The sequence below is a fragment of the Acidovorax sacchari genome, assembly GCF_042847045.1.
In the GTDB taxonomy this organism is placed as follows: domain Bacteria; phylum Pseudomonadota; class Gammaproteobacteria; order Burkholderiales; family Burkholderiaceae_C; genus Paracidovorax; species Paracidovorax sacchari.
The window spans coordinates 3,291,666-3,750,221 of sequence record NZ_AP035783.1; the positions used below are offsets into that span (position 1 = coordinate 3,291,666).

General features: G+C 69.3%; 380 protein-coding genes, 3 tRNA genes and 6 pseudogenes (2 of these 389 running past the window's edge). 217 read left to right on the top strand and 172 right to left on the bottom strand.

Annotation, left to right across the window (positions count from 1 at the left end; translation table 11 throughout):
* From ACGHC0_RS14660 to ACGHC0_RS14675, 4 genes are all read left to right on the top strand, one after another.
* A protein-coding gene (locus ACGHC0_RS14660; RefSeq protein WP_011795564.1) for a response regulator transcription factor crosses the window boundary here: on the top strand, positions 1-56 show its end. The gene continues 571 nt to the left of window position 1, outside the view; 56 of the gene's 627 nt are visible here — the last part of the coding sequence; its start codon lies beyond the left edge, outside the window; the stop codon is at positions 54-56.
* 91 nt (positions 57-147) lie between these two features.
* Positions 148-999, top strand: coding sequence for a bifunctional methylenetetrahydrofolate dehydrogenase/methenyltetrahydrofolate cyclohydrolase FolD (folD, locus tag ACGHC0_RS14665; protein WP_368351680.1), 852 nt, complete (start codon positions 148-150; stop codon positions 997-999).
* Positions 1,000-1,078: 79 nt separating this feature from the next.
* Positions 1,079-3,118 (top strand): M3 family metallopeptidase, encoded by a 2,040-nt coding sequence (locus ACGHC0_RS14670; protein ID WP_415265955.1) that lies wholly within the window; start codon positions 1,079-1,081, stop codon positions 3,116-3,118.
* A 58-nt stretch (positions 3,119-3,176) separates the two neighbouring features.
* Entirely contained in the window at positions 3,177-3,818 is a 642-nt protein-coding gene (locus ACGHC0_RS14675; RefSeq protein WP_415265956.1) for a glutaredoxin family protein, read from the top strand.
* A 52-nt stretch (positions 3,819-3,870) separates the two neighbouring features.
* Here the strand turns inward: ACGHC0_RS14675 and rpiA are convergent, their stop codons facing one another.
* Positions 3,871-4,563 (bottom strand): ribose-5-phosphate isomerase RpiA, encoded by a 693-nt coding sequence (gene rpiA, locus ACGHC0_RS14680; protein WP_415265957.1) that lies wholly within the window; start codon positions 4,561-4,563, stop codon positions 3,871-3,873.
* 35 nt (positions 4,564-4,598) lie between these two features.
* On the opposite strand from rpiA, the gene ACGHC0_RS14685 reads away from it, so the two are divergent.
* Positions 4,599-5,678 carry a quinone-dependent dihydroorotate dehydrogenase gene (locus ACGHC0_RS14685; protein ID WP_368351684.1) on the top strand — a complete coding sequence of 360 codons (1,080 nt, stop codon included), beginning with the start codon at positions 4,599-4,601 and terminating at the stop codon, positions 5,676-5,678.
* Between the two features lie 94 nt (positions 5,679-5,772).
* Here the strand turns inward: ACGHC0_RS14685 and ACGHC0_RS14690 are convergent, their stop codons facing one another.
* From ACGHC0_RS14690 to uvrB, 16 genes are all read right to left on the bottom strand, one after another.
* On the bottom strand, positions 5,773-6,132 hold the full coding sequence (locus ACGHC0_RS14690; protein WP_368351685.1) for a hypothetical protein: 360 nt from the start codon (positions 6,130-6,132) through the stop codon (positions 5,773-5,775).
* 5 nt (positions 6,133-6,137) lie between these two features.
* Positions 6,138-6,533, bottom strand: coding sequence for a phage holin family protein (locus ACGHC0_RS14695; protein WP_368351686.1), 396 nt, complete (start codon positions 6,531-6,533; stop codon positions 6,138-6,140).
* Between the two features lie 94 nt (positions 6,534-6,627).
* Positions 6,628-6,936 carry a DUF883 family protein gene (locus ACGHC0_RS14700; RefSeq protein WP_013595169.1) on the bottom strand — a complete coding sequence of 103 codons (309 nt, stop codon included), beginning with the start codon at positions 6,934-6,936 and terminating at the stop codon, positions 6,628-6,630.
* Between the two features lie 118 nt (positions 6,937-7,054).
* Positions 7,055-8,158 carry an NAD(P)/FAD-dependent oxidoreductase gene (locus ACGHC0_RS14705; protein ID WP_415265958.1) on the bottom strand — a complete coding sequence of 368 codons (1,104 nt, stop codon included), beginning with the start codon at positions 8,156-8,158 and terminating at the stop codon, positions 7,055-7,057.
* Positions 8,155-9,225, bottom strand: a complete 1,071-nt coding sequence (locus ACGHC0_RS14710) for a histone deacetylase family protein (RefSeq protein ID WP_415265959.1) — start codon at positions 9,223-9,225, stop codon at positions 8,155-8,157. The genes ACGHC0_RS14705 and ACGHC0_RS14710 overlap by 4 nt, the downstream gene beginning before the upstream one ends.
* Positions 9,226-9,362: 137 nt before the next feature.
* Positions 9,363-9,437: transfer RNA gene (locus tag ACGHC0_RS14715), tRNA-Val, on the bottom strand.
* Positions 9,438-9,481: 44 nt separating this feature from the next.
* Positions 9,482-9,556 (bottom strand) — tRNA-Val (locus tag ACGHC0_RS14720).
* Between the two features lie 27 nt (positions 9,557-9,583).
* Positions 9,584-10,315, bottom strand: coding sequence for a DNA polymerase III subunit epsilon (gene dnaQ / locus ACGHC0_RS14725; RefSeq protein ID WP_368351689.1), 732 nt, complete (start codon positions 10,313-10,315; stop codon positions 9,584-9,586).
* 58 nt (positions 10,316-10,373) lie between these two features.
* A complete protein-coding gene (gene fdx, locus ACGHC0_RS14730; RefSeq protein WP_415265960.1) occupies positions 10,374-10,712 on the bottom strand; it encodes an ISC system 2Fe-2S type ferredoxin in 339 nt (112 codons plus the stop codon).
* A gap of 34 nt (positions 10,713-10,746) precedes the next feature.
* Complete coding sequence (gene hscA / locus ACGHC0_RS14735) at positions 10,747-12,609, bottom strand: Fe-S protein assembly chaperone HscA (protein WP_415265961.1); 1,863 nt, start codon at positions 12,607-12,609, stop codon at positions 10,747-10,749.
* Between the two features lie 110 nt (positions 12,610-12,719).
* A complete protein-coding gene (hscB, locus tag ACGHC0_RS14740; protein WP_415268421.1) occupies positions 12,720-13,238 on the bottom strand; it encodes a Fe-S protein assembly co-chaperone HscB in 519 nt (172 codons plus the stop codon).
* A gap of 92 nt (positions 13,239-13,330) precedes the next feature.
* Positions 13,331-13,654, bottom strand: a complete 324-nt coding sequence (gene iscA, locus ACGHC0_RS14745) for an iron-sulfur cluster assembly protein IscA (RefSeq protein ID WP_092837117.1) — start codon at positions 13,652-13,654, stop codon at positions 13,331-13,333.
* Between the two features lie 6 nt (positions 13,655-13,660).
* On the bottom strand, positions 13,661-14,059 hold the full coding sequence (gene iscU, locus ACGHC0_RS14750) for a Fe-S cluster assembly scaffold IscU (RefSeq protein WP_011795548.1): 399 nt from the start codon (positions 14,057-14,059) through the stop codon (positions 13,661-13,663).
* 39 nt (positions 14,060-14,098) lie between these two features.
* Complete coding sequence (locus ACGHC0_RS14755) at positions 14,099-15,319, bottom strand: IscS subfamily cysteine desulfurase (protein ID WP_368351693.1); 1,221 nt, start codon at positions 15,317-15,319, stop codon at positions 14,099-14,101.
* Positions 15,320-15,415: 96 nt separating this feature from the next.
* The gene (gene iscR / locus ACGHC0_RS14760) at positions 15,416-15,952 is read right to left on the bottom strand and encodes a Fe-S cluster assembly transcriptional regulator IscR (RefSeq protein ID WP_011795546.1); all 537 of its coding nucleotides are present in this window, start codon (positions 15,950-15,952) and stop codon (positions 15,416-15,418) included.
* Between the two features lie 257 nt (positions 15,953-16,209).
* The gene (gene uvrB / locus ACGHC0_RS14765) at positions 16,210-18,300 is read right to left on the bottom strand and encodes an excinuclease ABC subunit UvrB (protein ID WP_368351694.1); all 2,091 of its coding nucleotides are present in this window, start codon (positions 18,298-18,300) and stop codon (positions 16,210-16,212) included.
* A gap of 104 nt (positions 18,301-18,404) precedes the next feature.
* Between uvrB and ACGHC0_RS14770 the strand changes: the two genes are divergently transcribed.
* The 3 genes from ACGHC0_RS14770 (at position 18,405) to ACGHC0_RS14780 (ending at position 21,165) form a co-directional block, all read left to right on the top strand.
* On the top strand, positions 18,405-19,601 hold the full coding sequence (locus tag ACGHC0_RS14770) for an amino acid aminotransferase (protein WP_368351695.1): 1,197 nt from the start codon (positions 18,405-18,407) through the stop codon (positions 19,599-19,601).
* Between the two features lie 114 nt (positions 19,602-19,715).
* Entirely contained in the window at positions 19,716-20,606 is an 891-nt protein-coding gene (locus ACGHC0_RS14775; protein WP_415265962.1) for a CoA transferase, read from the top strand.
* 145 nt (positions 20,607-20,751) lie between these two features.
* The gene (locus ACGHC0_RS14780) at positions 20,752-21,165 is read left to right on the top strand and encodes a hypothetical protein (protein ID WP_368351697.1); all 414 of its coding nucleotides are present in this window, start codon (positions 20,752-20,754) and stop codon (positions 21,163-21,165) included.
* A gap of 77 nt (positions 21,166-21,242) precedes the next feature.
* Here the strand turns inward: ACGHC0_RS14780 and ACGHC0_RS14785 are convergent, their stop codons facing one another.
* Complete coding sequence (locus tag ACGHC0_RS14785; protein ID WP_415265963.1) at positions 21,243-23,621, bottom strand: YgiQ family radical SAM protein; 2,379 nt, start codon at positions 23,619-23,621, stop codon at positions 21,243-21,245.
* Positions 23,622-23,875: 254 nt separating this feature from the next.
* Between ACGHC0_RS14785 and ACGHC0_RS14790 the strand changes: the two genes are divergently transcribed.
* Positions 23,876-25,495, top strand: a complete 1,620-nt coding sequence (locus tag ACGHC0_RS14790; RefSeq protein ID WP_368351699.1) for a methyl-accepting chemotaxis protein — start codon at positions 23,876-23,878, stop codon at positions 25,493-25,495.
* A 49-nt stretch (positions 25,496-25,544) separates the two neighbouring features.
* Here the strand turns inward: ACGHC0_RS14790 and ACGHC0_RS14795 are convergent, their stop codons facing one another.
* Entirely contained in the window at positions 25,545-25,748 is a 204-nt protein-coding gene (locus ACGHC0_RS14795) for a hypothetical protein (RefSeq protein ID WP_368351700.1), read from the bottom strand.
* Between the two features lie 203 nt (positions 25,749-25,951).
* Entirely contained in the window at positions 25,952-26,407 is a 456-nt protein-coding gene (gene azu / locus ACGHC0_RS14800) for an azurin (protein ID WP_415265964.1), read from the bottom strand.
* 138 nt (positions 26,408-26,545) lie between these two features.
* On the opposite strand from azu, the gene ACGHC0_RS14805 reads away from it, so the two are divergent.
* The 3 genes from ACGHC0_RS14805 (at position 26,546) to ACGHC0_RS14815 (ending at position 28,993) form a co-directional block, all read left to right on the top strand.
* The gene (locus ACGHC0_RS14805) at positions 26,546-27,133 is read left to right on the top strand and encodes an IMPACT family protein (RefSeq protein WP_415265965.1); all 588 of its coding nucleotides are present in this window, start codon (positions 26,546-26,548) and stop codon (positions 27,131-27,133) included.
* A 117-nt stretch (positions 27,134-27,250) separates the two neighbouring features.
* Positions 27,251-28,663 (top strand): dihydrolipoyl dehydrogenase, encoded by a 1,413-nt coding sequence (locus tag ACGHC0_RS14810; protein ID WP_415265966.1) that lies wholly within the window; start codon positions 27,251-27,253, stop codon positions 28,661-28,663.
* Between the two features lie 126 nt (positions 28,664-28,789).
* Positions 28,790-28,993 carry a YjfB family protein gene (locus ACGHC0_RS14815; protein WP_368351704.1) on the top strand — a complete coding sequence of 68 codons (204 nt, stop codon included), beginning with the start codon at positions 28,790-28,792 and terminating at the stop codon, positions 28,991-28,993.
* 24 nt (positions 28,994-29,017) lie between these two features.
* On the opposite strand, the gene ACGHC0_RS14820 is transcribed toward ACGHC0_RS14815, so the two are convergent.
* The 4 genes from ACGHC0_RS14820 to ACGHC0_RS14835 form a co-directional block, all read right to left on the bottom strand.
* Positions 29,018-30,157 (bottom strand): NAD(P)/FAD-dependent oxidoreductase, encoded by a 1,140-nt coding sequence (locus tag ACGHC0_RS14820; RefSeq protein WP_415265967.1) that lies wholly within the window; start codon positions 30,155-30,157, stop codon positions 29,018-29,020.
* Between the two features lie 34 nt (positions 30,158-30,191).
* Entirely contained in the window at positions 30,192-31,760 is a 1,569-nt protein-coding gene (locus tag ACGHC0_RS14825; RefSeq protein ID WP_415265968.1) for an amidase, read from the bottom strand.
* 73 nt (positions 31,761-31,833) lie between these two features.
* A complete protein-coding gene (locus tag ACGHC0_RS14830) occupies positions 31,834-32,814 on the bottom strand; it encodes a Bug family tripartite tricarboxylate transporter substrate binding protein (RefSeq protein WP_368351707.1) in 981 nt (326 codons plus the stop codon).
* Between the two features lie 53 nt (positions 32,815-32,867).
* Entirely contained in the window at positions 32,868-34,232 is a 1,365-nt protein-coding gene (locus ACGHC0_RS14835) for a D-serine ammonia-lyase (protein ID WP_415265969.1), read from the bottom strand.
* A gap of 90 nt (positions 34,233-34,322) precedes the next feature.
* Here ACGHC0_RS14835 and ACGHC0_RS14840 point away from each other — a divergent pair, with 90 nt between their 5' ends.
* Entirely contained in the window at positions 34,323-35,291 is a 969-nt protein-coding gene (locus ACGHC0_RS14840; RefSeq protein WP_368351709.1) for a LysR family transcriptional regulator, read from the top strand.
* Positions 35,292-35,300: 9 nt separating this feature from the next.
* Here the strand turns inward: ACGHC0_RS14840 and ACGHC0_RS14845 are convergent, their stop codons facing one another.
* Positions 35,301-36,686: a PQQ-dependent sugar dehydrogenase gene (locus ACGHC0_RS14845; RefSeq protein ID WP_415265970.1), complete on the bottom strand. Its 1,386-nt coding sequence runs from the start codon at positions 36,684-36,686 to the stop codon at positions 35,301-35,303.
* Positions 36,687-36,827: 141 nt separating this feature from the next.
* Between ACGHC0_RS14845 and ACGHC0_RS14850 the strand changes: the two genes are divergently transcribed.
* Positions 36,828-37,247, top strand: a complete 420-nt coding sequence (locus tag ACGHC0_RS14850) for an RNA-binding S4 domain-containing protein (RefSeq protein WP_415265971.1) — start codon at positions 36,828-36,830, stop codon at positions 37,245-37,247.
* 24 nt (positions 37,248-37,271) lie between these two features.
* Here ACGHC0_RS14850 and ACGHC0_RS14855 read toward each other — a convergent pair whose 3' ends face one another.
* Positions 37,272-37,796: a hypothetical protein gene (locus tag ACGHC0_RS14855; protein WP_368351712.1), complete on the bottom strand. Its 525-nt coding sequence runs from the start codon at positions 37,794-37,796 to the stop codon at positions 37,272-37,274.
* Between the two features lie 288 nt (positions 37,797-38,084).
* Here ACGHC0_RS14855 and ACGHC0_RS14860 point away from each other — a divergent pair, with 288 nt between their 5' ends.
* Positions 38,085-42,698: a PAS domain S-box protein gene (locus tag ACGHC0_RS14860; protein WP_415265972.1), complete on the top strand. Its 4,614-nt coding sequence runs from the start codon at positions 38,085-38,087 to the stop codon at positions 42,696-42,698.
* 29 nt (positions 42,699-42,727) lie between these two features.
* Here the strand turns inward: ACGHC0_RS14860 and ACGHC0_RS14865 are convergent.
* Both ACGHC0_RS14865 and ACGHC0_RS14870 read right to left on the bottom strand, forming a co-directional pair.
* Positions 42,728-43,917: pseudogene (locus ACGHC0_RS14865) on the bottom strand (hypothetical protein).
* Positions 43,918-43,980: 63 nt separating this feature from the next.
* Positions 43,981-44,790, bottom strand: a complete 810-nt coding sequence (locus tag ACGHC0_RS14870) for a ferritin-like domain-containing protein (RefSeq protein ID WP_368351715.1) — start codon at positions 44,788-44,790, stop codon at positions 43,981-43,983.
* 473 nt (positions 44,791-45,263) lie between these two features.
* Here ACGHC0_RS14870 and ACGHC0_RS14875 point away from each other — a divergent pair, with 473 nt between their 5' ends.
* Positions 45,264-45,596 (top strand): stress-induced protein, encoded by a 333-nt coding sequence (locus tag ACGHC0_RS14875; protein ID WP_415265973.1) that lies wholly within the window; start codon positions 45,264-45,266, stop codon positions 45,594-45,596.
* 215 nt (positions 45,597-45,811) lie between these two features.
* Positions 45,812-46,108, top strand: a complete 297-nt coding sequence (locus ACGHC0_RS14880) for a hypothetical protein (protein ID WP_415265974.1) — start codon at positions 45,812-45,814, stop codon at positions 46,106-46,108.
* A gap of 13 nt (positions 46,109-46,121) precedes the next feature.
* Here the strand turns inward: ACGHC0_RS14880 and ACGHC0_RS14885 are convergent, their stop codons facing one another.
* Positions 46,122-46,910 (bottom strand): NAD(P)H-dependent oxidoreductase, encoded by a 789-nt coding sequence (locus ACGHC0_RS14885; protein ID WP_415268422.1) that lies wholly within the window; start codon positions 46,908-46,910, stop codon positions 46,122-46,124.
* Between the two features lie 63 nt (positions 46,911-46,973).
* Here ACGHC0_RS14885 and ACGHC0_RS14890 point away from each other — a divergent pair, with 63 nt between their 5' ends.
* Entirely contained in the window at positions 46,974-47,870 is an 897-nt protein-coding gene (locus ACGHC0_RS14890) for a LysR family transcriptional regulator (RefSeq protein WP_415265975.1), read from the top strand.
* 79 nt (positions 47,871-47,949) lie between these two features.
* On the opposite strand, the gene ACGHC0_RS14895 is transcribed toward ACGHC0_RS14890, so the two are convergent.
* The 10 genes from ACGHC0_RS14895 to cysS form a co-directional block, all read right to left on the bottom strand.
* Positions 47,950-48,129 (bottom strand): CsbD family protein, encoded by a 180-nt coding sequence (locus ACGHC0_RS14895; protein WP_013595204.1) that lies wholly within the window; start codon positions 48,127-48,129, stop codon positions 47,950-47,952.
* A 717-nt stretch (positions 48,130-48,846) separates the two neighbouring features.
* Entirely contained in the window at positions 48,847-49,785 is a 939-nt protein-coding gene (locus ACGHC0_RS14900; protein WP_415265976.1) for a hypothetical protein, read from the bottom strand.
* A 42-nt stretch (positions 49,786-49,827) separates the two neighbouring features.
* Positions 49,828-50,648, bottom strand: a protein-coding gene (locus ACGHC0_RS14905; protein ID WP_415268423.1) for an IS5 family transposase whose coding sequence is annotated in 2 segments (ribosomal slippage) — positions 49,828-50,304 and positions 50,307-50,648 — 819 coding nt in all. Because the reading frame shifts where the segments join, the coding sequence is not laid out codon by codon here.
* Between the two features lie 190 nt (positions 50,649-50,838).
* Positions 50,839-52,008 carry a hypothetical protein gene (locus tag ACGHC0_RS14910; RefSeq protein ID WP_415265977.1) on the bottom strand — a complete coding sequence of 390 codons (1,170 nt, stop codon included), beginning with the start codon at positions 52,006-52,008 and terminating at the stop codon, positions 50,839-50,841.
* Between the two features lie 465 nt (positions 52,009-52,473).
* Positions 52,474-52,566, bottom strand: a tRNA-Ser gene (locus ACGHC0_RS14915).
* Positions 52,567-52,608: 42 nt separating this feature from the next.
* The gene (locus ACGHC0_RS14920) at positions 52,609-53,886 is read right to left on the bottom strand and encodes an aspartate kinase (protein WP_368351726.1); all 1,278 of its coding nucleotides are present in this window, start codon (positions 53,884-53,886) and stop codon (positions 52,609-52,611) included.
* A 190-nt stretch (positions 53,887-54,076) separates the two neighbouring features.
* Positions 54,077-55,123 (bottom strand): tRNA lysidine(34) synthetase, encoded by a 1,047-nt coding sequence (locus ACGHC0_RS14925; protein WP_415265978.1) that lies wholly within the window; start codon positions 55,121-55,123, stop codon positions 54,077-54,079.
* Positions 55,124-55,504: 381 nt separating this feature from the next.
* Positions 55,505-56,479 carry an acetyl-CoA carboxylase carboxyltransferase subunit alpha gene (locus ACGHC0_RS14930; RefSeq protein ID WP_288496386.1) on the bottom strand — a complete coding sequence of 325 codons (975 nt, stop codon included), beginning with the start codon at positions 56,477-56,479 and terminating at the stop codon, positions 55,505-55,507.
* Between the two features lie 68 nt (positions 56,480-56,547).
* Positions 56,548-57,207: a DNA-3-methyladenine glycosylase family protein gene (locus tag ACGHC0_RS14935; protein ID WP_415265979.1), complete on the bottom strand. Its 660-nt coding sequence runs from the start codon at positions 57,205-57,207 to the stop codon at positions 56,548-56,550.
* Positions 57,208-57,266: 59 nt separating this feature from the next.
* Positions 57,267-58,646 carry a cysteine--tRNA ligase gene (gene cysS, locus ACGHC0_RS14940; RefSeq protein WP_415265980.1) on the bottom strand — a complete coding sequence of 460 codons (1,380 nt, stop codon included), beginning with the start codon at positions 58,644-58,646 and terminating at the stop codon, positions 57,267-57,269.
* Positions 58,647-58,868: 222 nt separating this feature from the next.
* Here cysS and ACGHC0_RS14945 point away from each other — a divergent pair, with 222 nt between their 5' ends.
* The 6 genes from ACGHC0_RS14945 (at position 58,869) to ACGHC0_RS14970 (ending at position 64,431) form a co-directional block, all read left to right on the top strand.
* The gene (locus tag ACGHC0_RS14945; protein ID WP_415265981.1) at positions 58,869-59,999 is read left to right on the top strand and encodes a tetratricopeptide repeat protein; all 1,131 of its coding nucleotides are present in this window, start codon (positions 58,869-58,871) and stop codon (positions 59,997-59,999) included.
* 131 nt (positions 60,000-60,130) lie between these two features.
* Positions 60,131-61,444, top strand: coding sequence for a L,D-transpeptidase family protein (locus ACGHC0_RS14950; RefSeq protein WP_415265982.1), 1,314 nt, complete (start codon positions 60,131-60,133; stop codon positions 61,442-61,444).
* Positions 61,441-62,034, top strand: a complete 594-nt coding sequence (locus ACGHC0_RS14955; protein ID WP_368351732.1) for a peptidylprolyl isomerase — start codon at positions 61,441-61,443, stop codon at positions 62,032-62,034. The genes ACGHC0_RS14950 and ACGHC0_RS14955 overlap by 4 nt, the downstream gene beginning before the upstream one ends.
* Before the next feature lie 56 nt (positions 62,035-62,090).
* The gene (locus tag ACGHC0_RS14960; protein ID WP_415265983.1) at positions 62,091-62,597 is read left to right on the top strand and encodes a peptidylprolyl isomerase; all 507 of its coding nucleotides are present in this window, start codon (positions 62,091-62,093) and stop codon (positions 62,595-62,597) included.
* 180 nt (positions 62,598-62,777) lie between these two features.
* Positions 62,778-63,572, top strand: a complete 795-nt coding sequence (locus ACGHC0_RS14965) for a UDP-2,3-diacylglucosamine diphosphatase (RefSeq protein ID WP_415265984.1) — start codon at positions 62,778-62,780, stop codon at positions 63,570-63,572.
* Positions 63,573-63,576: 4 nt separating this feature from the next.
* A complete protein-coding gene (locus tag ACGHC0_RS14970) occupies positions 63,577-64,431 on the top strand; it encodes a zinc-dependent peptidase (RefSeq protein ID WP_415265985.1) in 855 nt (284 codons plus the stop codon).
* 18 nt (positions 64,432-64,449) lie between these two features.
* Here ACGHC0_RS14970 and ACGHC0_RS14975 read toward each other — a convergent pair whose 3' ends face one another.
* The 5 genes from ACGHC0_RS14975 to ACGHC0_RS14995 all read right to left on the bottom strand — a co-directional run bounded on the left by ACGHC0_RS14975 (position 64,450) and on the right by ACGHC0_RS14995 (position 69,618).
* A complete protein-coding gene (locus ACGHC0_RS14975; RefSeq protein WP_415265986.1) occupies positions 64,450-65,016 on the bottom strand; it encodes an OmpA family protein in 567 nt (188 codons plus the stop codon).
* Between the two features lie 67 nt (positions 65,017-65,083).
* A complete protein-coding gene (locus ACGHC0_RS14980) occupies positions 65,084-66,316 on the bottom strand; it encodes a diguanylate cyclase domain-containing protein (protein WP_415265987.1) in 1,233 nt (410 codons plus the stop codon).
* A complete protein-coding gene (locus ACGHC0_RS14985) occupies positions 66,313-66,957 on the bottom strand; it encodes a YfiR family protein (RefSeq protein ID WP_415265988.1) in 645 nt (214 codons plus the stop codon). The genes ACGHC0_RS14980 and ACGHC0_RS14985 overlap by 4 nt, the downstream gene beginning before the upstream one ends.
* 25 nt (positions 66,958-66,982) lie before the next feature.
* A complete protein-coding gene (gene ggt, locus ACGHC0_RS14990; RefSeq protein ID WP_415265989.1) occupies positions 66,983-68,617 on the bottom strand; it encodes a gamma-glutamyltransferase in 1,635 nt (544 codons plus the stop codon).
* 8 nt (positions 68,618-68,625) lie between these two features.
* On the bottom strand, positions 68,626-69,618 hold the full coding sequence (locus ACGHC0_RS14995; RefSeq protein ID WP_368351740.1) for a Bug family tripartite tricarboxylate transporter substrate binding protein: 993 nt from the start codon (positions 69,616-69,618) through the stop codon (positions 68,626-68,628).
* A gap of 123 nt (positions 69,619-69,741) precedes the next feature.
* On the opposite strand from ACGHC0_RS14995, the gene ACGHC0_RS15000 reads away from it, so the two are divergent.
* Positions 69,742-70,671, top strand: a complete 930-nt coding sequence (locus ACGHC0_RS15000) for a LysR family transcriptional regulator (RefSeq protein ID WP_415265990.1) — start codon at positions 69,742-69,744, stop codon at positions 70,669-70,671.
* On the opposite strand, the gene mdeB is transcribed toward ACGHC0_RS15000, so the two are convergent.
* Complete coding sequence (gene mdeB / locus ACGHC0_RS15005; RefSeq protein ID WP_415265991.1) at positions 70,655-73,336, bottom strand: alpha-ketoglutarate dehydrogenase; 2,682 nt, start codon at positions 73,334-73,336, stop codon at positions 70,655-70,657. The genes ACGHC0_RS15000 and mdeB overlap by 17 nt on opposite strands.
* A 105-nt stretch (positions 73,337-73,441) precedes the next feature.
* On the opposite strand from mdeB, the gene ACGHC0_RS15010 reads away from it, so the two are divergent.
* Positions 73,442-73,909, top strand: a complete 468-nt coding sequence (locus tag ACGHC0_RS15010; protein WP_368351743.1) for an Lrp/AsnC family transcriptional regulator — start codon at positions 73,442-73,444, stop codon at positions 73,907-73,909.
* A 26-nt stretch (positions 73,910-73,935) separates the two neighbouring features.
* Here the strand turns inward: ACGHC0_RS15010 and ACGHC0_RS15015 are convergent, their stop codons facing one another.
* The 8 genes from ACGHC0_RS15015 to ACGHC0_RS15050 form a co-directional block, all read right to left on the bottom strand.
* Complete coding sequence (locus ACGHC0_RS15015; RefSeq protein ID WP_415265992.1) at positions 73,936-74,244, bottom strand: antibiotic biosynthesis monooxygenase family protein; 309 nt, start codon at positions 74,242-74,244, stop codon at positions 73,936-73,938.
* Between the two features lie 20 nt (positions 74,245-74,264).
* The gene (locus tag ACGHC0_RS15020; RefSeq protein ID WP_415265993.1) at positions 74,265-75,245 is read right to left on the bottom strand and encodes a DUF3014 domain-containing protein; all 981 of its coding nucleotides are present in this window, start codon (positions 75,243-75,245) and stop codon (positions 74,265-74,267) included.
* Between the two features lie 155 nt (positions 75,246-75,400).
* Positions 75,401-76,108 (bottom strand): alpha/beta hydrolase, encoded by a 708-nt coding sequence (locus ACGHC0_RS15025; protein WP_415265994.1) that lies wholly within the window; start codon positions 76,106-76,108, stop codon positions 75,401-75,403.
* 32 nt (positions 76,109-76,140) lie between these two features.
* Positions 76,141-77,010 (bottom strand): DODA-type extradiol aromatic ring-opening family dioxygenase, encoded by an 870-nt coding sequence (locus tag ACGHC0_RS15030; protein WP_368351747.1) that lies wholly within the window; start codon positions 77,008-77,010, stop codon positions 76,141-76,143.
* Positions 77,011-77,163: 153 nt separating this feature from the next.
* Complete coding sequence (arfB, locus tag ACGHC0_RS15035; RefSeq protein WP_415265995.1) at positions 77,164-77,610, bottom strand: alternative ribosome rescue aminoacyl-tRNA hydrolase ArfB; 447 nt, start codon at positions 77,608-77,610, stop codon at positions 77,164-77,166.
* Positions 77,611-77,614: 4 nt separating this feature from the next.
* A complete protein-coding gene (locus tag ACGHC0_RS15040) occupies positions 77,615-78,499 on the bottom strand; it encodes an alpha/beta fold hydrolase (protein ID WP_415265996.1) in 885 nt (294 codons plus the stop codon).
* A 17-nt stretch (positions 78,500-78,516) separates the two neighbouring features.
* A complete protein-coding gene (gene aroQ / locus ACGHC0_RS15045) occupies positions 78,517-78,969 on the bottom strand; it encodes a type II 3-dehydroquinate dehydratase (RefSeq protein ID WP_368351749.1) in 453 nt (150 codons plus the stop codon).
* A 173-nt stretch (positions 78,970-79,142) separates the two neighbouring features.
* On the bottom strand, positions 79,143-79,505 hold the full coding sequence (locus ACGHC0_RS15050) for a hypothetical protein (RefSeq protein WP_415265997.1): 363 nt from the start codon (positions 79,503-79,505) through the stop codon (positions 79,143-79,145).
* Positions 79,506-79,683: 178 nt separating this feature from the next.
* Here ACGHC0_RS15050 and ACGHC0_RS15055 point away from each other — a divergent pair, with 178 nt between their 5' ends.
* The 15 genes and pseudogenes from ACGHC0_RS15055 (at position 79,684) to ACGHC0_RS15125 (ending at position 96,152) form a co-directional block, all read left to right on the top strand.
* Positions 79,684-81,498, top strand: coding sequence for a glutamine--tRNA ligase/YqeY domain fusion protein (locus ACGHC0_RS15055; RefSeq protein ID WP_415265998.1), 1,815 nt, complete (start codon positions 79,684-79,686; stop codon positions 81,496-81,498).
* A 35-nt stretch (positions 81,499-81,533) separates the two neighbouring features.
* Positions 81,534-81,941, top strand: coding sequence for a phage holin family protein (locus tag ACGHC0_RS15060; protein WP_013595233.1), 408 nt, complete (start codon positions 81,534-81,536; stop codon positions 81,939-81,941).
* Positions 81,942-82,086: 145 nt separating this feature from the next.
* On the top strand, positions 82,087-83,715 hold the full coding sequence (locus tag ACGHC0_RS15065; protein ID WP_415265999.1) for a rhodanese-like domain-containing protein: 1,629 nt from the start codon (positions 82,087-82,089) through the stop codon (positions 83,713-83,715).
* 152 nt (positions 83,716-83,867) lie between these two features.
* The gene (locus ACGHC0_RS15070; RefSeq protein ID WP_415268424.1) at positions 83,868-84,719 is read left to right on the top strand and encodes a transporter substrate-binding domain-containing protein; all 852 of its coding nucleotides are present in this window, start codon (positions 83,868-83,870) and stop codon (positions 84,717-84,719) included.
* A gap of 102 nt (positions 84,720-84,821) precedes the next feature.
* A complete protein-coding gene (locus tag ACGHC0_RS15075; protein ID WP_415266000.1) occupies positions 84,822-85,772 on the top strand; it encodes a transporter substrate-binding domain-containing protein in 951 nt (316 codons plus the stop codon).
* Entirely contained in the window at positions 85,769-87,271 is a 1,503-nt protein-coding gene (locus ACGHC0_RS15080; protein WP_415266001.1) for an FAD-binding oxidoreductase, read from the top strand. The genes ACGHC0_RS15075 and ACGHC0_RS15080 overlap by 4 nt, the downstream gene beginning before the upstream one ends.
* A complete protein-coding gene (locus ACGHC0_RS15085) occupies positions 87,268-88,554 on the top strand; it encodes an aminotransferase class I/II-fold pyridoxal phosphate-dependent enzyme (RefSeq protein ID WP_415266002.1) in 1,287 nt (428 codons plus the stop codon). The genes ACGHC0_RS15080 and ACGHC0_RS15085 overlap by 4 nt, the downstream gene beginning before the upstream one ends.
* Complete coding sequence (locus tag ACGHC0_RS15090) at positions 88,551-89,303, top strand: amino acid ABC transporter permease (RefSeq protein ID WP_368351757.1); 753 nt, start codon at positions 88,551-88,553, stop codon at positions 89,301-89,303. Before ACGHC0_RS15085 ends, ACGHC0_RS15090 begins: the two co-directional genes overlap by 4 nt.
* Positions 89,293-90,111: an amino acid ABC transporter permease gene (locus ACGHC0_RS15095; protein ID WP_415266003.1), complete on the top strand. Its 819-nt coding sequence runs from the start codon at positions 89,293-89,295 to the stop codon at positions 90,109-90,111. Before ACGHC0_RS15090 ends, ACGHC0_RS15095 begins: the two co-directional genes overlap by 11 nt.
* Positions 90,098-90,967: an amino acid ABC transporter ATP-binding protein gene (locus tag ACGHC0_RS15100; RefSeq protein WP_415266004.1), complete on the top strand. Its 870-nt coding sequence runs from the start codon at positions 90,098-90,100 to the stop codon at positions 90,965-90,967. Before ACGHC0_RS15095 ends, ACGHC0_RS15100 begins: the two co-directional genes overlap by 14 nt.
* Positions 90,968-91,007: 40 nt before the next feature.
* Positions 91,008-91,649: a cysteine dioxygenase family protein gene (locus ACGHC0_RS15105; protein ID WP_026432530.1), complete on the top strand. Its 642-nt coding sequence runs from the start codon at positions 91,008-91,010 to the stop codon at positions 91,647-91,649.
* Positions 91,646-92,914: a cystathionine beta-lyase gene (gene metC, locus ACGHC0_RS15110; RefSeq protein WP_415266005.1), complete on the top strand. Its 1,269-nt coding sequence runs from the start codon at positions 91,646-91,648 to the stop codon at positions 92,912-92,914. Before ACGHC0_RS15105 ends, metC begins: the two co-directional genes overlap by 4 nt.
* A 144-nt stretch (positions 92,915-93,058) precedes the next feature.
* A pseudogene (locus ACGHC0_RS15115) lies at positions 93,059-93,522 on the top strand (transposase); the annotation flags it as partial.
* A gap of 249 nt (positions 93,523-93,771) precedes the next feature.
* Positions 93,772-95,244, top strand: a complete 1,473-nt coding sequence (locus ACGHC0_RS15120) for an AAA family ATPase (RefSeq protein ID WP_415266006.1) — start codon at positions 93,772-93,774, stop codon at positions 95,242-95,244.
* On the top strand, positions 95,241-96,152 hold the full coding sequence (locus ACGHC0_RS15125) for an HNH endonuclease (protein WP_415266007.1): 912 nt from the start codon (positions 95,241-95,243) through the stop codon (positions 96,150-96,152). The genes ACGHC0_RS15120 and ACGHC0_RS15125 overlap by 4 nt, the downstream gene beginning before the upstream one ends.
* 132 nt (positions 96,153-96,284) lie before the next feature.
* On the opposite strand, the gene ACGHC0_RS15130 is transcribed toward ACGHC0_RS15125, so the two are convergent.
* Positions 96,285-96,995 carry an SDR family oxidoreductase gene (locus ACGHC0_RS15130; protein ID WP_415266008.1) on the bottom strand — a complete coding sequence of 237 codons (711 nt, stop codon included), beginning with the start codon at positions 96,993-96,995 and terminating at the stop codon, positions 96,285-96,287.
* Between the two features lie 135 nt (positions 96,996-97,130).
* Here ACGHC0_RS15130 and ACGHC0_RS15135 point away from each other — a divergent pair, with 135 nt between their 5' ends.
* On the top strand, positions 97,131-98,009 hold the full coding sequence (locus ACGHC0_RS15135) for a LysR substrate-binding domain-containing protein (RefSeq protein WP_415266009.1): 879 nt from the start codon (positions 97,131-97,133) through the stop codon (positions 98,007-98,009).
* Between the two features lie 63 nt (positions 98,010-98,072).
* Here the strand turns inward: ACGHC0_RS15135 and ACGHC0_RS15140 are convergent, their stop codons facing one another.
* Positions 98,073-100,289, bottom strand: coding sequence for a rhodanese-like domain-containing protein (locus ACGHC0_RS15140; RefSeq protein ID WP_415266010.1), 2,217 nt, complete (start codon positions 100,287-100,289; stop codon positions 98,073-98,075).
* Between the two features lie 239 nt (positions 100,290-100,528).
* Here ACGHC0_RS15140 and ACGHC0_RS15145 point away from each other — a divergent pair, with 239 nt between their 5' ends.
* Together ACGHC0_RS15145 and ACGHC0_RS15150 are read left to right on the top strand one after the other, a co-directional pair.
* Positions 100,529-101,545 carry a tripartite tricarboxylate transporter substrate binding protein gene (locus ACGHC0_RS15145; protein ID WP_415266011.1) on the top strand — a complete coding sequence of 339 codons (1,017 nt, stop codon included), beginning with the start codon at positions 100,529-100,531 and terminating at the stop codon, positions 101,543-101,545.
* Between the two features lie 69 nt (positions 101,546-101,614).
* A complete protein-coding gene (locus ACGHC0_RS15150) occupies positions 101,615-101,941 on the top strand; it encodes a DUF2322 family protein (RefSeq protein WP_415266012.1) in 327 nt (108 codons plus the stop codon).
* A 75-nt stretch (positions 101,942-102,016) separates the two neighbouring features.
* On the opposite strand, the gene ACGHC0_RS15155 is transcribed toward ACGHC0_RS15150, so the two are convergent.
* The gene (locus tag ACGHC0_RS15155; RefSeq protein WP_225977116.1) at positions 102,017-102,532 is read right to left on the bottom strand and encodes a hypothetical protein; all 516 of its coding nucleotides are present in this window, start codon (positions 102,530-102,532) and stop codon (positions 102,017-102,019) included.
* Positions 102,529-103,362 (bottom strand): hypothetical protein, encoded by an 834-nt coding sequence (locus ACGHC0_RS15160; RefSeq protein ID WP_415266013.1) that lies wholly within the window; start codon positions 103,360-103,362, stop codon positions 102,529-102,531. Before ACGHC0_RS15160 ends, ACGHC0_RS15155 begins: the two co-directional genes overlap by 4 nt.
* 274 nt (positions 103,363-103,636) lie before the next feature.
* On the opposite strand from ACGHC0_RS15160, the gene ACGHC0_RS15165 reads away from it, so the two are divergent.
* Both ACGHC0_RS15165 and ACGHC0_RS15170 read left to right on the top strand, forming a co-directional pair.
* The gene (locus ACGHC0_RS15165; protein ID WP_415266014.1) at positions 103,637-104,605 is read left to right on the top strand and encodes an alpha/beta hydrolase; all 969 of its coding nucleotides are present in this window, start codon (positions 103,637-103,639) and stop codon (positions 104,603-104,605) included.
* A 46-nt stretch (positions 104,606-104,651) separates the two neighbouring features.
* Positions 104,652-105,125 (top strand): SRPBCC family protein, encoded by a 474-nt coding sequence (locus ACGHC0_RS15170; RefSeq protein WP_415266015.1) that lies wholly within the window; start codon positions 104,652-104,654, stop codon positions 105,123-105,125.
* Between the two features lies 1 nt (position 105,126).
* Here ACGHC0_RS15170 and ACGHC0_RS15175 read toward each other — a convergent pair whose 3' ends face one another.
* A complete protein-coding gene (locus ACGHC0_RS15175; protein ID WP_415266016.1) occupies positions 105,127-106,410 on the bottom strand; it encodes a phospholipase D-like domain-containing protein in 1,284 nt (427 codons plus the stop codon).
* A 207-nt stretch (positions 106,411-106,617) separates the two neighbouring features.
* Between ACGHC0_RS15175 and ACGHC0_RS15180 the strand changes: the two genes are divergently transcribed.
* The 3 genes from ACGHC0_RS15180 (at position 106,618) to ACGHC0_RS15190 (ending at position 109,306) form a co-directional block, all read left to right on the top strand.
* Complete coding sequence (locus ACGHC0_RS15180) at positions 106,618-107,484, top strand: peptidoglycan DD-metalloendopeptidase family protein (protein WP_368355648.1); 867 nt, start codon at positions 106,618-106,620, stop codon at positions 107,482-107,484.
* 29 nt (positions 107,485-107,513) lie between these two features.
* Complete coding sequence (locus ACGHC0_RS15185; RefSeq protein ID WP_415268425.1) at positions 107,514-108,173, top strand: pseudouridine synthase; 660 nt, start codon at positions 107,514-107,516, stop codon at positions 108,171-108,173.
* A gap of 122 nt (positions 108,174-108,295) precedes the next feature.
* On the top strand, positions 108,296-109,306 hold the full coding sequence (locus ACGHC0_RS15190) for a tetratricopeptide repeat protein (protein ID WP_415266017.1): 1,011 nt from the start codon (positions 108,296-108,298) through the stop codon (positions 109,304-109,306).
* 31 nt (positions 109,307-109,337) lie between these two features.
* On the opposite strand, the gene ACGHC0_RS15195 is transcribed toward ACGHC0_RS15190, so the two are convergent.
* The gene (locus ACGHC0_RS15195) at positions 109,338-110,003 is read right to left on the bottom strand and encodes a hypothetical protein (protein ID WP_208941431.1); all 666 of its coding nucleotides are present in this window, start codon (positions 110,001-110,003) and stop codon (positions 109,338-109,340) included.
* A 109-nt stretch (positions 110,004-110,112) separates the two neighbouring features.
* Between ACGHC0_RS15195 and ACGHC0_RS15200 the strand changes: the two genes are divergently transcribed.
* From ACGHC0_RS15200 to ACGHC0_RS15220, 5 genes are all read left to right on the top strand, one after another.
* Entirely contained in the window at positions 110,113-111,429 is a 1,317-nt protein-coding gene (locus ACGHC0_RS15200) for an MFS transporter (RefSeq protein ID WP_415266018.1), read from the top strand.
* A gap of 129 nt (positions 111,430-111,558) precedes the next feature.
* Positions 111,559-113,178, top strand: coding sequence for a methyl-accepting chemotaxis protein (locus ACGHC0_RS15205; RefSeq protein WP_415266019.1), 1,620 nt, complete (start codon positions 111,559-111,561; stop codon positions 113,176-113,178).
* A 106-nt stretch (positions 113,179-113,284) separates the two neighbouring features.
* Positions 113,285-114,655: an ABC transporter substrate-binding protein gene (locus tag ACGHC0_RS15210; RefSeq protein WP_415266020.1), complete on the top strand. Its 1,371-nt coding sequence runs from the start codon at positions 113,285-113,287 to the stop codon at positions 114,653-114,655.
* 206 nt (positions 114,656-114,861) lie between these two features.
* Positions 114,862-116,511: a DUF1800 domain-containing protein gene (locus ACGHC0_RS15215; protein ID WP_368351782.1), complete on the top strand. Its 1,650-nt coding sequence runs from the start codon at positions 114,862-114,864 to the stop codon at positions 116,509-116,511.
* Positions 116,512-116,576: 65 nt separating this feature from the next.
* Positions 116,577-117,875: a DUF1501 domain-containing protein gene (locus tag ACGHC0_RS15220; protein WP_415266021.1), complete on the top strand. Its 1,299-nt coding sequence runs from the start codon at positions 116,577-116,579 to the stop codon at positions 117,873-117,875.
* Positions 117,876-117,921: 46 nt separating this feature from the next.
* Here ACGHC0_RS15220 and ACGHC0_RS15225 read toward each other — a convergent pair whose 3' ends face one another.
* The gene (locus ACGHC0_RS15225; RefSeq protein WP_415266022.1) at positions 117,922-118,887 is read right to left on the bottom strand and encodes a DHH family phosphoesterase; all 966 of its coding nucleotides are present in this window, start codon (positions 118,885-118,887) and stop codon (positions 117,922-117,924) included.
* A gap of 133 nt (positions 118,888-119,020) precedes the next feature.
* Between ACGHC0_RS15225 and ACGHC0_RS15230 the strand changes: the two genes are divergently transcribed.
* From ACGHC0_RS15230 to ACGHC0_RS15240, 3 genes are all read left to right on the top strand, one after another.
* Positions 119,021-119,680 carry a glycine zipper family protein gene (locus ACGHC0_RS15230; RefSeq protein ID WP_415266023.1) on the top strand — a complete coding sequence of 220 codons (660 nt, stop codon included), beginning with the start codon at positions 119,021-119,023 and terminating at the stop codon, positions 119,678-119,680.
* A gap of 46 nt (positions 119,681-119,726) precedes the next feature.
* Positions 119,727-120,572 (top strand): pseudouridine synthase, encoded by an 846-nt coding sequence (locus ACGHC0_RS15235; RefSeq protein WP_415266024.1) that lies wholly within the window; start codon positions 119,727-119,729, stop codon positions 120,570-120,572.
* A gap of 234 nt (positions 120,573-120,806) precedes the next feature.
* Positions 120,807-121,424, top strand: coding sequence for an MgtC/SapB family protein (locus tag ACGHC0_RS15240; protein WP_368355649.1), 618 nt, complete (start codon positions 120,807-120,809; stop codon positions 121,422-121,424).
* A gap of 74 nt (positions 121,425-121,498) precedes the next feature.
* Here the strand turns inward: ACGHC0_RS15240 and soxR are convergent, their stop codons facing one another.
* Positions 121,499-121,954 carry a redox-sensitive transcriptional activator SoxR gene (soxR, locus tag ACGHC0_RS15245; protein ID WP_368355650.1) on the bottom strand — a complete coding sequence of 152 codons (456 nt, stop codon included), beginning with the start codon at positions 121,952-121,954 and terminating at the stop codon, positions 121,499-121,501.
* A gap of 214 nt (positions 121,955-122,168) precedes the next feature.
* Here soxR and ACGHC0_RS15250 point away from each other — a divergent pair, with 214 nt between their 5' ends.
* The 3 genes from ACGHC0_RS15250 to ACGHC0_RS15260 all read left to right on the top strand — a co-directional run bounded on the left by ACGHC0_RS15250 (position 122,169) and on the right by ACGHC0_RS15260 (position 124,322).
* Positions 122,169-122,621, top strand: a complete 453-nt coding sequence (locus tag ACGHC0_RS15250) for a RidA family protein (protein WP_415266025.1) — start codon at positions 122,169-122,171, stop codon at positions 122,619-122,621.
* 74 nt (positions 122,622-122,695) lie between these two features.
* Positions 122,696-123,931 (top strand): MFS transporter, encoded by a 1,236-nt coding sequence (locus ACGHC0_RS15255; RefSeq protein ID WP_415266026.1) that lies wholly within the window; start codon positions 122,696-122,698, stop codon positions 123,929-123,931.
* 130 nt (positions 123,932-124,061) lie between these two features.
* Complete coding sequence (locus ACGHC0_RS15260) at positions 124,062-124,322, top strand: hypothetical protein (protein ID WP_415266027.1); 261 nt, start codon at positions 124,062-124,064, stop codon at positions 124,320-124,322.
* Positions 124,323-124,414: 92 nt separating this feature from the next.
* Here ACGHC0_RS15260 and ACGHC0_RS15265 read toward each other — a convergent pair whose 3' ends face one another.
* Entirely contained in the window at positions 124,415-125,185 is a 771-nt protein-coding gene (locus tag ACGHC0_RS15265; RefSeq protein ID WP_415266028.1) for an IclR family transcriptional regulator, read from the bottom strand.
* A 387-nt stretch (positions 125,186-125,572) separates the two neighbouring features.
* Here ACGHC0_RS15265 and ACGHC0_RS15270 point away from each other — a divergent pair, with 387 nt between their 5' ends.
* Positions 125,573-126,640, top strand: a complete 1,068-nt coding sequence (locus tag ACGHC0_RS15270; RefSeq protein ID WP_415266029.1) for a porin — start codon at positions 125,573-125,575, stop codon at positions 126,638-126,640.
* A 112-nt stretch (positions 126,641-126,752) separates the two neighbouring features.
* Here ACGHC0_RS15270 and ylqF read toward each other — a convergent pair whose 3' ends face one another.
* On the bottom strand, positions 126,753-127,718 hold the full coding sequence (gene ylqF / locus ACGHC0_RS15275) for a ribosome biogenesis GTPase YlqF (protein WP_415266030.1): 966 nt from the start codon (positions 127,716-127,718) through the stop codon (positions 126,753-126,755).
* Between the two features lie 127 nt (positions 127,719-127,845).
* Between ylqF and ACGHC0_RS15280 the strand changes: the two genes are divergently transcribed.
* From ACGHC0_RS15280 to ACGHC0_RS15290, 3 genes are all read left to right on the top strand, one after another.
* Positions 127,846-128,097, top strand: a complete 252-nt coding sequence (locus ACGHC0_RS15280; protein ID WP_368351793.1) for a hypothetical protein — start codon at positions 127,846-127,848, stop codon at positions 128,095-128,097.
* Positions 128,098-128,099: 2 nt separating this feature from the next.
* Complete coding sequence (locus ACGHC0_RS15285; RefSeq protein ID WP_415268426.1) at positions 128,100-128,348, top strand: oxidoreductase-like domain-containing protein; 249 nt, start codon at positions 128,100-128,102, stop codon at positions 128,346-128,348.
* Between the two features lie 94 nt (positions 128,349-128,442).
* Positions 128,443-129,708 carry an ATP-binding protein gene (locus ACGHC0_RS15290; RefSeq protein WP_415266031.1) on the top strand — a complete coding sequence of 422 codons (1,266 nt, stop codon included), beginning with the start codon at positions 128,443-128,445 and terminating at the stop codon, positions 129,706-129,708.
* A 15-nt stretch (positions 129,709-129,723) separates the two neighbouring features.
* On the opposite strand, the gene ACGHC0_RS15295 is transcribed toward ACGHC0_RS15290, so the two are convergent.
* Positions 129,724-130,359: a LysE family translocator gene (locus tag ACGHC0_RS15295; protein WP_415266032.1), complete on the bottom strand. Its 636-nt coding sequence runs from the start codon at positions 130,357-130,359 to the stop codon at positions 129,724-129,726.
* A 141-nt stretch (positions 130,360-130,500) separates the two neighbouring features.
* On the opposite strand from ACGHC0_RS15295, the gene ACGHC0_RS15300 reads away from it, so the two are divergent.
* Positions 130,501-132,219 (top strand): thiamine pyrophosphate-binding protein, encoded by a 1,719-nt coding sequence (locus ACGHC0_RS15300; RefSeq protein ID WP_415266033.1) that lies wholly within the window; start codon positions 130,501-130,503, stop codon positions 132,217-132,219.
* 33 nt (positions 132,220-132,252) lie between these two features.
* On the opposite strand, the gene gshA is transcribed toward ACGHC0_RS15300, so the two are convergent.
* Positions 132,253-133,815 (bottom strand): glutamate--cysteine ligase, encoded by a 1,563-nt coding sequence (gshA, locus tag ACGHC0_RS15305; RefSeq protein WP_368351797.1) that lies wholly within the window; start codon positions 133,813-133,815, stop codon positions 132,253-132,255.
* Positions 133,816-134,082: 267 nt separating this feature from the next.
* Here gshA and xopZ point away from each other — a divergent pair, with 267 nt between their 5' ends.
* The gene (xopZ, locus tag ACGHC0_RS15310; protein WP_415266034.1) at positions 134,083-138,354 is read left to right on the top strand and encodes a XopZ family type III secretion system effector; all 4,272 of its coding nucleotides are present in this window, start codon (positions 134,083-134,085) and stop codon (positions 138,352-138,354) included.
* A gap of 38 nt (positions 138,355-138,392) precedes the next feature.
* Here xopZ and ACGHC0_RS15315 read toward each other — a convergent pair.
* Both ACGHC0_RS15315 and ACGHC0_RS15320 read right to left on the bottom strand, forming a co-directional pair.
* Positions 138,393-139,256: pseudogene (locus tag ACGHC0_RS15315) on the bottom strand (aldose 1-epimerase); the annotation flags it as partial.
* A 16-nt stretch (positions 139,257-139,272) separates the two neighbouring features.
* Positions 139,273-140,235: an SMP-30/gluconolactonase/LRE family protein gene (locus ACGHC0_RS15320; RefSeq protein WP_415266035.1), complete on the bottom strand. Its 963-nt coding sequence runs from the start codon at positions 140,233-140,235 to the stop codon at positions 139,273-139,275.
* A gap of 122 nt (positions 140,236-140,357) precedes the next feature.
* On the opposite strand from ACGHC0_RS15320, the gene ACGHC0_RS15325 reads away from it, so the two are divergent.
* A complete protein-coding gene (locus ACGHC0_RS15325) occupies positions 140,358-141,173 on the top strand; it encodes an SDR family NAD(P)-dependent oxidoreductase (protein ID WP_368351799.1) in 816 nt (271 codons plus the stop codon).
* Positions 141,174-141,214: 41 nt separating this feature from the next.
* Here ACGHC0_RS15325 and ACGHC0_RS15330 read toward each other — a convergent pair whose 3' ends face one another.
* Positions 141,215-142,177 (bottom strand): LysR family transcriptional regulator, encoded by a 963-nt coding sequence (locus tag ACGHC0_RS15330; RefSeq protein WP_107129759.1) that lies wholly within the window; start codon positions 142,175-142,177, stop codon positions 141,215-141,217.
* Positions 142,178-142,283: 106 nt separating this feature from the next.
* On the opposite strand from ACGHC0_RS15330, the gene ACGHC0_RS15335 reads away from it, so the two are divergent.
* From ACGHC0_RS15335 to dgoD, 13 genes are all read left to right on the top strand, one after another.
* Positions 142,284-143,726, top strand: a complete 1,443-nt coding sequence (locus tag ACGHC0_RS15335; protein ID WP_368351800.1) for an aldehyde dehydrogenase family protein — start codon at positions 142,284-142,286, stop codon at positions 143,724-143,726.
* A gap of 73 nt (positions 143,727-143,799) precedes the next feature.
* Positions 143,800-144,768, top strand: a complete 969-nt coding sequence (locus ACGHC0_RS15340) for an ABC transporter substrate-binding protein (RefSeq protein ID WP_415266036.1) — start codon at positions 143,800-143,802, stop codon at positions 144,766-144,768.
* Between the two features lie 43 nt (positions 144,769-144,811).
* Positions 144,812-145,882 carry a multiple monosaccharide ABC transporter substrate-binding protein gene (gene chvE / locus ACGHC0_RS15345; protein WP_415266037.1) on the top strand — a complete coding sequence of 357 codons (1,071 nt, stop codon included), beginning with the start codon at positions 144,812-144,814 and terminating at the stop codon, positions 145,880-145,882.
* Between the two features lie 112 nt (positions 145,883-145,994).
* Positions 145,995-147,512 (top strand): multiple monosaccharide ABC transporter ATP-binding protein, encoded by a 1,518-nt coding sequence (mmsA, locus tag ACGHC0_RS15350; protein ID WP_415266038.1) that lies wholly within the window; start codon positions 145,995-145,997, stop codon positions 147,510-147,512.
* Position 147,513: 1 nt separating this feature from the next.
* Entirely contained in the window at positions 147,514-148,758 is a 1,245-nt protein-coding gene (gene mmsB / locus ACGHC0_RS15355; protein WP_368351804.1) for a multiple monosaccharide ABC transporter permease, read from the top strand.
* A gap of 50 nt (positions 148,759-148,808) precedes the next feature.
* On the top strand, positions 148,809-150,368 hold the full coding sequence (locus ACGHC0_RS15360; RefSeq protein WP_415266039.1) for a sugar ABC transporter ATP-binding protein: 1,560 nt from the start codon (positions 148,809-148,811) through the stop codon (positions 150,366-150,368).
* Positions 150,337-151,416 (top strand): ABC transporter permease, encoded by a 1,080-nt coding sequence (locus tag ACGHC0_RS15365; RefSeq protein WP_415266040.1) that lies wholly within the window; start codon positions 150,337-150,339, stop codon positions 151,414-151,416. The genes ACGHC0_RS15360 and ACGHC0_RS15365 overlap by 32 nt, the downstream gene beginning before the upstream one ends.
* Entirely contained in the window at positions 151,413-152,429 is a 1,017-nt protein-coding gene (gene yjfF / locus ACGHC0_RS15370; RefSeq protein ID WP_415266041.1) for a galactofuranose ABC transporter, permease protein YjfF, read from the top strand. Before ACGHC0_RS15365 ends, yjfF begins: the two co-directional genes overlap by 4 nt.
* A 52-nt stretch (positions 152,430-152,481) precedes the next feature.
* On the top strand, positions 152,482-154,215 hold the full coding sequence (locus tag ACGHC0_RS15375; RefSeq protein ID WP_011795362.1) for an IlvD/Edd family dehydratase: 1,734 nt from the start codon (positions 152,482-152,484) through the stop codon (positions 154,213-154,215).
* A gap of 196 nt (positions 154,216-154,411) precedes the next feature.
* Positions 154,412-155,350, top strand: coding sequence for a dihydrodipicolinate synthase family protein (locus tag ACGHC0_RS15380; protein WP_415266042.1), 939 nt, complete (start codon positions 154,412-154,414; stop codon positions 155,348-155,350).
* Between the two features lie 10 nt (positions 155,351-155,360).
* A complete protein-coding gene (locus tag ACGHC0_RS15385) occupies positions 155,361-156,413 on the top strand; it encodes a 2-dehydro-3-deoxygalactonokinase (RefSeq protein WP_415266043.1) in 1,053 nt (350 codons plus the stop codon).
* Positions 156,410-157,132: a 2-dehydro-3-deoxy-6-phosphogalactonate aldolase gene (locus tag ACGHC0_RS15390; RefSeq protein WP_415266044.1), complete on the top strand. Its 723-nt coding sequence runs from the start codon at positions 156,410-156,412 to the stop codon at positions 157,130-157,132. Before ACGHC0_RS15385 ends, ACGHC0_RS15390 begins: the two co-directional genes overlap by 4 nt.
* Before the next feature lie 13 nt (positions 157,133-157,145).
* Positions 157,146-158,294, top strand: a complete 1,149-nt coding sequence (dgoD, locus tag ACGHC0_RS15395; protein WP_368351810.1) for a galactonate dehydratase — start codon at positions 157,146-157,148, stop codon at positions 158,292-158,294.
* 34 nt (positions 158,295-158,328) lie between these two features.
* Here dgoD and ACGHC0_RS15400 read toward each other — a convergent pair whose 3' ends face one another.
* Positions 158,329-160,608, bottom strand: a complete 2,280-nt coding sequence (locus ACGHC0_RS15400) for an FUSC family protein (RefSeq protein WP_415266045.1) — start codon at positions 160,606-160,608, stop codon at positions 158,329-158,331.
* 192 nt (positions 160,609-160,800) lie between these two features.
* Here ACGHC0_RS15400 and ACGHC0_RS15405 point away from each other — a divergent pair, with 192 nt between their 5' ends.
* Entirely contained in the window at positions 160,801-162,807 is a 2,007-nt protein-coding gene (locus ACGHC0_RS15405; protein WP_415266046.1) for an esterase/lipase family protein, read from the top strand.
* Between the two features lie 11 nt (positions 162,808-162,818).
* On the opposite strand, the gene ACGHC0_RS15410 is transcribed toward ACGHC0_RS15405, so the two are convergent.
* The 4 genes from ACGHC0_RS15410 to ACGHC0_RS15425 all read right to left on the bottom strand — a co-directional run bounded on the left by ACGHC0_RS15410 (position 162,819) and on the right by ACGHC0_RS15425 (position 167,077).
* Positions 162,819-164,477 (bottom strand): methyl-accepting chemotaxis protein, encoded by a 1,659-nt coding sequence (locus tag ACGHC0_RS15410; protein ID WP_415266047.1) that lies wholly within the window; start codon positions 164,475-164,477, stop codon positions 162,819-162,821.
* 164 nt (positions 164,478-164,641) lie between these two features.
* Positions 164,642-165,589, bottom strand: coding sequence for an IS481-like element ISAav5 family transposase (locus ACGHC0_RS15415; RefSeq protein ID WP_415266048.1), 948 nt, complete (start codon positions 165,587-165,589; stop codon positions 164,642-164,644).
* A gap of 86 nt (positions 165,590-165,675) precedes the next feature.
* The gene (locus tag ACGHC0_RS15420; RefSeq protein WP_415266049.1) at positions 165,676-166,428 is read right to left on the bottom strand and encodes a response regulator; all 753 of its coding nucleotides are present in this window, start codon (positions 166,426-166,428) and stop codon (positions 165,676-165,678) included.
* A gap of 28 nt (positions 166,429-166,456) precedes the next feature.
* A complete protein-coding gene (locus ACGHC0_RS15425; RefSeq protein ID WP_415266050.1) occupies positions 166,457-167,077 on the bottom strand; it encodes a response regulator in 621 nt (206 codons plus the stop codon).
* Positions 167,078-167,205: 128 nt separating this feature from the next.
* On the opposite strand from ACGHC0_RS15425, the gene ACGHC0_RS15430 reads away from it, so the two are divergent.
* The 14 genes from ACGHC0_RS15430 (at position 167,206) to tolA (ending at position 179,931) form a co-directional block, all read left to right on the top strand.
* Positions 167,206-167,595 carry a response regulator transcription factor gene (locus ACGHC0_RS15430; RefSeq protein WP_415266051.1) on the top strand — a complete coding sequence of 130 codons (390 nt, stop codon included), beginning with the start codon at positions 167,206-167,208 and terminating at the stop codon, positions 167,593-167,595.
* Positions 167,595-168,419, top strand: a complete 825-nt coding sequence (locus ACGHC0_RS15435; RefSeq protein WP_415266052.1) for an ABC transporter substrate-binding protein — start codon at positions 167,595-167,597, stop codon at positions 168,417-168,419. Before ACGHC0_RS15430 ends, ACGHC0_RS15435 begins: the two co-directional genes overlap by 1 nt.
* Entirely contained in the window at positions 168,419-170,938 is a 2,520-nt protein-coding gene (locus tag ACGHC0_RS15440) for an ATP-binding protein (protein ID WP_415266053.1), read from the top strand. The genes ACGHC0_RS15435 and ACGHC0_RS15440 overlap by 1 nt, the downstream gene beginning before the upstream one ends.
* Before the next feature lie 62 nt (positions 170,939-171,000).
* Positions 171,001-171,282: a DUF427 domain-containing protein gene (locus ACGHC0_RS15445; protein ID WP_013595302.1), complete on the top strand. Its 282-nt coding sequence runs from the start codon at positions 171,001-171,003 to the stop codon at positions 171,280-171,282.
* 375 nt (positions 171,283-171,657) lie between these two features.
* Entirely contained in the window at positions 171,658-171,957 is a 300-nt protein-coding gene (locus ACGHC0_RS15450) for a 2Fe-2S iron-sulfur cluster-binding protein (protein ID WP_368351818.1), read from the top strand.
* A 113-nt stretch (positions 171,958-172,070) separates the two neighbouring features.
* Positions 172,071-173,759, top strand: coding sequence for a T6SS phospholipase effector Tle1-like catalytic domain-containing protein (locus ACGHC0_RS15455; protein ID WP_415266054.1), 1,689 nt, complete (start codon positions 172,071-172,073; stop codon positions 173,757-173,759).
* 59 nt (positions 173,760-173,818) lie between these two features.
* A complete protein-coding gene (gene ribBA / locus ACGHC0_RS15460) occupies positions 173,819-174,940 on the top strand; it encodes a bifunctional 3,4-dihydroxy-2-butanone-4-phosphate synthase/GTP cyclohydrolase II (RefSeq protein WP_368351820.1) in 1,122 nt (373 codons plus the stop codon).
* 8 nt (positions 174,941-174,948) lie between these two features.
* Positions 174,949-175,413 carry a 6,7-dimethyl-8-ribityllumazine synthase gene (gene ribH / locus ACGHC0_RS15465; protein WP_019701156.1) on the top strand — a complete coding sequence of 155 codons (465 nt, stop codon included), beginning with the start codon at positions 174,949-174,951 and terminating at the stop codon, positions 175,411-175,413.
* Positions 175,410-175,970 carry a transcription antitermination factor NusB gene (gene nusB / locus ACGHC0_RS15470; protein WP_368351821.1) on the top strand — a complete coding sequence of 187 codons (561 nt, stop codon included), beginning with the start codon at positions 175,410-175,412 and terminating at the stop codon, positions 175,968-175,970. The genes ribH and nusB overlap by 4 nt, the downstream gene beginning before the upstream one ends.
* A gap of 100 nt (positions 175,971-176,070) precedes the next feature.
* Positions 176,071-177,255: a pyridoxal phosphate-dependent aminotransferase gene (locus ACGHC0_RS15475; protein WP_107131834.1), complete on the top strand. Its 1,185-nt coding sequence runs from the start codon at positions 176,071-176,073 to the stop codon at positions 177,253-177,255.
* Between the two features lie 22 nt (positions 177,256-177,277).
* Positions 177,278-177,700, top strand: a complete 423-nt coding sequence (gene ybgC / locus ACGHC0_RS15480) for a tol-pal system-associated acyl-CoA thioesterase (protein ID WP_288535323.1) — start codon at positions 177,278-177,280, stop codon at positions 177,698-177,700.
* A complete protein-coding gene (tolQ, locus tag ACGHC0_RS15485) occupies positions 177,697-178,398 on the top strand; it encodes a protein TolQ (protein WP_415266055.1) in 702 nt (233 codons plus the stop codon). The genes ybgC and tolQ overlap by 4 nt, the downstream gene beginning before the upstream one ends.
* Positions 178,399-178,425: 27 nt before the next feature.
* Positions 178,426-178,851, top strand: a complete 426-nt coding sequence (locus tag ACGHC0_RS15490; protein ID WP_013595310.1) for an ExbD/TolR family protein — start codon at positions 178,426-178,428, stop codon at positions 178,849-178,851.
* A 54-nt stretch (positions 178,852-178,905) separates the two neighbouring features.
* Positions 178,906-179,931 (top strand): cell envelope integrity protein TolA, encoded by a 1,026-nt coding sequence (gene tolA, locus ACGHC0_RS15495; protein WP_415266056.1) that lies wholly within the window; start codon positions 178,906-178,908, stop codon positions 179,929-179,931.
* Positions 179,932-180,030: 99 nt separating this feature from the next.
* On the opposite strand, the gene ACGHC0_RS15500 is transcribed toward tolA, so the two are convergent.
* Entirely contained in the window at positions 180,031-181,452 is a 1,422-nt protein-coding gene (locus tag ACGHC0_RS15500) for a cytochrome-c peroxidase (protein ID WP_415266057.1), read from the bottom strand.
* 147 nt (positions 181,453-181,599) lie between these two features.
* On the opposite strand from ACGHC0_RS15500, the gene acpA reads away from it, so the two are divergent.
* Positions 181,600-183,243, top strand: a complete 1,644-nt coding sequence (acpA, locus tag ACGHC0_RS15505; RefSeq protein ID WP_415266058.1) for an acid phosphatase — start codon at positions 181,600-181,602, stop codon at positions 183,241-183,243.
* A gap of 155 nt (positions 183,244-183,398) precedes the next feature.
* Here acpA and ACGHC0_RS15510 read toward each other — a convergent pair whose 3' ends face one another.
* Positions 183,399-184,733 carry an MFS transporter gene (locus tag ACGHC0_RS15510; protein ID WP_368351826.1) on the bottom strand — a complete coding sequence of 445 codons (1,335 nt, stop codon included), beginning with the start codon at positions 184,731-184,733 and terminating at the stop codon, positions 183,399-183,401.
* 279 nt (positions 184,734-185,012) lie between these two features.
* On the opposite strand from ACGHC0_RS15510, the gene cyoA reads away from it, so the two are divergent.
* From cyoA to ACGHC0_RS15545, 7 genes are all read left to right on the top strand, one after another.
* Complete coding sequence (gene cyoA / locus ACGHC0_RS15515) at positions 185,013-186,062, top strand: ubiquinol oxidase subunit II (protein WP_368351827.1); 1,050 nt, start codon at positions 185,013-185,015, stop codon at positions 186,060-186,062.
* 56 nt (positions 186,063-186,118) lie between these two features.
* Positions 186,119-188,125 (top strand): cytochrome o ubiquinol oxidase subunit I, encoded by a 2,007-nt coding sequence (gene cyoB, locus ACGHC0_RS15520; protein ID WP_368351828.1) that lies wholly within the window; start codon positions 186,119-186,121, stop codon positions 188,123-188,125.
* Positions 188,118-188,750, top strand: a complete 633-nt coding sequence (cyoC, locus tag ACGHC0_RS15525) for a cytochrome o ubiquinol oxidase subunit III (protein WP_013595317.1) — start codon at positions 188,118-188,120, stop codon at positions 188,748-188,750. The genes cyoB and cyoC overlap by 8 nt, the downstream gene beginning before the upstream one ends.
* A gap of 2 nt (positions 188,751-188,752) precedes the next feature.
* Positions 188,753-189,187, top strand: a complete 435-nt coding sequence (gene cyoD / locus ACGHC0_RS15530; RefSeq protein WP_415266059.1) for a cytochrome o ubiquinol oxidase subunit IV — start codon at positions 188,753-188,755, stop codon at positions 189,185-189,187.
* A 64-nt stretch (positions 189,188-189,251) separates the two neighbouring features.
* Positions 189,252-190,043 (top strand): SURF1 family protein, encoded by a 792-nt coding sequence (locus ACGHC0_RS15535; RefSeq protein ID WP_415268427.1) that lies wholly within the window; start codon positions 189,252-189,254, stop codon positions 190,041-190,043.
* Complete coding sequence (locus ACGHC0_RS15540; RefSeq protein ID WP_415266060.1) at positions 190,009-191,421, top strand: ATP-binding protein; 1,413 nt, start codon at positions 190,009-190,011, stop codon at positions 191,419-191,421. The genes ACGHC0_RS15535 and ACGHC0_RS15540 overlap by 35 nt, the downstream gene beginning before the upstream one ends.
* Positions 191,411-191,944 carry a response regulator transcription factor gene (locus tag ACGHC0_RS15545; RefSeq protein ID WP_368351830.1) on the top strand — a complete coding sequence of 178 codons (534 nt, stop codon included), beginning with the start codon at positions 191,411-191,413 and terminating at the stop codon, positions 191,942-191,944. The genes ACGHC0_RS15540 and ACGHC0_RS15545 overlap by 11 nt, the downstream gene beginning before the upstream one ends.
* A 14-nt stretch (positions 191,945-191,958) precedes the next feature.
* Here ACGHC0_RS15545 and ACGHC0_RS15550 read toward each other — a convergent pair whose 3' ends face one another.
* Positions 191,959-192,717 carry a sulfite exporter TauE/SafE family protein gene (locus ACGHC0_RS15550; RefSeq protein WP_415266061.1) on the bottom strand — a complete coding sequence of 253 codons (759 nt, stop codon included), beginning with the start codon at positions 192,715-192,717 and terminating at the stop codon, positions 191,959-191,961.
* Between the two features lie 193 nt (positions 192,718-192,910).
* Here ACGHC0_RS15550 and ACGHC0_RS15555 point away from each other — a divergent pair, with 193 nt between their 5' ends.
* Both ACGHC0_RS15555 and yegQ read left to right on the top strand, forming a co-directional pair.
* The gene (locus ACGHC0_RS15555) at positions 192,911-193,828 is read left to right on the top strand and encodes a LysR family transcriptional regulator (protein WP_415266062.1); all 918 of its coding nucleotides are present in this window, start codon (positions 192,911-192,913) and stop codon (positions 193,826-193,828) included.
* A gap of 92 nt (positions 193,829-193,920) precedes the next feature.
* Positions 193,921-195,324, top strand: a complete 1,404-nt coding sequence (yegQ, locus tag ACGHC0_RS15560; RefSeq protein WP_415266063.1) for a tRNA 5-hydroxyuridine modification protein YegQ — start codon at positions 193,921-193,923, stop codon at positions 195,322-195,324.
* A gap of 18 nt (positions 195,325-195,342) precedes the next feature.
* Here yegQ and ACGHC0_RS15565 read toward each other — a convergent pair whose 3' ends face one another.
* Entirely contained in the window at positions 195,343-195,774 is a 432-nt protein-coding gene (locus tag ACGHC0_RS15565; protein ID WP_415266064.1) for a hypothetical protein, read from the bottom strand.
* Positions 195,775-195,915: 141 nt separating this feature from the next.
* Here ACGHC0_RS15565 and ACGHC0_RS15570 point away from each other — a divergent pair, with 141 nt between their 5' ends.
* Positions 195,916-196,779: a helix-turn-helix domain-containing protein gene (locus ACGHC0_RS15570; RefSeq protein ID WP_415266065.1), complete on the top strand. Its 864-nt coding sequence runs from the start codon at positions 195,916-195,918 to the stop codon at positions 196,777-196,779.
* Positions 196,780-196,791: 12 nt separating this feature from the next.
* On the opposite strand, the gene ACGHC0_RS15575 is transcribed toward ACGHC0_RS15570, so the two are convergent.
* The 6 genes from ACGHC0_RS15575 to ACGHC0_RS15600 form a co-directional block, all read right to left on the bottom strand.
* Positions 196,792-197,808, bottom strand: coding sequence for a putative transporter (locus ACGHC0_RS15575; protein ID WP_368351836.1), 1,017 nt, complete (start codon positions 197,806-197,808; stop codon positions 196,792-196,794).
* Positions 197,809-197,978: 170 nt separating this feature from the next.
* Entirely contained in the window at positions 197,979-200,570 is a 2,592-nt protein-coding gene (gene acnB, locus ACGHC0_RS15580; RefSeq protein WP_415266066.1) for a bifunctional aconitate hydratase 2/2-methylisocitrate dehydratase, read from the bottom strand.
* A gap of 102 nt (positions 200,571-200,672) precedes the next feature.
* Positions 200,673-201,383, bottom strand: coding sequence for a hypothetical protein (locus ACGHC0_RS15585; RefSeq protein WP_415266067.1), 711 nt, complete (start codon positions 201,381-201,383; stop codon positions 200,673-200,675).
* A 59-nt stretch (positions 201,384-201,442) separates the two neighbouring features.
* Positions 201,443-202,468, bottom strand: a complete 1,026-nt coding sequence (locus ACGHC0_RS15590; RefSeq protein WP_415266068.1) for an HpcH/HpaI aldolase/citrate lyase family protein — start codon at positions 202,466-202,468, stop codon at positions 201,443-201,445.
* Positions 202,465-203,247 carry a trans-aconitate 2-methyltransferase gene (gene tam, locus ACGHC0_RS15595; protein WP_415266069.1) on the bottom strand — a complete coding sequence of 261 codons (783 nt, stop codon included), beginning with the start codon at positions 203,245-203,247 and terminating at the stop codon, positions 202,465-202,467. The genes ACGHC0_RS15590 and tam overlap by 4 nt, the downstream gene beginning before the upstream one ends.
* A 39-nt stretch (positions 203,248-203,286) precedes the next feature.
* Entirely contained in the window at positions 203,287-204,273 is a 987-nt protein-coding gene (locus tag ACGHC0_RS15600) for a malate dehydrogenase (protein WP_011795320.1), read from the bottom strand.
* A 194-nt stretch (positions 204,274-204,467) separates the two neighbouring features.
* On the opposite strand from ACGHC0_RS15600, the gene ACGHC0_RS15605 reads away from it, so the two are divergent.
* The 7 genes from ACGHC0_RS15605 to ACGHC0_RS15635 all read left to right on the top strand — a co-directional run bounded on the left by ACGHC0_RS15605 (position 204,468) and on the right by ACGHC0_RS15635 (position 210,456).
* The gene (locus ACGHC0_RS15605) at positions 204,468-205,259 is read left to right on the top strand and encodes a GntR family transcriptional regulator (protein WP_368351841.1); all 792 of its coding nucleotides are present in this window, start codon (positions 204,468-204,470) and stop codon (positions 205,257-205,259) included.
* Between the two features lie 140 nt (positions 205,260-205,399).
* Entirely contained in the window at positions 205,400-205,834 is a 435-nt protein-coding gene (gene sdhC / locus ACGHC0_RS15610) for a succinate dehydrogenase, cytochrome b556 subunit (RefSeq protein WP_013595334.1), read from the top strand.
* Between the two features lie 52 nt (positions 205,835-205,886).
* Positions 205,887-206,252: a succinate dehydrogenase, hydrophobic membrane anchor protein gene (gene sdhD, locus ACGHC0_RS15615; protein ID WP_288494716.1), complete on the top strand. Its 366-nt coding sequence runs from the start codon at positions 205,887-205,889 to the stop codon at positions 206,250-206,252.
* Between the two features lie 34 nt (positions 206,253-206,286).
* Positions 206,287-208,095, top strand: coding sequence for a succinate dehydrogenase flavoprotein subunit (gene sdhA, locus ACGHC0_RS15620; RefSeq protein ID WP_415266070.1), 1,809 nt, complete (start codon positions 206,287-206,289; stop codon positions 208,093-208,095).
* 30 nt (positions 208,096-208,125) lie between these two features.
* Positions 208,126-208,827, top strand: a complete 702-nt coding sequence (locus ACGHC0_RS15625) for a succinate dehydrogenase iron-sulfur subunit (RefSeq protein ID WP_415266071.1) — start codon at positions 208,126-208,128, stop codon at positions 208,825-208,827.
* 8 nt (positions 208,828-208,835) lie between these two features.
* The gene (locus ACGHC0_RS15630) at positions 208,836-209,129 is read left to right on the top strand and encodes a succinate dehydrogenase assembly factor 2 (RefSeq protein ID WP_013595338.1); all 294 of its coding nucleotides are present in this window, start codon (positions 208,836-208,838) and stop codon (positions 209,127-209,129) included.
* A 16-nt stretch (positions 209,130-209,145) separates the two neighbouring features.
* Positions 209,146-210,456: a citrate synthase gene (locus tag ACGHC0_RS15635; RefSeq protein WP_368351844.1), complete on the top strand. Its 1,311-nt coding sequence runs from the start codon at positions 209,146-209,148 to the stop codon at positions 210,454-210,456.
* A gap of 84 nt (positions 210,457-210,540) precedes the next feature.
* Here the strand turns inward: ACGHC0_RS15635 and ACGHC0_RS15640 are convergent, their stop codons facing one another.
* The 4 genes from ACGHC0_RS15640 to ACGHC0_RS15655 all read right to left on the bottom strand — a co-directional run bounded on the left by ACGHC0_RS15640 (position 210,541) and on the right by ACGHC0_RS15655 (position 212,985).
* Positions 210,541-210,795, bottom strand: a complete 255-nt coding sequence (locus ACGHC0_RS15640) for a hypothetical protein (RefSeq protein ID WP_368351845.1) — start codon at positions 210,793-210,795, stop codon at positions 210,541-210,543.
* Positions 210,792-211,298, bottom strand: a complete 507-nt coding sequence (locus tag ACGHC0_RS15645) for a type VI secretion system amidase effector protein Tae4 (protein ID WP_415266072.1) — start codon at positions 211,296-211,298, stop codon at positions 210,792-210,794. The genes ACGHC0_RS15640 and ACGHC0_RS15645 overlap by 4 nt, the downstream gene beginning before the upstream one ends.
* 115 nt (positions 211,299-211,413) lie before the next feature.
* Positions 211,414-211,974 (bottom strand): GNAT family N-acetyltransferase, encoded by a 561-nt coding sequence (locus ACGHC0_RS15650; RefSeq protein ID WP_368351847.1) that lies wholly within the window; start codon positions 211,972-211,974, stop codon positions 211,414-211,416.
* A 9-nt stretch (positions 211,975-211,983) separates the two neighbouring features.
* A complete protein-coding gene (locus tag ACGHC0_RS15655; RefSeq protein WP_415268428.1) occupies positions 211,984-212,985 on the bottom strand; it encodes a GlxA family transcriptional regulator in 1,002 nt (333 codons plus the stop codon).
* A gap of 221 nt (positions 212,986-213,206) precedes the next feature.
* On the opposite strand from ACGHC0_RS15655, the gene ACGHC0_RS15660 reads away from it, so the two are divergent.
* The 5 genes from ACGHC0_RS15660 to ACGHC0_RS15680 all read left to right on the top strand — a co-directional run bounded on the left by ACGHC0_RS15660 (position 213,207) and on the right by ACGHC0_RS15680 (position 220,076).
* Complete coding sequence (locus tag ACGHC0_RS15660) at positions 213,207-214,313, top strand: S-(hydroxymethyl)glutathione dehydrogenase/class III alcohol dehydrogenase (RefSeq protein WP_415266073.1); 1,107 nt, start codon at positions 213,207-213,209, stop codon at positions 214,311-214,313.
* Positions 214,314-214,449: 136 nt separating this feature from the next.
* Positions 214,450-215,319: an S-formylglutathione hydrolase gene (gene fghA, locus ACGHC0_RS15665; RefSeq protein WP_368355655.1), complete on the top strand. Its 870-nt coding sequence runs from the start codon at positions 214,450-214,452 to the stop codon at positions 215,317-215,319.
* A 286-nt stretch (positions 215,320-215,605) separates the two neighbouring features.
* On the top strand, positions 215,606-217,324 hold the full coding sequence (locus ACGHC0_RS15670; protein WP_415266074.1) for a phosphoethanolamine transferase: 1,719 nt from the start codon (positions 215,606-215,608) through the stop codon (positions 217,322-217,324).
* Positions 217,325-217,378: 54 nt separating this feature from the next.
* Positions 217,379-218,287: a LysR family transcriptional regulator gene (locus ACGHC0_RS15675; RefSeq protein ID WP_415266075.1), complete on the top strand. Its 909-nt coding sequence runs from the start codon at positions 217,379-217,381 to the stop codon at positions 218,285-218,287.
* A 178-nt stretch (positions 218,288-218,465) separates the two neighbouring features.
* Positions 218,466-220,076, top strand: coding sequence for a methyl-accepting chemotaxis protein (locus ACGHC0_RS15680; RefSeq protein WP_415266076.1), 1,611 nt, complete (start codon positions 218,466-218,468; stop codon positions 220,074-220,076).
* Between the two features lie 30 nt (positions 220,077-220,106).
* Here ACGHC0_RS15680 and ACGHC0_RS15685 read toward each other — a convergent pair whose 3' ends face one another.
* The 8 genes from ACGHC0_RS15685 to ACGHC0_RS15720 form a co-directional block, all read right to left on the bottom strand.
* On the bottom strand, positions 220,107-221,612 hold the full coding sequence (locus tag ACGHC0_RS15685) for an NAD-dependent succinate-semialdehyde dehydrogenase (RefSeq protein ID WP_415266077.1): 1,506 nt from the start codon (positions 221,610-221,612) through the stop codon (positions 220,107-220,109).
* Between the two features lie 76 nt (positions 221,613-221,688).
* Complete coding sequence (locus ACGHC0_RS15690) at positions 221,689-222,780, bottom strand: tartrate dehydrogenase (RefSeq protein ID WP_415266078.1); 1,092 nt, start codon at positions 222,778-222,780, stop codon at positions 221,689-221,691.
* 21 nt (positions 222,781-222,801) lie between these two features.
* The gene (locus ACGHC0_RS15695; RefSeq protein WP_415266079.1) at positions 222,802-224,442 is read right to left on the bottom strand and encodes an ABC transporter ATP-binding protein; all 1,641 of its coding nucleotides are present in this window, start codon (positions 224,440-224,442) and stop codon (positions 222,802-222,804) included.
* Positions 224,442-225,341 (bottom strand): ABC transporter permease, encoded by a 900-nt coding sequence (locus ACGHC0_RS15700; RefSeq protein ID WP_368351856.1) that lies wholly within the window; start codon positions 225,339-225,341, stop codon positions 224,442-224,444. The genes ACGHC0_RS15695 and ACGHC0_RS15700 overlap by 1 nt, the downstream gene beginning before the upstream one ends.
* Positions 225,342-225,372: 31 nt before the next feature.
* Complete coding sequence (locus ACGHC0_RS15705) at positions 225,373-226,329, bottom strand: ABC transporter permease (protein WP_013595352.1); 957 nt, start codon at positions 226,327-226,329, stop codon at positions 225,373-225,375.
* A gap of 188 nt (positions 226,330-226,517) precedes the next feature.
* Positions 226,518-228,137, bottom strand: coding sequence for an ABC transporter substrate-binding protein (locus ACGHC0_RS15710; protein WP_415266080.1), 1,620 nt, complete (start codon positions 228,135-228,137; stop codon positions 226,518-226,520).
* A gap of 71 nt (positions 228,138-228,208) precedes the next feature.
* Positions 228,209-229,498: an NAD(P)/FAD-dependent oxidoreductase gene (locus tag ACGHC0_RS15715; RefSeq protein ID WP_415266081.1), complete on the bottom strand. Its 1,290-nt coding sequence runs from the start codon at positions 229,496-229,498 to the stop codon at positions 228,209-228,211.
* A gap of 59 nt (positions 229,499-229,557) precedes the next feature.
* Complete coding sequence (locus ACGHC0_RS15720; RefSeq protein WP_415266082.1) at positions 229,558-230,223, bottom strand: haloacid dehalogenase type II; 666 nt, start codon at positions 230,221-230,223, stop codon at positions 229,558-229,560.
* A gap of 623 nt (positions 230,224-230,846) precedes the next feature.
* On the opposite strand from ACGHC0_RS15720, the gene ACGHC0_RS15725 reads away from it, so the two are divergent.
* The 4 genes from ACGHC0_RS15725 (at position 230,847) to ACGHC0_RS15740 (ending at position 234,799) form a co-directional block, all read left to right on the top strand.
* Positions 230,847-231,740 (top strand): GNAT family N-acetyltransferase, encoded by an 894-nt coding sequence (locus ACGHC0_RS15725; RefSeq protein ID WP_368351859.1) that lies wholly within the window; start codon positions 230,847-230,849, stop codon positions 231,738-231,740.
* Entirely contained in the window at positions 231,740-232,666 is a 927-nt protein-coding gene (locus ACGHC0_RS15730) for a 2-hydroxyacid dehydrogenase (protein WP_415266083.1), read from the top strand. Before ACGHC0_RS15725 ends, ACGHC0_RS15730 begins: the two co-directional genes overlap by 1 nt.
* A 165-nt stretch (positions 232,667-232,831) precedes the next feature.
* Positions 232,832-234,235, top strand: coding sequence for an aspartate aminotransferase family protein (locus tag ACGHC0_RS15735; RefSeq protein WP_415266084.1), 1,404 nt, complete (start codon positions 232,832-232,834; stop codon positions 234,233-234,235).
* A gap of 69 nt (positions 234,236-234,304) precedes the next feature.
* Positions 234,305-234,799, top strand: a complete 495-nt coding sequence (locus tag ACGHC0_RS15740) for an Lrp/AsnC family transcriptional regulator (protein ID WP_013595359.1) — start codon at positions 234,305-234,307, stop codon at positions 234,797-234,799.
* Between the two features lie 683 nt (positions 234,800-235,482).
* Here the strand turns inward: ACGHC0_RS15740 and ACGHC0_RS15745 are convergent.
* Together ACGHC0_RS15745 and ACGHC0_RS15750 are read right to left on the bottom strand one after the other, a co-directional pair.
* Positions 235,483-236,667, bottom strand: a complete 1,185-nt coding sequence (locus ACGHC0_RS15745) for an amidohydrolase (RefSeq protein ID WP_368351862.1) — start codon at positions 236,665-236,667, stop codon at positions 235,483-235,485.
* Positions 236,664-237,362 carry an HAD-IA family hydrolase gene (locus ACGHC0_RS15750; RefSeq protein WP_368351863.1) on the bottom strand — a complete coding sequence of 233 codons (699 nt, stop codon included), beginning with the start codon at positions 237,360-237,362 and terminating at the stop codon, positions 236,664-236,666. Before ACGHC0_RS15750 ends, ACGHC0_RS15745 begins: the two co-directional genes overlap by 4 nt.
* Before the next feature lie 297 nt (positions 237,363-237,659).
* Between ACGHC0_RS15750 and ACGHC0_RS15755 the strand changes: the two genes are divergently transcribed.
* The gene (locus ACGHC0_RS15755) at positions 237,660-238,694 is read left to right on the top strand and encodes a hypothetical protein (protein WP_415266085.1); all 1,035 of its coding nucleotides are present in this window, start codon (positions 237,660-237,662) and stop codon (positions 238,692-238,694) included.
* A gap of 103 nt (positions 238,695-238,797) precedes the next feature.
* Positions 238,798-239,715: a DMT family transporter gene (locus ACGHC0_RS15760; protein WP_415266086.1), complete on the top strand. Its 918-nt coding sequence runs from the start codon at positions 238,798-238,800 to the stop codon at positions 239,713-239,715.
* A gap of 2 nt (positions 239,716-239,717) precedes the next feature.
* Here the strand turns inward: ACGHC0_RS15760 and ACGHC0_RS15765 are convergent, their stop codons facing one another.
* On the bottom strand, positions 239,718-240,836 hold the full coding sequence (locus ACGHC0_RS15765; protein WP_415266087.1) for a PA0069 family radical SAM protein: 1,119 nt from the start codon (positions 240,834-240,836) through the stop codon (positions 239,718-239,720).
* A gap of 162 nt (positions 240,837-240,998) precedes the next feature.
* On the opposite strand from ACGHC0_RS15765, the gene ACGHC0_RS15770 reads away from it, so the two are divergent.
* Positions 240,999-241,580 carry a hypothetical protein gene (locus ACGHC0_RS15770; protein ID WP_415266088.1) on the top strand — a complete coding sequence of 194 codons (582 nt, stop codon included), beginning with the start codon at positions 240,999-241,001 and terminating at the stop codon, positions 241,578-241,580.
* 104 nt (positions 241,581-241,684) lie between these two features.
* Here ACGHC0_RS15770 and ACGHC0_RS15775 read toward each other — a convergent pair whose 3' ends face one another.
* The 8 genes from ACGHC0_RS15775 to ACGHC0_RS15810 form a co-directional block, all read right to left on the bottom strand.
* Positions 241,685-242,869: an acyltransferase family protein gene (locus tag ACGHC0_RS15775; protein ID WP_368351868.1), complete on the bottom strand. Its 1,185-nt coding sequence runs from the start codon at positions 242,867-242,869 to the stop codon at positions 241,685-241,687.
* 159 nt (positions 242,870-243,028) lie between these two features.
* Complete coding sequence (locus ACGHC0_RS15780) at positions 243,029-243,985, bottom strand: NAD(P)H-dependent flavin oxidoreductase (RefSeq protein WP_415266089.1); 957 nt, start codon at positions 243,983-243,985, stop codon at positions 243,029-243,031.
* Positions 243,986-244,051: 66 nt separating this feature from the next.
* Complete coding sequence (locus ACGHC0_RS15785; RefSeq protein WP_415266090.1) at positions 244,052-245,845, bottom strand: acyl-CoA dehydrogenase; 1,794 nt, start codon at positions 245,843-245,845, stop codon at positions 244,052-244,054.
* 127 nt (positions 245,846-245,972) lie between these two features.
* Positions 245,973-246,905: an electron transfer flavoprotein subunit alpha/FixB family protein gene (locus ACGHC0_RS15790; RefSeq protein ID WP_415266091.1), complete on the bottom strand. Its 933-nt coding sequence runs from the start codon at positions 246,903-246,905 to the stop codon at positions 245,973-245,975.
* Positions 246,906-247,056: 151 nt separating this feature from the next.
* On the bottom strand, positions 247,057-247,806 hold the full coding sequence (locus ACGHC0_RS15795) for an electron transfer flavoprotein subunit beta/FixA family protein (RefSeq protein WP_368351872.1): 750 nt from the start codon (positions 247,804-247,806) through the stop codon (positions 247,057-247,059).
* 166 nt (positions 247,807-247,972) lie between these two features.
* Positions 247,973-249,286 carry a mechanosensitive ion channel family protein gene (locus ACGHC0_RS15800; protein WP_415266092.1) on the bottom strand — a complete coding sequence of 438 codons (1,314 nt, stop codon included), beginning with the start codon at positions 249,284-249,286 and terminating at the stop codon, positions 247,973-247,975.
* 125 nt (positions 249,287-249,411) lie between these two features.
* Positions 249,412-250,239: an enoyl-CoA hydratase gene (locus ACGHC0_RS15805; protein WP_415266093.1), complete on the bottom strand. Its 828-nt coding sequence runs from the start codon at positions 250,237-250,239 to the stop codon at positions 249,412-249,414.
* Between the two features lie 34 nt (positions 250,240-250,273).
* Positions 250,274-251,230: a histone deacetylase family protein gene (locus ACGHC0_RS15810; RefSeq protein ID WP_368351875.1), complete on the bottom strand. Its 957-nt coding sequence runs from the start codon at positions 251,228-251,230 to the stop codon at positions 250,274-250,276.
* Positions 251,231-251,272: 42 nt separating this feature from the next.
* Here ACGHC0_RS15810 and ACGHC0_RS15815 point away from each other — a divergent pair, with 42 nt between their 5' ends.
* The 5 genes from ACGHC0_RS15815 to ACGHC0_RS15835 all read left to right on the top strand — a co-directional run bounded on the left by ACGHC0_RS15815 (position 251,273) and on the right by ACGHC0_RS15835 (position 258,139).
* A complete protein-coding gene (locus tag ACGHC0_RS15815; RefSeq protein ID WP_013595375.1) occupies positions 251,273-252,193 on the top strand; it encodes an AAA family ATPase in 921 nt (306 codons plus the stop codon).
* 226 nt (positions 252,194-252,419) lie between these two features.
* Entirely contained in the window at positions 252,420-253,439 is a 1,020-nt protein-coding gene (locus tag ACGHC0_RS15820) for a DUF58 domain-containing protein (protein ID WP_415266094.1), read from the top strand.
* 52 nt (positions 253,440-253,491) lie between these two features.
* Positions 253,492-255,546: a transglutaminaseTgpA domain-containing protein gene (locus tag ACGHC0_RS15825; protein ID WP_368351877.1), complete on the top strand. Its 2,055-nt coding sequence runs from the start codon at positions 253,492-253,494 to the stop codon at positions 255,544-255,546.
* Between the two features lie 42 nt (positions 255,547-255,588).
* Positions 255,589-256,686 carry a lytic murein transglycosylase B gene (gene mltB / locus ACGHC0_RS15830; RefSeq protein ID WP_415266095.1) on the top strand — a complete coding sequence of 366 codons (1,098 nt, stop codon included), beginning with the start codon at positions 255,589-255,591 and terminating at the stop codon, positions 256,684-256,686.
* A 334-nt stretch (positions 256,687-257,020) separates the two neighbouring features.
* Positions 257,021-258,139, top strand: coding sequence for an ABC transporter substrate-binding protein (locus ACGHC0_RS15835; RefSeq protein ID WP_415266096.1), 1,119 nt, complete (start codon positions 257,021-257,023; stop codon positions 258,137-258,139).
* Here ACGHC0_RS15835 and ACGHC0_RS15840 read toward each other — a convergent pair.
* From ACGHC0_RS15840 to ACGHC0_RS15860, 5 genes and pseudogenes are all read right to left on the bottom strand, one after another.
* A pseudogene (locus tag ACGHC0_RS15840) lies at positions 258,061-258,450 on the bottom strand (M20/M25/M40 family metallo-hydrolase); the annotation flags it as partial. The gene ACGHC0_RS15835 and the pseudogene ACGHC0_RS15840 sit on opposite strands and share 79 nt — an antisense overlap.
* Before the next feature lie 66 nt (positions 258,451-258,516).
* Positions 258,517-258,868, bottom strand: a pseudogene (locus tag ACGHC0_RS15845) (M20/M25/M40 family metallo-hydrolase); the annotation flags it as partial.
* Between the two features lie 21 nt (positions 258,869-258,889).
* The gene (locus tag ACGHC0_RS15850) at positions 258,890-260,248 is read right to left on the bottom strand and encodes a DUF3100 domain-containing protein (protein ID WP_415266097.1); all 1,359 of its coding nucleotides are present in this window, start codon (positions 260,246-260,248) and stop codon (positions 258,890-258,892) included.
* A gap of 67 nt (positions 260,249-260,315) precedes the next feature.
* On the bottom strand, positions 260,316-261,845 hold the full coding sequence (locus tag ACGHC0_RS15855) for an aldehyde dehydrogenase family protein (RefSeq protein ID WP_415266098.1): 1,530 nt from the start codon (positions 261,843-261,845) through the stop codon (positions 260,316-260,318).
* 79 nt (positions 261,846-261,924) lie between these two features.
* Positions 261,925-262,863 carry an NAD(P)-dependent oxidoreductase gene (locus tag ACGHC0_RS15860; RefSeq protein WP_415266099.1) on the bottom strand — a complete coding sequence of 313 codons (939 nt, stop codon included), beginning with the start codon at positions 262,861-262,863 and terminating at the stop codon, positions 261,925-261,927.
* Positions 262,864-262,996: 133 nt separating this feature from the next.
* Between ACGHC0_RS15860 and ACGHC0_RS15865 the strand changes: the two genes are divergently transcribed.
* Positions 262,997-263,944, top strand: a complete 948-nt coding sequence (locus ACGHC0_RS15865) for a LysR family transcriptional regulator (RefSeq protein ID WP_415266100.1) — start codon at positions 262,997-262,999, stop codon at positions 263,942-263,944.
* Positions 263,925-264,182, top strand: a complete 258-nt coding sequence (locus tag ACGHC0_RS15870; protein ID WP_415266101.1) for a hypothetical protein — start codon at positions 263,925-263,927, stop codon at positions 264,180-264,182. The genes ACGHC0_RS15865 and ACGHC0_RS15870 overlap by 20 nt, the downstream gene beginning before the upstream one ends.
* Before the next feature lie 201 nt (positions 264,183-264,383).
* Here ACGHC0_RS15870 and ACGHC0_RS15875 read toward each other — a convergent pair whose 3' ends face one another.
* On the bottom strand, positions 264,384-265,922 hold the full coding sequence (locus ACGHC0_RS15875) for an MFS transporter (RefSeq protein WP_415266102.1): 1,539 nt from the start codon (positions 265,920-265,922) through the stop codon (positions 264,384-264,386).
* A 106-nt stretch (positions 265,923-266,028) separates the two neighbouring features.
* Here ACGHC0_RS15875 and ACGHC0_RS15880 point away from each other — a divergent pair, with 106 nt between their 5' ends.
* Positions 266,029-266,571: a TetR/AcrR family transcriptional regulator gene (locus tag ACGHC0_RS15880; RefSeq protein WP_415266103.1), complete on the top strand. Its 543-nt coding sequence runs from the start codon at positions 266,029-266,031 to the stop codon at positions 266,569-266,571.
* Positions 266,572-266,792: 221 nt separating this feature from the next.
* Positions 266,793-268,376: a choice-of-anchor Q domain-containing protein gene (locus ACGHC0_RS15885; protein WP_415266104.1), complete on the top strand. Its 1,584-nt coding sequence runs from the start codon at positions 266,793-266,795 to the stop codon at positions 268,374-268,376.
* 57 nt (positions 268,377-268,433) lie between these two features.
* Here the strand turns inward: ACGHC0_RS15885 and ACGHC0_RS15890 are convergent, their stop codons facing one another.
* The 3 genes from ACGHC0_RS15890 to ACGHC0_RS15900 form a co-directional block, all read right to left on the bottom strand.
* The gene (locus ACGHC0_RS15890) at positions 268,434-269,036 is read right to left on the bottom strand and encodes a hypothetical protein (RefSeq protein WP_415266105.1); all 603 of its coding nucleotides are present in this window, start codon (positions 269,034-269,036) and stop codon (positions 268,434-268,436) included.
* A gap of 389 nt (positions 269,037-269,425) precedes the next feature.
* Positions 269,426-270,778 (bottom strand): branched-chain amino acid ABC transporter substrate-binding protein, encoded by a 1,353-nt coding sequence (locus ACGHC0_RS15895; RefSeq protein ID WP_415266106.1) that lies wholly within the window; start codon positions 270,776-270,778, stop codon positions 269,426-269,428.
* Positions 270,779-270,902: 124 nt separating this feature from the next.
* Positions 270,903-271,769, bottom strand: coding sequence for a DUF2242 domain-containing protein (locus tag ACGHC0_RS15900; RefSeq protein ID WP_368351883.1), 867 nt, complete (start codon positions 271,767-271,769; stop codon positions 270,903-270,905).
* 246 nt (positions 271,770-272,015) lie between these two features.
* Here ACGHC0_RS15900 and ACGHC0_RS15905 point away from each other — a divergent pair, with 246 nt between their 5' ends.
* Positions 272,016-272,390 carry an Hsp20/alpha crystallin family protein gene (locus ACGHC0_RS15905; RefSeq protein WP_011795266.1) on the top strand — a complete coding sequence of 125 codons (375 nt, stop codon included), beginning with the start codon at positions 272,016-272,018 and terminating at the stop codon, positions 272,388-272,390.
* Positions 272,391-272,467: 77 nt separating this feature from the next.
* Here the strand turns inward: ACGHC0_RS15905 and tsaD are convergent, their stop codons facing one another.
* Both tsaD and ACGHC0_RS15915 read right to left on the bottom strand, forming a co-directional pair.
* On the bottom strand, positions 272,468-273,514 hold the full coding sequence (tsaD, locus tag ACGHC0_RS15910) for a tRNA (adenosine(37)-N6)-threonylcarbamoyltransferase complex transferase subunit TsaD (protein WP_368351885.1): 1,047 nt from the start codon (positions 273,512-273,514) through the stop codon (positions 272,468-272,470).
* Between the two features lie 72 nt (positions 273,515-273,586).
* Entirely contained in the window at positions 273,587-274,777 is a 1,191-nt protein-coding gene (locus ACGHC0_RS15915; protein ID WP_415266107.1) for a branched-chain amino acid ABC transporter substrate-binding protein, read from the bottom strand.
* Positions 274,778-274,943: 166 nt separating this feature from the next.
* Here ACGHC0_RS15915 and ACGHC0_RS15920 point away from each other — a divergent pair, with 166 nt between their 5' ends.
* The 6 genes from ACGHC0_RS15920 to ACGHC0_RS15945 all read left to right on the top strand — a co-directional run bounded on the left by ACGHC0_RS15920 (position 274,944) and on the right by ACGHC0_RS15945 (position 280,185).
* Positions 274,944-275,570, top strand: a complete 627-nt coding sequence (locus tag ACGHC0_RS15920) for an ANTAR domain-containing response regulator (protein WP_415266108.1) — start codon at positions 274,944-274,946, stop codon at positions 275,568-275,570.
* A gap of 282 nt (positions 275,571-275,852) precedes the next feature.
* Entirely contained in the window at positions 275,853-277,097 is a 1,245-nt protein-coding gene (locus ACGHC0_RS15925; RefSeq protein ID WP_368351888.1) for a CmpA/NrtA family ABC transporter substrate-binding protein, read from the top strand.
* 41 nt (positions 277,098-277,138) lie between these two features.
* Positions 277,139-278,077 carry a nitrate ABC transporter permease gene (gene ntrB, locus ACGHC0_RS15930; protein ID WP_368351889.1) on the top strand — a complete coding sequence of 313 codons (939 nt, stop codon included), beginning with the start codon at positions 277,139-277,141 and terminating at the stop codon, positions 278,075-278,077.
* A 32-nt stretch (positions 278,078-278,109) separates the two neighbouring features.
* The gene (locus ACGHC0_RS15935) at positions 278,110-278,922 is read left to right on the top strand and encodes an ABC transporter ATP-binding protein (protein ID WP_415266109.1); all 813 of its coding nucleotides are present in this window, start codon (positions 278,110-278,112) and stop codon (positions 278,920-278,922) included.
* Between the two features lie 133 nt (positions 278,923-279,055).
* Complete coding sequence (locus tag ACGHC0_RS15940; protein WP_415266110.1) at positions 279,056-279,598, top strand: dihydrofolate reductase family protein; 543 nt, start codon at positions 279,056-279,058, stop codon at positions 279,596-279,598.
* Between the two features lie 35 nt (positions 279,599-279,633).
* Positions 279,634-280,185 (top strand): TetR/AcrR family transcriptional regulator, encoded by a 552-nt coding sequence (locus ACGHC0_RS15945; RefSeq protein ID WP_415266111.1) that lies wholly within the window; start codon positions 279,634-279,636, stop codon positions 280,183-280,185.
* Positions 280,186-280,224: 39 nt separating this feature from the next.
* On the opposite strand, the gene ACGHC0_RS15950 is transcribed toward ACGHC0_RS15945, so the two are convergent.
* Complete coding sequence (locus ACGHC0_RS15950) at positions 280,225-281,670, bottom strand: hypothetical protein (protein WP_415266112.1); 1,446 nt, start codon at positions 281,668-281,670, stop codon at positions 280,225-280,227.
* Positions 281,671-282,262: 592 nt separating this feature from the next.
* Between ACGHC0_RS15950 and ACGHC0_RS15955 the strand changes: the two genes are divergently transcribed.
* The gene (locus ACGHC0_RS15955) at positions 282,263-283,528 is read left to right on the top strand and encodes an MFS transporter (protein WP_415266113.1); all 1,266 of its coding nucleotides are present in this window, start codon (positions 282,263-282,265) and stop codon (positions 283,526-283,528) included.
* Positions 283,529-283,709: 181 nt separating this feature from the next.
* Positions 283,710-286,502: an excinuclease ABC subunit A gene (locus tag ACGHC0_RS15960; protein ID WP_415266114.1), complete on the top strand. Its 2,793-nt coding sequence runs from the start codon at positions 283,710-283,712 to the stop codon at positions 286,500-286,502.
* Positions 286,503-286,520: 18 nt separating this feature from the next.
* On the opposite strand, the gene xth is transcribed toward ACGHC0_RS15960, so the two are convergent.
* The 6 genes from xth to ACGHC0_RS15990 all read right to left on the bottom strand — a co-directional run bounded on the left by xth (position 286,521) and on the right by ACGHC0_RS15990 (position 292,316).
* Complete coding sequence (gene xth, locus ACGHC0_RS15965) at positions 286,521-287,309, bottom strand: exodeoxyribonuclease III (protein WP_415266115.1); 789 nt, start codon at positions 287,307-287,309, stop codon at positions 286,521-286,523.
* A 90-nt stretch (positions 287,310-287,399) separates the two neighbouring features.
* Entirely contained in the window at positions 287,400-287,765 is a 366-nt protein-coding gene (locus tag ACGHC0_RS15970; RefSeq protein WP_107178266.1) for a response regulator, read from the bottom strand.
* A 30-nt stretch (positions 287,766-287,795) separates the two neighbouring features.
* Positions 287,796-288,377: a hypothetical protein gene (locus ACGHC0_RS15975; protein ID WP_415266116.1), complete on the bottom strand. Its 582-nt coding sequence runs from the start codon at positions 288,375-288,377 to the stop codon at positions 287,796-287,798.
* Positions 288,374-289,117, bottom strand: coding sequence for a methyl-accepting chemotaxis protein (locus ACGHC0_RS15980; RefSeq protein ID WP_415266117.1), 744 nt, complete (start codon positions 289,115-289,117; stop codon positions 288,374-288,376). The genes ACGHC0_RS15975 and ACGHC0_RS15980 overlap by 4 nt, the downstream gene beginning before the upstream one ends.
* 33 nt (positions 289,118-289,150) lie before the next feature.
* Positions 289,151-291,481 (bottom strand): ATP-binding protein, encoded by a 2,331-nt coding sequence (locus ACGHC0_RS15985; RefSeq protein ID WP_415266118.1) that lies wholly within the window; start codon positions 291,479-291,481, stop codon positions 289,151-289,153.
* A gap of 97 nt (positions 291,482-291,578) precedes the next feature.
* Entirely contained in the window at positions 291,579-292,316 is a 738-nt protein-coding gene (locus ACGHC0_RS15990; protein ID WP_368351910.1) for an SDR family oxidoreductase, read from the bottom strand.
* Between the two features lie 132 nt (positions 292,317-292,448).
* On the opposite strand from ACGHC0_RS15990, the gene ACGHC0_RS15995 reads away from it, so the two are divergent.
* The gene (locus ACGHC0_RS15995) at positions 292,449-293,348 is read left to right on the top strand and encodes a LysR family transcriptional regulator (RefSeq protein WP_368351911.1); all 900 of its coding nucleotides are present in this window, start codon (positions 292,449-292,451) and stop codon (positions 293,346-293,348) included.
* A 27-nt stretch (positions 293,349-293,375) separates the two neighbouring features.
* Here ACGHC0_RS15995 and treF read toward each other — a convergent pair whose 3' ends face one another.
* The 3 genes from treF to ACGHC0_RS16010 all read right to left on the bottom strand — a co-directional run bounded on the left by treF (position 293,376) and on the right by ACGHC0_RS16010 (position 297,416).
* A complete protein-coding gene (gene treF / locus ACGHC0_RS16000; RefSeq protein ID WP_415266119.1) occupies positions 293,376-295,049 on the bottom strand; it encodes an alpha,alpha-trehalase TreF in 1,674 nt (557 codons plus the stop codon).
* A gap of 127 nt (positions 295,050-295,176) precedes the next feature.
* The gene (locus tag ACGHC0_RS16005; protein ID WP_053845747.1) at positions 295,177-295,620 is read right to left on the bottom strand and encodes a CBS domain-containing protein; all 444 of its coding nucleotides are present in this window, start codon (positions 295,618-295,620) and stop codon (positions 295,177-295,179) included.
* Positions 295,621-295,763: 143 nt separating this feature from the next.
* Positions 295,764-297,416 carry a methyl-accepting chemotaxis protein gene (locus ACGHC0_RS16010; protein WP_415266120.1) on the bottom strand — a complete coding sequence of 551 codons (1,653 nt, stop codon included), beginning with the start codon at positions 297,414-297,416 and terminating at the stop codon, positions 295,764-295,766.
* Positions 297,417-297,895: 479 nt separating this feature from the next.
* On the opposite strand from ACGHC0_RS16010, the gene ACGHC0_RS16015 reads away from it, so the two are divergent.
* The 3 genes from ACGHC0_RS16015 to ACGHC0_RS16025 are packed head-to-tail and all read left to right on the top strand — an operon-like array spanning position 297,896 to position 304,026.
* Positions 297,896-299,242 (top strand): efflux RND transporter periplasmic adaptor subunit, encoded by a 1,347-nt coding sequence (locus tag ACGHC0_RS16015; RefSeq protein ID WP_415266121.1) that lies wholly within the window; start codon positions 297,896-297,898, stop codon positions 299,240-299,242.
* A 15-nt stretch (positions 299,243-299,257) separates the two neighbouring features.
* Entirely contained in the window at positions 299,258-302,467 is a 3,210-nt protein-coding gene (locus tag ACGHC0_RS16020; RefSeq protein ID WP_415266122.1) for an efflux RND transporter permease subunit, read from the top strand.
* A complete protein-coding gene (locus tag ACGHC0_RS16025; protein WP_415266123.1) occupies positions 302,464-304,026 on the top strand; it encodes a TolC family protein in 1,563 nt (520 codons plus the stop codon). The genes ACGHC0_RS16020 and ACGHC0_RS16025 overlap by 4 nt, the downstream gene beginning before the upstream one ends.
* Before the next feature lie 43 nt (positions 304,027-304,069).
* Here the strand turns inward: ACGHC0_RS16025 and ACGHC0_RS16030 are convergent, their stop codons facing one another.
* Positions 304,070-304,507: a GNAT family N-acetyltransferase gene (locus tag ACGHC0_RS16030; RefSeq protein ID WP_415266124.1), complete on the bottom strand. Its 438-nt coding sequence runs from the start codon at positions 304,505-304,507 to the stop codon at positions 304,070-304,072.
* Between the two features lie 471 nt (positions 304,508-304,978).
* On the opposite strand from ACGHC0_RS16030, the gene nirB reads away from it, so the two are divergent.
* From nirB to ACGHC0_RS16080, 10 genes are all read left to right on the top strand, one after another.
* The gene (gene nirB / locus ACGHC0_RS16035; RefSeq protein ID WP_415266125.1) at positions 304,979-307,450 is read left to right on the top strand and encodes a nitrite reductase large subunit NirB; all 2,472 of its coding nucleotides are present in this window, start codon (positions 304,979-304,981) and stop codon (positions 307,448-307,450) included.
* Positions 307,451-307,506: 56 nt separating this feature from the next.
* Entirely contained in the window at positions 307,507-307,890 is a 384-nt protein-coding gene (gene nirD, locus ACGHC0_RS16040) for a nitrite reductase small subunit NirD (protein ID WP_368351920.1), read from the top strand.
* Between the two features lie 748 nt (positions 307,891-308,638).
* Complete coding sequence (locus tag ACGHC0_RS16045; RefSeq protein WP_415266126.1) at positions 308,639-311,596, top strand: molybdopterin-dependent oxidoreductase; 2,958 nt, start codon at positions 308,639-308,641, stop codon at positions 311,594-311,596.
* A 75-nt stretch (positions 311,597-311,671) separates the two neighbouring features.
* Entirely contained in the window at positions 311,672-312,598 is a 927-nt protein-coding gene (ybiB, locus tag ACGHC0_RS16050) for a DNA-binding protein YbiB (protein ID WP_368351922.1), read from the top strand.
* Positions 312,595-313,455 (top strand): uroporphyrinogen-III C-methyltransferase, encoded by an 861-nt coding sequence (gene cobA, locus ACGHC0_RS16055; protein WP_415266127.1) that lies wholly within the window; start codon positions 312,595-312,597, stop codon positions 313,453-313,455. Before ybiB ends, cobA begins: the two co-directional genes overlap by 4 nt.
* Before the next feature lie 54 nt (positions 313,456-313,509).
* A complete protein-coding gene (locus tag ACGHC0_RS16060; protein ID WP_415266128.1) occupies positions 313,510-314,223 on the top strand; it encodes a type IV pili methyl-accepting chemotaxis transducer N-terminal domain-containing protein in 714 nt (237 codons plus the stop codon).
* A gap of 120 nt (positions 314,224-314,343) precedes the next feature.
* Positions 314,344-314,856 (top strand): sigma-70 family RNA polymerase sigma factor, encoded by a 513-nt coding sequence (locus tag ACGHC0_RS16065; protein WP_368351925.1) that lies wholly within the window; start codon positions 314,344-314,346, stop codon positions 314,854-314,856.
* Entirely contained in the window at positions 314,832-315,839 is a 1,008-nt protein-coding gene (locus ACGHC0_RS16070; protein ID WP_415266129.1) for a FecR domain-containing protein, read from the top strand. The genes ACGHC0_RS16065 and ACGHC0_RS16070 overlap by 25 nt, the downstream gene beginning before the upstream one ends.
* 95 nt (positions 315,840-315,934) lie before the next feature.
* Positions 315,935-318,475: a TonB-dependent siderophore receptor gene (locus ACGHC0_RS16075; protein WP_415266130.1), complete on the top strand. Its 2,541-nt coding sequence runs from the start codon at positions 315,935-315,937 to the stop codon at positions 318,473-318,475.
* 280 nt (positions 318,476-318,755) lie between these two features.
* Positions 318,756-320,192, top strand: a complete 1,437-nt coding sequence (locus tag ACGHC0_RS16080) for a cellulase family glycosylhydrolase (RefSeq protein ID WP_415266131.1) — start codon at positions 318,756-318,758, stop codon at positions 320,190-320,192.
* Positions 320,193-320,245: 53 nt separating this feature from the next.
* Here the strand turns inward: ACGHC0_RS16080 and ACGHC0_RS16085 are convergent, their stop codons facing one another.
* The gene (locus tag ACGHC0_RS16085; protein WP_368351929.1) at positions 320,246-320,752 is read right to left on the bottom strand and encodes an acyl-CoA thioesterase; all 507 of its coding nucleotides are present in this window, start codon (positions 320,750-320,752) and stop codon (positions 320,246-320,248) included.
* Positions 320,753-320,985: 233 nt separating this feature from the next.
* Between ACGHC0_RS16085 and ACGHC0_RS16090 the strand changes: the two genes are divergently transcribed.
* The 4 genes from ACGHC0_RS16090 (at position 320,986) to ACGHC0_RS16105 (ending at position 325,827) form a co-directional block, all read left to right on the top strand.
* Positions 320,986-321,651 carry a carbonic anhydrase gene (locus ACGHC0_RS16090; RefSeq protein ID WP_415266132.1) on the top strand — a complete coding sequence of 222 codons (666 nt, stop codon included), beginning with the start codon at positions 320,986-320,988 and terminating at the stop codon, positions 321,649-321,651.
* Positions 321,652-321,670: 19 nt separating this feature from the next.
* Positions 321,671-323,338, top strand: a complete 1,668-nt coding sequence (locus ACGHC0_RS16095; protein WP_415266133.1) for a SulP family inorganic anion transporter — start codon at positions 321,671-321,673, stop codon at positions 323,336-323,338.
* A gap of 102 nt (positions 323,339-323,440) precedes the next feature.
* Positions 323,441-324,565 carry a sterol desaturase family protein gene (locus ACGHC0_RS16100; RefSeq protein WP_368351932.1) on the top strand — a complete coding sequence of 375 codons (1,125 nt, stop codon included), beginning with the start codon at positions 323,441-323,443 and terminating at the stop codon, positions 324,563-324,565.
* Positions 324,565-325,827 (top strand): NAD(P)/FAD-dependent oxidoreductase, encoded by a 1,263-nt coding sequence (locus ACGHC0_RS16105; protein WP_415266134.1) that lies wholly within the window; start codon positions 324,565-324,567, stop codon positions 325,825-325,827. Before ACGHC0_RS16100 ends, ACGHC0_RS16105 begins: the two co-directional genes overlap by 1 nt.
* A gap of 38 nt (positions 325,828-325,865) precedes the next feature.
* Here ACGHC0_RS16105 and ACGHC0_RS16110 read toward each other — a convergent pair whose 3' ends face one another.
* Positions 325,866-326,633, bottom strand: a complete 768-nt coding sequence (locus ACGHC0_RS16110) for an ArsR/SmtB family transcription factor (RefSeq protein WP_415266135.1) — start codon at positions 326,631-326,633, stop codon at positions 325,866-325,868.
* Between the two features lie 123 nt (positions 326,634-326,756).
* Here ACGHC0_RS16110 and ACGHC0_RS16115 point away from each other — a divergent pair, with 123 nt between their 5' ends.
* Both ACGHC0_RS16115 and ACGHC0_RS16120 read left to right on the top strand, forming a co-directional pair.
* Complete coding sequence (locus ACGHC0_RS16115; protein WP_368351935.1) at positions 326,757-327,134, top strand: NIPSNAP family protein; 378 nt, start codon at positions 326,757-326,759, stop codon at positions 327,132-327,134.
* Positions 327,131-327,475 (top strand): antibiotic biosynthesis monooxygenase family protein, encoded by a 345-nt coding sequence (locus tag ACGHC0_RS16120; RefSeq protein WP_368351936.1) that lies wholly within the window; start codon positions 327,131-327,133, stop codon positions 327,473-327,475. Before ACGHC0_RS16115 ends, ACGHC0_RS16120 begins: the two co-directional genes overlap by 4 nt.
* A gap of 11 nt (positions 327,476-327,486) precedes the next feature.
* Here the strand turns inward: ACGHC0_RS16120 and ACGHC0_RS16125 are convergent, their stop codons facing one another.
* Positions 327,487-330,738 (bottom strand): EAL domain-containing protein, encoded by a 3,252-nt coding sequence (locus ACGHC0_RS16125; protein WP_415266136.1) that lies wholly within the window; start codon positions 330,736-330,738, stop codon positions 327,487-327,489.
* A gap of 322 nt (positions 330,739-331,060) precedes the next feature.
* Here ACGHC0_RS16125 and rpsU point away from each other — a divergent pair, with 322 nt between their 5' ends.
* Together rpsU and ACGHC0_RS16135 are read left to right on the top strand one after the other, a co-directional pair.
* A complete protein-coding gene (gene rpsU, locus ACGHC0_RS16130) occupies positions 331,061-331,273 on the top strand; it encodes a 30S ribosomal protein S21 (protein WP_007833691.1) in 213 nt (70 codons plus the stop codon).
* Positions 331,274-331,501: 228 nt separating this feature from the next.
* Complete coding sequence (locus ACGHC0_RS16135) at positions 331,502-331,948, top strand: GatB/YqeY domain-containing protein (protein ID WP_368351938.1); 447 nt, start codon at positions 331,502-331,504, stop codon at positions 331,946-331,948.
* A 78-nt stretch (positions 331,949-332,026) separates the two neighbouring features.
* Here ACGHC0_RS16135 and ACGHC0_RS16140 read toward each other — a convergent pair whose 3' ends face one another.
* The 3 genes from ACGHC0_RS16140 to ACGHC0_RS16150 all read right to left on the bottom strand — a co-directional run bounded on the left by ACGHC0_RS16140 (position 332,027) and on the right by ACGHC0_RS16150 (position 334,402).
* Positions 332,027-332,710: a glutathione S-transferase family protein gene (locus ACGHC0_RS16140; protein ID WP_415266137.1), complete on the bottom strand. Its 684-nt coding sequence runs from the start codon at positions 332,708-332,710 to the stop codon at positions 332,027-332,029.
* 64 nt (positions 332,711-332,774) lie between these two features.
* The gene (locus ACGHC0_RS16145; protein ID WP_415266138.1) at positions 332,775-333,488 is read right to left on the bottom strand and encodes a helix-turn-helix transcriptional regulator; all 714 of its coding nucleotides are present in this window, start codon (positions 333,486-333,488) and stop codon (positions 332,775-332,777) included.
* A complete protein-coding gene (locus ACGHC0_RS16150) occupies positions 333,485-334,402 on the bottom strand; it encodes a LysR substrate-binding domain-containing protein (protein WP_368351941.1) in 918 nt (305 codons plus the stop codon). Before ACGHC0_RS16150 ends, ACGHC0_RS16145 begins: the two co-directional genes overlap by 4 nt.
* A gap of 104 nt (positions 334,403-334,506) precedes the next feature.
* On the opposite strand from ACGHC0_RS16150, the gene ACGHC0_RS16155 reads away from it, so the two are divergent.
* From ACGHC0_RS16155 to ACGHC0_RS16165, 3 genes are all read left to right on the top strand, one after another.
* Complete coding sequence (locus ACGHC0_RS16155; protein WP_415266139.1) at positions 334,507-335,604, top strand: tartrate dehydrogenase; 1,098 nt, start codon at positions 334,507-334,509, stop codon at positions 335,602-335,604.
* A gap of 96 nt (positions 335,605-335,700) precedes the next feature.
* Positions 335,701-336,756 (top strand): patatin-like phospholipase family protein, encoded by a 1,056-nt coding sequence (locus ACGHC0_RS16160; RefSeq protein WP_415266140.1) that lies wholly within the window; start codon positions 335,701-335,703, stop codon positions 336,754-336,756.
* 60 nt (positions 336,757-336,816) lie between these two features.
* Complete coding sequence (locus tag ACGHC0_RS16165) at positions 336,817-338,277, top strand: MFS transporter (RefSeq protein ID WP_415266141.1); 1,461 nt, start codon at positions 336,817-336,819, stop codon at positions 338,275-338,277.
* Here ACGHC0_RS16165 and ACGHC0_RS16170 read toward each other — a convergent pair.
* On the bottom strand, positions 338,265-339,398 hold the full coding sequence (locus tag ACGHC0_RS16170; protein WP_415266142.1) for a DSD1 family PLP-dependent enzyme: 1,134 nt from the start codon (positions 339,396-339,398) through the stop codon (positions 338,265-338,267). The genes ACGHC0_RS16165 and ACGHC0_RS16170 overlap by 13 nt on opposite strands.
* A gap of 97 nt (positions 339,399-339,495) precedes the next feature.
* Here ACGHC0_RS16170 and ACGHC0_RS16175 point away from each other — a divergent pair, with 97 nt between their 5' ends.
* Entirely contained in the window at positions 339,496-340,443 is a 948-nt protein-coding gene (locus ACGHC0_RS16175; RefSeq protein WP_415266143.1) for a LysR family transcriptional regulator, read from the top strand.
* Positions 340,444-340,471: 28 nt separating this feature from the next.
* On the opposite strand, the gene ACGHC0_RS16180 is transcribed toward ACGHC0_RS16175, so the two are convergent.
* From ACGHC0_RS16180 to ACGHC0_RS16190, 3 genes are all read right to left on the bottom strand, one after another.
* On the bottom strand, positions 340,472-340,864 hold the full coding sequence (locus ACGHC0_RS16180) for a hypothetical protein (RefSeq protein ID WP_415266144.1): 393 nt from the start codon (positions 340,862-340,864) through the stop codon (positions 340,472-340,474).
* 10 nt (positions 340,865-340,874) lie between these two features.
* Positions 340,875-341,297 carry a hypothetical protein gene (locus ACGHC0_RS16185; RefSeq protein WP_368351947.1) on the bottom strand — a complete coding sequence of 141 codons (423 nt, stop codon included), beginning with the start codon at positions 341,295-341,297 and terminating at the stop codon, positions 340,875-340,877.
* Between the two features lie 109 nt (positions 341,298-341,406).
* The gene (locus tag ACGHC0_RS16190; RefSeq protein WP_415266145.1) at positions 341,407-342,333 is read right to left on the bottom strand and encodes a LysR substrate-binding domain-containing protein; all 927 of its coding nucleotides are present in this window, start codon (positions 342,331-342,333) and stop codon (positions 341,407-341,409) included.
* 116 nt (positions 342,334-342,449) lie between these two features.
* On the opposite strand from ACGHC0_RS16190, the gene ACGHC0_RS16195 reads away from it, so the two are divergent.
* From ACGHC0_RS16195 to ACGHC0_RS16215, 5 genes are all read left to right on the top strand, one after another.
* Positions 342,450-343,448 (top strand): Bug family tripartite tricarboxylate transporter substrate binding protein, encoded by a 999-nt coding sequence (locus ACGHC0_RS16195; RefSeq protein ID WP_368351949.1) that lies wholly within the window; start codon positions 342,450-342,452, stop codon positions 343,446-343,448.
* 146 nt (positions 343,449-343,594) lie between these two features.
* On the top strand, positions 343,595-345,124 hold the full coding sequence (locus ACGHC0_RS16200) for a UxaA family hydrolase (protein WP_415266146.1): 1,530 nt from the start codon (positions 343,595-343,597) through the stop codon (positions 345,122-345,124).
* A gap of 27 nt (positions 345,125-345,151) precedes the next feature.
* Positions 345,152-346,645 (top strand): NAD-dependent succinate-semialdehyde dehydrogenase, encoded by a 1,494-nt coding sequence (locus ACGHC0_RS16205; RefSeq protein ID WP_415266147.1) that lies wholly within the window; start codon positions 345,152-345,154, stop codon positions 346,643-346,645.
* Positions 346,646-346,701: 56 nt separating this feature from the next.
* A complete protein-coding gene (gene hpaI, locus ACGHC0_RS16210; RefSeq protein WP_415266148.1) occupies positions 346,702-347,505 on the top strand; it encodes a 4-hydroxy-2-oxoheptanedioate aldolase in 804 nt (267 codons plus the stop codon).
* A 265-nt stretch (positions 347,506-347,770) separates the two neighbouring features.
* Complete coding sequence (locus tag ACGHC0_RS16215; protein ID WP_415266149.1) at positions 347,771-348,310, top strand: IPTL-CTERM sorting domain-containing protein; 540 nt, start codon at positions 347,771-347,773, stop codon at positions 348,308-348,310.
* A 113-nt stretch (positions 348,311-348,423) separates the two neighbouring features.
* Here the strand turns inward: ACGHC0_RS16215 and pmbA are convergent, their stop codons facing one another.
* The gene (pmbA, locus tag ACGHC0_RS16220; protein ID WP_415266150.1) at positions 348,424-349,878 is read right to left on the bottom strand and encodes a metalloprotease PmbA; all 1,455 of its coding nucleotides are present in this window, start codon (positions 349,876-349,878) and stop codon (positions 348,424-348,426) included.
* A gap of 64 nt (positions 349,879-349,942) precedes the next feature.
* Between pmbA and yjgA the strand changes: the two genes are divergently transcribed.
* The 3 genes from yjgA (at position 349,943) to ACGHC0_RS16235 (ending at position 352,330) form a co-directional block, all read left to right on the top strand.
* Entirely contained in the window at positions 349,943-350,605 is a 663-nt protein-coding gene (gene yjgA, locus ACGHC0_RS16225) for a ribosome biogenesis factor YjgA (RefSeq protein ID WP_368351955.1), read from the top strand.
* A complete protein-coding gene (gene mog / locus ACGHC0_RS16230; protein ID WP_415266151.1) occupies positions 350,598-351,209 on the top strand; it encodes a molybdopterin adenylyltransferase in 612 nt (203 codons plus the stop codon). Before yjgA ends, mog begins: the two co-directional genes overlap by 8 nt.
* A gap of 83 nt (positions 351,210-351,292) precedes the next feature.
* Positions 351,293-352,330 carry a hypothetical protein gene (locus tag ACGHC0_RS16235; protein ID WP_415266152.1) on the top strand — a complete coding sequence of 346 codons (1,038 nt, stop codon included), beginning with the start codon at positions 351,293-351,295 and terminating at the stop codon, positions 352,328-352,330.
* A gap of 18 nt (positions 352,331-352,348) precedes the next feature.
* Here ACGHC0_RS16235 and cysE read toward each other — a convergent pair whose 3' ends face one another.
* The 3 genes from cysE to ACGHC0_RS16250 form a co-directional block, all read right to left on the bottom strand.
* A complete protein-coding gene (cysE, locus tag ACGHC0_RS16240; RefSeq protein ID WP_368351958.1) occupies positions 352,349-353,146 on the bottom strand; it encodes a serine O-acetyltransferase in 798 nt (265 codons plus the stop codon).
* A gap of 49 nt (positions 353,147-353,195) precedes the next feature.
* The gene (locus tag ACGHC0_RS16245; RefSeq protein ID WP_415266153.1) at positions 353,196-354,026 is read right to left on the bottom strand and encodes an RNA methyltransferase; all 831 of its coding nucleotides are present in this window, start codon (positions 354,024-354,026) and stop codon (positions 353,196-353,198) included.
* A gap of 111 nt (positions 354,027-354,137) precedes the next feature.
* Positions 354,138-355,547: an alpha,alpha-trehalose-phosphate synthase (UDP-forming) gene (locus ACGHC0_RS16250; protein WP_288495035.1), complete on the bottom strand. Its 1,410-nt coding sequence runs from the start codon at positions 355,545-355,547 to the stop codon at positions 354,138-354,140.
* 580 nt (positions 355,548-356,127) lie between these two features.
* Between ACGHC0_RS16250 and ACGHC0_RS16255 the strand changes: the two genes are divergently transcribed.
* The 4 genes from ACGHC0_RS16255 (at position 356,128) to ACGHC0_RS16270 (ending at position 359,670) form a co-directional block, all read left to right on the top strand.
* Positions 356,128-356,958 carry an ABC transporter ATP-binding protein gene (locus ACGHC0_RS16255; RefSeq protein ID WP_415266154.1) on the top strand — a complete coding sequence of 277 codons (831 nt, stop codon included), beginning with the start codon at positions 356,128-356,130 and terminating at the stop codon, positions 356,956-356,958.
* Between the two features lie 5 nt (positions 356,959-356,963).
* Entirely contained in the window at positions 356,964-357,800 is an 837-nt protein-coding gene (locus tag ACGHC0_RS16260; protein ID WP_415266155.1) for an ABC transporter permease, read from the top strand.
* An 11-nt stretch (positions 357,801-357,811) separates the two neighbouring features.
* Positions 357,812-358,615: an ABC transporter permease gene (locus tag ACGHC0_RS16265; protein WP_415266156.1), complete on the top strand. Its 804-nt coding sequence runs from the start codon at positions 357,812-357,814 to the stop codon at positions 358,613-358,615.
* Positions 358,616-358,713: 98 nt separating this feature from the next.
* A complete protein-coding gene (locus ACGHC0_RS16270) occupies positions 358,714-359,670 on the top strand; it encodes an inositol monophosphatase family protein (RefSeq protein ID WP_368351963.1) in 957 nt (318 codons plus the stop codon).
* 16 nt (positions 359,671-359,686) lie between these two features.
* Here ACGHC0_RS16270 and ACGHC0_RS16275 read toward each other — a convergent pair whose 3' ends face one another.
* Together ACGHC0_RS16275 and ACGHC0_RS16280 are read right to left on the bottom strand one after the other, a co-directional pair.
* Positions 359,687-360,814 carry a response regulator gene (locus ACGHC0_RS16275; RefSeq protein WP_368351964.1) on the bottom strand — a complete coding sequence of 376 codons (1,128 nt, stop codon included), beginning with the start codon at positions 360,812-360,814 and terminating at the stop codon, positions 359,687-359,689.
* A gap of 55 nt (positions 360,815-360,869) precedes the next feature.
* A complete protein-coding gene (locus ACGHC0_RS16280; protein WP_415266157.1) occupies positions 360,870-365,738 on the bottom strand; it encodes a PAS domain S-box protein in 4,869 nt (1,622 codons plus the stop codon).
* 215 nt (positions 365,739-365,953) lie between these two features.
* On the opposite strand from ACGHC0_RS16280, the gene ACGHC0_RS16285 reads away from it, so the two are divergent.
* The gene (locus tag ACGHC0_RS16285; RefSeq protein ID WP_415266158.1) at positions 365,954-367,066 is read left to right on the top strand and encodes a mechanosensitive ion channel family protein; all 1,113 of its coding nucleotides are present in this window, start codon (positions 365,954-365,956) and stop codon (positions 367,064-367,066) included.
* Positions 367,063-367,500, top strand: coding sequence for a hypothetical protein (locus ACGHC0_RS16290; protein WP_415266159.1), 438 nt, complete (start codon positions 367,063-367,065; stop codon positions 367,498-367,500). The genes ACGHC0_RS16285 and ACGHC0_RS16290 overlap by 4 nt, the downstream gene beginning before the upstream one ends.
* Positions 367,501-367,539: 39 nt before the next feature.
* Here ACGHC0_RS16290 and ACGHC0_RS16295 read toward each other — a convergent pair whose 3' ends face one another.
* Positions 367,540-369,318, bottom strand: a complete 1,779-nt coding sequence (locus tag ACGHC0_RS16295) for a putative bifunctional diguanylate cyclase/phosphodiesterase (protein ID WP_368351968.1) — start codon at positions 369,316-369,318, stop codon at positions 367,540-367,542.
* Between the two features lie 225 nt (positions 369,319-369,543).
* On the opposite strand from ACGHC0_RS16295, the gene mutS reads away from it, so the two are divergent.
* Entirely contained in the window at positions 369,544-372,171 is a 2,628-nt protein-coding gene (gene mutS / locus ACGHC0_RS16300) for a DNA mismatch repair protein MutS (protein ID WP_415268429.1), read from the top strand.
* A gap of 63 nt (positions 372,172-372,234) precedes the next feature.
* On the opposite strand, the gene fabI is transcribed toward mutS, so the two are convergent.
* From fabI to ACGHC0_RS16335, 7 genes are all read right to left on the bottom strand, one after another.
* Entirely contained in the window at positions 372,235-373,005 is a 771-nt protein-coding gene (gene fabI, locus ACGHC0_RS16305; RefSeq protein ID WP_415266160.1) for an enoyl-ACP reductase FabI, read from the bottom strand.
* Between the two features lie 271 nt (positions 373,006-373,276).
* Positions 373,277-373,771 carry a DUF6714 family protein gene (locus ACGHC0_RS16310; protein WP_415266161.1) on the bottom strand — a complete coding sequence of 165 codons (495 nt, stop codon included), beginning with the start codon at positions 373,769-373,771 and terminating at the stop codon, positions 373,277-373,279.
* Between the two features lie 55 nt (positions 373,772-373,826).
* Positions 373,827-374,213: a hypothetical protein gene (locus ACGHC0_RS16315; RefSeq protein WP_415266162.1), complete on the bottom strand. Its 387-nt coding sequence runs from the start codon at positions 374,211-374,213 to the stop codon at positions 373,827-373,829.
* Complete coding sequence (locus ACGHC0_RS16320) at positions 374,176-374,598, bottom strand: hypothetical protein (RefSeq protein WP_415266163.1); 423 nt, start codon at positions 374,596-374,598, stop codon at positions 374,176-374,178. The genes ACGHC0_RS16315 and ACGHC0_RS16320 overlap by 38 nt, the downstream gene beginning before the upstream one ends.
* A gap of 427 nt (positions 374,599-375,025) precedes the next feature.
* Complete coding sequence (locus ACGHC0_RS16325; RefSeq protein WP_415266164.1) at positions 375,026-375,409, bottom strand: hypothetical protein; 384 nt, start codon at positions 375,407-375,409, stop codon at positions 375,026-375,028.
* Positions 375,400-380,640 carry an RHS repeat-associated core domain-containing protein gene (locus tag ACGHC0_RS16330; protein ID WP_415266165.1) on the bottom strand — a complete coding sequence of 1,747 codons (5,241 nt, stop codon included), beginning with the start codon at positions 380,638-380,640 and terminating at the stop codon, positions 375,400-375,402. Before ACGHC0_RS16330 ends, ACGHC0_RS16325 begins: the two co-directional genes overlap by 10 nt.
* A gap of 127 nt (positions 380,641-380,767) precedes the next feature.
* Positions 380,768-383,038 (bottom strand): type VI secretion system Vgr family protein, encoded by a 2,271-nt coding sequence (locus tag ACGHC0_RS16335; RefSeq protein WP_415266166.1) that lies wholly within the window; start codon positions 383,036-383,038, stop codon positions 380,768-380,770.
* 234 nt (positions 383,039-383,272) lie between these two features.
* On the opposite strand from ACGHC0_RS16335, the gene ACGHC0_RS16340 reads away from it, so the two are divergent.
* The 3 genes from ACGHC0_RS16340 to ACGHC0_RS16350 all read left to right on the top strand — a co-directional run bounded on the left by ACGHC0_RS16340 (position 383,273) and on the right by ACGHC0_RS16350 (position 386,779).
* Complete coding sequence (locus ACGHC0_RS16340; RefSeq protein ID WP_368351976.1) at positions 383,273-384,100, top strand: peptidase; 828 nt, start codon at positions 383,273-383,275, stop codon at positions 384,098-384,100.
* Positions 384,101-384,187: 87 nt separating this feature from the next.
* On the top strand, positions 384,188-385,015 hold the full coding sequence (locus ACGHC0_RS16345; RefSeq protein WP_415266167.1) for an alpha/beta hydrolase: 828 nt from the start codon (positions 384,188-384,190) through the stop codon (positions 385,013-385,015).
* Between the two features lie 291 nt (positions 385,016-385,306).
* Positions 385,307-386,779, top strand: a complete 1,473-nt coding sequence (locus ACGHC0_RS16350; protein WP_415266168.1) for an FAD-binding oxidoreductase — start codon at positions 385,307-385,309, stop codon at positions 386,777-386,779.
* Positions 386,780-386,825: 46 nt separating this feature from the next.
* Here the strand turns inward: ACGHC0_RS16350 and ACGHC0_RS16355 are convergent, their stop codons facing one another.
* The 6 genes from ACGHC0_RS16355 to ACGHC0_RS16380 form a co-directional block, all read right to left on the bottom strand.
* Positions 386,826-388,154 (bottom strand): diguanylate cyclase domain-containing protein, encoded by a 1,329-nt coding sequence (locus tag ACGHC0_RS16355; protein WP_368351979.1) that lies wholly within the window; start codon positions 388,152-388,154, stop codon positions 386,826-386,828.
* A gap of 217 nt (positions 388,155-388,371) precedes the next feature.
* Positions 388,372-389,196: an undecaprenyl-diphosphate phosphatase gene (locus ACGHC0_RS16360; RefSeq protein ID WP_415266169.1), complete on the bottom strand. Its 825-nt coding sequence runs from the start codon at positions 389,194-389,196 to the stop codon at positions 388,372-388,374.
* Between the two features lie 39 nt (positions 389,197-389,235).
* Positions 389,236-390,753, bottom strand: coding sequence for an efflux transporter outer membrane subunit (locus ACGHC0_RS16365; protein ID WP_415266170.1), 1,518 nt, complete (start codon positions 390,751-390,753; stop codon positions 389,236-389,238).
* Positions 390,750-393,971, bottom strand: coding sequence for an efflux RND transporter permease subunit (locus ACGHC0_RS16370; protein ID WP_415266171.1), 3,222 nt, complete (start codon positions 393,969-393,971; stop codon positions 390,750-390,752). The genes ACGHC0_RS16365 and ACGHC0_RS16370 overlap by 4 nt, the downstream gene beginning before the upstream one ends.
* On the bottom strand, positions 393,968-397,204 hold the full coding sequence (locus tag ACGHC0_RS16375; RefSeq protein ID WP_415266172.1) for an efflux RND transporter permease subunit: 3,237 nt from the start codon (positions 397,202-397,204) through the stop codon (positions 393,968-393,970). The genes ACGHC0_RS16370 and ACGHC0_RS16375 overlap by 4 nt, the downstream gene beginning before the upstream one ends.
* A gap of 21 nt (positions 397,205-397,225) precedes the next feature.
* Positions 397,226-398,689: an efflux RND transporter periplasmic adaptor subunit gene (locus tag ACGHC0_RS16380; RefSeq protein ID WP_415266173.1), complete on the bottom strand. Its 1,464-nt coding sequence runs from the start codon at positions 398,687-398,689 to the stop codon at positions 397,226-397,228.
* A gap of 358 nt (positions 398,690-399,047) precedes the next feature.
* Here ACGHC0_RS16380 and ACGHC0_RS16385 point away from each other — a divergent pair, with 358 nt between their 5' ends.
* Both ACGHC0_RS16385 and ACGHC0_RS16390 read left to right on the top strand, forming a co-directional pair.
* Entirely contained in the window at positions 399,048-400,190 is a 1,143-nt protein-coding gene (locus ACGHC0_RS16385; RefSeq protein ID WP_415266174.1) for a sensor histidine kinase, read from the top strand.
* On the top strand, positions 400,169-401,038 hold the full coding sequence (locus ACGHC0_RS16390) for a LytR/AlgR family response regulator transcription factor (RefSeq protein ID WP_368351986.1): 870 nt from the start codon (positions 400,169-400,171) through the stop codon (positions 401,036-401,038). The genes ACGHC0_RS16385 and ACGHC0_RS16390 overlap by 22 nt, the downstream gene beginning before the upstream one ends.
* Before the next feature lie 43 nt (positions 401,039-401,081).
* On the opposite strand, the gene ACGHC0_RS16395 is transcribed toward ACGHC0_RS16390, so the two are convergent.
* From ACGHC0_RS16395 to ACGHC0_RS16410, 4 genes are all read right to left on the bottom strand, one after another.
* Entirely contained in the window at positions 401,082-401,726 is a 645-nt protein-coding gene (locus ACGHC0_RS16395; protein ID WP_368351987.1) for a LysE family translocator, read from the bottom strand.
* A 64-nt stretch (positions 401,727-401,790) separates the two neighbouring features.
* Positions 401,791-403,269: a putative bifunctional diguanylate cyclase/phosphodiesterase gene (locus tag ACGHC0_RS16400; protein WP_415266175.1), complete on the bottom strand. Its 1,479-nt coding sequence runs from the start codon at positions 403,267-403,269 to the stop codon at positions 401,791-401,793.
* Between the two features lie 164 nt (positions 403,270-403,433).
* Entirely contained in the window at positions 403,434-405,926 is a 2,493-nt protein-coding gene (locus ACGHC0_RS16405; protein ID WP_368351989.1) for a 7TM diverse intracellular signaling domain-containing protein, read from the bottom strand.
* Positions 405,927-405,934: 8 nt separating this feature from the next.
* Positions 405,935-406,690, bottom strand: coding sequence for a response regulator (locus ACGHC0_RS16410; RefSeq protein WP_415266176.1), 756 nt, complete (start codon positions 406,688-406,690; stop codon positions 405,935-405,937).
* A gap of 279 nt (positions 406,691-406,969) precedes the next feature.
* On the opposite strand from ACGHC0_RS16410, the gene ACGHC0_RS16415 reads away from it, so the two are divergent.
* Positions 406,970-408,184 (top strand): sensor domain-containing diguanylate cyclase, encoded by a 1,215-nt coding sequence (locus tag ACGHC0_RS16415; protein WP_368351991.1) that lies wholly within the window; start codon positions 406,970-406,972, stop codon positions 408,182-408,184.
* On the opposite strand, the gene ACGHC0_RS16420 is transcribed toward ACGHC0_RS16415, so the two are convergent.
* Positions 408,130-408,804, bottom strand: coding sequence for an ABC transporter ATP-binding protein (locus ACGHC0_RS16420; RefSeq protein ID WP_368351992.1), 675 nt, complete (start codon positions 408,802-408,804; stop codon positions 408,130-408,132). The genes ACGHC0_RS16415 and ACGHC0_RS16420 overlap by 55 nt on opposite strands.
* Positions 408,805-408,959: 155 nt before the next feature.
* Here ACGHC0_RS16420 and ACGHC0_RS16425 point away from each other — a divergent pair, with 155 nt between their 5' ends.
* Positions 408,960-409,328: a VCBS domain-containing protein gene (locus ACGHC0_RS16425; RefSeq protein WP_368355658.1), complete on the top strand. Its 369-nt coding sequence runs from the start codon at positions 408,960-408,962 to the stop codon at positions 409,326-409,328.
* A gap of 45 nt (positions 409,329-409,373) precedes the next feature.
* On the opposite strand, the gene ACGHC0_RS16430 is transcribed toward ACGHC0_RS16425, so the two are convergent.
* Entirely contained in the window at positions 409,374-410,282 is a 909-nt protein-coding gene (locus ACGHC0_RS16430; RefSeq protein ID WP_368351993.1) for a TOBE domain-containing protein, read from the bottom strand.
* Between the two features lie 141 nt (positions 410,283-410,423).
* Between ACGHC0_RS16430 and ACGHC0_RS16435 the strand changes: the two genes are divergently transcribed.
* From ACGHC0_RS16435 to ACGHC0_RS16495, 13 genes are all read left to right on the top strand, one after another.
* Positions 410,424-415,706 (top strand): RHS repeat-associated core domain-containing protein, encoded by a 5,283-nt coding sequence (locus ACGHC0_RS16435; RefSeq protein ID WP_415266177.1) that lies wholly within the window; start codon positions 410,424-410,426, stop codon positions 415,704-415,706.
* An 81-nt stretch (positions 415,707-415,787) separates the two neighbouring features.
* Positions 415,788-416,579, top strand: coding sequence for a molybdate ABC transporter substrate-binding protein (modA, locus tag ACGHC0_RS16440; RefSeq protein ID WP_368351995.1), 792 nt, complete (start codon positions 415,788-415,790; stop codon positions 416,577-416,579).
* 9 nt (positions 416,580-416,588) lie between these two features.
* The gene (modB, locus tag ACGHC0_RS16445; RefSeq protein WP_415266178.1) at positions 416,589-417,266 is read left to right on the top strand and encodes a molybdate ABC transporter permease subunit; all 678 of its coding nucleotides are present in this window, start codon (positions 416,589-416,591) and stop codon (positions 417,264-417,266) included.
* Positions 417,263-418,375 carry a molybdenum ABC transporter ATP-binding protein gene (gene modC, locus ACGHC0_RS16450; RefSeq protein WP_415266179.1) on the top strand — a complete coding sequence of 371 codons (1,113 nt, stop codon included), beginning with the start codon at positions 417,263-417,265 and terminating at the stop codon, positions 418,373-418,375. Before modB ends, modC begins: the two co-directional genes overlap by 4 nt.
* A gap of 148 nt (positions 418,376-418,523) precedes the next feature.
* Positions 418,524-419,885, top strand: coding sequence for an adenylosuccinate lyase (purB, locus tag ACGHC0_RS16455; RefSeq protein ID WP_415266180.1), 1,362 nt, complete (start codon positions 418,524-418,526; stop codon positions 419,883-419,885).
* A 100-nt stretch (positions 419,886-419,985) separates the two neighbouring features.
* Positions 419,986-421,587, top strand: coding sequence for a BCCT family transporter (locus ACGHC0_RS16460; RefSeq protein ID WP_415266181.1), 1,602 nt, complete (start codon positions 419,986-419,988; stop codon positions 421,585-421,587).
* 82 nt (positions 421,588-421,669) lie between these two features.
* Complete coding sequence (gene glgB, locus ACGHC0_RS16465; RefSeq protein ID WP_415266182.1) at positions 421,670-423,712, top strand: 1,4-alpha-glucan branching protein GlgB; 2,043 nt, start codon at positions 421,670-421,672, stop codon at positions 423,710-423,712.
* Entirely contained in the window at positions 423,696-425,867 is a 2,172-nt protein-coding gene (locus ACGHC0_RS16470) for an alpha-1,4-glucan--maltose-1-phosphate maltosyltransferase (protein ID WP_415266183.1), read from the top strand. Before glgB ends, ACGHC0_RS16470 begins: the two co-directional genes overlap by 17 nt.
* Positions 425,868-425,871: 4 nt before the next feature.
* On the top strand, positions 425,872-429,300 hold the full coding sequence (gene treS, locus ACGHC0_RS16475; protein ID WP_415266184.1) for a maltose alpha-D-glucosyltransferase: 3,429 nt from the start codon (positions 425,872-425,874) through the stop codon (positions 429,298-429,300).
* 49 nt (positions 429,301-429,349) lie between these two features.
* Positions 429,350-430,069 (top strand): mechanosensitive ion channel family protein, encoded by a 720-nt coding sequence (locus tag ACGHC0_RS16480; RefSeq protein WP_107133249.1) that lies wholly within the window; start codon positions 429,350-429,352, stop codon positions 430,067-430,069.
* Between the two features lie 285 nt (positions 430,070-430,354).
* A complete protein-coding gene (locus tag ACGHC0_RS16485) occupies positions 430,355-430,894 on the top strand; it encodes a TRAP transporter small permease subunit (protein ID WP_368352004.1) in 540 nt (179 codons plus the stop codon).
* Positions 430,895-430,948: 54 nt separating this feature from the next.
* Positions 430,949-432,535, top strand: a complete 1,587-nt coding sequence (locus ACGHC0_RS16490) for a TRAP transporter large permease (RefSeq protein ID WP_415266185.1) — start codon at positions 430,949-430,951, stop codon at positions 432,533-432,535.
* Positions 432,532-433,062, top strand: coding sequence for a hypothetical protein (locus ACGHC0_RS16495; protein ID WP_415266186.1), 531 nt, complete (start codon positions 432,532-432,534; stop codon positions 433,060-433,062). Before ACGHC0_RS16490 ends, ACGHC0_RS16495 begins: the two co-directional genes overlap by 4 nt.
* Before the next feature lie 808 nt (positions 433,063-433,870).
* Here the strand turns inward: ACGHC0_RS16495 and ACGHC0_RS16500 are convergent.
* The 4 genes from ACGHC0_RS16500 to ACGHC0_RS16515 form a co-directional block, all read right to left on the bottom strand.
* Positions 433,871-434,950 carry a TRAP transporter substrate-binding protein gene (locus ACGHC0_RS16500; RefSeq protein WP_053842433.1) on the bottom strand — a complete coding sequence of 360 codons (1,080 nt, stop codon included), beginning with the start codon at positions 434,948-434,950 and terminating at the stop codon, positions 433,871-433,873.
* A gap of 189 nt (positions 434,951-435,139) precedes the next feature.
* Positions 435,140-437,008 carry a 1-deoxy-D-xylulose-5-phosphate synthase gene (gene dxs / locus ACGHC0_RS16505; protein ID WP_368352007.1) on the bottom strand — a complete coding sequence of 623 codons (1,869 nt, stop codon included), beginning with the start codon at positions 437,006-437,008 and terminating at the stop codon, positions 435,140-435,142.
* A 77-nt stretch (positions 437,009-437,085) separates the two neighbouring features.
* Positions 437,086-438,006 carry a polyprenyl synthetase family protein gene (locus ACGHC0_RS16510; protein WP_415268430.1) on the bottom strand — a complete coding sequence of 307 codons (921 nt, stop codon included), beginning with the start codon at positions 438,004-438,006 and terminating at the stop codon, positions 437,086-437,088.
* On the bottom strand, positions 438,006-438,254 hold the full coding sequence (locus tag ACGHC0_RS16515; RefSeq protein ID WP_019701753.1) for an exodeoxyribonuclease VII small subunit: 249 nt from the start codon (positions 438,252-438,254) through the stop codon (positions 438,006-438,008). The genes ACGHC0_RS16510 and ACGHC0_RS16515 overlap by 1 nt, the downstream gene beginning before the upstream one ends.
* Positions 438,255-438,517: 263 nt before the next feature.
* On the opposite strand from ACGHC0_RS16515, the gene ACGHC0_RS16520 reads away from it, so the two are divergent.
* The 12 genes and pseudogenes from ACGHC0_RS16520 to flhC all read left to right on the top strand — a co-directional run bounded on the left by ACGHC0_RS16520 (position 438,518) and on the right by flhC (position 451,718).
* Positions 438,518-439,663, top strand: coding sequence for an aromatic ring-hydroxylating oxygenase subunit alpha (locus tag ACGHC0_RS16520; RefSeq protein ID WP_368352008.1), 1,146 nt, complete (start codon positions 438,518-438,520; stop codon positions 439,661-439,663).
* Positions 439,664-439,987: 324 nt separating this feature from the next.
* Entirely contained in the window at positions 439,988-441,271 is a 1,284-nt protein-coding gene (locus tag ACGHC0_RS16525) for an APC family permease (RefSeq protein ID WP_415266187.1), read from the top strand.
* Between the two features lie 190 nt (positions 441,272-441,461).
* The gene (locus tag ACGHC0_RS16530) at positions 441,462-442,379 is read left to right on the top strand and encodes a DMT family transporter (protein WP_415266188.1); all 918 of its coding nucleotides are present in this window, start codon (positions 441,462-441,464) and stop codon (positions 442,377-442,379) included.
* A gap of 181 nt (positions 442,380-442,560) precedes the next feature.
* Positions 442,561-443,460: a sulfurtransferase gene (locus tag ACGHC0_RS16535; protein ID WP_415266189.1), complete on the top strand. Its 900-nt coding sequence runs from the start codon at positions 442,561-442,563 to the stop codon at positions 443,458-443,460.
* A 143-nt stretch (positions 443,461-443,603) separates the two neighbouring features.
* Positions 443,604-444,434, top strand: a pseudogene (locus tag ACGHC0_RS16540) (MetQ/NlpA family ABC transporter substrate-binding protein).
* A 17-nt stretch (positions 444,435-444,451) separates the two neighbouring features.
* Entirely contained in the window at positions 444,452-445,717 is a 1,266-nt protein-coding gene (locus ACGHC0_RS16545) for a methionine ABC transporter ATP-binding protein (RefSeq protein ID WP_415266190.1), read from the top strand.
* Positions 445,714-446,376 carry a methionine ABC transporter permease gene (locus tag ACGHC0_RS16550; RefSeq protein WP_415266191.1) on the top strand — a complete coding sequence of 221 codons (663 nt, stop codon included), beginning with the start codon at positions 445,714-445,716 and terminating at the stop codon, positions 446,374-446,376. The genes ACGHC0_RS16545 and ACGHC0_RS16550 overlap by 4 nt, the downstream gene beginning before the upstream one ends.
* Before the next feature lie 37 nt (positions 446,377-446,413).
* Positions 446,414-447,664, top strand: coding sequence for an SfnB family sulfur acquisition oxidoreductase (locus ACGHC0_RS16555; protein ID WP_415266192.1), 1,251 nt, complete (start codon positions 446,414-446,416; stop codon positions 447,662-447,664).
* Between the two features lie 12 nt (positions 447,665-447,676).
* A complete protein-coding gene (locus ACGHC0_RS16560; RefSeq protein WP_415266193.1) occupies positions 447,677-448,954 on the top strand; it encodes an SfnB family sulfur acquisition oxidoreductase in 1,278 nt (425 codons plus the stop codon).
* Positions 448,954-450,357 (top strand): LLM class flavin-dependent oxidoreductase, encoded by a 1,404-nt coding sequence (locus tag ACGHC0_RS16565; RefSeq protein ID WP_415266194.1) that lies wholly within the window; start codon positions 448,954-448,956, stop codon positions 450,355-450,357. Before ACGHC0_RS16560 ends, ACGHC0_RS16565 begins: the two co-directional genes overlap by 1 nt.
* Positions 450,358-450,783: 426 nt before the next feature.
* Positions 450,784-451,113 carry a flagellar transcriptional regulator FlhD gene (gene flhD, locus ACGHC0_RS16570; protein ID WP_013595547.1) on the top strand — a complete coding sequence of 110 codons (330 nt, stop codon included), beginning with the start codon at positions 450,784-450,786 and terminating at the stop codon, positions 451,111-451,113.
* 53 nt (positions 451,114-451,166) lie between these two features.
* The gene (flhC, locus tag ACGHC0_RS16575) at positions 451,167-451,718 is read left to right on the top strand and encodes a flagellar transcriptional regulator FlhC (protein WP_013595548.1); all 552 of its coding nucleotides are present in this window, start codon (positions 451,167-451,169) and stop codon (positions 451,716-451,718) included.
* A gap of 163 nt (positions 451,719-451,881) precedes the next feature.
* Here flhC and ACGHC0_RS16580 read toward each other — a convergent pair whose 3' ends face one another.
* Both ACGHC0_RS16580 and ACGHC0_RS16585 read right to left on the bottom strand, forming a co-directional pair.
* The gene (locus ACGHC0_RS16580; protein ID WP_415266195.1) at positions 451,882-452,517 is read right to left on the bottom strand and encodes a FlgO family outer membrane protein; all 636 of its coding nucleotides are present in this window, start codon (positions 452,515-452,517) and stop codon (positions 451,882-451,884) included.
* Positions 452,514-453,275, bottom strand: a complete 762-nt coding sequence (locus ACGHC0_RS16585; protein ID WP_415266196.1) for a hypothetical protein — start codon at positions 453,273-453,275, stop codon at positions 452,514-452,516. The genes ACGHC0_RS16580 and ACGHC0_RS16585 overlap by 4 nt, the downstream gene beginning before the upstream one ends.
* 189 nt (positions 453,276-453,464) lie before the next feature.
* On the opposite strand from ACGHC0_RS16585, the gene ACGHC0_RS16590 reads away from it, so the two are divergent.
* The gene (locus ACGHC0_RS16590) at positions 453,465-454,769 is read left to right on the top strand and encodes an AI-2E family transporter (protein WP_415266197.1); all 1,305 of its coding nucleotides are present in this window, start codon (positions 453,465-453,467) and stop codon (positions 454,767-454,769) included.
* A 732-nt stretch (positions 454,770-455,501) separates the two neighbouring features.
* Here the strand turns inward: ACGHC0_RS16590 and yccS are convergent.
* The gene (gene yccS, locus ACGHC0_RS16595; protein ID WP_415266198.1) at positions 455,502-457,772 is read right to left on the bottom strand and encodes a YccS family putative transporter; all 2,271 of its coding nucleotides are present in this window, start codon (positions 457,770-457,772) and stop codon (positions 455,502-455,504) included.
* An 82-nt stretch (positions 457,773-457,854) separates the two neighbouring features.
* Positions 457,855-458,556: the 3' end of a phosphoenolpyruvate carboxylase gene (ppc, locus tag ACGHC0_RS16600; protein WP_415266199.1), read on the bottom strand. 2,154 nt of this gene lie beyond the right edge of the window; only the last 702 of its 2,856 coding nucleotides appear in the window; its start codon lies off the right edge, out of view; it ends in the stop codon at positions 457,855-457,857.

Genomic DNA, 458,556 nt, shown 5'->3' on the forward strand with positions numbered 1-458,556 from the left:
ACACCGTGGCCGACCTGCTCAAGATCGCCCTGGGCCAGAACGCCCCGAAGTCCTGACCGCCTCTCGCAACGGCCGCCCCTGCCAGCCGGCGACCCACCGGGGCCGGCGGCCTTTTTCGCATCGAACGCACTGAAGTCCCCTTCCGCCATGACCGCCCAACTGATCGACGGCAACGCCCTTTCCCGACAACTCCGTGCCGACGTGGCCCGCCGCGCCGCGCTGCTCAAGGAACGCGGCACCACGCCGGGCCTGGCCGTCGTGCTGGTCGGAGACAACCCTGCCAGCCAGGTGTACGTGCGCAACAAGGTCAAGGCCTGCGAGGAGAGCGGCCTGCACTCGGTGCTGGAGAAGTACGACGCCGCGATGACCGAGGCCGAACTGCTGGCCCGCGTGGACGCGCTGAACAACGACCCGTCCATCCATGGCATCCTGGTGCAGCTGCCCCTGCCGGCCCACATCGACGCCCAGAAGGTCATCGAGGCCATCTCTCCCGCCAAGGACGTGGACGGCTTCCACATCGCCAGCGCCGGTGCCCTGATGACCGGCATGCCCGGCTTCTGGCCCTGCACGCCCTATGGCTGCATGAAGATGCTGGAGCACATCGGCTACGACCTGCGCGGCAAGCACGCCGTGGTGATCGGCCGCAGCAACATCGTGGGCAAGCCCATGGCGCTGATGCTGCTGGCCAAGGACGCCACCGTCACCGTGTGCCACTCCCGCACCGCCGACCTCAAGGCCCAGACGCTGCAGGCCGACGTGATCGTCGCCGCCGTGGGCCGCCGCAACGTGCTGACCGCCGACATGGTCAAGCCCGGCGCCGTCGTCATCGATGTGGGCATGAACCGCAACGACGAAGGCAAGCTCTGCGGCGACGTGGACTTCGAAGGCGTGCGCGAGGTCGCGGGTCACATCACCCCCGTTCCCGGCGGGGTCGGCCCCATGACCATTACGATGCTGCTCGTGAACACCCTCGAAGCGGCCGAGCGCGCAGCCGGCTGACCGGCGCCATCGAGCCAGGCTATCGAAGAGATTGCGCAAGCCGCTTGAACCCATCGTCCCCGCCGCCATCTGAACGCGCATGAGCAACCCACTCCTCGACTTCCAAGACCTCCCGCTGTTCGACCGTATCGCGCCCGCCGACGTGGCGCCCGCGATGGACGCCCTGCTCTCGCGCGCGAACACCGCGCTGGACACCGTCACGGCCCCGGACTTCCCCGCCACCTGGGAGGCCATCTCGCGCGTGCTGGACGTGGCGATCGAGGAGCTGGGCCGGGCGTGGGGAGACGTCAGCCATTTGAACAGCGTTGCCGATACACCCGAACTGCGCGCGGCATACAACGAGGTCCTGCCGCGTGTGACGGAGTTCTGGACGCGCCTGGGGGCCGACGAGCGCCTCTACGCGAAGTACAAGGCCATCGACCCGGCCACGCTCAATCCGGAACAGCGCCAGGCCTGGAAGAACGCCATACGCAATTTCGTGCTCTCCGGCGCCGAGCTGCAGGGCGAGGCCAAGGAGCGCTTCGCCCAGATCCAGGAGCGGCAGGCCGAACTGTCGCAGAAGTTCAGCGAGAACGCCCTCGACGCCACCGACGCCTTCGCCTACTACGCCCGCGAGGATGAACTTGCCGGGCTGCCCGAGGACGTACGGCAGGCCGCTCTCGCGGCTGCCCAGGCGGACGGCAGGGAAGGCTACAAGCTCACCCTCAAGATGCCCTGCTACCTGCCCGTGATGCAGTTCGCCGAGAGCAGCGCATTGCGCGAAACGCTGTACCGTGCCTATGTCACCCGGGCATCGGACCAGGCCGAGGGCGATGCCCGCCGCTTCGACAACTCTGCACTCATCCGCGAAATCCTCGCCCTGCGCCAGGAAGAGGCCCGGCTGCTGGGCTACGCGAATTTCGGCGAGGTGTCGGTCGTCGCCAAGATGGCGGACTCGCCCCGGGAAGTCATCGACTTCCTGCGCGACCTCGCCCGGCGCGCGAGACCCTACGCGGAAAAGGATGTCGCCGACCTGCGCGATTTCGCAGCGAAGCAACTGGGCATCGCCGACCCGCAGTCCTGGGACTGGCCCTACATTTCCGAGAAACTCAAGGAAGCGCGCTACGCCTTCAGCGAGCAGGAGGTAAAGCAGTACTTCACCGCGCCGAAGGTGCTGGCCGGCCTCTTCAAGATCGTCGAGACGCTCTTCGACGTGGCCATCCGGCGCGACACCGCCCCGGTCTGGAATCCCGCCGTGGAGTTCTACCGCATCGAGCGCGGCACCGAACTCGTCGGCCAGTTCTATCTGGACCAGCCGGCCCGCACCGGCAAGCGCGGCGGCGCCTGGATGGACGGGGTGCGCACGCGCTGGCTGCGCCCGGACACCGGCCGGCTGCAGACGCCTGTCGCCCACCTGGTCTGCAACTTCGCCGCGGGCGTGGACGGCAAGCCGCCGCTGCTCACGCACGATGACGTGATCACCCTCTTCCACGAGTTCGGCCATGGCCTCCACCACATGCTCACGCAGGTGAACGAGCGCGACGTTTCCGGCATCAGCGGTGTCGAGTGGGACGCGGTGGAACTGCCCAGCCAGTTCATGGAGAACTTCTGCTGGGAGTGGGACGTGCTGCGGCACATGACCGCCCACGTGGACACCGGCGCCCCGCTGCCCCGCGCGCTTTTCGACAAGATGCTGGCCGCCAAGAACTTCCAGAGCGGCATGGCCACGCTGCGTCAGATCGAGTTCGCGCTGTTCGACATGCTGCTGCACACCGAGCACGATCCCTCGCAGGATTTCATGCCCCTGCTCGACAAGGTGCGCGAGGAAGTCGCCGTGCTGCAGCCGCCGGCCTTCAGCCGCAGCGCGCACACCTTCAGCCACATCTTCGCGGGCGGCTACGCGGCCGGCTACTACAGCTACAAGTGGGCGGAAGTGCTGAGCGCCGACGCCTATGCCGCTTTCGAGGAAACGGCCGGAGCCGACGGCCTGCCGAGCACGGAAACCGGTACACGCTACCGCCAGGCCATCCTGGAAGTCGGCGGCAGCCGCCCGGCCATGGAGTCCTTCAAGGCCTTCCGGGGCCGGGCACCGTCCCTGGACGCCCTGCTGCGCCACCAGGGCATGGCCCAGACCGCCTGACGCCCTAGCGCTTGCCCCCTACGCCAGAAACGTCCCACGCCCGAGGAGACACGCCCCCATGCACTCCCTGCCCCCCGCAGCCCGCCTGGCTGCGCTGTGCCTGGCCAGCGCGGCTGCCGCCCTGCCCGCGGCCGCCCAGAACGTCTATCGCATCGTCGGCCCGGACGGCAAGGTGACGTTCTCCGACCGGGCGCCGGACGCGCAAACCGGGCCGGCAACGGTGAACGGCAAACCTGCCGGAAACGCTGCCGGCGGCCTGCCCTATGAATTGCAGCAGGTCGCTTCCCGCTTTCCTGTCACGCTCTACACGGGCAACGACTGCGCCCCCTGCACCAGCGCGCGCAATCTGCTGGCAGGCCGCGGTGTACCCTTCACCGAGCGTACCGTGAACACCAACGAGGACGCAGAGGCCCTGCAGCGCCTGAGCGGCTCCACCACCCTGCCCTTCGCCACCATCGGATCGCAGCAACTCGTCGGTTTCTCCGACACGGAATGGACACAGTACCTCGATGCCGCGGGGTATCCCAAGCAATCGCAGCTGCCCCCGAACTACCGGCGGCCCCCCGCAGCGCCCCTGGTCACCGCCAAGCCTGCCACGCCGGCCCCCGCAGCGGCGCCTGCGGCAGCGCCCGCTCCGGCGCAGCGGCCAGCCGCGCCGCCTGCGCCTTCGCCCGCGAACCCCGCCGGCATCCAGTTCTGACCCCAGCGGGCGGCACGCTGCGGCACGGGCCGAGCGCGCTGGCTTGTCCGTCTCAGTACGTCAACGTCCGGACGCCCTCCGGCGCACCGATCAGTGCCACATGGGCCTTCTGATGGGCAAAGACGCCCACGGTCACCACGCCGGGCCACTGGTTGACTTCCGACTCGAACGCCAGCGGATCCTGGATCGACAGCCCCGTCACATCGAGGATGTGCTGCTGGTTGTCGGTGACCAGCGGCTGCCCGTCCGCGCCCCGGCGCAATACGGCCTGGCCACCCCGTGCGGCGAACCGGCGCGCGATCTGCTGCGCTGCCATGGGAATCACCTCGACCGGAAGCGGAAACCGGCCCAGCGTCTCCACCAGCTTGGACGCATCGGCGATGCACACGAACTGCCGGGCCAGGGCCGCCACGATCTTTTCGCGGGTCAGCGCAGCGCCGCCCCCCTTGACCATGTGGCCCCACGGATCGATCTCGTCCGCGCCATCGATATAGACGGACAGGGATTCCACCTCGTTGGCGTCGAAGACCGGAATGCCCAGCGCACGCAGCCGCTGCGTGCTGGCCTCGGAGCTCGATACCGCACCCCGGATGCGGTCCTTCATCGGGCCCAGCGCCTGGATGAACTGGTTCACCGTCGAGCCGGTACCGACGCCGACGATGTCGCCCGGCACCACGTACTTCAGCGCGGCCTGGCCCACCAGGGCTTTGAGTTCATCTTGGGAAAGGGGTGCGGGAGTGGTCATGGGAGAGAATCGGAGTGAAGCCCTGAATTATCCCCATGTCCCTGATCCCCTACGCCCTCACCCGCCCGTTCCTCTTCGGCATGGATGCCGAAGCCGCCCACGAACTCACCATGGACATGCTGGCACGCGGCCAGCGCACGCCACTGCAGTGGGCATGGAGCGGCGAGCAGGTCTCCGACCCCGTCCAGCTCGCGGGCCTCACCTTTCCCAACCGCGTGGGCATGGCCGCGGGCCTGGACAAGAACGCGCGCTGCATCGACGCACTGGGCGCCATGGGATTCGGCTTCGTCGAAGTGGGCACCGTCACCCCGCGCGCGCAACCCGGCAACCCCAAGCCGCGCATGTTCCGCCTGCCCGAAGCCAACGCCCTCATCAACCGCCTCGGCTTCAACAACGAAGGCCTGGACGCCTTCCTGCACAACGTGCGGCAATCGAACCACCACACCCGCCCCGGCACCCGCCCGATGCTCCTGGGCCTCAACATCGGAAAGAACGCCACCACGCCGATCGAGGACGCCACGCGCGACTACCTGCTGTGCCTGGAAGGGGTCTATCCACACGCCGACTACGTCACGGTCAACATCAGCTCCCCCAACACCCAGAACCTGCGTGCACTGCAGAGCGACGCCGCCCTCGACGGATTGCTGGGCGCCATCGCCGAGCGGCGGGAGTCGCTGGCCAGTCAGCCCGGGAAGGCCACCGGGCGCATGCGCCGCGTGCCCATCTTCGTGAAGATCGCACCCGATCTGGCAGAGGAGCAGGTGGCCGTCATCGCATCCACGCTGCGGCGCCATGGCATGGACGGCGTCATCGCCACCAACACCACCATTGCGCGTGATGCGGTGAAGGGGCTGCGCCATGCGGAGGAAACCGGCGGCCTCAGCGGGGCACCGGTGCGGGAAGCCAGCAACCGCGTCATCCGCCAGTTGCGCCATGCATTGGGCAAGGACTTTCCCATCATCGGAGTGGGTGGCATCCTCAGCGCCGAAGACGCGGTCGAGAAAATACGCGCGGGCGCCGACGTGGTGCAGATCTACACCGGCCTCATCTACCGGGGCCCCGCCCTGGTATCCCAGGTCGCCAGGGCGCTGCGCGCCATGCCTCGCTCGGCCTGAAAGGAAAGCCGGAGCAGTCCGGCAGTGGCCGTGCGCACGGCGAGCGGCCTCAACGGCGAACCAAGCGAGGTAGGGGAAGAGCCAGCGCTGCTGTTCAGCGCTTCATTTTCATGATCAGGGGCATCAGCACGCTCGCCCAGCGCATGATGCGGCTGGGGCCCACGGCAGCAGCGGCACCGGCGGCGGCCACCACCATGATCGGGTGCTGCCGCGCGAACCAGATGACCCGCTCGGCGAGCGGAGCATCCGGATCCAGCGGCCTCGGACCGCCTTCTGCCCCCTGCTGAGCGCGCAATGCCGCGGCCTGCTGGTGCGCGAGACGGCGGCTGTGCAGCCGCTCGCGCTGCAGCGCGATGCGCTCGAGAATCTTGCGCTGTTCCGGGGTGGCGTGCAGGTCGCCGAGCGCGGGCCGGAAGTCGGTCTCGCCGGAGGTGGATGCGTGCGGTGCGGACATCGGGATTACAGCCTTTCCTTGATCTGCCGCCAGTCTTCGCGCAGTTCGCGGCGCGTGAGCGCGAAAGCGTTGCCGGCCTGCTTGGCAGTGGCCACCAGGCTGACCAGCGTGACTGCCCACAGGGCCAGCCAGGTGCCGGCCACGATCCACGCGACCATGGCGCGGTCCGGCGAATCCCAGAAATGCACCATGATCGCCAGGGACAACAGGATGAGGGCGATCACGGTCAAACCGGCAGCAGCCACGACGAGCACCACGATCCAGGCCAGCCGCCGCTTTTCCTCGGCCCATTCCAGGCGGGCCAGATCCCAGCGGTCCTCGGCGGCGATGGCACCTTCGATGGTGGCTGCACGCACGCGCGCAACCCACCCTTCCAATCCCAGCAGCGCCAACCAATTCATGAGGACCTTTCAATGCAGTGAAAAGGCTGGGTGTTTGGTATGCCCAGCCGGAAAGAGAGATGGCGGCGCCCGACGCGGCGAGCGCCTGCCCCGCTCAACGCCGGGCAAGCAGGAAGCCGACCAGGGCGCCTGCGGCCAGTGCAGCCGTGGCAACGCGCCAGGGCTCGTCGTGCGCATAGCGGTCCGCCACGCGGGCTGCTTCCTTCGCCTGGCTGGCGGCCTCCTGTGCCGCGCGGACGGCGGAATCTCGCACCGTGTTCACGCCATCGTCCAGCCGGCGGCGCAGCTGGCGGATTTCCGGAACGCTGTCCAGGTCCTTGTTGGACAGCAGGCCGCGCAGATCGGTGACCAGCTTTTCCAGTTCTTGTTGTGCATTGGAGAAGGTTTCGGATGCAGAGGTCATAAACAAGCCTTTCATAGCAGAACCCAAAGGTAATCCGCCCCTCCCAGGTCGGCTGTAGGCGGATGTCCCATATTACCGGCCACCATGAAGCATGAAACCGAAGCCCGCCGCGGAGCCCTCAGCCGCGCGCAGCGGCCGTGACGTATTCCGCGATCGCCAGGCAACTGGTGAGCCCGGGCGACTCGATGCCGAACAGATGCACCAGCCCCGGCACTCCATGCACCGCGGGCCCCTGGATGAGGAAGTCGGCGGCCGGCTCGTGCGGCCCATGGATTTTTGGACGCATGCCCGCGTAAGCGGGCTGGAGCGCCCCGTCCTGCAAGGACGGCCAGTATTTCCGCACCTCGGCATAGAACGCCTGGCCACGGGCAGGATCCACGGCGAGATCATCGCTGTCCGTGACCCATTCCACGTCCGGGCCGAACCTGGCCTGCCCTCCGAGATCGAGGGTCAGGTGCACGCCCAGGCCTGCCGCCTCGGGCACGGGATAGACCAGCCGCGAAAACGGTGCGCGGCCGGAGAGCGAGAAGTAACTTCCCTTGGCGTAGTGGGCCGCAGGCACCATGTCGAACGGCGTGCCCGCGAAACGGCGAGCCACCGCCGGCGCCTGCAGGCCGGCCGCGTTGACGACACACCGGGCAAGCAGCCTCGTGCCGTCTTCGGCCTGCAGCATGATGCCGTCCGGCCCGCATTGCGCCGCGGAGAAAGCAGAGTTGAGTGCCACGATGCCGCCAGCGTGCTCCAGATCCCCCTGCAGCGCCAGCATGAGCGCATGGCTGTCCACGATGCCCGTGCTGGGCGACAGCAGCGCTCCGGCACACGCGAGGGCCGGCTCGAGCGCCACGGCCTCGTCACGGCCGAGGCGCTGCAAATCGGACACACCGTTGGCACGCGCGCGCGCCGCGATGCCATCCAGCGATGCGAGTTGCGAGGCTGAGGTGGCGACGATGAGCTTGCCGCACCGGCGATGCGGTACCCCGCGCTGCGCGCAGTAGGCATACAGGAGCTCCTTGCCCCGCACACACAGCCGCGCCCTGAGCGAGCCCTGTGGATAGTAGATGCCCGCGTGGATGACTTCGCTGTTGCGGGAACTCGTGCCGGTGCCGATGGCCCCCGCGGCCTCCAGCACGAGCACTTCCCGGCCCTCCATGGCCAGCGCCCTGGCCACCGCGAGCCCCACCACGCCCGCGCCGATGACGACGCATTCGACCGCGTCGCTCATGGCCGCCCTTCCACTCCGGCACCGGCCGCCACGCGCTCGAAGCCCTGGAGCACATTGACCGCGTTCACGCCCAGTTCTGCCGCCGCGTATCCGCCTTCGAGCACGAAGACCGTCGGCAGCCCGAGGCGTGCGAGCCTGGCACCCACTTCGATGAAGTCCGGCGAGGACAGCGTGAACCGCGAGATGGGGTCGCCCTCGAACGTGTCGAGGCCCAGCGGCACGACCAGCGCCTGCGCCCCGCATTCCTCGACACGCGCGCAGGCCCGGTCGAGCGCGGCGAACCAGTCGGGAAAGGCCGTTCCCGCCGGCAGCGGGATGTTGCAATTGAAGCCTGCGCCGGGGCCGGCGCCGGTTTCGTCGGCATGCCCCAGATAGAACGGATATTCGGTCCGCGGGTCGCCATGGATGCTGATGCACATCACGTCGGAGCGTTCGTAGAAAATGCTTTGCGTGCCGTTGCCGTGGTGGTAGTCCACGTCCAGCACGGCCACGCGGCGGGCAGTGCCGGCATCGAGCAGCCACTGGGCCGCCACGGCCGCATTGTTGAGAAAGCAATAACCGCCCATGAAGTCAGGCCCGGCGTGGTGGCCCGGCGGGCGGGTGCAGCAGAACGCGGCACGCGCTCCTGCCGCCACCGCGGCCGCTGCGCTCGCGGCCGCGTCCGCGCCCGCCTTGGCTGCCGCCCAGGTGCCTTCGGACAGGGGCGAGCCGTTGTCCATGGAATACAGGCCCAGCCGCGCGACGAAGTTTTCGGGCTCGACATCGTCACGCAGCGTACGCACTGGCCACACCGAAGGAAACGGCTGCACTCCGGCATTGCGGACATCCAGCGACAGCCACTGCAGCCACGCCTCCTGCAGGAAGCGCAGGTAACGCGGCGCGTGCACACGTGCCAGGACGGTCTGGCTGTCCATGTCCGGAGCGCGCAGTGCGTAACCCTGCTGGCGCAGCCGGGCTTCCACGTAATCGGCGCGGTCGGGCTTCTCGAAGCAGGGAACGCGCTCGCCCCGGAAGAACTCATGGACCGGCGCGTGGAGACGGTGCGAGGGGTTGTGGTAGATGATCACGGCAGTCTTGGGTCCGGCAGGAAGAAAGCCGGATTGTGGCCGAGGAGCAGTAGCCGCCGGCACCGGGAGCAGCACCTGGCTACCGGTGCACGCAAAGCAAAAACCCCCTGCGGGCAGGGCCTGCAGGGGGTCTGGAATGGTGGGTGATACATGGATCGAACATGTGACCCCTGCCGTGTGAAGGCAGTGCTCTACCGCTGAGCTAATCACCCATTCCGGAAGAACCACCTGCAAGGCAGGCCATCCGGATCAAAACTGGTGGGTGATACATGGATCGAACATGTGACCCCTGCCGTGTGAAGGCAGTGCTCTACCGCTGAGCTAATCACCCCAGTGCCGTTGTTGCGGCAGCCCATGATTATGGCATAGCTTTTTGGCTGTCCGAAGAAATTTTCCAAATAGTTTTGCCGCCGCTGGCCTTGTCGATCTGGGCCAGGACTTCGTCGTGCGCAGCCAGTTCCTGCTCGCTGGCCAGGAGCACCGGCAGCGTGAAGGCCGAAAGGTCCACCGGCGCCAGGCGCACGGCGGTCTCGTCGCCCTCCTCCGCGTCGTCGGAGATCAGCAGCGCATCCTGGCCGCGCGTGAGGTTGATGTAGACATCGGCCAGCAGCTCCGCGTCCAGCAGTGCCCCGTGCAGCGTACGACCGGAGTTGTCCACGCCCAGCCGGTCGCACAGCGCGTCCAGCGAGTTGCGCTTGCCCGGGTACATCTCCTTGGCCATCACCAGCGTGTCCGTCACGCTCTCGACGTAGCTGGTGAACGCGGGACGGCCCGTCAGCTCCAGCTCCTTGTTCAGGAAGCCCACGTCGAAGGCCGCGTTGTGGATGATGATTTCCGCGCCCTGGAGATACTCCAGGATCTCGTCCACCACCTCGGCGAACTTGGGCTTGTCCTTCAGGAACTCATTGCTGATGCCGTGCACCTTCAGCGCGTCCTCGTGGCTGTCGCGCTCGGGATTGAAGTACAGGTGCAGGTTGTTGCCGGTCAGCTTGCGGTTCAACAGTTCCACGCATCCCAGTTCGATGATGCGGTCGCCGCCCTCCGCGGACAGGCCCGTGGTTTCGGTATCGAGAACGATCTGCCGCGTCATGCCCGGGCTCCTGCACATGCCGCGGTACCGACCGGGCGGAATTCAGCCTGGGCCTGCATCAGTGGTTCTCCTTGGCATGGTTGATCGTGTACTTCGGAATCTCCACCGTCACGTCCTTCTGCGCAAGGATCGCCTGGCAGGACAGCCGCGACTGCGGCTCGAGCCCCCAGGCCCGGTCGAGCAGGTCTTCTTCCTCTTCCTCGGCCTGGTTGAGCGACTCGTAGCCCTCCCGCACGATCACATGGCAGGTGGTGCAGGCGCAGCTCATGTCGCAGGCGTGCTCGATCTTGATGCCATTGTCCAGCAGGGCTTCGCAGATCGAGGTGCCCGCGGGCGCGCTCACTTCGGTGCCGGCAGGACAGTATTCGGGATGGGGCAGTATCTTGATGACAGGCATGTCGTGGGCTGGCTTGAAAGGATGTTCTGGTGTCTCAGAGGCTCTGGACGCTCTTGCCGGCCAGCGCCTGCTGGATGCCCCGGTTCATGCGCCGGGCGGCGAAAGCTTCCGTGCCCCGGGCGAGGGCCTGGGTCGCGGCATCGATGGCGGAGGCATCTTCATGCTCGCGCACCGCCTCCAATGCCTGCACGAGCGCATCGATGGACTGGCGCTCGGCCGGCGGCAGGATATCGCCATCGGCCTCCAGCGCCGTGCGGGTGGCCATGAGCATGCGGTCCGCCTCCACGCGGGCCTCGACCAGCGCACGGGCGCGCATGTCCTCGCCCGCCGTGGCGAAACCTTCCTGCAGCATGCGCGCGATCTGGTCATCGGACAGGCCGTAGGACGGCTTGACGTCCACCCGCGCTTCGACCCCCGTGCTCTGCTCGCGCGCGCTCACGCCCAGCAGGCCATCGGCATCCACCGTGAAAGTGACGCGGATGCGCGCTGCTCCCGCCGCCATCGGCGGGATGCCGCGCAGTTCGAAGCGCGCCAGGCTGCGGCAATCCGCGACCAGGTCCCGCTCGCCCTGCACCACATGGATGGCCAGGGCCGTCTGGCCGTCCTTGTAGGTGGTGAAGTCCTGGGCCTTGGCGGTGGGAATGGTCTCGTTGCGCGAGATGATGCGCTCGACGAGCCCTCCCATGGTTTCGATGCCCAGCGACAGCGGGATCACGTCCAGCAACAGCATGTCCCCCGCCGGGTCGTTGCCGGCGAGCTGGTGGGCCTGGATGGCTGCGCCCAGGGCGACCACTTCGTCCGGATTCAGGTTGTTCAAGGGCTCGGTGCCGAAGAACGCGGCTACCGCGCGCTGGATCTGCGGCATGCGGGTGGACCCGCCGACCATCACGACGCCCTGGATGTCTTCCCGCTGCAGGCGCGCATCCCGCAGGGCCCGGCGCACCGCGGCCAGCGTGCGCTCCGTCAGCGCCGACGTAATGGCGTCGAAATCACTGCGGAGCACGTCCAGCCGGACCTCGCTGCCGCCGATGCGCGCCGAGAACAGCGCGCTCTCCGCGGCCGTCAGCCCTTCCTTGCAGGCCCGGGCCGCGATGCGCGCGGCCGCCTTGTCCTGCGCGCTTTCTGCCCGGATATCCAGCCGCTGCAGCGCCCACTCCGCCAGCGCGGCATCGTAGTCGTCACCGCCGAGCGCGGAATCACCACCGGTGGCGATCACCTCGAACACACCCTGCGTCAGGCGCAGGATGGAAATGTCGAAGGTTCCACCACCCAGGTCATAGACCGCATAGACGCCCTCGCTGGCATTGTCCAGGCCGTAGGCAATGGCCGCAGCCGTGGGTTCGTTGATGAGGCGCAGCAGGTTCAGGCCCGCCAGACGGGCGGCATCCTTGGTCGCCTGCCGCTGCGCGTCGTCGAAATAGGCAGGCACGGTGATCACCGCGCCGTACAGGTCGTCGTCGAAGGTGTCCTCGGCACGGTGGCGCAGTTCGGCCAGGATCTCCGCACTCACTTCGACGGGCGACTTCACCCCGTCCACGGTTTGCATCGCCACCATGTCGCCTTCCTGGCCGGGAACGAAGGCGTAGGGCAGGCGCTCGGGGTGGTCGATATCCTTGAGCCCGCGGCCCATGAAGCGCTTGACAGACACCAGGGTGTTGGCGGCGTCTTCCGACCGAGAGTCCATGGCCGCGTAGCCGATCTGCCGACGCCCCTGGGGCAGGTAGCGCACCACCGAAGGCAGCAGCAACCGGCCCTCGGCATCCGGCAGGCACTCTGCGGCACCATTGCGCACGGCGGCCACCAGCGAGTGGGTCGTACCGAGATCGATACCGACCGCGATGCGGCGCTGGTGGGGATTCGGGGACTGGCCGGGTTCGGAAATCTGCAGAAGCGCCATGGTGGTGGTAACGGGCAAGCCGGACGGGAAAGTGGGCCGCGAAGGCGCCCTGGTCCAAAAAAAATGGAAAACGCGCGAGGCCATGCGGGCCTGCGAAAGGAGCAAGAGGGCTATTGTTCCAGTTGCTCCCGGCGGCGATCGATATCGAGCGCAAAGCGCTCAATGAACATAAGGCTTCTGACAGCCCCTGCCGCGGCCGCATAGTCCTGGCGCGCGTCGATCAGTTCGCCGCAGCGATCCAGTGCGTCGCCACGGGCCTGCCGCACCTCCGCCTCCAGGCGGTCGATGGCGGCCCCGTCGGCGGCCTCGTCGAGGGCTTCGCGCCACTCCATCTGCTGCATCAGGAATGCCGCCGGCATGGCCGTGTTGTCCTCTGCCTGGATGGGTGCACCGTGGAGTTCGCACAGGTAGGCCGCCCGGCGGATCGGATCCTTCAGGCGCTGGTAGGCCTCGTTGATGCGCACGGACCATTGCATTGCCACCCTCTGGGCCGCCGCGCCCTGCGCCGCGAAGCGGTCGGGATGGGCCTCCCGCTGCAGGGCTTTCCAGCGGGCATCGATCGCCGGGCGCTCCTGGGCGAAGCGCCTGGGCAGGTCGAAAAGCTCGAAATCGTCGGATTGCAGATTCATGTCAAGAAAAAAACCGCCAGCACACCTGCGATGGCGGTTCGTCATGGTCCATGCCGGCGACACCGGCAGAAACGCCCGGAGGGCCGGACGGTTCAGACGCGGAAACTTTCCCCGCAACCGCAGCGGTCGCGCTCGTTGGGATTGTTGAAGCGAAAACCTTCGTTCAATCCTTCCCGCACGAAATCCAGCTGCGTGCCGTCGATGTACGCGAGGCTCTTCGGGTCGATCAGCACCTTGACGCCGTGGTCCTCGAAGATCACGTCCTCGGGTTCGGGCGCATCGACATACTCCAGCTTGTAGGCCAGGCCGGAGCAACCGGTGGTCTTCACCCCCAGACGCACGCCCAGGCCCTTGCCCCTGCGGGACAGGTACCGGCTGACGTGCCGCGCTGCGGCTTCCGTGAGAGTGATCGCCATGGCCGGTCAGGCTCCCGCCAGGGCCGAGTGCTTGGCCTTGTAGTCCTGCACGGCGGCCTTGATCGCATCCTCCGCAAGGATGGAGCAATGGATCTTGACCGGCGGCAGCGCCAGTTCCTGGGCGATCTCGGCGTTCTTGAGCGCCGCCGCCTCGTCCAGCGTCTTGCCCTTCACCCATTCGGTGACCAGGGACGAGGACGCGATGGCCGAGCCGCAGCCATACGTCTTGAACCGTGCGTCCTCGATCACGCCGGTTTCCGGGTTCACCTTGATCTGCAGCTTCATCACGTCGCCACAGGCGGGGGCGCCCACCATGCCGGTGCCCACGGAATCGTCGCTCTTGTCGAACGAACCCACGTTGCGGGGGTTTTCGTAATGGTCGATGACCTTGTCGGAGTAAGCCATGATTTCTACCTGCCTTTCACTTCTTCGCGGCTGCCGGGATCAGTGGGCAGCCCATTGGATGGAGCTGATGTCCACGCCATCCTTGTACATTTCCCACAGGGGGCTCAGTTCGCGCAGCTTGGCGACGTTGTGGCGGATGGAGGACACCGCGAAATCGATCTCCTCCTCGGTGGTGAACCGGCCGATCGTCATGCGCAGGCTGCTGTGCGCCAGTTCGTCGCTGCGGCCCAGCGCGCGCAGCACGTAGCTGGGCTCCAGGCTCGCGGAGGTGCATGCGGAGCCCGACGACACCGCCAGCCCCTTGATGCCCATGATCAGCGACTCGCCTTCGACGAAGTTGAAGCTGATGTTGAGGTTGTGCGGCACGCGGCGCTCGAGGTCGCCGTTCACGAACACCTGCTCGATGTCGGTCAGCCCGTCGAGCAGGCGCTTCTGCAGCACGCGCACCTTGGCGAGGTCCTGCGCCATTTCTTCCCGGGCGATGCGGAAGGCTTCGCCCATGCCGACGATCTGGTGGGTCGGCAGGGTGCCGGACCGCATGCCGCGCTCGTGCCCGCCGCCGTGCATCTGCGCCTCCAGGCGCACCCGGGGCTTGCGGCGCACATAGAGCGCGCCGATGCCCTTGGGGCCGTAGGTCTTGTGCGAAGCCAGGCTCATGAGGTCCACCGGCAGGGTCTGCAGGTCGATCTCCACCTTGCCGGTGGCCTGGGCCGCATCGACGTGGAAGATCACGCCCTTCTCGCGGCACAGCGCTCCGATCGCGGGAATGTCCTGGATGACGCCGATCTCGTTGTTCACGAACATCACGCTCAGCAGGATCGTGTCGGGACGGATGGCCGCCTTCAGCACCTCGAAGTCGAGCAGGCCGTTTTCCTGCACATCCAGGTAGGTGACCTCGAAGCCCTGGCGCTCCATCTCGCGCATGGTGTCGAGAACGGCCTTGTGTTCCGTCTTGACGGTGATGAGGTGCTTGCCCTTGCCCTTGTAGAACTGGCCGGCGCCCTTGATGGCGAGGTTGTTGGACTCGGTGGCACCACTGGTCCAGACGATTTCGCGCGGGTCCGCATGGATGAGCGCAGCGACATCGGCACGCGCCTTTTCCACGGCCTCCTCGGCTTCCCAGCCCCACGCATGGCTGCGCGACGCGGGGTTGCCGAAGTGCTCGCGCAACCAGGGGATCATGGCGTCCACCACGCGCGGATCGACCGGCGTCGTGGCTCCATAGTCCAGGTAGATGGGGAAATGCGGTGTCATGTCCATGGCTGGCTCAGTAAATGTCTGGCTGGCGAATCGTGGCGACGGGATCGGCCCTGGCGGAGCCGGCCCCGAACCCCGGGGTCGCCCGGGCCGTCGGGTTCAGGATTTGGCGAATGCGTTGCCCAGGGCGAACACGGAGTTGGGTGCATTCACGCGGATGGGCTTGACCACCGGCGTCGTGGAAATGGCGCGGCGGACCACCGGCTTGTCCTCGATCTGCACACCCTTGGCGATCTGGTCGTCCACCAGCTTCTGCAGCGTGACGGAGTCCAGGAACTCGACCATGCGCTGGTTCAGGGAAGCCCACAGTTCGTGCGTCATGCAGCGGCCGGCCTCGCCCAGGCAGTTTTCCTTGCCGCCGCATTGCGTGGCATCGATGGGCTCGTCCACCGACACGATGATGTCGGCGACGGTGATGTCGGCCGCCTTGCGGGCCAGGGTGTAGCCGCCGCCCGGGCCGCGGGTGGATTCGACGAGTTCATGGCGGCGCAGCTTGCCGAAGAGCTGCTCCAGGTACGACAGCGAGATCTGCTGGCGCTGGCTGATCGCCGCCAGCGTGACGGGACCATTGTTCTGGCGGAGGGCCAGGTCGATCATTGCGGTGACCGCGAAACGGCCTTTGGTAGTGAGACGCATCGCAAGCTCCTTTGCTAGCTTGTCCGTTATAGAAATGCCGGAACCCGATGGCAGTGGGCATACCGCAGAGGTTGCCGGCTCGTCTCCGCCCCTACACTCCCGCGCGAAGCCCCAGTGGACGGGGAGCACGGGAGCCCTTCTTCGTGGGCTGTTTTCTTGAGTGTTGTGCCCAAGTATAGCACAAAACCCTATTGTTTTTGTCGGGTAACAAAACCCATCAGTCACCTTTTCGCCCAGGCAGCACCCGCCCCTTCCGTTCAAGCCGCCTGGTCGGCCCCGCTGGCTCCGAAGGCCTGCGCCTTCAGCCGGTTCAGCTGGTCCCGCACCCGGGCGGCCTGTTCGAACTCCAGGTTGCGCGCATGGTCCAGCATCTGCTTTTCCAGCCGCTTGATTTCGCGGGCGACGTCCTTTTCGGACATGTCCTCGACCTGCGCCCGTCGCAGGGCCTCCTGTTCGAGACGCTCGGCCTCCCGGCCGGTCTTCTCGCTGTAGACCCCGTCGATCAGGTCGCGGACCTGCTTGACGATGCTCCGTGGCGTGATTCCCTGGGCTTCGTTGTGTGCGATCTGTTTCGCGCGCCGCCGTTCCGTTTCGCCGATGGCTTTTTTCATGGACTCGGTGATGCGGTCTGCGTAGAGGATCGCCTGTCCGTTCAGGTTGCGCGCGGCACGCCCGATGGTCTGGATCAGGCTGCGCTCGGCCCGGAGGAAGCCTTCCTTGTCCGCATCGAGGATGGCCACCAGTGACACCTCGGGGATGTCCAGCCCCTCGCGCAGCAGGTTGATCCCCACCAGCACGTCGAAAGCCCCCAGCCGCAGGTCGCGGATGATTTCCACGCGCTCGACGGTGTCGATGTCGGAGTGCAGGTAGCGCACCTTCACGCCGTTGTCGGTCAGGTAGTCGGTGAGCTGCTCGGCCATGCGCTTGGTGAGCGTGGTGATCAGCACGCGCTCGTTGCGCTCGACACGCACGCGGATCTCCTGCAGCACGTCGTCCACCTGGTGGGTGGCGGGGCGGACCTCCACGATGGGGTCCACCAGACCCGTCGGGCGCACCACCTGGTCCACCACCTGGCCGGAGTGGGTCTTCTCGTAGTCGGCCGGCGTGGCCGACACGAAGACGACCTGGCGCATGCGCCGCTCGAATTCCTCGAACTTGAGCGGACGGTTGTCGAGCGCGGACGGCAGGCGGAAGCCATATTCGACCAGGGTGGTCTTGCGGGCGCGGTCGCCGTTGAACATCGCCGCGAGCTGGCCGATCATCTGGTGGCTCTCGTCCAGGAACATGAGGGCGTCGGGGGGAAGATAGTCGGTAAGCGTGGGCGGCGGATCGCCCGGTGCGGCGCCGGACAGGTGGCGCGTGTAGTTTTCGATGCCCTTGCAGTGGCCGACCTCGCTGAGCATTTCCAGGTCGAACCGGGTGCGCTGCTCCAGGCGCTGCGCCTCCACCAGCTTGCCCTCGGCCACGAACTGGGCCAGCCGCTCGTTCAGCTCCAGCTTGATGGTCTCGACGGCGGCCAGCACCTTGTCGCGGGGAGTGACATAGTGGCTGCTGGGGTAGATGGTGAAGCGCGGGATCTTCTGGCGCACACGACCGGTGAGCGGGTCGAACAGCGACAGGGTCTCGATCTCGTCGTCGAACAATTCGATGCGGATGGCCAGTTCACTGTGCTCCGAGGGAAACACGTCGATGGTGTCGCCGCGCACGCGGAAGGTGCCGCGCGCGAAATCCTGCTCGTTGCGCGTGTACTGCATGCGGATCAGGCGGGAGATCACGTCGCGCTGGCTGATCTCGTCGCCCACGCGCATGATGAAGCGCATCTTGGTGTAGTCCTCCGGCGCCCCGATGCCGTAGATGGCACTCACCGTGGCCACGATGACCACGTCGCGCCGCTCGAGCACGCTCTTGGTGGCCGACAGCCGCATCTGCTCGATGTGCTCGTTGATGGCCGAGTCCTTCTCGATGAAGAGATCGCGCTGGGGAACGTAGGCCTCGGGCTGGTAGTAATCGTAGTAGCTGACGAAGTACTCGACGGCGTTGTTCGGGAAGAACTCCCGGAACTCGCTGTAGAGCTGGGCGGCCAGCGTCTTGTTGGGGGCGAACACGATCGCCGGCCGGCCCAGCCGGGCGATCACGTTGGCCATGGTGAACGTCTTGCCGGAGCCGGTCACGCCCAGCAGGGTCTGGAAGACCTCGCCGTCGCGCACGCCCTCGACCAGTTGATCGATGGCAGTGGGCTGGTCACCTGCCGGCGGGTACGGCTGGTAGAGCTCGAAAGGCGAATCGGGGAAGCGCACGAGGGTGCCTTCGCCTCGCGTCTCCGGCATGGTTTCGATGGGTTTTGGCATGGGCTGGCTCAAGGTGGAGCCCTTAAAATCGGGGCGACCTGGCAGAGTACAACAGGCCCGGTCTCCCGTTCCGACATCCTTCGTCGATACCCCAAGGAAACTCCATGTCTCTCTTCACCGCCGTCGAAATGGCACCGCGCGACCCGATCCTGGGTCTGAACGAGCAGTACGCTGCTGACACCAACCCCAACAAGGTCAACCTGGGGGTGGGCGTGTATTTCGACGACAACGGCAAGCTGCCCCTGCTGCAATGCGTCCAGGCCGCGGAAAAGGCCATGATGGACAAGCCTTCGGCACGCGGCTACCTGCCCATCGACGGAATCGTCGCCTATGACAGCGCCGTCAAGTCGCTGGTGTTCGGCGAAGGCAGCGAGCCCGTCACCTCCGGCCGCGTGGCGACCGTCCAGGCCATCGGCGGCACGGGTGGCCTGAAGATCGGCGCCGACTTCCTCAAGAAGGTCAGCCCCGATGCCAAGGTGCTGATCTCCGACCCGAGCTGGGAGAACCACCGCGCCCTGTTCACCAACGCCGGCTTCGTGGTGGATACCTACGCCTACTACGACGCCGCCAAGCGCGGCGTGAACTTCGAAGGCATGCTGGCCAGCCTCAAGGCCGCTGCGCCCGGCACCATCGTCGTGCTGCACGCCTGCTGCCACAACCCGACCGGCTACGACATCACGCCCGAGCAGTGGGACCAGGTGGTGGCCGTGGTCAAGGCCCAGGGCCTGACGGCCTTCCTCGACATGGCTTACCAGGGCTTCGGCCACGGCATCCAGGAGGACGGCGCCGTGATCCAGAAGTTCGTGGCCGCCGGCCTGAACTTCTTCGTCTCCACCTCCTTCTCCAAGAGCTTCAGCCTGTATGGCGAGCGCGTGGGCGGCCTGTCCGTGCTGTGCGCCGACAAGGAAGAAGCCTCCCGCGTGCTGAGCCAGCTGAAGATCGTGATCCGCACCAACTACTCCAACCCGCCCACGCATGGCGGCGCGGTGGTGGCCGCGGTGCTGGGCAACCCCGAGCTGCGCGCCCTGTGGGAGAAGGAACTGGGCGAGATGCGCGTGCGCATCAAGGCCATGCGCCAGAAGCTGGTGGACGGCCTCAAGGCCGCCGGCGTGCAGCAGGACATGTCCTTCATCACGCAGCAGATCGGCATGTTCAGCTACTCGGGCCTGTCCAAGGACCAGATGGTGCGCCTGCGCACCGAGTTCGGCGTGTACGGCACCGACACCGGCCGCATGTGCGTGGCCGCGCTCAACAGCAAGAACATCGACTACGTCTGCCAGTCGATCGCCAAGGTGGTCTGACCCCGGCTGCGCCCGACCGCGGGCGCCAGCATGAGCAGGAAGCCGCCTCCGGGCGGCTTTTTCTTGGGCGCATGGGCGGCATGCCCCTTTGCCCTGTCCCGGCGATACTGAAGCATGGCCTCCTTACCCCACTCCAACGGCGCGCTGGTCGGTTTCCGCATTCTCAGCATCGCCCTGAACCTCCCGGGACCCGCGGCCCTGGCGCGGTGCCGCGACGAGGGCGCCGCGTGCACGAAGCTCGAGCCACCGGCATCCGCGGGCCAGCCCAGCGCGGACCCCATGGCGCTCTATTGCCCACAGGCCTACGCGGAGCTGCATGCCGGCGTCCGCGTGCTCCAGGCCGACCTGAAAACGCCTGGGGGACAGGCGCTGCTGCACCAGGAACTGGCGGCCACGGATGTGCTGATCACCTCGTTCCGCCCCTCGGCGCTGCAACGGCTCGGACTGGACTGGCCGACACTGCGGGATCGCCACCCTGCGCTGTCGCTGGTCCGGATCGTGGGCGGCCCCGGCAATGCCGCGGAAGCGCCCGGCCACGATCTCACCTACCAGGCGGAGGCAGGGCTTCTGCCCGAAGGACAGGTGCTGCCCGCCAGCCTGCATGTGGACATGGCAGGCGCGCTGCTGGCCTCCGAGGCGGTGTTGCGCGCATTGCTCGCCAGGCAGTCCACCGGACGGGGAACGGAACACGAGATCGCACTCGCGACAGCGGCCCGGTGGCTGGCAATACCCAGAACCTGGGGGCTGGCCCTGCCGGCCGGCGACGTGGGCGGCGCCCATGCGGGATACCGCGTCTATGGGTGCGCAGACGGGAGGGTGGCGCTGGCGGCCCTGGAGCCGCACTTCATGGCCCGGCTGTGCGCCGCGGTCGGCCTGCCGCCGGGTGCCGATCCGCGCGATGCATCCACCCGGGAAGCCATCGCCGGCTTCCTGCGCCATCGTCACCGGGAGGAACTGGACCGCTGGGCCCGGCAGGAGGACATCCCCCTGCATACCATCGACTGACCGGCGCGGATTGCCGGGACATCGGCGCCGTCCGACAGCACGCTGCTGGCTTGCCCTACCTGTCGGATGCAACGCGGCATTGCCCAATCGCTGGAGTCGCGCGGCACCACGTGCGCGCATCCTTTGCCCCACAAGAGGTGAGCCCATGAAGCCGTTCGCACTCGACCCCGACATGACGTCGCCCACCGGCATGTTCTATCCCACGGGCTACGTATTCGCCCTTTTTCCCGGGGAGCAGCCCGGCCGCGACGCGTCGCAGGCCCTGGCGGACCAGGGCTACACCGATGTATCGCACGCGCCGCCCGACGCGATCCACCAGCACGTCGTGCGCACCCTGGGCAATGCGGATACCCCCCTGCCGAGCGTGGGGGCGGAGGGCGTGATCGTGCGACGCATTGCTGACCTGGCGGCTCAGGGCCACCACGGACTGCTGATCCGGCCGCGCGAGGACGACAGCCCGGAATCGCTGCAGGCGTCACTGGAACCGCTGGGTGCGAGCGCGGCTTTTTTCTACCGGCGCCTCATCATCGAAGACCTCATCCCCCAGCCTGCCCCCTGATGGCTTCCCGCCCGGGCTGCAGTCCCCGCCGGGTCGAGCGGTGCGGCTGCGCGGCCGGAAAGCCAGCGCTACGCGTTTCAGCGCGGCTTGCTCCGCCCTGCACCCATCGGCCGCGGCCCGGCAGCGGGCTTGCCGGGCGATGGACCGCCGGCGCGCGGGCCCGTGCGGACACCCGCGCGGGGCGGCAGCCCCGTGTGCTGGGTCAGCAGTTTGCCCGGCGCCGGCCCCTTGGCCTGTACCGTCGTGCTGTTCTTGCGCCGGGCACTCTGGTAGCTGCCATCCGTCATCGGCTGGAAGGTCGGGATCAGGTGGTGCTTGCCGTTGCCGATCAGGTCGGCCCGGCCCATGGCCTTGAGCGCCTCGCGCAGCAGGGGCCAGTTGTTGGGGTCGTGGTAGCGCAGGAAAGCCTTGTGCAGGCGGCGGCGCTTCTCGCCGCGCACGATATCCACGGACTCCTCGGCCGCATCGCGCATCTGGCGGCGCACCCGCGTCAGCGTATTGCGGCCGGAGTGGTACATGGCCGTGGCGGTGGCCATGGGGCTGGGGTAGAAAGTCTGCACCTGGTCCGCGCGGAAGCCGTTCTTCTTGAGCCAGATGGCGAGGTTCATCATGTCCTCGTCGCTGGTTCCCGGATGGGCGGCAATGAAGTACGGGATCAGGAACTGCTTCTTGCCCGCCTCTTCGCTGAACTGCTCGAACATCTGCTTGAAGCGGTCGTAGCTGCCGATGCCCGGCTTCATCATCTTGGTGAGCGGGCCCTGCTCGGTGTGCTCCGGCGCGATCTTCAGGTAGCCCCCCACGTGGTGCTGCACCAGTTCCCGGACGTACTCGGGCGACTTCACAGCCAGGTCGTAGCGCAGGCCCGAGCCGATGAGGATCTTCTTGATGCCCTTGAGCGCACGGCCCCGGCGGTAGATCTTGATGAGCGGGCCGTGGTCGGTGGTGAGGTTCTGGCAGATGCCCGGATAGACGCAGCTGGGCTTGCGGCAGGCGGCCTCGATCTCGGGGCTGCGGCAGCCCAGGCGGTACATGTTGGCCGTGGGGCCGCCCAGGTCGGAGATCGTGCCGGTGAAACCCTTGACCTTGTCGCGGATGTCCTCGATCTCCTGGATGATCGAGTCCTCGCTGCGGCTCTGGATGATGCGACCCTCGTGCTCGGTGATCGAGCAGAAGGTGCAGCCGCCGAAGCAGCCGCGCATGATGTTCACGCTGAAGCGGATCATCTCCCATGCAGGGATCTTCGTCGCACCATCGTGGCTGCCGTTCTCGTCGGCATAGCTGGGATGCGGGCCGCGGGCATACGGCAGATCGAAGACATGGTCCATCTCGGCCGTGGTGAGCGGGATGGGCGGCGGGTTGATCCACACGTCGCGCGCCGTGGCGCCCTCCCCGTGCGCCTGCACCAATGCACGGGCATTGCCCGGATTGGTTTCCAGGTGCAGCACGCGATTGGCGTGCGCATAGAGCACCGGGTCGCTCTTGACCTGCTCATAGCTGGGCAGCCGGATGACGCTCTTTTCGCGCGGGGGCACCTTGAGCCTGGCCTTGAGTGCCGGGTTCGCCACGAACTGGATCGGTTGCACCGCGGGGTTCGGATCCTGTGCCGCGGGAGCGCCCTCCTCCTTGCTGCAGCTGCTGCCCTGTGCGGCCGCCTGCTCGCTGGTCGTGAGGTAGGGATTCACGTGGGCCTCGACGCGACCCGGCTCATCGACCGTGGTGGAGTCGATCTCGAACCAGCCGGCGGCCGTCTCATCGCCCGGCCGGCGCACGAAGGCCGTGCCGCGCACGTCGGTGATCTGCTCGACCGGCTCCCGCGCGGCGAGGCGGTGCGCCACCTCGACCAGCGCACGCTCGGCGTTGCCGTAGAGCAGCAGGTCGCATTTGGCATCGACCACGATGGAGCGGCGCACCTTGTCGCTCCAGTAGTCGTAGTGGGCAATGCGGCGCAGGCTGCCTTCGATGCCGCCCAGGATGATCGGCACGTCCTTGAACGCCTCGCGGCAACGCTGGCTGTAGACGATGGCAGCGCGGTCGGGACGCTCGCCGCCGACGTCGCCGGGGGTGTAGGCGTCGTCGCTGCGGATCTTCCGGTCGGCCGTGTACCGGTTGATCATGGAATCCATGTTGCCCGCCGTCACGCCCCAGAACAGGTTGGGACGGCCCAGCGCCTTGAAGGGTTCGGCGCTCTGCCAGTCGGGCTGGGCGATGATGCCGACGCGGAAGCCCTGCGCCTCCAGCGTGCGGCCGATCACCGCCATGCCGAAGCTCGGGTGATCGACATAGGCGTCGCCCGTGACCAGGATCACATCGCAGCTGTCCCAGCCCAGCTGCTGCATTTCCTCGCGGCTCATGGGCAGGAACGGGGCCGTGCCGAAGCGCTTCGCCCAGTACGGGCGATAGCTCGTCAGCGGCTTGGCAGCGCGCGCGAAAAAGGAAACGTCGACAGGGGCGTTCATTGGAATGGCGTGGGGGCGGGGCCCTGGATTCTAGTGGGACCGCCCCTGGAAGCGTCCAGGGCTGCGCAGGCCACCACGGTCACGATGTGGTTTCACGGTGATCCGGACGCCGTGCAAGTTCCGTAAAAAGTGCAAAAAAAATTCTTGAACATGCCGATTGAAATCAATAAAATCATTTTTTTCAAATTGAGCAATAATTCGCTACAGCGTTCACCCATTGCAAGAGCGCGACATCTATCCACGGAGGCCTCCCCATGCGCAAAGCCACAATGACCGTCAAAAACCAGCTCAGCATCGCATTCGGAGCCCTGGTGGTGATGGTGCTCATCGTCTCGGTTCTTTCGCTCCACTCGCTGGGCAATGCGAACCAGACGTTCACGGGCTACGTGCAAGGCATCAATGCACAGTCCGACCTCGCGAGCGGTCTGCGCAGCGCGGTGAACCGCCGGGCGATCGCAGTGCGCAACCTGGTGCTCGTCACCGAGCGCCAGGAAGCGGACAAGGAACTGGCCCTGGTGCTCAAGGCCGACGAGGACGTCCAGAAAAACCTGGCCGGACTGAAGAAAGCGATCGAGCAGGATCGCTCTGCACCGGGATCGACCCGGCAATTGCTGGGTGAGCTGGAGCAGATCGAGTCGGTGTACGGCCCTGTGGCCCGCGACATCGTGAAGATGGCAGTGGCCGGGCAGCGCGACGCCGCCGTGGCCAAGATCAACAACGAATGCCGACCTCTGCTCGCCCAGCTCACGGGCAAGACCGGAGATTTCGTGGCCGACGCCGGAAAGCGCGCGGACGCGACGGAAGCAGCCGCGGCCGAGAGCTTCGTACGGCAACGGAACATTCTGCTCGGTGCCTGCCTGGCCGCGGTGGCCATGGCCATCGTGTCGGGCGTGATCATCACGCGCCGCCTGTCGAGTGCCCTGGGCGCGGAGCCGTCCGAACTGGGCTGGGCTGCCCAGCGCGTGGCCGAAGGCGATCTGGCTCCACTGGGCGCGGCTGGCGGCGTTGCCGCGGGCAGCGTGATGGCCTCCATCGCCAGCATGCAAAGCAGCCTGGCGCGCATCGTCACCCAGGTGCGCAGCGCATCGGACTCCATCGCGATCGGCTCGGCGGAGATCGCCACCGGTGCCGGCGACCTGAGCATGCGCACCGAACAGCAGGCCAGCGCGCTGCAGCAAACGTCCGCAACCATGGATGAGCTCAGCTCCACCGTGCGCCACAACGCCGACAACGCACTGCAGGCGAACCAGCTGGCTCAGGGGGCCACCGGTGTGGCACAGCAGGGCGGAGACGCCGTGAACCAGGTCGTGAACACGATGCGGGAAATCAACCAGAGTTCGCGCCGCATCTCCGACATCATCGGCGTCATCGACGGCATCGCCTTCCAGACCAACATCCTCGCGCTGAATGCCGCGGTGGAGGCAGCCCGCGCGGGCGAGCAGGGACGCGGCTTCGCCGTGGTCGCCAGCGAGGTGCGCAGCCTCGCCCAACGCAGCGCCCAGGCGGCCCGGGAAATCAAGACCCTCATCACCGACAGCGTGACGCAGGTCGAAGCAGGGACGGCCCTGGTGGACCGGGCCGGTCAGACCATGGAAGAAGTGGTGGCGTCGATCAAGCGGGTGAGCGACATCGTCGGAGAGATCAGCGCCGCCAGCAACGAGCAGAGCCATGGCGTGTCGCAGGTGGGCGTCGCCGTGAACCACATGGACGAGGCCACCCAGCAAAATGCCGCGCTGGTCGAGCAAAGCTCGGCGGCGGCGAAGAGTCTGCAGCAGCAGGCCCAGGATCTCGTGCAGGCCGTATCGATCTTCAAGCTGCAGCCGCAGCACGCCGCCCTGCCCCAGCCGATGCAGTTCGCCGCGCTGCAGGCGTGACCGACAGGAACTCCGCCGAGGGCTCAAAGGCCCCGGCGGCCTGCCCCGTTCACCATTCGCCGACGGCGCGCACCCGCTGGTCGAGATCCGCAGGAGGATCTTCGTAGGCCGACACCAGGAGGCAGCCGTCCGCCGGGGCGGATGGCGCCGCGGTCGCCTGGGTGGCGGGTGAAGCACCCGAAGCATCGCCCAGGAAGGGCAGCGCGGAAAATGGACGGGGCAGCGCGAAAGAGCTCAGATTGAAGGACAGCATGGCGGGCTTCCTGTAGCGACGTGGGGCGTCGCATGGTCTTCATGCGGGGAGTACCCCGATGAGCGTACGGGGGCTGATGCAGGCCTCCTGTAGGCCGGCACGCCTCCTCCATGACAAAACATCCCGCCGTGGCGCCCGAGCCACATGGGGCCCGGCTATACCGTGGCCGGACGGGGCGTTCGCTGCCCCGCCCTGGCGATGCCTCACTTCGAGAGCGTCAGCGTGCCCTTCATGAGCGCCGAGTGACCCGGGAACGAGCAGAAATAGGCATACGACTCCCCGGCCTTGAGGGATGAGACCGGGAACGTCACCGAGTCGCTTTCGCCACCGCCGATGATCTTCGTGTGGGCAATGACGCGCTTGTCGCCGTCCCTGACGAAATTCTTTTCCGCGCCGGCCGCCATGCCATCGGTCGAAGCGCCCTGCATATCCGATGCCTTGGTGAGCACCCAGTTGTGGCCCATGGCCGTCTTGGGCAGCTTGCCAGCGTGCTTGAGCTTGACGGTGAACTGCTTGCAGCTCTGGGGTACGGCGATGGCAGCCTTGTTGAATTGCATGGCGTCGTTGCCTTCGATGTCCACGCTGCAGTCCGCCGCCTGGGCGGATGCGCCGGCGCCCAGCGCCAGAGCCAGGGCCAATGCCTTCCAATGTCTTGCCATGTCGGGTTTCTCCTTCGGTCAATGCCGCCGATGCGGCGATGGCCTATCGTAGGAAAGGCGGCGCACGGGGCCGTTGACGTGCATCAATGCCCAGGAAGGGAGGCCACTGTTGCCCGTCCGCCTACACTTGCGCCCCCTATGCCGCAAACACTCCGAGCGCCTTCGCACAGCGAACTCGTCATCAAGAAGAGCCGCTTCATCGGCTGCGTGCAGCCCGTGGCCGACCGGGCCACCGCCCAGCAGGTCGTGGACGGCCTGCGGCGCGACCACCCGGGCGCCGCCCATGTCTGCTGGGCGTTGCTGGCCGGAGGCCAGTCGGCCGCGGTGGATGACGGAGAGCCGGGGGGCACGGCAGGCCGGCCCATGCTGGAGGTATTGCGGCACCAGGATCTGGAGGGAGTCCTCGCCACCGTGGTGCGCTACTTCGGCGGGGTGAAGCTCGGCGCCGGAGGGCTCGTGCGGGCGTATGCGGACACCGTGGCCCAGGCCCTGCTCCAGGCGGACAAGGTGCCGCTGGAACGCATGGCCACCCTGCAGTGCCTGGTGCCCTACGCACTGGAAGGACTCGTGCGCCGCGAGGTGGAGACCGCAGGGGCCCGACTGCAGGGCGTGGAGCACGGCTCGCTGGTCCTGTTGCGCCTGTCGATTCCGGCGCAGCGCGCCGCGGCGTTCCAGCAGCGCATCGACGACGCCGCCCAGGGACGGGCCGGCTGGCCCGAGGCCTGAGAGCGGCCCGGCCCGGGCTGCCAGGACAAGACAGCCTTTCCGCCTACATGCCGCCATGCGCACGCGCGCCGACACTTTCCTGCCGAGTCAACCACCCAGAGCAGGAGATCCAGGCCCATGAGCGACACGTTGGACGTCATCATCCTCGGAGCGGGTTCCGCCGGCCTCGCCGCGTTGCGCGAAGTGCGCAAACGCACGGAGCGGGTGCGGATCGTGAACGACGGCCCGTGGGGCACCACCTGTGCCCGGGTGGGATGCATGCCGTCGAAGATGCTCATCGAGGCCGCAGATGCCTTCCACCGCCGCCACAGTTTCGATACGTTCGGCATCCGCGGCCAGCAGTCGCTGGGGGTGGACCTTCCGGCGGTGCTGGAGCGCATCCGCGCGCTGCGAGATGATTTCGTCGCGGGCGCGCGCAAGGCGTCCGACATCGGCACCCTGGGCATCGCCGGGCATGCCCGGCTCATGGGCCCGCACCGGGTGGAGGTGGATGGCCACGTGTACGACACCCGCAGCATCATCATCGCGACAGGTTCCCGGCCGATCGTTCCGGAGGAATGGCTGGCCTTCGGGGACCGCATCCTCACAACCGATACCCTGTTCGAGCAGCGCGAACTGGGCCCGCGCATCGCCGTCATCGGCCTGGGACCTCTCGGTGCGGAAATGGCCCAGGCACTCGCGCGGCTGGGCGTGGAGGTGGCGGCATTCTCGAGCCGCAACGAGATCGCCGGGCTCTCCGACCCCGCCGTGAACGACGCGCTGCTGGGGCTGCTGAAATCGGAATTCGTGCTGAACGTCGGAGAGGAGGTGACGCTGCGCGAGGTGCCAGGAGGGATCGAAGTCTCCAACGGCAGCGCCACGGTCGTGGTGGACCAGGTCCTCGCGGCCATGGGACGCCGTCCGAATGTGGAGCACCTCGGGCTGGAAACGCTGGGAGTGGAACTGGACGGGCATGGCATGCCGCCGGTGGACCGCCGCACGGTGCAGGTCGGCGACCTGCCGGTGTTCATGGCCGGGGACGCGAACGACTTCCGCCCCCTGCTGCACGAGGCGGCCGACGACGGGCACATCGCCGGGCTCAATGCGCTGGCTCCCGAAGTGCGCGGATTCCGTCGCCGCATGCCGCTGTCCATCGTGTTCACGGAACCGAACGCGGCGACCGTCGGCAGGCGCTACAAGGACCTGAAACGGGACGAGTCGGTGACCGGCACCGTCGATTTCTCGCGGCAGGGGCGCGCCCGCGTGGCGCAGCGCAACCAGGGGCGCCTGAGCCTCTACGCCCAGCGGGACACCGGCCGGTTGCTGGGCGCGGAAATGTGCGCTCCGGCGGGCGAACACATGGCCCATCTGCTGGCGCTGGCCATGGACCGGGAACTCACGGTGCACGACATGCTGCGCATGCCGTTCTACCATCCGGTGCTGGAGGAAGGGCTGCGGACCGCCCTGCGGGATGCGGCCAGCCAGTTGCCGAAGGGCAGCGATTCCGACCTGTCCGCCTGCGATGCCTACGGATCGAGCGCCCTGGACTGATCCAGGGGTTTACCCGAGGATAAAACCGGTCAGGTGTAACAGTACTCAAGCCATGCCGCCGACGGGCCGATAACGAGGCATCTTTTGCCCATCGGCCTCCCAGCGGGGCTGCACAAGGAGATTTCCATGGATGTCGGCCTCACACAATCCCTCGTCAACACCGCCACCGCCATGGCCAGCCAGAAGACCTCGGACGCCGTGAACATGACCGTGCTGAAGAAGGCCATGGACATCCAGAAGTCGTCCGCGGCCCAGTTGCTGGAAGCCCTGCCCCAGCCGCAACTGGCCACCTCCGGCTCCCTGGGCACCCAGGTCAATACCTACGCCTGATCGCCGGGGCAGCCCGGCCACTTTTCAGCGCAGCCTCGCCGGCGACAGGGCCGCGGGGTCCACGCCCTGGGCCGACAATGCGGGCGCCAGTGGCTCCGACAGCAACAGGTTGCGCGCCAGCAATGCCACGCCCGAGGCGCTCTGGATGCCGTAGCCGCCCTGCCCCGCCAGCCAGAAGAACCCTTGCACGTGGTTGTCCCAGCCGATGACCATGTCCCCATCCGCGACGAAGGACCGCAAGCCCGCCCAGGTGTGCGAGGGCCTGCGGATCTGGAACGTCGTCATCTGCTCGATGTTCCAGATGCCGGTCGCCACATCGAGCTCCTCGGGCACCACGTCGTGCGGGTGCGTGGGATCGGCGTTGGCGGGAGAACCCAGGAGCTGTCCGGCATCCGGCTTGAAATAGAAGCTCTCGTCGATGCCCACCACCGCGGGCCAGCCCGACGCGTCCATTCCCGCCGGAACCGGGAATGTGAAGGCCGTGCGCCGCCGCGGTTCCAGGCCGATGGCCGGGATGCCGGCCATGGCGGCCACCTCGTCCGCCCACGCTCCGGCCGCGTTGACGATGGCACGGGCGCGCACCGTGGCGCCTGACGCGAGATGCACGTGCCAGGCACCGTCCTGCCTTTCGATGGCAGCGACGCCGGCATCCGGCAGCAGGCGGCCACCCCGCTGGCGCAGCCCCCGCAGATAGCCCTGGTGCAGGGCATGCACATCGATGTCGGCCGCGCCGGGCTCGCGCATGCCTGCCGCTACCGCCTCCGGCCGCAGGCACGGCAGCCACTCCAGCAATTGCTCGCGGGTGGCGTGCTGCACGTTCGGCGAACGCTGCAGGGCGTCCGCCAGCGCCGCACCCAGCAGGTCGAGCTGGTCGGGGCCTGCCACGTACACCACGCCCCGGGGCGAGAGGATCGGGCCCTCGGCGAAGCCCTCGGGCGGATGGTCGTAGAATGCCCGGCTGGCGCGGGTGAGCGCCTGGATCTGCGGCGTGCCGTAGGTTTCCATGAAGAGCGCCGCCGAGCGGCCGGTGGTGTGGTAGCCGGGCTGCGGTTCGCGCTCGAGCACGAGCACGCTGGCGCCCGGCGCCGCATGCGCGAGTTCCCAGCCGACCGAGGCGCCGGCAATGCCGGCCCCCACCACGAGGAAGTCCACCAGTTCGGTCATGCCGATTCCTTTTCTTTCGATCGACCGCGATCCGTCAGACCGCAGAGGCCTGGGCAACTCCCTGGCTGCCCGAGCCGTCCAGGCGCGGCTCGCCGCGTGCATCGCGTGCGTCGGGTGCCGTGGTCACGAGGGAAGTCAGCGCCGGCTCGACCGGGGCCAGCCGGTCCAGCGCCGGCCGCGGGCGCTGCAGTTCCCGGATGCCGGCAAAGGACCGCTCCATCGCGCGGCCGATGGCCAGTGTGCCCAGGTCGTCCCGGAAGCGGCCCACCACCTGCAGGCCGAACGGCATGTCGCGGCTGTCCCGCCCGCAGGGAAGGCTGAGGGCGGGATGGGTGGTCAGCGTGGTGACGTAGGTCAGGGCCAGCCAGCGATAGTAGTTGGCCTGCGGCTCGCCGTTGATGTGGCTGGCGTACAGCTCCGTCCAGGGGAAAGGCGAAACCGGCGTGGTCGGCGCCAGGATGACATCGAACGATTCGAACGCCTGCTGGAAGCGCGCGAGGATGCGCGTCTGCTCGGCCTGTGCCCAGGCACTGTCGATGAGCGTCATGGCCGCGCCCATCTCGTAGTTCGCGCGGGTGTTGGGCCCCAGGCTGGCGGGATCGCGCTCGTAGGCTTCCCGCGTGCCCGCCACGAAGGCCTCGGCGCGCAGCACGTCGAAGCAGCGGTGCACGTCGCCCAGGTCCAGCGCGATGGGATCGCAACTGCGGAACAGGTGCCGCATGGCGGCGATCTTGCCGCGGAACGTCTCGCGGATGCCGTCGTCCACGGCACAGGCACCGAAGTCCTCCGTGTACCCGACGCGCAGCGTGGACAGGTCCACCTCGGGCAGGGACAGGAATACCGCAGGATCCAGCGGGTAGCTGAGCGGATCGCCCGCCGACATGCCGGCCGTGGCCGCGAGCTGCAGGCAGGCCTCCTCCACCGTGCGGCCCATGGGCCCCACGACGGAGATGGGCGTCCAGCCCAGCAGCTTGCGGGAGCTCGGCACCACCCCCGGCGACGGACGGAATCCCACCACCCCGCATTTGGCCGCGGGAATGCGCAGGGAACCGCCGGTGTCGGAGCCGGTGCAGACCGGCAGCATGTCGCAGGCCAGGGCCGCGGCCGAGCCGCCGGACGAGCCCCCCGCGTTCAGGCGGGGATCGAAGGGGTTGCCGGTGGCACCCCATACCGTGTTGCGGGAATTGGCGCCGGCCCCCATCTCGGGGATGTTGGTCTTGCCCGTGACGATCGCACCGGCGCGGCGCAGGCGCGCGACCAGCACGTTGTCTTGCGCGGGAATGTGCTCGCGGTAGATCTGCGAGCCGTAGGTGGTCAGCAGGCCCTGCGTGGCCTCCAGGTCCTTCACGCCCAGCGGCAGGCCGTGCAGCAACCCGAGGGCATCGCCGCGCAGCACTGCCCGCTCTGCCTCGCGCGCCTCGTTCCGGGCCCGGTCGTAGCAGGTGGCAGTGATGGCGTTCACATAGGGGTTGAGGGCCTCGATGCGTGCGATGCACGCCTCGAGCAGTTCGACGGGCGAGATCTCGCGGCGGGCGATCCGCAGGCGCAGTTCGGGGGCGGTCAGCTCGACGAGGGAAGCGGAGGAGGATGCGGTCTGTGTCATGTGGTGCGCCGCCCCGGAAGGGCGGCGTTGTCTCCTGAAGGTTTGAAAATACCCGGAAAAACCGGTCAGGTGGTCAGTCGGCAGTGATGCCGGCACGCTGGGCCACGGCGCGCATCAGGGGCAGTTCCTTCTCGATGAGCGAGGCCAGCACCCTGGATGAACCATAGGACGGTTCGAATCCGTTGGCCAGCAGCTTCTCGCGCGTTTCGCGGTCCTCCATCACCTGGGCCAGCGCGCGCTCCAGGCGGGCCTTCACGGCCGGCGGCAGGCCGGCCGGAGCCACCATCGCCAGCCACGTATCCATGTCGATCGCGTAGCCGTTCTCGGCGAGCGTGGGCACGTCCGGCAGCAGCGAGGAACGCCTGGCCGAAGTGACGGCGATGGCCTTGATCTTTCCTTCCCTGAGCTGGGGCAGTGCGGCTGCGACCGTATCGACCGTGAAGGGAATCTGTCCGCCCATGAGGTCCACCATGGCCGGCGCGCTGCCCTTGTACGGAACATGCTGGATCTTCAGGCCCGCCAGGTGGAAGAAGGCCTCGCCGGCGAACTGCGAGGTGGTGCCGGAACCGAAGGAGCCATAGGAGTACTTGTCCGGCGCGGCCTTGACCAGGGACACGAACTGCCTGACGTCATTGGCCGGCACGCTCTTGCCGGCCAGCAGGATGAGCCCGGTGCGACCGGTGATGCCGATCGGCTCGAAGCTCTTCACGGGATCGTAGGGAAGTTTCGCGCGCACGGCCGGATTGACGGTGAAGGTGGTGCCGGAACTCATCAGGAGCGTATAGCCGTCCGGCGCGGCCTTGGCGACATAGGATGCCCCGATCACCGTGCCGGCGCCCGCGCGGTTGTCGATCACCACGCTCTGGCCCAGCACATCGCCCAGCTTCTTGCCGATGACGCGGCCCAGCACATCCGTGGCGCCGCCGGGCGGGAACGGGATCACCAGGGTGACGGGCCTGGCCGGATAGGTTTCCTGTGCGAAGGCCGGGGCCAGCGCGGCGCTTCCCAGGCAGCAGGCAATGGCGGACAACAGCATCCTCTTGGCGCGGTTCATGGTGGTCTTTCCGGTGAGTGAATGAAAGATGAATGGGGCAGGAGCGGCGCGGCTCAGGCAGCTTCCAGCAGGGTCCGGCCGCGGGCCTCGAAGCGCCGGTGTTCGGCTTCGGGCACGAACAGCCCACCCGTGGTCCAGACGAGGTGCGTGGCCTGCGGCAGGTGTCGGTCCAGGCCCTGCTCCCGCAACCAGTGGCGCCCGGCATCCGAGCCCGTGAGCCAACCCGGCCCGCTGAAACCCGCCGCGGCGGAGGGTTCGATGCGCTCGCCCGAGGCGTCCAGCACCCGCACGAGATGCTCGAACAGGGTGTCGTCACGGACGGTGAAGATGCCCGACAGCAGGGGCTGCATGAGCCCCGCAGCCAGCAGCGACGCCCTCGGTACCGCCAGGCCGTCGGCCTCGGTGCGGTTGGTCAGGCCCAGGTCGTACACGGACGGGTGCGTGCCGGCCGGCGCAGCCATCTGCACGAGGAAGCACGGCGATTGCACCGGTTCGGCAAAAAAGCAGTGCACATGCGGCCCGAGCAGTTGGCGCAGGCCGAAGGTGATGCCCGCCGGTGCTCCCCCTACCCCGCACGGCAGATAGACGAACAGCGGGTGGGCGGCGTCCACCGCGATGCCCTGTTCCGCCAATTGGCCGCGCAGGTGCAGCGCCGCGGCGCTGTACCCCAGCAGCAGCGAAAGGGAGCGTTCGTCGTCCACGAAATGGCTGAACGGATCGGCCTGGGCCTGGCTGCGCCCCGCAGCCACGGCGCGCTCGTAGTCGCCCGTGTGCTCCACCACCTCGACGCCCCGGCGGCGCAGGCGCTCTTTCTTCCACTCCTTGGCGTCGGCGGACATGTGCACGGCCGCCCGGAAGCCCAGCGCCGAGGCCGCCACGCCGATGCTCAGGCCCAGGTTGCCCGTGGAGCCCACCGCCACCTGGTGGCGCCCGAACACCTCGCGCGCAGCGGTTTCGGCCAGTACCCGGCAATCCTGTCCGGGGGACAACAGACCTTCGCGCAGGGCCAGGGTTTCCGCGAATTCCAGCACCTCGTGGATGCCGCCGCGCGCCTTGATCGAGCCTGCCACGGGAAGGCCGTGGTCCGCCTTGATCCACAGCCGGCCGCAACCGGCCTCCAGCCCCATGGCATCCGAGAGCGCGCCTGCTTCGATCAGAGGTGATTCGATGACCCCGCCCGTGGCCTCGAGTTCGGGGAACAGCCGGGCCAGGAGTCCCCCGAAGCGCCGGAACCTGTCCGAGGCGGCCTGCGTATCATGCAGACTAATGTGGCGACCCTCCGCATCCATCGTGGCGGGAATGTCTGCGCTGCGCTGCGGGTTGAACCAGATGCATGGATCGGCACGGCGCAGTGCCTCCAAGGCGGCTTCCTGGACATCGATACCGGTGGGCAGTGCGGAACGGTTGGGTTCGGTCATGGGACGGCAGAGAAAGCGTTGCACGCATTCTTGTGCCGGCCCCGGGGACGACGCAATGCATTTATATTGACGACAGTATTAGTTTCACTGATGGATTCACGCCTGTCCAATTCGGTTCTGGCCTGGCTGCGCTGTTTCGATGCGGCCGCACGGCAGGGCAGCTTCACACGCGCCGCTGCGGAGCTGTGCATCACCCAGGGCGCCGTGAGCCAGCAGGTGAAGCAACTGGAGAACTGGCTGGGGCGTCCGCTGTTCCTGCGGACCCCTCGGGTGCTGGTGCTGACGCCCGAGGGCAAATGGCTGGGGGTGGTGCTGCGCGAAAGCTTCGAGGCCATCGAGAGCACGCTGGCGCAGATGCGGCGCTCCGCCCCGGCGCACGCTGCAGCCACGCTGAGTTGCTCCCCTTCGTTCGCCATGCAGTGGCTTACGCCACGGCTGGGCGAATTCTTTCGCCGGCATCCCGACACCGGGCTGCGCGTGTTCGGGGAGTTCCACCGCATCGACCGCACCCGCATGGTGCGAGACGGGGTGGAGGCGGCCGTCCGCTTCGACCCGGGGGAGTACACCGACCTGGACGCCACCGGGTTCCTCGATGAATGGCTGGTTCCCGTGGCCAGCCCGGCCTTCATGGCGGCCCACCCGGACCTGCGGGATGCGCCGGCCAGGCTGCAGCCGGAATGGCTGCTGCACGACGGCAGTGCCTGGGAAGGGGCCGATACATTCGAGGAATGGCAGCACTGGTTCAGCGCACAAGGCGCACCATGCCCGGACTGGGGAGGCGGCCCCCAGTTCAACCTGTCCCAGCTGGCGGTGGGAGCAGCCATCACCGGCCAGGGCATCGCCATGGGTCGTGCCGCGCTCGTGCTCGAAGACGTGGCGGCCGGCCGCCTGGTGCCGCTGTGCTCCTGGAGCACGCTCTCCCGGGCGCGCTACTCCTTCGTGAGTTCACCCCAGGCGGGACCTGCCATGCTGCGCGTGCGGGACTGGCTGGTGGAAGAAGGGCAGCGGTTCAAAGAGACGCGTGCGAAGGTGCTGCCGCCATTGCTGGTGCGGTCCTAGAGCGCGCCGTCACGGGCGCGCCGCCGCCACGCGCCACAGGGTGTTGCCGACGTCGTCGGCCACGAGCAGGCCGCCCCGCCCGTCCAGCGCCACGCCCACGGGCCGGCCCCAGGCGTCGCCATCGCCGCTGACGAATCCGGTCAGCACGTCCAGGGGCATGCCGTCGGGCTTGCCGTTCCTGAACGGCACGAACACCACCTTGTAGCCACTGCGCGGCTTGCGGTTCCACGAGCCGTGCAGGCCGACGAACACACCCTGCGCGAGCTGCGGAGCCACGGGTTGAGCGGCCGGGCCGCCGCCCCCCGCGAAAGCCATGCCCAGCGGCGCCACGTGGTTGCCCAGAGCGTAATCCGGCACGATGGCCTTTTCGACCAGATCCGGCCGTGGAGGCTGGACACGTGCATCCACGTTCCCGCCCCAATAGCTGTAGGGCCAGCCGTAAAAGCCGCCCTCCCTCACCGAGGTGAGGTAGTCGGGCACCAGGTCGCTGCCGATTTCATCGCGCTCATTCACCACGGTCCAGAGCGTGCCGGAGCCCGGCTCCCAGCCCATGCCGTTGGGGTTGCGCAGGCCGCTCGCGAAGACGCGGTGCGCGCCCGTGGCGCGATCCACCTCCCAGATGGCCGCACGGCCGGCTTCCGCCTCCATGCCGTTCTCGGCGACGTTGCTGTTGGAGCCGACCGTGACATACAGCTTCGCACCATCGGGGCTGGCGATGAGGTTCTTGGTCCAGTGGTGATTGAGCGGCCGCGAGGGCAGGTCCGCCACCTTGGCCGGCGCGGCCGCGATGGCGGTCTGTCCTGCGGCATAAGGAAACCTCACGACGGCATCGGTGTTGGCGACGTAGAACTCGCTGCCGACCAGCGCCATGCCGAAAGGGGAATGCAGCCCCTGCAGGAACACGCTGCGCGTTTCCGCCACGCCGTCCCCGTCGGCATCGCGCAGGAGCGTGATGCGGTTGGCCGACGGGTTGCCGGAGCCGGCACGGGCCATGACCTTGCCCATGACCCAGTTGCGCACTTTTCTGGCCCACCCGTCGTCCGGGGGCGGGCCTTCGGGTGCCGGCTTGTCGCTCTCGGCCACGAGCACGTCGCCGTTGGGCAGCACCACCACCCAGCGGGGGTGTTCGAGCCCGCGGGCGAAAGGCGTCACGGACAGCCCGGCCATGGCCTGCGGCGCGCCCCCTTCCGGCCATCCCCTGGCGGGCGCGATGTGCACGGTGGGAATCAGGGACTTGTGCGGCTCCGGCAGCGTGGGCCGGGGGCCGATGCCCGCCTCGGGAGGCAGGCGGGCGGTATCTCCACAGCCGGCCAGCGCGGCCACCACCAGCAGGGGCGCGGCCACCCGGCCATGGCCGGTGATTCTGAGGGTAAGGCGATGGAATGAGGGGCGCATGGCGGGAAGCCGGGCAGGCCGGCAGGTGGCGGGCGATGCCGGCCAGTCTCGCCACCGCCGCGCTGAAACCATGTCAGCCATCTTCGCCGAACGATGGCCTGCCGGGTACGGAACACCCGGGATCTCTGGGAAAATGCCGCCATGACCCCTCCCGAATCGATGCGCCTGGACAAGTGGCTGTGGTGCGCGCGCTTCTACAAGACCCGGGCCCTGGCGGCGGAAGAGATCGGCAAGGGCCGCGTGGTGGTGAACGGACAGGCCGCCAAGGCGTCGCGGGAACTGCGCAGCGGCGATACCGTGGCGCTGCGCCAGGGCCAGATGCCGCGCACGGTGGTGGTACGCGGGCTCAGCGCCATGCGCGGCCCCGCGCCCGTCGCGCAACAGCTGTACGAGGAAACGGCCGAGAGCATCGCCGCGCGTGCGCAGGCCGCCGAGATGCGCAGGCTCGCACCCGAGCCTGCCGCCACCCTGCAGGAAGGCCGCCCCACCAAGCGAGACCGCCGCGAAATCGACCAGGCGCGCGACTGGGGCAGCCGCTGGAGCGCGGCGATCGACGAGTGATGCGGTGCCGAGGCTGCTGCCGGCTCAGGAATTGGTGTTGCCGGCCGGCCTCAGCATGCGCAGCACGACGTTGAGATAGTCGTCCATCCGCTGCCGCGCGCTTTCGGCTTCCCGCTCGAGATCGCGCAGGCTCTTGGCGTCTTCCTCGGACCTCTCGCCCAGGCAGATGGCCGACTGGCGCCGGGCCAGCCGCATTTCGGCCGTCTGCCAGTCGCGGCGCAACTCGCTCCACTGCTCGGACGCGGCGCGCAGCGCAGGCGCCTGGCCACCCTCGGCGACCTCCGCCATCCCCTCCCGGAGCATGGGCGGGCGATGCGCCGGTGGCACGGACGGCCGACGGCGGCGCAGGCCATCCTGCCCGAGCGAGGCCCGGGCCGCGATGAAAGTCTTCTCCGCGGCGAGATCCTCGCTGCCCCAGCGTCCGCGTACTGCATACCAGGCGCCGCTGCCCACGGACCATGCACCGCGCCAGCCATCGCCGCTGGGCCATACCAGGATACCCACCCTGCGTCCCGCATGCTCGCGATACCGCAGGGGTTCGCGGGCCACGGGAACCGAGGGAGCAGGCGCGTGGGAGTACGCATCCAGGGAACGGGGCGTCGTGTAGGTCTCCATGCCACGGCGGGGGCAAATGGCGTGCCTGCGGCACCCACCGTTTTTGACAGATTTGCAGACCCGACGGTGCGCGAAGCATGTAAAACTTTCCCGTGCCCGTCCATGGATGAGCAGGCTGCGTTCCGGCAGCGCCTTTTGGCCGGCCGCGTGGCTGGATTGCGCTAGCATCGTCGCCCCAGCCGCACTCCTCACACCGCGGGTGCGCTCTCACAAGGACAAGAGATGGACGAGATCACCCCGGGCCCCGCCGAGGAGGCCGTGGCCGGTGCGGCAACCGGCTGCGCCGCCGAAACCGGCGACGCCGCACTGCCGGTGGTCGGACTGGGTGGTTCGGCCGGAGCCATCCAGGCGCTGCGCGACTTCTTCACGGCGATGCCTGCTTCCCCCGGCATGGCGTTCGTGGTCGTGCTGCACCTGTCCCCCGACCACGAAAGCATGCTGGCCGAACTGCTGCAGCGCGCAACGACGTTGCGCGTGCACCAGGTGAGCGGCCCGGTGACCATGCAGGCGGACACCGTCTATGTCGTGCCGCCCCGCAAGGTACTGGAAGTCCACGATGGAATGCTCGCGCTCGCGCCCCTGCCGCCGGATCGGCAGCAGCATGTGGCGGTGGATCTGCTGTTCCGCACCCTGGCCGACTCGCACGGCACGCATGCCACAGCCATCGTGCTGTCCGGCGCGGATGGAGACGGTGCCATCGGCATCAAGCGCATCAAGGAGCGTGGCGGCCTCACCATCGCACAGGATCCGGGCGAGGCCTATGCCAGCGGCATGCCCGGCTCGGCGATCGCCACCGGCATGATCGACTGGGTGCTGCCCGCCGCCCAGATGGCCGGACGGGTGCTGGAATACCACCGGATGGCACCCCGGCTGCGGCTGGCGGCACCGCACGGCACCGAACCGTCGGCTTCGGCGGGCGATGCAGCCGATGACGAGGCCGCGCTGCGCGAAGTTCTGGCGCTGCTGCGCCACCGGACCGGCCGCGATTTCGGCGACTACAAGCGCGCCACGGTCGTTCGGCGGGTCGGGCGCCGCATGCAGGTGAACGGTATCGGCACCATGTCCGGGTACCTGGACTGCCTGCGTACCCGGCCGGGCGAGGCAGGAGCGCTCCTGCAGGACCTGCTCATCAGCGTGACCAACTTCTTCCGGGATCCCGTGGCCTTCGCGGCCCTGGAAAGCCATCTCCCGCTGCTGTTCCAGGGCAAGACCGGCGCGGACACGCTGCGCGTGTGGGTCGCGGGCTGCGCGACGGGCGAAGAGGCTTATTCCATCGCCATGCTGCTGGCGGAATACGCACGGACGCTCGACACGGCGCCGGTGTTGCAGATCTTCGCCACCGACCTGGACGACGCCGCCATCCGCACCGCCCGCGAAGGCTTCTACCCCGCGGCGATCGAGAGCGACGTGTCCGCGGAGCGGCTCCGGCGCTTCTTCGTGCGTGAGCGCGGCGGCTACCGCATGCGGCGCGAGTTGCGCGAAAGCGTCCTGTTCGCGGTGCACGACCTGCTCAGGGATTCGCCCTTCTCGCGGCTCGATCTCATTTCCTGCCGCAACCTGCTCATCTACCTGACCCGCGAGGCGCAGCTCCGGGTGCTCGACACCTTCCACTTCGCCCTGCTGCCGGGCAAGCTCCTGTTCCTGGGGTCCGCCGAATCGGTGGACGACGGCGACATCCGGTTTTCGGTGATCGACAAGCTGCATCGCCTCTACGGCCACCAGACGTCGGCGCATACGGATCTCCTCCTGCCAGGCGGCCTGGGGCCGGCCGCCGTCGCCCTGCATGCGCAGCACACTGCCCACCAGGGGCCTGTCGTGCACTCCGGCGCGATGGTTTCCTATTTCGCGGATACCGAACGCCCGGCCATGCAGGCCACGGGCGAAAAGGCACGGCCCTGGGGCGAGGTCCACCTCAGGCTGCTGGAGCAGCTCGCGCCGCCCTCCATCCTGGTGGACGGCGAGCAGAACATCCTGCACATGTCGCCTTCGGCGGGGCGCTTTCTGGCCTTCCATGGCGGCGAGCTTTCGCGCAACCTGATGCGGCTGATCCACCCTGCGCTGCGCATCGAGTTGCGTGCCGCGCTCTACCGTGCCGGCCGGACCGGCCAGCCCATGCGGCTGTCGGCGGTGCCCGTGGAGACGGCTGGCGGCATGGTGCGGGTCGCGCCCGAGGTGCGGCCCGTGCCCGACCTGGGACAGGGTCTTTCGCTGGTGCTGCTGCCCACGCTGCCCGACCTGCCCGCTTCCTCCACACTCACTCCCGCGGCTCCGCAGGACACGGCCGCGGAGCAGCTGGACCGCGAACTGGAACTGCTGAACGCCCAGCTGCGCAGCACCATCGAGCAGTACGAAGCCTCCACCGAGGAACTGCGGGCCAGCAACGAAGAGCTGCAGGCGATGAACGAGGAACTGCGGTCCGCGACCGAGGAACTGGAGACCAACCGGGAGGAGCTGCAGTCCATCAACGAGGAACTGACGACGGTCAACCACGAGCTCAAGAGCAAGGTGGACGAACTGGGGCATGCGAACAGCGACATGCAGAACCTGATGGACGCCACGGCCATCGCCACGGTGTTCCTCGACCGCGACCTGCGCATCACCCGGTTCACGCCGTCGGCCGTCACCCTCTTCAACCTGATCGCCACCGACGTGGGGCGCCCGCTGTCCCACCTGCGCACGCAACTGCAGTATCCGGAACTGGCGGAAGACGCCCGGAGGGTGCTCGAACGCCTCGCGCTGGTGGAGCGCGAGGTGGGCGCCAGCGACGGCAACTGGTACCTCGTGCGCATGCTGCCCTACCGGACGCTGGACGACCGCATCGCGGGCGTGGTGCTGACCTTCGTGGACATTTCCGAGCGCAAGCAGGGCCAGGAGGCACTGCGCCGGTCCGAGGACCGCTTCAGCGCCATCGTGAACCAGGCCGTCGTGGGCGTGGTGCAGACGGACCTGGACGGGCACATCACCTTCGTCAACCGGCACTACAGCCACATGCTGGGCTACGGGCATGACGAGCTCATCGGCACGCAGCTGCTCGACCTGATCCATCCCGCCGACCGCCAGCTGAGCGCCCACCTCATGCGGCGCCTCGCCGAACATGGCGAGCCCTTCCACATCGAGAAGCGTTGCCTGCGCAAGGACGGCAGCACGCTCTGGCTGCACAACAGCGTGAGCTACCTGGCCGACGCGCACGGCGGCCCCACGGCCTCGATCGTGGTGTGCAACGACATCAGCGAACGCAAGCGTGCCGAGAACGCACTGCGCGAGAGCACCGAGCGCCTGAGGCTGGTCATCGAGAACGCGGTGGAGTACGCCATCTTCTCCACCGACCTGGATCGCCGCATCACGACCTGGAACAGCGGGGCGGAGCGCATTCTCGGCTACAGCGAGAACGAGGCCGTGGGCCAGCTCGCCGACATGATTTTCACGCCGGAAGACCGGGCCGCCGGGGCACCGCTTTCCGAAACGAGCACGGCACTGGCCACGGGCGGCGCGCTCGACGACCGCCTGCACCAGCGCAAGGACGGCAGCCGCTTCTGGGCCAGCGGCGCGCTCATGCCCATGCACGACGGCGCGGACACGGTGGTCGGCTTCGTCAAGATCCTGCGCGACCAGAGCGACCAGCGTGCAAGCCAGCAGGCGCTCGAGCAAAGCCGGGCCGACCTGCTCAAGGCGCTGCGCGAAAACGAGGAGGCCCGCGCCGCACTGCAGGCGGCCGATGCGACCAAGGACCGCTTCCTGGCGGTGCTGTCGCACGAGCTGCGCAACCCGCTGGCGTCGATTGCCGGTGCATCGGCGGTACTGGCCGCCGAAGGCGCCGATCCGGCCGACCGCGACCAGGCGGCACGCATCGTGCAGCGGCAGGCGCGCGCCATGGCCGTGCTGCTGGACGATCTCATGGATCTGTCCCGGCTGCGGCTGGGCCGCATGGTGCTGCAGCAGCACGAGGTCCCGCTGGTAGAAATCGTCGAAGCGGCGCTGGAGGCCACGCTCGGCGCCATCCGTGCGGCAGGCCACGAACTCGTGCAGGATCTTCCCGGCGACCCGGTCATCCTCCTCGCGGACCCGGTGCGTATCGCCCAGGTGCTCGCGAACCTGCTGAGCAACGCGGCGAAGTACACACCCGACCACGGCCGCATCCGGCTGTCGGCCTGGACCGAAGGAGACTCCATCCACCTGCGCGTGGAAGACAACGGCATCGGCATGGATCCGGACACCGTGGACGACATGTTCACCATGTTCTCCCAAAGCCCGGACGCCGGCATGCGGCACACCCAGGGCCTGGGCATCGGCCTCGCACTGGTGCGCAACATCGTGGAAATGCACCACGGCACCGTGCGCGGGGAAAGCGCGGGCCCCGGCCGGGGCAGCCGCTTCACCGTGCAGTTGCCCTTGCCCGTCCCTGCCCAGCCCGACACATCCGGCGACGGCCGCACGCAGGTGCCGGACGACAGCCAGGGCGCAGGCGATCGAGCGCCCCGCGTCCTGCTGGCGGACGACAACGTCGATGTCACCTGGTCCATCTCGCACCTGCTGGAGGACTGCACCGTGGCCACCGCCGCTGACGGCCACGAGGCGCTGCGCAAGGCGCGGGAACTGGAGCCGGACGTGGCGGTCCTGGATCTCGGCATGCCCGGACTCGACGGCATGTCGGTGGCGCGGGCGCTGCGTGCCGAACCCTTCGGCGTGCGCATGCTGCTGGTGGCCGCAACGGGATGGGGCCAGGACCACAACCGCGAGCAGGCGCGCGAGGCCGGCTTCGACGCCTACATGGTCAAGCCGCTGGACGTGCGCGAACTGCAGCGCCTCATCCAGGAGCACATGCGGTCCCGCGCGTAGCGCAGCGCGGGCCGCACCGCCGCGCGCGCCTACGTGGCAGCAACCACTTCCACCGCCTCGGCTTCGCGCACGAGTTCGGTCCCTGCCGTCCAGACATACGAGGCGGACGCGGCGCGCGACGGCGAACCGTCCTGGTTCACCGCTTCACGGTAGGCCAGCGAGGATTCGCCCTCTTCCTGCGGGACCTGCACGAAGCGCGTGCCGTCCTTGCGGAAATCGGTTTCGGCGTCCACCATCTGGCGCAGGTAGTCGCGATGGCTTTCGAACCGTATGAATGCCGGCAGTGCGCCATCGCCGAGCACCTCGGCGGGGTCGCGCCGCTCCAGCCGCTTGAACAGTTCCTGCACCACCTGGAAGTGCCCGAGCTCGTAGTCCAGGAACATCTCCCAGATCGCCCGCACGCGGGGATTGCTCTCCTGTTGCGCGCAGCCTGCGTAGTTCCACACCTCGCAGGCCTCGGCGATCAGCAGCTTCTCCAGCGGCGTCTCGTGCGGGTTGAGCATCGACCCGTAATGGGTGATGTGCTGCGACTCCACGGATGCGATTTCCGCGTAGAGCTGCCGCGCCACGGGGTCCGAAAATAGCGGTCCGATGTTCATGTAGTAGTCGTGCGTCTGGTACTCGCCCCCCGTCAGCGTGAGCGCGTGCAGCTTGGTCGCCAGCGCTGCCCCTGGCCCGTAGGGCTCCAGGAGGTCGTGCTCCGGGGCCCGGTGATGCACCCAGGTCGGCCGCGACGGCACGATGTCCGTGTAGCCCTGGGTGATGTTGTTGGCGTCCTTGCCCTCCAGCCGGTCCAGCAGCGCGCTGTAGCGGTAGAGATGGTCGAAATCCTCGAGCAAGGCGTAACGGTAGCCCTGCGCAAGGTAGTCGTCGGGTTCCAGCTGCGCGACCGATGCGGTGACCTCTATGGCCGTCTGCTCATAGCCGATCGTGGTTTCCAGCGGCGAATGGTCGGCGCCGATCAGCCAGTTGATCGTCGTGGCCTGGTGCTGCTCCACGCGCATGAGCTGCGCGATCTCCACGCGCGCATCGGCGTGCATGCGCAGCAGGACCTGCTTGGTGCGCAGCGCATCGAGCTCGACGCCGTTCATGAGAACGGCGCGCACGCGCGTGAAGGCATCATCGTCGAGCTTGCGGAGGGCTTGCCCACCATGTCCTTCCAGCTCAGGCGCTGGCGCTCCAGGGCGGTGCCCTTGTCCTGGAAAAGATGGATCGTCATGGGTTGTCCTTTCGGAAATAAGGCCGGGGAAGAAGACGCGGGGAAGACGGGGGATGTGCTCGCTCACACCGCATTGCTGGGCAGCGGGCCGGAAACCACGAGGGCCTGCAGCCAGGCCTGCACGGTGATCAGGTGCCGCTGTTCCTCGGTGAGCGCCTGCGCGAATTCGCTGATCAGGTCCGTCTCCCCGGCCTGCTCCGCCAGCTGTATCAACAGTTCCCATCCCGCGTTGTCGGTGAGCTCCGCGGTCAGCATGGCCGACAGCGCCTGCGCCAGCGTCGTGCGCGGATCCGACACCACCTGAATCAATCCCATCGACGCGGTGGCGACCACGTCCGCGCACGGCGTCTGCGCCGTAGGGTCGCCGCCGAGCTGCCGCATGGCATCGCACAGCATCTGGAAGTGCTGCAGTTCTTCTGCGCGGATGCGCTGCAGCGTCGCCAGGGCCGAGGCGTCCGCCTGCAGCGCTACGTCGTCCGTGCCGGCACCCGCCGCCGTCACAGCGTCCGCCGGCGTGGGGATCTTCGCGCCGGCATTCACGGCAGCCTGGTACTTCACCATCAGCGCGTCGTAGAGCCGCGTGCCGCCGCGCTCGAAGGCGATGCGTTCGCCGATCTTGTCCAGCAGGATCTCCGGATGCTCGCCCATGAGCTTGCTCACGCCCGTGCGCACCATGCCGCCCAGCGACGTGGGCGGCGGCACCGTGCCGAGCGGCCCGGCCTCCTGCGCATACAGCAGGCGGACTTCCCTGGCCTGCGACAGATCGATGGGGCCGGGCGGCGAGTACCGCTCGACGGCATCCTCCATCGCCTGCGCGCCGGCCGGCGACGCCGACGCGCCCGTGCGATTCATACCCGTGGTGGTGGCTTCCATGAAAACTCCTTGCGTAGCGTGCTGTTCATCGTTGGGGAAAGCGAGCGATCCATGATTCGCACCCGCTCCGGCACGCCGCGTAGGAAGCCGCGCAGGATACGGCCCGCGTTACCCCAGGGCCGCGTTGCGGTGCTGAACCCGCTGGCGAGGTTTTGCAAGCATTGCCGCAAATCCGGCACGGCGTGAAGAAATGACGCGCCACACGCCGCCATTCGCGGCAGCACGGTGATGCGACGCGCCGCAGCAACCGGAGCATGCAGCGCGGCTAAACCGTTTGTTTCGTTTCCATGCAACCGGGGGCACTTACCTCGGCGCATCCGTAACCGGCCATGGCCATGCAGCCCCGCAAGCCCCTCAATGCCGGGCTGCCGACGCGGCGGATGGCATGTCCGTTGCCCCCTGCCTCATCGACGGCGCTGCACTGCGCGGTCACATCCGACTCACCATTCGTAATGTTCCAAAGGAGAAATCACATGGCATCGAATCAAGGCAATCAAGGCAACAACCAGGGCAACCAGGGTGGCGGTTCCGGCCGCGGATTCGCCGGCATGGATCCCGATCGCCAACGCGAAATCGCGGCCGAAGGCCGCCGTGCAGCGCACGCGAGCGGCAATGCCCACGAGTTCGACTCCGAGGAAGCACGCCGCGCCGGCAGCATGAGCCACGGTGGCAGCGGCAACAACAACCAGCAAAACAGCAGTGGCGGCAGCCAGAACAGTGGCAGCCAGAACAGCGGCGGCACGCGCGGCGGCAGCAGCGAACAGCATGCGCAGGCCGGCCGCCAGAGCCACAAGAACGACCGCTGAGCGGCACGCCAGGCCGGCTGCAGGCCAGGCGCGGCCGGGCCCACGCACCAAAGGCCAACCAGGGACGCCCGGTTGGCCTTTTTTCGTGGACACAGCCGCGGCCCGCATGCACGTCCGCCGCAGCCTACGGCGCCACGGCATACATGCCGACGCCGCCGGCCCCGCTCGTCACCTAAGGTGGCTCCTTCGCTTGTCCAGCCAAGGAAGACCACGCCATGCAGAACGACCACCTTCGCCAGTCCGTGCGCCACCTGCTCGACTACGACGACAGCCGCGCCAGCGCGCCGAATGAACACGCCGCCGCGGCCATCGCCGGCGCAGGCCTGCTTTTCTGGGCCCTGGTGTCCCGCAGCCGTACCCGCGCCGTGCTGCATGCCGCCATCGGCGGCGCTTTGCTGCTGCGCTCCGCCGGGGGCCGTGACGGCCTGCGGCGCTGGAGCCGCCAGCCCGCAGAGCAGTCGCCCAAGACGGAAGCGTCTGCGGCGCCCTCCTTCGCCGACCTGCCCATGTGACCCTGCGCTCCGATCAATCCTGCGGCGCCGATAGGTGGATGCCCAGGCCGGACGCTCCGGGCAGGATGTCATCGCGCAACGTCAGCGAGGGAATGCGGTAGTCCCCGGCGTTCTGCCGCCGGAAGGCGATCGGGTCTTCGGTGAAAAGCCCATCCAGCCGCCAGCCCAGCGCGTCGCAGGTGCGTGCGAAGCCTGCTTCGTCGATCCGGCCCGTGCGGTAGATCACATGCGGCGGCAGCACCTGGAATCCCGGATAGAACAGGATGCCATGCTGGATCGGGAACAGCAGGTCATCGATCGGCCCGTTGATGCCGCGCGGGCCGTAATGGGACTCCCACCCTCCGGCCGTCACCACCAGCATCGCGCGCTTGCCGGCCAGGGTGCCCTCGCCATAGCGGTCGCCCCAGTGGGTATCCGAATGCTCACCGACGCCATAGGCGAAGCCGCAGGCATAGACGCGGTCCACCCAGCCCTTGAGAAGTGCCGGCATGCCAAACCACCAGAGGGGAAACTGCAGGATCAAGGCATCGGCCCGGAGCAGCTTTTCCTGCTCCTGCGCGATGTCGCTGCTCTGCGTGTCGCGCTCGAAAGCGCGCAGTGAGTGTTCCGTTGCCAGAAAGCGCTCCCCGGCCGGCGCAGCGGAATCGTCTTCTGCATCGAGGCCGGCCTTCCAGCGCATGGCGTACAGATCGGATACCTGGACATCATGGCCCGCCTGCTGCAGGCGCTGGAGCGAGAAATCCTTGAGTGCCCCGTTCAGGGAGCGCGGTTCGGGATGGGCGTGGACAAGAAGAATGTTCATGGCGCAACGATAGGCCTGCGCGAGGTATATTGGAAATGAATTCCACGGATTGCTGGTATTTGCATGACCAATTTCCTGCGGCAGCTGGATCTCAACCTGCTGGTCACCCTCGACGCCTTGCTGGTCGAGCACAACGTCACCCGGGCCGCCGAACGGCTGCACCTGTCGCAGCCTGCCGTGAGCCTGCAACTGGCCCGGCTGCGGGAGTTCTTCGCGGATCCCTTGCTGATTCCCGGCCCGCGCGGCATGCGGCCCACCGCACGTGCCGAAGAGCTGCGCGAGCCCCTGCGGAATGCGCTGTCCGCCCTGGCCCAGGCGGTGGTGCCTTCACGGCCCTTCGATCCCGCGCCGTCCCGCCAGACATGGCGCGTGGCCGCGTTCGACTATGGAGAACACGCGGTATTGCTGCCGGCACTGGCAGGCCTGCGCACCTCGGCGCCCCATAGCCGCCTGGCCGTCGTGCAGGTGCCGCCCTCGCAACTGGCGGCCAAGGCGGAACAGGGAGACATCGACCTTGCCTTCCATACCGGGGAGCAAGCGCCCCCAGGCCTGCGGCGCAGGCTGCTCTTCACGGAGCGCTACGTCCTGGCGGGGCGCGCAGGCCATCCCGGGCTCAGGCGCCGCCCCACCCTGGCGCAGTTCTGCCGGCTGGACCATGCCATCGTCTCTCCCGACGGCGGCGGCTTCCACGGAGCGACCGACACGGCCCTGGCGAAACTCGGGCTCGAAAGGCAGGTGGCGCTGTCGGTCCCCCATTTCCTGTTCCTCGCGTCCGTGCTCGCCAGCACCGACTGCGTGGCCATGGTGCCCTCGCGGCTGGTCCGTGGCAACGCGGGGCTGAAGATCGTCGAGCCACCCCTGGAGGTCGCCGGCTTCGACATGCTCATGCTGTGGCCGGAGCGGGTCCACCGGGATCCCGCCCACCAGTGGCTGCGCGACCGGCTCGCGGTCCCGGCATGACCCGCATCGCATGACGGCCCAGACGTGAAAAGGCCCCGGCACGCCGTGTGGCGCGCCGGGGCCTGAGGAGCACGAAAGATTACTTCGTGGCGTCCTTGATGTTTTCCTTGGCATCGCCGTAGTTCTTCTGGACGTTGCCTTCCACCTGCTTGGCCATGCCCTTCGCTTGCTGCTCCGGGCTGTTGAACACTTCGCCGGTCTTTTGCTGAACCTTGCCGGCGGCTTCCTTCAGGGTGCCCTTGATTTGATCGGTGTTCATGATGAAGTCCTTTCGGTGATGGGTTGCGGGCAGGGATGAAAAGCTCCATGCCTCGGTCCAGATCGTAGGGCGCACGCGCCGCAACGGTCGCGGGGCAATGCCGGCTGTGTCCGTAAGGTCGAGCCTACAACTAGAAGTTTCTGTTGGGACCGGAGCACTCCAGGACGCAGCCTTTGCAGGGCATGGCGTACCACAGCGGCTGCGGCGCGGCGCCCTACCCATCTCGAGGAGCCCAAAGCCAAGGTATGACACCGCAAAGCAGGCACTACAGTGCAGCAATGATTGCCCATTCAAGTCTTGCCTTCATCACGGCCATTGCCTGCATTTTCTCCACTTCCGCCCTGGCCCAAGTGTACCGCTGCGGCAATGCGTACAGTCACGAAGTATGCAGAGGTGCGAAGGTGGTGGACACATCTCCACTAGTAGAGTCCTTTAGTCCATCCCCTGCCAAGCCTGCGACGATCTACCTTTGCCAAAGCCAAGACGGCGGCTAGGCGCCCAGGCACTGCCAGCAATACGGTGCGTGAATCAACAGGACGGGAATCGTACCAGCCATTTCAATTGGGAGAACCAAGTGGTTGCCGCACAAGCGCAGCGTAGGGCCGCCCAGCAACTCATTTACCCCTCAGCGGGTACAACGCGATACCGCGACCGGTTCCATGGTTTCGCGGCGTGATGAGTACTATGCACTGTGACCATCATTTTTGGCGCTCCCGCTCAGGGCCGCCTTCCACCGCGCCTCGGGGCTCTTCTCCTCCCTACCCCTCCCCTGGCACGCCCGTATGGGACGGCACTCTTTCTACAATTCACTTGACCCGGCCCCGAGGAGGGCTTGTTATAGGCCGGTGGTAGGTATTTTATAGCGGACCAGAACGAGATCGTTTTGAATTCGATATTTTGCGCGAGAAAATCCAACTCGATTCGTGCCGTTTCGAATTCTGGACGAAGTCTAATTTTTTCGATTTCCTCTATTCCTGGGGCACTCTCAAGAAGCTGAATTAGCTTACTGCCGACATCCTGCGGATCCCAAGTCCGAAATCCGGCCCAGCTTTGCTCGACGTATTCGCGCATCAATGCCGAATTTTGGTACAGAGAACCAGCCAGACTGACATCTTGAATGGTTTCGGCCCTAACTCCCACTTGATTCGCCTTGATCTGCAGCAGTTCATTTAACGGCGCTGATATATGCCGATAGACATCTTGGCCTGCAATTCTTAGCCAAGGTAACATTGCTTTATAAATGGCAGAAGGCTTTGAGCCGCTCTCCTGAAGCATAGCCTTCACACGTTGCGCTGCAGCGTGAGACTCCATCACGGTAGGAACTGGAGGCAATCTACCCACGCTACAATAAGCCACAAGGAAATTCTCGCCAATGAGTTCGGAAACTCTGTGAATGCGATCGATCGCCTTTTCAGCCTCTTCTATTTTTAGGTCAAGTTTCTTCGTGCGTGCCTCAATGCCAAGTGCTTTGAGCAGCTCGAAGCGGTCAATTGTTGCCGCAAGCAAGAGAATAACCCCGAGTGAACAGCCAGCCAATCCCTTATTAACTTCATCACCAATTAAACCCAAAACACCAGCACATAGGGAAAGAACGCCGGCAGCCGTGAAAATAACAGAAATGAATCCTCGATGCAGCATTATGAGAAATTTTTTCATTTTTCCTCCTACCTATAGTGTGCCACTTGCCACTGCTCCCTACTAAGTGCGGCTACACCGCCGCTCCACGAAGCGCGCACGGATGATCGCTGCAGCCAGTTTCAACAGCGCTTCGTGGATGTCCAGCCGCCTCTCGAAGCGGATGCGCAGCTTGTCAAAGCCTGCAAACCATCCATGCGTTCTCTCCACCACCCAGCGATGCCGTCCAAGCCGCTCGCGGATCTCAATGCCTCTTCTGGCAATCCGGCTGGCGATGCCTCGCTTCTTCAGATAGGCGCGACAACGCGCGTAGTCGTAGCCCTTGTCGGCATGCAGCTTCGATGGCCTGCGACTCGGCTTGCACTGCAGTGCCCTGACGGCCGGCAGAGCGTCGATGCATTTCTCGAACGTCATCGAATCGTGCCGGTTCGCACCGCTGACCAGCACCACCAGCGGAATGCCCCACGCGTCTACGACGATGTGCCGCTTGGAGCCGAGTTTGCCTCTGTCCGTAGGGTTGGGGCCCGTTTCCTGCCCCCCCCCGGGGGGCTTGGTACCGACGAGCCATCGATGCTCGCTCGGCTCCAATCGATCTGGTCAAGTTCGCACAGGCGAACGAGCATTGCATGGTGAAGTTTCTGCCACACCCCGGCAGTGTTCCAGTCGCGCAGCCGTCGCCAGCACGTCATGCCGCTGCCGTAGCCAAGGGACTGCAGCAGATCTTCCCAGGCGATGCCCGTGTACAGCACGAACAAGATGTCATTGAGGGCCGCCTCGTCGCTGACGGTGCGTCTGCGCGCTTCGCCTTTGGCAGATGGCACGAAGGTCGGGATGAGGGGTTGCAGCTGTCGCCACAGTTCTTTGCTGACCGGTCTTCTTGCCATAAGGGAACCAAGCATAGCTGCTCTGCGCAGGTAAGAAGGAGGTGTTAGCCGCTCTAAAGGTCAGCGCGTAGTCCCGCTGGCCGCGCTGGACTCTCGATCCAGTCACATTTACCCTTTCCTTCGAAAAGGTGCCAGTATCTGGGAGGATGGGTCACCCCGTGAACTGCGCTCGACGCTCTTGAGAAAAGTTTTAGCGCTTACCAACTTTTGACAATGCCTCTAAAATTTTGATAATCAATTCCTGCGGATCAATCGCGTAGGATGGTGCTTTATCTTCGCCACCTTCGACAAAAAAAACTCGTTGTGCCAATTCGGTTCTCAATTTAGTACCAAACTCGCCTTCCAGTTTCTGTAAAAATGGCTCTAGCACGTGGAAGTCTAGCGATGTTCTACGTAGTTTGTTGGCTTGAGCCCGGTGCTTTCCCGACTCCCTAGCTAAATAAGCTGTAGGAACCGCCATAAGCAGAGTTGCAACAAGTCTGGTTAATGCATTTTTCCAATCAACGCCATTGAAACTGAGTTGCAAAATTGTATATGCCAGAAAAGCAACAGTTAGCCCCATTAATCCAATGCAAAGCCAGCGAAATAAGTTTGCCGACCTCTCCTCGCTTTGGGCGCTTCCTATATAACCACCAGACAATATAGTAGAACTCAACTGACCTAGCATATTTTTCGCTTGTTCGTGATAGCCCCCGAACAACTCCGCCTGAGATCGGATACCCGTTTGAACCTCCTCAAGCTCATCTTGAATGGCTTTTGCACGGAGCATGAACTCTATCTTCGCATCTCGCTCAAGACGTTGAGTCATGTCACTAACTATTTTCGCCGATTCACCGCCCGATTCGCTGAGCGCATTCAAGCGAGCTTCAATCGCCGCCATTTTTTGCTCTGTGGACTCTGCAGCTCCTGATAAGGCAGCAAACCTCGCTCGCAACTCGATGGCGAGTTTTTGCAGCTCATTACTCCTCTCTCTCCAAGCAGCGCGCTCCTCTGCATTTATATCGCCCGAAGGAGAAAACACAGCTACAAGCCTCTTTGCATTTATTAAAATCGAATCAAGCTCAGCCTTTTCTTGATCGGACAATATAATTTTTTTTAAACACCTCTCATAAAATTCATGAACATTCTTGTAAATTTCCTCTGCCAATTTGGTTAAATCGGAAGCATTTTTGCCGCCAATTTTTAATTCTGAAAGCTCTTTAATCAGTAAAGCTAGCTTATTTATTAAAACATAATTCGCTTGATCATCATTTAACTTTTTGTTATCGCGCAGCCTTGCACAAGCAGACCTCAAGCCGGCAATCAAGAGTCTTGCTTCCGAGGAAAAAACTAAAAAACTGTTTGCTTCGAACTCTGCCACAGTCCCTCCTATCCTAGTATGAGAGATCATTATCTCCCATACGAACGCTCATCCTGACCACGCTCAAGCGAATCGAAACACCCGGCCATATTTCCTTCCGGGGGCCCGTAGATCCCGATCTCAATTGAAATCGCAGCGCCACATCTGGCGCACCGCCTTCCGGAAGGCGGGCATGCGCTACCAGGCGCCGAGGGAGTGCCCCGATACCAGCGCGACGCTCGCGCTAATGGCCGGGGCGAGCCGGTAGCCCTGCAGCACGGCCACAGCGTGCTGATGCGGGACTATGCGAAGTGGATCCCATCGGCCGACTGCGGGGCGAATCGGGCCGCCGTGAACGCAGCCATTTCTGGCCCGATGCAGGAGCAGAAAAAGGCGATTTAGGGATGGATTAGGGATGGACTCCCGAGGCCGAGAGCCAGATGCAAAAAACCCCTAAGAGAATCAATCACTTAGGGGTTCATGCTTTGGCGGAAACGGAGGGATTCGAACCCTCGATGAGGCTCTACACCCCATACTCCCTTAGCAGGGGAGCACCTTCGGCCACTCGGTCACGTTTCCAATCCCACTATTCTAACCCAAAATTTGCGCGCTTTTGGGCAGTCAGGCGGCCGCCGCTGCGGGCTGGTCGAGCTCGAAGGCCTTGTGCAGGGTGCGCACGGCCAGTTCGACGTACTTCTCGTCGATGACGACGGAGGTCTTGATCTCGGAGGTGGAGATCATCTGGATGTTGATGCCCTCTTCGCTCAGCACGCGGAACATGCGGGCGGCCACGCCGACGTGGCTGCGCATGCCGATGCCGACGATGCTCACCTTGCAGATCTTGGCGTCGCCCACGACTTCCTGCGCGCCCAGGGCGGGCACGACCTTTTCCTTGAGCAGATCGACGGTGCGCGCGAAGTCGTTGCGGTTCACCGTGAAGCTGAAGTCAGTCTTGCCGTCCTTGCTGAGGTTCTGGATGATGACGTCCACCTCGATGTTCGCGTCGGCCACGGCGCCCAGGATCTGGTAGGCGATTCCGGGCTTGTCGGGCACGCCCAGCACGGAGATCTTGGCTTCGTCGCGGTTGAAAGCGATGCCGGATACGACGGCTTGTTCCATTTTTTCGTCTTCCTCAAAAGTGATGAGCGTGCCGGAGCGGGCCTCTTCCTCGATGTCGATATCCCAGGGCGTGAAGCTGGAGAGCACGCGCAGCGGCACCTTGTACTTGCCGGCGAACTCCACGGAGCGGATCTGCAGCACCTTGCTGCCGAGGCTGGCCATCTCCAGCATTTCCTCGAAGCTCACTGTGTGCAGGCGACGCGCCTCGGGCACGACGCGCGGGTCGGTGGTGTACACGCCGTCCACGTCGGTGTAGATCAGGCATTCGGAGGCCTTCATCGCCGCCGCCACGGCCACGGCCGAGGTGTCGGAGCCGCCGCGGCCCAGCGTGGTGATGTGGCCGTGCTCGTCGATGCCCTGGAAGCCGGTGACGATCACGACCTTGCCGGCGGCGAGGTCCGAGCGCACGCGCTGGTCGTCGATGGATTCGATGCGGGCCTTGGTGTAGGCGCTGTCGGTGCGGATGGGCACCTGCCAGCCGGCGTAGCTCACCGACTCCATGCCTTCGGCCTGCAGCGCGATGGCCAGCAGGGCGGAGGAAGCCTGTTCGCCGGTGGCGGCGAGCATGTCGAGTTCGCGGTGATAGGCGGAAGAGGCGCGCGAGGGGGCGAGGTCCTTGGCCAGGCCGAGCAGGCGGTTGGTCTCGCCGCTCATGGCGCTGGGCACCACCACCATCTGGTGGCCCGCCCGTGCCCACTTGGCGACGCGCTTGGCGACATTGCGGATGCGCTCCGTGGAGCCCATCGATGTGCCGCCGTATTTGTGAACGATCAATGCCATTGGATATCCGGGGTGACGGTACGAAGGCCGCGGCGCGAAAGGAGGGAAAGGCACAGGAGCGGACCTGCGGGATGGAAGGCCCCCTGCGCCTCACAGGCCCCGGGACCTCGTAGGCACCCTATGCTCTGTGGCTGAGGTGTTTTGGCGCGCCGCCGTGTTTCGTGCGAATGAGAGAGAAGACCAAAACCCGTCAATTGTACCAACCGAGTTCGTCGCCCTGGCGCACCACGAAGCCCCGTCCCACTTTGATGCGGATGCGGTGGCCGCGCGTGGCGCAGGCGGCGATCTGGCCGAGCAGTTCGCCGAGCTGCGCGGCCGTGGGCGTGGTGGCGTGCGCCGTGCGCAGCCAGTGGCGCAGCACATTGGCCTGGCGCTCGCGGCCCAGCGCGCGCAGCGCCGCGATGCGCGGCGGCTGCCCGATGGCCTGCAGGTCGGCCTCCGCCAGTTCGCGCAGCAGCACGGCCGCTTCCGCGGCATGCGAGGCGCTGCGCGCAAAGGTGTCACGGAACTGGGGAAACGCGGCCTGCAGCGCCGGCAGCATCCGCGCGCGGATGCGGTTGCGGGTGTAGCGCTCGTCCGTGTTCGTCGGATCCTCGACCCAGCCCTCGCCACGCGCGGTCAGCCAGGCGCGCACGTCAGCGCCCGCCACTTCCAGGAGTGGCCGGTGCCAGTCGAGATCGTCGCGCCGCCAGAGGGCCGGCATGGCGGCCAGCCCCGCCACTCCGGCGCCACGCGAAAGCGCGAGCAGCACGGTTTCCACCTGGTCGTCGGCATGCTGGGCCAGCGCAATGGAGGCCAACGCGGGCCGCGCGGCGGCAGGCCGATCCCCATCGCCTCCCGGACCGCCCTGCCCCGCGTCCATCTCCGGCAAGACCCCGCCCGTAGCTGCCAGATGGGTTGGATCGGTTCCCTGCTGGCCGCCGGCCAGGTCCCGCAGGGCTTCATAGCGCCGCTGGCGGGCCACATCCTCGGGGCTCTCACCCCCCGCATGGCGCGCATCCACCCGCGCGATGCGCAACGGCACGCCCAGCCGCCCACACAGCGCGCGGCAGTGGCCCTCGAAACCATCCGCCGCAGCCTGCAATCCATGGTGCACGTGCAGCGCATGCACCTGCCCCGGCCAGCGCTGCGCGCAGGCATGCAGCAGCGCCGTCGAATCCGCACCGCCGCTCAGCGCCACGCCCAGGGGCAGCGCCGGCCGGAAACGGTCCATGGCCGCATCGAACGCCCGCGTCATCGCACTGCGCCTTGGCCAGGGAAAACGAAAACGGCCCCGAAGGGCCGTGCAGCAGGCATGGATACGAATGCTCCGGACATTTCAATCAACCACGGCGCAACTCACCAACCTCGCCTAACCGACGGAGGGAGCCGGACCGCTCGGCGGACTCGAAGCTGGCTAAATGCGCAGGCAACCGCCTCGTTTCAAAATCCCATGGGCGAGCGAAGATCCGAACCGCCTGAACGCCAAGCGGCGTCACCCGTCGAAAGGCCGCGGAGCAGGCCAGGCCAGCAGACGCCGTGGAACCGGCTCCGCCGGGCCACCGGCGTCGTTCCCCTGCCCGCTGTGCGCAGCACGGCGAGAGCGGGGGGAAGCGGCGAAGCCGCTCAGGGGGGTGCTTCACCGTTCAGCGCGGGTATCGTTGAACCGCCCGTAGCTCTGCAGACGCTCGTAGCGGCGGTCCAGCAGTTCGCGCGGCTTGAGGTCCGCCAGCTGGCGGTAGGCGTCGCCCAGGGCGCGCTTGAGGAAGGCGGCCATCTGCTTGTGGTCGCGGTGCGCGCCGCCGACGGGCTCGCTCACGATCTTGTCCACCAGGCCCAGGGCCTTGAGGCGGTGCGCGGTGATGCCCATGGCGTCGGCCGCGTCCTGGGCCTTGTCGCCGGTCTTCCAGAGGATGGAGGCGCAGCCCTCGGGGCTGATCACCGAATAGATCGAATACTGCAGCATCACGACCTGGTCGGCGACGCTGATGGCCAGGGCACCGCCGGAGCCGCCCTCGCCGATCACCGTGGTGATGATGGGCACTTCCAGCTGCGCCATCTCGAAGATGTTGCGGCCGATGGCCTCGGACTGGCCGCGCTCCTCGGCGTCGATGCCGGGGTAGGCGCCCGGCGTGTCCACGAAGGTGAAGACGGGCAGCCGGAACTTCTCGGCCGTTTTCATGAGGCGCAGGGCCTTGCGGTAGCCCTCGGGGCGGCTCATGCCGAAGTTGCGGGCGGCGCGCTCCTTGGTGTCGCGCCCCTTCTGGTGGCCGATCACCATGCAAGCATGGCCGTTGAAGCGCGCGAGGCCGCCGATGATGGAGAGGTCGTCGGCGAAGTGCCGGTCACCGTGCATCTCGACGAAGTCGGTGAAGATCTCGCGCACGTAGTCGAGGGTGTAGGGCCGCTCGGGGTGGCGGGCGATCTTGGTGATCTGCCAGGGCGTCAGCTCGCTGTAGATGTCCTTGGTGAGCTGCTGGCTCTTGCGGCTGAGCTGGTCGATTTCCTCGGAAATGTCCACCGCGCTTTCGGTCTGCACGTAGCGCAGTTCCTCGATCTTCGACTCCAGCTCGGCGATGGGCTGCTCGAAGTCCAGAAAAGTCTTTTTCGCCAATTGTTTTCTCCTTGGGCTGTAGCCTCGGCGCGCGCGGAACGCGCGGCACGCAGTGTCCTGGCGGACGGTCAATAGTCCACCGGCAGGGGGGCGAGCGACCGCCAAATATACCAACTCGCCACGCTGCACCAGGGTTTCCAGGCCTCGGCGACTTCGCGGGCATCGCTGCGGCTGACCGGGTCGCCCGAGAAATAGTGCTGGCTGATGCCCTGCAGCAGGGTGGCGTCGTCCAGGGGCAGCACGTTGGGCCGCGCCAGGTGGAAGATCAGGAACATGTCGGCCGTCCAGCGGCCGATGCCGCGGATGGCGACCAGCTCGGCCGCGATGGCCTCGTCGTCCATCGCGTCCCAGTCCTTGACGTGCAGGCGGCCGGTGTCGAAATGCAGCGCCAGGTCCACCAGGTAGTCCACCTTGCGGGCGGACAGGCCCGCGGCGCGCATGTCGTCCACCTTGAGCTTGAGCACGGCGGCCGGCGTCATGCTGCGGGGTAGCGCGGCGAACTTGTCCCAGACCTTCTGCGCGGACGCGACCGAGACCTGCTGGCCCACTATGCTGCGCGCCAGCGTGGTGAAGGCGTCGCCGCGGGCCACCAGGGCCACGTCGCCGAGCTGCGGGATCAGCCGCTTCATGACGCGGTCCTTCTTGACCAGATGGCGGCAAGCGTCCGCCCAGTAGCCGGGGGCGGTGGACGGCTCGGCCGTCCCCGCTGTTTTCTTGCTGGAGGCCACGGCTTACCTTGTCTGGAGAGAAGACCGGCGGTGCGGGAAACGGAGAGGGCGGCCCGGGTTCACTGCGCGGCCTCCCAGGTCGTGCCGGCGGGGGAATCCTTGAGCACGATGCCCTGCGCGAGCAGGTCGTTGCGGATGCGGTCGGCCTCGGCGAAGTTCTTCGCTGCCTTGGCGGCAGCCCGCGCGGCGATGCGCGCGGTGATCTCGGCGGCGTCCAGCTGCACCCCCTGCCGCAGGAAGTCCTGCGGATCCCCCTGCAGCAGCCCCAGGCAGCCGCCCAGCGCCTTCAGCAGGCCGGCCAGGCGGGAGGAGCGCGTGCGGTTCACCTCTCCGGCCAGCTCGAACAGCACGGCCACGGCCTCGGGCGTGCCGAAATCCTCGTCCATGGCCGCCTTGAACCGGGCGGCGTGTGGATCGGCCCAGTCGATCGCACCGATGTCTTCCGGCGCGACCAGGGCGAGCGCGGTGTAGAGCCGCTTGAGCGATGCGCGCGCATCCTGCAGGTGCACGTCGCTGTAGTTGAGCGGGCTGCGGTAGTGCGTGCGCACGATGAAGAAACGCAGCGTCTCGGCATCGACCTGCTGCAGCACCTCGCGGATGGTGAAGAAGTTGCCGAGCGACTTGCTCATCTTCTCGTTGTCCACGCGCACGAAGCCGTTGTGCATCCAGAAGCGCGCCAGCGGCTTTCCGGTGGCGCCCTCGCTCTGTGCGATCTCGTTCTCGTGGTGGGGGAACTGCAGGTCCGCGCCGCCGCCGTGGATGTCGAAGCTCTCGCCGAGCGTGGCGCAGCTCATGGCCGAGCACTCGATGTGCCAGCCCGGCCGGCCGGTGCCGAAGGGGCTGTCCCATTTCGCCTCGGGCGGCTCGCCGGGCTTGGCGGCCTTCCAGAGCACGAAGTCGAGCGGATCCTGCTTGTCGTCCTGCACGGCCACGCGTTCGCCCGCGCGCAATTCGTCCAGGGACTTGCCCGAGAGCTTGCCGTAGCCCTCGAACCGGCGCACGGCGTAGTTCACGTCGCCGCTGCCGGCGCGGTAGGCCAGGCCCTTGCGCTCCAGCGTGCCGATGAGCGAGAGCATCTGGGGCACGTATTCGGTGGCGCGCGGCTCGACCGTGGGCGGCTCGATCGCCAGGGCGCCGATGTCCTCGTGCATGGCGGCCGTCATCTCGTCCGTGAGCTGGCGGATGGTGATGCCCCGCTCCACCGCGCGGCGGATGATCTTGTCGTCGATGTCGGTGATGTTGCGCACATAGGTGACGCGCAAACCGCTGCTGCGCAGCCAGCGCTGCACCACGTCGAATGCCATCATCATGCGGGCGTGGCCGATGTGGCAGAGGTCGTAGATGGTCATGCCGCAGACGTACATGCGGACATGGCCGGGCTCGAGCGGGGAAAAGTCCTCCATCGCACGCGACAGCGTGTTGTAGATGCGCAAACTCATGGAATATCAGTGAAGAGGGGGTGTTGGACTGCAGGCCGACGGCCCCGGTCGCAGCGGACCGTGGCGCCGGACGGGCCGGCGTGCGAGGTATGCGCAGCATCTGCGCGACACGCGAATCAGGAGCGGCAACAGCACACCGGCATGGCAAAACCCCTCGGCTACAATCCGCCGCAGTATAAGGCCCGTTACCGATCGACACTTTCATACCCGTTGCCACCACCCATGACGCACGCCCGCCGCCCACTCCCCCATCTCCTGCGACTGCTGGTGCTGTCGGCCTTGCTGGGGGCGCCGCTGGCCCACGCGGACGACTATGCCGAGATCACCCAGTTGCTCAAGTCCGGCAAGAGCCAGGAAGCGCTGGCCAAGGCGGACCAGCGCCTGCTGGCCAACCCGCGCGATCCCCAGTTGCGCTTCCTGCGCGGCGTGGCGCAGGCGGATTCGGGCAAGCAGGCGGATGCAGTGGCGACGTTCACCAAGCTCACCGAGGACTACCCCGAGCTGCCCGAGCCCTACAACAACCTGGCCGTGCTCTACGCGAACCAGAACCAGCTCGACAAGGCGCGCACCGCCCTCGAGATGGCGATCCGCACCAACCCGAGCTACGCCACGGCCCATGAGAACCTGGGCGACATCTACGCGAAGCTCGCCAGCCAGGCCTACAACAAGGCCCTGCAGCTGGACGCCTCCAATGCCAACACGCTGCGCCCCAAGCTGGCCCTGATCCGCGACCTGTTCTCGGGCGACGCCGGCAAGTCCGCCGCGGCGAAATCGGTCCCCCCGGTGGCGACCACGACGGCCCGCGCTGCCGCACCTGCGCCGTCGCCGGCACCGGCACCGGCGGCATCTCCTGCGCCGGCCCCCACCCGGGCCGCCGCACCGGCTCCCGCACCTTCCACGCCCCCCGCTCCGGCCCCTGCCAACCTGCCTGCCGCATCGCCGGCCCCGGCGGCATCTCCGGCACCTGCGCCCGCTCCTGCTCCGGCGCCTGCCGCAGCATCGTCCTCGGCCACGGCCGAGAAGGAAGTCGCGGCTGCCGTGCGCGCATGGGCGAGCGCCTGGGAAGGCCAGGACATGCATGGCTACCTGGGTGCCTACGACCCGTCCTACACGCCTTCCGGCAAGCAGAGCCGTGCCGCCTGGGAGAAGGAGCGCCGCGACCGCATCGTGGGCCGCGCCAAGATCAATGTCAGCATCAGCGACCTGCAGGTCACGGTCAAGGACAAGAAGGCCCAGGCACGCTTCCGCCAGGGCTACAGCTCCGGCTCCTACAGCGTGAACAGCCGCAAGACCCTCGACCTGGTGCATACCGGCGGCCGCTGGCTGATCGTGCGCGAGTCCACCGGCGGCTGATGGCGGTCCGGCGGGCGCCCCGGCCCTTTTTCCTCCAGGCACCGTGCGGCGGTGCCGGCCCCGGCCTGCCGCCGGCCTGCGCGGCGCGGCCGCGGCGTGCCGTGCCCTGGCACTCCCTCCGCTGAGCGCCGATGTCGATCGCGATTCCCTTCCGTAGCCGCGCGCTCGCGGCGGCAACCGCTTTGTCCGTGGTCTGCGGCGCGTTCGGCGCGCCCGCGGCCCTGGCCCAGGGCGACAAGGAGCGAGCCCTCGTCCGCAACAAGCGCACCGTCGCCAAGCCGGTGCCGCGCGGCCAGCCGGCGCCCCTGCGCGACGGCCAGGCGGAGCAGCGCCTGATGGAGGTTTATCGCCTCACGGGCGAAGGCCGCAGCCGCGAGGCGCTCGCCAAGGCCGAAAGCCTGGCGCGCGACTACCCGAATTTCCAGCTGGCGCAACTCGCGCTGGGCGACCTGCTGTCCGCCCGCACCCGGCCGGTGCGCCAGCTCGGCGACGTGCCGGCAGGCCAGGGCGATGCGCCCCAGCCCCCCTCGCCCAACGCCGCGGAGGCGCTGGCCGAGTTGCGTGCGGAATCCCGGCAGCGCTCGGACGCGTTGCGCGTCCGCCCCGGGGCCCGCGCGATTCCCTCCCAGTTCATCGAACTCTCGGCGCGGTCCCGCCATGCGATCGCCGTGGATGCCTCGCGCTCGCGCCTGTACCTGTTCCAGAACACCGAACAGGGGATGGAACTGATCGCCGACTATTACGCCTCGGTCGGCAAGCTCGGCATCGAGAAGGCGCTGGAAGGCGACCAGCGCACGCCGCTGGGCGTGTACTTCATCACCAGCCGGCTCGATCCCGCCACGCTCAAGGATTTCTACGGTGCCGGCGCACTGCCCATCAACTACCCCAATCCGCTGGACGTGAGCCGGGGCAAGACGGGCAGCGGCATCTGGCTGCACGGCACGCCGCCCGAGCAGTTCTCGCGCGCGCCACTGTCCACCGACGGCTGCCTGGCGCTGGCCAATCCGGACCTGGAGCGCATCCTGCGCACCGTGGAGCCCCGCTCCACCCCGGTGGTGATCGCACGCCAGATCCAGTGGGTGCAGCCGCAGGCGGTGCAGGCCGAGCGCCGGCAGTTCGAGGCCGTGCTCGATGCATGGCGAGCCGCCAAGTCGCAGGGCGACGTGCGCCGCCTGCTGTCGTTCTATGCGCCCGATTTCCAGAGCTACGGCAAGATGGCGATCACCGATTACGCCAGGAGCCTCGAAGCCGAGGTCCGCGCGCTGCGCGGCCGTCCGCTGAACCTCAAGGACCGGACGCTGCTGCGCTGGACGGATGCCACCGACACCATGGTGGTAACGTTCGGCGAAGTCGCAGAAGGTGCCCGCACCGGCCCCGTCAAGCGCCAGTACTGGACGCGCAAGGGCCAGCAATGGCAGATCTTTTTCGAAGGAGTGATTGGATGACGACCCTGATTTCCAGACGATTCGCCGCCCTGGCACTGGCCGGCGCCGCATTCGCGGCGCTCGCGCCCGCCGCCTCCGCGCAGACCGCCGCGGCCGCGCCGAAGGTCAAGCTGGCGACCAGCCTGGGCGACATCGTGCTGCAGCTCGACCCCGCCAAGGCACCGAAGACGGTGGAGAACTTCCTGCAGTACGTGAAGGACAAGCACTACGACGGCACGATCTTCCACCGCGTCATCGACGGCTTCATGATCCAGGGCGGCGGCTTCACGCCCGACATGCAGCAGAAGCCCACGCGCCCCCCGATCCCGCTGGAAGCGGGCAACGGCTTGAAGAACGATGCCTACACCATCGCCATGGCCCGCACCGGCAACCCCGACTCGGCCACCTCGCAGTTCTTCATCAACGTGAAGGACAACGCCGCGCTGAACGCACCCAACCCCGATGGCCACGGCTACGCCGTGTTCGGCAAGGTCGTGAGCGGCAAGGACGTGGTGGACAAGATCAAGGCGGTGGAGACCGCCAACCGCGGCATGCACCAGAACGTGCCCTCGACGCCGGTCGTGATCAAATCCGCCACCGTGGTGCAGTGAGCCACCCTCGCACGCATCTCCCACATCCCCACCCGGGATCCCCATAAGGAAACGCAATGAGCAACCCGCAAGTCGAACTCCACATCGCCGGCCACGGCGTGATCCTCCTCGAACTCGACGCCGACAAGGCGCCCAAGTCCACGGAGAACTTCCTCGCCTACGTGAAGAAGGGCCACTACGACAACACGATCTTCCACCGCGTGATCCCCGGCTTCATGATCCAGGGCGGCGGCTTCGAGCCCGGCATGAACCAGAAGGGCACCGACGCGCCCATCGAGAACGAGGCCCAGAACGGCCTGAAGAACGACAAGTACACCGTGGCCATGGCCCGCACCAGCGATCCGCACTCGGCCACCGCGCAGTTCTTCATCAACGTGGCCGACAACGGCTTCCTGAACCACACCGCGCCGTCCGCCCAGGGCTGGGGCTACGCCGTGTTCGGCAAGGTGGTCAAGGGCACCGAGATCGTGGACACCATCAAGGGCGTGAAGACGGGCCGCAAAGGCTTCCACGACGACGTGCCGAAGGACGACGTCATCATCGAAAAGGCCGTGCTGGCCTGAGTTCCCCCTGAGCCGCTTCGCGCCTTCCTCCCCTGGGGGGACGACGCCGGCAGTCCGGCAAAGCCGGTTTTTGCGGCGTCTGCTGGCGTGGCCTGCTCCGCGGCCTTTCGTTTCGCGAACGCCGCGGGGATGCCCTGAGCCGCAGGCTGGGCACGAAGCACTTCTGAATCCCGTACTGTCATGAGCCTGTCTGCGCCCGACATCCGGGAGTTCGTTGCGCCCGGCGCGTGGCGCACGGTGGATTTCATTTCCGACCTGCACCTGGAGGCGGACCACCCGGCCACGGTGGATGCCTTCTCGCATTACCTGGACACCACCCCCGCCGACGCCGTTTTCCTCCTGGGCGACCTGTTCGAGGTCTGGGTGGGCGACGACGCCATCCAGGAGCCAGGCAGCTTCGAGGCTGCGTGCTGCGCGCTGCTGCGCCGCGCCGCTTCCTGCAAGGCCCTGTATTTCATGCATGGCAACCGCGACTTCCTGGTGGGTACGGGGTTCACGGAAGCGACGGGCATCCCGGTGCTGCCGGACCCCACGGTGCTGGTCTTTGCCGGCGGCCGCTGGCTCCTGAGCCATGGCGATGCGCTGTGCCTGGCGGATGTGCCCTACCAGAAATTCCGCGCCATGGCGCGCGACCCGCAGTGGCAGGCGCAACTGCTCGCACTGCCGCTGGCCGCGCGCCGCGCCCAGGGCCGCAGCGCGCGTGCCGAGAGCGAATCCCGCAAGCAGTCGGGCACCGCCTTCTACGGCGACGTGGACCACGCCGCGGCCGTGCAGTGGCTGCAGGCCGCGCAGGCGCGCGCCCTGATCCACGGACACACCCACCTGCCCGCGGACCATGTGCTGCAGGGGGCCGGCGACACCGCCCTCGCCCGCCACGTGCTCACCGACTGGGACCTGTCCGCACGGACGCCGCGCGCGGAGGCACTGCGCCTCACGGCCGCGGGCTTGGAACGCATCTGCCTCGTCCCCAGATAGCGGCATGGCCTCTGCCTCCGCTTTCACGCGCCTGGTGCGCAAGTTCTCCCGCCGCGTGCGCTCGGCGATCGCCCCGGTGCCCGACATTCCCGCCACGCTGTGGTTGCAGACGGTATCGCGCTACCGCTTCCTCGCGGAACTGCCGCTGCACGACCAGGCCAAGCTGCGCGCGCTGAGCGCCCTGTTCCTGCAGCGCAAGGAGTTCACCGGCGCCCACGGGCTGGAGGTGACCGATGCCATGGCGGTGGCCATCGCCGCGCAGGCGTGCCTGCCGCTCCTGCACTGGGGAGAGCCCGCCGAGGCGCTGGCCTGGTACGACGATTTCGTTGGCATCGTCGTCCACCCCGGCGAGGCCGTGGCGCGCCGGCAGTCCGTGGACGAGGCCGGCGTGGTCCACGACTACGACGAGGTGTTGCTGGGCGAAGCCATGGACCTCGGCCCCGTGATGCTGAGCTGGCCCGCGGTGGACGGCGCCGGCCGGCCCCTGGCGGACGGCGACCAGGGCAGCGGTACCAGCGTGGTCGTGCACGAATTCGCGCACAAGCTGGACATGCGCAACGGCGGTGCGGACGGCTACCCTCCCCTGCCCGCGGGCTTCCTCGGCACGCACGGCGCGCGTGCGGCGCGCGAGCAGTGGCGCGCGGCCTGGGAGCCCGCCTACCGGGACTTCCGCGAGCGCGTGATCATCGCCCAGCGCTTCGGCGGCGAGCGGCCCTGGCTCGATGCCTACGGCGCCACCGCGCCGGCGGAATTCTTCGCCGTGGCCTGCGAGGCCTACTTCGTCAGCCGCGAGCGCTTCGCGCACGAGTTCCCGACGCTGATGCCCGTGCTGGACGCCTATTTCCGGCCGGGCGGCTGAGCGGCCGCAGGCACGGGCTCAGAACGCAGGCACGATGATCGCAACGCGCCGGTTCTCGCGGCGGCTGGCGGCGGACGTGCCCTGCACGACGGGGCGGGAAGCCCCCAGCCCGACCGTGTCGATGCGGGCCGCGGGCAGGCCCGCGTCGGCCAGCACCCGGGCCACGGCCTGGGCGCGCCGCAGCGACAGGCGCTCGTTGTAGGCGCGGGCACCCTGCTCGTCGGCATGGCCCTCCACGCGCAGGGTCTCGATGCCCACTGCCACAAGCGCCTGTCCCATGCGCATCACGCTGTCATGGCTCTCGGCGTTCAGTTCCACCGAGTCGAAGTCGAACAGCAGCTTGCCCGACATCTGCAGCTCCCAACCCGCTTCCGTGGGCTCGAAGCCGTACTGCCGGAGCACGGCGGCCTTGCGCTCCGAGGCGGTGGGCGCCGCGGGAGCCTCCGGGGCGGGAGGCGGCGCGGGCGGCGCCTGGCAGGCCGCGAGCAGCGCCGTGAACGCCAGGGAAAGAATGACGCCCGCCACGCGCCCTTGCGCCACACCGCTCCCGTGGGCGCCATCAACATCCGTATCGAAAATCGCCATGCAAACCCTCCAGGCGCACATCCACCAGACTATCGATAGATGCTATTTAATAGTTAATTTATTATAGCTATCGAGACCTCAGGCCGCCGCGCCGCTCGGCTTTCACCCGGTACATCGCCATGTCGGCGAACCGCATTAGCGCACCCATGTCGCCGGCATGCAGGGGAAACACCGCCACGCCGATGCTGACGGCGGGTTGCAGCTCCAATCCACCTTCCAGCGCGACCGGATCGCGCATGGCTTCCTGCACGCGGGCGACCATCCGCTCGGCATCGCGCGGGCCGCCCACCGGCGCCATCACGATGGCGAACTCGTCGCCGCCCAGCCGCGCCACCAGATCGGTCTCGCGCGCCTGCGAGCGCAGGCGCTGCGCCACGGCCACCAGCAGGGCATCGCCGGCCGCATGGCCGTGGGTGTCGTTGACGGCCTTGAAATGGTCGTTGTCCAGGAACAGCAGCGCCAGCGATGTGCCGGCGCCGCGCGCCTCTTCCAGGCAGGACTGCAGATGCTGCTCGAAGTGGGAGCGGTTGGACAGGCCGGTCAGCCCGTCGTGCAGGGCCTGGTGGGTCAGCGCGACGTTGCGCTGCTCCAGCAGCGCCTCGCGGCGTTCCAGCTCCGCCAGGAGCGCATTGAAATCGTCGCCGAGCGCGTCCAGCTCCGCGATGCGCGCCGGGGGCACCCGCAGACCGTGGACGTGGTCGCGGCGCACCGACCGCGCGACGGTGGCCAGCGCCTGCAGCGGCACCACCATGTCGCGCAGCATGCGCCGGGACAGCACCAGGCCCACGGCACCGCTCACGGCCAGGCACAGCGCGAGGGCCGCCATGCCGGTGCCGATGAAGTACAGCAGGCCCAGGCCATCGCTGCGCAGCATGACCGCGCCGCTGTCCTCGCCTTCGTGGCGGATGGGCACGGCGACGGGCGCGAGCCCCACCAGGGAAGCCACCGCCGGGGCCAGCCGGCCTTTCAGGCCGCCCAGCTCCGCATGCCATTCCGCGAAGACGGCGCCGTGGGCATCCGTGACGCGCGCCTCGGCCACGCCCTCGTCCGCCACCATGCGGCGCAGCGTCTCGGACGCATCCTCCCGGTCGCCGAACACCACCGCTGCTTCCACGGTGTAGGCCAGGGATCGCGCCACCAGCTGCAGGTTGTTCATTGCGTACACGCGCAACGCCACCAACCCGGCCACGAGCAGCAGCACCCCGGCCAGCGCCACCGCCAGCAACGCCATGCTCAGGTGCGCCCGGTGCACGACGGCGCGCAGGGTATCGCCGGGACCGGCCGTGCCGGCCTGCCTCATGGCGCGGCCTTCCTGCGCGAGAGTTGCAGCACGCGGGGATTCACGCGCACTCCGCTGCGGGCCACCGAATCCAGGTTGCTTTCGAAGCCGACGCCGTCCTGGCGCACCTCCAGGCAGAACATGCAGCCGATGCGGCAGAGTTCGCGCCGCTCGCTGATCGACAGCAGCGGTCGCGTTCCCATCTTCTCGAGAAGTTGCCGCCACTCGGCGTCCTCCAGGTGGCCCGCGTAGACGCCGTCGCATGCCGTGGGGAGCGCGGCATCGCCCAGCCGCATGCGGCGCACCTCGATGCGGCGGGTGGGCGTCGGCTCCGCGCCCTGCAGGAGTTCGTCGGCGAATTCGGTCGGTCCGACCACGCAGAGCCGGAGGGTCTGCGGCTCTTCCGGCCAGCGGGTGTAGCCCAGGATGCCGAACACCGTCTGGGCCACGGCGCGGGATTTCGCATCCACGGCCACCAGGCTTTCCGGAAGCGCGGTGCCTGGCCAGGCGGCCAGCCATGCCGCCAGGCATCCGGCCGCCCAGGCCCATGCGCGGCGCCTGCCAGCCGGCAGGCGGGGCAGGCAGCGGCGCATCCAGAAAAGCAGGTGAAGCGGCGATGGGGGCACGGCGACTCCCGCGGCGCGCGGGACCGGGTCGGACAAGGAGATGCGGCCGAGTTTAGCGGCCTCAGGCCACGGCCGTGCGGTAGGCCACCCCGTCGCGCCCGGGATCGGCACCGCCATGCAACCGCCCGTCCTCGCCGATCTGCACGCCGTGCACCCAGCCGATGGTGTAGTTGTACGGGTTGCGGAACACCTCGCAGCCGTCCGCCTGCAATGCGCGCGTGACGTGGCGCGGGATGCGGTTGCACACGTCGATGGAATTGCTGGTGGACGAGAAGCGCGGCGCCGAGACGGCCTCCTGCATGCCCATGCCGTGGTCGATCATGTTGAGCAGCACCTGCAGCACGCCCATGGCGATCTGCGTGCCGCCCGGCGCGCCCAGCACGATTTCCGGCCTGCCGTCCCGCAAGACGATGGTCGGGCACGACGACGTGAAGCGGCTCTTGCCCGGCTGGATGCTGCCCGCGCGGCCCGGCCGCGGATCGAACACGCCCATGCAGCCGTTGTAGAAGAACCCCATGCCCGGCGTGATCACGCCCGAGGGCATGGCCAGGGAATGCGTCATCGACACGCAGTTGCCGTCGCCGTCCACCACGCTCAGGTGGGTGGTATCGCGCGGCACCGGAGCGCCCGGGTTCACGCGCTCCACGCGGTGGCGCTTGCCCGCACGGATGTCCTCGGCCACGCGCGCCGCGGCCTCCTTCGAGAGCAGCGCATCCAGCGGCACCTCCACGAAGGCCGGATCGCCGATGTGCAGGTCCTTGTCCGAGGTGGCCTTCTTCATCGCTTCGCTGAGCAGGCGCAGGTAGGCCGGGCCGTTGTGCTCCATCTCCGCCAGCGGGAAGTTCTCCAGGATGTTCAGCATCTGCAGCAGCATGGCGCCGCCGCCCGGAGGCTGGTTGGTCGTCACGGAGCGACCGCGGTAGCTGCCCACGAGCGGAACCGTGCGGCGCACGGCATGGCCCTGCAGGTCATCGAGCGACAGCAGGCCGCCCAGCGACTGCACATGCTCCACCATGCGGTGCGCCAGTTCGCCTTCGTAGAACGGGGCGATGCCCTCCTGCGCGACCTGCGCCAGCACATCCGCCATTCCGGCATTGGCGAGCGGGGCCCCGATGGGCTTGGGCGAGCCGTCCGGGCGGCAGTAGAGCGCGCGGCCTTCGTCGCTGTAGCGCAACCGGTCGAGGTTGCTCACGCGGCCCATGGTGGGCTCGTCGATCCAGAAGGCGTGCATGCCGGGCCGCACGAAAAAGCCCTCGCGCGCCCAGGCGATCGCGGGCGCCATCACCTCCTTCCACGGCATGCGGCCGTGGGCGCGGTGCATGGCCTCCAGCCCCTTGAGCGTGGCCGGCGTGGCGATGGACTGCGGGCCGATGTCGTTGACGCGGCCCTTCAGGATGAAGCCGAAGCCGTCCCGGGTCTCGCCTTCGAGCAGGCCGGCCCACATGTCTTCGCGGCAGGCGAGCGGCGCGGGGGCGTGGAAGTCGAAGTATTCGTGGGCCGCCGGCCCGTTCGCGCCCTGCATGTACACGGCCGCCGTGCCGAAACCGGCGATGCCGCACATCAGCGGGTCCACCACGGTCTGTGCCAGCGCGGTGGCGACGGCGGCATCCACCGCGTTGCCGCCCGCGCGCAGGATTTCGATGCCCGATTCGGCCGCCTCGGGTTGCGGGCAGGACACCATCGCTTCGTGGGTCATGTCGTTCCTCACTTGCCGCTCAGGTTCAGCGCGTCGAGCGTCGGACCCCATGCCCGGGTGTCGCGGCGCGCCACTTCCATGAGCTGGCTGGCGGGGCCGGCCATGGGAATCGCGTTCATGGCGCGCAGCCTGGCCTGCACCTCGGCGCTGGCGTGGAAGGCGCGCGTGCCCTCGTGCAGCTTGGCAATGATCGCCGGCGGCGTGCCGGCCCTGGCGACGATGCCGCTCCAGCCCATGGTGTCGAAATCCTTCACGCCCAGTTCGTTGGCGGCCGGCACATCGGGCAGTTCGGCGAGGCGCGAAGGCGCCAGCACCACCAGCGGCACCACCTTGCGGTTCTTGATGTGCGGCAGCGCGGTGCCGGCCACCGGGGCCATCACCTGGGTCTGGCCGCCGATGGTCGCCATGAGCCCATCGGGTTCGCCCTTGAAAGGCACATGCGTCATCGAGATGCCGAGCTTCTTCTGCAGCAGTTCCACCGCCAGCTGCGTCGAATTGCCCAGGCCGGAGGACGAGAAGTTCAGCTCGCCCGGGTGCGCCTTGGCGTACTTCACCAGGTCGTCCAGCGACTTGAAGCCCGTGGCAGGGTTGGCCACCAGCACGAAGGGCACGGTGCTCAGCATGCCCACGCCGGTGAAATCCTTCTCGGGGTCGTATGGCAGCGGCTTGTACACGAACTTGTTGAGCACCATCTGCGACACCCCGCCGAACATCAGCGTGTAGCCGTCGGCCGGCTGGCCGAGCACCTGCTGCGCCGCGATGATGCCGCCCGCGCCGGGCTTGTTCTCCACGACGATGTTGGCGCCCAGCGCCTTGCCGGCGTGTTCGGCCCACAGGCGGGCCACCGTGTCGGAGCTGCCGCCGGCCTGCTGGGACACCACGAGGCGGATGGGACGGGTGCCGGGGTAGCCCGCGGCGTCCTGCGCCAGTGCCGGGGCGGCGGCCACGGCCCAGGTGAGGGCCACGGCAGCCCACCGGGCCAGCCAAGAAGTTTTGTTCATGGTATGCAATCTCCGAAGAAACAGGTTGCAGCCGTGCCCATGCCGGCCTTCCTGGAGCGATTATTCGGAGGTGCATGCCTCGGGACCAGCGAATTCGCCCGATGGATCCATTAGCATTTACTCATGTCTCTTGAACACGTGGCCTGGGCACGCCGATTGAAAATCCGGCACCTCGAATCCTTTCTCGTGCTGGACGAGGCCGGCACGCTGACCGAGGCGGCCGCGCGCATGCACATGACGCAGTCGGCCATGTCGCACTGGCTGGCGGACCTGGAGGAACTGGTGGGCATGCCCCTGGTCACGCGCGGGCGGCGCATCCAGCTCACGCCGGCCGGGGTCATCATGAAGCGGCTGGCCGTGGGCGTGCTGGGCGACATCTCGCGCACGCAGCTCGAACTGGGCGCGGTGGCCGCGGGCCGCAGCGCGCGCCTGCACATCGGCAGCGTGTGGGCCGGCGTGGCGCGCGGGGTGCCGCAGGCGCTGGCGCAGTTCCAGGCCCTGCACCCGTACATCTCGGTCACCGTGTCGGAGAGTCCGTTCGGGAACCTGCTCGAAGGATTGGAGAACCGGCAGCTGGACGTGGTGGTCGGCTCGCTGGATGCGCGCGCCTGGCAGGGGCGGCTGGACCACCGCGAGCTGTTCGAGGACACCGTCTGCCTGGTGGTGGGACGTGCCAGCCGCTTCTGGGATGCGCCCGGGCCCGTGCGCCTGGCGGACCTGCTGCAGGAGGACTGGATCATGCCGCCCAAGGGCACGCTGATGCGTTCGCAGCTGGACACGGCCCTGCTCGACAGCGGTGCGTCCTGGCTGCTGCCCAGGGTGGAGACCGCCGCCATCACCACGCTGCAGGCCCTGCTGCACCAGGGCGACTACGTGGGCGTGTGCTCCGGGGCCATGGCCGAGTACCAGGCCACGCTGGGCAACCTGCGCATGCTGCCGCTGGACCGCGTCATCCCCTTCGGCCCGGTGGGCGTGGTCTGGAGCCGCGACCATGCCTCGGAGGCCGTGCGGCTTTTCGTGGAGCACATCACCGAGGTCACCATGGCGAAGTAGTGTGCAGCAGGCTGCGCGCGGCCCCGGCCACGCTGGCGGCATCCACGCCGAAATGGCCGCGCAGCGCCGCGCGCGTGTCGCTGCGGCCGAAGCCGTCCGTCCCCAGGGTGAGGTAGCGGCGGCCTTCCGGCACGAAGGCGCGCACGCTCTCGGGCACGGCGCGCACATAGTCCGTGGCGGCCACCACCGGGCCCTGCGTGCCTTGCAGCACCTGCGTGAGCCAGGGCGTTCCCGGCCGGGCTTCGCCCCGCAGCAGGCGCTGCTCGCAGGCCACGCCGTCGCGCGCCAGTTCGCTCCAGCTGGTCACGCTCACCACCGTCACCTGCACGCCCTCGGCCGCCAGGGCCTGCGCGGCCTTGACCACTTCGGTAAGGATCGCGCCGGAGCCCAGCAGGGTGACCGCGGGCGCGTCGGCCGGGCCTTGGGATGGCGTGGGGCCGCTGAACACATAGCAGCCGCGCAGCACGCCTTCTTCCACGCCCGCCGGCAGGTCGGGCTGGGCGTAGTTCTCGTTCATGAGCGTGACGTAATAGAACACGTCGCGCTGCTCCACCATCATCTCGCGCATGCCGGCATCCAGGATGACGGCCAGCTCGCCCGCGTGCGCCGGATCGTAGGCCTTGCAGTTGGGAATGGTGGCGGCCACGAGGTGGCTGGAGCCGTCCTGGTGCTGGAGCCCTTCGCCGCCCAGCGTGGTGCGGCCCGAGGTCGCGCCCAGCAGGAAGCCGCGCGCGCGCTGGTCGGCCGCGGCCCAGATGGCGTCGCCCACGCGCTGGAAGCCGAACATGGAGTAGTAGATGTAGAACGGCAGCATCGCCAGGCCATGCACGCTGTAGCTGGTGGCGGCGGCCGTCCAGCTGGCGATGGCACCGGCCTCGCTGATGCCCTCTTCCAGGATCTGGCCGTCCAGCGCCTCGCGGTAGCTGAGCACCGAACCGATGTCCTCCGGCGCATAGCGCTGGCCCAGGCTGCTGTAGATACCCACCTGCTTGAAGAGATTCGCCATGCCGAAGGTGCGTGCCTCGTCGGCCACGATGGGCACGATGCGCGGGCCCAGCTGCGCGTCCTTCAGCAGGGAGCCCAGCATGCGCACGAAGGCCATGGTGGTGCTCATCTCCTTGCCCTGGGCCTGCAGCGCGAACTGGGCGTACTGCCCCACGGGTGGCACGGGCACCGCGTCGCAGGCGGTCTCGCGGCGCGGCAGCGTGCCGCCCAGGGCGGCGCGGCGCTCGCGCAGGTAGCGCATCTCGGGACTGTCCTCGGCCGGACGGTAGAAGGCCAGGCCCGTGGCCTGCGCGTCGGTGAGCGGCAGGTTGAAGCGGTTGCGGAATTCCAGCAGGTCGGACTCATCCAGCTTCTTCTGGCTGTGCGTGGTCATCTTGCCCTGCCCCGCCGTACCCATGCCATAGCCCTTCTTGGTGTGGGCCAGGATCACCGTCGGCTGGCCACGGTGGGCAGCAGCAGCGGCATAGGCGGCGTGGATCTTCACCAGGTCGTGGCCGCCACGCTTGAGGCGGTCGATCTGCTCGTCGGTCAGGCCCTGGGCCAGCGCCACCAGTTCCGGCGACTGGCCGAAGAAGTGGTCGCGGTTGTAGCGCCCGTCCTTGGCGGCGAAGGTCTGCATCTGCCCGTCCACCGTGCCACCCAGCGTGCGCGCCAGCGTGCCGGTCAGGTCCCGTGCGAAAAGGCCGTCCCAGTCGCTGCCCCAGAGCAGCTTGACCACGTTCCAGCCCGCGCCGGCGAAGAGGCGCTCCAGCTCATCGACGATGCGGCCGTTGCCGCGCACCGGGCCGTCGAGCCGCTGCAGGTTGCAATTGACCACCCACACGAGGTTGTCCAGCCCCTCGCGCGCGGCGAGCGTCAATGCGCTCATGCTTTCGGGTTCGTCCATCTCGCCGTCGCCGAACACGCCCCACACTTTGCGCCCCTGGCAATCCAGCAGGTTGCGGTGCGTGAGGTAGCGCATGAAGCGCGCGTGGTAGATGCTGCTGATCGGCCCGATGCCCATGGAGCCCGTGGGGAACTGCCAGAAGTCGGGCATGAGCCAGGGGTGCGGATAGCTGGAGAGGCCCTGCGCGCCCGCCGCGGGCGCGGTGATCTCCTGGCGGTAGTGCTGCAGGTCGTGCTCGGTCAGCCGGCCTTCGAGAAAGGCGCGCGCATAGACACCCGGCGCGCTGTGCGGCTGGAAGAACACGAGGTCGCCCCGGTGCTGGCCGGGGCCCGTGCCCTCGCGGGCGCGGAAGAAGTGGTTGAAGCCGGCTTCGAACAGGTCGGCCGCGCTCGCGTAGCTGGCGATGTGGCCGCCCAGCTCGCCATAGGCCTGGTTGGCGCGCACCACCATGGCGAGGGCATTCCAGCGCATGAGGGAGGCCAGCCGTTCCTCGATGGCCAGGTCGCCGGGGAACACCGGCTGCGCCTCCACGGCCACGGTGTTGACGTACGGCGTGTTCAGCGTGGGCTGCCAGCCGGTGTGCTGCTGGCGCGCCAGGGCCGCCAGTTCGTCCAGCACGAATCGGGCGCGCTCCGGCCCCTGGGTGGCGACCAGGGCCAGGAAGGCGTCGCGCCATTCGGCGGTTTCCTGCGGATCGGCATCGGCAACAGGCGTGCCGGAGGACATGGTGGCGGCCTGGGCACCCAGGGCATGGAGCGGCAGCGGAGCATTCATGCCGAAGCACTTTACCGGTCCCTGCGCGGCATGGGCGGCTGTTCACCATCCTGGGAAACCCCGAATCGCAGCATTTCATGCCGGCAATCTTCTAAAATTCCGCACATGAAGCTGGACACGATCGATCTACGCATCCTGGCCGAACTGCAGGCCGACGGCTCGCTCTCCAACGTGGAGCTGGCGCGCCGCGTGCATCTCTCGCCGTCCCCTTGTCTCGCGCGCGTCAAGGCGCTGGAGGCCTCGGGGGTGATCGCCCGCTATGTCGCCCTGGCGAACCCGGCCGTGCTGGGCCTGGGGCTGAACGTGTTCATCAGCATCAGCCTGAAATCGCAGGCCAAGGAGGCGCTGGCGCAGTTCGAGCGCCGCATCGCCGAGCATGACGAGGTCATGGAGTGCTACCTGATGAGCGGCGACTCGGACTACCTGATCCGCGTGGCTGTCGCCGACATCGGCGCGCTGGAGCGCTTCATCCTGGAGCAGCTCACGCCGATTCCGGGCATCGAGAAGATCCGCTCCAGCTTCGCGCTCAAGCAGGTGCGCTACAAGACCGCCCTGCCGCTGCCTGCCGCCTGACGGCGCAGTGCGCGGCTACCGCGGCCTCACCACGCAGCGTCGAACAGTTCCAGTTGCGGCGGGCCCAGGTAGATGTCACGTTTCTGGCCGGCGTTCGCATGCGCGGCGCGGAAGGCATCCGAGCGCGTCCAGTCCTCGAAATGCGCGCGAGACTCCCACACCGTGTGCGAGGCGAACAGCGTGTGCTCCGCCGTGGTCTCGCCGCGCAGCAGGTGGAACGACTGGAAGCCGGGCACCTGCGCGAGGTGGCTGTCGCGCTGGCGCCAGATCTCGACGAATTCGTCCTCGCGGCCGGGGACGATGCGGAAACGGTTCATGGCGATGAAAAGAGGCATGGCGGGGCGTCGTGGGTGGATCAGGGTGCGGCGCTCGCGGCCACCGACGGTGCAGGCACCGCCGCGGCCTGGGCAGGCGCTTGGGCCGACACCAGCCGGCGGCGCAGGTCGGCCAGCACGGCCTTGACCCGGCGTGCGTTCTCCGGTCCGATGCGCAGCATCATCTTCTGGCCGCTGGACAGCGCCTGCATGTGCGGATCGGCGAACTCGTAGCGCACCCAGGGCCGGGTGGACGGCACCTCGCCCTGCACGCGGGTGAGCTGCAGGCGCAGGGGCCCGCGCGGCTCGGGCGTTTCCTGCAGGTGGCCCAGCACGGCCACGAGCCGGTCGTTGAAGTAGCCCTTGGGATAGCCCAGGTCCACATAGGTCTGCTGGAACAGCGGGTAGAGCTGCCGGTAGAGGGCGACCGCGCGATCGCGCGGTACCGCTTCCACCAGGGCGACCAGGGCTTGGTAGCGCGCGGCATTGGCCGGGGCGATGGTGGCGTGCAGCGGTGCGCCGTTCTCGTCCACCGCGCTGCCGGCCTCCACCTGCACCGCCAGGTGCTGCGGCGCCGGCTGCACGGGCCACAGGCGCGACGGCGCCTGGGTTCTGGGCAGGTTGTCCACGGTGACCACGATGCGCCGCACGATGTCGTCCAGGTGCAGCAGGGCGGCGATGCGATCGCTCCCCAGCCACTCGCCCAGCGCCTGTGTGATGAAGGCGTCGGAGTCCTTCATCGCGGGCGGCGGCGGCGCCTGCGCAGAGTCCACGGGGTGCTGCGGCCCGGAGGCCACGGGCTCCGGCACGGATGCCGGCGCCTCGGCCACGGGAGACTCGGGCGCCTGGGCGGCCGGCGGCGGCTCTGCCGTGCGCGCGGACGGCGGAATCCACCCGAACCACCAGGCAGCCCCTGCCAGCACCGCGGCGCCGGCCACGCCCGCCAGCACCCAGCCCGCGGGCGATGCGCGGCGCGGCAAAGAGGACGGCGGGCGGAAGTCCTGGGGATCGGAATCGGGCATGCGGGTTTCTTTCGCGAACGGAAACGCGGCGCGCGCCGCGGCGGAATGCAGGGCCAGCGAAAGCAGCCCCGCCACCGGCCATTGTGGAGCCGCGCCGTGCCCGGCGCGGTAAGCGCATGTGACCGGATGCGCAGGCAGCCGCCACCGCGGCGGCGTCAGCGCGCGAGCGCCTCGGCCGCACCCAGGGCGGCCAGCCAGTCCATCGCCTCGCGCAGTTCGCCGGGGCGGATCTCGTGCATGCCGGGATACTCCCGGTAGGTCAGGGCCAGCGGCAGGCCGCGTACATGGTCGCGAAGGGCTCGGGCACTCGCCAGCGGAATCACGTTGTCCTGCTCGCCGTGGCTCACCCACAGGGCCCGGCCCTGCAGCGCGGCAGGTTCGACCGCATGGGGCAGCACCTGGGGCAGCAGCCGGCTGTGCCAGACCATGGCGGCCTGCAGCAGTTCGGGCCGGGTGAGCAGCAGGGACAACGCCATGATGCCGCCCTGGCTGAAGCCGCCCACCACCACGCGCTCCGGCGGCACCCCGAGCTGCGCGGCGGCACTTTCCACGGTGCGCGCCAGCAGGCTGCGGCTGGCGATCTCCTGGGCTTCATGGATGGTGCGGCTGCCGTCGGGCTCCACCGAGAACTCGAACCAGGTGTTGGCCCCCGGCCCCATGGCATAGGGCGCGCGCAGGCTCAGCACGTGGAAGTGCCCGGGCACGGCGGGCGCGAGCGAGAAAAGGTCTTTTTCGTGGCTGCCCACGCCGTGCATGAGCACCAGCAGCCAGGGCTGTGCGGTATCCGGTGCGGCACGGCGGCCGAGAAAGGCGAGCGGCAAATCCAGCAAGGGGAGAAGCGCAGAGGAAGTGGTCTGGGTCATCGGGACTTGGAGCGGCTGGCCGCCCCGGAGTTTCACGCGGCCGCGGCTTCGGGCCCAAGGGCGAAGGCGTCCATGGCGAGCGAGCCATGCATCACCTCCCGGCTCAGGTAGGCCGGCGCACGGTCTTCGCCGGCCGCGCCGAGCGCGAAGAACAGCGGCAGGAAATGGTCGTCGCCGGGATGCGCGCGCACGGCGTGCGGGGCCCGGCTGCGGTATTCCAGCAGTTCCTCCACGTCGCCCCGCTGCAGCGCACCTTCCACCCACCGGGAGAACTCGGTCACATAGGGCTGCGCACCGCGCGCACCGCCGAAGAACTCGGAGAGGTTGTGCGTCATGCTGCCGGAGCCCATCACCAGGACGCCCTGCGCACGCAGGCCGCGCAGCGCCGCACCCAGGTGGTACACCTCGCGCGGGCCTGCATCGGCGGGCAGCGCGACCTGCACCACCGGCAGGTCCGCCGCCGGGAAGAGGTGCATCAGCGGCACCCAGGCGCCGTGGTCGAAGGGCCGCTGCGCATCACCCTGCGCGTCGAAGCCGGCCGCCTGCAGCAGCGACAGCACCTCCCCGGCCAGGCCGGGCGCGCCGGATGCCGGATAGCGCAGCGCATAGAGCGGCTCCGGAAAGCCCCCGAAATCATGCCAGGTGGCCGGCTGCGCGCCAGTCATGACGCGCACGCCGCGCGCCATCCAGTGCGGCGACATCACCACCACGCCGCGCAGCGCGGGGAAGCGCTGGCGCAGACCGTCCGCCCAGGCGCGCAGGGCCGGGCCGGTTTCCCCGGCTTCCAGCGCGAACATGGGCGAGCCGTGCGAAACGAACAGTGCGGGCACCTCCCGGCCCGCCGCGGATACGGGCGAGGCGGAAGACGAAGGCATGGCGGAGAGCGGTACGGGCGAAGACATGGCGGTTCGGTCGGCGTGGCAGGACAACGGAAGATGGAACGGGACAGTGCCCCGTCCTGAATGTATGCGCGCCCGGCCGCGAACCCAAGGCCCGTGCAGCAAACACATCGTTGCAGCCGTTGCACCAATCCGGGCGCCGCCGCGGCCGGAGGATCAGCCCGCGTCCCGCACCCGGCCCCGCAGCGCCTTGGTACCGGAGCGCTCGCGCTTGTCCTGCAGGCGGCGCTGCCGCTCGCCGTAGGAGGGCTGCGTGGCCTTGCGCACGCGGGGTGGCCGGGCGGCGCGCGCCACCAGGGCGTCGAGCCGCTGCAGCGCATCCAGCCGGTTGGCTTCCTGCGTGCGGAACTGTTGCGCCTTGATGACCACCACGCCCGCCTGTGTGATGCGGGCATCGGGCAGGGCCAGCAGCCGGGCCTTGACGTCTTCGGGGAGCGACGAGGCCGGGATGTCGAAACGCAGTTGCACTGCGCTCGACACCTTGTTCACGTTCTGGCCGCCCGGCCCCTGGGCCCGCATCGCAGTGAAGACGACCTCGCGCTCGTCCACCCGCAGCGGCGCGCGGCCCGCCATGGAGGACATGCGGGGCGTACCGTCCGCCATGGCTTCAGGCGCCACGGGCAGCCGCGGCACCGGCGTGCAGCGCGGCCCGCAGCGCGTCCTCGAAGGGACCGGGGCGCTCGAACTGCACCCAGTGCCCGGCATCCGGCACGAGGGCAAAGCCCCGGAAATCCGGCGCGGCCGCGCGGTAGGCGCCTTCCAGCGCGGCGATCCACTCGCGGTAGAGCGTGTCTCGCGCGCCGTAGATGGCATGCACGGGGCAGCGCACGGCCGGCAGGGCCCGGGCCAGGGCGTCGGTATGGGCCAGGCGCCGGCGCGGCATGCGGTCGCGCACGACATTGGCCCGGTGCAGGTCCAGCGCGAGCCCGTCGATCAGCGCCGTGTCGTGCAGCATCAGTTCGGCCAGGTTGTGGCGGTGCGCGGCCTCCTGCGCCGCCGGGGACGCCAGGTGGCGCCAGCCCTTGAGCGTGATCTGGCGCTCCGGAACCACGCCCATGGCGGGCGCGCCCACCAGCACCAGTTGGCGCGCCAGCGACGGCTCGGCCGCGAGCAGCAACCCGGCCGTGAGCCCCCCGAAGGAGAAGCCCACCAGATCGCAGCGCGTATCGCCCCATAGCGCGCGCATGCCCTGCGCGAGCGGTGCCACCAGCGCGTCGGCATCGGCACCGCCCGGCGGCACGGCCGAATCGCCGAAGCCCGGCAGGTCGGGCACCCAGACCGTGCGCCCCCAGGAGCGCAGGGTATCGATGTTGCGCACCCAGTGCGTCCAGCTGCCGCTGCCGCCGTGCAACAGCACCAGCGGCGGCGCTGCGGCCTCCGGCTGGCCGGTCGCCTGCCAGACGTGCCAGACGATGGCCCCGTCGCCACAGGGCGTGGTGCGGATATCGGCCTGCGCGGCGAGCGCGGCCGCCTCCGCGGGCATGGGGGGCATCGGCAAGGCAGCGGCCATCACCAGCCGGCCACCGCGTCGATCGCCAGGGCGTAGCCCGGCACTCCGAACCCGCACATCACGGCCCGTGCCGCGCTGGCGATATGGGAATGGTGGCGGAAGCTCTCGCGCGCATGCACGTTGCTGATGTGCAGCTCGACCAGCGGCACCCCCGTCCCCTTCACGGCATCGAGCAGGGCCACGCTGGTGTGGGTGTAGGCCGCCGCGTTCAGCACCACGCCGGCCAGCCGGCCCGCGGCGTGCAGGCGGCCGGCCTCGTGGATCCAGTCCACCAGGTCGCCTTCGTGGTTGCTCTGGCGGAACTGCAGCGCCAGCCCGTGGCGGGCGCAGGCGGCTTCGCAGAGCTGCTGCACGTCGGCAAGGGTCTGCGAGCCATAGACGGCGGGCTCGCGGGTGCCGAGCAGGTTCAGGTTGGGGCCGTTGAGGACGAAAACGGAACGGGGCGTGGTCACGGGGGCTTTACTCCAGGGACGGGCACCGGCGCCCTGCCGACTCCGGCACGGCCCGCCGCGCGCATCCGTCGTCATTCATTATCCATGCCGCAAAAAAAGAAGGGCCCCCTTGCGGGGGCCCAAGTGGGCGGCCGTGGCGAACGGGCCGCCCGGGGAGGATGCGCAGGCCGGGCTCAGCGCCAGTAGCCGCCGCGGTGCCAGTGGGGGGGACGGTTGTAGTAGCCATACCCGCCGTACACCACCGGAGGGGGCGGCGCGTAGTACACCGGGCGCGGGGGCGGCACGTAGGCCACGGGCGGCGGTGCGTAGTACACGGGCGCGGGGGGCGAGTAATACACGGGCGGCGGGGCCACGTAGGTCACCGGGGGGCTGTAGATGACACCCGGGCCGGCGCCCACGCCCACCGAGACGCCGGGGGAATTGACGCCGATGGACCAGAACACGTCGCGCGCCTGCGCGGCACCCGAGGCGGCCAGCAGGGCCAGCCCGACGCCGGCCGCGGCGACGATGGCTGCGAAGGAACGGCTTTTGGTCATGGAAGTTCTCCTTGGAAACGGGCCCGGCGCCGCCGGGAAGGCGGGGACGAGCCCCATGCGCTCTGTAACGCGCCACATGCCCCGCAGGATGGCACAAATGCCGAACAATCTTGTTTCCGGACGTAGCGGCGTTTGTTGCAGGGGGTTACCGGCAGGGGCGGCACCCTAGAATGCGTCCATGAGTTCGCATGCCCCCTCCCCCGCGACGGCCGAGTCCGCCAAACCGAGCAATTTCCTGCGCCAGATCATCGAATCCGACCTCGCCCAGGGCACCTACGCCCAGGCCCGCTGGGCCGGCACGCCGGGCGACGCCGCCCACCACGCCGCCGGCCAGCCCGACCCCGCGAAGATCCGCACCCGCTTCCCGCCCGAGCCCAACGGCTACCTGCACGTGGGCCATGCCAAGAGCATCTGCCTGAACTTCGGGCTGGCGCGCGACTATGGCGGAGTGTGCCACCTGCGCTTCGACGACACCAACCCCGAGAAGGAAGACCAGGAATACGTCGATGGCATCATCGATGCCGTGCGCTGGCTGGGCTTCGACTGGACGCAGATCGGCCAGGCTCCCGGCACCGCCGCGCCCTACCAGGCGAGCGACTACTTCGATTTCATGTACCGCGCGGCCGAGTACCTGATCGAGACCGGCCACGCCTACGTGGACGAGCAGAGCCCCGAGGAGATGCGCGCCAACCGCGGCGACTTCGGCAAGCCCGGCGTGGACAGCCCCTTCCGCGCCCGCACGCCCGCCGAGAACCTCGCGCGCTTCCGCGAAATGCGCGACGGCCAACTGCCGGATGGGGCAGCCGTGCTGCGCGCGAAGATCGACATGGCCTCGCCCAACATCAACCTGCGCGATCCGGCCATCTACCGCATCAAGCATGCCGAGCACCACCACACCGGCAACAAGTGGTGCATCTACCCGATGTACACCTTCGCGCACCCCATCGAGGACGCGCTGGAGCGCATCACCCACAGCATCTGCACGCTGGAGTTCGAAGACCAGCGCCCCTTCTACGACTGGCTGCTGGACCGCCTGGCCGAGGGCGGCCTGATCGCCACGCCCCAGCCGCGCCAGTACGAGTTCGCGCGCCTGAACCTCACCTACGTGGTGACCAGCAAGCGCAAGCTCAAGCACCTGGTGGACAACGGCATCGTGAGCGGCTGGGACGACCCGCGCATGCCCACCATCGTCGGCCTGCGCCGCCGTGGCTACACGCCCGAGGCCCTGCAGCTGTTCTGCGAGCGCATCGGCGTGACCAAGGACTACTCCTGGATCGACTACGCCACGCTGGAAGGCTGCCTGCGCGAGGACCTGGAGAACCAGGCCCACCGCGGCATGGCCGTGCTGGACCCGGTGAAGCTCGAACTCACCAACTGGGACGGGCTTTTCGGCGCCGGCCACCTCGAGCCCTGCCAGTTGCCCGCCCTGCCCCATCCGCCCGAAGGCACGGAAGCGCCCGTGCGCCACTTCACGCTCGGCAGGGAAGTCTGGATCGAGCGCGAGGATTTCGAGGAAACCCCGCCCAAGGGCTACAAGCGCCTCTTCCCGGGCAACAAGGTGCGGCTGAAGGGCGGCTACGTCATCGAATGCACGGGCTGCGAGAAGGATGCCGAAGGCAAAGTCACGAAGGTGCTCGCGACGGTGGTGCCCGACACCAAGAGCGGCACGCCCGGGGCCGACAGCGTGAAGGTCAAGGCCGCCATCACCTGGGTGGGCGTGGCCGACGGCGTACCCGCCGAGGTGCGCCTGTATGACCGCCTGTTCACCGATGCCCAGCCCGATGCCGGCGGCAAGGACTTCCTGGCGCTGCTCAATCCGGACAGCCTGAAGGTGGTGACCGCCTATGTCGAGCCCTCCCTGGCCGGTGCGCAGCCGGACGAGAAGTTCCAGTTCGAGCGGTTCGGGTACTTCGTGGCGGACCGCAAGGACCATGCCCCGGGCAAGCCGGTATTCAACCGGGTGACCGGCCTGAAGGACAGCTGGGGCAAGTAGCCCCGGCGATACCCGCGCAACGCAGGAGCCCCACCATGCTGGCCAACCTCACGCCCTTCCTGCTCCACTGGGCCATCACGGCGTTCGCGCTGTGGGTGGCCAGCCATGTGTTCAAGGGGCTGCGCTTCGGCAGCACCGGCGCCCTGGTGGTCGCCGCCCTGCTGCTGGGCCTGGCCAATGCCGTGGTGCGCCCGCTGCTGGTGGTGCTGACGCTGCCGCTCACGCTGCTGACCTTCGGGCTCTTCCTGCTGGTCATCAATGCGCTGGTGCTGATGCTGGTCGGCAAGCTGGTCAGCGGCTTCCATATCGACGGCTTCTGGACCGCTTTCTGGGCCAGCATCTTCATGTCGCTGCTGAGCCTGCTGCTGGGCAGCTTCGTGCTGGGTGGATCGCCGGAATTCACGATCCAGAAGGGGCCGGCGGCAGGGCCGTTCTGGCTGTAGCCCCAGGCGGGGCACGCGCCCGCGCGCCATGCGGGAGGTGTGCGGAAAACGACTATGCATAGTCGAAACCGTTCTGCCGCGCCGTGGGGCTGGGCGGCGGTTCGGCGCTATGGTCGGCGGTTTGCCCTTTCTTCACGCAACCGCCATGCCCGCACCGACCCAGTCCGCTCCCGTACCGCCCCCGACCGTTGACGCCGCCACCGTGCGCACCTGGCTGAACGACGGCCAGGAGATCGCCCTGCTGGACGTGCGCGAAGCCGGCCAGTTCGGCGAAGGCCATCCGTTCTTCGCCGTACCGGCGCCCTACAGCCGCCTCGAACGGGACGTGCCCCGGCTGGTACCCCGCCGCGGCACGCGCTCCGTGCTGATCGACCAGGGCGATGGCGTGGCCGCGCGCGCGGCCGGCCGCCTGGCCGGGCTGGGCTACACCGACCTGCACGTGCTGGACGGCGGAGCGCCAGGCTGGGCGGCCGCCGGCTACACGCTGTTCCAGGGCGTGAACGTGCCGTCCAAGACCTTCGGGGAACTGGTGGAGCATGCGTTCGGCACGCCGCACATCGGCCCGGCCGAGCTGCAGCGCCGCCAGCAGGCGGGCGAGCCGCTGGTGCTGCTGGATAGCCGCACGGTGGAAGAGCACCGCAAGATGACCATCCCGGGGGCCCTGCCGGTGCCGAACGGGGAGCTGGCACGCCACTGGAGCGCACTCGCCCCGGATCCGGCCACACCCATCGTCATCCATTGCGCCGGCCGCACGCGCAGCATCGTCGGGGCGCAGATCCTGCGCAGCCTGGGCGTTCCCAATCCGGTGCTGGCCCTGGAGAACGGCACCCAGGGCTGGGCTTTGTCCGGACTGGCGCTGGAGCATGGCAGCGACCGCGCGCCGGCCGGTCCGCCCGAAGCAAGGGCCGCGGACCGTGACCGGGCCGCCCGTGTCGCCGCGGAGGCCGGCGTTCCCAGGCTGGATGCCGCCGGAGCACAGGACTGGATCGACGATCCGGGCCGCACCACCTACGTGCTCGACGTCCGTACGGCGGGCGAGTTCGCGGCCGGCACGCTCGCCGGAGCACGCCACGCACCGGGCGGCCAGTTGCTGCAGGCGACCGACCAGGTCATCGGTGTGCGCCGCAGCCGCGTGCTGCTGCTGGACGACGATGGCGTGCGCGCGCCGGTCGTGGCCACCTGGCTGCGTCGGCAGGGGCATGAGGCGGCCACCGTGGAAGGCGGAATACATGCCCCGCTGAAGCTGCCGGCCCCGGCCGGCGTGGCGTTGCCGCCCTCCGTGCCGCAGATCGCGCAACAGGCCCTGCCGGCCTGGCTGGCGGCCGAGCCGGCGCCGCCGCTGCTGCTGGACGTGCAGCCCTCGCCGTCCTACCGCCGGCAGCACGCCCGCGGAGCGCGCTGGTCGGTGCGCCCACGCGTGGCCGCAGATCTGCGGGATGCCGCGCAGGCACTCCGCCCGCCGCTGCTCATCCTGGCGGCCGACGCCGAAAGCGCCGCGCTGGCAGCCAGCGAGGTCACGCCCGGGGATGCGTCCAGCGTGCAATGGGCGCTGGCGTCCGACTGGGTGGCCGCGGGGCTGCCGGTGGAAAGCTCGCCCGGCGTGCCGGCCGACGGGGACGCGATCGACTATCTGTTCTTCGTGCACGACCGCCATGACGGCAACCTGGAGGCGGCCCGCCGCTATCTGGCCTGGGAGACCGGCCTGATTGCCCAGTGCGCCCCGGACGAGTTGTCCGGCTTCCGCCTGCCCGCCGCCGTACCGCACGGCGGCTGACGGGTGCGAGCGGCTGGCGCGCCCGCCGCATATCGATCCTCGGAAACGTTTGTTGCCGCATGCCGCGTGGCGCCAGAAGATCGGGACCTGTTCGCTTTCCCACGGGCGCCCCTTCCGGCTCCGCTTCCCTCCTGCCAACGATGCTCCACTCCATGCGCCACGCTCCCGCCGCCCTCCGCCCCCACGCCCCGCTCCTGGCCGGCATCGCCGCCGTGCTGACCCTGACGGCCGCAACGGCCCATGCCGACGCCACGTTCGACAAGATCCGGCAGCGCGGAAAAGTCACCATCGGCGTGCTGGTCAACGGCGGCCCTTTCGGCTCCATCGATCCGGCCACCCAGCAACTGGTGGGCTGGAACCCCGAACTCGCCCGGGCGCTGGCCAAGGGTCTGGGGGTGGAGGCCGACCTGGTGCAGGTGCAGACACCGACGCGCGTGCAGTTCCTGCAGGCCGGCAAGGTCGATCTGCTCATCGCCGCCATGGAGCTGAACCCCGAGCGCGCCGCCATCCTGGGCTATGCGCCCACGCCCTTCTACCGCGTGGGAGGCACGGCCGCAGTGCGCAATGACAGCGGCATCCAGAAATGGGAAGACCTGCGCGGCAAGCCGGTGTGCCTGTCCCAGGGCAGCAGCTATGCCAGGCCGCTCACCGCCGAATACGGTGCGCAGGTGCAGGGCTTCAAGAGCGCTTCCGATTCGCTGCTGGCGCTCAAGGGCGGCAATTGCGTGGCCGCCGTGCACGACAGCACGCTCATCCATCCGCTGCTGCGCACCAACGCGGAGTGGAGCCAGTACGCCGCCCCGATCACCACCGAACTGCTGCCCGCGCCGTCCGTGGTCTGGACCCGCAAGGGCGAGGCAGACACCATCGCCGCGGTGGACAAGGTGGTCCAGGACTGGCACCGCACCGGCTGGCTGATCGCCACCGAGAAGCGCCTCGGCATCGAGCCGCCCAACCCGCTGCTGCCCGAACTGCAGGCGAAGTTCCAGGCCCCGGCCCACTGAGGCCGGCGACGCGCACGCCTTTTTCCGCCCCGCCCTTCCACCCGTGCTGACCCAGCCCCGCGCTGCGCGGGGCCGGGCAGCGCCTTGCCCGGATATCCGTCCATGCCCTACCGCCACCGCGCTCCGTTCGCCGCCCTCGTTCCCCTCGCCGCCGCGCTGGCCATCGCCGCCCTCGCGCCCGCCGCGCACGCCGACGCCACGCTCGACAAAGTCCGGCAGCGCGGCAAGCTGGCCGTGGGCATCGACGGCGCCAGTCCGCCCTTCGGCCGGCTCGATCCCGCCACCGGCAAGACCGGTGGCTACCAGACCGCGCTCGCGGCCGACATCGCGCGGCGCCTGGGCGTGCCGCTGGAGACGGTGCCCGTCACCGCCTCCACGCGCGTGCAGTTCCTGCAGAGCGGCAAGGTGGACCTGCTGATCGCCAACATCCAGTGGACGCAGGAGCGCAGCGAGATCCTGTCGTTCGCTCCCACGCCCTACGACCTGGTCGGCGGCGCGGCGCTGGTGGCCAGGGCCAGCTGCATCACGAAGTGGGAAGACCTGCGCGGCAAGGTGGCCTGCGTATCGCAGGGCAGCAACTTCGCGAAGCCGCTGGCGGAAACCCACGGCGCCGTGGTCAAGGGCCTGCGCGGCATTCCCGAATCGCTGCTGGCGCTCAAGGGCGGCACCTGCGCCGCGTCGGTGCACGTGCAGCCCGCGCTGTACGAGACCCTGAACGGTCCCAATGGCGGCGAATGGAAGGACTTCGCGCTGGTCGGATCGCGCGACCAGCTGATTCCCTCGCCCACCGTGGTGTGGACGCGCCGCGGCGAGGCCGACACGCAGGCCTTCGTGGACAAGGCCGTCCAGGACTGGCACCGCTCCGGCTTCCTGCTGAAGCTGGCGCGCGAGAACGGCGTGCCCGACGCCTGGATCGCCGAGCGCCACCAGCGCGCGCTCCAGGGCCGGTTCGACCGCGCGCCGTACGACTTCGCGGTGTACACCGGCGCCCAGGCTGCGGCTTCCGGTGCCGGTGCCTCGGTCACCGCGGCCGCCGAAGCGGGGAAGCCATGAGCTCCGCCGCGGCATCCATCGCGGACCGTACCTGGGAAGGTGCCGGCACGGCCGAGCCCCTGCTGGCCGAACTGCGCGGCGCGCTGGGCGATGCCCACGTGCTCACCGGCGCGGATGCAGAGGGCCACCTGACAGACCAGCACCGCCGCCTGACGGGCCGCGCGCTGGCCGTGGTGCGCCCGGCCGACACGGCCCAGGTGGCCCAGGTGGTGCGGCTCGCGCGGCGCCACCGCACGCCCATCGTGCCGCAGGGCGGCAACACCGGGCTCATGGGCGCGGCCACGCCGGACGGCAGCGGCCGCGCCATCGTGCTCTCGCTCGCGCGGCTGAACCGCGTATGCGCCATCGATACCGACAACGATACGCTGACCGTGGAGGCCGGCGCGGTGCTGGCCGCCGTGCAGCAGGCCGCGCGCGAGGCCGGCCGCCTGTTCCCGCTCAGCCTCGGTTCGGAAGGCAGCTGCACCATCGGCGGCAACCTCGCCACGAACGCGGGCGGCACCCAGGTGCTGCGCTACGGCAACGCGCGCGAACTGGTGCTGGGGCTGGAAGTGGTCACGGCCGAGGGCGAGGTGTGGAACGGCCTGCGCAAGGACAACACCGGCTATGCGCTGCGCGACCTGTACGTGGGCAGCGAAGGCACGCTGGGCATCATCACGGCCGCCACGCTCAAGCTCTATCCGCTGCCGCAGTCGCAGCACACCGCCCTGCTGGCCTTCGGCTGCATCCACGACGCAATCGCCTTCCTCGGCGCGGCACGTGCGGGCTTCGGTGCCGGCCTCACGGCATTCGAGCTGATGTCGGATACGGCACTGGGCCTGATCGCGCAGCACGTGCCGGAGCAGCCGATCCCCCTGGCCCTGGGGGCACCCTGGTACGCACTGGTCGAGCTGTCGGACAGCGAAGGCGAGGAGCACGCACGCGAACGCTTCGAGGCCGTGGTGGGCCAGTCCTTCGAGGACGGGCTGGTCGCCGATGCCGCCATCGCCGAGAGCCTGGCGCAGGGCGAAGCGCTCTGGCGCCTGCGCGACGAGGCCCTGGGCGAGGCGCAGAAGCGCGATGGCAGCAACGTCAAGCACGACGTGTCGGTGCCGATCTCGCGCATTCCCGACTTCCTCGCGGAGACGGCCGCGGCGCTGGAGGAACGATTTCCCGGCGTGCGGCCCGTGGCCTTCGGGCACCTGGGCGACGGCAACCTGCACTACAACGTCTCGCACCCCGCGGGCGGCTCGCCGTCGGACGTGTTCGCCGTGGAGGACGCGATCCACGAGACGGTGCACGACAGCGCACACGCCCACGGCGGATCGATCAGCGCGGAACACGGCATCGGCCAGACCAAGCGCGACCTGCTGCCCCGCTACAAGAGCGCGGTCGAGCTCGACCTGATGCGGCGGCTGAAGGCCGCGTTCGACCCACTCGGCCTGCTCAATCCCGGCAAGGTCCTGCCACCCGCAGCCACGCCGCTGCGCCTGCACCCCGAAGCAAGCCCCGCCCCATGACCTCCGCCCCCACCTTTCCGCTGTCGCAACGCGTGCAGCGCGCACGCCTCTCGCCCAACGCCGCCGCCAGCGCCCGCGCAGCGGCCCTCGCGGCCCAGGGGCGCGACGTGATCAGCCTCACCACCGGCGAACCCGACTTCGACACGCCCGAGCCCATCAAGCAGGCTGCCATCGCCGCCCTGCAGCGCGGGGAAACCAGGTACACGCCCACGCCGGGCACGGCGGCACTGCGCCAGGCCATCCGCGCCAAGTACGCGCGCGACTACGCGCTCGACTACTCCGCAGGCCAGATCACCGTGGGCAATGGCGGCAAGCAGGTGATCTACAACGCCTTCGCCGCCACGCTGGACGCGGGCAGCGAGGTGATCGTGCCCGCCCCCTACTGGCCCTCGTTTCCGGACATCGTGCGCGTGAACGACGGCACGCCCGTCATCGTGCCCTGCGACATCGGCGCGGGCTTCAAGCTCACGCCGGCCGTGCTGGAGGCCGCCATCACCCCACGCACGCGCTGGCTGGTGCTGAACACGCCGGGCAACCCTTCGGGCGCGCTCTACGATGCGGCCGAACTCGCCGCCCTGGCGGAGGTGCTCCGCCGCCACCCGCAGGTGCTGGTGCTGCTGGACGAGCTCTACGAACACATCTGGTTCACGCCCGAAGCACCGGCGCACTGGCTGCAGGTGGCACCTGACCTGAAGGAGCGCACGCTGCTGGTGAACGGCGCCTCCAAGACCTATGCGATGACGGGCTGGCGCATCGGCTGGGGCGCCGGTCCCGCCGCCCTCGTTCAGGCCATGGTGGTGATCCAGTCGCAGGCATCGTCCGGCCCCAATTCGGTGGCGCAGGCCGCCGTGGTGGCGGCGCTGGAGTCGGCCGACCAGTCGTTTCCCGCCCAGGCGCGCAGTGCCTATGCGCGCCGTGCGGAACTCGTCACGCAGGCCGTCAACGCCGTCCCGGGGCTGTCGCTGCTGCCACCCGGCGGCTCGTTCTTCGCCTTCGTGCACTGCGGGGGTCTGATCGGCCACGTGCGGCCGGACGGACAGGTGATCCGGACCGACTCGGACCTGACCGAATGGCTGCTCGAATCGGAAGGCGTGGCGGCCGTGGACGGCCCCTCCTATGGCCTCTCGCCCTACTTCCGCATCTCCACCGCGGCGAGCGACGCGGTGCTCGCGGATGCCACCGCCCGCATCGCCCGCGCCGTGGCCGCGCTGCGCCCGCCGCAGGCTGCGCCGGCGCCCGCCCCCACGGCGGAGCGCGTGCCGGACGCCGAGGCCGCGGCATGAGCGACACGAGCCTGCTCGCCCAGGGCGTGGACGCGCTGCGTGGCGTCGGCCTGAACTATGCCTTCGTGCTCGACGCCGCCGAGCGCCAGGCCTTCGTGCGCGGCATGGGGGTGACGGTGCAGCTGGCACTGCTCACCATTCCCTGCAGCCTGGCGGCCGGGGTGGTGCTGGCGGCCTGCATGACCTCCGGGCGCGCCTGGCTGGCCGGCCCTGCGCGCGCCTTCGTCGAGGTGACGCGCAACACGCCGACGCTGGTGCAGCTGTATTGCGCCTTCCTCGTGCTCAACATGCTCATCACGCAGCAGCTGCGCGACTGGGGCGCAGGCCAGAACCCGCTGACGCCGTTCGTGTGGGTGGTCGTGGTCGTCTCCCTGCACAAGGGCGCATTCCACGCCGAGGCGCTGCGCGCCGGCATCGAGGCCGTGCCCGCCACCACGCTGGAGGCCGCGCGCTCGCTGGGCTTCTCGCAGCGCCAGTTGCTGGCGCGGGTGCAGCTGCCGCTGGCCGCCCGCTTCGCCCTGCCCTCCCTGGTGAACAACCTCGTGGACCTCGTGAAAATGACGGCCGTGGCCTCGGCCATCGCGGTGGGCGACGTGACGTACGAATCGATCATGATCTGGTCGCAGCGCGACAACGTGCTCGAACTGCTGCTGCTCATCCTGATCTGGTTCGGCCTGCTGACCTGGCTGGTGAGCCTGGCGGGCCGCTGGCTCGAAGAACGCTGGAGGATGCCCGGTTATGGCCAATGACGCCGTCCTGGGGTCGGTGCCTGCCGCCCCTCTCCTGCATGCGGTGCGCAGCAGCGCACGCAACCCGTGGCTGCTCGGCGCGGTGGCGGCCCTGGCCGTGGTGGCCGCGTGGAATGCCACCGGCACCACGCCGCGCGCTGTCGGGCACCTGTGGAACTGGCTGCCGGCGCTGCTGCGCGGCCTGTGGGTGAACATCGAGATCAGCGTGCTGGCGGTGGCGCTGGGCTCGGCCGCGGGCCTGGTGGTGGGCGCGCTGTCGCTGTCGCCCGTGCATGCCGTCCGCGTCGTGGCGCGCTGCTACGTGCAGGTGTTCCGCAACGCCCCCATCCTGGTGCTCATCTACTTCACCACCTATGTGTTCCCGTTCGAGGTGCACCTGGTGCAGTGGACCTTCCCCTTCCCAGACTGGGTGAAGGTGGTTCTGGGCCTGGCGCTGCCCACCAGCGCCAACGTGGCGGAGATCTTCCGCGGCGCGATCCAGTCCATTCCCGCCGCGCAGTGGGAAGCCGCGCAATCGCTCGCCTTCCGGCGCAGCCAGATCTTCCGGCTGGTGGTGCTGCCGCAGTGCGTGCGCCGCATGCTGCCGCCGTGGATGAACCTGTACGCCAGCATCACCATGAGCACCTCGCTGGCCTCGCTGGTGGGCGTGCACGACGTGGTGGACACGGCCCAGATCGCCAGCAACACGGTGGCGCGCACAGACTTCACCATCCTGGTGTATTTCACGCTGCTGGCGCTGTTCTTCGCCTACTGCTACCCCATCGCCCGCGCCACGCGCGCCCTGGAAAAACGCCATGAACGCCACTGACGCCTTCCTCACCTCCCTGAAACCTCCTGCGCGAGAAGCCATCGCCCCCCTCGTACACCTGCAGGACGTACACCTGTCCTTCGGCGACAACGCGGTGCTCAAGGGCATCGACGTGCAGGTGCGCCGCGGCGAGGCGGTTTCCATCATCGGGCCCTCGGGCTCGGGCAAGTCCACCATCCTGCGCTGCATCACCGGCCTGCTGCGGCCGCAGCGCGGAGAGATCGTGGTGGGCGGCACGCGCGTGCACCGGCTGCGGACGGAAGCGGACCTGATCGCGCTGCGCAAGCGCGTCGGCTTCGTGTTCCAGCAGTACAACCTGTTTCCCCACCTCACGGTGCTGGAAAACCTGGTGATCGCTCCGACCCGCGTGGTGGGCCGCGACCGCGCGGCGGCCGAACGGGAAGCGCGCGCACTGCTCGACAAGGTGCGCCTGTCGCACAAGGAAACCGCCTACCCCGGCGAGCTTTCGGGCGGCCAGCAGCAGCGCGTGGCCATCGCGCGGGCACTGGCCATGCAGCCCGAGCTGATCCTGTTCGACGAGGTGACCTCCGCCCTGGACCCCGAGACCGTGGGCGAGGTACTGACCGTGATCCGCGACCTGGTGAAGGACGGCATGACCTGCGTGCTGGTCACGCACGAAATGCGCTTCGCCGAAGAGGTGAGCGACCATGTGTACTTCACCGAGGCCGGCCGCATCGTCGAGCACGGCCCCGCTGCGCAGATCTTCGGCAACCCGCGCAGCACGCGCACCCGCGAGTTCCTGCAACGCGCGCTGGGCGAAAGCGCCCGGACGCGCCAGGCTCCCGCCACCCCCACCCCGCCGCTGGCCTTCAACCAGCTGCGCTTCGCCCTCTGACTTCCATCTGACACCGCAACCGCCATCCTCCGGAGAACACATGACCACGACCTCCACCCCCACCGCAGCCACGTCCACCGCCGAGCGCCGCCGCCAGGCCGTCGATGCCGCCCTGGCCGACGTGCGCCGCCTCACCGCGCAGGGCACGCCCGACCGTGCCGCGCTCTCGGCCATCACCGGGCGGCTGGAGCAACTGGCCGCGCACAGGGACCTGTTCAGCCGCGCGGACTTCCCGCCGCCTGCGGAGACGGCCGGCGTGGGCGCCTCCACGCGCTACCGCCTCAACCCCGCGGACGGCGACGGCGGCCTGGCGCTGTACCTGAACTCCATCAACCCCGGCAAGACCACCGCACCGCACAACCACACCACCTGGGCCGTGATCGTGGCCGTGGAAGGCCAGGAGGTGAACCGCCTGTACGAGCGCACCGACGACCGCAGCGACCCCGCCCGCGCGCGCATCCACGTGGCGCGCGAATTCACCGTGCAGCCTGGCGCGTCCATCGCCTTCCTGCCCGACGACATCCACAGCATCGCCGTGGTGGGCACCGAGCCCACGCTGCATTTCCACCTGTATGGCCAGCCGCTGGAGACGCTCACGGGCCGCGTCGCGATCGACCCGGACACCGGCGAAGTCAAGAACTACAACGCCGCCTACTTCCGCCCCAGCGAGGCCGTGGCATGAGCGGCCCCGATATCCGCCAGCACGGCAACCCACACCCCGCGCCGCTCGGCGCCGCCACCCGGCTGCTGCATGCCGGCGCGCCCGCGCTGCGCGGCGGCTCCGGCCCCGTGAACGTGCCCGTGGTGCGCACCAGCACCGTGCGCTTCGGCAGCACCGCGGACCATGCGGAGCACCACCACCGCCGCGCGGCAGGCGAGCGCGTGGCCTCGTACGGCCGCCACGGGCTGGACACGCACCGTGCGCTGGAAGACGCCGTGACCGCGCTGGAGGGCGGCCACCGCGCCTTCCTCGCGCCCTCGGGCCTGGCCGCCATCACGCTGGTGCTGGTCGCCCTGCTCTCGCCCGGCGACCACGCCCTGGTGGCCGACAGCGTGTATTCGCCCGTGCGGCGCGTGGACGCCACGCTGCTGCAGCGCCTGGGCATCACGCTCGAATACTTCTCGCCCTCGCAGGACGACCTCGCCGCGAAGATCCGGCCGAACACCCGGCTGATCTACGTCGAATCGCCCAGCTCGCTGCTCTACGAGGTGCTGGACCTGCCCGCCATCACCGCCGTGGCACGCGCGCGCGGCATTCCCGTGGCCACGGACAACACCTGGAGCGGCGGATGGTTCTGCCAGCCCCTCCGACTGGGTGCCAACATCTCGATCCAGGCGGCCACCAAGTACATCGCCGGCCACTCGGACGTGATGCAGGGCATCGTCGTCACCGATTCGGAAGAGCTCACCGGCAGGATCGCCACCGCCTACGAAGCGCTCGGCCTCACCGTGGGTGCCGACGACGCCTACCTGGCCCTGCGCGGCGTGCGCACCCTGCCCGTGCGCCTGGCGCAGCACCAGCGCCACGCCACGCGGGTGGCCGAATGGCTGCAGGAGCAGCCGCAGGTCGGGCGCGTGTTCTACCCGGCCCTGCCCTCCGACCCGGGGCATGCGCTGTGGAAGCGGGATTTCTCCGGAGCGAGCGGGCTGGTGTCGTTCGCGTTCGCGGACGGCAACGGCGGGAATGGCCATGGCGGCGTGGATGCGCGCGGCGCGAATGCGTTCGTGGATGCCCTGCGGTTTTTCGGCATCGGGGCGTCGTGGGGTGGGTACGAAAGCCTGGCGCTGGTGGCCCAGCCGGAGCGGCTGCGGGAGCACAGTGCGTGGACGGGGACTGCGCCGGTGGTGCGGCTGCATGTGGGGCTGGAGGATCCGGAGGATTTGATTGGGGATTTGGAGCAGGCGTTGGAGGGGGTGGCGACTCGGGGGTGGTTGGCGGCGGCGTGAGAAGCGCCGGCGGCTTTGCAACGATTGCAGCCGTTGCGGCGTCGGGTTGACCTCACGCTGATCGCCATCAAGCGGTCGCGGGCCCGAGTCTGTCTGGACTTTTGTGTGCGAGGCATAGCATGACGACCCGGAGCATCTATGCCAATGAGCAAGACGAAGTTGAAGAACGCGGCCATCGCGGCCAAGTCGGCGGCGTTGCCGTCCATCCCCAGGAACTGCTTGACCAGTGCGTGACCGGCCCCATGACCGGGGAGGCGGTCAATGCCGCCTCTATGGCGTTCAAGAAGGCCCTGATCGAGCGCGCCCTGGGCGCCGAGTTGGGCCACCACCTGGGCTACCCCAGCGGCGCGAACAAGCCCGAGCCCGGCACCAACCAACGCAACGGCACGAGCGGCAAGACCGTGCTGACCGAGGACGGTCCGTTGCGCATCGATGTTCCGCGCGACCGTGATGGCTCTTTCGATCCGCTGCTGATTGCCAAGCACTAGCGGCGCTTCACCGGGTTTGACGACAGGATCGTGGCCATGTACGCACGCGGCATGACCGTGAGCGAGATCCAGGCCTTCCTGGTCGAGCGTTACGCCACCGAGGTCTCGCCCGAGTTCATCATCTGGCTGTCGCTGCGCAACATCACGGTCGACTGGGGTCGTGCGGCGCACAACTGGAAGGAGGCGATGAACCAGTTCGCGATCCTGTACGAAGAGCGGTTCACCAGGACTGCCCTGTAAGATCAAGACCGACTCTTCCACGCGGCGGTGGGTTCGTCAAAACTGCCAACCGTTGGCCTGGAAAAATCTCAAAGCGCCTCGAACACAGAAATTCGGACAATCCCCAGCAGTCGCTTACAGTGGCGCAACATGATCATCCAGTCTTTCAGCACAGGCCAAAATGGACCTTTCGAATCTCCGTTCGCTATAGCTCCCGGTTTGAATGAAAAACCTCAAGGGCATATCACAGTCCTCATCGGTGAGAACGGAACACGCAAGAGTCTGGCGCTTTCTATGCTCATGACAGGGGCTCTTGATCAAAAAAAGTACAATGGCCATGGCTACTCGCCTCTTGCTGTTGATCTCGCTTGGGAGGGCCGCAAGCCGAGCAGGGTGGTTGCCGTTTCGTTGACGCCGTGGGATCGATTCCCACGATCACGAGCGCTGACGGAGCTCTCAACATCGATTCCCGGGTTGGGATACCAATTCGTTTACATCGGTCCTCGGTCCAGGCATGGAGCGGTTAGCACCCGTTACAGCGAAGCTACTTTCGGCGCGGTGATTATGGAAAACTGCATTTCGTTCCAAGAGCGCGCTGAAACGCTGGCACCGATATTCGAGCGACTCGAACTGTTTCCGGCCGTAGGCATTCGATTCGCGGCTCGGTGGGGTACTCAACGTACGCCCATTCGAGCTACTGACGACTCAGTTGCTCGCTTGCGAGCGGTCGTTAAGCAGCGGGCACGGACAGTGGATCGCAGCCTCGACTTCTCAGAGCATTGGAAGAGAACTATCGCCGAATTCGCTGCGAAGATCGAAGCTGACGATACGGCGTTGGAGTTCTTGGTGTCATCGCTGAATCAAGCGCGATCGCCTCGACTCTCTTGCTGGATTACGCCAAACGGACCTAAGTTCCTGCGAGGTTACAAGTCAATTGCAGATTGGAGATGCGCGCTTTATCTGGGGCTGTTCGAAGTAGACGGAGTATATTTTTCGAGCAACGGCACCACGTTTCCAACCGATCCAAAGGAGGCAGTGCGGGAATCTGACTTGAGTTCTGGGCAGTGGAGTTGGCTTTTTAACCTGACCTCGCTGTGCGTGGCGCTCGACGACGACTCGCTAGTCTTGATTGATGAACCGGAGAACAGTCTTCATCCGAGTTGGCAGCGAGACTTCATTGCGACTCTTTCGGGGATATTAAAGTCCTGCGAGCGCTGTCATGCTGTCGTAGCCACTCACTCAGCACTCATCGCATCTGGCGTTCGCGACGGTATTGGAAATGTTCGGTGTCTCTCTTTAAGGGAGCAGACCTTCGCCAACGGATCCCGCAAGGAGACGAGCGTCAGCGAGAAGCCGACTTCCAATACTTACGGCGCACAGGTGGATGACGTGTACAGGGAGTTGTTTAACCTACCATCAACCCGCACGCCAGAGTTCATGGCTCGGATTGACGGTTTGCTAGCTTTGATCGGCGATGCGAAAGGCCAGCGTCCCATCGTGCCGGCAGAAGATGTCGAGTACATTGAGGCAGCTCGCGAGCGACTGCCGACACACGATCCCTTACGGCATATCCTCGGAGCGATCGCTGAGAGCGTTGTCTCTGACAAAGGTGAGATGAAATGAGCAATGTCGGCAACGAGCGTGTTTTGCATGAGCGCGTCGATACCTCATTACTTCCGGCCAGTCTCAAGGCTCGCGTTGAATCTCATACTGGAGCGACCTGGAGCACTATGCTTGATGGCATCGCTGATCTACGAGTCTGGCTCTTAACCGCCCAGAAGTACCGATGCGTTTATTGCCAAGTAGCCATTCATGGAGTCTCAGTTGGCCTGTGCGAGCTTGATCACATACTTCCAAAGGGAGCATCATCGAAATGCGATGAAGGCAAAGCAAAGACGAACCTCTATGACAATAGGCAGCATACGGTGGGGTATCCTGACTATACGTTCTTCGTAACCAACCTAGCTGCTTCTTGCAAGCAGTGCAATTCTTCGAAGAAGAGCTTCGACCCTCTGGCGGACCGATCCAAACCGTTGATTGATTTTCCTACGAAAGAGGCCGACTACGCCTGGGTTCATCCACATTTCGATAACTATTCAAAGTGCATCGTCATCAACGAACACTGGTTGTACTCCTGGTTGAACTCGAAGGGCGAGCACACCATCAAAGCGTGCAAGCTCGACAACGGCGACGTGCTAGCTCGACGACACTTCTCGGAGGGCCTGGCGACGAGGAGCAAAGACCTCGATCATTTTCTGTTTCAACTCATTGGCCGGGTTGACGAGATCGGGCATCGCGACATTGTGAAAACCTTGTGTGATCGCTTTGACCTGTCAGCGGAACTGGCAAGCACCCTAGTCGAACTCTGGGGCAACGCTCGCCGTCAAGCTTCGGATTTGGAGCGTATTGGACAGGAGACCTGTGCGCTTCTTGGAAAGGAAATGCTAAGTCGGACGCCAAACCCGCCACCTGCGGAAGGTGAAGCGAACGCGGATGGAGCTCTACTAAGCTCAGCGAAAAATGAGGGGTAACGAAGTTTGGAATGACCGGTGACGGTCGGCGCTGAAGTGCAGATCAATGAATGCGAATGACACAATCCAGACTTAAGCCGACTACCGCTGCCTAAATTAATTGGCTACCGACCAACCGCCCTCCACCAAACCTCACCCCGCCCGCACCACCCCTCCATCCACCCGCAGACTCTGCCCCGTGATGTAGCCCGCCCCCTCCGACGCCAGGAACGCCACCGTCGCCGCCACCTCCTCCACCCGGCCGTACCGCCCCAGCGGGATCGACGCGCGGCGCTCTTCCCACTCGGGCAGGCTGTCGATCCAGCCCGGCAGGACGTTGTTCATGCGGATGTTGTCGCGCGAAAAGCTGTCCACGAAGATGCGTGTGAACGCGGCGAGGCCCGCGCGCATGACGGACGAGGCCGGGAACAGCGCGCTGGGCTCCAGCGCCCAGGCCGAGGAGATGTTGATGATCGCTCCGCCCCGGCCCTGCCTCTGCATGCGCGGCACCACGAGCCGCGTGGGCCGCACCACGTTGAGCAGGTAGGTGTCCATGCCCTGCAGCCAGTGCTCGTCGGAGAGTTCCAGCAGTGGGGCCCTGGGGCCATGGCCGGCGCTGTTGACCAGCACGTCGATGCGGCCCCACCGCTGCTCCGCGCGCTCCACCAGGGTGCCGAGGTCTTCCAGCGACTGGTTCGATCCGGTCACGCCCACGCCGCTGAGTTCCTCGGCCAACGCCTCGCCCTTGCCGGACGACGAGAGGATGCCGATGTGGAAGCCGTCCTCCGCCAGCCGGCGTGCCGCAGCCGCCCCGATGCCGGATCCGCCCGCGGTGACCAGTGCCACCTTTTTTTCTACTGCCATCACCATCTCCTTCGCCGTCATGGCCATCCTTGTGTACCCCCAATGGGCATGCACTGATTGTGGAATCGCGCGGTGCTTTCAGGTCGGGAGATTGCGACAGCCCAGCTGCTCCGATTCAGTAGAAAATCTACACCCATGACCACACCCCTCGCCCGCATGCCCTCGCTCAATGCCCTGCGCGCCTTCGAGGTCGCGAGCCGCCATCTGAACTTCCGGCTGGCCGGGCAGGAGTTGGGCGTTACGCAGGGCGCGGTGGCGCAGCAGATCCGCGCGCTGGAGGCGGAGCTGGGCATGAAGCTGTTCGAGCGGCATCCCCGCACGCTGGCACTGACGGCCAACGGGCAGCGCTATGTGGTGGGCGTGCGCCGCGCGTTCGACCTGCTCGCGGAGGCCACGCGGGGCCTGCGGCCCGAGCCCGGGCACCTGACGGTGAGCGTGACGCCGACCTTCGCCACCAAGTGGCTCATGCCCCGGCTGGGGGCCTATACGCAGGTCCATCCGGCAACGGAGCTGCGCGTGCTGGCGACCGAGCGGATTTCGCACTTCCAGACGGAGGCGATCGACCTGGCCGTGCGGTACGGCCGGCCGCCCTTCGGCCCCGGACTCCAGGGCGACCTGCTGTTCGAGGAGTGCCTCGTGGCCGTGGGAAGCCCGCAGGCGCAGGCACGGTGGGCGGGCGCGGGCCGCACCACGCTGCTGCACGACGGGCAGTCGTCCTGGGAGGAATTTTTCGATCGGTGCGCACCCGCCGGCGTCCTGCCCGCGGACACGGCGCAGGCGATCCGTTTCAACCAGACAACGCTGGCGATCGATGCGGCGCTGATGGGCCAGGGCCTGGCCCTGGTGCAGGAGCATTTCGTGGCACAGGACCTGGCCGCGGGCCGGCTGGTGCAGGCCTGCGCGGAGAAGCTCCGCACCGATGCAGGCTATTACCTCGTGTGCCCGCGCAAGCAGCGCCACCCGGAGGCGGTGGCACAGGCGAGGCGGTGGTTCCTGCAGCAGGCCGGGCCATGATGCCGCGGTGACCACGCGGTGACCGCCCGGTGGCGGGCCGCGCCCCCACCCCGCGGGCGTGGGCTATGCGGCCGCAGCCACCAGGCGGATGCCCGTCTGCCCTTCCCGCTCCAGCTGCGCCACCAGGCCCAGTTCCCAGTCCAGATACTCGCGGAAGCCCGCGTCCCGCAGTTGCAGGTCGCGGTGCGCGTACGGGCTGTACCAGTGGTCGTCATCGCCGGTGAGCACGCCGGCATCGCCCGTTTCCACCGGCAGGCCGGTCGCGGCCCAGGCCGCGGTGCCGCCGGCGATCGCGCGCACGTCGCGGCCGGTGCGGGCGGCCAGCTCGGGCGCCACGGTGCGGGGCAGCAGGCCGTCGGGCGAGGTGAGCAGCACGGCCTGGCCGGCGGGCAGGTCGGCCACGAAGGCCGCGAGGCGGTCGGGCACGGCGAAGCGCGCGCCGGCGATGTGCTGGCGCTCGAAGGCGGTGCGCCGGTCCACGTCGAAGACGGCGGCATGGCCCTGCTCCAGCAGCGCCCGGGCCTGCTGCGGCGAGACCAGCGGCCCGGGGGTGTGCGACGCGAGCACGCGCACCGGCTCGGGGCCGGTTTCCAGCGTGGCCAGGGGCGGCGGGGCGAACACGAATACCTCGTGGCCGCCCAGCTGCGCGAGCCAGGCCCCGGTGGTGAGCGCACGCACGCCGTCCCAGTCGGCGAGCACGATGCGGGCACCGCGCGTGCCGGCGTATTCATCGGTGGCCTGCACCAGCTGGCCGCCGGGGGCCCAGCGCCAGCCTTCCAGGTGGCCGGCCTCGTATTCCTCGCGCGTGCGCACGTCGAAGCGGTAGAGCGTGCGCTCGTGGGCCTGGGCCTCCAGGCGTGCCAGGCCGGTGGCATCGATGCGCTGCACTCCGGCGCGCTGCGCCACGGCGGCCGCGCGCTCGCGGGCGGCCGCCAGAGTCGCCGGCGAGGGCTCGGGCAGCGGCGTGCTGCGGCCGTGGGCGAGCGTGCGGCCGGTAAGCAGCCAGTCCATCGTGCCGTTGCGCAGCGAGGCCACGCGGTTGGGGATGCCGGCGTCGATCAGCGTCTGCGCGCCGACGATGCTGCGCGTGCGGCCCGCGCAGTTCACCACCACGAAGGTCCCGGGGTCGGGCGCCAGCTCGCCGATGCGATAGACCAGTTCCGCGCCCGGCACGCTGTGCGCGAAGGGCAGGCTGAAGGCCGCGAATTCCTCGGGCGTGCGGCTGTCCACCACCACGATGTCGTCGCCGCGCGCGATGCGCTCGTGCAGCTCGCCCGCATCGATCCAGGGCGTGTGTTTCTCATGCTCGATGACTTCGCCGAAGGCCTTGCTGGGCACGTTGGTGCCGCTGAAGACCTCGTAGCCCGCGGCGGCCCAGCCATCGGTGCCGCCCGCCAGCACGGAGACGTTGCGCCAGCCCAGGCGCACCAGCTTGGCGGCGGCCTCATGGGCCAGCGTCCCGTCGCCGTCCACCAGCACGGTGCGCGTGCCGCGGCGCGGCACCAGCCGGTCGATCAGCAGCTCCAGCCGCCACGCCGGCGCGGAGGCCGCGAACAGGATGTGGCGGTGCGCGAACACGCCGGTCTCTCGCACGTCGAGCACGGCGATCTCCTCGCCGTCGTGCAGCGCGGCCTTGAGCGCCTGCGGCGTGATGAGCGCATGGCGTATGGACTTCGGGGGGCCGAAAGTGCGGTAGATGCCGCCCTCGCGCGTCTCGAACACCACGCGGCCGGGCATGCGGTCCAGCGCGCGGCCGTAGAAGTGCAGGTGCAGGCCGGGCTCGTCGCCCACGAGTTCGATGGTGTGCACGTCGGTGGGCGAGAGCTGCACCGAGACGCCCGGGACCACGTCCACGGTCTTCCCGGCCGCGAGCGCGTCGCGCGCCGGATCGGCCGTGGTGCTGCGTTCGTAGAACACGTTGCGTTCGTTGCCCGAGATGCCGGCGATGATGGCCCAGGTGGTGTGGTCATGCGGCGGCTGGGCCTTGCCCGGCTGGCCGGCCGAGATGTAGAGCGCATGGCGCCCGCCCGGCTCTTCGCTGAGGCGGTACACCTGGGCGGGGTTGTCCTCCGACACCGGGAAATGCGCGGCGGGGAACAGTTCGCGCTGCAGGCCGAGCTGCTCCAGGGCCGCGGCCACGGCGCGCAACTGGTCGGGCGTGGCGGCTTCGGGGTCGGGCACCAGGCGGCGCGCGGTGGCGATGAAGGCCGCCACGGCGGCAGCGCGGCGGCTGGCGATGTCGCTGCCGGAGAAGTCGAGGGAGAGGGATGTCTGGGTCATGGGGGGGCCTTTGGCAAGAGCGACCCATACGTTAGGCACCCGGTGCACCGTTCGCCAACGACGGAAACCGGCTATCGATATGCGGCCCGCGCCCCCCCCCCCGGGCAGGCACGCTGGCGTCATATCCATAGTCGCGAATCTTCGTTCCCCCGCGGGGGATGCAGGCCTAGGCTGAACGCAGGCTCCCGGCCCGTCCGGGCCGTTTCGCTTTCCTTGCCATTCGTCCCCAGGTCCGCACCATGCTCCCCTCCCGCAAAACCGTGTTCACCGCTGCCACGGCAGCCCTCGCGCTGGCCGCCCTGGCCGCCACCACCCTGCACGCCTCCCGTTCGCACGCTGCATCGGACGCGGCAGCCGGGTTCCCATCGAAGCCCGTGCGCATCATCGTTCCGGTGGCGCCCGGCGGCAGCGCGGACAAGCTCACGCGCACGCTGGCCGACCGGCTCGGCGCACTCTGGGGCCAGAGCGTGATCGTGGAGAACGTGGCCGGTGCCAGCGGCACCATCGGCGCGGCCCGGGTGGCCAAGGCCGCGCCGGACGGCTACACGCTGCTGCAGCAGGGCGAAGGGCTCACGCTCAACAGCATCCTGTTCCGGGGGCTGCCCTACGACACGGACAAGAGCTTCACGCCCATCATCAAGGCGGTGGTGAATCCGCAAATCCTCGTGGTGCATCCGGGCACCGGCATCACCAGCCTGGCCGACTACGTGGCGCGGGCCCGGGCCAGGCCCGAAAGCATCAGCCTGGGGCTGCCGGGCAACGGCGGCATCGCCCACGTGGCACACGAAATCCTGTCGCAGCAAACCGGCGCCCGGGTGAACTACATCCCCTACCCCGGCGGCGGCCCGGCCACGGTGGACGTGCTGGCCGGCCACACGGACGCGACCCTGATCACCCTGGCCGCCGTGACCGACCACGTGCGCGCCGGCAAGCTGAGGCCCCTGGCCGTGACCACCAGCTACCGGTCCCCCGCCCTGCCCGCGGTACCCACCGTGGCCGAAGCCGGCGGGCCGCCCGGGTTCTCGGTGGAAAGCTGGCAGGGCTACTTCGCGCCGGCCGGCACCCCGCCGGCCATCGTGGAGAAGATCAACCGCGACATCGCTACCGTGCTGCAGGCGGCGGACGTGCGCGCGCAACTGGAATCCCAGGGCTTCCAGGTGGCCGGCGGATCGCCTGGCGACCTTGCGCAAAGCCTGCGGGCGGAACAGCCGCGTTATGCGCAGGCCATCAGGACGGCGGGGTTGGCGTTGCGCTGAGGTCGGGCACGCATCTTTCAGGGCGGAGGTACGATCCGACGGTCGTTTTCTTCCTCCATTTTTCTCAGCATGAATTTTTCCGAGCGCCTGAAGCAACTTCCCTCCGTGGCCCACCTTTCCGCCCTGCATCTGCTGGGGCCCGACGGCGGGACCGTCGCCACGCTGGAGAACAAGCCCGGCCGGGCCGGCTCGCTGGCCGTGTACCACGCGCTGGGCCAGCTGTACGGCGGCAGCATCACACCTGCCGCCGCCACATTGGGACTGGAGTGGTATGCGGAGCACACGGCGGATGCGCAGGCGCATCCCGGCAAGCATCCCAACATCGACCGGCTGGTGGAGTGGGCGAAGGCAGACGTGGCTTATGGAGTGCGGCTGGTGCCCACGGCTTCATCCTGACGAAGCGACTCGGGCAGCTGCCCTTCCCTCACTGTGTTCCCGAGGCAAGGCCGCGCGCTCCGGCCGAAGGCTTTGTCAGACGAACTTCTGTGGCATGAAAATGAATGCCGTGGCGATATTGGAGGCCAGGAGCAGCCATACTGCGGTTGCGAGCGTGGAAAAACGCCAAGCGGAGGCACGCTGCATCAATACCGACCCACGGAAGAAACAAGCCACCACCGGAAACATCGCTGCGCTGGCCACCAGCCACACCAGAGCGAAGCTTCCGAACCGTGCGAACCCGGTCTGCAGGCGCATTCCTGTCAGCATGGCTCCCAGATAAAACAATATGACCCACGCGGCTGCCTCGAGCCACCACAGACGGGTCGCTCCGGCCCAGGTGGGATTTCGACGGGGCAGCAGTCGCAGGCAAATGAAGCCAAGGCAAACCAAGGCGGCCAGGAGAATCGTCGCACTCGCGATGATCGACAACTCCTGCCACGCACCGATACTGAGATAGAAAAACGGCACGATCGCCAAGCCGAGCATGGCGGAAGCCAAGCCAAGTGCGCCCCACCGGTCGCAAGAATGTCGTTGCATCATTTCTTTCATACTGCAGGCACTTCGTAGCTTCTGGTCAATACCACCCGGGTGACCAACGGAGGGTAGGCGAATTGATGCTGTAGTTGCCACCAAGCCGTGATGCCGACCCTTTGAGCGAAAGAAAAACCATCATCGGATTGAGCACCATACTCTCTCAGGTCATCATCATCCAGGCCAAAAACGTCGTACAAGACAAACTTCAATGTTATTTGGTACCGACCTCTCTCACGATCATACCCGTAGGCAGTGGCTATCACATAGACATGCTGGACGCCGTTGATCATCAGACCGAGGCCGTTGCCATAGTCCTGGGTTGCGAAAAATTGGCTGCCGGCATTAAATGCAGGTACCCCCAAGTCCATCGGCACCTGCAAATTCCTGATGTTCCAGTCAGCATTCTTGAGTGCCTGATGAATGCGAATCCTGCCAGGGGTTTTATAGGGGGAATTGGGAGCGGACAGCGCTGCACTGCAAAAATACTCCATGTTGGCATGACTGGATACCAACCCAGTCAAACGTGGATCTTCAAAATACTCAACGCCCCTCCGATTTTCTCTAAGAAACTCGGAGAATAACGTGCGCGCCACTCCGGTCGTATCCGCCTTGGCAAAAATTCCCAACAATTTTTTAATCTTGGGTTTCAGCACATCCACAGTGTCCCCGACACTCTGGCGCTGCGGCGCCGACGCTCGGCAGCCATAGGTAATATCCTGTCCATATCGAGGAGCGGGAACGGAAGGCAGGTGCACACCGTCGACAAATGGATGAATGGGGGATAGATATCTGTCCCTGGCAACCGCCACGACTATGGGCTCATTTATTTCGCTGATGAATTTCATTTGCAGTGAATGTGCAAGAGATCTGCACGTCCTCCACAAATATTATTTCTCACCTTTTGTCCAGTCCATCACGCATCGAAGCAAGAGTGCAAAAAATCAACTCAATCAATCCATAAATTTAATTTATAAATCGACCTCAAACGCAAAATTGGCAAAAAAATTCCAATCACTCATAACAATCTTCGTCAAGGAAATGAAACAAATTTTTTCTCTCAAAATCCAAAATTAATCAAAAACCGTACACAACCATCAAGCCCTTGCATGGGAAACTCACGTGCCTCCTATATTTACGCCCTCTGCAACATTCTGGAAACGCGCCGCCCGCCTGGCCGGCCTCCTGGCCCTGGCCGCAGGGCTGAGCGCCTGTTCCGGTGTCGGCACCCTGAACGCACTCGCGCCGCGCAGCGCCGCCGCGGTGGAGACCGGCGTGGCCTATGGCACCCTGCCCCGCCAGCGGCTGGACGTGTACCGTCCCGCGGCAGCCGCTCCCGAGGGCGGCTGGCCGGTCGTGGTGTTCTTCTACGGCGGCACCTGGAACAGCGGGGAACGGGGCGACTACCTGTTCCTGGGCCAGGCGCTGGCCTCGCGCGGGGTGCTGGCGCTGGTGGCGGACTATCGGCTGTACCCGGAGGTGCGATATCCGGATTTCATCGCCGACAGCGCGCTGGCGGTGGCCTATGGGCTGGAGCATGCAGCGCAGCTCGGCGGCAATCCGCACCGGGTGTTCGCGATGGGGCACAGCGCGGGCGGGTACAACGCGGCGATGGTGGCGCTGGATCCGCGCTGGCTGGCGGCCACGGGGCATGCGCCGCGCGAGCTGGCCGGCTGGATCGGGCTGGCGGGGCCGTACGACTTCTTTCCCACGGACAACCCGGAGGCGCAGCCGGTGTTCTTCCACCCGAACTACCCCGCGCGTGCGCAGCCCATCGAGTTCGCGCACCCGGCCGTGCCGGCGCAGGTGCCGCGGGCCTTCCTGGGCGCGCCGGAGAAGGACCGGCTGGTGAGCCCCCGGCGCAGCACGTTGCAGCTGGCGCAGGCACTGCAGTCGGCCGGCGTGCCCGTGGTGCTGGAGCTCTATCCGCGCGCCAGCCACACGACGCTGGTGGGTGCGTTCGCATGGCCGCTGCGCTGGGTGGCGCCGGTGCTGGACGATGTGGCCGGGTTCATCGCCTCGGCCCCGCCCGCGGCACGAGCCCCCCATCCCCGGGAAGCCCCGCTTGAAGGGGCATCGGCGGGCAGCTAAGTTGGCGGCTTTCGCCGTTCTGCGCGCCCTGCGCAAGGAGAGACGCATGCCTGCTTCCACCCCCGATAGCTCCGCCGGTACCGGCACCGTGACCCTGCACCGCGTGCTGCGCGCACCGGCCGAGCGGATCTACCGCGCCTTTCTGGAGCCGGACGCGATGGTGAAGTGGCTGCCGCCGCACGGCTTCACCGGCCGGGTGCTGGAGATGGATGCCCGCGTGGGCGGGCGCTACCGCATGCAGTTCACGCACTGGGGCAACGGGCAGGTGCATGCGTTCGGCGGCGAGTACCTGGAGCTGGTGCCGGGCGAGCGCATCGTGCACACCGACCGCTTCGATGCGACGGGGCTGCCTGGCGAGATGCGCACCACGGTCGAGTTCCGCGCCGTGTCCGTAGGTACGGAGTTGCGGGTGGTGCAGGAAGGCATTCCCGCGGTGATTCCCACCGAGGCCTGTTATCTCGGGTGGCAGGAGTCGCTGCAGTTGCTGGCCCTGCTGGTGGAGCCGGAGATTCCTGGCTGATTCAGAGTTGCGACCCGAGCAGGCCGCTGAAGCGTTCGGCGATCCGCTCCCGCAGGGGCCGGTTCAGCCATTCCTGGTGCGTGACCCGGCGGGACTGGCGGATGTCCTGCTCGAAGACTTCGGTCTGGCGGCGGGCGAAGGCCTCGTCATAGACGTTGAGGTTGGCTTCGTCGTTGAGGCGGAAGGAGCGGTTGTCGAAGTTGGTGGAGCCGACCGAGACGAGGCGCTGGTCCACGATCATGACCTTGCAGTGGTACATGGTGGGGCCGTAGGTGTAGATCTCCGCGCCCGCCTCCAGCAGCGGTCCCCAGGTACCGCGCGAGGCGGCCTTGACGGTTTCGGTATCGGTGTGCTCGCCCGGCGTGACGATGCGCACGCGCACGCCGCGGCGCAGTGCGTCCAGCAGCAGGGTGCGGGTGAGTTCGTCGGGCACGAAATACGCCGCGGAAAGGTCGATGCTGCGCTCGGCCGCGGTGACGGCCATGTGGTACATGAGCTGCATGCTCTCGCTGCCGCTCGATGGCGAGCTGGAGAACATCTGCGCGCGCTGCGTGCCGGCGGGCGCGAGCTTCGGGAAATAGGCATCGCCGTGCAGCACGCGGCCGGTGACCTTGAGCCAGTTGTCGAGGAAGGTGGCCTGCAGGTGCGCCACGGCCGGGCCGCGCACGAGATAGTGGGAGTCGCGCCAGTGGTCCGGGTCCTGCCCATTGCCGGTCCACTGGGGCGCGATGCCCACGCCGCCGGTGAAACCCACCACGCCGTCCGCCACGAGCAGCTTGCGGTGCGTGCGGTTGTTGAGCCGCGCGAGGTTGTACCAGTGGGGCTTGTGGAATTTCTCGATCTCCACGCCGGCGGCGCGCATCTCGTCGAGGTAGCTGTCCTCCATCTTGGCGCTGCCCACCCAGTCGAGCAGCACGTGCACCTTGACGCCCGAGCGGGCGCGTTCGCTCAGGGCATCGGCGAATTGCTTGCCGATGTCGCCGGACCAGTAGATGTAGGTTTCGAAGGTGATGGAGCGGCGTGCGGCGCGGATGGCGGCGAGCATGGGCGGAAAGATGCGGTCGCCGTTCTGCAGGTCCATCACGTCGTTGCCCTCCACGATGGAGGGCCCCAGCAGGTTGCCCATGGCCCGCTCGAACTGGGGGCTGGAGGTGCCGTACAAGCGCGGCAGCTGCTGGCGGACCTGCGGCTCGCCCGCGGTGAAATTGAGTGCCAGCAGCGCCGCGGCGGCGGTCGCGATGAAGGTGATCAGCGCTGTGCGCAGCGTGCGGCCGGGTGTCTGCATGGCAGGGGATTGTCGAAGCCGCCGCGGGCCGCCCCTGTAGGCCGGCGCCTCCAGCCGCCTACACTGGCGGACCTACCCTGACGGGCGCCGCGCGCGCCATCGACCGACCTCCTGCAGACCATGCCTTCGCCATCCTCCCGCTTCGCCGTCCCTTCCCTGCCTTTCCCGGACACCGCCGGGCCTCCCGGCGTGGCCGCCGGTCCATGGATGCCCTCGCGCCGCGGGGTGCTGGTCGCCGGCGCTGCGCTGGCGGCCGCCGTGCGGGCGGGTGCGCTGCAGGCGAAGCAGGCCACGAACAATACCGCCGAAGGCGTATGGCCCCGGGCGCTGCAGGTGCCGGGCGGCGTGGCGCGGCTGTCGCTGGGCCCGGCGGCGCAGCGGCCCCAGGCGCATGCGGGCGAAGTGCCGCTGCTGGTGCTGGGCGATGCCATCGAGTGGACGGCCATCGTGGGCATCGCGCTGTCGGCGCCCACGGGCACTGCGTCGGTGCGGGCGCAGTCCGGCGGCGAGGCCCCGCGTGACATCACCTACCGCGTGGAGCCCAAGCGCTACAAGGAGCAGCGGCTGACGGTGGCGCCGCGCACGGTGGACCTGTCCGCCGAGGACAACGCGCGCTACGAGCGCGAGCGGGCGCACCAGCAGCAGGTGATGGCCACCTTTTCCACGCCGCTGCCGCGCGCTGCGGACCTGGCGATGCACCAGCCGGTACCCGGGCGCCGGTCCAGTTCGTTCGGGCTGCGGCGCGTGTTCAACGGGCAGGCACGCAATCCGCACAGCGGCATGGACATCGCGGCGGCCACCGGCACGCCGGTGGTGGCGCCGCTGCCGGGCAAGGTGATCGACACGGGGGACTATTTCTTCAACGGCGGCACTGTCTGGCTCGACCATGGCGGCGGCCTGCTGACGATGTACTGCCACCTGAGCGCGATCGACGTGCAGGTGGGCGATACGCTCACCACCGGCCAGCCGTTCTGCAAGGTAGGCGCCACCGGTCGCGTGACCGGGCCGCATTTGCACTGGGGCGTGATGCTCAACCGGACCATGGTGGATCCGGCGTTGTTCCTGCCGGCATGACCCGCCGCGGACATGGCGCTTCGCCGCCGATGCAGCCTGGCGACAGCCGGCGCAGAACCAGCCCGCGGCCCGGAGTGCGGCGCGAACCGGTGGAACGGACCGGACCGCCGCGCCTGCTGCGCTTCCACAAGCCCTACGGCGTGCTGAGCCAGTTCACGCCCGAGGGCCGCTGGCGCGGGCTGAAGGATTTCATCGACCTGCCGGGCGTGTACGTGGCGGGTCGGCTGGATGCCGACAGCGAAGGCCTGCTGCTGCTGACCGACGACGGCGGGCTGCAGGCGCGCATCGCCGATCCGCGGTTCAAGATGGAGAAGACCTACTGGGTGCAGGTGGAGGGCGTGCCGGATGCGGCGGCCCTGCAGGCGCTGGAGCGCGGGGTGCAGCTGAACGACGGCCCGACGCTGCCGGCGCGCGCCCGGCGCCTGGATGCGCCGCCGCCCGTGGGCGAACGCGAGCCGCCGATCCGCGTGCGGCAGCACATTCCGGACACCTGGATCGAGCTGGTGATCCGCGAAGGCCGCAACCGGCAGGTGCGTCGCATGACGGCGGCGGTGGGGCATCCCACGCTGCGGCTGGTGCGCGCGGCGATCGGCCCCTTCGCGCTCGACGGGCTGGCACCCGGCACCTGGGCAGAGGCGGAGATTCCGGCGGCGCTGGCGGCCCGGCGGCCCGGCACCCACCGGACGTGACGCCGGGCGGCTGCGGCCCACGGCAACCCGGGCAATGGCCGCGCAGGCGGCTCCGCAGGAGAGACAATCGCGGCCATTCCACCGCGCAACCGCCGCGGCAACGCCACCCGCAAAGGACGCACATGGCACCAGGCCCCTCTTCGCCCGCAGAACCCCGCCGCACGCCCGCGGAGCGCACCGGAACACTGCCGGCGATGGAGGAATGGTCGCTGGTGCCGATCGATGGCGCTCAGGAGGCCATGCCCCCCGCGGCGGCCCTCGCGCCCGGATCCGCGCCCGCACCGTCACGCGCTTCGTCGCTGGCCACTGCGGCAGCCGCCCCTACGGTCAGGACCGTGCCCCGCGCTGCCGGGATGCCGTCGCGCCCATCCCGCGGCGCGCGCGACTGGCCCTGGACCTGGCTGGTGCTGGCCGGCGGCGTGGCCGTGCTGGCCGGCCTGCTCGCCTGGAAGTCGGTCCACGACCGGGCACGGGCCGCCGAGCGTGCGGCGCGGCTGGAGGCGGATGCCCGGGCCGCGCACATCGCGCAGGCGGGGCAGGCGCAGGACACGGACGCGCGCATCGACGCGATCCACGGTGCCTGGCTGCGCGGCCAGGGCGCGGCGGAACTGCCCGCGGTACGGGCCATGGCGCAGGGCGGCAACACCCGGGCCATGGTGCTGCTGGGCACCATGCTGTCCGAAGCGCACGGCATTCCGAAGGACCGCCCGGAGGCGGTGCGCTGGCTGGCGCAGGCGGCGGACAGTGGCTCCGCGCTCGCGGCGGTGCGGCTGGGGGCGATGTACGAGCGCGGTGGGGACAACGAGCCGCGCCAGCTGTCGGCCGCGGAGAACTGGTACCTGCGCGCTGCGCGGCAGGGCGATGCCGCCGGGCTCTACAGCCTGGGCACGCTGTATGCACGCGGCGGCGACACCGTGGTGCAGCGGCCGATCACCGCCTGCATGCTGATGGAACTCGCGGCCCGCGCCCATGCGGCATCGGGCCGGGACGACGTGCTGCTGCCGGCGGGCCACAGCGCCCTGGCAGCGCGGGCCGCCCAGATGCGGCTGGCAGGCGCCCTGGGCGCGCAGGACGCGGCGGAAGCGCAGCGGCGCGCCGACGCGTGGAAGCCGGGCCAGCCGCTGGATCTCTGACCGCGCGGGCCGGCAGGTCAGCGGGAGCGCATCACCGCCTGCGCCACCAGAGGAACAGCGCCAGGAACGTCAGGCCGAAGAACAGCGGAATCCAGGCCATGAAGGTTTCCAGCAGCGACGAGGGGCGCATGCCGGACCAGACCTCGATGCGCACCCGGTCGATGCGCAGGTTGCGGGCCGCAGCGAATTCCGCCACGGGCGCGAGCTTGCGGTCGGTCTTGAAGCTCACGGGCGGCGCGGCACCGGCCATTTCCACCGGCTGGCCGGCACGCAGGCCCTTGGCCACGATCTCCGGCACGACGTTCAGGCGCGCGCCGTTGTCGATGGACCAGCCCGCCATCCAGCGCGAGCCGGCCTCGCCGTCGGCCAGGGCGACGCCCGAGATGCGCAGCACCACGGTGTAGGGGTTGCCGCTGGCGGGCAGGTCGATCTCCTGGCCCGTATAGGACTGGGTGTCGGCGAACGGCATGCCGCCGGGTGGCAGTCCCGCGGCGGCGACCACCCCCTTCTTTTCCTGGAACCGTGCCAGCCTGGCCAGCGCATCGGGGGGCATTTCCTGGGTGGCGACCACGCGCCGGCCCCAGGCCTCTTCTTTCGCGTGCGCGCACGGTGGCACCAGCAAGGCGGCGAGGAGCAACAGTGCGGCAGCGAGGCCACGGGAGACCGGGAGGACGGCAGGGATCGGGAAGGGTTGCATGGTGCGGCGCCTGGAGCGGGATCGGTGCGGCAACGCGGCCGCGGCGGGGAGTGTATCCAGGCGAGGCCCGGCGGCGGATTCCGGGCGGCGGCGCGCGCGAAGCGGTAGCATGCGGGCCGTGCCTGTCCCACCGTCCCCCCCGCCCTCCCCCGCCCCGTCCGTCCCGGCGCCCCGCTCCTCCAGCATCTACCAGCATCCCGGTTTCCTCGCGTTCATCGTGGCGCGGGTGGCTGCCATGTTCGCCACGCAGGTGCAGGCGGTGGTGGTGGCATGGCAGGTGTACGACCTGACCCGCGAACCCATGGCGCTGGCCTGCGTGGGGCTGGCGCAGTTCCTGCCCATGCTGGCGCTGCTGCTGCCCGCCGGGGACCTGATCGACCGCGTGCAGCGCAAGCGCATTCTTTGCGCGAGCTGGGCCGTGGGCGCCGTGTGCAGCGCCGCGCTGTGGTGGCTCGCCGGGCACGGCGCCGCGGGGGTGGCGGGTATCTATGCGGTGCTGGTGCTGTTCGGCGCCTCGCGCGCGTTCTCGGCCCCTGCGCTGCAGAGCCTGCTGCCGCAGGTGGTGCCGCGAGAGCGGCTGGCCTCGGCCATCGCGGCCAATTCCATGCTGATGCGCACGGCGGCCATCGCCGGCCCGTTCCTGGGCGGCCTGCTGTATGCGGCCGGCGGCAGCGAGCTGACATATGCCGTGTGCCTGGTGGCGTTCGCCGTGGGGGCCGCGCTGATGCTGCGGGTGCCGGTGGCGCATGCGGCCCCGACGGGGCCGGTGCTGGGCACGATGCGCGAGCGCTTCGGCGAAGGCATCCGCTTCATCCGGTCGCGGCCCATCATCCTGGGCACGATCTCGCTGGACCTGTTCGCCGTGCTGCTGGGCGGTGTGATCGCGCTGCTGCCCATCTACGCGCACGAGGTGCTGCACGTGGGACCGGAAGGCCTGGGTGCGCTGCGCAGCGCCATGGCCATGGGCGAGGTGGGCATGGGCTTCTACCTGAGCATGCGGCCGTTCAACCGCCGGGTGGGCGCGACGATGTTCATCGCGGTGGCCGTATTCGGCGTGGCCAACTTGGTGTTCGCCTTCTCGACCGTGTTCTGGCTGTCGTTCGCGGCGCTGGTGGTCGCGGGCGCGGCGGACATGGTGAGCGTGTACATCCGCGGCTCGCTGGTGCAGTTCTCCACGCCCGACGCCATGCGCGGCCGGGTGAGCGCGGTGAACATGCTGTTCATCGGCTCATCCAACGAACTGGGGGAATTCCGCGCCGGCACCAGCGCCGCCTGGCTGGGCACCGTGCCCGCGGCCGTGGTGGGTGGCCTGTGCACGCTCGGCGTGGTGGGGGCCTGGGCCTGGATGTTCAAGCCGCTGCGGCGGGTGGACCGCTTCGAGGAGGCATCGCCCCAGGCGGGTGCCGAGCCTCCCCATCGCCACTGATTCTCAATAACCCTTTTGCGAGTGTGGTATTTTTACCAATTCACGGCTGCGGCCTTTCGCGGAAATAGGGCTTCTACTGAAATGCGAGACCATCGTTCTCTGATGGAATCAATTTTTCGGGAGAACCCAATGAACAAAGACGCAAAAGTGCGCACCCAGCTGACGGTGGCTTTCGGCACGATGGGGGTGCTGATCCTCTTTATGTCGCTGTTCGGCCTCACGGCGCTGGGCGACGCGACCACGCGCTTCCAGGACTATGTGCATGGCATCGGAGCGCGCACGGCGATCACGGCCCAGTTGCGCACCGCCATCGACGAGCGCGCCATCGCCGCGCGCAACATCGTGCTGGCGACCACGCCGGCCGAGGTGCAGACGGAGAAGTCGCGCGGCGAGCAGGCCCATGCCCAGGTCCAGAAATCGATGGCGGAGCTCAAGCAGCTGATGGCGCAGGCCACCAACACCTCCGACAAGGCGCGCGCGCTGGTGGCGCAGATGGACCGGATCGAACAGAGCTATGCGCCCGTCGCGCTCGGGATCATCGACCTGGCGGCGCGCGGCGAGCGCGAAGCCGCCATTGCCAAGCTGAACCGGGAATGCCGTCCGCTGCTCGACCAGTTCGCGGCGGTCACCTCCGAGTACGCACAGCTGTCCCAGAGCAAGGCCCACGAGCTGGCCGACGACGCCGAGAGCCGGCTCGGGACGGAACGGGCCGCGCTGATCGCTGCCGCCGTACTGGCTTTCGTCATCGCCACCGTGGCGGGCCTCGTCATCACGCGCCGGCTGACCAGTGCGCTGGGCGGCGAGCCCGCGGAACTGCGGCAGATCGCCGAGCAGGTGGCCAGCGGCGATCTATCCCCCATGCAGCGCCAGGGCGCGATCGTGCCCGGCAGCGTGCTGGCCTCGCTGGCGAGCATGCATTCGACGCTGGCGCATATCGTGACCGACGTGCGTCTCGCCTCGGATTCGATCAATACAGGGTCCAGCGAGATCGCCACCGGCAACGCGGACCTGAGCCGGCGCACGGAGCTGCAGGCCAGCGCCCTGCAGGAAACGGCATCGGCCATGGACGAGCTGAGCGCGACGGTCCGCCACAACGCGGACAACGCCCGCGCCGCGAGCCAGCTGGCGACCGGCGCCACCGACGTGGCGAACCGCGGCGGCCGGATCGTCGAGCAGGTGGTGGACACCATGCAGGAGATCAGCGCCAGCTCCCGCCAGATCACGGACATCACCGGGGTGATCGACAGCATCGCGTTCCAGACCAACATCCTGGCGCTGAACGCGGCCGTGGAGGCGGCGCGCGCGGGCGAGCAGGGGCGCGGCTTCGCCGTGGTCGCCGCCGAGGTCCGCACGCTGGCGCAGCGCAGCGCGCAGGCGGCCAAGGAGATCCGGGCGCTGATCCTGGGCAGCGTGGAGAAGGTGGACCGGGGGGCCAGCCTGGTTTCCCAGGCGGGAACCACCATGGCCGAGATCGTGACGGAGATCCGCCGCGTGAGCGAAATCGTGGGCGAGATCAGCGTGGCGAGCGCCGAGCAGAGCGACGGCGTGCTGCAGGTGGGCCAGGCCGTGGCGCAGATGGACCAGGCCACGCAGCAGAATGCCGCGCTGGTGGAGGAAGGCGCCGCGGCGGCGGCCAGCCTGCGCGACCAGGCCCGGCGGCTGGACCAATCGGTGTCGGTCTTCCGCGTGCCGGGCGTCGCGGGTGCCCTGGGCGGCGCGGCGTCCGCACACCGGCTGGCGATGTCCTGACCGGGCGCGGGGTACGGCCCGCGCCGGCGCCTCCGGGGGCATCGATCGGTGGACTGCGCACTAGAATCCGCGCCACCCTTCCCTCCCCCTCGACGCGCTCTTGTCCATGCACTCCGCCACGGCCCGCGGCCCAGCCGCCCTTTTCCGCTCCCACCGCAGGCCGGCACGGGGCGCCGGATGGATGGCCGGGCTGCTGCTGGCCACCTGGGCCGCCGCGGCCACGGGCGCGTCGCCCATCAAGGCACGGGAAGCAGCCCGGCCCGCACCGCGGGCGGCCGACACCTCGGTACTGCATGTCTGGCACTGCTGGGCCTCGCCCGGCGAGCACCAGCGCAGCGCGGTGCTGGCGCGGCACCTGGCGCGGCACGGCCTGCACTGGACGATCGAGGAACCGGTGTGCGGCAACGGCAACAGCGCGCTGTCGGTGTTCACCCAGCGTTTCCAGCACCGGCTGCCGCGTCCCGCCGCGGTGATGACTGCGGGCGAAGGCGCACCGCCGCTGGCCGCCAAGGGCCTGCTGCTGCCGCTGGATGCGGTCGCGCGCGAGCAGGAGTGGGAAGAGGTGGTGCCCCACGCGCTGCAGGAATGGGCGCGCTTTCGCGGGCACTGGATCGCCGCGCCGCTGTCCGTGCATTCCACCAACCTGCTGTGGTTCAACAAGCCCCTGCTCGACCGCCTGGGCGGCACCGTGCCCGACACCTGGGACGAACTGCTGGCGCTGCTCGCCCGCGCGCAGGAAGCGGGCATCGTGCCGGTGGGGATCGGCGCCGATGCGTGGGAATACTCGTTCTGGTTCGAGTCCGTGGCGGCCGGCGCGGGCGGCGCGGAGTTCTACCGGCGGTTCTTCCTGGAGCACGACCGGCGCGCCTATGACGAAGCCGTCGTGATGCGGATCTTCGCGCGCATGGCGCAGCTGCGGCCCTACCTGCGTGCCAACGCAGCCTCCCGCGACTGGAGCAGCGCCAGCGGCCTGGTCGAACAGGGCAAGGCGCTGCTGCAGATGCAGGGCAGCTGGCTGAACGGCGAACTGCGCCAGCGCGGGATGGAGGCCGGGCAGGACTACCTGTGCCCGCGCTTCCCGGACACGCAGGGCATGGTGCTCTACATCGGCGACCAGATCGGCTTCGTGCGCGGCGCGCAGGTGGACCCGGCCGCGCAGCGTACGTTCATGCGCATGGCGATGGACCCGGATTTCCAGCGCGAGATGGGCATCGCCAGCGGCGCGGCACCCGCGCGCGTGGACGTGCCCGACACCGGCGCCGATGCGTGCGGCCGCCAGGCCATCCGGGACCTGCGCAGCGCCAACATGCGGCGCACCGTGCTCGCGTCCTTCTCGGCGCTGTCACCGCGCTCGGTGCAGCAGCACATCAACGACATCGTCATGCAGCACCTGCAGGGACGCATCGACGATGCGCGCGCCACGCAGCGGCTCAAGGACCTGATCCTGGGCACCGGGCCGGTCGGGCCCGAGCGCTGAGGGGCGCCGGCACGGCGCCACCCATTTGCTATCACCCCAATAGCACTCCATCCATTGCAGGCAGCGGATAGAGCGCTTTTCTCCTGATGAGATGGACGGCACGCGGCGATACATCTGTGTCCGCCGGGTAAAACCTCGCGCGCCCCCTTGCGGGGCCCTGCGCGGCGGCGCACCATGCGCCCCACAGCCACTCTTCCTCCAACACCATGCTGTCCTTCGTGAACGCCGCTGCTGCCCGTGCCGCGTCCCTGCGCGGCCCCGAAGACCCCGAGCCCGGGCACCCCGTTATCGGGCGCCGCCAATGGCTCGCCACCGCCGCCGTGGGTCTGTGCGGTGCCGCAGGGCTCACGCTGGCCGCGCCGCCCGGAGCCTTCGCCGCCGAAAGCGATCGCGATGCGCCCCGCTCCCCCGCGGAGGGCGCGCGCCTGCTGGACCGGCTCACCTGGGGCGCCAATGCCGCGGCGCTGGAGGGCCTGCAGCGCATCGGACCGGCGGCCACGGTGGCGGCGCTGCTGCGCCCCGGGCCCAACGCCCCGCTGCCGCCCGAGGCGCAGGCGCAGATCGACGCCATGGCCATCACCCGCACGCCGATGGAGTCCCTGGCCATCGACATGCAGGCCCGCCAGCAAGCCATCAGGAACGAACCCACCGAGGACGCCCGCAAGGCCGCCCAGGACGCCTACCAGCGCGACATGCGTGCGCTGCAGCGCGAGGCCGAGCGGCGCTTCGTGCTGCGGGCCGTGTACTCCCCGGCGCAGCTGCAGGAGAAGATGACCTGGTTCTGGATGAACCATTTCAACGTGTTTGCCGGCAAGGCCGACATCCGCGCCATGGTGGGCGACTACGAGGACCGCGCCATCCGCCCGCATGCACTGGGGCGCTTCCGCGACCTGCTGGGCGCCACGGTGCGGCATCCGGCCATGCTGCGCTACCTGGACAACGCGCAGAACGCCGCCCGCCGCATCAACGAGAACTACGCACGCGAGCTGATGGAGCTGCACACGCTGGGCGTGGATGGCGGCTACAGCCAGCACGACGTGCAGGAGATGGCGCGCGTGCTCACCGGCCACGGCGTGTCGCTGCGGCCGCTGGACGAACCGCCACCGAAGCTCAAGCCCGAATGGGCGCGCCAGTACGTGCGCCGCGGCCTGTACGAGTTCCATCCGCAGCGCCACGACTGGGACCCGAAGGAACTGCTCGGCCAGCCGCTGCAGGGCCAGGGCATGGCCGAACTGGACGAGGCGCTGGACCGGCTCGCCCGCGCACCGGCCACCGCGCGCTTCGTGACCCGCAAGATGGCCGCCTACCTGGTGGGCGACGCACCGCCGCCCGCCCTGCTGCAGGCGATGGCCGAGCGCTTCCAGCAGACCGACGGCCATATCGGCGCGGTGCTGCAGACGCTGTTCATGAGCGAGGCGTTCCAGGCGTCGCTCGGCACCCGGCTGCGCGACCCCGTGCAGTACGTGATGGCCGGCCTGCGACTGGGCTACTCCGACCGCGTGCTGGCCAATCCCGATCCGGCGCTCTCGTGGCTGCAGCGCCTCGCCGAGCCGCTCTACGGCCGCGTCACGCCGGACGGCTATCCGCTGGATGCCGCCGCCTGGACCAGTTCCGGCCAGATGGCCGTGCGCTTCGAGATCGCGCGGGCACTGGGCGGGGCCGGGACCGGCGCGCTCTACCGCCCGGAAGGGGCGCCGCCGCCGAAGGTGCAGCCCCCCGCGATCGCGCAGAACGCCGCCTTCCGCGCCATGGAGCCGCAACTGGCGCCGGCCACGCGCGTGGCGCTGGCGCGTGCCGGTTCGCCCACGGAATGGAACACTTTCTTGCTGTCCGCCCCCGAATTCATGTACGCCTGATGGCCGCTCCGGGCGTTGCGAATGCGACCGCCCCCAGCTCCCCGATGACCCAGGAAAGGCCTGCCATGACGCACCCCGCTTCCCCCCGACCCTCTTCCCTGCCCCGCGATGCGGCCGATGCCGTGACGGGCCTTGCCGGCATCGCGCCCACGCGCCGGCGCTGCCTGCAGGCGCTCGCCGCGCTGGCCGCACCGGGCGTGCTGCAGGCCAGCCTGGCGGCCACGCCGCAGGGTGCCACGGACGCGCGCTTCCTGCTCGTCTTCCTGCGCGGCGGCTACGACTGCGCGAGCCTGCTGGTCCCCACCTCCAGCGACTTCTACTACGAGAGCCGCCCGAACATCGCCATTGCCCGCCCCGGCGCCGAGGGCGGCGCCCTGCAGCTCACCGCCGACTGGGGCCTGCACCCGGCGCTGGCCGGTTCGCTGCAGCCGCTCTACGCGAAAAAACAGGTCGCGTTCGTGCCGTTCTCGGGCACCGACGATCTCACGCGCAGCCACTTCGACACGCAGGACAGCATCGAGCTGGGCCAGCCCGTGGGCGCGCGGCGCGACTACCGCTCGGGCTTCCTGAACCGGCTGGCACTGGAGCTCGGCGCCCAGCCGCGCTGGCACGACCATCTCTCGCCCATGGCCTTCACCGACACGCTGCCGCTGGTGCTGCGCGGCGGCTACGACGTGCCCAACACCGCCCTGGCCGCGGCCGGCGTGTCCAAGCCGGGCATCGACGAACGGCAGGCGGGACTGATCGCCTCCATGTACCAGGGCACGCCGCTGGCCGCGCCCGTGGCCGAGGGTTTCCAGACGCGCGACGAGGTGGCGCGCACCATGCAGGGCGAGATGGATGCCGCCAGCCGCAACGCCCTCAGCACCAAGGGATTCGAGGGCACGGCGCGGCGCATGGCACGGCTCATGCAGTCGCGCTACAACCTGGGCTTCGTGGACGTGGGCGGCTGGGATACGCACGTGGGCCAGGGCAATGCCACGGGCGCGCTGGCCAACCGCTTCGAGGAGCTGGGCCGGGGCCTCGCCGCCTTCGCCGACGAGATGGGCCCTGCCTGGGACCGCACCACGGTGGTCGTGGTGAGCGAATTCGGCCGCACCTTCCGCGAGAACGGCAACCGCGGCACGGACCACGGGCACGGCAGCGTGCTGTGGGTGCTGGGCGGCGGCGTTGCCGGCGGTCGCATCGCGGGCGAGCAGCAGGCGCTGACCGCGACCACGCTGTTCCAGAACCGCGACTACCCCGTGCTCAACGACTACCGCGGCGTGCTGGGCGGCATCTTCGGGCGCATGTACGGGCTGAACGGGAATGCGCTGGCCCGGGTGTTCCCGGGCGCGAAGCCGAAGGATCTGCGGCTGGCGTGACGGATGCCGGGCGGGCCCCGGCCTGGAACCGTGGCCGCGCCGTGTCTCAGCCCTGTGCCGGCGTACCGGACTGGAACACGCCCGTCAGCAACTCCGGCAACCGATCCCGGCCCATGCGGAACCCGCACGCCTGCGCGTGCCCTCCGCCGCCCATGCGGGTGGCGAGCACCGAGCAGTCGTAGCCGCGCTGCGAGCGCAGGCCGACCTTGACCTGCCCGTCCTTGCCGACGGTCCACATCAGCGCGAAGGTGCCGGACTGCTGGGAGAGCATCTCGCCGATCAGGCTGTGGAACGCACCCGGTGCGTTGACCATCAGGCCCTGTTCGCCGTCGAACACGAGCGGCTGCGCGCCGCCGGCCACGTCGGCGGCAAGGTGGCGGAATTTCTCGTCCATGGCCTCGCCGCGCGCGACGAAGGCCTGCGTCTGGTCCGGCGTGAAACGGGCGATGGCGTCCCAGCGCCCGAAGTCGAACGGTTCCATGTCCAGCGCGGCGACGTAGCCGGCGGTCTCGGGGTACTTCCAGTTCCAGAGGTCGCGGTCTTCGATGTAGCGCACCAGATCGGGCAGCGGCGCCTCCGCATGGAAGAAGTCCCAGGCGAGGCGCGCGCCCGACTTGTCCATGTCGAAATGGACCACGCCGCAGCGGCAGGCGAAGCCGGTGAGCTGTTCGGCGGCGCTCTTGTGGTGGTCCAGCATCACGAGGCGGGCGGCGCGTTCGTCGATGGCGTGGAGCAGTTCGGGCGGGAACGAGAAATCCAGGATGTACACATACCGCCCTTCGAGGGACGGCAGATCCTCCACCGACTTCGCCTGGCCGTGGGACAGGCCCACGCATTCGACCTCGCCGCCATAGTAGCGCCAGGCGGCCAGCGCGGCGCCGAAGCCGTCGGCGCAGCGGCCGTGGTAGAGCACCAGGGGGGAAGGATCGTCCTGCGACGGGGCCATGAGCAGGGTCTGGGGCAGCAGGGTGCGCGCGGTGGCGGGTGCGGGGGCGGAAGTCGTCGTGGTCATAGGGGCGCGATTGTCGGCGACATCGGGGCTGGCGCGCTCGCGCGCGGCGCGGAACAATGTCGCAATCGGCGGGGCATGCATCCGATGCCGCACCGCCCTGCCCCTCCCTTCACTCCGCCCGAGGAGCCCCGACATGCCCGCCATCCACCCCTTCCGCCCCGGCTGCAAGGCACCTGCCCGCCTGGCCTGCACCGGCCTGCTGGCGGCCGCGCTGGCGCTCGCGGGATGCGCCAGCGCGGTGCCCGCGCCCCCCAGCGCGGATCCGGCCGAGGTGCAGCGCCATGCGGCCGACCTGGCCGAATGCCAGCGCTATGCGCAGCAGATCGGGGTGGTGATCGAGACGCTGGACGGCATGCTGACCGGCGCGCTGGTGCTGGCGTCGCTAGCCTGGTCCGCGGGCGGCAGCCACGATGCGGTGCGCGACTGGGCCGTGGCGGGCGGCGCGCTCGGCGCCACCCAGGGCCTGCAGCCACTGGAGCGCCGCCGCCGCGCGGTGGACAGCTGCATGCAGGCGCGCGGCCATGCGGCCGGGCCCTACCCCGGGGCGCCGCTCCCTCCGCCGCCCGACGAACCCGCTCCCGGTACGGTGACCGGGCCCGCGCTGCCCGCCATCGCGCTGGGGGTGGACAGTTTCAGCGCCCAGCAGCTGGCGCGCGCCCAGGCCTGCAGCGCCCAGCCGGTCGCGGCGCTGGCCGCCAAGGGGCCGGGCTTCGAGACCTATACCGTGGCCTGCGACAGCGGCGACGCGCTGGCGATCCGCTGCGAGTTCGGCAACTGCCGCGTGCTGCGCTGAGCGGCCGGGCCGCGGTGCATGCGCGCCGGGGTATGCTGCGCGCCCGATGCCGCTTCCGACCGCCCCCCGCCATCCTCCCCTGGCCATCCTCCGGCAGGACGACGACCTCGTCGCCGTGTACAAGCCCGCCGGCTGGCTGGTGCACCGCACGGGGCTGGACGCGGGCGAGACCCGCTTCGTGATGCAGGCGCTGCGCGACCAGCTGGGCCGCCGCGTGTATCCGGTGCACCGGCTCGACAAGGGCACCTGCGGGGTGCTGGTGATGGGGCTGCACGCGGAGGCGGCCCGCGCGCTGTCGCAGGCCTTCGAGCACCACCGGGTGGAAAAGCGCTACCTGGCCCTGGTGCGCGGCCATGCGCCGGACCGGGTGCAGGTGGACCATGCCCTGCGCCCGGACGATGCACCGCCCGATGCCGCCGTCCAGCCGGCCCGCACGGCGCTGCGCTGCCTCGCGCGGCTGGAACTGCCCGAGGCCAGCGACGCGCGCTTCGCCACCACGCGGGCCTCGCTGGTGGAAGCCCTGCCGGAAACCGGCCGCCGGCACCAGATCCGCCGGCACCTCAAGCACATCGCCCACCCGATCCTGGGCGACGCCACCCACGGCAAGGGACCGCTGAACCGCTGGTGGGCCCGGCGGCTGGGCCTGCAGCGGCTCTGGCTGCACGCCTGGCGGCTGGCGCTGCCGCATCCCGCGACGGGCGACATGCTGGTCATTGACAGCGGCCTGCACGGCGGGCCGCTGCCCGGCGCGCCGGCTGCGCCGGACGGGGCAGGCCCGGCGGACGTGTCGGCAGATCTGCCGGCGGGTTCGCCCGACCTGCACGACTGGCAGGCACGCGTGCTGAGCCTCGACTGGGTGCCCTGCGGCGATGCGGCCGCCCCGGAACGCTGACCCGAATCCACCGGGGAACGCGAGGGCCGGGCCCGGCAGCAAGGCCTTGCCGCGTCCGGGTAGGCGCCGTCCTACCTGCTGTCGCGACGGGTGCTGCCGGAATGCCGGTTGCCCGCAGCGCACAGTCGGGGCCACTTCCGAAGACTTGACTTCCGCCATGCACAGCACCGCACCCCGCCTTCACGGCCGGAGATTCCAGGCACCTTCCGGCGCATGCCGGCACGGGGGCGCCGCATGATGGAGTGGTGGGATGTGGTCCTGTCCACGACGGCCGGCGAATTCTCCGACCTGCCCGACCTGGAGCAGGCCACGCGCATCGTGGTGCGCCTGGGCATGGCCGGCCTGCTCGGCGGGCTGCTGGGCTGGGAGCGCGAGCACCGCGGCAAGGCCGCCGGGGTGCGCACGCACATGCTGGTGTCGATGGGCGCGGCGCTGTTCGTGCTGGTGGCCGAGCAGGAAGGCATTGCACCGGCGGACAACAGCCGCGTGCTGCAGGGCATCATCGCGGGCGTGGGCTTCCTGGGTGCCGGCACCATCCTCAAGAGCGATGGCGCGCACCAGATCCGCGGGCTCACCACCGCCGCCGGCATCTGGCTGACCGCGGCGATCGGCGTGGCGGCGGGCCTGGGCCGCGAGGCCACGGCGCTGCTGAGCACGCTGCTGGCGCTGCTGGTGCTGGCCGCGGAGCCGCTGGCGCAGCGGCTGCTGCACCGGCGCAGCACTCCGGCGGAGAGCGATGCGGCGGCAGCCGGAGAACGCCAGGCCGCGGCCGGTGCGCGCTCGCCCTCGTCCTCGTCGGACCACGGCAGCGAGACAGGCTCCACCGGCGGCGGTCCGCCCCCGGCATCCTGAACAGTTCCGCCCTCGCCTTCCCCATCGGCTGCCCTGGCCGTTCGGGCAGCTTCGGCCTGCGGGCCCATGGCCCATCAGCGTCCCTTGCGGTGCGCGGCCGGATCACCGGAAAAATGCGGTCCCGCGCCCGAAGCCCCCAGGGTGTCGTCCGGATTGCGCAGCGGGCAGGCGCGCAGGGACAGGCACCCGCAGCCGATGCAGCCGTCGAGCTGGTCGCGCAGGCGTGTGAGCGTGGCGATGCGCTCGTCGAGCTCCGCACGCCAGGCCGCAGACAGCCGGCGCCAGTCGGCCACCGTGGGCGTGCGGCCCTCGGGCAGGGCCTGCAGGGCGTCCGCGATGGTCGCCAGCGGCAGTCCCATGCGCTGCGCGATCTTGATGACCGCGACGCGCCGCAGTATGGAGCGTGGATAGCGGCGCTGGTTGCCGGCGCTGCGCACGCTGGCGATGAGGCCCTTGGATTCGTAGAAATGCAGGGCTGACACTGCCAGCCCGCTGCGGTCGGCGACTTCGCCCACGGTGAGTTCAGGCACGTCGGCACGGCCGGCAGTCCGGGCCAGGCCCTTGTCGGCGATGGATGCGGCTGGAAATGTGGCGGAGGGTGTGGACGGCATGGAGCGGCAGCAGGTGATCGGCAGGGGATGGAAAAAGCGGTTGACCTCAAGTCTAGTTGAGGTTCGATACTGCAGGGCATGCGGTCGCCGGCCTCAGTGGCAGGCGCCCTTTCCTGAACTTCAAGGCTTTCCCATGACTTCTCACGCGCCTGCTCCGAATACCTCCCCCGCTGCCCGCCCCGTGCTGTCCTTCCTCAATCCGACCGGGCTCTACGACCCTGCGCCGAACGGCTATTCCCACCTGGCCATCGTGCAGGGGCCGGTCCGCACCATCCACGTCGCCGGCCAGGGCGGGGAGGACGCGGAGGGCCGGCTGGCCGAAGGGTTCGATGCCCAGGTGCGCCAGGCCCTGGACAACCTCTGCACCGCGCTGGCCGCCGCGGGCGCTGCGCCGCGCGACGTCGCCCGCCTCACGGTGCTGGTGGTGGACCACTCCGAAGAGCGGCTGCGCTCCTTCGGCGCGGCGCTGCTCTCCCGCTGGGCCGGCGCTGCCCTGCCGGCCTGTACGCTGATTCCCGTGCCGCGCCTCGCGCTCGATGGCATGCTGTTCGAAATCGACGCCACGGCGGTGCTGCCTGCGGCCTGAGCCGCACGTACCGCCCGCCCGCGGGCCGCGGCGCCCCATGCCTTCGCCCTTTTCTGCCGACAGATTCTCTTCCCATGCCATCCAGTTCCCCTGCCACCCCCGCGGGCAGCGCCCCGCACACCCAGGCCCCCGCAGGGCTGTCCACCCCGGTACTGCTGCTCATGGCCACCGCCTGCGGCCTCTGCGCCGGGGCCAACTACTTCAACCAGCCCCTGCTGCATTCGATCGCCGTGCAACTGGGCGTGAGCGAATCCCGCGCTGCGTTCACCGTGACGATCGCCCAGGTGTCGTACGCGGCCGGCCTGCTGCTGCTGGTGCCGCTGGGCGACAAGCTGGAGCGGCGGCGCCTGGTGGTGGCGCTGATGGCGCTGGCCGCCTGCGGGCTGTTCATGAGCGGCTTCGCGGGCAGCTTCGGCGCACTGGCCGCCGGCACGCTGATGACGGGGCTGTTCTCGGTGGCGGCCCAGGTGCTGGTACCGATGGCCGCGGCGCTGGCCGCGCCGGGGCGCAGCGGCCGCGCGGTGGGGCTCGTGATGAGCGGCCTGCTGGTGGGCATCCTGGCGGCGCGCAGCGTGGCGGGGCTGCTGTCGGGCGTGGGCGGATGGAGCCTGGTGTACCGCGTGGGCGGGATCGCGATCCTCGTGGTGGCCGTGGCGCTGTGGTTCACCCTGCCGGCGGTGCGCACGCCGAACCCGCCCAGCTACGGGCAGGTGCTGCGCTCGCTGGCCACCCTGGCGCGGCAGCACCCGCGGCTGCGCAGCCGGGCCCTGCTGGGCGGCCTGTCGTTCGGCTCGGTGAGCGTGCTGTTTTCCACCATGGCGCTGATGCTGGCCGGGCCGGCGCACCGGATGGGAGACGCGCAGATCGGCCTGGTGGGGCTGGCAGGCGTGGCCGGCGCGCTCATGGCCAACTGGGCGGGCCGCATGGCCGACCGCGGCCATGAGCAGTGGACCACCCGGGCCTCCGTGCTGCTGCTCGCGGCCAGCTGGGGCGCGCTGTGGCTGGGCGGATCCAGCCTGCCTTGGTTCCTGGTGGGGGTGCTGGCGATCGACCTGGCGCTGCAGGGCGTGCACATCAGCAACCAGAACGTGATCTACGCCCTGGCGCCGCAGGCCCGCTCGCGGCTCAATGCCGTGTACATGACGACCTATTTCGGCGGTGCCGCCCTGGGTTCCGCGCTGGGTTCGGCGGCATGGCAGCACGGCGGCTGGGGCGCCACCTGCGCCGCCGGCCTGGCGGTGGCGGGCGCGAACTGCGCCGCGATGTGGCACGACGCCCGGCTGGCACGGCATGCGGCCCGCCACGGATGAGCACGGGCGCGCACTGGCGGCGTGGTCCGACACGGCGCCCCCCGGCCGTACCGGTGTAATGGCATTTCAGAAGGCCCCGCACGCCGCGCGGCCGGCCCACCCAACCATGCATTGCGAGGAGGACCGACCCATGCACGCAGAACACGCGACCATCCACGGCGAAGTGACCTACCGCGAGGGCGACGGCATGCCCATCGCGATTCCCGAAGGCCCGGTGGAACTCACCCATGCGGACGACAGCGTCACGCTGAGCTGGAAGGAGCGCGACGAGAACGCGGCGGGCGTCGCCGCCCTGCCCCGCCACGAGTTCGACCGCTATGTGAAGGAAGGCAGGATCGTCACGGACGGCGCCCGGGAGGCCGGCGGCACCGGGGACGGCGGCGGCGACTGATCCCCCTTCGCGACTGATCCCCCTTCGCGACCGCCCGGGCGCCCATGCGCCCCCCGGCAAGGCGGTCGACAGGCTCCAGCAGGCCGGTCCCTTCAGCGGATCGACAGCGCGTCCGCCGCCTGCGCCAATTGCTCGCGCGCGGCCTGCAGGTCGGCTTCCAGCGGCCGGTCCGGGCGGCGGATGAAGGGGCAGGTCAGCACCGCCAGCGCCTGGCCCTGCGGCCCGCGCACGGGCATGGAGATGTCGATCACGCCGAAGGCCTGCTGGCTGTCGCCCTGCCACCAGCCCTGCGTGCGTACATGCTCCAGGATGGTGTGCAGTTCCGCCGGCTGCATGGGCGCGTCGCCCGCGGCCCCCTGCGTGGCCTGGTGCTCGGCCAGCATCTCGGCGCGGCGCTGCTCGGTCTGGAAGGCCAGCATCACGTGGCCCGAGCCCGTGTCGATCAGGCTCACCCGCACGCCCAGCCGGATCGACAGGCCCCAGTTGCCCGGTCCGTTGACCTGGGCCACCACCGTGATGTCCCCCCGGTTATAGACGCCCAGGTGGCAGGACTGCTGCGCCGCCGTGGCGAAGCCCTCCATCACCGGCAGGGCCTGGGACACCATGCGCTCCATGGGCGGATGGCTGTGCCCCAGCACGAAGAGCTTGAGGCTGAGCGCATAACGGTCGCCCTGCGGTGAGCGGGTGACGTAGTCGCGCGCCACCAGCCTCTCGAGCATGCGGTAGATCTCGCCCGGGCTGCGGCCCATGGCCTTGACGATCTCGGCGCGGGTGAGGCCATGGGGCTGGCCGGCCAGCAGCTCGAGGATGTCCAGCCCCTTGTCCAGGGCGGGAGCACGGTAGCGATCGGTTTCTTCTGTCATGGCGGGGAATGGGGATGGAAGAGGCCTGGCCGGGAGGGCCCCGGCGGCGCGCTGGTGCGGATTCTCCGGGCAATCGCAGGGCGGCTGCCTGGCAATTTGCCGTGGCACCTCCGCCACGGCAGCAGGGTATCCCCTCATTGGCGCTGCAGGCTCCCAGTTTTTACATTGTTCCTTAATAAACAAAAAGTTCACATATGAACTTGAAGGCGGGGCTTACGAGGCCGCGCCGCGAGGTGCTGCCCGCGAGGGCGGTGGCTCCAAGGCTGCCGGCGCGATGCCCCGCGCCCGGATCAGCCGGCGCGGATGCGCGCCACGGGTGGGGTGACTGCCGGGCTCGGCCCGGTTTCCTTTTCGATCAGCAAAGTTACTACAACGGAGATAAACGCTGTGAATACGCATTCCAAGACAACCCTGGCGGCTGCGGCCGCGCTCCTGGCCACGGCCGGCACGCTGCCCGGCGCGGCGCACGCGCAGTCCAACGTCACGCTCTATGGCCGCGTGGTCGCGGGCGTGGAATACATCGACAAGATCGCCGACCCCACGACCGGCCAGACGAACTCGCTCACCCGCGCCGCCGACAACCAGTGGGGAACGAGCATGATCGGCTTCCGCGGCAAGGAAGACCTGGGCGGCGGCCTGAGCGCCGTCTTCAACCTGGAGGGCGGCTTCAGCGCCACCAAGGGCACGACCGGGTCCGCGTTCTTCAACCGCCGTTCGCTGGTGGGCCTGAGCAGCACCAGCTGGGGTACGCTGATGTTCGGCAAGAACCTCTTCAACAGCAACGACGTGTGGAACATCGATCCCACGGGCCAGCAGTTCATGAGCAGCGCGACGCTGGTGCGCGGCCGCAACTGGCCGGGCGTGAACAACGTCATCGAATACACCACGCCCAGCTTCGGCGGCTTCACCGCCAACGTGCAGGTGGGCATGGGCGAGCAGCCGGGCTCGAACAAGCGGCTGCGCAACGAAGGCCTGTCGCTGGCCTATGCCGCGAACGACCTCGAAGTGCGTGCCATGCTCAACAGCCGGCGCGATGCCAACGGCAACTACAGCGACGCCTACAACTATTCCAAGGACGCGATCCTGGGCGGCACCTACCGCATCGGCGCGGCCAAGCTGTTCGCCGCCTACGAAGCCATCTCCGCCCCCGACGCCGCGGCCGGCGCACCCAGCAAGCTCAAGCACGGCTGGCTGGGCGTGCGCTACGACGTGACGCCTGCGCTGACCCTGATCGGCGCGGGCTACCGCGTCAGCGCCAACCGGGGCAACGGCAACGCCACGCTGCTGATGGTCGGCGCGGACTACTACCTGTCCAAGCGCACCTTCCTGTATGCATCGCTCGGCGGCGTGAACAACAGCTCCACCGCCAACTACGCGGCCGACGTCACCGTCAACGGTCCGGGCGCAGGCGCATCGCAGCGCGCCATGTACTTCGGCATGGGCCACTCGTTCTGAGGGGCTGCGTCCCGGTTTTCCTGTTTCTTTCATTGCGAGCCGGGTCACCGGCATTGGGGCTGCCATGCAGGACGTGGCAGCCTTTTTTTCCTTCCGCGCTGCTGCGCCGTGGTCAGTCGCCTTCGGTTTCGGCGCCCCTGGCGGGCCGCCCTCCCTTGCGGCGCGATTCGCGCTCGGCCTTTTTGGCGGCGCGGGCGGCTTCCTGCACTTGCGCCGCCGCGCTCCAGTCCTCGAATTCGGGCGGCGTCTCCAGCGTGATGCGCCCGAGGATGGCACTGCGGAAATCCGTCATGACCAGTTCGGCCGCCTTCTGCAGGTTCACCCGCCCGCCCGACATCACGGCCCCGCGCTTGCGCGCGATCAGCGTGAGCAGTTCGTCGTCGTGCAGCGCCGCGATCGCGGCCGGGTCCAGCCCGAGGCGGTAGCGCGCGTCCAGCAGGGGCGCGTAATGGCGCTGCAGGTAGGCCAGCAGTTCCAGCGCCACCTCTTCCTCGTCGTAGGCATTGCGGCCCACCGCGCCGCTCGCGGCGAGCTTGTAGCCGCTCTCGGGAATGGTGATGCGCGGCCAGAGCATGCCCGGGGTGTCCCACAGGTAGAAATCATCGTCCAGCACGATGCGCTGCTCGAGCTTGGTGATGCCGGCCTCGTCGCCGGTCTTCGCCTGGGTCTTGCCGGCGAGGGTGTTGATCAGGGTGGACTTGCCCACGTTGGGAATGCCGCAGATCAGCACGCGCATGGGCTTGGCCATGCCGCCGCGCTGGGGCGCGAGCTGCCGGCAGGCATCGATCAGGCGGCGGGCCGGTGCGGTGTCGGAGGCATCCAGCCCGATGGCGCGGGTGTCGGGACGGGCGTTGTACCAGTCGAGCCAGGCCGGCGTGCGGGCGGCATCGGCCACGTCCTGCTTGTTCAGCACCTTCAGCGTGGGCCGGTGGCCCGTGAGTTCGGCCAGCAGCGGGTTGGCGCTGGAGCCGGGCAGGCGCGCGTCCAGCAGTTCGATGACGACGTCGATGTCCTTGATGCGCTCGCCGATCGCCTTGCGCGTGGAATGCATGTGGCCGGGAAACCATTGGATGGCCATGGGAGGGACTCAGGTGGTGCGTTGGGAGAAAGGGGATGGACGGAGCGTCGGCGCGGCCGCACGGATAATCGCGCATCCGGCGCCCTGCCCCGCCCCCGTTGTTCCACCGATTGTCCCAGACCCGCCCATGACCCGCGCCTCTCCCACGCCGCCACCTGCTTCCGGGACCACCCGGCGGCAGGCGTCCGAAATGCTGTTCAAGGGCGTGACCTGCGCGCTCATCGGCATCGTCATCCTGCTGGCTCCCTATTACGCGCGCTCGCTGAGCGTGCGCGACCTCATGGGCCAGATCCACGTGGTCGGCTGGTTCGCGCTCGTGTTGGGACTGGCCTTCATGGGCCGCTGGGCCTGGCAGCGCTGGCGCGGCGGCCCCCGGTGACCCTGGCGGAACTTCCGCCCCTGCGCACCGCGGACGACGCGGCGCGGGCGTTCGCCGGACTGCAGGCACTGGCACAGGCCCGTGGCGTCGCGCTGCGGCCGCCGCCGGAGGCGCCCACCACCTGCTGCGGCCGCGGCTGCAACGGCTGCGTCTGGGAGGGCTTCTATGCCGCCGCGCACTGGTGGTGCGAAGACGCACAGGAGGCGCTGGCGCCGTCCCCCGCCGGCATGCCCGCGGCCCCGGGCCCCTGATGCACCCCGGCGGCCGCCGGCCCGGCAGGATGCCCGGCAGGCATTTCGCGTCCCCGAATGCTCTACGGTATTGCTGTCGCGTTATTCTCGGCCGATGCCTGCCACCGCGACCCCTGCCGCCGATCCGGCCGACGCCTCCCTGGAGGGGGGGCATTCCGCCGCCCGTGCCCTGGCGGCCCGCCACGCGCCGCAGCGCCTGGAGGCCGTGGAGGCCACGGGTCTGCTCGACTCCCCCGCGGAGCCGGGCTTCGACAGCCTGACGGCGACCGCGGCCCGCCTGCTGGGCGCCGCGGCATGCTTCATTTCCGTCGTCGATGGTCGGCGCGATTTCTACAAGAGCCAGTCCGGCTTTCCCGAGGCGCTGGCACGCACCCGGGAAATGGAGGGGCAGACGTTCTGCCACTTCACGCTGGACCGGGACGATGCGCTGGTCATCCGCGATACGCACGCAGAGCCGCAATGGCGCGCCGTGCCCACCGTGGAGAGCCTGGGCGTGCGCGCCTACGTGGGCGTGCCCCTGAAGGCGCACGGGCACAACATCGGCAGCTTCTGCGTGATCGACATGCGCCCGCGCGCCTGGACGGACGACGAACTGGAGACCATCCGCCAGCTGGCCGTCTCCGCGGCGCGCGAACTGGACCTGCGCACCGCCCTGGCCGCCGCGCAGGAGGCCGCCGCCACGGCGCGCGCCCAGGCGCTGGCGCGCGAACGGGTGCTGGCGGTGGTCGCTCACGACCTGCGCACGCCGCTGCAGGTGCTGCAGCTCAGCGCCACGCGCATCCAGCGCTGCGCGGAGGTGCCGCCGGAAGCCGTGGTGCAGCGCATGCTGTCGGCCGTGGGCATGATGGCCTCGCTGGTGGAAGGCCTGCTCCGGCCGTCCGATTCGGCATCGACCGTGCAGGCCCTGCCGCTGGCGACGCTGGCCACGGACGCGGTCGAGATGATGGCGCCCATCGCCGAGAAATGCGGCATCGCGCTCGTGGCGGGGCCGGTGCCCGAGACGCAGGTGCGGGTGGACTACGGACAGATGGTGCGGGTGCTGGGCAACCTGATCGGCAATTCGCTCAAGTACTCGCCCGAGGGCAGCACCGTGCGCATCGCCGGCACCTGCAGTTCGCCGCACGCCGCGCGATCGGTCGAACTCACGGTGGCGGACAACGGCATGGGCATGGCCCCGGAAGAAATCGCCCGCGCGTTCGAGCCGGGCTGGCAGGGCGAGACGGCCCGCGCCCGCAAGGACGGGATCGGCCTGGGCCTGGGCATCGTGAAATCGCTGGTGGAAGCCAACCGCGGCCAGGTGCGCATGGAAAGCCGCCCCGGCCAGGGCACTTCCGTCACCATCACCCTGCCGCACGCCTGAGCGGCGTGCCCGCGCTCAGCGTGCCGCCACCATGCGCAGGCCCAGCGCAATGAACACCGTGCCCGCAATGCGGTCCAGCCAGAGGCCGGCGCGCGGCCGGCGCTGCAGCCAGCCGCCGATGGTGCCCGCGAAGCAGCCCAGCAGGCCGAAGAGCACCGCTGCCTGCAGCGTGAACACCATTCCCAGCACGCCCAGCTGAAGCCCCACCGCCCCCTGCGAGGGCACCACGAACTGCGGCAGGAACGAGAGGAAGAACAGGACGACCTTGGGATTGACCGCGTTCGCCAGCATGCCCCTGGCGAACAGGGTGCGCAGCGGCTGCACGGCCTGCCCGGGCACGTCGGTGCGCAGGGTGCCGCCGCTGCCGGCATGGCGCAGGGCCTGCACGCCGAGCCACACGAGGTAGGCGCCGCCCACCCATTTGAGCACGGTGAACGCGGCGGGGGACGCCGCGATCATCGCGCTCACGCCGAGCACCGCGAGCAGCGTGTGGCTCAGGCAGCCCGCGGCGCAGCCGAGGCCGAAGGCCACGCCCCGCGCCCGGCCCCGGGACATGCCCATGCCCAGCACCATGAGGTTGTCCGGCCCCGGCGTGGCGGTGATGAGGACGGCGGCGAGCAGGAACGCGAGGATCTGGGCGGCGGTGGGCATCGCGCGATGATACGGGGCCACCGCACGGCCCCCCGGTTGGCGACCGGTGCGCCGGGCCCGGCTGTTCCACCCATCGGAACGCATCCCCTAGGCAGCGCCCGCGCCCTGGGCGATAGTGGCGCATTCCCCTCCTTCCCGCCCATGACCTCGACCTCTTTGCCCACCCCTCCTTCCGCCCCCGCCGCCGCCACGCTCCGCACCGGCGGCCAGATCCTCGTGGACCAGCTCATCCTGCACGGCGTGCGCCAGCTCTTCTGCGTGCCCGGCGAAAGCTACCTGGCGGTGCTGGACGCACTGCACGATGCCGACATCGCCGTCACCGTCTGCCGCCAGGAGGGCGGCGCGGCCATGATGGCCGAGGCGCAGGGCAAGCTCACCGGGCGGCCGGGCATCTGCTTCGTCACGCGCGGGCCGGGGGCCACGAATGCCTCGGCCGGCATCCACATCGCGCACCAGGACTCGACGCCGCTGATCGTGTTCGTGGGCCAGGTGGCCCGCGAGGCACTGGGCCGCGAGGCCTTCCAGGAGCTGGACTATGGTGCCGTGTTCGGCACCATGGCCAAGTGGGTGGTGCAGGTGGACGATGCGCGGCGCCTGCCGGAGCTGCTGTCGCGGGCGTTCCACGTGGCCACCTCGGGCCGGCCCGGGCCGGTGGTGGTGGCGCTGCCGGAAGACATGCTAACCGATGCTGTGCAGGCCGCCGACGCCCTGCCCCATGCGGTGGCCGAGACGCACCCCGGCCCGGACGCGCTGCGCGAGCTGGCCCGGCGGCTGGCAGCGGCCGAGCGGCCGGTGGCCATCCTGGGCGGCAGCCGCTGGTCGGAAGCCGCCGTGCGCGATTTCACGGCCTTCGCCGAGGCCTGGAGCCTGCCGGTGTACTGCTCGTTCCGGCGGCAGATGCTGTTTCCGGCCAGCCACGGCTGCTACGGCGGCGACCTGGGCCTGGGCGCCAATCCGAAGCTGCTGGCGCGCATCCGCGAAAGCGACCTGGTGCTGCTGGTGGGAGGGCGGCTGTCGGAGGTCCCGTCCCAGGGCTATACGCTGCTGGACATTCCCGTGCCGGCGCAGCCGCTGGTCCACGTGCATGCGGATGCCGACGAACTCGGCCGGCTGTACCGACCGGCGCAGGCCATCCATGCGACGCCGCAGGCTTTCACGGCCGCCCTGGCCGCCGTGCGGCCGGAAGGGCCGGTGCGCTGGGCCGCCCGTGCCGCCGAGGCGCGCGCCGACTACCTGGCCTGGAGCGATCCCGCGCCGATCCGCATTCCGGGCCCGCTGCAGATGGGCGAGGTGATGCGCCATCTGCGCGAGGTGCTGCCGCCGGACACCATCTTCTGCAACGGCGCGGGCAATTTCGCCACCTGGGTGCACCGCTTCTGGCCGTTCACGGCCTTCGCCAGCCAGCTCGCGCCCACCAGCGGCTCCATGGGCTACGGCCTGCCGGCCGGCGTGGGCGCCAAGCGGCTGTGGCCGCAGCGCGAGGTGGTGGTGTTCTCGGGCGACGGCGACTTCCTCATGCACGGGCAGGAGTTCGCCACCGCCGTGCAGTACGGCCTGCCGGTGATCGTGGTGCTGCTGGACAACGGCATGTACGGCACGATCCGCATGCACCAGGAACGCGAGTACCCCGGCCGGGTGAGCGCCACGCAGTTGCGCAACCCCGACTTCCGCGCCTACGCGCAGGCCTTCGGCGGGCACGGGGAGCGGGTGGAGCGCACGGAGGATTTCGCGCCCGCGCTGGCCCGCGCCCGCGCGAGCGGCCTGCCCAGCGTGCTGCACTGCCTGCTGGATGCGGAGGCGATCACCCCCACGGGCACGCTGGCGGGCATCCGCGGCGCGGCGCAGGCGGCCGGCCGCTGACCGAAGGCCTGGAAAAGGGCCCGTGCGAAGGGCCTATACGGTCTGCGCGAGCGGCGCGCCCGCCGCCGACGACGACGCCGCGGAGCCGATGGCCATGTAGCGCTTGCGCCAGCTCTCGAAATCCAGCGTGTCGGCGGCCTCGATGGCCTTCTGCTCGGCCAGCGACTCTGCGGCCATGCGCTCGTAGCGGGCCTGCTGCCCGCCGGTCCAGGGCTGCTGCAGCAGGGTGTCGCGGGAAGCACGGGACTGCGCGAGCGTGAAGCCCAGGAAGCTCTGCGCGTGGCCACCGGCCATGCGCGCGAGCACGCGGGCGGACGGCGTGGCGTCGGGCTCGCGCAGCAAACTCTTTGCCGCCTCCAGGACCTGCGCATGCGCATCCGTGCCCTGGGCCGCGTCCAGCGCGGCGGCGATGGGCGTGCATCCCGCCAGGATCTCCGCGCCCCACTCCACCAGCGGCACGCTGCGGCCCGCACGCTCCAGGCACAGCCCGGGCTCGCGGCCGCGCTCGGCCGTGAGGTGCTGGTTGCGCTTGAGGGCGGCGATCTCGGCGGGGGTGTCGGGCGGGCTTTCCGACAGCAGGCAGTGCAGCAGGAACATGTCCAGCAGCCGCATGGTCGGCGCCTCGATGCCCACGGGGGCGAAGGGATCGAGGTCCATGAGCCGCACCTCCACGTACTCCACGCCGCGGTCGCGCAGCGCGTGCAGGGGGCGTTCGCCAGGGCGCACGGTGCGCTTGGGGCGGATGGTGCCGTAGAACTCGTTCTCGATCTGCAGCAGGCTGGTGCCCAGCTGGTTGTAGTCGCCGCCGGGGTTGCGCACGCCCAGCGCCTCATAGGCGGGATAGGGCCGCGTCAGCGCTTCGTGCAGGGAGTCGGCATAGCCGTCGAGCCCGTTGTAGCTCACGGCCAGCGTGGCCTGCGCATCGCTCTGGTAGCCCAGGCGGCCCATGCGCAGCGAGGTGGCGTGCGGCAGGTAGAGGGAATCCGGTCCCAGGCGCTGCAGGCCGTGCTGGCGGCCCTGCACGAAGCAGTCGCACAGCGCGGGCGATGCGCCGAAGAGGTAGAGCAGCAGGAAGGCCTGGCGCCGGAAGTTGCGGATCAGCCCGAAATACTCGTCGCTCGCGATGCCGGGCATGGACCAGTTGTAGTGGATGCCCGAGATGGTCTGCATGCGGCGGCCATAGCGGTGCCCCAGGCCCATGCGGTAGATGCTCTTGGCGCGGCCCACGTTGGAGGAGCCGAAGCGCGCCAGGGGAATCGTCTCGTCCGTCGGCAATCCGCAGGGCATGCTGGATACCCACAGCATCTCGCCGGACTGCGCCAGGGTGCGCAGCACGAACTGGTGGATTTCGGTCAGCTCGTCGAGGCACTCCTGCACCGAGCCGCGTGCGCCCGTGATGAGTTCGATCTGCGACTCGCTGTAGTCGGTCGTGATGTGCGGATGCGTGAGCGCGGAACCCAGCGCCGCCGGATGCGGCGTGAGCGCCAGCCCGCCCTCGGCCAGCACGCGCAGGCCCTCCTTCTCGATGCCGCGGCGCATGCCCGCCAGCCGGTTTCCTGGCAGCGCGCGGGTTCTCTCCTGCAGTTGGCTCGTCATGGTGCGTCTTTTTTGTTACCGGTTGGTCCGTGTCGGGACGGAACTTAGCACGCCGGCAATGCTCGCGCTCGCACCTGCGTCCAAGTCCCTGCTTCGCGCCGCCGGAAGGTGCTTCGGCCGGGAGCCGGCCGAAGCACCGGCACCCACTCCATCATCCGAGGCGTCGTGGCCAGCCAACGGCGCACGCCCCCGGGCGTGCGGCGTCCAGCCACTCCCTTCCCGGGCCTTCCGGGATCGCGCACGACGCCCCTGTGACCGATGGACGCCATGCCGAAATTTTCCCTGCACCCCCATACCACCACCCTGCTCGTCCCCGGCAATGCGCGCAATGCGGCACATGCCGGCGACCCCGCCCCCGGCAAGCAGGCCCACCACAAATTGCACCAGCTCGACGGCGCGGCGGCGCGCAGGGAAGCGCTCGCGCCGCACTTCGGCCTGGCCGGCCGGGTGCGCGAATACCTGGCGGAACCACTGCCCGCTGCGGCCGATGCCGATTCCGCGGGTGCCGCCGCTGCGCAGCCCGCCCCGCCGGCCGCCACGGCCCCGCGCAAGGCGACCAAGGCATTGCGCAAGTTCCTGGGCAAGGCGGGAACCGCGCTCGGGCTGCGGGCCGGCAAACCCGTGGGGCTGGACGAACTGACGCGCTTCCGGAATACGGCTGCCGCCGGCGCACGGCCCATCGCGCGGGACACCGCGGGCGACCGGGGTACCTGGCGCAGCGTGGGCTCGGCGCAGGCCCGTGCCTTTGCGGCGTCGCAGCGGCTGCACGAGGCCGAGGTGGCGGCCCGCAAGGCCACCGCCCTGGAGCATCTTGTGCAGCTGCACATCGAGCGGCTGGAATCCGATGCCCGACGCACCGGCCGCCGCATCGCTCACGCCGCGGACCGGCCCGCGCCGCTGCGCCGGCAGCAGGCCGCCATCGCCGCGCAGCAGCAGGCCCTGGACGCCAGCATCGCCCGGCTGGCGGAAGACACCGCCACACTGGAGCGGCGCATCGCCCAGGCCGAAGCGGCTCTGGCGGCGCCCGTCCGAGGCCGTCTCGGCACACTGCTGGCCGCGCGCACCGAGGCCGACCGCACCGAGGCCGACCGCACCGAGGCCGACCGCGGCGGCGCAGACACCGGAGAGGAGGTTGCCGCGCTGCGGCAGCATCTCCATGAACTGCGGTCACTGCACACGATACGCACGGGCGTCCGGCAAGGCCTGGAGCAGCGCAGGCAGGATGTGCAGGCCGGGCTGGAGCGGCTGGAGCGTTCCGCGGTGGCGATGGCCCGCGACCTGTTCGACGCGGATGACGAAGCCGCCGACCTGCGCTCCCTGCTGGGCGGCCTGCAGGAGCGGCGCGCCACGCTGGAGACGGCGCGGGATGCCGCCCGGGCTGCCAGCGAAGCGGCCGCGGCCGCGCTGAAGGCGTGCGAAAAGGAAATGGCCGACCGGCAGATCGATACGCTGCCCGGCCTGCGCGCCCCGGGCGCACCCGCGGAGGCGGCCGCCCGTGCGGCGTTGAAGGACGCGCTGCGGAACTGGTCGGAAGGGCTGGACACGGCGATGTTCGGCGACCGGGCGATTCCCGCTGCCGGCGTGGTGGCCGTGGGACTGAAGGCCCTGGCCGTAGCGGCCGATGGCGACCCGGCGGAGGCGCTGCAGGCCCTCGCCGCGTTGCGCCGGCTCCGCTGGGCAGACCTGGCGCCCCCCCCCGGCGCGGATGCCGCCCGGCCGGCCGCGGCAGGCCTGCCGCCCGCGGCGCAGCGCACGGTGGACCATCTGGCGCGCGTGCCCCGGGGACTGCAGGTGTTGTCGCACCTGCTGCGCCCGGAAGGCAGCCCGGCCGCACAACCGGAGCGCCTGGCGGCCGCGCGCCTGGCTTTGCGCGCCGATGCGTTGCTGCGCGCCGCCGCGCCGGACGACACCGCGCTGCGCACATGGCTGGGCCACGCGCGCCACGCCGCCCGCCGGGCCCTGCATGCCGCGGAGCCCGCCAAGGCGCTGGACGCATGCACGGTGGACGAGCGCGCGGCCTACCACGCGCTGCGCAATGGCTATGAAAGCAACGCGCCCGGCTCGGCCTACGACCGGGCGAACGGCCACCTGCAGCGGCTGGCGGACGCATTGCACGACCTGGCGCGGCACGGTGCGCAACCCCGCGCCTTCGGCGGGCAGCCCAATGCGCTGCGCTCTTTGCCGCAGGCGCTGGAGGTGGGCTCCGCCACGGCGCTGCCCACGCCGCGGCGCCGGGCGGACGCGGCCCTGGAAAAGGCCGCCGGCCAGCTCTCCGAAATGCTGGGCGGCCTGCGCGCGGACCGCCCCCCGGGCCGGCTGCCCGGCCCCGCGGAATGCGCCTGGCAGGCCCTGGCGGAAACCGTGCAATGGGCGCCGGAAGGCACGGACCGCACCACCCTGGTGATCGATGCCGCCGCGCGCGGGCGCATCGCGGCGCGCGCCACGGAACTGCGCGCGCACTTCGAGCGCACGGCGCTCGGCCAGGGGCTGGCGCCTTCGGAGCTGTCGCAGGACAGTGTGCCCCTGCTGGAGGCCGCCTGGCAGCGGCTCGAGCGGCGCCCGCACACCGCGGCCGAGGCACTGGCCCTCCTGGCCGAGGGTCTGCCCGAGGATGCGGGCGGGCCTTCCTCCCCGCCACCACCGCCGCCGCCCGGCGGCACGCCCGTGTCCTGGCACGGCTATGCGCTGCAGCAGGGCGCGCAGTTCCGCGCCAGCGTGCAGGAGGCTGCCCGCCTGCTGCGCGACGGCGCACCCGGGCAGGCCACGCATGCGCAGGCCCTGCTGGACCTGACGCGGGACATGATCGGCCAGCTCGAATGGCGCGATCGCCTGCGCCTGATCGGCCAGCAGGCCTGGGGCCTGAACGCCGGGCCGCTGTCCGCGGCCGTGGCGCTGGGGTCCTCCGTGTTCGGCCTGGGCGTGCGGCTGATCGCCGGCGCGCAGCGCAACCGCGACGCCGTGATGGAGTTCTACATGGGCCGCACCGGCATGTACCTGCAGATCGGCGAGCAGCGCACGGGCCAGGTGCAGGTGGGCGCGGGCGCGAACACCGGCTATGCCACCAACCTCGGCACCGACCAGGCGACGCTCGGCGGCACCCTCGCGGCGGACTGGCGCTGGCGCGGCGAGCGCGGCCTGGAAAACGGCATCCAGTTGCGCCTGCCGCGCCTGGGCAAGGGCCGCGAGCCGGAACTGAACGTGGAATTCCTGGATGCCTACGAACACCTGCTGCGCCTGGCGGAGCCGGGCCCCGACGGCGCGCCGGCACGCCACGACTGGCTGCGCGAGCTGCTCGCCCACCATCCGGAACTGAGTGCCGGCCTGATCGACGATGCCCGGCGCTCCAGCACCGGCACCGAGACGAATGTGTCCGCCAGCGCGGGCCTGCGCGTGGGCGAGGTCGCGGGCCGGGGCCGCCGCGCGGGGGTGGCCGCCAGCCTGGGCGCGAAGATGCGCCAGGACAACGGCCGCACTGCCACCACCATCGCAGGCTACATGACCACGGTCTATCGCGATGCGACCGCTTCCTCCCGGGTAGAGGTCGCGGCCCGCGCCACCGCCAGCGTGCAGATCGCGGAGGCACTGCGCAGCAACGGCGCCGGCACCGCGCAGCGCGCCAGTGCCGGGCTGGGCGGACTCGACGCGGGCTACGCGGTGGAAGTGGCCAACCACGCCACGACCCATTTCTGCACGCTCTTTCTCTTCGGCGACGAGATCGACCCGGTGCGCAGCGACCGTGCCACGGACTACTCGCGCTTCGCGGAATTCGAGCGCCACGTGCGGGCGGAATGGGACGGGTGGGCGCACTACGGCACCGGCAAGCTCGGCAGCGACGTGGAAGGGCCGCTGCACCACCTGCTGGCGGACATCCAGCTTTCGCATTTCATGGAGCAGGCGCGGACATTCGCGCAGGGCAACGGCTTCGCCGCCATGTTCGCGGACAAGGCGATGCGCGCGCCCGCCGCGCCGCTGCTGGACACGCACCGCGCGCTGGCCGCGCTGGCCCGCGCGGCGGGCGACGAGGACGGCGCGCGGGCCGAGGACGCGGCCTTCGACGATTTCCTGCAGAACGAGGCCATGTGGGAGCCGACGCTGCTGCTGCTGCGCGAGAAGGCCAAGCTGCAGGAAGAGCGTGGCCTGGACTTCTTCCTCAAGCACCAGAACAACCGCGGCGCGGAAGCGATGCGCACGGTGGGCCAGTGGATCCTCTACGAACCCGTGCCGCGGCGCGAGCCGGGCCAGCGCCTGCAGCCCGCGAGGACCTGGGAGCCGCGGCAGGCCCCCGAGGCCAGCGACGCGCAAGGCGCGGCGGAGACCGGTGTCGGCGGCGGCAGCCGCTACGACACGGCCAGCGAGGCGAGCCTGGACTCGTTCCGCACCGCCCCCGGATCGCCGATGCGGCCTGACACCGCCCTCGACGCCCTGGCCGCCGCGGACGGCCCCGCGGTGGAAGGTCCGGCCGCAGGCGCAGGCCCGGACGCTGCCACGCGGCCGGACGGCGGTGCACCGCCGGGCGCCGCATCGTCGAGCAGGCCGTAGCGCCACTCGACGCGCAGCGCGAACGCCTGCCCGCGCTCCAGCACGCGCAGGCCCGGCTGCCCCGGCTGGTGGAAGGCATCGATGGGCTGGGTGATGGGCTCGAAGCAGAAGGCCGGCCCTTCGGGCGGCCGGTACACCAGGCAGAAGTGGCGCTCGGCACCGCCGTCCTGCACGAAGCCCGGCATGCGCGCCGTGAGCTGCAGGCCGCGCTCGGGCCAGGCGATGCGCGCCGTGCCGCCCCAGCCGGTGTAGGCGTTGTCGATCAGGTTGCCGTGGGCCGATATGCCGCCATTGAGGTTCCAGCCCTCGGGGAACCACTCGGTGTGGCGCGTGGGCAGCGGATCGCTGCCGCAGAGCCACACGCCCTGCACGGGGGCGGAGATGCGTGTGTCCGGCGTGCGCGGGAACCAGGGATGCAGGCCCAGCCCGTAGGGCAGCGGCTCGGGGCCGAGATGGCGCACCTGCACGCTCTGGTCCAGCCCGCCCGGCACCAGGCGGAAGGTCTGCACGCATTCGTAGTGGTAGGGATTGCCCTGGAAGCGGTCCGAGTGCAGGGCCATCTCCAGGGTGTCGGGCGCGGGCTGGCGCAGGCTCCAGGGCTGCAGCCAGCCGTCGCCGTGGATGGGGTACGGTTCGCCTGCGCGGTTGGGCTGCATCGGATGGAAGTGCCCCGCATGGAAGAACCCGCCGCAGCTGATGCGGTTGGACCAGGGCACCATGGCGAACGAAGCCATGCGGTAGAGGTCGGCCGTGCGGCCATCCCACGAGCGCCACAGGTCAACGCGGCGGCCGTCGGGCCCGTCGATCTGCCAGGCCGCCACGCTGCCGCCCAGCGAAGGCACGAGGCCCAGGTGCTGACCGGCATGGTGCAGCCAGGTGACGGGATGGAAGGTCTCGTTCATGGGCGTCTCCAGGAGGTCAGCCGCCGAAGCGGTGGGCCGGCAGGCCGGGGCCGTCCACGGAGACGGCGAAGAGCGATCCGGCCAGGGGCTCGGCCACCAGCCGGGCCTCCGACAGGCCCGTTCGGGCGGAGATGATGAAGAGCGTGCGCAGGCCGGGGCCGCCGAAGGCGCAGGTGGTGACCTGGCTCACCGGCAGCGGCACGCGGCACAGTTCCGCTGCGCTCACGGGATCGTGGCAGGTCACGCACGCGCCGCCCCAGTGTGCGATCCACAGCCGCCCCAGCACGTCGGTGGTCATGCCGTCGGGCAGCCCGTCCTCGTCGGACCAGCGCTTCCACAGCGTCCGGTTCGAGAGCGCTCCCGTGTCGGGGTCGAAGTCGTAGCGGTAGGTGCAGGCCTCGGCGGTGGCGTTGAAGAACAGGGCCGGCGACCGCGTCCCGCCGGCGGCCCCGGCGTGCGACCAGGCCGGGCCGTTGGTCACCGCGAAGCCGTCGTCGTGTCGCGTGCAGCGGCCATCGGGGTCGAAGCGGTAGAGCGCGCCGGTGGGCGCCTCGCAGCCGAAGTCCATCGATCCGGCCCAGAAGCGCCCCTGGGCGTCGCACTTGCCGTCGTTGAAGCGGTTGCCGGTGCGCTCCGGTTCGGGCTGGTGCAGGTAGCGCGGCGCGGTGTCCGTGGCCGGATCGAACAGCGCGAAGCCGCGGCGCAGGGTGACGACGAGGCCGGGTGCCGCGGCGCGCTCGGCCAGCGCGGAGATTTCCTCGTCGAAGGTCCAGCAGCGGTGCGCGCCGCCTGCAGGGTCCCAGCGGTGCAGCTCGCGGGCGAGGATGTCCACCCAGTACAGCGCCTGCTCGCGCTCCGACCACAGCAGCCCCTCGCCCAGCTGGGAGGCCATGGGCCGCACGCAGCGCGCCGCGCCGGTCGCGGGGGCGGGCCAGGGCACGGCCGATGGGTTGCCGGAAGGCATCTCGGGAGGATTCATGCGCGTCTCCAGACGTTGTTTCAGCGCCCGTCTGTCGCGGGCCTCTTGACGCGGCGCATCTTATCAACGCAAATTGATGCACGTAACCATTATTTTTTCTATCAATCGATACCAAAATTTATATGTCTCAAATTCCACCCGTTCCTTCTTCCGGCGCCGCCGCCTCGCCGTCCGGAGCCCTGTCGGTGTTTCCCAGCCTGCGCGGACGCGTGGTGTTCGTGACGGGGGGCGGCAGCGGGATCGGCGCCGCCATCGTCACGGCCTTCGCCGAGCAGGGTGCGCGCGTGGCGTTCGTGGACGTGGCCCGCGAGGCCAGCGGGCAACTGGTCCGCGACATGGAGGCCGCGGGCCTGCCGCGCCCCTGGTGGCGCGAGTGCGACGTGCGCGACATCGATGCCCTGCAGGCCGCCGTGCGCGATGCCGCGGCCGAACTGGGCGATGTCTCCGTGCTGGTCAACAACGTGGCCAGCGACGACCGCCACACGCTGGAGTCCGTCACCCCCGAGTACTACGACGAGCGCATGGCGATCAACGAGCGCCCGGCCTTCTTCGCGATCCAGGCGGTGGTGCCGGGCATGCGCCGGCTCGGCGGCGGCTCCATCGTCAACCTCGGCTCCACCGGCTGGCAGGGCAAGGGGTCGGGCTACCCCTGCTATGCGATCGCCAAGTCGTCGGTGAACGGGCTCACCCGGGGCCTCGCGCGCACGCTGGGCCAGGACCGCATCCGCATCAACACCGTGTCCCCCGGCTGGGTGATGACAGAGCGCCAGATCCGGCTCTGGCTCGACGCCGAGGGCGAGCGGGAACTCGCGCGCAACCAGTGCCTGCCCGACAAACTGCAGCCGCGCGACATCGCGCGCATGGTGCTGTTCCTGGGCTCCGACGATGCCGCGATGTGCACCGCGCAGGAGTTCAAGGTGGACGCTGGATGGGTCTAGCAGAAAGCAACCCCCTGAGGCGCTTGCGCGACTTCCCCGCCCTACTCGTCCATCTCCAGCTTGCGGCCGTACTGCACGAAGCTGGCCTGCTTGAGCGCCTTCATCATCACCTTGGCGGCAGGCGAGAGCAGGCGGTCGGTGCGGGTGACGATGCCGAAGGCGTCCATGTGGCAGGGCATGGCGATCGGCAGCACGGCGACGATGCCGTGGGCCGCGTAGTAGTGGGCGACGTCCGCGCCGACCACGGCGATCATCTCGCTCTGCTGCAGCATGCGGGTGATGAACAGCAGCGCTGAGGTCTCCACGATGTCCGTCGGCGGGGCGAGGCCGTCCTGCTGGAACATCAGGTCGAACCGGTGCCGCAGCACGCTGCCGGCGGGCGGCACGATCCAGTTGGCCGAGAGCACGTCCCGCAGCGTCAGGCCGCTCATGCCCGAGAGCGGGTGGCCGGGGCGGCTGATGGCGCAGATCGGCTCGTCCGTCAGCGGCTCGTAGCGCAGGTGGCCGGTTTCCGGGCCGGGGAGCACGCGCCCCACCATGATGTCCAGCCGCCCCTGCTCCAGCCGCTCCAGCAGCACGGGGCTGGTCTCGATGTCCAGCGTGATGCGCAGGCTCGGGTGCTGCTGCTTGACCAGGGCCACCGCCGCCGGCAGCAGGCTCAGCCCCGGCGAGGTGATGGCCCCGATGCCCACCTGGCCGTAGTGCCCCGTCTTCAGCGCGCCGATCTCGTCATGGGCCTGGTTCAGGCTCGCCAGCGCCATGCGCGCATGGCGGATCATGGTCTCGCCATACCAGGTGGGCCGCATGCCGCGGGGCAGGCGCTCGAACAGCGGTACCTCCAGCACGTCTTCCAGGTCCTTGAGCAGCTTGGAGGCGGCCGGCTGCGTCATGCTGAGCACCTGGGCCGCACGGTGGATGTTGCCCTCCTCGGCCAGGGCCACCAGCAGCAGCAGCTGCCGGGTCTTGAGCCGCGCGCGGATGAACCAGTGGTTGTAGGTGCTCATGGGGTTTTCCTGAATGCCGGGATTGATATGTATTTTGTCCAAAAAACTATTGGATTGATATAAAAAACCTCCATAGACTGCGTCGCAACCGTAGCAAAGAGGGTCCATGAAGCTTGGCGACATGCAGCAGACGCCCCGGCACCTCATCAATGGGCGCTGGGAGATCGGCACCACCACCGGGGTGAGCGTCAATCCGTCCGACACCCGGGAGGTGGTGGCCGAATACGCCCGCGCCGACCGGAACCAGGCGGGCCAGGCCGTGCGGGCCGCTGCGGATGCCCTGCGCCACTGGAGCCGCAGCGCGCCCCAGCGGCGCGCGGACGTGCTGGACATCGTGGGCAGCGAGTTGCTGGCACGCAAGGAAGAGCTGGGCACGCTGCTGGCCCGCGAAGAGGGCAAGCCCCTGCCCGAGGCGGTGGCGGAAGTGGTCCGCAGCGGCCACATCTTCAAGTTCTTCGCCGGCGAGGCGCTGCGCATCCCCGGCGAGCTGATGGCATCGATGCACCAGGGCGTGCAGGTGGAGGTGACGCGCGAACCGGTGGGCGTGGTCGGCGTGATCGCGGCCTGGAACTTCCCCTTCGCCATTCCCGCGTGGAAGATCGCGCCGGCCCTGGCCTTCGGCAATACGGTGGTGTTCAAGCCGGCCGAACGGGTGCCGGCCTGCGGCTGGGCACTGGCCGAGATCATCGCCCGCAGCGGCCTGCCGGCGGGCGCGTTCAACCTCGTCATGGGCAGCGGGCGCGAAGTGGGCCAGACCCTGGTGGACCATCCCCTGGTCGATGCCCTGAGCTTCACCGGCTCGGGGCCGATCGGCGCGCGCATCCTGCGCTCGGTCGCGGCGCGCGGCGCCAGGGTGCAGCTGGAACTGGGCGGCAAGAATCCGCTGGTGGTGCTGGCCGACGCCGACCTGGACCAGGCCGCGGACTGCGCCCTGCAGGGTGCCTATGGCTCCGCCGGACAGCACTGCATGGCCTCCAGCCGCATCGTGGTCGAGGCCCGCGTGCACGACGAGTTCGTGGCCCGGCTGCGCCAGCGCCTGGCGGCGGTCCCCGTAGGCCATGCACTGGAGCGCGGCACGGGGATGGGGCCCGTGGTGGACGAACGCCAGCTGGCGCAGGACCTGGAGCACATCGCGGCCGCCCGCCAGGACGGTGCGGAGCATGTCTTCGGCGGCGAGCGCATCGAGCGCCCCACGCCCGGCCACTACCTGAGTCCGGCGCTTTTCACCGCGCGCCCCGAACACCGGATCGCCCGCGAGGAGATCTTCGGCCCCGTGGCCTGCGTGCTGCGCGCGGACGATTACGAACACGCCCTGGGGATCGCCAACGACACGCCCCGCGGCTTGTGCGCGGGCATCTGCACCACCTCGCTGAAGCATGCCATGCATTTCAAGCGGCATGCCCGCGCGGGCATGACCATGGTCAACCTGCCCACGGCCGGCGCGGATTTCCAGGGCGAGCGCCGGGAGCCGGGCCACGGCCCGCGCGACCGGGGCCGCCACGCCGCGGAGTTCTTCACCACGGTCCGCACCGGCTACATGCTGGCCTGAGAGGAATGCCCACTGCCTTCCCCGCCCCTCTCCCCCTTCCTTCATCACACCACCATAAAGACAGGAGACAAAGATGACGAAACTGACCCGACGCACGCTGGCCACGGCCCTGGCCTGCGCGCCCGTGGCCGCCCTGCTGCCCGCGGCCGCGTGGGCGCAAAAGCCCATCGTGCTGGGCTTCAGCCAGGTCGGCGCGGAGAGCGAGTGGCGCACCGCGAACACCGAATCGATCAAGGCGGCGGCCAGGGACGCCGGGATCGAACTGAAGTTCTCCGACGCGCAGCAGAAGCAGGAGAACCAGATCAAGGCCATCCGCTCCTTCATCGCCCAGCGCGTGGACGTGATCGCGTTCTCGCCTGTCGTGGAGTCGGGCTGGGAGCCGGTGCTGCGCGAGGCCAAGGCCGCGAAGATCCCGGTGGTGCTCACCGACCGCGCCGTCAACACCAGGGACACGTCGCTCTACGTCACCTTCATGGGCTCGGACTTCGTGGAAGAAGGCCGCAAGGCCGGCCGCTGGCTGGTCGAGAAGATGAAGGACAGCAAGGGCGACGTGAACATCGTCGAGCTGCAGGGCACCGTGGGCTCGGCCCCGGCCATCGACCGCAAGAAGGGCTTCGAGGAAGTCGTCAAGGCCGACCCGAAGTTCAAGATCATCCGCTCGCAGACCGGCGACTTCACCCGCGCCAAGGGCAAGGAAGTGATGGAAGCCTTCCTGAAGGCCGAGGGCAGGAAGATCAACGTGCTCTACGCGCACAACGACGACATGGCCATCGGCGCGATCCAGGCCATCGAGGAGGCCGGCATGAAGCCCGGCAAGGACATCACCATCATCTCCATCGATGCCGTAAAGGGCGCCTTCGAGGCCATGATGGCCGGCAAGCTCAACGTGACCGTGGAATGCAGCCCCCTGCTGGGCCCGCAGCTGATGGCGGCCGTCAAGGACATCAAGGCCGGCAAGACGGTGCCCAAGCGCATCGTGACCGAAGAAGGCATCTTCCCGATGGAGACCGCGGCCCAGGAATTCCCCAAGCGCAAGTACTGAATCCCAACCCCTCTCGCACACCGATAAAAACCAGGAGACTCCCGTGAAGCGAACCTTTCTGAAAACCACCGCTGCCGCCCTCGCCCTCGCCGCCCTCGGCACCCTGCCGCTGGCGCATGCCGCGGACAAGGGCAGCATCGGCATCTCCATGCCGACCAAGTCCTCGGCCCGCTGGATCGCCGACGGCGACAACATGGCCAAAGTGCTCAAGGAGCGCGGCTACAAGACCGACCTGCAGTACGCGGAAGACGACATCCCCAACCAGCTCGCCCAGATCGAGAACATGGTGACCAAGGGCGCGAAGGTGCTCGTGATCGCCTCCATCGACGGCACCACGCTCTCGCGCGTGCTGCAGAGTGCGGCGGACAAGGGCGTGAAGGTCATCGCCTATGACCGCCTCATCAAGGGTTCGAAGAACGTCGATTACTACGCCACGTTCGACAACTTCCAGGTCGGCGTGCTGCAGGCGCAGTCCATCGTGGACAAGCTGGGCCTGAAGCAGGGCAAGGGCCCGTTCAACATCGAGCTCTTCGGCGGCTCGCCCGACGACAACAACGCCTTCTTCTTCTACGACGGCGCGATGAGCGTGCTGCAGCCCTACATCGACAGCGGCAAGCTGGTGGTGCGCAGCAAGCAGACCGGGATGAACAAGGTCGGCACCCTGCGCTGGGACGGCGCCACGGCCCAGGCCCGCATGGACAACCTGCTCTCGGCCTACTACGGCAAGGAGAAGGTGGACGCCGTGCTTTCGCCGTATGACGGGATCTCCATCGGCATCCTTTCGTCGCTCAAGGGCGTGGGCTACTGCACCGCCCAGCAGCCCTGCCCGGTCGTGACCGGCCAGGACGCCGAGGTGCCTTCGGTCAAGTCCATCCTGAAGGGCGAGCAGACCTCCACCGTGTTCAAGGACACGCGCGAGCTCGCCAAGGTGGCGGCCGACATGGTGGACGCGGTGCTGTCGGGCAAGCAGCCCGAGGTCAACGACACCAAGACCTACAACAACGGCGTGAAGGTCGTGCCCTCCTACCTGCTCAAGCCGGTGCTGGTGGACCAGTCGAACTGGAAGAAGGTGCTGGTGGACAGCGGCTACTACAAGGAATCGCAGATCAAGTGATCCGCCGCGCGCGGCCCGCCGCGGGCCGCGCTTCCCGTGCCACGTGCCGCCGCCCCGGCCCTGACGGACCGGGTGCGGGGGCCCGCCAGCGACGCCAACGGACACCGAGACCATGCTTCTAGAGATGCGGAACATCCGCAAGACCTTCCCCGGGGTGGTGGCCCTGGACCGGGTGGACCTGCGCGTGCAGGCCGGAGAGATCCACGCCATCGTGGGCGAGAACGGCGCGGGCAAGTCCACGCTGATGAAAGTGCTGTCCGGCGTCTATCCGCACGGCAGCTACAGCGGCGAGATCGTCTTCGACGGCGAGGAGCGCCGGTTCGCGGGCATCCGCGACAGCGAGCACCTGGGCATCATCATCATCCACCAGGAACTGGCCCTGGTGCCCCTGCTCTCCATCGCCGAGAACATCTTCCTGGGCAACGAGACCGCCCGCCACGGCGTCATCGACTGGATGGAGGCGCACGGCAGGACCCAGGCGCTGCTGCACAAGGTGGGCCTCCTGGAATCGCCCGAGACCCTGGTGGGCCAGCTGGGCGTGGGCAAGCAGCAACTGGTGGAGATCGCCAAGGCGCTGTCGCGCCAGGTGCGCCTGCTGATCCTGGACGAGCCCACCGCCAGCCTGAACGAGAACGACAGCCAGGCCCTGCTGGACCTGCTGCTGGAGCTGAAAAGCCAGGGCATCACCTGCATCCTGATTTCGCACAAGCTCAACGAGATTTCGCGCGTGGCCGACTCCGTCACCGTGCTGCGCGACGGCAGCACGGTGGAAACCATGGACTGCCGCGCCGCGCCCGTGAGCGAAGACCGGGTGATCCAGGCCATGGTCGGCCGCGAGATGGCCGACCGCTATCCGCCGCGCACGCCCGACATCGGCCCGGTGGCCTTCGAGGTGCGCGGGTGGCAGGCCTACCACCCGCAACGGCCCGAGGCGCCGTTCCTCAAGGGCATCGACCTGCAGGTACGGCGCGGCGAGATCGTCGGCATCGCCGGCCTGATGGGGTCCGGCCGCACCGAGCTGGCCATGAGCCTCTTCGGACGCTCGTGGGGCCGGCGCATCAGCGGCGAAGTGCTGCTGGACGGGCAGCCCATCGACGTCGGCACCGTGGAAAAGGCCGTGCGCCACGGCCTGGCCTACGTGACCGAAGACCGCAAGGGCAACGGCCTGGTGCTGAACGAGGACATCCGGTTCAACATCTCGCTGGCCCACCTGGAAGGCGTCTCCTCGGCCGGCGTGATCGACGGCGGCCGCGAGCACGCGGTGGCCCAGGGATTCCGCGAGCAGCTGCGCATCCGCTCCTCCGGCGTGGACCAGAAGACGCTCAACCTTTCGGGCGGCAACCAGCAGAAGGTGGTGCTGGCCAAGTGGCTCTTCACCCGCCCCGAAGTCCTCATCCTCGACGAGCCCACGCGCGGCATCGACGTGGGTGCCAAGTACGAGATCTACACCCTCATCGCGCAGCTGGCCGCCGAAGGCAAGTGCGTGATCGTGATCTCTTCGGAAATGCCCGAGCTGCTGGGCATCACCGACCGCCTCTACGTGATGAACGAAGGCCGCTTCGTCGCCGAGATGCCCACGGCCCGGGCATCGCAGGAAAAGATCATGAGCGCCATCGTGAAAGCCCACTGACATGTCTTCCATGACCTCCACGCCCGACTCCTCCGCCACTGCCGCCGCCCCCGCTGCCGCATCCGCCACCACGCCCGCACGCACCGGCCGCTCGCCCCTGGAGCATGCCCGCCACCACCTGCGCGAGTACGGCATGCTGATCACGCTGGTCGCCATCATGGGCTTCTTCCAGTACATGACCGACGGCACCCTGATGGAGCCGCTCAACCTCACCAACCTGCTGCTGCAGAACAGCTACATCGTCATCATGGCGCTGGGCATGCTGCTGGTGATCGTGGCCGGCCACATCGACCTGTCGGTGGGATCGGTCAGCGGATTCATCGGCGCGCTGGCGGCCGTGCTCATGGTGCAGTACCAGTGGCACTTCGTTCCCGCCACGCTGGTCTGCCTGCTGTGCGGCGGCCTGATCGGCGGGCTGCAGGGCTGGTTCGTCGCGTTCTCGCGCATTCCGTCCTTCATCGTCACCCTGGCGGGCATGCTGGTCTTCAAGGGCCTGGCGCTGGCGCTGCTGGCCGGACAGTCCGTGGGGCCCTTCCCGGAATCCTTCCAGCGCCTGAGTTCCGGCTTCATTCCCGACCTGTTCAGCATGCAGGGCCTGAAAGTGACCTCGCTGCTGCTGGGCACGGCCGTGGCCGCCGCGCTGGTGGTGGCGGGCGTCCGCTCCCGGGCCAACCGCGTGCGCCACGGCGTGCAAATGGAACCCGCCGCCTTCTTCGTCGCCCGCAATGCGGTGTTCACCGCGCTGCTCGTGTACCTCAGCTACCTGCTGGCCTCGTACAAGGGCCTGCCCAACGTGCTGATCGTGATGGCGCTGCTGATCGTGCTGTTCGACTTCGTCGCCAGCCGCACCACCATCGGCCGCCGCATCTACGCCATGGGCGGCAACGAGAAGGCCGCCCGGCTCTCGGGCATCAAGACCGAGCGCCTGTCGTTCTACGCTTTCGTGAACATGGGCGTGCTGGCGGCGCTCGCGGGCCTGGTGTTCGCGGCCCGGCTCAATACCGCCACGCCCAAGGCAGGCCTGGGCTTCGAGCTGGACGTGATCGCCGCCTGCTTCATCGGCGGGGCCTCGGCCTCGGGCGGCGTGGGCAAGGTCATGGGCGCGGTGATCGGCGCTTTCATCATGGGCGTGATGAACAACGGCATGTCCATCCTCGGCATCGGCATCGACTACCAGCAGGTCATCAAGGGCGTGGTGCTGCTGGCCGCCGTGCTGGTCGACGTCTATCACAAGAACAAGGCCTGATCCCTGACCCGGCCAGCGCCCTGCCCGCCCGCCCACGCAGCACGGATACCATGACCTCGCCCACGCAAGCCCCCGCCACCGCTCCCGCACCGGGCGCAGCGCCCGTGCTGGAACTGGCGGGCATCCGCAAGCAGTTCTCCGGCGTGCCGGTGCTGCAGGACGTGCAGTTGCGCCTCTACCCCGGGGAGATCCACGCCCTGATGGGGCAGAACGGCGCGGGCAAGTCCACCCTCATCAAGGTGCTCACGGGCGTGCTCAAGGCCAGCGGCGGGGAGATGCGCCTGGCCGGCCAGCCGGTGTGGCCCGACTCTCCCCTGGCCGCCCAGCGCCTGGGCATCAGCACGGTCTACCAGGAGGTCAACCTCTGCCCCAACCTCTCGGTGGCCGAGAACATCTTCGCGGGCCGCTACCCGCGCCACGGGCTGGCGCAGGGCTGGCGCATCGACTGGGCGCAGATGCACCGGCGCGCGGCCGAGCTGGTGGCCCGCATCGGCCTGGACATCGACGTGGGGCGCCTGCTGTCGGATTACCCCGTCGCGGTGCAGCAGCTGGTGGCGATCGCCCGGGCGCTTTCCATCGACGCGCGCGTGCTGATCCTGGACGAACCCACCTCCAGCCTGGACGACGACGAGGTGAGAAAGCTCTTCGAAGTGCTGCGCCGCCTGCGCGCCGAAGGCCTGTCCATCGTCTTCGTGACGCACTTCCTGAACCAGGTCTATGCCGTGTCGGACCGCATCACCGTGCTGCGCAACGGCACCTGGGTGGGCGAATGGCTGGCGAAGGACCTGGGCCCGCAGGCGCTGATCGCCGCCATGCTGGGCCGCGAACTGGCCGCGCAGGCCGCCAGCGCACAGGCGCCGCAGGACAGTGCCACGCAGGCACCCGCGCTGCTGCAGGCCGAGGGCCTGGGCCAGGCCGGACAGCTGCAGCCGCTGGACCTGCAGATCCGCCCCGGCGAGGTGGTCGGGCTGGCCGGCCTGCTGGGCGCGGGCCGCACCGAGCTGGCGCGCCTGCTGTTCGGGCTGGAACAGCCCGACCGCGGGATGCTGCGCATCGACGGCCGCGCGGTGGCCTTCTCCAACCCCATGGACGCCATCCGGCAGGGCCTCGCCCTGTGCCCCGAAGAGCGCAAGACCGACGGCATCGTGGCCGAACTCTCGGTGCGCGAGAACATCGCCCTGGCGCTACAGGCGCGCATGGGAGTGCGCAGGTTCCTGCCGCGCAGCGAACAGGCCGCGCTGGCGGAGCGCTACGTGCAGCTGCTGGGCATCAAGACCGCCAGCGTGGAAACGCCCATCGGCCTGCTGTCGGGCGGCAACCAGCAGAAAGCCATCCTGGCGCGCTGGCTGGCGACCGAGCCGCGCCTGCTGATCCTCGACGAGCCCACGCGCGGCATCGACGTGGCCGCCAAGCAGGAAATCATGGACCAGATCCTGCGCCTCGCGCAGGCCGGCATGGCCGTGCTCTTCATCTCGTCGGAAATGAGCGAGGTGGTGCGCGTGGCCCACCGCATCGTGGTGCTGCGCGACCGCCACAAGGTGGGCGAGCTGCCCGCCGGCAGCAGCGAGGACGACATCTATGCACTCATCGCAGACCACGAGCATGCCTGAGCAGCGCACTTCCCCCTTCGCCCCCGCCGCACTGCTGCGCCATCGCCTGGCCTGGCCGGTGATCACGCTGCTGCTCCTGCTGGCGATCAATGCCGCCTTCAACCCGGGCTTCCTGCACATCGAATGGCGCGACGGCCATTTCTACGGCAGCCTTATCGACATCCTCAACCGCGCCGCGCCCCTGGTGCTGGTGTCGCTGGGGATGACCATGGTGATCGCCACGCGCGGCATCGACATCTCGGTGGGCGCCACCGTGGCCATCGCCGCGGCCGTGGCCGCCTGGCTGATCGGCGGATCGGTGTCCGCCACCGAGAGCCGCTTTCCGCTGCCGGTCGCCATCCTGGGCGCCCTGGGCGTGGCGCTGCTGTGCGGCGTGTGGAACGGCGTGCTGGTGGCCCGGGTGGGCATGCAGCCCATCATCGCCACGCTGATCCTGATGGTGGCGGGCCGGGGCATCGCCCAGCTCATCACCGACGGCCAGATCATCACCATCTACTACGCGCCTTACTTCTTCATGGGCGGGGGCTACCTGGCCGGGCTGCCGTTCTCGCTCTTCGTGGCCGCGGCGGTATTCGCGGTGCTCTACCTCGCCATCACGCGCACGGCCCTGGGGCTCTTCATCCAGGCCGTGGGCGTCAACCCCACGGCGGCACGGGTGGCCGGCGTGCAGGCCGGCCGGCTCATCATGGCGGCCTACGTGTTCTGCGGCGTGTGCGCGGGCATCGCGGGCCTGCTCATCAGCTCCAACGTGAAGAGCGCGGACGGCAACAACGCCGGCCAGCTGATGGAACTGGACGCCATCCTGGCCGTCACGCTCGGCGGCACGGCGCTCACCGGCGGGCGCTTCAGCTTGGCAGGCAGCGTGATCGGCGCGCTCATCATCCAGACGCTGACCTACGCCATCTATTCGCTGGGCGTGCCGCCCGAGGTGAACCTGGTGGTGAAGGCAGTGGTGGTGTTCGTCGTCATGCTGCTGCAGTCGCCCGAGTTCCGCACCCAGGTGGGCCTGCTCGCGCGCCGCCCCGCCGCCGGGAGGGTCCTGCCATGAGCGCCGTCATGACCCCGGCCGCGGCCACGGCGCCGGCCCCGCGCGGCCCGCGCCTGAACGCCAGGTACCTGCCGCTGGCCGCCACCATCGCGCTCTTCGTGGCCATGGCCACGCTGGGCTCGGTGCGCTACACGGGCTTTTTCTCGGCCCAGGTGTTCCTCAACCTGCTGATCGACAACGCCTTCCTCATCATCGTCGCAGTGGGCATGACCTTCGTCATCCTCTCGGGCGGCATCGACCTGTCGGTGGGTGCCGTGGTCGCGCTGACCACCATGGTGTTCGCGTCGCTGGTGGAGCGCCACGGCTGGAACCCGGCGGCGGCCGTGCCCGTGCTGCTGCTGATGGGCACGTGCTTCGGCGCGTTCATGGGCTTCCTGATCGAGCGCTTCCGGCTGCAGCCCTTCATCGTCACGCTGGCCGGCATGTTCCTGGCGCGGGGGCTCTGCTATCTCATCAGCATCGATTCGATCAGCATCACGCATGAAGGCTATTCGGAACTCGCGCAATGGCGCCTGCAGTTGACCGAAACCGCCTCGATCTCTCTGGGTGCGCTGATCGCCATCGCCGTGGTGCTGGCCGGCATCTTCATCGCGCACTGCACGCCGTTCGGCCGCGCGGTCTATGCCGTGGGCGGCAACGAGCACTCGGCCGTGCTGATGGGCCTGCCGGTGCGCTCCACGCTGGTGGGGGTCTATACCCTGTCGGGCTTCTGCTCGGCCCTGGCCGGCGTGGTGTTCACCTTCTACATGCTCTCGGGCTACGGGCTGCATGCCGTGGGCATGGAGCTGGACGCCATCGCCGCCGTCGTCATCGGCGGCACGCTGCTCACGGGCGGCGTGGGCTACGTGGCCGGCACGCTCTTCGGCGTGCTGATGCTCGGAATCATCCAGACGCTCATCTCCTTCGACGGCACCCTCAGTTCGTGGTGGACGCGCATCGCCGTCGGCGTGCTGCTGTTCGTCTTCTGCCTGCTGCAGCGCCTGCTCACGCGCCGCTCCGGCCGGCGGCGCTGACCCGCCACTGCCTTTTCGCTTTCCGTTTTCCGCATCCCTCTCGAGCCCCACGATGACCACCCCTCCGCGCAAACTCCGCTCCACCGAATGGTTCGGCACGGCCGACAAGAACGGTTTCATGTACCGCAGCTGGATGAAGAACCAGGGCATCCCCGACCATGAGTTCGACGGCCGCCCCATCATCGGCATCTGCAACACCTGGTCCGAACTCACGCCCTGCAACGCGCACTTCCGCAAGATCGCCGAGCACGTCAAGCGCGGCATCTACGAGGCAGGCGGCTTCCCGGTCGAGTTCCCCGTCTTCTCCAACGGCGAATCCAACCTGCGCCCCACCGCCATGCTCACGCGCAACCTGGCCAGCATGGACGTGGAGGAGGCCATCCGCGGCAATCCCATCGACGCCGTCGTGCTGCTGACCGGCTGCGACAAGACCACGCCCGCGCTGCTGATGGGCGCGGCCAGTTGCGACGTGCCGGCCATCGTGGTCACGGGCGGGCCCATGCTCAACGGCAAGCTGGCCGGCAAGGACATCGGCTCGGGCACGGCCGTGTGGCAGCTGCACGAATCCCTGAAGGCGGGCGAGATCGAGCTGCACCAGTTCCTCGCGGCCGAAGGCGGCATGTCGCGCTCGGCCGGCACCTGCAACACCATGGGCACGGCCAGCACCATGGCCTGCATGGCTGAATCGCTGGGCACCTCGCTGCCGCACAACGCCGCCATTCCGGCGGTGGACGCGCGCCGCTACGTGCTGGCGCACATGTCCGGCAAGCGCATCGTCGAGATGGCGCACGAAGGGCTCACGCTCTCGAAGATCCTGACGCGCGAAGCCTTCGAGAACGCCATCCGCACCAACGCCGCCATCGGCGGCTCGACCAATGCCGTCATCCACCTGAAGGCGATCGCCGGCCGCATCGGCGTGCAGCTCGACCTGGAGGACTGGACCCGCATCGGGCGCGGCACGCCCACGCTGGTGGACCTGCAGCCCTCGGGCCGCTTCCTGATGGAAGAGTTCTACTACGCGGGCGGCCTGCCCGCCGTGCTGCGCCGCCTGGGCGAGAACGGACTGCTGCCCCATCCGGACGCGCTCACCGTGAACGGCAGGAGCCTGTGGGACAACGTGCGCGATGCGCCCCAGTACAACGACGAGGTGATCCGCCCGCTGGACAACCCGCTGATCGCCGATGGCGGCATCTGCATCCTGCGCGGCAACCTGGCGCCGCGCGGCGCGGTGCTCAAGCCTTCGGCCGCCACGCCCGAACTGCTCCGGCACCGGGGCCGCGCCGTGGTGTTCGAGAACCTGGAGCACTACAAGGAGCGCATCGTCGATGAGGACCTGGACATCGACGCCAGCTGCGTGATGGTCATGAAGAACTGCGGCCCCAAGGGCTACCCCGGCATGGCCGAGGTGGGCAACATGGGCCTGCCGCCGAAGCTGCTGCGGCAGGGCGTGAAGGACATGGTCCGCATCTCCGACGCGCGCATGAGCGGCACCGCCTACGGCACCGTGGTGCTGCACGTGGCGCCCGAGGCCGCGGCCGGCGGTCCCCTGGCCGCCGTGCGCGACGGCGACTTCATCGAGCTGGACTGCGAGCAGGGGCGCCTGCACCTGGACATCAGCGACGAGGAACTGGCCGCGCGCCTGGCCGAACTGGCCGCCACCGACCATGGCGGCCGCGGCGGGTACCAGCGCCTCTATGTCGATCACGTGCTGCAGGCCGACGAGGGCTGCGACTTCGATTTCCTGGTGGGCTGCCGTGGCGCCGCCGTACCCCGCCATTCGCATTGACTATGAACATTCCCCTGAGGCGCTGCGCGCCTTCCCCCCGCTCTCGCATTGCTGCGCAATGCGGGCAGGGGGACGCAGCCCTCGCTGCGGGGCGGCCCTTGCTCGGCTGCCCGCGCTTTCGGCCGCGCCAGTAGCGTCCGCAGCGCTCAAAGCGAAGTGCCAAGCAGACCTGACCAACTCATGAATTTGTGACCCCATGCCCACAAAACATCCTGCCCGATCCCCCCGCTACCGCGGCATCTTCCCGGTCGTGCCGACCACGTTTCACGAGGACGGCAGCCTCGATCTGGAAAGCCAGAAGCGCTGCCTGGATTTCATGGTCGATGCCGGCGTCGATGGCCTGTGCATCCTGGCCAACTTCTCCGAGCAGTTCTCGCTGTCGGACGCCGAGCGGGAGATCCTCACCCGCACGTCGCTGGAGCATGTCGCGGGCCGGGTGCCGGTGATCGTCACCACCACGCACTACGGCACCCGCGTGTGCGCCGAGCGCAGCCGCGCAGCGCAGGACATGGGCGCGGCCATGGTGATGGTGATGCCGCCCTACCACGGCGCCACCTTCCGCGTGCCAGAGGCGCAGATCCACGAGTTCTATGCCCGCGTGTCCGACGCCATCGACATTCCCATCATGGTGCAGGACGCGCCCGCCAGCGGCACGGTGCTGTCCGCCCCCTTCCTCGCCCGCATGGCGCAGGAGATCGAGCACCTGGCCTACTTCAAGATCGAGACCCCCGGTGCCGCCAGCAAGCTGCGCGAACTGATCCGCCTGGGCGGCGACGCCATCGAAGGCCCGTGGGACGGCGAGGAAGCCATCACCCTGCTGGCCGACCTGGACGCGGGCGCCACCGGCGCCATGACGGGCGGCGCCTTCCCGGATGGCATCCGCCCCATCATCGAGGCCCACCGCCAGGGCGACAGGGACCAGGCCTTCGCGCTCTACCAGCGCTGGCTGCCGCTCATCAACCACGAGAACCGCCAGGGCGGCATCCTCACGGCCAAGGCGCTGATGAAGGAAGGCGGCGTGATCGCCTGCGAGGCCGGCCGCCACCCGTTCCCACCCATGCACCCCGAGGTGCGCCGGGGCCTGATCGACATCGCGCGCCGGCTCGACCCGCTGGTGCTGCGCTGGACCCGCTGAGCAGCACGCCATGAACGGTACCGCAGCCGACCTGCAGGACACCCGCCTTGTCGCGCTCGACTGGGGCACCAGCTCCCTTCGCGCCTACCGCCTGGGCGAAGGGGGCCGCGTGCTGGAACTGCGCCACCGCCCCTGGGGCATCATGCATCTGCCCCCAGCGCCGGCCGGCGCCGACGCCAGCCCCGGGGCCGCCTTCGAGCGCGCCCTGCAGGACACCTGCGGCGACTGGCTCGCCGCCGACCCCGCCCTGCCCTTGCTGGCCTGCGGCATGGTAGGCAGCGCCCAGGGCTGGCGCGAGGCGCGCTACCTGCACGCCCCCACCTCGCTCGACGCGCTGGCCCAGGGCCTGACCCGCGTGGAGCGCCACGGCGGCCAGCCGCTGCACATCGTGCCCGGCCTGCTGCAGCCCGGCGACCTGCCCAACGTGATGCGCGGCGAGGAAACCCAGGTGCTCGGCGTGATGGCCCTGCGGCCCGCCGAAGACGCCGGCCCCTGGCTGGTCGGCCTGCCCGGCTCCCACAGCAAATGGGTGGTGGCCCGGAGCGGCGGCATCGAGGGCTTCCACACCTTCATGACCGGCGAGGTCTTCGCCGCCCTGCGCGGCCACACCATCCTGGGCAGGACCATGGCCCCGGCCGGCGCGCAGGACGGCGCCGCACCGAACGACGCCGCCTTCGTGCGCGGGCTTCGAGTGGCAGGCGGCAGCGATGCCGACCTGGGCCTGCTATCGCACATCTTCAGCACCCGGACCCTGGGACTCACGGGCGTGCTGCCCGCCAGCGCCCAGGCCGACTACCTCTCGGGCCTGCTCATCGGCCACGAGGTCGCCGCCCTCGCCCGCGTGCATCCGCCGGGCAGCGCCGCTGCGCCCGTCCAGCCGCTGCTCTGCGGCGAGCCGGACCTGTGCCGCCGCTACGCGCTGGCCCTGCGGCTGCAGGGCTTCGCCGAGCCCGCCATCGCCGCCCAGGCCACACCCACCGGGCTCTGGCAGATCGCCCGGGCCGCCGGCCTGCCGGCCGGGGGAGCGCCCCAACCCTCATCCGCGGAGAGCCTTGCAGCATGACCACCATCGACCACACCCTGTTCCACGCCCTGCAGCGCTGCGGCCTCATCGCCATCCTGCGCGGCATCCAGCCCCACGAGTCCGTGCCGATCGGCCGGGCCCTGTACGACGCGGGTTTCCGCATCATCGAAGTGCCGCTCAACTCTCCCGAGCCGCTGGCCAGTATCCGCGCGCTGCGCGATGCATTGCCCACCGACTGCGTGGTCGGTGCGGGGACGGTGCTTTCCACGCACGACTGCGCCGATGTGGCCGAGGCCGGCGGGCAGATCATCGTCATGCCCCACAGCGACGCTGCCGTGATCCGAGCCGCGCGCGCGGCCGGCCTGGCCTGCGCGCCCGGCGTGGCGACGCTGACCGAGGCCTATGCGGCGCTGGCCGCCGGTGCCAACCTGCTCAAGCTCTTCCCGGCGGAAGCGCTTCCTCCCGCCGTGCTCAAGGCCTGGCGCGCGGTGATCCCGCCCAGCGTGGCGCTGGCGCCCGTCGGCGGCATCGCGCCGGAAAGCATCGCCCCCTATGCGGCGGCAGGCGCCAGCGGCTTCGGCCTGGGCTCGGCCCTCTACCGCCCCGGCAACAGCGCGGCCGACGTGGCCCGCAAGGCCGTCGCCTTCATCCAGGCCTGGCACGACGCCTATGGCATGGCCCGCACGTGCGGACAGGGCCCGGCACCGGCCGCCGCAGCGACCACCCGTTCCTCGCCCACCGCAGCCACCGTTTCCTGAAACTTCCCCTGCCATGAAGATCACCCGATTGACCACGTTCCTGGTGCCGCCACGCTGGTGCTTCCTGAAGATCGAAACCGACGAAGGCATCGACGGCTGGGGCGAGCCCGTCCTCGAAGGCCGCGCCCAGACCGTGGCCGCCGCCGTGGAAGAACTGGCCGACTACCTCGTCGGCAAGGACCCGCGCAACATCGAGGACCACTGGACGGTGCTCTACCGCGGCGGCTTCTACCGCGGCGGCGGCATCCACATGAGCGCGCTGGCCGGCATCGACCAGGCCCTGTGGGACATCAAGGGCAAGGCCCTGGGCGTGCCTGTGTCCGACCTGCTGGGCGGCAACGTGCGCGACAAAATCCGCGTCTACAGCTGGATCGGCGGCGACCGGCCGGCCGAGACCGCGCGCCAGGCCCGCGACGCGGTCGGCCGGGGCTTCACTGCGGTGAAGATGAACGGGACGGAAGAAATGCAGTTCGTGGACACCTTCGACAAGGTGGAGCGCTGCCTGCAGAACGTGGCCGCCGTGCGCGAGGCCGTGGGCCCGCACGTGGGCATCGGCGTGGATTTCCACGGGCGCGTCCACCGGCCCATGGCCAAGGTGCTCATCAAGGAACTGGAGCCCTACCGGCTGATGTTCATCGAGGAGCCCGTGCTCAGCGAGCACGACGAGGCGCTCAAGGAGATCGCGCGCATCTCTTCCACGCCCATCGCCCTGGGCGAGCGGCTGTACTCGCGCTGGGACTTCAAGCGCGTGCTGCAGGAGGGCTATGCGGACATCGTCCAACCCGACCCGTCCCACGCCGGCGGCATCACCGAAACACGCAAGATCGCGTCCATGGCCGAGGCCTACGACGTGGCCGTGGCCCTGCACTGCCCGCTGGGGCCCATCGCGCTGGCGGCCAACCTGCAGATCGATGCGGTCTGCTACAACGCCTTCATCCAGGAGCAGAGCCTGGGCATCCACTACAACCAGGACAACGACCTGATGGACTACGTGTCCAACCCGCAGGTCTTCGCCTACCAGGACGGCATGGTGGCCATCCCGCGGGGCCCGGGCCTGGGCATCGAGGTGAACGAAGACTACGTGCGCGAGCGCGCCCGGCAGGGCCACCGCTGGCGCAACCCCGTGTGGCGCCACCGGGACGGCAGCCTCGCGGAATGGTGATGTCCGCCACGGACGGCCACCTCCCGCGCCGCCGCTAGGATCCGCCGGTCGCCACGGCCTCGCGCGCCGCGGCGCGCACCTGCCCGGCCCGCTCGGTGGCCAGCGCCAGGCGGCGCACCATCCAGGGGCCGAGATCGCCGTCGTGCGGATCGGGCCAGGTCTGCGCTTCGCCCGGGAGCGACGGCCACGCGGCATCCACCGTGGCCGCGGCGTCCTCGCCCCCTTCCAGCCGGCGGGAGATCGCCTCGGCCGTCTGCGCGAGGGACTCCTGCAGTGCCGCGCCATCCAGGCGCCCGCGCCGCAGCAGCAGCATGGTCTTGATCGCGGTGAGCTGCGCCAGCAACTGGTAGCAGCGCGCCTGCAAATGCTCCAGCGCCACCACGGGCGGCTGCACGGCCCGGGGCTCGGCCATGGCCCGCTCGGTGGCCTGCACGAGGGCCGACAGGCTGTCGTAGGCTTCGCGCCGCGCCAGCCGCCAGGCCAGTTCGGGTGCATTGTCCACCGCGTGCAGCTGGCCCAGCGCCAGCGCCTCGCGCGCGTGCCGCGCCTGCGCCCCCAGCGTGCGCTGCACCAGCGCCGGAATCTGCGAGCGCTCCCAGGAGGGCAGCACATACGAGAACGCCCAGGCGATGCCGGTGCCGATCAGCGTGTCGGCCAGGCGCTCGAGCAGGTCGAAGGCCGGGCTGATCGTCCCGCCGTGCAGCATGTGCGACTGCACCAGGCCCAGCACCGTGGCCGCCACCGCGGTGACCAGGTAGCGCCGTACCGCGAAGGCATGGGCCACGGCCTGCGCCACCGTCAGGCACAGCACCAGCTGCCACGAGGACAGGTGCGCCGCCAGCAGGGCCGCCGCCAGCACGCAGCCCAGCAGCGTGCCCGCCACACGGCTGTTGCGGCGCTCCAGCGTCTGCGCGAGGCTGCCGCGCAGCACCACCACGATGGTGAGCAGGATCCAGTACGCGTGCGTGCCCCAGGGCAGCGCCTGCGCCACCAGGAAGCCCGCGGCGATGGCCAGCGCGGCGCGCACCGCATGGCGCAGCGGCGGCGCATCCCAGCGCCAGAGCGTGGCCAGCGGCGCCCAGGACCAGGCCGTGGGGCTGACGAACATCTGCCAGCTGGCGCGTACCACGGCCAGGTCCGGAGGGGCCTCGCCGCGCGCGAGCGCGTTCATCCGCAGGGCCTCGTCGTTGATGTGCCCGACCCGGTCCGCCAGCCCACGCGCCAACGCGTGGGGCGACGGGCCCGAGATCGCGGCGGGCGGCAACGGATCGCTCCAGCGCAGCTCCGCCAGCGCGGGCCGCGCATCGGCGAACGGCGCGGGCCGGCTTCCGCGCAGCAGCGCGTCCGCGAGCCGGGCGAACTCGGCGGCCGTGTCGAGCAGCACACCGCGCAGCGCACGCAGCACCGGCACGTGGCCCGGGTGCGCCTTGAGCGCCTCCACGTCCAGTTCGCACGCCAGCAGGTGGTCCCGCGTCTCCAGCACCTGCACCAGCATGGCTGCCAGCCGCTGCCGGGCCGGCGTGGAAGGCGCCTCCAGCACGATGTTGCGCGCGCCCTGCAGTTGCTCCGCCAGGGCTGCCTGCCGACGCAGCAGCAGGCGGGTCAGGGCATGGGGTGCCTCCGCCGTGCCGTCATGCGGCGCGGCTTCGTCCTCCGGGCCCTGCGCGGCCGCGGTGGCGCCGGGCGCGGTGGTTCCGGACGGCGCGCTGTCGAACAACCGCGCCTGCACGCGCATGAGCGCCGCCAGCGAATAGAGCGTGTCGGCCACGATCTGCACCCGGTAGCGCGCATTGAGCAGCCGGTTCGCCACCACCGCGTAGAGCACGTACAGCCCCGCGCCCAGCGCGAAATGCGCGGTGATCGCCAGTGCGGCGGGCAGCGGGTCTCCGCCCGGCGGCACGCGCGGGGCCGCGGCCATCGAAAAGATCATGGAGAACATCACCGCCACGGCGATCGGGATGCCGCGCCGGCCCCAGGCCATGGCGAGGAAGGCCAGGAAGGTGCCGGGCACCAGCAGCAGCCCCAGGTGCAGCGGATCGCCATGCAGCCACTGCACCGCGAAAAACAGCGGGATGCCCAGCAGCGGCGCGGGCAGCATCTGCCAGAGCTTGCCGCGGCGCGGCCCGGGCAGGTCCGGCGGCGAGCAGACGATCACGCCCACCGACGCGGCCGCCGCCGCAGCGGCCCCCAGCCAGACATGCACGGCAACGGAGATGAGCAGCAGGCCCAGCGCCACGGAAACCCCGTTGGCCACATAGTGGCTCAGTGCCACGCGCACGGCCGCCCGCAGGCGGTGACTCGGATAAAGCCTCATATGCCGCCGAGGTTACTGCAGCGGTGCGCCCCCAGCCGCCCCGAGGGCATCCGCCGCGTGTAGCATGCGCACGGCCGGGCCGCAAAGCCCCTCCCTTCCAGCACCGGACATGTCCCGCAAGTGACTTCCTGCCTGCCGTCTCCCCTCCACTCTCCCTCCTCCTCCGCAGGCCCTGGCAGCGGATCGTCCGCAATGCGGCGACTGGCGTTCTGGAGCATGCTGCTCTGCCTGGCCTCGCTGCTGGCGGGATGCGCGGGCGTCACCGTCTCGGCCGTATCGCCACGCGACTACCTCGCGCAGCGCCGCGGCGACGTGCTCACCACCGGGCAGCTGAGCGAGGCCGCTCAGGAGGTACTGCGCGTGCTCGGCACCGACGGCGATGCCTGCGACCAGGACATGCCCGCCTGCCGGCAGATGCTCGCGGCCTCGACCGGCGTCGACGAGGAACAGCGCCTGTCCACCCTGGCGGAACTCTGGCTGCTCGCCGCCCTGCGGGCCAGCGGCGACCGCAGGGCCGCCGGCCCCGGTGCCGACGCCCCTGCTCCCGCCAGCGAGGACCAGCAGCTGGACGCCTGGCTGGAAGCCGCCCGCCACGCCTGGGCCTACCTCTTCTTCACGCCGCGCGGCCCCGAGGAACGCGCCTTCGAGGACCGCCAGACCCAGGTGCGCGACTACTACAACTTCGCCACCCAGCAGGCCCTTGCGGGCATGTTCCCGCGCTACCGCCGTACGGTCGCGGCCGAGGGCGGCGACCTGGCGCCCGGCAGGCGCCTGCAGTGGGGCAGCTGGCGGATACGCAGCGAGACCTCCGATCTGCGCCTGCCCAGCGGGGCCCCCGGCCCCAGCGAACTGATCGCCGCTTCCACGCTGCGGTTCTCGGGCCTGCGCAACACCTACCGCCGCGACGGCTTCGGCGCCGAGCTGGTCACCGCCACGCAGCCGGCGGGCGACGCGCACCTGCACGGCGGCCCGCGCCGCAGCGCCCTGCAGACGGCCTCGGAAGCGGAGCAGCCCTTCCGCGAGATGCCCTACCCCTCCGTCACGGCCCTGCTGCGCTTCGACGGAAGCACGCTCGGCGAGGTGCTGGAAACGCGCGATGTGCAGGTGGAACTCTACGATCCCTACCACACGGCGCAGGTCGCGCTCGCGGGGCGCCGGGTGCCGCTGGCCGGCAATTTCACGGCGGGTTACGGCCTGTGGCTCGCGCGCTCGGGGTTCGCGGTGCAGGCCATGCGCAGCCTGCTGGGCATGGAAGACGGCCTGTCGGCACCGCGCATCCACCTCATGCAGCCTTACGATCCCTCGCGGCGCACCATCGTCATGCTGCACGGCCTCGCGAGCAGCCCGGAGGCATGGATCAACGTGGCCAACGAGGTGCTGGGCGACGAGACGCTGCGCCAGAACTACCAGGTGTGGCAGGTGTACTACCCCACCAACCTGCCGCTCTGGGTGAACCGCCAGGCGATCGAGGAGGCACTGGAGCGCACCATTGCCCACTTCGACCCGGCGGGCACGGCCACCGCATCGCGCGGCATGGTGCTCGTGGGCCACAGCATGGGCGGCGTGCTCGCGCGGCTGCTGGTGTCGGACTCCGGCGACGCGCTGTGGGACACCCTGCTCGCGGAGCATCCCCTGTCCCTGGAGGACCGGCAGGCGCTGCAGCCCGAGCTGGACCCGCTCCTGCGCTTCCACGCCCTGCCCCAGGTCGGCCGGGCCATCTTCATCGCCGCGCCGCACCGCGGCACGCCGGTGGCACGGCACCGGATCACGCGCTGGCTCTCCAACCTGGTCACCCTGCCCCTGGCGACCATGGAGCGGTTCGCGGATGTCACCCGGCGGCTCTCGCACACCGAGGCGCCGGAAGGCGGCAGCAGCGTGGTGCGCCTGCCCAACAGCATCGACAACCTGAGCGACACCGATCCCCTCGTGCAGGCCGCCGCGCGCCTGCCCGTCTCGCCGCGCGTGCCCTACCACTCGATCATGGGCCGGGAGTCGGAGGGCGGCCCGCTGACAGCATCGACCGATGGCGTCGTGCCCTATGCCAGCGCACACCTGGACGGAGCCGTCTCGGAACGCATCATTGCCTCCGGCCACAGCGTGCAGGAGCAGCCCGGCGCCATCCTCGAGATCCGGCGCATCCTGCGGGACAACCTGCCCGCAGGCGCGCCTGGCGTCCCGGGGGCACCCGCCGCGAGGTAGTCCTTCGAGACTCAGGCGCCGAGCCGGGCCACCGCACCCACCAACGGGCGCTGGAGCATGCGGGCGGGCGCGGGCGCGGGCGCCGGTGCCCGGGCCGCCGGCGAGCCATCGGCCCGCGCCTCCACCCGGAACACGGCCACCGCGGCCACCAGGTGGTCCGCCTGGGTGCGGAGTGCATCCGCAGCGGCTGCGCTCTGCTGCACCAGGGACGCGTTCTGCTGCGTGGCCTGGTCCATCTGCGTCACCGCTTCGCCCACCTGGCCCACGCCCATGCTCTGCTCACGGCTGGCGATGCTGATTTCCGACACCACCTCCGTCACCCGCTGGATGGAATCCACCACCTCCGCCATGGTGGCACCCGCCTCGTCCACCAGCGCCGTGCCGCTCTGCACCTGCGCCACGCTGGCGGTGATCAGTTCCTTGATCTCCCTGGCAGCGCCGGCGCTGCGCTGCGCGAGGCTGCGCACCTCGCCAGCGACCACCGCGAAGCCCCTGCCCTGCTCGCCCGCACGCGCTGCCTCCACCGCCGCATTCAGCGCCAGGATGTTGGTCTGGAACGCGATGCCGTCGATCACGCCGATGATCTCGGCGATCTTGCTGCTGCTGCGGTCGATGCCGCGCATCGTGCTCACCACCTGCGACACCACCTTGCCGCCGCGCGCGGCCACTTCGGAGGCCGCCTGCGCGAACTGGCTGGCCTGCTGCGCGTTGTCCGCGTTCTGCCGCACCGTGGCACCCAGCTCGTCCATCGATGCCGCCGTCTCCTGCAGCGCGCTGGCCTGCTGCTCGGTACGCGCCGACAGGTCGTTGTTGCCCTGCGCGATCTCGGCAGACGCCGTCGCCACGTTCTCCGAGCCCTCACGCACGGTGGACACCACCCGCGTCAGCGCATGCTGCATGTGGTCCAGCGCACCCAGCAGCGGGCTGAACTCGTCGCGGGCCGTGTCCACCACGGGCACCGTCAGGTCGCCGGCGCGCACCCGCTCGGCCACCGCGCAGGACTGCGCCACGCGGCGCTGCAGCAGGTTGGCGATGTACCAGGAAAACGCGATCAGGCCCACGGCGATCGCCACCACCAGCAAAGACAGCTGGGTGCGGGTCCGGAAGGCGTCGTGCTGGATGGCGGCCAGTTCCGCGTGCAGCTGGTCGGTCTGCGTCTGGCGTTCCTTGGCCAGCCAGGCGAGCAGGCGGTTGCGCATCGGGATGGTCTCGCCCACCAGCACCTCGAACGCCTCGTCCTTGCGGCCTTCGACGGCCAGGCGGAGGTTGCGGTCCGCGATGGGCTTGAACTCCTGCTCCAGCTTCTGCCAGACGTTCACGAAATCCTCACGGGCCCGCGGGTCCTTCAGCTCCGCCAGGAAGGCGGCGTCGTTGTCGGCAATCCGCTGGTACTTGGTGTCGATGTCGGCCAGCGTCTCCTTCAGGGCCTCGGGAGAACGCACCAGCATGGCGTGGCGGATCTGCAGGGAGATCCGGGTGATGCTCAGCTCCGTGCTCGCGATGCGCGTGAGTTGCGGCACGCGCCTGTGGCCGGTCGCACTCGCCAGTTCGCCCACGCGGCTCAATTGCGTCCAGGCCGTCACCGCGGCGGCAGCCAGGGCGACGATGAGCACAACGGAGACGGCATACAACCGGCGCGCGATGCCGGGGCGGAAAAAAACAGCAAGCATGGGGAGGCGCCTTGGGGCTGGGAGGGGGATAAAATGATACGAACAATTTGCGACAGAGCGCATGTTTTTATCACTTTCATGACATATGTCATGCCCCGCCCCGGGTAACGCCGCACGTCACCGCGCCGGAAACAGCGCCCGATGTGACGCCGCGCGCTTCGCGGCTAGGTGTTGAGTCTCACGAGGTTGTTCACACCCGGCATGCGTGTGATGGGAGGCTGATGGCCGAGCGCGGAGTGTGGCCGGCACCAGTTGTAGCCGTCAATGAAGGGCTGCAGGGCAGCCGTGCGTTGGGCTGAGCTTTCGTAGGGTCTGGCATAGGCCCACTCCCGCAGGCTGGTCTGTACGAATCGCTCGGCCTTGCCGTTGGTCTTGGGCGTATAGAGCCGGGTGCGGATGTGGCGGATGCCCAATTCCTCGCAGGCCGCGCGGAAGGCGTTTTTGTAGCCAGAGCCGTTGTCGGTCATGACGCGCTCGATGCGTACGCCGATGTTGGCGTAGTAGGCCACCGCGTCTCGCAGGAACTGCACGCAACTCAGCGCTGTCTCGTCGGCCAGGACCTGGGCGAAGGACACGCGGGAGTGGTCGTCGATGGCCAGATGCACCGCATCCCAACCGATGCCACGGTTGCGGTTCTGGGTTCGGTCGCCGGTGATGCGGTGGCCCACGCCGTGGATGCGGCCGAGCCGCTTGGTGTCGATGTGCAGCAGTTCGCCCGGGCTTGCGCGCTCGTAGCGACGCACGGGCTGCGGTGGCTCCAGCGATGCGAGCCGGCTCAGGCCGATGCGGTCCATGTGGCGCGCTACGGTCGCCAGACTGCGGCCGGTCTCACGGGCGATGCGCCAAAGGGGCAAGCGCTGGCGGCGCTGCTGTTCGAACAATTGGACCTGCTCGGGTGGGCAGGCTTGGGGGCTGCGGTGCGGGCGGGAGCTGCGGTCGAGCAAGCCATCGGGGCCTTCGTTGCGAAAGCGGGCCATCCACTTGTAGCCGGTGCGCAGGCTCACGCCTGCGGCTTCGCTGGCCTGGCGCATCGTCCAGTTCTGCTGGAGCACTCTGTCGACCAGAAGGGCTCGACCTGCGCGGGTCAATCGCGCATGCTTATGACTGTTCATCCGGTGTCCTGTACTGAGTTGCTGGGGCCTGGTAACCACAGCTTCCCAGGTCGGGCCTGGATGAACAACCTATTGAGACATCACAGCTAGGCCGTCAGGCGCGCGCGCAGCACCTGCCAGAGCGCCCGCGCGGATTCTGCGCGGTCTTCGAGGGCGGCCAGTTCCACCTCGCGCGCCAGGGCGCCGTCCTCGGCCCGGCCCAGGGTGCGCAGCACGCTCGCCAGGCTGTGGCAGAGCCTGCGCAGCGCCGCGAGGTCGGACGACTGCAGTGCCCGGTCGCCTTCGGCGGCATCGCGGCCGAACTGCAGCAGGCAGGCGGCGCGGTAGGTGTGGAACAGGGCGGCATCACCGCTGAAATACTCCCGGATGGCCGCGGCCTCCGCACCCATCGCCGCGGTACTGCCGGGTTCGGCGCCATGCGGCGTCGCCCGCACGGCACCGCCCGCCGCGGGCGCCAGCGGATCGGAATCGGCCAGCGCCTCCCGCACGCACCGCTCCAGAGCCGCCACGGCGACGGGCTTGTCCAGCGCGCGCCACGCCCCGCAGGCAGCCAGCTCCTGCCGCACGGCATGGTCCAGCCCGGCGCTGAGCACCACGATGCGCGCCCCGCCCGCCAGGCCGGGCTCGGCCTGCAGGCGCCGCAGCAGGCCCATGCCCGACTCGCCGGGCAGCATCAGGTCGGTGATGACCAGCGCGGCGCGGTGCTCCTGCAGCCATGCCAGGGCGGACTCGACACAGGGGCAGGTCTGCACCGCCACGGGCAGGATCTCCAGCGCCATCGACACGAAGCGAGCGACCGAGGGATCGTCCTCCACCAGCAGCACGACAGGCTTGTCCATGGTCTGCCCCCGTTCCACCGCGCCTTGCTCAGCCGCGGGCGGCCAGGCTGGCCCGCAGCGCCTCCGGAAGCTGCGCCACCATGGCGGGCTTGTGGATCACCGGCAGGCCCTGCAAGGCGAAGGCGTAGGGCTCGCGCTCGGCTTCCGAGAGCGATGTCACCACGATGAGCTGCACGCGGGCGAACTGCACGTGCGACCGCAGGCTCGTGATGAGCGCGGCGCCGTCCAGGCCCGGCAGCAGGATGTCCACGATGAGCACGTCCGGCTCGAGCTTGCCGCACATGGCCAGGCCGGAGATGCCGTCGCTGGCGATGTGCAGGGACACCTCGGGGAACTGCTGGTCCAGCAGCAGCCGGATCAGGTTCTGGTAGTGGACGGAATCCTCGATCAGCAGCACCTTGGCGCGGCCCCCCGAGGCGCTGCGTGCCGCCGCTGGCCCGCCCGCGGCGGTGCCGCGGCCCACCTCCCTGGAACGCAGCCAGCGCTCCACCGAGTCGCGCGAGATGCGGCGGTGGCCGCCGGGGGTCTTCCAGGCCTCCAGTTCGCCCCGATCCACCATGAGCTGGATGGAGCGTACCGCCATGCCTAGCAATTTGGCGGTTTCAAGGGTGGTGTAGTGGTCGTTCTGGGCGTCTTCTGAATTCGGCATAGCTGGCATTGTGCCTCTGTGTGGCATGCAAGATGTATGCAGTATGTGTCTTGTGGAATGCATTCCACTTGCATTGGGAAAATCTAATAAATATGATTCAACCTTTGCAAGGGACTGCGCGCCCATCCATGAAGACCGTACTCATCGTTGACGACCATGCGGATATCCGCCGCCTCCTGCGCATGACGCTGGAAGAACAGGACGTGTCGCTGCACGAGGCGGCCAGCGGCGAGACCGCGCTGGCAGTGGCGCGCGCGCAACGGCCCGACGTCGTCCTGCTGGACGTGATGATGCCCGGGGCATTCGACGGCATGGAGGTCTGCCGCCGCATCCGTGCCGACCCGCAGCTCTCCCACACCCGCGTGATCATGCTGAGCGCGGGCGACGACCTGCGCGACCGCGCCGCGGGCCTGGCAGCCGGCGCCATCGAATTCATCGCCAAGCCTTTCAGCCCCGCGCGCGTCGCCGAAGCGGTGCGGCGCCTCGACACCGCCATGGCGGCCCCGGCGGGCGGCTGATGCGGCACCCCCTGCAGGGCCTGGTCCCCCGCCTGCACGGCAGCGCAGCCGCACTGGCGCTGGCCTGGGCCCTGGCGGCGACGCCTCCGGCCGTGGGCGCCGGGCCCGTGGCCGAGCGGGTGAAGGCGCGTGGCACGGTGCATGTCTGCATCTGGCCCAGCTACCGGGGGGTGACCTACCGCGACCCGCGCACGCATGCGCTCAGCGGCATGGACATCGAGCTGTCGCGCCACTTCGCCCGTGAACTGGGCGTGCGGCTGCAGTATGTCGATTCGTCCATGGACGCCATCGTGGCCGACCTCATGGACGAACGCTGCGATGTCGCCATGTTCGCGCTCGGCATGATGCTGCCGCGCCTGCAGCAACTGCAGTTCAGCCAGCCTTATCTCCAGAGCGGCGTGTTCGCCATCACGACCAGGCGCAGCTCGGTGATCCGGCAATGGTCCGACCTCGACCGGCCCGGCGTGGCGGTCGCCGTGCAGAGCGGGGCGGCCATCCAGCTGCAGGCGGAGCGGCATTTCCGGCATGCGCGCATCGTGCCGGTGCGGCCGCCGGACAGCCGCGAGCGCGAACTGCTCGCGGGCCGGGTGGATGCCTTCATGACCACCAGCGTCTATGCCCAGCAGCTCGCGCAGAAGGCGGACTGGGTACAGCTCATCGCACCTCCCGAGCCCTTCCTCGGCATTCCCGCCGCCTATGCCGTGCGTCCCGGCGACGAGGCATGGCTGGCCACCGTGGACGACTTCGTCGCGCGCATCAAGCGCGACGGCCGGCTGCGCGAAGCGACCCGGCGCCATGGCCTCGATGCCATGGCGTTGCACTGATGCGCATGCCGTTCCTGCAGCGCGCGCTGGGGAAGCTCGCGCGGCGCCTGTCGCCCTGGCCCTCCGGCACCCCCGTGCTGATCGCCGGCCTCGCCGCCGCGGCAGGGGCGGTGGCGAGCGCCCTCGTGGTGAGCATCGGCGACCTGCATGGCACGCTGGCCACCAGCGAGGGCCAGGCCCGCCTGCTCGCCCGGGTGCTGGAAGACCAGACGACGCGCACGTTCGATTCGGCCGAGATGGTGCTGGCGACCCTGGCGCACGCGCAGGCCACCGAGACCCATGGCGGTGCCGAGGGCCGCGCCGAGGCCGGCCGGGCCATGCGGCAGGCGCTCACCGCCCTGCCCTTCATCCGCAGCGTTTCGCTGGTGAACGAGCATGGTCGGGTGCTGGCGAGCACCGACTCCGCCGCCACCGGCATGGACATCGACCGCAAGCGCCTGGGGCCATGGCAGGAAGCGGGCGGCCAGTACATCGGTCCGCGGCTGCCCGGACGCGGGCTGGAGAGCCTGCAGCGCGGGATGCCCCCGCCCCCCGCCCCGCCGGGCCTGGCCTTCGTGCCGCTGCTGCACGGATTCCGCGACAACACGGGGGCGCCGATGATGCTGGTGGCGCTGGTCAACCCGGACGCGCTCTCCAACTTCCAGTACCTGGCACTCGAATCGCTCAGCTACGACGCGGTGATCGCCACGGACGACGGGCGCCTGCTCGCCTCCTCCATCCCCCTGCCCGACCCCGGCGCCCGGGACATTGCCTCGCTGCCGGTGTTCACGCGCCTGCTGCCCCTGAGCGAGCACGGCAGCTACATGGGCCCGGGCGTGCAGGGCCCCGAACGCGTCGTGGCCTACCGCGCCTCCCGCAGCAAGCCGCTGGTGGTCATCGTGGAAGAGCCCGAGCACGAGGTCTTCATGCGCTGGCTTCGCGAGTCCTACCCTTTCCTGGCCATGGAACTGGGACTGGTGGCGCTGGCGCTGGCGCTCACCTGGATCGCCTGGCGCAGCCTCCGCGCCCGCGAGGCGGCCCGGGCCGCGGTGGACGCCGCGCAGGACCGCATCGCGCGCAGCGAGCGCGACCTGGCGCTGCTGCTGCGCAGCGTGCAGGAACTGATCTTCCGCACCGACCGCAATGGCGTGCTCACCTATGTGAATGCCCGCTGGAGCGCGCTCTGGGGGGAGCCGCAGACCTCGGTGATCGGACGGCGGCTGCAGGACCTGGTGGACCCGGAGGGCCAGGAGCGGGTGGCCGCCATGCTGGATCCGGGCTCCCAGGCCGCGCTGCGCACGCGCCAGCTGCGCGTGCGCTCGCCCCACGGCGACGAACGCGTGCTCGATGTGGCCGCGGTGCCGCTGCGCGCCGCAGACGGCCAGGTGCTCGCCTTCGCCGGCAGCGCCGTGGACGTGACCGAGCGCGAGCGGGCCGACCAGCGCCTGCGCGCGCAGCTGGCCTTCCAGAACCTGCTGCTGGAGACCAGTCCCCAGCCGATGCTGCTGACCGACCTGGCGCACCGCGTCGTGCTCGTGAACCGCGCCTGGGAGCAGGCGATGGGCTGCACGCGGGAGCGCATCGTGGGGGAACGCCGGGCCCTCTACCCGGGCGAGGAAGAGGACAACGCCGCGCTTTCGTCCGGCGGCGGCACCACGCTGGAGCGCGACCTGCCCTACGGCGACGGCACGCGGCGCGCCACGCGCGTGCTCAAGGCCGCCGTGCACGGGGACCACGGCGACGTCACGGGCGTGCTCAGCATCCTGGTGGACATCAGCGAATTCCGCGAGGCCGAGCGCGCCACCCGCGAAGCGCACGACGCCGCCGAGGAAGCGGCCCGCACGCGTTCCCAGTTCGTGGCCAACATGAGCCATGAACTGCGCACGCCGCTGCAGGCCATCATCGGCTTCGCGGAGCTGGGCTCGGCGCGCAGCCAGGACGAACGCCTGGGCGCGATGTTCACCGACATCCACGCCGCCGGCCAGCGCATGCTGGCGCTGGTGAACGATTTGCTCGACGTGGCCAAGATCGAGAGCGACATCGGCACCATCCACCTGGAGCGCACCGACCTGCGCGGCCACATCCGCACCGTGGCGCGCGAACTCGGCCCCCTGGTCGCGTCGCGCCGGCAGGATCTGCGGATCGACCTGCCGCTGCGGCCCCTGGTGGCCCGGGCGGACCCCCGGCGCTTCCAGCAGGTCGTGCGCAACGTGCTGGCCAACGCCATCAAGTTTTCTCCGGACGGTTCGTGCATCCAGCTGCGCGCCGGCATGGATGCGGGCGACACCATCTGCATCGAAGTGCAGGACCAGGGCCCCGGTATCCCCCCCGCCGAGCTGGAACGCATCTTCGACGCCTTCGCCCAGTCGAGCTTCACGCGCAACCGGTCCGGCGGCACGGGGCTGGGCCTGGCCATCTGCCGCAAGATCGTCGAGGCGCTGGATGGCCGCATCCACGCGCGCAACGTGGAAGGCGGCGCCGTCTTCCGCATCGAGCTTCCCGTACGCGGGCCGGCGGACACCCTGCCCGCGCCCCTCTGAACGCCCCCCCGCGAAGTCGGTTATGGTGGAGCGCCACTTACTTCCACCGAGATCCACATCCCATGAAAGCCACCTGGAACGGCGTGGTCGTCGCCGAAAGCGACGACACGGTCCTCGTCGAGGGCAACCACTACTTCCCCGAAAGCGCGCTCAAGGCGGAATACTTCACCTTCAGCAACCACCGCACCACCTGCCCCTGGAAAGGCCAGGCTGCCTACCGTTCGCTGCTGGTGAACGGCGAACTGAATCCGGATGCCGCCTGGACCTACCCCGACCCGCATCCCGAGGCCGAGCAGATCCGCGGCCGCTTCGCCTTCTGGAAGGGCGTGAAGGTCGAGGCCTGAGCGTTCCGCGGTTATCCCTGCCCGCACTGGACAATCATGTGGATAACCCGGGAACGACGCTGTACGGCGATCGCAAGTGCTTGATTTTCCTTGCAAACCCACGCGCTGCCCAAATTTTGTGCAATCCGCTTCCGGCCTGCGCCCGGTTATCCCGCACCGCATGGGACAACAATGTGGATAACACGGGAGCAGCGCTGTATGGCGATTGCAAGTGATTGATTCACAAGGGATTGATTCCCGTTGCCCAAAAAATGTGCAGTGGGAAACCCGCAGGCAGGCCGCCCGCCGGGCTCCTGAAACCATAGCTGCCCACCCCATGGCGCCGCGATCCGCCACCGATTCCATCCTGCCCCGCCAACCCGGCGGTTCCTTCCCATGACGTCTCCCGCCCCCACGCCACCGTTCTTCATCGCCCGCGTCGGCAACGACGGCACGCAATGCGATGCCTGGCCCGAGCAGACCCTGCTGCAATCCATGGAACAGGGCGGCATCGACTGGCCGAGCTCCTGCCGCAACGGTACCTGCCGCACCTGCATCGGCATGCTTTCCGAAGGCACCGTGCGCTACGCCATCGAGTGGCCGGGCCTCTCGCGCGAGGAAAAGGCCGAGGGCTGCGTCCTGCCCTGCGTGGCCTACCCCACCAGCGACGTGCACCTGGAGACCTCCGCGGTCTGAACCTGTCCACGGGCCGACCCACGTGACCCGAGGCGCCCGCCCCCTTGCGGAGCGGCGCCCACCTTCGCCAGAATGGTCCCACCCTGCGGGGAATAAAAGAGGGAGAGAGGACCATGAACGACACCATCGAGGCGGCGCGCCGGCAAGGCGCCCGCGGCGCTGGCGCGCCCACGCGCGCCGACATCCTGCGCGAGTGCGCCGAAGCCGATGCCCTCTGGGCCGCCGCGCCGGGCCGCAACCTCGTGCTGCTCTTCGACGGCACGGGCAACATCCTGGGCAACGAGCAGGACACCAACGTCGTGAAACTGCTGCGCATGCTGGACAAGGGCCCTGCCGCGCCGGGCGGCGGCCCCGGGCAGCTCGTGTACTACGACCCGGGCGTCGGCACCGCCAACCTGTTTCCACCGGCCAACGTCGCTGCCCGGCTGCGGCAGGCCGGCGACCGGCTCTCGGGCCTGGCGCTCGGCAGCGGCGTGTTCCACAACATCGCGGGCGCCTACGAATTCCTCGCCCGCAACTACCAGGCCGGGGACCGCATCTACCTGCTGGGCTTTTCCCGGGGGGCGTTCACCGCGCGCGCCGTGGCCGGCATGGTCAACATGTACGGGCTCGTCCATCCGGAAGGCCTGCCCCTGCTGGAGAGCCTGGTGCGCACCTACTTCGCGCCGCCGCAGCGCCGCAACCCGTCGGGCTCGCGCGATCGCGAGGACTTCGCGCGCGACGTGATCGAGAACTTCTCCCTGGGCCGCATGCCCCTGGTGCATTTCGTGGGCGTCTGGGACACCGTCGAATCCATCGGCATCGGGCTGCTGGGCGGGCTGAAGATCACCAACTCGGCCGGCTTCGCCTGCAAGCGCTTCGCCCATGTCCGGCATGCGATGTCGCTGCACGAGTCGCGCATGCCCTACACGCCCCGGCGCTACGACGATCCGTATTTCTCCGACCGCGAGCACATGCACCGCAGCTTCGCGCAGCGCTGGTTCCGCGGCGTGCACAGCGACGTGGGCGGCTCCTATGCCCGGGACGGCCTGTCGCGCACCACGCTGCGCTGGATGGCCGACGAGGCCTTCGCGCAGGGCCTGCGGCTGGACCGCAGCCAGCTGCAGCCCGGCGACCCGCACACGCCCATGCACGACCAGGCCTACGACTGCCCGTACTGGGTCTGGGCCGCGCTGGACGCACGCGAACGCGAGCCCGACGACACCATCGACGCCAGCGCCCTGCCCATCGCGGCCGCGGTGCCCGCGGAGCACATGCCCCGCACCCAGCCCTGGCGCACCGCGGGATGGGTGCTGCCGGTGGTGGTCGCGCTGCTGCTCGCTGCCACCACCCTGGCCGGGCGCGGCGCCTGCGCGCTGGACGACGCCCCGGGCTGGATGCGCGCCATGCCGTCCCTGACCCAGCTCGCCGCGGCCTGGCAGGCGGCCGCGGGCGCGCCGTGCAGCCCCGCCGCGCTGCGCGAGACGCTGGCCTGGGACTGCGCCTTCGTGCTGGCCTACACCCTGTGGCTGCCCTATCCGGTGGGCTGGGCCCTGCGCCGCCTCGTGCCGCGCGGGCGCCGGCTCGCATGGCTGCCGCGCCACGCCCACTGGTTCATGGGCCTCCTGGCGGCCACGGACCTGGCGAAGAACTACACGCTGCTGCACGTGGCCGGGGCGCCATGGGGCACTGCCGCCGCCGTCTTCTGCGCCGCCAAGCTCGCCTGCCTGGCGCTGCTGGCGGCCGTGCTGTGCCAGGGCGCGCTGGCAGGCCCGGAACGCGCGCGCCGGGACTCCGCCGCGGGGGCAGGCCGCCTGCACTAAAATCTCCCCTTTCCCGGCGGCGCGGTCCGGCCGCCGCGGACCACCGAAAGCCCGCCCCCATGAACACCCCCCTCCCCCCCGCGTCCATCTCGCCCGTCGAAGACATCGTGGCGGAGATGCGCGCCGGGCGCATCGTCATCCTCGTGGACGAGGAAGACCGCGAGAACGAAGGCGACCTGGTCCTGGCTGCCGACCACGTCACCCCCGAAGCGATCAACTTCATGGCGCGTTTCGGCCGCGGCCTCATCTGCCTCACCCTCACCCGCGAGCGCTGCGAGCTGCTGCGCCTGCCGCCCATGGTGGCGCGCAACGGCACCAAGATGGGCACGGCCTTCACGGCCTCCATCGAGGCCGCCGAGGGCGTGACCACCGGCATCTCCGCCGCCGACCGCGCCCGCACCGTGCAGGCCGCCGTGGCACGGGATGCCAAGGCCTCCGACCTGGTGCAGCCCGGCCACATCTTCCCGCTGCAGGCGGTCGATGGCGGCGTGCTCATGCGCGCCGGCCACACCGAGGCCGGCTGCGACCTGGCCGCCATGGCCGGCTGCAGCCCGTCCGCCGTGATCTGCGAGGTCATGAAGGACGACGGCACCATGGCCCGCCTGCCCGACCTGCAGCTTTTCGCCGCCGAACACGGCCTGAAGATCGGCACCATCGCCGACCTCATCGAATACCGCAGCCGCAACGAAACGCTGGTGCAGAAGGTGGGCACCCGCCCGCTGCAGACGGCGGCCGGCGAATTCATCGCCCATGCCTTCCGCGACGGCCCCAGCCAGTCCGTCCACATCGCGCTGGTGCGCGGCACCTGGGGCGAGCACGACAGCGTCCCCGTGCGCGTGCACGAGCCCCTGTCCGTGCTGGACGCGCTGGAGGTCGGCCGCGACATGCACTCCTGGGACCTGGACGCCAGCCTGCGCCACATCGCACAGCACGGCAGCGGCGTCGCCGTGCTGCTGAACTGCGGCGAGAGCGCCGAGCAACTGCTGTCCCAGTTCGACGGCACGGCCCGCGCATCGCATGCGCCGGAGCGCGGCCGCATGGACCTGCGCACCTACGGCGTGGGCGCGCAGATCCTGCGCGAATGCGGCGTCACGCGCATGCAGCTCATGGGCCAGCAGCGCCGCCTGCCCAGCATGACCGGCTACGGCCTCGAGATCACCGGATACATCCCCAAGGAATAAGCAACACCATGTTTGGCGCAGACAAAGGAACCGCGGACAGGCTCGACGGCAGGAAACTGCAGATCGGCATCGTGCAGGCCCGTTTCAACGAGGGCATCACCGAGGCCCTGGCGGCCGCATGCCGCGAAGAACTGCTCGCCCTGGGCGTGCAGGAAAAGAACATCCGCCACGTGCGCGTGCCCGGCGCCCTCGAGGTGCCCCTGGCGCTGCAGGCCCTGGCCGAGCAGGACGAATACGACGCGCTCATCGCGCTGGGCTGCATCATCCGCGGCGAGACCTACCACTTCGAGCTGGTGGCCAACGAGTCCGGTGCCGGCGTGACGCGCGTCTCGCTCGATACCCAGACCCCGATCGCCAATGCCATCCTGACCACCGAGAACCTGGAGCAGGCCGTCGCCCGCCAGACCGAGAAGGGCCGTGACGCGGCGCGCGTCGCCGTGGAAATGGCGAACCTGCTGGAGGAGCTGTCTTGAGCGACGATTCCGCCTCCACCCCGGCGCCCGGCGGCGCCAAGCGCCCGCCGCGGCAGGCGCGCACCGGCACCACCTCCACGGGCGCGCGCAAGGCCGCGTCCAAGTCGGCGCGCAGCCGCTCGCGCGCCTTCGCGCTGCAGGCCCTCTACCAGCACATCGTGGGCCGCAACGAGGCCACGGCGATCGACGTGTTCACGCGCGACCTCTCCGGCTTCCACAAGGCCGATGCGGCGCACTACGACGCCCTGCTGCACGGCTGCATCGAGAACGCCGACGCGCTGGACGCGCTCATCGCGCCGAAGCTCGACCGCACGCTGGAAGAAATCTCCCCCATCGAGCACGCGACCATGTGGATCGGCGTGTACGAGTTCCAGCATTGCCTGGACGTGCCGTGGCGCGTGGTCATCAACGAGTGCGTCGAGCTGGCCAAGGAGTTCGGCGGCACCGACGGCCACAAGTACGTGAACGGGGTGCTCAACGGCCTCGCGCCCACGCTGAGGGCGGCCGAGGTCGCCGCCGACCGCGCGCCCGGCGCCGCGGCGGACCGCACGGACTGAGCCCGGGCCGCGCGCCCCGCCCCTTTCGCCCGCCCCCGCTGCCGCCCGTCTCCCCCGGGAGCGGCACGGCCCCCCTGCCCCCCTCCGGACACCCCTCCCCATGAAGTTCTCCCGGCGCGCCGAGCGCATCGAACCCTTTTACGTGATGGAGATCGCCAAGGCCGCGCAGGCCCTGGCCCGCGAGGTGGCCGGCGGCCCGGAGCCGATGATCTTCCTGAACATCGGAGAGCCCGACTTCACCGCCCCGCCGCTGGTGCGCGAGGCCGCCGACCGCGCCCTGCGCAGCGGCGCCACGCAGTACACCAACGCCCTCGGCCTGGACGCGCTGCGCGAACGCATCAGCGGCTGGTACGCCGAGCGCTTCGGCGTGGCGGTGCCCGCGCGCCGCATCGTGGTCACGGCGGGCGCCTCCGGCGCCCTGCAGCTCGCCTGCCTGGCACTCATCGAGCAGGGCGACGAGGTGCTCATGCCGGACCCGAGCTATCCGTGCAACCGCCATTTCGTGAGCGCGGCGGACGGCCGCGCGGTGCTCGTGCCCTCCACCGCCGGGGAGCGCTTCCAGCTCAGCGCCGACAAGGTCGCCGCGCACTGGGGCCCGAAGACCCGCGGCGTGCTGCTGGCCTCGCCCTCCAACCCCACGGGCACGTCGATCGCGCCCGATGAACTGCGCCGCATCCACGCCGCCGTGCAGGCGCGCGACGGCTTCACCCTCATCGACGAGATCTACCTCGGCCTCTCCTACGAGGAGGCCTTCGGGCACACCGCGCTCGCGATCGGCGAGGACATCGTCAGCATCAACAGCTTCAGCAAGTACTTCAACATGACGGGCTGGCGCCTGGGCTGGATGGTCGTGCCCGAGGCCATGGTCCCGGTCGTGGAGCGGCTGGCGCAGAACCTCTTCATCTGCCCGAGCACCGTGGCGCAGCATGCCGCGCTGGCCTGCTTCGAGCCGGACAGCATCGCCGAATACGAGCGCCGCCGCGCGGAGTTCAAGGCCCGCCGCGACTACTTCATTCCCGCGCTCGAATCCCTGGGCCTGTCCGTGCCCGTGCGGCCGGACGGCGCGTTCTATGCCTGGGCCGACTGCACCGCCGCCGCCCGGCGCCTGGGCGTGGAAGGCAGCTGGGATTTCGCCCACGAGGTCATGCGCCGCGCCCACCTGGCCCTCACGCCCGGGCGCGATTTCGGCAGCCATGCGCCGGAAACCTTCGTGCGCTTTTCCACGGCCAACTCCATGGCGCAGCTGCAGGAAGCCGTGGCGCGGCTGTCCCGGCTGCTGGCCTGACACGCGGCGCCAGGCACTCCCCATGAGCTTCGAATGGCCCGTGCGCATCTACTGGGAAGACACGGATGCCGGCGGCATCGTCTTCTACGCCAACTATCTGCGCTTCTTCGAGCGCGCCCGCACCGAATGGCTGCGCTCGCTGGGCGTGGAGCAGCAAAGGCTGCGGGAACTCGCGGGAGGCATGTTTGTCGTAACCGACGCGCGCGTGCGCTATTTGCGCCCCGCGCGGCTGGACGATGAACTGATTGTTACGGCCGCGCTCGAGGAAAGTGGAAGGGCATCACTGACAATACGCCAGCGAGCGCTCCTGAAATCGGAGCACGTGACAGAATCGGAGCCTTCGCCCCTGTGCGAGGGCACCGTTCGCATCGGGTGGGTCGACGCCGCGACGCTGCGCCCCGCCCGGATTCCCGGCCACCTTCTGGAACAACTCTCATCATCATGAATTCGCAAGACATGTCCATCCTGCACCTGGTGCTCAACGCCAGCTGGGTGGTGCAACTCGTCATGGCGCTGCTGATCGGCGTGTCCATCGCCAGCTGGGCCGCCATCTTCCGCAAGCTGTTCGCGCTCAAGCGCGTCCGGTCGCTCAACGACGAGTTCGAGCGCGAGTTCTGGTCGGGCACCAGCCTGAACGACCTCTACGCCAGCGCCGCGCAGAACGCCAAGAGCGCCGGTCCCATGGAGCGGATCTTCGCCAGCGGCATGCGCGAATTCCACAAGCTGCGCGAGCGCCGCATCACCGACCCCGGCACCCTGCTCGACGGCGCCCGCCGCGCCATGCGCGCGAGCTTCCAGCGCGAGATGGACGTGGTGGAATCGAGCCTGTCCTTCCTCGGCTCGGTCGCCTCGGTGAGCCCCTACGTCGGCCTGTTCGGCACCGTGTGGGGCATCATGCACGCCTTCACCGGCTTCGCGGGCATGGAGCAGGTCACCCTCGCCACGGTGGCACCCGGCATCGCCGAGGCCCTGGTGGCCACGGCCATCGGCCTGTTCGCCGCCATTCCCGCCGTGGTGGCCTACAACCGATTCGCGCGCGACATCGACCGCGTGGCCATCCACCAGGAAACCTTCATCGAGGAATTCTCGAACATCCTGCAGCGCAACCTGGGCGCGGCCCCGTCCTCCGCCTCGGGCCACTGACCCGCCACGCACGCGAAGGAGCCTCCCATGCCCACCATGGCCTCGCGCGGCGGCAGCCGCCGCCGCTCGATGAACGAGATCAACATGGTCCCCTTCATCGACGTGATGCTGGTGCTGCTCATCATCTTCATGGTGACCGCGCCCATGCTCACCCCCAGCCGGATCGACGTGCCCACCGTCGGCAAGGGCGCCAAGGCGCCCAAGGCCTTCGGCCAGGTCATCGTCCAGAAGGACGGCAGCCTGCAGCTCAAGACGGGCGACCTCGAGCGCCCCGTGACGCTCAAGGAACTCGGCGCCGCCGCCAAGGCGTGGCAGGCCACGCAGGAAGAAGGCACGCCGGTGCTGGTCACCGCCGACCGGAACGTGACCTACGACTCCGTGGTCAAGGCCATGGACGCGCTGCAGCGCGCGGGCGTGCAGCGCGTGGGCCTCACCGTCAAGTCGGGCGGCTGACGCCCGGCACCTTTCCGCCCCCGCAGCCGATCCCCGGAGCCGCTCCCGAACGCGATGCACGCCCACAACGACCGAGACCAGTTCGCTCCCACGCGTCCGCCGGGACGCCTGCGCGCCATCGCGCTCGCCGTCCTGGTCCATGCCGCGCTCATCGGCGCCCTGACCTGGGGCGTGAACTGGAAGACCAGCGCCGACCAGCCCGCCATCGAGGCCGAGATCTGGTCCGCCCTGCCACAGCAGGCCGCACCGGCCGCGGTCGCCCCGCCGCCACCGCCCCAGCCGGCGCCGCAGCCCACGCCCCCGGCCCCGCCACCGCCCGCACCGGCCCCACCGCCGCCACCACCGCCGCCGAAGGCCGCGCCCGATCCGCGGGAAGCCGACATCGCCATCGAGCGCGAGAAAAAGCGCCTCGAGCAGGAGAAGAAGGAACGCCAGCTGCAGGCCGAACGGGACCGGCGCGAACGCGAGCGCAAGGAGCAGGCCGAGCAGGACAAGAAGGAACGCCAGCAGAAGGAAAAGGCGCAGCGCGAGAAGGAACTGCAGCAACAGCGCGAGAAAGAGCAGCGCGAGAAGGATCGCCGCGAGCAGCAGGAGAAGCTCGAAAAGCAGCAGGCCGAGAAGGAACGGCAGGAGCAACTGCAGAAGAAGCAGGCGGAAGACAAGCGCAAGGCGGATGAGAAGCGCAAGGCCGACGCCGCGGACGCCAAGCGCCTGGAAGCGCTGCGCCAGGAGAACCTGCGCCGCATGCAGGGCCTGGCGGGTGCCACCGGCGGCGAAACCGCCACCGGCAACGCCCAGCGCAGTTCCGGCCCGTCGGGCAGCTATGGCGGCAAGGTCGCGGCCAAGGTGCGCCCGAACATCGTCTATCCGGACGCCATCTCCGACAACCTGCGCACCGAGGTGGAAGTGCGGGCCTCGCCCGACGGCACCATCGTGGGCATCCGCGTCACCAAGTCCAGCGGCAACAAGTCCTGGGACGATGCCGTGGTCCGTGCGCTCGAGAAGACCGACACCCTGCCGCGCGACGTGGACGGCCGCGTACCCTCCTCGCTGGTCATCGGCTTCAGGCCCAAGGACTGACCTGGGGGCGCCGTCCTGGCCGGGCGGATCGCGAACCTGCGGGGTTACGGGCCTGCGGACCAGCGCCTCCGGGCAGGCCGGTGCAGGCCCCGGGCCGGCTCAGTGGGCTGTCGCAGCGCTCCGGGCGCCCGCCCGCGCCACGGCGGAATGGCGTCCGCCCCGCGCCACCGCCTCCATGGCCGGCACGGCATCCTGGTCGGTCAGGGTGCGCAGGAACGCCACCACATCGCCGATCTCGGACTCGGTCAGCCGGGGCGCCTCGCCGGGCTGGCGGTCGAACGGCGCTTCCCGGTTGACGTTGCCGGCATATTCGGCGGGCAGGTCGTCGTAGCGCGGATGCGCGCCGCGTGCGCGCGCCGGATAGGGATACCAGCGCGCCGGGCCGGTGTCGCGCGTGGCGTAGAAGCGCACCGCCTCTTCCAGGCTGTGGAAGACCCCGTTGTGGAAGAAAGCCTGCCGCACTGCCACGTTGCGCAGGCTGGGCGTGCGGAACGCGCCGCAGAGCGCCGCGCGCTCCTTCGCGTCCGTCCCGGCCGGCAGCGTGGCGCAGGTGCCCAGGTCGTGGAATGACGGGTCCCGGTTGGCCGGCAGCGCGCGGTTGCGCGGTACGCCGATCGCGATATGCCCGAAATCCGAGAAGGCGGGGAATGCCCCGTTGTTGGGGCTGACCTCGCTCAGGTGGCAGGACGCGCAGTTGCCCTTCTTCGCGTCGTTGAAGAGCGCGAGCCCGCGCATCTCGCGCGCCGACAGCGCCGCCTTGCCGCGCAGGTAGTCGTCGTACCGGCTGCTGTAGGGGTAGAAGCGGGCCGGATCCTGCTGGAACATCTCCAGCGCCAGCGTGGCCCACTGGAAGCCCCGGGCGTCGTCGTCGAGCGCGTCGGCGCCGAAGGTCTCGCGGAACTGCGCCGCATAGGGCGCCCGCCGCAGCCGCTCCACCACCGCCGCGGGGCCGGCATTGGCCATCTCGTGCGGCGCCAGCAGCGGGATCGCCGCCTGCTCGTGCAGCGTGCCCGCGCGGCCGTCCCAGGTGTGGCCGCCCGAGGCGCCCTGGTCCACGCTTTCGTCGAAATCGTCGTCGAAGCGGTGCATCGTGAAGGGCGGCACGTTCTGCTGGTAGCGCAGGGACGGCGCCGCCCGCACGCCCAGGGCCGCACCGTCGGCGCCGCCGGGCTGCACCGCGAGGCCGTTGGGCGGCCCGAACGCGTGCGCCGGATCATGGCAGCTCGCGCAGGACACGCGGCCCGATGCCGACAGCCCCTTGTCGAAGAACATGGCCTGCCCCACGGCCTGCATGCGCGCGAAGTCCGGCTGCGCCGCCATCTGCATCCGGTTCGCATCGGGCGGCATGGCGCCGGCCGGCGCCGCGGGCCGGGCAGCGGCCGGAGCCACGCCCGATGCGGCGGCGCGCCCCATCCACAACCCCACGCCGAGCAGCACGCCCGCAGCGCCCAGCAGGCAGGCCGGGCCGCTCCATCGAAGAAAAAACCGGGAGGCCAAAAACACGCGCACAGGAGCAGTCATGGGTCGGGAAGAAAAAGCCGGAAAAACGCGGCGCGCCAGCATGCGCCCCGGCCATGTCAGCTTCATGACGGCCATCTGTCATGCGCCGGACACAGCCGCGTTACCACAATGCGCCTCGCATAAAACCATTCACAACAGCGCACTACCATGAAACCCACCCTTCGCCTCCTCCCTCTGGCCGCCGCCGCGGCCGCCCTGCTGTCCGCCTGTGGCGGCAGCGACGGCTCCTCCACCGACAGCCTGCTGCAGCAGCGCATCCAGAACGTCGTGGTGATCTACGCGGAAAACCGCGGCTTCGACAACCTCTATGGCCTCTATCCCGGCGCCGACGGCATCCCCGGCGTGAACCCGTCCGCCTCCGGCAGCTACCTGCCCCAGGTGGACCGCGACGCGGCGGGCTCCGTGCTCGCCAGGCTGCCCAAGGTCTGGGGCGGCGTCACCGCGTCAGGCCAGGCCGTCACCGTGCCGGAAGGCAGCACGGCCAGCCAGGACAACCGCCCCTTCCAGATCGACGCCGCGTCCGGCTTCCAGACGACCGGCGTGCAGGTCGGGCCGAACGTGATCACCCGCGATCTCTACCACCGCTTCTTCGAGAACCAGATGCAGATCAACGGCGGCCGCAACGACAAGTTCGCCGCCTGGGCCGATTCGGGCGGCCTCACCATGGGCTACTACGACGGCAGCAACATGCAGCTGTGGAAGCTGGCCCAGAAATACGTGCTGGCCGACAACTTCTTCATGGGCGCCTTTGGCGGGTCCTTCCTGAACCACCAGTACCTGGTGTGCGCCTGCGCGCCGGAATATCCCAATGCCGACACCTCCGCCGCCAAGGGCTCGATCTCGGCCGTGGACCAGGACGCCGCCGGCAACTTCCTGCCGCGCCTCACGGTGGCGGCCAACTCGCCCGCATCCGCCATCTCCGGCCCGCCGGTGTTCGTGAACAGCAGCAACATCGCCCCGAAGAACTACGCCGGCGACGGCAAGTTCTACGCGATCAACACGATGCAGCCGGCCTACCAGCCCAGCTCCAACGCCCCGGCCACCGGCGCGAGCAACCTGACCGCGGACCCGGCCAAGGCCACCACCCTGCCCCCGCAGACCGCCACCACCATCGCCGACCTGCTTGACAGGAAGAACGTCGACTGGGCCTGGTATGCGGGCGGCTACAACGCGACGCTGGCGTCGGCCACCACGGACCGCGCCTTCGCCCGGCCCGCGCCGAACTTCCAGTTCCACCACCAGCCGTTCAACTACTACGCGAAGTTCGATCCGACCCAGTCCGCCACCGCGGCCTACCGCGCGCAGCACCTGAAGGATTTCGACGCGCAGTTCCTGCAGGACGCCGCCGCCGGCAAGCTGCCGGCCGTGACCTTCTACAAGCCGCAGGGCAACCTCAACCAGCACCCGGGCTATGCCAGCGTGGCCGACGGCGACGCGCACATCGCCAGCGTGATCGCCCAGCTGCAGGCCAGCCCGCAATGGAAGAACATGCTGATCGTCGTGGCCTACGACGAGAACGGCGGCTTCTGGGACCACAAGGCCGTCCCCAAGGGCGACCTCTGGGGCCCGGGCACGCGGATCCCGGCGCTGATCATCTCGCCCTGGGCCAAGCACGGCGTGGTGGACCACACGCAGTACGACACGGCATCCATCCTGCGCTTCATCACGCGCCGCTGGGGCCTGGACACCCTGCCGGGCCTGGCGCAGCGCGATGCCGCCCTGGTCAAGAACGGCGGCCAGCCGATGGGCGACCTGACGTCGGCCCTGGACCTGACGCAGATCCTGCAGTAACGCGCGCCCCCGCAGCGTCCGGCCCTGCCGGCCGGCCTGCGGCACTGCCCGCTGTACTGCTCCCAAAGGACAAAGCCCGCATGACGCGGGCTTTTCCTTTCGCGCTTCTCCCCGTGTGGCGGCACGCCCTGCGGCGCGCCGATCCTCTCAAAGGTTCATTCGCGGCGCTCGATCAGGCGGTTGATGCGCAGCGCCAGCAGCGTGCAGACCACGCCGGACAGCAGGTACACGCTGACCGCGACCAAGCCGAACTTGGCCGACAGGCCCAGGGCGACCAGCGGCGCGAACGCGGCGCCGACGAGCCAGGCCAGGTCGGCGGAGAGCGCGGCGCCCGTGTAGCGGAAGCGCGGAGAGAAATTGGCCGTCACCGTGCCGGAAGCCTGGCCGTACGACAGGCCCAGCAGCACGAAGCCCACCAGGATGAAGATGTTGTTGCCCACCGTGCCGCTGCTGAGCAGCCACGGCGTGACCAGGCTGAACACCCCGATCAGGCAGGCCATGGCGCCCAGGGTGTTGCGGCGGCCCACCCGGTCGGCCAGCCGGCCGGAGATGGCGATGGCGATGGCCGCACAGAAGGCGCCCGCGATCTGCACCCCCAGCACGTGGGTGATCGACTGCTCGGAATACATCGAGATCCAGGACAGCGGGAAGACCGTGACCACGTGGAAGAGCGCGAAGCTGGCCAGCGCGGCGAAGGCGCCCAGGAACACGTTGCGGCCTTCGCTGCGCATGAGTTCCAGCACGCCCACGGGCGCCAGTTCGCGCTGCTGCAGCATCTCGGTATAGGACTGCCCGACGATCAGGCGCAGGCGGGCGAAGAGCGCCACCACGTTGATCGCGAAGGCGACGAAGAACGGGAAGCGCCAGCCCCAGTCGAGGAACTCCTGCACCGACAGGTTGCTGTAGAGATAGGCGAACAGGCTGGCCGCGAGCGCGAAGCCGACCGGCGCGCCCAGCTGTCCGATCATGGCGAACCAGCCGCGCCGCTCCGGCGGGGCGGACATCGCCAGCAGGGACGGCAGTCCGTCCCAGGTGCCGCCCAGCGCCAGGCCCTGGCCCAGGCGCAGCACGACCAGGGCGATGATGGCGATGTGGCCCACGCTGTTGTAGCTCGGCAGGAAGGCCATGCCCGCGGTGGAGGCACCCAGCAGGAACAGGGCGAGCGTGAGCTTGGTGCCGCGCCCCCAGCGCCGCTGCACCGCCATCGAGATGGCCGTGCCGACCGGGCGCGCGACGAAGGCCAGCGCGAAGATCGCGAAGGCCATCAGCGTGCCGTCCAGGCGCGTCATGAAGGGAAAGACGAACGACGGGAACACCAGTACGCAGGCGATCCCGAAGACGAAGAAGTCGAAATACTCGGACGACCGCCCGATGATGACGCCGACCGCGATCTCGCTGGGCGTGGCTTCTTCATGGGTGTCCGCATGGGACAGGGATTCCTCGTGATGGAAATTCCCGGCGGGGTAAGGGGAAGCAGCAAGCCCACTCATATGAACGCTCCTCGATTCATGCTGAACACGGCTTCCGTTCTACACCCCGGCCGTGGCCCCTACAAGGCGACTTTTCCCTGAGGACGGGTCGGACAAACCCTTACACGAACCATGGTTTTGCGCTCGTCGGTCTGCAACCCGCGCCAGCCCGTGCTGGCGGGCCGTACTTTGACCTTGGACAAAATGTCCAATCGACAGAGCCTTCCAAAGTATTACATTTGGCCCGTCCTGTAATCCGCGTTTGCCCTAAACGCGCTTTTCGTTACGCCCCCCAAAAGCATGCTGAAAACCATGAAACTCCGCGGGCCCGCATGGCTCGGCGCGGCCGCCCTGGCTGCAAGCCTCGCCGGCTGCAGCAAGGCCGTCGTCCTCAATCCAGCGGGTGACGTCGCCGCGCAGCAAGGCCAGCTGGTCGTCACCGCCACGCTGCTGATGCTGATCATCATCGTCCCGGTGATCCTGCTCACCTTCCTGTTCGCCTGGAAGTACCGCCAGTCGAACACCGAGGCCGAGTACGACCCCGACTGGCACCACTCCACCACGCTGGAACTGGTGATCTGGACCGTGCCGCTGATGATCATCATCGCCCTGGGGGCGCTGACCTGGATCAGCACCCACAAGCTGGACCCGTACCGCCCCCTGGACCGCATCGACGCGGCCCGCGCGCTGCCCGCCAGCGTCAAGCCGCTGGAGATCCAGGTGGTGGCCATGGACTGGAAGTGGGCCTTCTTCTACCCCGAGCAGGGCATCGCCACGGTGAACGAGGTCGCTGCACCCGTGGACCGCCCCATCGTCTTCAAGCTGACGTCCACGTCCACGATGAACGCGTTCTACGTTCCCGACCTGGCCGGCATGATCTACACCATGCCCGGCATGCAGACCGAGCTGAACGCCATCATCAACAAGGCGGGCGTGTACCACGGCTTCTCGTCGCACTACAGCGGCCCGGGCTTCTCCGGCATGACGTTCAAGTTCCACGGCCTGAGCGACGGCGACTTCGACAAGTGGGTCGCCGATGCCAAGGGTTCCGGCAAGGCGCTGGACAGCAAGACCTACCTCGCCCTCGCCAAGCCCAGCGAGCGCAACCCCGTGGAGCGCTTCGCCTCCGTGGAAGCCGGGCTCTACGAGAAGGTGCTCAACCGCTGCGTCGAGGACGGCAAGATGTGCATGCACCACATGATGGCCATCGATGCCAACGGCGGCGAGGCCTACCTCAAGGCCGCCGGCCTGAACCTGCCCCAGGACGTGTGCACGGCCGAGAACTCCGCGCGCGTGATCGCCTCTCTGGAAACGACGCGCGAGACCGCGAACGCCACCACCCCGCAATGACCCTGCAGGGCCGTTGACGCGCAGGCGGCGCCGGCCCCCACCAGAAGAAACCCGATATGTCCTCCGAACAAATTACCGCGTCCCACTGGGCCCTGGGACGGCTCACCTGGGACTCCGTGCCGATGGCGCACGAACCCATCGTGCTGTGGACCTTCATCGCCGTGATGCTGGGCGGCCTCGCCGTCTTCGCCGCGGTCACGCGCTTCCGCCTGTGGGGCCCGCTTTGGCGCGACTGGATCTGCAGCATCGACCACAAGAAGATCGGGATCATGTACATGATCCTCGGCATCGTGATGCTGCTGCGCGGCTTCGCCGACGCGGTGATGATGCGCCTGCAGCAGGCCATCGCCTTCGGCGACAACATGGGCTACCTGCCTCCGCACCACTACGACCAGATCTTCACCGCCCACGGCGTGATCATGATCTTCTTCGTGGCGATGCCGCTGGTCACCGGCCTGATGAACTACGTCGTGCCGCTGCAGATCGGCGCGCGCGACGTGGCCTTCCCGTTCCTGAACAACTTCAGCTTCTGGATGACCACCGCCGGTGCCATCCTGGTGATGATCTCGCTGTTCCTGGGCGAGTTCTCCACCTCCGGCTGGCTGGCCCTGTCCAACCTGGGGGCGCAGAACCCGGGGACCGGGCTGGACTACTACATATGGGCGCTGCAGGTCGCCGGGGTGGGCACGACGCTCTCGGGCATCAACCTGATCGTGACGATCATCAAGATGCGCGCACCCGGCATGAACCTGATGAAGATGCCCATCTTCACCTGGACGTCCCTGTGCACGAACGCCCTGATCGTGGCCTCCTTCCCGGTGCTGACGGCCGCCCTGGTGCTGATGTCGCTGGACCGCTACGTCGGCACGAACTTCTTCACGAACGACTTCGGCGGCAACCCGATGCTGTACGTGAACCTGATCTGGATCTGGGGCCACCCCGAGGTGTACATCCTGGTGCTGCCCGCGTTCGGCATCTTCTCCGAAGTGGTCGCCACGTTCTGCCGCAAGCGCCTGTTCGGCTACACCTCCATGGTCTATGCCACGGTGGTGATCACCATCCTGTCGTACCTGGTCTGGCTGCACCACTTCTTCACGATGGGCTCCGGCGCCAGCGTGAACACGTTCTTCGGCATCACGACGATGATCATCTCGATCCCCACGGGCGCGAAGATCTTCAACTGGCTGTTCACCATGTACAAGGGCCGCATCCGCTTCGAGCTGCCCATGATGTGGACCGTGGCGTTCATGGCCACCTTCGCCATCGGCGGCATGACCGGCGTGCTGCTGGCCGTGCCACCGGCCGACTTCGTGCTGCACAACAGCCTGTTCCTGATCGCCCACTTCCACAACGTGATCATCGGCGGCGTGCTGTTCGGCCTGTTCGCCGGCATCAACTACTGGTTCCCCAAGGCCTTCGGCTACAAGCTCGACCGCACCTGGGGCCTGCGCTCCTTCTGGCTGTGGGTGGTGGGCTTCTGGGTGGCGTTCGCGCCCCTGTACATCCTGGGCCTGATGGGCGTGACGCGCCGCGTCAACCACTTCGAGGATCCTTCCCTGCAGGTCTGGTTCGTGATCGCCGCCGCCGGCGCGGGCCTCATCGCCCTGGGCATCGGCTGCTTCCTGATGCAGCTCGTGGTGAGCTACCTCAAGCGCGACCAGCTGCGCGACTTCACGGGCGACCCGTGGGATGCACGCACGCTGGAGTGGGCCACCTCCTCGCCCCCGCCCCAGTACAACTTCGCCTTCACGCCCCGCGTGCACGAGATCGATGCCTGGTGGGACATGAAGAAGCACGGCTACAAGCGCCCCCTGGCCGGCTTCCAGCCGATCCACATGCCGGCCAACACCGGCGCGGGCGCCGTCATCTCCGCGTTCTCGCTGGTGCTCGGCTTCGCCCTGATCTGGCACATGTGGCTGCTCGCGGGCGTGTCGTTCGCCGGCATCGTGCTGGCCGCGATCATCCACACGTTCAACTACAAGCGCGACTTCTACATCCCTGCCGATGAAGTCAACACGACCGAAGAAGCCCGCACACTCCAACTCGCCCGCTCCCATGTCTGATATCCGTTACCAAGCCGGCGCCGCAGGCGCCCTGGCTTCCCGCGACTACCACCTCGCGGAGGAGCCCCATCCAGAGAACGGCACCGCGCTGGGCTTCTGGCTCTACCTGATGAGCGACTGCCTCATCTTCGCCGCGCTGTTCGCCACCTACGGCGTGCTGGGCCGCAGCTACGCCGCCGGCCCGACCGGCGCGCAGCTGTTCGACCTCTCGCTGGTGGCCATCAACACGGCCTTCCTGCTGCTGTCGTCCATCACCTTCGGCTTCGCCATGCTGCAGAAGCAGAAGGGCAACGTGGGCGGCACGCTGGGCTGGCTGGCGGTCACGGGCCTGTTCGGCCTGTGCTTCCTGGGCCTGGAACTCTATGAATTCCACCACCTGATCCATGAAGGCGCGGGTCCGCAGCGCAGCGCCTTCCTGTCGGCCTTCTTCACGCTGGTGGGCACCCACGGGCTGCACGTCACCTTCGGCCTCATCTGGCTGGTGGTGCTGATGATCCAGATCAGCAAGCACGGCCTGATCCACGAGAACAAGCGCCGCCTGATGTGCCTGTCGATGTTCTGGCACTTCCTGGACGTGGTCTGGATCGGCGTCTTCACCTTTGTGTACCTGATGGGGGTGCTGTAAACATGAGCGCACAGAATTCGCACGCACACGCACACGCACATGCCCACGCCGGGCACGACGACCACCACCACGACGACGGCCCGCACAGCACCTTCTCGGGCTACATGGTCGGCTTCGTGCTGTCGATCATCCTCACGGCCATCCCGTTCTGGCTCGTCATGGCCAAGGTGATCTCCGACCGCAACACGGCCGTGCTGGTGCTTGGCGCCTTCGCCGTGGTGCAGATCCTGGTCCACATGGTCTGCTTCCTGCACATGAACGGCAAGGTGGAAGGCGGCTGGACCATGCTGTCCACCATCTTCACCGTAGTGTTCGTGGCCATCGCCATCGCGGGCACGCTGTGGGTGATGTTCCACATGAACACCAACATGATGCCGGAGCACAACATGCCCGCATCCACGGCGCCCCTGCCCCCGCCGGTGAACAACACGCCCTGACGACGCGGTGGCGCAAGGCAACACGGAGGCCGGCACGCGCCGGCGCTCCCCCCTCCTGAAGGCGATGCTCATCCTGGTGGGCATCGCCTTGTTTTTGGGCTTCCTGGCCCTGGGCACCTGGCAGGTGCAGCGCCGGGCCTGGAAGCTGGCGCTGATCGAGCGCGTGGACCATCGCGTGCATGCCGCGCCCGTACCCGTGCCACCGCCCGCGCAATGGCCGCAGGTGGACGCCCCCGGCTACGAATACCTGCCCGTCGCGGCCACGGGCCGCTGGCTCTCCGACCAGACCGTGCTCGCCCAGGCCACCACCGACCTCGGCTCGGGCTTCTGGGTGATGACGCCGCTGCAGCAGCCCGACGGCACGCAGGTGCTGGTCAACCGCGGCTTCGTGCCGCAGGACCAGCGTGCGCGCTGGCTGCCGGGCGGCGAAGCACTGGCCGCGGCGGACGCGGGCGGCGCGCAGGCGTCCGTGCAGGGCCTGCTGCGCATGAGCGAGCCGGGCGGCAGCCTGCTGCGCGCCAACGACCCTGCCGCCCAGCGCTGGTACTCGCGCGACGTCGCGGCCATCGCCGCGGACCGGCAGCTGCCGCGCGCCGCGCCGTTCTTCATCGACGCCGGCCTGCCCGCGCAGCGGCCGCCGCAGGCGATCGGGGAGGGAGCGGCTGCCAGCGCCGGCCCCTGGCCCCGCGCCGGCATGACCGTGATCCGCTTCCCCAACAGCCATCTGGTGTACGCGATCACGTGGTACGGACTGGCCCTGATGGTTGTCGGTGCAGGCTGGTATGTGGCACGCTACGAGTTTCGTCCGCGCGCAGCCGACCGTGCCCACCACCCCTCCGACCGCTCCACACACTGATCCCGGCCCGGGCGCCACGTCCTCCGCGGCGCCCGGCGCGAAGCCGCCCCCGGCCGGACCGGCCGCGCCTTCGGTGCGCAACGCCCGCTACGCGAACGCCGCAGCGGGGCTCAAGAACCTGCACCAGCTGATCCAGTTGCGCTGGGTGGCCGCCATCGGGCAGGTGTTCACCATCGAGGTCGCCTACTACAGCCTCGGGCTGTCGCTGCCGGTGCGCGAGATGCTCATGGTCGTGGGCTGCCTGGTGCTCTTCAACCTCGTCAGCCTGGTGCGCTGGCGCACCGGGCACGGCGTGCGGAACGTGGAGCTTTTCCTCGCGCTGCTGATCGACGTGGCCGTGCTCACGGTGCAGCTCTACCTGAGCGGCGGCACCGGCAATCCGTTCGTCTTCCTCTACCTGCTGCAGATCGCGGTCGGCGCGGTGCTGCTGCGCGGCGGATACATCTGGTCGATCGTGGCGATCACCACCGGCTGCTTCGCGGCGCTGTCGCGCTTCAACCTGCCGCTGCCCCTGCCCGCGGACCTGCACCGGGGACTGTCCAGCCCCTACCTGCTGGGCCTGCTGGTGTGCTTCCTGCTCAACGCGATCCTGGTCGTCATCTTCATCACCCGCATCGAGCGCAACCTGCGCCAGCGCGACGCGCGGCTCTCGGCGGCACGCCAGCGGGCCCTGGAAGAGGAACACATCGTCCGCATGGGCCTGCTGGCCTCGGGCGCGGCCCACGAGCTCGGCACGCCGCTGTCCACCATGGCCGTCATCCTGGGCGACTGGCGGCACGACGAGCGGCTCGCCGCCGACCGCATGCTGCAGGACGAGATCGCGGAAATGCAGGTCCAGGTGCAGCGCTGCAAGAGCATCGTGAGCGGCATCCTGCTGTCGGCCGGCGAGGCGCGCGGCGAGGCGTCCGCGCAGACCACGGTGCGCACCTTCGTGGATGCGCTCGCGCGGGACTGGCGGGCCACGCGCGCCATCGCCGCGTTCGACTACGACAACCGCTTCGGCGCCGACACGCCCATGGTGTCGGACACCATGCTGCAGCAGATGGTTTTCAATGTGTTGGACAATGCGCGGGACGCCTCGCCCGGCTGGGTGGGGATGGCCGTCGAACGCGACGCCGACCTGCTGCGCATCACCGTGACCGATGCCGGCCCCGGGTTCGACCCGGCCATCCTGTCGCGGCTCGGCAAGCCCTACCAGTCGAGCAAGGGCCGAGCGGGGGGCGGGCTGGGCCTGTTCCTCGCCATGAACGTGGCGCGCACCCTCGGCGGCAGCGTCACGGCCCGCAACCTGCCGGAGCGCGGCGCCGAGGTCAGCATCCGGCTGCCGCTGTCGGCGGTCGCGCTGCCACCCACCGGACTCACACACCATGGACGATGAACGCCTGCTGCTGATCGTGGAGGACGACGAAGCCCTCGCCAGGACCCTGGCGCGCTCCTTCGAGCGCCGCGGCTACCGCGTGCTGCATGCCGACAGCCTGGCCGGCGTGGAAGACCTGCTGCTCCTGCATGCGCCCGGCTACGCGGTCGTGGACCTCAAGCTCAAGGGCGAGGCCTCGGGCCTGGCCTGCGTGCAGAAGCTGCATGCCCGCAACCCCGCCATGCGCATCGTGGTGCTGACCGGCTTCGCGAGCATCGCCACGGCAGTGGAGGCCGTGAAGCTCGGCGCGTGCCATTACCTCGCCAAGCCCTCCAACACGGACGACATCGAAACCGCCTTCGGCCTTTCCGAAGGCAACACCGAGGTGGAACTCACCAACCGGTCCAGCTCCATCAAGACCCTGGAGTGGGAGCGCATCCACGAGGTGCTGGCGGAGACGGACTTCAACATCTCCGAGGCCGCGCGCCGGCTCGGCATGCACCGCCGCACGCTCACCCGCAAGCTCGGCAAGCAGCGGGTGTGACGTGGCCTGGCCGGCTAGCCGAACAGCATCCCCAGGCCCAGCGCCAGCAGCCCCGCCATCAGGCAGCGGCGGAAGGTCTCCGGCGACAGGTGCCTGCGCAGACGGTTGCCGAGGGCCATGCCGGCGAGCGCGGGAGCGAGCAGCAGCACCGAACCCGCCAGCATGCCGGCCGGCAGCCGGGCCTGCGACGCCAGGCCCGCGCCCAGCGCGAGCGTGGACACGGTGAAGCACAGCCCCATCGCCCGCACCAGCGCGTCGCGCTGCAGCCCCAGCGCCTGCAGGTAGGGAACGGCCGGCACCACGAACACGCCCGTCGCCGCGGTGACGGCGCCCGTGACGGCCCCCACGGCGAACCCCAGCCCGTGGGCGTCCTTGCCGGAAATGGACGGCAGTCGCGCCCCTGACAGCGACCAGCCCGCATAGGCGATGAGTGCAGCCCCCAGCGCCATGCGCGCGCCCGCGCCCTGGGGCGGGCCCAGCCACCAGGCGCCCAGCCAGGTGCCGGCGCAGATGCCGGCCTGCAGCCCGGCATGCCGACGCAGCAGCCCGGGCACTTCGCGCCAGGCCCCCATCTGCCAGACATTCGTCGCGAGCGAGGGCACCACCAGCAGCGCCGCGGCCTGCGCGGGGGGCATCCAGAGCGCGAGCAGCGCCATGGACACGGTGGGCAGGCCGAGCCCGACCACGCCCTTCACCAGGCCCGCCAGGACGAACACCAGCGCCGCCGCCAGCGCATCCGGCGCCCATGCCTGCATCCATCCCGTGTCCGCCATGCTCCGCTCCTGTTGTCACCGCCGATCCACGCCATGGCCCGTGGCGCGGCACTCGCCGAAGCCACCGTGCCAGGTCCCGGTCCAGGCACCTGCAGCGATTCTGGAAGCGGCCGCCACCGGGCACCATGCGGATGTTCCGTCGCCAGCCTTCGGATTCTCCGGAGCCAGATCGCCACCTGTGGTAGCGTGCCGCATGCGCTTCGACCTGACGGACCTGCGGCTTTTCCTCCACGTGCACGAGGCCGGCACCATCACGGCGGGCGCGGAGCGGGCGCACCTGGCGCTGGCCTCGGCCAGCGAGCGCCTGCTCGCGATGGAGCAGGCGCTCGGCGCACCGCTGCTGGTGCGCGGCCGGCGCGGGGTGCAGGCCACCCCGGCCGGACAGACGCTGGCGCACCACGCACGCATCGTGCTGCAGCAGATGGAGCATTTGCGCGGAGAACTCGGCGCGCACGGCAGCGGCCTGGCCGGGCACGTACGGCTGCTCTGCAACACCTCCGCCATGAGCGAGCACCTGCCCGCTCCGCTGGCGGCCTTCCTGGCTGCACATCCGCGCATCGCGGTGGATGCGCAGGAGCGCTCCAGCGACGGCGTGGCCGATGGCGTGCGCGACGGCCTGTGCGACATCGGCATCGCCTCGCACTCCACCGACCTGCAGGGCCTTGCGGTCCAGCTTTTCGTGGCCGACCCGCTGGACCTGGTGGTGCCCCGCGGCCACCCGCTGGCCGGCCGCACCCGCATCGCGCTGGCGGAAGCGGCGCACGAGGACTTCGCCGGCCTGCCGGACGACAGCGCGCTGCAGGCCCATCTCGCCCGCCAGGCGCGGCGCCAGGGCCAGCGGCTGCGCTACCGCGCGCGCCTGCAGCACGTCGATGCCGTATGCCGCCTCGTGGGGCTGGGAGCGGGGCTCGTGGCCATCGTGCCGCGCGCGGCGGCGGTGCGCCTGGCCCGGTCCACCGGCATACGGCGCGTGGCGCTGTCCGACGCCTGGGCCGCCCGGGAATTGGTGCTGTGCGTGCGCGCGGACGAAGGCGCAGGCCCGGGCGCCCTGCCGCGGCATGCCCGCGCCCTGCTGGACCACCTCGCCGGGTGGCGCGGGGCCGGAGGCTGAGGCCAAAGCATGAGCCAGGTCAAGGTGCGTACCGCGGCCGGGCGCCACAATCGCGCGCTTCGTCGCGCCCTGCCCTCCCCGCCCACCGCCCCATGACGCTCCGCCCGCCCGAACTGCTGCTGCCCGCCGGCTCCCTCGACAGGATGCGCACGGCCTACGATTTCGGCGCCGACGCCGTCTATGCGGGCCAGCCGCGCTATTCCCTGCGGGCGCGCAACAACGAGTTCCGGCTCGAACAGATCGGCCAGGGCATCGGCGAGGCGCATGCGCGCGGCCGCAAATTCTTCGTGACCAGCAACGTGCTGCCGCACGACGACAAGGTGCGCACCTACCTGCGCGACATCGAGCCGGTGATCGCGCTGGGGCCCGACGCGCTCATCATGGCCGACCCGGGCCTCATCATGCTGGTGCGCGAGCGCTGGCCCGGCATTCCCATCCACCTGTCGGTGCAGGCCAACACGGTGAACGCGATGGCCGTGAAGTTCTGGCAGCGCATGGGCCTGGCGCGCATCATCCTCTCGCGCGAACTGAGCCTGGACGAGATCGAGGGCATACGACAGCAGTGCCCGGACATCGAGCTGGAAGTGTTCGTGCACGGCGCACTGTGCATCGCCTACTCCGGCCGCTGCCTGCTCTCGGGCTACTTCAACCGGCGCGATGCCAACCAGGGCACCTGCACCAATGCCTGCCGCTGGAGCTATGCGGCATCGCCGGGCACGGACGCCACCGACAGCGGCGAGATCCGGCCGCTGCCGCTGGACGGCGGCTTCGATCTGCAGGCGGAGCAGGCCCGTGCCGACGGCGCCTTCGCGGCCTGCGGCGGAGCACCCCGCCATCCGCTGGCCGACCACGCCTATCTGCTGGAAGAAAAGGAACGCCCCGGCGAACTGCTGCCGGTGATGGAAGACGAGCACGGCACCTATATCCTCAACAGCCGCGACCTGCGCGCCGTGGAGCACGTGCGCCGCCTCGTGGCCATCGGCGTGGATTCCCTCAAGATCGAGGGCCGCACCAAGAGCCGCTACTACGTGGCGCGCACCGCACAGGTGTACCGCCGCGCCATCGACGACGCGGTGGCCGGCCGGCCCTTCGACCCGGCGTTGCTGTCCGAACTCGACGGGCTGGCCCACCGTGGCTACACGGCCGGCTTCCTGCAGCGCCGGCCGGCGCAGGACCTGCAGAACTATGGGACGGGCAGTTCGCAGCCCGTGCGCAGCCTGTTCGTGGGCGAGGTGCTGGCCTGCGGCGACGGATGGGCCGAGGTGGAAACGAAGAACCGCTTCGCGGTGGGCGACCGGCTGGAAATCATCCATCCTGCCGGCAACCGCACGGTCCGCCTGGAACGCATGCAGGCGGCCGCGAGCGGCGAGCCGCTGCACGTGGCCGCGGGCAGCCCGCTGCGCGTGCGCATCCCGCTGGAAGGCCCGGCGGAAGGCGCGATGCTCGCGCGCATCCTCGATCCGGCCACCGCGGAGCCCGCGCAGGCACGGCCCTGACGGCACGCGCAGGCAGTGTCAGGCCGCACGCGGCTGCCCTGCCGCGAAGCCGGCCGGGTCCTGGTGGCGCAGCCCCATCCACTGCAGGTCCCCCAGCACCAGCGCGAAAGCGCCCTGGGCCATGAGCCAGGCGACGCCGTAACCCGGCAGATCCCACGGCCCGGCGAAGGCCAGGGCGACGCAGCCCACGGCCCAGCCCAGGTTGCCGATGGCCAGCAGGAGGACCAGCGCCCGCGGCATGGCGGGCCGGGTTGCGATGACCGCGGCAACCGCTGCGTAGGCCAGCAGGAACCATCCGGTCGCGGACAGCAGCGCGGCAGGCAGGCCGGTGGCGGCGCCGAGCGGCCCGGCGGCGGCGCACTGCACCGCACCGGCTGCCGCGCACCCGGCGGCATCCGCCCAGAGGACGCGGGGAAGGAAACGGGGCGAGGCGAAGAGGGAGAGAGGCATGGAAGGCTCCTTGCGTGGTGGATGGGGACGGGGCACGGACCCGTTCCGTACCCTGGGACCGCATGGTCGGCCCCCCTTTGCGGTCGGTCCATGACCCGGGAGGTCATGGACTGCCCGCGCTGCGCCGATACGATTCCCACCATGACCTCCGCCCTTCAAGCCGGCCCCCACCACCGGCCCGCGCATCCCTCCCCGGTCCCCGGCACGCATTCGCCCTTCGGGGACCACCTGCGCCACTGGCGCCGGCAGCGCCGCCTGAGCCAGCAGGACCTGGCGCTGGAGGCCGAGGTATCCACGCGCCACCTGAGCTGCGTGGAAACGGGCCGCGCCGCGCCCAGCCGCGACATGGTGCTGCGGCTGGCCGAGCGCCTGGCCGTGCCCCTGCGCGAACGCAACGCCCTGCTGGTCGCCGCCGGCTTCGCGCCCATGTACGCGGCGCGGGGGCTGGACCACCCCGACATGCGCGCCGCGCGCGAGGCCGTCGATCTGGTGCTGCGCGGCCATGAGCCCTACCCGGCACTCGCCGTGGACCGCCACTGGAACATGGTCGCCGCCAATGCGGTGGTGCCGCTGCTGCTGCAGGGGGTGGCGGACCACCTGCTGGCACCGCCCGTGAACGTGCTCCGGTTGTCGCTGCACCCCCAAGGCCTGGGGCCGCGCCTGGCCAATGCCGCCGCCTGGAAGGCACACCTGCTGCACCGCCTGGACCAGCAGATCGAAACACACGGCGACGCGCCGCTGCAGGCACTGCGGGACGAACTCGCCGGCTACCCGGTACAGGACTGCCCGCCGGAGGGCGATACGCCGGCATTCACCGGCCCGGGTGCCGGCATCGCCCTGCCGCTGCGCCTGCGCACCGCCGCCGGCATCCTCTCCTTCATCACCACGATCACCGTGTTCGGCACGCCGGTGGACGTGACGCTGCAGGAACTCGCCGTGGAGTCATTCTTCCCGGCGGACGACGCCACGCGCGAGGCGCTGGCACGCCTGGCTGCCGGGGCCTGACCGGAAGTCCGGTCAGGGGGCTGCGGACACCGGCACCGCCTCCGGCAGCGGCGCCGCATCCTCCAGCATCTGCCGTTCGAACGCGCGCAGCCGCTTGTGGATGGAGATCTGCTCCACCACCGTGCTCCAGTTCTGCACCAGGAACTGGAAGGATTCCAGCACCCGGTCGAAGGCCCGCGAGATCTGCTGCATCACGCCCAGCGTGATCACGCCGGCGATCAGCGTGGGCCCCAGGGCCACCAGCGGCACCAGCACGCTCACCTGCAGGTACGACCACTTCACCACGTCGAAGTACAGGTAGTTGAAGAACAGGCGGAAATAGTTGCGGCGCACGTCGGCGAACAGCGCGGCGGCCGTGGGCGGCGCGGCGCGCGCGTGGTCGTCCTCGCCCAGCACCAGTTCCTTGCGGTAGGCGGCCTCCACGCGCTGGTTGTGGAATTCCAGCCCCGGCAGGCGCACCCCCACCACGGCCAGCAGCAAGGTGCCGCCCAGGGACCAGAACAACGCCACCCAGACCAGCGAATGCGGCACGGCGCCGATCACCGGCAGCCCGGTCAGCTTGTCCGACAGCACCCAGAGCACCGGCACGAAGGCGCCCAGCGTCATCAGGCTGCGCAGGAACGTCAGGCCCAGGCCCTCCATGGTGGTGGCGAAGCGCATCGTGTCTTCCTGCACCCGCTGCGCCGCGCCCTCGATGTGGCGCAGTCGCGGCCAGGCGGCCATGTAGTGCTCGTTCATCGCCTGCCGCCAGCGGAAGATGTAGTGCTTGCAGAAGAAGTCCACCACCACCGCCGTGGTCACGTAAACCATAGCGATGCGCGAGAAGGTGGAGAGTTGCCCCCAGAACTGCCCCGCCGTGATGCTCCCGGGCTGGCCCAGCGATTTCTGGATCAGGTCGTAGAAGCTGCCGAACCAGTCGTTGATCTGCACGTCGAGCTCGACGCGGTACCAGGTGGCCAGCAGGATGAAGACGGAGCCGGCGATCGACCAGGCCCACCACCGGCGGGAGAGAAAGAAGGACTTGAACATGGCGGTGCGCGTTGTCGTGGTTCTTGGGCGTCGGACGCCGCCCGGACTGTAAATGTTCCGTGGCGGGCCGGCCGCTTCAGCCCTGCCTAAGGAAGGTGGAGAGGCCGGCGGAAACGGACAAAGAAAAAGGCCCCGGGAATTGCTCCCCGGGGCCTTCGCAGTGCGGTACTTCAGGCCGCCACGGACTTGGCGGCGTCCGCGTATTCCTCGATCTGGTCGAAGTTCATGTAGCGATACACGCTGGCCTTGTCGGCATCGATCACGCCCATTTCCTTGAGGTACTCCTCCTTGGTGGGCAGCTTGCCGATGCGCGACGCGATGGCGGCGAGCTCGGCCGAGCCCAGGAACACGTTGGTGTTCTTGCCCAGGCGGTTCGGGAAGTTGCGGGTGGAGGTGGAGATCACCGTCGCGCCCTCGCGCACCTGCGCCTGGTTGCCCATGCACAGCGAGCAGCCCGGCATTTCGGTGCGGGCACCGGCCGTGCCGAAGGCGGCGTAGTGGCCTTCCTTGATCAGCTCGTTCTGGTCCATCTTGGTGGGCGGCGCGACCCACAGCTTGACGGGGATGTCGCGCTGGCCGCCCAGCAGCTTGGCGGCCGCGCGGAAGTGGCCGATGTTGGTCATGCACGAGCCGATGAAGGCCTCGTCGATCTTGGTGCCGGCCACTTCCGAGAGGAACTTGGCGTCGTCCGGATCGTTCGGGCAGCAGACGATCGGCTCGGTGATGTCGGCCAGGTCGATCTCGATCACGGCAGCGTACTCGGCGTCCTTGTCGGCTTCCAGCAGCTCGGGGTTGGCCAGCCAGGCCTCGACCTTCTCGATGCGGCGCTTGAGGGTGCGCGCATCGGCGTAGCCGTCGGCGATCATGTTCTTCATCAGCACGACGTTGCTGGTGAGGTATTCCTTGATCGGCTCGGGGTTGAGCTTGATCGTGCAGCCGGCGGCCGAGCGCTCCGCGGAAGCGTCCGACAGTTCGAAGGCCTGTTCCACCTTCAGGTCCGGCAGGCCCTCGATCTCGAGGATCTTGCCCGAGAAGATGTTCTTCTTGCCGGCCTTGGCCACCGTCAGCAGGCCCTGCTTGATGGCGTACAGCGGAATGGCATGCACCAGGTCGCGCAGCGTCACGCCGGGCTGCAGTTCGCCCTTGAAGCGCACCAGCACGGATTCGGGCATGTCCAGCGGCATCACGCCGGTGGCGGCGCCGAAGGCCACCAGGCCGGAACCCGCGGGGAACGAGATGCCGATCGGGAAGCGGGTGTGCGAATCACCGCCGGTGCCGACGGTGTCGGGCAGCAGCAGGCGGTTCAGCCAGCTGTGGATCACGCCGTCGCCGGGGCGCAGGGCCACGCCGCCGCGGTTGCTGATGAAGGCGGGCAGCTCGCGGTGCGTCTTCACGTCCACGGGCTTCGGATAGGCGGCCGTGTGGCAGAAGGACTGCATCACCATGTCGGCCGAGAAGCCCAGGCAGGCCAGGTCCTTCAGCTCGTCGCGGGTCATGGGGCCGGTGGTGTCCTGGCTGCCCACGGTGGTCATCTTGGGTTCGCAGTAGGTGCCGGGGCGCACGCCCTGGCCTTCCGGCAGGCCGACGGCGCGGCCGACCATCTTCTGCGCCAGCGTGAAGCCGGCCTTGGTCTCGGCGGGGGCCTGGGGCAGGCGGAACGCGGTGGACGCGGGCAGGCCCAGGAACTCGCGCGCCTTGGAGGTCAGCGAGCGGCCGATGATCAGGTTGATGCGGCCGCCGGCGCGCACTTCGTCGAGCAGCACGTCGCTCTTGAGCTGGAACTCGGCGACGGTCTCGCCATTGCGCACCAGCTTGCCTTCATAGGGCAGCACGTCGATCACGTCGCCCATTTCCAGCTTCGAGACATCGACCTCGATCGGCAGCGAGCCGGAGTCTTCCTGCGTGTTGAAGAAGATGGGCGCGATCTTGCCGCCCAGCGTCACGCCGCCGAAGCGCTTGTTCGGCACGAAGGGGATGTCGGCGCCCGTGGCCCAGATCACGCTGTTGGTGGCCGACTTGCGCGACGAGCCCGTGCCCACCACGTCGCCCACGTAGGCCACGAGGTGGCCCTTCTTCTTCAGGTCCTCGATGAACTGCATCGGGCCGCGCTTGCCGTCTTCCTCGGGCTTGAAGGCCGCGTCGGGACGAGTGTTCTTCAGCATGGCGAGGTAGTGCAGCGGGATGTCCGGGCGGCTCCAGGCGTCGGGCGCCGGGGAGAGGTCGTCGGTGTTGGTTTCGCCGGGCACCTTGAAGACGGTGACCGTGATCTTCTTCTCGACTTCGGGGCGGCTGGTGAACCACTCGGCGTCGGCCCACGACTGCATGACTTCCTTGGCCTTGGCGTTGCCGGCCTTGGCCTTGTCGGCCACGTCGTTGAAGAAGTCGAACATCAGCAGCGTCTTCTTCAGCGCTTCGGCAGCCACGCCCGCCACTTCGGCGTCGTCCAGCAGTTCGATCAGCGGATGGACGTTGTAGCCGCCCACCATGGTGCCCAGCAGCTCGGTGGCCTGTGCCTTGGAGATCAGGCCCACCTTCACGTCGCCGTGCGCCACGGCGGCCAGGAAGCTGGCCTTGACCTTGGCGGCATCGTCCACGCCCGGGGGCACACGGTGCGTGAGCAGGTCCAGCAGGAACGCGTCCTCGCCGGCGGGCGGGTTCTTGATCAGCTCGATCAGTTCGGCGACCTGCTTCGCGTCGAGCGGCAGGGGCGGGATGCCCAGGGCGGCGCGCTCGGCCACATGGTCACGGTAGGCTTTCAACATGGTGTTCTCCGGTGGGTTCGATCGTTGGATTTTTGGGGCAAAGCCGGTCCTGCGGGCGCCGCGAGCGGCGCCCGTCCATCGCAGGCCAGGACGCCGCAGCGCTTACTTGGCGGGCGCTTCGGCAGCGGGTGCAGCCGCCGGAGCGGCCGCAGCGGCCGGTGCCGGAGCGGGCGCATCCAGCAGGCTCGGCTGCGGGTTCTTGCGGATGGTCTCGCTGACGGCGACCTGCTGCGGGCTCATGCATTCGTCGGCCAGGCGCTGGCCCAGCTTCTGGTTCATGAGCATGGACTTGTTGGAGATCTGGATCCAGACCGCGCCGGCCTTCTGGTCTTCCAGGCGCACCGCGCCGGTGCTCGTGGCCACGGGCGTCATGCGGTAGTGGAAGTTCTTGCCGGCGACCTCGAAGTACCCGGGCGACTTGGGATCGGCCTCGATGTTGACCGAGGCACCCAGTTCGCAGGGAATGTGGCCGGTGTGCACGCGCTGGGCGATCTCGAGTTCCGCGGGGCTGAGGGCGGCCTCGGCGGCGATCAGGCCCGAGGCCACCTGGTTGGTGGCGCTCTTGAGCTGGGCGCGGCTGCTCTGCGGATGCGCCTTGGCCACGTGCACGGGCTTCTTGGCGTCCTTGGCGGGGGCAGCCTTCGCGCTCTGGGTGGACTTGGCGGCAGGCTTCTTCGCCTCCTTGGAGTCCTTGGCGGGGGCGGCTTTCGCAGCAGCCTTGGGTGCGGGCTTGGCCGGAGCCGGGGTGGCATCCTGCGCCATCACCAGGACGGGGCTCAGCAGCATCAGGGCGGAAGCGACGAGTTGTTTCATGGAAGCTCCAGCAAGGGAGAGAGGTCGTGGGAACGGGGTCGTGGAGGGCAGCCGGTGCGTCAGGCGACCGCTGCCGCGGTGGAATCGAACCAGCCGCGCGCCTCTGGAGGCAGCTCGCGGCCGGTCTGGTGTGCACGCTCCAGCACCTGCCAGAAATAGCGGTAGCTGGCGCGGTCGTGCAGAACGCCGTCCACGCTGATGGGAGCCCATGCGGCGTGCTCGGCGGCGGAAAGGATGGCGGCGGCCTGGGCGATCTCGTCCCGGGCCGGCGCGAAGGCCTCCAGGATCGGACGGATCTGGGCCGGGTGGATGCTCCACATGCGGGTATAGCCGAACTCGCGCGCGGCGCGGCCGGCCGCGGCGCGCAGTGCGGCGGCATCGCTGAATTCGGTCACCACGCAGTGCGAGGGCACCTTCCCGTGGGCATGGCAGGCGGCCGCGATCTCGAGCTTGGCGCGCACCACCAGCGGATGTTCGAACTGGCCCTGCACGCCCATCGCCCGCGCGGGGATCGCCCCGCCGTGCGCGGACACGAAGTCCATGAGGCCGAAGCTGATCGACTCCACGCGCGGATGGGCCGCGATCTCGAAGGCGTGGTGCACGGCCGCGGGCGACTCGATGAGCACGTGCAGCGGCAGCGCGGTGGCGCCCGCGGCATTCACGGCCCGCTCGGCGCGCAGCACGTCGTCCACGGTTTCGACCTTCGGCACCATGAGGTGGGAAAGCCGGTGCCCGGCCTCCCCCGCGATGGTGGCGACGTCGTGCGCGAAGGCGGGATGGTCCACCGTGTGCACCCGGGCCGCCACGCGGGCCCCGGGCTGCGCATCGCGCGCCAGCGCAGCGACCAGTTCGGCATGGGCCCGCTCCTGGCCGGCAGGTGCGCCGTCCTCGCAGTCGAGCGTCACGTCGAACACGCAGCGGCCGAACTCGGCCGCCATCTCGGCCTGCAACTGCAGGCTCTTGCGCATCCGCACCTCGACGCCGCTGTAGTGGTCGCACACCGGCAGCCGCGCGGCCGCGGCCTGGGCGCCGAGCAGCACCTGGGCGGGATGCAGCCTGGAGGGAGCAGCCACCGCGGAGTTCATGCGGAGCGCCGCGCCACGATGAACATGCGCGGGAAGGCGAGCAGGCGCTGCCCGTCGGCACGCACGGGATAGGCGGCATCGATACCGCGCTCGTATGCGGCCAGGAAGCCGGCGCGCTGCGATTCGGGCAGCGGATCGACGAAGGGCTTGAGGCCGGTACCGCTCACCCATTCGACGATGGCGGCGGCCGAGGCCATGGGATGCTGATAGACCGTGTGCCACACGTCCACGCTCTGGGCGATGGGCGCCAGCAGGTCGTAATAGTCGGCGATGCCCAGGATGCGCGTGCGCACCGCGGCCGCGTCGCCGATGGCGTCGCGCCAGGGCGCCTGGCCGGCCACCTCGCGCATGGTGCGGTGCGAGGGCTCCTGCCGGTTGTCCGGCATCTGGATGGCCAGCACGCCGCCCGGCGCGAGCGCGGCGAACAGCCTGGGAATGAGGGATTCGTGCCCGCCCACCCATTGCAGGGAGGCGTTGGCATAGAGCAGGTCGGGCGCGTCGCCCGGCTGCGGCGCCCAGGCGGCGATGTCGGCCTCCAGGAATTCCGCCGCGGGCAGGCGCTCGCGGGCGCTCTGCAGCATGGCGGCGGAGGTATCGATGCCGGTCACGCGCGCCCCGGGGAAGCGCGCGGCCAGCAGTTCGGTGGAGTTGCCCGGGCCGCAGCCCAGGTCCACCACATGGGAGGCAGCCGACAGCGGCACCCGTGCGAGCAGTTCACGGGCCGGACGCGTGCGCTCGTCCTCGAAGCGTCGGTAGAGCGCGGGATTCCAGTCGTTCATGGCGTCGCGGTAGAGGTGCAGCCGTCGGGCGGGCCCGCCTTACAGCAGGTGCTTCACGCCGTCCTGTTCGCCTTGCAGCTCGGCCAGCGTCTTGTTGATGCGCTCCTGGCTGAACGCGTCGATCTCCAGGCCCTCGACGATCTTGTACTCGCCGTTCTCGGTGATGACCGGGAAGCCGAACACGATGCCTTCGGGAATGCCGTACTCGCCCTTGGACGGAACGCCCATCGTGACCCACTTGCCGTTCGAGCCCAGGGCCCAGTCGCGCATGTGGTCGATGGCGGCGTTGGCGGCCGAGGCGGCGGAGGACAGGCCGCGCGCCTCGATGATGGCGGCGCCGCGCTTGCCCACCGTGGGCAGGAACACGTCGGCGTTCCAGACCTGGTCGTTGATGGCGTCCTTGACGCTCTTGCCGCCGATGGTGGCGAAACGGTAATCGGCGTACATCGTGGGCGAGTGGTTGCCCCACACCGTCAGCTTCTCGATCTCGCCGACCTTGCCGCCCGTCTTGGCAGCGATCTGGCTGGCGGCGCGGTTGTGGTCCAGGCGCAGCATGGCGGTGAAGTTCTTGGCCGGCAGGTCGGGAGCCGACTTCATCGCGATGTAGGCGTTGGTATTGGCGGGGTTGCCCACCACGAGCACCTTCACGTTGCGCGAGGCGACGGCGTTCAGGGCCTTGCCCTGGGCCGTGAAGATCTGGGCGTTGGCGGCCAGCAGGTCGGCGCGCTCCATGCCGGGGCCGCGCGGACGGGCACCCACCAGCAGGGCGTAGTCGGTGTCCTTGAAGGCGGTCATCGGGTCGCTGTGGGCTTCCATGCCGGCCAGCAGCGGGAACGCGCAGTCCTCAAGTTCCATCATCACGCCCTTGAGCGCCTTCTGGGCCTTCTCGTCGGGAATCTCCAGCAGTTGCAGGATGACGGGCTGGTCCTTGCCGAGCATTTCGCCGGAGGCGATGCGGAACAGCAGTGCGTAACCAATTTGACCGGCTGCACCGGTGACGGCGACGCGGACGGGCTTCTTGCTCATGAGGGGAACTCCAGATGATGGGATGGAACGGGTGTCGGTGCAGGGGCACCAGCGCCAGTCGATCCAAGCAGCCAGGGTCCTGCAGAACAGCTACCGAGTGTACCGCCGATTTCCGGCGAGGGTCAATTTGTCTTATGTCTTATATAAGATATGATGCGGACCGCCGCACACGGCGCCCGAGCCCCACGAACCGCATGTCCACCCCACCGGCAGCCACCCCCGACAGCCCCGCCCCGACGGCCGGCGGCACGGGTGCGCCGACGCCGGCCTTCAGTCCGCTCTACCAGCAGATCAAGGGGCTCATCCTGCAGAGCCTGCAGCAGGGCGAATGGAAGCCCGGCGAGGCCATCCCCAGCGAAATGGAACTGGCGGCCCGCTTCCGCGTGAGCCAGGGCACGGTGCGCAAGGCGATCGACGAACTGGCGGCCGAGAACCTCGTGATGCGCCGCCAGGGCAAGGGCACCTTCGTCGCCACCCATGCCGAGCGCCATGTGCAATACCGTTTCCTGAAGCTGCAGCCCGACGTGGGCGACCCGGACGCCGAAGGCCCGGCCCAGCGCCGCATCGTGGAATGCCGGCGCACGCGAGCCAGCGCCGACGTGGCGCGCGCCCTGGCACTGCGCGGCGGGGACGCCGTGGTCATGGCCCGGCGCATCCTCTCGTTCGCGGGCGTGCCCACCATCCTGGAGGACATCTGGCTGCCCGGCCAGACCTTCAAGGGCCTCACGGCCGAACGGCTGGCCGACTATCCCGGCCCCACCTATGCGATGTTCGAGCTCGATTTCGGCGTGCGCATGGTGCGTGCCGACGAGAAGATCCGCGCGGTGCTGCCCGACGCGGCGCAGGCCGGGCTGCTGGGCGTTCCCGCCGGCACGCCGCTGCTGAGCGTGGAGCGCACCGCCTATACCTACAACGATGTTCCGATGGAGTTACGCCGAGGGCTCTACCGGACCGACACGCACCACTACCACAATGCCCTGCAGTGAACCGGCAGTCCTCCCTGTGCGTACAGCCGCGGGATGGAAATCGTAGTACCCACAAACTCCGCCTTGTTGCATTGCAATAGAATTTTGGGCGTTTCGCCTGCGCGAAATTACAAAGCAGTTACATCCACGAAAGCACCGCCATGACCGAGATCGCCAAAAAGCGGCCTGAATTCCGCAACATCAACGCCCTCACGGACCTGCCCACGTACCGCCTGCCGGCCGCGGGATGGGTGTCGATCCTGCACCGCATCAGCGGTGTGATCATGCTGCTGCTGCTGCCGTTCGTGCTGTGGATGTTCGACACCTCGGTGTCCTCGGAGATCTCGTTCGGCAAGTTCACCTCGGCGTTCACCGCGGGCCTGGGCTTCGTGCCCGGCTGGTTCATCAAGCTCGTGGTGCTGGCGCTGATCTGGGCCTACCTGCACCACTTCACCGCCGGCCTGCGCCACCTCTGGATGGATGTGAGCCACGACGCCGTGAACAAGCATTTCGGCAGCATGTCGGCCAAGGTCACGCTGGCGATCAGCCTCGGCCTGACGGTGATCCTCGGCGCCAAGCTCTTCGGCCTGTACTGAGCCCCGGCCAGCGCACCGCCCTCCCCCTTCCACGATTCCCAAGGATTTCCCCATGTCCGTGAACTATGGCTCCAAGCGCACCGTCGTCGGTGCCCACTACGGCACGCGCGACTGGCTCAGCCAGCGCGTCACCGCGGCCCTGATGGCCGTCTTCACCCTCGTCGTGCTGGCGCAGCTGGTGCTCACCAAGGGCCCTATCGGCTACGACCGCTGGGCCGGCATCTTCGCCGCGCAGTGGATGAAGGTTCTCACCTTCTCCGTCATCGTCGGCCTGGCATGGCATGCCTGGGTGGGCATGCGCGACGTCTGGATGGACTACGTCAAGCCCGTCGGCCTGCGCCTCGCGCTGCAGGCGCTGACGATCTTCTGGCTCGTCGGCTGTGCCGGCTGGGGCATCCAGATCCTCTGGCGCCTCTGATCCGATTCCCCCGCGACTGAAAGAGCACACAACAATGAGCTACACCAAAGCGAACATCACCACGCGCAAGTTCGACGTCGTCATCGTCGGCGCGGGCGGCTCCGGCATGCGTGCCGCGCTGGAACTCTCCCGCGCGGGCCTGAACGTGGCCTCGCTCTCCAAGGTCTTCCCCACCCGCTCGCACACCGTGGCGGCGCAGGGCGGCGTGTCGGCCTCGCTCGGCAACATGAGCGAGGACAACTGGCACTACCACTTCTACGACACCATCAAGGGCTCCGACTGGCTGGGCGACCAGGACGCCATCGAGTTCATGTGCCGCGAAGCCCCCAAGGTGGTGTACGAGCTGGAACACTTCGGCATGCCCTTCGACCGCAACCCGGACGGCACCATCTACCAGCGCCCCTTCGGCGGCCACACGGCCAACTACGGCGAGAAGCCCGTGCAGCGCGCGTGCGCCGCGGCCGACCGCACCGGCCACGCCATGCTGCACACGCTCTACCAGCAGAACGTGAAGGCCAAGACGAACTTCTTCGTCGAGTGGATGGCCCTGGACCTGATCCGCGACGCCTCCGGCGACGTGGTCGGCGTGACGGCCCTCGAACTGGAAACCGGCGAGCTCTACCAGCTCCAGGCCAAGGCCGTGCTGCTGGCCACCGGCGGCGCGGGCCGCATCTTCGCGGCATCGACCAACGCCTTCATCAACACCGGCGACGGCCTGGGCATGGCGGCGCGCGCCGGCATCCCGCTGCAGGACATGGAGTTCTGGCAGTTCCACCCCACCGGCGTGGCCGGCGCGGGCGTGCTGCTGACCGAGGGCTGCCGCGGTGAAGGCGCCATCCTGCTCAACAGCAACGGCGAACGCTTCATGGAGCGCTACGCGCCCACCCTGAAGGACCTGGCGCCGCGCGACTTCGTCTCGCGCTCGATGGACCAGGAGATCAAGGAAGGCCGCGGCTGCGGTCCCAACAAGGACTACGTGCTGCTCAAGCTCGACCACCTGGGCGCGGAGACCATCCACAAGCGCCTGCCCTCGGTGTACGAGATCGGCGTCAACTTCGCCAACGTGGACATCACGAAGGAACCGATCCCGGTCGTGCCCACCATCCACTACCAGATGGGCGGCATCCCGACCAACATCAACGGCCAGGTCGTGATCCAGAACGGCGACGTGCACAACCAGGTGGTGAACGGCCTGTACGCCGTGGGCGAATGCTCCTGCGTGTCCGTGCACGGCGCGAACCGCCTGGGCACGAACTCGCTGCTCGACCTGCTGGTCTTCGGCAAGTCCGCCGGCCGCCACATCGTCGAGATGGTCAAGAACAGCGGCGAGCACAAGCCGCTGCCGGCCGACGGCGCCGACCGCACGCTGGCCCGCCTCAACCAGCTGCAGGAATCCAGCCAGGGCATCTATGCCCAGGACATCGCCAACGACATCCGTGCATCGATGCAGCAGCACGCCGGCGTGTTCCGCACGCAGGAAGGCATGGACGAAGGCGTCGTGAAGATCAACGCGATCCGCGAGCGCGTGGGCGCGATCACGCTGAAGGACAAGTCCAAGGTGTGGAACACGGCGCGCATGGAAGCGCTGGAAGTGGACAACCTCATCGAGGTCGCCCAGGCGACGATGGTCTCGGCCGCTGCGCGCAAGGAATGCCGCGGCGCGCACACGGTCTATGACTACGAGCACCCCGCCGACCACCCCGACTTCCCGCTGGGCCGCAACGACAAGGAATGGATGAAGCACACGCTGTGGCACAGCGAGAGCAACAGCCTCACCTACAAGCCCGTGAACCTCCAGCCCCTGACCGTGGACAGCGTGCCGCCCAAGGTCCGCACGTTCTGATACGCCCACGAGAACCCACGAGACACCACCATGAAGCGCACCTTTCAAATCTACCGCTACGATCCGGACAAGGACGCCAAGCCCTACATGCAGACCGTCGAGATCGAGCTCGACGGCCATGAGCGCATGCTGCTGGACGCACTGATCAAGCTCAAGGCGCAGGATCCGTCCATCTCGTTCCGCCGCTCCTGCCGCGAAGGCGTCTGCGGCTCCGACGCGATGAACATCAACGGCAAGAACGGCCTGGCGTGCCTCACCAACATGAGCACGCTCAAGGGCACGATCGTGCTCAAGCCGCTGCCGGGCCTGCCCGTGATCCGCGACCTGATCGTGGACATGACGCAGTTCTTCAAGCAGTACCACTCGATCAAGCCCTACCTCATCACGGAAGGCATCGCGCCCGAGCGCGAGCGCCTGCAGTCCCCCGAGGAACGCGACGAGCTCAACGGCCTGTACGAGTGCATCCTGTGCGCGAGCTGCTCGACCAGCTGCCCCAGCTTCTGGTGGAACCCCGACAAGTTCGTGGGCCCCGCCGGCCTGCTGCAGGCCTACCGCTTCATCGCCGACAGCCGCGACGAAGCCACGGGCGCGCGCCTGGACAACCTGGAAGACCCCTACCGCCTCTTCCGCTGCCACACCATCATGAACTGCGTGGACGTGTGCCCCAAGGGCCTCAACCCCACGAAGGCCATCGGCAAGATCAAGGAACTGATGGTGCGCCGCGCCATCTGACTTTGCACATGCCGGAAGACCTGCTCGACGACCGCGAAGTCGCCAAGCTCCGGTGGCGCAGCCGCCGGGGCCTGGTCGAGAACGACCTCTTCATCGAGCAGTTCTTCGCGACCCATGGCTCCCGCCTGACACATCGCCAGGCGCAGGGCATCGCCACCCTGATGGACCTCTCCGACAACGACCTGCTGGACCTGCTGCTGCGGCGCAAGGAACCCTCCGGCGAGCTCGATACCGGAGACGTCAGGGAGGTGCTCGAACTGCTGCGCCGCCGCGCGCCGGCAACTCCACCGCTTGCGGGCTAACTACGAAGGAAACTCAATGAAACTGGCAGACAACAAAGCAACGCTCTCGTTCAGCAATGGCAGCCCGAGCGTGGAATTGCCCGTGTACCACGGCAGCGTGGGTCCGGACGTGGTGGACATCCGCAAGCTCTACGCCCAGACGGGCATGTTCACGTACGACCCGGGCTTCCTGTCCACGGCCGCATGCCAGTCGTCGATCACCTACATCGACGGCGACAAGGGTGAACTGCTCTACCGCGGCTATCCCATCGAACAGCTGGCCACGAACTGCGACTACCTCGAGACCTGCTACCTGCTGCTGAAGGGCGAGCTGCCGAACGCCGCCCAGAAGCAGGAATTCAGCGACAGCGTGACCAAGCACACGATGGTCAACGAGCAGATGCAGTTCTTCCTGCGCGGCTTCCGCCGCGACGCGCACCCGATGGCCGTGCTTACGGGCCTGGTGGGCGCCCTGTCGGCCTTCTACCACGACAGCACGGACATCAACAATCCGCAGCACCGCGAGATCTCGGCCATCCGCCTGATCGCCAAGATGCCGACCCTGGTCGCCATGGCCTACAAGTACGGCGTGGGCCAGCCGTACATGTACCCGCAGAACCACCTGAGCTATGCCGGCAACTTCCTGCGCATGATGTTCGGCACGCCCTGCGAGGAGTACAAGGTCAACCCCGTGCTCGAGCGCGCGCTGGACCGCATCTTCATCCTGCACGCAGACCACGAGCAGAACGCCTCCACCTCCACGGTCCGCCTGTGCGGCTCGTCGGGCACCAACCCGTTCGCCGCCATCGCGGCCGGCGTGGCCTGCCTCTGGGGTCCCGCCCACGGCGGCGCCAACGAAGCGGCCCTGAACATGCTGCACGACATCCAGGCCCAGGGCGGCGTGGAGAAGATCGGCGAGTTCATCAAGCAGGTCAAGGACAAGAACTCCGGCGTCAAGCTCATGGGCTTCGGCCACCGCGTGTACAAGAACTACGACCCGCGCGCCAAGCTCATGCAGGAAACCTGCAACGAGGTGCTGGCCGAACTGGGCCTGGAGAAGGACCCGCTGTTCGCCCTGGCGAAGGAACTGGAAAAGATCGCCCTGGAAGACGACTACTTCGTGCAGCGCAAGCTCTACCCGAACGTGGACTTCTACTCCGGCATCGTGCAGCGCGCCATCGGCATCCCCGTGAACCTGTTCACCGGCATCTTCGCCCTGGCCCGCACCGTGGGCTGGATCGCCCAGCTCAACGAGATGATCGGCGACCCCGAGTACAAGATCGGCCGTCCGCGCCAGCTGTTCGTGGGCGCCGAGCCCCGCACGGTGAAGCCGATCGCGCAGCGCTGACAGGTTGCCAGGGCGCGGTCACATGGTGGCCGTGCTGGCAACAGGACAAACCGCCGCAGGAGGATGGCCTCCGCGGCGTTTTTTTCATTGTTCGCCCTGATGGGAATGCCCACGGTTGCCGCTGCGTCGCCGCATGCGGCCATGCAGCCTGTATCCCACCCATCCGCCGAGCATGAAGGCGAGGCAGCACACGCCCAGCGAGATCATGATGAGATCCCCGATGTCGTTGTCGCTCCTGATGTAGCGCGGGCCATACCACGCGGCAAAAACGTGGAACATGCCGAAGTACGCGGCGGCGGCGAATAACGAGCCCCAAAAAATAGCCCACAAAATCTTCATGGGACGTTCCAGAAACGCACCTCTTCTGCCTTGAGATAGTCTGACCAATACCCCTCCAGCGAGATTCCCCAGTGGATCCGAAACCACGAACTCAGCGCAGTCATCCTCGATCCGTTCCATAGGTCAATGTGGTCTCCCTGCCTGCCCGGGCCCCAATAATTTCTGAAGAACAGAATACCTGTTCTTCCATGGATTGACTTGAAAAGATCCGTGCCGGTTTGCGGGTTTTCAATCTGCTTTCCGACGAATCGGACAGATCGGCCAGGAAGCCTTGATGCGGCCGTGTCAAGCCATGAAGCCAACTCCTCAGCTCGCAGCGGATATCTGGTAACCCCCTGCTGCCAAGACCGGACACCTTTGAAGGTGGAGAGGTCGCAGCCAGCCCGAATAAGGGCGGCAGACAGATTGACAGCGCATTGGTTCTCATAGGTTGCGACAGGGAGCAAAGGCTTTTCCCTTGTCACGCCGGGATGGCTCCTCCAAATTTCCTGAAACCCCGCCATTCACGCATCTCCCATCTGGAGGCGGCATCCTAGCGGGCCAGCAGGAAAGACCGATCAACAATGCGCAATGATTTTCATAACGGAAATTCATTCAGGTCCGGAACATAAAACGCCCCTACTGATCCGTCGCCAGCCGAGAAAACAGCTGCAGATCGATCGGCCGCCCCTCCTTCATCTCATACCCCCGCCGCACTCCCTCACGCATGAACCCCAGCCTCGCCAGCAGCGCGGCGCTGGCGTGGTTCTCCATGTCCACATCGGCCCCGATCCGGTGGATGCCCAGCCGGTCGAAGGCATGGCGGATGGCTGCGGCAACGGCCTCGCGGGCCAGGCCCCTGCCCCAGTACGCCGGCAGCAGCCAGTAGCCGATCTCGGCCCGGCGGTGTTCCCGGTCGATGTCGTTGAAGCCGCAGGCGCCGATCAGGCGCTCCGGGGCCCCGCCCAGGCAGATGCACCACCATTGCCCGGAGGCCTCCTGCTGGATGCGGCCATACCAGCGGAGCTGCTCGCGGGTGGCCTCCAGGCTGGCATAGCGCACGCCGTAGTGTTCGATCACGCGCGGATCGCTCAGGCCCTCGAAGATGCCGGGCAGGTCGCTCTCGCGGAAGGGGCGCAGCAGGCAGCGGGCGGTGCGTAGCTCGGTATCGGGGAATGCAGTCAGGGCGGTGAGATGCATGGTCGGAATTCAGTCGCCGAAGCGCTCCCGGTAGGCCTGGGGCGGGATGCCCAGGTGCCGCAGGAACAGGTGCCGCAGCGCCTGCTCCGAGCCCAGCCCGACGCGCGCGGCCACGGTCTTGAGCGGCAGGGCGGCGTCGGATTCGAGCAGCCGGCGCGCGGCCTCCAGCCGGGCCGACTCCACGAAGGCCGAGGGGCTGCGCCCCGTCTCCTGCGCGAACACGCGGCGGAAGTGGCGCTCGCTCATCGCGGCGCGCCCGGCCAGCACCTGCAGGGTGAGCGGCCCGGACAGGTGCTCCAGCGCCCAGGCCTGCACTTCCTGCATGCCGCGGTGGGTGGTCGCCTGGCTGGCGAGCTGCACGCTGAACTGCGACTGCCCGCCGGGCCGCTTGAGGTACATGACCATGTCGCGCGCCACTTCCAGCGCGAGCGCATGGCCGTAGTCCTCCTCCACCAGGGCAAGCGCGAGGTCGATGCCCGCGGTGACGCCGGCGGAGGTCCAGAGGTGGCCGTCGCGCACGTAGATCGCGTCGGGATCGACCGCCACGGCAGGATGCAGTTCCTGCAGCCGGGCAGCCACGCTCCAGTGGGTCGCGGCCCGGCGCCCGTCGAGCAGGCCCGCGGCGGCCAGGAAGAAGCTGCCGGAGCACAGGGCCACCATGCGGCGCACGCGCGGAGCCGCAGCACGTGCCCATGCCACGATCTCCGGGGCATCGGCCAGGGCCGCCTCGATGTGGCGGGCGCCAACCAGCAGGGCCGTGTCCGGCATTGCCCCGCGCACTGCATCGCCGCCGGTGCACAGCAGCTCGGTGGCGTCCAGGGCCATCAGCGTGTCGGAGCGCACGGGACCGCGCGCCCGCGCCGCCACCGATACGGCGTAGCCGGGCGGGCGGCCGCGCCGCGCGAGGTGCACGTTCGCATAATCAAACACCGAGAGCGGCCCCACGGCCTCCAGCGCCTTGAAGCCCGGATAGATGACGATGTGGACGGACAGGGGCTGGGCTGGGTGCATGCGGTGGGCAAGGGGGGCGGTCATCGGACAAAGCGGGCCGGTCACCGGACATCGGCGGGCCCGCGCTGGCCAGGCCTGCCCGGCTTGCTCTATAAAGCGGGATTGTTTTTTCGCTCGCGCGGCCCGGCCGGCCGGGGCATGCGCGGATTGTCCCCGATCGACGCGCCACCCCCCGGGGCCGGCCACCCGCCCTCCTCTCCTCCCTTCCGAAAGCATCTCCCATGAAAACCAAAGCAGCCGTCGCCTGGAAATCCGGCGAACCCCTGACCATCGAGACCGTGGACCTGCAGGGCCCGAAGTTCGGCGAGGTGCTGGTGGAAATCAAGGCCACGGGCATCTGCCACACCGATTACTACACCCTCTCGGGCGCCGACCCGGAAGGCATCTTCCCCGCCATCCTGGGCCACGAGGGCGCGGGCGTGGTGGTGGACGTGGGCCCGGGCGTCACCTCGCTCAAGAAGGGCGACCACGTGATCCCGCTCTACACGCCCGAGTGCCGGCAGTGCAAGTTCTGCCTCTCGCGCAAGACCAACCTGTGCCAGCTGATCCGCGGCACGCAGGGCAAGGGCCTGATGCCCGACGCCACCAGCCGCTTCAGCCTCGACGGCGAGCCGATCTTCCACTACATGGGCACCAGCACCTTCAGCAACTACACGGTGGCGCCGGAGATCTCGCTGGCCAAGATCCGCGAGGACGCGCCTTTCGACAAGGTCTGTTACATCGGTTGCGGCGTGACCACCGGCATCGGCGCGGTGCTGTTCACGGCCAAGGTGGAGGCCGGCGCGAACGTGGTGGTGTTCGGCCTGGGCGGCATCGGCCTGAACGTGATCCAGGGCGCGAAGATGGTGGGCGCGGACAAGATCATCGGCGTGGACATCAACCCCGCCCGCCAGGAGATGGCCCGCCAGTTCGGCATGACGCATTTCATCAACCCGAACGAGGTGGAGAACGTGGTGGATGCCATCGTGCAGTTGACCGACGGCGGCGCCGATTACTCCTTCGAGTGCATCGGCAACACCAAGGTGATGCGCCAGGCGCTGGAGTGCACGCACAAGGGCTGGGGCCAGAGCATCATCATCGGCGTGGCCGAGGCCGGCGCGGAGATCAGCACCCGCCCGTTCCAGCTCGTCACGGGCCGGCAGTGGAAGGGCTCGGCCTTCGGCGGTGCGCGCGGCCGCACCGACGTGCCGAAGATCGTGGACTGGTACATGGAAGGCAAGATCGACATCGACAGCCTCATCACCCACACGATGCCCCTGGAGGACATCAACAAGGGCTTCGACCTGATGAAGCGGGGCGAGTCGATTCGCGGCGTCGTCGTTTACTGATCCAATAGCGCCTGCCGGGCCGGTGCCGCCCGGCATGCGACTCCGATCCACAGCCATGACCTACCAACCCATTGAACCTCCCGACGACGTGAAGGCCGCGCTGGAAGCGGCCGCGCGCAGGCCCCGCGCCGCCCAGGTGCCCGGCCTGGAACTGCTGGGCGAGCACGCCTGCTTCGGCGGCTCCCAGCGTTTCTACCGGCATTCCTCCGTGGAAATCGGCCTCCCGATGAAGTTCGGGGTGTACCTGCCTCCCGCGGCGCTGCGCGAACCCGGGCGGAAGGTGCCCACGCTGATGTACCTCGCGGGGCTGACCTGCACCGAGGAAACCTTCATGATCAAGGCGGGCGCCCAGCGCTTCGCCGCCGAGCGGGGCATCGCCCTCATCTCGCCCGATACCAGCCCGCGCGGCCCGCAGGCCGAGGCCTTCGAAGGCGCCAATACCGAGTGGGACTTCGGCATCGGTGCCGGCTTCTACCTCGATGCCACGGAGGAGCCGTGGCAGCGCCACTGGCGCATGGAAAGCTACCTCATCGAGGAGCTGATCCCTCTGCTGGAGCGGGTGCTGCCGATCGACACGGCGCGCCTGGGCGTCATGGGCCACTCCATGGGCGGCCACGGCGCGATTACGCTGGCCCTGCGCCACCGTGGCGTGTTCCGCTCCCTGTCGGCCATCGCGCCGATCTGCGCGGCCTCCCAGTGCGCCTGGGGCGACAAGGCCTTCCGCCGCTACTTCGGCGTGTCCTGCAAGACCTGGCAGGCGCACGACGCCACCGTGCTGATGCAGCGCCAGCCCGCCGCACCCTACCCGGACGGCATCCTGGTGGACCAGGGCATGGCGGATGCCTTCCTTGCAGAGCAGCTGCACCCCCACGTGTTCGAAGCGGCATGCGCGCTGGTCAAGCAGCCGCTCACCCTGCGCCGGCACGCGGACTACGACCATGGCTACTACTTCGTCCAGTCGGTGATCGGCGACCACATCGCCCACCACGCAGACCGGCTGGGCTGAGGCCCCGCCCCTTCCATTCCATCCCGGAGCAAGCTCGACCATTCGGGAAAATCCTGCCTTCCATCTTTTCGGATGGCGGAACAATGTCGCCTTGATGACAGCGGCCGGACGGCCAGCAAGGCGACATGCAGGAGGGATGGATGACAGCACACGACCCGCAGGGCCTGCAGGCCCTGCATGCGGCCGCCGGGCAGCGGATGCCTCTGGCGGCGCACCACGGTGGCGAAACCAGGCGGCCCGCGGGCCCATTAATGCTGTCTTAAGCCGCAGTTTTCACACTGCTGCCATGCTCCCGTCGTACGTGCTCCCGTTCCGCCTCCCTTCCGCCGCGTCCGGCCGTCCCCTGGCCCGCGCGTCCGCCGAAGGCCTGCATCCCATGGCCGTGCTGCTGACCGCCTGCCTCTGGATCGGGACGGTCTGCAATCTCCCGCTCTGGAGCGAGGTGATGCGCCTGCCGGGCGCCCACACCCTGCGCGGCGGTGTGTTTTTCCTGGCCTTCATGGTGGCGGTGTCGTTCGCCACGGCGGCCGTGCTCTCGGTCCTGGCCTGGGGCAAGGCGCTCAAGCCCGTGCTCTCGCTGGCCGTGCTGGCCGCTGCGGCTGGCGCCTATTTCATGGGCACCTACGGCATCGTGATCGATCCCGGCATGATCACCAACGTGGTCCAGACGGATGCGCACGAGGCGGCCGACCTGGTCACCTGGAAACTGCCGCTGTCGATGCTGGCCATGGCCGGGCCGCCGCTGGTGTGGCTGGCGCGGATCCGGGTGCGCCCGCTGGGCTGGCGCCGCCGGGCGGTGCACCAGGCGGCCTTCATGCTGGGTGCGCTGGCCGTCGCGGCGGCCTGCATCCTCGCGGTCTTCCAGGACTTCTCGTCCACCATGCGCAACCACACGCGCATGCGCTACCTGATCAATCCGCTCAACAGCGTCTATGCCGTCGGCAGCCTCGCGGCCAAGCCGCTGCGCCGCAGCCGCGGCCCGCTGCAGCCCCTGGGCCGCGACGCCCGGCTGGGCGCGAGCTACGGAGGGCAGGCCAGGCCCCCGCTGCTGGTGCTGGTGCTGGGCGAGACCGGCCGCAGCGGCAACTTCGGCCTCAACGGCTACGCGCGCGACACGACGCCCGAGCTGTCGGCCCGCAAGGACATTGCCAGCGCCACCGATGCCTGGTCCTGTGGAACCAGCACGGCGGCGTCCGTGCCCTGCATGTACGCGCACCTGGGCAAGGAAGCCTACGAAAAACGCAGCGCGGACTATGAAACCCTGATGGACGTGCTGCAGCATGCCGGACTGGCCGTGCTGTGGGTGGACAACCAGTCCGGCTGCAAGGGCGTGTGCGACCGCGTTCCCACGGTCAGCACCTCTGCCACGCCGACCGACCCGACGTGGTGCGCGGACGGCAAGGAATGCCTGGACGATGTCATGCTGCAGGGACTGGATGCACGCATCGCCGCCCTGCCCGCCGAGCAGCGCGCGCGCGGCGTGGTGGTGGTGATGCACCAGATGGGCAGCCACGGGCCGGCCTATACCAGGCGCTCGCTGCCTTCGCAAAAGAAATTCCTGCCCGAGTGCAAGACCTCCGCGCTGCAGGAGTGCACGCGCGAACAGGTGGTGAATGCCTACGACAACAGCATCGTCTCCACGGACCATTTCCTGAACAGCACCATCAACTGGCTGGAGGCTCGCTCGGCCAGCGCCGAGACGGCCATGGTGTATGTGGCGGACCATGGAGAGTCCCTGGGCGAGAACGGCATCTACCTGCACGGCATGCCCTACTCCATCGCGCCCGACGTGCAAAAGCACGTGCCGTGGATCACCTGGCTGTCGCCCGCCATGCAGCAGCGCACCGGCATCGCCACCGCCTGCCTGCAGAAGGACCTGCGCAGCCGCCGCATCACGCACGACAACTATTTCCACTCGGTGCTCGGGCTGATGGACGTGCAGACCGGCGCCTACCAGCCGGCGCAGGACATGTACGCGGCTTGCCGCGTGGCGGCACGGGGCTGAAAAGCGGCCCCGTGCGGGCGTACTGCCGGGATGCGTGCGGCCACAATGCCGCCCATGAACCTGCGCTTCGTCGAGGCCTTCCACTGGGCTGTTTCGCTCAAGAGCATCACGCGGGCTGCTGAAAAGCTGCACATCACCCAATCCGCGCTGTCGAGCCGCATCGCCTCGCTCGAAGCGGAGCTGGGCGTGGTGCTGCTGGACCGGCGCGAGCGCCAGTTCCGGCTCACGGCCGCGGGCCAGCGTTTCCAGCGGCTGGCCGTGCAATTGCTGGCGCTGCAGCGGCGAGTGAAGGACGAGCTGGGCGGCAGCCGGAATGCACCGGCGGTGCTGCGGATCGGGGCCATCGAATCGGTGGTGCACAGCTGGCTGACCGGCTGGCTGAAGGACGTGCGCAAGAGCCGGCCGGGGTTCGAGCTGGAGCTCACCGTGGACACCTCCGCGGTACTGGCGGACCAGGTGCGGCGCGGCGCGCAGGATCTCGTCTTCACCGGGATACCCGTGGCGGACAATGGCGTCCGCACCCTCTCGATGGCACCGATGGAGATGGTGTTCGTGGGCCACAAGGCGCTGCATACCGAGCGCCACTACGATCTCGCCCGGCTCGCGCAGCACGACCTCCTGACCTTTTTGCGCGGCTCCCAGCCCCACCAGACGCTCATGAAACTCTTCCAGGAGGCTGCGCTGCCTGTGCCGAGGGTGCATGCCGTCTCGTCCATTTCCGCCATGCTGCAGCTGGTGGAAGGCGAGTTCGGCATCGCATTGCTGCCGCGCGCGGTCACCCGGCACCTGTCGGGACGCGTGCCGCTGCGCGTGCTGCCCAGCGATTGCGTGCTCACGCCCCTTCCCGTCCATGCCTGCTTTCGCGACGACCCCGGTTCGGACATCGCCGAAACGGTGCTCGGTTCGGCGCAGGCCTATGCCGCGCGCACCATGGTGGCGCGGCGGCGGAAGCCGGCGGCCTGAATGCCTCGCGGCGGTGCAGCACCCCTCGGGTAAGCCCCGATGGCGTCAGAACGGTTTTGACCCTAAAGAAAATTCAAATGCTTTCATCGATTTTTCCGATGGAGGCAACGCGAGATTTTGCGTTGGATCGACCTGGGGGCGGCTTCGACAATGCGCCGCATTGCAATAGTGTTACCCCATGAAACAACTCACCCTGCGGCAGAAGCTCTGGCTTCCCCTCGTCCTGGCCCTGCTGGGCCTGTTCGCCCTCACCTTCGTGAACGCCTGGCAGACGCGTTCGCTCCAGTACGAAGCACGTCGCACCGCCCTGGCCGACATCACCGACATGGCACTGTCCGTGGTCGGCGACTACGACAAGCAGGCCGGGGCCGGGAAAATGACGCCGGAGGAAGCACGCCGCGCGGCGAGGGAGCGCGTGGCGGCGCAGCGCTACGGCAAGGACGGCTACGTGACGATCGTCGGTGCCGACTCCGTCATGGTGATGCACCCGATCAAGCCCGAGCTCGACGGCAGGAACATGCTGTCCTTCAAGGATGCCAAGGGCACGCCGCTGTATGTCGATATCGCGGCCGCCGGCAGTTCGGCGCAGGGGCGCGGCTTCCTAGAATACTGGTGGCCACGGCCCGGCAGCGACGCCCCCAGCCCCAAGATTGGCTATGCGGTGCGATTCAAGCCGTGGAACTGGGACCTGGTGGCCGGAGACTACGTGGATGACATCGAACAGACCTTCCGCAGCACGCTCTACCGCGCCCTGGGCGTGCTCGCCCTGCTCGGCATCTGCATTTCGGTGATCACGGGCTTCGTCGTGCGCGACATCGAGCGTTCGGTGGGCGGCGAGCCCGCCGCTGCGGCGCAGGCCGCACTGCGCATGGCCGAGGGCGACCTGCAGGCCCACATCGCCCTGCGGCGCGGCGACGACCGCAGCCTGATGCATGCCATCGGCTTCATGCGCGACCGGCTCGGGCATATCCTGCAGCGCATCCAGCAGGCCACGGGCACGATCGACCACGCCGCCGCGGAGATCGCGCAGGGCAATGCCGACCTGTCACGCCGCACGGAACAGCAGGCCTCCTCGCTGCAACAGACGGCCTCCAGCATGGAGGAGCTCACCGCCACGGTGCGGCAGAACGCCGACAACGCCCGGCAGGCCGCGCAGTACGTGTCGGCCACGGCGCAGACGGCGGCCCAGGGCGGCGAAGCCGTGGGCAAGGTGGTGGAAAGCATGCGGGCCATCAACGCCAGCTCGGGCAGGATCAGCGAGATCATCGGCGTGATCGACGGCATCGCGTTCCAGACCAACATCCTGGCGCTGAACGCGGCGGTGGAGGCGGCGCGTGCGGGCGAGCAGGGCCGCGGCTTCGCGGTGGTGGCGGGCGAGGTGCGCAGCCTGGCGCAGCGTTCCGCATCGGCCGCCCGCGAGATCAAGGCCCTCATCAGCGAATCGGTGGCCGAGGTGCGCAGCGGCTCCGACCTGGTCGAGCAGGCGGGCCGCACCATGGGCGACGTGGTGGACTCGGTGCAGCGGATCTCGGGCCTCATGGAGGGCATCGCCGCGGCCAATGCGCAGCAGACTGCCGGCATCGAGGAAGTGAACCGCGCCGTGACCCAGATGGACGAAATGACCCAGCAGAACGCTGCCATGGTGGAGGAAGCCAGCGCAGCCACGTCGGCCATGGCCGCGCAGGTGGCGGTGCTGCGCGATGCGCTCGCCGTGTTCCGCCTGCAGGGCAGCGACCTGCCGCAGCTGGATGCCGGCCGGGGGCGTCCGCTGCCGGCCCTGCCGTCCTGAGCGCGCACGGGGCCGCGCGGGCATCTTCCGTCAGTCGAGCTGCCCCTGGCAAAGATACTTGGTGTGCAGGTAGTCGTCCAGGCCGTGGGTGGAGCCCTCGCGGCCGTAGCCGGACTCCTTCACGCCGCCGAAGGGCGCGGCCTCCGCCGCCAGGGCACCTTCGTTGATGCCCACGATGCCCGTCTCCAGCAGGCCCGCCACGCGCCAGATCCGCCGCACGTCGCGGCTGTAGAAATACGCGGCCAGCCCGAAGGGCGTGTCGTTGGCCGCGGCGATCACCTCGGCCTCGTCGTGGAACACGGTCAGCGGCGCCACGGGCCCGAAGGTCTCCTCGCAGGCGCAGGCCATGGTGGCATCCGCGCCCGTGAGCACCGTGGGCGCGTAGTAGTGCTCGCCCAGCTCCGCCAGCCGCCGGCCGCCCGTGAGCACCTTCGCGCCCCGCGCCACGGCGTCCTGCACGTGCCGCTCGATCTTCTCGACCGCGCGCTCGTTGATCATCGGGCCGATCTGCGAGGCCGCCTCGCTGGCCGGCCCCACTTTGAGCCCCGCCACCCGCGCCGCGAGCTTGCCCGCGAACGCCTCGTGCACGGCCGCGTGCACGTACACCCGGTTCGGGCTCACGCAGGTCTGTCCGCCGTTGCGGAATTTCGCGGCCATGAAGCCGTCCACGGCCGCGTCCACGTCGGCATCCTCGAACACGATGAAGGGCGCGTTGCCGCCCAGCTCCAGCGAGAGCTTCTTGAGCGTGTCCGCGCTGCGGCGCGCCAGGTGCTTGCCCACGGGCGTGGAGCCCGTGAAGGTGATCTTGCGCACGCGCGGATCATCGAGCCAGGCATCGACCACCTCGGGCGTGTGCGCACGCGAGGCGGTGACGATGTTGAGCACACCGGCAGGAATGCCTGCTTCCTCGGCCAGCGCCACGAGCGCGAGCGAAGTGAGGGGCGTGTCCTCCGCGGGCTTGCAGACCACGGTGCAGCCGGCGGCCAGGGCCGGGGCGATCTTGCGCGCGATCATCGCGGCGGGGAAGTTCCACGGGGTGATGGCGGCCACCACGCCCACGGGCTCCCTGAGGGCGAACATGCGCCGGCCGGGCACGGGCGCGGGGATGATCTCGCCGTTCATGCGCGTGGCCTCCTCGCCGAACCACTCGATGTAGCTGGCGGCATAGGCGACCTCGCCCCTGCCCTCGGCCAGGGGCTTGCCCTGCTCCAGGGAGATGAGCGCGCCCAGCGCGTCCTGGCGGGCCATGACGAGGTCGTTCCAGCGCTTGATGAGGGCCGCGCGCTGCTTGGCCGGCACCGTGCGCCAGGTGGCGAAGGCGGCATGGGCGGCGTCGGCGGCGGCGCGGGCGTCCTGGGCGCTGCCGTCGGGCACGTCGGCAATGGTGGCACCGGTGGCCGGATCGGTGACGGCGAAGGTGGCGCCGCTGGCGGCGGCCTGCCAGCGGCCGGCGATGCACAGCTGGCTGCGCACCAGCGGCAGGGCTGCGGCGGAGAGAGCGGAGGTGGCGGAGGGGGTTGAAGCGGAAGAGGTCATGGTGCAGGAAAAGGCAGCCGTTGCACGGCCGGGTCAATCGTTCGTCGGCAGGAGGGACGTCGGTCTCATGGCCGGCTCAGGCCGCAGCGGAAATGGCGGCGGCGATGGCCTGCCCCACCTCGGTGGTGCTGGCGTTGCCGCCCAGGTCCGGCGTCTTCGGGCCGCTTTTGATCACCTCTTCGATGGCCGCCACGATCGCATCGTGTGCCTGCCGCCCCGCGCCCTGGCCCTGCGTGAGGAAGTCCAGCATCAGCGCCCCCGACCAGACCATCGCGATCGGGTTGGCGATGTTCTTGCCATAGATGTCCGGTGCCGAGCCGTGCACCGGCTCGAACAGGCTGGGGAACGTGCGCTCCGGGTTCAGGTTTGCCGACGGCGCCAGCCCGATCGTGCCCGTCGTCGCCGGTCCCAGGTCCGACAGGATGTCACCGAACAGGTTCGTCGCCGCCACCACGTCGAAGCGCCCCGGCTGCAGCACGAAGCGCGCCGTCAGGATGTCGATGTGCTGCTTGTCCAGCGTGATCTCCGGGTAGCCCCTGGCCACATCGTCGGCCCGCTTGTCCCACCACGGCATGCTGATGGCGATGCCGTTGCTTTTGGTCGCCAGCGTCACGTGCTTCTTCGGGCGGCTCTGGGCGAGGTCGAAGGCGAACTTCAGCAGCCGCTCGGCACCCTTGCGCGAATACACCGACTCCTGGATTACGATCTCGCGGTCCGTGCCCTCGTACATGATGCCGCCCAGCGAGGTGTATTCGCCCTCGGTGTTCTCGCGCACCACGTAGTAGTCGATGTCCCCGGGCTTCCTGCCCGCCAGCGGGCACGGCACGCCCTCGAACAGGCGCACGGGCCGCAGGTTAATGTACTGGTCGAACTCGCGGCGGAACTTCAGCAGCGAGCCCCACAGCGAGACGTGGTCGGGTACGGTGGCCGGCCAGCCCACGGCGCCGAAGAAGAGCGCATCCATGCCCTTGAGCTGCTCCTTCCAGTCGTCGGGCATCATCTGCCCGTGCGCGAGGTAGTAGTCGCAGCTGGCCCAATCGAAGGTGTGCAGCTCCAGCGCGAAGCCGAAGCGCTCGGCAGCCGCCTGGATCGCACGCAGCCCCTCGGGCATGACTTCCTTGCCGATGCCGTCTCCGGGCAGCACCGCGATGCGGAAAATAGTCTCCATGGTCTTCCTCGGTTCGTTGGGTTATGCGGCCTGCGCCGCACGGGCGCGGCCCGGGGCCCCGTCGTCCTGCTCCTCGAGCCAGCCCTGGCGCAGTTCAGGCACGGAGCGGGCGAGCAGTTCGTAGTACGGATGGTGGGGGCCGCGGTCGAAATCCGCGCGCGCCACCTGGTCCAGCTTGCGGCCGTGCTGCATGACGACGATCTCGTCGCACACCGCGCGCACCGTGTGCAGGTCGTGGCTGATGAAAAGATAGGAAACGCCCAGCTCCCGGCGCAGTTCCGCCATGAGGTCGAGCACCGCGGCGCCCACCACGGTATCGAGAGCGGAGGTGACTTCGTCGCAGAGGATGAGGTCCGGGTCGGCCGCGAGCGCGCGGGCGAGGTTGACGCGCTGCTTCTGCCCGCCCGAGAGGCCGCCGGGCAGGCGGTTCGCCACGGCGTGCGGCAGCTTGACGAGGTCCAGCAGCTGGCGGATGCGCTGCTGCAGCGCCGGCCCGCGCAGGCCCTTGTAGAACTCCAGCGGCCGCGCCAGGATGCGCCCGATGGTGTGCGACGGATTCAGCGCCGTATCGGCCATCTGGAACACGATCTGGATGCGGCGCAGTTCCTCGCGTTCGCGCTGCGCCAGTGTGGGCTTGAGTTCGCGCCCGTTGAACACCACGGAGCCGGCATGCGCGGGGATCAGGCCCGCGATGGCGCGCGCGAGCGTGGTCTTGCCCGAGCCGGATTCGCCGATCACGCCGATGGCCTGGCCGCGGCGCACGACAAGGCTCACGTCGTCCAGGATCAGCGAGGCCGGCCGGCCCTGCGCATCCTTCGGGCCGTAGCCGGCCGACAGGTGGCGCACGTCCAGCAGCACGGCGCCCTCCTTGCCCGCACCGCCCTCGCGCGCCGCGGGCCGCGCAGCCGCCAGCAGGCTGCGGGTGTAGGGATGCTCGGGCGCCTCCAGGATGCGCGGGGTCGGATTGAGCTCCTGCATCTGCCCGCCGCGCAGCACCAGGATGTGGTCGGCCATCTGCGCCACCACGGCCAGGTCGTGGCTGACGTACACGGCCGTGGCGCGGCGCTCGCGCACCACGCGCCGGAACGCGCGCAACACCTCGATCTGCGTGGTCACGTCCAGCGCCGTGGTGGGTTCGTCGAGGATGACCAGGTCCGGATCGGTGATGAGCGCCATCGCGGCCATGATGCGCTGCAGCTGGCCGCCGGACACCTGGTGCGGATAGCGGCTGCCGATGGTGTCGGGATCGGGCAGCGCCAGTTCCCGGAAGAGCTGCACGGCCTTCGCCTCGGCCTCGGCGCGCGGCAGGGTGCCGTGGATGCGCGCAGGCTCCACCACCTGGTCCATCAGGGTGCGCGACGGGTTGAACGAGGCCGCGGCGCTCTGCGCGATGTAGGCCACGGTGCGCCCCCGCAGCGCACGCTGGCCGGCCGCGGAAAGGCCCAGCACGTCCACATCGCCGATGCGAACGCTGCCGCCGGAGATGCGGCAGCCCTCGCGCGCATGGCCCATGAGCGCCAGCGCGGTGGTCGTCTTGCCCGAACCGGATTCGCCGATCAGCGCGAGCACCTCGCCCGGCGCGATCGAGAAGCTGACGCGGTCCACCAGCGTCTGGCCGCCCGCGGTGATGTGCAGGTCCTGCACGGTGACGGATGCTCCCATCAGCGGGCTCCTCGTTCGCGGGCGGCGCGGCCCGGCAGGTTGTCGATGACGAGATTGACGGCGATGGTCAGGCTCGCGATGGCGATGGCCGGGGCGATCACGGCGGCACCGCCCTCGGGCAGCGCACCGATGTTCTCGCGCACCAGCGATCCCCAGTCCGCCTCGGGCGGCTGTATCCCCAGCCCCAGGAAGCTCAGGCTGGCGAGCAGCAGCACCACGTAGACGAAGCGCAGGCCCAGGTCGGCGAGCATGGGCCCCAGGATGTTGGGCAGGATCTCGCGCAGCATCACGTAGAGCGTGCCCTCCCCGCGCGTGCGGGCCACGACCACGTAGTCGAGTGCATTGATGTTCACCGCCAGCGAGCGCGCGATGCGGTAGGCGCCCGGAACGTAGATGATGGCGGCGGTGGCCACCAGCATGGCCACCGACGAGCCGAAGCCGGCGACCATGATGAGCGCGAACATCTTGCTCGGGATGGCCGTGAGCGTATCGAGCACGCGGCTCAGCACCGCGTCGAGCTTGCCGCCCACGGCCGCGGCGAGCAGCGCGAGCACCGTGCCGGTGCCGCTGGCCAGCAGCGTCGCCAGCAGCGCCACGCCGACGGTGTAGCGGGCGCCGTTCACCACGCGCGCCAGCATGTCCCGGCCGAGATAGTCCGTGCCCAGCCAGTGCGCCGCGCCGATGGGCGCGAACACGTCGGTCCCGCCGCCGGATGCCGTGGGCGTGCCGCCCAGCAACCAGGGGCCGACCAGCGCGGCCAGCATCCAGAACAGCAGCACGGCCAGTGCCAGCAACCCCAGCGGGCCGAGGCCGGCGAGCCAGCGCAGCGCGCGGTGCAGGCCGCCGCGCCGGGCCGCGGGCGCTGCGGGCGCGCCGGATGGAGGGGAAACGGTATCCATCGGTGGAGCTCCTTGGTCGGAATGCGCCATGTCAGCGGTGGCGCAGGCGCGGGTTGGCGACGATGCCGCACAGGTCGGCCAGCGTGACGAGGATCAGGTAGCCCGCGCAGAAGATCATGGCGCAGGCCTGCACCAGCGGCATGTCCCGCTGGGTCACTCCATCGACCATGAGCTTGGCGATGCCCGGGTAGTTGAAGATGGTCTCGATGATGATCACGCCGCCCAGCAGGTACGACAGGGACAGCGCCACCGCGTTGGCGATGGGCCCCACCGCGTTGGGCAGCGCATGCGCCATCACGGTGCGCAGCGGCGAGGCACCCTTGAGCCGGACCATCTCGATGTAGGGGGCCTGCAGCTGGTCGCTGACGGCCGCGCGGGTCATGCGCATCATCTGCGCCACGATCACGCAGCACAGGCTGAGCACCGGCATCGCGAAGGCACGCAGCATCTGGCCCACGGACTCGATGTCGTTCACATAGGACAGGGCGGGCAGCCAGCGCAGCTGCACCGCGAACACCAGCACCGCGAGGGTGGCGACCAGGAACTCCGGCACGGACACCACCGCCACCGCCCCGGTCGAGACCACCCGGTCGAACCACGATCCCCGCCATACCGCACAGGCGATGCCGAGCGCCAGCGCGATGGGCACCGAGAAAAGCGCCGTCACCGCCGCGAGCAGCAGCGAATTGGGCAGCCGGCTCGCGATCAGTTCGCCCACCGGCATCTGCGTGGTGGCCGACATGCCCAGGTCACCCCGGACCGCCCCGCCCAGCCAGCGCACGTAGCGCAGGGGCGCGGGCACGTCCAGCCCCATCTGCGACCGCAGCGCGGCCAGCGCCTCGGGCGTGGCGTCCTGCCCGAGCTGCTCCTGCGCGGCATCGCCGGGCAGCACGGCCGTGATGGCGAACACGACCGCCGACACCGCGAGCAGCGACAGCAGCGCGAGCAGCACGCGCTGCGCCAGGAGCTTGAGAATCACACGGTTCATGAAGGGTCCGTATCAGTTGTCCACGGCGCTGCGTGCCGCCCACTTGGCCTGAAACTGGCGCGGCCCAAGCCAGCGGTAGCCGAGCAAGGGCCGCCCCGCAGCGAGGGCTGCGTCCCCCTGCCCGCCTTGCACGGCAAGGCGAAAGCGGGGGGAAGCGGCGCAGCCGCTCAGGGGGGTGTTCCTGTCTTTTAAGCCTCCAGCCACACGTGCTCCGCGAATGCATAGCCCATCAGCCCCCCCAGCGGAATGGGCGAGAGGCCCTTGAGCTTGGAGCTGTGGCCGTCGATGCTGGCGAGGAACAGCGGGATGCCGATGCCTGCCTCCTGGTGGATCATGGTCTGCATGTCGGCATACATCTGCTTGCGCTTGGCCTGGTCGGTCTCGGCGCGCGCGGCCACCAGCAACTGGTCGAACTGCGGGCTCTTCCAGCGCGACTCGTTCCATGCCGCGTCGGACTTGAAGAACTGCGTGAGCAGCGTGTCCGCGCTGGGGCGCGGGTTCACGTTGCCGAAGCCCACGGGGTTGGTGAGCCAGTGGTTGGACCAGTAGCCGTCGGCCGGCATGCGCTTGACATCCAGGTCCAGGCCGATGCGCTGGCCCGACTGCTGCAGCAGCAGCGCGATCTCGGTGGAATACATCGCCGCGGGCGAGGTGACCATCGGGATCTTGCCCGTCACGCCCGACTTCTGCAGGTGGAACTTGGCCTTGTCCAGATCGAAGGTGCGCTGCGGCAGGCCCGCGAAGTAGAAGCGGTTGGTCGGATCGACGGGCTGGTCGTTGCCCAGCACCGCGTAGTCGAGCGCGATGGTCTTCTTCATCTGCTCGCGGTCGAACAGGTGCTTCATCGCCAGGACGAAGTCCGGATTCGCGCCCGGGCCCATGTCCTTGCGCAGGATGAGGTCCGAATACTGCCCCGACTGCGTGGTGAAGATCGCGTAGCCCGGCGTGCCCTTGACGCGGGCCACGGCCCGGGGGTTCACCGAGGCGACGAGGTCCATGCCGCCGGACAGCAGCGCGTTCACGCGCGCCGTCTCGTCGCCGATGCCGACGAACTCGATCTCGTCCAGGTAGGGCTTGCCGGGCTTCCAGTAGGCGTCGTTGCGCACCACCAGGGAGCGCACGCCCGGCTTGAACTCCTTGAGCTTGTACGGCCCGGTGCCGATGCCGGCGTTGAAGTCCGTAGTGCCGTTCTTGACGATGTGGAAGTGGAAGGTGCCCAGGATCACGGGCAGGTCGGCATTGGGCTGCGTCAGCACCACCGTCACTTCGCCGGGGCCGGAAGCCTTCACGCTGTCGATTTGTTCAGCGAGCACCTTGGCCTTGGACGCCGTGGCGGGATCCTTGTGGCGCATCAGCGAGAACACCACGTCTTCGGGCTCCAGGGCCTTGCCGTCGTGGAAGACCACGCCCTTGCGCAGCTTGAACACCCAGGTCTTCGCGTCGGCCGTGGAGTGCGACTCGGCCAGCGCCGGCTGCGGCGTGAGGCTGCCGTCCAGCGAGAACAGCCCGTTGTAGAGCATGTTGCCGCGCGAATAGTCGGTCTGGTTGGACTGCTTGGCCGGGTCCAGCGTATCGGTGGCGGCCGCGGTGGCGCCCGCCACGCGGATGCGCCCTCCCCGCCGCGGCGTCTGCGCGTGCGCACGGGCGGCCATGGTGGCGAGGCCGCCCGCCAGGGACGCCTGCATGCCCCCCGCGAGGAACATGGCCAGCACATCGCGACGCGATGCACCGCGTGCCAGCGACTGCATCACGCGCTGGCTCTCTGCGGGGCCGACGAGGCGGTCGAACTCGGGGATTTTGTCGCTCATGGTGGACTCCTTGTGGGACCTGGAAAAACGGAAGGAAGGGACGGTGAAAAAAGGCAGCGGTGGCCGCGGCATCAGCCGAGCCGGTCCTTGAGGCGGTAATAGAGCCCCACGGCCGGCAGGAACCAGGGCGGGCCGAAGTGCCCGGGAATGGCCGGCCATTCGCGGCCACGCCATGGATTGGCGGCGGCATTGCCGGCCATCACCTCGGCCATGCATTGCCCCATGTGGACGGACATCTGCGTGCCATGCCCGCTGTAGCCCATCGAATGGAAGACACCGTCGCGCTCGCCGGCATGGGGCAGGCGGTCCTGCGTCATGTCCACGAGCCCGCCCCAGCAGTGGTCGATGCGCACCTGCCCGAGCTGCGGAAAGGTCTCGGCGAGCCCCTGCCGCAGGATCTCGCCGCTGGCCGCGTCCTGCTGGGGACTGGAGACCGCGAACTTCGCCCGACCGCCGAACACCAGGCGGTGGTCGGCCGTGAGGCGGAAGTAATGGTGGATGTTGGCGATGGTCACGTAGGTGCGGCGGCCGGCCAGCAGGGCCTGCGCGCGCTCGGCGCCCAGCGGCTCCGTCACCACGATGAAGCTGCCGATCGGCACGATGCGCCGGCGCAGCCAGCCGAACGTGCCGTAGCCGCCATGGCGCGAGGCGCCGGTGGCCAGCAGCACCTGCTTCGCCTCGACCGGGCCGCGGGCCGTGTGCAGCCGGTGGGCCTGGCCCTGCAGCCGCTCGAGGCGGTCCACGCGGGTGCCCAGGTGGATCTGTGCACCGTGGCGCACCGCTGCGCGGGCCAGGCCCAGGGCGAAGCGCCCCATGTGCATCTGGCCGCTGCGCTTGTAGAGCAGGCCGCCGACGAAGCGGTCGCTCTGCACTTCCGCGGCGACGCGGGCCGCGTCGAGCACCTCGACATCGGTGTCCACGCCGTCGGCGACGAGCCTCTCGGCGCTGCGCCGCAGCGCGTCCAGGTGCTGCGGCCGGGTGGCGAGCTTGAGCTTGCCGTGCCGCAGGAAGTCGCAATCGATGGACTCCTCGCGCACCAGCCGCGCCACCGTGTCCACCGCGGCATCGTAGGCGTGGTACCAGGCGCGCGCCTGTTCCACGCCGACGCGGGCGGCCACGTCCGCATAGTCCACGGCCAGCCCGTTGTTCACGTGGCCGCCATTGCGGCCCGAGGCCTCAGGCGCCACGGTCGTTCCCGCCTCCAGCACTGCCACGCTGGCGCCCTGCCGTGCCAGCGCATGCGCCGCGGACAGCCCCGTGAAGCCCGCGCCCACGATGGCCACGTCCACCCGCGCAGGCAGGCCGGGCGTGGGCACCGCCAGGGGCGGCAGCGAATCGAGCCAGTAGGAGTCGAGCTTCATGGAAGGTCTGCGGAAGGTGGTGGACGGAACATCAGGCCGGGCGCGCGGAATGCACCGGATCAGAGACCGACGACGCCGGCCAGGCCGCCGATGTCCTGGATCTCGGTGTAGCGGTAGGCCGGGTTGCCGGGGCCATGGCCGCGGTTCACGAACACCTTGTTCACGATGCCGATGTCGTCGGCCGACATCAGGTCGTAGCGCAGGCTGGAGGACACGTGCAGCACGTCCTCGGGATTGCAGCCCAGCGAATCGAACATGAACTCGAACGCCTTCAGGCGCGGCTTGTAGGCCTGGGCCATCTGCGCGGTATACACGCGGTGGAACGGCGCGCCCAGCATGTCCACGTTGCGGTGGATCTGGTCGTCCGAAGCATTGGAGAGGATCACGAGCGGAATCTCCGTGGCCACCTTGGCGAGGCCCGCGGGCACGTCGGCATGCGGGCCCCAGGTCGGCACGGCGTCATAGTAGCGCTGGGCCTCGTGGTCGAAATACTGGAGGTTCCACTTCTTGCACAAACGGCGGATCGCGTTCTTCAGCACCTGCTCGTACGGCTGCCAGTCGCCCAGCACCTCGTTGAAACGGTAGGCCGTGAAATCGGCGACGAACTGCTCCATGCGGTCGGCAGGCACGCGGTCGGCGAACATCTCGCGGGCCATCTCCCCCATGCGGAAACGCGTGAGCGTGCCGTAGCAGTCGAAGGTGATGTACTTGGGACGGAAAGTCATGGTCTCGGTTTCCTGAGGTTCTCTCGGGGTTCTGCCGGTCACCGACCGGGGCGGGCCGCCGGGTGCCTGTGCGCCCTGTGCGACGTTTTCATTACGAAGTGATTGAAGCACGCGGCTTCGCGGCCGTCGTTGGGAATTGCGGGGGTGGCACGCGAGAAAGTTGCGGTTTGCGGGGGCCCCGGCGGCATGCTGTGCGGCGCGCACCGCTTGCGTGCGAGCCTGCACCGTTGGTGCACCGCAGCAGGCGCGCGAGGCACGCTTTTGAAGCACGGAACCCCGTCTGCGCCATGCCGCGGCCACGCGCGGGCGGCCCGGCACAGGGGCGAACGCGTGGCGGTGCAGGAGAAACCGTGAAGGAGCATGGTGCGCAGGATCCCGTGGAAAAAGCACCGCTCGCCGATGGGCCGCGGTGATGGGTGATCCTAGGTAACAACCCCTGGCATTTGTGTCCGTTGGCGGGGGCCGCGCCGCAGCGAATTGCAAAACCACCCCACCGCGCAGACGAAGCTTGCAAGTTGCGGGCAAACCCCTAGCGCGCTATGGCACGGCGCGCGGATGTCGTCCAAGATAGGACCACCGTGCACGGGCCGCACCCCTCTTTCGCCCACCAAAGGACTTCGCCGATGCTTTCCACCCCCTCGCTCGCCGCCGGCACCGTCGCCGACGATGGCGTGCTGATCCGCCCCATGACCGAGGCCGACCTCGCCCAGGCGCATGCGCTGTCGGCAGAACTGCGCTGGCCGCACCGTCCCAGCGACTGGGCACAGATGTTCGCGCACGCGCAGGGCCTGGTGGCCGAGCGCGACGGGCAGATCGTCGCCACCGCGCAGCGCTGGCTCTGGGGCGACCGGCATGCCTGCATCGGCCTGGTGATCGTCACCCCGGCATGCCAGGGCCGGCGCATCGGCCACCGCCTCATGAACGCACTGCTCGAAGGGATGGAAGACCGCACCGTGCTGCTGCACGCCACGGCCGAAGGCCGGGGACTCTACGAGCGCCTGGGCTTCATCCGCACCGGCGAGATCCGCCAGCACCAGGGCACGGCCCTGCCCACGCCGCTGATCGCGCTCGAGCCGGGCTGGCGCCTGCGCCCCGCCGGCCTCAACGAGGCCGAGGCCCTGCGGCGCCTGGACGCCGAGGCGCGCGGCATGCCGCGCGACGCGCTGGTCGACGACCTCGCGGCCACGGCCGAAGCCTGCGTCGTGCTGGTGGACCAGGACGCCACGCCCCGCGGTTTCGCCATGCTGCGCCGCTTCGGCCGCGGCCACGCCATCGGCCCCGTGGTGGCGCCGGACGCCCAGGGCGCCAAGGCCCTCATCGCCCATCTTGCGGGCCTGAATGCGGGCCACTTCACGCGCATCGACATCGACTGGGCGAGCGGGCTCGCCGAATGGCTGGAAAGCATCGGCCTGCTGCGCGTGGACGCACCCACCACCATGGTGCGGGGCGCCCCGCTGGAGCTGCCGCCCGAGGGCGGTGCGCACCTCTTCGCCATCATCACGCAGGCTGTCGGCTGATGGTGTTCCTCTACAAATCCGATCCCGTGCGCGGCCGCCAGTGGGCCGAAGTGTTCGCCGCCGAGGCGCCCGATATCGAGTTCCGCATCTGGCCCGACGCGGGCGATCCGGAGCAGGTGCGCTTTCTCGCAGCCTGGGAACCGCCGCCGGACATCGCCACGCGCTTTCCCCGCCTGCAGGTGCTGTTTTCCTCGGGCGCCGGCGTGGACCAGTTCGATTTGTCCGCGCTGCCGCCGCAGCTGCCCGTGGTCCGCATGGTGGAGCCGGGCATCGTGCGCGGCATGGTGGAATACGTCTGCCACGCCGTGCTCGACCTGCACCGCGACATGCCCCAATACCGGCGCCAGCAGCAGAGGGCCGAATGGAAGCCGCTGCCGGTGCGCACCGCCGCGGAGCGCCGCGTGGGCGTGCTGGGCCTGGGATCGCTGGGCCAGGCCGTGCTCGCACAGCTCGCGGGCTTCGGGTTCGCCTGCGCGGGCTGGAGCCGCTCGCGCCACGCCGTGCCCGGCGTGCAGTGCTTCGCGGGCGAGGACGAACTGCCCGCCTTCCTCGCGCGCACCGACATCCTGGTCTGCCTGCTGCCGCTCACGGATGCCACGCGCGGCTTCCTCGACGCCGGGCTGTTCGCCCGGCTGCCGCAGGGCGCCAGCCTCGTGCACGTGGGCCGCGGCCCGCAGCTGCGGGAGGTCGACCTGCTGGCCGCGCTCGCCACGGGACAGATCGCCGAGGCCGTGCTCGACGTGGCCGATCCGGAGCCGCTGCCCGCCACGCACCCCTTCTGGCGGCACCCCCGGGTGCGTCTCACGCCGCACATCGCGAGTATGACGCAGCCGCGCACCGCCGCGGCCGCGGCCATCGCCAACCTGCGCCGCTTCGAGGCCGGCGAGCCCATGGAAGGCCTGGTGGACCGGAGCCGCGGCTACTGAGCACTGGCCCGCCGCACGATCTGCCGTTCGGCTCCGCACAACCGCAGCCTGCTTCGCAGCGGGGGTGGAAAGCAGCACCACCGCGGAAGCCGCCCGCCCTAAGCTGTACGACATCGACCGTCCTGTCCTGTCCATTCCATTCCGCTTCCGGAGGAGCCCCCCGCCATGAACCAGATCGCCGACCTGTCCACGCTTGCCTCGCTCGACGCCATCGACCGGGCCCACCTGATCCATCCCGTGTCGCCGTGGCGAACCCACGAGGAGCGCGGTCCGACCGTGCTGTCCTCCGGCCGCGGTGCCTGGCTGACGGATGCCCGGGGCCATGAGTTGCTGGACGCCTTCGCGGGGCTGTGGTGCGTGAACGTCGGCTACGGTCAGGAAAGCGTGGTGCAGGCGGCGGCCGAACAGATGCGGCGCCTGCCGTACGCCACGGGCTACTTCCACTTCAGCAGCGAGCCGGCCATCCGCCTCGCCGAGAAGCTGGTGCAGATCACGCCGCGATCGCTCAACCACGTGTACCTCACGCTGGGGGGCTCCGACTCGGTGGACGCCGCGGTGCGCTTCATCGTGCAGTACTACAACAACACCGGGCGGCCCTCCAAGAAGCACTTCATCGCGCTGGAGCGCGGCTACCACGGCTCTTCCTCCACCGGCGCAGGCCTCACGGCGCTGCCGGCCTTCCACCGGGGCTTCGACCTGCCCCTGGCCACGCAGCACTACATCCCCTCCCCCAACCCCTACCGCCATCCCGCGGGCGCCGATGCGCAGGCACTCATCGCCGCCTCGGTCGCGGACCTGCGCGCCAAGGTGGCCGAGCTGGGCGCGGACAACGTCGCGGCCTTCTTCTGCGAACCCATCCAGGGTTCGGGCGGCGTGATCGTGCCGCCCGCAGGCTGGCTCAAGGCCATGCGCGAAGCCGCCCGCGAACTGGACATCCTCTTCGTCGTGGACGAGGTCATCACCGGCTTCGGCCGCACCGGCCCCATGTTCGCCTGCGATGCCGAAGGCGTGGAGCCCGACATCATGACCATGGCCAAGGGGCTCACCGCCGGCTACGCGCCCATGGGTGCCACGCTGCTGAGCGACAAGGTCTATGCCGGCATCGCGGACGGCGCGCCCAGGGGCGCTCCCATCGGCCACGGCGCCACCTACTCCGCCCACCCGGTGAGCGCAGCCGTCGCCCTGGAAGTGCTGCGGCTCTACGAGGAAGGCGGCATCCTGGCCAATGGCCAGCGCGGCGCCGCGCACTTCGCTGCCGGCCTGGACATGCTGCGCGGCCATCCCCTGGTCGGCGACGCGCGCCACCGCGGCCTGCTCGGTGCACTGGAACTGGTCAGCGACAAGGCCACCCGGCGCGGCTTCGACCCTGCCCTGGGCCTCGCCGACCGCATCTTCGCCGCCGGCTACCGCAACGGCCTGGTGTTCCGCTCCTTCGGCGACCACATCCTCGGCTTCGCACCGGCACTGGTCTTCAGCGAAACGGAGTTCACCCTCCTGTTCGAGCGCCTGCGCAAGACGCTCGACGAAGTGCTGGACTGGCCCGACGTGCGGAAATCCCTGGCGGCCTGACGAGAAACCGCGCAGAACCCGGCCACAGCGCGCACACTTCCTGCCTGTATTCCTGCTTGCCAAGCCGCCATGAACGAAGCCTTCAAGATCGACCGACTGGACCTGCGCATCCTTGCGCAGTTGCAGAAGAACGGGCGCATGACCAACGTGGACCTCGCGGATGCGGTGGGCCTTTCGCCCAGCCCCTGCCTGATCCGCGTCAAGCGCCTGGAACAGGCAGGCTACATCGCCGGCTACGGCGCCCACCTGCGCCTGGAAAAGCTCGGCGACACCCTCACGGTGTTCACCGAAGTCACCCTCTCGGACCACCGCCGTGAAGACTTCGCGCGCTTCGAAGCCGCGCTGCGCGAAGTGGACGAAGTGCTGGAATGCCACCTTGTCAGTGGCGGCTACGACTACCTGCTGCGCTTCATCACGCGGGGCGTGAACCATTACCAGGAAGTGATCGAGGAACTGCTGCAGCGCAACATCGGCATCGCGAAGTACTTCAGCTACATCGTCATCAAGTCGCCGTTCATCAAGACGCACTGTCCTATTGAGCGGTTGTTTCCGCATCAGAGGTGATTTTTTTGAGGGCGGGGGCCGGGTCTCGCCCCGGCGGGCGAGTTACTTTCTTTCGCTTCGCCGAAAGAAAGTAACCAAAGAAAGGGCGACCCTGCTGGATGCGACCCCGTTCGCCCGCGGGGCGAACGGGGCAACCTGGGGTGCTCGGGGGTGGGGTGTGCCGTGGAACTCGCTGCGCGCACTCCGTGCGCTGCGCTCGGACAACCACGGCAAGTCAGTTCACGAAGCGGGCGTGTCCTTCGGCACGTCCGCCACCCCACCCCCTGCGCGCCCCAGGCGCATCCAGAAGGGAGTGACCCGGGCCTTCGCGTTGCTCGGCCCCCAAGAAAAACGGTGCGCGGTGCACAGCACTCGCGCACCAAGGGCCGAGCGAAGCAATGGCCCGTATGCGGCACCCCGCCCTCGTGTCTGCGCCGAGGAGCGCAGGGCGGGGGGCGGGCAGGCGTGCCGAAGGACACGCCTGCTTCGTGATCTGACTCGCCGTGGTTGTCCGAGCGCAGCGCGCCAGCGCGAAGCGAGTTCCACGGCGCCGCCCCGCGACCGAGCACCGCAGGCTGCCCCCTTCGCCCCTGCGGGGCGAAGGGGGACGCAGACACCAGGGCTCGCCTTTTCTTTGCCTACTTTCTTTTGGCGAAGCAAAAGAAAGTAGGTGCGCCGCCGGGCGCACATCCCGGCCCCCGCCCTCAACCCGCCCCCACCACCCGCCGCGCCACCTCACAAAACCACCCCACCCCCAACCCCATCACCTCATCATTGAAGTCATAGCAAGGATGGTGCAAAGGCCGCTCCCCCTCTGGCCCCGGATCCGCCCGCCCCTGCCCCAGCCAGAGATACGCCCCCGGTTTGCGCTGCAGCATGAAGGCGAAATCCTCCGACGTGAACGCCGCCCGCGGGGCCACCTCGGCATCCAGCCCGATGGCAGTCGCCGCCTCCAGCGCCAGCGCGGCCTCAGGGCCCGTGTTGATGGTGGCCGGGTAGTAGCGCAGGTAGTTCACTTCCACCGTGGTGCCGCTCGCCAGCGCGATGCCCTCGCAGGCGGCACGCAGCGCTGCCTCGATCCGGTCCTGCGCTTCGGGGTCGAAGCTGCGCACCGTGCCCGTGATGCGCACCTCGGCGGGCAGCACGTTGTGACTCTGGCCGCCCTCGATGCGCGTGACGGAAAGCACGGCCGATTCACCGGGGTCGATGCGCCGCGCCACGATGGTGTTGAGCTGGGCGACGAGCTGGCTCGCCGCCAGGATCGCGTCGGGCGTATGGTGCGGCTGCGCCGCGTGGCCGCCGCGGCCGCGCACGGCGATGTCGAAGCGGTCCGCCGCCGCCATGATGGGGCCGGGCCGCGTGCGCGCCGCGCCCAGGGGCAGGTCGGGCCAGTTGTGCAGCGCATAGACGCTGTCGCACGGAAAGCGCTCGAACAGGCCGTCCTCGATCATGCGGCGGGCGCCACCCTGCCCCTCCTCCGCGGGCTGGAAGATGAAATGCACCGTGCCGTCCAGCCCACCCGCGCGCACCAGCTGGCGCGCCGCGCCGATCAGCATGCTCGTGTGCCCGTCGTGCCCGCAGCCGTGATGGACGCCCGCATGGCGGCTCGCATGGGGCGCACGCCCCAGCTCCACCATCGGCAGTGCATCCATGTCGGCCCGCAGGCCCACGCTGCGCGGTCCCGTGCCCATCCGCAGCGTGCCCACCACGCCGGTGCCGCCGATGCCCTCGTGCACTTCCAGGCCCAGGAGCCGCAGCGACTGCGCCACGATGCCGGCCGTGCGGCGCTCTTCGTAGGCCAGTTCCGGATGGGCATGCAGGTCGCGGCGCAGCGCGACCAGGTCGGGCAGCAGGTCGGCGACGGGCCGGGCGGCGTCCTGCAGGCTCATTGGCCCGCCTCCACCGCGTCAGCCAGCTGCGCCAGCGTATGGAAGTGGTAATCCGGCACGGTGTGTTCGGACTCGATGGTGCCGCCGGAATCCTTCATGCCGTGGCGCCGCTCGATCCAGCAGCTGCGGATGCCCAGCCGCCGCGCGATGCCGATGTCGTGGTACTGGCTCTGCGCCACATGCAGGTTGTCCGCCTGACGGAAACCCCAGGCACCCTCGTAGCGGCCGCGCGCATAGGCGAAATAGCGCGCATCGGGCTTCTCGCACAGGGCATCGTCGGCGGACAGCAGCAGGTCGAACGGGGCGCCCAGCGTGCGGTCGAAATGCGCCAGCGCCCAGGCCTGCGCATTGGTCATCGTCACCAGCTTGAAATGCCGGCGCAGGCGTTGCAGCGCCTCGGGCGCATCGGGAAACGCCGGCCAGCGCGGCACGGAATCGCGAAAGCCCTGCGCGAGGGCGTCGCTGTCGGGCAGGCCCAGTTGCGGTGCGATCGCATGCCAGCAGCGCACGAGGTCATCGGGATACGCATCGGTATCGCCGCTCTTCCTGGCCGTGCGGTACGCCGCGAGGAACGCCTCGTCGGACACGGGCGAACCCGGCACGGCCTCGCGCAGGTAGGCCAGCATGCCTCCCTCGAAATCGATGAGGGTGCCGACAACGTCGAAAGTGAGCACTTTGAAATCACGCAAGGCCATGGGTGAACTCCTGGAAATTCCCGAAAAGAAACAAATGGACGAGAGGACGGGGATGGCATCGAGCTTAGGAATTTCCGCCTGTTCCGCGCGGCCGAAACCGGCTTCCCAACCGCAGCGAATTGCGTTTTCACGGCAGAGGCCGCAGATTCTTCTTGCATCCACGGTTCCCTGGAGCCACGCACCTTGCGAAAGGCAAAGCGCTTCGCCCCGCCGCACCGCACTTCGCAGGCACGAAATGATTTCCGCCAGTCCGTCGCAGTATGGGAACCCTCCAAAGCACAGCCGTGGCTCACCACCATGACCAAACTCCTTGCCTGGCTCCACAGCGGCGCGGCGTCGCGCAAACACCTTCCGTCCGGGGCCGCACCGGAAGGCCCAACGTCGGACGCGGGCCCCTCCTCGCACCGGAGCAGCAGGCAAGCCACGCCATCGGTTGGGATTTCGGCCCGCCATGCCCGGGGATCCGCATCGAGCCCGCCGCCGCGCAATGCCTTGCCGGAAATGCCCAGGGATGCGGGCCGCCCCATCGCGTCGAGCCCGCATGCCGGAGCAGGCCTCCACGATTTTCCAGACGATGCCGCACTAGACCTCAGCGAAGAAGGCATCGAGAACCTGCTGAAGGGCCTGCGGGACGACGGATGGATTTCCGCGGAAACCCACGAGATGGAAGACGCCGGCCCGCGGCCAGGGCGCTCGGACACCATGAATCCGTGGTCGAGAGGGCACACCGGCAAGCGGGAGCCGCGCCCTCCATCCCTGGCAACCATCCGGGAGCGCCCTGCGGACGAGCTGGCTCCTCCCGGAGGCATGACGCTTCGCGAAGCGCTGCGGCGGGAGAAGGTGGAAGACGCAGAGGAGCGCCGCCAGCGCCTCCGTGAAGAGAATCCCAAACCCCCGGTCCCCCACTCGGGATATGCTCGGTTGCGGCCGATGGCATCACCCACCCAGGCGCCCTCCCCGGAAGCAAGCACGCCCATGGACGGATCGGAGGCCAGCAGCCGCACAGACTGGCATTCCTTTGCATCCTCCACGGAATACGAGGACGCGCGAACCTCCCAGTCGCTCACCAGCCTCCACCCGGAAGCACCGCCGCCATCCCTGGCCAGTACGGCTTCGTACCATGACGCGATGGCATCGCTGCCGGACATCGGAAGCCTGACGGACAGGGGCACGGAGGCAGCAGACCCCGCCCCTCGCCCGGCCTCCGGTACCCGGACTGCCACGCACCCCGCGGCCGGCAACGGCGCCATGCTCGATCGCTGGCTGACGGAACCCATGCCGCCCAGGGACCATCTGCTGACGCGGCTCCACTTGCAGGAGAAGCGGGACTGACGCCTCCGCAACTCCAACCCTTCGCTCCAGCGCGAAGGATTCCTTCCCGGCATGGCGGGAGACTTTCCGGTACCGCGAACCATCGACCTCCGGAAAAACCTCCATGCGATCCAGCCCGCCCGCCCCCATCGTCCGTGAACTGGCCCTGCTGCTCGCGCTCTCCACCTGCTGGGGAGCGTCCTACACCTTCATCCGCATCGGCGTCGAAACCATTCCGCCCGTCACCCTGATCGCGGCCCGTACCCTCGTCGCAGGCGTGCTGCTGCTCGGCATCGCCCGCTGGCGCGGCCTGCACCTGCCGCGGGATGGAAGGACCTGGACGGCGTTCCTGCTGCAGGCCGTTCTCAACAGCGTCGTGCCATTCACCTTGATCGCCTGGGCCGAGCTGACCGTGAACGCGGCGCTGGCAACGGTGCTCAATGCCACCTCGCCCCTCTTCGCCGTGCTGCTCGCCATGCTCGCCCGTGGCCCTGAAGCCGCCACGGCACGCCAATGGGCAGGCGTGGCCTGCGGCATGCTGGGCACCTGCTGCATCGTCGGCATGGAGGCATGGCAAGGCGCCGGGCACGGCACCTGGGTCCAGCTCGCCATCGTGGCAGCTTCGCTCTGCTATGCGGTTGCCGCCCTCTTCGGGCAGCGATTCCGCAGCATGGACCCGGTGCTGCCCGCCGCCGGATCGCTGCTGTGCGGTGCGGCCGTGCTGCTGCCGCTGAGCCTGCTCTGCGACCGCCCATGGACCCTCGTTCCCAGCCGGTCATCCCTGCTGGCCCTGCTCGCCCTCGCGGTGTTCTCGACCGCGCTCGCCCTCGTCCTTTATTTCCGCCTGCTGCGCACCCTGGGCAGCGTGGGCACCACGGCACAGGCCTATCTGCGCGTACCCATCGGCGTGGGGATCGGCGTGGTGTTCCTCGGGGAAAGGCTGCAGCCTGCGGCGTGGATGGGCGTCGCACTCGTGGTGTCGGGCGTGGCGGCGATGGCGCTGCCGCAGCGCAACTGGAAATGGCCTCGAGGCAACGCCTGATTTCAGAACAGGCTCCCCTGCCCCCTTGCCAACCCTGGCCGGTACTGCGCCATGTCCAGCTCGATCCGTTCCCGGTTCAACCCCAGCCGCCGGCACGCGGCCATGAAACGCTGGCGCAGCAGGTCGGCCCACAGGCCCTTGCCTTTCATGCGGGAGCCGAAGCGGCTGTCGTAGCTGCGGCCGGCCGCGCGCGCTTCGGCGTCCAGGCCGTGCAGGTCCTGGATGCGCGCCATGACGCGCTCGGCGCGCTGCGGATAGTGCAGTTCCAGCCACTCGCGCATGAGTCCGTCCAGCTCCCACGGCAGGCGGATGGCGGTGTAGAAGGCCGAGGTGGCGCCGGCATCGCGCGCGGCCTCCAGCACCTGCTCCATATCCTCCGTGATGAACGGGATCTGCGGGGCCACGCTCACGCCCACCGGAATGCCCGCCTCCACCAGGGTGCGGATGGTGCGCAGCCGGCGGTGCGGGGCCGCGGCGCGCGGCTCCAGCCGACGGGCCAGCACGGGGTCGAGCGTGGTGATCGTCACGTAGGTCGCGGCCAGGCGGTCGCGCGCGAGCGGCGCGAGCAGGTCGATGTCGCGCTCCACGCCACTGGACTTGGTGATGAGCGAGAACGGGTGGCGCACGTCGCGCAGCACCTCGATGACGGCGCGCGTGAGGCCCAGGTCGCGCTCGACCGGCTGGTAGCAGTCGGTGGCCGAGCCCACGTTGAGCAGGTGCGGCACGTGGCCGGGGCGCGCAAGCTCGTCGCGCAACACCTCGGCGATGTTGTGCTTGGCGATGATGCGGGTCTCGAAATCCAGCCCGGGCGACAGGTTGAGGTAGCTGTGCGTGGGCCGTGCATAGCAATAGACGCAGCCATGCTCGCAGCCGCGGTAGGGATTGACGGAGTGATCGAAGAAGATGTCGGGAGAATCATTGGCGCAGATCGCGCTGCGCGCGGTTTCCAGGATCACCTGGGTGGCGGGCGGAGGCGGCGCGCCGTCCTCCCCCTCCTGCGCCGTGGGGCCACCCCAGCCATCGTCGAACGCCGCGCGCGCATCGCGCATGAATCGGTGCGGCGTGCGTGCCGCCGTGCCGCGGCCCTTGATGATCTGCAGCGGGACATGGACTTCGGTCATGGGCACCTCCAAATGCACCGGATAACTGTATGAATATACAGCCTTGAGATACACTGTGCGCAGCATGAGATTTCGCTCCGTGGCACAGTAGGGGAAACGTTCCGGTCTCCCCTTTGCGCACCGGTTTTTTCCGCGCTGCCCTGGCTCGCCGCCTCTCTTCCCATGAACCCGCCGTCCGCCGTATCCGCCGCTCCCGAGGCACCGGTCTCCCTGCCGGAGTCCGCTCCGCCCGCATCCGCATCGGCGGGTGCCCGCCCGGCGCCACGCGAGACCGGCTGCGCCGCCACCCGGCGCTGGCTGCGCGGCGACTGGACCCCCGAATGGTTCTGCGCCTTCCTGGCCGGCAACCGGCGCGAGCAGGGCCGCTTCCGCCAGGAACTGGCCACCATGCGCGGCTCCGTGGCGTGGTTGCTGCGGCAGCGGCGCCAGGGCCGCTGGAGCGCCGAGGAGCGGGAGCGCCTGCGCGGCCTGATGCGCTCGGCCTCGGCCGTCAGTCCCTACCTGCTGATCTGGGCGGTGCCGGGCTCGATGCTGCTGCTGCCGTTCATGGCGTGGTTCATCGACTGGCGCCGCGGCGCACGCGAACGCGCAGCGCTGGCCGTCGTGCCGATGGAAGACGGCCTGCCGGTGGTGGCGGTGCTGTCCACCGCCGCACTGCCGGCAACCACCAGCCCCTTGCCGGGCGGGCTGGACGATGGCCCGCTCATCGACGCCCCACCCCAGCCAGCGAGCCAGGCCCGCTGACCAGCTCCACCGCCTGGCACGACCGGCCACACCGGCTGGTCCGTGCCCGGATGGCGCCCGCGTCCGCTGCCGGCGGTACGGCGACTGCGTTTCCCGGGGGCTTCTCAGCCCAGGTGGCCTGCCGCCAGGGCCACCACCAGGCCGGCACCCACCAGGCCCGCCTGCCAGCGCAGTGCCACCGTCCACGACGGCACCTGCCGCTCCACCCGCTCATAGAGCAGCCATCCTGCGGCGATGGACAGCGCGAGCGCGGCCACCATGCCCAGGGCGTTGAGGGCGACGGATTCGGGCCAGGCGACGGTGACCGCGGCGTTCACCAGCAGGCACACGGGAAAGTGCACCAGGAATACCGAATAGGAAATGCGGCCGAGCCGTGCCCATCCACCACGCCAGGAGGACTGCGCCCGATGCACCGCCGGCACGCCGGCTCGCGGCAGCGCCGCGCGGCGCTCCTGCCAGCGCAACACCACCACCAGCCCGAGTGCCGTGCACCACGCCACCGCGATGCGTTCCCGGAAGTCCAGTGCCAGCGCCACCGCGCCCCAGAGGCCGATCAGCACCAGCCAGGCGGCAGCGGCTCGGCTGCCGCGCGGCGCGGCCACGGCCCAGCGCGCCATCATGCCCAGGCCATAGGCACCGAAGAAGTACACCGCCCAGGCATCGAGTGACGGATGGCGGTTGAGCTCCCAGAGCGACAGCGCCGTGGCCGCGGCCACGACGACCCGCGCCGCCGGCTGGGCGGCGCCGCGGGCCTGCGCCGGCAGTACGCGGGCGCCGCGGCGCGCGGCGGCCAGCAGCAGCGCCGACAGCACGAAGAGCTGGAAGTCGATCGCCACGTACCAGACACCCGCCGACAGCGCCTCCTCGCCCACGACATCCTGGAGCATCAGCGCGTTCGCCAGCAGTTGCGGCAGGCTCGGCTCCGCCGGCACGGAAGGGTGGTCCAGCCAGGGCCGCACCGCCGCCGCAGCCAGCACGGCGAGCACCAGGGCCACGGCATACGGCACCGCGAGGCGCACGAAGCGCCGCCCGATCTCCGGTGCAGTGCCGTTCCAGCGTGGCCCTCCGGCCGCCGCAAGGCGCCCTGCCGCAAGGTAGCCGCCCAGCACCAGGAAGACCTGCACGGCCATGCGGCCATAGTCGCTCAGCCAGGGGATGAGGCCCGGCATCAGCGGCTGGGCCACATCGGACATGGGCCCGTAGAAGGCCAGGTGGTGCGCCACGATCGTGGCACAGGCGATGCCCTTGATCGAATCGATCAGGGTGTTGCGGGACGGTGAGGACGGCATGCGGAAGGCGCGCGCACCGCGGCGCCCCCATGCAGGGCGGCGCGATGTGCGAAGAGCGGTTCTTGGTGTTGTGTGGGCCCGTGGGGGCGGTATTTTGCCCCAGCACGGCGCCCGGGGGCTGCCGCTTCCGCCCCGGTGCGCGGAAAGCGCCGCTCGCGTTCAGAGCGCCAGGCGTTCGCGGGCTGCGACGTACTCGCGGCGCAGGCGCCCGACCAGCTCGGCCGCCCCCGTCACTTCGGTGATCGCGCCGATGCCCTGTCCGCAGCCCCAGATGTCCTTCCAGGCCTTCTTCGCGTCGCCGCCGAAGTTCATCTTGCTGGGGTCCGATTCGGGCAGGTGGTCCGGATCGAGCCCCGCGGCACGGATGGAGGGCGCGAGGTAGTTGCCATGCACACCCGTGAAGAGGTTGCTGTAGACGATGTCGTCCGAGGTGCCCTCGACGATGGCCTGCTTGTAGGCCTCCTGCGCGCGCGCCTCGTGCGTGGCGATGAACGCCGAGCCGATATAGGCGAAATCGGCGCCCATGGCCTGCGCGGCCAGGATGGCGCCGCCCGAGGCGATCGAACCCGACAGCGCCAGCGGCCCCTCGAACCACTGGCGGATTTCCTGGATGAGCGCGAACGGGCTCTTGATGCCCGCATGGCCACCCGCGCCCGCCGCCACCGCGATCAGGCCGTCGGCGCCCTTCTCGATGGCCTTGTGGGCGAACTTGTTGTTGATGATGTCGTGCAACACCACGCCGCCCCAGCCATGCACGGCCCGGTTCACATCCTCGCGCGCACCCAGGCTGGTGATGACGACAGGCACCTTGTACTTGGCGCAGACCTCCATGTCGTGCTCGAGCCGGTCATTGCTCTTGTGCACGATCTGGTTGATGGCGAACGGCGCGGCGGGCGATTCCGGATGGGCGCGGTCCCAGGCCGCGAGCGCTTCGGTGATCTCGGCAAGCCATTCGTCCAGCAGTTCGGCGGGCCGGGCGTTGAGCGCCGGCATGGAGCCGACGATGCCGGCCTGGCACTGCGCGATCACCAGCTTCGGGTTGCTGATGATGAAGAGCGGCGAGCCGATGACCGGCAGCGAAAGTTTCTGGAACACGGGCGGCAGGGTGCTGCGCATGGGGAAGTCTCCGGATGTTGTCGTGGACGGCGAAGGACTGTGGCTGCTGTGGTGGCGAGGGACCGCTCAGAAGGCCTCCGGCGCGAGCGCGGTCACGCTGGCCGCGCCTTCGACGATGGCGTCGCGCTGCGCCTTCGTGCGCACCAGGATGTGTTCCGCATAGAAGCGCGCCGTGGCCACCTTGGCCTGCAGGAAGGCGGCGTCGCCCTGCCCGTCCGCGAGCAGCGACCGGGCCTTGAGCAGCGCGCGGCCCAGCTGCCAGCCGGCGACGAGGTTGCCGCCCAGCATGAGGTAGGGCACGCTGCCCGCGAAGGCGGCGTTGGGGTCGGATTTGGCGTTGGCTGCGATGAAACGGGCCGCTTCCTCGAAGGCATCGCAGGCCTCGGCGAGGCGGCGTGCCACGGCCTGCGCTTCGGGCGTGCCGGCCGTGCGCAGTTCGTCGGCCGTCCTGCGGGCCTGTGCCGCGACGCCGAGCGCCGTGGCCGCGCCGTCGCGCGCCGTCTTGCGGCCCACGAGGTCGTTGGCCTGGATGGCCGTGGTGCCTTCGTAGATGGGCAGGATGCGCGCATCGCGGTAGTGCTGCGCTGCGCCCGTTTCCTCGATGAAGCCCATGCCGCCGTGCACCTGCACGCCCAGGCTGGTCACTTCCAGGCTCATCTCGGTGCTGTAGCCCTTCACGAGCGGCACCATGAATTCGTAGAACGCCTGGTTCTCCTTGCGCACCGCCGCGTCGGGATGGTGGTGCGCTGCGTCGTAGGCCGCGGCCGCCACGCTGGCCATGGCGCGGCATCCCTCGGTGAGCGCGCGCATGGTCATGAGCATGCGGCGCACGTCGGGGTGGTGGATGATGGGCGCGCTGCCCGGCAGGCTGCCGTCCACGGGGCGGCTCTGCACGCGGTCGCGCGCGTACTGCACGGCCTGCTGGTAGGCACGCTCGGCCACCGCGATGCCCTGCAGGCCCACGGCGTAGCGCGCCGCGTTCATCATGATGAACATGTATTCCAGGCCGCGGTTCTCCTCGCCGACGAGGTAGCCCACCGCGCCGCCCGCGTCGCCGAACTGCAGCACTGCCGTCGGAGAGGCCTTGATGCCGAGCTTGTGCTCGATGGAAACGCACTGCACGTCATTGCGCGCGCCCAGGGATCCGCCTGCGTTCACCAGGAACTTCGGCACCACGAACAGGCTGATGCCCTTGACGCCCTCCGGCGCGCCCGCGACGCGGGCCAGCACCAGGTGCACGATGTTCTCCGCCATGTCGTGCTCGCCATAGGTGATGAAGATCTTCGTGCCGAAGACCTTGTAGCTGCCATCGCCCTGCGGCTCGGCGCGCGTGCGCACCAGGGCCAGGTCCGAGCCGGCCTGGGGCTCGGTCAGGTTCATGGTGCCGGTCCACTCGCCCGTCACCAGCTTTTCCAGATAGGTGGTCTTGAGTTCGTCGCTGCCGGCGGTGATCAGCGCCTCGATGGCACCGTCGGTCAGCAGCGGGCACAGCGCAAAGCTCATGTTGGCGCTGTTGAGCATCTCCGCGCAGGCCGCGCCGATGGTCTTGGGCAGGCCCTGGCCGCCGAAGTCCACCGGATGCTGCAGGCCCTGCCAGCCGCCCTCGGCGAACTGGCGGAACGCGTCCTTGAAGCCCGGCGTGGTCGTCACCTGGCCGTCCTTCCAGGACGACGGATTGCGGTCGCCCGCCACGTTGAGCGGCGCGACCACGCCTTCGTTGAAGCGCGCGCATTCCTCCAGCACCGCCTGCGCCGTGTCCAGGCCGGCCTCCTCGAAGCCCGGCAGCGCGGCAACCTGCGCGATGCCCGCGAGGTGCTCGATGGCGAACAGCATGTCCTTGACGGGGGCGGTGTAGCTCATGGGAATGTCTCCGGAATCGATGAAAACGGCCGCGGACCGGGCGGACCGGGCAAAAAAAAGGGCACCGCATGCGATGCCCTCGTGGAGGCCCTGCCGGCAGCCTGCGGCTCCGTCGGGGCCGCCAGGGTCAGAGGGACTTCACGAGTTCGGGCACGGCGGTGAACAGGTCCGCCTCCAGCCCGTAGTCGGCCACGCTGAAGATCGGTGCCTCGGCATCCTTGTTGATCGCCACGATCACCTTGGAATCCTTCATGCCCGCCAGATGCTGGATCGCCCCCGAGATGCCCGCCGCGATGTAGAGCTGCGGCGCCACGATCTTGCCCGTCTGCCCCACCTGCAGGTCGTTCGGGGCGTAGCCCGCATCCACCGCCGCCCGGCTCGCGCCGATGGCCGCGCCCAGCTTGTCCGCCAGCGGCGTCATCACCTCGTTGAACTTCTCCGCGCTGCCCAGCGCCCGGCCGCCCGAGACGATGATCTTGGCCGCCGTGAGTTCGGGACGGTCGCTCTTGGTGACCTCGCGGCCCACGAACTGGCTCTTGCCGCTGTCCGCGGCCGCATCGGCCTTCTCCACCGCGGCCGAGCCGCCCGTGGCCGCCGCGGCGTCGAAGCCCGTCGTGCGCACGGTGATCACCTTCACTGCGTCGGCGCTCTGCACCGTGGCGATCGCGTTGCCCGCGTAGATCGGGCGCTCGAACGTATCGGGGCTGTCCACCTTGGTGATGTCGCTGATCTGCGCGACGTCGAGCTTCGCCGCCACCCGCGGCGCCACGTTCTTGCCGCCGGCCGTCGCCGGGAACAGGATGTGGCTGTAGTTGCCCGCGATGGCCAGCACCTGGGCGGCCACGTTCTCGGCCAGCCCGTCCTTCAGGCTCTCGCCGTCGGCCAGGATGACCTTGGAGACGCCCGCGATCTGCGCGGCCGCCTGGGCGGCGGCATCCGCGCCCTGGCCGGCCACCAGCACGTGCACGTCACCGCCGCAGGCCGCAGCGGCCGTGACGGTGTTGAGCGTGGCGGGCTTGATCGAAGCGTTGTCGTGTTCTGCAATAACGAGAGAGGTCATTTCAGTCGTCTTTCTCTTGAATGTCAGGAATACCTGTATCGCCCGCGGCTTTCAGTTCTGGCGCGGCCGATGCGAGGGACACCGAGGAAGGGCCGCCCCGCACCGAGGGTGTCGTCCCCTCGGGGGGATGACGCGTAGCGGCTCAGGGGGGTCAAATCACCTTCGCTTCGTTCTTGAGCTTGTCCACCAGCGTGGCGACGTCCGGCACCTTCACGCCCGCGCCACGCTTCGGCGGCTCCGTCACCTTCAGCGTCTTGAGCCGCGGCTTCACATCCACGCCCAGGTCCTCGGGCTTGACGGTGTCCAGCTGCTTCTTCTTGGCCTTCATGATGTTGGGCAGCGTCACGTAGCGCGGCTCGTTCAGCCGCAGGTCGGTGGTGACGATCGCCGGCAGCGTGAGCGCCAGCGTCTCCAGGCCGCCATCGACCTCGCGCGTCACGTTCACCTTGTCGCCGCTCACTTCCACCTTGGAGGCGAACGTCGCCTGCGGCAGGTCCGCGAGGGCCGCCAGCATCTGGCCGGTCTGGTTCGAGTCGTCGTCGATCGCCTGCTTGCCCAGGATGACCAACTGCGGCTGCTCCTTGTCCACCAGGGCCTTGAGGATCTTGGCCACGGCCAGCGGCTGCAACTCTTCCGAAGTCTCCACCAGGATCGCGCGGTCCGCGCCGATCGCCATCGCCGTGCGCAGCGTCTCCTGGCATTGCGCCACGCCGCAGGACACCGCGATCACCTCCGTGGCCACGCCCTTTTCCTTCAGCCGAACGGCCTCTTCCACCGCGATCTCGTCGAACGGATTCATGCTCATCTTCACGTTCGCGATGTCCACACCCGTGTTGTCCGACTTCACGCGGACCTTCACGTTGTAGTCCACCACGCGCTTGACGGGGACCAAGACCTTCATTGCTGCGGCTCCTAAAACGGGTTGATTGATTGACGTAACGTAAACCGGTCCATTCTATGCGCCGGTCCTGGCCGGAACGGCGAGCGCCGGCCGGGAGAGCGCCCCGGCGACCGCTTCGCACAAAAAAGAACGATCGTGCTTTTTGCAGGAGTATAGCGGCGTCCGGTCACGCCGTGGGCGGTGGCGCGGACGCTTGCGCGACATGCGCCACGTGCAGGGGCCCGGCGAGCGGCGGCCCGTCGGCCTGCAGGCGCACCACCCGCTGCGGATAAGGGATGTCGATACCCTCCGCGCGCAGGCCTTCGAGGATGGCGATGTTGATCGCCGAGCGCAGATTGACCGTGCCGGCGGAAGGGTCGCTGACCCAGAAGTTGAGGCTGAATTCCAGCCCGTCGGGTGCGAAGTTCACTAGGTAGGCCACCGGCGCCGGGTCGGGCAGCACGCGCGGCTGCGCGGCCGCGGCGCCGCAGAGGATGGCCTGCACGCGCGCCACGTCGCTGTCGTAGCCCACGGTGATGTTGGTGGTGATGTTGAACTTGCGGTCGGCATCCGAGAGGTTCTCCACGCGCTGCGTGATCAGCGTTTCGTTGGGCACGATGGATTCGCGCCCGTTGCCCGCGCGGATCAGGGTGTAGCGGGTCTTGATGTCGGTGATGCGCCCCTCGAAGCCGTCCACACGCACGTTGTCGCCGATGCGCAGCGAGCGCTCCAGCAGGATCACGAAGCCACTCACGTAATTGGAGGCGAGCTTCTGCAACCCGAAGCCCAGGCCCACGCCGACGGCGCCGCCCAGCACCGAGAGCGCCGTCAGGTCCACCCCCACCGCCGACAGCGCGAACAGCAGGCCGACCAGCAGCAGCCCTGCCCGCGTGGCGTTCGCAGCCACCTTGCGCATGGAGAGGTCCGCGATCGTGCGGTCCAGCAGGCGCCGCTCCAGGGTGGACGAGAGCCACAGCGCCAGCAGCATCACCACGGTGGCCGACAGCGATCCCTCGATCAGCGTGAGCGCCGTGACCTGCGACTTGCCGAAGTGGATGGCGACGCCGGCCAGTTCGGCGCGCACCGCGGGCAGCAGGCCCACGATCCAGAGCACCGCCACGCCCCAGGCCAGCCACGAGACGATGCGCTCCACCAGCCGCATGGCCGCCGACGTCGGGAACGCATTGGCGAGGATGCGCGCGAAGAACCGTATCAGCACCAGCGAACTGAGCACCGGCACCGCCACGCGCAGCAGGAACACGGGCTGCAGCAGCACCGTCTCCACGCCCACCCGGGCGGCATAGACCAGGGCCAGTGCCAGCAGCGGGAACATGAGGCCATCGACCGTGCGGCGGCCGAACCACACCGAATCGGGCGGCTGCTGGCGGCCGAGGATGCGGCTCGCTCCGTAAGCCAGGGCAAGGCAGGCGGCCAGCACGGCCGCCTCCAGCCAGGAGCGCGATTGGCTGAAATCGCGGATCAGCGCGTGGAGAGCTTCCATGGGCGGGAATCGGAGGACATCGTTGAACAACGAATCCGGGGCGCATCGGCGAGCCCCGGCAGGACAGACCGGGAGCTTACCTTGCCGCCGCTGCGCGTAACGCCTGTGCGCCGCGGCTGGCGCCGTCAAGTCCGTGCAGGCGGTGGCAGCGGGGCGCCGGCCGCCTTCCACGCAGGCGTGCGCTTTTCGACGAACGCGCGCGCACCTTCCTGCGCGGCCTCGTCCACCATGTTCGTGGCCATGGCCTGGCCGGCGAGCTGGTAGGCCGCCTCCACGCCGAGTTCGCGCTGCTGGTAGAAAAGCGCCTTGCCCATGGCGACGGCGGCGCGGGGTTTTTCGAGGATGGAACGCACCAGCGATTCGACCTCGGCATCCAGCGCCTCGGCCGGCACCACCCGGTTGACCAGGCCCTCGGCCAGCGCGGTGCGTGCGTCGATGAAATCGCCGGTGAGCAGCATCTCCATGGCGCGCTTGGCCGGCACGTTGCGCACCAGAGGCACGCTGGGCGTGGAGCAGAAGAGGCCGTAGTGGATGCCGCTGGTGGCGAAACGCGCGCCTTCGGCCGCCACCGCGAGGTCGCACTGCGCGACCAGCTGGCAGCCCGCCGCGGTGGCGATGCCCTGCACACGCGCGATCACCGGCACCGGCAGGCGCTGGATCGACACCATCATGCGGCTGCACCGCGCGAAGAGGCGCTTGTACCAGGCGGCGTCGGGGTGCGCGGCCATGTCCTTGAGGTCATGTCCCGCGCAGAAGGCCTTGCCCTGCGCAGCCAGCACGACCACGCGGGCCTGCGCGTCCTGCGCCACGGCATCGAGCGCCTGCTGCAGCGCGGCGAGCATGCCGTCGCCGAGCGCGTTGAAGCGCGCGGGATCGGCCAGCGTGAGGGTGACGACGCCGCGGGCATCGCGCGCGGTGTGGAGCAGGTGGGCGGAAGCGGAAGATTCGGTCATGGCGGGCAATGGGGAGGTTGCGGGCCGGCCGCTGTCAGAGGTCGGCGAGCACGCGCACGTGCGCCTCGACGCTGCGCGCGAGGGCATCCATCACGTAGCCGCCCTCCAGGCAGGAGACGATGCGGCCCCTGGCGTAGCGGCGGGCGATGTCCTTGATGCGCTGCGTGATCCAGGCGTAGTCCTGCTCGGTGAGCCCGAGCTGGCCCATGTCGTCGTCGCGGTGGCCGTCGAAGCCGGCGGAGACGAAGATCATCTCGGGCTTGAAGGCCTCCAGCCGCGGGATCCAGAGCATCTCGATCAGTTCGCGGATGTCCATGCCGCGCGTGTAGGCGGCCACGGGCACGTTGAGCATGTTGGGCGCCGGATCCTTGTCGCCGCTGAACGGGTAGAACGGGTGCTGGAAGATGCCGACCATCAGCGCGCGCGGGTCGCCCGCGAGGATGTCCTCGGTGCCGTTGCCGTGGTGTACATCGAAGTCCACCACCGCGACGCGCTGCAGCTTGTGCCGCTGGAGCGCGTACCGGGCCGCGATCGCGACGTTGTTGAAGAAGCAGAAGCCCATGGCCTTGCTGCGCGTGGCGTGGTGCCCGGGCGGGCGCACGCAGCAGAAGGCGTTCTCCAGCTCGCCTGCGATGACGGCGTCGGTGGCGGCCAGGGCCGCGCCCGCGGCCCTCAGCGCGGCCGGCCAGGTGTGGGGGTTGATGGAGGTGTCGGGATCGACCTGGGCATGGGCGGGGCCGCCGGCCAGGATCTCTTCCGCGAGCCGGTCGGACAGTCCGCGCAGCGCGGCCACGTGCATGCGGTCGTGCGCCAGCTCGACGTCGGCCAGCGAGGCCTCGGGCGCCTCGAAGCGCTCCAGCGCATCGGCTACGCCGGTGGCCAGCAGCCGGTCCTCGATGGCATCCAGCCGTCCCGGGCATTCCGGGTGGCCCGGTCCCATCTCGTGCTTCCAGCATTCGCGGTGCGTGAAATAGCCTGTGCCGCCCACCATGAATCCCTTGTCTCTGGTTTTTTTCGGATAACTTCGGGTCTCATGAACACACAGCACAAGATCCGGTCGCTTCTGGATCAGCTTAACACGGTGATCGTGGGCAAGAAGCCGCAGGTCCAGGACTGCGTGGCCTGCCTGCTGGCCGGCGGACACCTGCTGATCGAGGACGTGCCGGGCGTCGGCAAGACCACCCTCGCCCATGCGCTGGCGCGCACCTTCGGGCTGCAGTTCTCGCGGGTGCAGTTCACGGCCGACCTGATGCCCAGCGACCTGACGGGTGTCTCGGTGTACGAGCGCGGCCGGGAGTCGTTCGTGTTCCATCCCGGCCCGGTGTTCGCCCAGGTGCTGCTGGCCGACGAGATCAACCGCGCCAGCCCCAAGACGCAGAGCGCGCTGCTGGAGGCCATGGAAGAGAAGCAGGTCACGGTGGAGGGCGAGACGCGCGCCCTGCCCCATCCCTTCTTCGTGATCGCCACGCAGAACCCGCACGACCAGCTCGGCACCTTCGCCCTGCCGGAGAGCCAGCTCGACCGTTTCCTCATGCGCATCTCCATCGGCTACCCCGACCGCGCGGCCGAACGCCAGCTGCTGGCCGGCGGTGACCGCCGCGACATGGTGGAGGGCATGCTGCCGCTGCTCTCGCCCGGGGAACTCGAATCGCTGCAGCAGCAGGTGCTGGCGGTGCATGCGGCCGAGCCGCTGCTCGACTACGTACAGGACCTGATCGCCGCGACGCGCTCCGGACGATGGTTCCTGCAGGGCCTCTCGCCGCGCGCGGGCATCGCGCTCATCCGCGCGGCCAAGGCCCAGGCCCTGATCGCCGGCCGCGACTACGTGGCGCCGGACGACGTGCAGGCCGTGCTGCCGCAGACCATCGCCCACCGCCTCGTGCCCGTGGGCGACGCCGGCAGGGGCGCGGCGGAGCAGGTGGTGGCGATGGTGGAAGCCGTACCGCTGAAGTGATGGGACACCCCCCTGAGCGGCTGCGCCGCTTCCCCCCGCTCTCGCCGCGCTGCGCGCGGCGGGCAGGGGGACGACGCCGGTGGCCCGGCGAAGCCGGTTCCACGGCGTCTGCTGGCTTGGCCTGCTCCGCGGCCACTCGACGGGAGAAGGCCGCGCGGCTTTCAAGCGGCGCGCACATAGCGTGTCAAACGTGTCATGGGCATAGCGCATCGTCGGAGGTACAGGCATGACATCCGCTGCGGGCGATGCCCTACCACGTACGGTATCGCCGCGAAACCCTGTCACCGCGCTCCGCGGGCGGCTGCAGCGCTGGTGGCAGGCGCGGCTGCCGCGCACGGACACCACGCTGCTCACGCAGCGCAACGTGTACATCCTGCCGACGGGCGCGGGGTGGATGCTGGCGCTCACGCTGCTGGTGCTGCTGGTGGCGTCGATCAATTTCCAGCTCAACCTGGGCTACCTGCTCACTTTCCTGCTGGCGGGCAGCGCGGTGGCGGGCATGCACGTGTGCCATGCCACGCTGCGCGGGCTGACGCTGCACCTGCTGCCGCCGGAGCCGTGCTTCCTGGGGCAGAGCGCGGTGTTCGAGATCCAGCTGTCGAGCACGCGCAAGTCGCCGCGCCACGGCATCGCGCTGGCGGTGCATGCCGGCGGTGCGCCGCACTGGGCGTGGACGGACGTGCCCGCCCAGGGCACGGCCAGCGTGCAGGTGGCCTTCCAGCCGCAGCGCAGGGGCCTGCACGATGTGCCGCTGCTCACGGCCGAGACGCGCTTCCCGCTCGGCACTTTCCGGGTGTGGACGCTCTGGCGCCCGGCCGCGCAGGTGCTGGTCTATCCGCGCCCCGAGCTGCCGCCGCCGCCCCTTCCCGCGGGCGAGCCGGCCCCGGGCGGAGCGGGCAGCGCGCCAGCACAGGGCATCGGCGAGTTCGACGGCGTGCGCGCCTACCGGCGGGGCGATCCGCTCAAGCTCGTGGTCTGGAAGAAGGCCGCGCGGTCGATCGCCACCGGCACGGACGACCTCGTGAGCCGCGACGCGCAGCAGACGCGGCGGCAGGAGCTGTGGCTCGACCTGGCGCTCACCAGCCTCACCGATCCCGAAGCCCGCATCTCCCGCCTTGCATCCTGGGTGCTGCAGGCCGAGCGGCAAGGCCTGGACTACGGCCTGCGGCTGCCGTCCGGCGAGATCGCCCAGGGCAGCGGCCCGGCCCACGAACGGCGCTGCCTGGAGGCGCTGGCGCTGTGCTGACCGCGACCTGCCCTCCCCTTCGCCCCGGCCGCCTGCCGGAAGGCTCGGCCGCATGACCGCGCTGCGCCGGACGTTCGCGAACCTGCCGCGCGAGACGCGCGACACGCTGTTCCTGCTCGCCACGGTGGGCTGGGTGGTGCTGCCGCTGGCGCCCTACCTGCCCGCGTGGACCACGGCGCTCGCAGCCGCCGTGCTGGTCTGGCGGGGCATGCTGGCGCTGCGCGGCCGCCCGCAGCCGGGCCGCTGGCAGTTGGGCGTGCTGCTGGCCGCATCGGTCGCGCTCACGGTGGTGTCGCACGGCACCATCGTCGGCCGCGACGCGGGCGTCACGCTCATCGTGATGCTGCTCGCGCTCAAGACCATGGAAGTGCACGCGCGGCGCGACGCCATGGTGCTGTTCTTCCTGGGCTTCTTCACGATGCTCAGCAACTTCTTCTTCTCGCAGTCGCTCGCCACGGCCGCCGCGATGCTGGTCGCGCTGCTGGGCCTGCTGACCGCCCTGGTCAATGCCCACATGCCGGTGGGCCGGCCACCGCTGACCGTGCCGTTGCGGCTGGCGGGGCGCATGGCACTGCTGGGGGCACCCGTCATGCTCGCGCTGTTCCTGCTGTTCCCGCGCATGGCGCCGCTCTGGGGCATGCCCAGCGAGAACCCGACGGGCCGCAGCGGGCTGTCGGGCCGCATGGAGATCGGCAACGTGGCCTCGCTCGCGCTCGACGACGGCATCGCACTGCGCGTGCGCTTCGACACGCCGGGCGGCGAGCCGCCGCCGCAGAGCGCGCTGTATTTCCGGGGGCCGGTGTTCTCGGCCTTCGATGGGCGCGAATGGTTCGCCTTCGGGCAACCGGGCGCTCCGGCGGCCGCCTGGCGCCCGCCCGCTCCCCCGGCGCTGCAGGTGGAGGGCGAGCCCCTGCGCTACGAAATCACGCTGGAAGCGCTGCGCGTGCCATGGCTGCTCACGCTCGATGCCGCGCCCGAGTCACCCGTGCTGCCGCCGGGCCTGCGCGCGTCGATGGCGCCCGAACTCTCCTGGGTCGCGAACCGCCCCATCAACGAGGTGCTGCGCTACCGCGCCGCCAGCTACCCGCGCTTCACGCACGGCCCGATGGAGGACTCTCCGCGGCTGCGTCCGTACCTGGAGCTGCCCGAAGGTTTCGATCCGCGCACGCGCGACCTCGCCCGGCAGATGCTGGCGGAGCCGGCGGTCGCCGCGGGCGGCGCTCCGGCTTTCGTGCAGGCCGCGCTGGAGCGGCTACGCACGGGCGGCTACAGCTACACGCTGGAGCCGGGCGTCTATGCCGAACACACCGCAGATGCCTTCTGGTTCGACCAGAAGGCGGGCTTTTGCGAGCACATCGCTTCCGCCTTCGCGGTGCTGCTGCGCGCGGCCGGCATCCCGGCACGGATCGTTACCGGCTACCAGGGCGGCGAGGTGAACGGCGTGGATGGCTACTGGACGGTGCGCCAGGCGGACGCCCATGCCTGGACCGAAGTCTGGCTCGCAGGCCGCGGCTGGGTGCGCGTGGACCCGACCGGGGCCGTCTCGCCGGCCCGCATCGGCAACTTCCAGCGCCTGCAGGCGCCGCGCGGCGTGTTCGGCACGGCGGTGGATACCGTCATCGGCCGCGGCATCGCCGCCCGCGCGCGCGCCGTCTGGGAGGCCGTCAACAACCGCTGGAACCAGTGGGTGCTCAACTACACGCAGAGCCAGCAGCTGGACCTGCTCAAGGCCCTGGGCATCGCGTCGCCCGATGCGCAGGACCTGGCCCGCGTGCTCGGTGCACTGGCCGCGGCCGCGGCGCTGGCCGGCGTCGGCTGGAACCTGTGGGAGCGCCGCAGGCAGGACCCCTGGCTGCGCTTGCTGGACCGGGCGCGCCGCCGGCTCGCGCGCGCCGGCCTGCCCCTGCCCGGCCACCTGCCGCCGCGCGCCATGGCGCAGCAGGCGCGCGACCGTTTCGGGAAGTCCGCCGAACCGGCTGCGGGCTGGCTGCTGCGCATGGACCAGGCACGTTACGCTCGCCACTCCGATGCCACGCTGGCGGGCCTGCGGCGGGAACTGCGCGGCCTGCGCTGGCCCTCCTCCGATACCCCTTCGGCACGCCACTGATCCCGCGCCCGGCCCGCCGCCTTTTTTCCGGTCTTCGATCCCATGCCTTTCGCGATGCCCTTCGCCCGCTCCACCGCCCTCCTCGTCCTTGCCTGCGCCGCCACCCTGCTCCTGCCGCCGGCTGCCCTGGCCCAGAAGCCCGCCAGGAAGAAGGAGAAGCAGGCCGCGCCGGAAGTTCTCTACGCGCAGCGGCCCGAGGCCCTGCGCTTTGCCGACGACCTGGCCGAGCGCCGCGGCCTGGACCGCGAATGGGTGCGGCAGGCCATCGGGCAGGCCCGGTTCCTGCCGCAGGTGCCGCGCCTCATGCTGCCGGCCCCCCGGGGCACCGCCAAGAACTGGACCGCCTACCGCGCCCGGTTCGTGGAGCCCGTGCGCATCCGCGCGGGCGTGCGCTTCTGGAACGAGCAGGCCGACACGCTCGCGCGCGCCGAGCGCGAATACGGCGTGCCCGCCGCGATCATCGTCGGCATCCTGGGCGTGGAGACGCTCTACGGGCAGCACATGGGCGGCTTCCGCGTGATGGACGCACTCGCCACGCTGGCCTTCGACTTTCCAGCCGCGCACCCGCGCGCCACGGAGCGGCAGGCCTTCTTCCGGGGCGAACTGGAACAGTTCCTGACACTGGCCGACCGCACCGGCACCGATCCCTTCACCCTGCGCGGCAGCTACGCGGGCGCCATGGGCATGGGCCAGTTCATGCCCACCAGCTGGGCGCGCTGGGCGGTGGATTTCGACGGCGATGGCCGCATCGACCTGTTCAACAGCCCGGCCGATGCGATCGGTTCGGTCGCCAACTACTTCCAGGCCCACGGCTGGGTGAGCGGGTTGCCCACGCATTACGCCGTGGCCTTCGACGAAGGCAGCCTGCGCCTGCCCGAACTGCTCGCGCCCGACATCCTGCCCAGCTTCACCGCCGCCGGGATGCAGGAGCACGGCGCCCGTCCCCTGCCGGCGGAAGGCGCCTCCATCCAGCCCGACGCCGCCGGGCCGCTGGCGCTGATCGAATTGCAGAATGGCAGCGCCCCGGCCGCGTACGTGGCGGGCACGCGCAATTTCTACGTGGTCACGCGCTACAACTGGTCGAGCTACTACGCGATGGCGGTGATCGAGCTCGGACGGGAAGTGGCGGCGACGCGGTAGCCATCGCGTGGCCTGAGGCCACATCGCTCGGCGGACGCAAAGACTGTCGAATAACGCGGTATCACATTTGCAACAATAGGTTGCAACTCAAGAGGTGCACTGGTAGGCTTAACCATATTGAGCATTTATTCATGAGTTACCGGCATTCCCCGCGGCGCGTTTTGCATCGCGCAGGACTGGCAGCGAATGGCACCCCGGCGCACAGGCCCTCCCGATTCAGGTGGCCGGGCGTCAGTCGGGCGCGCTTTCCGGCAAGGATGGCCGGCGCGAGGCCCGCGGTATCCGATTGATTGTTTTCGTCCCGTCGCGTACATCGATGCAAGGGGTTCCAGACATGCCGTTCAACCGTCGCCGGCTCCTTCAATCCGCAGCACTTGCCCAACTCCCGCTGCTCGGCCGCGCCGCGCACGCCGCCGACACTGTCCGGGTCGGGCAGACAGTGGCTCTGTCCGGCAGCTTTGGCGAAATGGGCACCATGTACACCGCCGGGATCAAGGCCGCCTTCGCCAGCCACAACCAGCGTACGCCCCAACGTAAGATCGAACTCATCACCCTGGACGACAAGCTGGACGGCAATCTCGCCGCGCAGAACGCGAAGGCCCTGGTCGAGCAGCAGAACGTCACCGCCCTCATCGGCGTGACCGGCACCGGCGTGGCCCGGGCGGTGATGCCCTATTGCGAGGACAGGAAGATCCCGCTATTTGCCCTCACAGGGGACGACAACCTGCGCAAGGTCAAGCAGCAATACACTTTCTTCTCCTGCGCGAGCTACGGGGAAGAGGTGAAAAACATGGTGCGCCACGGCGCCACCATCTCGCACAAGAGCGTGTTCATGGTGCACACCGATGTGCCCGCTGGCAGCTTCTGGGTGGAGAGCGCCAAGGCCTCGGCGGCGGACAACAATCTGGAGTTCAGGGGATCGATCGCGGCGGCCCCCGACGGCTCGAACGCGGACGCTGTGGTACAGGCCTATGTCGCCTCGAAAGCCAGCTTCGCGGTGCTGGTCTATGCGGGTGCGGGCGTGAAGACGCTGCTGGAGAAACTGCACCAGGCCCACATCTATCCGGGCTCGATCTACCTGCTCTCGCAAGGCGCCACGCCGGGGTTGATCGAGTCCGCACGCACCGACTCGTCCGGGCTGGTGGTCTCCCAGGTGGTCCCGAACCCCTTCTCGGCAATCAACCCCCTGCAGCCTGAATACGGGGAGGCACTGAAAACCGCGTCGGTCCCCAGGAACTACCTCACCTACCAGGGCTTCCTGCTGGGCCAGATGTTCTCGGATGCCCTCGCCCGCATCCGTGGCAGCCTCACTTCCGCCTCCATAGACGATGCGCTGCAGGACGCGCCGTTCCAGTACAAGAACTTCAAGCTGGACTACACGAACGGCAAACGATTGGGAACCTCCTTCACCGACATTTCCATGCTGGGCAAGGACGGGCGGTTCATTTCTTGATCCGCAGCGCGAGGCGCCCCGGACAGAGGGGCCGGGAAACCGCTGGCGGAACGACCGGTAGAGGCCACGACCACGACCTTGTCCACCGCGCATAGCCTACCTCGCGCGCGGTGCGGGTTGTGCAACGGCGGCGAGGCGTTCGCGCCGTCCGCACCGAGCCAAATGCAGGCCCCCGGCTTGGCTTGCAGCATGAAGGCGAAGTCTTCCGAAGCCATCGACGGCTGGCAGTCGAATTGCACGCGGCCGGCACCGGCCACCGCCCGGACTGCGGAAATGGCCACGTCGGTTTCGCGATCGGTGCTGATGGTGGGCTTCGGCCGTCGCGCGGCACATGGTGTGCAGCGCCGCTTCCACGCGGTCCTGCACCTGAGGCGAGAAGCAGCGCACGGGAAGCGCTCGAAGAGGCCGTCTGCACCATGGCGCGGCCGCAGCCTCGCCCTCTTCCGCCGGTTGGAACACGAAATGCACGGTGCCCTGGAAGTTGCGCTGCGCCGCCAGGTGGCGGGCCGCGCCCAACAGCATGGCCGTTTGGCCGTCGTGCCCTCACGCGTGCATGGTGCCGGTGTGGCGCGAGCAGTTGCCGAAGGTGTTGAGTTCCTCCAGCGGCATGGCGTCCATGTCGGCGCGCAGCGCGATAGCCGGACCCGGCGCCGTCGAGAGCGTGCCCACCACGCCGGTCCGGCCCAGGCCGCGGTGCACGTCGATGCCCATGGCGTCCAGGGTCTCGGCTTGTATCGCGGTATGGTGCCGTCAGACGATGGGCTTGTGCATGAAGAACTGGGCCACCAGCGTGGCGCCGATGAAGGTGCCCGCATTGGCCGCGAACGAGACGACGACGATGCGCCAGCCCAGCCGGCGGAAGGCCGGAACGTCCTTGGCGATCGACAGGCCCGCAAAGGCCAGGATGGGCGTGGCCAGCGCGAGGAAATTGATCTTGCCGGTCATCGCTGCCACCTGCGCGGCGAACGGAAACTGCGGGAAGGTCAGCAGCATGCCGGCGAGCGACACCCAGATCACGGCCGGAATCTTTGCGCCTGTGAGCCGGTAGAGCACCTGGCCAGCCAGCACGGCGCCGACGATGACCGCCATGCCGCCCAGCACCACCGGATCGAACGGAGAGGTCTTGTAGGTGATCCAGTTGCCGAGCAGGGCGAAGGCGCCCACCAGCACCCAGGTCAGCACCTGCATGCCGAAGCTCATGCGAGGCGCTGCGTGCAGCGCCTGGGTGGTATCCACGGAGACCTCGGTGATGCTGGCACGGGTGGTGCGGCCCAGGATGGGCTCGAGCACCTTGTAGGCCCAGATAGTGAACGGCAGCGACAGGAACAGCGTGAAGTAGGTGCCGATGGTGGTCGTGATGAGATTGCTGGCCGCGGCGAAGGTGGCCACGTCCCTGGCCATTTCCGGGGAGGTCTGCTGGGCCGCGATGGCGCCCGATGCGGCGGCCATCATGCTGCCCGAACCCACGCCTGCGCCCATGGCGAGGGCCAGCGGATTGAAGATGTTCAGGCTGGCCATGAAGCCGGCCAGCACGGCAATGAACACGGCGCCGAACACGGTGCCGGTCAGGTACTCGGCCAGCACGCCCTGGCCTTCGGGCGACTGCATGCCGTAGCGCTCGCCGATGATCGCCAGGCTGGGCTCCCGGCCGACCGAGAAGGTCGCGCCGATGGCCTGGCGCTTGATGCCCAGCAGCAGCGCCACGGGCAGGCCGAAGAGGGCCGTGCCGAAGAAGTGGCCGAACTCCTGGAACACCAGGCCGAGCCCAGCCGCCGCCAGCTTGGGCAGCGAGCCCCCCACGAGCAGGCCGAGCTTGGCGATGAACAGCAGCAGCGCGGGCTGCAGGATGGAAGAGGCCGTGCGCTGCAGGGGCACGGCGATGGCCAGGCCGCCCGGCAGCCGGGGGCTCGCCAGCCCCCAGGCCGCCCCCAGCAGCAGCGCCCACAGCAGCGGCAGCAGCACCACCTTGGCCGGACCGAGCGGCAGGCTCACGTTGCCGATGAACTCCGCGACCAGGACGAGCAGAAAGGCTGCGGCGAACAGGCGCACGTGTCCGGCGCCAGCAGGGCTGCCGGCAGAGGAGGACGGGCCGTCGAAGGTAGTGATCATGGGTATCTCCTATCCGGTGTCGTGCTGTGGTTGCTGGTGAGGGGGAATGGGGCGCGACGGCCCGTCGTCAGGCGCCGATGCCGGGGGCGTAGCCGAAGGCCACGGCCGGGCTGGCCGAGGTCTCGACCCACACGCTCTTGACCTGCGTGTACTCATGCAGCGCGTCGATGCCGCTGGAGCGGCCATAGCCGCTGGCATCGAAGCCGCCGAACGGCGAGGCCACGTTGATCACCTTGTAGGTGTTGATCCAGAAGGTGCCGGCCTTGACCTGCGCGGCCACGCGGTGGGCGCGCGCCACGTTGTTCGTCCACACGGCACCGGCCAGGCCGAAGTCGCTGTCGTTGGCGATGGCAATGGCCTCCTCTTCGGTGTCGAACGGAATGGCGACCACCACCGGGCCGAAGATTTCGGTGCGGGCGACCTCCATGTCGTTGCGCACGTTCTTGAGCACCGTCGGGCGCACGAAGTAGCCCTGCGCCGCCGGCTTCCCGTCGCAGCCTTCGGCCAACTCGGCGCCTTCGCGCAGGCCGGACTGGATCATGCCCAGCACGTGCGCGTACTGTTTGGCGTTCTGGATCGGACCCACTTCGGTCTCGGGCGACAGCGGCTCGCCCGTGCGCAGGCGCCGCGCGCCGTCGGCGAGCATGGCGACGAAGCGGTCGTAGACGCTGCGCTGCACCAGCAGGCGCGAGCCGGCCACGCAGCTCTGCCCCGCGGCCGCGAAAATGGCCGACTGCGCGCCCACGCAGGCCCGTGCCAGGTCGGCATCCTCGAACACGATGTTGGCCGACTTGCCGCCCAGCTCCAGCACGCAGGGAATGCCGCGTGCGGCGCAGGCCGCGGCGATCTTGCCGCCCGTGGCGGGCGAGCCCACGAACACCACCTTCTTGACGGCCGGATGCGAAATGGCAGCCTGGCCCGTGGTGTGGCCGAAGCCGCTCAGCACGTTGATGACACCCTTGGGCAGGCCAGCCTGCTCGGCCAGCACGGCGACGGCCAGCGAGCTCAGCGGGGTCAGCTCGGAAGGCTTGAGCAGCACCGCGTTGCCGGCGGCGATGGCCGGAGCCACGTTCCAGCCACAGGTGAACACCGGCGCGTTCCAGGGCGTGATCAGCAGCATCACGCCGAAGGCTTCGCGGCGGGTGTAGTTCAGGTGGCCGCTGGGCACGGGGATGACCTCGCCGTGCAGCTTGTCGGTCCAGCCGGCGTAGTACTCGAACATCTCGGCCACCTTGGCGACTTCGCCGCGGCAGTCGCGGATGGGCTTGCCGGCCGACAGCGATTCCAGCTGAGCGAGCGGCTCGATGTGGGCACGCACGGTGCGGCCGATCTCGAACATCACGCGGCCGCGCTGGGCGGCCGTGAGGGCGACCCAATCCTTCTGGCCGGCCGTGGCGGCCTGGGCGGCCTGGGCCACCTGCTCGGCGCCGGCGTCGGCGTACTGCAGGAATTCCTGGCCCGTCGCAGGATCGACCAGCGTCACCGGTGCACCGGTGCCAGCGATGTATTCGCCGCCGATGTAGGAGCCGACGGTCTTTGCGTCAGAGAAGAAAGGGGCCAGCTTGGCGAGCAGTGATTGGCTGAGTACGGAGGTCATGAGGCGGTCTCTGTGGCGAGGCATTGAATGCGGTGAATGCGTTGGCGAAATTCGGATGGAGCGTTTGGCAGGCAGTTGCTCAGGCCGTGGCGCGCTCGGTGCCCACCTCCACGATCCGGTTGAAGTCCTCGTCATCGCCGATGGTTTCGGCGCTGGCGGCCCAGCGCTCAGCGACCTGGCGCGACAGCGGCAGATCCATGCCCAGCGCCCCGATCAACTCCTGCGACAGGCGCACGTCCTTGCGCATGAGCTTCATCGTGAAGCCGGAGTCGAACTTGCCGCTCGTCACCCAGGTGGGGAAGTTGAATTCGGTGACGAAGCTCCGGCCCGACCCGGCGTTCACGCCGCTGAGCAGCCGCTCGACCGGCACGCCGGCCTGCTCGGCCATGCGCGTCACTTCGCCGGCGATGGCCAGGTGCGCGGCGCACAGCAGGTTGTTGGCGATCTTGGCCACGTGGCCGGCGCCCACGGCGCCGACATGCACGCGCTTGGCGCTCATGGCAGCCATCACCGGCTCGGCGCGGGACACGTCCTCCTCGCTGCCGCCGATGACCATGGTCATGGTGCCGGCCAGCGCGCCCTTGGGGCCGCCGCTCACGGGCGCATCGATCAGCTGCATGCCGGCTTCGGCCAGTTGCGCGGCCAGACGGCGCGTGGTGTCGGGGTGCGAGGTGGAGGTTTCGATGACCAGCACACCGGCCTTGGGATGGCTCAGCAGGCCGCCGGGGCCGGCCACGACCTGCTCGACGATGGCTGCCGTCGGGAGCGACAGCACGATCGCCTCCGCCCGGGCGACGACCTCCTGGATCGAATCCACGACGCAAACCCCTTCAGCGGCCAGCGCGGACCGGGTAGCGGCCGAGGCATCGGTGCCGACCACCTCGAAGCCGCCACGCTGCAGCGAAAGCGCCATTCCACGCCCCATGTTGCCCAAGCCAATGACACCGATCGTCTTCATGTGAAATCTCCAGAACGTGATTGATTTGCAAGGTCTCGCATCGAGTGATGCCTCCTGCATCGGCGGATGCCGGCTGCAGCGATGGGCCGAGAATCTCACCCTCCGCCAGACTGAACAATGACAACGGATATAAAATTCCGTTGACCTACAGGCAACGCTGAGCGTTTTCGTTCCCCCGCCCTACGAGGATGGCATGCACGAGAAACTGGAATTCCGGCGGGTTCGCTATCTCTATGAAGCCATCGTGCGCGGCTCGGTCCGTGCGGCGGCCGACACACTGGACATGAACCCTTCCGTGGTCAGCCGCCAGATCGCCAAGCTTGAGGAAGAGCTGGCCATTCCCCTGATCGAAAGGCACGGACGCGGCGTGAAGGCGACGGAAGCCGGCCAAATGCTGGTCGAATACTTCCGTCAGGAGAGCTCGTACCAGGATGACGTACTGACCAAGGTACAGGAGCTGCGCGGCATGGCACGCGGCCACATCGACCTGGTGCTGGGAGAGGGGTTCGTGAGCGACCTGATGGCCGAGCCCATGAAGGAGTTCTGGCAGCGCTATCCGGGTCTGACCGTGACGATGCATCTCGCCGGCACGAACGAGGTCATGCGCATGGTCGCGGAGGATGCTGCGCACATCGGTTTGGTCTACAACCCGCCGATCGCTTCAGGCATTCGCTCAAGGGCCGCGATACGTCAGCCAATGTGTGTGATCACGCGGCCCGACCACCCGCTGGCCGAACTGAAGCGCCAGCCCCTGCTGCGGCAGATCAGCGCCTATTCCATCGCGCTGATGCACGGATCGTTCGGAACGCGGCAGGTCATCGAACTCGCCGAGCAGATGGAGCGTGTGCGTCTCGTCCCCAAGCTGACCACGGACTCCATTTCGGTCATCAAGCACTTCGTGCGCTCGGGCCTCGGCGTCAGCCTGCTGCCCGCGTTCACCGTATCGCAGGAGATCGACGACGGAGAGCTGGTCGCCATTCCGGTCGATCAGGCTCTGCTGGGCGCAGCCGAGGCACACATCGTCACGCGGCTGGGCCGGCAGCTGTCCATCGCCTCGAACCAGTTGCTGCTGCAGCTGATCTCCACGATGCGCGCTTTCAAGGATTCCAGGCCACGCCACCGTGCCATGGCCGATTCCTGACACTGCGTGGCAGGCCACGGCCGAGGCGCCCTCGCATGGCTGGCACCATACTGGTGGCATCGTCCGCATCGATGCGGCCGCGCAGCGGACCTTCGCCAAGGCGCCCGCACGCCACGACAACGAAGGAGACTTTCCGATGAGCGACAAAGCCTGTGTGACCGGGGTGGACATGATCGCCTTCACCAAACCCGGCGCGAACGCACCCCATCCGCAGATGGCGGCCGAGGCTGGCGGCTGAACCATTCGCACGCCGGCACGGCCTGCGTACCGATGTGCGCATCGCCGCGCAGGCCATGAACACCGATACGCCCGAGAGCCTGGCGCAGTGCTACGAACTCACGCACCAGTTGCGCGGCATGCGCTGCAGCACACCTGGGACTGGGCGGTGCCACCAGGCGGCCGGAGGCCTGGTTCGGATATCTGACCTGCATCAACGTGCTCAGTTGGGGCCCGCCGACCCGGGCCCGCGCCGGTAGCCGGACAGCAGGAAAAACACGGCCACGGCCAGCAGCCCGATCAACGCCGCGGAGGTGTTCAGCAGTACCCGGTGGGCCACCGAGAAGGCCGCCTGCCCTGCCCCGATCAGCGCCGCCGCCGGGCCCTGCCCCAGTTGCTGCGCGACCACGTAGGCATCGCCGATCGATCGCGCCGCCTGGGCGGCGAGCGGCGGCGCCAGATCCGGCGGCAGCGCGATCGCATGGCTGAAGACGACGGACATGAACACGCCGAACACGGTGATGCCCAGGCCGCTGCCCAGTTCGTAGCCGGTGGCCTCCAGCGCTCCGGCCGCGCCGGCCCGGTCCGCCTCGACCGAGCCCATGATCGCGATGGACGACGCCGTCAGTCCCACGCTCAGCGCCAGCCCGAGCAGGGCCAGCGCCGCGGCCACGGGCACGCCCCCTTCGTGGAAATCCGCCCGGGCCAGGTAGGCCAGGGCCGCACCGGACACCGCCAGCGACAGGCTGGCGACCCGGCGCAGGCCGAAGCGGTTCGACAGGGTTCCCGCCAGGGGGCCACCCACGGCCGCCGCGGCCATGATCGGAACCATGAAGAGGCCGGCCTGCAGAGGGCTCTTGCCCAGCACGTATTGCAACTCCTGCGCCAGCGTCAGTTCCACGCCGGCCAGGGCGCCGCTGGCGACCACCGCCATGGCGATGCCGGCGAGGACGGCCGGGCGCGAGAACAGCGACAGATCCAGCATCGGCGCCGCCGAGCGCAGTTGCAGGCGCGCGAACACCGCCAGCAGGGCCGCCCCTGCCGCCAGCGCCGATCCCGCCACGGCCGGTGGCTGCCCGCCCCCGAATCCCGACTTGAGGCCGAACACCGCGGCGATCATGCCCGCGATCAGCAGCAGCGCCTGCCCGGCAGGCCAGCGGCCGGCCACCGTGCGCTCCGGCCGCGGCAGCCACAGGAACACGGCCGGGAACACGACGAGCATCACCGGCACGTTGATGAGGAACGCGGCGCCCCACCAGAAATGCTCCAGCAGCGCCCCGCCGACCAGCGGCCCCACGGCGGCCCCCGCCGCGCCCACGGTACCCCAGAGGCCCAGCGCCATGGCGCGCTCCCGTTCATCCTCGAACGTGCGGCGGATGATGCCTAGCACGCACGGCATGATCATCGAGCCGCCCAGCGCGAGCAGCACGCGCGCCGCGATCAGCAGCGCCGGGCTGGGAGCGAACGCCGCCAGCAGCGATGCGATGCCGAAGACCGCCAGGCCCGCGAGCAGCAGCCGCCGGTGGCCGGTGCGGTCCGCCAGCGTCCCCATGGGCACCAGGAGGCCCGCCATGAGCAGCGGATAGATGTCGAGGATCCAGAGCACGTGCGTGCCCGATGCGCTCAGCGCCAGCGTCAGCGACGGCACGGCGATGTGCAGGATCGTCATGTCGATCACCACCGGCAGGAAGGCCAGCATCACGGCGGCCAGGACCAGCCACCGCTGCGTGGAGGAGATGGAAGGGGAACGGAACGCGGACATGCACCACCCGGATGAAACACCATGCCGCGAAATATAAATACATACGTATTTATTTCAACTGAAGCCCTTCGGATTCCAGGGCACAATGCCATCCGGAACGCCAGCCATGGGCAGAAAACCGACCATCACCCGCGACAGACTGCTCGACCTTGCGCAGCAGATCGTCCGCGCCGAGGGCGCCAGGGGCCTCACCATCGATGCACTGGCCCGGGCCGCCGGCATTTCCAAGGGGGGCGTGCAGTATTCGTTCGCCTCCAAGGAGGACCTCGTCCGCGGGCTGGTCGCGCGCTGGACGCAGGCGTTCGACGCGGCAATGGCAGTGCAGGACACCGGCACCTCCGCCCTCGGCTTCGTCCGTGGCTACATCGGCGCCATGCGGTCCTCCGGCACCGCCACGGACGCGAAAATGGCGGGCCTGCTCATCGCCTACCTCCAGGACCCCGACAACCTGCGCGACATGCGGGCGTGGTATGAGGAAACCCTCGCGCGCCTGGGCGGCACCACGCCCCAGGCGCGCGCGGCCCGCGTCGCCTTCCTCGCCGTGGAAGGCCTGTTCCTGCTGAGGATCGGCGGCATCGATGACAGCGCGCGCTGGATGGCCCTGCTGGACGATATCGACGCCCTGCTCGGCCAGATCGCAGGCACCTGACGGTTTTCCCGGCTCTTCTGTAAGCAGCTGTGCGCGGCCTGCGGCGGGAGCGGAAGCCACGCCACGCGGCCATGCCATCTACGCGAACACGCGCTTACAGGACCTCTCCGATCCCGCACCTATCATTCGGCCGCCTTCCGCGGAACGGAATTGTGTACACCGTCCAGACTCTCCGCCGGCGGGCCAGACCCATATCCAACACCCTCGGGGAGAAAAAACACATGCACACATCCTTCCATTACCGGCGCCTGCGCGGCCTCGCCGGCACCCTGGCGCTCGCCGCGCTGGCGGCCTGCGGCGGAGGCGGTGGCGGCACCCCTGCCGACACGGCGCGCAGCGAACCGGCCAGCGCCGCGGCGCCGGCGGCCCCCACCGACGCGAACGCCACGCTCACCGCCGACACCCGGGCCACGGCGGCGGCCTGCGACGTCCCCACCCCGATGGCGGTGCCGGCCACCGGCACCGTGGTCGGCAACGGCACGCCCCGGAGCTGCACGTTGCAGGCGCTCGCCCAGGCCGTGGAGGCCGGCGGCCATGTCACCTTCGCCTGCGGCAGCGCGCCCGTCACCATCGCCGTCACGCGTGAACTGCGCGCGCCGCAGAACACGGTGATCGACGGCGGCAATCTCGTCACGCTGGACGGCGGCGGCAAGAACCGCATCCTCGTGTCCGGCAACAACCGCTCCCTGTCGGTGCGCAACCTGCGCTTCATCAACGGTACGGCCGCACAGACCATGGAGGGCGAAGGCATCGGCGGCGCCGTCTCCGGCCCCTACCTGAACCACATCGAGGTGATCCACAGCACGTTCGAGAACAACACCGCGGGCCGTGGCGGCGGCGCGGTGGGGGTAGGCACCGCCGGCTCGCTGGTGATCGCCGGCAGCACGTTCAAGAACAATGGCGCATGGTACGGCGGCGCGGTGTACAGCCTGCTGTCGCCGCTCACGGTGGTCAACTCGGTCTTCCAGGGCAACAGCGCCAACACCAGCGGCAAGCTGGGCGACGGCGGCGCCATCGGGACCGATGGGGCCTCCGCCAGCCCCGACGATGCCGAAGGCGGCGAGGTGCGCATCTGCGGCACGCAGATCACCGGCAACACCGGGCGCGGCAACGGCGGCGGCGCCTACCTCTGGGTGTATCCGCCCGATCGCATCACCATCGACCGCACCACCGTGGCCAACAACCATGCGGAACCCAATGGCCGCAGCAACCCCGGCACCGGCGGCGGCATGCGCGTGAGCAACGGCGCGATCACTATCCGCGACTCGAGCTTCCTCGCCAACGCCAGCGACGGCAACGGCGGCGCGCTCTACCTGGACTGCGCTCCCGGCTGCGCCATCCGCAACAGCACCTTCCAGGGCAATTCCGCCAAGTCCTACGGCGGGGCCATCTTCGGCGACGGCCACCAGGACAGCAACGTCACCTTCGCCGGCAACAGCGCGGGCGGGCACGGCGGCGCGCTCTTCGGCAAGAACTTCACGCTGCGCAATACCGTGTTCGTGGACAACACCGCCGGCAACCCGTGGAAGCAGGCGCTGTCCTGCAGCACCACCGGCACGGGCGACCACGTCGTGCAGTGGCAGACCGCCACGGCCAATGGCGGCGGCGACCGCTGCATCCAGAACGTGACCGCGGCCAACCCGGTGCTCGCGGCGCCGGCCGACAACGGCGGCCCCACGCCGACCATGCTGCCCGGCTCCGGCAGCGCCCTGCTGAAGGCGGGCGCCGGCTGCGAAGCCACCGACCAGCGCGGCGTGGCGCGCGACACCAGCGGCTGCGACATCGGGGCCGTGGAAGTGCGCTGAACACCGCGCTGACGGCACACCCCTGCTGCTGCCTCCGGCGTCGGCAGGGGTGCAAGGTCAGCGCATCCGAGCGAGCATGCCGGCGTATCCCTGCTCATAGCGGCCGAAATGGCCCGTCGCCTGGGTGCTGTGCAAGGCGTCATCCTCCGAAGTGATCGCCGGTTGGGCGCGTCCATCGGGGGTGACCCGGCAATTCCATGGGTTCGGGTTGTCGATCCCCTCTTCCTGCAACGCCGCCCGGGCTTCCAGATAGGAGGCCTGGCAAGCTCTTATCGTGTTGTATTCGACCCGCTCCATGCCTTCGGCGAATTCACGGGGCGTCATCCGGGTTCTTGCCGCCGCTTCATAGTGGGCAGCGAATGCACCCGCCAGGGAGGCGTTGGTCAGTTCGAAAGCGAGAATGGCCACGGCATGGGAGCGGCTGCGCATGTAGATATCGCCCAGGACCGCGGCCCGCTGCAAGGTATCGCAATACCCGGTAGCCACCTCGGGATCGACGCGGATGCTCACCGGGCCGCCTGCCTGGACTGCCTGCATGGTCTGGCGGAAGGTCGGCGAATGCGCGAACACGAAAAAGAGATCCTGGACCGCCTGGGTAATCCTCTGGTCATCCGTGTCGTATCGCAGCGACGAGGACACGTTGAGCCATGCGTGGGCCATGTGTGGGGTCACGGTGGATGAAGGGGCAGCGTGCGAGGCCGCGCTTGCGTACATGGTCGCCGGAACGCCCCACGCCGGTGCCATTGCCATCGGAGTCTCGTGGTGGTGGTCGCTCGCGTGACGCGGAAGGGACGGCAACGCATCGCGCAGCGCATGGGTGGAAAACGAAGAGGAGCCCCGAGGGGACTCCGGGGGCGATCCGGCGGAATTGCCGCGCGCAGCGGTCTGGTGCCGGAAAGCGGCATAGGCCGCGGGATCGTACAAGGCGGGAGAGGTCTGAAAAAAGTCCATCACGGTGAAAGCAGAATGCTACTTTCCCGATCTTCGCGCCCTGCCGGGCGGCCCCGGCAGGGCGGCGCGAATGCCTCTTCAGCCGTGCGAACGGCGTCTCACGGCCGCCGCATCTCGCACCGCGAGGGCATTTCGGCCTGCTCCGCCGCGATCCGCCGCACCACGCGGAACCCGTAGCCCGAACCCTCCACGTCGAACGGCACGCCCGGCGTGCCGGCACGCTCCATCACGCCGACCACCAGGGGCTGCTGGAACTGGTGGTCGGCCGCGCGCATCGCGCCCGCCTGCCCGGCCAGCTGCACGCGCGAGCTTTCCATCGCGCGCGCGACGGCAGTGGTGTCGGTCGTGCCGGCGCGCTCCATCGATTCGGCGAGCGATTCGACCATGAGCTGCATGCGCATGTGAACGTAGTCGTCGGCGGGGCTGGGAAACCGCTGGCGGAACGACCGGTAGAAGGCCTCGCTCTCCTTCGTGGGCACGTTGGGCAGCCAGTCGGCCACGGCCACGACCTTGTCCACCCCGGCGTCGCCCAGGGCCGCGGGCGCCCCCAGCGCATTGCCGTAGAAGGTGTAGAAGGTGCCGGCATAGCCCACCTCGCGCGCGGCCTTGACCAGCAGCGTGAGGTCGTTGCCCCAGTTGCCGGTGACGACGGCCTGGGCGCCGCTGGCCTGGATCTTCACCGCATAGGGAGCGAAATCCTTCACGCGGCCCACGGGATGCAGTTCCTCGCCGAGGATCTTCACGTCAGGCCGCTGCGCGGCCAGCTGGCGCCGCGCCTCGCGCAGCACGGCCTGGCCGAAGCTGTAGTCCTGGCCGATCAGGTACACGCCCTGCAGGCCCCTGTCGGCCCGGATGGCCTGCATCAGGGCCGCCATGCGCATGTCGGCATGGGCATCGAAACGGAAGTGCCAGAAGCTGCACTTCTCGTTGGTCAGGATGGGATCGACGGCGGAATAGTTCAGGAACAGCACGCGCCGCGCCGGATCGCGCTCGTTGTGCTTGTTGATGGCCTCGATCAGCACGGCCGCCGTGGCCGACGAGTTGCCCTGCAGCACCACGCGCGCGCCGGCATCGATGGCCGCGCGCAGCGCGGACAGCGCCTCCTCGTTCTGGCCCTTGCTGTCGTAGCGCTCCAGCACCAGCGGGCGCGCCCCGCCCGCCGCGGCAGGCAGCTTCACGCCGCCGCGGGCATTCACCCGCTCGGTCGCCCAGAGCACATTGCGGTACACGGCCTCGCCCGTGTTGGCGAACGGGCCGGACAGGCTTTCGATCAGCGCGATCCTGATGGGCGCGGCAGCGGTCGAAGGGGCCGACGCGGCAGGCGGGGAAGCGGTGGCCGCGCCGGCCGGCGACGCTGCGGCCAGCATCGAAAAGGCGGCCGCGAGCGCGGCAGCGGCGTGGCGGGCCATGGCATGTGCCGGGAACGGAAAGCGCGGAATGGAAGCGTTCATGGAAGCGGTGATGGAACGGCGCGAAGGGGCGCCGGAGCGGCCCGGGTGTCTCGCCGGAACGGCAGAGCCGGGCCCCGGACCGGTGACGGGACCGGTGCGGACGGTGCCGCCCCGGCCAGGTCCGTCAGGGAGAGATGGTAGGCGGCCCCGAGGGGATCGCCGGCACCGAGGCCGCGGAAGCGGCAGGGACCGGTGGCGTCGCGAACACGGGGTACGGCAGCACCTCGGGCAGTGGGTCGGAGGCCGGCGCGCGCTGCGGCACAACCGGAGAGGTCCTGGCAGGGCCTTCGGCAGGATCCTTGACCTCGCCGGACTCGCGCGCCTCGCGCACCATGGCCTCGGTATCGGGCGTCTTCGGCACCTTGGGCGAGGCCTGGCCCACCTCCGTCGGCGCCTCGCGCGGCGGGATGAAGCGGTCGAAGACCTGGAAGAAGCGGTCGTAGAAGCGTGCGTCGGTGACGGTTTCGCTGCCCACCTTCACGAGGGTGTCGTCGCTGGCCGTCACGGGCAGGGACAGCGAGCCCAGGGCTCCCACGCCGAGGGAGGCCGAATTGTTGATCTTCTTGATGACGTAGCGGTCCTGCAGGGCGCTGGCGAAAACCGCCGTGCGCTGCTTCTCCGGCCCTTCGGAGGCGCAGACGACGCGCATCTCCACCTGGTAGTGGATGTCGGTGGACGGCTGGAAGTACTTGCGGCCGGCCACCACCTCCGCGCTGGCGGTGCCCACGAGGTAGCCCTGGCTCAGCAGCGCGCGGCGGGCGCCCTCGCACACCCTGGCGGGGGGGGCGTCGATGTGGCGCGTGTAGATGCTGGCGCTGGTGTTGAAGTCATCGGGATCGAAGCGGGACGCCCGGTCCAGGCCCGGCATGGAATTGGGCACCCCTGTGCAGCCGGCGATCGCGGCGAGGGTGGCCACCGCCGCAGCAGCACCCAGCAGGCGGGCACCAGGGAGGGAATGCGGACGCAGGATGTCTTGAAGGCAAAAAGGCATGGGCTTGGCGGCAGGATTCCTGACCCTGCATTGTGCTGGTTGCGATTTCGCGCGCTTGCGAAGGGGTTGTAACCCCTCGCAACACAGGCGGTGCGATTCTCTCGCGGCACGCGGGTTCCCCGCGCGAAAAAACCCCTTGAAAAGCGCTGCGGGATGCGCATCTGCATCCCAAGCGGCGAACCCGGGCGCCGCGTCCCACAGCGTTCCAGGCGCCCCGTGCGCCCCCCCTCTTCAAGGAGTTCCGACATGTTCTTCGCCCCCGTCATCCGCCGCACCGCCTATGGCACCCGCCCCGCCGCTCCCGCAGATTTCGCGCTGCAGCGCTTCATGCAGAGCACCCTGGCCAGCCAGGGCACCACGGTGTCGCAGGACGACAAGACCGTGACCCTGCAGATCGACGTTCCGGGCCTGGCCCGCGAACAGCTCAACGTGACCATCGAGGGCCAGCAGGTGCGGCTCTCCAGCGTCGAAGGCGCGCCCCGCCAGGTGCAGCGCGCCTGGGAACTGGCCGACGAGATCGATGCGTCCGCCAGCTCCGCCAAACTCGAGAACGGCGTGCTCACGCTGGTGCTCGCCAAGGTGGTGCCCCAAAGCCGCGCCACCCAGCTCGCGATCGGCTGATCGGCGCATCCGGCTCCGCCCTCGGTTGTCGCCCTTGCGCCCGTGCCTTCGCTGGCCGGGCGCTTTTTTTGTGCCCGCTACGCCAGCGCGTCCAGCGGCCAGCGCGGCTTGACGTCGAACGCGTACTCGCGATTGGGGGCCTCGCGCCCCGCCTGCAGGCGCATGGCGGCGGCCATGGCGATCATGGCGCCGTTGTCGGTGCACAGGTGCAGTTCGGGATAGTGCACACGCACGCCCATGCGGGCGCAGGCGGTATCCAGCTGCGCACGCAGCAGCCGGTTGGCCCCCACGCCGCCGGCCACCACCACGCGGCGCAGGCCGGACTGCTGCAGCGCCGCCAGCGTTTTCTTCACGAGCACATCGACGATGGCGGCCTGGGTGCTGGCGGCCAGGTCGGCCTTGCGCGCGGGCAGTTCGTCGCCCAGCTTCTTCGCCTGGGTGAGCACCGCCGTCTTGAGGCCGGCGAACGAGAAATCGAGGTTGCCGCTGTGCAGCAGCGGCCGCGGCAGCTTGAAGGCCGCGTCGTCGCCCTGCTCCGCCAGCCGGGACAGCGCGGGCCCGCCCGGGTAGCCCAGGCCCAGCAGCTTGGCGGACTTGTCGAAGGCCTCGCCGGCCGCGTCATCGATGGTCTCGCCCAGCAGTTCGTAGCGGCCCACGCCGTCCACGCGCATCAGCTGGGTGTGGCCGCCCGATACCAGCAGCGCGACGAAGGGGAATTCCGGCGGGTCGGCGCTCAGGAAGGGCGACAGCAAATGCCCTTCCAGGTGGTGCACGCCCAGCACCGGCCGGTCCAGCGATGCCCCCAGGGCACAGGCCACGCCCGCCCCCACGAGCAGCGCGCCGGCCAGGCCCGGCCCGCGCGTGTAGGCCACCACGTCCACCTCCGCAAGGCGGCATTCCGCCTCGGCCAGCACGGTCTCGGTCAGCGGCAGCACGCGGCGGATGTGGTCGCGGCTCGCCAGTTCGGGCACCACGCCGCCGTAGGCCTGGTGCATCTCGATCTGGCTGTGCAGGGCATGGGCGAGCAGCGTGGGCACGCTGCCGTCCGCCGGCGCGCGCACCAGGGCCACGCCGGTTTCGTCGCAGGAGGATTCGATTCCGAGGATGAGCTGACTCTTGACCATAGGCGCGCAAGTGTAGGCGCCCTGGCCGGCCGCCGCCGCAGCCCGGTCATTGCCGGCCTGCGGTGCCGCCGCTCACCAGCGGTCGGACCGCATGCGCAGCTCCCACTGGCCCGCGCGCATGCCGTACACGCCGACGGCGCCGTAGCGCTGCTCGCCCTTCTCGTCCCACTTCATGGTGCCGGTGACGGGGGCGTAGCCATTGATGGAGTGCAGCGCCTTCGTGATCTCGCGCGGGTCGGCCGACTTGGCCTGCTGGATGGCTGCCGAGAGCACGTAGGTGGCGTCGTAGCTGTAGTGCCCGCCATAGGCCGGTGCCCGCTTGAAGGCGCGGTCGTAGCGGTCCAGGAACTGCCGGCCCGCGACGAACTCGCGCGCCTCCAGCACGGGCGAGGTGGCGTAGATGCCCGCCAGCTTGCGGTCGCCCTTGAGCATGTCGGTGGTCTTGATGGTGTCGCCGCCCAGGATGTTGACGCGGGTGTAGTTCGCCTGCACCAGCGCATCGATGAGGGCGAGCACCTGGAAATCGTTGAGGGTGGTGACGATCACGTCCACCCGCTCCTGCTGGAGCTTGCCGGCCAGTGCCTTGAAGTCGGTGGTCTTGTCATCGAAGGATTCGCGCACGGCGACCTTGCGCTTTTCCTGGGCCAGTTGGGTCGCGGCCCCGTCCGCCAGGCCCTTGCCGTACGGCGTGCCGTCGTCGAGCACCGCGTAGCTGGACGCGGAGAGCTGCGTGGCGGCGAACGAGCCCATGGCCCGTGCCTGCAGGGCATCGTTGGCGACGAGCCGGAAGGTGCCGGGAAGCCCCAGCTCGGTGAAGCGCGGATGGGTGGAGATGGCCAGCTGCGGGATGCCCTGGGCGGCGTAGATGGGCGCAGCCTCGATGCTGACGCCGGAATTCAGGTGGCCCACCACGGCCACCACGCCCGATTCGACCAGTTGCTGCGCCACGGTCTTGCCGGTGGCGGCGTCCGCGCGGTCGTCCTGGGCCACCACCTCCAGGGTGACGCGCTTGCCATCCACCCTGAAGCCGGACTGGTTCAGTTCGTCCACCGCCAGCTTCACGCCATTGAGCATGTCCTGCCCCAGCGCCGCGAGCGGCCCCGACAGCGGCTGGGCCACGCCGATCTTCACCGTGTCCGGCACGCGGCTGCAGCCGCCCAGCGCCAGCGCCGCAGCGCACGCCCCGGCCAGCCCCGCCAGCACCGCGCGGCGGCCCGTGCCGGCACCCGCCACTCCGCCCATCCCCAGCCTCGTCCTCTGCATAACGGTCGCTCCATCCATTGAGTTCGGTTGATTCATGGGACGCAAGGTATATAAGAGCCTTGCCCCGTACGCTATCGGGTAACTCCTGCCTGATAGCAAGTTCCAATCCCGGTGCGACGCGGTCCGCTGCACCAATTTGGCGTGTTTCTTGCTGTAGGCTGGGCGTATGAACGAGTCGCTGCGCATCGTGGTGGTGGCCCCGGACCTGTCCACGTCCGGGGAGGAGGACGAGCATGCCCGGGAGCAGGCCGAGCGTTCGCGCGCGTTGCGTATCGGCCTGCTGGAAAACGGCTTCAACCTGGTGGCGACGCTGCCGGCGGATGTGTTCCTGAGCGAGCGCCTCGCCCAGTTGCAGCCCGACATGGTCATCGTGGACGCGGAAAGCGCCGCGCGCGATGCGCTGGAGCATGTGGTGATGGCCACGCGCGAGGCGCCCCGCCCCATCGTGCTGTTCACCAACGACGAGGACACCTCCCACGTGCGGGATGCCGTGGCCGCAGGCGTGACCGCCTACATCGTGGCCGGGCTCGCGCCGCAGCGCATCCGCCCCATCCTGGACGTGGCGATGGCGCGCTTCCAGCACGAGCAGGCCCTGAAGGCCGAACTGGCCGACGCCCGCGGCGCCCTGCAGGACCGCAAGACCATCGACCGCGCCAAGGGCCTGCTCATGCAGCGCCACGGCCTCACGGAGCAGGCCGCCTACGACAAGCTGCGCAAGCTCGCGATGGACAAAGGCCTGAAGCTCGCGGAAGTCGCCCAGCGCATGCTCGATGCCTTCGAGCTGCTGGGCTGATGCACGAAGAGGGTGCGGGAAGCTGCCGCCCTGCACCATTCAGGCTCCGGCGTCAGGGCTTTCCAGGCCGCTCCCGCATCGCAGCACGGAGGCGTCCGGTGGCGGGCCTGCTGGCATAAGCCTTGCATAACCCCCGCCAGCACCCATCGCTGGGTCTTCGGGCTTTCCATCCAACGGCGGATGGCGTCCCGACCACCGGACAAAGGCGTCCCCACCCCTCGCGGCCACGACCGCGCGGAGGTGTGGACGCCTTTTTTTATTTCACTCTTCAAGGAAGCCCCGATGACCGACCTCTCGAAAACCAGCCTCCACCGCCGCACCGTGCTGCAGGCCGCCGCGGTGGGCGCCGCGGGCGTGAGCCCGGCGCTGCGCTCCCTGGTGCATGCCGCGGGCTCCGACGCGCCCGAGAAGAAGGAAGTGAAGATCGGCTTCATCCCGCTCACGGACTGCGCCAGCGTGGTGATGGCCTCGGTGCTGGGCATCGACGAGAAGTACGGCGTGAAGATCATCCCCAGCAAGGAAGCCAGCTGGGCCGGCGTGCGCGACAAGCTGGTGAACGGCGAGCTGGACTTCGCCCACGTGCTCTACGGCCTGGTCTATGGCGTGCACCTGGGCGTGGGCGGCCCCAAGAAGGACATGGCCGTGCTCATGACCCTCAACAACAACGGCCAGGCGATCACGCTCTCGAAGAAGCTCGCCGAGAAGGGCGCGGTGAACGGCGCCTCGCTCGCCAAGCTCATGGCCACGGAAAAGCGCGACTACACCTTCGCGCAGACCTTCCCCACCGGCACGCACGCGATGTGGCTCTACTACTGGCTGGCGGCCAACGGCATCGACCCGATGAAGGGCGCCAAGGTCATCACCGTGCCGCCGCCGCAGATGGTGGCCAACATGCGCGTGGGCAACATGGACGGCTTCTGCGTGGGCGAGCCCTGGAACCACCGCGCCATCATGGACGGCATCGGCATCACCGCCACCACCACGCAGGCGATCTGGAAGGACCACCCCGAGAAAGTGCTGGGCACCACGTCCGAATTCGTGCAGAAGTACCCCAACACGGCCCGCGCCGTGACGGCCGCCATCCTGGAGGCCGGCCGCTGGATCGACGAAAGCCTGGCCAACAAGAACAAGATGGCCGAGACCATCGCCGGCAAGGCCTACGTGAACACCGGCGTGGACGCCATCAACCAGCGCATCCTGGGCCGCTACCAGGACGGCCTGGGCAAGACCTGGGACGACCCGGACTACATGAAGTTCTACAACGACGGCGCGGTGAACTTCCCGTACCTGTCGGACGGCATGTGGTTCCTCACCCAGCACAAGCGCTGGGGCCTGATCAAGGACCACCCCGACTACCTCGGCGTCGCGAAGTCCATCAACCGCATCGACCTCTACAAGCAGGCCGCCGCGGCCGCCAAGGTGCCCCTGCCCAAGAGCGAGATGCGCACCAGCAAGCTGGTGGACGGCATCGTCTGGGACGGCAAGGATCCCGCGAAATACGCCGACGGCTTCAAGATCAAGGCCTGAGCGCCGGCCCCTCCACCCCGATCACCGCGAAGGAGTTCACCATGGTCAGCGCCGTCTTCCATGCTCCCCCGGAGCCCGCCACCGCAGCCGCCGCCGCGCATTCCGCCCCGGCCCCCTCCTCCACCGCACCCACGATGAAGACCGCCTCTCCCCAAGCCTCCGCCGCGGCCGCCCCGGCGCCGCGCGACACCTCCGCCGCCCTGCGGCGCTTCTGGCTGGCGGTGCTGCCGCCCGCCTGCGGCCTGGGCCTGCTGCTCGTGGTGTGGGCCATCGTCTCGTCCGTCACCAACGGCAGCATCCCCACCCCGGCGGACACCTGGAAACAGGCGGTGGAGATCTTCAGCAACCCGTTCTACCGCAACGGCCCCAATGACCAGGGCGTGGGCTGGAACGTGCTCGCTTCGCTGGAGCGCGTGGCCGTGGGCTTCGGCCTCGCGGCGGTGGTGGGCATTCCGGCCGGCTTCGTGATCGGGCGCTTCACCTTCCTCTCGCGCATGTTCAACCCGCTCATCAGCCTGCTGCGCCCGGTCTCGCCCCTGGCCTGGCTGCCGATCGGCCTGCTGGTCTTCAAGGGCGCGAACCCCGCGGCCATCTGGACCATCTTCATCTGCTCCATCTGGCCGATGATCATCAACACCGCCGTGGGCGTGCAGCGCGTGCCGCAGGACTACATGAACGTGGCGCGCGTGCTCAACCTCTCCGAATGGAAGATCGCCACCACCATCCTGTTTCCCTCGGTGCTGCCCTACATGCTCACCGGCGTGCGCCTGGCCGTCGGCACCGCCTGGCTCGTGATCGTCGCCGCCGAGATGCTGACCGGCGGCGTGGGCATCGGCTTCTGGGTGTGGGACGAGTGGAACAACCTGAACGTCAAGAACATCCTGATCGCCATCTTCGTGATCGGCATCGTCGGGCTGCTGCTCGAATACGCCCTGGTCAAGCTCGCCACGGCCTTCTCGTTCGAAGAGGTCAAGGCCTGACCGCCCCGATCCACCTTGCACTGGAGTCCACCATGCATTCATCCCTCAACAGCAAGTTCATCGAAATCCAGGGCGTGGAGCAGACCTTCAAGACCACCAAGGGTTTGTTCCCCGCGCTGCGCGGCATCGACCTGGCCATCGCCAAGGGCGAATTCGTCTCGCTCATCGGGCACTCGGGCTGCGGCAAGTCCACCCTGCTGAACCTGATCGCGGGCCTCACCACGCCCACGGCCGGCACCCTGATCTGCGCCAACAAGGAAATCAAGGGCCCGGGCCCGGACCGGGCCGTGGTCTTCCAGAACCACTCCCTGCTGCCCTGGCTGACCTGCGAAGGCAACGTGTACCTGGCCGTGGAGCGCGTCTTCGGCGCCACCGAAACCAAGGCGCGCCTGAAGGAACGCACCGCCGCTGCCCTGGCGCTGGTGGGCCTCACCCACGCCGCGCACAAGCGACCCGGCGAAATCTCCGGCGGCATGAAGCAGCGCGTGGGCATCGCCCGGGCTCTTTCGATGGAGCCCCAGGTACTGCTCATGGACGAACCCTTCGGCGCCCTGGACGCCCTCACCCGCGCCAAGCTGCAGGACGAGCTGCTGGAGATCGTGGCGCGCACGCAGAGCACCGTGGTGATGGTGACCCACGACGTGGACGAGGCCGTGCTGCTCTCCGACAAGATCGTGATGCTGACCAACGGGCCGGCCGCGACGATCGGCGAAGTGCTGGCGGTGGAGATTCCGCGGCCGAGGAGCCGGGTGCAGCTGGCGGAGGATGCGGTGTACCTGCAGTGCCGGAAGGCGGTGATCGATTTTCTGTACACGCGGCAGGGGCATGTGGAGAAGGCGGCTTGATGGTCTTGCCTGCCTCAATCGCACTGTCAACGTCGAGAGCACCCGGCCGAACGGAGGCGTCCCCCGGCTGATCCGCCCGGCCCCGGGATTCCCCCGGATTCGCCCAAATATATACATCGTATATATTTAAAGGATGCCAACGATCACCGCTCACGTTTTCATAGCCATCAGCCTGGACGGCTACATCGCCCGGCGCGATGGAGACATCGCCTGGCTCTTGCAGCGCGATGATCCGACGGAGGACCATGGCTACCCGGCGTTCATCGCGGACAAAGGTGCGATCGTGATGGGTCGCGGCAGTTACGAGAAAGCACTGACCTTCGACCGATGGCCTTACGACCTACCTGTGGTGGTACTGTCCAGGCAACTGGTCGATGCCCCCGTTCCCGAAGCGTTGAAGGGCAAGGTCCGGTTTTCCAGTCGCACGCCCAAGGAAGAGATGCAGGCGCTGGCTCTGCAGAACGTACACCGCGTGTATGTCGATGGAGGCCAGGTGGTCCAGTCGTTTCTGCGCGACGGGTTGATTGCCGACATGGTGATCACCACCGTCCACGTGTTGATCGGCTCGGGCAGGCCACTGTTTGGTGCGCTATCCCGCGACATAGATCTGAAGCTGGTGTCCAGCCGCAGCTTCCCTTCGGGTTTGGTGCAATCCACCTATCGGCTGGCGCCATGACCCGCCCACGTGGGCGCCCGAGGCACGGGAAGGGCATGACGCAGGACGATATTCTCGCCACTGCGCTGACGCTGCTGGATGAGAGTGGAGGGCACGGCTTGACGCTTCGCACCCTGGCCGCACGGCTGGGCGTCACGCCGATGAGCCTTTACCACCACGTTGGCGATCATGCCGGGTTGCTGCGCGCGCTGTCGGACCGTGTGTACGCGGAAGTCATGGAAGCAGTGGAGGAGTCGCCGGACCGTCGGGCAGAAATCCAGGAGCTGCTCTTTCGCTACTACCGTGCCGTAGGCCGCCATCCCCAGCTCACACTGGCGATCTTCACGACACCGGAAGCCTTTGCAGGAGTGACCCGCCAGATCACCGACCGCCTGACAACCTTGCTTGCCGGGATCACGGCCGAGCCCATCCTGTGGCGAGACATTCTGGTTGACCATGCGCATGGCAGCGGCCTGGCCCTTGCCTCGGCCAGACATGGGCAGACCCAGACGCTGCAGGAGCAATATCGACTGGCCCTCGATCGTCTGCTGGATCACCTGGTGGAAAAGGGACGCGTCGGCACATCTGCGCGTGCCGCCGCTGGCTAGTCATGTGCACGATCCTGTTCCTGTATCCAGGCGGCTATCTCATCTGCCGGATTTCGCCCAAATACCTTCCCCCATCACCGCCGCGTTAATCAACCGCCCATGCTCCAGGCGGTAGATGTCGCTATGGCTCCCACCGCCCGTGCCGTACGCGCTTTCTGAAATCAGCTCGGACGCGTCGATGTAGTAAATATTGGAAGTCCCGGGCTGCTTTGCCTCGACGTGTCCGTTGGCCCGGGCGACCGCGCAATGAGCAAGGCGTGGACCTTGGTGATAGGGCCCGCAGAACTTCCTGTGGCTCTTTTCCTCACCCAGATAGGTGCCCCAGAACGGCAGGGGCACCGCGGTATCGCCTGCCGAGGCGGTAATTACAAAACGTTTGGCCTGAGGACATCCTTTGGGATAAACAACGTTTTGCAGCAAGCTGGTGCGGCCGAAGATCCGCTCGGACAGGTAGGCCGGCTGCAAGTTCACAAGGACGTCGGTCTCAGCGAGCGGTGCGACAGAGGCTTCTTTCGGACGAACGACGGCGGGGCCTGCGCAGACCGCCACGGAACTCGCCTTGGCGCCAAAGCTGTGGCCCAGCACGACGACTGGTTTGGGCGGCATGTCTGGCAAGTTTTCGTGTAGTTTTTCGCGCACCGTGGGCAACGTGTCGTGCAGGAGCACGCCGAGCCACGACATTCCGACCTCGTCCGCATCGCCCGCTTTCGTCGGGAAACTGAGGATCTTCACTGCCGGATCGATCCAATCACTGCTCCACTGGCTGGGCCACGTGACACCGATCACCAATGGGTTGAAGCGCTCGGGAGATGGCAGGTGCTCGTCGCTTGCCCGGCTCATGTTCCAGACCAACGAATTGATATTCCGTACCGCCTCTTCCTGCACGGTATTCCAACCCATGACGATCACAACAATGTGCGTATAGGCTGGGCCGCTGTCGAAGTCAGGCTTCGTGCTACCGGCCGAGGACTGCGCTGCGGTCGGTTTCTGGCGGGTCTGAATGCGAAGCCGCATGTCGTTGGCCAACCCATCGAGCGCCTTCCAGCTATTGGAAAATACTTCGCTCGGCTGCGAAATGGTTGGGGACAGATCGCTACATGCGGGGATTAGCTGCCGGGTCGCCGCCTCTGGCGACTGCACATAGGCATTGAAGAGCGTGCAATTTCGTGATCGAAGCGCGTCGGCATGATGCCGGATGACATGGGTGACAGCCATCACCTTGCCATCGTTGAATTTCGCTTGTAGCGCCTCGTCCGCCAAACCGTACTCAGGGCGATTTTTTACGACGACACCGTCCTTTGGGCGCCGCACCTTCTCGATCCCGATCAAGTAGCCGTCGAAACGCGGTGCGATCTCGAACGGATAGTAGAGCGCGCTGTGAAACTGGCGTGTGATAGGACCATCGGTGCTCAGCGCAACCTCTTCCGCCTCAAGGCGCCGCGACGTGTTGGCACAGCCCGCCAGAGACACCATGACGAGTGTCAAGGCAAGAACCCTCGCCTTTATCAGCGACTGTTCACAAAGCATGCGGCAAGGCAATTGCAGCCGTACTCGTCGAAGGAAGCAGCCGATGGGTTCTCGAAGGCCTTTGTGCCTTCCGCCAGTGAAACCGGCCTCCAGCCCTCCTGATACGCTGATCATTCTGCAGCATTTCATGCTGAATCCCCCCTGCTTATGCTCGCCAGGGTATCCGTACGGTCGGGCTTTAGCAAGCCGATTGCATGGCACATCGCGTAAACCCCAGACGCCCCGGATCGGCGGAAATTCCCACTGCTCCTTCCTGTTAGCCACCGAGGTCGAAGCAACGGCGATCACTTATCTTTATCTATATCCCGCGCCAGCACGGATTCTCAGCAATTGCGCCTACCGGGCGCCCGGAACTCCATACGATCCGACAGGCAAGCGCCAGTCCTGTCGCCTCTCCATGGCAGGATCACGACAGACATTGGCAGATCCACGCGAACCTGCCACGGGCGCACGGCGTACGCTCACCGCTTCTTCCCGCTATCGCCGCCCTGCCCTCTTCGCCAAGGAGGGCAGCGGCTGCCGGCCTCCAGAGCCTTTCTCCGACCCCACGATGACCGCCACCACCGCAAATCCCGCGCAGCCCGCGCTCCTCGCCCCGCCTACCTTTACGGCCCCTGCCACCCCAACCACGCAGGATGCCACACCCCAGGGCTTTCTCCTGCCCATCGTCGGCGGCGCGGCCTTCGCCCACCTGCTCAACGACATGATCCAGGCGATGCTGCCGTCGATCTTCCCGATGCTGAAGGCGAATTTCTCGCTGAGCTTCGGGCAGATCGGGATCATCGCGCTGGTCTACCAGGTGACGGCGTCGCTGCTGCAGCCCTGGATCGGGTTCTATACCGACAAGCACCCCAAGCCCTACCTGCTGCCGGCGGGCATGTGCATGACGCTGCTGGGCGTCGCGCTGCTGGCCGTGGCGCACAGCTATCCGATGCTGCTGGTCGCGGCCGCGGTGGTGGGCGTGGGTTCGGCCACGTTCCACCCGGAGGCGTCGCGGATCGCACGGCTGGCCTCGGGCGGGCGGTTCGGCACGGCGCAGTCCACGTTCCAGGTGGGCGGCAACACTGGCACGGCGATCGGGCCGCTGCTGACGGCGGCCATCGTGATTCCGCACGGCCAGCCGGCGGTCGCGTGGTTCATGGTGGCGGCGCTGCTGGCGATCTTCGTGCTGTACCGGCTCACGGTGTGGGTGCGCCACCATGGGGCGGCGAAGGCCCGGGGGCTGGCGCGGGGCGGCAGCGAGGGGCTGGACCGGGCCGGCGTGGTGCGGGCCGTGGCCGTGATCTGCGTGCTGATGTTCGCGAAGTTCGTCTACATCGCCTCGTTCACCAACTACTTCACGTTCTACCTGATCGAGCGCTTCCACGTGGGCGTGCAGACCAGCCAGCTGTTCCTTTTCCTGTTCCTCGCGGCGGTGGCGGCGGGCACGTTCGCGGGCGGGCCCGTGGGCGACCGCATCGGCCGCAAGGCGGTGATCTGGATCTCTTTCCTGGGCGTGGCGCCGTTCGCGCTGGCGCTGCCGCATGTGGGCCTCGCGTGGACGGCGGTGCTCGCGGTCGTGATCGGGCTGGTGATGTCTTCCGCCTTCGCCGCGCTCGTGGTGTATGCGCAGGAGGCCGTGCCGGGCCGCGTGGGGCTGGTGTCCGGCCTGATGTTCGGATTGATGTTCGGCATCGGCGGGATCGGGGCGGCCGGGCTGGGCGACCTGGCGGACATCCACGGCATCGTGTGGGTGTATGGCGTGACGTCGTTCCTGCCGCTGCTGGGGTTGGCGACGGCCTTGCTGCCCGATACGCGCAGGAAAGCCCGCGCCTGAGCTGGCGCGCCCGGCGCCATGGCCCCGGCGCAGAGCCGGGTGCCTTCGTCCTACGCGAGGACGGGCCGCGCCGCTGGCGCGGACACGGGGCGGACGGTGCTAGCTTCGACCTTCGGTGGCCGCCGCCTTGGTGTCGGCGCCCGGGCCGGCAACGGCCGAGCCCCGAGGAAGAAAGGCCTCCATGCCCTCCCAGTCCCAACCACCATCACAGCCCAAGCCCCGGCGCACGTCCCGCAGCCCATCCCGGCCCGCGGCGGAGACATCGCCATCGCCATCCATCGACGGCTTCGTGCGCGTGCGCGGCGCGCGGGAGCACAACCTCCGGAACGTGGATGTGGACATCCCGCGCGATGCACTCGTGGTGTTCACGGGCGTGTCGGGCTCGGGCAAGTCGTCCCTGGCGTTCGGCACGCTGTATGCCGAGGCGCAGCGCCGCTACCTGGAATCGGTGGCGCCCTATGCGCGGCGCCTGATCGACCAGGCCGGCACGCCCGAGGTGGACGCCATCGACGGCCTGCCGCCCGCGGTGGCGCTGCAGCAGCAGCGCGGCACGCCGACGGCGCGCTCCTCGGTGGGCAGCGCTACGACGATTTCCAGCCTGCTGCGGCTGCTGTATTCGCGCGCCGGGCAGTATCCGGCGCGCCAGCCCATGCTGTACGCGGAGGACTTCTCGCCCAACACGCCCGAAGGCGCCTGCCCGCACTGCCACGGCATGGGGCGGGTGTACGAGGTGACGGAGCGGTCCTTGGTGCCGGACGACCGCCTCACCATCCGCGAGCGCGCCGTGGCGGCCTGGCCGACCGCCTGGGGCGGCCAGAACCTGCGCGACATCCTCGTCATGCTGGGCCACGATGTGGACGTGCCCTGGCGCGACCTGCCGCGCAAGACACGCGACTGGATCCTGTTCACCGACGAGCAGCCGGTGGTGCCCGTCTATGCGGGCCTGGACCGCAAGGCCGCGCAGGCGGCGCGCAAGGCCGGCACGCCGCCCAGCTACATGGGCACTTTCAGCAGTGCGCGGCGCCACGTGCTGCACAGCTTCGCCCACAGCCAGAGTGCCCGCATGCGCGAGCGCGCGGCGGCCTTCCTGGTGGGCAGCCCCTGCCCGGCCTGCGGCGGCAAGCGCCTCAAGCCCGAGGCGCTGTCCGTCACCTTCGCGGGCCACGACATCGCCGAGCTGGGACGCCTGCCGCTCGGCGAGCTGGCCCGGCTGCTGCAGCCCGCGGCGGAAGGCCGTCTGGGGGACAGCCTGCGCCCGTCCGGCGGCTCGCGCGCGCCGGCCCGCCCGGGCGCAGACAGCCACCGCGCCCATATCGCCCGCCGCGTGGCCGCGGGCGGCTCGGCCCATGCGGCGGCGCCGGACGTGCGCCGCACGCCGGACCTGTCGGAAGAGAAGGTGCTGGCCGCCCAGCGGCTGGCGCAGGAGATCGGCGCGCGCATCGCCGCGCTGTCGCAGCTGGGGCTGCATTACCTGACGCTGGACCGCGCCACGCCCTCGCTGTCGTCCGGCGAACTGCAGCGCCTGCGGCTGGCCACGCAGCTGGGCTCGCAGTTGTTCGGGGTGGTGTACGTGCTCGACGAGCCCTCCGCCGGGCTGCACCCTGCGGACGGCGAGGCACTGCGGGCCGCGCTGCACCGGCTCAAGCGCGCGGGCAATTCGCTGTTCGTGGTGGAACACGACCTGGCCACCATGCGGGCGGCCGACTGGCTCGTGGATGTGGGGCCCGGCGCGGGCATGCACGGCGGCGAAGTGCTCTACAGCGGCCCGCCGGACGGGTTGGCCGCCGTGCAGCCTTCGCAGACGCGGCGCTACCTGTTTCCCGGGCGGGACGGGCCGGCACCGGTGCAGCGCACACCGCGCGAGGCAGCGGGCTGGCTGCGGCTCGAAGGCATCGAGCGCCACAACCTGAAGGGCGTCGATGCGGCCTTCCCCGCGGGCTGCCTCACGGCGGTGACGGGGGTCTCGGGCTCGGGCAAGTCCAGCCTGGTGAGCCGCGCGCTGGTGGAGCTGGTGGCACAGGCGCTCGGCTCGCCGCTGGCGGACGCGCGGGACGAAGACGACTCCGCGGCGGATGGCCCCGGCGGGCCGCCCCATGCCGCGCCGCAGGACGACGACCCCGGGGCCGCCGACGACCCGGTGGGCCCCACGGCCGGGCGGATCGCGGAACTGGCCGGCATCCGCCGGCTGGTGCGCGTGGACCAGAAGCCGATCGGCCGCACGCCGCGCTCCAACCTCGCCACCTACACGGGCCTGTTCGACGGGGTGCGCAAGCTGTTCGCCGCCACGCCTGCCGCGCGGCGGCGGCGCTACGGGCCGGGGCGGTTTTCCTTCAACGTGGCGGCGGGGCGCTGCCCGACCTGCGAGGGCGAGGGTTCGGTGAGCGTGGAACTGCTCTTCCTGCCGAGCGTGTACGCGCCCTGCCCCGACTGCCATGGCGCGCGCTACAACCCGGCGACGCTGGAGGTGCGCTGGAACGGCCTGAACATCGCCGATGTGCTGCGCCTGACGGTGGACGCGGCCTGCGATGCTTTCGCGCAAGAGCCCGCGGTGCTGCGGCCGCTGGCGCTGCTGCGCGACATCGGGCTGGGCTACCTGCGCCTGGGCCAGCCGGCCACGGAACTGAGCGGCGGCGAGGCCCAGCGCATCAAGCTCGCCACGGAGCTGCAGCGCCCGCAGCGCGGCGACACGCTGTACGTGCTCGACGAGCCCACCACCGGGCTGCACCCGGCCGACGTGGACCGCCTGCTGGTGCAGCTCGACGGACTGGCTGCGGCGGGCAACACGGTCGTCGTCGTGGAGCACGACATGCGCGTGGTGGCGGCGTGCGACTGGGTGATCGACATGGGCCCCGGTGCGGGCGGCGACGGTGGCCGCATCGTGGCGGCGGGCACGCCGGCCGAGGTGGCGCGCCAGGACAGCAGCCGGACCGCGCCCTACCTGGCGCGGGCGCTGGCCGGAGAGCCTGGCGCCTGAGGCCTGATGGGCGGCGGCTCAGGCCCCGGCCTTGCCGGGTGCCAGCAGCGCCCAGGCCGGGGCATGGTCGCTGGGCCGGGGCCGGCCGCGCACATCGCGGTCCACGCCTGCGTCCTGCAGGCGCCGGGCCGCCGCGGGGTTGAGCAGCAGGTGGTCGATGCGCAGGCCGGCGTTGCGCTGCCAGCGCTGGCGCAGGTAGTCCCAGAAGGTGTAGATGGCCTCGTCGGGATGCACGGCGCGCAGCGCGTCGGTCCAGCCGCTGTCCACCAGGGCGCGGAAGGCATCGCGCACCTCGGTGCGGAACAATGCATCGTCCACCCAGGCATCGGGCTTGTACACGTCGCGCTCGGTGGGGATGATGTTGAAGTCGCCCGCCAGCACCACCGGCTCGGGGCGCGACCGCAGGGCGGCAGCCCGCCGCGCGAGTCGGTCGAGCCAGGCGAGCTTGTAGTCGAACTTCGGGCCGGGGGCCGGGTTGCCGTTGGGCAGGTAGAGGCAGGCGACCAGCACGCCGTTCACGGCGGCTTCCAGGTAGCGGCTCTGGCTGTCGGCTTCGTCGCCGGGCAGCCCGCGCTGCACCTCGATGGGGTCGGCACCGCGCGCAAGGATGGCCACGCCGTTCCAGGCTTTCTGCCCGTGCCAGAGCGCGCCGTAGCCCGCGGCCCGGATTTCCTCGGCCGGGAAGGCGTCGTCGGTGCACTTGAGTTCCTGCAGGCAGGCGACGTCGGGGCGGGATGCCTCCAGCCACTGGAGCAGCGCCGGCAGGCGTGCGCGGATGCTGTTGACGTTGAAGGTGGCGATTTTCATGGTGGCTCTTTCGAGCCCCCAAGGCTACGCCGCGGCGGAGGGCCGGAGGTAGGCGGCGGCGCCGTCGTGCCGCCAGCCGGGCCGCAACGCTCAGGCGGCCAGCTTCTGGAAGGAGCCCAGCACCGCCGGGCCGTTGAACGGCTTGACGATCCAACCCTTCACGCCCGCGGCCTTGCCGCGTTCCTTCATGGCGGGCGAGCTTTCGGTGGTGAGCATGACGATGTTCACGCGCTGGTTGCCGAGTTCGCTGCGCACGCGCTCGGCCATGGTGAGGCCGTCCATGTTGGGCATGTTGACGTCGCACACGATGAGTTTGATGCCGCTGTGCTGCTTGAGCTTGGCGAGCCCGTCGCGGCCGTCGACGGCCAGCGCGACCTGGAAGCCGTTGCTGCCCAGGAAGTTGCCCACTTCGCTGCGCACGGTGCTCGAATCATCGACGACAAGGATGTTGGCCATGGGATGCTCCTCTTGGAAAAAATTCAAAACCTAGAACAGTTCGAGTTCGCCGGACGCCACCGCCTCCGGTGCTGCTGCGGCGGCGCCGGTCCAGTGGAAATCCTGCGGCGCATAGGCGCGCGCGCAAAGCGATGCATGCAGCGCCAGGTCGGGCCGCACGTCCATGCGGAAGTGGCGCACGTGCTCGAAGCCCGCGCGCGTGAAATACGGGGCGCAGCGCGCATCGAGGATCTGCGGCGTGGACAGGCCCAGGAAGGCCTGGAAGGCGCCCAGGTCGCGGTTGATCGCGCCGCAGCAGAGGTTGCCCATCTCGCAGATCCGGTCGAGGAAGGCCTGCCCGCCCATGCCGTCGGCGTCCAGCCCGGCGGTTTGCGCCACCCATGCGCGCCAGGCCGGGCCATGCGCGAAATGCAGCGCCGCGACGACGCGGAAGGAGAACGAGGCGATCGAGAGCACGGCCATGTGGGTGGCGCCGCCCGTGGCCGGGAGCGCATCCACCGGCTGCACGGCCACGCCGGTGCCGCGCACCACGCTCTGCTGCAGGGCCGAAACCATCATGCGGTCCAGGCTGTCGCGGGCGCGGGGGCCGAGGAAGGAGCCCGGGGCACTCATGCGCCCTCCACCGCCGCGGCGCCGTCCAGGGCGGCCTGGATCCGGCGGTTGGCCAGCTCCAGGCCCATGGCGGCATTGATCACCATCTTGCCGCCGGCCTGCATGTCCTGGAAGGTGGTGGTGGCGATCAGGTCGTTTTCGTAGAGGCTGGTGCGGTAGTCGCGCGACAGGCGCTCGGCGCTGGCCGAGAGTTCGCGCATTTCCGTGGCCACCACGTCGAAGCCGCGGCCCGCCACGCCGGCGCGCGCGGCCTCGATGGAGGCGTTGAGCGCCACGATCACCATCTTGCGCACGATCTGCGAGAAGGCGTCGTTCTTGTCGTGCAGGCTGCGGTTGTGGGCCACGAGGGTGCTCATGTCGGCATGCCACCGCTCGAAGGTCTTGCCGATGCCCTGCAGTTCGCGCAGCGCCTCGGCCTGCGCGAGCGCATGGCCGAGCGTGTGGTCCGCGCGCTCCCGCAGGCGGTGGTCGGATGCGCGTCCCTCCTCTGCCAGCCGGCGCTCCCACTCGGCAGCGGCATCGTCGAACTGCCGCCGGGCCTGGGCCAGTTCGGCCTCCAGCTGCGCGCTGCGCGCCTCCAGCGCCCGGGCCGCCTCGCGCGCCGGGGCATCCCCGGCCGCCGCACCGTCCATGGCCTGCCGCCGCGCCTGCTCCAGCGCCGATCGGCGGCGCGTGGCCAGCCAGGCGGCCAGGGCCGCCACACATCCACCACCCAGCACGCAGCCTGCCAGGAGTTGCATCCAGCCATCCATCATGTCGTTCCTGCTCCCACTTCAGGCCGCCACTGCCCAGCGGGCGGGCAGGTGCAGCACGGTCTCGAATGGCGTGGCCGCGCGTGGGGCTCCGGCGGCCAGCACCAGCTGGATGCGGCCGCCCAGCGATTCCACGAAGGCCTTGACCGCATCCATTCCCACGCCGCGGCCGGACACGGCCGTTACCTCGCCGGCCGTGGAAAAGCCCGGCGCGAAGATCAGGTGGGCGAGGTCCCCGGGCGCGGGCGCGGCGCCTTCCGCGATCAGGCCCTGCGCGCGGGCCCGGGCCTGGATGCGGTCCAGGTCGAGGCCACGGCCGTCGTCGGCGAGCCGGATTTCCAGTTCCTCCGCATCCAGCACGGCACCGATGCGGATGCGGCCCGCAGCGGGCTTGCCGCGCGCTGCGCGCTCGGCCGCGGGTTCGATGCCGTGGTCCAGCGCGTTGCGCAGCAGGTGCATGAAGGCATTGCGCAGCGCATCGGCGGCCTGAGGCTTCACGGCCACGGGCACACCGGACTGCAGGACGACCTCCGGGGCCTCCTTGCCCAGGTCCCGGGCCAGCGCCGGCAGGGAGGCGGCCACGCCGCCCACCACCTCGTCCAGACCGGCCGCGTCGGCGTCGGCGAGCGCGGCGGCAATGCGCTCCAGCGCGGCGCGGTGGGCCGGCGTGCAGCCGGGGTCCTGCGCCAGGGCGCCGATGCGCGCGCACAGTTCCTCGATGCGGGCGCGCGGCAGGCGCACGGCCTGCGCGTCGCCCACCGCGTGGCTCGCGCCGCGCCCCAGCGTGCCGTCGTTCACGCGCACATAGGACTGCAGGGCAGATGAAACTGCCTCCAGGTCAGCCTGCAGGGCGGCATCGTCCCAGCCGGCGGGGTCGTCCCGCAGCGCGGCGTAGCGCTGCTCGGCCACATGCGCCGCATCGGCGATGCGCAGCAGCCCGTAGGTGCGGGCGTTGCCCTTGACGGTGTGCATGTGCCGGAACAGCGCCGCCAGCGCGTCCGGCCGCGCATCGGGCTGCGACGCCGCGGAGCCGAGCAGCGCCTGGTTGTCCCGCAGCAGGCGCGCGGCGCTTTCGGAAAACTCGCGGAACTTGTCTGCCGCCACGCCCAGCAGTTCGCCGACCATGGCCAGTTCCTCCTTGCGCGCCTGGGCATCCCGCGCCAGTTCGCGCAGCTCCGTCACGTCGCGCAGGCTCAGCAGCAGGCGCTCCACGGTGCCGTCGGCGGCCGTGATGGGCGACCAGCCCAGTTCGATCACCTTCATCCGGTCGCCCGCGAAGCGCACCTGCAACTCCTGCGGCAGCAGGTGGGCGTTGAACGAGAAGTTGAGTTCGTCCTCGCCGATGCACGCGTCGATCGCGGCCAGGGCCTGGGCGCGCGCATCGGCGCTCAGGTCGGAGCGGTCGAACAGCAGCGCGTCGAGGGTGCGGCCGGCGATGCCGTCCTCTTCCAGGATGTGCGCAAGGTGGTCCGAGTATTCGGGGTGGACGGTGCGCCCGGCCTGCAGGGTCAGGATGCCCTGGGGAATGGTATGCAGCATGGCCTGGATGTCGGCCGTCTTGCGGCGCACCAGCTCGGAGCTTTCCTGGATCTTCTCCACCATCGCGTTGAACGCGGTGAGCGAACGGCCGATTTCGTCCATGCGGTTGACGGGCACGCGGTGCGAGAAGTCCTGGCTGGTGGCGATCTCGGTCATCTTGAGCTCCATCTCGCGGATGGGGCGCACGATCTGGCGGTACAGCAGATAGCCCGCGGCGGCCAGGCCCAGGATGGCGACGGCGGCCACGGCCAGCAGCGTGGTCGTGGTGTGCTCCAGCTGGGCATTGAGCGAGCCGATGGCCTCGTCCTTGCTGCGGCGCTTCTCCACCTGGATGGCCTCGATCATCTGGCCCTGCTCGCGCAGGTACTGGTCCACCGTGGCGGCCATGAAGGCCTCGGCGGCGTCCTGCTGGCCGGCGAGCTTGAAGCGCGCGGTGTCGTCGATGGCCGCGAAGTAGTTCTCCAGGCTCATGGCGGCCTCTTTCACCAGGCCGCGCTGCGCGTCGCTGTCGGCCTCCCGCAGTTGCTGGTCCAGCGCCTTCTGCAGCACGGCCTTGCGCTCCACCAACTGCTCGTGCAGCTTCTGCGCGGCATCCGCGTCGTTCGCTGACACCATGCCGAGCGCGGCCATCTGCACGTCCTTGAGCTGGCCCATCAGCTCCACGGAATGGATGGCGCTGGGCACGACGCCCTCCGTCACCCGCTTGACCTGCCGGGCCCCCTCCGCCGACCGGTAGAGAGCGAAGCCCCCGACGGAGCACAGCGCGAGAAAGGCGAGAACGATCAGCAGGGTGATGCGCAAGCGGACGGTCATGGCAGCAGCGATCCACGCATGTAACAAGATGCATCCAGTATGGAATCGCCATATGGCGCGGGGATGACAAAGCCCCCGCGCCGTGCCGGGCCGCCCTTCAGTGGGCGCTGGCCGTGGGCCGGATGACGATCTCGCTGGTGTCCACGTCGGCGGGCTGTTCGATGGCGAAGCGGATCGCGCGGGCGATGGCGTCCGCGCCGATGGCCACCCGGCGGAACGCCTTCATCTCCTCGCGCCCCTTCTCGTCGGAGATGCTCTCGGCCAGTTCCGATGCGGTCACGCCCGGGCTGATCGTGGTGACGCGGATGTCCGAATGCTCCTGGCGCAGGCCGTCGGAGATCGCCCAGACCGCATATTTGGTGGCGCAGTACACGGCGGCGGTGGGCGATACCGCGTGGGCGCCGATGGAGGCGACGTTCACCACGTGGCCCGAGCGCTGCGCCTGCATCGCCGGAAGCACGGCGGCGATGCCGTGCAGCACGCCGCGGATGTTGACGTCGATCATGCGGTCCCATTCGTCCACCCTCAGCGAGGCCATCGGGGACAGCGGCATCACGCCGGCGTTGTTGACGATCACGTCGATGCGCCCGAAGCGCCCCAGCGCATGGGCGGCGAAAGCCTCGACGTCCGCGCGGTGCGTCACGTCCAGCGCGCGGGCCTCGGCGATGCCGCCGCGCGCCGTGATGTCGGCCACGATGCGCTCCAGCCGGTCGGTGCGGCGGGCGCCCAGCAGCACCGTGGCGCCGCTGTCCGCGAGCAGCCGTGCCGTGGCTTCGCCGATGCCGCTGCTGGCGCCGGTGATGAGGATGACTTTGGAGAGCTGGTTGTCTTGCATGGGAAGTTCCTTGGATCCTTGCAGGTGGAGGGAGGGAAAGAGCCGCTGGCGGCCCTGCACGGAAATCTAGGGACGCACCGCGGCGGCCGGAACTCCCCGGGCGCTGACCGGGGTGTTTAGAATTTTTTGCCAATGCCCGCCGACCTCCACCTGCTGCGCTTCTTCCTCGCCGTCGCGAAGGAGCAGAACTTCCGTGCGGCCGCCGACCATCTGGGCGTCACGCGCTCGGCCGTGAGCCAGGGCATCCGGCGGCTGGAAGACGGCCTCGGGGTCGCGCTCGTGCAGCGCTCCACGCGCCACGTGCGCCTCACCGAAGCGGGGGAGCGGCTGCACGGGCAGATCGCCGGCCCGCTCTCGGCCGTCGGTGCGGCGCTCGAGGAAGCGGCCGCCGACGGACCGGCGCGCGGAGTGCTGCGCGTGGCCGCCACCTCGATCGCCGAACGCTTCCTCTCGGGCCCGCTGATCGCCTCGTTCGCGCAGGCGCATCCCGGCGTCACGCTGGACATCACCGTGACCGATGAAGAGTCCGACATCGTCGCGGCAGGCTTCGATGCGGGCGTGCGGCTGGGCGAAGTCATCGAGCAGGACATGGTGGCCGTGCCGCTCACCGGCCCGCAGCGGCAGATGGTGGTCGCCACCCCGCAGTACCTCGCGACCCATGGCCGGCCCCGGCACCCGCGCGACCTGCTCGCGCATGCCTGCATCGGCTGGCGCCCCGCGCCGGGCGTGGCGCCCTATCGCTGGGAGTTCCGGGAGGACGGCCGGGACTTCGACCTCGCGGTGGAGCCGCGGATCACCACCAACGACATGCTGCTGATGATCCGCACCGCGCTGGCCGGCGCGGGCATCACCATCGGCATGGAAGAAACCTTCGCGCCCTACATCGCGCGCGGCGAGCTGGAGCCGGTGCTGGAGGAGTTCCTGCCTCGCTTTCCGGGCTTCTACCTGTACTTCCCGAGCCGCAGGAACACGCCGCGCAAACTGCGGGCGCTGGTGGAGCACGTGAGGGGGTGGGCGGACAGGGCGGGCTGACCCCGGCGGCTGCCCATCCGCCCGCTCCTACCCCTTCCAAGCCGGCTCATCGAGCCAGGCCCGCACCACGCCGTTCGTCCAGCCGAAACCGTCCTGCAGAGGATATTCGCCCCCGTCGCCCCCCGCGGACGCATCGCAGTCGTTCTCGCACAGCGCGTATTTCTCCACCAGCCGGCCTTCCTGGTCGTACACATGGCGCACGGTGGCGAGCCAGCGCTCGCGGATGTCGTCGGCCAGCTGGCGGCAGCCATCGTCCCGGTCGCCATAGCGCGCGAAGCCTTGCGAGCCCATCCATTGCATCGGCGCCCAGCCATTGGGCCGGTCCCACTGTTCGCCGCTCGCGATCTCGGTGGTGGCAAGGCCGCCGCGCACCAGCAGGCGCCGCCGCACCGTCGCCGCGAGCGCGCGCGCCTGGTCCAGCGTGGCGGTACCGGTGAACAGCGGCGCCACCGTCGCGGCCGTGAGGGCGGGCCTCGGCACGCGGTTCTGCCAGTCGTAGTCCAGAAAGGCCCCGGCCTCGTCGTTCCAGAGGAAACGGGTGATCGCATCGGCACGGCGCGCGGCGCGGCCGTCGAACTCGCTCGCAGTGGCGGTGTCGCCGGCCTCGCGGCTCAGGCGGGCGATCATCGTCTCGCTCGCATGCAGCAGCGCGTTCAGGTCCACGGGCAGGATGCGCGTGGTGCAGATGCCGGCCAGGCAGGCGGTGCGCGTGGCGGCGGCGTCCAGGTCGTCCAGCCAGCGCGAGCTGAAATCCCATCCCGACTCCGCCGCCGCGCGCAGGTTGCGGAACACCTCGTGCGCCGGGCGGGTGCAGGCAGCGGCCGTTTCCATGTCCTCGCGCCAGGATTCCTCCCGGGGCGTGTCGCGATCGTCCCAGTAGCGGTTGAGCACGCTGCCGCCGGGCAGGGCCACCACGCGCCGGTGGGTGCCGCCGGGCTCCAGCCCGTCGGCACCGTCCATCCAGAAAGCGTATTCACGCAGCATCTGCGGCAGGTAGCGGTGGGCGCCCTGCCCGCGCGTGGATTCGCACAGGCCCGCCATCAGCGCGAACACCGGCGGCTGCGAGCGGCTCAGGTAATAGGTGCGCGTGCCGTTGGGCACGTGGCCATAGGTGTCGATGAGGTAGGCGAAGTTGTCCGTCATCGCATGCAGCAGCCGCGGGCGCCCGCTGGGCACCAGGCCCAGCATGGTGAAGTACGAATCCCAGTAGTACATCTCCACGAAGCGGCCGCCGGGCACGACGTAGGCATGCGGGAGCTCCAGCAGCGAACCGCGCCGGGGATGGTGGGCCGGGTGCCGTGCCAGTTCGTTCCAGAGCGCGTCGATGTGCGCCGCCAGCGGCAGGCCCGGCGGCGCAGTGGAACGCTCGCAGGCGCTGCGCGGCGGGGCGAAGTGGCGATGCACGAAGCCGGCCAGGTCGAAACCGGGACTGCCGCACTCGGCGCGGTAGGCGGCCAGGATGTCTTCGGGCGGCATGCGGGGCGCGCAGTCCACGAAGGTCTTCGAGTCATCGAACACGCGCTGGCGCTGCACTTCCACGAACAGCTCCTCGTAGCGGTCGGCCGGGGAGCGCGTGTCCGGCGGCGGAACGCTGCGGGCCGCGGCGGCGCGGGCGGCCGGGGTGGCGTCGATGGGGCCGGTGCCCTCGATGGGGTGGGAGGGGCGTTCGGCGTCGGAGGCAGAAATGGGCTGGGCGGACATGCGGTGGGCAGCGGGCGGAAGGTCCGCGAAGGGACGGGAGGCCCTGCACTGCAGAGCATGGCCCATTGGACACCATGCGCGCGCGCCCGGCCGCGCCGGAAACGCCCGCCGCGCCGTCAGACAGGCCCTACCTGCCGCCCCCGGTGATGTACTGCTCCATCTGCTCGATGATGAACTGCTGCTCGGAGATCACGTCCTTCACGAGGTCGCCGATGGAGATGAGGCCCACGAGCGTGCCGTCCTCCTCCACCACGGGCAGGTGCCGCAGGCGGTTCTCGCTCATGAGCGCAAGGCACTGGCCGCTGGTCTGCACGGGCCGCACGAAGCGCACGGCGCGGGTCATCACGTCCGCCACGCGGGTATCGCCCGACGTGCGTCCCAACAGCGCCACCTTGCGCGCGTAGTCCCGCTCGGTGACGATGCCGGCGATGCTCTTCCCGTCCATCACGAGCAGCGCGCCGATGCCCTTGTCGGCCATCAGGCGCAGCGCATCGAGCATGGAGTCGGACGGCGCGATGGTGAAGACCTCCTGGTGGGCCTTGGATCTGAGGATGTCTGCGACAGCGGTCATGGAAGCCTCCCGGTGCTGGATGGTGAACGGCATCTGGCCTGGCGCCAGTGTCCATGCAAGCCGCGCGGTCCGCAACGGGGCGTGGCCCGGCCATGGCCGGGCGGGATACACAAGGTTGCAAAAAGCCGCCACCGTGGCGCGCTTCAGCGCGGCGCGGGCAGCGCGGCGGCGCCTGTCCTGCCGGCCTTGGCCGCCCTGCGCAGCGCCACGGCATCGGGCGCGGCGGCACGGGGGCCCCGGTCCAGGCGGAACACCTGCACCGACTCCGACACGGTCTGGGCCTGGCGCTCCAGCTCGATGGCCAGGGCCGCGCTCTCCTCCACCAGCGCCGCGTTCTGCTGGGTGATGGTGTCCAGCTGGGCGACGGCCGCATTCACCTGGGAGATGCCGGAGAGCTGCTCGTTCGAGGCGCTGTGGATCTCCCCGATGAACACGCCGACGCGGCGCACCAGTTCCAGCGATTCCTGCATGGTCCGGCGGGCACCGTCGGTGCGCGCGTGGCCTTCGCCCACCCGCGCCGCGGATTCCTCGATCAGCTGGCGGATTTCCTTGGCCGCGGACTGGGTGCGCTGCGACAGGCTGCGCACCTCGGCGGCCACCACGGCGAAGCCGCGCCCGTGCTCGCCGGCACGCGCCGCCTCCACCGCCGCGTTCAGCGCGAGGATGTTGGTCTGGAAGGCGATGGAGTCGATCAGACCGGTGATTTCGCCGATGCGGCCGGAGGAGGTCTGGATCTCCCGCATGGTCGCGGCCACTTCGTCCACCGCGCCGCTGGTGCGCTCGGCCACGCCCGTGGCCTGCTGGGCGAGTTCGCTGGCCTGGCGCGCGGAGTCGGCGGTCTGCTTGACGGTGCCGGTGATCTGCTCCATCGAGGCAGCCGTCTGCTCCAGGTTGCTCGCCTGGTTCTCGGTGCGCGAGGACAGTTCCTGGTTGCCCTGCGCGATCTCGCGGCTCGACATGCGCATCTTGTCGCTCTCCTGCCGGGCGTCGCGCACGATGGACAGCAGGTTGACATTGAGCTGCGCGAGCGCGCGCTGCAACTCCCCGGTGAGGCCGGTGCGCGTCACGGTGACGCTCTGCGTCAGGTCGCCGGCCGCCATGCGGTTGGCGGCACCTACCATGGCGACGAGCGGCAGCACGGCGGCCCGGCGCACCCATGCGAATCCGCCCAAAGCCACGCCAGCGACGGCCAGCCACGCCAGTGCGGAGAACATGCCCGACTCCTGGTTCACCAGTCCCGCGAGGAACGCTGCCAGCCACACGGCCGCGAAGGCCATGGCCACCTGCCCGCCCAGGCCGATGTCCAGCGCCTGGCGGATGCGTCCGGAAAGCGTCCTGCGCACGAGCCTGCCGCGCTGCAGGGCATGCACCATGCGACCGGCCTGCTTCTCGGCGCGCATGTGGCCGTAGAGTGCCTCGGCACCCGCGATCTGCTCGCGCGAGGCTTCGGTGCGCACGGACATGTAGCCCACCGGGCGTCCGTCCTCCATCAGCGGCGTGACGTTGGCCATGACCCAGTAGTAAGTCCCGTCCTTGCGGCGGTTCTTCACGGCGGCGGACCACGGCCAACCGGCGGCGATGGTTTCCCACATGTCGCGGAACGCCTCTTCCGGCATGTCCGGGTGGCGGATCATGTTGTGCGGCTGGCCCAGCAGTTCGCCGCGCTCGTACCCGCTCACCTCCACGAACATGGGATTGCAGTAGAGGATGCGCCCCTGCAGGTCGGTGGTGGAAACCAGTGTCTCGCCCCGCGGAAAGGGGTATTCCTGGGGGGTGACGGGAAGGTTGATGCGCATGGGTTTCTCCTCTCGGCTGGATGGTTTCTTGCGAGTCGGGCGTCATCCGGCCACTGCGAATGACGCGGCGACATATTATTTAAATACGGCAAATTTGATGTAATTGAAAATACTTGCTCCACCACGAGAACCTTGATTTGCATCAAATTCCAGGATGTTCCGGACCTCGCCTCCGCACACCATAGTGTTCCAGCCACGCTTCGCCATTGATTTTTCACGGAATACCCTGGCCGCGTTCCGGAGCGTGGAGGACCGGTCCGATTTATGGAATCTAGAGCAATCGCTTGATCCTGTCGCGCAGCCTTCACCATGCAAGCTGGTCGAAAGCCCTGCGCGCCAGGCACCAGGCACGGACATTGCACTGGCGGCAGCGCAAGCGAGGCCGCCCGGAAACGGAATGCGCTCACCCTGAAAGGCACGCTTCACAAGCCGTTTTCAATCGCCGGTGAGAATGCACGGCTCTCCCCGCAGCGCCTGCCATGAATCCCACGCCCTTCCGCTCCGCTCGCCGCCTTCCCGCTCCGCCCGATTCCGCTTGCCCGCCCCCGCCTGCATGGTGTGCCGACGCTCCCCATGCTGCCGCCGGCGGCGCCTGCCAGGCGCCCGGCTGCCGGGTCCGCACGCTGTGGCTCGGGCTGGGCCTCGGCGTGGCTGCAGCCCTGGCCGGCTGCTCGGACAAGGCACCGCCCCCCGCGCCGCGCGGCCCGGTGGAGGTCGGCGTGGTCACGCTGCAGCCCGAGCGCCAGTCCGTCACCACCGAACTGCCCGGCCGCACCAGTGCCTACCTCGTGGCGGAGATCCGGCCGCAGGTGGGCGGGATCGTGCAGAAGCGACTGTTCACGGAAGGCGCGGAGGTGAAGGCAGGCCAGGCCCTCTACCAACTCGACCCGGCGCCGCTGGAGGCGGCCCTCGCCAGTGCCGAGGCTTCGCTCAGCCGTGCCCAGGCCACCGCTGCATCCGCGGAGTCGAACGCGCGCCGCAACGCCGAGCTGGCGAAGATCGAGGCCGTGAGCCGGCAGGTGGCGGACGACAGCCAGGCGGCAGCGCAGCAGGCGCGCTCGGACGTGTCCGTGGCCCGCGCCGCGGTGGCCACCGCCCGCATCAACCTGGGCTACGCGCGCATCCAGTCGCCCATCTCCGGCCGCACGACGACATCCAGCGTCACGCCCGGCGCGCTGGTCACGGCGAACCAGACCACGGCCCTCACCACCGTCTCGCAGGTCGATCCGCTCTACGTGGATGTCACCCAGTCGAGCACCGACGTGCTGCGCTGGAAGACCGAACTGGCGCAGGGCCGCCTGCAGCGTGCCGGCGAGGGGCAGGCGCGCATGCGGCTCAAGCTCGAGGACGGCAGCACCTATGCCCACGCCGGCCGGCTGCAGTTCAGCGGCATCACGGTCAACCCCACGACCGGCGCGGTCACGCTGCGCGGCGTGGTGCCCAACCCGGACGGCCTGCTGATGCCAGGCATGTACGTGCGCGCGGTCCTGGAAACCGGCGTGAACGAGCAGGCCCTGCTCGTGCCCCAGCAGGGGGTGTCGCGCGACGCGGCGGGCAATGCCAGCGTATTGGTGGCCAGCGCGCAGGACAAGGTGGAACGCCGCAGCATCCAGGTGGGCGCGGCCGTGGGCAACCGCTGGGTGGCCACGGCGGGTCTCGCCGCCGGCGACCGCATCATCGTGGACGGCCTGCAGCGCATCCAGCCGGGCGACGCCATCCACGCCGTGGAGGTGAAGATCCCGCCGCAGGGCGCGGCAGCCGCTTCGGCCAGGGCCTCCGCGCCCTCGGCGCCGGCCTCCGCCCAGGCACCGGCGGCCTCGCGCTGACGCAGGAGCGCGCCCATGGCCCAGTTCTTCATCAACCGGCCCATCTTCGCGTGGGTGATCGCCATCGTCATCATGCTCGCGGGCGCGATGTCGATCCGCAACCTGCCGCTGGAGCAGTACCCGGACATCGCGCCGCCGCGGGTGTCCATCAGCGCCACCTACACCGGCGCCTCCGCCAAGACGGTGGAGGAATCGGTCACGCAGGTGATCGAGCAGCAGCTCAAGGGGCTGGACAACCTGATCTACATGGGCTCGACCAGCGATGCCTCGGGCAATTCGCGCACCACGCTCACCTTCAATGCCGGCACCAACATCGACGTGGCCCAGGTGCAGGTGCAGAACAAGCTGCAGCAGGCCATGTCGCGCCTGCCCCCGGCCGTGCAGAGCCGCGGCGTCACCGTCACCAAGGGCGGCAACGACTACCTGATGATCGTCACCTTCACCTCGCCGGACCCGTCGGTCACGCAGGTGGACATCGGCGACTACATCTCCAGCAACCTGGTGGACGTCATCAGCCGCATCGACGGCGTGGGCGACGTGGCCACGCTGGGCACGGGCTACGCCATGCGCGTGTGGATGGATCCGGCCAAGCTCGAGAAATACGCGCTCATGCCGTCCGACGTGGGCAGCGCGCTGAACGCGCAGAACGCGCAGGTCTCGGCCGGGCAGCTGGGCGCCCTGCCCGCCGTGGGCCAGCAGCAACTCAACGCCACCATCACCGCGCGCAGCAAGCTGCAGAGCCGCGAAGAGTTCGAGAACATCGTCCTGAAGGTCGCGACCGACGGATCGATCGTGCGACTGAAGGACGTGGCGCGCATCGAACTGGGCGCGGACAACCTCACCATCACCTCGCGCCTGAACGGCCAGCCCGGCGCAGGCATGGGCGTGGTGCTGGCCGACGGCGCCAACGCCATGGCCGTGGCCGAGGCGGTGAACGCCAAGGTCGCCGAGCTGCGGCCCTTCTTCCCCTACCAGCTCAAGCCCTTCACGAGCTACGACACCACCCCTTTCGTGGAAGCCTCCATCGAAGAGGTCATCAAGGCGCTGGTGGAGGCCATGGCGCTCGTGGTGCTGGTGATGTACCTCTTCCTGCAGAACTTCCGCGCCACGCTGATCCCGGCCATCGCCGTGCCGGTGGTGCTGCTGGGCACGTTCGGCGTGCTGTCGGCCGCGGGCTACTCCATCAACACCCTCACCATGTTCGGCATGGTGCTGGCCATCGGCCTGCTGGTGGACGACGCCATCGTGGTGGTGGAGAACGTCGAGCGCGTGATGAGCGAAGAGGGCCTGCCGCCGAAGGAAGCCACGCGCAAGTCCATGGCCGAGATCACACCGGCCCTGGTGGGCATCGCGCTCACGCTCTCGGCGGTGTTCATTCCCATGGCCTTCTTCGGCGGCTCCACGGGCGTGATCTACCGGCAGTTCTCCATCACCATCGTTTCGGCCATGGTGCTGTCGGTGCTGGTGGCCCTGACGCTCACGCCGGCCCTGTGCGCCACGCTGCTCAAGCCGATACCGAAGGGCACGCACAGCCCGCACGGCGGTGCGCCGCGGCGCGGGCCGCTGGGCTGGGTGGACCGCTTTTTCACGGGCTTCAACCACCGCTTCGACCGCACGGCCGACGGCTACCAGCGCGGCGTGGGCCGCATCGTGCGCCGGGGCGGCCGCATGATGCTGATCTACGCGCTCATCGTGGGCGGCATGGCGGTGCTGTTCATGCGCCTGCCCACCTCGTTCCTGCCCAACGAAGACCAGGGCGCGGTGCAGGTGCAGATCACGCTGCCGGCGGGCTCGTCCAACACGCGCCTGCAGGCCGTGATGGCCGAGGTGCAGAAGTACTTCGCGGCGCAGCCCGACGTGGTGAGCTTCAACTCCATCACCGGCGCCAACGGCGACCAGAGCTCCGCGCGCGGCTTCGTGCGGCTGAAGGACTGGAGCGAGCGCCCGCGGCCCGAGCAGAGCGCCGACGCGATCGCCCGCAAGGCCACGCGCGACCTGCGCCGGATCCGCGATGCGCGCATCTTCGTGGTGCTGCCGCCCGCCGTGCGCGGCCTGGGCGCCAATGCGGGCTTCAACTTCCAGCTCAAGGACCTGAACGGCCTGGGGCACGAGGCGCTGGTGGCGGCGCGCGACAAGGTGCTGCAGCTCGCGCGCGACCGCCACGAGGTCTCCAACCTGCGTGCCAACAACCCCGACGACACCTCCCAGCTGGGCGTGACCATCGACGACGCCAAGGCCGGCGCGCTGGGCCTGGCCACGGCCGACATCAACAGTACGCTCTCCAGCGCCATCGGCGGCACCTACGTGAACGACTTCCTGAACAAGGGCCGGGTCAAGCGGGTGTACATGCAGGGCGATGCGCCCTTCCGGATGCTGCCGCAGGACATCGGCCCCTGGACGGTGCGCAACAACCAGGGCCAGATGGTGCCGTTCTCGGCCTTCTCCAGCACCTACTGGACCTACGGCTCTCCCCAGCTGCAGCGCTACAACGGCAGTCCCAGCTACGAGTTCGTGGGCGATGCGGCCCCGGGCGTCAGCTCCGGCGCGGCCATGGGCGCGATCGACGAGATCATGAAGCAGATGCCCCCGGGCATCGGCTACGAATGGACGGGCGCCTCCTACCAGGAGAGGCTCTCCGGCTCGCAGGCGCCGCTGCTCTACGCGATCTCCATCCTGTTCGTGTTCCTGTGCCTGGCTGCGCTGTACGAGAGCTGGTCAGTGCCGTTCTCGGTGATCCTGGTGGTGCCCCTGGGCATCGTCGGGGCGCTGCTGGGCATAGGCATCCGCGGGATGTCGAACGACGTGTACTTCCAGGTGGGGTTGCTGACCACCGTGGGGCTGGCCTCCAAGAACGCGATCCTGATCGTGGAATTCGCCACGCAGCTGCAGGCGGCCGGACGCAGCGTGATCGACGCCACGCTGGAGGCGGTGCGGCTGCGGCTGCGGCCCATCCTCATGACCTCGCTGGCCTTCGGCTTCGGCGTGCTGCCGCTGGCCATCGGCACCGGCGCGGGCGCGGGGGGCCGCCAGGCCATCGGCACCGCGGTGCTGGGCGGCATGGTGGCGGCCACGGTGCTCGGCGTGTTCTTCGTTCCCGTGTTCTTCGTGCTGATCCGCGGCTTCTTCGCGCGGCGCGATGCGCGGGCCGAGACCACCGCCGCGCACCCGCCCGCGGGCACCGACGGCCCTCCGCCCCCCAGCCCTGCCCCCGGAGCCTCCGCATGACGCGCGCGCCCCTCGCCTCCCTCCTGCCCCGCCCGCGCTTCGCCGTCGGGGCGGCCCTGGCCGCCGCGCTGCTCGCCGCGGGCTGCACCAACCTCGCGCCGCCGTTCAGGAAGCCCGCGCTGCCCGTGCCGGAAGCGGTCGGCACCCCGTCCGCCCGCGGCACCGACAGCCTGACGGCGACAGGCGCGGTGGACGTCGGCCTGGGCCCCTGGGAGTCGTTCATCACGGAGCCGCGCCTGCGCGGCGTGATCGCGCAATCGCTCGAAGCCAACCGCGACCTGCGCATGGCGGTGCTGGCCATCGAGCGCGCCCGGGCCCAGTACGGCGTGAGCCGCGCGGACCTCTTTCCCACCGTGGCCGCCACGGGTGCGGGAACGCGGGCGCGCACGGCCGACGACCTGACCGCCGCCGGGCGCGCCAACACCACCGCCCAGTACAGCGCCCAGATCGGATTCACGAGCTACGAGATCGACTTCTTCGGCCGGATCCGCAACCTCAACGATGCCGCGCTGCAGGAGTTCCTGCGCGTCGGCGGCAACGCGCGCAGCGTGCGCCTGAGCCTGGTCGCCGACGTGGCCGGCGCCTGGCTCACCCTCGACGCCGACGCGCGCCGCCTGCTGCTCGCGCGCGAAACGCTGCGCACCCGGTCGCAGTCGCTCGCCCTGGCGCGGCGCAGCTACGAACAGGGCGCCACCTCGGGCCTCACGCTCACGCAGACGCAGACCACGGTCGATACGGCGCGTGCCGATCTCGCAAGCGCCGCCACCCAGCTCGCCAAGGACCGCAACGCGCTCCACCTGCTGGTGGGACGCCCCGTGGACGATGCCCTGCTGCCACCGGCGGCCGTGGAGGCGCTGGCGCTCCCCCCCGCCGAGACCGGGGCCGCCGCGCAGGGCGGCGACCGCGCCGGCAGCCCCGATCCGGCACGCTGGCAGCGGCCCACGGTGTCCGTGGCGCAGGCCCTGGCGATGCCCGCGGGCTCGCTGCCGTCCTCCACGCTGCTGCGGCGCCCTGACGTTCAGGCGGCCGAGCGCTCGCTGCGGGGCTCGTTCGCCAATATCGGCGCGGCGCGCGCCGCGTTCTTCCCCTCGATCACGCTCACCACCAGCGTGGGCACGGCGAGCAACGAACTGTCGGGGCTTTTCGGCGCGGGCAACGGCACCTGGAGCTTCGCGCCGCAGATCCGCCTGCCGATCTTCGACGGCGGACGCAACCAGGCCAACCTGCGGGTGGCCGAGGTCGCGCAGGAAACCGCCCTGGCGCAGTACGAGAAGACCGTGCAGACGGCCTTCCGCGAGGCGGCGGATGCGCTGGCCGAGCGCTCTACGCTGCAGGAGCGCCTGCAGGCGCAGCAATCCCTCGTGGACTCCAGCCAGCGTGCGCTCGACCTGACCCTCGCCCGGTGGCGGCTGGGCGCCGACAGCTATCTGGCCGTGCTGGATGCGCAGCGCTCGCTCTACACCGCGCAGCAGGGGCTGATCGGCGTGCAACTGGCCGACCAGTCCAACCGGGTCACGCTCTACAAGGTGCTCGGCGGCTGGGGCGACAGCGACGGCTGAGCCGCCGTGAGCGGCGCAGCTCAGGAAACGGCTGCGCGGGAGATCAGGCGTCGAGGGGCAGGAGCGTCACCTCCACCGCATCGTCCAGCCAGGCCATGGCGGGTTCGCCGGCCTCGTCGGCCACCCCCTGCCCGAAGAACTGCGAAGCGCAGAGCACCTCCACGTCGATGCCCTCGAGGCTGTGGCGGGCGATCACCGCGCCGATGCAGGCCGCGCGCGCCCGCTCCACGATGCCCCAGATGATGGCCGTGCCGGCAGCGCACTGCATGCCGGCGAGCAGCGCCTCGGACCGCGCCCCGTCGGCGGACTTGTCGGCCAGCCAGGGCAACTGCTCGGCCAGCAGGGGGTCGCAGAGCAGTACCTCCAGCAATTCGCGCGCCTTTCCTGCCTGCAGGGGCACGACGACGAAGCGCCCGGTATCGAAGCGCGGCGGGTGGGCAGGCAGCATGCCCATCCGGGCGGTGGCGTTCTGCAGGCTCATTGGAAGGCTCCTCTCCGGGAAATATCGATGCCCGGCAGCATTGCGGCCCCACACGGCGCCCGCACGTCTCGCACCGAAGCGCCGCGCAGGCATGCGAATGGCCTCATGCGGCCTGCCCGCATGCACCAGGGCGGGGCGGTGCACCGAAGCGGTTCACGCCTGCGGCAATTCCGCAATCGGTCGTTATCGGCTTCATAACGAAAACCATGCAATTTGCAGCAGCCCGGGCAGTAGATTCTCTGGACGCCCTCCCCACCCTCCCCGCACGGCGATGGTGCCCGCATCCTGGCACGCCCATTGCAAGAGGCTTCGCGTGGCCAAGGCTGGCCACGTGGTCCGTCCCTCCTGCAATGGCGCAGGCGGCGCGGACCCAGGACGAAGGCGTCCCCACCCGTGCGAGCGGCCCGCTGTTGCGGCGCATGCAGGGTGCGGACGCCTTTTTTGTTTTCCGAACCGCCCGTGGGGGTCACGATGAAGAAATCCAGATTGGTGATGGTGGGCAACGGCATGGCCGGCGTGCGCACGCTCGAGGAACTGCTGAAGATCGCGCCCGATCTGTACGAGATCACCGTCTTCGGCGCCGAACCGCACCCCAACTACAACCGCATCCTGCTGTCGCCCGTGCTCGCGGGCGAGCAGACGCTGGAAGAGATCGTCCTCAACGACTGGTCCTGGTATGAGGACAACGGCATCACGCTGCACGCGGGCTGCACCGTGCGCGAGGTGGACCGCACCCGGCGCATCGTGCACGGCACGGACGCCCAGGGCCGTACCATCGAGGCACCCTACGACCGGCTGATCCTCGCCACCGGCTCCAATCCGTTCATCCTGCCCATCCCCGGCAAGGACTTGCAGGGCGTGCTGGCCTATCGCGACATCGCCGACACGCAGGCCATGATCGACGCGGCCGCCACCTACCGCGACGCGGTCGTGATCGGCGGCGGACTGCTCGGCCTCGAGGCCGCCAATGGCCTCATGAAGCGCGGCATGCGCGTCACCGTGGTGCATGCGAGCGAATGGCTCATGGAGCGCCAGCTCGACGACGTGGCCGGCCGGATGCTGCAGAAATCCCTCGTGGAGCGCGGCATGGGCTTCCTCATGAAGGCACAGACCCGGGAACTGGTGGGCGATGCCTCGGGCCGCGTGGCCGCCGTGCGCTTCAAGGACGGCACGGAGGTGCCCGCCCAGCTCGTCGTCATGGCCGTGGGCATCCGCCCGAGCACGCAGCTCGCCGAGAGCATGCGCCTGCACGTGAACCGCGGCATCGTGGTGAGCGACACGCTGCAGACGGTGACCGATGCCCGCATCTACGCGGTGGGCGAATGCGCCGCGCACCGCGGCATCGCCTACGGCCTCGTGGCGCCGCTCTTCGAGCAGGGCAAGGTGCTGGCCAACCACCTGGCCGAGTACGGCATCGCGCGCTACCAGGGCTCGCTCACCTCCACCAAGCTCAAGGTGACGGGCATCGACCTGTTCTCCGCCGGCAACTTCCAGGGCGGTGACGGCACCGAGGAAATCGTGATGAGCGATCCCTTCGGCGGCGTGTACAAGAAGCTGGTGATCCGCGACGACCAACTCGTGGGCGCCTGCCTCTACGGCGACACCGTGGACGGCAGCTGGTACTTCAAGCTGCTGCGCGAGGGCCGCTCCATCGGCGACATCCGCGACAAGCTGATGTTCGGCGAATCCCACCTCGGCGACACCGGCCACCAGGGCCAGAGCAAGGCGGCCGCCATGCAGGACGCCGACGAGGTCTGCGGCTGCAACGGCGTGACCAAGGGCGCGATCTGCAAGGCGATCAAGGACAAGGGCCTGTTCACGCTGGAAGACGTGCGCAAGCACACCAAGGCCAGCGCGAGCTGCGGCTCCTGCACCGGCCTCGTGGAGCAGATCATCATGTTCACAGCGGGCGGCGACTACTCCGCCACGCCGAAGACGAAGGCCGTCTGCGGCTGCACCGACCACGGCCACCAGGCCGTGCGCGACGCGATCCGTACCCACCGCCTGCTCACCATCCAGGACGTTTTCAGATTCCTGGAGTGGAAGACCCCCGACGGCTGCCCCACCTGCCGGCCCGCGGTGAATTACTACCTGATCAGCACCTGGCCCAAGGAGGCGAAGGACGACCCGCAGAGCCGCGCCATCAACGAGCGTTCGCACGCCAACATCCAGAAGGACGGAACGTACAGCGTGGTGCCGCGCATGTGGGGCGGCGAGACCACCGCCGGCGAACTGCGCCGCATCGCCGATGCCGTGGACAAATACAACATCCCCACCGTGAAGGTCACGGGCGGCCAGCGCATCGACCTGCTCGGCGTGAAGAAAGAAGACCTGGTCAATGTCTGGAAGGACATCGGCATGCCCAGCGGCCACGCCTATGCCAAGGCGCTGCGCACGGTGAAGACCTGCGTGGGCAGCGAATGGTGCCGCATGGGCACGCAGGACAGCACCCAGATGGGCAAGGACCTGGAGCGCGCGATGTGGCGCATGTACGCCCCGCACAAGGTCAAGTTCGCCGTGAGCGGCTGCCCCCGCAACTGCGCCGAGGCCGGCATCAAGGACGTGGGCATCATCGGCGTGGATTCCGGCTGGGAGATGTACATCGCCGGCAATGGCGGCATCAAGACCGAGGTCGCCCACTTCTTCACCAAGCTCAAGACCGCCGAGGAAGTGCTCGAGTACACGGGCGCCTTCTGCGAGCTCTACCGCCAGGAGGGCTGGTACCTGGAGCGCACCGTGCACTACGTGAACCGCGTGGGCCTGGACTACGTGAAGAAGCGCATCCTCGAGGACCATGAAGGCCGCCGCGCCCTCTGGGCCCAGCTGCAGTTCGCGCTCGACGGCGAGCCCGACCCCTGGTTCGAGTTCGACAAGGCCGCGGTGGACACCCGGCAGTTCGTCCCGCTGGCTCCTGCCGCAGCCGCGGTCGCGACCGCCCGTTGATCGTCGGCCGTCCCGATCCTTTCTTCCATTCCCACCAGACCCGCGAGAGGCCCCCGATGACCCAATGGACCCCCATCTGCCGCGTGGACGACATCCCCGTGCTCGGCGCGCGCCGCGTCGCCCGGCCGCACGGGCTCGATGTCGCGGTGTTCCGCAACGATGCCGGAGAAGTCTTCGCCCTCCTCGACCGCTGCCCGCACAAGGGCGGCCCGCTCTCGCAGGGCATCGTCTTCGGCCGCAGCGTCGCCTGCCCCCTGCACAACTGGAGCATCGGCCTGTGCGACGGACAGGCCGCCGCCCCGGACGAAGGCTGCACGCCGCGGTTCGCGGTGAAGGTGGAGGATGGGGAGGTGTACCTGGATGCGGCCGAGCTCGCGGGGCATGCGGTGGGGGAGACCAGGCCGGTGGCGGGGCCGGTGAGGCGGGGTGTGGCGGCTTAGGGCTTCGCACCCTGTCCCCGGTGGCGCCATGAGCCGTTGTGTTGAGTTTTCCTCCCGGAGCCGGGATGTCGCCCCGGCGGGCGAGTCACGTTCTTTCGCTTCGCCGAAAGAAAGTAACCAAAGAAAGGGCGACCCTGCTGGATGCGACCCCGTTCGCCCTTTGGGCGAACGGGGCAACCTGGGGTGCTCGGGGGTGGGGTGTGCCGTGGAACTCGCTGCGCGCACTCCGTGCGCTCCGCTCGGACAACCACGGCAAGTCAGTTCACGAAGCGGGCGTGTCCTTCGGCACGCCCGCCACCCCACCCCCTGCGCGCCCCAGGCGCATCCAGAAGGGGTGACCCGGGCCTTCGCTGCGCTCGGCCCCCAAGAAAAACGGTGCGCGGTGCGCAGCACTCGCGCACCAAAGGCCGAGCGAAGCAATGGCCCGTGTGCGGCACCCCGCCCTCGTGGCTGCGCCGAGGAGCGCAGGGCGCGGGGCGGGCAGGCGTGCCGCAGGACACGCCTGCTTCGTGATCTGACTCGCCGTGGTTGTCCGAGCGCAGCGCGCCAGCGCGAAGCGAGTTCCACGGCGCCGCCCCGCGACCGAGCACCACAGGCTGCCCCCTTCGCCCCTGCGGGGCGAAGGGGGACGCAGACACCAGGGCTCGCCTTTTCTTTGCCTACTTTCTTTTGGCGAAGCAAAAGAAAGTAGGTGCGCCGCCGGGCGCACATCCCGGCCCCGGGAAAAAACCCACCAGCAGCCCCCGCCATGCACACAAAAGAAACCCACTCCACCTGCCCCTACTGCGGCACCGGCTGCGGCGTCATCATCGAATCCAGCGGCGGCCGGATCACCGGCGTGCGCGGCGACCCCACCCATCCGGCCAATTTCGGCCGCCTCTGCACCAAGGGCTCCACGCTGCACCTCACCGCCACGCAGCCCGTCACCCTGCAGACCCGCCTGCTCACGCCGCTGCACCGCACCCGGCGCGGCCAGGTGCCCGATGCCATCGGCTGGGATGCCGCGCTGGACATGGCCGCCGGAAAGTTCGCGGACATCGTGCAGGCGCACGGCCCGGATGCGGTCGGGTTCTACGTGTCGGGCCAGTTGCTCACCGAGGACTACTACGTCTTCAACAAGCTGGCCAAGGGGCTGATCGGCACCAACAACATCGACACCAATTCCCGCCTGTGCATGAGCAGCGCCGTCGCGGGCTACAAGGCCACGCTGGGGGCGGACGCGCCGCCGGCCTGCTATGAAGACCTGGCGGTGGCGCAGTGCCTGTTCATCACGGGCAGCAACACGGCCTGGGCGCATCCCATCCTCTTCCGGCGCATCGAGGACGCACGGTCCGCGAACCCGGGCCTGAAGATCATCGTGGCCGACCCGCGCCGCACCGAGACGGCGGCGATGGCCGACCTGCACCTGCCCATCCTGCCCGGCACCGACGTCATGCTCTGCCACGGCATGCTGCACCTCATGCTCTGGGAGGGCTGGGTGGATGCCGGCTACATCGCGGCGCACACCACGGGCTTCGAGGCGCTCAAGGCCACCGTGCGCGACTGCACGCCCGCGCGGGTGGCCGCGGTCTGCGGCATCACCGAGGCGCAACTCACCACGGCCGCGCGCTGGTTCGCGCTGGGCGGGGCCGACGCGCCTGCCGCCGGCGCCCGCGCGCCCACGCTGAGCCTCTACTGCCAGGGCCTCAACCAGAGCAGCAGCGGCACGGACAAGAACGCCGCCCTCGTCAACCTGCACCTCGCCTGCGGCCAGATCGGGCGGCCCGGCGCGGGTCCCTTCTCGCTCACCGGCCAGCCCAACGCCATGGGCGGGCGGGAAGTGGGAGGGCTGGCCAACCTGCTCTCCGCCCACCGCGACTTGGCGAACCCCGCGCACCGCGCCGAGGTGGCCGCGCTCTGGGGCGTGCCCGAGGTGCCCGCCACGCCCGGCAGGACGGCGGTGGAGATGTTCCAGGCCGCCGCCGACGGGGAGATCCGCGCGCTGTGGATCGCCTGCACCAATCCCGCGCAGAGCCTGCCGGACCAGGCCACGGTGCGCCGCGCCCTGGAGCGCGCGGAGTTCGTCGTGGTGCAGGAGGCCTTCTCCACGACGGCCACCTGCGCCTATGCCGACCTGCTGCTGCCCGCCACCACCTGGGGCGAGAAGACCGGCACGGTCACCAACAGCGAGCGGCGCATCTCCCGGATGCGGCCGGCCGTGCCGGCGCCCGGGCAGTCCCGCCACGACTGGGTGATCGCGGTGGAGTTCGCGCGCCGGCTGCAGGCCCGGCTGGGCCCGCAAGGCGCCAGCCTGTTTCCCTACGACACCGGGTGCGCCGAGGCCGGGGCCGAGGCGATCTGGAACGAGCACCGCGAGACCACGCGCGGACGCGACCTGGACATCACCGGCCTGTCGTGGGCACTGATCGACATGCAGGGGCCGCAGCACTGGCCATTTCCGGAAGGGGCCGCGCAGGGCCGCGCCCGCCTCTACGAGGACGGGATCTTCCCCACGCCGGACGGCCGCGCGCGCTTCGCCGCTGCCCCCTGGAAACCCGTGGCGGAGCCCCGCAGCGCCCGCTATCCGTTCAGTCTCACCACCGGCCGCCTGCGCGACCAGTGGCACGGCATGAGCCGCACCGGCACCCTGGGCCGCCTCTTCGGCCATACGCCCGAACCCTGCGTGCAGTTGCACCCGCAGGACATGGAGCGCCGCCGGCTCGCCGAAGGCGACCTGGTGCGGGTGGAAAGCCGGCGGGGCGCGGTCATCGTGCCCGTGCAGGCCAGCACCGACGTGGGGCTCTCGCAGGCCTTCATCGCCATGCACTGGGGCGGCGAAATGCTCTGCGGCCACGCCGGCTTGCAGGACGGCACCGCAGGCGGCACGGACGCAGCACCGCCGCCTGCCCAGGGCGTGAACGCCGTCACCTCGCCCGCCTTCTGCCCCACCTCGAAGCAACCCGAGCTCAAGCATGCGGCCGTGCACATCGAGCGGGCCGCCCTGCCCTGGCGGCTCTACGGCATGGCCTGGCTGCCGGCGGATGAAGCCCTGGCCGTGCGCGCGCAGCTCGCCGGCCTGCTGGCCGGCTTTCCCTTCGCGGTCTGCGTGCCGTTCGGCAACAATGCGCCCCTGTCCGAGCCTGCGCGCGAGCGCCATGGGGTGCTTCTGCGGGCCGCCGGCACCGCACCCGCACCCGATGCGCTGCTGGCACGCATCGAGGACCTGCTCGGCCTGGGCGGCGCCGACATGCTCCGCTATGCCGACGCCCGGCGCGGCCAGCGGCGGGCCCTGCGGCTCGAGGACGCGCCCGCGGCGTCCGGCGGGCCCGGCATGGAGCCCGGCACCGGCACCACCGGTGACCGGGAACTGCGGCTGGGCGCCCTGCTGCTGGCCGGAGACACCAGCGCGGAGGCCTGGCTGCGCGGACTGCTGCAGGAAGAGCGGCCCGCGCAGGGCTACGGCCGCCGGCTGCTGTCGCCCGGCCTGCAGGCCCCGGACGGTGCCACGCCCGCCCCGCCGCGCAGCCGCCCCGTGTGCAGCTGCATGAACGTGAGCGACACGGCGATCGCAGCGCAGCTCGGCCAGTGCCAGGGTGGCGATGCCGAGCGGCTGGGCCAGCTGCAGGCGGCGCTGGGCTGCGGCACGCAGTGCGGCTCCTGCCTGCCGGAACTCCGCCGCATGGTGCGCGCCAGCACGGCCATGCCGGCCCCGGAGTCCTCCATATAACCGGAAGTTCTCTGAATTACGGGAGAATGCGCGTCCCCGCGGCATCCGCTCCACGAACAACCCATTTCCCCTCCCATGGGCAGCATCAGCCACTATCTCAAGGACCTCGGCCGCGGCGCGCGCGGCGCCCGCGCCATCGGCCGCGAACAGGCCGCCGATCTCTTCGGGCAGGTGCTCGACGGGCAGGTCACCGACTATGAAGTGGGCGCCTTCTGCATCGCCATGCGCATCAAGGGCGAAACCGCCGACGAGATGTGCGGCTTCCTCGACGCCACCCACGCCCGCCTCGCGCCCGTGCCCGCCGGCGACGTGCCCACCGTCGTGCTGCCCAGCTACAACGGCGCGCGCCGGCTGCCCGTGCTCACGCCGCTGCTCGCACTGCTGCTTGCCCGCGAGGGCCTGCCCGTGCTGCTGCACGGCATGCGCACCGAGGGGCGCCGCGTGCTCGCCAGCGACGTGCTGCAGGCCCTGGGCGTGGCGCCCATGGAGTCGCCCGAGGCCGTCGCGCCCGGCAGCGTCGCGCACGTCCGCACCGGCCTGCTCTGCCCGGGGCTCGCGCGGCTGCTGGCGGTGCGCGAGGTCGTCGGCCTGCGCAACCCGGGGCACAGCGTGGTCAAGCTCATGAACCCGGTACGCGGCCCGTCGCTGCTCGTCACCGCCTACACCCACCCCGAATACCTGGACATGCTGCACACCACTTTCGCCGCGCGCGGCATGGACGTGCTGCTGTCGCGCGGGCTGGAGGGCGAGGTCGCCGCCGACCCGCGCCGCACGCCCCGTTACGACGCCTTCGTGCGCGGCGCGCACCATGTCTGGGACGAGCAGCAGCCCGGGACCGCGACCGAGGTGCCCGGCCTGCCCGCGGACATCGATGTAGAGACCACCGCACGCTACACGCAGCAGGTGCTCGCGGGCGAGCTGCCCGTGCCCGCCCCGCTCTCCCGGCAGGTGGAACACATCTTGCGTCTTGCCCGCCAGAATCCCACGGAGACAGCCCCATGAACCGTTCCGTCCCTCCCTCGCAGACCGGCCCCACCGCACCGGCCCGCCCCTATGGCACCGCGCCGCGCGGCACCTGCACGCTCGTCGGCGCGGGACCGGGCGACCCCGAACTGCTCACCCTCAAGGCCCTCAAGGCCATCCAGGCCGCCACCGTCCTGCTGGTGGATGACCTCGTCAGCGACGAGATCGTCGCCCTCGCCGCGCCCGGTGCGCGCGTGGTGCATGTCGGCAAGCGCGGCGGCTGCAAGAGCACGCCGCAGGCCTTCATCGAGAAACTCATGGTGATGGCCGTGAACGAAGGCGAGAACGTGGTGCGGCTCAAGGGCGGCGATCCGTTCATCTTCGGGCGCGGCGGCGAAGAGGTCGAGCACCTGCGTGCTGCCGGCATCGAGGTCACGGTGGTCAACGGCATCACGGCCGGCCTCGCGGGCATGACCCTGCTCGGCACGCCGCTCACGCACCGCGAGCACGCCCACGGCGTGGTCTTCGTCACCGGCCATGCCAAGCCCGGCGACAGCGGCATCGACTGGCGCCAGCTCGCCGCCACGGCCCGCGCCGCGCGCCTGACGCTCGTGATCTACATGGGCGTGAGCAGCGCCGCGCACATCCAGGAAGAACTGCTCACCGGCCTGCCGGCCTGCACGCCCGTGGTCATCATCCAGCACGTGAGCCTGCCCTGCCAGCGCCACGCGCTCACCACGCTGGGCGAGCTGCACGCCACCATCGAGCGCGAACAGCTCGGCAGTCCCTCGGTCATCGTGGTGGGCGACGTGGCCGCCGGCGTGGCAGCCGCGGCGGGCGACGGCCTCGGCCAGCCCCTGCCGGTGGCGCCACCGCCGCTGCGGCACGCCGGCTGAAGGCGCCAGCGGCCGGCGCGAGAGTTCTCCATCGCACCACCCGAAGAGGTTTCCATGGCCGCCCTTCCGATCCCCGCAGCGCACTCCCCGAAGTCTTCCGCCCCGGGCACGGCCGGCGGGCCGCGCCAGGCCGGCAGCGGGGAGGCGGACATCTCCCTGGTGAACCTCGCCGCCCGCCAGCGCATGCTGTCGCAGCGCATCGTCCTGCAGACCGTCCTGGCCGTGCAGGGCGAGGCCGCCCAGGCCCGGGCGGCACGGCAGACGCTGCAGACCTTCGAATCCGCCCAGGCCCGGCTCCTGCAGACGCCGCGCCACCTGGACGCCGACTCCGCCCGCGAGGTGGAGGCCATCTACCACGGGCCGCGCGGCGTCGGCGCGACCATCGATGCGTTCGCGCGCCAGGCCCGCGCCACGCTGGACCTCGCCGAACAGGGCAGTGCCCGCGCAGCCGGCACGCTGGCGCCGCTGGTGGCCGCCACCGACGGCGTGCTGGAAGCACTCAACGCCGCCACCACCGTCTTCGACCAGATCCAGCGGCGGCAGTCCGAGGCCATGATGGGTGAGCTGTCGGGCATCGTCGCCTCCATCCAGACCGTCGCGCGCGAGGCCAAGGTGGTGAGCTTCAACGCCCAGGTCATGGCCGCCCGCGCCGCTGCCCATGGGCGTGAATTCGCCGTCGTGGCCAACGTGCTTTCGGGCATCACGGCGGAAATCGACCGGCTGTCGCTGCAGGCCGTCTCGCTCGCAGGGCGCGGGCAGCGGCCCTGAGAGGCGCGCACGCGCCAGGCCCCCGAAGACATGTATCCGAGCCGGACAGGCAGCGAAGACAAAGGTCTAAAATGAGAACAATTCCCATTTTTAACTATCGCCGCTCCCGCCGCCGCGCCCATGCCTGCCGCCCTGCATCCGTCCGCCGCCGCGGCCGTCGAAACGATCTACCGCTCGCACCATGGCTGGCTGCTGGGCTGGTTCCAGCGCCGGCTGGGCAACGCATCGCAATCGGCCGACTTGGCCCATGACACCTTCCTGCGGCTCATGGCGTCGCGCGATGTCGTGGCGCTGCGGGAGCCCCAGGCCTTCCTGCGCACTCTCGCGCACGGGGTGGTGGTCAACCACTGGCGCCGGCTCGACATCGAGCGCGCCTGGCTCGACGTGCTGGCCGCGCAACCCGGGCCGCTGGCGCCGTCGCCGGAAGAGCGGGCGCTGGTGCTGGAAACCCTGTGCCAGATCGACGCCATGCTGGACCGGCTCAACCCCCGCGCACGCAGCGCGTTCCTGCTGTCGCAGCTCGACGGGCTGACCTATGCGCAGATCGGCCGGCACCTGGGCGTGTCGGAACGCATGGTCAAGAAGTACATGGCCCAGGCGATGCTGCAATGCCTGCTGCTGGCGCAGCGATGAGCGAGGGGCTCGCCGACCAGCCCGCGTTCGAGGATCTGCAGCAGGCGGCCGACTGGTTCGCCGTGCTGCAAAGCGATCGCGTGAGCGAAGCCGATCGGTGCGACTGGCAGCGCTGGCTGGAGACCGGACCGCGGCAACGCGCCGCCTGGCGCCAGGTCGAGGCGATCGCCCGTGAATTCGCGGGCGCGGCGCATCCGATGGCGCGCCAGGTGCTGGAGCACCGCCCGGCCGTCTCCCGCAGCCGGCGCACCGTGCTGCGCGCGCTGGTAGCCGTGCCGGTGACGGGCGTGGCCGCCTGGATGGCATCGCGGCAGATGCCGTGGCACGCATGGACCGCTGCCTTGCGCACCGATACCGGAGAGCAGCGCTCCTGGGCGCTGGCCGACGGCAGCGAGCTCGTGCTGAACACCGCGAGCGCCGCGGACCTGGACTACTCCACGACCCTGCGGCGCATCGTGCTGCACCGGGGAGAACTGCTCATCACCTCGGGCCACGACCCGGCCTCGCCGCCGCGGCCGCTCGTGGTGGACGTGGCCCAAGGCCGCATCACGGCGCTGGGGACCCGCTTCGCCGTGCGCTACGAGGACGATGGAGCCGTGCGCGTCGCCGTGTTCGAGGGCGCCGTGCAGTTGCGCCCCGTGGATGGCGGCGACGGCCCGGTACTTGCTGCCGGCGAGCAGGCGCTGCTGCTGCGCGACCGCGTCGGGCCATCGGCCAGCGCCGCCGGCTACGCGGCGGACTGGCAGCGCGGCATGCTGGTGGCCGACGGCATGCGGCTGGGCGACTTCATCGCCGAGCTGGCGCGCTATCGCCGCGGGCACCTGGGTTGCGCGCCGGAGGTGGCCGACCTGAGGATCGTGGGTGCCTACCCCCTGGCCGACACCGACCGCATCCTCGAAGCCCTCCAGGCCACGCTTCCAGTCCAGGTGCGCCGTCCCATGCCGTGGTGGACGGTGGTCGAGGCGGGTACGCGCCCGCGCTGAAATTTTTTTGCGGGCAGGTTCCCGGACTGGTTCCCTTTCTGCCGGGTGGATTGGCATATCCGATGCCGATCCTTCCAATGAACCCGTACGCTGCCATGACCGCGAAAAGAACCTCGCCGACCTCCCCTTTTCTCTCGCTGCCGCTGCGCCGCCGCACCCCGGCGGGCACGCTGCACGCTGCCATGATGGCGGTGCCCCTCGCGGCCGCCATCGCCACCTCCCCGGTCCATGCACAGGCCGCGGCACCCGCGGCGCGGGACTACGCCATTCCTGCCGGGCCGCTGGGCACGGTGCTGAGCCAGTTCGCGGGACAGGCCGGCATCCTGCTGTCGTCCGATGCATCGGTGACGGCCGGCGTCGCCAGCCCCGGCGTGCGCGGCCGCCTGAGCGTGGAGGAAGGCCTGGCCGCCGCGCTGGCGGGCACGGGCCTGCAGGCGGCGCGCGGCGCGGGCGGCCTCTACACGCTGCAGCGCAGCGCCGCTGCGGCTGCGGCCCCCATGCCGGAGGTGCGCGTCGCAGCCCAGCGTGCCGGCACCCTGCCGCAGGTCGACGTGACGGCCGACGCGATCGAAGAGTCAGGCAAGGGCCCGGGCACCGGCTTCGTCGCGCGCCGCGCCACCGGGGGCACCAAGACCGACACGCCGCTGCTGGAGACGCCGCAATCCGTCTCGGTCGTCACGCGCGGCCAGATGGACGCACAGGGCGCGACCACGCTGGTCGAAAGCCTGCGCTACACGCCGGGCATCGTGGCCCAGTACGGCAACACCGACCTGCGCTACGACTGGCTCACGCTGCGCGGCTTCACGCCGCCGGCGCGCTACCTCGACAACCTGCGCCTGCCGTTCGGCGCGCGCGGCTATTCCCAGCCGCGCATCGAACCCTGGGGGCTGGAGCGCACCGAGGTGGTCAAGGGCCCGTCGTCGGTGCTCTACGGGCAGGCCACGCCCGGCGGGCTGGTCAACATGGTCAGCAAGCGGCCCACGGTGGCGCCGGTGCGCGAGGTCGAGGTGCAGGTGGGCAACCACGATCGCAGGCAGGCGGCGTTCGACTTCGGCGGCGCGCTGGACGCCGACGGGGTGCTGAGCTACCGACTGGTGGGATTGCGCCGCGAGGCCGATACATCGTACGACTACGTCTCGGAGAAGAAGACCTTCATCGCGCCCTCGCTCACCTTCCGCCCCAGCGATGCCACGCAGATCACCGTGCTGGGCCAGTGGCAGTCGCTGGATTCGCCGGGCGGCGGCGGTGCGCCGGCGCTGCCGGCCGCAGGCACGCTGGACACCAGCCGCTACGCCGCGCTGCCGACCAGCACCTTCGTCGGCGAGCCGGGCTTCGACCGCTACCAGAACCGCCAGCGTTTCATCGGCTACGAGGCGGAGCACCGTGTCAACGACAGCGTCGTGCTGCGGCAGAACCTGCGCTACGGCAAGGTGACGGCGGAGACCCGCCGCATCCAGGCCTTCTGCCTGAGCGCCTGCAATCCCGCGGCGCTTTCGCGCTACGCCTGGACGTTCCCGGAGCAGGCCGACCTGCTCACGGTCGACACGCAGGCCCAGATGGACTTCCGCGCCGGGCCGCTGGCGCACACCGTGCTGGCCGGCCTCGACTTCTCGAATGAGAAGGCGACGTACGACGAGAGCAACCTGCGGGTGCTGACCACTCCCTTCAACGCCTACCAACCCGTCTATGGCCTCGATTCCGGCGTGGTTCCCTCGGTCGGGACGCACATCGAGCAAAAGCGCCGGCAGGTCGGCGCCTATGTGCAGGACCAGGCGCGCTGGGACCGCTGGATCGCCGTGCTGGCCGGCCGCTACGACCGCGCCGAGACGGCCACCCGCACGCTCACGACGTCCACCGGCCGCACCGTGGCCACCGACCAGGACGACGGCAAGTTCACCGGACGCGCCGCGCTCATGGTCACGCTGGACAACGGCGTCGTGCCCTACGTGAGCTACTCCACCTCGTTCCAGCCGGCGGTCGGCACCGACCGCACGGGCGCGGTGTTCGATCCCACCACCGGCAGGCAGGCCGAGGTCGGCGTGAAGTTCCAGCCCGAAGGCTCCAAGGCCCTGCTGACCGCGGCCCTCTACGAACTGACGCAGCAGAACGTGCTTACCCCCGACCCGCTGAGCCGCTCGTTCAGCGAGCAGACCGGCGAGGTCCGCGTGCGCGGTCTGGAGCTGGAGGCGCGCGGCCCTGTGGCCCGCGGCCTGGAAGCCGTGGCGTCGTATGCCTACACGGACAGCCGCGTGACCCGGGCCAATCCGAATGCCGCAGGCGCCAGCACGCTGGGCAAGCGCTTCCCGTTCGTGCCGCAGCACCAGGCCGCGCTGTGGCTGGACTATGCGCTGCAGGGCGACGACTTCGCCGGCCTGTCGCTCGGTGCCGGCGTGCGCCACACCAGCGCCACCTTCGGCGATGCGGCCAACGTCTACCGCGTGCCCGGCGTCACCCTGGTGGATGCGGCCATCCGCTGGGATCTGGGGCGCCTGCAGCCGTCGCTCAAGGGCGTGCGGCTGGCACTCAACATCGCCAACCTGGGCAACAGGCGCTACGTGGCGTCGTGCCTGGCATCCGCGGGTTGCTACTACGGCGAGCGCCGGAGTGTCTACCTGACGGCACGCTACGGCTGGTGACGCGCACGCGGGCCGCGTCCTGCACCGTGCCCGGCGCAGGCCCTGCAGGCTGTCTCGCTCGCCCGCCGGCCACCGCCGGCGGGGAGCGTGGCGGCAGCCATCCAAACACCGTACAGCCCCTTACAACCGCACGGAATCGAAACACTCCGGCCGCATTTCCTCCTCCTATGATCCAGCCCGGCCGTGCGCGTCGCCCGGCCCCGCGCCGGCAAGGCACGGCCTTCGCGGGCGCGGCCATCACACTCGAATTGATCCGGCAAGACCGGGAGGGAGAGAGACCATGGCACATCCTGGAACCGTGGGAAGGGCCGTCGCGCTGGCCGCCAGCCTGCTCGCATGCAGCGGGGCGGCATGGAGCTATTCCATCAGCAACGGCCAGCTGGTGGACGACGCCGGCCAGTCCGTACAGCTGCGCGGCGTGAACTGGTTCGGCTTCGAGACCGGAGAGCACGTGGTGCACGGCCTCTGGGCGCGCAACTGGAAGGACATGATCGGCCAGATGCAGCAGCAGGGCTTCAATGCGGTGCGCCTGCCCTTCTGCCCGCAAAGCCTGCGCGGCACCGGCCCCGGCAGCATCGACTACAGCGGCAACCCCGACCTGCAGGGACTGAACTCGCAACAGATCCTCGACAAGGTCGTGCAGGAAATCAGCGACCGCGGCATGTTCGTGCTGCTGGACCACCACACGCCGGATTGCCAGGCCATCAGCGAGCTCTGGTACACCCCTGCCTACAGCGAGCAGCAGTGGATCGCCGACCTGGTCTTCGCCGCCAACCGCTACAAGGGCGTGCCCGGGGTGATCGGCATCGACCTCAAGAACGAGCCCCATGGCGCCGCCACCTGGGGCACCGGCAATGCCGCCACCGACTGGAACCGCGCTGCCGAGCGCGCCGCCGCCGCGGTCGTGCAGGCCGCGCCGCGCTGGATCGTCACGGTGGAAGGCATCGGCGAGAACCCCTCCTGTTCCACCAACGGCGGCCACTTCTGGGGAGGCAACCTGGAGCCCCTGGCCTGCACGCCGCTGGACATCCCCGCCGACCGCCTGCTGCTGGCGCCCCACACCTACGGGCCGGACGTGGCCATGCAGTCGTATTTCAACGCAGCGGACTTCCCCGCCAACATGCCCGACATCTGGGAGCAGCACTTCGGCCGCTTCGTGCAGGCCGGCCACGCCGTGCTGCCGGGCGAATTCGGCGGCAAGTACGGCCGCGGCGACCCGCGCGACGTGCAGTGGCAGAACGCGCTGGTGGACTACCTCATCGGCAAGGGCATCCGCAGCGGCTTCTACTGGTCCTGGAACCCCAACAGCGGCGACACCGGCGGCATCCTGGACGACGACTGGAACACGGTGCGCACGGACAAGGTGCAACTCCTGAACCGGCTCTGGGGCACGGGCGGGGCGAATCCGAATCCGAATCCGAATCCGAATCCGAATCCGAATCCGAATCCGAATCCGAATCCGGGGGCGAGTTTCGGCGTGCAGCAGGTCACCGACAACGACTGGGGCGCGGGCTACTGCCAGCGCGTGCAGGTGACCAACAGCGGCGCCGCCGCGGGCGACTGGACGGTATCCATCGGCGTGCAGGGCACGGTCAACAATCTCTGGAACGCGGTCTGGACGCAGTCGGGCAGCACGCTGCAGGCCTCCGGCGTGTCCTGGAACCGCACGCTCGCGCCCGGGGGCACGGCGGAATTCGGCTTCTGCGCGGCGCGCTGAAGGCAGCCTGCGCCGCCCGCAGGCCAATGGCCCCTGCGACGAACCGGAGGCCGTCAGCCGTGCACCAGCGCCGCCTCGCGCTGGATCTGCGCGAAACGCTCCGCCTGTTCCTTGCGCAGGCTCTTGCGCAGCAGCGCGGCCTCCCAGCGCCGCCGCTCGTCCGCCGTGGAGGGCGACAGCGGCGGCACCGGCGTGGGCTTGCGGGCCTCGTCCACCGCCACCATCGTGAAGAAGCAGCTGTTCACGTGCCGTACGACCTGGGTGCGGATCTCTTCGGCCACCACCTTGATGCCCACCTCCATCGACGAGGAGCCGGTGTAGTTCACGCTCGCCAGGAAGGTGACCAGTTCGCCCACGTGGATGGGCTGCAGGAAGGTCACCTGGTCCACGCTCAGCGTCACCACATAGCTGCCCGAATAACGGGCCGCGCAGGAGTAGGCGACCTGGTCCAGCAGCTTGAGGACCGCGCCCCCGTGCACGTTGCCGGAGAAATTGGCCATGTCGGGCGACATGAGCACCGTCATGCTGAGCTGGTGGGCGGGGCTGTGGGGCATGGTCATGGCGGCGATTCTAGGGGGACGGAGCCGGAAAGCCCTTGCTTTCTACAGGGTCGGCAGCCCGGCCTTTCCAGGGAGGCGGGCGAGGCGGGTCTGCAACAGGCTGTTATCCAGCGCATGCAAAGAAACATCCATGTAAGCATCCGAAATTCCGCGCACAGGAATTCCGCTTGACGGTAACCTTGAATGCTGCACTGCAACATTCCTGAATCACCGCCCACCCCAAGGAGGAAACCATGGACCTCACCACCCGCCTGCTGCTCCAGAACCGCGCCTGGGCCGACGAGATGACTTCCCGCGATCCCGCCTTCTTCGAGAACCTCGTGAGCGGCCAGCAACCCCGGGCCTTCTGGATCGGATGCGCCGACAGCCGCGTGCCCGCCGAGCGCATCACCAATGCCCTGCCGGGCGAACTGTTCGTCCACCGCAGCGTCGCCAACCTCGTCAGGCCGGACGACACCAACATCATGAGCGCCCTGCAGTACGCCATCGACGTGCTGCGCGTGCCGGCCGTCATCGTCTGCGGCCACGAAGGCTGCGGCGGCGTGCGGGCCGCGCTCCTGCAGTCGCGCGAACGCGTGGGCGAGCCCGGCGAAGGCGACTACCTCGGCCGCCACATCCGCCCGCTGCGCTCGCTCTACCGCCGCCGCGTGCAGGAGATCGAAGCGGGCGACAGCCTGCCGGACGCCGAACAGGACCTGAGCTCGCGCGTGGACCGCTTCGTCGCGCTCAACGTGGCCGAGCAGGTGCACGTGCTGACCGCCACCGCGCCGGTGCGCCAGGCCTGGGACCGGGGCCAGCCGCTCGCCCTGCTGGGCTGGGTCTATGCGCTGCGCGACGGGCGCCTGCGCCAGGTGATCGCCCTCGACGCCGAAAGCCGCCATTGGGCCGAGGCGGCCTGAAGCCGACAGGAGACACGCCATGTCCACTCCACACCTCCGGGCGGCCCAAGCTGCCGCCTCCGCCCCCTCCTCCTCCCCCGCGGCGCACCCTCCGCGCGGCCTGTTCGCCCATGTGCGGCAGGACGCGCCCGCGAGCATCGTCGTTTTCCTCGTGGCGCTGCCGCTGTGCCTGGGCATCGCGCTCGCCAGCGGGGTCCCCCTCATGGCCGGGCTCGTGTCCGGCATCGTGGGCGGCCTCGTCGTGGGCGCACTCTCGGGCTCCCACCTGAGCGTCAGCGGCCCCGCCGCGGGGCTGGTGGTGATCGTCGTGGGCTCCATCGCCAGCCTGGGCAGCTACCCGGCCTTCCTCACCGCCGTGGTGCTGGCCGGCGTGCTGCAATGGGTGCTGGGCCGGCTGCACGCCGGCAAGATCGGTGCCTGCTTTCCCGCCGCCGTCATCAAGGGCATGCTCGCGGCCATCGGCCTGCTGCTGATCATCAAGCAGTTGCCCGTGGCCTTCGGCTTCCAGTCCACCGAGCACGCCATGCGCACCGTGCCCTCGGCGGCGGACACGTTCGATGCCGCACGCCATCTCTTCAGCGCCGTCAGCGTGGGCCCCACGGTGATCGCCGCCGGCGCCCTGGCGATCCTCTTCGCCTGGGACACCGCCTTCGTCAAGCGGCTGCCGGTGCTCGGGCGGCTGCCCGGACCGCTGGTCGCCGTGGTCTGGGGCGTGGGCTGCCACGCGGCCGCGCTCGCCACGCGGCCCTCGGCCGCCCTCACCGAGGCGCAGCGCGTGGCCCTGCCGGATGTCCACAGCCTCGCGGGGCTCTGGGCCCAGTTCTCCACGCCCGACTGGTCGGCGCTCGCGAACCCGCAGGTCTATACCGTCGCACTGACCCTGGCCTTCGTCGCCAGCCTGGAGACGCTGCTGAGCCTGGAAGCCACCGACCGGCTCGACCCCATGAAGCGCGTGGCCCCGCCCAACCGCGAACTGCGCGCCCAGGGCATCGGCAACATCGTCGCGGGCCTGCTCGGCGGCCTGCCGGTCACCGCGGTGATCGTGCGCAGTTCCGCCAACGTGCAGGCCGGCGCCCGCACCCGGCTGTCGGCCATCCTGCACGGCCTGCTGCTGCTCGCGAGCCTGCTGTTCCTGGCCGAGTTCCTCGAATGGATCCCCCTCGCGGCGCTGGCCGCCGTGCTGCTGCACACCGGCTACAAGCTCGCCAAGCCCTCGCTGGTGGCGGGCGTGTGGCGCGAAGGCTGGGGCGTGTTCATCCCGTTCGCGGTCACCGTGGGGGCCATTCTCGCCACCGACCTGCTCATGGGCATCCTCATCGGCCTGGCCAGCAGCATGCTGTTCGTCATCGAGTCCAACACGCGCGGCGCGCTGTCGATGGTGTCGGACGGCGACATGCACCTGCTGCGGCTCAACAAGGACGTCTCGTTCTTCAGCCGCGCCAGCCTGCGCGGCTACCTCTCGCGGGTCCGTGAGGGGCAGATACTGGTGATCGACGGCTGCGACTGCCGCTTCCTGGACCGGGACATCCGAGAGACGCTGCAGGACTTCCTCGCGCATGCCGAAGAGCGCGGCATCCACGTGGAATGCCGATCCCTGCCGGGCGCCACGCCGGACTCCGGGTTCGGGGGCGCCGTGGGCATCGCCGGCCTCGCGGCGCTGCTGCGCCCCCGCGCCGCCGCGGGCTGAACCGCGCGGGGCACGCCGGCATCCCCACCCTGGTAGGGGTGCCGGGCGGGGCGCGGGTTCGCTACACTCGCGCCTCGCTTCACAGACCCCAGCGGCAGTCCCATGCTCGACAAACTCAACGACTTCACCGCCAGCCACGGCGAATTGCGTCCGGGCCGCGGCCACATCTCCGGCGTCATCGCGCTCTCGCTCGGCATCCTGAGCTTCCTGGGCGTGCTCGCCTTCCACTTCCCCGAATACCTCACCACGCCGCAGCTGCGCAAGGCCTACAACGTCGATGTGCTGCGCATGGTGCTGTTCGCAGCGCTGGTGGTGGCCGGCGGGCTTTCGCTCGTCAACATCGTGTTCAACCGCGCGCGCTGGCTCTCGTCCGCGGCCTTCCTGCTCGTGACCTCGGCCGCGCTGCTCGGCGGCCACAAGGTGCCCGTGCACGACTTTGCGGACAACACGCCCTACATCGGGCTGGACTGGTTCATCCTCGACCTGCTGGGCAGCGCGCTGATCTTCATCTTCATCGAGAAGCTCTTCGCCCTGCGGCGCGACCAGCCCATCTTCCGCCCCGAGTGGCAGTGCGATTTCCACCATTTCATCGTGAACCACATGGTGGTGGGCTTCGTGCTGCTGGCGACCAACCTGCTGGTGCACAAGCTGTTCGGATGGGCCGCCAGCGACGGCATCCGGGGCTGGGTGCAGGGCCTGAACTTCTGGGTGGCGCTCTTCCTCATCATCCTGGTGGCCGACCTCGTGCAGTACTGGACGCACCGCGCCTACCACGAGGTGCCCGTGCTCTGGCGCCTGCACGCCGTGCACCACAGCGTCAAGAGCATGGACTGGATGGCGGGCTCGCGCCAGCACATCCTGGAGCTGCTCATCACGCGCACGCTGGTGTTGGCCCCCATCTACGTGCTGGGTTTCTCGAAGGAAGTGATCGATGCCTACATCGTCATCGTCGGCTTCCAGGCGGTGTTCAACCACGCCAACGTGAGCGTGCGTCTCGGCCCGCTGCGCTACGTGCTCGTCACGCCCAACTTCCACCACTGGCACCACAGCCAGGACCAGGAAGCGCTGGACCGCAACTACGCCGCGCATTTCGCCTTCCTCGACTACCTCTTCGGCACCGCGGTCCGGAGCGACCGCCTGTGGCCCGAGAAGTACGGCGTGCTGGGCGACTATGTGCCCAACGGATTCATCCAGCAGCTGAAGTTCCCGTTCACCTGGAAAGGCTGATGCATTCGCCGCCACGGTTCGACGCCGTCGTCATCGGTGCCGGCGCCGCCGGCCTGTTCTGCGCCGCGCAGGCCGGCCAGCGCGGCCTGAAGGTGCTCCTGATCGACCATGCCGAGAAGGTGGCCGAGAAGATCCGCATCTCCGGTGGCGGGCGCTGCAACTTCACCAACCGCGACCTGGACGTGCGGGCGCCGCACCGGCACTTCGTGGGGCAGAACCCGCAGTTCGCGCGCTCTGCGCTCTCGCGCTACACCCCGGCAGACTTCATCGCGCTGGTCGAGCGCCACGGCATCGCCTACCACGAGAAGCACAAGGGCCAGCTCTTCGCCGACCGGTCGGCAGAAGACCTGATCCGGATGCTGCTGGCCGAGTGCGAGGCCGGCCAGGTCGAGCGCTGGCAGCCCTGCGCCGTGAAGAAGGTGGGCGTCCACCCCGCGTACGCCGATGGAGCGGACGCTCCCCGGTACCACGTCGATACCGACCGCGGCCCGGTGCAGGCCCGCAGCCTGGTGGTGGCCACGGGCGGGCTTTCCATCCCCAAGATCGGCGCGACCGACTTCGGCTACCGCCTGGCGCAGCAGTTCGGCATCCCGCTGGTGGAGCGCCGCCCGGGCCTCGTGCCGCTCACCTTCGACGGCGACGCCTGGGCACCCTATGCGCAGCTGGCCGGGCTGGCGCTTCCCGTCGAGATCGCCACCGGCACGAAGAAGCAGCGCACGGCCTTCCTGGAAGACCTGCTGTTCACACACCGCGGCCTGTCGGGTCCGGCCGTGCTGCAGATCTCCAGCTACTGGCAGCCGGGCACGCCGCTGGCCATCGACCTGGCGCCCGGCACCGATCTGCCCGGAGCGCTCGCGCAGGGCAAGGCACGGTCGAAGAAACTGATCGCCAACGAGCTCGCCACGCTGGTGCCCGGCCGCCTGGCCGATGCCTGGGCCCAGCAGAGCCCGGAATGGCAGCGCCCGGTCAACGAAGCCTCCGACAAGGCGCTGGCGCGGCTGGCCGACCAGCTGGCACGCTGGGAACTGACGCCCACCGGCACCGAGGGCTATAAAAAGGCCGAAGTGACACTGGGCGGCATCGACACACGCGCGCTGTCGCAGCAGACCATGGAAGCGGCCGCGCAGCCCGGCCTGTACTTCATCGGCGAGGTGGTGGACATCACCGGCTGGCTGGGCGGCTACAACTTCCAGTGGGCCTGGGCGAGCGCGCACGCCTGCGCGCAGGCGCTGCCGACGGCACAGGACGGCACCGGCCCCTAGCCGCACGGGCGGGCGGCGCACCGCTCCCCAGCCCCTGCTCAGCCCCTCTCCGCGGGCCCCACCACCTCGGCCCAGCGGGCCACGCCCAGCACGTCCCGCAGCGCCACCGCACCGCGCGGCGTGACGGACAGCGCGCGGGAACCTGCGCTGCGCGCCAGCCAGCCGCTGTCCAGGCAATGGGCGCAGACCAGGGCACCGATGCGGCCGGCCAGGTGGGGACGGCGCTCGCTCCAGTCCAGGCAGGGACGGCACACGGGCCGGCGCGAGCCGCCGTCCAGGGCGGCAGCCACTTCCAGGCCCAGGCGCGCGAGCACGGCGGCGGCCCGCTCCGTGGCACGGCCGCCCTCCTCTCCATCGAACTCGACGGCGCCCTCTTCCAGCAGGTGGTCGGCCACCGCCACGCCCAGGCGGCCTGCCAGATGGTCGTAGCAGGTGCGCGCCATGCGCAGCGCCGCATCGCGCGGGCCTGCGGCCACGGTGGGCGGCGGGACGGCCGCGGGGCGCACGGTGAACTGCATCAGCCCTTCGAGCAGCCGGGCCACCTCGGCGCCGGCCAGGGCGTGGTAACGATGGCGCCCCTGGCTGCGCACGGCGAGCAGGCCGGCATCCACCAGCAGCGCCAGGTGCCGGCTGGCGGTGGCCGCGGAAATCCGCGCAGCGCCCGCGAGTTCGCGCGCAGTGAGCGCCCGCCCGTCCATGAGGGCCAGCAGCATGGCCGCGCGGGCGGGTTCGCCGATGAGCCCGGCCACGCGGGCGATCTGGTTGGTGTTCACGCTCCGCAGTGTGCCGCAGGCCGCCACCGGCACGTTTCGCTCCCGGGCGAAGCATCCCGCCCGGTGCTGCCCGTCCAATGGACCGGTGCGCAACGCATGCACCTTTCACTGCATGCATCGCGCCGTTCCCCGCCACCCTCACCAGGAGCGCACACCGTGCCCATCACCTGCTTCATCCGCTACGAGATCGATCCTTTCCAGATCGACGCCTTCCGAGACTATGCCGAACACTGGGGCCGCATCATCCCGCGTTGCGGCGGCCACCTCGTCGGCTATTTCCTGCCGCACGAGGGCAGCAACTTCGAGGCCTGGGGCCTGGTCGCCTTCGACAGCCTCGCGGCCTATGAGTCCTACCGCGCCCGCCTGCGCGCCGACCCCGAAGGCCGCGCCAATTTCGAGCGTGCGCAGCGCCAGCGCTTCATCCTGCGCGAGGAGCGCCGCTTCGCCGTGGCGGTGCCGGGCACGTTCGAAAAACCGGCATGGCCCGTGGACGCCGGCCGCGCGATCCCGCCGGCCGCAGGGACCGCGCCATGATCGCGGTGATCTTCGAGGCACGGCCTTCTGCCGCGGGCCGCGAGGAGTACCTCGCGCGCGCCGCGGCCCTGCACGCGGCACTGCAGGACATGGACGGTTTCCTCGGACTGGAGCGCTTCGAGAGCCTGGCCACGCCCGGCAAGCTGCTGTCGCTGTCCTTCTGGCGCGACGAGGCCGCGGTGGCGGCCTGGCGCGGACACGGGGGCCACCGCGGCGCGCAGGCCGCCGGCCGCGGCGGCGTCTTCGCGGATTACCGGCTGCGCGTGGCCCGCGTGCTGCGGGACTACGGCCTGCACGATCGCGCCCAAGCGCCGGACGGTGCCGCCGGCACCGCATCCTGAGCCCCCGGGCGTCATTTTTCCACGGCCACCAGGGGCCGGTGCGCGCGCGGCGGCTGCTTCGCCGCCTCCGCCACCCACCGCTGCAGCGCCTCGGGCGGCAGCGCCCGGCTGAACAGGTAGCCCTGCACCTCGTCGCAGTCCAGCGACTCCAGCATGCGCAGGGTGGCCGCATCCTCCACGCCCTCGGCCACCACTTGCAGTCCGAGGGTGCGGCCCAGTCCGATGATGGCGCGCGTGATCGCCATGTCGGCCGGACTCGCCAGCATGTCGCGGATGAAGGACTTGTCCACCTTCAGCTTGTCGATCGCGAAGCGCTTGAGGTAGGCCAGGCTCGAATAGCCCGTCCCGAAATCGTCGATGGACAACTGCACGCCCAGTTGCTTGAGCGCCGCGAGTTGCCCCTGCGCCACGCCGGCGTTGTCCATCAGTTGCGACTCGGTGATCTCCAGCTCCAGGCAGCGCGCGGGCATGCCGTGGCGCGCCAGCAGCGCGGCGATGTCCGGCACCAGCAGCGGGTCGGCCAGTTGCGCGGCCGACAGGTTCACCGACACCGGCAGGCCCGCGAGCCCGCCGGCCGCCTCCGAGGCTCGCCAGGCCGCCCACTGCGCGCAGGCCTGGTCCAGCACCCAGGCGCCGATGGCGCGGATGAGGCCGGCCTCTTCCGCGATGGGAATGAACTCGCCCGGCAGCACCTCCCCGAGCGAAGGATGCCGCCAGCGCAGCAGCGCCTCCAGGCCCGTGGGCACGCCGGTGCGGGCGGACATGCGCGGCTGGTAGTGCAGCGCGAATTCCCGGCGCTCCAGCGCCCGCCGCAGCGATTGCTCCATGGCCTGCCGGGCCTGCACGCGGCGGTCCGTCTCCAGCGAATACAGGCGCGCCATGTCCCGCCCGGCGGTCTTGGCCTCGTACATGGCCGCATCGGCCCGGCGCATCAGTTCGTCCAGGTCCGCGCCATCCTCGGGATAGACCGCGATACCCACGCTGCACGACACGCTCAGTTCATGCGCCTCCACCGGATGGCTCTGCCGGATGAGCGGTATGAGCCGCTCCTGCACGACGCGCAGCACCTGCTGCGCGCCTTCCACCTGGCGCATGACGATCACGAACTCGTCGCCCCCCAGGCGGCTGACCGTGTCGCCCTCGCGCACGGACTGCACCAGCCGCGCCGCCACCGAGCGCAGCAGGCCGTCGCCGATATGGTGGCCCAGCGTGTCGTTGATCGCCTTGAACCGGTCCAGGTCAATGAACAGCACGGCCAGTTGCTCGCCGGTCCGGGCGGCCTGCTCCAGCCCCGCCTGCAGGCGCTGCACGCACAGCGAGCGGTTGGGCAGCTCGGTGAGCACGTCGTGGTGCGCGAGGAAGCGGATGCGTTCCTCGTTGCGCTTGCGGTCGGTGATGTCGATCGCGATGCCGATGTGGTTGGTGACCGCACCGCCCTTGCCGCCTTCCCGCACGGCCGACACCATGAGCCAGGCCGGGTAGCTCTCGCCCGAACGGCGGCGGAAGCGCACCTCGCCCTGCCAGGACTCCTTGTCCGCCAGCGCGCGCGCGATGGCCTCGCCCGGCGAAGCCTCGCCCGGCGCATCGAGCAGCATGCCCAACTGCTCGCCGATCACCTCGTAGAAGTCGTAATGCGTGCTGCGGCAGAACGCCTGGTTCACGCTCACGATGCGCTGTGCGGCGTTCATGATGATGATGCCCTCGGACGAGGCCTCGAACACCTTCGCCCACAACTCCAGCCGCTGCTCCATCACCTTGAGCACATTGATCGGCGCGAACGCCGTGAGCATCGCGTCGCGGCCCTGGAAGCGCAGCCGCCGTGCGGACAGCACCGCCCATGCAGGTTCCTTGCCGCCTTTCCAGCGCACCTCGAACTCGTCCACCACGCCATGGTCCGCCAGGCGCTGGAAGAACCGCGCCCGCACGCCCGGCTCCAGCCCGGCGCGCCAGGGATCGTGGGTGACGCCATCCAGCCAGTGGCCGGCGGGTGCATTGGAATGCAGCACCTCGTGCTCGGGCACCGAGGTCACCACCATCGGGATCGGGAGCGCCTCCACCAGCTCGCGCTGGGCTTCCGCGGCGCGCGCGCTGGCGGCCAGTTCCTGCTGCAGCAGGCGCTCGCGGTCCAGTTGGGCGAGCATGTCGTTGAACGCGGTCACGAGACGGCCGATCTCGTCGCCGCTGTTCCAGTGCGCGCGCAGCGTGTGGTCGCCGGTGCGCCGCACCTCCCCCGCCACCCGCGCGAGCTGCTGCAGTGGCTTGGCGATCTGCCGAGCCACCAGGGTGACCATGCTCAGGATGCAGCCCAGCAGCAGCACGGCGGTGCCCAGGTGCAGCCACATGCGCGCGAACAGGTCGTGAACCCGCACACGCAGCAGGTCGTCCATGGCCTCCGTGCCGGCCACCCAGGCGCTGCCCAGGGAGGCCAGCAGCGCCTGCTGGCGGCCGTGCAGTTCCTGCGCCGCGGTGTCGGGCCCCACTTCGCCCTGGGCCACGCGCTGCAGCAGCGCCTGCAGGGCCTGCCCCGACTCCTGCAGACCCTGGCGCGTCGCGCCCAGCCGCGCGCGCAGCGCCGGCTGGCCGGCGATGAAAGCCTGGTCGAAATCCGAATCGATGCCCACCAGCACGGCATCGAGCCGGCCCACCAGCGTCAGCAGCTCCGCGGCGCGGTGCGGCCCCGGGACGGCCTGCTGCGTGCGCGGCGCGGGCCGCGCCGAGAGGAACCCCAGCGTATCGTGCACCACCTGCAGCAGTTCGGGGTAGCGCAGCATGGTGAGCGACATCACGTAGTAGCTGTCCAGGTCGGGGTCCAGGATCAGGTTCGACTGGTTGGCCACGGTGGTCAGGAGTTCGCGCCCCTGGCGCAACAGCACGCCCCGCTCCTGCGGACGCACCGGCCCGGAGCCATCATTCGCCACAGCCTGCAGCGATTGCGCGAAACGCTCGGCCATGTCGCCGGTGCGCAGGGTGGCATCGTGCTCGGCGCGCGCATCCCGCAAGCGGTCCTGCAGCAGGACGCGCGCCACCGGATCGCCGGGCAGGAAGGAGCCCATCAGGCCGTCGCGCACCACCGCCGCGTAGGCCGTGCCCACGATCTCCTTGCGCGCGAAATCGATGGCGAGGAATTTCTCGTGGATCAGGATTCCCGAGACGTAGATGACTGCCGTGAGGTCCAGCAGGTAGATGAGCATGAGCTTGCGGCCCACGCTGAGACGGCCCAGCCAGCGGCCCAGCCGGCCCGTGATGCGGTGCATGATCGACATGAGGTTGCAGCGGGGACGGCAGGCACCGTCCCGCCCGCCCGTCCCCGTAAAAAGCCTGGTGCACCCAGGCTGTTACACCTATTAGCAATTTCCGCACCATGGCCAGCTACAGCCGGGCTCACCCGAGGCTCAAGAAGACGGCAGGCACCGGGCCAGTGCATGGGCATGACACGCCACGGCCAGAAAACGCTATAATCCCCGGCTTTGCTGGCAAAACCCCGTCGGCCAATACTAGTTAGAGACGGGGAAAACCGCTGTGAATGGCTGCAGGGCCCGATCTTCCCCGCAACCCGCTGGCAGCACCTATTGGAAACATCACTGAATGACCACCATCCGTGTAAAAGAGAACGAACCTTTCGACGTGGCACTGCGCCGCTTCAAGCGCACCATCGAAAAGCTGGGCCTGCTGACCGACCTGCGCGCCCGTGAGTTCTACGAAAAGCCGACGGCCGAGCGCAAGCGCAAGAAGGCTGCCGCCGTGAAGCGCCACTACAAGCGCGTTCGCAGCATGCAGCTGCCCAAGAAGCTGTACTGATCGCGTCGTTATCGACCGATTCGTACGGCCGGCCTCGCCGCCGAGAAACCCGCGCTAGGGACGCCAAGCGCGGGTTTTGTCTTTTGTGGGTCTGCAAAAAGCCCCTCCGGCGTCGTTCCAGCGCCTTGCCGTAGCAACACTACTGTCTGCGGCGCTGGGCCTGGCCGGAGGGGCTTTGTGCAAACCCTTCCTCTCTGCCTGATCCAATCAACTACAAGGAAATCTGCCATGGGCCTCAAGGAACAGATCACCGAAGACATGAAGACCGCCATGCGCGCCAAGGACTCCGAGCGCCTGGGCACGATCCGGCTGCTGCAGGCCGCGATGAAGCAGAAGGAAGTGGACGAGCGCGTCACGCTGGACGATGCCGCCATCGTCGCGATCGTGGACAAGCTCATCAAGCAGCGCAAGGACTCCATCGCCGCGTTCGAGGGCGCGGGCCGCCAGGACCTGGCGGACAAGGAGAAGTCCGAGATGGCCGTGCTGCAGGCCTACCTGCCCGAGCGCATGTCGGCCGAGGAAGTGGCCGCCGCGGTGAAGGCCATCGTGGCCGAACTGGGTGCCGCGGGCCCCGGGGACATGGGCAAGGTCATGGGCGTGGTGAAAACCCGCCTGGCCGGCAAGGCCGACATGGGTCAGGTCTCGGCCGCCGTGAAGGCCGCCCTGGCCGGTTGACGGCTCCCCGCCCTGCCGGTGCGCAGCAATGCGCCGCACTGTGACTGCCAGCGCTCCCGCAGGGAGGCTGGCAGTTTTTCATGGTGCTGCCGTTGCCGTCGTTTTGGCCGTCGCGGCCGCTGCTGCCGCTGCCGCCGCGGGATGCGGATGGGCGGCCATCAGGGCTTCGTCGCGGGCGGCGGCGCGCAGCGCGGCGGGGCGCTGCTGGTGCAGCCGCACATAGTCCTCGAACGCGGCCCTGCGCTCCAGCATTCCGAAGCGCATGTAGAAGCCCATCGCCGACGCCAGGTACAGGTCGGCCACGGTGAAACCGTCGCCCGCCACGTACGTCCTGCCGGCCACTGCCTGCTCCAGGGTGTGCAGCAGGTCGGCCTCGTTGCCATAGCCCGCCTCGGAGGTGGGCGCCAGGGCGCCGTACTTGCGCGCCGTGAGGAAAGACTCCAGCGGCCCGGCGGCGAAGAACAGCCAGCGGTAGCACAGGCCGCGCAGAGGCGAGCCGGGCTGTGGCAGCAGCGCTTTCTCCGGCACCAGATCCGCCAGGTACGTGCAGATGGCGGCGTTCTCCGTGACCGTCACGCCGCCGTGCCCCAGCGCAGGCACCTTGCCCATGGGGTTGATGGCGAGGTAATCCGGCGACTTCATGGTGCTGCCATAGTCCAGGATGACCTCTTCGTACGGCAGGCCGGTTTCCTCCAGCATCCAGCGGCTGACCCGGCCGCGGGACATGGGATGGGTGTAGAAGGTCAGGGAATCAGTGCTCATCGGAAGCTCCAGGGTGGAAAGAGCCCGCAGTGTGCGCGCCGCCACTGTCAGATCCTGTCAGCAGTCAGGCCAGGTCCCGCGCGTCGCTGCCGGCCGGCAGGCGCTCCCTGCGCCACCGCTGCAGGAGGTCGTGGCGCCGGGCCGGGTAGCGCACGCCGGTATCCTCCAGCGCCAGCACCCGGTCCGCCCGGAAATGGCGGAAGTCCTGGCGCAGTTCGCACCAGCCCGCCAGCAGGCGCATCTGGTCGAGGAAAGCCATGGCGAAGGGCCACACCACCCGCTCGGTCACGGCGCCGTCCGCGTCCGTGTAGCGCATGCGCACGGCGTGGCCCGCCCGGATCGCATGGCGCAAGGTCCCCAGCCAGGGCTCGGGCGGCGGGCCCGTCCACTGGGGAGCGAACAGCCCGCTGGTCTCCACTTCGAGACGCAGCAGGGCCGGCAGGGTGCTGGCAATCCGCTCCATGCCCTGCGCCGCGGCGCGGGCCAGCACCGGGTCGGCGTGGGCGGCCACCCAGCGCGCGCCCAGCAGCAGCGCCTCCAGTTCCTCGGGCGGAAACATCATCGGTGGCAGCAGGAAGCCGGGACGCAACTGGTAGCCGACGCCGGCATCGCCCGCCACGTCGGCGCCCTGCGCCCGGAGCACGGCGATGTCGCGGTACAGCGTGCGCAGGCTCACCCCCAGGCGCTCGGCCAGGTGGGCGCCGGACACGGGGCGGCGGCAGCGGCGCAGTTCATCGAGCAACTGCAGGAGCCGGGCGGAGCGCACGGGACGGCTCATGCGGCCTCGCTCCCCCACGTTTCCCGCGAGAAACGGGCCTGCAGGAACTCCACGCACACGCGCACCTTGGCCGAGCGCTCCAGCCGCGTGGGGTACACGGCCCAGACGTTGGCCTCCTGCTGCCATTCGGGCAGCACACGCACCAGGCGGCCCGCGGCCAGGTCGGGCCCGACGTCCCACAGGGACCGCAGCACGATGCCGCGCCCATCCACGGCCCATTGCACGGCCATTTCGCCATGGTTGGCCGACAGCGGCCCGCGCACCTTCACCGTGCGGTCCGCCGCGCCGCTGCGCAGCCGCCAGACGCCGAAGGGATGGTCGCGCTCCTTGATCACCAGGCAATCGTGGCTGGCCAGGTCGTCCACCGCCCGGGGCATGCCCTTGCGCGCCAGGTAGGCAGGCGCCGCGCACAGCACGCGGTGATTGCCCGCCAGCCGGCGGGCGATCAGGTGCGGGGCGATCTCGTCGCCCACGCGGATGTCCAGGTCGAACCCCTCGCCCGCCACATCCACCAGCCGGTCGAACACCTCGAGCCGCACCTGCAGGCCCGGATGGCGCTCCACCAGCCGCGACACGGCGGGGGCCACGATGCGCCGCCCGAAGCCGAAGCTGCAGCTCAGCCTGAGCAGCCCGCGCGGCTCGCGCCGCGTCACGGCCACCTCCTGCAGCAACTGGTCCCAATCGTCCAGGATGCGCTGCGCCCAGTGGAAGACGCGCTCGCCCTCCTCCGTCACCGCCACGCGGCGTGTCGTTCGGTGCAGCAGCTTCACGGCCAGCTCTTCCTCGAGCAGGCGGATGCGCTTGCTCACGTAGGCGGGCGAGGCGCCCAGTTCGACGGCCGCCTCGGCGAAGCTGGCCTTGCGGACCACCGCGGTGAAGACACGCAGGTCGTCGGTGGCGGGCGTTTTATGCACGATGTGTGAACAATGGGACCACGGGCAGCAGATTGTATTGCGCGGTGGTTTGTCGAAGAATCAGCGCATTCCCATTTTCTGCACCATTTCAGGAGACTTCGCACATGTCCAGCCCTACCCACACGTTCAGGATCGCGGTGCTGCCCGGAGACGGCATCGGCAAGGAAGTCATGCCCGAGGGGCTGCGTGCGATCCAGGCGGCGGCCGAGCGCTTCGGCTTCGCGCTGGAGCTGCACACCTTCGATTGGGCCAGCTGCGACTACTACCTCGCGCACGGGCAGATGATGCCCGACGACTGGAAAGAGCAGCTCAAGGGCATGGATGCGCTCTTCTTCGGCGCCGTGGGCTGGCCGGCCACCGTGCCCGACCACGTCTCGCTGTGGGGCTCGCTGCTGAAGTTCCGCCGCGAGTTCGACCAGTACATCAACCTGCGGCCCGTGCGCCTGTTCGAGGGCGTGCCGTGCCCGCTGGCGGGCAGGAAGCCCGGTGACATCGACTACTACGTGGTGCGCGAGAACACCGAGGGCGAATACACCTCGCTGGGCGGCATCATGTACGAGGGCACGGACCGGGAGATCGTGATCCAGGAGTCGGTGTATTCGCGCAAGGGTGCCGAGCGGCTGCTGAAGTTCGCGTTCGACCTCGCGCAGAGCCGCACGAAGAAGCTCGTGACGCTGGCCACCAAGAGCAACGGCATCGCCATCAGCATGCCGTGGTGGGACAAGCGGGCCGACGATGTGGCCAGGGGCTACCCGGAGATCACGCTGGACAAGCAGCACATCGACATCCTGACGGCGCGCTTCGTGCTGCAGCCGGGGCGCTTCGACGTGGTGGCGGCGACGAACCTGTTCGGCGACATCCTGTCGGACCTGGGGCCGGCGACGACGGGCACGATCGGGCTGGCGCCGTCGGCGAACCTGAACCCGGAGCGCACGTTCCCCAGCCTGTTCGAGCCGGTGCACGGCTCGGCACCGGACATCTATGGCAAGAACATCGCCAACCCGATCGCGATGGTCTGGTCGGGGGCGCTGATGCTGGACTTCCTCACGCAGGGCCAGGGCGCGGGGCGGCAGGCGCACGATGCGATCGTGGCGGCCATCGAAGAGGTGATCAAAAGCGGCCCGAAGCCGCCGGACCTGGGCGGCACGGCCAATACCACGCAGGTGGGCGAGGCCATCGCGGCGGCCATCGCCCGGAGCTGACCGGCAGGGGCACGCGGCGGCCCCACGCCCCCACAGACGCACGATGGGCGGCGGCCCGATAAACTGGCTGCTTCCCCACAGTGTTCCCCTGCCGGCATGCGATTGAACGCCCTGTTGCGCCCCCTGTTCTTCCTGAGTGCGGCGACTCTCGCCGCCTGCGGCAGCGCGCCGCCTGCTACCCCGGCGGCGTCGCCGGCTGTGCCGTCCCAGGCGGCTCCTTCTTCCCCGCCTGCGCCGGCCCCCATCAAGGTGGGCATCGCGCTGGGCGGCGGAGCGGCCAAGGGCTTCGCGCACATCGGCGTCATCAAGATGCTGGAGGCCAACGGCCTGGCGCCCGCCGTGGTGGCCGGCACCAGCGCGGGCAGCGTGGTGGGCGCGCTGTACGCGAACGGCATGAACGCCTTCGAGCTGCAGGAAAAGGCCGTGGCGCTCGACGAGGCGAAGATCCGCGACCTGCAGCTGTCCTCCGGCGGACTGGTGCTCGGGCAGAAGCTCGAAGACTATGTGAACGCACAGGTGCGCAACAAACCGATCGAGCAACTGGCCAAGCCCTTCGCCGCCGTGGCGACGCGGCTGGAGGACGGCGAGCGCACCGTGTTCACGCGGGGCAACACCGGCCAGGCGGTACGCGCCTCCAGCAGCATACCGGGCGTGTTCCAGCCCGTGGCCATCGGCAAATACCACTTCGTGGACGGCGGCGTGGTCAGCCCGGTGCCGGTCGATGCTGCGCGCCAGCTGGGGGCCGACATCGTGGTCGCCGTGGACATCTCCAACAAGGCGCGCGGCCAGACGCCCGCCGGCATGCTCGGCACCCTGGGCCAGTCGATCGCGATCATGGGCCAGAAGCTAGGCCAGGCCGAGCTCACGCGGGCCGACGTGGTCATCCGCCCGCAGGTGCTGGACATCGGCGCCGCCGATTTCACGCAGCGCGCCAGCGCCATCCTGGAAGGCGAGAAAGCCGCCCTCGCCGCCATGCCGCAGATCCGCGAGCGCGTGGCGCAACTGCAGGCCGAACGGGCCCGCGCCGCGCAACTGGCCCGGGAGCAGGCCGCCCAGGCGCAGCACCAGGCCTGCCTGGAGCAGCGTTCGCGCCTGCAGAAGCTCGCGGGCATGGCGGGGCTGGGAGACTCCTGCCCCGCCGCGGCCCCCTGACGCCGACATTCGCGCCCGCCTCCTACGGCGACCCCATCGGCGCGCACGTATGGTGCCGCCATGTCCCCCGGCAGCGATATCCCCGCCCGTCTCGATCGGCTTCCCTGGTCCGCCTGGCACTGGCGCGTGGTGATCGCGCTGGGCATCGCCTGGGTGCTCGACGGACTGGAAGTGACCATCGTCGGTTCCCTGGGCAGCGCGCTGGAGCGCCCGGACACGCTGGGGCTGACGGCCTCGCAGGTGGGCTGGACGGCCTCGCTGTACGTGGCCGGCGCGGTGATCGGCGCCCTCGTGTTCGGCCGCATGGCGGACGCGCTGGGGCGCAAGCGCCTCTTCATGCTGACCCTGACGGTGTACATGGTGGCGACCGTGGCCACGGCCTTCACCAGCAGTTTCGCCGCCTTCGCGGTGTGCCGCTTCCTGACGGGCATCGGCATCGGCGGCGAATATGCGGCGATCAATTCCGCCATCGACGAGCTCATTCCCGCACGGGTGCGCGGCCGCGTGAACCTGGCCATCAACGGCAGCTTCTGGCTGGGCGCCGCCCTGGGGGCCGCCCTGAGCCTCGTGCTGCTGGATGCCCGCGTGCTGGGCCCGGAGCACGGATGGCGGGCCGCCTTCCTCATGGGCGCCCTGCTGGGTGCCGCCGTGCTGCTGGTGCGCCGGCACGTGCCGGAAAGCCCGCGCTGGCTGATCACCCACGGCCGTGCCGACGAGGCCGAACGCATCGTGGCGGACATCGAGCGCAGCGTGCATGGCGCGACGAATCCGCACCCAGCCGGGCCCACTGCAACTGCCGCGCCCCCCGCAGGTCCGCTCGGCCCGGCGGCGCCTTCCGGCCGCCGCACGCTGCCCTCCGCGTCACAGGTGGTCCAGGTGCTGCTGCGGCGCTACCCGGAGCGCAGCGCCGTGGTGCTGTCACTGATGGTGTCGCAGGCGTTCTTCTACAACGCGATCTTCTTCACCTATGCACTCGTGCTGACGCGCTTCTACGGCGTGGACGCCAGCCGGGTGGGCCTCTACATCTTCCCCTTCGCCGCCGGGAACGTGCTGGGCCCGCTGCTGCTGGGTCCGCTCTTCGACCGCATCGGGCGGCGCGTGATGATCACCGCCACCTATGCGCTCGCAGGCATCGCGCTGGCGCTCACCGGCCTGGGCTTCATGAACGGCTGGCTGGATGCCACCACGCAGACCGTGGCCTGGTCGGTGGTGTTCTTCCTGGCCTCGGCCGCCGCGAGTTCCGCCTACCTCACCGTGAGCGAGGTATTCCCGCTGGAGATGCGCGCGCTGGCGATTTCCCTCTTCTACGCCGTGGGCACCGGCGTGGGCGGTTTCGCGGCCCCGGCCCTGTTCGGCGCGCTCATCGATACGGGCAGCCGCGAGAACGTGTTCATGGGCTACCTGCTCGGCGCGGCGCTGGTACTGCTGGCGGCCGGCGTGACGTGGCGCTGGGCGGTGGATGCCGAGCGGAAATCGCTGGAGGAGATCGCACCGCCGCTGCACTCCGGTCACCAGCCGTAGAAGCGGGGCCAGGCCTCGGCCCGTCCATCGGGGCCGATCGCGTGGTACTCGGGATGCTGCGCCCCGGTGGCGCAGGCATGGTTGGGCAGGATGCGCAGGCGGGTGCCGATGGGAAAGCGCTCGGCGATGCGGCCATCCGGCTCGCCGGCCCGCGACAGGATGCCGTGCTCCTGGTTGGCGCCGCTCAGGGTGTAGCCGTCCAGCACCGTTCCATCCTCGCTGCACGCCTGGCCGAAACCGAAGTCCTGCTTCTGCTTCTGCGTGCCACGGTCGCGGCTCATCGCCATCCATCCGGCGTCGACAATGGCCCAGCCCTTTTCCTCCTGGTGGCCGATGACGGTCGTGAGCACGCTCAGCGCGATGTCGTCCGCATTGCACACGCCCACGTTGCGCATCACCAGATCGAAGAACACGTACACGCCGGCCCGCACTTCGGTCACGTCCTCCAGGTGCTCCGCCGCCAGGGCCGTCGGCGTCGAACCGATGCTCACCACGGGGCAGGCGAAGCCGGCCTCGCGCAGCCTCTGCGCCGCGCGCACGGCCCCGGCGCGTTCCTGCCCGGAGATGGCCCGCAGTGCCTGGGGATCGTCATGGTCGTAGCTGGAGCCCGCGTGCGTCAGCACGCCGCCCACCACCATGCCGGCGTCCTGCAGCACTTGCGCGACCTGCAGCAATGCGTCTTCCTCCGGCTTGATGCCGGAACGGTGGCCATCGGTGTCGATCTCGATCCACACCTCGAAGCCGGCAGCGTGCGCCATGCCGAAGCGGCCGATCTCGCGTGCGGCGGCGACGCTGTCCGTGATGATCTTCAGGTGGCAACCGCGCCGGCGCAGCGCGAGCGCCTGCATCAGCTTGCCGGGGACCATGCCCACCGCATAGAGGATGTCCTGGATGCCGGCCTCGAAGAATTGCTTTGCCTCCTTGAGCGTCGATACGGTGATGCCCTGCGCGCCCGCCGCGATCTGCGCCTGCACGACCGGCAGGCACTTGGTCGTCTTGGCGTGGGGGCGGAAGCGCACGCCCAGCGCCTGCATGCGGTCCTGCATGCGGTGGATGTTGCGCTCCATGCGCTGGATGTCGATGAGTGCGCTGGGCGTGCCCAGTTCGTGGATGGTGGTCACCGGCTGGCTCCGTGGAAGATGGCGTACCGCGCCAATGTAGGTTTCCGGGCTACATTTGTGTTTAATGCCGGCAAACTCCAGCATTGAAATTCAGTGAATGATCGATCTCGATGACCTGCGCATGATCCGGGCGCTGGGCAGCTGCGGCTCCCTGGCGGGCGCAGCCCGCCTGCTGGACCTGACCCCGCCAGCGCTGACCGTGCGCCTGAAGCGCCTGGAAGCCTCCCTGGGCATCCATCTGGCGGTGCGCGGCGCGCGGGGCATCGCCTTCACCGATGAAGGCCGGCGGCTGCTGGAGGAAGCGAAGGACGTGCTGGAGCGCGTCGAATCGCTGCCCGGGCGGGTCGGCAGCGAAGCCCGTGCCATGTCCGGGCGGCTGCGCGTCGCCGCTCCCTTCGGCTTCGGAAGGCAGTACATGGCGCGGATCGCGCGCGCCATGCACCTCGCCCATCCGGCCCTGGGCATCGCGCTGCAACTCTCCGAACATCCGCTGCGCGACGCGGCCGCACACGACATCGTGGTCCACATCGGGATGCCGAAGGATTCGTCATGGGTAGGCCACCTGCTGGCCCCCAACGACCGCCTGCTGTGCGCCAGCCCGGACTTCGTACGGCGGCTGGAGGCGCCGCTCACCCACCCGTCCCAGCTGGCGCACCAGCCCTGCCTCTGCCTGGCGGAAAACGACGAGGACGTCACCCGCTGGCGTTTCATGCCATCGGCAGCAGTGCAGGAAGGAAAGGGCCCGCGGACAGCAGGCATTTCCGTACGTGTGGCGGGGCGGCTATCGTCCAACGACGGCACCGTGGTCACGCAGTGGGCGCTGGACGGCCTGGGCATCGTGGCGCGCTCGGAATGGGAGGCTGCGCCCCTCATCGCCGAGGGCCGCCTGGTGCGGCTGCTGCCCGGCTGGCATCTGGAAGCGGCGCCTGTCATGGCGCTCACGCCGGTGCGCAATGGGGTGCCGGCGCGGCTGCGGGTGTTCATCGAAGCCTGCAGGGCGGCGCTGGATCCGGTGCCGTGGCGCATGGGCCCCGGGCAGACCTGAACAGCCATCCAGGCTGCGGCGTTCTCATCTATCGGCGCAAGGGGTTTGGTGCAGCAACAGGCCTGTCCGTCCGGCGTGCGCGCCTTTCGGCGCGGACCATCACCAGTCCCAGGAGCAGGTGGATCGATCCCAGTATCCCGAACCCATACACCCCGGCGTGCCAGAGCCCGGAGTGCACCATCCGGTACCGGGAATCATTGAAAAGAATCTGGTTCAATTCAAAATCAACAATCTTCCGCTCGCTTTCAACCAGACCCTTGCCATCCACCAATGTCTCGAGATATGCCACAGCAGATGGCGTGCTCACTTTGATGACAGGGATGTGTATGAGGCAAAAAGCGCACAAGGCCAGAGAAGCGAGCCCGGAAACGATAAACAAATACCTCGCATACTTTCCAACAAGCTCAGCGAATACGGTCATCGCAGGTCAGTCAATATCTCCAGAACCAATCCACTCCGGAGAGCACCAGGAACGCGGTGACCTCTGCGACGACCACGTATGCGAGGCTGGCGATCAGCCTGGCAATGCCATGCCAGCGAGGCAGGTTGGCAATGACGTAAACGCCGGGAATGAAAACGAACAGGAACAGTAGCATCATCAGCCCCATCGCGCCACCGGGTTGTGAACCCAGCAGCAGGCCCGTGGCCAGAGGCACCCATACCGGGACCGCGAGGCTCATTCCGGCAAACCAGCGACCACGCAGGGTCTCCGGGCTTAACCCCCAGCCACCCTTCGCCGGTTCGATGAGATCGGACGCGGTTCGCCAGGTACCCGGCCTGAAAATCGAGCCACAGTACGGGCATTTGTCCTCCGCCAGATGGATGTATGCACGGCAATTGAAGCAGGCGGCCATGAGGAACAATCTTTGAAAAAATGCGGATACCTTCGCGAATTCTTGACGCGTTTCCCGGCTGCAGTGCGCCCCACCGGGGCAATGGCGCCAACGGCCGTGTTGGGCGCTCCTAATTTTGCCTCTCCCTCAGGCACTCCACCAGCGCCTCCGTCACCGCCGTCCCCTCCTGCCCCCGCATCCGGATGATCCCTACCGGCGGCAGTTCCACCGGCACGGGCAGCCTGAGCACCGCCACCAGGCCCTGCTGCGCGAAATGCCTGGCCACGGTGCCGGCCATGAACGCCACGGCGCCGCGCTGGTGGACGAAGGTGATCTGCGACAGGAACGACGCCGATTCGACAATGTCGGCGGGCGGGTGCAGGCCGTGGGCGAAGAACTGCTGCTCCAGCTTCACGCGCAGCGAGGCCCAGGGCGGGGGGAGCACGCAGGGCTGGGCGGCGATGTCGGACCAGCGCGGCTGGCGCCTGCGGGCCAGCGGGTGGCCGGGGCGCACGATGGCGACCATGGGGTCGTCGTAGAGCGCCTCGGTTTCCAGATCGGGCGAGGCGTAGCCGGGCTCCAGGCGGCCGACGAACAGGTCCAGTTCGCCCATGCGCAGCTTCGGCAGCAGGCGCGTCAGGTCGCCTTCCTCGATGAGAACGGTCACATGGGGCGAGCGTGCCTTGAGCCGCTCCACGGCCTGCGCGAGCAGCACCGGAGTGGCGGCCACCATGGCGCCCACGCTGGTGCGGCCGCGGGCGCCGCTGGCCTCGGCGGCGATCTCGTCGCGCGTGCGCTCGTAGCCGGCGAGCACGGACCGGGCGAAGCGCACCACGCTGGCGCCGGCGGCGGTGGGCTCGGTGCCGCGGGTCGAGCGCTCGAAGAGCGGCAGGCCGAACATGCGCTCGATCTCGGCCAGGGTCTTGGAGACGGCGGGCTGGGTGACGGATAGGAACTCGGCCGCACGCCCGACATGCCGGAACTGGTCGAGCGCGACCAGCATCTGCAGGTGCCGCAGCTTGAGGTTGGAGCGCAGCACGCGATCGATCCTGGGCATTTCCGGTCATTCCTTGGAGGTTATGAAGGCAGTCCACATTTTCATTGGATTGGCATGGCCTGCTTCTGAACAATGGCGCTGGCCTCACCCACGATAAAGAAACAGGAGACATATCCATGCAGACCCCACGCTGCGGCCGGCGCCAGCTCATGCTGGGCGCCCTCGGCACCGCCACGCTCGCCCTCGCCTCCGCGCCCGCACGCCTGCTCGCGCAGGGCACCTACCCCGACCGCCCGATCACCTTCATCTGTCCCTGGCCGGCCGGCGGCACGGCGGACCAGTCGATGCGCACGCTGTGCACGGTCGCGGGACGCATCCTGGGCCAGGCGATCGCGGTGGAGAACCGAGCCGGGGCCTCCGGCATGATCGGATCCAAGGCCCTGGCCGCCGCGAAGCCGGACGGCTACACCATCGGGCAGATCCCGATCTCGGTCACGCGCTTCTCGCAGCTGGGCACTTTGCAGGCCGATCCGCGCAAGGATTTCACGTACATCGCCCGCACCTCGGGCCAGACCTTCGGCATCGCGGTGCCGGCGAACTCGCCGTTCAGGACGCTCAAGGATTTCGTGGATTACGCGAAGGCCCATCCGGGCAAGGTGACGTATGCGCATGCGGGCGTGGGCGGAGCGACGCACGTGGGCATGGAGGAATTCGCCAGCGTGGCGGGCATCCAGCTGAACCACGTGCCCTACAAGGGCGGCGCCGAAGCGCTGCAGGGCGTGCTGGGCGGCCATGTGGATGCGCTGGCCGACTCCAGCTCCTGGGCACCGCACGTGGAGGCCGGCAAGCTGCGCCTGCTGGCCACCTGGGGCGAGCAGCGCACGGCGCGCTTCAAGGACGTGCCCACGCTGCGCGAGCTCGGCTGGGACGTGGTGGTGGACGCGCCCAACGGCATCGGCGCCCCCCGGGGGCTGGACCCGGCCGTCACCGCGAAACTGCGCGATGCGTTCCGCCAGGCCGTGGCCAGCCCCGAGTTCAAGGCGGTGGCCGACAAGCTCGACGCCCCGCTGCTGTACCTGGACGGCCCGGACTACGAGAAATACGTCAACACCGTCTATGCCAAGGAAACGGTACTCATCGACAAGCTGAAATTGCGAGAGCTGATGAAAGGGTGACATCCCCCCCGGAGCGGCGACGCCAGCGGCCCGGCAAAGCCGGTTCCGCGGCGTCTGCCGGCCTGGGCCGTGCCCATGTTTGCGGCCCTGCCGCTACGCCAGATCCGGACAAGACACGAGCCACAATTCCATGATGAAAGCCCCGCATGCCCACCCTTGACAGTCCGCTGCTGCACCTGCATCCCAATGACAACGTGTTCGTCGCCAAGACCGGGCTGGCGCTGGGGCAGGAGATTCCCGAACTGGGCGTGCGGGCGCGCGCGCAGGTACCGCCCGGGCACAAGATCGCCGCGCGACGCATCGCCCAGGGCGAGCAGGTGAAGAAGTACGACACCGTGATCGGGGTGGCGACGCGCGACCTGGAGCCGGGCGACTACGTGCACAGCCACAACCTCGAGATCGTGGACCATTACCGCGATCCGGCGTTCTGCGCGGATGTCCGGCCGGTCCATTACGTACCCGAGGCCGAGCGCGCGACCTTCCAGGGTTTCGTGCGCGCGGATGGCTCCGTGGGCACGCGTAATTTCATCGGCATCCTGTCGTCGGTCAATTGCTCCGCCACGGTCATCAAGCAGATCGCCGCTCACTTCACGGCGGAGCGGATGCGCGCCTTTCCCCACGTGGACGGCGTGGTGGCCTTCGCGCAGACCAGCGGCTGCGGCATGTCCTCGCCCAGCGAGCATTTCGACGTGCTGCGGCGCACGCTGGCGGGCTATGCGCGCCACCCGAATCTGGTGGGCGTGCTGATCGTGGGCCTGGGCTGCGAGCGCAACCAGGTGGACGGACTGGTCGAATCCCAGGGCCTGGAGCGCGGCCGGCTGATGCGCACGCTGGTGATGCAGGACGTGGGCGGCACGCGCGCCACCATCGCGGCCGGCATCGCGGCGATCGAGGACATGCTGCCGGCCGCCAACGAAGCGCGCCGCAGCGCGGTGAGCGCCAGCCACCTGAAGATCGGGCTGGAATGCGGCGGCTCGGACGGCTTCTCGGGCATCACGGCCAATCCGGCGCTGGGCGCTGCGATGGATGTGCTCGTGCGCCATGGCGGCACGGCCATCCTTTCGGAAACGCCGGAAATCCACGGCGTGGAGTTCATGCTGACGCGCCGCGCCATCAGTCCCGCAGTGGGCCGGAAGCTGCTGGACCGCCTGGCCTGGTGGGAACGCTACGCGGCCGGTCAGAACGCGCAGTTCAACGGTGTGGTGGGCCACGGCAACCAGGCCGGCGGCCTAGCGAACATTTTCGAGAAATCGCTGGGCAGTGCGATGAAAGGCGGCACCACGCCGCTGCGCGCCGTGTACGAATACGCCGAGCGCATCGACGAGAACGGCTTCGTGTTCATGGATTCGCCGGGCTACGACCCGGTGGCGGCCACCGGCCAGATCGCGAGCGGCGCGCAGCTGATCTGCTTCACGACCGGGCGCGGCTCGATGTTCGGCAGCAAGCCGGCGCCGACCATCAAGCTGGCCAGCAACACGCCCATGTACCGCCGGCTGGAGGAGGACATGGACATCAACTGCGGCGTGATCCTGGACGGCGAGCTGACGGTGCCCGAGATGGGCGATCGCATCTTCGAGCAGATCCTGCGGCACGCGAGCGGCGAGGCGACCAAGAGCGAGTTGCTGGGCCTGGGGGACCACGAGTTCGTGCCCTGGCACCTGGGCATCGTGAGCTGAGACTTTCTTTCCTTTTTCGTGCGCGACATGACCACTTCCTCCTTGCCTGCATCCCCCCTCTCCGCAGCCCTGCCGCTGGTGCGCAGCCAGCTGTGCATCGCCGGCCGCTGGCAGGCCGCCGCCAGCGGCGCCACCTTCGCCGTCACCGATCCGGCCACCGGTGCCACCATTGCCGACGTGCCCGACGGCAGCGCCCAGGACGCCCGCGCCGCCGCCGACGCCGCCCATGCCGCCTTCGCCACCTGGCGCACGGTGCCGGCCAAGCAGCGCGCGGCCCTCATCAAGCGCTGGAACGACCTCGTCATGGCCCGCCAGGACGCGCTGGGCGCGCTCATCTCCCTGGAGCAGGGCAAGCCCCTGGCCGAAGGCCGGGGCGAGGTCGCCTACGCCGCCAGCTACATCGAGTGGTTCGGCGAGGAGGCCACGCGCATGAACGGCGAGATCATTCCCGCGCCCGTGCCCGGCCGGCGCATGTTCGCCCTCAGGGAGCCCGTGGGCGTGGTGGCCGCCATCACCCCGTGGAACTTCCCCGCCGCGATGATCGCGCGCAAGATCGCCCCGGCCCTGGCCGCCGGATGCACCGTGGTCTGCAAGCCCGCGGAGGACACGCCCCTCACCTCGCTCGCGCTCGTGGCGCTGGCCGAGGAAGCAGGCATTCCCGCCGGCGTGCTCAACATCGTCACCGCCTCGCGTGTGCAGACGCCCGAGGTGGTCGATGCCTGGCTCGATGATCCGCGCGTGCGCAAGATCACCTTCACGGGCTCCACGCCCGTGGGCAAGCACCTGGCGCGCCGCAGCGCGGACACGCTCAAGAAGCTCTCGCTGGAGCTGGGCGGCAACGCGCCCTTCATCGTGTTCGAAGATGCCGACGTGGATGCGGCGGTGGACGGCTTCATGGCCGCGAAATTCCGCAACGGCGGACAGACCTGCGTGAGCCCGAACCGGGTGTACGTGCACGCGGCCGTGCACGAGGCGTTCGCGGGCAAGCTCGCGGCGCGGGTGGCGGGGCTCAAAGTGGGGCCGGCCAGCGACGCGGCCTCGCAGATCGGCCCGATGATCAACGAGCGCGCGGTCGAGAAGATCGAACGCCACGTGCAGGACGCCGTGGCCCGGGGCGCGAAGGTGCTCACGGGCGGCCGGCGGCTGGCGGAGCTGGGCGAGCACTACTACGCGCCCACGGTGCTCACGGGCGCGGATGCCACCATGGCCTGCGCCTGCGAGGAGACCTTCGGCCCCGTGGCGCCGCTGACCGTGTTCCACGATGAGGCCGAGGTGATCGCCGCGGCCAACGACACGCCCTTCGGGCTGGCCGCGTATTTCTACAGCCGCGACGTGCGGCGGATCTGGCGCGTGGCGGGCCTGCTGGAGACGGGCATCGTGGGCATCAACGAAGGTGCCCTGGCGGCGGAGGCCGCGCCCTTCGGCGGCGTGAAGGAGTCCGGCTACGGCCGCGAGGGCTCCACCCACGGCCTGGACGACTACCTGCACACCAAGTATCTTTGCCAGGGCGGGCTCGGCTGACCTGGCCCGGCATCTCCTTCCCGGTCCAACGACAGAAAACAGAAAGCGCGAGAGACATGCCCGCACACAATCCCTTCAAAGCCGCCCTGGCCGCCGGCCGCCCGCAGATCGGCCTGTGGCTCTCCATGGCCGATCCGTACCTGGCCGAAGCGGCTGCCACCACCGGCTACGACTGGCTGCTGATCGACGGCGAGCATGCGCCCAACGACCTGCGCAGCACCCTCGGCGCCCTGCAGGCGGTGGCGCCCTACCCCTCTCAGCCGGTGGTGCGCATCGCCGAAGGCGGCACCGCCCTCATCAAGCAGGTGCTGGACATCGGCGCGCGCACGCTGCTGGTCCCCATGGTGGACACGCCCGAGCAGGCCCGCGCCATCGCCGCCGCCACGCAGTACCCGCCGCACGGCATCCGGGGCGTGGGCAGTGCCGTCGGCCGTGTGTCGCAATGGAGCGGCCGCGCGGACTACCTGGCCGTCGCGGACGACGAGGTCTGCCTGCTGGTGCAGGCCGAAACGGTGACCGCACTGCAGAACCTGCCCGCGATCTGCGCGGTGGAGGGCGTGCACGGTGTCTTCATCGGCCCGGCAGACCTTGCCGCATCCATGGGGCACCGCGGCAATCCCGGCCACCCCGAGGTGCAGGCCGCGATCGAGGATGCCATGCGCACCATCATCGCGAGCGGCAAGGCCGCGGGCACGCTGACCTCGGACCCGGCCCTGGCACGCCGCTACCTGGAACTCGGCTGTACGTTCGTGGCGGTGGGCGTGGACGTGCTGATGTTCGTGGGCGCGGCACGCAGGCTGCGGGCGCAGTTCGACGGTGCCGGCGAGGCGGTGTCGGCGAAAGCCAACGCAGCCTACTGATAAACCCCGGAAATCGGGACCCGGACCCCGGAAAGTGGCTGCGGACCGGTATGAAATGGAATCGACGTCGTAAACTGGCAGGCTCGTAACATTTTGCTAACAAACGGAGGTGATGGTGAGGAAAATCCTATTGGGCCTGGTGGCCATGGCTGCAGCAGGTGCCTCGTTCGGTGCGACGGTGAACGTCAACAGCACGGGCAATTACGGCACCATCCAGAATTAAACGAACTGCACGACGTCACCTGCGAGCAGCTGCGCGAACTTCGTGTCCACGAACAACGTGTCGGGTTCGTTCACCACGTCGGGCGCGCTGCCGGCAAGCGCGAGCAACGTGGAAATCGGCTCCACGGTCACTGCCTACAGTTTCTCCAATGGCCTGGACACCGTTGCCTCCACCGACACGAATGCCCGGCTGAATTCGCTGCGCGTCACCACCGACGCCTCCGGAAACGTCACCGGCGTGACACTGCAGGCGGTGCAGTGGACGACGGGCCCGGTTCCGCACAACAACACGAGCCGTTTCAATGCAGTGACCTTGAGCGGTACAACCGGCGCCGATACGCACAACTCTGCCTGCCAGAGCACGGGCACCGGCAACAGCGGCGTGACCGATACCTGCCTGGTGGCAGTGGTCACTGACACCTCCCGCAGCACCGGTCTCAACTCGCCGGTGAGCTATGCCATCGCCCAGGCACCTGTCAACAACACGGCGGCACCGATCCCCACCGTGTCCGAATGGGGCCTGATCCTGATGGCCTCGCTGCTGGGCTTCTTCGGCATCGCACGCCTGCGCCGCCAGCGCTGATTGCCGAGAGCGGCCTTGCGGCCATGAAAGAGAAAACCCGCCGCTGGCGGGTTTTTTCCATGCCGCGGCGCCACAGGTGCGCGGCAGCAGTCGCTGCATCGGGTTGATATGCCTCAGCTGCCCGCCACCTTCATGCGGTTGACCAGCATCGAGCCCACGGTCTTGGCGCCATAGTTGTAGGCGTCCGCACCCACGGCCTCGATGCCGAGGAACATGTCCTTGAGGTTGCCCGCGATGGTGATCTCGTGCACCGGGAAGGCGATCTCCCCGTTCTCCACCCAGAAACCGCTGGCGCCGCGGGAATAGTCGCCCGTCACGTAGTTCACGCCCTGGCCCATGAGCTCGATCACGAACAGGCCCGTGCCGAGCTTCTTCAGCATGGCGTCCAGGTCGTCGCCCGGCTGCGTGAGGCGCGAGGTGAGCGCGAGGTTGTGCGAGCCGCCGGCGTTGCCGGTGGTCTTCATGCCGAGCTTGCGGGCGGAATAGCTGCTGAGGAAGTAGCCCTGCACCTCGCCGGCATCCACCACCTTGCGCGGGGCCACGCGCACGCCCTCCTCGTCGAAGGGCGAGCTGCCCTTGCCGCGTGCGACGAACGGATCCTCGTCGATGTCGATGTGGTCCGGGAAGACCCGGCGGCCCAGCGAATCGAGCAGGAAGCTGCTCTTGCGGTAGAGGGAGCCGCCGCTTACTGCCTGCGTGAAGCCGCCCAGCAGGCCTGCAGCCAGCGGCGACTCGAACAGCACGGGACATTCGGTGGTGGGGATCTTGCGGCTGCCCAGGCGGCTCAGGGCGCGCTCGGCCGCATAGCGGCCCACGGCGGCGGGCGAGGACAGCTCGGCCGCGTCGCGCATGGACGAATACCACGCATCGCGCTGCATCTCGGCATTGCGGCCCGGCAGCGAAGCAATGGGCGCCACCGAGATGCTGTGGCGCGAACTGGCGTAGCCGCCGCGGAAGCCGTGCGTGTGCGCGCTGAAGAAATGGCTCTGCTGGGCCGAGACGGCGGCGCCTTCGCTGTTGGTGATGCGGCGGTGCGTGCGCAGGGCGGCCTCTTCGCATTCGAGAGCGATGCGGGCGGCCTCTTCGCTGGTGATGGCCCAGGGATGGAACAGGTCCAGCTCGCGGTGCGTGCCGGGTGCGGCCACGTCCGCCACGTCGGGCAGGCCGGCCACCGGGTCTTCGGCGGTGAAGCGGGCGATGTCGTAGGCGGCCTGCACGGTCTGCTCGATGGCGCGTTCGGAGAAGTCCGACGTGCTGGCGTTGCCCCGGCGGTTGCCGACATACACGGTGATGCCCAGCGACTTGTCGCGGTTGCGCTCCACCGTCTCCAGTTCGCCCTTGCGCACGCTCACCGACAGCCCGCAGCCCTCGGATGCCTCCGCGCCCGCGTCGGTGGCGCCCAGGCGCAGCGCGTGGGCCAGGGCCCGGTCCACCAGTTCCTCGAACACGCCGCGGCTGTAGCTGAAGCCGTTGCCGGCATCGCTGCCGGCAGGGACGGACGCGGAAGCGGAGGAGCGGGAGGGAGAGGCGGCAGCGCGGGCTGCGGTACGGGGGCGGGTGGTCTTCATATCGCCGGCTATGATACTTGCCGCCTTCCGCCCCCGCCCAGGGCCTCTTTTTGTCCCCTCTCCCATGTCCCGCAAACCCAAAAAAGGCTATTTCGTGAAGGGCCATTTCGTCGCCGAAGGCAGCGAACTGGACCTGCAGCTCAAGGCCGAGCTCAAAGGCACGACCGAAGCCAGCCGCACCGATCTCAAGCGCGAGAGCGATGCGCTGCAGCAGCTCGGCCAGGACCTGCTCACGCTGCGCAGCGACCTGCAGGCGCGCCTGCAGCTGCCCGACAAGCTGCAGGATGCGCTGGCCGAGGCGCGGCGCATCACCAATTTCGAAGGCAAGCGCCGGCAGATGCAGTACGTGGGCAAGCTCATGCGCCAGCTCGACGAATCGGTGGTGATCGCCGCGCGCGCCGCGCTGGACGAGCAGCACAACGGCTCGGCCGCGGAGAAGCTCGCGCTGCACGAAGCCGAGCAATGGCGCGAGCGGCTGATCGCGGACGATGCGGCGCTGCCGCTCTGGATGGAGCGCTTTCCGCGCACCGACACCCAGCAGCTGCGTGCGCTGATCCGGCAGGCCCGCAAGGACGCGCCGGAAGGCAAGGAAGCCAACGTACAGGCATCCCAGGGCCTCGCGCCGCGCAAGGGGCGCGCCTACCGCGAGCTGTTCCAGCTGGTACGCACGCAGATGGACGAAGCCGCGCTCCACGCCCGCCATGAGGAGGCAGAGCGCGATGCATGAGGCCCTGCCACCGCCCGAGCCGGTGCGCATCGGCATCGTGTCGGTGAGTGACCGCGCGAGCCGCGGCGTGTATGCGGACCAGGGCCTGCCCGCGCTGCGGCAATGGCTGGAGCAGGCGCTGCACAACCCGGTGCATTTCGAGGAGCGGCTCATCCCCGACGAGCAGGAGCGCATCAGCGCCACGCTCGTCGAGCTGGTGGACAGCGCAGGCTGCCACCTGGTGCTGACCACCGGCGGCACCGGCCCCGCACTGCGCGACGTGACGCCCGAGGCCACGCTGGCCGTCGCGCACCGCGAAATGCCCGGCTTCGGCGAACAGATGCGGCAGATCGGCCTGCGCTTCGTGCCCACGGCCATCCTCTCGCGGCAGGTGGCAGTCATCCGCAACGGCAGCCTGGTCATCAACCTGCCGGGGCAGCCCAAGGCCATCGCGGAGACGCTGGAAGGCCTGAAGGACGCCGACGGTGCAACGGCCGTGCCGGGCATCTTCGCCGCCGTGCCTTACTGCATCGACCTGATCGGCGGGCCCTACCTGGAGACGCGCGAGGCAGTGTGCAAGGCGTTCAGGCCCAAGGACGCACGCAGGCCGGCACGACCGGAGTGAACCCGGGGCGCGCTGGGCTGGCGCGAACCTGAGCACGACAGTACCATGCGGCGCCCGGGCCCTCGCCCGCTCGATCCATGCCCATGTCCACACTCCTTCTCGCACTGGTCCAGCTGGCCTTCCTCGTGGCCATCCTGGTGATGTTCTACCGCCACCGAGGCCTGAAGCGCCGCCAGGACGCACTGGTCCAGGAACTCAAAGGCGTGCAGTACTGGCGCATCAACGTGGCCCGTCCGCGCTTTTTCCGCAGCTGGCTTCGCCTGCTGCCATTCGAAGGCAAGGGCGTGCTGATCGCCGAGGGCGACCATGCCGTGCGCATGAAAGGGTTCTGGAACCAGGACGGGCGCCCGTTCGACGTGCCGATCGACCTGCGCCACAGCCGTGCCGAATGGCTGGGCAACCGCAACCTGAGGGCGGGCAACCTGTACTGGGCGCAGCTGGAAACGCCGCGCGGCACCATCGTTTTCAGTGCGGACACGGGCATGAACGCGCTGCAGTCGCGCGAGGCGCTGTCGGACATCTTCCGCGCGGTCTTCACCGAACAGGAGCTCACCGAGGCGCAGACACAGGACTTCGCGCTCGAGAAGAACCCGCGCAGCGTGCTGGCGATGGCGCTGTTTTTCGGCCTGCTGTTTTTCGCGCTGATCGACACCTTCGCCATTTCACGGTTCGAACTCACCGATGCGCAGATCGGACGCATCCTGCGCCATCCGCTCACGTGGGCCGGCACCCTGGCGGCCGCTGCCGCGGGCTACCTGCTGGCCTACCGGCACCTGCTGGGCGGCGACGTGCCCGCCCGCGAATCGCATGTACTGGCCCTGATGCTGGTCGCCGTGATGGCCGGCAGCGCATTGCCACTGGCCAAGCGCATCGACCAGGTGCTCGCGCAGGCGCCGTCGCGCAACTACGACTACCGGGTCATCGGCACCGCACGCCTCGAACCTGTCGATTCCACGCTGGGGCTGCCGGCCATGCGGTTCCCTCGGGCGAAGGAATACTGGGAGCAGTTTCCCGCCGGGTCGGTCTATCCCGTTCCGTACCTGCGCGGGCCGATGGGCCTGTGGCAGCTCGACCATGCGGCGTTCGACGCGCCGCTGCGCGCCTTCTACGAAAAGCGTTGAAGCCGGGGCACGCTCCGCCTACTTCCCCACCAGCGCGTTGAGCTTCTCTGCCTCGAACTGCTCGTTGCGGTTGGCGTCGCAAGGCACGCAGTCGCGGGCTTGCGGCGCGGCCTGGGAGAGCTTTTCGATGGCCGCCCAGAGCAGCGCGATCTGGCGCTCCTGCGACGAGGCGTTGTCGATCAGGCCGCGCATCGCCTGCGAGAGCGGATCGTCTTCCTGCGTGACGCCGTAGGCGGAGAACGCGCGGGCCTCCGGCCGTGGCGGACTGGCGGCTTCCGTGACGTCGGCGCTCTGCCCCGCCCTGGAAGGAATGATGCGCGCGGGAATGCCCACGGCCGTGGCACCGGCGGGCACGGGCTTGATGACCACGGCATTGCTGCCGATCTTCGCGCCGTCACCCACCTCGAAACCGCCCAGCACCTTCGCGCCCGCGCTGACGACCACGTCGCGGCCCAGCGTAGGATGGCGCTTGGTGCCCTTGTAGAGGGACGTACCGCCCAGGGTCACGCCCTGGTAGATGGTGCAGCCGTCGCCGATCTCGGCGGTCTCGCCCACCACCACGCCCATGGCGTGGTCGAAGAAGACGCGCTCGCCGATCTTCGCGCCGGGGTGGATCTCGATGCCGGTGAGCCAGCGCGCGAAATGCGAGATGAAGCGGCCGGGCCACTTGAGTCCGTGCGTCCAGCACCAGTGCGCAGGCCGGTGCAGCCAGATGGCATGCAGCCCCGGATAACAGGTGACCACCTCCCAGGTGCTGCGGGCCGCGGGGTCGCGGTCGAGAATGCACTGGATGTCGGAGCGCAGGCGGTCGAACATGGGGCGGGGGCTTCTTGGAATAAGCGCGGGGTGAAATCGGCCCTGCAGTCTAGCGCTTCGCCTGCGCTGCTTCCGACATGGCCTTGGCGACACCGCGCAGGATGTGGATTTCCTCCGGGGTGGGTTGCGCGCGGTTGAAAAGCTGGTTGAGCCGCGGCATGAGCTTCTTGGGAGCTGCCGGGTCGAGGAAGCCGACATCCACCAGCGCGCGCTCCCAGTGCGCGAGCATGCCGGCCACCTGGGCAGCGTCGGCGGGCACGGACACGGGCGCGGCGTCCCGCACGGGGAAGCCGCCGAGCGCGAGCCGCCATTCGTAGGCGATCACCTGGATGGCGGCGCCCAGGTTGAGCGAGCCGAAGCCGGGGTTGGTGGGAATGGAGAGTGCGACATGGCAGCGGTACACGTCCTCGTTCGCCATGCCGAAGCGCTCGGAACCGAACAGGAAGGCCACCCCCGCCTCCCCGGCCGCATCCGCTGGCGCGGAGGCGGGATCGGCGTCCGTGGGTGGCACGGCCGCGCCCCCTTCCAGGGCCAGTTCGGCCAGGGGATGGCCCGCATCGGCGGACTGCCTGCGCGCCAGCCATTCGAAATGCTCGCGCGGCGAGCGCGTGGGCGGGCCGAAATCGCGCGGCGTCATCGCGGTGGCGCACAGGTGGCTGATGCCGTCCAGAGCCTCGTCCAGCGTGGCGACGATGCGGGCGTTCTCCAGCACGTCCAGTGCGCCGCTCGCACGCTGGATGGTTTCCTCGCGCCGCAGCACGTTGGGCCAGCGCGGGGCCACCAGGACCAGGTCTCCGAAGCCCATGGTCTTCATGGCGCGGGCGGCAGCGCCGACGTTGCCGGCATGGCTGGTCTGGATGAGGATGAAACGGGTTTTCATGGGAAGCTGCGCAGCGGAAAGGACGCGCGATTGTCGCCGCTGCGCCTTCCAGCGCTTCGCAACAGGGCGGAGCCGCACCGCCGCGGGCTCCGCCGTTGCCGCTACCCGTCCTCAGTGCATGGTGCGAGGCCGCTTGCTCCTGCGGTCGCCCACTTCGCCGTCAGGCTGCCCAGAGCCCTGCGGGACAGAATGCAAGGCAGACAGGTAGTCCGTGCGCCACTTGGCAAGATCTTCCGTTTTCACGTTGTCCAATAGCCGTGAGTGGCGCTCCTTGCGCTCGTCCAGGCCCATGGAGAGCGCCGCTTCATAGGCTTGCGTGATGGCGGGACGGTCCGAAGGTGGCACGAGGATGGCATCCTTGAGCTGGTGCGATGCGCCCGCTCCTTCCGACAGCACCAGCACGCCGGGATCCTGCGCGTTCTGTGTGGCCACGTATTCCTTGGAAACGAGGTTCATGCCGTCCGCCACGGACGTCACGACACCGACGCGGCTCATGCGGTATATCTCTGGAAGGGCGTTGCGCTTGACCGACTTGTCGATATAGAGAATGGGCTGCCAGGAGGACGTTCCATGGCGCTTGTTGATGTCATCGACGAGCTTGCGCGTGTTGCGGGCCAGTTGCGCATAGGCCGGCACATTCTGACGGGACGGTGCACCGATCTGCACGAAGGTGACCTTTTCCGCAAGGTCGGGACGACTGTCCAGGAGATCCCCCAGCGCCGACAACCTGTCCGGTATGCCCTTGGCATAGTCCAGCCGCTCCACCCCCACCATCAGCATGCGCCCCTGGTCCTTCTCGGACTTCACCTGGTCCAGTATCCAGTCGGAATCCGCATCCGGCTTCAGTTCCATCAGATTCTGGAAGTCGATGCCGATGGGGAAATGCTGGAGCTGGGTCTGCCGTCCGAAGGCTTTCAGCTCCTTGTCGCCCACGGCCTCGCCAACCCGCTCTTCACGCACATAGTCCCGGAGATGATCCACGTCCCGGGGGATCTGCATCCCGACAAGGTCATAGGAAAAAAGGGCCTGCATGAGCTCCTTGTGCTGGGGTATCTTCTTGAATACCTCCGGCGAAGGAAACGGGCTGTGGTTGAAAAAGCCGATTCTCTGCTTGCAGCCCAGGCGGCGAAGCTCTTCAGCCAGGGGTATGAGATGGCAATCATGGACCCAGAGGACGTCGTTGTCTTTCAGCAAGGGCGCCAACTGGGAGGCGAATATCTTGTTCACCTGTTTATAAACGCCATACTGACCCGGCCGAATGTCCGCCCATTGCGCGCTATTCTGCATGACGGGCCAGAGGACCGAGTTATAGAAGCCGGAATAATAATTATTGAATTGAGTCCGGCTCAGATCCATGCCCACCAGCGCGGATTTCCCGAACGTCTGGGTCTTGATCTGGGGTGTGCCCGGCCTTCCCCCGATGTTTCCGCTCCAGCCCATCCACAGGCCCTCGTTGTCGTGCATCGTGTCGGCCAGGGCTACGGCCACTCCGCCGGCAGCGGGCTTGGACGGGTCCACCATGCGGTTCGAAATGACGACGAGACGACCCTGCGGGCTTGTCGAAGAACCGGCGCGGTGGGTATCTGGAGCAGATGCCTCCGCACGCCCGTTTCGGGACTGCAAGGCCGCGTGCGTGAGTGCCTGGCTGGAACGTGGGTGTTCGGGAGACCTTGCGGCATGGACCGGGTCCCCTGCCGTACCGGAGGAAACCGGATTGTGCGAAGCCTGGGATAATGGTTTGACCATTGATTCATTCCTTTATTGAACGCAGTGCCCCTTTTTCTATTTTGCAGGCATTGCTCCGCAACGCACGCAACGATTCATGCAAGCACGGCACGTCGCAAATGCCTTGCCATGGATATTACCTCCAGGATCTTCGGTCACTCGGGGGCAATTCGAGTTCTTCAATCTCCTGGAATCCGTTTGCATGCAGCTTAATACTTTTCGATCGAATATTTCATGCAAAAATATAAATATACATGATATTCTTCAGAAATAATACTTCAATCAAACCATTCGCAGTTATTGAATCTTCTTCGCCTCGAAATCGGCCTGGCGAGCGCGTTCATGCGATGTCGTGTAGCATCCGCGCCCTCCCGCCATGGATCACATCGCCGTCCACCACCTGTACAAGTCCTACCGCATCCACGAGCGCGACCCCGGCGTGCTCGGTGCGCTGCGGGCCCTGGCGCGCCCGCGCTACCGCACGGTGACGGCGCTGTCGGACGTGTCGTTCAGCCTGCAGCGCGGCGAGATGCTGGGCTTCATCGGTCCGAACGGCGCCGGCAAATCCACCACGGTCAAGATCCTCTCGGGCATCCTGCGGCCCGACGGCGGCAGCGTGGCGATCGACGGGCGCGACCCCTTCGCCGAACGCGAGCGGCACGTCGGGCGCATCGGCGTGGTGTTCGGGCAGCGCACCCAGTTGTGGTGGGACCTGCCGGTGGGTGACGGCTTCACGCTGCTGCGCGACATCTACCGCGTCGATCCGCAGCGCTTCGCCCGCACGCGCGACGAACTGGTGGCCCTGCTGCACCTGGAGCGCGTGCTCGACCAGCCCGTGCGCCAGCTGTCCCTGGGCCAGCGCATGCGCGCGGAAATCGCCGCGGCCCTGCTGCACGAGCCGGACATCCTCTTCCTGGACGAGCCGACCATCGGCCTGGATGCCCCCTCCAAGCTCGCGGTGCGCGACTTCGTGCGGCGGGCCAACCGGGAACGCGGCACCACAGTCCTGCTCACGACCCACGACATGCACGACATCGAAGCGCTGGCCGAACGGGTCATCGTGATCGGCCACGGCCGGGTGCTGGCCGACTGCGGCGTGGACGCGCTGCGGGCCCAGGTGGTGGCCGCACGCCCGGACGACGAGGACATGACCATCGAGGCCGTGATCGCACGCTTCTACGCGATGCACGGCGCGGCCGAAGGATGACGGCGATGGCCCCGGCCGCGCTCCTGCGCCCCTACCGCGCGGCGTTCGCTTCGCGCTTCCTCGTGATGCTGCAGTACCGGGCCGCGGCCTGGGCCGGCTTTGTCACACAGTGCTGGTGGGGCGGCCTCAAGGCCATGGTCATGGCGGCGTTCTACGGCGGCGCGGCGGCCGCAGCGGCGCCGCTGTCGCTGGCGCAGGCCATCACCTACACCTGGCTGGCACAGGGGCTGTTCGCCCTGCTGCCCTGGAGCGCCGACCCGGAACTGGCCCAGTCGGTGCGCACCGGGGCCGTGGCCTACGACCGGCTGCGGCCGGTGGACGCCTATGCGCTGTGGTTCGCCCGCTCCGCCGGGTGGATCGCCGCGCGGGTGCTGCCGCGGGCGGCGCTCATGGCGGCCTTCACCGGGGTGGTCCTGCCGGCGGCCGGCCTGGACGCCTGGGCGCTGCAGCCCCCGGCCGGCTGGATGGCGGCGGCAGCGTTCGCCCTGTCGCTGCTGCTGGCGCTGGTGCTCTCCACGGCATTCGTGATGCTGCTCAACGTGGTCACGGCGGCGGCGCTCAACGAGCGGGGTATCAACACCCTGGCCGGCCCGGTGGTCATCGTGTTCTCCGGCAACCTGCTGCCCCTGGCGCTGCTGCCCGACGGCTGGCAGGCCGCGCTGCTGCTGCAGCCGCTCGCGGGCATCGTGGACATTCCGGCGCGCATCTATTTCGGCCAGCTGTCGGGTACGGCGGCGGTGGCGGGGCTGGGCCTGCAGTGTTTCTGGGTGCTGGCGGCAGCGGGACTGGGCCGCGCCCTGCTGCAGCGCACCCTGCGCAACCTGGAGGTGCAAGGCGGATGAAGCCACGGCCCATGGGATCGGCTGCGCTGTTCCTGCGCCTCGCGCTGGCATCGCTGAGCGGACAGGCACGCTACCCCGCGTCGGCGCTGATGCTCACCGTGGGCCAGGGCCTGGTGACGGCCATCGAGGCGATGGCCGTCTGGGCGCTGTTCCACCGGTTCGGCGACGTGCAGGGCTGGCGCATCGGCGAGGTGGCCGTGTTCTACGGGCTGGTGAACTGCATGTTCGCCATCGCCGACGCCCTGGGCCGGGGCTTCGACACGCTGGGCACGCAGTTCCTCCGCACGGGGGCCTTCGACCGCCTGCTGTTGCGCCCGCGCCCGGTGTGGCTGCAGCTGATGGCCCACGATGTGCGCATCAGCCGCGCGGGGCGCCTGCTGCAGGGGCTCGCCGTTCTGGCCTTCGGCACGGTCCATGCCGAGGTCGCCTGGACGGCGCAGACGGTGGCGCTGGCCGTGTTCGCGGTGGCCGGCGGCGTGGCGCTGTTCCTGGGCATCCTGGTGCTGCAGGGGGCCCTCTCGTTCTGGACCACCGAGAGCCTGGAGGTCGCCAACGTGCTCACCTACGGGGGCGTGGAGGCGGCCCAGTACCCGCTGGCGCTGTATGCCCGCTGGCTGCGGTACCTGCTCACGTTCGCCGTGCCGCTGGCCTGCGTGGCCTACTACCCCGTTCTGCCGATCCTGGGGCGGACCGATCCGCTCGGAGCGCCCGCCTGGGTGGGCTGGGTTTCACCGCTCGCGGGCTTCGCATTCCTCGCGGCGGCATTCGGCGCCTGGGGCCTCGGAATGCGGCGCCACGCATCCACGGGCAGCTGAAATCCGGCAAGGGCGCTAAAATAGCCGGTTATCGCGCCTGCATCGCCGGGCGATCCTTCTTGCCGCCCCCTGCGGCGCCAGCTCCTTCCTCACAATTCATGTCGTCCAATCTGCACCCCATGCTCAACGTGGCCATCAAGGCCGCTCGCGCCGCCGGCGCCATCATCAACCGCGCGGCGCTCGACGTCGAAGCGGTGCGCGTTTCGCAGAAGCAGATCAACGACTTCGTGACCGAGGTGGACCACGCGAGCGAGCAGGCCATCATCGAGACCCTGCTCACCGCCTATCCGGGCCACGGCATCCTCGCCGAGGAATCGGGCAGCCAATACGGCGCGAAGGATTCGGAATTCATCTGGGTCATCGACCCGCTGGACGGCACCACCAACTTCATCCACGGCTTTCCCGTCTATTGCGTGAGCATCGCGCTCATGGTGCGCGGCAAGGTCGAGCAGGCCGTCATCTACGACCCGACCCGCAACGACCTCTTCACGGCGACCAAGGGCCGCGGCGCCTACCTGAACGAGCGGCGCATCCGCGTGTCCAAGCGCACGCAGCTCAAGGAAAGCCTGCTGTCCACCGGCTTCCCGTTCCGCCCGGGCGACAATTTCAAGACCTACCTGCACATCATGTCCGACGTGATGCAGCGCACGGCCGGCCTGCGCCGCCCCGGCGCGGCCGCGCTGGACCTCGCCTACGTGGCGGCCGGCTTCACCGAAGGCTTCTTCGAGACGGGCCTGTCCATCTGGGACGTGGCGGCCGGCTCGCTGCTGGTGACCGAGGCCGGCGGCCTGGTGGGCAATTTCACGGGCGAGGCCGACTTCCTGGAGCAGCGCGAGTGCCTGGCGGCCACGCCGCGCATCTACGGCCAGCTGGTGCCGATCCTCTCCAAGTACAGCAAGTTCGCCAGCGCGGGCGACAAGGCTGCCGTGCGCCAGGCCGTGCGCAATGACACGCCGGCAGGAGAGGCCGTCGCGGCGGATGCCGATGTGGACGCGGAGTCCGCCCCGGCGCCCGAAGCAGAAGACGGACAGGCGGCGCCGCGCGCACCGTTCTGAACGGCAGCGCCCGGCTTCACTCCGGATCCGGGTATTTCAGCGCGATCTGCCGGAAATCCTCCGCCAGGTCCACGAAGGCATCGACCATGTCCGGGTCGAAATGCGCTCCGCGGCCCTTGATGATGGTGGTGCAGGCCTGTTCGTGCGAGAAGGCGGGCTTGTACACGCGCTTGCTGATGAGCGCGTCGTACACGTCGGCCACCGCCATCAGCCGCGCCGAGACGGGAATCGCATCGCCCGCCAGCCCCAGCGGGTAGCCGCTGCCGTCCCACTTCTCCTGGTGGCTGTAGGCGATCTCCTTGGACACGCTCAGGAACGCCACCCGCATGCCCAGCCGCCGCTCGGCGTTCTCGATGGCGTCGCGGCCGAGCGTGGTGTGGGTCTTCATGACCTCGAACTCCTCGGCGGTGAGCTTGCCGGGCTTGAGGAGGATGCTGTCGGGAATGCCGATCTTGCCGATGTCGTGCAGCGGCGCGGATTTGTAGAGCAGGTCGATCATGCGCTCGTTGAGCACCGTCTCGAAGCGCGGATGGCGCGCCAGCCGCTCGGCCAGGGCCTTGACGTAGAGCTGCGTGCGCCGGATGTGGTTGCCGGTTTCGTTGTCCCGCGTTTCCGCGAGCGAGGTCATGGCCATGATGGTCACGTCCTGGATGGCCTGCACCTCCAGCGTCCGCAGGGCCACCTCGCGCTCGAGGTAGGCACTCTTGTCGCGCAGGAAATCCGCCGTGGCCTTGAGGCTGAGGTGCGTGTGCACCCGCGCGAGCAGGATGGGCGGGCTGATCGGCTTGGTGATGTAGTCCACCGCGCCCACCGACAGGCCGCGCCGCTCGTCCTCCGGCGTGCTGCGCGCGGTCAGGAAGATGACGGGAATGTCGCGCGAAGCGGGATGCGCCTTGAGCTGCCGGCAGACCTCGTAGCCGTCCAGGCCGGGCATCATGATGTCGAGCAGGATCAGGTCGGGCGGCGCGTCCGACTGGGCGATGCGCAGCGCCTTCTCGCCGTGGTTGGCCACCTTGACGAGGTAATGGTCGCGCAGCAGCGTGGCCATGAGCGCGAGGTTGTCGGGGGTGTCGTCCACCACCAGCACCGTGGCAATGGTCCGGTCCTTGAGCATGGGGTCATCGGAGAGCAGGGAAGTGTCCATGGTGGTGCTGAGCCTGTGTCATTCGGATGGCCTGCGGCGCGAAGATCGGCCCGCCTCACGCGGCGCCGGAAACGATGGAAGGCTCCGGCGGCGTGTCGATGACCGCCAGGGCATGTTCGAAGTCGAAATCGCGGATGTGCGTTTCCGCGGCGACGAAACCGGGCCCGAGGGCGCGGCGCAGCAGCACGGCCTGCTGCTGCAGGAACTCCACGGCGCCAGGGTCGTCGGCGCGCAGCAGCGCGCACAACTGTGCGAGCGCGGACTGCTGCGCGGCCTCCGTGCCGCCGTCGGCGGCATCGGCCGGCGCCGTGGCGCCCGCCTGGGCCGCTGCCGGTTGCGCCCCCGCGAGGCGCCAATGCGCCAGGCCGAGCAGCAGCGCATCGAGCCGGTCGCACATCGCCAGGGCCTGGGCGGAGACGTCGTCCCCCGCCCCGTCGGCGCGCAATGCCTGCTCCAGCTGGTGCGCGGCGTGTGCCAGCGGTATGGCGCCGATGTTGCCGGCCACCGACTTGAGCGTGTGCGCCAGCCGCTCGGCCACGCCGCGTTCCCCGCCGTGCAACGCGGCCTGCAGGGCGGCGGCGGTGTCGCGCTGTCCATCCATGAAGCGCCGCAGCAGGTCGCCATAAAGCGCGGGCCGGCCCAGGGCGCGCTGCAGGCCGGCGGCGATATCCAGCCCCTCCACGCCATCGGGCAGTGCCTCCGGCGAACCGCCCTGCCCTGCACCGGCCGGCGCCGCGTCGCCCAGGGCGCCGCCGATGCCGATGCCCGGCCGCGGGCGCACCCACCGGGCCAGCGCGCGCCACAGCACGGCCGGCTCGATCGGCTTGGGCACGTGGTCGTTCATGCCGGCCTCGAAGCAGCGGCGCCGGTCGGCCTCCATCGCGTTCGCGGTCATCGCGATGACGGGCAGGCGCGCGTGGCGCGGATCGGCGCGCAGGCGGCGCGTGGCCGTCTCGCCGTCCATCACGGGCATCTGCATGTCCATGAGCACCACGTCGTATTCGGTGCGCGCCACGCAGTCCAGCGCCGCCTGCCCGTGGGCCGCCACGTCCACGATGAAGCCGGCACCACGCAGCAGTTCCACGGCCACGAGCTGGTTCAGTTCGTTGTCCTCCACCAGCAGCACGGAGGCACCGCGCAGCTGCGGCGGCGGCTGGTCGTCGTCGGGCCGCGCCAAGTGCGCGTGGGCCGGCAGCCAGCCGTGGGCCAGCGGCTGCGCCAGCGTGTCGTAGAGCAGCGAGGCGCTCACCGGCTTGACCAGCACCGTCTCGATGCCCTGCTCCTTCGCGGCCGGCATGATTTCGTCGCGACCGTAGGCCGTCACCATGAGCATCTGCGGGGCCTGGTCCAGGCCCAGCTCGTGGATGCGCCGGGCCAGCTCGATGCCATCCATGCCGGGCATGCGCCAGTCGATGAGCAGCAACCCGTAGGGTTCGCCGTCCGCCGCGGCATCCCGCAGCATGTCCAGCGCCTGCGCGCCCGCATGGGACTCGCGGGTCTCGAAGCCCATGTTGCGCAGCATTTCCGAGAGCACGGCGGCGGCCGTGTGGTTGTCGTCCACGATGAGCACGCGCCCGTTGCGCAGCGCAGGCGGCAGGGGCGGCGCTTGCAGCGCGCTCTCTGCGCATTCGAGCGGCAGCATGACCCAGAAGGTCGAGCCTTCGCCCAGGACGCTTTCGGCGCCGACCTCGCCCCCCATGAGCTCGGCCAGGTTCTTGGAGATGGCCAGCCCGAGGCCGCTGCCGCCGAAGCGCCGCGTGGTCGAGGCGTCGGCCTGCTGGAAGCTCTGGAAGAGCCGGCCCATCTGCTCGGGTGCCACGCCGATGCCGGTATCGCGCACCTCGAAGCGCAGCAGCACGCGCCGGCCGTGGCGCTCCACCACCCGCACGCGCACGTGGATCTCGCCGCGCTCGGTGAACTTGATCGCGTTGTTGGCGAAATTGATGAGGATCTGGCCCAGCCGCAGGGCATCGCCCACGAGATGGGGCGGCACGTCGGGCGCCACGTCGAGCACCAGCTCCAGCCCCTTCACGCCCGCCTTGTAGCCCACCACGTCGGCCATGCCTTCCAGCACGCGGTCGAGCATGAAGGGCTGCTTTTCCACGACCAGTTTGCCGGCCTCGATGCGCGAGAAATCCAGGATGTCGTTGATCACCCCCAGCAGGTGCTGGCCGGCCTGCTGGATCTTGGCAACGTAGTCGGCCTGGCGCGGCGTGAGACCCGACTTGAGCGCGAGATGCGACATCCCGATGATGGCGTTCATCGGCGTGCGGATCTCGTGGCTCATGTTGGCCAGGAAGTTGGACTTGAGCGCGGTGGTTTCCTCCGCCAGTTCCTTGGCCCGGCGCAGTTCGCGCTCGGCCCGCTGGCGGTCGGTGATGTCCACCAGCGTGCCGATGGAGCCGCCGGGAGAGCCGTCGGGCCGCTGGAAGCCGTGCATCCAGAACAGCGTATGGTGGATCTCTCCGTCGGCATAGGTGAGATCGACCTCCTTGTGGATCGGCGGCCCGCCGGCGCGGATGGTGCGGGCGTCGGCCTCGAATTCGGCGCGCTCGGCCTGGTTGAGGAAGCCCGCCTCGTGCACCGTCTTGCCCAGGAAGTCCTCCCGGCGGATGCCGAAGGCCTCCTCGTAGGCCCGGTTGAATCCCCGGTAGCGCCCGTCCCCGTCCTTGTGGAACAGCGGAATCGGAATGGCGTCCACCAGCGCCTGCTGGAACGCGAGCTGGTCCGCGAGGCGGGCCTCCAGCTCCTTCTGCTCATGCACGTCCACCTGCACGCCGATGAGCCGCCGCGCCCGCCCCTCGGCATCCCGCTCGATGCGCGCCGAGCACAGCAGCCAGCGCTCGCTGCCGTCCGGCCGCACCACGCGCCACGAGTCCTGCATGCCGGTGGCCGTGCCCGCCAGGGCGGCATCCAGGCGCGCCTGGACCCGCGGCCGGTCTTCCATGTGCAGGCTGTCCATCCAGTCCACCAGCCGCAGTCCCTGCGGCCGGTGGGGCAGCCCGTAGAGGGATCCGAGCTTTTCGCTGAACACCAGGTGGTCGCGCGCCAGGTCGAGGTCGAAGACCCCGACGCGGCCGGCCTCCTGCGCCAGGATCAGGCGCTCGTTCATCTCGCGCATGGCCGTCTCGGAGCGCCGGGCCTCCGTGACGTCCTCGACCACCCAGATGCAGGCATGCGTGTAGCCCTGCAGCGGCAGCAGGCGGCCCGAAAGCCGCGCCTCGAAAACCGTTCCGTCCCGGCGCACCAGCCGCGCGACCTCCCGCACGGATTCGCCCGCCTCCAGCCGGCCCTCGATGCGCGCCATGAAGCGCCGGTGGAATTCCTCGCCACCGAAGATGGTCTCCGCCCTGCGCCCCTCCAGCTGCCCCGGCTGCACACCCAGCAGCTCCAGGCAGGCGGGGTTGAAGCGCAGCAGGTGGTCGTCGGCCACGATCAGCACGGGCGGGGCGTTATCGAAGATGGCCGTCTGCTGCGCGAGCGCGTCGTTGAGCTCGCGCTCGCGCCGCTGCAGTTCCTGGTGGGCCGTGATGCGCTCGGTCACGTTCTCGTGCAGGCCCACGATCGCGATGCGCCGGCCCCGGTCGTCGAACACCGGCGAGAGGGTCGCCTCGTCGTGGTAGATCGTGCCGTCCTGCCGCTGGTTGATGAATTCGCCGCGCCAGGGCAGGCCCGCGATCAGCCGCGACCACATCTGCCGGTACGTTTCGGGCGGCGTCAGCCCGGAGGCCACCAGCGAAGGCTTGCGGCCGCGCACCTCTTCCAGGCTATAGCCCGTATTGGCCTCGTATTGAGAGTTGACCCAGTCGATGCGGCCCTCGGCATCGGTGATCACCACGGCCACGGGGCTGGACTGCAGCGCCGCGCCCAGCACGCGGAAGCGCTCCATCGCCAGCGCCATGCGCGCGCGGTGGCGCATCATGTCCAGCAGCATGCCGCCCAGCACCAGCAGCAGGGCGAACACGCCCACGCCGATCTGCCAGCGCTGCGGCGCCGGCAGCAGCGCATGCAGGTCGTCGAGCATCACCAGCTGCCACGGGCCGTCCGGGTCGTGCCATTCGAGGTTGCGGCGCTCCACCGCATAGCGAACGCCCCCCACCACGGCCTCGCGCGCATCCGGACGGAACGGCAGGGCCTGCGCCACGCCGCTGTCGAACAGCGTGCCGAACTGGCGCTGCCGCCGGATCGCGTCGATGCGCTCCTGCGTCAGCGGCGGCGCGATGGCATAGCGCCACTCCGGCTGCGTGGCGGCGAAGGCCACGCCCTGCGGCGACAGCAACGCCATCGGGTAGCCCGAGCGCTGCAGCTGGGTTTCCACCGGCTCGAAGGACATCTTCACGAGCACCACCCCCACGATCACGCTCGCGGGCGTATCGCCCTCGTAGAGCGGCGCGGCGTAGTACAGCCCGCGGTCCTGCGAGTTCGTGCCGAGCGCGGGGTACACGTTCACCGCGCCGCGCATCGCCTGCAGGAAATAGGGTCGGTGGGACAGATCCATCCCGAGGGCCGGGGAGGCCGGCGTCTCGTGCGCCACCACCCGGCCGCCGGCATTCAGCACGTACACGCCGCTCAGCAGGAAACGGCCGCGCGCCACGGCCAGGCGGGCCAGCGCCTCCGGAGCGTTGGGCGGCAGCGTGCCGAGCGCCACGGCCTTCAGCGTGGGCTCGCTCAGGCCCAGCAGAGCCACCGCGCCCAGCAGCGGGCTGCCGGCAGTCTGGCTCATCAGCACCTCGGCGGCATGGCCCAGCAGGCCCTCCCGCTCCTGCGCGCGCGCGGCCTCCCGCCATTCCGCCACGGCAGCCACCGCCAGCCATGCGCCGATGGCGGACAGCACCAGCACCACGGCCCAGCCCCGCAGCCACTGGCCGTCGCGCTGGGCCACCTTGTCGAACAGCGCGGACAGGCTGCCCAGGCGCGGGCTCATGCGCATGGGCGCTCCCGGAACGCCCACCCGCCGCGACCCGGCGGACCATGCCGCAGGCAGGGCCGCCGCGGCCCGGCCGGCCGCCGGGCGGCCACAGGAACAGGAGAGGCTTCGGCAGACACGTCGCTTTGAACCTTCGCAAACGGCAGGAAACACACCAAGCGTGGACACCCACGCGCACAGGCACCCCACAGTATGGCAAAAGGTAACAAAGCATGGATTTTTTTACACACCTCTCTCCCTGGGTCGCGACGGCGGTCGCGGCGCTGATCGCGGTCACTGCCGCTGCGGTGGTGCATCGCATCGCGGCCCTCGTGGCCCTGCGCGCCACACGTGGCGTGCCTGTCCTGCACACGGTGGTGCAGGCCTGCGTGCCCGTGGTGCGCGTGCTGCTGCCCCTGGCGGCGCTGCAGGTCGTCTGGGTGGCCGCGAGCAATGAGCAGCCCTACATCGGCACCATCCGGCACACGGGCGGACTGGCGCTGATCGGGGCCGTGGCCTGGCTGCTGGTGGCCGGCATCGGCGGCCTGGCCGACGGCGTGATCGCCCGCTACCCCGCCGACGTGGAGGACAACCTCGCGGCGCGGCGCATCGCCACCCAGGCGCGGGTGCTGTCGCGCACCGCCATGACGGGCGTGGTGATGGCCGCCCTCGCCCTCATGCTGATGACGTTTCCCGGCGCGCGGCAGGTCGGGGCCAGCCTGCTGGCTTCCGCGGGCGTCGTCGGCATCGTGGCCGGTATCGCGGCCCGGCCGGTGTTCAGCAACATGATCGCCGGCCTGCAGATCGCGCTGGCGCAGCCCATCCGCATCGACGACGTGCTCATCGTGGAAGGCGAATGGGGTCGGGTGGAGGAAATCACAGGCACCTACGTGGTGCTGCGCATCTGGGACGAGCGCCGGCTCATCATCCCGCTGCAGTGGTTCATCGAGAACCCGTTCCAGAACTGGACGCGCACCAGCTCGGCCATCCTCGGCACCGTGTTCCTGTATGCCGACTACCGCATGCCGCTGGATCCGCTGCGCCAGGAACTCGACCGCATCCTGGCCACTGCCCCGGAATGGGACCAGCGCGTGAAGGTGCTGCAGCTCACCGACGTGACCGAGCGCACCATCCAGATCCGCGTGCTGGTGTCGGCCCGCTCGTCCGGGCTGGCGTTCGACCTGCGCTGCCGCGTGCGGGAAGCCCTTGTCGCATTCATGCAACGCGAATACCCGGAGGGCCTGCCGCAGACGCGGGCGGTGCTGTCGGAAGGCGGCGGAACGGCAGGAGCGGAGCAGGCGCCGCCAATAATCCACAGTCCCGCCACTCGCCGGGACAACCCATGAATACGCTCTGGTTCCTGCTGCTCCTGCCCCTCTTCTGGCTCAACGCCTGCCGGATGCTCGCCGCACGTTCGGGCTGGCGCGCGCTCGCGGCCCGCTTTCCGCAGCAAGCGCCTCCCGGCGGCGAGGCCGTCCGCTTCGCCTCGGCCCGGATGGGGCGCGTGCACGGCCTGCCGATCCACTTCGCGCACTGCCTGACGGTGGCCGCGGGGCCCGAAGGGCTGTCGCTGTCCGCACCATGGTTCGTGTTCTTCCACCGCCCGGCCATCACCCTTCCCTGGCAAGAAGTGGAGGCCGTGGAGCCCATCGCGGACACCGCAAACGCACGCATCCGTCTGCGCGAAGGCGCAGAAGGCCTGCTCGAATTCGTACTGATGGGGAATGCGGCCCGGCTGGCAACGGCCGCGTTCGACCGCTTCCGGAGCCCGGCGGCATAGCCCGCGCCTCCGGTGCGCATGGCATCCAGGATTGCCGGATCAGGCCTTCCACTCCGGCAGCGGCAGGCGCAGGAATCCAGGGATCGCCTCCGCCTCCAGCGGCCGCGACAAGTGGTAACCCTGCACCGCATCGCATCCCGCGCCTGCCAGCATGCTGTAAGCCTCCCGGGTTTCCACGCCTTCGGCCAGGATGCGGTAGCCCAGCGAATGGCCCATCAATATCAGCGACTTCACCAGCAGCCATGCCCGGGTATCGCCATCGATCGGCTTGACCAGCGACTGGTCCAGCTTCAGCAACTCCACCGGCAGGCGGCGCAGGCACGCCAGGTTGCAATACCCCATGCCGAAATCGTCCAGCGAGATCTGCGCGCCCATGGCCCGGATTTCCTCCAGGGCTTCCTGGGTGCGTGCGCTGGTCATCACCGCGTTCTCGGTGCATTCCACGTGCAGGTAGCGCGGATCGACGCCGGCCGCCGCGCAGATACTCCGCACGTCATCCACGAAGGCGGCCTCTTCCAGGTTGCGAGAGGAGACGTTGACCGCCATCGTGAGTTCGATGCCCTCCCCGCGCCAGCGCGCCAGTTGCCCCAGCGCGGTCCGCAGCACCCAGCGGGTGAATGCGTGGATGAGCGCGCCGCTTTCCACCAGCGGTATGAATTCTCCCGGCGAGACGTCGCCCAGCTCGGGATGGCGCCAGCGCGCGAGCGACTCCACGCCCGTGAACGCGCCTGCGCGCAGGTTGAGCTTGGGCTGGTACACCAGCCTGAATTCACCACGCTCCAGCGCTGGCGAAATCTCCCGCATCAGGCGGTAGGCGCGGCGGTGGGAAGCATCCAGAGCGGCGTCGTGCCACGCGAACGCCGCCCCGCCGCCCACGCCTGAATGCAGGGCCGTGCTGGCCATTCTCAGCGCGTCGCCCGGCCCCACGTGCCCGGGGTCGAACTCCACCAGTCCCGCCGTGGGCGCCAGTTCGATCACGCGCCCGTCGAAGGCCGTCGGGCCGCCCAGGCCGGCCACCGCCGCCGCGGCGAACGCCTCGCGCTGCGGGTGGGTGTCTCCGGCGGGCTCCAGGGCGAAACGCATCTCGCCCACGTGGTAGACGGTGGTGCCCGGCCCTGCGAGCCGCTTGAGCTTGGCTGCGAACGCGATGGAGAGCGATTCGAGCGGCTCGACGCCCACCGCACGGGATTCGGCAAGCATGCGTTCATGCTCCATGATCTCGACCAGCATCAGCGCCGACGACGTACCCGCGGGCCGCGAGCGCAGGTCTGCGAACAGCTGCGCGCGGTTGGGCAGCCGCGTCACGGCATTGACCCTGCCCGCGCGCTGGTGCAACTCGATCTGCGCCATGGTCATCCTGGCCAGCGTGGCCAGCTGGTCGCGCTGTTGCGCACTGAAAGTCCGGGGGCGGTGGTCGAGCACGCACAGGGTGCCGAGCACGTGGCCGGAGTCCAGCAGCAGGGGCGCGCCGGCATAGAAACGGATGTGCGGCTCGTCCGTCACGAGAAGATTGGCCTCGAAACGCGGGTCGAGGGCGGTGTCCTCCACCACCATGACATCGGCTGTTTCCACGACATGGGTGCAGAAGGACCACGCCCGGCCGGTCTGCGCCAGCGGAAAGCCCAGGCGCGACTTGAACCATTGGCGATCGGCGTCCACGAAAGTCACCAACGACACGGGCATGTCGAAGATCTGGCTGGCAAGCCGGGTGATCTGGTCGAACTCTTCGCTCGCCGGGGTGTCCAGCAGCATCGAGCAGTCGAGAAGATGGAGCCGCTCCCTCTCACGGGCTTCGGCAGACGATTCGTGGTCTGGCATCTGGAGTACTTCTGGCGAGTGATGTCCCGGGTTTAACGGAGGCGCCGCGGGTTGTCAAAAAGTGGGGGAGCGCCGGTCTTTTCCCGAAGCCGGACAAAAAGCTTCCACACAGGATAATCGCCCCCATCGCATCGGATTCATCCGGCGGTCGCCCCGGTTTCGGCGCGACCGCCCAGCGCCATGGACAAAGGTACCAATTTGCAGAACGACAAGGAGCCATCGCCGATGGCCGAGGGGAACCCCGCCGACTTCTCCGCCCATACACCCATGATGCAGCAGTACCTCGCCCTCAAGGCGGGCTACCCCGACACGCTGGTCTTCTACCGCATGGGCGATTTCTACGAACTGTTCTGGGCCGACGCGGAAAAAGCCGCGCGCCTGCTGGACATCACGCTCACGCAGCGCGGGCAGTCCGCCGGGCAGCCGGTGGTGATGGCCGGCGTGCCCTTCCACGCGCTGGAGAACTACCTGGGCCGACTGATCCGCATGGGCGAGTCGGTGGCGATCTGCGAGCAGGTCGGCGAGGTGGGCGCGGCCAAGGGGCCGGTGGAGCGCAAGGTGGTGCGCGTGGTCACGCCCGGCACGCTCACCGACAGCGAACTGCTGCCGGACAAGGCCGAATCCATGCTGCTGGCCGTGCACCAGGCGCCCCGCGCGCGCTGCGGACTGGCATGGCTCAGCGTCACGCAGGGCGTGGTGCACCTGGCCGAATGCACTCACGACGAAGTCGGCACCTGGATCGCGCGCATCGGCCCGAGCGAGGTGCTCTACAGCGCCGGGGTGACCGAGCGCTTCGAGCAGCAGTTGCAGGCGCTGCGCCAGGGCGGCGTGCTCGCCTGCCCCTTGAGCCTGCGGCCCGACTGGCAATTCGACGGCGCCCTGGGAGCGCGCAAGCTGCTGGAGCAGCTCGGCGCCGCCAGCCTCAACGCCTGGGATGCGCAGGACCTCGCCCATGCCCATGCCGCCAGTGCCGCCCTGCTCTCCTATGCCGAGCACACCCAGGGTCGCGCACTCACGCACATCCACGCGGTGCGCGTGCAGAAGAACGACGAACTGATCGCCCTGCCCCCCGCCACGCGCCGCAACCTGGAACTCACGCGCACGCTGCGCGGCGAGGATGCACCCACCCTGTTCTCGCTGCTGGACACCTGCATGACCGGCATGGGCAGCCGCCTGCTCAAGACCTGGCTCCTGGAGCCGCGCCGCGATCGCACCGAGGCGCGTGCACGGCTCGCTGCCACGGCGGAACTGCGCGGCGACCACGGCGGCGCGGGCAGCTGGCAGGCCCTGCGCGCCGCGCTGCGCGGCGTGAGCGACGTGGAGCGCATCACCGCCCGCATCGCGCTGCGGCAGGTGCGCCCGCGCGAACTCGTCGCGCTCTGCAAGACCCTGCACAAGGCCGAACAGATCGCCGCGGAGCACCGCTGGCAGGATCCCCTGCTGGCCGGCATCTCCGGGGACCTGCACGCGCCACCGGCCTGCGGTGCGCTCCTGGCCGGCGCCATCCTGGAGGAGCCCTCGGCCCTGGTGCGCGACGGCGGCGTGATCGCCGACGGCTTCGACGCCGAACTCGACGAACTGCGCGGCATTCAGAACCACTGCGATGATTTCCTGCTCGCGCTGGAAACGCGCGAGAAGGCCCGCACCCTGATCCCCAACCTGCGCGTACAGTTCAACAAGGTGCACGGCTTCTACATCGAGGTCACGAGCAGCTACCTCGATCGCATTCCCGACGACTACCGCCGCCGCCAGACGCTGAAGAACGCCGAGCGCTTCATCACGCCCGAACTCAAGGCCTTCGAGGACAAGGCCCTGTCGGCCCAGGAGCGCGCGCTGGCGCGCGAGAAGTGGCTGTACGAGCAGGTGCTGGACCAGTTGCAGCAGCACGTGCCGGCGCTCACCCGCGCCGCGCAGGCCATCGCCACGCTGGACGCGCTGTGCGCGCTGGCCGAGCGCTCGCTCACACTGGGCTGGTGCGCGCCGCAGTTCGCGGCCGAGCCCTGCATCGAGATCGAGGGCGGCCGCCACCCGGTGGTGGAGGCGCGCCTCGCGGAAACCTCCGCCGGCGCGTTCATACCGAACCACACGCGCCTGAATGCCAACACGCGCATGCAGATCATCACCGGCCCGAACATGGGTGGTAAATCGACCTACATGCGGCAGGTGGCACTCATCGTGCTGCTCGCGAGCATGGGCAGCCACGTGCCCGCCGCGCACTGCCGGCTGGGTCCGATCGACGCGATCCACACCCGCATCGGCGCGGCGGACGACCTCGCCAACGCCCAGTCCACCTTCATGATGGAGATGACCGAGGCCGCGCAGATCCTGCACGCCGCCACGCCGCATTCGCTGGTGCTGATGGACGAGATCGGCCGCGGCACCAGCACCTTCGACGGACTGGCCCTCGCCAGCGGCATCGCCACGCACCTGCACGACCGCACGCGCGCCTTCACGCTGTTCGCCACGCACTATTTCGAGCTGACGGAACTGGCCGCGCGCCATGCGCACGCGGTGAACGTGCACGTGGGCGCCACCGAATCCGGCTCGGACATCGTGTTCCTGCACGAGATCCAGCCCGGCCCGGCGAGCCGCAGCTACGGCATCCACGTGGCGCGGCTGGCCGGCGTGCCCGCGCCGGTGCTCAACCACGCCCGCCATGCGCTCTCGGCGCTGGAAGAGCGTGCCAACGAAGGCGAGACGCAGGTGGACCTGTTCGCCCCGCCGCCAGCATCCGAGGCGCCGGGCATCAGCCCCGTGGAAGCAGCCCTGCAGGACATCCACCCCGACACCCTGAGTCCGCGCGAGGCGCTGGACGCGCTCTACCAGCTCAAGCGGCTGGCGCAGCCGGGCTGACCCGCGCCCGGCACGGGGCCGCGGCCGGCCCGGCGGCACCACCGGCCCGCACCGTATCCCCTGTCAGCCCAGGATATGGTGGCCCGCATCCACGTACAGCGTATTGCCGGTAATGGCCCGCGCGCCGTCGCTGGCCAGGAAGGCGCACAGCGCGCCGATCTCCTCCAGCTCCACCAGGCGGCGCAGCGGTGCCCGCCGCACGGCATCCGCCATGAGCGTGTCGAAGTCGGGAATGCCGGAGGCCGCCCGCGTGGCCAGCGGCCCGGGGGAGACCGCGTTGACGCGGATCCCCTTCGGCCCCAGCTCGGCGGCCAGGTAGCGCGTTCCGGACTCCAGCGCCGCCTTGACCGGCCCCATCACGCCATAGCCGGGAATCACTTCGGCCGCGCCGACATAGCTCATCGTCATCAGGCTGCCGCCCTGCGGCATCAGCGGCTCGGCCAGCCGGGCCATGCGCAGGAAGGAATGGCAGGAAATATCCATCGCCCGCGCGAAACCCTCGCGCGAGCTGTCGGTCACGCGGCCGGAAAGATCGCTGCGCGGCGCGAAGGCGATGGAATGCATCACGAAATCCAGGCGCCCCCACTCGCGGCCGACGGTGTCGAATACCGCCTCCATCTGGCCGGGCTGCTCCACGTCCAGCGGCAGCGTGATCGGAGCATCCACCTGCCGCGCCAGCGGCTCCACATAGGCCCGGGCCTTGTCGTTGAGCCACGTGACCGCCAACTCCGCCCCGGCGTCACGGAAAGCGCGGGCACAGCCCCAGGCGATGCTCTGGTCATTGGCGATGCCGACGACCAATCCGCGCTTGCCGTGCAGGTCCAGTAAAGGCATGGGAACTCCCGGGTGGGCAGGTTGAGGAAAGGAAAGAAAGAGAGGAAAAGGAAGGAAGGCCAGTGCGGCCACCAGGGCTGGCGGAATGCTTCCCGGCCTCGCTGTATGCCGCGCTGTCGCGCCCAGTGGGTGCAGCCGCACGGGATGAATACCCACCATGGCCCTCTGCGACGACTGGGGCACTGTACGCAAAAGGCCTGCGAGCCCATTGACCCAGGTCAACGGCGTGGACGCGCCTCGTTATCGGCCGTGGCCATGCTTGGAAATTTCGTCATCGCACGGCCTCCCCTCTCGAAAACACCTCCCATTGCAATTGAACCGGCTTCAGGTCATGTTCAACCTCGACTTCCGGCTCCAGATTTTCACGGACAAAGGGCGTGGCTTCCTTGAGGAACCGGGCCACCGCTTCCCTTTCTTGTTGGGTTAGCGAAAGAAACGCCGGATTGGATCCTGGATTTTTCAGGTAAACGAGCAGGTCCCACATGAAGTACCCCCGGTCAGCCGTTTCCGTGCTCAGCGCGATTCTGCCCAGTGCCGGAAGCCAGTACCTCCAGCCCGCCACGTTCATGCAACCGACGGGATTCCAGCCCACACTGCCGAGATCCTCTCTGATCAGCGACTGGTGGTGCCTGGACTGCAATAGCGCGTCGTGCTCGCGGAACTCTTCATCGACACCCAGGAAATCATTGAATGCCTGCGGACGCAGGTTTCCAGAAAATCCGGCCATCAGCGCCAAAAGTGCAGCATGTGTTGATGCATCTGCCATCACACGATCAGCATGAAGTTTAAAACACCTCGCAAAAATCACATCTCGAACATATTCAAATGCAATCCCCAAAAAATGAGCAGCCAATGATGAAATACATCAAATAGAACATTGGGACAAACAATGCAGATGCGATGATTATTGGTGCAACCCCAAAACCGCGCATTGCAAACAAACAACATGGCAGGGCGATCACAAAGACCAGACAATCCCTGCCACTTATGTCAACAATCCAAACAGTATGTGAGTAAGCAAGGTAAGACAGGCATATCGATGCAGCATGTATTCCACAAAAACGGAGCAGCAGGCCGAAGACCTCGATGGTCCCTTTGCCGAAAATTGACTTCATCAATAGAAACTCTTTTGCCTTTTTAAACAGCACTGATTGCCTGAGGATTTTACATTTACCTTCCAGAAAAATTATGAGGAAGCTTTTCTCCACCCTCTTTGCCTAGGCATTTGCCGGCATAAATGAGAATTACCGACTCTACGAGCTCAAATATTAGCCATAGGGGAAAAAATCCGAGAAGAATGAATATAAACACTAGTCGAAAAGGAAGATAAATCAGCAGAGCAATTCCCTGAAAAAATTTTGAACGTCCTTCACCATGCTTCAGCAGGAAAATTGCATACACAAGCAAAGCCAGCCCAGGGGTCAATAGCGCATGGACCAAGAGCAGACCATAGGCCGCAAGGTGCGGCATGTATGAATAGGCTTTGAGCCATTTTGCAGCCAGCTCTTGAAATGACGATGCGAATGCTGCCATCGCATAGCCAAAAATCAGAGTTATCAACAGCAGAAGTGGAATATTAAAAAATTTCCTCATGCTACTGATATTTCCATACGTTTTTTTGACAGAAATTCAATCACAACGCAAGGGCAGTGGCCCAAATATCCAGCCATCAAGCCATTATCAAAAAATCAACTCACCCACTTTTCCAGCGCACTTCTACTCCATGTCAAAACCCTGGAATCACCAAAGTAAAAACAATCAATACCTCGATTAATCTCAAACTCGTGCGCGAATCTTCCAGGAAATTTTTCGCCAGCCACTGCCAAGACAATCTTCACATATACTTTGTCGCCCTATACTCTGGACTCATAGGTCTTTGCACCTAGCGAACCATGAAGGACCAAACCGCTCAACTTCAGCTCGTCTGACTCACCCTCTCTCAGACGGACGTTTAAATCCGCAACAGTCAAGCACGACTGCAGAGCGGGGCACGCAAAGCAGCAATGCACAAACAGCCTTTCTAGGCATTACCATTTTTCAAAAAACCATCAATCAGCATATACAAAAAAACAGCAAATAAACCTCCCAACCCTCCAAAAATACTATAATAAAAAGTTATAACATCCAAACTAGGATATCTTTTTAAAATCATGAAGAGCAATAAATTTACAACAAACAAACCTAGAAAAAATGCATAAACAAAAGCAAAATAAACACCAAATCTTTCGCCTACTTTTAGTGCAGATGCAAGCAACATCAAATTCAAAATTAGAGATACAAAAAAAGTCACTCCCCATATAAACCAATATACACCTCGATAGCCTCTATCGGAAAAAAAAACAAAAATGCTCGCCAATAAAAAAGAGGAGAGAAGGCTACTAATAATATAACTCTTTACTTGCATGATTCCGCATATTTAAAAACATCTTTATCCACCTTACCCCAGAGCCAGTCCGCAAGCGCATTATTCATCTTGCCCATCGGCCCCACGCCCTCGCCATATGTGTGCACAGTGACTTCATTGGCACTTTCCGAAACCCAGCGTCGTACAATGCCAGGATATAGCAAGTGGCTTTTCTCCGTGATATTGGTGACCATTGATCTATCAGGTGACACCACGTGAGTTACAGGTCCCACAGGAAAAGCAAAACCACTTTGCTTATTTGCAATAGGCTCTCCACTAGCGCCTGGAGCAGGGTATCTCATAAGCCCCTCAGCAACATTACCAAACGTGCAGCCAGGGGTGGTTTTTTGACATGAATTACTGACGTTGTAGCTATGAAAATTTGGGTTCTTTTCATCAAACAACAGCACGCCATTTTCGTCCTGGCCCAATAGTCCTGGGTAGCTCGGACGATTGTTGTCCAGGTACCCTCTTTGAGCCATCGAGCCCGGTTCCAAGCCACGTGGATCAACCCAGTTCAACGGATCATTTCCAACGTAGGCGTAAGAGTGACTCCCGCCCATCAGTCCGATTGGATCCTGCGTCACATACTGACCCAGGATCGGGTCGTAATAACGGAACCGGTTGTAGTGCAGCCCTGTCTCTGCATCAAGCTGCTGGCCCTGGAAGCGGATGGGCTGATTGATGTCGTGCGGGTCATATTCTTCGCGCACAGCGCCCCAGGCATGGTAGGTCGCAGCCCAGGTCACCAAGCCCGCTTGCGAGCCATTGGCGTCCACCAAGGCGATGGGCGTGCCCAGGTGGTCACACAGGAAATGGCGGATGCGCGTGGGATGGGCCTGGGTGGCAGCCTGCTGTTGCTGGCGCACGGATTGCAGGCCTGCAGCCAACAATGCGCTGGCCTCTTTGGGCAGACTTGCCTGCAGTCGCGCCTGTAGAGCGTTGCCGTTAGGTCCGATAGCGTCGTGTAGGGCTCCCTCCAGCAGTTCGCGTTGCGCACGGGGCAAGCCAGCGAACATGGCTGCGGCAGGTGATAGCCCGCTTTCCTGGCTATTTAGCCGCATGCGAGCTTGGTCTTCCTCCATGGAAAGCATGGCCTGCAGGGCCGTAGGAATGGCCTGCTCGCGCTCCAGGCGCAGCAGCGGCGCGAAGGAGCCGGGCTCGTAGAGCACATGCTGCAGCCCCTGCGGGCCTTCGTTGTGCACGAGGCGGTCGCCGTCCCAGCCAGCGTAGGTGGTGATCGCTGACTCTGATGGGGCTGCGTCGTGGCTATTGCCATGGCCGAAGACGGTCTTGGCCAGCCGACGCCCGAAGGGGTCGTAGCGGTAGCAGGCCACGCGCTGCCATTCAGCCGCCCCGGCTTCACGCTGCCAGACCTCGCGCAATTGGTGCAGGGCGTCGTAGCGCAGCCGCTGCGCCCGGCCGTCGGCGTGCAGCGCCTGTACCCGGTTGCCGAAGGCGTCGTAGCGGTAGCGGATCAGGGTGCCCTGGCCGTCGCTGCCATCGATGCCGGCTCCATCGGCATCCGGCTCGGGCGTGCTCCATCCGATGCGGTTGCCCGGCCAGCGCGTGACCGGGCCAGCACCTTCGCCGGGCCCGTCGCCCGCGCGCAGCAGGTCGAAGTCCGCATCGTGCAGGTTCTCCCGCACCTGCCGCGCCCAGTCCTGCCGCTCGGCGCTGGAGGGGCCGGCTGCACGAGCCTCCAGGGGCGCAGGCAGGCGGTTGCCAGCCGCGTCCAGCGTCCAGTGCGCCTGCATTTCCGTCGAGCCCGGGCCCGCGCGGTGCAGCCCGCTCAGGCGCTGCCAGGCGTCGTAGCCGTAGCGCGTGGCCTCGCCCGGGGTCTGCACGCCCACCAGTTGGCCCAGCGGGTCGTACCAATAGCGGCGCTGGGCGAGTGTGGAGAGCGGCCCCAGGGCTGGAGCGATGCGACCCGCGGCGGACGAGGGGCCCGTATCGGAGTCATTGGCGTCACCGGTCGTTGGCATGGCCGCCGCATGGCGCAGGCCACGCCAGTCCTGGTGCAGCATCCTGCCCATCGGGTCGAGTTGGCGTGCATGCACGATGGCGTGCAGGTCGGTGTTGTCCTGGCCTTCCAGCAGGTGCAGCGTGCGCCCCACTTCGCGGTGCAGCGCATCGCGCTCCCAGTCCACCAGCGGCTGGCCGTCCAGCAGCAGCCCGTGCACATGGCCCGAGCCGTAGGCCAGCCACTGCAGCGTGCCCAGGCCCTGTGCCTGCGTGGCCGTGCGCTGGCCCAGGGGGCCCAGGGTGTGGGTGATCGCGTGCTCGAACTCCACGGGGGGCTCGCCACCGGCATGGGGCGCTTGCGGCTGCATGGCCTGCCGGTACAGCGTCTGCGTCTCTCCGCACACGCGCCCGAAGGCATCGCGCGCCAGGGCCACGCGGGCCTCGGGTTGCAGCCGTTGCACCTGCAGCACGGCGGCCAGCGGGGCTTGGGCGGGATCGCCCGGGCGGTCCAGCAGGGACAGCAAGGCCTGCGTGTCCAGCGCCAGCCAGCGTTCGGCCAGGGGCATGGGACGGTCTGTGGCAGCGCCAGGGAGAGCGGAGCCGGCAGGCAAGGCCGTCGGCAGAGCCATGGGCTCGATCCCGTGGGGCAGTTCTGCTTCCCAGGTCCGCGTCTGCTGCAACGCCCCGGCCGAAGTGTGCTCGAAGCGCTGGATTTGCAGCACGGCATGCGGTTCAGCCGTGGGGTTGTCGGGCGCATCACCTGCGGCACCGTCCCCAACGCCGGCTCCACCAGCACGGGCCAATGCGCTCGGTGCCGGCAGCCGCACGGCCACGCGCGCCACCAGCCGGCCGCCCAGGTCGTAGTGCAGCCGCGTGCGCACCACCGCCCCGAGTTCCGGCCGCGCTGCCGCTCCCGGGTGGTGGCCTTCGCCATGCCCGTCGCCCGTGTGCGTGAGCTGGCCTGCCGCGTCGTAGCCGTACACCTGGCTGCGCCCGTCGAAGCCCACTTCCTGTACCAGCCTGTCGGCCACGTCGTGCACGAAGCGCGTCACGTCGCCGTTCTCGTTGACGAGTTCCTGCAGCCGCCCGGCCACGTCGTAGCGCAGCTGCACGCCCCGGCCCGCCTGCACCTGCTCCACCACCCGGCCCCAGAGGTCGTGGCGGTAGGCGACCGTCGTGCTGGTGCCTGCGGGCTCGCCCGTGCCCTCCAGCACGTCGTGCGTGCCGTAGGTGGTCGCCTCCAGCATGCCGGCGGCCGACCAGCGGTGGCGCACCGCCGTGTTGCCCGGCTGCTGCACGCCCACCAGCCGCAGTGCGCCGTGCTGCAGCACATGGTGCAGCTGGGTGCGCTGGCCCAGCGCATCCATCGCCTCCAGCACTTCGCCCCAGGCGCCGTGGCGCCAGGACTGGCTGCGTCCGGAGCAGTCGGTGTGCCGCGCGAGCTGGCCGCAGGCGTTGTAGGCGTACTGGCTGCGCCCGCCCTGGGCGTCAATCATCGCCACGGGCTGGTCGCACCAGGCGAGCGTGTGCGGTGGGAAGACTATGGTGCCGGTACCGTCATCTTGCGGTTGCTCGTATTCGAACCGGGTAGTGAGGGACTGGGTGTTCGTGGTTCCATCCTCGCTCCCGGCTGGTGCCTTCGCCACCTCCACCAGCCGGCCCCAGTCGTCGTAGCGGAATTCCGTGCGCAGCCCTGCGGCGTCCTGGCTGGCCAGCAGCAGACCGTCCTGCGCGCTCCCCGCCGCGCCCCAGTGCTGCTGCGTGCTGCGCCCGTCGGGGCCCTGCACGCCCAGCAGCCGGCCCGCGCCGTCGTAGCGCCACCACGTGGTGCGGCCCAGCGCATCGGTGGCCGAGAGACGCCGGCCGGCGCTGTCATGGCGGTAGCTCTGCTCGGCCCCGTCCGGGGCCACGAGACGCACAAGGCGCTTGAGGCCGCCTTCGCCCTCGAAGTGGTAAGCCGTGGTGCGGCCCAGGCTGTCGCGCACCACCGTGCTGCTGCGCGCCGGGCCCGCCGGACCGTCACCGACGCTGGCAGGTGCTTCGCTGTACTCGAAGAAGTACGACAGCCCCTCCTCGTTGTGCTGCTCGGCGACCCGGGCCCCAGGGCGCGCCGCCAGCCCCTGGCGACGGCCCTGCGCGGTCTGGTCCTCGTACGCGTAGCGGTGCTGCGGCCCCTGGCGCACCTGATGCTCCGTCATGCGGTGCAATGCGTCGTAGCCGAAGCGGCGCAGCACCGTGCCATCCGCGCCCAGCACCTCGGCCAGGTTGCCTGCGCTGTCGTAGCGGTAGCCCACGAGCGGTTGGGGGCGCGGGGCCGCGCCGGGTACCACTGCAGGGTCGAGCGGATTGAACGTGCAGTCCACGCCCACCAGCCGCACGCCATCGTCGTGTTGCAGCAGGGGATGGGCACTGGTCTGTGCTGTCCCGGCATCCCGCACGATGCGCTCGTAGCGCAGCGCATAGCGGCGCCCGCTGCCATCGGTGATGCCTACCACGCGGCCCTGCTGCTCGCCTTCTTCGCCCCACTGGTAGCGCTGGCTGCGGCCGAAGCGGTCGATCACCGCATGCAGGACATGGCCCGAAGCTGTTCCGTCGCCCGACATGCCCGTCGGCAGGAACACCCAGGCCGGCGCGCCAGCGCCGCCTGCGCCCGGCACGGAGATGACGCAGCCCGGGTCCGCACGCAGCACGGCCGGGACATGCGACCAGCGCGGTTGCTGCGTCCAGGGCAATAGTTCGGCCGGCGTGGAGGATGGGACCGTGGAGGTGGATGCCTCCGGGATGGATGCTGTGGTGGCTGGAGTGTCGGCAGCGATGCCCCCACCCCGCAACAGCCACAGGTCCTCGCTGCTGCTGTACAGCGCCTGCCCCGGCTGCAGCGCCTCGTCGAACGTGATCGCCCGCCCGGATGCATCGAAGAGCACCGCGCGATCCGACTCCAGCCGCAACCGCAACTCCAGCGGCAGCTTCCACCCATACCCCAGCAGCCCGCATGCCGCACCATGCTCCGCATTCACGTAGCTGCTGTACACCCGCTGCCATGCCAGCGGCAGCGGCCCCGGCAGCGCGAAATCCAGTTCATCCGCCCCCGTCAGCACCTTCGCGCCCAGCGCCGGGTTCACCGGGTTGCCCACCGCCATGCCACCGGGGCACACCGAGCACGCCACGCCTCCCGCCGAGCCGATCAGCACCGTCGCCGAGCCCTGGACGATCGGGCCGCCGTCTTTTGTCATGTCGCCCTGCCGGGCCGCGGGTTTGCCGCTCATGTTCCTGGTTCCCTTTGCCTGTTTATCGTTATGTCCCTATCCGGGCACCGATGGCCCATGGATGGACGTCACGCCCTGCAGCCGCCCCCTTACCTGGCGCTTGCAGGGTGACCACATGGCGTGGCGCTCAGCAGTTGAGCTTGTCCAGCGAGGACAGCACTTCGATGAGCGCGGGCGTGAGCCGCACCGTGCTCGATCCGCAGCGCAGCGTGATCTCGTCGCCCGCCTCCAGCGTGATGGTCTTGGCCTTCACCGTGAGCGCGCCCGACACCTCCAGGCTGTCCGTGCCGCTCACGCTCGCCTTGCGGTCCGAGCCCACGCTCACCGAGTCGCTGCCGATGACCGTGCGGGTCCAGTTCGCGCCCACGATGTCGTTGCGCACGCCGCCGATGTTGACGCTGTAGGCCAGCCCCACGTTCACCATCTTGGCCAGGCCCACGTTCTGCATGGCCGTCATCCCGATGGTCTCGGTCTTCATCGTGCCGACCCGGATGTTCCAGCTGGTGCCTATGCGGTCCTTTTCGCTCTGCCCGACGGTCTTGCTGCGGTGGCTACCGATGCGGATGTCTTCGTTGGCGCCCACGGTCTCGTCGCGGTTGTCACCGATCGAGATCGTCTCGTTGTGGTCCACCCGCTCCTTGCGGTGGGAGTGGATGGTGACGGTCTCGTCGCCATCTACTTCCTCGGTGCGCCATCCATGCACCGTGATCTTCTCGTTCCGATCCACTGTTTCTGTCCGGTCGCGGTGGATGGTGTTCGTCTCGTCCCGGTCGATCGTCTTGCGCCGGTCCTGGCCCACCCAGTGGTCCTCGTCGTTCTCCACCTCGATGAGCTGGTCCTTCTGCGCATGCAGCCACACCTGCTCCGCGCCCTTCTTGTCCTCGAAGCGGATCGCGTTGGCGTCGCCCGCGCCGTTCTTCATCCCGTCGCCGAACGCCCCGCCCTTGCTGGACTTCGTCTTGATGCCCGACTGCGTGGCATTGCCCGGCAAGGCCCAGGGCGGCATGTTCGCCGCGTTGTAGACGCTGCCCGTGACGATGGGATAGTCCGGGTCGCCGTTCAGGAAGTCCACGATCACTTCCTGCCCGATGCGCGGGATCGAGATCGCCCCGAAGCCCGAGCCCGCCCAGCTCGTCGCCACCCGCACCCAGCAACTGGAGTTCTCGTCCATCGCCCCCAGCCGGTCCCAGTGGAACTGCACCTTGATGCGGCCGTATTCGTCGGTCCAGATTTCTTCCCCGGCCGGGCCGACCACGACGGCGGTCTGCGGACCGGTGGTTCTGGGCTTTTGCGTCTTGCGCGCGGGCGTGTACGGAAGGCTCGTGGGCTGGGCCGTGAGGCTGAATTTCTGGAAGGAGCCCTGCTCCTCGTTGTGCTTGAGCGCCTCGCCCGGCTTGGCGCTGTTGAAGGAAGAGCTGCGCGGGTTCTCGTGCAGGTGGTAGGTGACGCCGGTGATGAGGTACTGCCGGTTCTGGTCGCCGCGCGGGTAGTTATCCAGCGTGAAGGTGTAGCCTGGCGCGAGGCTCCGGTGGCGGGATTCACCCCTGACGGTGCTGTGCCCGGTCAGGCCTTCCTGCAGGCGCACGCGGGCGTACTGCTCGCCGTCGCCGTGCTGCACGTAGCCGCCCGGCCATTCGTAGATCTCGTACGCATCGTGCGCATGGCCCGGGGGCTGCTGGCGCATGTTGGAGAGGTCCGACCGGGGCTTCTTGAAGTCGTAGTCGTCGTTGTAGTACCGGCCGGGCTTGATCTCCTCGCCCAGCGTCCAGGCGTGGATGTTCTCGCGGTCGGCCGTGGCCGATTTCTCGGGCGGGTAGAACGGGATCACGGCCGCGCCCGGCAGGGGCTCGTGCCCGGCCACGATGTCGTCGGCGATCACCAGGGTGTGCTGGCCGCTCGCATGCTGGAAGTAGTAGTACGCCCCTTCATGCTCCAAGAGGCGCGAGACGAAGTCGAAGTCGCTCTCGCCGTACTGCACGCAGTAGTCCCAGGCGCGGTACGCGCGCGTGAGCTTCAACTGCATCGGATAACCGTAACGGCTCAAAACCTCTTCCACGATCTGCGGGACGGTCTTGAACTGGAAGATGCGGAAATCCTGCCGCCGCGTGGCCACCCAGAGCCAGGGCTGCAGGCGCAGGTGGTACGAATACAGCCGATGGTCCTGGCCCTGCATGCCGAAGCGCGTGACCAGGCCGTCCAGGTACCGCTTGCCGCCGCCTTCGGTCTCGATCTCCACCGTCGCCGTCTTGCCCAGCAGCGCCTTGGGATCGATGTCGCGCCCCTCCGAGAGCAGGTCGATGTCGAAGGAGAAAAGCTGGCTCAGCTCCTCGCTGCCCCGCAGCTGCCGGAAATGCAGCTGCTCTCCCAGGGGCGTCTGGATGGTGACGCGGCGTGTCATTGTCTATCGTGCAACTCCCCGGTTGCGGCAGAGTCAAGTTGTAAAAAATAACGATGATAGGAGCAGCATTGCAGGCCGCGATAGCCCCGGCAGGTAGGCAATTTGTTTCCAAAAATGTCCATCGGCCTGCCGGTTCGCTGCACTCAACGAGTGCGCGGCAGTCCTCCGACCGCTGCCCGGCAGTGCGCTCCCCACTACACTCGGTCCTTTCGCTTTCTCCCCGACGGTTTTTTCATGACGTACTGCGTCGCCATCAAGCTCAATGCCGGACTGGTCTTCCTGTCCGATTCCCGCACCAACGCCGGCCTCGACCAGATCAGCTCCTTCCGCAAGATGATGATCTACGAGCGCCCGGGCGACCGCTTCATGGTGCTGCTCTCGGCCGGTAACCTGAGCATCTCCCAATCGGTGCGGGAAATCCTGCAGACCGAGCAACTGGTGGACCGCGACGGCAGCGACCCCATCACCATCTGGAACGCCAAGAGCATGTTCGATGCCGCCCGCGTGCTGGGCTCGGCCGTGCGCCACGTGCACGAGCGCGACGGTGCGGCGCTCAAGCGCTCGGGGGTGGATTTCAATGTGTCGATGGTGTTCGGCGGCCAGATCGAGGGCGAGGGCATGCGGCTCTTCCAGGTCTATTCGGCCGGCAATTTCATCGAAGCCACGCCCGAGACACCCTACTTCCAGGTGGGCGAGTCCAAGTACGGCAAGCCCGTGCTGGACCGCGTGCTCACGCCCGACACGCCGCTGGACGAGGCCGCCAAGTGCGCGCTGGTGTCCATGGACAGCACGCTCAAGTCCAACCTCTCGGTGGGACTGCCGCTGGACCTGGTGGTGTACGAGGCCGGACGCCTCTCCACCGACAAGATCGTCTGCATCGACGAGCAGAACCCGTACTTCCGCATGGTGCGCAGCAGCTGGGGCGAACGCCTGCGCCAGGTGTTCGACAGCATCGAGGACCCGGCCTGGAACGGCGGAGCGACCTCGGTGCCGATCCTGGCGGAGACCACGCGCAGCCGGCCCCTGAAGAAGATCGGTACGCCGAGCGACAAGCTCATCTGAGGCGCCGGGCGGCGGCGCACCCCTGACTTGCCGGGCGGCCCCGCCACCCTCCGAACTTCCCGCCCTGCCCTGCCGGCCCCTTCCGCGATGACGACGCCCCTTCCGCTGGTCTTTTCCCACGCCAACAGTTTTCCGGCAGGAACGTACCGCGTGCTCTTCTCCCAGCTGCGCGATCGCGGCTTCGACGTGCATGCGGTGGACCGCTTCGGGCACGACCCGCGCTATCCGGTCACCAGCAACTGGCCCGCGCTGGTGCAGCAGCTCGCCGACTTCGCGCGGGAGCGGGCGGACCGCGCGGGCGGGCCGGTGTTCCTGGTGGGGCATTCGCTGGGCGGTTTCCTCAGCGTGATGGCGGCGGCGCGGCATCCGGAACTCGCGCGCGGCGTGGTGATGGTGGATTCCCCGCTCATCGGCGGCTGGCGCGCCGGGGCGCTGGGCATGGCCAAGCGCACGCAGGTGGTGGGCGCGGTTTCGCCGGGCAAGATCAGCCGGGCGCGCCGCAACCGCTGGGACAGTGCCGAGGACGCCTTCGAGCATTTCCGGCGCAAGAAGGCCTTCGCGCATTGGGACGAGGCGGTGCTGCGCGACTATGTGGACCACGGGCTGCGACCGCACGGGGACGGCGGCGTGGCCCTGCACTTCGAGCGCGAGGTGGAGACCGCCATCTACAACACCCTGCCCCACAACCTGGGCCGGCTGCTGTCCACGCACCCGCTGCGCTGCCCGGCCGCATTCATCGGCGGGCTGGGCTCCGAGGAACTGCGGCAGGTGGGCATGGAATTCACACGCCGCGTGACGCGGGGCCGCATCACCATGCTCGAGGGAAGCCATCTGTTCCCGATGGAGCAGCCCCGCGCCACGGCTGCGGCCGTCGAGGCCGCGGTGCTCAACCTGATCGGCGTGCCGGCGGGCTGAAGCGGCGAGGCGGAGCGAGGGCTGGCGCACGGCAAGGCGCTGTGCCGCCCGGTGGGCATCTCCCGCCCTCCGGAACGGAAGCCGGAAAAAATCACGGACGCAGGGGCCCGCGATCCCCTACACTGCGGCGCAAGCTGGTTACATATGGACACAGAGGTGCCGCCATCCGAACCCTGCGCAGCGAACGCAGGCGGGCGACGCTCCGTTTTTCCGCGGGTCGCCCGCAGTCCTGGCTCCTGCTGACCCGCCATGCCCGAGCCTGCCACCTGATCCAAACGAGGGAATCCCGCCATGGCCCAACGAAAGAGTCCTGCCCGCCTTGCCAAAGACCGGCGCGTCGCGCACCTGCGCGGCCTCGCCGCCGCCAACGGATCGGCCGACACCCCGTGGCCGTGGGACGCGCTGATCGCGCTCGAGGATGAACTGGTCGGGCGGGTCGTGCTGCCCGGCAGTGCGGACTACGACGAGGCCCGGCAGGAGTCGAACCCTGCGTTCCAGGCCTATCCGCTGCTCATCATCTATTGCGAGTGCGAAGACGACGTGATGCTGAGCCTGGCCTTCGCCAGGACCTGGAAGGCCTGGGTCGCGGTCCGCTGCGGGGGCCACAGCACGGCCGGCTATTCGGTCAACCAGATGGGCGTGGTCATCGACCTGAGCGATCTCAGCGGCGTGATGATCGACCCGGGCGCCGAACGGGTGCACGTGCTCCCGGGCACGGATTTCGACCATTTCAACGGCGCCATGGGCGCGACGGGCTGGCACGTGCCGACGGGCGCCTGCGGCAATGTCTGCGTGGGAGGCTTCGTGCAGGGCGGGGGCTACGGCTACACGTCGCGGGCATACGGCATCCAGAGCGACCTGGTGGAGTCGATGCGCGTGGCCCTGGCCGACGGCCGGATCGTGACGGCCAGCGCGACGGAGAACGCCGAGCTGTACTGGGCCATGCGGGGCGGCACGGGCGGCAACTTCGGGGTGCTGCTGCAGGTCACCTACCGCATGGTGCGGCTGCCGAGCGTCTGGGCCTGGGCCATTTCCTGGGAAGCCGCCGACGCCGCCGACGTGCTCGTGCTGCTGCAGGAGCAATTCATGCGCACCGGCGCGCCGGACGAACTGGGCTACATGATGAACCTGGGCTTCCGCGACGGAAAGCCGGTGTTCATGATCCAGGGCATGTACTGCGGTTCACGCGAAAAGGGCTTGCTGGCCATTGATGCGCTGCTGAAGTTTCCGACGGCCAGGCTGCTCGTGGACCGCAGCGGCAGCTACCCCGCCATGAACCGGTACCTGGACGACCACCCCTACGACCTGCCCCAGGGCCTGACGGAAGGCACCTGCGAAAGCAAGGCCTGCGGCTACCTGGACAGGCAGCTGACCAAGGCGCAGTGGCAGTCCGTGATCGACTACTTCGCCACGTCGCCCAACACGTATTCGATGGCCTACCTGGAGCCCTACGGCGGCGCGATCGAACGCTATCCGGTGGAGGACAGCGCATTCATCCACCGCCACGTGGACGCGGATTTCGTGATGGACGTGTTCTGGACCAAACCGGAAGACCGCGCGGCAGTGCAAAACTGGCTGACGGGATTCCAGGCCCTGATGCGCCCGATGCTGACCGGCAAGGTGTACCAGAACTATCCGGACGGCTCGCTCCAGGACTACGTGGACGCCTACTGGGACCAGGATGTGTACGCCCGGCTCCAGAGGGTCAAGCGGGCCTACGATCCGGACAACTTCTTCCACTTCGCGCAGAGCGTGAAGCCGTAGGCACGGCGCGGGCACGGAGCGGGCGGCCCGCCCTCCCCTGCTCCGCTCAGCCCTGGCCCGCGTAGCACACGCAGCCGGGGCCGGACCGCTTGGCGGCGTACATGGCCTGGTCGGCGCGGGTCATGAGCAGTTCGATATCGCCCGCGAGCGGCGGGTGCATGGCAACGCCGATGCTCGCGCCCACGCACACGTCGTGGCCCCCGACATCCATGGGCTCGGAAATGGCCGAGATGATGCGCGAGCCGATCTGCCCGGCGAGGTCCGCCTGCACGTCGGTGTCGAGCATCACCAGGAATTCGTCGCCGCCCAGGCGGGCCACGGTGTCGTTGCCGCGCACGGCATGGGCCAGCCGGCGGGCCACGTAGCGCAGCACCTCGTCGCCGACCTTGTGGCCGTGCCCGTCGTTGATCTTCTTGAAGCCGTCGAGGTCGATGAACAGCAGCGCGACCGCGCCTCCGCGCGTGCGAATCTCCGACAGCGAGCGCTCGAAGCGGTTGTGGAAGGCCGAGCGGTTGTGCAGGCCCGTGAGCGAGTCGTGGTTGGCGAGGTAGTGCTGCTGCCGCGATATCTCCATCTTGGCCGAGATGTCCTGCACCAGCGACATGATCGAGGTCACGCGGCCGATCTCGTCGGTGAGCGCCGAGTTGAACCACTCGCAATGGACCTCGGTGCCGTCCGCGCGCAGCAGGCTCGATTCCACCCGGTTGCGGGTGGCCCGGCCGGAGCGCAGTTCGGAGAACGCCTGGGACAGATGGTGATCCATGGCGGAGGTGCCGGGCAGCTCGTGCAGGCGGCGGCGCTCGATCTGCACCAGGTCCTGCCAGCCCATGAGTTCGATGGCGCGGCGCGAGCAGCGCAGCACGCGGAGCTGGTCGTCCATCTCGAGCACGGCCAGGGGGCTGTTGTCCATGTGCGAGGACAGCCGCTGGTTGGCCGCGCGCAGCGCGTTCATCGCGACCTGCAGTTCGTCCACGTCCAGCGCGGCCGTGACGAAGCCGACGATGTCCCCGCGCGTGTCCCGCCAGGGGGACAGGCAGATCGTGCGCCAGGATTCGCGCCCTTCCGGGTCGAGCACCAGCCGCTGGTAGCTCACCCGCTCGCCCAGCAGCACGCGCTGCACGTACGGCATGAAGCGGGAGTGGTTGTATTCCCCGTAGAGCTCGAAGAGGGTCTTGCCGACGATGTCGGAGGGCGCGGCGCGGAACCAGCGGGCGTACTCGTCGTTGACATAGACGACGCGCTCGGCACGGGAAATGACGGCAACGGTGGCGCCCACATTGCGCGTGAGCAGGCTGAGCATGTCAGTGTCTGAAATGTCCGGCGCCATCCCGGCAACGGAAGACATGCCGTCCAGCGGCAATGGATTCGGCGTCATGGTGGACAGCGGTTCCTCTACCGTCCGGCTCCTGCCTCCGCATGCGCGGTACGGCCGGCAGGCCCGGACCCTGTCTGCGTCATCCCCCGTCGAATGCAGCGCTACCAGGGGCCCTCGATAGCGCTCAGCTTATCACTTTCCTTTTCACATAGCAGCACGTGCTATGCAGTGATATGAAACCGGCATGCGAACGCCTTCCGTGCCGCGGCGCGGAAAGTCATTCCGCCCAGTGTACCCAGCCGGTCCAGGCTGTGGCAAGCACCACGATGCCGAAAACGATGCGGTAATAGGCGAAGGGCACGAAGCTGTGGGTGCTGATGTAGCGCAGCAGCCAGCGCACGCACAGCCAGGCGCTCGCGAACGAGAACAGCAGGCCCACGGCGAACATCGGCAGGTCGGCCATCGACAGCAGGTGCCGCTCCTTGTAGAGGCTGTACACGCCCGCGCCGATCAGCGTGGGGATTGCCAGGAAGAACGAGAAATCGGTGGCGGCCCTGCGCGACAGGCCCAGCAGCATGCCGCCGATGATGGTGGCGCCGCTGCGGCTCGTGCCCGGCACCATGGCCAGGCACTGCACCAGCCCGACCTTCAGCGCGTCCAGCGGGGTCATCTCGTCCACGGAGTCCACGCGCACGGCGCCGGGGGCCCGCCGCTCGGCCCAGAGGATGACGAAACCGCCCAGGATGAAGGTGGATGCCACGACCACCGGGGTGAAGAGGTGCTCCTTGATCGCCTTGCCGAAGATCAACGCGAGCACCACGGCCGGCAGGAAGCCGATGAGCACATTGAGGGCGAAGCGCCGGGCCCGGGGCTGGGTGGGCAGCGCCACCAGGGTGTCGCTGATCTTCTGCCAGTACACCAGCACGACCGCGAAGATCGCGCCGGTCTGGATGGCGATGTCGAATACCTTGGCCTTGTCATCGTCGAAACCGAGCAGCGCGCCCGCGAGGATCAGGTGGCCGGTGGAGGAGATGGGGAGAAACTCGGTCAGGCCCTCGACCACGCCCATGACGGCGGCCTTGGCCAGCAAGATGAAATCCACGGAAATCCTTTTTCGTGTGGTGGGGACAGCAGCCGCGGATTATCGGTTCTCGGCATCGCCCTGCGCGGCCGTGGCGGCGCCCCCGCCCTCCATCCAGGGGGCCTGCCACCCGCCGCCCAGGGCCTGGATGAGCGATGCCACCGCGAGCTGGCGGCTCACCTGCAGCTGCAGCAGGGCGCGCCGCGCGGACAGCGCCGATACCTGGGCGGTGACCACGTCGGTGTAGCTCACCTGCCCGGCGCGGTAGCGGTTGAGCATCTGCTCCTCGGTGCGCTGGGCGGCGGACACGGCCTCCTGCCGCAGCGGCTCCTGCGCCTGCAGGGTGCGCACTGCCGTGAGCTGGTCTTCCACCGTCTGGAAGGCACCCAGCACCGTCTGGCGGTAGTTGGCCACGCGCGCGTCGCGGGCCGCGCGCGCCTGGTCCACGCGCGCAGCGATGGCACCGGCGTCGAACACCGTCTGTGCGGCCGACAGGCCCAGCGACCACAGCGCGCCGGAGGCGCTGAACAGGTCGCCCAGGCCGGTGCCGCTGCGCCCCAGGGACGCCGTGAGGCTGAAGCTGGGGAAGTAGGCGGAACGCTGCACGCCGATCTGCGCGTTGGCGGCGGCGACGGCGCGCTCGGCCGCGGCGATGTCCGGGCGGCGCTCGAGCAGGGTCGATGGCAGCCCCGCGGGCACCGCGGGCACGCTGGCCACCCAGGTGCCGGCAGGCAGGCTGAATGCGGCCGGCGGCTGGCCCGCCAGTACGGCGATGGCGTGCTCGTAGCCGGCACGGTTGCGCTGGGCGGTGGCGAGATCGGCGCGGGCGTTGGCGAGCTGGGTGCGCGCCTGCAGCACATCCGACTGCGCGGCCACGCCGGCGTCATAGCGGTTCTGGGCGATGCGCAGGGCGCGGTCGTAGGCCTGTACCGTGTCGCTCAGCAACGCGGCCTCGGCATCCGCCTCGCGCAGCTGGAAGTACGCAGCCACGAGCGAACCCACGGCCGAGAGCCGCGCCGCGGCGAGGTCCGCCTCGCTGGCCTGGGCACTGGCCCGGGCGCTGTCCACGGTGCTGCCCAGGCGCCCCCACACGTCCGGCGCCCAGGTCGCGCCCAGCGCCGCCTGGGCCGTGGTGCCATTGCGCGCGGAGCCCTCTCCGCCCGCGCGGGTCTCGCTGGCCGACAGGCTCAACCCTGGCAGCAGGCCGGCGCGCTGCTCGCGCACCAGGCCCTGGGCCTGGGCATAGGCGGCCACGGCCGCGGCGATGTTCTGGTTCGATACCTGCACCTGGGCGGCGAGGCGGTTCAGTTCCTCGTCACCGAACAGCGTCCACCAGTCGCCGCGGTCGGCGGCGTCGGAGGGCGCGGCCGGCTGCCAGAGCGCCCCCGCCTCCTTGAAGGCGGTGGGCATGGGGGTGGCGAGCGCCGGGGGCTGGTACGGCGGCGCGACCGAGCAGGCGGCCAGCCAGGCCGGCAGCAGCGCCGCGGCGCAGGCGCGCAACATGCGCGGGGCGAACGGCGCGCGGGCCACCGGGCGGGCGGCCAGGGCGGGCCGGGGGACTGAAGGATCGAAGGTCATGGGTGTTGCGCGGGCACGGCCGGTGCCGTGTCGGCGGCGCGGCTGAGGTGTCGTTCGTTGCCGGAGGGGCGGCGGAGCCGGTCGAGCAGCACATAGACCACGGGCGTGGTCAGCAGCGTGAGCAGCTGGCTGGCGATCAGCCCGCCGATGATGGCCACGCCCAGGGGCTGGCGCAGTTCGGAACCCTGCCCGAAGCCGATGGCCAGCGGCAGCGCGCCCAGGGCGGCGGCCAGGGTGGTCATCAGGATGGGGCGGAAGCGCAGCATGCAGGCCTCGCGCACCGCCTGCGTGGCCGACAGGCCGCGCGCGCGCTCGGCCTCCAGCGCGAAGTCGATGATGAGGATGGCGTTCTTCTTCACGATGCCGATCAGGAGGAACACACCGATGAGCGCGATGATGGTGAACTGCATGTTGAACAGCAGCAGCGCGAGCACCGCGCCCACGCCGGCCGACGGCAGCGTGGTGAGCACGGTGACGGGGTGGATCAGGCTTTCGTAGAGGATGCCCAGCACGATGTAGATCACCACGATGGCCGCCAGGATCAGGAAGAACTGCTGCCCCTGCGTCTGCTGGAAACTGCGCGCCGTGCCCTCGAAGCTGCCGCGCACGTTCGTGGGCATGGCGATGTCGGCCTCGGCCTGCGCGACGATCTGCCGCGCCTCGCCGAGCGAGGTGTTGCCGTCCAGGTTGAACGAGATGGTGGTGGCCAGTTCGCCATCCTGGTGGCTGATGGAGGTGGGAGAGGAACGCTCCACCACCTTCGCGATGGCCGAGAGCGGCACCATGCTTTCCTGGGTGTTGGCCAGCACCTGCCCGGTGGACGCTCCGCGCTGGCCGGGGTTGGCCGGCGAGCCCGTGGCACCCGACGGGTTGGCGGGCACGAAGACGTCCTTGAGCGCCGGCGGGCCGCGCGTGTAGCCGGGCGCCCACTCCATGATGACCGAGTACTGGTTCAGCTCGCTGTAGATGGTGGCCACGGACCGCTGGCCGAACGCGTTGTAGAGCGCCGCGTCGATGGCCGCCGCGCTCACGCCCAGGCGTGCGGCGCTGTCGCGGTCCACTTCCACGTAGGTTTCCGAGCCGTTGTCGGCCTGGTCGGTGTCCACGTCGGTGAGCAGCGCCTCCTGCTTCAGGCGCTCGGCCAGCTTGGTCGCCCAGACGCGCATGTCGGCGAGGTTGTCGCTCTTGAGCGTGTACTGGTAGGTGGAATTGCTGGAGCGCCCGCCCATGCGCAAATCCTGCACGGGCGAGAGGAAGACCTGCAGGCCGGTGAGCGCGGCGAGCTGCGGCCGCAGCCGGCCGACCACGGCCATGCTGGGATCGCTGCGCTCGGACACGGGCTTGAGGTTGACGAACATGAAGCCGCCGCCCGCGCGCCCTCCCCCGGAAAATCCCACCACGGTGTCCACGGCCGGATCCTTGCGGATGATGTCCACGGCCTGGCGCAGCTTGCCCGCCAGCGCCCCGGACGAGATGCTCTGGTCCGCGCGCAGGCCGGCCACGAGCTGGCCGTTGTCCTGCTGCGGGAAAAAGCCCTTGGGAATATGGCTGAACAGGTACACGTTGAGGCCGATCACTGCGAACAGGATCACGATGACGAGCGCCTTGCTCGCCAGCGCCCAGTCCAGCGCGTGGCCGTAGCCGCGCAGCACCGCATCCTGCGCGGCGACGGTCCAGCGGGCGAAGCGGCCCCGGGGCCGGGGTGGCGCGCCCGCGTGGCCGTCCGCGCCTCCCGGGCCTTCCGAGCGCAGCAGCCAGGCGCACATCATGGGCGTGGTGGTCAGCGAGATCACGAGCGAGATCGCCACCGCCACCGAGAGCGTGACCGCGAACTCGCGGAACAGCCGGCCCACCTGCCCGTCCATGAAGAGCAGCGGGATGAACACCGCGACGAGCGACAGGCTGATGGACAGCACGGTGAAGCCGACCTCGCGCGCGCCCAGCAGGGCCGCCTCCATGCGGTCCATGCCGGCCTCGATGTGGCGGCTGGTGTTCTCCAGCACCACGATGGCGTCGTCCACCACGAAGCCGGTGGCCACCGTGAGGGCCATGAGGCTGAGGTTGTTCAGGCTGAAGCCCAGCAGGTACATGATGCCGAAAGTGCCCAGCAGCGAGACCACGGTGGCCACCGCCGGGATGACCGTGGCGCGGGCCTTGCGCAGGAACAGCCCCACCACCAGCACCACCAGCGCGATGGAGACCATCAGGGTGACCTCGATCTCGCGCAGCGAGGCACGGATGGAGTTCGTGCTGTCCGAGGCCACGGCGATGCGGATGTCCTGCGGCAGCTGCGCCTGCAGCGAGGGGATGAGCGCGCGCACGCCGTCCACCGTCTGGATGATGTTGGCGCCCGGCTGGCGCGTGATGAGCACGACGATGGCCGGCTCGCCGTTGAAGAGGCCGAGCGTGCGGGTGTTCTCCACGCCGTCGATCACCTTCGCCACATCGCCCAGGCGCACCGGTGCGCCGTCGCGCCAGGCGATGACGAGGTCCGCGTAGTCGGCGGCGCGCCGCGACGGCGACGGGGTGTAGATCTGCATGCGCCGGCCGTCGCTCTCGATGGCGCCCTTGGGCCGGTTGGCGTTGGCCGCCTGGATGGCGGCGCGCACGTCCTCCGAGCCGATGCCGTAGCGGTTCAGCGCGAACGGCAGCAGTTCCACGCGCACGGCGGGCAGCGAGCCGCCGCCGATTTCCACGTCGCCCACGCCCTCCACCTGCGAGATGCGCTGGCTGACCACGTTGGAGACGGCGTCGTAGATCTCGCCCGGGGTGCGCGACCTGGAGGTGAGCGCGAGGATGATGACCGGCGAATCCGCCGGGTTGATCTTGCGGTAGGTGGGGTTGCTGCGCAGGGTGGCGGGCAGGTCCGCCCGCGAGGCGTTGATGGCGGCCTGCACTTCGCGCGCGGCGCTGTCGATCTTGCGGTTCAGGTCGAACTGCAGGCTGATGCGCGCCGAGCCGCTCGAGCTGGAGGACGTCATCTCGTTCACGCCCGCGATCACGCCCAGGCGCCGCTCCAGCGGCGTCGCCACGCTGGTGGCCATGGTCTCCGGGCTGGCGCCGGGCAGGTTGGCCGAGACGGAGATGGCCGGATAGTCCACCTGCGGCAGCGGCGCCACCGGCAGCAGGAAGAACGCCGCGATGCCCGCCAGCGCCATGCCGATGGTGAGCAGCACCGTGGCCACGGGCCGCTCGACGAAGGGGCGCGAGAGGTTCACGGGCGGCCCTCCCCGGCCGGTGCGGCCGGCGGCGCCAGTACAGCAGGCGCCTCAGCGGGCACCTCGGGCGCCGCGGCCGTGCCCCGGCCCGTCCAGCGGCGGCCCAGCCGGTCGAAGGCGAGGTAGATCACCGGCGTGGTGAAGAGCGTGAGCAACTGGCTCAGCACCAGCCCGCCGAAGATCGCCAGGCCCAGCGGACGGCGCAGTTCGGCGCCCTCGCCCCAGCCCAGCATCAGCGGCAGCGCGGCGAACAGCGCGGCCAGCGTGGTCATGAGGATGGGACGGAAGCGCAGCAGCGCGGCCTGATGAATGGCCTCGTGCGGCGGCAGCCCCTGGCCGCGCTCGGCGTCGATGGCGAAGTCGATCATCATGATCGCGTTCTTCTTGACGATGCCGATCAGCAGGATGATGCCGATGATGCCGATCACCCCGAGGTCGTTGCCCGTGAGCATGAGCGCGAGCAGCGCGCCCACGCCGGCCGAGGGCAGCGTCGAGAGGATGGTGAGCGGGTGCACGTAGCTCTCGTAGAGTACGCCCAGCACGATGTAGACGCAGACCATCGCGGCCAGGATCAGCCAGAGCTGGCTGGTGAGCGACTTCTCGTAGGCACCGGCCGCGCCCTGGAACTGCATCGACAGGCCCGCGGGCATGCCGATCTCCTTCGCCGCGGCGCGGATCGCATCGACCGATTCGCCCAGGGAGGCGCCATCGGCCCTGTCGAAGCCCAGCGTGGCCGCCGGATATTGCGCCACGCGCGTGATCTGCAGGGGCGCGGGCTGCTCGCGGATGGTCGCCACGGCCGACAGCGGCGTGGGCGCCCCGCCACCCGTGCGCAGCGGCAGCGTGCCCAGCGCCTCGGGGCTGGACAGCCCCTCCTTCTGCGCCTCCAGGATCACGCGGTACTGGTTGGTCTCGGTGAAGATGGTGGAGACGATGCGCTGGCCGAAGGCGCTGTAGAGGGTGTCGTCCACCGAACTGGCGGTGACCGAGAGGCGCGCGGCCGTGGCCCGGTCGATGTCCACGAAGGCCGAGAGGCCCTGCGCGCCCGCGTCGGTGGTGGCGTTGCGCACCTGCGGCACCGTCCGCAGGCGCTCCACCAGCTTGTTCGTCCAGGCGTTCACCTCGGCGGAATCGACGCCGCCGATGGTGGCGCGGTATTCCGTGGGCCCGGTTTCCGCGTCGATGGTCAGGTCCTGCGTCGGCTGCAGGTACAGCGTGACGCCCGCCACGGCATTCACCCGGTCGCGCAATCGCCGCATGACCGCCTCCTGGCTGTCCCGCCCCGCCTTGAGGTTGATGAGCAGGCTGCCCGTGTTGAGCATGGCGTTGTTGGCGCCGTCCACCCCCACGAAGGAACTGAGCGAGGCCACGTCGGGGTCCTGCAGGATGGCGCGCACGGCCTCCTGCTGCAGTCCGCTCATGCGCTCGAACGAGACGTCCTGCGCCGCCACCAGGCGGCCCTGCAGCTGGCCCGTGTCCTGCGTGGGAAACAGCCCCTTGGGGATGAAGATGTACAGCACCACGGTAAGCGCCAGCGTCAGCAGGGCCACGACGAGTGTCGCGCCCTGGCGGCGCAGCACCCACTGCAGCCAGACGTCGTAGCGGGCGATCACGCGGTCGAAGCCGCGCTGGATGGCGCCGCCCAGCCCGCGCGGCGGGGTGTCGGGCACGGCGCGCAGCCAGCGCGCGGACATCATCGGCACCAGGGTGAGCGAGACCACCGCCGAGATCAGGATGGTGAGCGCCAGCGTCACCGCGAACTCGCGGAACAGGCGGCCCACCACGTCGCTCATGAACAGCAGCGGGATCAGCACCGCGATCAGCGACACGGTGAGCGAGATGATGGTGAAGCCGATCTGCGTGGCGCCCTTGAGCGCGGCCTGGAACGGCGGCTCGCCCTCTTCGATGTACCGGGCGATGTTCTCGATCATCACGATGGCGTCGTCCACCACGAAGCCGGTGGCGATGGTGAGCGCCATCAGGCTCAGGTTGTTCAGGCTGTAGCCCAGCAGGTACATCACGCCGCAGGTGCCGATGAGCGAGATCGGCACGGCCAGGCTGGCGATGACCGTGGCGCGCAGGCTGTGCAGGAAGAAGAAGATCACCAGCACCACCATCAGCACGGCGAGCACCAGTTCCATCTCGACGTGGTGGACGGACGCACGGATGCCCGTGGTGCGGTCCGAGAGCACCTGCACGTCCAGGCCTGCGGGCAGCCCGGCCTGCAGCTCGGGCAGCTGGCGCCGGATGCTGTCCACCGTGGAAATCACGTTGGCGCCCGGCTGGCGCTGCACGTTCAAAATGATCGCAGGCGTCAATGTGGCCCCCACGCTCCCGGCTTCGCCTGGTTCGCTGCCCCCCGGGGGGGCCTCCGCTTGCTTGGGGCGGCCCGGCGCGGCGCGGACGCCGGCCCAGGCGCGCAGCCGGTCGTTCTCGGCCCCGTTCACCACGCGGGCGACATCGACCATGCGGACCGGCGCGCCGTTCTTCCAGGACACGATGAGCCGCTTGTAGTCGTCCACCGTGAGGAGCTGGTCGTTGGCGTTGATGGTGTAGGCGCGCTGCGGACCGTCGAAGCTGCCCTTGGCGCTGTTGGCATTGGCCGCCGAGATGGCGGTGCGCAGCGTGTCCAGCCCGATGCCATAGGAGGCCAGCGCCTTGGTGTCGGCCTGGATGCGCACCGCAGGCCGCTGTCCACCGGCCAGGGTCACCAGGCCCACGCCCTGCACCTGGCTGATCTTCTGCGCCAGCCGCGTGTTCACGAGGTTCTGTACCTCGGTGAGCGGCATGGTGTCGGAGCTGATCGCCAGCGTGAGCACCGGCGCGTCGGCCGGGTTCACCTTGGCGTAGACCGGCGGCGCGGGCAGGTCGGTGGGCAGCAGCGAGGAGCCGGCATTGATGGCCGCCTGCACTTCCTGCTCGGCGATGTCGATGGCCAGGCCCAGGTCGAACTGCAGCGTGACGATGGACACCCCCGCGGCGCTGGTGGAGGCCATGCGGGCCAGGCCGGGCATCTGCCCGAACTGCCGCTCCAGCGGCGCGGTGACGTTGCGGCTCATGACCTCCGGGCTGGCGCCGGGATAGAGCGTCTGCACCTGGATGGTCGGGTAGTCCACCTGCGGCAGGGCCGACAGGGGCAGGAAGCGGAATCCCACCAGCCCCGCCAGCACGATGGCCAGCATGAGGAGCGCGGTGGCGACGGGCCGCTCGATGAAGGGACGCGAGGGACTCATGGACGGGAGCGCGCGCGGGGATCAGGAACGGCTGGCAGGCGCCGACGCCGCCGCGGCGGCCGGAGCGGACGCGGCCGGCGCCGCTTCACCGGCATCCGGGCGTTGCCGGTGGCGGTGCGGTGCGCCATCGGCACCGCCGCGCTCCGCGCCTGCCGGCCAGGACGCACCGGAAGCCCGCCCGCGCCGCCCCGGCGCTCCCTGGGCCCCTCCCGGCCCGCCGGGCTCCTGCAGCTGCACGCGCGCGCCGTCGCGCAGGCGGTCGCCGCCTTCGGTCACCACGCGCTCGCCGGGCTTCAGGCCTTCCGCGATCGCCACCCACTCCACCGTGGACTGGCCGCGCCGCACCTTGCGCAGCGTCACCGTGCGGTCGTCGTTGATCACGTACACGAAGTCGCCGTTCGCCCCGGTCCGCACCGCGGTCACGGGCACCACCAGGGCCTCCACCTCGCGCAGTTCCATCCGCACGTTCACGAACTGGTTGGGGAAGAGCCGGCTGTCGGCGTTGGCGAAACGCGCCTTGGCCTTCACGGTACCGGTGGCGGTGTCCACCAGGTTGTCCAGGGTGGAGAAGCGGCCCTGGGCGAGGTCCGTGGTGCGGGTGCGGTCCTTGGCCACCACCGGCAACCCCGCGGCGCCCGCCTCGGTGGCTGCGGTCTGCACGTCGGCGACGCGGTCCTGCGGGATGGAGAACTGCACGTCGATCGGCATGGTCTGGGTGATGGTGGCCAGGCCCGTGGTATCGCCCATGGTCACGTAATTGCCCGCATCCACGGAACGCAGGCCGATGCGGCCCGCGGCCGGCGCCGTCACGCGCGTGTAGCCGAGGTTGAGGCGCGCGGTGCGCTCCTGCGCGCGGTCGGTCATCACGGTGCCTTCCAACTGCTTGACCAGCGCGGCCTGCGTGTCCACGTCCTGCCGGGCGATGGAGTCCTGCGACAGCAGGGTGCGATAACGCTCCAGGGTGATGCGCGCGTTCTCCAGCTGCGCCTCGTCGCGCCGCAGCGTGCCCTCGGCCTGCATCAGCGCCTGCTCGTAGGGGCGCGGATCGACCTGCGCGAGCACCTGGCCCTTGCGCACCATCTGCCCTTCGGTGAACAGCACCTCGGTGAGCACGCCCGCCACCTGGGGGCGGAGCGTGACGGTGGCGACCGGCGTCACCGTGCCCAGGGCCTCGATGGCCACCGGCAGGCGCATCAGGCGGGCCGTCGCCTCGCCCACGGTGACCAACGCGCGGCCGCCGCCGGGCGCGGCGCCGGCCGGGCGGGCCGGCCCGCCCGGTCCGCCCGCGGCGGGAAAGCCCGGGCCGGCCACCGGCGCCTTGGAGCGCTGCACCAGCCACCAGGCGCCCGCGCACAGCAGGGCCACGGCCAGCACCGCCACCGTGGCGCCGAGCCATCGGGCGCGCCGGCCGGGCGGCCGCGGGCCTCCTTCGGGACCGGGCACGGGGGCAGCGGAGGGAGCGGCGTGGGGGTCGTTGGGGCTCATGGGCTTCGGATACGGTGGCGACGGCGGAAAGGGCGGACGGCCATGCCGCCACGCCTGCAGGTTCCCGGAGGACTGCGCCCCGATCGTAGAAGCTCAACGTGGCGTTTTGCCCGCTGCCATGCGAAGAAACGTAAATCCCCTACACCGGGCGGCCCCGCGTCGGCCGCCGGCACCCGCCGGAGCACCGCTGGCGCCACGCGGGTCACGGTCCGTCGCACCGCGCTGGCCGCGCGGGCCGGGCCGCGGCACAGTCGGCGGACATCGACCCCCCGCCCCCCCGCCGCAGGACTCCGGCGGGGCGCACAATCCGCAAGCGGGCGCTGCGGAACGCCACGCTGCCGCACCGCCCCACCCTGCCATGACGCCTTCGCCCCTGTCCCAGTTACTCCGCCACGGCCTGCTGGTCTCAGGCCTCTGCTCCGTCATCGCCGGCATCCAAGTGGCCTATGGCCGCGGCCCCTGGCATGCGCAACTGGTGTATTCCATGTCGATCGGCATGGTCAGCTGGCTGTTCGTGGAGGCCGGTCGCTTCTGGCTCACCCGCAACAGCCCCATCCCCTGGCCCCTGGGCTGGCCAGGATGGGTGCTGGTGGCCGTGAGCGGCACCCTCGGGTTCAACGCCGGCAATGCCATCGGCGACGCGTACGTCCGCTCGCTGCATCTGCCGTACGCGGCGTCGCATCCGGGCGATCCCGGGTCGGCCGTCATCACCACCATGCTCGCCAGCGTCGCGGTGTCGCTGTTTTTCTATGCCCGGGGCAAGTCGCGCTACCTGGAGGGCCGCATCGCGCAGGCGCAGCGGGACGCGGCCGAGGCACGGCTCAAGCTGCTGCAGACCCAGCTCGAGCCGCACATGATGTTCAACACCCTGGCGAACCTGCGCGCCCTGATCGGCGCCGATCCGCCGCAGGCGCAGGCCATGCTGGACCATTTCATCGCCTACCTGCGCGCCACGCTGGGCGCCTCGCGCGCGACGGCCCACCCCCTGGCCGACGAATTCGCCCTGCTGCGCGACTACCTGGAACTCATGGCCGTGCGCATGGGGCCGCGCCTGTCCTATGCGCTGGACCTGCCGCAGTCCCTGGAATCGGTCCCCGTCCCGCCGCTGCTGCTACAGCCCCTGGTGGAGAACGCGATCCGCCACGGCCTGGAGCCGCAGGTGGAGGGCGGCCGCATCGAAGTCACCGCACGGCGTGCTCCGGGCCCGGCCCCGCGCCTGGAGCTGAACGTCTGCGACACCGGCGCAGGCCTGCGGCCGGACCCTGCGGCGCCCGGGGCGGCTCCGCGCTCCGGCAGCCGCTTCGGCCTGGCACAGGTCCGCGAACGGCTCGCCACGCTCGAAGGCCCCGGGGCCACGCTGGAGCTGGTGCCCGGCGACGGCGGCCGGGGCGCGCGGGCCTGCATCCTCCTGCCGCTGGATCTGCCCGCGGCCCCGTCCGGCGCCAACGCCGGCGCCCCCACTGGAAACACCAAGACGCCATGCACGCCCCCCGCGCACTGATCGCCGAAGATGAACCCCTGCTGGCCGCGGCCCTGCGCCAGGAACTCGCGCGCGCCTGGCCGGAGCTGCAGATCGCCGCCACGGTGGGCGACGGCGACAGCGCCGTGCACCAGGCCCTGGCGCTGCAGCCCGACGTGCTGTGGTTCGACATCCGCATGCCCGGCCGCAGCGGGCTGGACGCCGCGCTGGAGATCGCCGGCGCCTGGCCGCTGGAGGAGGCGCCGTTTCCTGCCCTGGTCTTCGTCACCGCCTATGACCAGTACGCGGTGCAGGCGTTTGAGGCGCAGGCGCTCGACTACCTGCTCAAGCCCGTGCAGGCGCCCCGGCTGCTCAAGACCGTGCAGAAGGTCCAGGCCGTACTGGCGGCCCGGGCCCGCCGGCCGGAGGGTTGCGAGGCCCCGGAAGCGGACGCTCCGCCGCGGGACGAAGCCGGGCTCGAGGCCCTGCTGGACCGCCTGCGCGGCCTGCTCCCGGGCCCGTCCCCTGCCACGGCAGCCACGGCAACGCCCTCCCCGGACGCCGTGCCGCTGACGGTCATCCAGGCCAGCAGCGGCCCGCGGATCCACTTCGTCCCCGTGGCGGACGTGCTGGTGTTCGAGGCGGCGGACAAATACGTGCGCGTGCTCACCGCCCGGCAGGAATACCTGATCCGGACCCCGCTCAAGGAACTGGCGGCGCAGCTCGAGCCCGACGTGTTCTGGCAGATCCACCGCGGCACGCTGGTGCGCGCGTCGGGCATCGAATCGGTGGAACGCGACGAGGCGGGGCGCCTGCACCTGCGCCTGCGCGAGCGGCCCGAGCGCCTGCCGGTGAGCCGCCTGCACGCCCACCGCTTCAAGGCGATGTGAAGCCCGGCCCCGGCCACCCGGGGGGCCGGGGCACGGGCGCGGTTCAGCGGTTGGCCGCCAGCAGCAGCCCGCCCGCGCCCATGAAGAAACCGCCCGTGGCCTTGTTCAGGCGCGCCACGCCCCGCTGCGAGCGGATGACGCGCCGGATCTGCCGGCCGCAGCTGGCATACACGGCCGTGGAGACGAACTCCGCCAGCAGGTACACCGAGCCCAGCACCAGGAACTGGCGCGCAGCAGGCTGCGCCGGATCGATGAACTGCGGAAAGACTGCCGCGAAAAGGATGATCGCCTTCGGGTTGGTGATGCCCAGCAGGAATTCCTGGGCGGCCAGCGCGCGCCAGGTGGGCACGGCGGCACGGTGCGCGGGCGCGGCAGCCGCGTCGCCGCCCTCCACCAGGTCCAGCCCGCCGAACTCCCGGCTGTTCCAGGCCCGCCACCCCAGCCAGAACAGGTAGGCCGCGCCCACCCACTTCACGGTGGTGAAGGCGGCCTCGGAAGCCAGCAGCATGGCCCCCAGGCCCACGGCGGAGATGGTCAGGAAGATCGCGAACGCCGCCGCCCGCCCGATGGTGGCGAACATCGCCGCCCCCACCCCGGCGCGGATGCCGTTGTTCAGGCCGCAGAAATTGTTAGGGCCGGGCGTGAGCGCGATCGCCACGGCCACGGGAGCGAACAGGAGGGCATCCATGATGATGACGGCAAGGGCGGCAGGGGCCGGGACCGCCAAGCATACTCCCGCGCGCGGATGGCCGTCAGGCGATCCGCAACTGGGTCTGCGTGTCGCAGAACACCGCCGGGTGGAAGCCCGGGCGCCCGTCCGGCGGCGATTTCGCCCACAGCAGCAGCCGCTCCGGGGGCATGGGCCGGGCGAAATAGTAGCCCTGCAACTCGTCGCAGCCCAGGGCCGAGAGGATCTCGACCTGGCGCCGGTTTCCCACCCCCTCGGCCACCACCCGCTTGCCGAGCGCGTGCGACATCCGGATGACCGCATCCACGATGGAATACGCATGCTCGCTCTCGCCCAGATCGCTGACGAAACTCCGGTCGATCTTCAGCTCGCACGCGGGCAGCTGCCGCAGGTAGCTCAGGCTGGAATAGCCGGTGCCGAAGTCGTCGATGGAGATGCGCACGCCGGCCTTCTCCAGGTTCGACAGCGCCTCCCGGCTGCCCTCGGCGTTCCTGACGGCGACCGATTCGGTGATCTCGCAGGTCAGCAGCGCGGGGTGGATGCGGTAGGCGTCCAGGATCTGCCGGATCCGGGCCGCCAGCTCCGGTTGCCGCAATTGCTGCGCGGACAGGTTCACCGCCACGCGCATGCACAGCCCCTGGCTGCGCCATTTCCTCGCCTGGCGGCAGGCTTCCTCGAGCACCCAGTCGCCGATGCGGTCGATAAGATGGAAGCGCTCGGCGATCGGTATGAAGACGTCCGGCGGTACGTGGCCCCGCAGCGGATGGGTCCAGCGCAGCAGTGCTTCCACGGCCGTGATCTTCCCGCTCCTGGCATCGATCTTGGGCTGGAAGACGAGGTGCAGCTCCCCGCGGGAGATCGCGCCGCCCAGGTCGCGCGACAACTCCAGCGCCTCGTCGGCCTGGCCCTCGGCCTCGGCCGTGCCCTCCCCGGCGTAGAAGGCGTGCCCGCCGCGGCCCTTCGCCTTGGCCGCGCACATCGCCAGGTGGGCATGGGCCAGCAGCCGCGACGCGGGGCGGAACCGGGGATAGCATGCAACGCCGATCGAGCAGGTCACCGACACCTCCGACCCCGCGATGTCGTGCGGGCCGGCCACCGCGGCCGCGGCGGCCTCCGCGATGCCCCGGGCGAGGTGGCGATCCAGGGGGCCCTGGTAGAAGGCGGCGAACTCGTCGCCCCCGATGTACGCCAGGCCGTCGAAAGCCCGCGGCAGCGCCTGCAGGCGGCGTGCGGTGCCGCGCAGTATCCAGTCTCCCGCCGCATAGCCGAACTGGCTGTTGATGCCCTTGAGGCCGTCCAGCCCGAAGAAGAACACGTACAGCACCTCCTCCCGGGCCGCGCACTGGCGTGCCGCGGCCTGCAGGCGCCGCTCCAGCTGCGCACGCCGCAGGATCGGGCGGGAGCCCGTGCGCGCGTGGCGTGATGCCCCGCGGCCATCACGGACCCTTCTGCGCAAAGCAGACAACCGGGCCCGCACGAGCCCTGCGCAGAACCCGAGGGCGCCAGCGGCGGCCAGGGCCGCCCACAGGTAGAAAAAAACCATCGATCGCCTTCACCCTCCCGACCGTCCGGGACGAAAAGCGCCGCCGGTGCGGCGCATCGGCATGCGCGCGCCGCGCCGGGCCGAGGAACCGGTGGGATGGACGCCGGATGTTGGCACCCCGGCGGAGCATCCGGCATCCCACAGGTGTCGGATGGCGCCGGCCGCTACAGGGTGCCGAAATTGGACGGAGCCGCCCGGCCTGCGGCGCTCGCGGCGATCCGGCGCAGCAAGTCCAGCGGAGCGATCGGTTTGTAGCAGAGTGATACGCCGCGCAGGGCGATGCCGGGCGCGGGGCCCAGCGCCTCTCCCGTCAGGACGATCGCGGGCACGTCCGGCCAGTGCCCGCGCAGCAGCGCCACGGCATCGAGCGCGGTCTTGCCATCCGGCAGTCGGTAGTCGCTGAGCAGCACGTCCGGCGCACGCTCCAGGGCCGGAAGGGCGTCGCGCATCTCGTCGATGCAGGACCAGGCCTCGTACAGCACGCCGTGCGCGCCGAACAGTGCCGCGAGCGTCGCGCGCACCAGCGCATCGTCCTCCACCACGACAACGTACTGGCCGCTCACGGTGTCGATGTCCTCCTGGGCGGCGGCCTCCGGCACCGGCAGCGCCTCCAGCACGGCCGCTGCCGCCGACGGGGGGATGTCCAGCGTGAACGTGCTGCCGGCGCCCACGGTGGACGCGATGGACAGGCCGTGGCCTGGCAGGAGCCCGAGCATGGCGGACACGATGGACAGGCCCAGGCCCACGCCTTTCTCGGCCTCGGCGTGCCGGCCTTCGATCTGGAAGAAGGGGCGGAACAGGATGCCGGAGTCCAGCACATCGCGAGGAATGCCGATGCCGTTGTCCTGCACCGCGAGGCGCACCGCTCCCCCGGCGCCCGCGCGCTCCAGCACCAGGGCCACGCGGCTCTGGCGGCCGGCGGACGCACTCCGGTACTTGATGCCGTTGCCGATGAGATTGGTCAAGATCCGCTGCAGGAAATGGGGGTCGCTGCGCACGAACACGGGCCGCGGCCCGGGCAGCACCGTCTCGACGCGCACCTGGGTGGCCAGGGCGACCGAGCGGTGCTGCTCCGCGGTCTCGCGCACCAGGGCGGCCAGGTCGAAGTCGGAGAGTTCCGCCTGCACCCACCCGGACTCCAGCCGGGACAGGTCGAGGATGGCGGACAGCTGCGAACGCATGGTGGCGGAGGCACGGGTGGCCATGTCCACCAGGCCCAGTGCGGCCTCGGTGCGCCCGGAGCGGATGGATGCGCCGATGGGGTCCAGCGCGTTGCCGATCGCCTGCAGGGGCTGGCGCAGGTCGTGCACCGCGTCGGCCAGGAAGCGGGATTTGTCCCGGTCCCGGCGCTCGGCCTCCAGGCGCAGGCGGTCCTTGAGTTCCAGCAGCGCGGTGGCGCGCTCCTGGGCGGCACGCATGTCCGACGCCAGCGCCTCGTTCATGCGCAGCATCTCCGTGGCCCTGGCCTGGTGGCGGCGCTCTTCCAGCAGGCGGTGGGCCAGGGCCAGCGAGAAAAGCAGGACCGCCATCGCGGACCCGATCTGGGGGGCGACCTCGAAATTCAGCGGGCTTTCGAGATAGCGGGTGAGTCCCAGCATGTCCAGCGCATGCAGCGCCGCGCCGACGAGCACGCCGGAAAAAGCGACGAAGAAAATGCGTGCGGGCGCATACCCGCGGCGCGCCTGGAGGAAGGCGAGCGCCATGCAGGCCAGGGTGGCCAGCACCTGCGCCGCGAGGGCGAGATAGGCGGCCTGCGGATACGACAGCAGCGTGGCACCCGCCACCACGCCCGCGGCCGCCGCCACCGGCATCGCGCTCCACCGCAGCCACGCAGGGGGATCGCAGGCGTCGCTCACGAACTCCATCGTGAACGACGTGAACAGGCCCGCGGCCAGGAACATGAAGACGATCCGGCACCAGTCGCTCCACACGCCCGAGCCGGGCCAAGCGTACTGGAACGCCAGGCCGTTGTAGCTGAGGATGAATCCGGACGTCGCCAGGATCCAGCCGCTGTAGTAGAGATAGATGCGGTCGCGGACGATCAGGAAGATGATGAAGTTGCACAGGAACACCCCGCCCATCAGACCGATGTAGAGCCCGTTGACCAGCAGGACCCCGTGCTCCGACTCCTCGAATGCCTGCCACCGCCACGCCGTCAGCGGAAAGCGCATGGAGCCCTGCGTCTCCACGCGGGCGATCACCTCCACCATGTCGCCGGCCTGCACGTCCACCGGCACCACGAAATTGCGGGCCCCGTAGGGGCGCTCATGGAAGGGGTAGCGGTCTCCGAAGCGCCAGTGCTGCCAGGCGGCGCGGGGCCCCGTGCGCACATACATGTCCACCCGGTCGAGCAGCGGGTACCCTACCTCCAGGAGCAGCACGCCACCGGCCCGGCCCGCATCGAAGGGCTGGCTGCGGAACCAGTGCGGCGCGGTGGCGAACCCGTAACTCGCCGACGAAGGCGGCCTGCGGACCCATGCGGCGCCGGGCAGCGCGGCCACCTGGTCGAACGCAAGCGCCACGCCCTCCTGCTCCGCCAGGTGTTCCACCGCCAGCTGCCGGCTTCCGCCGGCAGGCTCCGCCGCGCGCGCCAGGCCCGGCGGCGACAGCAGGCACAGCAACATCAGGCCCAGGAGCGGCAGGGAAAGCCATGGCATGCGGATGCCTAGCGGGGCGGAGGCACTTTCAGCCGCCGGCGGGCGACCTCCACGATCAGTTCCGTGCGGCGCACCACGCCGAAGAACCGCAGCAGGTCCGATACGTAGCTCTTGCGCACCGTGCCCTCGCTGATGCCCATGCGGTTGGCGATCGACTTGTTCGGAAGGCCCTGGCACAGGTAGTAGAGCACCTCGTAATGGCGTGGGGCCAGCCCCACCGACTCCGCCGTTCCGCCGCGGGGCGCGTCCGCCAGCCTGCTGCCAGGGGCACGCTGCGCCATCGATGCGGGCAGGTACACCCCGTCGTTCAGCACGGTCCGGATCGCCTGCTCGAACACGCCGGCATCTCCCACCGCCTTCGTGATGTACCCGGAAGCCCCCTTGGCGATGCACGCCAGGACGGTGGAGCGGTCGTCGTCGCCGGACAGCATGATCGCCCTGCAGGGCATTTCGCGCTCCCTCACGTACTGCAGGAGGTCCATACCCGTCTGCGCGCCACCCAGGTCTATATCGATGAAGACGAAGGCGAAGGCCGTGCCGTCCAGCCGCGCCCGGGCCCCCTCGTAGGAACTCTCCTCGTGGATGCGCGATCGCGGCGCTGCCTTCTCCAGCAGCGAGCGCATGCCGGCGCGGACCAGCCCCTGGTCTTCGACGATCAGCACGTCCGAGCCCCACGCCTGTGCAGAGCCTGGCTCCGTGCTTTCCCGGCGGACCGTGCCGGACGCCGCGGGGTGGACCCATCCGTTCCAGACATCGATACTCATTAAAAAAATGATTTATTTGAAATAAAATAACATTATAAATGATAAAAAATTCTAAGTAGAAATCCCGTCCCCCCATCAGGTCGCCCGTGGACATGGCAGCCAGGCATGCTGGACCATCGAGGCGGATCCGGCCATCCGACAGATGTCGGCAGGGTGTGATTTCGTATCGCTGGCGGCACACCGCAGCGGCGGCGGTTGAAGTACCCGGCCGTTTCTTGGTCCAATCGACAGCCGTATGCACAGCACCGCGAGCCAGCTTCCCGGGCCACCGCCAAACCCATGCCCCTGACCGGTCCCCATTTCACCCAGCCGCCCACCGCGCTGGAGGCGCGCGCCGTTGCCCAGGCCGTGATGCGCCAGATCCAGCCGGGCAGCATGCAATTCCAGGTGTTCAGCCTGTGCCTGCTCCTGATCAGCGTGGCGCTGTGCCTGCACGCCGGACTGCCCAGGCGGCCGGACCTGCTGCCGTTGCTGGCGCTGACGGGCCTGGGGCTTTCCGCTGCCATCTACCTGGCCGCGCCCGGGCGCGGCCAGTTCGCCTTCAACTGCAGCGGCTTCATGCACGGCGTCTTCACCGCCCTGGCCTTCCGCTTCCTGGCCGACGCGCTGCCCAACTGGAACTTCTGGGTTCTTCCGCTCTGCCTGCTGCTGACGTTCACGGCCGCCATCGTCTACACGGGCTTCTGGCGCCACCTCGGCTACAACCTCATCTGCTGGGCCATCCTGACCCGCATGGGCTCGGTGGACAGCGGCGAGCAGGGCCAGGCACCGCTGCTCATCCTGCTGATGGTGATCGGCATCGGCCTGGCATCGTCGGTGTGCTTCTTCATCGACCACTCGCGGCGCACGAACGCCCTGCTCACCCTGCGGCTCGAACGGCTCGCCAACTACGACGCACTGACCGGCATGCGCAACCGCCGCTCGTTCCTGGAAGCGGTCGGCTCGGCGATTGCCGCGGCCGCCCCGGGCGACGCCGATGGCGGCAGCAGTGCCGGCAGGATCCACTTCGCGCTGCTCGACATCGACGACTTCAAGCGCATCAACGACACGCTGGGCCACGGAGCCGGCGACCTCGCGCTGCAGCGGGTGGCCAGCGCCATCATGGCCCAGTGCGGCGCCCGCCCCTGCGGGCGCATGGGCGGCGAAGAATTCGGCATCCTGCTGGCCGGCATGGTCACCGCCGAGGCCGAAACCTTCCTGGACGGCCTGGTCGCCGCAGTGCGCGACAGTGGCCAGGACGGCACGGCCACAACCGCCAGCATCGGAATCGCCACCCTGCAGGGCAGCGAGACACTGTCGGAATTCCTGCGGCGTGCGGACGATGCGCTCTACGACGCCAAGCGCGCAGGCAAGAATCGCTGGTGCGCCGCGCACTGGCCGCCGGCACCCGCATGCCCGTCCGGCCCTCCTGTTTCCGGGAAGACCGGCCGGGCGGCGGCTCAGTCTCCCAGTTCCACCACCTGGTTCCACGGCACGCCGCCCAGCGTGCCGTAGTGCGCCACCACCACGGCGGTGCCATGGCGAGAGCCCGCGGATGCAGTGCAGGCCACGGCTTCCGAGAGACATCGGCGCAGGTATTCCACGGACGGGCGGTCCAGCCCCGCGACCGGCTCGTCCACCAGCACGAGCGCCGCGCCGCTGGCGAAACCGGCTGCCAGCAGGACCTTGCGGCGCGTCCCGGTGGACAGTTGCTCCATCCGCTTGCCCGCATGCCCGGCCAGGCCGAAACCCTCGATGTGCAGCGCCAGCGCCTGCGCGCTCCAGTCCGGCCAGCGCCGTGCCTGCCCGGCCCACCAATCCACCGGTGTCTCTTGTTCGCCGGGCAGTTCCGGCCCATCGCCCCGGGGATCGGCCCAGAAAATACTGCCGCCGCTCGCCGACACGCGCCCTGCCTGTGGACGCAGCGCACCCGCGATGATCCGCAGCAGGGTGGTCTTGCCGCGGCCGTCGCCGCCCCGCAGCAGCGTGGCGCCCGGCCCGATGCGCAGGTCCATGCCTTCGAAGAGCGGCCCGGCAGCACCCGGCGGTGTATGGCGCAGGCCCAGGCTTTCCCACAGGACGGGCATGGCGGACGGGGCGGCGGCTCGGGGCGGGTCGGACGGAGGGACGGTCATGGGCAAGGCAGATGCGGCACAAGGGAGCGGTCGGCCTACATTCTGTGGCAATCTGCAGGATGCACTCGCCGACAATCGGCGCCGTGCACTGCCTGCCCTGGCAGGCCGTGTCCGCCATGCATCCTTCCACTGTCCAGCCCATCCACTTCCGGCCCATGATCCTGCGTTACCTCGATTTCGACTACAGCGAAGACGGCGAAGGCGGCGGCACCTGGGACGCCATGGCCAGCGTTACCGGGGAGCACGTGGACGCGCTGCATGCGGAAATCGCTGCCGTGCTGGACTGGGCCCATGGGCGGTTCGGCAGCCAGCGCGGCCCCGTCGAAGAAGACGGGGAATGGGATTACGACCTGCAGGCCGTGGAAGAAACCTCCACCGGGCAGTCGCTGCGCTACGACGAGGAGCAGCGCCGCGTGGTGGCCGAGCCGGGCGCCACGGGTGCACCGCGCCACACCGTCACCCTCTCGCTCTGCGGCACGCAGGCCTTCTGCGAGGCATTCCGCGCGCGTTTCGGGCTGGAGTAGCTCTTTCTGCCTTGCGCCAAGGCCGGCGCTCCCGGCACCCGCCGGCTATACGGCGTCCACCACCGCCAGGACGACGGCCGACTCGTCCACCGACATCACCACGCGCCGGCCCGCGCGCAGGCCGGACCCGGGCTCCGCGAAGCCCACCATGCGGACGCCGGCATCGAGTTCGGCGGATACCTCGTCCCCCTGCGCACCGCCGCGCGACAGGCGCGCCACCCGGCCTGACCACGCGTTGGAAGGCCCTTCTTCAGGCACGCGCCGGGCAGTGGTGCGAACGGGCTGTGCGGGCTCCACGCGCACGGCCGTGGCCTTGCACAGCGCCAGCACCGCGGCGCCCGGCTGCAGGCCGAGCAGTTCGGCACTCTCGCGGGTGATGCGGGCACACAGTCGCAAGCCGCCCTCCGGCGCCTTCGCGCCCTGCCCCGCTGCGGACTCGCCCCGCAGCCACACCCGCACCACAGGGCCCATCGGCTCCAGCGCCTGCACCATGCAGGGCCACTGGTTGCGCATGCTGGTGCGCAGCGCCAGGCCCGCGGCCGGACGCACGGCGCGGGCCTGGCCGGCCTGCCCCCCCGAGGGTGACGCCTGCGCCCCGGACGCACCGGCGTTGGCCAGTATCCCGGCACGCGCCTGCGCCAGCGCATCCGCCGTGCGCAGCAGCGCGTGCCCGGCCTCGGTCAGCCGCGCGCCACCGCCTCCGGCCCCGCCCACCGCACGCTCCACCAGGGGCACGCCGGCCAGGTTGGTGAGGGTGTCCACCGCCTGCCAGGCGGCCTTGTAGCTCACGCCCACCACGCGGGCCGCCTGCGAAATCGAGCCGCCGGCACCGATCTCGCGCAGCACCGCCACCCGCCGGTCGGCCGGCCCATGGGCCAGCGCATCGGACAGGGCGGCCGGCGCCATGGGGGCGTTGCGGGAGGGACTCGGGGGACGGACGGCACGGGAAGGCATGGGCCGATGATGCCGCAGCGGACATGCTTACATGCCGACACACAAACCCTCCCATTGGATGATGCCCGCCAAGGCCGATCCTCCCTAGCATCTCCGACCTTTGGGCGGCCCAGGGCCCCCTCCAGGAAAGAAAACACCCATATGAGCGGCAAACCCGCGGCCCGGCAGGGCGACATGACGCAAAAGGGAGGCTCGATCGTCCAGGGCTCGGCGACGGTGCTGATCGGCTCGGCCGGGGGCGTGGCGTGCTCGGTGTGCCCCGGTGGCATGGCGGTGGGCAACCCGGTGAACCCGGCGCTGGGCGCGAAGGTGCTGACGGGGGCGGATGAGCTGGACTTCGCGCTGCCCGGGCCGCTGCCGCTGGCATGGCAGCGGGTGTACAGCAGCTATGTGAATGCGGAGCATGGCGCGGCATGCGGGCTGCTGGGGTATGGGTGGAAGTTGCCGCTGGAACTGCGTCTGAGGCTTCAGGATGAGCGCGCGGTGCTCTTCGATGCGTCGGGTCGGGCGATCACGTTCGAGGAGCCCTTGCTTTCGGGGCAGGCGCTGTACAGCAGCAGCGAGGACCTGTGGCTGTTGCGGGGCGGTGGCATGGCTGCCGACACTCCAGCCACCACAGTCTCCACCCCGGAGGCATCCACCTCCACGTCCCCATCTTCCACACCGGCCGAACTGCTGGCGTGGGCGCAGCAACCCCGGTGGTCGCATATACCGGCAGTGCTGCGTGCGGACCCGGGATGCGTGATCGCCGTGCCGGGTGCGGGCGGTGCAGGCGCTCCGGCCTGGGTGTTCTTGCCGACGGGCATATCGGGTGACCATGTCCTGCACGCGGTGATCGACCGCTTCGGCCGCAGCCAGCGCTACCAGTGGGGCGCGGAAGGTGAACAGCAGGGCCGTGTCGTAGGCATCACCGATGGCACCGGGCGCCGCTACGCGATGCGCTACGAGCGCATTGCGCAGGATGCCGGGACAGCACAGACAAGTGCCCATCCCCTGCTGCAACACGACGACGGCGTAAGGCTGGTGGGCGTGGACTGCACGCTCAACCCGCTCGACCCGGGCGTGGTACCCGGCACCGCACCGCGCCCACAACCCCTGGTGGGCTACCGCTACGACAGCGCAGGCAACCTAGCCGAGGTCCTGGGTGCGGACGGCACCGTGCTGCGCCGCTTCGGCTACGACGCGCTGCACCGCATGACGGAGCACCAGGTGCGCCAGGGCCCGAAGCACCGCTACGTCTATGAGGACCAGACCGCGCAGGGCCGCCGCCAGGGGGTGGCGGCCCGCCCGGGCGCCCGCGTGGCCGAGCAGCACAACGAGGAGGGGCTGTCGTACTTCTTCGAGTACAGCCAGTCACCCTCGCAGGCCGCGCAATCCGCGCAACCCGCGCCATCCGCACATACCGCGCAGGCAGCCCAGGGCCCGGAGGACGGCCAGGATGGCCCGACTCCGGCCACCGCGTCTTTGCCCGGCAATCGCCAAAGCAGCACGGTGGTGCGCGACAGCCTGGGCCGCACGACGGCTTACCACTTCGAGGGCGAAGGCGGCCTCAAGCGACTGGTGCGCCTGGTGGCCCCGGATGGGGCCGAGCAGAGCTACCGCCATGACAGCGCTGGCCGCCGCCTCTCGGCCACCGATGCGCTGGGCCGCACCACGTGGTGGCGCTACGACGGCGCGGGCCGGCTGCTGGGCGTGCAGGGCCCGGATGGCCGGAGCACGCAACAGCACTGGGGCGCGGCGGGCAGCGCGCAGGACGGTCTGCTGCTGGCCAGCCAGGACGCAGCAGGGCTGCGCACGGACTTCCGCTACGACGCCTGGGGCCGACTGGTGGAGGTGGCGATGGCTCCAGCCGGGGGCGGAGCGACCGACACCCCATCCCTCACCACCCGCTTCGAATACGAGCAACCCCAGGAAGATGCCGCTAGCGGCACCGTAGGCTTCCCTCTCCACACACTCGCCTGGTGCGACCAGCCCGTGGCGATGATCGACGCCCAGGGCGGACGCAGCCTCTACGCCTACAACGCCTGCGGCCAGCTCGCGCGGCACACCGACTGCTCCGGCCGCAGCCAGTCCTGGCGCCACGGCGCCTGGGGCGAGGTGCTGGAGGCCACGGACGCGCTGGGCCAGCGCACCCGGCTGCACCACGTGCTGGAGCATGGCGCGCTGCGGCTGGTGGGCGTGCAGCAGCCGGGCAACACGGCGGTGCGCTACCGCTGGTCGTCCGCCGGCATGCTGGAGGCGACCACCTACGGCACGCACGACGTGCTGGAAGGCACGGGCGAGCCCGCGGGCACCAGCACGACGGTCGCCTACCGGCACGACCTCTGGGGCCGGGTGGTGGAGCAGGTGCAGGCAGGCCGGGGCGTGCAGCTGCGCTACGACGTGGCCGGGCGGCTGCAGGAACTCGTCAACGAGAACGGCGACGTGACGCGCTTCGTGCACGATGCGGCCGACCGGCTGGTGCAGGAAGTGGGCTTCGACGGCCGCAGCCAGGTGTATGGCTACGACGCGGCGGGCCAGCTCACGCACACGGGCGACGGGCATGGCGAGGGTCACCATCCGGGGGCGGCAGCGCGGCCGGAACTGGGGGCGGTGGTGCGCACGCGGCTGCACTACGACCTGGGCGGCCGGCTGGTGGCGCGCGTGGCCGTGCGGCTGCCGGCGCCGGGCGCATTGGCCGGTGCTGGTGTCGGCGTTGGAGGCGATGCCGCAATCGAGGCCACCGACAACCCTACGGCTGAATCGCACGCTGTGCTGCAGATCCAGCGCTTCGAGCACACCTCGGCCGGAGCATTGCAACAGACGCGGGCCTGGCAAGCAGAACTGCCCCACGGGATCGAGCCCATGGCCCTGCCGACGGCCCTGTCTCCCGACTCCTCGCGCCCAGGCGCTGCCACGGACCGACCCATCTCCCTCGCCGAACGCTGGCTGGCACTGGACACGCAGGCACTGTTGTCCCTGCTGGACCGCCCGGGCGATCCCGCCCAGGCATCACTGGTGGCCGCCCTGCAGGCGCAGCGGCTGCAACCCGAGGCCCGCGTGGCGCTGGCACGCGATGCCTTCGGGCGTGTGTGCGGAGAGACGCAGACGCTGTACCGGAAGCCGCAAGCGCTACACCTCCAGGCCAGCCTGGGTGCCGGCGAGCCGCCCGTTGAGTTCGAACACGCGATCACCCACACCCTGGGCCCGCTGGGCCAGCGCACGGCCACGCAGGCGCAAGGCCTGGGCACGCTGCAGTGGCTGGCCTACGGATCGGGCCACGTACACGGGCTGCTGCTGGATGGGCAGCCGCTGGTGGACTGGGAGCGCGATGCCCTGCACCGCGAGGTGGGGCGCACGCTGCACGTGCTCGAAGGCCAGGACAACGCAGACCTGCCGGCGGTCGTGCATGCGCGGCAACTCGACCCGATGGGCCGCCTGCTGCACCAGGACTGGCGGGGCCTGCGCCATGCGGCGCCGGTGGTTCCTGCGGACCCGGCCAACGCATCCGATACGGGTCTTTCGTCGGCTGCGGGCCGCATCGCCCCGGCCCTGGGGCCCCTCTCCACGCTCGCCCAGCGCCGCTACTGGTATGACCCGCTGGGCCAGCTGGTGGGGGTGCAGACGCCGGGCGAGGCCACGCGCTACGCCTACGACGCCTGGCAGCGCCTGACCGGGCTGCACCGCGCGGGCCAGGGCTCGCCGGAGGTGCAGGCGCGCTGGACGCTGGACGCGGCGGGCAACCGCCTGCCCGCGCCCCTGGAGGCTCGCGCGGCCGGGCCCTCCAGCGCCGAGCGTCAGGACTGGGCGCGGCAGGTGCGCGAGAACCTGCACGATGCGGACTTCGACCTGCTGCGCGCGGGCGACGGGCCTGGCGAGGGTGCAGGCCCGGTCACGCGCTGGCCGGGCAACCGCATCGGATGGAACACGCCCGAGCCGGATGCCGATGGCACCAGCATCGATGGCAGCGACGGCAAGGGCATCCTGATCCGTTACCGCTACGACGCCTTCGGCAACCGGGTGCAGGCGCTGCATGCCGACGGCCGGGCGCAGCGGCTGCGCTACGACGCGCTGCACCGGCTGCGCGAGGTCTGGCAGCGCGAGGCAGCCGGTGGCGCCTGGCAGCGGGTGGCCTGCTACCGCTACGACCCCTTCGGGCGGCGGCTCGCAAAGACCGTCTTCGGCCATGGCCACAGAAGCGGCAACGGCCACGCAGCTGCATCGGAGCCGGCGACCACCACGTATGCCGGCTGGGACGGCGACCGCTTCGTGCACAACGAAGGCCCGCAGGGGCTGCAGCACGTGCTCTACGAGCCCGGCTCCTTCGCGCCGCTGCTGCGCCTAGAGCGCGAGCAGGCCATTCCCACGGCCATGCAGGCCATGCTCGCCATGGAGGGAAGCGAAGGAAAGGACGATGTCGGCCACGCCGATGGCCTGGGCGAAGCGCAGGCGTTCTTCGCGGCGCTGCCGCCATCGCAGCGCGGCATGCTGCAGGACGCCCTGCACGGCGCGATGGGGCCGGACCGCGAGGCACTGATCGCGCGCATGCAGGGCATGCTCCCCGCCGAGGTGGCCACGCTGCTGGCATCCGGACTGCAGGAGGTCGGCAGGCGCCGGCAGTCCGCCGCCCGGTCCGCGCCCACACGCATACGCCATTTCCTGTGCGACCACCTGGGCACGCCCATCGCTTTGGTGGACGCCAACGGCCCGCAGGCGGGCCTGGTCACCTGGGCCGCGACCTATCACGCCTGGGGCACCGTGCGCGAGGAATACGACCCGCACGGCATCGGCCAGCCCATCCGCTTCCAGGGCCAGCACCTCGATGCCGAGACAGGGCTGCACTACAACCGGTTCCGGTACTACGACCCCCTGTTGGGGCAGTATGTAACCCAGGATCCGATAGGGCTGGAAGGTGGATTGCATTCGTCGATCTACCCGCTGTCTCCAACAACGGAAATCGATCCGCTCGGCCTGTTGGCATCGTCAACGGTCGATATGAATTTCTTTCCACACAATGAACCCATCCGGTCCGCCGCAAACAAGATCCGTGGTTCCGACACCCTGTACCTCATCGCCGGGCACGGAAACAGGCATGGTCTGCATGACGAACATGGCAAACTCATCCCGGTTGACAAGCTGGCTCAGATGATCCGCCGCGATCCGAATTACAAGCCGGGCATGCCCATCGCATTGCTTTCCTGCAATACCGGATGGAAGAACAGTGCCTACGCACAGGGGCTGGCCAACGCCATGAAGGCGATTGTCGTGGCACCAGACCAATACGTCTGGTACGACCTACAAACAGGGCGCATGACGGAAATGGGGGGGAACATCATCACCACGCATAGTTTCGGCTTCGAATTCCAGAAGTTGGTGAAAGACCCGTCCCGGCCAGGCAAATACAACGCGTTCTTTCCGGAGCGTGCCTCACAGCCCCAGCTTTGACGGCCGCCGCACCAATGCTCCCGCGCCGACCTCCGTTGACGCCCGCCTATACTCACCGCTATTCACCCAAGGAATAGCGAAATGCCTCCCTCGTCCGTCTTCCGCCCTGCCGCCCGCAACCGCGCCCGTGTGGGCGCCCTGCTGGCCACCGCGGTCCTCACCCTGGCCTGCACCACCGCCCGCGCGGGCGAGGTGCCGGTGGCCGTGGCGGCGAACTTCACGGCACCGATGCAGAAGATCGCCGCCGCGTTCGAGCAGGACACGGGCCACAAGGCGGTGCTGTCGTTCGGCGCGACCGGCAAGTTCTACGCCCAGATCCGCAACGGCGCGCCGTTCCAGGTCTTCCTGGCGGCGGACGACACCACGCCCCGGCGCGTGGAGAGCGAAGGCCTGGGCGTGCAGGGCTCGCGCTTCACCTATGCCGTCGGCAGGCTCGTGCTGTGGAGCCCCCGCGAGAACTACGTGGACAGCCAGGGGCAGGTGCTGCGCACGGGTGACTTCACGCACCTGTCGATCGCCAACCCCAAGCTGGCGCCCTACGGCCTGGCCGCCGTGCAGACGCTGGAGAAATTGGGTCTCTCCGATGCGCTCAAGCCCCGGCTGGTGACGGGCGAGAACATCGCCCAGGCCTACCAGTTCGTGGCCAGCGGCAATGCGCAGCTGGGCTTCGTCGCGCTGTCGCAGGTAATGGAGGACGGCCGCATCGCCAAGGGCTCGGCCTGGCAGGTGCCGGATGCGATGCACGAACCCATCCGCCAGGATGCGGTACTGCTCGCCACCGGCAAGGACAACGCGGCTGCCACGGCGCTGATGCAGTACCTGCGCGGCGACAAGGCGCGCGAGATCATCCGCCGCTACGGCTACGGCTTCTGACGCCGGGCCATGCCGCTGTCGTCCGAAGACCTCGCCGCCATCGGGCTGACGCTGCGGCTGGCGGGACTCACCACGCTGCTGTTGCTCGTGCTGTGCACGCCGCTCGCGTGGTGGCTGGCACGCACGCGCTCGCGATGGCGCGGCTCGGTGTCCGCCGTGGTGGCGCTGCCGCTGGTGCTGCCGCCCACGGTGATCGGCTTCTACCTGTTGCTGCTGCTCGGGCCGCACGGGGCGGTCGGCCGGCTGATGCAGTCGCTGGGACTGGCCACGCTGCCGTTCACCTTCGGCGGGCTGCTGGTGGGCTCGCTCGTGTATTCCCTGCCCTTCGCCGTGCAACCCCTGCAGCGCGCGTTCGAGGCCGTGGGCGACCGGCCGATGGAGGCCGCGGCGCTGCTGGGTGCGGGGCCGCTGGACCGGTTCTTCACCGTGGCGCTGCCGCTGGCGCGGAGCGGCTTCCTGACCGCGGGGGTGCTGAGCTTCGCCCACACGGTGGGTGAGTTCGGCGTGGTGCTCATGCTGGGCGGAAATATTCCCGGGGTGACGCGCGTGGTATCGGTGCAGATTTATGACCACGTGGAAGCGCTGGAGTACGTCCAGGCCCACTGGCTCGCGGGCGCCATGGTGGCCTTCTCGTTCGCGGTGCTGCTGGCGCTGCATGCCCTGCAGCCCGCGCGGAGGCGCGCATGAAGGCCTCGGCCCTGCCCCCGGTCGCCGGCGACGCCATCGAGGTGCAGTTGCGCCTGCCGCGGCCCGGCCGCTTCACCCTGGAAGCGGACCTTCGCCTTCCGGGCCAGGGCATCATCGCGGTGTTCGGCCCGTCCGGATGCGGCAAGACCAGCCTGCTGCGCGCCATGGCGGGGCTGGAGCGCGGCGCCGGACGCGTGACGGTGCCGGGGGAGGTCTGGCAGGACGACGCCCTTGGCCAATGGCTGCCGCCGCACCGGCGCGCCCTGGGCTATGTCTTCCAGGAGCCAGGGCTTTTCGCGCACCTGGACGTGCGCGGCAACCTGGATTACGGCCTGCGGCGCACGCCGCCCGCGCGGCGGCAGGTGCCGCTGGAGCAGGCGGTGGAGCTGCTGGGCATCGGCCACCTGCTCGGGCGACGCACCCATGCGCTGTCGGGCGGCGAGCGCCAGCGCGTGGCGATCGCGCGCGCCCTGGCCGCGAGCCCCCGCGTGCTGTTCATGGACGAGCCCCTGGCCGCGCTGGACGCCGAACGCAAGGCCGAGGTCATGCCCTACCTGGAGCGGCTGCAGCGCGAACTCGACATCCCCGTGCTTTACGTGAGCCACGCACTCGACGAAGTGGCACGGCTGGCCTCGCATCTCGTGCTGCTGCGCGAAGGCGCCGTGCTGGCCAGCGGCCCCATCGGCACGCTCATGGCCCGGCCGGACCTGCCGCTGGCGCACGGCGAGTTCGCCGCGACCCTGGCCGAGGGCGTGGCCGACGGCTACGACGCCACCGACCGCATCGCGACCGTACGCCTGCCGGGCGGCCAGGCCCTGCTGCTGGCCGCGGACCGCGCCCTGCCGCCGGGCACGCCGGTGCGGCTGCGCGTGCAGGCGCGCGACGTGAGCCTGGCACTGGCGCCACCGGCAGCGACCAGCGTGCTCAACCTGCTGCCCGCCCGCGTGCTGGCCCTGCACGACGAGCCTGCGGGCCAGGTGCTGGTGGCCCTGGATGCCGGGGGCACGCCACTGCTGGCGCGCATCACCGGGCGGTCAGCGCGCACGCTGGGCCTGGCGCCGGGGCTGCAGGTGGTGGCGCAGGTCAAGGGCGTGGCCCTGCTGGGCTGAAACATGCCCCGCCGCCGGCGCAAGGCGATCGGGATCCAGGTGGCCGGGATTCATGGCAGGAATAAATGGAAGCACTGGCGGCAATGCCCTCAAAGCACGCTCACGCCATAAGAATTCCGCGCTTTGCCACCGCGAAGGATTCCCTCCCATGCCCGTTTCCGTTTTCGACATGCAGTCGCTCCAGCATCTCTGGTGCACGGACGAAGTCCGCGCCATCTTCGGCGAGGAGAACCGCGTGCAGAAGTGGCTCGACGTCGAAGCCGCGCTCGCTTCCGCCCAGGCCGACATGGGGATCATTCCCCAGGATGCGGCCCGCGAGATCGCCGACAAGGCCAGGGTCCGGAATATCGACATCGGCAGGATGGCCGCCGATATCCGGCGCATCAAGCATTCGCTGGTCCCCGCGCTGCGGCAGTTGCAGGCCGCGTGCTCCGGCGACCACGGCGAGTGGATCCACTATGGCGCCACGACCCAGGACGTGATCGATACCGGCGTCGCGCTGCAGCTCAAGGAATTCCACGCGGTCGCGCTGCGCGACATGCGGGCCGTGGGGCGGGAACTGGTCCGCCTGGCGGTGGAGCACCGCGACACGCCGATGGCCGGGCGCACGCACGGCGTCCAGGCGCTGCCGATCACCTTCGGCCACAAGTGCGCCGTGTGGCTCGACGAACTCGGCCGCCACCACGAGCGCCTCGTCCAGGCCGCTCCGCGCGTGCTGGTGGGAATGCTGGCCGGAGCGGTGGGAAGCCAGGCCGCCTTCGGCCCGAAGGCCGCGGAACTGGAGGAGCGCGTGCTGCGCAGGCTGGGCCTGGGCGTGCCGCCGATCAGTTGGGCGCCCGCGCGCGACCGCTTCGCGGAGTACGCCAACCTGCTGGCGCTCATCGGCAGCACGCTGTCGAAGATCGGCAACGAGCTTTTCAACATGCAGCGCGACGAGTGCGCCGAAGTGGAGGAAGGCTTCCCCGAGGGCAAGCTGGGATCGTCCACGATGCCCCACAAGCGCAATCCCGTGTCGGCCGAGAACCTCGCCGGGCTCTCGCGCCCGCTGCGCTACAGCGCCGCGATGATGGTCGAGGGCATGGTGCAGGAAAGCGAGCGCGACGGTATCGCCTGGAAGGTGGAATGGAAGGCGCTTCCCGAGGCCTGCATGATCGCCGGGGCGATGCTGTTCCAGGCCAGGCACCTGCTGGAGGGGCTGAAAGTGAATGCCGGCGCGATGGCGGCCAATCTCGGCCGGATGCAGGGCTACCTGCTCTCCGAACGGGTGATGCTCGAGCTCTCCAGCCGCGTGGGCAAGCAGACCGCCCACGAGTGGATCTACGAGGCATCGATGCACGGCATCACCCACAAGCTCGGCTTCGCCGAAGCGATGCGCCACCACGAAAGCCTGGGCCGGCTCCTGACCGAGGACGAAATCCACGACCTGACCGATCCCGCCGGCTACCTGGGCCAGTGCGGGCCCGCGGTGGACCGGGTGGTGGCGGCGCACGGGGAATGGCTGCAGGGCTGAATTCCCGCCCGGGCGGCCGCCCGGGCCTGGTGCCCGCGGGCTCATCCGTTCCCGGCTTCGGCTGACAGACCGGGGGCCTGCCGTCGCACACACTGCGCGGATGCAATCCTCATCCGCGCCACCGCCGCCCCCTGGGCGCCCCTCACCGCTCGTGCGTGTCCGCAATGCGGCGCTCGGCAACCTGCAGCTCACCGTCTCGGCCGGGCTGATCGCGGCCGTGGTGCTCTGGGGGCTGGCGTCCCCCGCCAGCCTCGGCGCCTTCTTCGGCATGTTGCTGTCGGACATCACGCGGAACTTCGGATGGTTGTACCTGTGGGTGGTGCTGGGGCTGGTCGTGCTGGCCCTCTTCCTGGCGCTGAGCCGCTATGGCGACCTGAAGCTGGGCGACGAGGACGAGGAGCCCGAGTTCTCCACCGCGACATGGTTCGCGATGCTCTTCGCGGCAGGCATGGGCATCGGCCTGGTGTTCTGGGGCGTGGCCGAACCGGTCTCGCACTACGGCCTGCCGCCGCCCGGCATCGCCCCGCAGACGCCCGAGGCCGCGGGCGCCGCCATGCGCTACGCCTTCTTCCACTGGGGGCTGCATCCCTGGGCGATCTACGGCATCGTCGGGCTGGCGATCGCCTTCTTCCAGTTCCGCTGGCAGGCCCCGGCCCTGGTGAGCTCCGCCACCGAATCGCTGCCCTGGCGCGGCATGCGCCACCTCTCGCCCCTGGTGAACGTGCTGGCGGTGGTGGCCACGGCCTTCGGCGTCGCCGCCTCCCTCGGCATGGGCGCCGCGCAGATCAACGGCGGCCTGCAGGCAGTGTTCGGCGTGCCGGTGGGCCCCTGGCCACAGGCCGCCATCATCGTGGTGACGACGGCACTGTTCATCACCTCGGCGGTGAGCGGCGTGGACCGGGGCATCAAGTGGCTCTCCAGTGCGAACCTGCTGCTCGCGGCCTTCCTGGCGCTGGCGGTATTCCTGCTCGGGCCCACGGTGTCGCTGGTGAACACCTTCACCAACACGCTGGGCGCCTACCTGAGCGAATTCGTGCGCACCAGCCTGCGGATGTCGCCGTTCCGGGACAGCACCTGGGTGGGCGACTGGACCATCTTCTACTGGTCGTGGTGGATCGCGTGGTCGCCGTTCGTGGGCCTGTTCATCGCGCGCGTCTCGCGCGGACGCACGATCCGCGAGTTCGTGCTGGGCACCGTGATCGCGCCCAGCCTCGTGGGCTTCCTGTGGTTCTCGATCTTCGGCGGCACGGCGCTGCACCTGGAGATCTTCCGCCAGATCCCGCTGGCCGCCGCGGCACAGGCCGACCCGGCCACCGCGATGTTCGCCATGTTCGGCGCGATGCCGCTGGGGCTGGCGATGTCCATCGTGGCCACGGTGCTGGTGGTGGTGTTCTTCGTCACCTCGGGCGACTCGGCCACGCTGGTGCTGGGCACGATGAGCACCCGGGGCGATCCGGACCCTTCCGCGCGCGTGAAGATCGTGTGGGGCCTGCTGGTGGCCGGCATCGCGCTGTCGCTGCTGTTCGCGGGCGGCCTGCAGGCGGTGCAGACCGCCACCATCGTGTTCGCGCTGCCGTTCGCGCTGGTGCTGGTGCTGATGGCCGTGGCCCTGCTGCGCGCGGTGCGCGAGGACCACGAGGCCGAACGCAAGCGCGAACGCGCCCTGCGGCGCCGGATGCGCGAGATGGCGATGCGCGAATGACGGCATTCCACGCGCGGCCGCCAAAGCGGCCCAGTCCTACAGGCCCAGTCGCCGCTGCCGCGCGAGCTCGACCGGCCGCTGCATGCGCCAATGGCTTCCAGCCGACACGGTCGTGCGGAAGCCGGCTTTCTTGTTGCGTTCCTTCTTCCCCGACCTTCTCCAGGATCCCACCGTGCCGTCCAACGATTCCTCCCTGCTGACCGCCCACGACGCCTACCTGCTGCGCGAGGGCACGCACGCACGCCTCTACCAGTCGCTGGGCTGCCACCTGCGCCGCACAGCCGGCGTGCCCGCGCAGGATGCGCGCGGTGCGGACTTCGCGGTCTGGGCCCCGAACGCGGCCTCGGTGTCGGTGATCGGTGACTGGAACGGCTGGAACCCGGAGGCAGACCCGCTGGCGCCGCGCGGCGACGACAGCGGCGTGTGGGAGGGCTTCGCGCCCTACGCCGCCCACGGGCAGGCCTACAAGTTCCGCATCGTGTCGCGCAACGGCGGCCGGGTGCTGGAAAAGGCAGACCCACTGGCCATCTGCTCCGAGCTGCCGCCGCGCACCGCCTCGCGCATATGGGACCTGGACTACACCTGGAACGACGGAGACTGGATGGCCTCGCGCGGCCCGCGCAATGCGCTGAACGCGCCGATGTCGATCTACGAGGTGCACGCCGGCTCCTGGCGGCGCAGGGACGGCCAGTTCATGGGCTACCGCGAACTGGCACACGCGCTGGGCGAGTACGTGCAGTCGATGGGCTTCACCCACGTGGAACTGATGCCCATTACCGAACATCCGTTCTACGGCTCCTGGGGCTACCAGACCACCGGCTATTTCGCGCCCACGTCGCGCTACGGCACGCCGCAGGATTTCATGTACTTCGTGGACCACCTGCACCAGCGCGGCATCGGCGTGCTGCTGGACTGGGTGCCCTCGCACTTCCCGATGGACGCGCATGGACTGGCGGAGTTCGACGGCACGCACCTGTACGAGCACGCCGACCCGCGCCAGGGCTTCCACCCGGAGTGGAACTCGGCCATCTTCAACTACGGCCGCAACGAGGTGCGCAGCTTCCTCGTCTCCTCGGGCCTCTTCTGGCTCGACAAGTACCACCTGGACGGCCTGCGCGTGGACGCGGTGGCGTCCATGCTCTACCTGGACTACGCGCGCAAGCACGGCGAATGGGTGCCCAACCGCCATGGCGGGCGCGAGAACCTGGAGGCGATAGAGTTCATGCGGCTGCTCAACCGCTCGCTGTACCGCGACCATCCGGACACCGTGAGCATCGCCGAGGAATCCACCGCCTGGCCCATGGTCTCGCGCCCCGTGGAAATGAACGGGCTGGGCTTCGGCATGAAGTGGAACATGGGCTGGATGCACGACACGCTGTCGTACTTCAAGGAAGACCCGGTCCACCGCCGCTACCACCACCACAAGCTCACGTTCTCGCTGGTCTATGCCTTCAACGAGAACTTCGTGCTGCCGCTCTCGCACGACGAGGTCGTCTATGGCAAGGGCTCGCTCGTCAACAAGATGCCGGGGGACGAATGGCAGCAGTTCGCCAACCTGCGCGCGCTGTTCGGCCTGATGTGGGCCCACCCCGGCAAGAAGCTGCTCTTCATGGGTGGCGAGTTCGGCCAGCGCCGCGAATGGACGCACGAGGGCGAACTCGAATGGTGGGTCTGCGACGGCCCGCTGCACGGCGGCCTACAGCGCATGGTGCGCGAACTCAACCGCGTGCTGCGCAGCGAGCCCGCCCTGCACGATATCGATTTTTCCCCGGAGGGCTTCCAGTGGGTGGAGGCCGACGACGCCGGCCGCAGCGTGATCGCCTTCCTGCGCAAGCCCGGCGCCGAGGCCCAGCGCCAGGGCGCCACGCCCGTGCTGGTGGTCTGCAACATGACGCCCGTGCCGCGCGAGAACTACCTCGTGGGAGTGCCTTCCGCCGGCTACTGGCGGGAACTTTTCAACAGCGACGCCCGCGAATTCGGCGGCGCCGGCTGGGGCAACCTGGGCGGCGTGGAAGCCGCACCCGTGCGCTCGCACCACTGGGCGCAGTCGCTGTGCCTCACGCTACCGCCGCTGTCCACCCTCATCCTCCGACAGGAGCCTGCACGCCATGCCTTCCCCGCCTGACTCCGAGCCCTCCTCCCGCACCGGCCGGCCCGCACCGTCCACTGCGCCCTCCGGCCCCGGACACCGCCTGCCCGCGCCGGCCACCACCGCGCAGGCCGTGCCGCGCGCGGCGCCGCCGCTTCCGGCGGACGGACGTGCGCGCGCGGTGATCGACGCGGTGCTGCCGGTGGTGGACGGTGGCCGCTTCGCGGTCAAGCGCGTGGCGGGCGAGGCGGTGCGCATCACCGCCCACTGCTTCACCGACGGACACGACGTGCCACGGGCGATGCTGCAGTGGTGGAAGGAGGAAGGCCCCGGCGCCCCCACCGCGCCGGCCGAGGTGCCGATGCACCCCGGGGTGAACGACGAGTGGCGGGCCGAGTTCACGCCGCCCGATCCCGGGCTCTACCGCTATACCGTGGTCGCCTGGGTGGACGCCTTCGAATCCTGGCGGCACGACATGCAGCGCCGCGTGGATCCGGCGGACATCCGCGTGGCGGCGCGCGTGGGCGCGGCCGACGCCCGGGCTGCAGCCATGCGGGCCGCGGCGCACCCCACGCCGGCCGACGCGCGGCAGCTCGAGGAATGGGCGGAGGCGCTGGAACGCGGCGCCCGCGAGGACAGCGCCGATGCGGCGCCGCTCAAGGCGCTGGCGCTGCAGGAAGCCGCGGCCGAGGCGATGCGCCGCCACCCGGACCGCAGCCTGGAAACCCGCCACCCCGTCGCGCTGCCGCTGCGCGCGGACCGGGAGCGCGCGCGCTTCAGCACCTGGTACGAACTCTTCCCGCGCTCCACCGCGGCCGTGCCGGGCATGCACGGCACCTTCCGCGACGTGGAGGGCCGGCTGGCCGGCATCGCCGCCATGGGCTTCGACGTGCTGTACTTCCCGCCCATCCACCCCATCGGCCGGGTACAGCGCAAGGGCCGCAACAACACCCTCACCGCCGCGCCCGGCGACGTGGGCAGCCCGTGGGCGATCGGCGCCGACGAGGGTGGGCACAAGTCCATCCATCCCGAGCTGGGCACGCCGGAGGACTTCCGCCGCCTCGTGGCACGGGCACGGGAACACGGCATCGAGATCGCGCTGGACATCGCCTTCCAGTGCGCGCCGGACCATCCCTACGTGCGCGAGCACCCGGACTGGTTCCGCTGGCGCCCCGACGGCACCGTGCAGTACGCCGAGAACCCACCCAAGAAGTACCAGGACATCTACCCCTTCCATTTCGAATGCGAGGACTGGCGCGGCCTCTGGAAGGAGCTGCGCAGCGTGTTCGCGCACTGGATCGGCGAGGGCGTGCGCATCTTCCGCGTGGACAACCCGCACACCAAGGCCTTCGGCTTCTGGGAGTGGGTGATCGGCGACATCCAGCGCGAGCACCCCGACGTGATCTTCCTGGCCGAGGCCTTCACGCGCCCCAAGGTGATGCACGGCCTGGCCAAGCGGGGCTATACCCAGTCCTATACCTACTTCACCTGGCGCAACACCCGTCAGGAACTGCAGGACTATTTCACCGAGCTCAACACCGCGCCCGGGCGGGACTACTTCCGCCCCAACGTATGGCCCAACACGCCCGACATCCTGCATGCGCAGCTGCAGGGCGGCGAGCCCGCCATGTTCGCGCTGCGGCTGGTGCTGGCCGCCACGCTCTCGGCCAACTACGGCATCTACGGGCCGGCCTACGAACTGCTGGAGCACCTGCCGCGCGAGCCCGGCAGCGAGGAGTACCGCGACTCCGAAAAATACCAGCTGCGGCACTGGGACCTGGCGCGGCCCGGCAACCTGCGGCCGCTCATCGCCCGCGTGAACCACATCCGCCGCACCCACCCTGCCCTGCAGGCCGACCACAGCCTGCGCTTCCTGCCGGTGGACAACGACATGCTGCTGGCCTACCTGAAGCGCTCGCCGGACGGCCGCGACGTGATCGTGACGGTGGTCAACCTCGACCCGCACCACCCGCAATCGGGCTGGATGCGCCTGACCGCGTCCGACATCGCCATCGCGGCGGGCGACCCACCCGCGGCCGACTGGCAGATGCACGACCTGCTGAGCCAGCAGCGCTTCCTCTGGCAGGGCGACACCCACTACGTGCTGCTGGATCCGCAGCGCGCGCCCGCCCACATCTTCTCCGTGCGGCGCCGCGTTGCCGGCGCCGGAGACATCGATCCCTTCCAGTGATGCCATGAACGCCCCCCTGCTGCGCCAACCCCTCCCGGCCGCGGACCCCGCCGCCGGGCCGCTGCCCGAACCGGGCCCCGTGGTCATGCCCGAAACCCCGGAAATCGACACGCAGGGCGACCCCCAGTGGTACCGCGACGCCGTCATCTACCAGCTGAACGTGAAGGCGTTCTTCGACAGCAACAACGACGGTTACGGCGACTTCAAGGGCGTGACCGCCAAGCTGGACTACGTGAAGGACCTGGGCGTCAACACGATCTGGCTCATGCCGTTCTACCCCTCGCCATTGCGCGACGACGGCTACGACATCGCCGACTACGAGGACGTGCATCCGCAGTACGGCACCCTCGCGGACTTCAAGGAGATGCTGGACGCCGCGCACGCGCGCGGCCTGCGCGTGATCACCGAGCTGGTCATCAACCATACCTCGTCCGACCACCCGTGGTTCCAGCGCGCGCGGCGGGCCCCGCCCGGCTCGCCCGAGCGGGACTTCTACGTCTGGAGCGACACCGACCAGATCTACCAGGGCACGCGCATCATCTTCACGGACACCGAGACCTCCAACTGGGCCTGGGACCCGGTGGCCAAGCAGTACTACTGGCACCGCTTCTTCAGCCACCAGCCGGACCTGAACTTCGACAACCCGCTGGTGCTGGAAGCGGTGTTCAAGACCATGCGCTTCTGGCTGGACATGGGCGTGGACGGCTTCCGGCTCGACGCGATTCCCTACCTGGTGGAGCGCGACGGCACCACCAACGAGAACCTGCCCGAGACGCACGCCGTCATCAAGAAGCTGCGCGCGGCGATCGATGCGGAATACGGGAACCGCTTCCTGCTCGCCGAGGCCAACATGTGGCCGGAGGACGTGCGCGAGTATTTCGGCAACGGCGACGAATGCCACATGGCCTACCACTTCCCGCTGATGCCGCGCATGTACATGGCGATCGCCCAGGAAGACCGGCACCCCATCGTCGAGATCCTGCAGCAGACGCCCGACATCCCGGAGGGCTGCCAGTGGGCCATCTTCCTGCGCAACCACGACGAGCTCACGCTGGAAATGGTGACCAGCAAGGAACGCGACTACATGTACAGCATGTACGCGGCCGACATGCGCGCGCGCATCAACCTGGGCATCCGCCGCCGGCTCGCGCCGCTGATGGAGAACGACCTGGACCGCGTCAAGCTCATGAACGGCATGCTGCTGTCCATGCCGGGCTCGCCCATCATCTACTACGGCGACGAGATCGGCATGGGCGACAACGTCTTCGTGGGGGACCGCAACGGCGTGCGCACGCCCATGCAGTGGTCGCCCGACCGCAACGGCGGCTTCTCGCGTTCCGATCCGCAGCGGCTCTACCTGCAGCCCATCATGGACGCGGTGTACGGCTACGAGGCGCTGAACGTGGAGGCCCAGTCGGGCGACCACAGCTCCCTGCTGCACTGGACACGCCGCATGCTGGCCGTGCGCAAGACCAGCCGCGCCTTCGGCCGCGGGCGCCGCACTTTCCTCAAGCCCGGCAACCGCAAGATCCTGGCCTATGTGAGCGAACACGAGGACGACGTCATCCTCACGGTGTTCAACCTCTCGCGCGCCGCCCAGCCGGTGGAACTGGACCTGTCGGCCTACCGGGGCCGCACGCCGATCGAGATGCTCGGGCGGGTCACCTTCCCGCCCATCGGCGACCTGCCCTACCTGCTCACCCTGCACTCCTACGGCTTCTACTGGTTCCGCCTCTCCAACGAAGCCCCGGTGCCCTCCTGGCACCAGGAGGGCCTGGACCTGCAGGAACGGCCCGTGCTCGTGCTGTTCGACGGGTGGACCAGCTTCTTCCGCGACCGCGTCATGCCCTGGCGCATCGGCATGGCCGAGCGCATGCGCACGCAGTTCGAGGACGACACCCTGCCGCGCTTCATCGAACTGCAGCGCTGGTATGCGGACAAGGGCACGGCCATCGCGGGCGCGCGCATCCTGGACCACACGGTGTGGAAGGCCGGCGAGGACTGCGAATGGATGCTGCCGCTGCTGGGCGTGGAGCCTGCCGCGAAGCCCGGCGGTGCCCTGGGGCCGGCCGCGACCTATTTCGTGCCCCTGGCCCTGGCCTGGGAGGAAGGCAGCGAAGAGCGCATGCGCCGCATCTCGCCGGCCGGCGTGGCGCGCGTGCGCCAGCAGGCCCAGGTGGGCGTGATGGGCGACGCCTTCCATGACGAGTCCTTCTGCCGCGCCGTCGTGCGCGCCATGGGCGAGGGAACGGAACTCTCCACCGACCAGGGCGGGCGGGTGCGGTTCCGGCGCACCTCGGCCTTCGACGCGCTGGCCGCGGACCTGGACGCGCTGCCCGTGGAACGGCCCGGTGCCCAGAGCAGCAACACCGTCGTCGCCCTGGGCGAGACCCTGTTCCTCAAGGGCTACCGCCGCCTGCGCGAGGGCGTGAATCCCGAACTGGAGGTCGGCCGCTTCCTCACGGAGGTCGCCCGTTTCCCGCACTGCGTGCCGGTGGCGGGGTCGGTGGAATACGTGGCGCCCGGCGGCACCACCATGACGCTCGCACTGGTGCAGTCCTACGTGGCCAACCAGGGCGACGGATGGGAGTACACCCTCGGCTACCTGGAGCGGTTCCTGGAAGACACGCGCGTGGCGCAGGCGGCCGGCCCCGCCGTTGACGTGCATGGCGGCTACCTGGCCCTGGCCGCGACCCTGGGCCAGCGCACGGCGCAGCTGCACCAGGCGCTGGCACGGCGCACCGGCGATGCCGCCTTCGACCCCGAACCCGTCACCACGCAGGACGTGGCCGCCTTCCGCCAGCGCGCGCGCGCCGAGGCCGAAGACACGCTCGCCCTGCTGGAGCGGCGCGTGGGCGAACTGCCGCCCGCGGCGCAGACGGACGCCCAGGCGGTGCTGGCGCGGCGCGCACTCATCATGGAGCGCCTCGCGGCCGGCGGCGCGGACGCGCCCACGGGCACCAAGACCCGCTTCCACGGCGACTACCACCTGGGCCAGGTGCTGGTGACGGGCAACGACTTCGTCATCATCGATTTCGAGGGCGAGCCCGGCCGGCCGTTCGAGGAACGCCGCGCCAAGAGTTCCCCCCTGCGCGACGTGGCCGGCATGCTGCGCTCGTTCAACTACGCGCGCTGGGCCGCCCTCAAGCACCTGACTCAGTCCACCGAGGAGATGGTGCGCCTGGACGAGGCGGCACGGCACTGGGAGCACCAGGTCCGCGATGCCTTCCTGGCGGCCTACGCGGCGGAAGGCCTTGCGGCCGATCCCGCCCTGATCTCCCTGTTCGAGCTGGAGAAGGCGCTCTACGAACTCCGCTACGAACTGGGCAACCGGGTGGACTGGGCCCAGGTGCCGCTGCAGGGCATCCTCGCGCTGATCGGCGCGGCCGCGGCGCCCACGCCCACGCCGACCCTGCCCGACACCCCCGCCTGACGGCGCCGCCGCTTTCCCGCCACCGACCCGATCCCCGAGGCTTCTTCCCATGGACAACCTATCCATCCACCTGGAACCGGCCCGCGCCTTCCTTTTCCAACTGGGCGCCTACCTGCCGCGCCTGCTGTTCGCCCTGCTCATCCTCGCGGCGGGCTGGCTCGTGGCGAAGGCCGTGCGCTTCGCGGTCACGCGCGGGCTGCGCGCCATCAACTTCCACGTGCTCACCGAGCGCGCGGGCCTGGACGACTTCCTGCGGCAGGCCGGCTCGCGCCGCGACGCCACGGCGATCTTTGGCCTGCTGGCGTACGGCCTGGTGCTGCTGGCGGCCCTGCTGGTCGCCTTCAACAGCCTGGGCCTGAGCTACGTCACCGCCCTCCTCAGCCGCGTGCTGTGGTTCATCCCGAACCTCTTCGTCGCGCTGCTGATCCTGGTGCTGGGCACGTATTTCGGCCGCGTGGTCGGCGAACTCGTCTCCGCGTACCTGCGCCGCGCCGGCATGGCCGACACGGCGCTGCCGGGCAAGGCGGCGCAGTACGCCATCGTGGTGTTCTCGGTGCTGATCGCGCTGGACCAGCTCGGCATCGGCGGCGACATCGTGCGCCAGAGCTTCCTCATCCTGCTGGGGGGCGTGGTCTTCGGGCTGGCCCTGGCCTTCGGCCTGGGCGGACGGGACCGGGCCGCCGAATGCATCGAGCAGTGGTGGCCGCGCCGGCGGCGCGACCCGCCCGGCGGCACGGACCGGCTGCCGCCCCGGGATCCACGACCCTGAATGACGCCGGCCCCGGGCCGGCTTTTTCATTCTTCGCCCTCCCAGGCGCTCCGGTCGCCACGCCGATCCTGCCGCAGGGTGGAATCCACCGGTGCCGGCGGACCGCCGCCATGCGCCGCGGCCTGCGGCGCACGGCCACGCACGGGAAAACCCCAGCCCCCCGCGTCAGCCTTTTCTCAGCCCAGGCGCCGTACGATCCGCTTTAATCCCGGGCGGGCGCGGCGCCGTGGTTTCTTCCTGCCGCGCACATCCATCGAACAACGTGAACGACAGGAGACAGCAAGCGTGACAGGACTCCTCCAACTGGCCAGGGGCATGGACTGGGTTTCCACCAAGCTCAGCAAGATCGCGGGCTGGGCCGTGCTCGCCGCCGCCCTGATTTCCGCGGGCAACGCCCTGGTGCGCTACGGGCTGGATCTCAGCTCCAACGCGTGGCTCGAGATCCAGTGGTACCTCTTCGGCACCACCGTGATGCTGGGCGCACCCGTGGTGCTCAAGCTCAACGAACACGTGCGCGTGGACATCATCTACGGCAAGCTGCGCGGCCGCGGACCGGTCTTCGTCGATCTGTTCGGCCTCATCTTCTTCCTGCTGCCCGTGATGGGCCTGCTCACCTGGCTCACCTGGCCCTTCTTCTGGAACATGTATGTCACCAAGGAGATGTCCGGCAACATCGGCGGTTTGATCCGCTGGCCGGCCGCGCTGCTGCTGCCCGTGGGCTTCGGCGCGGTCTTCCTGCAGGGCCTGGCCGAGATCGTCAAGCGCGTGGCCTACCTGACGGGCCACCTGCAGATCAGCACGCATTACGAGAAGCCGGTGCAGTAAACGCATCGACAAAAAAGCGCCGACCGACCCGACTTCTCCAGGAAGACTCTCCCCATGCACATGGAAAACTTCGCCCCGATCATGTTCGCGGGGCTGATCGTGATCATGCTGATCGGCTTTCCGGTCGCGTTCTCGCTCGCGGCCCTGGGCCTGTTCAGCGGCTTCTTCGCCATCGAGATGGGCTGGTTCCCGGCCAATTTCATGGCCAACCTGCCGATCAACATGTTCGGCATCCTGTCGAACGACCTGCTGCTGGCCATCCCGTTCTTCACGCTGATGGGCGCGGTGCTCGAGAAATGCGGCCTCGCCGAGGACATGCTGGACTCCATGGGCCAGCTCTTCGGCCCGGTGCGCGGCGGCCTGGGCTACTCGGTCATCATCGTGGGCTTCATCCTGGGCGCCATCACCGGCACCGTGGCCGGCCAGGTGATCGCCATGGCCATGATCTCGCTGCCCGTGATGATGCGCTACGGCTACAACATGCGCTATTCCACCGGCGTGCTGGCCGCCTCGGGCACCATCACGCAGCTGGTGCCGCCCTCGCTGGTGCTGATCGTCATGGCCGACCAGCTCGGCCGCTCGGTGGGCGACATGTACAAGGGCGCCTGGGGCCCCGCCATCCTGCAGGTGCTGATCTTCGCGATCTACACCTTCCTGCTCGGCCGCATCCGCCCGGAATACGTGCCCGGCCTGCCCAGGACGGCGCGCACGCTGCACGGCTGGGCGCTCTGGGGCAAGTGCCTGCGCGGCATCATCCCCTCGGCCATCCTGATCTTCGCGGTGCTCGGCTCCATGGGCGGCCTGCCCTTCATGGACCACGCCATCGCCACGCCCACCGAGGCCGGCGCCATGGGCGCCGTGGGCTCTCTGATCCTCGCGGCCATCCACAAGCGACTGACGTGGAAGCTCATCAAGGAAGCCATGGACGGCACCATGCGCCTCACCGCCATGGTGGTGTTCATCCTGATCGGCTCGCGCGTGTTCTCGCTGGTGTTCCAGGGCGTCGATGGCGCGATCTGGATCGAGCACATGCTCAGCGACCTGCCGGGCGGCCAGATCGGCTTCCTGATCGTGGTGAACCTCTTCATCTTCTTCCTGGCGTTCTTCCTCGACTTCTTCGAGATCGCCTTCATCATCCTGCCGCTGCTGGGCCCCGTGGCCCACAAGCTGGGCATCGACCTCGTGTGGTTCGGCGTGCTGCTGTGCGTGAACATGCAGACCAGCTTCATGCACCCGCCCTTCGGCTTCGCCCTCTTCTACCTGCGCGGCATCGCCGACACGCTGTTCAAGGAAAAGCGCATCGACCGCCCGGTGAAATCGAGCGACATCTACATGGGCTCCATCCCGTGGGTGGTGATGCAGCTGATCCTCGTGGGCATCGTGATCTTCTTCCCGCAGACCGTGACCATCTTCCTCGACAAGGAAAAGGTGGTCGATCTGGACAAGGTGCAGCTCGACATGCCCGCGGACAGCTCGGCGGAACCGTCCATCAACATGGACGACCCCTTCGGCACCGGCAAACCCGCGAACGGCGCCTCCGCCGCCCCGGGCGCGGAGCCCGCGATGCCGATGCCGGAACCGATGCCCGAGCCCGCGGCGCCCGAACCCGCACCGGAAGGCACGGCCAGCACGCCGCAATGACGCAGGACCATGGACAGCCCCCGCCCGGCAACGGCGGGGCCGCCATCGACATCGAAAGCGCCGCCTTCCCGCCCCTGGTGCGGCTGCTCGCCGTGGCCATCGTGGGCGGGCTGGCGGGCTTCGCGCTCTGGTCCATCCCCGCGCTGCGCAGCGCGCAATGGACCTTTCCCGCCCTGGCGACCTTCGGCCTCGCGGCCGTGCTGATCGGCTGGATGGGCTGGTGGATGGTCTGCAGCCGCACACGCTTCCGTTCGACCGACGACGGTGGCGTGATCGTGCAGACATGGCTCTGGGACAAGCGGGTGCGCGCGGCCGACGTGGCCAGCTTCAAGATCGTGCACTGGCCGTGGTTCCAGGCCATCATCGCGCCGCGCATCCTGCTGCGCCGCAAGGGCGGGGGAATCACCTGGGTGCATGCGGCGGATGCGGGGTTGCTGGTGGCGTTCGGGGAGAGTGTGGTGAGGGCGGGGGCCGGGGGTGTGCCTTCGGCCCTGTCCTCGTCTCCGCCTGAGGCACAGGCTCGCTGAGGGTTTGTTTCCCGGAGCCGGGATGTCGCCCCGGCGGGCGAGTCACTTTCTTTCGCTTCGCCGAAAGAAAGTAACCAAAGAAAGGGCGACCCTGCTGGATGCGTCCCCGTTCACCCGCAGGGCGAACGGGGCAACCTGGGGTGCTCGGGGGTGGGGTGTGCCGTGGAACTCGCTGCGCGCACTCCGTGCGCTCCGCTCGGACAACCACGGCAAGTCAGTTCACGAAGCGGGCGTGTCCTTCGGCACGTCCGCCACCCCACCCCCTGCGCGCCCCAGGCGCATCCAGAAGGGAGTGACCCGGGCCTTCGCGTTGCTCGGCCCCACAGACCATCGCTGCGCTCGGCCAAGGCCACCACCGCTCTGCCCCGAAAAACACGTTGCGCGGTGCAACGCACTCGCGCACCCCAGGCCGAGCGAAGCAATGGCCCGTGTGCTGCACCCCGCCCTCGTGGCTGCGCCGAGGAGCGCAGGAGGCAAGGCGCGCAGGCGTGCCGAAGGACACGCCTGCTTCGTGATCTGACTGGCTGCGGTTGTCCGAGCGGAGCGCGCCAGCGCGCAGCGAGTTCCGCAGCCGCGCCTTGCCTCCGAGCACCACAGGCTGCCCCCTTCGCCCAAAGGGCGAAGGGGGACGCAGACACCAGGGCTCGCCTTTTCTTTGCCTACTTTCTTTTGGCGAAGCAAAAGAAAGTAGGTGCGCCGCCGGGCGCACATCCCGGCCCCGGGAAAAAACCACCCCCCCAAAGAAAAAAGGCGACCCGAAGGCCGCCCCAAAGAAACACGTAGCTTCTTCTTGTACCCAGCAACCGGCTCAGAGCTTCTGCGCCTGCATGAACCGGTCGAACGTGCCTTCCGTGAACCGGAACCACGCGTTCTCGTCCGCCAGGAACTTGGCGTAATCGGTATAGACCTTCTTCCACTCCGGATTGGTGTTGTTCAGGTCCGCGTAGATCTGCTGCGCCGACTTGAACGCTGCATTCATCACGTCCTGCGTGAACGGACGCAGCTTGGTGCCCGAGCCCACGAGCTGCTTGATCGCCACGGGGTTGCGCGCGTCATACTTGGAAAGCATCGTGACGTGGGCGTGCGAAGCGGCGGCTTCCACCACGGCCTTGTACTCGGCCGGCAGGCCTTCCCAGGCCTTGGTGTTGATGTAGAAGTCCAGCTGCGGGCCGCCCTCCCACCAGCCGGGGTAGTAGTAGAACGGCGCGACCTTGTTGAAGCCCAGCTTCTGGTCGTCGTACGGGCCCACCCACTCCAGCGCGTCGATCGTGCCCTTCTCCAGCGCGGGATACAGGTCGGCGCCGGGGATGGACTGCGGGATCACGCCGAAGGGTTCCAGCACCTTGCCCGCGAACGGGTTGGTGCGGAACTTCAGGCCCTTGAGGTCGGCGACGGACTTGATCTCCTTGCGGAACCAGCCGCCCATCTGCGCGCCCGTGTTGCCGCCGGGGAAGCTGATGATGTTGTACTTGGCATAGAACTCGCGCATGAGCTTCAGGCCGTTGCCCTCGTACATCCAGGCATTCATCTGCCGCGCGTTCAGGCCGAAGGGCACGGCGCAGCCCAGGCAGAACGTCGGGTCCTTGCCGTAGAAGTAGTAAGGCGCCGTGTGCGCCATCTCGACGGAGGCGTTCTGCACGCCGTCCACCACGCCGAAGGCCGGCATCAGCTCGCCGCCGGCATGCACCGAGATCTGGAACTTGCCGCCGGTGGCTTCGCTGACCTTCTTGGAGAACACTTCCGCCGTGCCGTAGATGGTGTCCAGCGATTTCGGGAAGCTGGACGCAAGGCGCCAGCGGATGCTGGCCTGGGCATGCACAGCGGGGGCTGCGCCGGCCGCCAGCACGCCGGCGATGCCTGCGTGCCTGAGGATGGAACGACGGTCCATGGATGGGTCTCCGGTAATTGATTGCGAGCGAACGGCCCGGGGCTCCGGATCACGGAGCGGCCGGGACGGACTGTTTCAGCCGGAAACGATTGTAGGAATGGGCCACTCCGGGCCGTTGGGGGTTTTCCCGCGAAAGAAAAACACCGAGCGCGCGGCCCTCAGCCTTCTGCAAGCTTGGAGCGACCTGCGTCAGCCCGCGGCGGGACCGAAGCGTGCCGTGATGGACCGCACGATGCCCTCGGCATCGAGGCCCTGGAGCGCGAGCAGCTTCGCCGGATCGCCGTGCTCGATGAACACATCCGGCAGGCCGAGCTGCAGCACCGGCTTCTGGATGCCGGCGGCGTTCAGCGCCTCGCACACGGCACTGCCGGCACCGCCCAGCACGGCACCCTCTTCCACCGTCACGAAGGCGTCGTGCGTGGCGGCGAGCTCCAGCAGCAGCGCGGTGTCCAGCGGCTTGGCCCAGCGCATGTTGGCCACCGTGGCGTCCAGCGTTTCGGCGGCCTGCAGCGCGGGATACAGCAGCGTGCCGAATGCCAGGATCGCGATGCGTTGCCCGGTGCGTCGCACCTCGCCCTTGCCGAAGGGCAGTCCCTCCAGGCCCGGAAGGGGTGCCACGCCCGCGCCGCTGCCGCGCGGATAGCGCACGGCCACCGGGTGGTCCTGTCCGTAGGCGGTGGACAGCAGCTGCCGGCACTCGCGCTCGTCCGCCGGGCAGGCGATGCTCATGTTCGGGATGCAGCGCACGAAGGGGATGTCGTAGGCACCCGCATGCGTGGCGCCATCGGCACCGACGAGGCCCGCGCGGTCCAGTGCGAACACCACCGGCAGGTTCTGCAGTGCCACGTCGTGGATGAGCTGGTCGTAGGCGCGCTGCAGGAAGGTGGAGTAGATCGCCACCACGGGCTTCACGCCCTCGCAGGCCATGCCTGCGGCGAAGGTAACGGCATGCTGCTCGGCGATGCCCACGTCGTAGTAGCGGCCGGGAAAGCGCTTCTCGAACTCCACCATGCCCGAGCCCTCGCGCATGGCGGGCGTGATGCCCACGAGCCGCTCGTCCTGCGCGGCCATGTCGCAGAGCCACTGCCCGAACACCTGCGTGAAGGTCTGCTTGGGCGGCGTGGCGGGCTTGGTCAGGCCCACGCTCGGGTCGAACTTGCCCGGGCCGTGGTAGGCCACGGGATCGGCCTCGGCCAGCTTGTAGCCCTGGCCCTTCTTCGTGACCACGTGCAGGAACTGCGGGCCCTTCAGGCCCTTGATGTTCTCCAGCGTGGGAATGAGCGAATCGAGGTCGTGCCCGTCGATCGGGCCGATGTAGTTGAAGCCGAACTTCTCGAACAGCGTGGCCGGCACCACCATGCCCTTGGCCTGCTGCTCGAAGCGCTTGGCGAGTTCGAGCAGCGGCGGCACGGGCCCGAGCACCGTCTTGCCGACGTTCTTCGCGGCAGCGTAGAACTGCCCGCTCATGAGCTGCGCCAGGTAGCGGTTGAGCGCGCCCACGGGCGGGCTGATGCTCATGTCGTTGTCGTTGAGGATGACGAGCAGGTTGGCGTCGGCCACGCCGGCATTGTTCAGCGCCTCGAAGGCCATGCCGGCCGTCATCGCGCCGTCGCCGATGATGGCCACGGCGTGGCGGTCCTCGCCGCGCTGGCGGGCGGCCATGGCCATGCCCAGGGCCGCGGAGATGCTGGTGCTGGAGTGGGCCGTGCCGAAGGTGTCGTACTCGCTTTCCGTGCGCTGGGGAAAGCCCGAGAGGCCGCCCAGCTGGCGCAGCGTGGGCATGCGGTCGCGCCGTCCGGTCAGGATCTTGTGCGGATAGGTCTGGTGGCCGACATCCCACACGAGCCGGTCGCGCGGGGTATCGAACACGGTATGCAGCGCCACCGTGAGTTCCACCGTTCCCAGGTTGGAACTGAGATGCCCTCCCGTCTTGGACACGCTGTCCAGCACGAATGCGCGCAGTTCCGCGGCCAGCTCTTTCAGCTGGGCGCGCGACATGCGGCGCAGGTCGGCCGGGTCGTTCACGGTCTGCAGGAGAGGGAAGGAATTCGTGGACATATTGCTCTTGGTTGGGGGGCGCCGGCATGCATGCGCCGGGGAACGGGGCGGGACGCGTCGCGGTCCGGCCCCCAGTCTCAGCGGGATCGGTCGATCACCATGTCGGCCAGCGCCGCCAGCACGCGCGTGCCTGCCAGGCCGCTGCCCTGCAGGGCGGCATGCGCCTCGTCGCGCAGCGCGGCCGCGTAGGCGCGCGCGCGGTCCAGCCCCAGCAGCGAGACATAGGTGGGCTTGTCGCTGGCCGCGTCCTTGCCGGCCGTCTTGCCCAGCGTGGCGGAATCGGCCACCACGTCGAGCACGTCGTCCACCACCTGGAAGGCCAGCCCCAGGGCCGCGCCGTAGCGCGACAGGGCCTCCCACGCAGCGGGCGCCGCCGCTCCGCAGGCCGCGCCCATCAGCACGCTGGACTGCAGCAGCGCCCCGGTCTTGAGGCGGTGCATGCGCCGCAATTCGTCCTCCGACAGCGCGATGCCCACGCTGGCCAGGTCGATCGCCTGGCCGCCGGCCATGCCGTCGGCACCCGCGGCCCGCGCCAGCAGGCGGCACAGCCGGGCCTGCATGGCTTCGGGCACGTCGTCCTCGGGCGTGAGCAGTTCGAAGGCCAGGGCCTGCAGCGCATCGCCCGCGAGCAGTGCCTGGGCCTGGCCGAACTGCACGTGCACCGTGGGCTTGCCGCGGCGCAGCACGTCGTTGTCCATGCACGGCATGTCGTCGTGCACCAGCGAATACGCGTGGATCAGCTCCACCGAGCAGGCCGCGCGCAGCGCCGCACCAGCGTGGCCCGACACCGCCTCGGCCGCGGCCAGCACCAGCAGCGGGCGCAGGCGCTTGCCGGCGCCCAGCACCGCGTAGCGCATGGCATCGCCCAGGCCGCCCGGCGCATCGGCGGGCACCCAGGCCTCCAGGGCGTCCTCGACGCGCTGCAGCGCCTGCGCGCTCCAGGCGGAAAGGTCGAAGCCGGCGTCGCCGGCGTGCGGGGAAAGCGCAGCGGTGCCCATCAGTCTTGCGTCCACGGTTGCAGCGTGCCGTTCTCCAGCACCTTGATCTGGTCCTGCACGGCCTCCAGGCGGCCGCGGCAGAACGCCAGCAGCTCCGCGCCGCGCTGGTAGCCGGCCAGCATCTGCTCGAGCGGCAGCTGGCCCGATTCGATGCGGCCCACCAGCTGTTCCAGCTCCTCCAGCGCGGCTTCGTAGCTCGCGGGCTCGGCGGTCGGGGGGGCGGAAGCAGGAGGAGAGGCCTTGGGCATGGAGAGCAGCCGCGCCGGCGGGCGCAGGTAAAACAGGCCATTTTAGGCGCATGGCCGCGACTGCAGCGTCGCGCATGCGGGCGTCACACGCCGGCCACGGAAACACAATACACGCACACGGGAAGCGGAAATAACCCCATTGGCTACAATCCCATTTCTTCGTCGAACCGGCTGTGGGTACTTTGCTCGGCCGGTTTCGTTTTTTCCACGTCCCCGTGCGCACGCGCACCCTCCCTGTGGGGAGTCTTTAGGTCAGGTCACCCATGTCTGATTTAAGTCTTCAACTGCAGCAGGCCGCAAGCCAACTACCAGTTTCAAGCTACTTCGATGATGCGCTGTTCCGGCGCGAGCTGGACACCATCTTTCAGCGCGGGCCCCGCTATGTGGGGCACCAGCTGAGCGTGCCCGAGCCGGGCGATTATTACGCGCTGCCGCAGGAAGGACAGGGCCGTGCCCTGGTGCGCAACGCGCAGGGCGGCGTCGAACTGGTCTCCAACGTGTGCCGCCACCGCCAGGCGGTGATGCTGCAGGGCCGGGGCAACCTGCGCACGAACGGCAAGGGCCACGCCGCGGGAAACATCGTCTGCCCGCTGCACCGCTGGACGTACTCGCCCCAGGGCGAGCTGCTGGGCGCGCCGCACTTCTCGCACGACCCCTGCCTGAACCTGAACAACTACGCGCTGCGCGAGTGGAACGGCCTCCTGTTCGAGGACAACGGCCGCGACATCGCCGCCGACCTCGCCGGCATGGGCCCGCGCTCCGAGTTGTCGTTCGACGGCTACGTGCTCGACAAGGTCGAACTGCACGAGTGCAACTACAACTGGAAGACCTTCATCGAGGTCTACCTGGAGGACTACCACGTGGGCCCGTTCCACCCGGGGCTGGGCAACTTCGTCACCTGCGACGACCTGCGCTGGGAGTTCCAGAAGCACTACTCCGTGCAGACCGTGGGCGTGGCCTCCACCTTCGGCAAGCCCGGCTCGGATGTGTACCGCAAGTGGCACGAGGTGCTGCTGAACTACCGCGAGGGCCGCATGCCCGAGCGCGGCGCGATCTGGCTCACCTACTACCCCCACATCATGGTGGAGTGGTATCCGCACGTGCTCACGGTGTCCACGCTGCACCCGGTCAGCCCGACGCGGACGCTCAACATGGTCGAGTTCTACTACCCCGAGGAGATCGCCGCCTTCGAGCGCGAGTTCGTCGAGGCGCAGCAGGCGGCCTACATGGAAACCTGCATCGAGGACGACGAGATCGGCGAACGCATGGACGCGGGCCGCAAGGCCCTGCTCGCCCGCGGCGACAACGAAGTGGGCCCCTACCAGAGCCCGATGGAAGACGGCATGCAGCACTTCCACGAGTGGTACCGCGACGCGATGGGCGACGCCGGCGTGCAGCCAAGGCCTTGATCCCTGGCGGGGCAGCCGCTCCGCATCCACCCCTCCAAGAGCCGGCCAGGACACCGTCCTGGCCGGCTTTTTTCATGTCCGCGTGATATTCACGCAGACACGCGCGAAGGATATTCCGGCATTTCTTCCATAAATCAAACGCATCATTCCGTACGTTTGGAACATAACCCCGGATATCGCCATCCCACCGATAAAGGCACGTATGGGACGCACCGAGCGAAATGCCGTGGATCGCTCTTAGTATTTCCGAAGAGCACAAGAACATGATTCGGGAAAAACCCTTCCCGGCAACACAGGAGACGCCATCCACACCAAGGAATCATCGTGCCATTGCAACGCCATATCGGCAGCCGGGAACTGCTGGCCTTCTATATTTCCTCCGTGGTGGGCGCCGGAGTGCTGATCATTCCAGGCATCGCCGCCCAGATCGCCGGGCCGGCCTCCGTGCTGGCCTGGGCCCTGCTGGCCCTCGTCACGGCACCGGTGGCCGCCTGCTTCGCGAAAATGTCCGTGCTCGCGCCCGAAAGCGGCGGTGTCCCGGCATTCATCGAAAAATCCCTGCATCCCTGGCTGGGCAAGACCCTTTCGCTGCTGCTCACGCTCACCATCGTGGTCAGCGATCCCATCATGGGGCTGGCTGCCGCGCATTATCTCCAGACCCTGGTCCATTTCGACCGGCAGTGGCTCCCCCTCGCAGGCTATGCATTCCTTCTCTCCGCCATAGGATTCAATTTTCTGGGCATGAAAATCGGCGGGAAAATACAGTCGATCGCTGTCTTCATTCTCGTGGCGGGCCTGGTCGGTGTCATGGCCGTCGCGCTGCCCCAGGGCAGCGCGCACAATATGACACCCTTCATGCCCGAGGGCGTCTCCTCCATCGGCAGCGCCATGGTGGTGTGCTTCTTCGCATTCCTGGGATGGGAGAACATTGCGTCCATCGCGGGCGAAGTGCGGGATCCCGAACGCACCTTCCCGCGCGTCATACCCTGGGCCGTGGCACTCGTGGGCGGGCTCTACGGCCTGGTCGCGCTGACCTACGTCGCCATCGTGCCGGCGGACGAGCGGGCCACCGCCCCGACGGTGCTCACCCCCATCCTGCGCATCGCGGTGGGCGAATCGACGGCGGCTGCAGGCAGCGTGGTGGCCATCGCGCTGCTGCTGCTGGCCGTGAACTGCTGGGTGATGGGGGCTTCGCGGCAGATCTTCGCGCTGGCGAACGCCGGCCTGCTTCCGCGTGCGCTGGGGCGCTGGAGCGGTCCACATGGCGCGCCACGCAACGCCCTCGCGGTACTGGCCGTCATCTACGGTGCCTGCACGCTGTGCATCACTTTCTTCCGCATCCCCGAGGAGATGCTGATCCAGTTCGCCAACGCCAATTTCATCGTGATCCATCTCTTCGCCTTCGGCGCCGCCCTGAGGAGGTTCCGCTCGGGCAGGATGCGTGCCTGCGCCTGGATCGCCATCATGGCGAGCGCCGCCCTGGTTCCGCTGCTGGGCAGGATGGTGCTGGCCTCCCTGGGTATCATTGCCGCGCTGTTCCTCGGCCTGGCATGGCACGAGAGCCGCAGGGCATCCCGACCGCAACGCGCCGACGCGCTGCAGGGATAGCACGGAAGCCTCCCTCGGAAGGCAGGCAGAAGCGGGGCCTCTTTCTTTGCCATTTTTCCAGGCCACGGGTCGGGCCTTGGCCTAACATCGGGCATGGGTTTTCCCACCCACCTCCGCACGTCCTTCGCAGCAATGCCGGACCGTCCGGACATCCATTCCCACCCCTTTCGTTTTCCTGCACCCCACGCCCATGCAAGCCCTCTGGATGGTCCTCGCCGCATTCCTTTTCGCGAGCATGGGGGTCTGCGTGAAGATGGCGTCGGCCTATTTCAATGCGGCCGAACTGGTGTGCTACCGCGGCATCATCGGCATGGCCATCCTCTGGGCTCTGGCTCGGCGCCAGGGCGTGGGGCTGGCCACCCACTACCCGGGCATGCATGCCTGGCGCAGCCTGATCGGCGTGGCCTCCCTGGGCGCCTGGTTCTATGCCATCGCGCACCTGCCGCTCGCCACCGCCATGACGCTCAACTACATGAGCAGCGTGTGGATCGCCGCCTTCATCGTGGGCGGGGCCCTGCTGGCCTGGCGGCCGTCGGGCGGCGCCGGCGGCACGCGCCCGCCCCTGCAGGCGCCACTGGTGATGACCGTGATGGCCGGCTTCGCGGGCGTGGTCATGATGCTGCGCCCCAGCCTGGATGCGCACCAGATGTTCGCGGGCCTCATCGGCCTGCTGTCGGGACTGTCCGCCGCCTTCGCCTACATGCAGGTGATGGCGCTGTCGCGCATCGGCGAGCCGGAAACGCGCACGGTGTTCTATTTCGCGGTCGGCTCGGCGGTGGCGGGCGGCGCGGCCATGCTGCTCACGGGCGCCTCGGCCTGGCCGGGCTGGCCGGGCCTGTGGCTGCTGCCCATCGGATTCCTGGCCGCCGCCGGCCAGCTCTGCATGACGCGCGCCTACGCCCGGGCGGGCTCGCAGCGCGGCACCCTGGTGGTCGCCAACCTGCAGTATTCCGGCATCGTGTTCGCGGCCGTGTACAGCGTGGTGCTGTTCGGCGACGACATTCCACCCATCGGCTGGGCCGGCATGGCGCTGATCATCGCGAGCGGGATCGTCGCCACCGTATTGCGCGCCCGCGCGGCGCCCGGTGCGCCAGCGGAAGAGCACTGAGCCGGCGGGGAACACGGGCACGGCGACGGCACTCCGATGCCCGTGCCGCGCGGTTGACGGCCTGCGCCGACGCCGGGCACGCCCCGCACGCCGCACAATCCGCACCATGGGAGCCTGCCCGGCCGGACCTTCCGGGAACGCCGGCCTCCCATTCCCTCACGCTCCATCGACTGAACACGCCATGGCCTACACCACCCTCATTTCCGCCGACGAACTCCAGGCGCTGCGCGCGAGCGGCGCCCCCCTGATGGTCTTCGACTGCAGCTTCGATCTGGCGCACCCTTCGCGCGGGCAGCAGCAATACCTCGAAGCGCATATCCCCGGCGCGGTGTACGCGCACCTCGATGAATCGCTCAGCGCCCGGCACGGTGCGCCCGGCGCGGGCGGCACGATCGTGGCGACGGAGGGCGACATGCCGGTGTCCGGCGGCCGCCATCCGTTACCACACCCCGAGCGCTTCGCGGCCTGGCTCTCCTCGGTGGGCTTTTCCAACGCGATGCAGGCGGTGGTGTACGACCGCAACGGCACCAACTTCTGCGGGCGCCTTTGGTGGATGCTGCAGTGGGTGGGCCACGAGGCCGTGGCGGTGCTCGACGGCGGGCTGCAGGCCTGGGAACAGGCCGGCGGCGAACTCGCCCGGGGCGAGGAGCCCGCGCACTTCCAGGCGAACTTCGCCCTCGGCGAGCCCCTGCAGCGGCTGGCCACGGCCGCCGAGGTCCAGGCCGCCCTGGGCCAGCCGGGCCAGACGGTGGTGGATGCACGCGCGCCCGCGCGCTACCGCGGCGAGGTGGAGCCGCTCGATCCGGTCGCCGGCCACATTCCCGGCGCGCTGAACCGCCCGTTCTCCGACAACCTCGGGCCCGACGGCCGTTTCAAGCCGGCCGCGCAACTGCGGGCCGAATTCGAATCGCTGCTGGCGGGCCGCGATCCTTCCACCGTGGTGCACCAGTGCGGCAGCGGCGTGAGCGCCACGCCCAACGTGCTGGCGATGCAGGTCGCCGGCCTGGGCGGCACCACGCTGTTCGCGGGCAGCTGGAGCGAGTGGTGCAGCGATCCGTCCCGCCCCGTCGAGCGCGGCTGACGGCACCGCGGCGGGGCGTGCGCCGCCCCCGCGTTGCCGTCCGCGTCCGCGGAAAAAACGCATAAGCTAGTCCGCAAATCTTCGTTCCCGTGCGGTGGGGCCGGTCCAGAGAATGGCCGCATCACCTGCCCGAGGACCGAAGAATGACCGCATCCGTTTCCCGCCGCCGCCTGCTCGCGGCCGCCGCCTCCGCGCCACTGGGCCTGGGCGCACTCCCCGCCGCTTTCGCGGCCGACCGCCTGCGCATCGGCGTGGTGCCCGGCGCCTACGCGGACTCCGTCAACGTGGCTGCCAAAGAAGCCCGGGGCCAGGGCCTGCAGGTCGAGGTGATCGAGTTCACCGACTGGACGACGCCGAACGTGGCGCTGAACGCGGGCGACATCGACATCAACTACTTCCAGCACCAGCCCTTCCTCGCCAATGCGATCAGGAAGCAGGGCTTCCAGCTCGCGAGCGCAGGCACCGGCATCCTGGCCAACGTGGGGCTGTATTCGCTGAAGCACAAGAAGGTCGAGGACGTGCCCGCCGGTGGCAAGGTAGGCATCGCCAACGACCCGGTCAACCAGGGCCGGGGCCTGCTGCTCCTGCAGAAAGCGGGACTCATCCGGCTCAAGCCCGACGTGGGCTAGCTGGGCACCCTGGCCGACATCGTGGACAACCCGAAAAAGCTCCGCTTCGTGGAGGTCGAAGGCCCGCAGCTGGTGCGCATCACGCCCGACGTGGACATCGCCCAGGGCTACCCCCATTTCATCGTGGCGGCCAAGGCGTTCGATCCGTCCAGCGGGCTGGCCTACTCGGGCATCGAAGACGCGCAGTTCGCGATCCAGTTCGTGGTGCGGCAGGACCGCGTGAGCGATCCGGTGGTGCAGCGTTTCGTGCGCCTCTACCAGAACTCGCCGGCGGTGAAGAGCGAGACACGGCGCGCCTTCGCCAACGACGACCGGCTCTACACGCTGGCCTGGACCCGCTCGTGAGGCAGGAGGTGCTTCGCATGGCTTTCGCCTCCGTGCTGCGGCGCGCGCCGGACTTCCCCCGCGCTGCCGGGCCTGGCCCCATGGCCTGGCGGCGCACCGGTGCCGCGGTACCGGCCGCGGACGCATCCCTTGCCGCTGCAGGCGCGGCCCCGGCGGCCGATGGCACGGTTGCGCCGCGGGGCGCCGTCGCCCTGCGCGGCGTCGGCAAGGTGTATGCCTCTTCGGCGGGCGACGTGGCCGCGCTGCAGGACATCGACCTGGACATTCCGGCCGGCAGCATCTTCGGCATCATCGGCCGCAGCGGCGCGGGCAAGTCCAGCCTGCTGCGCACCATCAACCGGCTGGAGACGCCGTCGCACGGGCAGGTGCTCATCGACGGCGTGGACATCGGGACGCTGGACGAGAACGGCCTGGTCGCGCTGCGCCGCCGCATCGGCATGGTCTTCCAGCACTTCAACCTGCTGTCCGCCAAGACGGTGTTCGACAACATCGCCCTGCCGCTGCGCGTGGCAGGCGCCCGCCCTGCGGAAGTCACGCGGCGGGTGAACGAACTGCTGGAACTCGTGGGCCTGCAGGACAAGCACCGCAGCCACCCGGGCCGGCTGTCCGGCGGACAGAAGCAGCGCGTGGGCATCGCGCGCGCACTGGCCACGCACCCGGAGATCCTGCTGTGCGACGAGGCCACGTCGGCGCTGGACCCGGAAACCACGCACGCCATCCTGCAGCTGCTGAAGGACATCAACCGGCGCCTGGGCATCACCATCATCCTGATCACGCACGAGATGCGCGTGATCCGCGAGATCGCCGACCAGGTGGTGGTGCTGGAGCGGGGACGCATCGCCGAGCAGGGACCCGTCTGGCAGGTGTTCGGCGCCCCACGCCACGATGCCACGCGGGCGCTGCTGGCCCCGCTGCGCCAGGGCCTGCCCCCGGACCTGCGCGCGCGGCTGCAGGCGCATCCGCCCCGGCACGGCCCGTTCTCCACCATCGTGCAGCTGGGTTACAGCGGCGAAGGCGGCCTGGAGCCCGATCTCGCGCGCATCGCCGCAGCCCTGCCTCCTGGAGCCCGCCTGGTGCATGGGGGCGTGGACCGCATCCAGGGGCATGCGCAGGGCGAGCTGGTGCTCGCGGTGGAAGGCACCGCCGCGCCGGGCGACCTCGCCCCGCTCACGCAAGGCCATGGCGCGGTCGCGCACTCCGTCCAGGTGATCGGCTACCTCGCATCCGGCACATCGCAGGCCCCCGCAACGGTCCCATCCACCCCTCCATCCGACCACCCATGAGCCTTTCGCTGTCCATTCCCGCCGAACGCTACGGCCAGGCACTGGCCGACACCCTGCTGATGGTCGGGGTCTCCGGCACGGCCGCATTCCTCGCCGGCATTCCGCTGGCCCTGCTGCTCATCGTCACGGCTCCCGGCGGCTTTCTCGCATCGCCCCGCCTGCACCGCGTGGCCGGCAGCGTGATCAACGGCTTCCGGGCCACGCCCTTCATCGTGCTGCTGGTGGCGCTCATTCCCTTCACGCGCATCGTCGCCGGGACCACCATCGGCGTCTGGGCGGCCATCGTGCCGCTGTCGATCAGCGCCACGCCGTTCTTCGCGCGCATCGCGGAAGTCAGCCTGCGCGAAGTGGACCAGGGGCTGATCGAGGCCGCCCAGGCCATGGGCTGCCGCAAGTGGCACATCGTGCGGCACGTCTATCTGCCGGAGGCGCTGCCCGGCATCGTGGGCGGCTTCACGATCACCCTGGTGGCGCTGATCGGCGCATCCGCCATGGCCGGCGCGGTGGGCGCGGGCGGCCTGGGCGACCTGGCGATCCGCTATGGCTACCAGCGCTTCGACACCCAGGTGATGGTGATCGTGATCGCCGTGCTGATCGCGCTGGTCACCGCGGTGCAGTCCGCCGGCGACTTCTGGGTGCAGCGCCTGCGCCAGCGCTGAGCCCCCTCTTCACCGATCCTGCGGAGACTCCCAGCCCATGGCACCACTTTCCGTCGATGGCCCCTCGGCCACCACCCGCCTGCCCCTGCCCCCGCGCACGCCGCACCGCATCGCCAGCGAGGCCGAAGCACTCGACATCGCCCGCGCGCTGGCGCTCGAGTTCCGCCAGGACGCGCCATCGCGCGACCGCGAGCGCCGCCTGCCCTGGGACGAGATCGAGCGCTATACGGCGAGCGGCCTGGGCGGCATCGGCGTGCCCCGCGACCACGGCGGCATCGGCGCCTCGTTCCGCACGCGGATGGAGGTGTTCGCCATCCTGTGCGCGGCGGATCCGTCCCTCGGGCAGATTCCGCAGAACCACCATGCGCTCATCCGCCACCTGGTGGAGTTCGGCAGCCCGTCGCTGCAGCGCCGCATTTTCGCGGACGTGCTGGCGGGGCACCGGCTGGGCAATGCCGGCCCGGAGCGCAAGGCCCGCGCGGCCGCGGTCCACCATGCGACGGCGCGGCTGCGGCGTGACGCGCAGGGAACGCTGCGCGCGAACGGCACGCGCCACTATTCCACCGGGGCGCTGTTCGCGCACTGGGTGCCTTTCCGCGCGGAAGACGAGCACGGCCGCCCGGTGCAGGTCTGGGTGCGCCGCACGGCGCCCGGGCTGCAGGTGATCGACGACTGGGACGCCTTCGGCCAGCGCACCACGGCCAGCGGCAGCGTCGTGCTGCAGGACGTGCCCGTGGAGGAGGACGACGTGGTTTCCCTCCACGCCGCGCAGGACCGGCCCACGCTGACGGGGCCGTTCTCGCAATTGCTGCAGGCCTCCATCGACCTGGGAATCGCCGAGGGCGCCCTGGCGGACGCCCTCGCCTACGTGCGCGAGAAAACCCGGCCCTGGGTGGATTCCGGCGTGGAGCACGCCTGCGACGACCCCCACATCCTGCGCGAGGTCGGCGAACTGGCCATCGACGTGCATGCGGCGCGCGAGGTGCTGGCCGAGGCCGCGGACCTGCTGGATGCCCTGGCCCAGGCACCGCTCACGGACGCCACCAGCGCGGAGGCCTCGGTGGCGGTCGCACGCGCGAAGGTGCTGACCACGGAGGCCGCGCTGCGCTCCGGTGAACACCTGCTGGAACTGGCCGGCACTTCGGCATCGCGCACCGTCCACAACCTCGACCGGCACTGGCGCAACGCGCGTGTTCACACGCTGCACGACCCGGTGCGCTGGAAATACCACCTCATCGGCCGCTACGTGCTGAACGGCCAGGCGCCGCGCCGCCACCAGTGGAACTGACCAGGACCGCCCATGACCGCACATACCCCGCAAGAACGGCAATCCCTGCAGCAGGCAGGCCCCACCCCGCCGGCATCGCCGGTGCCACCGCCACCCGCGCACCGGCCGCCGGTGCTGGACACGCCCGCACAGATCCTCGGCACCGCCGCCGCGCTCGCCCGCGAATGGGCGCCCCAGGCGCTCGCGCGCGACCGGGAGCGCCGACTGCCCTGGTCGGAAATCGAGGCCTACAGCGCCAGCGGGCTCTGGGGCATCACGGTGCCGCAGGCCCACGGCGGCCCGGGCACCGACGCCTGGACGCTCGCGCAGACCATCGCCACGGTCTCCGCGGCGGACGGATCGCTGGGCCACATCCCGCAGAACCATTTCTATGCCCTCGAAGTGCTGCGCGTGGGCGGCACCGAAGCCCAGCAGCGCTTCTTCCATGGCCGCGTGCTGCAGGGCGAGCGCTTCGGCAATGCCCTGTCCGAAACCGGCCACCGCGACTACCGGCGCCGCACCCGCCTGGAGCGCTCGGGCGGAGGCTGGGTGCTCCAGGGGCGCAAGTCCTACTGCACCGGCGCGATCTTCGCGCACTGGATTCCCACGCAGGCCATGCAGCAGCTCGATGACGGCCGCGAGGTGAGCGCGATCGCCTTCGTGCCGCGCCATGCGCCCGGCATCACGGTGGAAGACGACTGGGACGGCATGGGCCAGCGCGTGACGGGCAGCGGATCGGTGGCGCTGGACGGCGTACCGGTGCAGCCCGAATGGATCGTTCCGTTCCAGGCCAGCTTCGACCGGCCCACGGCCATCGGACCGTTCGCGCAGCTCATGCACGCGGCCATCGACCTCGGGATCGGTGAAGGGGCGCTGCAGGCCGCCCTGCCCTTCCTCCGCGACCACGCGCGTCCCTGGATCGACGCGCAGGTGGAACGCGCCACGGACGACCCGCTCACCCTGCACGCCGTGGGCGAGGTGGACCTGCGCCTGCGCGCGGCGCGCGCGATGCTGCGCCGGGCCGCACGCTTCGTCGATACCGCCCGGCACGCGCCCGATGAAGACACCGTGGCCGCCGCGTCGGTGGCCGTGGCCGAGGCCCGTGCGCTCGCCCACCGCGCGGGCCTGCTGGCCGCCAACAAGCTGCTGGAACTGGGCGGCACCTCCGCCACCGCCGCGGAACACGGCTTCGACCGCTTCTGGCGCAACGTGCGCACCCACACGCTGCACGATCCGGTGCGATGGAAGTACCACGCCGTGGGCAACCATGTGCTCAACGGCACCCGGCCGCCGCGCCACGGAGCCCTGTGATGCCAGGCACGCACCGCCCACGCCCGATCATCCTCAACGCGTTCAGCATGAACACGGTGGGGCACATCAACCACGGCCTCTGGACGCATCCCCGCGACCGGTCGGGCGAATACCACTCGCTGGACTACTGGACCGAACTCGCGCGCGAACTGGAGCGCGGCCTGTTCGACAGCCTCTTCCTGGCCGACATCGTGGGCGTGTACGACACCTACGGGCAGTCGGCCGATGTCACACTGCGCGAATCGGTGCAGCTGCCGGTCAACGACCCCGTGCTGCTCGTTCCCGCCATGGCCGCCGCCACGCGCCACCTGTCGTACGGCGTCACCGTGAACCTGAGCTACGAGCAGCCTTACCTGCTGGCCCGGCGGTTCTCGACGCTGGACCACCTCACGCGCGGCCGCGTGGGCTGGAACATCGTCACCGGCTACCTCGATTCGGCCGCGCGCGCCATGGGCGTGGCGCAGCAGATACCGCACGACGAGCGCTATGACCGGGCCGACGAATTCATGGACGTGGCCTACCAGCTCTGGGAAGGCAGCTGGGACGACGACGCCGTCCTGCGCGACCGCACCCGGCGCATCTATGCCGACCCCGCCCGCGTGCGGCCGGTGCGCCACCGCGGCACGCACTACCAGGTCGAGGGCTACCACCTCTGCGAGCCGTCGCCGCAGCGCACCCCGGTGCTTTTCCAGGCCGGCAGCTCCGGACGCGGCCTGCGCTTCGCTGCCCGGCACGCGGAGTGCGTCTTCATGTCCACCCAGGACAAGGCCTCCACCCGGGAACTGGTCCGCGCCCTGCGCGCGGAAGTCGTCCGCGCGGGCCGCCAACCCGACGACGTGAAGGTGGTGGTGGGGCTCACCGCCGTGCCCGGAGCCACCCGCCAGGAGGCCGAGGACAGGTACCAGGAATACTGCCGCCATGCCAGCCCGGAGGCGGCGCTGGCCCACCTCTCGGCCGGCGCAGGCATCGATTTCTCCACGTACCGGCAGGGCACGCCCCTGCTGGGCCAGCACCGCAGCAACGGCATCGAGAACAGCCTGCGGCGCCTGGCCAACGGACGCGCCCACTACACCCTGGGCGACCTGCTGGAGGAACTGGCCCTGGGCGGCCGCTACGCCACCGTGGTGGGCTCGCCGCAGGACATCGCGGACGAGATGCAGTCCTGGCTGGACGAGGCCGGGGTGGACGGGTTCAACCTCGCTCGCACCGTGGTGCCCGAGAGCTACACGGACTTCATCGACCTCGTGGTGCCCGAACTGCAGAACCGCGGCCTGCACAAGACCGCCTACGCAGAAGGCACGCTGCGCCACAAACTGGCCGGCCGGGGCGACCGGCTCGCGCCCACGCACCACGGGGCGGGCTTCCGCCCTGCCCCGGGTACGCCCGCCGTGCGCGCGGCGTAGCAAGACCGCACACATGCCCGCAGCGGATCCGGCCGGCGACGCACGCGCCGCGACCGGCCGCGATCTGCCGCTGCCAGTCCCACCCGCACGATCAGCCTGCGCAGGCGCCCTGGCCGGGATGCATTCGGGCCACGGCCGAGCTACGGCTGAGCCATAGGCAGTCCAAATCCACCCGATAGCCGTGCCCGCCGCCCTGGCGGCGCCCTGCATCCCTGTGCAGCACGCCGCCCCTCGCATTTCCGTTCCTCCCCTGGCCGGCTTGTAAGGCAAATTCCTACATGCCCGGCTTGCGGGCGAGACACGACACACCTCCAAACCCCGACTTAATTTCCGATTGGACCGAATTCACAATCCATTTCAACGGATCGCGACACACCTGCACACCGCCAGGGGCCTCGGGATCTGCTAACGGAAAAGGAATGCACCATGACCTCGGAACAACTTCTCGCTGAAATCCGCGAAGCCAACCTCACCTACCTGATGCTGGCCCAGACGCTGATCCGCCAGGACAAGGCCGAAGCCGTGTTCCGCCTGGGCATCAACGAAGACGCCGCCGATATCCTGGCCTCGCTCTCGGCGGCCCAGGTGCTCAAGCTGGCCTCCCGCAACACCCTGCTGTGCAGCTTCCGTGTGGACGACAACCTCGTCTGGAGCCTGCTCACCAACCACAACACGCCCAAGAAGGTCGGCAACGAAGCCACCAACACGCTGCACGCCAACATCCTCATGGCCAGCCGCGTGTCGGAAGTGCTCTGAACCGTCCCTGCCGCCGTCCGACCTTCCCGCCCATCCGCCTCCGAAAGACCGCCATGACCGCAGCTGCCGCCCCCGTGAAGAGCGTCCTGAACGAATCCAAGCAGATCGAGCGCGCCGCCATGCTGATCCAGATGGGCGCCCGCATGCAGGTGCTGGAGTCGGAAACCTCCCTGTCGTACGAGCGGCTGATCCGGCTCTACAAGGAAATCGCGGGCAAGTCGCCTTCCAAGGGCCAGTTGCCGTTCTCCACCGACTGGTTCCTCACCTGGCAGGAGAATGTCCACAGCTCGCTGTTCCTGAACATCTACGAGTACCTGTCCAAGGGCGTGAGCCTGGACTCCGTGGAACTGCTCACCAAGGCCTACCGGCTCTACAGCGAGCAGGTCGCCACGGCCGAGATCGAACCCCTGCTGTCCTTCACCCGCGCATGGCGCCTGGTGAAGTTCGTGGATGCAGGTATGCTCACGCGCACCAAGTGTTCGCAGTGCGGCGGCCATTTCGTCACCGAAATGTACGAAAATCCCCGCGCCTACACCTGCGGGCTGTGCAATCCTCCGGCCCGCGCCGGCAAGAGCAAGTCGGCCGGCGCCCTCATGCTGCACTGATGCATCCCCGTGGCCCGGCGGCGCCCGCCGGCCACCTGCGTGACCTGCGTCACCCGCCGCAGTGCCCTTCGAGGCGCACCCTGCGGTGCCTTTTTTCCAACAGCGAGTTCCCCTTGTCCCGGCCTTGTGCCGGGATTTTTTTTGGGGCAAGCCCGCGCGGCCGTCAGCGCATGGACAGCAGGATGCGCACGTTGTCGTCCACCGGCACCACGTAGTCGTGCGCCGCCAGCACGGCATTGCCCTCGGGCCCCACCAGCTTCAGGCTCACGAACACCGATTGCGCCGTGGCGGCATAGGTGCCCACGACCACGGCCTGCGCGGACTGCGCGCGGCTCACGTCCCGCACCTCGCGCGACAGCAGCAGCTCGCCCTGCCCGGGCACCATCACGAGGTTCTGCCGCATTTTCAGCTCGGTCACCCGCACGCCGCGCTGCACCAGCCGCCCGGCGATCTGCTCGGAAAAAAGGCGTCCCAGGCGCGAAGCTTCGTCCAGCCGGTCGATGTGCACCAGCGTCGCCACCAGCACGGGCTGGCGTGGATCGAGCTGCGGCACCTGCCGCAGCAGCGCATCGGCCGCGGCCTGGTTGGTTTCCAGCAGCGACTCCGCCGGCGAGCCGCCCATGCCCAGCGCGCCCATCACGCCGCTTCCACCCGACGGCGGCGCAGCCGCGGCGCCATAGTAGTAGCGGGCGCAGCCCGGCAGGCAGGCAGCGGCGGCCACTCCCAGGCCCACCCCCAGGCCCATGCGCAGCCAGGCGCGCCGCGGCATCTGCCGCGGGATGGAATCTCCGTACTTCATGGCGCCACCACCTGCCAGGTCCTGACCCCGGCCGTCGCCGGACTGCCCACCGCCAGGGAGGGCAGCGGCACGGGCGGCGGCGGCAGGTACAGCGCCGCGTCGGCCTGGTCGATGAAATAGACGTCGCTCGTGCGGGCCAGGTAGCGGCCTTCGCTCTCCAGCGACGTGGTGACCAGGATCTCGGTGCGCGCCGGCACGCGCACCAGGCCCTGCGGCGTGGAACGTGTGGCCGCGGACACCGGCACCGGCTGCGCCGCCAGCAGGTAGTCGCCGTTTTCCATGGAGGCATCCCGCGCCACGCGCACGCCGTCGCCGAGCAGCACCGGCCGCGCACCGTCGCCGGGCGGCGCCACGTGCTGCACGAGCTGGACGTCCACGGCGAGCCGCACGCCGGAAGGCTGCGTGGACAGCGCCAGGCCGCGCTCGACCAGATGGGTGATCAGCAGCGTCCGGAACCCGGCGACGAAGCCGGGCACATCCGGCCCTTCGGACGCCGGCACCACATAGATCGGATGCGCCCCCGCGGGCCACTCGCGCAGCTTCACGGCCGTGCGCTCCGCGACGTCTGCGGCCAGCACGTCCCAATGGTGCACGGCCCGTGCCGTCTTCTGCGTGGATGGGGCATGCGCCACGGGCTGCGGCAGGTCCGGAGGCGCTGCGCAGCCGGCCAGCCCGGCAGTACACAGCAGCACGGCCGCCAGTGCCGGACCGCTCCGGCGGGCGTTCGAAAACGGCGGGAATTCCGCAACGGGGGTCATGCGCTCGCACCTTTCCTCGGAATGCATGGCTGGATGCTAACGGCCGCGCGCCGGGCGAATGGGCCGAACAACGGCGCTTTCCCTGCCCAGTCTGGCGCCTGCTGCCATCGCGCCGACGGCGCCCCGCCGATGCCATGGCCGGGTGCCCGCCTACGCCCGCACGGGCTCCGGCCGCGCCACAATCCGCGCATGCAGCTTTCCGCCCCCGCCCCGGACTCCCCGTCCGACACCACCGCCACGCGTGCCTCGGCGCCGCCGCCCGCGGGCGATCCGCCCGCCGAACCACCACCCGCCGGGGATCCCCCGCCGGCCGCGCCCCCTGCCGGCGACCCGCCCGCACCGGCTCCCGGCCCGGCGGAGCCTCCGCCGCCACCGGCGGATGCCTCGCCACCGCCCCCCTTCGTGCTGCAGATGCCCGTGGACGTGCGCAACCTCTCGCTCGCCCTGCTGGCCCTCTTCGCCGCCGTGGCCCTGCTGCACTGGGCCAGCGCCGTATTCATCCCGCTGATGCTGAGCGTACTGCTCACCATCGCCCTGCAGCCCATCGTGACCGCGCTGCGGCGCTGGTACATCCCGCGCTGGCTCGGCGCCGGCGTACTGTTGCTGGGCATCGTGGGCGGCCTCGGCGGCACGGCCTGGTCGCTCTCCGACGGCGCGGCCGAACTGGTGGACTCCCTGCCCGTGGCTGCCCGCAAGGTGCGCGATGCGATGCGCATGAACATGCGCGGCCCGAGCCCGCTCGACACCATGCAGAAAGCCGCCAGCCAGATCGAACAGGCCGCTACCGAAAGCATCCCGCCCCAGACGCGGCGCGGCGTGCAGCGCGTGGTGATCGAGCGCGCGCCGTTCAACATCCGCGATTACGTATGGACCGGCACCATGGGCCTGGTATCGGCCGCGGGCCAGCTCACCGTGGTGGTCTTCCTCACCTTCTTCTCGCTCGCGTCCGGCAACCTCTTCCGCCGCAAGCTGGTGCGCATCGCGGGCCAAAGCCTGGAGCGCCGCAAGATCACCATGGAAGTGCTCGACGACATCACCGGGCAGATCCAGCGCTACCTGCTCGTGCAGGTGGCCACCAGCGTCCTGGTGGGCATCGGCACCGGCGTGGCCTACGCGCTGCTCGGGCTGGAGAACGCGGCGGTCTGGGGGGTGGTGGCCGGCGTGCTCAACCTCGCTCCGTACGTCGGCTCCATCGTCGTCACGGGAGCCTCCGCCCTCGTCGCCTTCCTGCAGTTCGGCACCGTGGACATGGCCCTGGCCGTCGGCGGAGCGTCCCTGCTCATCCACACCATCGTGGGCAATCTGCTCACCCCCTGGCTCACCAGCCGCACCAGCCGCATGAGCCCCGTCGCGGTGTTCGTCAGCGTGCTGGCCTGGGGATGGCTGTGGGGGTTGTGGGGGGTGTTGCTGGGGATTCCGGTGATGATGGTGGTGAAGGCTGTTTGCGACCGGGTGGAGGATCTGAGGCCTATCGGGGAGTTGTTGGGGGATTGAGGGTTTTTGTTTTGAGGGCGGGGGCCGGGTCTCGGCCCGGCGGCCGAGTCACTTTCTTTCGCTTCGCCGAAAGAAAGTAACCAAAGAAAGGGCGACCCTGCTGGATGCGTCCCCGTTCGCCCGCAGGGCGAACGGGGCAACCTGGGGTGCTCGGGGGTGGGGTGTGCCGTGGAACTCGCTGCGCGCACTCCGTGCGCTGCGCTCGGACAACCACGGCAAGTCAGTTCACGAAACGGGCGTGTCCTTCGGCACGCCCGCCACCCCACCCCCTGCGCGCCCCAGGCGCATCCAGAAGGGGTGACCCGGGCCTTCGCGTTGCTCGGCCCCAAGGCCATCGCTGCGCTCGGCAAAAGTCCCAGCGCTCCGCCCCAAGAAAACGGTGCGCGGTGCAACGCACTCGCGCACCCCAGGCCGAGCGAAGCAATGGCCCGTATGCGGCACCCCGCCCTCGTGTCTGCGCCGAGGAGCGCAGGAGGCAAGGCGCGCAGGCGTGCCGAAGGACACGCCTGCTTCGTCATCTGACTGGCTGCGGTTGTCCGAGCGGAGCGCGCCAGCGCGCAGCGAGTTCCGCAGCCGCGCCTTGCCTCCGAGCACCACAGGCTGCCCCCTTCGCCCAAAGGGCGAAGGGGGACGCAGACACCAGGGCTCGCCTTTTCTTTGCCTACTTTCTTTTGGCGAAACAAAAGAAAGTAGGTGCGCCGCCGGGCGCACATCCCGGCCCCCGGAAAAAAATCACCCCAACAACTCCCGCGCAGCCCCCTCGATCACTCCCATCTGCCGGCACACCAGCGCCAACTGCGTATGCAAGATGCGCAGCGTTTCCGCCGGGATGTCAGCCACGCCAACATCCCCCCGCAGCGCCATGGCATCCGCTGCCTGCTCCAGCGCGGCCGCCAGCGCCTGCGCGCGTCCGGCATCCTCCAGCGCTGCGCCTTCCTGCCGGCGCAGCGCGGCCGCGAGCGCCTCCAGCCGCGCCACCGCATGCGCCCCGGCCTCCTGCGCCAGGTCCGCGGCAGGGCCCGCAGGTCCCGCCCGGTGCGCACCGAGCGCCGAGAGATAGCTCAGCAGGGTGTGCGAAGCCACCAGCATGCGCATGCCGGCCAGCGAATGCGATCGCACATGGCGCGGCTCCTGCAGCAGGTGCGAGAGGGTGGTGGAGAACGCCGCATCCGCGTTGTGCGCGTTGCGCCGCGCGAGCCGGTAGTCCAGGTCGTCGGCCTTGCCGGTGGCGTACTGCGAGAGGATCTCGCGCAGGTAGTGGGCATGCGCGGCCAGGGCCTGGGCGGCCACGGCCGCCAGGCGGCGCCCCTGCCAGTCCGGCAGCACCCACAGCATCGCCACCGCGGCGATGGCGCTGCCGATCATCGTGTCCAGCAGGCGCGGCAGGATCAGCCCGTGCGCCGCGCCGGTGGCCTGGTTGAAGCACATGAGCACCAGCAGCGTGATGGCAGCCGTGGCCGTGAGGTAGTGCGTGGTGCGGGTGACGAAGAACAACACCCCCGCCGCCACCGCGAAGAGCGCCTGCAGCGGCAGGCTCGGGAACAGCCGCAGCAGCGCCCAGCCCGCGACCAGGCCGACGGCGGTGCCGGCGATGCGCTGCGCCACGCGCGCCAGCGTCGCGCCGTACGTGGGCTGGCACACGAACAGCGTGGCCAGTGGAATCCAGTAGCCGTGCACGGGATCGATCAGCTGCATCACGCCATGGCCTGCCGCCAGCGCCAGGGACAGCCGCGCCGCGTGCCGGAACAGCGGCGAGCCGCGATGCAGCTGCGCCCGCACCCGGCCCCAGGCATCGGACAGGGAGCGCGGGGAGCGGTCCAGCAGGCTGCTGTCCCCCGCGCGTTCCCCGCCGTCGGGATGGGTCGCGGCGTCGAGCTGCGCGTCCAGCGTAGCGAGGTTGCGCGCCAGCGCGCGCAGGCTGCGCAGGGGGCGCTGCCATTCCGCCCGGCCCTGGGCCTCCAGGTAGGCGATCGCGTCGCGCAGGTCGGCCATGGCCCGCGCCACGGCCCCGTCCCGCTCGAAGGGCTGGTGCATCTGCAGCGCATGTGCGATGCGCGCGCACTCCACGCCCTGCAGCTGCAGCACGCGCTGGCAGCGGTAGAGCACGTCGCTGTGGAACAGCACATCCGCCCACTCGTTGTAGTGGTGGTGCGAGGAGCTCGCGCGCTCGTGGATGTCCTGCGCGATGAAATAGAGATTCAGGTGCCGCAACATCCGCCCCGTCGGCAGAGCGCTCGCGCCGGCGCCCCAGCGGCTGAAGATGCTTTCCTTCGTGGCATTGAGCGCCGCCACCAGCCGGCCGTTCGTCTGCGCCAGCGCCAGGCGCCGCCGCTCCACGTCCACGCCGCGCACCGGCTCGAACAGGCTGGCCTTGAGCCGCAGGTAGGCACCCAGCTGGTCGTACAGCCCCGCGAGGTTCTGCCGCACCCGCTGGTGCGGGAACGCCGCGCACCACAGCAGCGACAGCAGCGCATACCACGCCGCGCCGGACAGCAGCAGCAGCGGCACATGCCAGGGGCCGCCTGCCGGCACATGCCCGGCCACCGTCCCCGGGGATGCGCTGATGGCCGCGTAGAGCGCCAGGATCACGGTCGCCGACGCGATCGCCCGGTAGCGCTCGCCGATGGCGCCCAGCATCGTGAAGCCGAAGGTGGAACATGCCAGGCCCGCCACGAACCAGGCCGGATGCGGCAGCAGCAGCTCCACCGAGAACGCCGCGAGCGCGAAGCACGCGAGCATGACCAGCACCGCGCGCAGGCGCCCGCGCCAGCTGTCGTCGGTCTCCGCCAGCGCGCTGGCGATGATGCCCAGGAAGAGCGGCGTCACCAGCGCCACCTGGTCGCGCCACCAGCACAGCGCCATCGCGCCGCTCAGCGCGATGAAGACGCGCAGGCTATAGACGAAGGCGTCCTGCGCCCACAGCCGGCGCAGCCAGCCGGCGCGCCCGCGCTCCGCCGCCTGGCCGGCCGCCGCCATCATGGTCGTCGTTGTTCTCGGTTCCATTCACGCTGCCTTCGCCGCCGGTGTCCATGCGCGGCGCCGCCGCGTGCCGGCATCACCGCGAGCAAGAAGCAGGCCCGCGGCCTCAGCCGGTGTTGCGCAGCCCCGCCGCGATGCCGTTGATGCAGATGTGGATACCGGTCTGCACGCGCTCGCTGCCCTCGCCCGCGCGCCAGCGCCGCACCAGTTCCACCTGCAGGTGGTGCAGCGGATCGATGTAAGGGAAGCGGTGGCGGATCGAGCGCGCCAGCGCCGTGTTGTGGGCCAGCCGCTGCCGGTCGCCGGTGATGCGCGCCAGCGCATCCACCGTGCGCTGCCATTCGGCCTCAATGGCGCCGAACACCTTGCGGCGCAGGCGCGCATCCGCCACCAGTTCGCTGTAGCGCGACGCCAGGGCCAGGTCGCTCTTGGCCAGCACCATGTCCATGTTGGACAGCAGCGTGCGGAAGAACGGCCACTGCCGGTACATCTTCTGCAGCAGCGCCATGCGCGCCTTGGGATCCTCGCCCGCGGCCTTCACGAAGGCCTCCACGGCCGATCCGAAACCGTACCAGCCCGGCAGCGTGAGCCGGCACTGGCCCCAGCTGAACCCCCAGGGAATGGCGCGCAGGTCCTCGATCTTCTGGCTCGGCTTGCGCGAGGCGGGGCGCGATCCGATGTTGAGCTCGGCGATTTCCCGGATCGGCGTGGAGTTGAAGAAATAGTCGGCGAAGCCCGGCGTCTCGTACACCAGCGCGCGGTAGGCCGCCATGCTCGCCTGCGAGAGTTCGGCCGCGGCCTCGTGGAA

Coding starts and splice junctions, on each gene's coding strand:
- ACGHC0_RS15770 (WP_415266088.1), top strand. CDS start 240,999: ATGAACCCGCCGTCCGCCGTATCCGCCGCTCCCGAGGCACCGGTCTCC.
- ACGHC0_RS15680 (WP_415266076.1), top strand. CDS start 218,466: ATGAAACAACTCACCCTGCGGCAGAAGCTCTGGCTTCCCCTCGTCCTG.
- ACGHC0_RS16345 (WP_415266167.1), top strand. CDS start 384,188: ATGACGACGCCCCTTCCGCTGGTCTTTTCCCACGCCAACAGTTTTCCG.
- ACGHC0_RS15475 (WP_107131834.1), top strand. CDS start 176,071: ATGAAGTTCTCCCGGCGCGCCGAGCGCATCGAACCCTTTTACGTGATG.
- ggt (WP_415265989.1), bottom strand. CDS start 68,617: ATGACCCACGAAGCGATGGTGTCCTGCCCGCAACCCGAGGCGGCCGAA.
- ACGHC0_RS15500 (WP_415266057.1), bottom strand. CDS start 181,452: ATGACTGCTCCTGTGCGCGTGTTTTTGGCCTCCCGGTTTTTTCTTCGA.
- ACGHC0_RS14755 (WP_368351693.1), bottom strand. CDS start 15,319: ATGGACATGACACCGCATTTCCCCATCTACCTGGACTATGGAGCCACG.
- ACGHC0_RS14790 (WP_368351699.1), top strand. CDS start 23,876: ATGCGCAAAGCCACAATGACCGTCAAAAACCAGCTCAGCATCGCATTC.
- ACGHC0_RS15860 (WP_415266099.1), bottom strand. CDS start 262,863: ATGCAGGAGGCATCACTCGATGCGAGACCTTGCAAATCAATCACGTTC.
- ACGHC0_RS15220 (WP_415266021.1), top strand. CDS start 116,577: ATGACGCACCCCGCTTCCCCCCGACCCTCTTCCCTGCCCCGCGATGCG.
- ACGHC0_RS15440 (WP_415266053.1), top strand. CDS start 168,419: ATGCGCATGCCGTTCCTGCAGCGCGCGCTGGGGAAGCTCGCGCGGCGC.
- ACGHC0_RS15325 (WP_368351799.1), top strand. CDS start 140,358: ATGTCTCAAATTCCACCCGTTCCTTCTTCCGGCGCCGCCGCCTCGCCG.
- ACGHC0_RS15105 (WP_026432530.1), top strand. CDS start 91,008: ATGACCACGACCTCCACCCCCACCGCAGCCACGTCCACCGCCGAGCGC.
- ACGHC0_RS15785 (WP_415266090.1), bottom strand. CDS start 245,845: ATGAGCTACACCGCCCCCGTCAAGGACATGCTGTTCGCCATCGAGCAC.
- arfB (WP_415265995.1), bottom strand. CDS start 77,610: ATGGCGGACGGTACGCCCCGCATGTCCTCCATGGCGGGCCGCGCGCCG.
- nirD (WP_368351920.1), top strand. CDS start 307,507: ATGACCCAATGGACCCCCATCTGCCGCGTGGACGACATCCCCGTGCTC.
- ACGHC0_RS16585 (WP_415266196.1), bottom strand. CDS start 453,275: ATGACCCCCGTTGCGGAATTCCCGCCGTTTTCGAACGCCCGCCGGAGC.
- ylqF (WP_415266030.1), bottom strand. CDS start 127,718: ATGGCCATCCAATGGTTTCCCGGCCACATGCATTCCACGCGCAAGGCG.
- ACGHC0_RS14920 (WP_368351726.1), bottom strand. CDS start 53,886: ATGGCATTGATCGTTCACAAATACGGCGGCACATCGATGGGCTCCACG.
- mltB (WP_415266095.1), top strand. CDS start 255,589: ATGCCTTTCGCGATGCCCTTCGCCCGCTCCACCGCCCTCCTCGTCCTT.
- ACGHC0_RS16560 (WP_415266193.1), top strand. CDS start 447,677: ATGACCGCACATACCCCGCAAGAACGGCAATCCCTGCAGCAGGCAGGC.
- purB (WP_415266180.1), top strand. CDS start 418,524: ATGCCCGTTTCCGTTTTCGACATGCAGTCGCTCCAGCATCTCTGGTGC.
- ACGHC0_RS15585 (WP_415266067.1), bottom strand. CDS start 201,383: ATGAAACAACTCGTCGCTTCCGCCCTGATGCTGCTGAGCCCCGTCCTG.
- ACGHC0_RS15100 (WP_415266004.1), top strand. CDS start 90,098: ATGAACGCCACTGACGCCTTCCTCACCTCCCTGAAACCTCCTGCGCGA.
- ACGHC0_RS15700 (WP_368351856.1), bottom strand. CDS start 225,341: ATGGATACCGTTTCCCCTCCATCCGGCGCGCCCGCAGCGCCCGCGGCC.
- ACGHC0_RS15195 (WP_208941431.1), bottom strand. CDS start 110,003: ATGCAACCCTTCCCGATCCCTGCCGTCCTCCCGGTCTCCCGTGGCCTC.
- ACGHC0_RS15405 (WP_415266046.1), top strand. CDS start 160,801: ATGCGGCGACTGGCGTTCTGGAGCATGCTGCTCTGCCTGGCCTCGCTG.
- ACGHC0_RS15750 (WP_368351863.1), bottom strand. CDS start 237,362: ATGGCCTTGCGTGATTTCAAAGTGCTCACTTTCGACGTTGTCGGCACC.
- ACGHC0_RS14870 (WP_368351715.1), bottom strand. CDS start 44,790: ATGGAAGCCACCACCACGGGTATGAATCGCACGGGCGCGTCGGCGTCG.
- ACGHC0_RS15280 (WP_368351793.1), top strand. CDS start 127,846: ATGACCCGCGCCTCTCCCACGCCGCCACCTGCTTCCGGGACCACCCGG.
- ACGHC0_RS14885 (WP_415268422.1), bottom strand. CDS start 46,910: ATGAACATTCTTCTTGTCCACGCCCATCCCGAACCGCGCTCCCTGAAC.
- ACGHC0_RS14815 (WP_368351704.1), top strand. CDS start 28,790: ATGGATGTCGGCCTCACACAATCCCTCGTCAACACCGCCACCGCCATG.
- ACGHC0_RS14925 (WP_415265978.1), bottom strand. CDS start 55,123: ATGACGCGGGCGTTCGATGCGGCCATGGACCGTTTCCGGCCGGCGCTG.
- ACGHC0_RS15765 (WP_415266087.1), bottom strand. CDS start 240,836: ATGACCGAAGTCCATGTCCCGCTGCAGATCATCAAGGGCCGCGGCACG.
- ACGHC0_RS14700 (WP_013595169.1), bottom strand. CDS start 6,936: ATGACCTCTGCATCCGAAACCTTCTCCAATGCACAACAAGAACTGGAA.
- ACGHC0_RS16415 (WP_368351991.1), top strand. CDS start 406,970: ATGCCCCTGACCGGTCCCCATTTCACCCAGCCGCCCACCGCGCTGGAG.
- ACGHC0_RS15420 (WP_415266049.1), bottom strand. CDS start 166,428: ATGGACAAGCCTGTCGTGCTGCTGGTGGAGGACGATCCCTCGGTCGCT.
- ACGHC0_RS16340 (WP_368351976.1), top strand. CDS start 383,273: ATGACGTACTGCGTCGCCATCAAGCTCAATGCCGGACTGGTCTTCCTG.
- ACGHC0_RS15135 (WP_415266009.1), top strand. CDS start 97,131: ATGACCACACCCCTCGCCCGCATGCCCTCGCTCAATGCCCTGCGCGCC.
- modA (WP_368351995.1), top strand. CDS start 415,788: ATGCCTCCCTCGTCCGTCTTCCGCCCTGCCGCCCGCAACCGCGCCCGT.
- ACGHC0_RS16010 (WP_415266120.1), bottom strand. CDS start 297,416: ATGCGCATCAACCTTCCCGTCACCCCCCAGGAATACCCCTTTCCGCGG.
- ACGHC0_RS15745 (WP_368351862.1), bottom strand. CDS start 236,667: ATGAGCCTGCAGGACGCCGCCCGGCCCGTCGCCGACCTGCTGCCCGAC.
- ACGHC0_RS15030 (WP_368351747.1), bottom strand. CDS start 77,010: ATGTCTTCGCCCGTACCGCTCTCCGCCATGCCTTCGTCTTCCGCCTCG.
- ACGHC0_RS14685 (WP_368351684.1), top strand. CDS start 4,599: ATGTCCCTGATCCCCTACGCCCTCACCCGCCCGTTCCTCTTCGGCATG.
- ACGHC0_RS15375 (WP_011795362.1), top strand. CDS start 152,482: ATGACCACCCCTCCGCGCAAACTCCGCTCCACCGAATGGTTCGGCACG.
- ACGHC0_RS16270 (WP_368351963.1), top strand. CDS start 358,714: ATGTCGTCCAATCTGCACCCCATGCTCAACGTGGCCATCAAGGCCGCT.
- ACGHC0_RS15605 (WP_368351841.1), top strand. CDS start 204,468: ATGTCCACCCCACCGGCAGCCACCCCCGACAGCCCCGCCCCGACGGCC.
- sdhA (WP_415266070.1), top strand. CDS start 206,287: ATGAGCTACACCAAAGCGAACATCACCACGCGCAAGTTCGACGTCGTC.
- acnB (WP_415266066.1), bottom strand. CDS start 200,570: ATGTTGAAAGCCTACCGTGACCATGTGGCCGAGCGCGCCGCCCTGGGC.
- ACGHC0_RS15570 (WP_415266065.1), top strand. CDS start 195,916: ATGACCTCCGCCCTTCAAGCCGGCCCCCACCACCGGCCCGCGCATCCC.
- ACGHC0_RS16430 (WP_368351993.1), bottom strand. CDS start 410,282: ATGCCTTCCCGTGCCGTCCGTCCCCCGAGTCCCTCCCGCAACGCCCCC.
- ACGHC0_RS16295 (WP_368351968.1), bottom strand. CDS start 369,318: ATGCCAGACCACGAATCGTCTGCCGAAGCCCGTGAGAGGGAGCGGCTC.
- ACGHC0_RS14805 (WP_415265965.1), top strand. CDS start 26,546: ATGCCGCAAACACTCCGAGCGCCTTCGCACAGCGAACTCGTCATCAAG.
- ACGHC0_RS16400 (WP_415266175.1), bottom strand. CDS start 403,269: ATGGTTTTTTTCTACCTGTGGGCGGCCCTGGCCGCCGCTGGCGCCCTC.
- ACGHC0_RS16350 (WP_415266168.1), top strand. CDS start 385,307: ATGGCCCAACGAAAGAGTCCTGCCCGCCTTGCCAAAGACCGGCGCGTC.
- ACGHC0_RS15935 (WP_415266109.1), top strand. CDS start 278,110: ATGCATTCATCCCTCAACAGCAAGTTCATCGAAATCCAGGGCGTGGAG.
- rpiA (WP_415265957.1), bottom strand. CDS start 4,563: ATGACCACTCCCGCACCCCTTTCCCAAGATGAACTCAAAGCCCTGGTG.
- ACGHC0_RS16515 (WP_019701753.1), bottom strand. CDS start 438,254: ATGCCCAAGGCCTCTCCTCCTGCTTCCGCCCCCCCGACCGCCGAGCCC.
- ACGHC0_RS15415 (WP_415266048.1), bottom strand. CDS start 165,589: ATGAACAGTCATAAGCATGCGCGATTGACCCGCGCAGGTCGAGCCCTT.
- hscB (WP_415268421.1), bottom strand. CDS start 13,238: ATGAATCTGCAATCCGACGATTTCGAGCTTTTCGACCTGCCCAGGCGC.
- tolQ (WP_415266055.1), top strand. CDS start 177,697: ATGAATTCGCAAGACATGTCCATCCTGCACCTGGTGCTCAACGCCAGC.
- ACGHC0_RS15575 (WP_368351836.1), bottom strand. CDS start 197,808: ATGTTCAAGTCCTTCTTTCTCTCCCGCCGGTGGTGGGCCTGGTCGATC.
- ACGHC0_RS15190 (WP_415266017.1), top strand. CDS start 108,296: ATGGCACCAGGCCCCTCTTCGCCCGCAGAACCCCGCCGCACGCCCGCG.
- acpA (WP_415266058.1), top strand. CDS start 181,600: ATGAAACCCACCCTTCGCCTCCTCCCTCTGGCCGCCGCCGCGGCCGCC.
- ACGHC0_RS14840 (WP_368351709.1), top strand. CDS start 34,323: ATGGATTCACGCCTGTCCAATTCGGTTCTGGCCTGGCTGCGCTGTTTC.
- folD (WP_368351680.1), top strand. CDS start 148: ATGACCGCCCAACTGATCGACGGCAACGCCCTTTCCCGACAACTCCGT.
- fabI (WP_415266160.1), bottom strand. CDS start 373,005: ATGCCTTTACTGGACCTGCACGGCAAGCGCGGATTGGTCGTCGGCATC.
- ACGHC0_RS15085 (WP_415266002.1), top strand. CDS start 87,268: ATGACCTCCGCCCCCACCTTTCCGCTGTCGCAACGCGTGCAGCGCGCA.
- ACGHC0_RS16280 (WP_415266157.1), bottom strand. CDS start 365,738: ATGAGCCCGCGCCTGGGCAGCCTGTCCGCGCTGTTCGACAAGGTGGCC.
- ACGHC0_RS16255 (WP_415266154.1), top strand. CDS start 356,128: ATGGATCACATCGCCGTCCACCACCTGTACAAGTCCTACCGCATCCAC.
- ACGHC0_RS15000 (WP_415265990.1), top strand. CDS start 69,742: ATGTCTCTTGAACACGTGGCCTGGGCACGCCGATTGAAAATCCGGCAC.
- ACGHC0_RS16490 (WP_415266185.1), top strand. CDS start 430,949: ATGCACATGGAAAACTTCGCCCCGATCATGTTCGCGGGGCTGATCGTG.
- ACGHC0_RS15240 (WP_368355649.1), top strand. CDS start 120,807: ATGATGGAGTGGTGGGATGTGGTCCTGTCCACGACGGCCGGCGAATTC.
- ACGHC0_RS14770 (WP_368351695.1), top strand. CDS start 18,405: ATGTCTCTCTTCACCGCCGTCGAAATGGCACCGCGCGACCCGATCCTG.
- ACGHC0_RS14780 (WP_368351697.1), top strand. CDS start 20,752: ATGAAGCCGTTCGCACTCGACCCCGACATGACGTCGCCCACCGGCATG.
- ACGHC0_RS15015 (WP_415265992.1), bottom strand. CDS start 74,244: ATGCCTCTTTTCATCGCCATGAACCGTTTCCGCATCGTCCCCGGCCGC.
- ACGHC0_RS15335 (WP_368351800.1), top strand. CDS start 142,284: ATGAAGCTTGGCGACATGCAGCAGACGCCCCGGCACCTCATCAATGGG.
- ACGHC0_RS16410 (WP_415266176.1), bottom strand. CDS start 406,690: ATGAGTATCGATGTCTGGAACGGATGGGTCCACCCCGCGGCGTCCGGC.
- ACGHC0_RS16325 (WP_415266164.1), bottom strand. CDS start 375,409: ATGCAAGTAAAGAGTTATATTATTAGTAGCCTTCTCTCCTCTTTTTTA.
- ACGHC0_RS16200 (WP_415266146.1), top strand. CDS start 343,595: ATGCCCACCCTTGACAGTCCGCTGCTGCACCTGCATCCCAATGACAAC.
- ACGHC0_RS15730 (WP_415266083.1), top strand. CDS start 231,740: ATGGTGTTCCTCTACAAATCCGATCCCGTGCGCGGCCGCCAGTGGGCC.
- tam (WP_415266069.1), bottom strand. CDS start 203,247: ATGAACGACTGGAATCCCGCGCTCTACCGACGCTTCGAGGACGAGCGC.
- ACGHC0_RS15205 (WP_415266019.1), top strand. CDS start 111,559: ATGAACAAAGACGCAAAAGTGCGCACCCAGCTGACGGTGGCTTTCGGC.
- ACGHC0_RS15630 (WP_013595338.1), top strand. CDS start 208,836: ATGCCGGAAGACCTGCTCGACGACCGCGAAGTCGCCAAGCTCCGGTGG.
- ACGHC0_RS16535 (WP_415266189.1), top strand. CDS start 442,561: ATGGCCTACACCACCCTCATTTCCGCCGACGAACTCCAGGCGCTGCGC.
- mmsB (WP_368351804.1), top strand. CDS start 147,514: ATGTCTTCCATGACCTCCACGCCCGACTCCTCCGCCACTGCCGCCGCC.
- ACGHC0_RS16185 (WP_368351947.1), bottom strand. CDS start 341,297: ATGGCCGCCTGCTTCAATTGCCGTGCATACATCCATCTGGCGGAGGAC.
- ACGHC0_RS14895 (WP_013595204.1), bottom strand. CDS start 48,129: ATGAACACCGATCAAATCAAGGGCACCCTGAAGGAAGCCGCCGGCAAG.
- ACGHC0_RS14970 (WP_415265985.1), top strand. CDS start 63,577: ATGGCCTCTGCCTCCGCTTTCACGCGCCTGGTGCGCAAGTTCTCCCGC.
- ACGHC0_RS16065 (WP_368351925.1), top strand. CDS start 314,344: ATGCCTGCCGCCCTGCATCCGTCCGCCGCCGCGGCCGTCGAAACGATC.
- yccS (WP_415266198.1), bottom strand. CDS start 457,772: ATGGAACCGAGAACAACGACGACCATGATGGCGGCGGCCGGCCAGGCG.
- cysS (WP_415265980.1), bottom strand. CDS start 58,646: ATGAGTTTGCGCATCTACAACACGCTGTCGCGTGCGATGGAGGACTTT.
- ACGHC0_RS15145 (WP_415266011.1), top strand. CDS start 100,529: ATGCTCCCCTCCCGCAAAACCGTGTTCACCGCTGCCACGGCAGCCCTC.
- metC (WP_415266005.1), top strand. CDS start 91,646: ATGAGCGGCCCCGATATCCGCCAGCACGGCAACCCACACCCCGCGCCG.
- ACGHC0_RS15675 (WP_415266075.1), top strand. CDS start 217,379: ATGAACCTGCGCTTCGTCGAGGCCTTCCACTGGGCTGTTTCGCTCAAG.
- ACGHC0_RS15155 (WP_225977116.1), bottom strand. CDS start 102,532: ATGAAAGAAATGATGCAACGACATTCTTGCGACCGGTGGGGCGCACTT.
- nirB (WP_415266125.1), top strand. CDS start 304,979: ATGAAGAAATCCAGATTGGTGATGGTGGGCAACGGCATGGCCGGCGTG.
- ACGHC0_RS15360 (WP_415266039.1), top strand. CDS start 148,809: ATGACCTCGCCCACGCAAGCCCCCGCCACCGCTCCCGCACCGGGCGCA.
- hscA (WP_415265961.1), bottom strand. CDS start 12,609: ATGGCGCTTCTGCAGATTTCCGAACCCGGCCAGTCCCCGAATCCCCAC.
- ACGHC0_RS14900 (WP_415265976.1), bottom strand. CDS start 49,785: ATGAAAAAATTTCTCATAATGCTGCATCGAGGATTCATTTCTGTTATT.
- ACGHC0_RS16510 (WP_415268430.1), bottom strand. CDS start 438,006: ATGGGCACCGCTGCGCTTTCCCCGCACGCCGGCGACGCCGGCTTCGAC.
- sdhD (WP_288494716.1), top strand. CDS start 205,887: ATGTCCGTGAACTATGGCTCCAAGCGCACCGTCGTCGGTGCCCACTAC.
- cysE (WP_368351958.1), bottom strand. CDS start 353,146: ATGTTCGACCGCCTGCGCTCCGACATCCAGTGCATTCTCGACCGCGAC.
- tsaD (WP_368351885.1), bottom strand. CDS start 273,514: ATGGTCAAGAGTCAGCTCATCCTCGGAATCGAATCCTCCTGCGACGAA.
- ACGHC0_RS16470 (WP_415266183.1), top strand. CDS start 423,696: ATGCCTTCCCCGCCTGACTCCGAGCCCTCCTCCCGCACCGGCCGGCCC.
- ACGHC0_RS15170 (WP_415266015.1), top strand. CDS start 104,652: ATGCCTGCTTCCACCCCCGATAGCTCCGCCGGTACCGGCACCGTGACC.
- ACGHC0_RS16425 (WP_368355658.1), top strand. CDS start 408,960: ATGATCCTGCGTTACCTCGATTTCGACTACAGCGAAGACGGCGAAGGC.
- xth (WP_415266115.1), bottom strand. CDS start 287,309: ATGAAAATCGCCACCTTCAACGTCAACAGCATCCGCGCACGCCTGCCG.
- ACGHC0_RS16180 (WP_415266144.1), bottom strand. CDS start 340,864: ATGACCGTATTCGCTGAGCTTGTTGGAAAGTATGCGAGGTATTTGTTT.
- ACGHC0_RS15760 (WP_415266086.1), top strand. CDS start 238,798: ATGCGATCCAGCCCGCCCGCCCCCATCGTCCGTGAACTGGCCCTGCTG.
- ACGHC0_RS15390 (WP_415266044.1), top strand. CDS start 156,410: ATGACCACCATCGACCACACCCTGTTCCACGCCCTGCAGCGCTGCGGC.
- ACGHC0_RS15290 (WP_415266031.1), top strand. CDS start 128,443: ATGCCTGCCACCGCGACCCCTGCCGCCGATCCGGCCGACGCCTCCCTG.
- ACGHC0_RS15365 (WP_415266040.1), top strand. CDS start 150,337: ATGCACTCATCGCAGACCACGAGCATGCCTGAGCAGCGCACTTCCCCC.
- ACGHC0_RS15065 (WP_415265999.1), top strand. CDS start 82,087: ATGCCCGCACCGACCCAGTCCGCTCCCGTACCGCCCCCGACCGTTGAC.
- ACGHC0_RS16145 (WP_415266138.1), bottom strand. CDS start 333,488: ATGAGCCGTCCCGTGCGCTCCGCCCGGCTCCTGCAGTTGCTCGATGAA.
- ACGHC0_RS15130 (WP_415266008.1), bottom strand. CDS start 96,995: ATGGCAGTAGAAAAAAAGGTGGCACTGGTCACCGCGGGCGGATCCGGC.
- ACGHC0_RS15455 (WP_415266054.1), top strand. CDS start 172,071: ATGAACGACACCATCGAGGCGGCGCGCCGGCAAGGCGCCCGCGGCGCT.
- ACGHC0_RS15660 (WP_415266073.1), top strand. CDS start 213,207: ATGAAAACCAAAGCAGCCGTCGCCTGGAAATCCGGCGAACCCCTGACC.
- ACGHC0_RS15805 (WP_415266093.1), bottom strand. CDS start 250,239: ATGACCGAATCTTCCGCTTCCGCCCACCTGCTCCACACCGCGCGCGAT.
- ACGHC0_RS16005 (WP_053845747.1), bottom strand. CDS start 295,620: ATGACCGCTGTCGCAGACATCCTCAGATCCAAGGCCCACCAGGAGGTC.
- ACGHC0_RS14690 (WP_368351685.1), bottom strand. CDS start 6,132: ATGTCCGCACCGCACGCATCCACCTCCGGCGAGACCGACTTCCGGCCC.
- ACGHC0_RS15410 (WP_415266047.1), bottom strand. CDS start 164,477: ATGCTTGCTGTTTTTTTCCGCCCCGGCATCGCGCGCCGGTTGTATGCC.
- ACGHC0_RS15780 (WP_415266089.1), bottom strand. CDS start 243,985: ATGCGCAGCACCCTGCCGCCCGTGTTCCAGAAACTTTCGCTGCCGGTC.
- ACGHC0_RS15725 (WP_368351859.1), top strand. CDS start 230,847: ATGCTTTCCACCCCCTCGCTCGCCGCCGGCACCGTCGCCGACGATGGC.
- ACGHC0_RS15550 (WP_415266061.1), bottom strand. CDS start 192,717: ATGGCGGACACGGGATGGATGCAGGCATGGGCGCCGGATGCGCTGGCG.
- ACGHC0_RS14785 (WP_415265963.1), bottom strand. CDS start 23,621: ATGAACGCCCCTGTCGACGTTTCCTTTTTCGCGCGCGCTGCCAAGCCG.
- ACGHC0_RS15075 (WP_415266000.1), top strand. CDS start 84,822: ATGCCCTACCGCCACCGCGCTCCGTTCGCCGCCCTCGTTCCCCTCGCC.
- ACGHC0_RS15565 (WP_415266064.1), bottom strand. CDS start 195,774: ATGCCTCTCTCCCTCTTCGCCTCGCCCCGTTTCCTTCCCCGCGTCCTC.
- ACGHC0_RS15900 (WP_368351883.1), bottom strand. CDS start 271,769: ATGCCTTTTTGCCTTCAAGACATCCTGCGTCCGCATTCCCTCCCTGGT.
- ACGHC0_RS15260 (WP_415266027.1), top strand. CDS start 124,062: ATGCACGCAGAACACGCGACCATCCACGGCGAAGTGACCTACCGCGAG.
- ACGHC0_RS16290 (WP_415266159.1), top strand. CDS start 367,063: ATGAATACGCTCTGGTTCCTGCTGCTCCTGCCCCTCTTCTGGCTCAAC.
- ACGHC0_RS16155 (WP_415266139.1), top strand. CDS start 334,507: ATGTCCAGCCCTACCCACACGTTCAGGATCGCGGTGCTGCCCGGAGAC.
- ACGHC0_RS16160 (WP_415266140.1), top strand. CDS start 335,701: ATGCGATTGAACGCCCTGTTGCGCCCCCTGTTCTTCCTGAGTGCGGCG.
- ACGHC0_RS16195 (WP_368351949.1), top strand. CDS start 342,450: ATGCAGACCCCACGCTGCGGCCGGCGCCAGCTCATGCTGGGCGCCCTC.
- ACGHC0_RS15090 (WP_368351757.1), top strand. CDS start 88,551: ATGAGCGACACGAGCCTGCTCGCCCAGGGCGTGGACGCGCTGCGTGGC.
- ACGHC0_RS16020 (WP_415266122.1), top strand. CDS start 299,258: ATGGCCCAGTTCTTCATCAACCGGCCCATCTTCGCGTGGGTGATCGCC.
- ACGHC0_RS16060 (WP_415266128.1), top strand. CDS start 313,510: ATGGCCGCCCTTCCGATCCCCGCAGCGCACTCCCCGAAGTCTTCCGCC.
- ACGHC0_RS15670 (WP_415266074.1), top strand. CDS start 215,606: ATGCTCCCGTCGTACGTGCTCCCGTTCCGCCTCCCTTCCGCCGCGTCC.
- ACGHC0_RS15050 (WP_415265997.1), bottom strand. CDS start 79,505: ATGACCAAAAGCCGTTCCTTCGCAGCCATCGTCGCCGCGGCCGGCGTC.
- ACGHC0_RS15040 (WP_415265996.1), bottom strand. CDS start 78,499: ATGCCCCCCATGCCCGCGGAGGCGGCCGCGCTCGCCGCGCAGGCCGAT.
- ACGHC0_RS15320 (WP_415266035.1), bottom strand. CDS start 140,235: ATGAATCCTCCCGAGATGCCTTCCGGCAACCCATCGGCCGTGCCCTGG.
- ACGHC0_RS15545 (WP_368351830.1), top strand. CDS start 191,411: ATGGACGATGAACGCCTGCTGCTGATCGTGGAGGACGACGAAGCCCTC.
- ACGHC0_RS15385 (WP_415266043.1), top strand. CDS start 155,361: ATGAACGGTACCGCAGCCGACCTGCAGGACACCCGCCTTGTCGCGCTC.
- ACGHC0_RS14860 (WP_415265972.1), top strand. CDS start 38,085: ATGGACGAGATCACCCCGGGCCCCGCCGAGGAGGCCGTGGCCGGTGCG.
- ACGHC0_RS14795 (WP_368351700.1), bottom strand. CDS start 25,748: ATGCTGTCCTTCAATCTGAGCTCTTTCGCGCTGCCCCGTCCATTTTCC.
- ACGHC0_RS16140 (WP_415266137.1), bottom strand. CDS start 332,710: ATGAGCACTGATTCCCTGACCTTCTACACCCATCCCATGTCCCGCGGC.
- ACGHC0_RS15435 (WP_415266052.1), top strand. CDS start 167,595: ATGCGGCACCCCCTGCAGGGCCTGGTCCCCCGCCTGCACGGCAGCGCA.
- ACGHC0_RS15955 (WP_415266113.1), top strand. CDS start 282,263: ATGACCGCCACCACCGCAAATCCCGCGCAGCCCGCGCTCCTCGCCCCG.
- cyoA (WP_368351827.1), top strand. CDS start 185,013: ATGCTGAAAACCATGAAACTCCGCGGGCCCGCATGGCTCGGCGCGGCC.
- ACGHC0_RS14850 (WP_415265971.1), top strand. CDS start 36,828: ATGACCCCTCCCGAATCGATGCGCCTGGACAAGTGGCTGTGGTGCGCG.
- ACGHC0_RS15025 (WP_415265994.1), bottom strand. CDS start 76,108: ATGACCCAGACCACTTCCTCTGCGCTTCTCCCCTTGCTGGATTTGCCG.
- ACGHC0_RS16435 (WP_415266177.1), top strand. CDS start 410,424: ATGAGCGGCAAACCCGCGGCCCGGCAGGGCGACATGACGCAAAAGGGA.
- yegQ (WP_415266063.1), top strand. CDS start 193,921: ATGACGCTCCGCCCGCCCGAACTGCTGCTGCCCGCCGGCTCCCTCGAC.
- ACGHC0_RS16075 (WP_415266130.1), top strand. CDS start 315,935: ATGACCGCGAAAAGAACCTCGCCGACCTCCCCTTTTCTCTCGCTGCCG.
- ACGHC0_RS15400 (WP_415266045.1), bottom strand. CDS start 160,608: ATGAGGCTTTATCCGAGTCACCGCCTGCGGGCGGCCGTGCGCGTGGCA.
- ACGHC0_RS14845 (WP_415265970.1), bottom strand. CDS start 36,686: ATGCGCCCCTCATTCCATCGCCTTACCCTCAGAATCACCGGCCATGGC.
- ACGHC0_RS14875 (WP_415265973.1), top strand. CDS start 45,264: ATGGCATCGAATCAAGGCAATCAAGGCAACAACCAGGGCAACCAGGGT.
- ACGHC0_RS14945 (WP_415265981.1), top strand. CDS start 58,869: ATGACGCACGCCCGCCGCCCACTCCCCCATCTCCTGCGACTGCTGGTG.
- ACGHC0_RS15225 (WP_415266022.1), bottom strand. CDS start 118,887: ATGACCACGACGACTTCCGCCCCCGCACCCGCCACCGCGCGCACCCTG.
- ACGHC0_RS14810 (WP_415265966.1), top strand. CDS start 27,251: ATGAGCGACACGTTGGACGTCATCATCCTCGGAGCGGGTTCCGCCGGC.
- ACGHC0_RS15795 (WP_368351872.1), bottom strand. CDS start 247,806: ATGAAGGTCTTGGTCCCCGTCAAGCGCGTGGTGGACTACAACGTGAAG.
- rpsU (WP_007833691.1), top strand. CDS start 331,061: ATGACCACCATCCGTGTAAAAGAGAACGAACCTTTCGACGTGGCACTG.
- ACGHC0_RS16405 (WP_368351989.1), bottom strand. CDS start 405,926: ATGCCATGGCTTTCCCTGCCGCTCCTGGGCCTGATGTTGCTGTGCCTG.
- ACGHC0_RS16205 (WP_415266147.1), top strand. CDS start 345,152: ATGACCACTTCCTCCTTGCCTGCATCCCCCCTCTCCGCAGCCCTGCCG.
- ACGHC0_RS15450 (WP_368351818.1), top strand. CDS start 171,658: ATGACGTCTCCCGCCCCCACGCCACCGTTCTTCATCGCCCGCGTCGGC.
- cyoC (WP_013595317.1), top strand. CDS start 188,118: ATGTCTGATATCCGTTACCAAGCCGGCGCCGCAGGCGCCCTGGCTTCC.
- ACGHC0_RS15980 (WP_415266117.1), bottom strand. CDS start 289,117: ATGCAACTCCTGGCAGGCTGCGTGCTGGGTGGTGGATGTGTGGCGGCC.
- iscR (WP_011795546.1), bottom strand. CDS start 15,952: ATGCGTCTCACTACCAAAGGCCGTTTCGCGGTCACCGCAATGATCGAC.
- ACGHC0_RS14955 (WP_368351732.1), top strand. CDS start 61,441: ATGACGACCCTGATTTCCAGACGATTCGCCGCCCTGGCACTGGCCGGC.
- modB (WP_415266178.1), top strand. CDS start 416,589: ATGCCGCTGTCGTCCGAAGACCTCGCCGCCATCGGGCTGACGCTGCGG.
- ACGHC0_RS16420 (WP_368351992.1), bottom strand. CDS start 408,804: ATGACCGTCCCTCCGTCCGACCCGCCCCGAGCCGCCGCCCCGTCCGCC.
- pmbA (WP_415266150.1), bottom strand. CDS start 349,878: ATGAAGACCACCCGCCCCCGTACCGCAGCCCGCGCTGCCGCCTCTCCC.
- ACGHC0_RS15755 (WP_415266085.1), top strand. CDS start 237,660: ATGACCAAACTCCTTGCCTGGCTCCACAGCGGCGCGGCGTCGCGCAAA.
- ACGHC0_RS15695 (WP_415266079.1), bottom strand. CDS start 224,442: ATGGGAGCATCCGTCACCGTGCAGGACCTGCACATCACCGCGGGCGGC.
- iscA (WP_092837117.1), bottom strand. CDS start 13,654: ATGGCGATCACTCTCACGGAAGCCGCAGCGCGGCACGTCAGCCGGTAC.
- ACGHC0_RS16030 (WP_415266124.1), bottom strand. CDS start 304,507: ATGAGCCTGCAGAACGCCACCGCCCGGATGGGCATGCTGCCTGCCCAC.
- mog (WP_415266151.1), top strand. CDS start 350,598: ATGCATGAGGCCCTGCCACCGCCCGAGCCGGTGCGCATCGGCATCGTG.
- ACGHC0_RS16375 (WP_415266172.1), bottom strand. CDS start 397,204: ATGAGTCCCTCGCGTCCCTTCATCGAGCGGCCCGTCGCCACCGCGCTC.
- ACGHC0_RS15715 (WP_415266081.1), bottom strand. CDS start 229,498: ATGAAGCTCGACTCCTACTGGCTCGATTCGCTGCCGCCCCTGGCGGTG.
- iscU (WP_011795548.1), bottom strand. CDS start 14,059: ATGGCTTACTCCGACAAGGTCATCGACCATTACGAAAACCCCCGCAAC.
- ACGHC0_RS16500 (WP_053842433.1), bottom strand. CDS start 434,950: ATGGACCGTCGTTCCATCCTCAGGCACGCAGGCATCGCCGGCGTGCTG.
- ACGHC0_RS15895 (WP_415266106.1), bottom strand. CDS start 270,778: ATGAACGCTTCCATTCCGCGCTTTCCGTTCCCGGCACATGCCATGGCC.
- ACGHC0_RS15120 (WP_415266006.1), top strand. CDS start 93,772: ATGATCATCCAGTCTTTCAGCACAGGCCAAAATGGACCTTTCGAATCT.
- ACGHC0_RS15865 (WP_415266100.1), top strand. CDS start 262,997: ATGCACGAGAAACTGGAATTCCGGCGGGTTCGCTATCTCTATGAAGCC.
- uvrB (WP_368351694.1), bottom strand. CDS start 18,300: ATGCCAAAACCCATCGAAACCATGCCGGAGACGCGAGGCGAAGGCACC.
- ACGHC0_RS16165 (WP_415266141.1), top strand. CDS start 336,817: ATGTCCCCCGGCAGCGATATCCCCGCCCGTCTCGATCGGCTTCCCTGG.
- ACGHC0_RS15735 (WP_415266084.1), top strand. CDS start 232,832: ATGAACCAGATCGCCGACCTGTCCACGCTTGCCTCGCTCGACGCCATC.
- ACGHC0_RS14820 (WP_415265967.1), bottom strand. CDS start 30,157: ATGACCGAACTGGTGGACTTCCTCGTGGTGGGGGCCGGCATTGCCGGC.
- ACGHC0_RS16460 (WP_415266181.1), top strand. CDS start 419,986: ATGCAATCCTCATCCGCGCCACCGCCGCCCCCTGGGCGCCCCTCACCG.
- xopZ (WP_415266034.1), top strand. CDS start 134,083: ATGCCGAAATTTTCCCTGCACCCCCATACCACCACCCTGCTCGTCCCC.
- ACGHC0_RS15875 (WP_415266102.1), bottom strand. CDS start 265,922: ATGTCCGCGTTCCGTTCCCCTTCCATCTCCTCCACGCAGCGGTGGCTG.
- ACGHC0_RS16520 (WP_368352008.1), top strand. CDS start 438,518: ATGTCTGATTTAAGTCTTCAACTGCAGCAGGCCGCAAGCCAACTACCA.
- ACGHC0_RS15990 (WP_368351910.1), bottom strand. CDS start 292,316: ATGCAAGACAACCAGCTCTCCAAAGTCATCCTCATCACCGGCGCCAGC.
- ACGHC0_RS16355 (WP_368351979.1), bottom strand. CDS start 388,154: ATGACGCCGAATCCATTGCCGCTGGACGGCATGTCTTCCGTTGCCGGG.
- ACGHC0_RS16260 (WP_415266155.1), top strand. CDS start 356,964: ATGGCCCCGGCCGCGCTCCTGCGCCCCTACCGCGCGGCGTTCGCTTCG.
- ACGHC0_RS15160 (WP_415266013.1), bottom strand. CDS start 103,362: ATGAAATTCATCAGCGAAATAAATGAGCCCATAGTCGTGGCGGTTGCC.
- gshA (WP_368351797.1), bottom strand. CDS start 133,815: ATGACGAGCCAACTGCAGGAGAGAACCCGCGCGCTGCCAGGAAACCGG.
- ACGHC0_RS16555 (WP_415266192.1), top strand. CDS start 446,414: ATGGCACCACTTTCCGTCGATGGCCCCTCGGCCACCACCCGCCTGCCC.
- ACGHC0_RS15340 (WP_415266036.1), top strand. CDS start 143,800: ATGACGAAACTGACCCGACGCACGCTGGCCACGGCCCTGGCCTGCGCG.
- cyoD (WP_415266059.1), top strand. CDS start 188,753: ATGAGCGCACAGAATTCGCACGCACACGCACACGCACATGCCCACGCC.
- yjgA (WP_368351955.1), top strand. CDS start 349,943: ATGTCCCGCAAACCCAAAAAAGGCTATTTCGTGAAGGGCCATTTCGTC.
- ACGHC0_RS16390 (WP_368351986.1), top strand. CDS start 400,169: ATGCACGCCCCCCGCGCACTGATCGCCGAAGATGAACCCCTGCTGGCC.
- ACGHC0_RS15095 (WP_415266003.1), top strand. CDS start 89,293: ATGGCCAATGACGCCGTCCTGGGGTCGGTGCCTGCCGCCCCTCTCCTG.
- cyoB (WP_368351828.1), top strand. CDS start 186,119: ATGTCCTCCGAACAAATTACCGCGTCCCACTGGGCCCTGGGACGGCTC.
- ACGHC0_RS15070 (WP_415268424.1), top strand. CDS start 83,868: ATGCGCCACGCTCCCGCCGCCCTCCGCCCCCACGCCCCGCTCCTGGCC.
- mmsA (WP_415266038.1), top strand. CDS start 145,995: ATGCTTCTAGAGATGCGGAACATCCGCAAGACCTTCCCCGGGGTGGTG.
- ACGHC0_RS15705 (WP_013595352.1), bottom strand. CDS start 226,329: ATGAACCGTGTGATTCTCAAGCTCCTGGCGCAGCGCGTGCTGCTCGCG.
- dgoD (WP_368351810.1), top strand. CDS start 157,146: ATGAAGATCACCCGATTGACCACGTTCCTGGTGCCGCCACGCTGGTGC.
- ACGHC0_RS15200 (WP_415266018.1), top strand. CDS start 110,113: ATGCGGGCCGTGCCTGTCCCACCGTCCCCCCCGCCCTCCCCCGCCCCG.
- mdeB (WP_415265991.1), bottom strand. CDS start 73,336: ATGAATGCTCCGCTGCCGCTCCATGCCCTGGGTGCCCAGGCCGCCACC.
- ACGHC0_RS15250 (WP_415266025.1), top strand. CDS start 122,169: ATGACTTCTCACGCGCCTGCTCCGAATACCTCCCCCGCTGCCCGCCCC.
- ACGHC0_RS15140 (WP_415266010.1), bottom strand. CDS start 100,289: ATGACCCAGACATCCCTCTCCCTCGACTTCTCCGGCAGCGACATCGCC.
- ACGHC0_RS16120 (WP_368351936.1), top strand. CDS start 327,131: ATGATCGCGGTGATCTTCGAGGCACGGCCTTCTGCCGCGGGCCGCGAG.
- ACGHC0_RS15215 (WP_368351782.1), top strand. CDS start 114,862: ATGCTGTCCTTCGTGAACGCCGCTGCTGCCCGTGCCGCGTCCCTGCGC.
- ACGHC0_RS14980 (WP_415265987.1), bottom strand. CDS start 66,316: ATGAGGCAGGCCGGCACGGCCGGTCCCGGCGATACCCTGCGCGCCGTC.
- ACGHC0_RS15445 (WP_013595302.1), top strand. CDS start 171,001: ATGAAAGCCACCTGGAACGGCGTGGTCGTCGCCGAAAGCGACGACACG.
- ACGHC0_RS15430 (WP_415266051.1), top strand. CDS start 167,206: ATGAAGACCGTACTCATCGTTGACGACCATGCGGATATCCGCCGCCTC.
- glgB (WP_415266182.1), top strand. CDS start 421,670: ATGCGCCAATGGCTTCCAGCCGACACGGTCGTGCGGAAGCCGGCTTTC.
- ACGHC0_RS15925 (WP_368351888.1), top strand. CDS start 275,853: ATGACCGACCTCTCGAAAACCAGCCTCCACCGCCGCACCGTGCTGCAG.
- ACGHC0_RS14830 (WP_368351707.1), bottom strand. CDS start 32,814: ATGAACCGCGCCAAGAGGATGCTGTTGTCCGCCATTGCCTGCTGCCTG.
- ACGHC0_RS16085 (WP_368351929.1), bottom strand. CDS start 320,752: ATGACCATGCCCCACAGCCCCGCCCACCAGCTCAGCATGACGGTGCTC.
- ACGHC0_RS16550 (WP_415266191.1), top strand. CDS start 445,714: ATGAGCCTTTCGCTGTCCATTCCCGCCGAACGCTACGGCCAGGCACTG.
- ACGHC0_RS16380 (WP_415266173.1), bottom strand. CDS start 398,689: ATGAGCCCCAACGACCCCCACGCCGCTCCCTCCGCTGCCCCCGTGCCC.
- ACGHC0_RS14670 (WP_415265955.1), top strand. CDS start 1,079: ATGAGCAACCCACTCCTCGACTTCCAAGACCTCCCGCTGTTCGACCGT.
- ACGHC0_RS15255 (WP_415266026.1), top strand. CDS start 122,696: ATGCCATCCAGTTCCCCTGCCACCCCCGCGGGCAGCGCCCCGCACACC.
- ACGHC0_RS15490 (WP_013595310.1), top strand. CDS start 178,426: ATGCCCACCATGGCCTCGCGCGGCGGCAGCCGCCGCCGCTCGATGAAC.
- treS (WP_415266184.1), top strand. CDS start 425,872: ATGAACGCCCCCCTGCTGCGCCAACCCCTCCCGGCCGCGGACCCCGCC.
- ACGHC0_RS16365 (WP_415266170.1), bottom strand. CDS start 390,753: ATGACCTTCGATCCTTCAGTCCCCCGGCCCGCCCTGGCCGCCCGCCCG.
- flhC (WP_013595548.1), top strand. CDS start 451,167: ATGACCGCAGCTGCCGCCCCCGTGAAGAGCGTCCTGAACGAATCCAAG.
- ACGHC0_RS15800 (WP_415266092.1), bottom strand. CDS start 249,286: ATGGAAGCTCTCCACGCGCTGATCCGCGATTTCAGCCAATCGCGCTCC.
- ACGHC0_RS14695 (WP_368351686.1), bottom strand. CDS start 6,533: ATGAATTGGTTGGCGCTGCTGGGATTGGAAGGGTGGGTTGCGCGCGTG.
- ACGHC0_RS16015 (WP_415266121.1), top strand. CDS start 297,896: ATGAATCCCACGCCCTTCCGCTCCGCTCGCCGCCTTCCCGCTCCGCCC.
- ACGHC0_RS15740 (WP_013595359.1), top strand. CDS start 234,305: ATGAACGAAGCCTTCAAGATCGACCGACTGGACCTGCGCATCCTTGCG.
- ACGHC0_RS14705 (WP_415265958.1), bottom strand. CDS start 8,158: ATGAGCGACGCGGTCGAATGCGTCGTCATCGGCGCGGGCGTGGTGGGG.
- ACGHC0_RS15510 (WP_368351826.1), bottom strand. CDS start 184,733: ATGAGTGGGCTTGCTGCTTCCCCTTACCCCGCCGGGAATTTCCATCAC.
- ACGHC0_RS16565 (WP_415266194.1), top strand. CDS start 448,954: ATGCCAGGCACGCACCGCCCACGCCCGATCATCCTCAACGCGTTCAGC.
- ACGHC0_RS14960 (WP_415265983.1), top strand. CDS start 62,091: ATGAGCAACCCGCAAGTCGAACTCCACATCGCCGGCCACGGCGTGATC.
- ACGHC0_RS15535 (WP_415268427.1), top strand. CDS start 189,252: ATGCTCATCCTGGTGGGCATCGCCTTGTTTTTGGGCTTCCTGGCCCTG.
- ACGHC0_RS16125 (WP_415266136.1), bottom strand. CDS start 330,738: ATGTCGATCATGCACCGCATCACGGGCCGGCTGGGCCGCTGGCTGGGC.
- ACGHC0_RS14880 (WP_415265974.1), top strand. CDS start 45,812: ATGCAGAACGACCACCTTCGCCAGTCCGTGCGCCACCTGCTCGACTAC.
- ACGHC0_RS15960 (WP_415266114.1), top strand. CDS start 283,710: ATGCCCTCCCAGTCCCAACCACCATCACAGCCCAAGCCCCGGCGCACG.
- ACGHC0_RS15685 (WP_415266077.1), bottom strand. CDS start 221,612: ATGACCTCTTCCGCTTCAACCCCCTCCGCCACCTCCGCTCTCTCCGCC.
- ACGHC0_RS16590 (WP_415266197.1), top strand. CDS start 453,465: ATGCAGCTTTCCGCCCCCGCCCCGGACTCCCCGTCCGACACCACCGCC.
- ACGHC0_RS15920 (WP_415266108.1), top strand. CDS start 274,944: ATGAACGAGTCGCTGCGCATCGTGGTGGTGGCCCCGGACCTGTCCACG.
- ACGHC0_RS14675 (WP_415265956.1), top strand. CDS start 3,177: ATGCACTCCCTGCCCCCCGCAGCCCGCCTGGCTGCGCTGTGCCTGGCC.
- ACGHC0_RS15080 (WP_415266001.1), top strand. CDS start 85,769: ATGAGCTCCGCCGCGGCATCCATCGCGGACCGTACCTGGGAAGGTGCC.
- hpaI (WP_415266148.1), top strand. CDS start 346,702: ATGCCCGCACACAATCCCTTCAAAGCCGCCCTGGCCGCCGGCCGCCCG.
- treF (WP_415266119.1), bottom strand. CDS start 295,049: ATGTCCGCCCAGCCCATTTCTGCCTCCGACGCCGAACGCCCCTCCCAC.
- ACGHC0_RS15235 (WP_415266024.1), top strand. CDS start 119,727: ATGCCGCTTCCGACCGCCCCCCGCCATCCTCCCCTGGCCATCCTCCGG.
- ACGHC0_RS15855 (WP_415266098.1), bottom strand. CDS start 261,845: ATGACCTCCGTACTCAGCCAATCACTGCTCGCCAAGCTGGCCCCTTTC.
- ACGHC0_RS16530 (WP_415266188.1), top strand. CDS start 441,462: ATGCAAGCCCTCTGGATGGTCCTCGCCGCATTCCTTTTCGCGAGCATG.
- ACGHC0_RS15175 (WP_415266016.1), bottom strand. CDS start 106,410: ATGCAGACACCCGGCCGCACGCTGCGCACAGCGCTGATCACCTTCATC.
- ACGHC0_RS15975 (WP_415266116.1), bottom strand. CDS start 288,377: ATGAGTGCCCCGGGCTCCTTCCTCGGCCCCCGCGCCCGCGACAGCCTG.
- ACGHC0_RS14835 (WP_415265969.1), bottom strand. CDS start 34,232: ATGACCGAACCCAACCGTTCCGCACTGCCCACCGGTATCGATGTCCAG.
- ACGHC0_RS15650 (WP_368351847.1), bottom strand. CDS start 211,974: ATGCATCTCACCGCCCTGACTGCATTCCCCGATACCGAGCTACGCACC.
- ACGHC0_RS14890 (WP_415265975.1), top strand. CDS start 46,974: ATGACCAATTTCCTGCGGCAGCTGGATCTCAACCTGCTGGTCACCCTC.
- ACGHC0_RS15970 (WP_107178266.1), bottom strand. CDS start 287,765: ATGGCCAACATCCTTGTCGTCGATGATTCGAGCACCGTGCGCAGCGAA.
- ACGHC0_RS16480 (WP_107133249.1), top strand. CDS start 429,350: ATGGACAACCTATCCATCCACCTGGAACCGGCCCGCGCCTTCCTTTTC.
- ACGHC0_RS15020 (WP_415265993.1), bottom strand. CDS start 75,245: ATGCCCGATTCCGATCCCCAGGACTTCCGCCCGCCGTCCTCTTTGCCG.
- ACGHC0_RS15380 (WP_415266042.1), top strand. CDS start 154,412: ATGCCCACAAAACATCCTGCCCGATCCCCCCGCTACCGCGGCATCTTC.
- ACGHC0_RS16545 (WP_415266190.1), top strand. CDS start 444,452: ATGGCTTTCGCCTCCGTGCTGCGGCGCGCGCCGGACTTCCCCCGCGCT.
- ACGHC0_RS16045 (WP_415266126.1), top strand. CDS start 308,639: ATGCACACAAAAGAAACCCACTCCACCTGCCCCTACTGCGGCACCGGC.
- ACGHC0_RS15230 (WP_415266023.1), top strand. CDS start 119,021: ATGCCCGCCATCCACCCCTTCCGCCCCGGCTGCAAGGCACCTGCCCGC.
- ACGHC0_RS15820 (WP_415266094.1), top strand. CDS start 252,420: ATGACATCCGCTGCGGGCGATGCCCTACCACGTACGGTATCGCCGCGA.
- ACGHC0_RS15690 (WP_415266078.1), bottom strand. CDS start 222,780: ATGGAGACTATTTTCCGCATCGCGGTGCTGCCCGGAGACGGCATCGGC.
- ACGHC0_RS15835 (WP_415266096.1), top strand. CDS start 257,021: ATGCCGTTCAACCGTCGCCGGCTCCTTCAATCCGCAGCACTTGCCCAA.
- ACGHC0_RS15180 (WP_368355648.1), top strand. CDS start 106,618: ATGCCCTCGCGCCGCGGGGTGCTGGTCGCCGGCGCTGCGCTGGCGGCC.
- ACGHC0_RS15590 (WP_415266068.1), bottom strand. CDS start 202,468: ATGAACTCCGCGGTGGCTGCTCCCTCCAGGCTGCATCCCGCCCAGGTG.
- dnaQ (WP_368351689.1), bottom strand. CDS start 10,315: ATGACGCGGCAGATCGTTCTCGATACCGAAACCACGGGCCTGTCCGCG.
- ACGHC0_RS15710 (WP_415266080.1), bottom strand. CDS start 228,137: ATGAGCGACAAAATCCCCGAGTTCGACCGCCTCGTCGGCCCCGCAGAG.
- ACGHC0_RS15300 (WP_415266033.1), top strand. CDS start 130,501: ATGACCTCGACCTCTTTGCCCACCCCTCCTTCCGCCCCCGCCGCCGCC.
- ACGHC0_RS15825 (WP_368351877.1), top strand. CDS start 253,492: ATGACCGCGCTGCGCCGGACGTTCGCGAACCTGCCGCGCGAGACGCGC.
- ACGHC0_RS16310 (WP_415266161.1), bottom strand. CDS start 373,771: ATGGCAGATGCATCAACACATGCTGCACTTTTGGCGCTGATGGCCGGA.
- cobA (WP_415266127.1), top strand. CDS start 312,595: ATGAACCGTTCCGTCCCTCCCTCGCAGACCGGCCCCACCGCACCGGCC.
- ACGHC0_RS16025 (WP_415266123.1), top strand. CDS start 302,464: ATGACGCGCGCGCCCCTCGCCTCCCTCCTGCCCCGCCCGCGCTTCGCC.
- ACGHC0_RS16330 (WP_415266165.1), bottom strand. CDS start 380,640: ATGAGCGGCAAACCCGCGGCCCGGCAGGGCGACATGACAAAAGACGGC.
- ACGHC0_RS14825 (WP_415265968.1), bottom strand. CDS start 31,760: ATGACACAGACCGCATCCTCCTCCGCTTCCCTCGTCGAGCTGACCGCC.
- yjfF (WP_415266041.1), top strand. CDS start 151,413: ATGAGCGCCGTCATGACCCCGGCCGCGGCCACGGCGCCGGCCCCGCGC.
- ACGHC0_RS16235 (WP_415266152.1), top strand. CDS start 351,293: ATGTCCACACTCCTTCTCGCACTGGTCCAGCTGGCCTTCCTCGTGGCC.
- ACGHC0_RS16080 (WP_415266131.1), top strand. CDS start 318,756: ATGGCACATCCTGGAACCGTGGGAAGGGCCGTCGCGCTGGCCGCCAGC.
- dxs (WP_368352007.1), bottom strand. CDS start 437,008: ATGTCCACGAATTCCTTCCCTCTCCTGCAGACCGTGAACGACCCGGCC.
- ACGHC0_RS15210 (WP_415266020.1), top strand. CDS start 113,285: ATGCACTCCGCCACGGCCCGCGGCCCAGCCGCCCTTTTCCGCTCCCAC.
- ACGHC0_RS15640 (WP_368351845.1), bottom strand. CDS start 210,795: ATGAAGATTTTGTGGGCTATTTTTTGGGGCTCGTTATTCGCCGCCGCC.
- ACGHC0_RS16275 (WP_368351964.1), bottom strand. CDS start 360,814: ATGGACACTTCCCTGCTCTCCGATGACCCCATGCTCAAGGACCGGACC.
- modC (WP_415266179.1), top strand. CDS start 417,263: ATGAAGGCCTCGGCCCTGCCCCCGGTCGCCGGCGACGCCATCGAGGTG.
- ACGHC0_RS15645 (WP_415266072.1), bottom strand. CDS start 211,298: ATGGCGGGGTTTCAGGAAATTTGGAGGAGCCATCCCGGCGTGACAAGG.
- ribH (WP_019701156.1), top strand. CDS start 174,949: ATGTTTGGCGCAGACAAAGGAACCGCGGACAGGCTCGACGGCAGGAAA.
- ACGHC0_RS16285 (WP_415266158.1), top strand. CDS start 365,954: ATGGATTTTTTTACACACCTCTCTCCCTGGGTCGCGACGGCGGTCGCG.
- ACGHC0_RS14965 (WP_415265984.1), top strand. CDS start 62,778: ATGAGCCTGTCTGCGCCCGACATCCGGGAGTTCGTTGCGCCCGGCGCG.
- ACGHC0_RS16395 (WP_368351987.1), bottom strand. CDS start 401,726: ATGGATGCCCTCCTGTTCGCTCCCGTGGCCGTGGCGATCGCGCTCACG.
- ACGHC0_RS14950 (WP_415265982.1), top strand. CDS start 60,131: ATGTCGATCGCGATTCCCTTCCGTAGCCGCGCGCTCGCGGCGGCAACC.
- ACGHC0_RS15915 (WP_415266107.1), bottom strand. CDS start 274,777: ATGCAGAGGACGAGGCTGGGGATGGGCGGAGTGGCGGGTGCCGGCACG.
- ACGHC0_RS15330 (WP_107129759.1), bottom strand. CDS start 142,177: ATGAGCACCTACAACCACTGGTTCATCCGCGCGCGGCTCAAGACCCGG.
- ACGHC0_RS15720 (WP_415266082.1), bottom strand. CDS start 230,223: ATGACTTTCCGTCCCAAGTACATCACCTTCGACTGCTACGGCACGCTC.
- azu (WP_415265964.1), bottom strand. CDS start 26,407: ATGGCAAGACATTGGAAGGCATTGGCCCTGGCTCTGGCGCTGGGCGCC.
- ACGHC0_RS16580 (WP_415266195.1), bottom strand. CDS start 452,517: ATGAAGTACGGAGATTCCATCCCGCGGCAGATGCCGCGGCGCGCCTGG.
- ACGHC0_RS15010 (WP_368351743.1), top strand. CDS start 73,442: ATGAAGCTGGACACGATCGATCTACGCATCCTGGCCGAACTGCAGGCC.
- ACGHC0_RS16320 (WP_415266163.1), bottom strand. CDS start 374,598: ATGAGGAAATTTTTTAATATTCCACTTCTGCTGTTGATAACTCTGATT.
- ACGHC0_RS15880 (WP_415266103.1), top strand. CDS start 266,029: ATGGGCAGAAAACCGACCATCACCCGCGACAGACTGCTCGACCTTGCG.
- ACGHC0_RS15940 (WP_415266110.1), top strand. CDS start 279,056: ATGCCAACGATCACCGCTCACGTTTTCATAGCCATCAGCCTGGACGGC.
- ACGHC0_RS14995 (WP_368351740.1), bottom strand. CDS start 69,618: ATGAACAAAACTTCTTGGCTGGCCCGGTGGGCTGCCGTGGCCCTCACC.
- ACGHC0_RS15815 (WP_013595375.1), top strand. CDS start 251,273: ATGAACACACAGCACAAGATCCGGTCGCTTCTGGATCAGCTTAACACG.
- ACGHC0_RS15985 (WP_415266118.1), bottom strand. CDS start 291,481: ATGACCGTCCGCTTGCGCATCACCCTGCTGATCGTTCTCGCCTTTCTC.
- ACGHC0_RS16495 (WP_415266186.1), top strand. CDS start 432,532: ATGACGCAGGACCATGGACAGCCCCCGCCCGGCAACGGCGGGGCCGCC.
- ACGHC0_RS15265 (WP_415266028.1), bottom strand. CDS start 125,185: ATGACAGAAGAAACCGATCGCTACCGTGCTCCCGCCCTGGACAAGGGG.
- fdx (WP_415265960.1), bottom strand. CDS start 10,712: ATGCCTGTCATCAAGATACTGCCCCATCCCGAATACTGTCCTGCCGGC.
- ACGHC0_RS16100 (WP_368351932.1), top strand. CDS start 323,441: ATGCTCGACAAACTCAACGACTTCACCGCCAGCCACGGCGAATTGCGT.
- ACGHC0_RS15885 (WP_415266104.1), top strand. CDS start 266,793: ATGCACACATCCTTCCATTACCGGCGCCTGCGCGGCCTCGCCGGCACC.
- ribBA (WP_368351820.1), top strand. CDS start 173,819: ATGAACACCCCCCTCCCCCCCGCGTCCATCTCGCCCGTCGAAGACATC.
- ACGHC0_RS16245 (WP_415266153.1), bottom strand. CDS start 354,026: ATGAAAACCCGTTTCATCCTCATCCAGACCAGCCATGCCGGCAACGTC.
- ybiB (WP_368351922.1), top strand. CDS start 311,672: ATGGGCAGCATCAGCCACTATCTCAAGGACCTCGGCCGCGGCGCGCGC.
- ACGHC0_RS16090 (WP_415266132.1), top strand. CDS start 320,986: ATGGACCTCACCACCCGCCTGCTGCTCCAGAACCGCGCCTGGGCCGAC.
- ACGHC0_RS16385 (WP_415266174.1), top strand. CDS start 399,048: ATGACGCCTTCGCCCCTGTCCCAGTTACTCCGCCACGGCCTGCTGGTC.
- ACGHC0_RS15625 (WP_415266071.1), top strand. CDS start 208,126: ATGAAGCGCACCTTTCAAATCTACCGCTACGATCCGGACAAGGACGCC.
- ACGHC0_RS16265 (WP_415266156.1), top strand. CDS start 357,812: ATGGGATCGGCTGCGCTGTTCCTGCGCCTCGCGCTGGCATCGCTGAGC.
- ACGHC0_RS16190 (WP_415266145.1), bottom strand. CDS start 342,333: ATGCCCAGGATCGATCGCGTGCTGCGCTCCAACCTCAAGCTGCGGCAC.
- ACGHC0_RS16070 (WP_415266129.1), top strand. CDS start 314,832: ATGCCTGCTGCTGGCGCAGCGATGAGCGAGGGGCTCGCCGACCAGCCC.
- ACGHC0_RS16135 (WP_368351938.1), top strand. CDS start 331,502: ATGGGCCTCAAGGAACAGATCACCGAAGACATGAAGACCGCCATGCGC.
- ACGHC0_RS15555 (WP_415266062.1), top strand. CDS start 192,911: ATGCGCTTCGACCTGACGGACCTGCGGCTTTTCCTCCACGTGCACGAG.
- ACGHC0_RS15790 (WP_415266091.1), bottom strand. CDS start 246,905: ATGACCTCTCTCGTTATTGCAGAACACGACAACGCTTCGATCAAGCCC.
- ACGHC0_RS15150 (WP_415266012.1), top strand. CDS start 101,615: ATGAATTTTTCCGAGCGCCTGAAGCAACTTCCCTCCGTGGCCCACCTT.
- ACGHC0_RS14775 (WP_415265962.1), top strand. CDS start 19,716: ATGGCCTCCTTACCCCACTCCAACGGCGCGCTGGTCGGTTTCCGCATT.
- ntrB (WP_368351889.1), top strand. CDS start 277,139: ATGGTCAGCGCCGTCTTCCATGCTCCCCCGGAGCCCGCCACCGCAGCC.
- ACGHC0_RS16335 (WP_415266166.1), bottom strand. CDS start 383,038: ATGACACGCCGCGTCACCATCCAGACGCCCCTGGGAGAGCAGCTGCAT.
- ACGHC0_RS15890 (WP_415266105.1), bottom strand. CDS start 269,036: ATGGCCCACGCATGGCTCAACGTGTCCTCGTCGCTGCGATACGACACG.
- ACGHC0_RS15600 (WP_011795320.1), bottom strand. CDS start 204,273: ATGAGCAAGAAGCCCGTCCGCGTCGCCGTCACCGGTGCAGCCGGTCAA.
- ACGHC0_RS15055 (WP_415265998.1), top strand. CDS start 79,684: ATGAGTTCGCATGCCCCCTCCCCCGCGACGGCCGAGTCCGCCAAACCG.
- sdhC (WP_013595334.1), top strand. CDS start 205,400: ATGACCGAGATCGCCAAAAAGCGGCCTGAATTCCGCAACATCAACGCC.
- ACGHC0_RS15295 (WP_415266032.1), bottom strand. CDS start 130,359: ATGCCCACCGCCGCCCAGATCCTCGCGTTCCTGCTCGCCGCCGTCCTC.
- ACGHC0_RS14975 (WP_415265986.1), bottom strand. CDS start 65,016: ATGGCGATTTTCGATACGGATGTTGATGGCGCCCACGGGAGCGGTGTG.
- ACGHC0_RS15945 (WP_415266111.1), top strand. CDS start 279,634: ATGACGCAGGACGATATTCTCGCCACTGCGCTGACGCTGCTGGATGAG.
- ACGHC0_RS15185 (WP_415268425.1), top strand. CDS start 107,514: ATGCAGCCTGGCGACAGCCGGCGCAGAACCAGCCCGCGGCCCGGAGTG.
- flhD (WP_013595547.1), top strand. CDS start 450,784: ATGACCTCGGAACAACTTCTCGCTGAAATCCGCGAAGCCAACCTCACC.
- ACGHC0_RS15850 (WP_415266097.1), bottom strand. CDS start 260,248: ATGATCACTACCTTCGACGGCCCGTCCTCCTCTGCCGGCAGCCCTGCT.
- ACGHC0_RS15060 (WP_013595233.1), top strand. CDS start 81,534: ATGCTGGCCAACCTCACGCCCTTCCTGCTCCACTGGGCCATCACGGCG.
- ybgC (WP_288535323.1), top strand. CDS start 177,278: ATGAGCTTCGAATGGCCCGTGCGCATCTACTGGGAAGACACGGATGCC.
- tolA (WP_415266056.1), top strand. CDS start 178,906: ATGCACGCCCACAACGACCGAGACCAGTTCGCTCCCACGCGTCCGCCG.
- ACGHC0_RS16095 (WP_415266133.1), top strand. CDS start 321,671: ATGTCCACTCCACACCTCCGGGCGGCCCAAGCTGCCGCCTCCGCCCCC.
- ACGHC0_RS16105 (WP_415266134.1), top strand. CDS start 324,565: ATGCATTCGCCGCCACGGTTCGACGCCGTCGTCATCGGTGCCGGCGCC.
- ACGHC0_RS15425 (WP_415266050.1), bottom strand. CDS start 167,077: ATGCCGAATTCAGAAGACGCCCAGAACGACCACTACACCACCCTTGAA.
- ACGHC0_RS16250 (WP_288495035.1), bottom strand. CDS start 355,547: ATGGTGGACCCGTCCAAGCCCGCTGCCGGCGGAGTGGCCGTAGCCCTG.
- mutS (WP_415268429.1), top strand. CDS start 369,544: ATGGCCGAGGGGAACCCCGCCGACTTCTCCGCCCATACACCCATGATG.
- ACGHC0_RS15125 (WP_415266007.1), top strand. CDS start 95,241: ATGAGCAATGTCGGCAACGAGCGTGTTTTGCATGAGCGCGTCGATACC.
- ACGHC0_RS15810 (WP_368351875.1), bottom strand. CDS start 251,230: ATGGTGGGCGGCACAGGCTATTTCACGCACCGCGAATGCTGGAAGCAC.
- ACGHC0_RS16175 (WP_415266143.1), top strand. CDS start 339,496: ATGATCGATCTCGATGACCTGCGCATGATCCGGGCGCTGGGCAGCTGC.
- ACGHC0_RS15905 (WP_011795266.1), top strand. CDS start 272,016: ATGTTCTTCGCCCCCGTCATCCGCCGCACCGCCTATGGCACCCGCCCC.
- ACGHC0_RS15655 (WP_415268428.1), bottom strand. CDS start 212,985: ATGCACCCAGCCCAGCCCCTGTCCGTCCACATCGTCATCTATCCGGGC.
- ACGHC0_RS15635 (WP_368351844.1), top strand. CDS start 209,146: ATGAAACTGGCAGACAACAAAGCAACGCTCTCGTTCAGCAATGGCAGC.
- ACGHC0_RS15775 (WP_368351868.1), bottom strand. CDS start 242,869: ATGCCGTCCTCACCGTCCCGCAACACCCTGATCGATTCGATCAAGGGC.
- ACGHC0_RS15995 (WP_368351911.1), top strand. CDS start 292,449: ATGCCCGCCGACCTCCACCTGCTGCGCTTCTTCCTCGCCGTCGCGAAG.